This is a genomic window from Streptomyces sp. NPDC001549 (assembly GCF_042894025.1).
Taxonomy (GTDB): Bacteria; Actinomycetota; Actinomycetes; order Streptomycetales; family Streptomycetaceae; genus Streptomyces; species Streptomyces kutzneri.
In genome coordinates, this window is sequence record NZ_JBIAVJ010000004.1 from 112500 (window position 1) to 476864 (window position 364365).

336 protein-coding genes and 14 pseudogenes (1 of these 350 cut by a window edge) are annotated in these 364365 nt (G+C 72.2%); 188 read left to right on the top strand and 162 right to left on the bottom strand.

Annotated features, from left to right (window positions below):
- From ACFY04_RS08335 to ACFY04_RS08350, 4 genes are all read right to left on the bottom strand, one after another.
- Positions 1–1148, bottom strand: partial view of a condensation domain-containing protein gene (locus tag ACFY04_RS08335; protein ID WP_389114986.1) — the 5' portion only. It extends 331 nt beyond the left edge of the window; 1148 of the gene's 1479 nt are visible here — the first part of the coding sequence; its start codon is at positions 1146–1148; the stop codon falls past the left edge of the window.
- Positions 1149–1266: 118 nt separating this feature from the next.
- Positions 1267–1656: a hypothetical protein gene (locus ACFY04_RS08340; protein ID WP_389114987.1), complete on the bottom strand. Its 390-nt coding sequence runs from the start codon at positions 1654–1656 to the stop codon at positions 1267–1269.
- Positions 1657–1783: 127 nt separating this feature from the next.
- The gene (locus ACFY04_RS08345) at positions 1784–4093 is read right to left on the bottom strand and encodes an FtsX-like permease family protein (protein WP_389114989.1); all 2310 of its coding nucleotides are present in this window, start codon (positions 4091–4093) and stop codon (positions 1784–1786) included.
- Positions 4090–4800 carry an ABC transporter ATP-binding protein gene (locus ACFY04_RS08350; RefSeq protein ID WP_389114992.1) on the bottom strand — a complete coding sequence of 237 codons (711 nt, stop codon included), beginning with the start codon at positions 4798–4800 and terminating at the stop codon, positions 4090–4092. The genes ACFY04_RS08345 and ACFY04_RS08350 overlap by 4 nt, the downstream gene beginning before the upstream one ends.
- A gap of 134 nt (positions 4801–4934) precedes the next feature.
- Between ACFY04_RS08350 and ACFY04_RS08355 the strand changes: the two genes are divergently transcribed.
- Together ACFY04_RS08355 and ACFY04_RS08360 are read left to right on the top strand one after the other, a co-directional pair.
- Positions 4935–5786 (top strand): sensor histidine kinase, encoded by an 852-nt coding sequence (locus ACFY04_RS08355; protein ID WP_389114994.1) that lies wholly within the window; start codon positions 4935–4937, stop codon positions 5784–5786.
- Between the two features lie 74 nt (positions 5787–5860).
- Positions 5861–6594: pseudogene (locus ACFY04_RS08360) on the top strand (response regulator).
- Between the two features lie 26 nt (positions 6595–6620).
- Here ACFY04_RS08360 and ACFY04_RS08365 read toward each other — a convergent pair.
- From ACFY04_RS08365 to ACFY04_RS08380, 4 genes are all read right to left on the bottom strand, one after another.
- On the bottom strand, positions 6621–6785 hold the full coding sequence (locus ACFY04_RS08365) for a hypothetical protein (RefSeq protein WP_389114995.1): 165 nt from the start codon (positions 6783–6785) through the stop codon (positions 6621–6623).
- A 79-nt stretch (positions 6786–6864) separates the two neighbouring features.
- Positions 6865–7776: a hypothetical protein gene (locus ACFY04_RS08370; protein WP_389114997.1), complete on the bottom strand. Its 912-nt coding sequence runs from the start codon at positions 7774–7776 to the stop codon at positions 6865–6867.
- On the bottom strand, positions 7773–8042 hold the full coding sequence (locus ACFY04_RS08375; protein WP_389114998.1) for a LysR substrate-binding domain-containing protein: 270 nt from the start codon (positions 8040–8042) through the stop codon (positions 7773–7775). Before ACFY04_RS08375 ends, ACFY04_RS08370 begins: the two co-directional genes overlap by 4 nt.
- On the bottom strand, positions 7940–8314 hold the full coding sequence (locus tag ACFY04_RS08380; RefSeq protein WP_389115000.1) for a LysR family transcriptional regulator: 375 nt from the start codon (positions 8312–8314) through the stop codon (positions 7940–7942). Before ACFY04_RS08380 ends, ACFY04_RS08375 begins: the two co-directional genes overlap by 103 nt.
- Before the next feature lie 71 nt (positions 8315–8385).
- Here ACFY04_RS08380 and ACFY04_RS08385 point away from each other — a divergent pair, with 71 nt between their 5' ends.
- Positions 8386–8634, top strand: a complete 249-nt coding sequence (locus tag ACFY04_RS08385; protein ID WP_389115002.1) for a hypothetical protein — start codon at positions 8386–8388, stop codon at positions 8632–8634.
- Positions 8635–8639: 5 nt separating this feature from the next.
- Here the strand turns inward: ACFY04_RS08385 and ACFY04_RS08390 are convergent, their stop codons facing one another.
- A complete protein-coding gene (locus ACFY04_RS08390) occupies positions 8640–9398 on the bottom strand; it encodes a GntR family transcriptional regulator (protein WP_389115005.1) in 759 nt (252 codons plus the stop codon).
- 233 nt (positions 9399–9631) lie between these two features.
- Here ACFY04_RS08390 and ACFY04_RS08395 point away from each other — a divergent pair, with 233 nt between their 5' ends.
- The 5 genes from ACFY04_RS08395 to ACFY04_RS08415 are packed head-to-tail and all read left to right on the top strand — an operon-like array spanning position 9632 to position 14360.
- Entirely contained in the window at positions 9632–10786 is a 1155-nt protein-coding gene (locus ACFY04_RS08395) for an ABC transporter substrate-binding protein (protein ID WP_389115007.1), read from the top strand.
- Positions 10786–11676, top strand: a complete 891-nt coding sequence (locus ACFY04_RS08400) for an ABC transporter permease (protein WP_389115009.1) — start codon at positions 10786–10788, stop codon at positions 11674–11676. Before ACFY04_RS08395 ends, ACFY04_RS08400 begins: the two co-directional genes overlap by 1 nt.
- On the top strand, positions 11664–12596 hold the full coding sequence (locus tag ACFY04_RS08405; RefSeq protein WP_389115011.1) for an ABC transporter permease: 933 nt from the start codon (positions 11664–11666) through the stop codon (positions 12594–12596). The genes ACFY04_RS08400 and ACFY04_RS08405 overlap by 13 nt, the downstream gene beginning before the upstream one ends.
- A 4-nt stretch (positions 12597–12600) precedes the next feature.
- Positions 12601–13704, top strand: coding sequence for an ABC transporter ATP-binding protein (locus ACFY04_RS08410; RefSeq protein WP_389115013.1), 1104 nt, complete (start codon positions 12601–12603; stop codon positions 13702–13704).
- Positions 13701–14360, top strand: a complete 660-nt coding sequence (locus tag ACFY04_RS08415) for an HAD family hydrolase (RefSeq protein ID WP_389115014.1) — start codon at positions 13701–13703, stop codon at positions 14358–14360. Before ACFY04_RS08410 ends, ACFY04_RS08415 begins: the two co-directional genes overlap by 4 nt.
- Positions 14361–14369: 9 nt before the next feature.
- On the opposite strand, the gene ACFY04_RS08420 is transcribed toward ACFY04_RS08415, so the two are convergent.
- Complete coding sequence (locus tag ACFY04_RS08420) at positions 14370–14879, bottom strand: hypothetical protein (protein ID WP_389115016.1); 510 nt, start codon at positions 14877–14879, stop codon at positions 14370–14372.
- A gap of 86 nt (positions 14880–14965) precedes the next feature.
- On the opposite strand from ACFY04_RS08420, the gene ACFY04_RS08425 reads away from it, so the two are divergent.
- The 3 genes from ACFY04_RS08425 (at position 14966) to ACFY04_RS08435 (ending at position 18357) form a co-directional block, all read left to right on the top strand.
- Positions 14966–16051, top strand: coding sequence for a DUF2330 domain-containing protein (locus tag ACFY04_RS08425; RefSeq protein WP_389115018.1), 1086 nt, complete (start codon positions 14966–14968; stop codon positions 16049–16051).
- A 151-nt stretch (positions 16052–16202) separates the two neighbouring features.
- The gene (locus ACFY04_RS08430; protein WP_389115020.1) at positions 16203–16790 is read left to right on the top strand and encodes a hypothetical protein; all 588 of its coding nucleotides are present in this window, start codon (positions 16203–16205) and stop codon (positions 16788–16790) included.
- A gap of 127 nt (positions 16791–16917) precedes the next feature.
- Positions 16918–18357 carry an amidase gene (locus tag ACFY04_RS08435; protein ID WP_389115021.1) on the top strand — a complete coding sequence of 480 codons (1440 nt, stop codon included), beginning with the start codon at positions 16918–16920 and terminating at the stop codon, positions 18355–18357.
- Between the two features lie 55 nt (positions 18358–18412).
- Here the strand turns inward: ACFY04_RS08435 and ACFY04_RS08440 are convergent, their stop codons facing one another.
- From ACFY04_RS08440 to ACFY04_RS08455, 4 genes are all read right to left on the bottom strand, one after another.
- Entirely contained in the window at positions 18413–19150 is a 738-nt protein-coding gene (locus ACFY04_RS08440; protein ID WP_389115023.1) for a class I SAM-dependent methyltransferase, read from the bottom strand.
- 72 nt (positions 19151–19222) lie between these two features.
- Positions 19223–20833, bottom strand: a complete 1611-nt coding sequence (locus ACFY04_RS08445) for a carboxylesterase/lipase family protein (RefSeq protein ID WP_389115024.1) — start codon at positions 20831–20833, stop codon at positions 19223–19225.
- A 151-nt stretch (positions 20834–20984) separates the two neighbouring features.
- The gene (gene surE / locus ACFY04_RS08450) at positions 20985–21890 is read right to left on the bottom strand and encodes a 5'/3'-nucleotidase SurE (protein WP_389115025.1); all 906 of its coding nucleotides are present in this window, start codon (positions 21888–21890) and stop codon (positions 20985–20987) included.
- A 116-nt stretch (positions 21891–22006) separates the two neighbouring features.
- Positions 22007–23260 carry an MFS transporter gene (locus ACFY04_RS08455; RefSeq protein ID WP_389115027.1) on the bottom strand — a complete coding sequence of 418 codons (1254 nt, stop codon included), beginning with the start codon at positions 23258–23260 and terminating at the stop codon, positions 22007–22009.
- 591 nt (positions 23261–23851) lie between these two features.
- Between ACFY04_RS08455 and ACFY04_RS08460 the strand changes: the two genes are divergently transcribed.
- The 3 genes from ACFY04_RS08460 to ACFY04_RS08470 all read left to right on the top strand — a co-directional run bounded on the left by ACFY04_RS08460 (position 23852) and on the right by ACFY04_RS08470 (position 27402).
- Positions 23852–24595 carry a phosphatase PAP2 family protein gene (locus ACFY04_RS08460; protein ID WP_389115028.1) on the top strand — a complete coding sequence of 248 codons (744 nt, stop codon included), beginning with the start codon at positions 23852–23854 and terminating at the stop codon, positions 24593–24595.
- A gap of 112 nt (positions 24596–24707) precedes the next feature.
- Positions 24708–26291, top strand: coding sequence for a carboxylesterase/lipase family protein (locus ACFY04_RS08465; protein ID WP_389115030.1), 1584 nt, complete (start codon positions 24708–24710; stop codon positions 26289–26291).
- Positions 26292–26394: 103 nt separating this feature from the next.
- Complete coding sequence (locus ACFY04_RS08470; RefSeq protein WP_389115032.1) at positions 26395–27402, top strand: LacI family DNA-binding transcriptional regulator; 1008 nt, start codon at positions 26395–26397, stop codon at positions 27400–27402.
- 55 nt (positions 27403–27457) lie between these two features.
- Here the strand turns inward: ACFY04_RS08470 and ACFY04_RS08475 are convergent, their stop codons facing one another.
- Positions 27458–28690 carry a serine hydrolase domain-containing protein gene (locus tag ACFY04_RS08475; protein ID WP_389115034.1) on the bottom strand — a complete coding sequence of 411 codons (1233 nt, stop codon included), beginning with the start codon at positions 28688–28690 and terminating at the stop codon, positions 27458–27460.
- 195 nt (positions 28691–28885) lie between these two features.
- Here ACFY04_RS08475 and ACFY04_RS08480 point away from each other — a divergent pair, with 195 nt between their 5' ends.
- Positions 28886–29662: a MerR family transcriptional regulator gene (locus ACFY04_RS08480; protein ID WP_389115035.1), complete on the top strand. Its 777-nt coding sequence runs from the start codon at positions 28886–28888 to the stop codon at positions 29660–29662.
- A gap of 121 nt (positions 29663–29783) precedes the next feature.
- On the opposite strand, the gene ACFY04_RS08485 is transcribed toward ACFY04_RS08480, so the two are convergent.
- Together ACFY04_RS08485 and ACFY04_RS08490 are read right to left on the bottom strand one after the other, a co-directional pair.
- Positions 29784–30539 (bottom strand): phosphatase PAP2 family protein, encoded by a 756-nt coding sequence (locus ACFY04_RS08485; RefSeq protein WP_389115037.1) that lies wholly within the window; start codon positions 30537–30539, stop codon positions 29784–29786.
- 115 nt (positions 30540–30654) lie between these two features.
- Complete coding sequence (locus ACFY04_RS08490) at positions 30655–31605, bottom strand: alpha/beta hydrolase fold domain-containing protein (RefSeq protein ID WP_389115039.1); 951 nt, start codon at positions 31603–31605, stop codon at positions 30655–30657.
- Positions 31606–31858: 253 nt separating this feature from the next.
- On the opposite strand from ACFY04_RS08490, the gene ACFY04_RS08495 reads away from it, so the two are divergent.
- The 8 genes and pseudogenes from ACFY04_RS08495 (at position 31859) to ACFY04_RS08530 (ending at position 40809) form a co-directional block, all read left to right on the top strand.
- Positions 31859–32302, top strand: coding sequence for an ATP-binding protein (locus ACFY04_RS08495; protein ID WP_389115041.1), 444 nt, complete (start codon positions 31859–31861; stop codon positions 32300–32302).
- A 180-nt stretch (positions 32303–32482) separates the two neighbouring features.
- A pseudogene (locus ACFY04_RS08500) lies at positions 32483–34099 on the top strand (AMP-binding protein); the annotation flags it as partial.
- 114 nt (positions 34100–34213) lie between these two features.
- Positions 34214–34603, top strand: a pseudogene (locus ACFY04_RS08505) (acyl-CoA thioesterase); the annotation flags it as partial.
- The gene (locus tag ACFY04_RS08510) at positions 34585–36888 is read left to right on the top strand and encodes an FAD-dependent monooxygenase (protein WP_389115042.1); all 2304 of its coding nucleotides are present in this window, start codon (positions 34585–34587) and stop codon (positions 36886–36888) included. The pseudogene ACFY04_RS08505 and the gene ACFY04_RS08510, both read left to right, overlap by 19 nt.
- Positions 36889–36907: 19 nt before the next feature.
- Entirely contained in the window at positions 36908–37957 is a 1050-nt protein-coding gene (locus ACFY04_RS08515; RefSeq protein WP_389115044.1) for a carbon-nitrogen hydrolase family protein, read from the top strand.
- Entirely contained in the window at positions 37954–39072 is a 1119-nt protein-coding gene (locus tag ACFY04_RS08520) for a cupin domain-containing protein (protein WP_389115046.1), read from the top strand. The genes ACFY04_RS08515 and ACFY04_RS08520 overlap by 4 nt, the downstream gene beginning before the upstream one ends.
- 20 nt (positions 39073–39092) lie before the next feature.
- Positions 39093–40004 carry a fumarylacetoacetate hydrolase family protein gene (locus ACFY04_RS08525; protein WP_389115048.1) on the top strand — a complete coding sequence of 304 codons (912 nt, stop codon included), beginning with the start codon at positions 39093–39095 and terminating at the stop codon, positions 40002–40004.
- A 79-nt stretch (positions 40005–40083) separates the two neighbouring features.
- Positions 40084–40809, top strand: coding sequence for an Asp/Glu racemase (locus ACFY04_RS08530; protein ID WP_389115442.1), 726 nt, complete (start codon positions 40084–40086; stop codon positions 40807–40809).
- A 437-nt stretch (positions 40810–41246) separates the two neighbouring features.
- Here ACFY04_RS08530 and ACFY04_RS08535 read toward each other — a convergent pair whose 3' ends face one another.
- From ACFY04_RS08535 to ACFY04_RS08555, 5 genes are all read right to left on the bottom strand, one after another.
- On the bottom strand, positions 41247–41396 hold the full coding sequence (locus ACFY04_RS08535; RefSeq protein ID WP_389115049.1) for a hypothetical protein: 150 nt from the start codon (positions 41394–41396) through the stop codon (positions 41247–41249).
- A 364-nt stretch (positions 41397–41760) separates the two neighbouring features.
- On the bottom strand, positions 41761–42816 hold the full coding sequence (locus tag ACFY04_RS08540) for a zinc-dependent alcohol dehydrogenase family protein (RefSeq protein ID WP_389115050.1): 1056 nt from the start codon (positions 42814–42816) through the stop codon (positions 41761–41763).
- A gap of 41 nt (positions 42817–42857) precedes the next feature.
- Positions 42858–43712 carry a DMT family transporter gene (locus ACFY04_RS08545; protein ID WP_389115052.1) on the bottom strand — a complete coding sequence of 285 codons (855 nt, stop codon included), beginning with the start codon at positions 43710–43712 and terminating at the stop codon, positions 42858–42860.
- A 105-nt stretch (positions 43713–43817) separates the two neighbouring features.
- On the bottom strand, positions 43818–44615 hold the full coding sequence (locus ACFY04_RS08550) for a RimK family alpha-L-glutamate ligase (RefSeq protein ID WP_389115053.1): 798 nt from the start codon (positions 44613–44615) through the stop codon (positions 43818–43820).
- Positions 44612–45520, bottom strand: coding sequence for a RimK family alpha-L-glutamate ligase (locus tag ACFY04_RS08555; RefSeq protein WP_389115054.1), 909 nt, complete (start codon positions 45518–45520; stop codon positions 44612–44614). The genes ACFY04_RS08550 and ACFY04_RS08555 overlap by 4 nt, the downstream gene beginning before the upstream one ends.
- 376 nt (positions 45521–45896) lie before the next feature.
- Between ACFY04_RS08555 and ACFY04_RS08560 the strand changes: the two genes are divergently transcribed.
- Positions 45897–46628, top strand: a complete 732-nt coding sequence (locus tag ACFY04_RS08560) for a hypothetical protein (RefSeq protein WP_314241461.1) — start codon at positions 45897–45899, stop codon at positions 46626–46628.
- Between the two features lie 446 nt (positions 46629–47074).
- Here the strand turns inward: ACFY04_RS08560 and ACFY04_RS08565 are convergent, their stop codons facing one another.
- The 3 genes from ACFY04_RS08565 to ACFY04_RS08575 form a co-directional block, all read right to left on the bottom strand.
- Complete coding sequence (locus tag ACFY04_RS08565; RefSeq protein WP_389115056.1) at positions 47075–47800, bottom strand: anti-sigma factor family protein; 726 nt, start codon at positions 47798–47800, stop codon at positions 47075–47077.
- Positions 47797–48408 carry a sigma-70 family RNA polymerase sigma factor gene (locus ACFY04_RS08570; protein WP_030725819.1) on the bottom strand — a complete coding sequence of 204 codons (612 nt, stop codon included), beginning with the start codon at positions 48406–48408 and terminating at the stop codon, positions 47797–47799. The genes ACFY04_RS08565 and ACFY04_RS08570 overlap by 4 nt, the downstream gene beginning before the upstream one ends.
- A gap of 83 nt (positions 48409–48491) precedes the next feature.
- A complete protein-coding gene (locus ACFY04_RS08575) occupies positions 48492–49490 on the bottom strand; it encodes a DUF1996 domain-containing protein (RefSeq protein WP_389115057.1) in 999 nt (332 codons plus the stop codon).
- Positions 49491–49639: 149 nt separating this feature from the next.
- Here ACFY04_RS08575 and ACFY04_RS08580 point away from each other — a divergent pair, with 149 nt between their 5' ends.
- The gene (locus ACFY04_RS08580; RefSeq protein WP_389115058.1) at positions 49640–50623 is read left to right on the top strand and encodes a phosphotransferase family protein; all 984 of its coding nucleotides are present in this window, start codon (positions 49640–49642) and stop codon (positions 50621–50623) included.
- A 273-nt stretch (positions 50624–50896) separates the two neighbouring features.
- On the opposite strand, the gene ACFY04_RS08585 is transcribed toward ACFY04_RS08580, so the two are convergent.
- The gene (locus ACFY04_RS08585) at positions 50897–51121 is read right to left on the bottom strand and encodes a hypothetical protein (RefSeq protein ID WP_389115059.1); all 225 of its coding nucleotides are present in this window, start codon (positions 51119–51121) and stop codon (positions 50897–50899) included.
- 41 nt (positions 51122–51162) lie between these two features.
- On the opposite strand from ACFY04_RS08585, the gene ACFY04_RS08590 reads away from it, so the two are divergent.
- From ACFY04_RS08590 to ACFY04_RS08605, 4 genes are all read left to right on the top strand, one after another.
- A complete protein-coding gene (locus tag ACFY04_RS08590) occupies positions 51163–51705 on the top strand; it encodes a GNAT family N-acetyltransferase (protein WP_389115060.1) in 543 nt (180 codons plus the stop codon).
- Between the two features lie 75 nt (positions 51706–51780).
- A complete protein-coding gene (locus tag ACFY04_RS08595; protein ID WP_389115062.1) occupies positions 51781–52530 on the top strand; it encodes a DUF1838 family protein in 750 nt (249 codons plus the stop codon).
- 526 nt (positions 52531–53056) lie between these two features.
- A complete protein-coding gene (locus tag ACFY04_RS08600) occupies positions 53057–54832 on the top strand; it encodes a S8 family serine peptidase (RefSeq protein WP_389115444.1) in 1776 nt (591 codons plus the stop codon).
- Positions 54833–55045: 213 nt separating this feature from the next.
- Positions 55046–57814, top strand: a complete 2769-nt coding sequence (locus tag ACFY04_RS08605; protein WP_389115064.1) for an AAA family ATPase — start codon at positions 55046–55048, stop codon at positions 57812–57814.
- Positions 57815–57829: 15 nt separating this feature from the next.
- Here ACFY04_RS08605 and ACFY04_RS08610 read toward each other — a convergent pair whose 3' ends face one another.
- From ACFY04_RS08610 to ACFY04_RS08620, 3 genes are all read right to left on the bottom strand, one after another.
- A complete protein-coding gene (locus tag ACFY04_RS08610) occupies positions 57830–58744 on the bottom strand; it encodes a glycoside hydrolase family 19 protein (protein ID WP_389115066.1) in 915 nt (304 codons plus the stop codon).
- A gap of 145 nt (positions 58745–58889) precedes the next feature.
- Positions 58890–59303 carry a rodlin gene (locus tag ACFY04_RS08615; RefSeq protein ID WP_389115068.1) on the bottom strand — a complete coding sequence of 138 codons (414 nt, stop codon included), beginning with the start codon at positions 59301–59303 and terminating at the stop codon, positions 58890–58892.
- A 167-nt stretch (positions 59304–59470) separates the two neighbouring features.
- Entirely contained in the window at positions 59471–59662 is a 192-nt protein-coding gene (locus ACFY04_RS08620; protein WP_030384532.1) for a DUF5302 domain-containing protein, read from the bottom strand.
- Positions 59663–59870: 208 nt separating this feature from the next.
- Between ACFY04_RS08620 and ACFY04_RS08625 the strand changes: the two genes are divergently transcribed.
- Positions 59871–61232 carry an FAD-dependent oxidoreductase gene (locus ACFY04_RS08625; protein ID WP_389115069.1) on the top strand — a complete coding sequence of 454 codons (1362 nt, stop codon included), beginning with the start codon at positions 59871–59873 and terminating at the stop codon, positions 61230–61232.
- 213 nt (positions 61233–61445) lie between these two features.
- Positions 61446–61796, top strand: a complete 351-nt coding sequence (locus ACFY04_RS08630) for a hypothetical protein (protein ID WP_389115070.1) — start codon at positions 61446–61448, stop codon at positions 61794–61796.
- A 40-nt stretch (positions 61797–61836) separates the two neighbouring features.
- On the opposite strand, the gene ACFY04_RS08635 is transcribed toward ACFY04_RS08630, so the two are convergent.
- Together ACFY04_RS08635 and ACFY04_RS08640 are read right to left on the bottom strand one after the other, a co-directional pair.
- Positions 61837–62355: a DUF664 domain-containing protein gene (locus ACFY04_RS08635; RefSeq protein WP_389115072.1), complete on the bottom strand. Its 519-nt coding sequence runs from the start codon at positions 62353–62355 to the stop codon at positions 61837–61839.
- A gap of 104 nt (positions 62356–62459) precedes the next feature.
- Positions 62460–63971, bottom strand: a complete 1512-nt coding sequence (locus tag ACFY04_RS08640) for an MFS transporter (RefSeq protein ID WP_389115074.1) — start codon at positions 63969–63971, stop codon at positions 62460–62462.
- 154 nt (positions 63972–64125) lie between these two features.
- On the opposite strand from ACFY04_RS08640, the gene ACFY04_RS08645 reads away from it, so the two are divergent.
- Together ACFY04_RS08645 and ACFY04_RS08650 are read left to right on the top strand one after the other, a co-directional pair.
- Entirely contained in the window at positions 64126–64563 is a 438-nt protein-coding gene (locus tag ACFY04_RS08645; RefSeq protein WP_389115075.1) for a MarR family winged helix-turn-helix transcriptional regulator, read from the top strand.
- A gap of 5 nt (positions 64564–64568) precedes the next feature.
- Complete coding sequence (locus tag ACFY04_RS08650) at positions 64569–65180, top strand: HutD family protein (protein WP_389115076.1); 612 nt, start codon at positions 64569–64571, stop codon at positions 65178–65180.
- On the opposite strand, the gene ACFY04_RS08655 is transcribed toward ACFY04_RS08650, so the two are convergent.
- Positions 65177–67015, bottom strand: coding sequence for a galactose oxidase-like domain-containing protein (locus ACFY04_RS08655; protein ID WP_389115077.1), 1839 nt, complete (start codon positions 67013–67015; stop codon positions 65177–65179). The genes ACFY04_RS08650 and ACFY04_RS08655 overlap by 4 nt on opposite strands.
- 262 nt (positions 67016–67277) lie before the next feature.
- On the opposite strand from ACFY04_RS08655, the gene ACFY04_RS08660 reads away from it, so the two are divergent.
- Entirely contained in the window at positions 67278–67940 is a 663-nt protein-coding gene (locus ACFY04_RS08660; protein ID WP_389115080.1) for a DUF4360 domain-containing protein, read from the top strand.
- 72 nt (positions 67941–68012) lie between these two features.
- Here ACFY04_RS08660 and ACFY04_RS08665 read toward each other — a convergent pair whose 3' ends face one another.
- Together ACFY04_RS08665 and ACFY04_RS08670 are read right to left on the bottom strand one after the other, a co-directional pair.
- Positions 68013–69077: a LacI family DNA-binding transcriptional regulator gene (locus ACFY04_RS08665; RefSeq protein WP_389115082.1), complete on the bottom strand. Its 1065-nt coding sequence runs from the start codon at positions 69075–69077 to the stop codon at positions 68013–68015.
- A gap of 89 nt (positions 69078–69166) precedes the next feature.
- On the bottom strand, positions 69167–69595 hold the full coding sequence (locus tag ACFY04_RS08670) for a MarR family winged helix-turn-helix transcriptional regulator (protein ID WP_389115083.1): 429 nt from the start codon (positions 69593–69595) through the stop codon (positions 69167–69169).
- Between the two features lie 128 nt (positions 69596–69723).
- Here ACFY04_RS08670 and ACFY04_RS08675 point away from each other — a divergent pair, with 128 nt between their 5' ends.
- Entirely contained in the window at positions 69724–70608 is an 885-nt protein-coding gene (locus tag ACFY04_RS08675; RefSeq protein WP_389115085.1) for an MBL fold metallo-hydrolase, read from the top strand.
- Between the two features lie 19 nt (positions 70609–70627).
- Here the strand turns inward: ACFY04_RS08675 and ACFY04_RS08680 are convergent, their stop codons facing one another.
- The 4 genes from ACFY04_RS08680 to ACFY04_RS08695 form a co-directional block, all read right to left on the bottom strand.
- Positions 70628–71464, bottom strand: coding sequence for a class II glutamine amidotransferase (locus tag ACFY04_RS08680; RefSeq protein ID WP_389115086.1), 837 nt, complete (start codon positions 71462–71464; stop codon positions 70628–70630).
- 89 nt (positions 71465–71553) lie between these two features.
- Positions 71554–72078 (bottom strand): pyridoxamine 5'-phosphate oxidase family protein, encoded by a 525-nt coding sequence (locus ACFY04_RS08685; protein ID WP_389115087.1) that lies wholly within the window; start codon positions 72076–72078, stop codon positions 71554–71556.
- A gap of 130 nt (positions 72079–72208) precedes the next feature.
- On the bottom strand, positions 72209–73651 hold the full coding sequence (locus ACFY04_RS08690) for a glycoside hydrolase family 16 protein (protein WP_389115089.1): 1443 nt from the start codon (positions 73649–73651) through the stop codon (positions 72209–72211).
- A 314-nt stretch (positions 73652–73965) separates the two neighbouring features.
- Positions 73966–74187 carry a hypothetical protein gene (locus tag ACFY04_RS08695; RefSeq protein ID WP_389115090.1) on the bottom strand — a complete coding sequence of 74 codons (222 nt, stop codon included), beginning with the start codon at positions 74185–74187 and terminating at the stop codon, positions 73966–73968.
- A 218-nt stretch (positions 74188–74405) separates the two neighbouring features.
- On the opposite strand from ACFY04_RS08695, the gene ACFY04_RS08700 reads away from it, so the two are divergent.
- Positions 74406–74615 carry an acyl-CoA carboxylase epsilon subunit gene (locus tag ACFY04_RS08700; protein WP_389115091.1) on the top strand — a complete coding sequence of 70 codons (210 nt, stop codon included), beginning with the start codon at positions 74406–74408 and terminating at the stop codon, positions 74613–74615.
- Between the two features lie 50 nt (positions 74616–74665).
- Here ACFY04_RS08700 and ACFY04_RS08705 read toward each other — a convergent pair whose 3' ends face one another.
- The gene (locus ACFY04_RS08705; RefSeq protein ID WP_389115093.1) at positions 74666–76297 is read right to left on the bottom strand and encodes an FAD-dependent oxidoreductase; all 1632 of its coding nucleotides are present in this window, start codon (positions 76295–76297) and stop codon (positions 74666–74668) included.
- A 276-nt stretch (positions 76298–76573) separates the two neighbouring features.
- Between ACFY04_RS08705 and ACFY04_RS08710 the strand changes: the two genes are divergently transcribed.
- The 10 genes from ACFY04_RS08710 to ACFY04_RS08755 all read left to right on the top strand — a co-directional run bounded on the left by ACFY04_RS08710 (position 76574) and on the right by ACFY04_RS08755 (position 84288).
- Entirely contained in the window at positions 76574–77671 is a 1098-nt protein-coding gene (locus ACFY04_RS08710; RefSeq protein ID WP_389115095.1) for a SchA/CurD-like domain-containing protein, read from the top strand.
- A gap of 91 nt (positions 77672–77762) precedes the next feature.
- A complete protein-coding gene (locus ACFY04_RS08715) occupies positions 77763–78206 on the top strand; it encodes a cupin domain-containing protein (protein ID WP_266600549.1) in 444 nt (147 codons plus the stop codon).
- Positions 78203–79474, top strand: a complete 1272-nt coding sequence (locus tag ACFY04_RS08720) for a beta-ketoacyl-[acyl-carrier-protein] synthase family protein (protein WP_389115096.1) — start codon at positions 78203–78205, stop codon at positions 79472–79474. The genes ACFY04_RS08715 and ACFY04_RS08720 overlap by 4 nt, the downstream gene beginning before the upstream one ends.
- Positions 79471–80697 (top strand): beta-ketoacyl synthase N-terminal-like domain-containing protein, encoded by a 1227-nt coding sequence (locus ACFY04_RS08725; protein WP_389115098.1) that lies wholly within the window; start codon positions 79471–79473, stop codon positions 80695–80697. The genes ACFY04_RS08720 and ACFY04_RS08725 overlap by 4 nt, the downstream gene beginning before the upstream one ends.
- A gap of 18 nt (positions 80698–80715) precedes the next feature.
- The gene (locus tag ACFY04_RS08730) at positions 80716–80970 is read left to right on the top strand and encodes a phosphopantetheine-binding protein (protein ID WP_389115100.1); all 255 of its coding nucleotides are present in this window, start codon (positions 80716–80718) and stop codon (positions 80968–80970) included.
- 1 nt (position 80971) lies between these two features.
- Positions 80972–81451, top strand: a complete 480-nt coding sequence (locus tag ACFY04_RS08735; RefSeq protein WP_389115101.1) for an SRPBCC family protein — start codon at positions 80972–80974, stop codon at positions 81449–81451.
- Positions 81452–81471: 20 nt separating this feature from the next.
- Positions 81472–81813, top strand: coding sequence for a TcmI family type II polyketide cyclase (locus ACFY04_RS08740; protein ID WP_389115103.1), 342 nt, complete (start codon positions 81472–81474; stop codon positions 81811–81813).
- 86 nt (positions 81814–81899) lie between these two features.
- A complete protein-coding gene (locus ACFY04_RS08745; RefSeq protein ID WP_389115104.1) occupies positions 81900–82607 on the top strand; it encodes an NADPH-dependent FMN reductase in 708 nt (235 codons plus the stop codon).
- A gap of 66 nt (positions 82608–82673) precedes the next feature.
- Complete coding sequence (locus tag ACFY04_RS08750) at positions 82674–83591, top strand: MurR/RpiR family transcriptional regulator (RefSeq protein ID WP_389115106.1); 918 nt, start codon at positions 82674–82676, stop codon at positions 83589–83591.
- Positions 83592–83901: 310 nt separating this feature from the next.
- Positions 83902–84288, top strand: a complete 387-nt coding sequence (locus ACFY04_RS08755) for a hypothetical protein (protein ID WP_389115108.1) — start codon at positions 83902–83904, stop codon at positions 84286–84288.
- Positions 84289–84298: 10 nt separating this feature from the next.
- Here the strand turns inward: ACFY04_RS08755 and ACFY04_RS08760 are convergent, their stop codons facing one another.
- Complete coding sequence (locus tag ACFY04_RS08760; RefSeq protein ID WP_373039895.1) at positions 84299–84682, bottom strand: toxin Doc; 384 nt, start codon at positions 84680–84682, stop codon at positions 84299–84301.
- Positions 84683–84750: 68 nt separating this feature from the next.
- Positions 84751–85608 carry a serine protease gene (locus tag ACFY04_RS08765; RefSeq protein ID WP_389115110.1) on the bottom strand — a complete coding sequence of 286 codons (858 nt, stop codon included), beginning with the start codon at positions 85606–85608 and terminating at the stop codon, positions 84751–84753.
- 229 nt (positions 85609–85837) lie between these two features.
- Between ACFY04_RS08765 and ACFY04_RS08770 the strand changes: the two genes are divergently transcribed.
- From ACFY04_RS08770 to ACFY04_RS08780, 3 genes are all read left to right on the top strand, one after another.
- Complete coding sequence (locus ACFY04_RS08770; protein ID WP_373039893.1) at positions 85838–86344, top strand: hypothetical protein; 507 nt, start codon at positions 85838–85840, stop codon at positions 86342–86344.
- Between the two features lie 36 nt (positions 86345–86380).
- Positions 86381–86629, top strand: a complete 249-nt coding sequence (locus ACFY04_RS08775) for a hypothetical protein (RefSeq protein ID WP_389115112.1) — start codon at positions 86381–86383, stop codon at positions 86627–86629.
- A 74-nt stretch (positions 86630–86703) separates the two neighbouring features.
- Entirely contained in the window at positions 86704–87351 is a 648-nt protein-coding gene (locus ACFY04_RS08780; RefSeq protein ID WP_389115113.1) for a DUF6461 domain-containing protein, read from the top strand.
- A gap of 16 nt (positions 87352–87367) precedes the next feature.
- On the opposite strand, the gene ACFY04_RS08785 is transcribed toward ACFY04_RS08780, so the two are convergent.
- From ACFY04_RS08785 to ACFY04_RS08795, 3 genes are all read right to left on the bottom strand, one after another.
- Entirely contained in the window at positions 87368–88375 is a 1008-nt protein-coding gene (locus ACFY04_RS08785; protein WP_389115114.1) for a hypothetical protein, read from the bottom strand.
- A 91-nt stretch (positions 88376–88466) separates the two neighbouring features.
- Entirely contained in the window at positions 88467–89429 is a 963-nt protein-coding gene (gene pip / locus ACFY04_RS08790) for a prolyl aminopeptidase (RefSeq protein ID WP_389115115.1), read from the bottom strand.
- Between the two features lie 102 nt (positions 89430–89531).
- Positions 89532–90434 carry an oxidoreductase gene (locus tag ACFY04_RS08795; protein ID WP_389115116.1) on the bottom strand — a complete coding sequence of 301 codons (903 nt, stop codon included), beginning with the start codon at positions 90432–90434 and terminating at the stop codon, positions 89532–89534.
- A 70-nt stretch (positions 90435–90504) separates the two neighbouring features.
- Between ACFY04_RS08795 and ACFY04_RS08800 the strand changes: the two genes are divergently transcribed.
- Together ACFY04_RS08800 and ACFY04_RS08805 are read left to right on the top strand one after the other, a co-directional pair.
- Positions 90505–91500 carry an ArsR family transcriptional regulator gene (locus tag ACFY04_RS08800; RefSeq protein WP_389115117.1) on the top strand — a complete coding sequence of 332 codons (996 nt, stop codon included), beginning with the start codon at positions 90505–90507 and terminating at the stop codon, positions 91498–91500.
- A gap of 38 nt (positions 91501–91538) precedes the next feature.
- Positions 91539–92057 (top strand): SRPBCC family protein, encoded by a 519-nt coding sequence (locus ACFY04_RS08805; protein ID WP_389115118.1) that lies wholly within the window; start codon positions 91539–91541, stop codon positions 92055–92057.
- On the opposite strand, the gene ACFY04_RS08810 is transcribed toward ACFY04_RS08805, so the two are convergent.
- Positions 92038–92313 (bottom strand): SHOCT domain-containing protein, encoded by a 276-nt coding sequence (locus ACFY04_RS08810; protein ID WP_389115119.1) that lies wholly within the window; start codon positions 92311–92313, stop codon positions 92038–92040. The genes ACFY04_RS08805 and ACFY04_RS08810 overlap by 20 nt on opposite strands.
- Positions 92314–92636: 323 nt before the next feature.
- Between ACFY04_RS08810 and ACFY04_RS08815 the strand changes: the two genes are divergently transcribed.
- The 3 genes from ACFY04_RS08815 (at position 92637) to ACFY04_RS08825 (ending at position 94399) form a co-directional block, all read left to right on the top strand.
- Positions 92637–93011, top strand: a complete 375-nt coding sequence (locus tag ACFY04_RS08815; RefSeq protein ID WP_389115120.1) for a hypothetical protein — start codon at positions 92637–92639, stop codon at positions 93009–93011.
- 181 nt (positions 93012–93192) lie between these two features.
- Positions 93193–93558, top strand: coding sequence for an ArsR/SmtB family transcription factor (locus ACFY04_RS08820; RefSeq protein ID WP_373040106.1), 366 nt, complete (start codon positions 93193–93195; stop codon positions 93556–93558).
- A 232-nt stretch (positions 93559–93790) separates the two neighbouring features.
- Complete coding sequence (locus ACFY04_RS08825) at positions 93791–94399, top strand: DUF6529 family protein (RefSeq protein ID WP_389115121.1); 609 nt, start codon at positions 93791–93793, stop codon at positions 94397–94399.
- Between the two features lie 57 nt (positions 94400–94456).
- Here ACFY04_RS08825 and ACFY04_RS08830 read toward each other — a convergent pair whose 3' ends face one another.
- The 3 genes from ACFY04_RS08830 to ACFY04_RS08840 form a co-directional block, all read right to left on the bottom strand.
- Positions 94457–94906, bottom strand: coding sequence for an NUDIX domain-containing protein (locus ACFY04_RS08830; RefSeq protein WP_389115122.1), 450 nt, complete (start codon positions 94904–94906; stop codon positions 94457–94459).
- Positions 94907–94975: 69 nt separating this feature from the next.
- Positions 94976–95641: a response regulator transcription factor gene (locus ACFY04_RS08835; protein WP_301373371.1), complete on the bottom strand. Its 666-nt coding sequence runs from the start codon at positions 95639–95641 to the stop codon at positions 94976–94978.
- Complete coding sequence (locus ACFY04_RS08840) at positions 95638–96843, bottom strand: sensor histidine kinase (protein WP_389115123.1); 1206 nt, start codon at positions 96841–96843, stop codon at positions 95638–95640. The genes ACFY04_RS08835 and ACFY04_RS08840 overlap by 4 nt, the downstream gene beginning before the upstream one ends.
- Before the next feature lie 303 nt (positions 96844–97146).
- Here ACFY04_RS08840 and ACFY04_RS08845 point away from each other — a divergent pair, with 303 nt between their 5' ends.
- The 3 genes from ACFY04_RS08845 (at position 97147) to ACFY04_RS08855 (ending at position 103930) form a co-directional block, all read left to right on the top strand.
- A complete protein-coding gene (locus ACFY04_RS08845) occupies positions 97147–98310 on the top strand; it encodes a hypothetical protein (protein ID WP_389115124.1) in 1164 nt (387 codons plus the stop codon).
- Positions 98311–98667: 357 nt separating this feature from the next.
- Complete coding sequence (locus tag ACFY04_RS08850) at positions 98668–102417, top strand: CDP-glycerol glycerophosphotransferase family protein (protein ID WP_389115445.1); 3750 nt, start codon at positions 98668–98670, stop codon at positions 102415–102417.
- Entirely contained in the window at positions 102410–103930 is a 1521-nt protein-coding gene (locus ACFY04_RS08855) for a hypothetical protein (RefSeq protein ID WP_389115125.1), read from the top strand. The genes ACFY04_RS08850 and ACFY04_RS08855 overlap by 8 nt, the downstream gene beginning before the upstream one ends.
- Here ACFY04_RS08855 and ACFY04_RS08860 read toward each other — a convergent pair.
- Complete coding sequence (locus tag ACFY04_RS08860) at positions 103914–104873, bottom strand: endonuclease/exonuclease/phosphatase family protein (RefSeq protein ID WP_389115126.1); 960 nt, start codon at positions 104871–104873, stop codon at positions 103914–103916. The two genes, ACFY04_RS08855 and ACFY04_RS08860, sit on opposite strands and share 17 nt — an antisense overlap.
- A gap of 111 nt (positions 104874–104984) precedes the next feature.
- Between ACFY04_RS08860 and ACFY04_RS08865 the strand changes: the two genes are divergently transcribed.
- The 5 genes from ACFY04_RS08865 (at position 104985) to ACFY04_RS08885 (ending at position 110562) form a co-directional block, all read left to right on the top strand.
- Positions 104985–105947, top strand: a complete 963-nt coding sequence (locus ACFY04_RS08865) for an aldo/keto reductase family oxidoreductase (RefSeq protein WP_389115127.1) — start codon at positions 104985–104987, stop codon at positions 105945–105947.
- Between the two features lie 94 nt (positions 105948–106041).
- Positions 106042–107547, top strand: coding sequence for an alpha/beta hydrolase (locus tag ACFY04_RS08870; protein WP_389115128.1), 1506 nt, complete (start codon positions 106042–106044; stop codon positions 107545–107547).
- A 103-nt stretch (positions 107548–107650) separates the two neighbouring features.
- Positions 107651–108460: an MBL fold metallo-hydrolase gene (locus ACFY04_RS08875; protein WP_389115130.1), complete on the top strand. Its 810-nt coding sequence runs from the start codon at positions 107651–107653 to the stop codon at positions 108458–108460.
- Between the two features lie 493 nt (positions 108461–108953).
- Positions 108954–109127 carry a hypothetical protein gene (locus ACFY04_RS08880; protein ID WP_301373390.1) on the top strand — a complete coding sequence of 58 codons (174 nt, stop codon included), beginning with the start codon at positions 108954–108956 and terminating at the stop codon, positions 109125–109127.
- 94 nt (positions 109128–109221) lie between these two features.
- Positions 109222–110562 (top strand): DUF2252 domain-containing protein, encoded by a 1341-nt coding sequence (locus tag ACFY04_RS08885; protein ID WP_389115132.1) that lies wholly within the window; start codon positions 109222–109224, stop codon positions 110560–110562.
- Positions 110563–110605: 43 nt separating this feature from the next.
- Here the strand turns inward: ACFY04_RS08885 and ACFY04_RS08890 are convergent, their stop codons facing one another.
- On the bottom strand, positions 110606–111898 hold the full coding sequence (locus tag ACFY04_RS08890) for an MFS transporter (RefSeq protein WP_389115133.1): 1293 nt from the start codon (positions 111896–111898) through the stop codon (positions 110606–110608).
- A gap of 132 nt (positions 111899–112030) precedes the next feature.
- On the opposite strand from ACFY04_RS08890, the gene ACFY04_RS08895 reads away from it, so the two are divergent.
- The 3 genes from ACFY04_RS08895 (at position 112031) to ACFY04_RS08905 (ending at position 116178) form a co-directional block, all read left to right on the top strand.
- Positions 112031–113113: an AI-2E family transporter gene (locus tag ACFY04_RS08895; RefSeq protein WP_389115134.1), complete on the top strand. Its 1083-nt coding sequence runs from the start codon at positions 112031–112033 to the stop codon at positions 113111–113113.
- Positions 113114–113184: 71 nt separating this feature from the next.
- Complete coding sequence (locus ACFY04_RS08900) at positions 113185–115242, top strand: prolyl oligopeptidase family protein (protein WP_389115135.1); 2058 nt, start codon at positions 113185–113187, stop codon at positions 115240–115242.
- Positions 115243–115365: 123 nt separating this feature from the next.
- Entirely contained in the window at positions 115366–116178 is an 813-nt protein-coding gene (locus tag ACFY04_RS08905) for a class I SAM-dependent methyltransferase (protein WP_389115137.1), read from the top strand.
- 18 nt (positions 116179–116196) lie between these two features.
- On the opposite strand, the gene ACFY04_RS08910 is transcribed toward ACFY04_RS08905, so the two are convergent.
- Positions 116197–116712 (bottom strand): DUF4188 domain-containing protein, encoded by a 516-nt coding sequence (locus ACFY04_RS08910; RefSeq protein WP_389115138.1) that lies wholly within the window; start codon positions 116710–116712, stop codon positions 116197–116199.
- Positions 116713–116802: 90 nt separating this feature from the next.
- Between ACFY04_RS08910 and ACFY04_RS08915 the strand changes: the two genes are divergently transcribed.
- Positions 116803–117522, top strand: coding sequence for a MerR family transcriptional regulator (locus ACFY04_RS08915; RefSeq protein ID WP_389115448.1), 720 nt, complete (start codon positions 116803–116805; stop codon positions 117520–117522).
- Positions 117523–117542: 20 nt separating this feature from the next.
- Here ACFY04_RS08915 and ACFY04_RS08920 read toward each other — a convergent pair whose 3' ends face one another.
- Both ACFY04_RS08920 and ACFY04_RS08925 read right to left on the bottom strand, forming a co-directional pair.
- Complete coding sequence (locus tag ACFY04_RS08920) at positions 117543–117839, bottom strand: CPCC family cysteine-rich protein (protein ID WP_389115449.1); 297 nt, start codon at positions 117837–117839, stop codon at positions 117543–117545.
- Positions 117825–118805: pseudogene (locus ACFY04_RS08925) on the bottom strand (NAD-dependent epimerase/dehydratase family protein); the annotation flags it as partial. The pseudogene ACFY04_RS08925 and the gene ACFY04_RS08920, both read right to left, overlap by 15 nt.
- Positions 118806–118990: 185 nt before the next feature.
- Here ACFY04_RS08925 and ACFY04_RS08930 point away from each other — a divergent pair.
- On the top strand, positions 118991–119470 hold the full coding sequence (locus ACFY04_RS08930) for a hypothetical protein (protein WP_389115139.1): 480 nt from the start codon (positions 118991–118993) through the stop codon (positions 119468–119470).
- Here ACFY04_RS08930 and ACFY04_RS08935 read toward each other — a convergent pair.
- From ACFY04_RS08935 to ACFY04_RS08945, 3 genes are all read right to left on the bottom strand, one after another.
- On the bottom strand, positions 119467–120243 hold the full coding sequence (locus ACFY04_RS08935) for a hypothetical protein (protein WP_389115141.1): 777 nt from the start codon (positions 120241–120243) through the stop codon (positions 119467–119469). The two genes, ACFY04_RS08930 and ACFY04_RS08935, sit on opposite strands and share 4 nt — an antisense overlap.
- Before the next feature lie 41 nt (positions 120244–120284).
- The gene (locus tag ACFY04_RS08940; protein ID WP_389115142.1) at positions 120285–120833 is read right to left on the bottom strand and encodes a GNAT family N-acetyltransferase; all 549 of its coding nucleotides are present in this window, start codon (positions 120831–120833) and stop codon (positions 120285–120287) included.
- Between the two features lie 66 nt (positions 120834–120899).
- Positions 120900–121406 carry a GNAT family N-acetyltransferase gene (locus ACFY04_RS08945; RefSeq protein ID WP_389115143.1) on the bottom strand — a complete coding sequence of 169 codons (507 nt, stop codon included), beginning with the start codon at positions 121404–121406 and terminating at the stop codon, positions 120900–120902.
- Positions 121407–121624: 218 nt separating this feature from the next.
- Here ACFY04_RS08945 and ACFY04_RS08950 point away from each other — a divergent pair, with 218 nt between their 5' ends.
- From ACFY04_RS08950 to ACFY04_RS08960, 3 genes are all read left to right on the top strand, one after another.
- Complete coding sequence (locus ACFY04_RS08950) at positions 121625–123037, top strand: Ig-like domain-containing protein (protein ID WP_389115145.1); 1413 nt, start codon at positions 121625–121627, stop codon at positions 123035–123037.
- Between the two features lie 76 nt (positions 123038–123113).
- Positions 123114–123812 carry an HAD family hydrolase gene (locus ACFY04_RS08955; RefSeq protein ID WP_389115146.1) on the top strand — a complete coding sequence of 233 codons (699 nt, stop codon included), beginning with the start codon at positions 123114–123116 and terminating at the stop codon, positions 123810–123812.
- 163 nt (positions 123813–123975) lie between these two features.
- Positions 123976–124770: a 3-hydroxybutyrate dehydrogenase gene (locus ACFY04_RS08960; RefSeq protein WP_389115147.1), complete on the top strand. Its 795-nt coding sequence runs from the start codon at positions 123976–123978 to the stop codon at positions 124768–124770.
- A gap of 15 nt (positions 124771–124785) precedes the next feature.
- Here ACFY04_RS08960 and ACFY04_RS08965 read toward each other — a convergent pair whose 3' ends face one another.
- Positions 124786–125043 (bottom strand): hypothetical protein, encoded by a 258-nt coding sequence (locus ACFY04_RS08965; protein ID WP_389115148.1) that lies wholly within the window; start codon positions 125041–125043, stop codon positions 124786–124788.
- A complete protein-coding gene (locus tag ACFY04_RS08970; protein ID WP_389115149.1) occupies positions 125030–125332 on the bottom strand; it encodes a DUF6400 family protein in 303 nt (100 codons plus the stop codon). The genes ACFY04_RS08965 and ACFY04_RS08970 overlap by 14 nt, the downstream gene beginning before the upstream one ends.
- A gap of 280 nt (positions 125333–125612) precedes the next feature.
- Here ACFY04_RS08970 and ACFY04_RS08975 point away from each other — a divergent pair, with 280 nt between their 5' ends.
- Positions 125613–126530: a serine hydrolase domain-containing protein gene (locus ACFY04_RS08975; protein ID WP_389115151.1), complete on the top strand. Its 918-nt coding sequence runs from the start codon at positions 125613–125615 to the stop codon at positions 126528–126530.
- Positions 126499–126732, top strand: a complete 234-nt coding sequence (locus ACFY04_RS08980; protein ID WP_389115154.1) for a hypothetical protein — start codon at positions 126499–126501, stop codon at positions 126730–126732. The genes ACFY04_RS08975 and ACFY04_RS08980 overlap by 32 nt, the downstream gene beginning before the upstream one ends.
- A gap of 24 nt (positions 126733–126756) precedes the next feature.
- Here the strand turns inward: ACFY04_RS08980 and ACFY04_RS08985 are convergent, their stop codons facing one another.
- Positions 126757–127869 (bottom strand): sensor histidine kinase, encoded by a 1113-nt coding sequence (locus ACFY04_RS08985; protein ID WP_389115155.1) that lies wholly within the window; start codon positions 127867–127869, stop codon positions 126757–126759.
- On the bottom strand, positions 127862–128731 hold the full coding sequence (locus tag ACFY04_RS08990; protein WP_389115157.1) for a response regulator transcription factor: 870 nt from the start codon (positions 128729–128731) through the stop codon (positions 127862–127864). The genes ACFY04_RS08985 and ACFY04_RS08990 overlap by 8 nt, the downstream gene beginning before the upstream one ends.
- 139 nt (positions 128732–128870) lie before the next feature.
- Between ACFY04_RS08990 and ACFY04_RS08995 the strand changes: the two are divergent.
- Positions 128871–129044 (top strand): annotated as a pseudogene (locus ACFY04_RS08995) (glycosyltransferase); the annotation flags it as partial.
- A 14-nt stretch (positions 129045–129058) separates the two neighbouring features.
- Here the strand turns inward: ACFY04_RS08995 and helR are convergent.
- On the bottom strand, positions 129059–131221 hold the full coding sequence (helR, locus tag ACFY04_RS09000) for an RNA polymerase recycling motor ATPase HelR (RefSeq protein ID WP_389115158.1): 2163 nt from the start codon (positions 131219–131221) through the stop codon (positions 129059–129061).
- Positions 131222–131695: 474 nt separating this feature from the next.
- Here helR and ACFY04_RS09005 point away from each other — a divergent pair, with 474 nt between their 5' ends.
- Positions 131696–133000 carry a hypothetical protein gene (locus ACFY04_RS09005; protein ID WP_389115160.1) on the top strand — a complete coding sequence of 435 codons (1305 nt, stop codon included), beginning with the start codon at positions 131696–131698 and terminating at the stop codon, positions 132998–133000.
- Here the strand turns inward: ACFY04_RS09005 and ACFY04_RS09010 are convergent.
- The 3 genes from ACFY04_RS09010 to ACFY04_RS09020 form a co-directional block, all read right to left on the bottom strand.
- Entirely contained in the window at positions 132995–134641 is a 1647-nt protein-coding gene (locus ACFY04_RS09010) for an MFS transporter (RefSeq protein ID WP_389115162.1), read from the bottom strand. The genes ACFY04_RS09005 and ACFY04_RS09010 overlap by 6 nt on opposite strands.
- A gap of 92 nt (positions 134642–134733) precedes the next feature.
- Positions 134734–136179 (bottom strand): DUF2252 domain-containing protein, encoded by a 1446-nt coding sequence (locus ACFY04_RS09015; protein ID WP_389115164.1) that lies wholly within the window; start codon positions 136177–136179, stop codon positions 134734–134736.
- A gap of 94 nt (positions 136180–136273) precedes the next feature.
- Positions 136274–137287: a YhjD/YihY/BrkB family envelope integrity protein gene (locus ACFY04_RS09020; protein WP_389115165.1), complete on the bottom strand. Its 1014-nt coding sequence runs from the start codon at positions 137285–137287 to the stop codon at positions 136274–136276.
- Positions 137288–137346: 59 nt separating this feature from the next.
- On the opposite strand from ACFY04_RS09020, the gene ACFY04_RS09025 reads away from it, so the two are divergent.
- The 3 genes from ACFY04_RS09025 to ACFY04_RS09035 all read left to right on the top strand — a co-directional run bounded on the left by ACFY04_RS09025 (position 137347) and on the right by ACFY04_RS09035 (position 138882).
- Positions 137347–137997, top strand: a complete 651-nt coding sequence (locus ACFY04_RS09025) for a GAP family protein (protein WP_389115451.1) — start codon at positions 137347–137349, stop codon at positions 137995–137997.
- An 87-nt stretch (positions 137998–138084) separates the two neighbouring features.
- A complete protein-coding gene (locus tag ACFY04_RS09030; protein ID WP_327387368.1) occupies positions 138085–138561 on the top strand; it encodes a DUF6325 family protein in 477 nt (158 codons plus the stop codon).
- Between the two features lie 27 nt (positions 138562–138588).
- The gene (locus ACFY04_RS09035) at positions 138589–138882 is read left to right on the top strand and encodes an SHOCT domain-containing protein (protein WP_389115167.1); all 294 of its coding nucleotides are present in this window, start codon (positions 138589–138591) and stop codon (positions 138880–138882) included.
- A gap of 128 nt (positions 138883–139010) precedes the next feature.
- On the opposite strand, the gene ACFY04_RS09040 is transcribed toward ACFY04_RS09035, so the two are convergent.
- Entirely contained in the window at positions 139011–139970 is a 960-nt protein-coding gene (locus tag ACFY04_RS09040; RefSeq protein WP_389115168.1) for an ABC transporter substrate-binding protein, read from the bottom strand.
- A gap of 79 nt (positions 139971–140049) precedes the next feature.
- Complete coding sequence (locus ACFY04_RS09045) at positions 140050–141600, bottom strand: aminotransferase class I/II-fold pyridoxal phosphate-dependent enzyme (protein ID WP_389115170.1); 1551 nt, start codon at positions 141598–141600, stop codon at positions 140050–140052.
- A 78-nt stretch (positions 141601–141678) separates the two neighbouring features.
- On the opposite strand from ACFY04_RS09045, the gene ACFY04_RS09050 reads away from it, so the two are divergent.
- Positions 141679–142596, top strand: coding sequence for a LysR family transcriptional regulator (locus tag ACFY04_RS09050; RefSeq protein ID WP_389115173.1), 918 nt, complete (start codon positions 141679–141681; stop codon positions 142594–142596).
- A 395-nt stretch (positions 142597–142991) separates the two neighbouring features.
- Here ACFY04_RS09050 and ACFY04_RS09055 read toward each other — a convergent pair whose 3' ends face one another.
- Positions 142992–143603, bottom strand: a complete 612-nt coding sequence (locus tag ACFY04_RS09055) for a TetR/AcrR family transcriptional regulator (protein WP_389115174.1) — start codon at positions 143601–143603, stop codon at positions 142992–142994.
- A gap of 95 nt (positions 143604–143698) precedes the next feature.
- Here ACFY04_RS09055 and ACFY04_RS09060 point away from each other — a divergent pair, with 95 nt between their 5' ends.
- Together ACFY04_RS09060 and ACFY04_RS09065 are read left to right on the top strand one after the other, a co-directional pair.
- Entirely contained in the window at positions 143699–144145 is a 447-nt protein-coding gene (locus tag ACFY04_RS09060; protein ID WP_389115177.1) for a nuclear transport factor 2 family protein, read from the top strand.
- Positions 144142–145065, top strand: coding sequence for an NAD(P)H-binding protein (locus ACFY04_RS09065; protein ID WP_389115179.1), 924 nt, complete (start codon positions 144142–144144; stop codon positions 145063–145065). The genes ACFY04_RS09060 and ACFY04_RS09065 overlap by 4 nt, the downstream gene beginning before the upstream one ends.
- A gap of 345 nt (positions 145066–145410) precedes the next feature.
- Here the strand turns inward: ACFY04_RS09065 and ACFY04_RS09070 are convergent, their stop codons facing one another.
- Positions 145411–146265, bottom strand: coding sequence for an alpha/beta fold hydrolase (locus ACFY04_RS09070; RefSeq protein WP_389115181.1), 855 nt, complete (start codon positions 146263–146265; stop codon positions 145411–145413).
- A gap of 50 nt (positions 146266–146315) precedes the next feature.
- The gene (locus ACFY04_RS09075; RefSeq protein WP_389115183.1) at positions 146316–147497 is read right to left on the bottom strand and encodes a glycosyltransferase; all 1182 of its coding nucleotides are present in this window, start codon (positions 147495–147497) and stop codon (positions 146316–146318) included.
- Between the two features lie 213 nt (positions 147498–147710).
- Here ACFY04_RS09075 and ACFY04_RS09080 point away from each other — a divergent pair, with 213 nt between their 5' ends.
- From ACFY04_RS09080 to ACFY04_RS09095, 4 genes are all read left to right on the top strand, one after another.
- Positions 147711–148067 carry a carboxymuconolactone decarboxylase gene (locus ACFY04_RS09080; RefSeq protein ID WP_389115184.1) on the top strand — a complete coding sequence of 119 codons (357 nt, stop codon included), beginning with the start codon at positions 147711–147713 and terminating at the stop codon, positions 148065–148067.
- Positions 148068–148349: 282 nt separating this feature from the next.
- On the top strand, positions 148350–149825 hold the full coding sequence (locus tag ACFY04_RS09085; protein WP_389115185.1) for an APC family permease: 1476 nt from the start codon (positions 148350–148352) through the stop codon (positions 149823–149825).
- Positions 149822–150271 carry a hypothetical protein gene (locus ACFY04_RS09090; RefSeq protein WP_389115187.1) on the top strand — a complete coding sequence of 150 codons (450 nt, stop codon included), beginning with the start codon at positions 149822–149824 and terminating at the stop codon, positions 150269–150271. The genes ACFY04_RS09085 and ACFY04_RS09090 overlap by 4 nt, the downstream gene beginning before the upstream one ends.
- Complete coding sequence (locus tag ACFY04_RS09095; protein WP_389115188.1) at positions 150264–151637, top strand: dipeptidase; 1374 nt, start codon at positions 150264–150266, stop codon at positions 151635–151637. The genes ACFY04_RS09090 and ACFY04_RS09095 overlap by 8 nt, the downstream gene beginning before the upstream one ends.
- Positions 151638–151756: 119 nt before the next feature.
- Here ACFY04_RS09095 and ACFY04_RS09100 read toward each other — a convergent pair whose 3' ends face one another.
- The 6 genes from ACFY04_RS09100 to ACFY04_RS09125 form a co-directional block, all read right to left on the bottom strand.
- On the bottom strand, positions 151757–153121 hold the full coding sequence (locus tag ACFY04_RS09100) for a carotenoid oxygenase family protein (RefSeq protein WP_389115190.1): 1365 nt from the start codon (positions 153119–153121) through the stop codon (positions 151757–151759).
- Between the two features lie 105 nt (positions 153122–153226).
- The gene (locus ACFY04_RS09105) at positions 153227–153667 is read right to left on the bottom strand and encodes an SRPBCC family protein (protein WP_389115191.1); all 441 of its coding nucleotides are present in this window, start codon (positions 153665–153667) and stop codon (positions 153227–153229) included.
- Positions 153668–153719: 52 nt separating this feature from the next.
- The gene (locus tag ACFY04_RS09110) at positions 153720–155303 is read right to left on the bottom strand and encodes an MFS transporter (RefSeq protein ID WP_389115192.1); all 1584 of its coding nucleotides are present in this window, start codon (positions 155301–155303) and stop codon (positions 153720–153722) included.
- A gap of 113 nt (positions 155304–155416) precedes the next feature.
- Entirely contained in the window at positions 155417–157423 is a 2007-nt protein-coding gene (locus ACFY04_RS09115) for an AAA family ATPase (protein ID WP_389115193.1), read from the bottom strand.
- A 267-nt stretch (positions 157424–157690) separates the two neighbouring features.
- Entirely contained in the window at positions 157691–158083 is a 393-nt protein-coding gene (locus tag ACFY04_RS09120) for a nuclear transport factor 2 family protein (protein ID WP_389115195.1), read from the bottom strand.
- Between the two features lie 170 nt (positions 158084–158253).
- Positions 158254–159468 carry a cytochrome P450, cyclodipeptide synthase-associated gene (locus ACFY04_RS09125; protein WP_389115197.1) on the bottom strand — a complete coding sequence of 405 codons (1215 nt, stop codon included), beginning with the start codon at positions 159466–159468 and terminating at the stop codon, positions 158254–158256.
- Positions 159469–160006: 538 nt separating this feature from the next.
- Between ACFY04_RS09125 and ACFY04_RS09130 the strand changes: the two genes are divergently transcribed.
- The 7 genes from ACFY04_RS09130 to ACFY04_RS09160 all read left to right on the top strand — a co-directional run bounded on the left by ACFY04_RS09130 (position 160007) and on the right by ACFY04_RS09160 (position 169932).
- Positions 160007–160240 carry a hypothetical protein gene (locus tag ACFY04_RS09130; RefSeq protein WP_389115199.1) on the top strand — a complete coding sequence of 78 codons (234 nt, stop codon included), beginning with the start codon at positions 160007–160009 and terminating at the stop codon, positions 160238–160240.
- A gap of 611 nt (positions 160241–160851) precedes the next feature.
- Entirely contained in the window at positions 160852–161466 is a 615-nt protein-coding gene (locus ACFY04_RS09135) for a dihydrofolate reductase family protein (protein ID WP_389115200.1), read from the top strand.
- Positions 161467–161468: 2 nt separating this feature from the next.
- Complete coding sequence (locus tag ACFY04_RS09140; RefSeq protein WP_389115201.1) at positions 161469–162806, top strand: ClC family H(+)/Cl(-) exchange transporter; 1338 nt, start codon at positions 161469–161471, stop codon at positions 162804–162806.
- A 192-nt stretch (positions 162807–162998) separates the two neighbouring features.
- Positions 162999–164942 carry a dynamin family protein gene (locus ACFY04_RS09145; RefSeq protein WP_389115202.1) on the top strand — a complete coding sequence of 648 codons (1944 nt, stop codon included), beginning with the start codon at positions 162999–163001 and terminating at the stop codon, positions 164940–164942.
- 24 nt (positions 164943–164966) lie between these two features.
- Positions 164967–166814, top strand: coding sequence for a dynamin family protein (locus ACFY04_RS09150; protein ID WP_389115203.1), 1848 nt, complete (start codon positions 164967–164969; stop codon positions 166812–166814).
- Entirely contained in the window at positions 166811–168787 is a 1977-nt protein-coding gene (locus tag ACFY04_RS09155) for a dynamin family protein (RefSeq protein WP_389115205.1), read from the top strand. The genes ACFY04_RS09150 and ACFY04_RS09155 overlap by 4 nt, the downstream gene beginning before the upstream one ends.
- Entirely contained in the window at positions 168787–169932 is a 1146-nt protein-coding gene (locus ACFY04_RS09160; protein ID WP_389115206.1) for a hypothetical protein, read from the top strand. Before ACFY04_RS09155 ends, ACFY04_RS09160 begins: the two co-directional genes overlap by 1 nt.
- A 15-nt stretch (positions 169933–169947) precedes the next feature.
- Here the strand turns inward: ACFY04_RS09160 and ACFY04_RS09165 are convergent, their stop codons facing one another.
- The 4 genes from ACFY04_RS09165 to ACFY04_RS09180 form a co-directional block, all read right to left on the bottom strand.
- Positions 169948–170757, bottom strand: a complete 810-nt coding sequence (locus ACFY04_RS09165; RefSeq protein WP_389115209.1) for a Crp/Fnr family transcriptional regulator — start codon at positions 170755–170757, stop codon at positions 169948–169950.
- 172 nt (positions 170758–170929) lie between these two features.
- Positions 170930–171907, bottom strand: coding sequence for a CHAT domain-containing protein (locus tag ACFY04_RS09170; RefSeq protein ID WP_389115210.1), 978 nt, complete (start codon positions 171905–171907; stop codon positions 170930–170932).
- A 25-nt stretch (positions 171908–171932) separates the two neighbouring features.
- The gene (locus ACFY04_RS09175; protein ID WP_389115211.1) at positions 171933–175781 is read right to left on the bottom strand and encodes a hypothetical protein; all 3849 of its coding nucleotides are present in this window, start codon (positions 175779–175781) and stop codon (positions 171933–171935) included.
- Positions 175778–177034, bottom strand: coding sequence for an esterase/lipase family protein (locus tag ACFY04_RS09180; RefSeq protein ID WP_389115212.1), 1257 nt, complete (start codon positions 177032–177034; stop codon positions 175778–175780). Before ACFY04_RS09180 ends, ACFY04_RS09175 begins: the two co-directional genes overlap by 4 nt.
- A gap of 473 nt (positions 177035–177507) precedes the next feature.
- On the opposite strand from ACFY04_RS09180, the gene cutA reads away from it, so the two are divergent.
- Together cutA and ACFY04_RS09190 are read left to right on the top strand one after the other, a co-directional pair.
- Positions 177508–177831 carry a divalent-cation tolerance protein CutA gene (gene cutA / locus ACFY04_RS09185; RefSeq protein WP_389115214.1) on the top strand — a complete coding sequence of 108 codons (324 nt, stop codon included), beginning with the start codon at positions 177508–177510 and terminating at the stop codon, positions 177829–177831.
- A gap of 265 nt (positions 177832–178096) precedes the next feature.
- Entirely contained in the window at positions 178097–179263 is a 1167-nt protein-coding gene (locus ACFY04_RS09190; protein ID WP_389115216.1) for an alanine--tRNA ligase-related protein, read from the top strand.
- A gap of 91 nt (positions 179264–179354) precedes the next feature.
- On the opposite strand, the gene ACFY04_RS09195 is transcribed toward ACFY04_RS09190, so the two are convergent.
- Positions 179355–181889 (bottom strand): CehA/McbA family metallohydrolase, encoded by a 2535-nt coding sequence (locus ACFY04_RS09195; RefSeq protein WP_389115218.1) that lies wholly within the window; start codon positions 181887–181889, stop codon positions 179355–179357.
- Positions 181890–182017: 128 nt separating this feature from the next.
- The gene (locus tag ACFY04_RS09200; protein WP_389115219.1) at positions 182018–182809 is read right to left on the bottom strand and encodes an SDR family NAD(P)-dependent oxidoreductase; all 792 of its coding nucleotides are present in this window, start codon (positions 182807–182809) and stop codon (positions 182018–182020) included.
- Between the two features lie 147 nt (positions 182810–182956).
- Between ACFY04_RS09200 and ACFY04_RS09205 the strand changes: the two genes are divergently transcribed.
- Positions 182957–183529, top strand: coding sequence for a TetR family transcriptional regulator (locus ACFY04_RS09205; protein WP_314254770.1), 573 nt, complete (start codon positions 182957–182959; stop codon positions 183527–183529).
- A gap of 88 nt (positions 183530–183617) precedes the next feature.
- Here the strand turns inward: ACFY04_RS09205 and ACFY04_RS09210 are convergent, their stop codons facing one another.
- A complete protein-coding gene (locus tag ACFY04_RS09210) occupies positions 183618–184154 on the bottom strand; it encodes an NUDIX hydrolase family protein (RefSeq protein WP_389115221.1) in 537 nt (178 codons plus the stop codon).
- A gap of 141 nt (positions 184155–184295) precedes the next feature.
- Between ACFY04_RS09210 and ACFY04_RS09215 the strand changes: the two genes are divergently transcribed.
- The 4 genes from ACFY04_RS09215 (at position 184296) to ACFY04_RS09230 (ending at position 187988) form a co-directional block, all read left to right on the top strand.
- Positions 184296–185156 (top strand): hypothetical protein, encoded by an 861-nt coding sequence (locus tag ACFY04_RS09215; protein ID WP_389115223.1) that lies wholly within the window; start codon positions 184296–184298, stop codon positions 185154–185156.
- 164 nt (positions 185157–185320) lie between these two features.
- On the top strand, positions 185321–185686 hold the full coding sequence (locus ACFY04_RS09220; protein WP_389115224.1) for a hypothetical protein: 366 nt from the start codon (positions 185321–185323) through the stop codon (positions 185684–185686).
- A gap of 116 nt (positions 185687–185802) precedes the next feature.
- Positions 185803–186207 (top strand): GNAT family N-acetyltransferase, encoded by a 405-nt coding sequence (locus tag ACFY04_RS09225; RefSeq protein ID WP_389115226.1) that lies wholly within the window; start codon positions 185803–185805, stop codon positions 186205–186207.
- Positions 186208–186386: 179 nt separating this feature from the next.
- Positions 186387–187988, top strand: a complete 1602-nt coding sequence (locus tag ACFY04_RS09230) for a hypothetical protein (protein ID WP_389115228.1) — start codon at positions 186387–186389, stop codon at positions 187986–187988.
- Between the two features lie 200 nt (positions 187989–188188).
- On the opposite strand, the pseudogene xdhC reads toward ACFY04_RS09230, so the two are convergent.
- The 3 genes and pseudogenes from xdhC to ACFY04_RS09245 form a co-directional block, all read right to left on the bottom strand.
- A pseudogene (gene xdhC, locus ACFY04_RS09235) lies at positions 188189–188989 on the bottom strand (xanthine dehydrogenase accessory protein XdhC); the annotation flags it as partial.
- A 1-nt stretch (position 188990) separates the two neighbouring features.
- Positions 188991–191402, bottom strand: a complete 2412-nt coding sequence (gene xdhB, locus ACFY04_RS09240) for a xanthine dehydrogenase molybdopterin binding subunit (protein WP_389115229.1) — start codon at positions 191400–191402, stop codon at positions 188991–188993.
- The gene (locus ACFY04_RS09245) at positions 191399–192874 is read right to left on the bottom strand and encodes a xanthine dehydrogenase small subunit (protein ID WP_389115231.1); all 1476 of its coding nucleotides are present in this window, start codon (positions 192872–192874) and stop codon (positions 191399–191401) included. The genes xdhB and ACFY04_RS09245 overlap by 4 nt, the downstream gene beginning before the upstream one ends.
- Before the next feature lie 509 nt (positions 192875–193383).
- Between ACFY04_RS09245 and ACFY04_RS09250 the strand changes: the two genes are divergently transcribed.
- Complete coding sequence (locus tag ACFY04_RS09250) at positions 193384–193731, top strand: hypothetical protein (protein WP_389115232.1); 348 nt, start codon at positions 193384–193386, stop codon at positions 193729–193731.
- Positions 193732–193804: 73 nt separating this feature from the next.
- Here ACFY04_RS09250 and ACFY04_RS09255 read toward each other — a convergent pair whose 3' ends face one another.
- Positions 193805–195055, bottom strand: a complete 1251-nt coding sequence (locus ACFY04_RS09255; protein WP_389115234.1) for an esterase/lipase family protein — start codon at positions 195053–195055, stop codon at positions 193805–193807.
- A gap of 436 nt (positions 195056–195491) precedes the next feature.
- On the opposite strand from ACFY04_RS09255, the gene ACFY04_RS09260 reads away from it, so the two are divergent.
- The 4 genes from ACFY04_RS09260 (at position 195492) to ACFY04_RS09275 (ending at position 199771) form a co-directional block, all read left to right on the top strand.
- Positions 195492–196019, top strand: a complete 528-nt coding sequence (locus ACFY04_RS09260; RefSeq protein ID WP_389115235.1) for a GNAT family N-acetyltransferase — start codon at positions 195492–195494, stop codon at positions 196017–196019.
- A gap of 466 nt (positions 196020–196485) precedes the next feature.
- Positions 196486–197169: a hypothetical protein gene (locus ACFY04_RS09265; RefSeq protein ID WP_389115237.1), complete on the top strand. Its 684-nt coding sequence runs from the start codon at positions 196486–196488 to the stop codon at positions 197167–197169.
- A 194-nt stretch (positions 197170–197363) separates the two neighbouring features.
- Entirely contained in the window at positions 197364–198887 is a 1524-nt protein-coding gene (locus tag ACFY04_RS09270; protein WP_389115238.1) for an MFS transporter, read from the top strand.
- Positions 198888–199147: 260 nt separating this feature from the next.
- Positions 199148–199771: an ABC transporter permease gene (locus ACFY04_RS09275; protein ID WP_389115239.1), complete on the top strand. Its 624-nt coding sequence runs from the start codon at positions 199148–199150 to the stop codon at positions 199769–199771.
- A 19-nt stretch (positions 199772–199790) separates the two neighbouring features.
- Here ACFY04_RS09275 and ACFY04_RS09280 read toward each other — a convergent pair whose 3' ends face one another.
- Together ACFY04_RS09280 and ACFY04_RS09285 are read right to left on the bottom strand one after the other, a co-directional pair.
- The gene (locus tag ACFY04_RS09280) at positions 199791–200396 is read right to left on the bottom strand and encodes a hypothetical protein (RefSeq protein ID WP_389115240.1); all 606 of its coding nucleotides are present in this window, start codon (positions 200394–200396) and stop codon (positions 199791–199793) included.
- Positions 200397–200901: 505 nt separating this feature from the next.
- Entirely contained in the window at positions 200902–202158 is a 1257-nt protein-coding gene (locus ACFY04_RS09285; protein WP_389115241.1) for a DUF6348 family protein, read from the bottom strand.
- Positions 202159–202452: 294 nt separating this feature from the next.
- Between ACFY04_RS09285 and lgt the strand changes: the two genes are divergently transcribed.
- The 6 genes from lgt to ACFY04_RS09315 all read left to right on the top strand — a co-directional run bounded on the left by lgt (position 202453) and on the right by ACFY04_RS09315 (position 208005).
- Positions 202453–203361: a prolipoprotein diacylglyceryl transferase gene (gene lgt / locus ACFY04_RS09290; RefSeq protein ID WP_389115243.1), complete on the top strand. Its 909-nt coding sequence runs from the start codon at positions 202453–202455 to the stop codon at positions 203359–203361.
- Positions 203362–203469: 108 nt separating this feature from the next.
- Positions 203470–203979, top strand: a complete 510-nt coding sequence (locus ACFY04_RS09295; RefSeq protein ID WP_389115244.1) for a hypothetical protein — start codon at positions 203470–203472, stop codon at positions 203977–203979.
- 236 nt (positions 203980–204215) lie between these two features.
- Positions 204216–204536 (top strand): hypothetical protein, encoded by a 321-nt coding sequence (locus ACFY04_RS09300; protein ID WP_389115245.1) that lies wholly within the window; start codon positions 204216–204218, stop codon positions 204534–204536.
- A gap of 171 nt (positions 204537–204707) precedes the next feature.
- The gene (locus tag ACFY04_RS09305) at positions 204708–205364 is read left to right on the top strand and encodes a helix-turn-helix domain-containing protein (RefSeq protein ID WP_389115246.1); all 657 of its coding nucleotides are present in this window, start codon (positions 204708–204710) and stop codon (positions 205362–205364) included.
- Positions 205361–206719 carry an MFS transporter gene (locus ACFY04_RS09310; RefSeq protein WP_389115248.1) on the top strand — a complete coding sequence of 453 codons (1359 nt, stop codon included), beginning with the start codon at positions 205361–205363 and terminating at the stop codon, positions 206717–206719. The genes ACFY04_RS09305 and ACFY04_RS09310 overlap by 4 nt, the downstream gene beginning before the upstream one ends.
- 326 nt (positions 206720–207045) lie before the next feature.
- The gene (locus ACFY04_RS09315; RefSeq protein WP_389115249.1) at positions 207046–208005 is read left to right on the top strand and encodes a nucleoside hydrolase; all 960 of its coding nucleotides are present in this window, start codon (positions 207046–207048) and stop codon (positions 208003–208005) included.
- 22 nt (positions 208006–208027) lie between these two features.
- Here the strand turns inward: ACFY04_RS09315 and ACFY04_RS09320 are convergent, their stop codons facing one another.
- Both ACFY04_RS09320 and ACFY04_RS09325 read right to left on the bottom strand, forming a co-directional pair.
- Positions 208028–209530 (bottom strand): hypothetical protein, encoded by a 1503-nt coding sequence (locus ACFY04_RS09320; RefSeq protein ID WP_389115250.1) that lies wholly within the window; start codon positions 209528–209530, stop codon positions 208028–208030.
- Between the two features lie 133 nt (positions 209531–209663).
- Positions 209664–210077, bottom strand: coding sequence for a hypothetical protein (locus tag ACFY04_RS09325; RefSeq protein ID WP_389115252.1), 414 nt, complete (start codon positions 210075–210077; stop codon positions 209664–209666).
- Here ACFY04_RS09325 and ACFY04_RS09330 point away from each other — a divergent pair.
- Together ACFY04_RS09330 and ACFY04_RS09335 are read left to right on the top strand one after the other, a co-directional pair.
- A complete protein-coding gene (locus ACFY04_RS09330; RefSeq protein ID WP_389115253.1) occupies positions 210067–210840 on the top strand; it encodes an SDR family NAD(P)-dependent oxidoreductase in 774 nt (257 codons plus the stop codon). The genes ACFY04_RS09325 and ACFY04_RS09330 overlap by 11 nt on opposite strands.
- Before the next feature lie 27 nt (positions 210841–210867).
- A complete protein-coding gene (locus ACFY04_RS09335) occupies positions 210868–211236 on the top strand; it encodes a MerR family transcriptional regulator (protein WP_389115255.1) in 369 nt (122 codons plus the stop codon).
- 308 nt (positions 211237–211544) lie between these two features.
- On the opposite strand, the gene ACFY04_RS09340 is transcribed toward ACFY04_RS09335, so the two are convergent.
- Complete coding sequence (locus tag ACFY04_RS09340) at positions 211545–212150, bottom strand: hypothetical protein (RefSeq protein WP_389115256.1); 606 nt, start codon at positions 212148–212150, stop codon at positions 211545–211547.
- Between the two features lie 104 nt (positions 212151–212254).
- The gene (locus ACFY04_RS09345) at positions 212255–212626 is read right to left on the bottom strand and encodes a DUF5763 domain-containing protein (protein ID WP_389115257.1); all 372 of its coding nucleotides are present in this window, start codon (positions 212624–212626) and stop codon (positions 212255–212257) included.
- 260 nt (positions 212627–212886) lie between these two features.
- Between ACFY04_RS09345 and ACFY04_RS09350 the strand changes: the two genes are divergently transcribed.
- Positions 212887–213144, top strand: a complete 258-nt coding sequence (locus tag ACFY04_RS09350; protein ID WP_389115258.1) for a hypothetical protein — start codon at positions 212887–212889, stop codon at positions 213142–213144.
- A gap of 230 nt (positions 213145–213374) precedes the next feature.
- Complete coding sequence (locus ACFY04_RS09355; RefSeq protein WP_389115259.1) at positions 213375–215039, top strand: HEAT repeat domain-containing protein; 1665 nt, start codon at positions 213375–213377, stop codon at positions 215037–215039.
- A gap of 106 nt (positions 215040–215145) precedes the next feature.
- Here ACFY04_RS09355 and ACFY04_RS09360 read toward each other — a convergent pair whose 3' ends face one another.
- Positions 215146–215478 (bottom strand): hypothetical protein, encoded by a 333-nt coding sequence (locus tag ACFY04_RS09360; RefSeq protein ID WP_389115260.1) that lies wholly within the window; start codon positions 215476–215478, stop codon positions 215146–215148.
- A gap of 216 nt (positions 215479–215694) precedes the next feature.
- Here ACFY04_RS09360 and ACFY04_RS09365 point away from each other — a divergent pair, with 216 nt between their 5' ends.
- Positions 215695–216480: a helix-turn-helix domain-containing protein gene (locus ACFY04_RS09365; RefSeq protein WP_389115262.1), complete on the top strand. Its 786-nt coding sequence runs from the start codon at positions 215695–215697 to the stop codon at positions 216478–216480.
- On the opposite strand, the gene ACFY04_RS09370 is transcribed toward ACFY04_RS09365, so the two are convergent.
- Both ACFY04_RS09370 and ACFY04_RS09375 read right to left on the bottom strand, forming a co-directional pair.
- The gene (locus ACFY04_RS09370; protein ID WP_389115263.1) at positions 216427–217182 is read right to left on the bottom strand and encodes a class I SAM-dependent methyltransferase; all 756 of its coding nucleotides are present in this window, start codon (positions 217180–217182) and stop codon (positions 216427–216429) included. The two genes, ACFY04_RS09365 and ACFY04_RS09370, sit on opposite strands and share 54 nt — an antisense overlap.
- A 152-nt stretch (positions 217183–217334) precedes the next feature.
- On the bottom strand, positions 217335–217997 hold the full coding sequence (locus ACFY04_RS09375; protein WP_389115264.1) for a deoxynucleoside kinase: 663 nt from the start codon (positions 217995–217997) through the stop codon (positions 217335–217337).
- Between the two features lie 437 nt (positions 217998–218434).
- On the opposite strand from ACFY04_RS09375, the gene ACFY04_RS09380 reads away from it, so the two are divergent.
- Both ACFY04_RS09380 and ACFY04_RS09385 read left to right on the top strand, forming a co-directional pair.
- Entirely contained in the window at positions 218435–218893 is a 459-nt protein-coding gene (locus tag ACFY04_RS09380) for a GNAT family N-acetyltransferase (RefSeq protein WP_389115266.1), read from the top strand.
- 184 nt (positions 218894–219077) lie between these two features.
- Positions 219078–219821, top strand: a complete 744-nt coding sequence (locus ACFY04_RS09385) for a hypothetical protein (RefSeq protein WP_389115268.1) — start codon at positions 219078–219080, stop codon at positions 219819–219821.
- Here the strand turns inward: ACFY04_RS09385 and ACFY04_RS09390 are convergent.
- The 6 genes from ACFY04_RS09390 to ACFY04_RS09415 all read right to left on the bottom strand — a co-directional run bounded on the left by ACFY04_RS09390 (position 219715) and on the right by ACFY04_RS09415 (position 225777).
- Positions 219715–220623, bottom strand: a complete 909-nt coding sequence (locus ACFY04_RS09390; RefSeq protein ID WP_389115269.1) for an immunity 49 family protein — start codon at positions 220621–220623, stop codon at positions 219715–219717. The genes ACFY04_RS09385 and ACFY04_RS09390 overlap by 107 nt on opposite strands.
- A 174-nt stretch (positions 220624–220797) precedes the next feature.
- Complete coding sequence (locus ACFY04_RS09395) at positions 220798–221232, bottom strand: hypothetical protein (RefSeq protein WP_389115271.1); 435 nt, start codon at positions 221230–221232, stop codon at positions 220798–220800.
- Positions 221233–221280: 48 nt separating this feature from the next.
- Complete coding sequence (locus ACFY04_RS09400) at positions 221281–223107, bottom strand: serine/threonine-protein kinase (RefSeq protein WP_389115273.1); 1827 nt, start codon at positions 223105–223107, stop codon at positions 221281–221283.
- A gap of 202 nt (positions 223108–223309) precedes the next feature.
- A complete protein-coding gene (locus tag ACFY04_RS09405; RefSeq protein ID WP_389115274.1) occupies positions 223310–223561 on the bottom strand; it encodes an EF-hand domain-containing protein in 252 nt (83 codons plus the stop codon).
- 120 nt (positions 223562–223681) lie between these two features.
- Positions 223682–224233: a rhodanese-like domain-containing protein gene (locus tag ACFY04_RS09410; protein WP_389115276.1), complete on the bottom strand. Its 552-nt coding sequence runs from the start codon at positions 224231–224233 to the stop codon at positions 223682–223684.
- Positions 224234–224550: 317 nt separating this feature from the next.
- The gene (locus tag ACFY04_RS09415; protein ID WP_389115278.1) at positions 224551–225777 is read right to left on the bottom strand and encodes a cytochrome P450; all 1227 of its coding nucleotides are present in this window, start codon (positions 225775–225777) and stop codon (positions 224551–224553) included.
- 255 nt (positions 225778–226032) lie between these two features.
- On the opposite strand from ACFY04_RS09415, the gene ACFY04_RS09420 reads away from it, so the two are divergent.
- From ACFY04_RS09420 to ACFY04_RS09465, 10 genes are all read left to right on the top strand, one after another.
- Positions 226033–226698, top strand: a complete 666-nt coding sequence (locus tag ACFY04_RS09420; protein ID WP_389115453.1) for a molybdopterin-dependent oxidoreductase — start codon at positions 226033–226035, stop codon at positions 226696–226698.
- Entirely contained in the window at positions 226640–227407 is a 768-nt protein-coding gene (locus ACFY04_RS09425; RefSeq protein WP_389115280.1) for a cytochrome b/b6 domain-containing protein, read from the top strand. The genes ACFY04_RS09420 and ACFY04_RS09425 overlap by 59 nt, the downstream gene beginning before the upstream one ends.
- A gap of 23 nt (positions 227408–227430) precedes the next feature.
- Positions 227431–227676: a hypothetical protein gene (locus ACFY04_RS09430; protein WP_389115282.1), complete on the top strand. Its 246-nt coding sequence runs from the start codon at positions 227431–227433 to the stop codon at positions 227674–227676.
- Between the two features lie 76 nt (positions 227677–227752).
- Entirely contained in the window at positions 227753–229075 is a 1323-nt protein-coding gene (locus ACFY04_RS09435; protein ID WP_389115284.1) for an MFS transporter, read from the top strand.
- Positions 229076–229080: 5 nt separating this feature from the next.
- Positions 229081–230385: an anhydro-N-acetylmuramic acid kinase gene (locus ACFY04_RS09440; protein WP_389115454.1), complete on the top strand. Its 1305-nt coding sequence runs from the start codon at positions 229081–229083 to the stop codon at positions 230383–230385.
- A 106-nt stretch (positions 230386–230491) separates the two neighbouring features.
- Positions 230492–231217, top strand: a complete 726-nt coding sequence (locus ACFY04_RS09445) for a helix-turn-helix transcriptional regulator (RefSeq protein WP_389115286.1) — start codon at positions 230492–230494, stop codon at positions 231215–231217.
- Between the two features lie 31 nt (positions 231218–231248).
- On the top strand, positions 231249–231806 hold the full coding sequence (locus ACFY04_RS09450) for a DUF3291 domain-containing protein (RefSeq protein WP_389115288.1): 558 nt from the start codon (positions 231249–231251) through the stop codon (positions 231804–231806).
- 585 nt (positions 231807–232391) lie between these two features.
- The gene (locus tag ACFY04_RS09455) at positions 232392–233597 is read left to right on the top strand and encodes a serine hydrolase domain-containing protein (protein WP_389115289.1); all 1206 of its coding nucleotides are present in this window, start codon (positions 232392–232394) and stop codon (positions 233595–233597) included.
- A 148-nt stretch (positions 233598–233745) separates the two neighbouring features.
- A complete protein-coding gene (locus ACFY04_RS09460; RefSeq protein WP_389115456.1) occupies positions 233746–234732 on the top strand; it encodes an MsnO8 family LLM class oxidoreductase in 987 nt (328 codons plus the stop codon).
- 218 nt (positions 234733–234950) lie between these two features.
- Entirely contained in the window at positions 234951–235772 is an 822-nt protein-coding gene (locus tag ACFY04_RS09465) for a polysaccharide deacetylase family protein (protein ID WP_389115291.1), read from the top strand.
- A 25-nt stretch (positions 235773–235797) separates the two neighbouring features.
- On the opposite strand, the gene ACFY04_RS09470 is transcribed toward ACFY04_RS09465, so the two are convergent.
- Positions 235798–237006, bottom strand: a complete 1209-nt coding sequence (locus ACFY04_RS09470) for an FAD-dependent oxidoreductase (RefSeq protein ID WP_389115293.1) — start codon at positions 237004–237006, stop codon at positions 235798–235800.
- A 139-nt stretch (positions 237007–237145) separates the two neighbouring features.
- Positions 237146–237649 (bottom strand): hypothetical protein, encoded by a 504-nt coding sequence (locus ACFY04_RS09475; RefSeq protein ID WP_389115294.1) that lies wholly within the window; start codon positions 237647–237649, stop codon positions 237146–237148.
- 228 nt (positions 237650–237877) lie between these two features.
- Between ACFY04_RS09475 and ACFY04_RS09480 the strand changes: the two genes are divergently transcribed.
- Entirely contained in the window at positions 237878–238375 is a 498-nt protein-coding gene (locus tag ACFY04_RS09480; RefSeq protein ID WP_389115296.1) for a hypothetical protein, read from the top strand.
- Between the two features lie 95 nt (positions 238376–238470).
- On the opposite strand, the gene ACFY04_RS09485 is transcribed toward ACFY04_RS09480, so the two are convergent.
- A complete protein-coding gene (locus ACFY04_RS09485) occupies positions 238471–239415 on the bottom strand; it encodes an EamA family transporter (RefSeq protein WP_389115298.1) in 945 nt (314 codons plus the stop codon).
- 19 nt (positions 239416–239434) lie between these two features.
- Between ACFY04_RS09485 and ACFY04_RS09490 the strand changes: the two genes are divergently transcribed.
- Together ACFY04_RS09490 and ACFY04_RS09495 are read left to right on the top strand one after the other, a co-directional pair.
- Positions 239435–239959, top strand: a complete 525-nt coding sequence (locus ACFY04_RS09490; protein ID WP_389115300.1) for a MarR family winged helix-turn-helix transcriptional regulator — start codon at positions 239435–239437, stop codon at positions 239957–239959.
- A 134-nt stretch (positions 239960–240093) separates the two neighbouring features.
- Positions 240094–240888 (top strand): rhomboid-like protein, encoded by a 795-nt coding sequence (locus ACFY04_RS09495; RefSeq protein WP_389115301.1) that lies wholly within the window; start codon positions 240094–240096, stop codon positions 240886–240888.
- A 128-nt stretch (positions 240889–241016) separates the two neighbouring features.
- On the opposite strand, the gene ACFY04_RS09500 is transcribed toward ACFY04_RS09495, so the two are convergent.
- Together ACFY04_RS09500 and ACFY04_RS09505 are read right to left on the bottom strand one after the other, a co-directional pair.
- Entirely contained in the window at positions 241017–241586 is a 570-nt protein-coding gene (locus tag ACFY04_RS09500) for a YrhB domain-containing protein (RefSeq protein ID WP_389115302.1), read from the bottom strand.
- A gap of 115 nt (positions 241587–241701) precedes the next feature.
- Positions 241702–242346, bottom strand: coding sequence for a WHG domain-containing protein (locus tag ACFY04_RS09505; RefSeq protein ID WP_389115303.1), 645 nt, complete (start codon positions 242344–242346; stop codon positions 241702–241704).
- A gap of 68 nt (positions 242347–242414) precedes the next feature.
- On the opposite strand from ACFY04_RS09505, the gene ACFY04_RS09510 reads away from it, so the two are divergent.
- On the top strand, positions 242415–243749 hold the full coding sequence (locus ACFY04_RS09510) for an alpha/beta fold hydrolase (RefSeq protein ID WP_389115305.1): 1335 nt from the start codon (positions 242415–242417) through the stop codon (positions 243747–243749).
- 638 nt (positions 243750–244387) lie between these two features.
- Here the strand turns inward: ACFY04_RS09510 and ACFY04_RS09515 are convergent.
- Positions 244388–244942, bottom strand: coding sequence for an AAA family ATPase (locus tag ACFY04_RS09515; protein WP_389115306.1), 555 nt, complete (start codon positions 244940–244942; stop codon positions 244388–244390).
- A gap of 361 nt (positions 244943–245303) precedes the next feature.
- Between ACFY04_RS09515 and ACFY04_RS09520 the strand changes: the two genes are divergently transcribed.
- Positions 245304–245513 carry a hypothetical protein gene (locus tag ACFY04_RS09520; RefSeq protein WP_389115308.1) on the top strand — a complete coding sequence of 70 codons (210 nt, stop codon included), beginning with the start codon at positions 245304–245306 and terminating at the stop codon, positions 245511–245513.
- Positions 245514–246231: 718 nt separating this feature from the next.
- Here ACFY04_RS09520 and ACFY04_RS09525 read toward each other — a convergent pair.
- On the bottom strand, positions 246232–246783 hold the full coding sequence (locus ACFY04_RS09525) for a ribosome-inactivating family protein (protein ID WP_314251634.1): 552 nt from the start codon (positions 246781–246783) through the stop codon (positions 246232–246234).
- A gap of 657 nt (positions 246784–247440) precedes the next feature.
- On the opposite strand from ACFY04_RS09525, the gene ACFY04_RS09530 reads away from it, so the two are divergent.
- A complete protein-coding gene (locus tag ACFY04_RS09530) occupies positions 247441–247908 on the top strand; it encodes a hypothetical protein (protein ID WP_389115311.1) in 468 nt (155 codons plus the stop codon).
- Positions 247909–248056: 148 nt separating this feature from the next.
- Positions 248057–248275 (top strand): annotated as a pseudogene (locus ACFY04_RS09535) (IS5/IS1182 family transposase); the annotation flags it as partial.
- Between the two features lie 43 nt (positions 248276–248318).
- Here the strand turns inward: ACFY04_RS09535 and ACFY04_RS09540 are convergent.
- Complete coding sequence (locus ACFY04_RS09540; RefSeq protein WP_389115472.1) at positions 248319–248540, bottom strand: hypothetical protein; 222 nt, start codon at positions 248538–248540, stop codon at positions 248319–248321.
- Between the two features lie 324 nt (positions 248541–248864).
- On the opposite strand from ACFY04_RS09540, the pseudogene ACFY04_RS09545 reads away from it, so the two are divergent.
- Both ACFY04_RS09545 and ACFY04_RS09550 read left to right on the top strand, forming a co-directional pair.
- Positions 248865–250074 (top strand): annotated as a pseudogene (locus ACFY04_RS09545) (IS701 family transposase).
- 151 nt (positions 250075–250225) lie between these two features.
- Complete coding sequence (locus tag ACFY04_RS09550) at positions 250226–250372, top strand: hypothetical protein (protein ID WP_389115313.1); 147 nt, start codon at positions 250226–250228, stop codon at positions 250370–250372.
- 14 nt (positions 250373–250386) lie between these two features.
- Here ACFY04_RS09550 and ACFY04_RS09555 read toward each other — a convergent pair whose 3' ends face one another.
- Positions 250387–251049: a response regulator gene (locus tag ACFY04_RS09555; protein WP_389115316.1), complete on the bottom strand. Its 663-nt coding sequence runs from the start codon at positions 251047–251049 to the stop codon at positions 250387–250389.
- On the bottom strand, positions 251046–252194 hold the full coding sequence (locus ACFY04_RS09560; protein WP_389115317.1) for a sensor histidine kinase: 1149 nt from the start codon (positions 252192–252194) through the stop codon (positions 251046–251048). The genes ACFY04_RS09555 and ACFY04_RS09560 overlap by 4 nt, the downstream gene beginning before the upstream one ends.
- A gap of 231 nt (positions 252195–252425) precedes the next feature.
- Here ACFY04_RS09560 and ACFY04_RS09565 point away from each other — a divergent pair, with 231 nt between their 5' ends.
- Both ACFY04_RS09565 and ACFY04_RS09570 read left to right on the top strand, forming a co-directional pair.
- Positions 252426–253928: an alpha/beta hydrolase family protein gene (locus tag ACFY04_RS09565; protein WP_389115318.1), complete on the top strand. Its 1503-nt coding sequence runs from the start codon at positions 252426–252428 to the stop codon at positions 253926–253928.
- Positions 253929–254041: 113 nt separating this feature from the next.
- On the top strand, positions 254042–254542 hold the full coding sequence (locus ACFY04_RS09570) for an IS5 family transposase (RefSeq protein ID WP_389115458.1): 501 nt from the start codon (positions 254042–254044) through the stop codon (positions 254540–254542).
- Here ACFY04_RS09570 and ACFY04_RS09575 read toward each other — a convergent pair.
- Positions 254539–255486 carry a LysR family transcriptional regulator gene (locus ACFY04_RS09575; RefSeq protein WP_389115320.1) on the bottom strand — a complete coding sequence of 316 codons (948 nt, stop codon included), beginning with the start codon at positions 255484–255486 and terminating at the stop codon, positions 254539–254541. The genes ACFY04_RS09570 and ACFY04_RS09575 overlap by 4 nt on opposite strands.
- A 109-nt stretch (positions 255487–255595) precedes the next feature.
- On the opposite strand from ACFY04_RS09575, the gene ACFY04_RS09580 reads away from it, so the two are divergent.
- From ACFY04_RS09580 to ACFY04_RS09600, 5 genes and pseudogenes are all read left to right on the top strand, one after another.
- Positions 255596–256513: an NAD(P)H-binding protein gene (locus ACFY04_RS09580; RefSeq protein WP_389115321.1), complete on the top strand. Its 918-nt coding sequence runs from the start codon at positions 255596–255598 to the stop codon at positions 256511–256513.
- Positions 256503–256868: a darcynin family protein gene (locus ACFY04_RS09585; RefSeq protein WP_373039744.1), complete on the top strand. Its 366-nt coding sequence runs from the start codon at positions 256503–256505 to the stop codon at positions 256866–256868. Before ACFY04_RS09580 ends, ACFY04_RS09585 begins: the two co-directional genes overlap by 11 nt.
- A 36-nt stretch (positions 256869–256904) precedes the next feature.
- Positions 256905–257150: pseudogene (locus ACFY04_RS09590) on the top strand (transcriptional regulator); the annotation flags it as partial.
- Positions 257151–257400: 250 nt separating this feature from the next.
- Positions 257401–258258: a C40 family peptidase gene (locus ACFY04_RS09595; RefSeq protein ID WP_389115323.1), complete on the top strand. Its 858-nt coding sequence runs from the start codon at positions 257401–257403 to the stop codon at positions 258256–258258.
- Positions 258259–258356: 98 nt separating this feature from the next.
- Positions 258357–258740, top strand: a complete 384-nt coding sequence (locus tag ACFY04_RS09600) for a hypothetical protein (protein ID WP_389115325.1) — start codon at positions 258357–258359, stop codon at positions 258738–258740.
- A gap of 107 nt (positions 258741–258847) precedes the next feature.
- On the opposite strand, the gene ACFY04_RS09605 is transcribed toward ACFY04_RS09600, so the two are convergent.
- Positions 258848–261589 carry a M4 family metallopeptidase gene (locus tag ACFY04_RS09605; RefSeq protein ID WP_389115328.1) on the bottom strand — a complete coding sequence of 914 codons (2742 nt, stop codon included), beginning with the start codon at positions 261587–261589 and terminating at the stop codon, positions 258848–258850.
- A 257-nt stretch (positions 261590–261846) separates the two neighbouring features.
- Here ACFY04_RS09605 and ACFY04_RS09610 point away from each other — a divergent pair, with 257 nt between their 5' ends.
- Positions 261847–262833, top strand: a complete 987-nt coding sequence (locus ACFY04_RS09610; protein WP_389115329.1) for a hypothetical protein — start codon at positions 261847–261849, stop codon at positions 262831–262833.
- Positions 262834–262996: 163 nt separating this feature from the next.
- Positions 262997–263677, top strand: a complete 681-nt coding sequence (locus ACFY04_RS09615; protein WP_389115330.1) for a DUF6308 family protein — start codon at positions 262997–262999, stop codon at positions 263675–263677.
- Positions 263678–263797: 120 nt separating this feature from the next.
- Here the strand turns inward: ACFY04_RS09615 and ACFY04_RS09620 are convergent, their stop codons facing one another.
- Positions 263798–264133 carry a hypothetical protein gene (locus ACFY04_RS09620; RefSeq protein ID WP_389115331.1) on the bottom strand — a complete coding sequence of 112 codons (336 nt, stop codon included), beginning with the start codon at positions 264131–264133 and terminating at the stop codon, positions 263798–263800.
- 332 nt (positions 264134–264465) lie between these two features.
- Here ACFY04_RS09620 and ACFY04_RS09625 point away from each other — a divergent pair, with 332 nt between their 5' ends.
- Both ACFY04_RS09625 and ACFY04_RS09630 read left to right on the top strand, forming a co-directional pair.
- Positions 264466–265434: a Clp protease N-terminal domain-containing protein gene (locus tag ACFY04_RS09625; protein ID WP_389115332.1), complete on the top strand. Its 969-nt coding sequence runs from the start codon at positions 264466–264468 to the stop codon at positions 265432–265434.
- A 63-nt stretch (positions 265435–265497) separates the two neighbouring features.
- On the top strand, positions 265498–265887 hold the full coding sequence (locus ACFY04_RS09630; protein WP_389115333.1) for a hypothetical protein: 390 nt from the start codon (positions 265498–265500) through the stop codon (positions 265885–265887).
- 139 nt (positions 265888–266026) lie between these two features.
- Here ACFY04_RS09630 and ACFY04_RS09635 read toward each other — a convergent pair whose 3' ends face one another.
- Entirely contained in the window at positions 266027–266173 is a 147-nt protein-coding gene (locus tag ACFY04_RS09635; protein WP_389115334.1) for a hypothetical protein, read from the bottom strand.
- A gap of 92 nt (positions 266174–266265) precedes the next feature.
- Here ACFY04_RS09635 and ACFY04_RS09640 point away from each other — a divergent pair, with 92 nt between their 5' ends.
- Positions 266266–266961, top strand: coding sequence for an N-acetylmuramoyl-L-alanine amidase (locus ACFY04_RS09640; RefSeq protein ID WP_389115335.1), 696 nt, complete (start codon positions 266266–266268; stop codon positions 266959–266961).
- 16 nt (positions 266962–266977) lie between these two features.
- On the opposite strand, the gene ACFY04_RS09645 is transcribed toward ACFY04_RS09640, so the two are convergent.
- Positions 266978–268480: a M1 family metallopeptidase gene (locus ACFY04_RS09645; protein ID WP_389115337.1), complete on the bottom strand. Its 1503-nt coding sequence runs from the start codon at positions 268478–268480 to the stop codon at positions 266978–266980.
- A 155-nt stretch (positions 268481–268635) separates the two neighbouring features.
- Positions 268636–269205 (bottom strand): hypothetical protein, encoded by a 570-nt coding sequence (locus ACFY04_RS09650; RefSeq protein WP_389115338.1) that lies wholly within the window; start codon positions 269203–269205, stop codon positions 268636–268638.
- A 286-nt stretch (positions 269206–269491) separates the two neighbouring features.
- Between ACFY04_RS09650 and ACFY04_RS09655 the strand changes: the two genes are divergently transcribed.
- Positions 269492–270754, top strand: coding sequence for a GNAT family N-acetyltransferase (locus tag ACFY04_RS09655; RefSeq protein ID WP_389115460.1), 1263 nt, complete (start codon positions 269492–269494; stop codon positions 270752–270754).
- 159 nt (positions 270755–270913) lie between these two features.
- Here the strand turns inward: ACFY04_RS09655 and ACFY04_RS09660 are convergent, their stop codons facing one another.
- Positions 270914–272053, bottom strand: a complete 1140-nt coding sequence (locus ACFY04_RS09660; protein WP_389115339.1) for an amidase domain-containing protein — start codon at positions 272051–272053, stop codon at positions 270914–270916.
- A gap of 501 nt (positions 272054–272554) precedes the next feature.
- On the opposite strand from ACFY04_RS09660, the gene ACFY04_RS09665 reads away from it, so the two are divergent.
- Positions 272555–274450, top strand: a complete 1896-nt coding sequence (locus ACFY04_RS09665; RefSeq protein ID WP_389115341.1) for a transglycosylase domain-containing protein — start codon at positions 272555–272557, stop codon at positions 274448–274450.
- Positions 274451–274477: 27 nt separating this feature from the next.
- Here ACFY04_RS09665 and ACFY04_RS09670 read toward each other — a convergent pair whose 3' ends face one another.
- From ACFY04_RS09670 to ACFY04_RS09690, 5 genes and pseudogenes are all read right to left on the bottom strand, one after another.
- Positions 274478–275707: a hypothetical protein gene (locus ACFY04_RS09670; RefSeq protein WP_389115463.1), complete on the bottom strand. Its 1230-nt coding sequence runs from the start codon at positions 275705–275707 to the stop codon at positions 274478–274480.
- A gap of 575 nt (positions 275708–276282) precedes the next feature.
- A pseudogene (locus ACFY04_RS09675) lies at positions 276283–276439 on the bottom strand (PucR family transcriptional regulator); the annotation flags it as partial.
- 55 nt (positions 276440–276494) lie between these two features.
- Positions 276495–276871, bottom strand: a pseudogene (locus ACFY04_RS09680) (transposase); the annotation flags it as partial.
- Between the two features lie 257 nt (positions 276872–277128).
- The gene (locus ACFY04_RS09685) at positions 277129–280074 is read right to left on the bottom strand and encodes a hypothetical protein (protein WP_389115342.1); all 2946 of its coding nucleotides are present in this window, start codon (positions 280072–280074) and stop codon (positions 277129–277131) included.
- A complete protein-coding gene (locus ACFY04_RS09690) occupies positions 280071–280484 on the bottom strand; it encodes a hypothetical protein (protein ID WP_389115343.1) in 414 nt (137 codons plus the stop codon). The genes ACFY04_RS09685 and ACFY04_RS09690 overlap by 4 nt, the downstream gene beginning before the upstream one ends.
- A gap of 465 nt (positions 280485–280949) precedes the next feature.
- On the opposite strand from ACFY04_RS09690, the gene ACFY04_RS09695 reads away from it, so the two are divergent.
- A complete protein-coding gene (locus ACFY04_RS09695; RefSeq protein WP_389115345.1) occupies positions 280950–282458 on the top strand; it encodes a DUF4246 domain-containing protein in 1509 nt (502 codons plus the stop codon).
- A gap of 1153 nt (positions 282459–283611) precedes the next feature.
- Positions 283612–284700 carry an alpha/beta hydrolase gene (locus ACFY04_RS09700; RefSeq protein ID WP_389115346.1) on the top strand — a complete coding sequence of 363 codons (1089 nt, stop codon included), beginning with the start codon at positions 283612–283614 and terminating at the stop codon, positions 284698–284700.
- 47 nt (positions 284701–284747) lie between these two features.
- On the opposite strand, the gene ACFY04_RS09705 is transcribed toward ACFY04_RS09700, so the two are convergent.
- The 4 genes from ACFY04_RS09705 to ACFY04_RS09720 all read right to left on the bottom strand — a co-directional run bounded on the left by ACFY04_RS09705 (position 284748) and on the right by ACFY04_RS09720 (position 287888).
- Entirely contained in the window at positions 284748–285707 is a 960-nt protein-coding gene (locus tag ACFY04_RS09705; protein ID WP_389115348.1) for a hypothetical protein, read from the bottom strand.
- Complete coding sequence (locus tag ACFY04_RS09710; RefSeq protein ID WP_389115349.1) at positions 285698–286960, bottom strand: NACHT domain-containing protein; 1263 nt, start codon at positions 286958–286960, stop codon at positions 285698–285700. The genes ACFY04_RS09705 and ACFY04_RS09710 overlap by 10 nt, the downstream gene beginning before the upstream one ends.
- Positions 286957–287364, bottom strand: a complete 408-nt coding sequence (locus ACFY04_RS09715; RefSeq protein ID WP_389115350.1) for a hypothetical protein — start codon at positions 287362–287364, stop codon at positions 286957–286959. Before ACFY04_RS09715 ends, ACFY04_RS09710 begins: the two co-directional genes overlap by 4 nt.
- Positions 287365–287447: 83 nt before the next feature.
- A complete protein-coding gene (locus ACFY04_RS09720; RefSeq protein ID WP_389115351.1) occupies positions 287448–287888 on the bottom strand; it encodes a hypothetical protein in 441 nt (146 codons plus the stop codon).
- Positions 287889–288527: 639 nt separating this feature from the next.
- On the opposite strand from ACFY04_RS09720, the gene ACFY04_RS09725 reads away from it, so the two are divergent.
- From ACFY04_RS09725 to ACFY04_RS09750, 6 genes are all read left to right on the top strand, one after another.
- Positions 288528–289919, top strand: a complete 1392-nt coding sequence (locus ACFY04_RS09725; RefSeq protein ID WP_389115464.1) for an MFS transporter — start codon at positions 288528–288530, stop codon at positions 289917–289919.
- A 109-nt stretch (positions 289920–290028) separates the two neighbouring features.
- A complete protein-coding gene (locus ACFY04_RS09730; protein WP_389115352.1) occupies positions 290029–292017 on the top strand; it encodes a helix-turn-helix domain-containing protein in 1989 nt (662 codons plus the stop codon).
- Positions 292018–292054: 37 nt separating this feature from the next.
- Positions 292055–292798, top strand: a complete 744-nt coding sequence (locus tag ACFY04_RS09735) for an SOS response-associated peptidase (protein WP_389115353.1) — start codon at positions 292055–292057, stop codon at positions 292796–292798.
- A 197-nt stretch (positions 292799–292995) separates the two neighbouring features.
- On the top strand, positions 292996–293424 hold the full coding sequence (locus tag ACFY04_RS09740; RefSeq protein ID WP_389115355.1) for a hypothetical protein: 429 nt from the start codon (positions 292996–292998) through the stop codon (positions 293422–293424).
- A gap of 23 nt (positions 293425–293447) precedes the next feature.
- A complete protein-coding gene (locus tag ACFY04_RS09745) occupies positions 293448–293651 on the top strand; it encodes a helix-turn-helix transcriptional regulator (protein ID WP_314246239.1) in 204 nt (67 codons plus the stop codon).
- Entirely contained in the window at positions 293648–294616 is a 969-nt protein-coding gene (locus ACFY04_RS09750; RefSeq protein WP_389115356.1) for an NAD(P)-dependent alcohol dehydrogenase, read from the top strand. The genes ACFY04_RS09745 and ACFY04_RS09750 overlap by 4 nt, the downstream gene beginning before the upstream one ends.
- On the opposite strand, the gene ACFY04_RS09755 is transcribed toward ACFY04_RS09750, so the two are convergent.
- On the bottom strand, positions 294611–295498 hold the full coding sequence (locus tag ACFY04_RS09755) for an endonuclease/exonuclease/phosphatase family protein (protein WP_389115465.1): 888 nt from the start codon (positions 295496–295498) through the stop codon (positions 294611–294613). The genes ACFY04_RS09750 and ACFY04_RS09755 overlap by 6 nt on opposite strands.
- 269 nt (positions 295499–295767) lie before the next feature.
- Between ACFY04_RS09755 and ACFY04_RS09760 the strand changes: the two genes are divergently transcribed.
- The gene (locus tag ACFY04_RS09760) at positions 295768–296652 is read left to right on the top strand and encodes a RimK family alpha-L-glutamate ligase (RefSeq protein WP_389115357.1); all 885 of its coding nucleotides are present in this window, start codon (positions 295768–295770) and stop codon (positions 296650–296652) included.
- A 109-nt stretch (positions 296653–296761) separates the two neighbouring features.
- Here the strand turns inward: ACFY04_RS09760 and ACFY04_RS09765 are convergent, their stop codons facing one another.
- The 9 genes from ACFY04_RS09765 to ACFY04_RS09805 all read right to left on the bottom strand — a co-directional run bounded on the left by ACFY04_RS09765 (position 296762) and on the right by ACFY04_RS09805 (position 308922).
- Positions 296762–297397, bottom strand: coding sequence for a hypothetical protein (locus ACFY04_RS09765; RefSeq protein WP_389115358.1), 636 nt, complete (start codon positions 297395–297397; stop codon positions 296762–296764).
- Between the two features lie 116 nt (positions 297398–297513).
- Positions 297514–299589 carry an RICIN domain-containing protein gene (locus ACFY04_RS09770; protein ID WP_389115359.1) on the bottom strand — a complete coding sequence of 692 codons (2076 nt, stop codon included), beginning with the start codon at positions 299587–299589 and terminating at the stop codon, positions 297514–297516.
- A gap of 562 nt (positions 299590–300151) precedes the next feature.
- Complete coding sequence (locus ACFY04_RS09775; protein WP_389115360.1) at positions 300152–301357, bottom strand: NAD(P)/FAD-dependent oxidoreductase; 1206 nt, start codon at positions 301355–301357, stop codon at positions 300152–300154.
- Between the two features lie 411 nt (positions 301358–301768).
- On the bottom strand, positions 301769–302476 hold the full coding sequence (locus ACFY04_RS09780; RefSeq protein ID WP_389115362.1) for a DsbA family protein: 708 nt from the start codon (positions 302474–302476) through the stop codon (positions 301769–301771).
- Between the two features lie 88 nt (positions 302477–302564).
- Positions 302565–303362 carry a polysaccharide deacetylase family protein gene (locus ACFY04_RS09785; protein ID WP_389115364.1) on the bottom strand — a complete coding sequence of 266 codons (798 nt, stop codon included), beginning with the start codon at positions 303360–303362 and terminating at the stop codon, positions 302565–302567.
- A 130-nt stretch (positions 303363–303492) separates the two neighbouring features.
- Positions 303493–304035 carry an FABP family protein gene (locus ACFY04_RS09790; RefSeq protein ID WP_389115365.1) on the bottom strand — a complete coding sequence of 181 codons (543 nt, stop codon included), beginning with the start codon at positions 304033–304035 and terminating at the stop codon, positions 303493–303495.
- Between the two features lie 140 nt (positions 304036–304175).
- Complete coding sequence (gene fusA, locus ACFY04_RS09795; protein ID WP_389115366.1) at positions 304176–306251, bottom strand: elongation factor G; 2076 nt, start codon at positions 306249–306251, stop codon at positions 304176–304178.
- A 510-nt stretch (positions 306252–306761) separates the two neighbouring features.
- On the bottom strand, positions 306762–308138 hold the full coding sequence (locus tag ACFY04_RS09800) for a sensor histidine kinase (protein WP_389115466.1): 1377 nt from the start codon (positions 308136–308138) through the stop codon (positions 306762–306764).
- 106 nt (positions 308139–308244) lie between these two features.
- Entirely contained in the window at positions 308245–308922 is a 678-nt protein-coding gene (locus ACFY04_RS09805) for a response regulator transcription factor (RefSeq protein ID WP_351154969.1), read from the bottom strand.
- A 135-nt stretch (positions 308923–309057) separates the two neighbouring features.
- Between ACFY04_RS09805 and ACFY04_RS09810 the strand changes: the two genes are divergently transcribed.
- Positions 309058–309690, top strand: coding sequence for a hypothetical protein (locus ACFY04_RS09810; protein ID WP_389115367.1), 633 nt, complete (start codon positions 309058–309060; stop codon positions 309688–309690).
- A 30-nt stretch (positions 309691–309720) separates the two neighbouring features.
- On the opposite strand, the gene ACFY04_RS09815 is transcribed toward ACFY04_RS09810, so the two are convergent.
- Both ACFY04_RS09815 and ACFY04_RS09820 read right to left on the bottom strand, forming a co-directional pair.
- Positions 309721–310941 (bottom strand): FAD-dependent monooxygenase, encoded by a 1221-nt coding sequence (locus tag ACFY04_RS09815; RefSeq protein WP_389115368.1) that lies wholly within the window; start codon positions 310939–310941, stop codon positions 309721–309723.
- A 56-nt stretch (positions 310942–310997) separates the two neighbouring features.
- Complete coding sequence (locus tag ACFY04_RS09820; RefSeq protein WP_389115369.1) at positions 310998–312890, bottom strand: hypothetical protein; 1893 nt, start codon at positions 312888–312890, stop codon at positions 310998–311000.
- A gap of 182 nt (positions 312891–313072) precedes the next feature.
- Here ACFY04_RS09820 and ACFY04_RS09825 point away from each other — a divergent pair, with 182 nt between their 5' ends.
- The 4 genes from ACFY04_RS09825 to ACFY04_RS09840 all read left to right on the top strand — a co-directional run bounded on the left by ACFY04_RS09825 (position 313073) and on the right by ACFY04_RS09840 (position 316702).
- Positions 313073–313522: a hypothetical protein gene (locus ACFY04_RS09825; RefSeq protein ID WP_389115370.1), complete on the top strand. Its 450-nt coding sequence runs from the start codon at positions 313073–313075 to the stop codon at positions 313520–313522.
- Positions 313519–314094, top strand: a complete 576-nt coding sequence (locus ACFY04_RS09830; RefSeq protein WP_314245814.1) for a sigma-70 family RNA polymerase sigma factor — start codon at positions 313519–313521, stop codon at positions 314092–314094. The genes ACFY04_RS09825 and ACFY04_RS09830 overlap by 4 nt, the downstream gene beginning before the upstream one ends.
- A gap of 926 nt (positions 314095–315020) precedes the next feature.
- Complete coding sequence (locus tag ACFY04_RS09835; RefSeq protein ID WP_389115467.1) at positions 315021–315851, top strand: IclR family transcriptional regulator C-terminal domain-containing protein; 831 nt, start codon at positions 315021–315023, stop codon at positions 315849–315851.
- 116 nt (positions 315852–315967) lie between these two features.
- The gene (locus ACFY04_RS09840) at positions 315968–316702 is read left to right on the top strand and encodes a hypothetical protein (protein ID WP_389115371.1); all 735 of its coding nucleotides are present in this window, start codon (positions 315968–315970) and stop codon (positions 316700–316702) included.
- A gap of 19 nt (positions 316703–316721) precedes the next feature.
- On the opposite strand, the gene ACFY04_RS09845 is transcribed toward ACFY04_RS09840, so the two are convergent.
- Positions 316722–317372, bottom strand: coding sequence for an HAD family hydrolase (locus tag ACFY04_RS09845; protein ID WP_389115372.1), 651 nt, complete (start codon positions 317370–317372; stop codon positions 316722–316724).
- Positions 317373–317905: 533 nt separating this feature from the next.
- On the opposite strand from ACFY04_RS09845, the gene ACFY04_RS09850 reads away from it, so the two are divergent.
- Positions 317906–318745: a dienelactone hydrolase family protein gene (locus tag ACFY04_RS09850; RefSeq protein WP_389115374.1), complete on the top strand. Its 840-nt coding sequence runs from the start codon at positions 317906–317908 to the stop codon at positions 318743–318745.
- Positions 318746–318763: 18 nt separating this feature from the next.
- Here ACFY04_RS09850 and ACFY04_RS09855 read toward each other — a convergent pair whose 3' ends face one another.
- A complete protein-coding gene (locus ACFY04_RS09855; protein WP_389115375.1) occupies positions 318764–319168 on the bottom strand; it encodes a RidA family protein in 405 nt (134 codons plus the stop codon).
- Positions 319169–319449: 281 nt separating this feature from the next.
- Between ACFY04_RS09855 and ACFY04_RS09860 the strand changes: the two genes are divergently transcribed.
- The 3 genes and pseudogenes from ACFY04_RS09860 to ACFY04_RS09870 all read left to right on the top strand — a co-directional run.
- Positions 319450–320244: a class I SAM-dependent methyltransferase gene (locus tag ACFY04_RS09860; RefSeq protein WP_389115376.1), complete on the top strand. Its 795-nt coding sequence runs from the start codon at positions 319450–319452 to the stop codon at positions 320242–320244.
- Positions 320245–320290: 46 nt separating this feature from the next.
- Positions 320291–321061: an MBL fold metallo-hydrolase gene (locus ACFY04_RS09865; protein ID WP_389115378.1), complete on the top strand. Its 771-nt coding sequence runs from the start codon at positions 320291–320293 to the stop codon at positions 321059–321061.
- A 133-nt stretch (positions 321062–321194) separates the two neighbouring features.
- Positions 321195–321341, top strand: a pseudogene (locus tag ACFY04_RS09870) (IS5/IS1182 family transposase); the annotation flags it as partial.
- A gap of 21 nt (positions 321342–321362) precedes the next feature.
- Here the strand turns inward: ACFY04_RS09870 and ACFY04_RS09875 are convergent.
- The 4 genes from ACFY04_RS09875 to ACFY04_RS09890 form a co-directional block, all read right to left on the bottom strand.
- Positions 321363–321689, bottom strand: coding sequence for a hypothetical protein (locus ACFY04_RS09875; RefSeq protein WP_389115379.1), 327 nt, complete (start codon positions 321687–321689; stop codon positions 321363–321365).
- Between the two features lie 59 nt (positions 321690–321748).
- Positions 321749–322642 (bottom strand): hypothetical protein, encoded by an 894-nt coding sequence (locus ACFY04_RS09880; RefSeq protein WP_389115381.1) that lies wholly within the window; start codon positions 322640–322642, stop codon positions 321749–321751.
- Complete coding sequence (locus tag ACFY04_RS09885) at positions 322639–322977, bottom strand: PadR family transcriptional regulator (protein ID WP_389115383.1); 339 nt, start codon at positions 322975–322977, stop codon at positions 322639–322641. Before ACFY04_RS09885 ends, ACFY04_RS09880 begins: the two co-directional genes overlap by 4 nt.
- A 124-nt stretch (positions 322978–323101) precedes the next feature.
- Complete coding sequence (locus ACFY04_RS09890; RefSeq protein WP_389115384.1) at positions 323102–323959, bottom strand: NADPH-dependent F420 reductase; 858 nt, start codon at positions 323957–323959, stop codon at positions 323102–323104.
- 70 nt (positions 323960–324029) lie between these two features.
- On the opposite strand from ACFY04_RS09890, the gene ACFY04_RS09895 reads away from it, so the two are divergent.
- Both ACFY04_RS09895 and ACFY04_RS09900 read left to right on the top strand, forming a co-directional pair.
- Positions 324030–324509 carry a hypothetical protein gene (locus tag ACFY04_RS09895; RefSeq protein ID WP_389115385.1) on the top strand — a complete coding sequence of 160 codons (480 nt, stop codon included), beginning with the start codon at positions 324030–324032 and terminating at the stop codon, positions 324507–324509.
- Between the two features lie 181 nt (positions 324510–324690).
- Positions 324691–325374: a GNAT family N-acetyltransferase gene (locus tag ACFY04_RS09900; protein ID WP_389115469.1), complete on the top strand. Its 684-nt coding sequence runs from the start codon at positions 324691–324693 to the stop codon at positions 325372–325374.
- Here the strand turns inward: ACFY04_RS09900 and ACFY04_RS09905 are convergent.
- Positions 325281–325991, bottom strand: a complete 711-nt coding sequence (locus ACFY04_RS09905; protein WP_389115387.1) for a hypothetical protein — start codon at positions 325989–325991, stop codon at positions 325281–325283. The two genes, ACFY04_RS09900 and ACFY04_RS09905, sit on opposite strands and share 94 nt — an antisense overlap.
- 90 nt (positions 325992–326081) lie before the next feature.
- The gene (locus tag ACFY04_RS09910) at positions 326082–326384 is read right to left on the bottom strand and encodes a putative quinol monooxygenase (protein ID WP_389115388.1); all 303 of its coding nucleotides are present in this window, start codon (positions 326382–326384) and stop codon (positions 326082–326084) included.
- A 251-nt stretch (positions 326385–326635) separates the two neighbouring features.
- Between ACFY04_RS09910 and ACFY04_RS09915 the strand changes: the two genes are divergently transcribed.
- From ACFY04_RS09915 to ACFY04_RS09955, 9 genes are all read left to right on the top strand, one after another.
- Positions 326636–327520 carry a CAP domain-containing protein gene (locus ACFY04_RS09915; protein ID WP_389115390.1) on the top strand — a complete coding sequence of 295 codons (885 nt, stop codon included), beginning with the start codon at positions 326636–326638 and terminating at the stop codon, positions 327518–327520.
- A gap of 188 nt (positions 327521–327708) precedes the next feature.
- On the top strand, positions 327709–328275 hold the full coding sequence (locus tag ACFY04_RS09920; protein ID WP_389115391.1) for a hypothetical protein: 567 nt from the start codon (positions 327709–327711) through the stop codon (positions 328273–328275).
- A 353-nt stretch (positions 328276–328628) separates the two neighbouring features.
- On the top strand, positions 328629–329387 hold the full coding sequence (locus ACFY04_RS09925; RefSeq protein WP_389115392.1) for a thioredoxin family protein: 759 nt from the start codon (positions 328629–328631) through the stop codon (positions 329385–329387).
- A complete protein-coding gene (locus ACFY04_RS09930) occupies positions 329384–330031 on the top strand; it encodes a TlpA disulfide reductase family protein (RefSeq protein WP_389115393.1) in 648 nt (215 codons plus the stop codon). Before ACFY04_RS09925 ends, ACFY04_RS09930 begins: the two co-directional genes overlap by 4 nt.
- A complete protein-coding gene (locus tag ACFY04_RS09935) occupies positions 330028–330804 on the top strand; it encodes a cytochrome c biogenesis CcdA family protein (RefSeq protein ID WP_301373847.1) in 777 nt (258 codons plus the stop codon). Before ACFY04_RS09930 ends, ACFY04_RS09935 begins: the two co-directional genes overlap by 4 nt.
- 77 nt (positions 330805–330881) lie before the next feature.
- Positions 330882–331469 carry a hypothetical protein gene (locus tag ACFY04_RS09940; protein ID WP_389115395.1) on the top strand — a complete coding sequence of 196 codons (588 nt, stop codon included), beginning with the start codon at positions 330882–330884 and terminating at the stop codon, positions 331467–331469.
- A gap of 34 nt (positions 331470–331503) precedes the next feature.
- Entirely contained in the window at positions 331504–332235 is a 732-nt protein-coding gene (locus ACFY04_RS09945) for a response regulator transcription factor (RefSeq protein ID WP_389115397.1), read from the top strand.
- On the top strand, positions 332232–333644 hold the full coding sequence (locus ACFY04_RS09950) for an ATP-binding protein (RefSeq protein WP_389115398.1): 1413 nt from the start codon (positions 332232–332234) through the stop codon (positions 333642–333644). The genes ACFY04_RS09945 and ACFY04_RS09950 overlap by 4 nt, the downstream gene beginning before the upstream one ends.
- A 79-nt stretch (positions 333645–333723) precedes the next feature.
- Positions 333724–334311 (top strand): GNAT family N-acetyltransferase, encoded by a 588-nt coding sequence (locus ACFY04_RS09955; RefSeq protein ID WP_389115400.1) that lies wholly within the window; start codon positions 333724–333726, stop codon positions 334309–334311.
- 36 nt (positions 334312–334347) lie between these two features.
- On the opposite strand, the gene ACFY04_RS09960 is transcribed toward ACFY04_RS09955, so the two are convergent.
- The 3 genes from ACFY04_RS09960 to ACFY04_RS09970 all read right to left on the bottom strand — a co-directional run bounded on the left by ACFY04_RS09960 (position 334348) and on the right by ACFY04_RS09970 (position 336506).
- Positions 334348–335082 (bottom strand): hypothetical protein, encoded by a 735-nt coding sequence (locus ACFY04_RS09960; protein WP_389115401.1) that lies wholly within the window; start codon positions 335080–335082, stop codon positions 334348–334350.
- Positions 335083–335167: 85 nt separating this feature from the next.
- Positions 335168–335953: an SGNH/GDSL hydrolase family protein gene (locus ACFY04_RS09965; protein WP_389115403.1), complete on the bottom strand. Its 786-nt coding sequence runs from the start codon at positions 335951–335953 to the stop codon at positions 335168–335170.
- Positions 335940–336506 carry a PadR family transcriptional regulator gene (locus ACFY04_RS09970; RefSeq protein ID WP_389115405.1) on the bottom strand — a complete coding sequence of 189 codons (567 nt, stop codon included), beginning with the start codon at positions 336504–336506 and terminating at the stop codon, positions 335940–335942. Before ACFY04_RS09970 ends, ACFY04_RS09965 begins: the two co-directional genes overlap by 14 nt.
- 86 nt (positions 336507–336592) lie before the next feature.
- On the opposite strand from ACFY04_RS09970, the gene ACFY04_RS09975 reads away from it, so the two are divergent.
- Complete coding sequence (locus tag ACFY04_RS09975; RefSeq protein WP_389115406.1) at positions 336593–337006, top strand: nuclear transport factor 2 family protein; 414 nt, start codon at positions 336593–336595, stop codon at positions 337004–337006.
- A 186-nt stretch (positions 337007–337192) separates the two neighbouring features.
- Here ACFY04_RS09975 and ACFY04_RS09980 read toward each other — a convergent pair whose 3' ends face one another.
- Together ACFY04_RS09980 and ACFY04_RS09985 are read right to left on the bottom strand one after the other, a co-directional pair.
- Positions 337193–337933, bottom strand: coding sequence for an SAM-dependent methyltransferase (locus ACFY04_RS09980; RefSeq protein ID WP_389115408.1), 741 nt, complete (start codon positions 337931–337933; stop codon positions 337193–337195).
- Between the two features lie 61 nt (positions 337934–337994).
- Entirely contained in the window at positions 337995–342812 is a 4818-nt protein-coding gene (locus ACFY04_RS09985; protein ID WP_389115410.1) for a hypothetical protein, read from the bottom strand.
- Between the two features lie 268 nt (positions 342813–343080).
- Between ACFY04_RS09985 and nadE the strand changes: the two genes are divergently transcribed.
- From nadE to ACFY04_RS10000, 3 genes are all read left to right on the top strand, one after another.
- Entirely contained in the window at positions 343081–343911 is an 831-nt protein-coding gene (nadE, locus tag ACFY04_RS09990) for an ammonia-dependent NAD(+) synthetase (protein ID WP_389115411.1), read from the top strand.
- A gap of 108 nt (positions 343912–344019) precedes the next feature.
- On the top strand, positions 344020–345264 hold the full coding sequence (locus ACFY04_RS09995; RefSeq protein WP_389115413.1) for a PP2C family protein-serine/threonine phosphatase: 1245 nt from the start codon (positions 344020–344022) through the stop codon (positions 345262–345264).
- 59 nt (positions 345265–345323) lie between these two features.
- Positions 345324–346085: a GNAT family N-acetyltransferase gene (locus tag ACFY04_RS10000; protein WP_389115414.1), complete on the top strand. Its 762-nt coding sequence runs from the start codon at positions 345324–345326 to the stop codon at positions 346083–346085.
- A gap of 34 nt (positions 346086–346119) precedes the next feature.
- Here the strand turns inward: ACFY04_RS10000 and ACFY04_RS10005 are convergent, their stop codons facing one another.
- On the bottom strand, positions 346120–346938 hold the full coding sequence (locus ACFY04_RS10005; RefSeq protein WP_389115470.1) for an arylamine N-acetyltransferase: 819 nt from the start codon (positions 346936–346938) through the stop codon (positions 346120–346122).
- A gap of 84 nt (positions 346939–347022) precedes the next feature.
- Positions 347023–348222 (bottom strand): annotated as a pseudogene (locus tag ACFY04_RS10010) (MFS transporter); the annotation flags it as partial.
- Between the two features lie 127 nt (positions 348223–348349).
- Between ACFY04_RS10010 and ACFY04_RS10015 the strand changes: the two are divergent.
- Positions 348350–349285 carry a LysR family transcriptional regulator gene (locus ACFY04_RS10015; RefSeq protein WP_389115416.1) on the top strand — a complete coding sequence of 312 codons (936 nt, stop codon included), beginning with the start codon at positions 348350–348352 and terminating at the stop codon, positions 349283–349285.
- Between the two features lie 25 nt (positions 349286–349310).
- Here the strand turns inward: ACFY04_RS10015 and ACFY04_RS10020 are convergent, their stop codons facing one another.
- The 4 genes and pseudogenes from ACFY04_RS10020 to ACFY04_RS10035 all read right to left on the bottom strand — a co-directional run bounded on the left by ACFY04_RS10020 (position 349311) and on the right by ACFY04_RS10035 (position 352082).
- On the bottom strand, positions 349311–349823 hold the full coding sequence (locus ACFY04_RS10020) for a hypothetical protein (RefSeq protein WP_389115418.1): 513 nt from the start codon (positions 349821–349823) through the stop codon (positions 349311–349313).
- 144 nt (positions 349824–349967) lie between these two features.
- Entirely contained in the window at positions 349968–350111 is a 144-nt protein-coding gene (locus tag ACFY04_RS10025; RefSeq protein WP_389115420.1) for a hypothetical protein, read from the bottom strand.
- Positions 350112–350287: 176 nt separating this feature from the next.
- Positions 350288–350992, bottom strand: a pseudogene (locus tag ACFY04_RS10030) (serine/threonine-protein kinase); the annotation flags it as partial.
- Between the two features lie 145 nt (positions 350993–351137).
- Positions 351138–352082 carry a methionyl-tRNA formyltransferase gene (locus ACFY04_RS10035; RefSeq protein ID WP_389115422.1) on the bottom strand — a complete coding sequence of 315 codons (945 nt, stop codon included), beginning with the start codon at positions 352080–352082 and terminating at the stop codon, positions 351138–351140.
- 253 nt (positions 352083–352335) lie between these two features.
- Here ACFY04_RS10035 and ACFY04_RS10040 point away from each other — a divergent pair, with 253 nt between their 5' ends.
- Together ACFY04_RS10040 and ACFY04_RS10045 are read left to right on the top strand one after the other, a co-directional pair.
- Positions 352336–353670, top strand: a complete 1335-nt coding sequence (locus ACFY04_RS10040; RefSeq protein ID WP_389115423.1) for a lysine N(6)-hydroxylase/L-ornithine N(5)-oxygenase family protein — start codon at positions 352336–352338, stop codon at positions 353668–353670.
- A 13-nt stretch (positions 353671–353683) separates the two neighbouring features.
- Entirely contained in the window at positions 353684–355243 is a 1560-nt protein-coding gene (locus tag ACFY04_RS10045) for an amidohydrolase (protein ID WP_389115424.1), read from the top strand.
- A gap of 4 nt (positions 355244–355247) precedes the next feature.
- Here ACFY04_RS10045 and ACFY04_RS10050 read toward each other — a convergent pair whose 3' ends face one another.
- Both ACFY04_RS10050 and ACFY04_RS10055 read right to left on the bottom strand, forming a co-directional pair.
- Positions 355248–356516: a YhgE/Pip domain-containing protein gene (locus ACFY04_RS10050; RefSeq protein WP_389115426.1), complete on the bottom strand. Its 1269-nt coding sequence runs from the start codon at positions 356514–356516 to the stop codon at positions 355248–355250.
- A 168-nt stretch (positions 356517–356684) separates the two neighbouring features.
- Entirely contained in the window at positions 356685–357188 is a 504-nt protein-coding gene (locus tag ACFY04_RS10055; protein ID WP_389115427.1) for a hypothetical protein, read from the bottom strand.
- A gap of 68 nt (positions 357189–357256) precedes the next feature.
- Between ACFY04_RS10055 and ACFY04_RS10060 the strand changes: the two genes are divergently transcribed.
- From ACFY04_RS10060 to ACFY04_RS10070, 3 genes are all read left to right on the top strand, one after another.
- A complete protein-coding gene (locus ACFY04_RS10060; RefSeq protein ID WP_389115429.1) occupies positions 357257–358330 on the top strand; it encodes a hypothetical protein in 1074 nt (357 codons plus the stop codon).
- On the top strand, positions 358327–359730 hold the full coding sequence (locus tag ACFY04_RS10065) for a hypothetical protein (protein ID WP_389115430.1): 1404 nt from the start codon (positions 358327–358329) through the stop codon (positions 359728–359730). Before ACFY04_RS10060 ends, ACFY04_RS10065 begins: the two co-directional genes overlap by 4 nt.
- Before the next feature lie 1145 nt (positions 359731–360875).
- Entirely contained in the window at positions 360876–362756 is a 1881-nt protein-coding gene (locus ACFY04_RS10070; RefSeq protein ID WP_389115432.1) for a WD40 repeat domain-containing protein, read from the top strand.
- 507 nt (positions 362757–363263) lie between these two features.
- On the opposite strand, the gene ACFY04_RS10075 is transcribed toward ACFY04_RS10070, so the two are convergent.
- On the bottom strand, positions 363264–363653 hold the full coding sequence (locus tag ACFY04_RS10075; protein WP_389115434.1) for a hypothetical protein: 390 nt from the start codon (positions 363651–363653) through the stop codon (positions 363264–363266).
- Entirely contained in the window at positions 363650–363931 is a 282-nt protein-coding gene (locus ACFY04_RS10080) for a hypothetical protein (protein WP_314245887.1), read from the bottom strand. The genes ACFY04_RS10075 and ACFY04_RS10080 overlap by 4 nt, the downstream gene beginning before the upstream one ends.
- Between the last annotated feature and the right edge of the window lie 434 nt (positions 363932–364365).

Sequence of the window (364365 nt, forward strand, 5' to 3'; positions counted from 1 at the left end):
TACGGCCAGGAGCGGGCGGCGAACTCCTCAGGCGCCAGCAACTCCCACGCCCGCACGAACGGCACGTCGAGATGGCTCATCATCTCGCTGAAGCCGGCCCGGACGGAGGCCATGACCTGGGCGAAGTCCCGGCCGGGCGAGGCATCGAACTCGATGGGCAGGGTGTTGACGAACCAGCCCACCGAATGCGCCCAGGTTTCCCGGCCGCGCTCACTGACCGGCATGAGGCCGCGGTAGACGCCCGGGCCGCCGGCCTCGCGCAGGCAGACGGCGACCGAGGCGAGCACCCCCATGAACGGCTTGCCGTCGGCCGCCAGGCAGGTCTTCTCGAACACCTCGGCCTCGGCGGCGTCCAGGAGGGTGGAGGCCTCGTTGACGATCGGGTACATCCGGCCCGGCTCGACACCGAGGTCGAGGGGGAAACGGGGGAAGAACTCGCCGGCCTGCCCCATGAACGCCTTCCAGTAGTCCAGGCGTTCGTCGCGGGCGTCGATGGCCAGGTAGCGGCGGCGCTGCTCCTCGGCGAAGTCGAGGTAGCTGGGGGCGGGCGGCAGTTCGACGCTCTCGCCGCGGCACAGGGCCTCGTAGCCCGTCGACACCTCGCGGGCCACGATCGGCATCGACATGCCGTCGCAGACGATGTGGTCGAAGGCGAGGTAGACCGTCGCGGAGTCCTCGCGCTCCACGGCACCCATGATGAACAGCGGCCAGGAGAGGGTGTCGATGCTCCGCTTGAACCGCTCGACGAGGAAGTCGCGCAGCAGGTCGGAGGTCTCGAAGGTGCCCACCTGCCGGGGTTCGAGGGACAGTCCGGCGGGGTCGAACGGCTCACAGGCCACCTCGCCCGCCAGACGGCGGAACGCACACCGCAGGACCTCGTGCCGTTGCACGAAGGAGAGCAGGGACTGCGCCAGGGCCTGCTCGTCCAGCGGTCCGGTCACTTCGAAGGTCACCGCGACCCAGGACGCGGCCGGGTCGTCGGCGGCCCTGCTCTCCTCGGCGACGGTGAAGTGCTTGTCCTGGTTGAAGGACGCCTTCCTGCCCACCGGGTCACCCGTGTCGGCGGCCTCCGCCGCCGTGGACCTGAGCCGCCACTCGACCACCCGGCCGGGTGCCATGTGGTGCATCTCCAGAGGAAACTGCCGCATTCCGTCATCCCTTCGCCCCCGAGTCAACCCCCAGGCCCTAACGACCCCCGGCCCGGGGAAGTGACGAATTCACTCGGGACGGGCCGGGGCGGGACGTCGGCGGGAGTTCACAGGGAGTTCAGGCGGACGGCCGTGCCGCGACCGCGGCGTCGAAGAGGGTCCAGCCGTCGACGTCCATCGAGGCGCCGGCGGGCTGCCACCCCTGGGCCCGGGCCGCCTCCATCAGGGCCAGGGCGGTTCCGGGTTCGTACAGGTTCAGGCTGCCGCCGTCCGTCCGGGCGACCTCTCCGGACTGCCCCAGATAGCCGCTCGGCGAGTACCGTCCGGGCTCCCTCTTCCGGAAGACGACGCGCAGACACCCCGGGGCCCCGGCCAGGTGGACGGTGACGGTCTCGCGGCAGTCCTCGGCAGGGCCGGTGGCCGGCCGGTGGTGGGCGTGCCGCACCGACCACGTGTACGTGTCCCCGTCCACCACGAGACGCCGGGCCTTGTCCGCAGGACGGGGCATCAGGACACCACCAGGGGAAGCGTGAGGGGCGGCGCGCCGACCGGCTGTGTTCGCATGGTGCCGGAAACTACCCGCCCGGTCACCGAGGACGCGAACGGATAAACGGAGCCCGCCCCGGAGCGCGGACCTATTCGGTGTGCAGGGCCGACGCGATCGTCATCCGGGCCGCCGACCGGGCCGGAACCAGCGCGCCGAGGACGGCGATCGCGACCCCCGCCAGCAGCAGGCCGGTCAACAGCGGTGCGTCCCAGACGTCCTTCATCGACTCCGGGAAGGCGACGATCCCGACGTTGTCCACGACCAGCCGGTGCGCGAGCGCCCCGAGGGGGATGCCGAGCAGTCCGCCGGCCGCGCCCACGCCCGCCACCGAGGTCACGGTCATCACCACGACCTGCCGGGGGGTCATCCCGATCGACTTGAGCATGCCGAGGTCTCTGCGGCGCTCGCGGGTGCTCAGGAGGACGGTGTTGAAGACGCCGAGCGACGCGACGAGGCTCAGCAGGACGGTGAACACCGACGAGAAGGTGACGACGGTGGTGGTGGCCGTGTTCCCCGAATCCGACACGGAGGCGCGCAGCCCCGGGTCGACGGCCTCGGCCGCCTCGGCGTAGGCCCTGGCATCGGCTTCGCGAGCCAGCCGCACCTCGTACTCGACCGCGAGGGCGTCCGGCGCCAGCGGCAGGAGGGTCTCCCAGGAGGCTTCCAGGGCCCGCGCGTTGCCCTCGATGAGCTCGCCCACGATGGTCGCGGTGGTCTGCCTGCCGTTCAGCGCGAGGGTGACCCGGTCCCCGAGCTGCAGCCCGCGCTGGGTCAGGAAGGCCGGCCCGGCCATGACCTCGCCGGCCGCCTCGGGCATCCGGCCCTTGGCGAGCTGCGTGGCGTACGAGGCGCCGGTCCCGCGGTAGAAGTCGGCGAAGGCGGGCCGGCTCTGCCCGACGAGGGTCACCTGGGCCAGTGCGCGGGCCCGTACTTGCGGCGCACCGGGCAGGGACCGCAGCCGTTCCTCGATCTGGGCGTCGCCGAGCACAGGAGGGGTTCTGCCGTTGAGCGGCCCCCCGGCCTCCACCCTGACCAGGGCACCGCCGCTCCCGCGTCCGGCCTCGCTGTACTTGAGCATCGTGCTGGTCAGTCCGGCCGCCAGGGTCACGGTGGTGACCCCGAGGACGATGGCCGCCAGGGTCAGCAGCGCGCGGCCGGGGCGGGCGAACGGCTGGCCGAGGCCCATGCTGACCGCGCGGGGCAGCCGGCTGCCGCCGAGGACGCGCTGGATACGCAGCCCGTGGGCCGTCCGGGGGGCGCTGCCCGCACTGATCGCCCGGGCCGCCGACAGCCGGTGCGCCCGCAGGGCCGGGACCAGTGTGGTGAGCAGGACCAGGGCGGGCATCCCCAGCAGGCAGACGACCGACACCCACGTGCCGACACCTCCGACGGCGGCCCGGCCCGTCTCGATGCCGGAGAACGCGACCCTGAGGACGGGCTCCGCCAGCGCGTTGCCGAGCAGGGTGCCGAGGGCGGATCCGACGACCGCTGGCACGGCCGTCATCGTCAGGTACACGGCGACCACCTGGTTCGGGGTGAAGCCCAGGGCCTTCAGCACACCAATGTGCCGGTACCCGGAGACGACCGCTCCGCTGACGACGTTACCGACGATCAGGGCGGAGACCAGCAGGCCGAGGACACCGAAGAGCGTCATGAAGGGGACGTAGGCGTCGGCCAGTGACGAGAAGGCCTCCCTCAGGTCGAGGTGGGTGTGCGCGCTGGTCAGCGACCCCTCGGGGAGCCCGGCGGTCGCCCGGGCCAGTGCGGAGTCCAGCTGCGCGTCCGTCGAGGAGCCGGTGAAGCGGTAGAGCATCTGAGCGGTGGCCGGACGAAGCGCGGTCATCTGCCCGGGCGTGACCCAGGCGTCCGCGGACTTGCTCATGCCCGCCGCGAATCCGACGACCGTCAGGGGCGCGGATCCGGGGACCTCCAGCCTGGTTCCCAGCAGCTCCGGGCCAGGGGAGCCGCCGGAGGTCCAGCCGACGACGATCTCGCCGGGCGCGGTCGCCCAGTGGCCCTCCAGGAGCTCGATCCGGTCCACCGGGCCCCCCGGGTCGGCCCGGCCCACCACCGTGAGGGAGCCGCCCGCCATCCACAGCCAGCCCGCGGGAACGTCCAGGACGCTCTGCTCGAACGGCCCGGCCGCGGCCTCCACCCCGGGCCGGCGGGCGGTCCGCGCGAGCTGCTCCGGCGAGGCCTTCGCCGTGTCGAAGGTCGCCACGGTGTGCGGGCCGCGCTGGGCGGCGTACGCCGTGTCGAAGGGGCTGGAGGCGGCGTCGAGCAGCCCCAGCGCGAGGAGGACGGTCGTCGTCGAGCAGAGCACGACGAGTCCGATGACGAACGTCTGGAGCCTGCGCCGCTTCACCGCCGCGCGCGAGGCCCGCCACACGGCGCTCACGCGGTCGCCTCCAGCGCGCTCTGCCGGGCGACCCGGCCGTCGGCGACCTCGACCAGCCGGCTCGCGCACCGGGTGGCCAACTGCGGGTCGTGCGTGACGATCAGCAGGGTCTGGCCGATCTGGTTGAGGTCGATCAGCAGGTCCATCACCTGCTCGCCCGACCGGCTGTCGAGGGCGCCGGTCGGCTCGTCCGCCAGCAGCAGCGCCGGACGGTTCATCAGGGCGCGGGCCACGGCGACCCGTTGGCGTTCGCCGCCGCTGAGCGTCGCCGGATAGTTGTTGCGGCGGCCGGCCACACCGAGCTCGTCGAGAAGCTCCAGGGCCCGGCGGCGCGCCTGCCGGGCGGGGGCGCCCGTCAGCTGGGCGGCCAGCGCCACGTTGTCCAGGACCGGCAGGTCGTCGATCAGGTTGAAGAACTGGAAGATCATGCCGATGTGCCGGCGCCGGAAGAGCGCCAGCCCGGTCTCGTTCAGCCCGCCGAGGTCCTGGCCCTGCACCTCGACGGTGCCCGAGGTCGGGCGGTCGAGCCCGGCCACCATGTTGAGGAGCGTGGACTTGCCGCATCCGGACGGGCCCATCACGGCCACCGCGTCCCCGGCCCGGATCTCCAGCGACAGACCGTCGAGAGCCTTCGCGTCGCCGTACTCCTTGTGCACACCGTCAAGCCGTACGACGACCTGCCGCGCAGTGTCATGATCAGTTGTCATGGCCCGAACCTAAGGCGGAGCCCGCGGGCGGGGCGTCGGCCCCCGGATGTAACCGTGCGGGCAGGTCATCCTGGGGATGTATGCCGGCCGTCCGGCACAATGGCGTCCAGGCTTACGGGGCGGGGGAGTTCGGGGTGGGGTTGGTCATCGCAGTGGTCGCGGCCTGCGTGCCGACGGCCGTGGCCGGCGCGCTCGGCGTGGCTCTGCTGCGAGCGCGGCGCGGCCACCGCGTGGCGCTGGAGGAGCGCGGCTGGCTGCTGGAGCGGGAGCGGGAGGGCGCGGCCCGCAGCGCCGTCGACGCCGAACGGGCCAGGATCGCGGCGGAGCTCCACGACATCGTCAGCCACAACGTGAGCCTGATGGTGGTCCAGGCCGGAGCCGCCCGCGAGGTGCTCGCCACCCTGCCCGAGGAGGCCGCGGCGGCGATGGGCGCCGTGGAGCGGGCCGGGCGGAACACGATGACCGAACTGCGGCACCTGCTGGGCCTGCTCGCCCCCGCCCAGGACGGCGCGGACGAACCGTACGAGGCCTCGGCCGCCACCCGGCTGGCGCCGCAGCCGACCCTCGCCCGGCTGAGCCCGCTGATCGACAGGTTCGCCTTCGCCGGGCTGCGGGTGGACGTACGGATATCCGGGGAACCGCGCCCGCTCCCGGCGGGGATCGACGTCACGGCGTACCGGATCATCCAGGAGGCGCTCACGAACGCGCTCAAACACGGGGACGGAGGCAGGACCGAGGTGACCGTGCGGTACCAGGAGCACGCGCTGCGCGTGGAGGTGCTGGGCGGGGGACCCAGTGTGCTGACGGGAGACGTGCCCGGGCCGGGACCGGCCGGCGGCCGGGCCGGGCCGAAGGCCGAGGGCACCGGGCGCGGACTGCTCGGCCTGCGCGAGCGCGTCGCCGTCTACGGAGGCGACCTCGACGCCCGCCGCCGCCTGGGCGGCGGCTACCGGGTGCGCGCCCGGCTGCCGCTGGAGCGGCCGTGACCACGCCGGACGTACCTGCCGTGCCGGACGTACCTGCCGTGCCGGACGTACCCGCCATGCCGGACGTGGCGGCCATGCCGGACGCGTCCGCCGCGCCTGCGCCCCGCGTGGTGATCGCCGACGACCAGGACCTGGTCCGCACCGGCTTCCGGCTGATCCTGACCGCCCGCGGGATCGACGTGGTCGGCGTGGCCGCGGACGGCGCGGAGGCGGTCGCGGCGGTGCGCCGACTGCGCCCCGACGTCGTCCTCCTGGACATCCGGATGCCGAACATGGACGGCCTGGAGGCCGCCCGGCGCATCCTCGCCGAAGCCCCGTACTGTCGGGTGATCATGCTGACCACCTTCGACCTCGATCAGTACGTGTACGCCGCCCTCGCCGCCGGGGCCAGCGGCTTCCTGCTCAAGGACGTGACCCCCGCGCACCTCGCCGCCGCCGTCCGTCTGGTCAGCACCGGTGACGCGCTGCTCGCCCCGTCGATCACCCGTCGCCTGGTGGAGCGCTGCGGCCCGGGCGCGGCCGCCGCGGACCCCGCCGCTGCGGCCGCCGTCCACCAGGAGCTGGCCGCGCTGACCCCGCGCGAACGCGAGGTGCTGACTCTGATGGCCACGGCCGCTCGAACGCCGAACTGGCGCGGGAGCTGACGCTGAGCGAGGCCACGGTGAAGACCCATGTGGCCCGCATCTTCGCGAAGTTGTCGCTGCGCGACCGGGCCCAGGCCGTGGTCCTCGCCTACGAGACGGGCCTGGTGACCCCCGGCTCGGTCACCGCTTCGCGTTCAGCACATCGTCCGGAGCCCGCGGGGTGAGGAGCCGCGCGGATCGCCGCGGCCTGTCAGGGCACCAGCTCCAGCATCACGGCGCGCGGCAGCGAGGGGTTGCCCGCCGCCTCCTCCGCCACCCGCCGGTCCTCGTCGGCGAGCAGCCCGGTGACGACCTCGGGCGCCAGCGCCGGGTGGGCGGCGGCCAGCGGCGCCGGGCCGTCCGGTCCGCCAGGCACGCGAGCAAGGCCGGGCCGGTCGCGTGGGGGTGCTTGGCGACCTCCTTGAGCACCCTCCGCACACCCGGTCGATGCTGCGTCAGGTACTCCAGCAGCGGACCGGACGCGTCCGGGTTGGCGGCCACCGAGGCGAGGACCTGCACCCCGTGCCGCGCGACCACGGCGCGCAGCAGCTCCTCGGACAGGCCCGGGTGCGGTGCGACAGCCCTGACCACGGCCGCATCGGGATCGGCCGCCAGCGCGTCGCGCAGATGCGCCGTACCTGGTTCTCCGGATCGGCGGCCAGTACGCGGATCAGCTCCTGGCCGATCCCGGGGTTGCGCGCGTACGCGGCCCGGACCCCGGGCAGCGGGTCGGCGGCGTGCCGGGCGTAGAGCGTCTGCGGCAGATCGGTGCGCTCGGAGAGCGCCCAGTTCAGGGTCAGTCCGGGGTCCTCGGCCAGGGCGAGGACGGCTTCGAGCGGGGTGGCGGGGTTGGACGCCGCCGCGAAGCGGACTTCGGGATCCGGGTGGAGGGCGAGGCGGGCGGTCACGGGTGAGGCCGTCCAGAGGGCCACTTCCTCCACGACCTCCACATCCGGGTCGGCGGCGAGCAGGTCCACGACATCGGGCGGCAGGCCGGGACAGGAAGCCAGCTTCCAGCGGACCCTGGAGTCCGGGTGCGCGGCGAGGAGGCGGGACCACTCGGGGTGCCCGCGGCCCTCGTCGATCAGGGCGACGGCCGCGTACGGCGTGGACGCGGGATCCACGTCGGCGGCGGTGAGCGTCCCGCGGTAGGCGAGTGACACGGCCGTGCCCTCCTCGTAGGCGGCGAGCGCCCGCACCTGGTCACGGCGCAGATCGGTACGGCCGGCCAGGTCGTGGAGCAGTTCGTCGGCGAAGTCCCGCTCGGGCTCGGTCCCCGCCTCCTTCAGTGCGAACGCCAGCAGCCGGTCGACCAGTTCGGGCGGCAGCGCCGGATTGGCGGCCAGTCCGCACAGGAGGTGGTTCACGGGCCCTCTCCGGCCGGTGGGTCCGCCGCGGTGGCGGCAGCAGCGGTCAGGGCGGCGGCCAGCGCCTGCGTGCAGGGCTGCGGGCGCCGCCGCCGGGGGAGGACCAGCCCGATGTGCCGGGCGGGACGCGGGGGTTCCACGCGGACCACGGTCAACTCCCGTGTCACAGAGGTCGCGGAGAGCGAGACGTGCGGGACCAGGGAGACCCCGACCCCGGCCGCGGCCAGGGTCTGCGCGAAGAAGTAGTCGGTGGTGGAGGCCGCCACCCGCAGGTCGAAACCGGCGAGCTCCGCGTACCGGCGCAGGAAAGCCTCCGTCTTGAGATCGACTCGGCGGCCTCCACCAGCAGCCGGCCGGGCTCGGTGAGGGTGACCCCGCGCGTGCTGCGCACCGCCACGGGGTGGCCGACCGTGCGCTCCAGCGCCGCGATGTGCTGCGAGACGGCCGAGGGGGTCAACAGCAGGGCACCGGCCGCCCGGTTGAAGCTGCCGTGCTCGGCCACCGCCCGAAGGACGCGCAGCCGCTGCACATCGATCATCAGTTTTCCTTACGACACGTTCAGTGGCTGGTCAGTACCGCTGGGGACGATACAACGGCAGGGTCGAACGCATGAAGCGGATTCTTGTCATCGGCGGCAGCCGGTACTTCGGAAAGACCCCGGTCACCCGGGCGCGTGGGGCGGGCGACGCGGTGACCGTCCTCAACCGGGGCTCCGGCGCACCGCCGCCCGGCGTAGGCCGTCTCGTCGCCGACCGCGACGACGAGGAAGCGCTGCGGGTGGCACCGGGCCCGCGGCTTCGGTCACGTCGCCGACTGGCTGCCCGGGCCATCGCCGAGACCCCGTGCGCCGACGGCTGACGCCGTCACTGGTCTCCGACGCGCCGCTCCAAGGGAGTTGCTACCGATGAGTTGCTCACACTGAAGGTCACGCTGCCGGCCCGGTAACGGTCGTCGGACCACTCGATCGGGCGGCCGGTGGCCGTCGCGGAGACGTGCCGCTGGCGCAGCAGCGGGCTGCCGCGCCGGATCTCCAGCAGCCGGGCGTCCTCGCTGCCGGCCGGAAGCGCGTCGATGAGGTGCTCGCCGTAGTGGGCGGTGACCCCCGAACCCTCGGCCAGGCTGTCCATGACGGAGCGGCAGTCCACCGGCAGTGCCTCGACCGCCGCCGCCACCCAGTCGGCGTAGGCGGTCCGCTCCACCATGGTGGGCTCCCCGTCGAGCAGCCGCAGCCGCAGTACGGCCAGGACCTCCGTACCGGGGGCCAGCGCGAGCCGGTCCGCCTCCTCGGCCGTGGCGGGCCTGCGGGTGCGGGACAGGAAGCGGCTGGCGGCCCGGTGCCCGAGCCCCTCGGCCCACTGGGCGAAGCTGTTCAGCTCGCCGAAGCTGTGCCGGCGTTCCCGGCGCAGGACGATGCGCCGCGCGCCCTGGCGGGAGCCGATCAGCCCCTCCGCGGCGAGGGTGGCGACCGCCTGGCGGACCGTCCCGCGCGATGCGGACCAGCGCGCCGCCAGGTCGCTCTCCGAGGGCAGGTGCGCCCCCACCGGGAGTCCGCCCGAGAGGATCTCCCGCCGCAGCGCCTCGGCGATCTCCAGGTACCTGGCCGTGCCCGCGCTCGTACTCATGCCCTTCGCCCCCTGATCGCCGTGTGCCGGCGGTGCCGTGCCGGAATCGCCGTGCACCGGTCTCCCATGATCATTGCAACAGGTTCTGTCACGGCTCCTTCCGGTCATTCTTCTCTCTTCTTCGAGCTGTGCTCCCGGGGACAGGCGCCGTTCACCGTCCGTACAGCGGGCCCGGGCGAACTGGAGCCAACTTGTTCAGACAAGTGAACCCACCTTCGTCTCCGGGAGAGACCGTGCTCAGTTCCTCCGCCCGTCGCGGTGCGGCCGTTCTGCTCAGCGCCGCCGTACTCACCACGCTCAGCGCGTGTGGTGCCGCCCCCGACCAGAAGTCCGGCGGCGCCAAGAACGGCGTGCAGCCGGGCGCCGCGACCTCGGTCGCCGACTTCGGCTCCTTGGAGGCCCTCGCCGCCGCCGCGCAGAAGGAGGGCGAGCTCAACGTGATCGCGCTGCCGCCGGACTGGGCGAACTACGGCGAGATCATCAAGGCCTTCGAGGCCAAGTACAAGATCAAGGTGAACAGCGAGAACCCGGACGCCTCCAGCTCCGACGAGATCGCCGCCGTCAAGTCCCGCAAGGGCCAGAAGCGCGCCCCCGACGTCCTGGACCTCGGGATCGCCTTCGCCCGCAGCGGCGCGGCCGAGAACCTCTTCGCCCCGTACAAGGTCACCGCCTGGGACAAGATCCCCGCCGCCCAGAAGGACGCGGACGGCCGCTGGACCAACGACTACGGCGGCTACGTCTCCATCGGCTGCGACGCCGCCCGCATCCCCACCTGCCCGCAGACCTTCGCCGATCTCCTCAAGCCCGAGTACAAGGGCAAGGTCGCCCTCAACGGCAACCCCACCAAGTCCGGCTCGGCCTTCGGCGGCGTCTACGCGGCCGCCCTCGCCAACAAGGGCTCCTTCGCCGACATCCAGCCCGGCATCGACTTCTTCGGGCAGCTGAAGAAGAGCGGGAACTTCATCCCGGTCGAGTCCACCCCGGCCACCGTCGAGAAGGGCGAGACGCCCATCTCCATCGACTGGGACTACCTGAACGCCGGCTACGCCGACCAGTTCAAGGGCAAGGGCGTCGACTGGAAGGTCGCCGTCCCCACCGACGGCGTCTACGCCCAGTACTACTCGCAGGCCATCAACAAGGAGGCCCCGAACCCGGCGGCCGCCCGCCTGTGGCTGGAATTCCTCTACAGCGCCGAGGGCCAGAACCTCTGGCTGAAGGGATACGCCCGCCCGGTCCTGCTCCCCGGCATGAGCCAGGACGGCACCGCCGACAAGGCCGCCGTCGCCAAGCTCCCGCAGGTCCAGGGCACCCCGGCCTTCCCCGCCTCCGAGGAGCTCGACAAGGCCAAGGCCACCCTCGCCGAGAAGTGGGACAAGGCCCTCTCCTGATGTCCTCCACCACCGACCCCCGCGCCGCCGGCGGCACCCGCCGCCGGCGGCGCGGCCCGCGCACCTGGCTCGCTACCCTCCCGCTGCTCACCTTCACCGGGCTCTGCTTCGGCATCCCGCTCGGCGCCATGGCCTACGGCGCGGTCACCCGCACCGACCCGGCGAGCGGCGCCACCCGGGTGACCGGTGAGCACCTCGCGCGCTCCCTCCAGGGCCCCTACCTCGGCTCCCTCATCGGCAGCGTCCAGCTCTCCGCCCTCACCGCCCTCGTCGGCGGCGTCCTGGGCGTGGTGATCGCCCAAGCCGTGGTCACCTCCCGCTCCGCGGGCCTGCGCAGCGCCGCGCTGACCGCCTCCGGGGTGCTCGCCAACTTCGGCGGCGTACCGCTGGCGTTCGCCTTCATCGCCACCGTCGGGATCTCCGGCGTCGTCACCCGGCTCGCCGACCTCACCGGCCTCGGCTGGAACCTGTACTCCTTCACCGGCCTCACGGTGGTCTACCTGTACTTCCTGATCCCCCTGATGGTGCTGGTGATCGCCCCCGCACTGGACGGACTGCGCCCGCAGTGGCGCGAGGCCGCCCAGAGCAGCGGAGCCACCGGACGGCAGTTCTGGCGCCATGTCGGCCTGCCCGTCCTCGCGCCCTCCCTGCTCGGCGGGTTCGTGCTGCTCTTCGGGACCGCCTTCGCCGCCCACGCCACGGCCGCGGCCCTCGTCGGCGGCTCCGTACCGCTGGTCACGCTCAAGATCGCGGACGCGCTGTCCGGGAACGTGCTCACGGGCCAGGAGAACGTGGCGCTCGCCCTCGGCCTCGACATGATCCTGATCGCCGGCCTGGTCATGGCGGTCTACCTGCCCCTCCAGCGACGGAGCGCCCGATGGCTGCGATGACCCCGACCACCCGGTACTCCGACAGTGCCCGGGACACCGGGGAACCGCAGACCGGGGCCCCGGCACGGACCCCGGCCCGCCGGCCCCGCCCCAGGATCTGGCGCGGAGCCGTCCTCGCCCTCGCCGGCGCCTACTTCCTCGTCCCGCTCGTCGCCTCGTTCGTCTTCACCGTGCACGTGCCCGGCCAGGGCATCACCTTCGAGGCGTACACCGAACTGCTCTCCGCCGACGGCTTCACCGAGAGCCTGCTGCTCTCCCTCGGCCTCGCCGCCGCGACCATCGCACTGTCGCTGCTGCTCGCCGTACCCGCGCTGGTGGCCGTACGCATCGGCTCCCCGCGACTGCGCCCGGTCGTCGAGGTCATGTGCATGCTGCCGCTGGTGGTGCCGCCGATCGCGCTGGTCACCGGAATCACCACCGTGCTGCGCTGGGGACCGGAACACCTGTCACGGACCCCGCTCTACCAGGCCTTCATCGCCGTCCAGAACGAGAAGTTCCCCGTCGTCCTGGTCCTCGCCTACACGGTCCTGGCGCTCCCCTTCGTCTACCGCTCGCTCGACGCGGGCCTGCGCGCCGTCGACGTACCGACCCTGGTCGAGGCGGCCCGCAGCTGCGGCGCGAGCTGGCCGTACGTCGTCCTGCGCGTGCTGCTGCCCAACCTGCGGGCCTCGCTCGCCGGCGCCGCCTTCCTCACCCTGGCCCTGGTGCTCGGCGAGTTCACCATCGCCTCCCTCCTCGGGTTCCAGCCCTTCGCCGTGTGGATCGTCTCGATCTCCGGAGCGCAGGCCCGGATGTCGGTGGCCGTCTCCATCCTCAGCCTCCTGATCACCTGGCTGCTGCTGATCGCCCTCTCCCGGGCCGGGACCACCCCCTCCACGGCCGAGGCCGCACCCGCCACCACCTCCCGCAAGGAGTCCTGAGCCCATGTCCACCACGCCCACCACCCTTCCCGCGGCCAGGACGCCGGCGGACTCCGACCGGCCCGCGGGCGCGCGCGTCGAGTTCCGCGGCCTGCGCAGGGCGTTCGGGTCCACCGTCGCCCTCGACGGGCTCGACCTCACCGTCGAACCCGGTGAACTCCTCGCCCTGCTCGGCCCGTCCGGCTGCGGGAAGACCACCGCCCTGCGCGTCGTCGCCGGTTTCGAGCAGCCCGACTCCGGCGAGGTCCTCGTCGACGGACAGGACATCACCCGGGTCCCGGCCAACCGCCGCGACGCCGGGATGGTCTTCCAGTCCTACAGCCTCTTCCCGAACCTGAGCGCCCGCGACAACGTGGCCTTCGGCCTGCGGGTACGCAAGGTCGGCGCGGCCGAGCGCCGCGAACGCGCCGCCGAACTCCTCGACCTGGTGGGCCTGCCCGACCACGGCGACCGCTACCCGCACCAGATGTCCGGCGGCCAGCAGCAGCGCGTCGCACTCGCCCGCGCCCTCGCCCTGCGCCCGCGCGTACTCCTGCTCGACGAGCCGCTCTCCGCGCTCGACGCCAAGGTACGGGCGAACCTGCGCGAGGAGATCCGCCGCCTGCAGCTCTCCCTCGGCATCACCACCGTCTTCGTCACCCACGACCAGGAGGAAGCCCTGTCGATGGCCGACCGGGTCGCCGTCCTGAACGCCGGGAAGCTGGAGCAGTGCGCCGCCCCCGCCGAGCTGTACGACCGCCCGGCCACCCCCTTCGTCGCCGAGTTCGTCGGCACCATGAACCGGCTGCCCGGCCGGCTCACCGACGCCGGACTGGTGGAGGTGGCGGGAGCCCGCCTGCCCGTCGACGGCCCGGTTCCCACGACGCCCCAGGTGCAGGTCCTCGTACGCCCCGAGAACGTCACCGTCACCGCCGACGCCGAGGGCACGGCCACCGTGGTCTCCGCCTCCTTCTTCGGCTCCGTGACCCGGCTCCACCTGGAACTGCAGGGCGGGGTGACCGTCAAGGCCGACCTGCCCTCGCGGGACGCCGGACCCCTGGTGCCGGGAGCGCGCGCCGCCGTGGGACTGGCCGAACGGCCCGTGCTCGTCGTGGCCGGGTCCGCGTGAGCGCCCTCGCCGCGGTCCTGTTCGACATGGACGGCACCCTCGTCGACACCGAGGTGCTGTGGTGGCGCACCACCGAGGAGATAGCGGGCGGCCTCGGCCACCGGCTCACCGGCGCGGACGCGCCGGAAGTCGTCGGCCGCGCGGTGGAGGACACCGCCACCCACCTCGTACGGGTCTCGGGAGGGGGAGACCCGGCCGAGGTGGCGGCGGCGCTCACCGAGAGCTTCTTCCGCGGGGTGGAGGCCGGGGCGCCGATGCGGCCCGGCGCCCAGCGGCTGCTGACCGCGCTGGAGGCGGAGGGCGTGCCCTTCGCCCTGGTCAGCGCGTCACCGCGGGTCGTCGTCGACTCGGTGGTCGGGGGCTCCCTGGCCCATGTCCCCTTCGCCTTCACCCTGTCCGCCGACGACACCGCCCGCACGAAGCCGCATCCGGACCCCTACCGGGAGGCCGCCGGGCGTCTCGGCCTCGCACCGCGGGCCTGCGTCGCGGTGGAGGACTCGCCGGACGGTGCCGCCTCCGCGGAGGCCGCCGGCTGCGCGGTCCTGGTGGTCCCGTCCCTGCTGGCGGTCCCGGCGTCACCGCCGCGGACCTTCGCCGAGTCCCTGGAGGAGATCACCGTGGCACGGCTGCGGCGCTGCCTGACGGCGGCAGGCTGACCCCCGGACTCAGGCCGGCAGGCCGAGGATGTCCAGGATGCCCTCCGCGTAGGCGGCGCTCCCGGAGCCCGGGTCGGCGGCGATCTCACGGCGGAAGCCGTCGATACCCGTACGGATGAAGGCGGCGCACTGCCCGTGCAGTCCGGCCTCGTGGGTGCCGCCGTCGTCCACCGTGCACAGCAGGGCCAGCAGGGTCCACAACAGGGCCTCGCGGGTCGCCCGCCGGGGCGGGTGCGCGGCCCACACGGCCATCAGGACACCGCACACCGCCGGGGCGGGCGGCTTCAGGTTCTCAGCGAAGAAGACATGCCCCTCCAGCGCGTGGAACGCGGAAGGATGCCCCTCGGCGGCATCCCGCACCGCGTCCACCAGATGGCCCGCCGAGCGGCCGCAGCCGCACTCGATGGACTCCCAGTCGTGCCGCGCGATCTCCAGCACCACGGCATCCGGAACCAGCGGGCTGCGCAGCACCGCGGACCGGCGCAGCAGAGCCTGCTGCCGCTTCTCGCTCCCCGTCATGGGGCACAGTATGAGGCCAGGTCGGAGTCGTCGGCGAGGGGGGTCGGAACCGGATCACAGGGGCCTTCGTCACAGACCCCGTGAGGATGAAACGAAGAATTGCGGCACTGCTGCTCGCCCTGCTCGCGACCCAGCTGGGCGCACTGGTCAACCCCGCCTACGCATGCGGGTGCGGGGCCATGATTCCCGACGGCCAGTCCCGGATCGGCGTCGACCGGGAGACCTCCGTCGTGCGCTGGGACGGCCGCACGGAGCAGATCGTGATGCGGTTCACCGTCGGCGGGGACGCCCACCGGGCCGCCTGGATCATGCCGGTACCGGGCCGGGCCACGGTGGAGCTGGGCGACGGCACGATGTTCGACGAGCTGGGCCGGCTCACCCGGCCCGAGCGCAAGACACGTGGCTACTTCTGGCCGCGCGACCGCGACTGGCCCTTCTCCACGAGCATGCGGGACAGCGCCGGGGCCCCGGCGCCCGGCGCCGCGGCGCCACCGGTCGGTGTCGTCGGCCGCGAGCAGCTCGGTGACTTCGACGTGGCGCGGCTCACCGCCACCGACCCGGACGCCCTGAAGAACTGGCTGGAGAGCAACGGCTTCAAGCTCCCCGACCGCCTCGCCACCGAGGTCAAGCCGTACGTGGACCAGCACTGGGAGTACGTGGCGGTACGGCTCGCCCCGCGCGCGGGGGACAAACCGCTGCGCGGCGACCTGGACCCGCTGAGGATCCGCTTCGACAGCGACCGGCTCGTCTACCCGATGCGGCTCTCCCGGATGGCGAAGACACCACAGTCCCTCGGCCTGTACGTACTCGCCGACCACCGCATGGAGCCCGCCTCCCCGATCGGCGGCTCCGCACCCGAGGTGACCTTCGCGGGGACCATCCACCCCGGGACCGGCCCGCTCGCCGAACTGGCGGGAGCCGAGCCCGTCTTCCTCACCGCCATCGACCAGCGGTTCCCCGTGCCGAGCCGCATCGACGCCGACCACGAACTGCGCGCCACCGCCAAGGACACCCCGTACCGCAGGGCGATCTACCACGACGAGCTGCTCACGGTGGGCGGCGTCCCGGTCTGGCTCCTGACGCTGGCGGCCGTCGTGGCGGCACTGACCGCTTCGTCCGTCGCGGTGCTCCGCATCCGCGGCCGCCGCCCGGGCCCGGCCGCGGCGTCCTGACCCGGACGACGTCACCCCCGCGCTCCGGCCCCGGCCCCGGCCCTGGCCCGGTCACGTCGGACGGATGCGGCGGACGGATGCGGCGGGTACTCACGCCGACCTGAGTACCCGTCCCGATATGCCGCACAACCCGTCCCCCTACGCTCTGACCATGCCTTCCGTTTGGTCCGTCTCCCCAGCCGCGCCGGCGCGCCCGAGCCGCCGCCCGCGTTCTCGTCCCGTCCTCGTGGCGCTGGCGCTCGGGGGTGTCATGTGCTGCCTCCTCGCCGGCTGGGGCGCGTACCGCTTGTGGAACGGCGCACCGTACCCCGAGGTCGATCCCCATGCCGTCGCCACACGGCTCGGCGCGGAGGCCGAGCGCGTCGAGAACGATCTGGCCCTGCCCGTCCGGCCCGGCTCGCCGCCCGACCGGATGGAGACGGACGCCTGTTACTACCGGGGACTGCGCTCCGTCGCCCACATCGACCAAGCCCGCCCGGACGTCCGCAGCTTCAGCGTCGAACGGGAGACCACCGGCATTCCGGAGGACACCGCCCGCACCGCTCAGGAGCGCGTCCGCTCCCGGCTCTCGCAGCAGGGCTGGAAGCTCATCAGTCAGAACATCTCCGACAGGGGCTTTCGATACGAGAACCAGGACACCGGCGACCAGGTCCATGTGGACTGGTACAAAAACACCGGGACGCTCGCCGTTCGCACCTACGCCCCCTGCGGGAAGATCCCCGACGGCTACCCCCTGTAGGTGCGCCGCCCGGCACACCTGATCCGCCTGCCCGCCGCCGCCACCCCTGCCGGGGTTGACGCGCGAGCGCCGGGACACCAGCCTTGCACCGGAGTTACCGAGAGGTAAGGGGAAAAGGGTGGTGTCCGTGGCAGAAGACGGCGTACGACGGGACGAACAGGACCGGGACGACGTGGAGTTGATATTCCAGGGGGTCGCACGCCAGGCCGAGCTGGTGCGCACCGGCAAGACCACCTCACGCGCCCTCGTCGAGGCCGCGCTGCGCCGCATCGCCCGGACCGATGCCACCCTCGGAGCCTTCCGCGTCGTCCTCGCCGAGCAGGCCCTCGCCGAGGCCGATGCCCGTGACGCGGCGGAGCCGACCGGTCCGCTCCACGGTGTCCCCGTCGCCGTCAAGGACGAACTGGACGTCGCGGGTCAGGTCACCACCTTCGGCGGCTCCGCCAACCGGACCCCCGTCACCGCCGATTCCGAAGCGGTACGCCGCCTGCGCGCCGCCGGAGCCGTCGTCATCGGCAAGACGACGATGCCCGAGTTCGGCCAGTGGCCCTTCACCGAATCCGCCGCCCACGGTCACACCCGCAACCCCTGGGACACCACCCGCACCCCCGGCGGCTCCAGCGGCGGCAGCGCCGCCGCCGTCGCGGCCGGACTGGTCGGGGCGGCCCTCGGCGGCGACGGCGGCGGATCCATCCGCATCCCGGCCGCCTGCTGCGGTCTGTTCGGCCTCAAACCCCAGCGCGGCCGGGTCTCCACCGCCCCGAACCCGCACCTCTGGTACGCGCTGGGCACCGTGGGGCCGCTGACCCGCAGCGTGGGCGATGCCGCGCTGCTCTACGACGTGCTCGCCGGCACCACCCCCACCGACCGCTGGAGCGCCCGCCCCGCGACCACCAGCTGGGTGGAGGCCCTGGAGACCCCGCCCGGCCGGCTGCGCATCGGCTATTCGGTCAAACCGGCCGTGCCCGCGGTGCGCCCGCATCCGGAACACGTCGGTGCCGTGCTGGAGTCCGTACGGGCGCTGCGCGAACTGGGCCACGACGTACGGGAGGTCGACCCCCGCTACCCCGACGCGACGGCCCCGTTCGCCGCGCAGTTCTGCGGTGGAGTGCGGGCCGAGGCCGACGCCGTCGAGCGTCCCGACCTGCTGGAACGGCGCACCCGGCAGACCCTCGCGCTCGCCCGGCTCGTCCCCGGGTCCGCCGTGGAGCGCGGGATCCGGGCGGGGGAGCGGCTGGCGGAGCGCGCCGACCGCATGTTCACCACCATGGACCTGCTGCTGACCCCGGTCGTCGCCGAGCGCCCGCGCCCGGTGGGCGCGCTGGACGGTGCCGGGCTGCTGACGGCGCTGGCGCGCTCACGCCCGATGGTCGCCTACACCGCACTGTGGAACGTCACAGGGCACCCGGCCGCCTCCGTCCCGGCGGGCCTCGGCGAGGACGGTCTGCCGCTCGCCGTGCAACTGGTGGGCCGCCGGGACGACGAGGTGACCCTCCTGCGCGTCGCGGCGCAACTGGAGGAGGTCCGGCCGTGGGCGCAGCGACGCCCCCGGCCGCCGTCCGCCTGACGGAAGCCGTCGGCCGTCCGCGGCCGTCCGCCGCCGTCCCCGTCCGCCCTCGGGGCTATGACCCGGTGGGGCGGCGGAGCAGGGCCGTCCAGAGGAAGGGCTCGCCGAAGAGCGGGGACTCGGCGGGCTCGTCCCGCATCCGGCGCAGTTCGACCTCGGTCAGGTCGCTGAAGATCGCCCGCAGGGACTCCGGGGTGTAGGCGAGTCCACCCTGGAGGCCCGCCTCGCGGTAGAACTCCTCGTCGGGGATCTCGGATCCCATCGCGCCGGCCGCGAAGCAGGTGAGCGCGAGATGGCCGCCGGGCGCGAGGGACCGTTCGAGGAGGGCGAGGTAGCTGATGCGGCGGTGGGGCGGCAGGTGGTGGAAGCAGCCCGAGTCGTAGATCAGGTCGTACGGGCCGCTCAGCGTGGTCGCGGCGAGGTCGAAGGCGTTCCCGCGGTGGAACCTGATCCGGGCCCCCGCCTCCCGGGCCCGCTCCTCGCCCCAGGCGATGGCCGCCGGCGACAGATCGACGGCATCCACCTCGAAGCCCAGGGAGGCGAGGTACAGCGCGTTGCGGCCCGGACCGCAGCCCAGGTCGAGGGCGCGGCCCGGGGCGATCAGGCCGCCTTCGAGGTACGCGACCAGGTTCTCGTCCGGCTTCGGCACGAAGAACGGGACCGGCTTGGAGCGGTCCGCGTAGAAACCGTCCCACCAGGACGCCCCGTCGTCCGTCCACCGGTCGGCCTCCGGTGCGAAAAGGCCGTCCAGCAGCTTCAGTACGTCCTCGACCGTGCGGATGTTCCGGTCCATCCGGTCCCCCTCTCCCGATGATCCAATTCTACTTCCCGACCGGTCGGTCGGGTCGGGATCGGGGGCGGGATGTCAGAGCGGCCGGGGAGGCTGCGTCCGCCAGAACGCGCAACTGTGCTCCGCCCCGAACGACGTGGCCGTCCGCGTTGCCGCCGGGTCCAGGGTGAGCACCGTGCCGGCTCCGGCACCGGCCGGCGGCCACGGGGTCTGACCCGCCACCACAGGGGCGCCGAAGCGGGCGAACCCCGCCCAGTAGCGCTTCATCCGGTTCCCGAGCGCGACCTGCACCGGCGTCAGCGGGCGCTCGCCCATCGTGAAGTCGTGCAGGTAGGCCAGCTCCGCACTGTGCGCGTTCGACTCGTCCAGGCCCGGCACCTGCGCGCCCGCCAGCGTCGGCGACAGCGGGTCGTCGAACTCGTAGACGTACGTCGGCACCTGGGCCGCGAACAGCTGCGCCGTCCACGCGGTGTGGCACGCGAAGGTCGAGTCCGTCATGACCGCGGACAGCGCCAGATACGGCGAGCCGTACTTCGCCACCGGATAGCGTGCGAGCACCTCGGGCCCGGCCGCCCCGTGACCCGCCAGGATCTGCGCCGTGTACTGCTCGGCGGTCAGGTACGGCTGCGTCAGGGCGACGAAGAAGCGGGCCTCGGAGCGGGTGCTCCCGATCAGCACCGGCACCTTGTTCCACGCACCGCTCCCGATGGCCTGCGCGGGAGCGACCGGAAGCAGCCCGTCACCGGAGGCCGGGCCCCGCGTGGGCAGCGTACGGGCCGCCTCGACCAGCGCCGCCCCGGAGGCGGCGCGCAGGCACGCGGCGACCTCGGCGGAAGCGGTGCAGCCCGCCCGCGCGGCGAAGGACCGCGCCTGTGTCTCGGCGTCCGCGCTGTCCGGCGTACCCAGCAGTGTGCACGGGCCGCTCTGCAGCACGGCCCGGTGGAACAGGCCGGCGGCCGGCGGGGCGGCCAGCAGCGCGCAGACGGAACCGCTGCCCGCCGACTGCCCGGAGATCGTGACGCTGCCCGGATTCCCGCCGAACGCGCCGATGTTCTCCCGGGTCCAGCGCAGCGCCGCGAGCTGGTCCATCAGCCCGAAGGACCCGGAGCGCAGGGAGTTCTCCCGGCCGAGCTCGGGCAGTGCGAGATAGCCGAGCTGCCCCAGCCGGTAGTTGATGCTGACCACCACGCTCTGCGTGAGGTCGGCCATGGTCCGCCCGCCGAACTGGGTTCCCGTTCCCTGGCTGTACGCACCCCCGTGCATCCAGACGACCACCGGGAGCCGGGCTCCGGGGCGGGCGGTCCGGGGCCGGTACACGTCCAGGTACAGGCAGTCCTCGCTGACGGCCGCCGGATCGCTCAGGCCGAAGGGCGAGAACTGCAGGCACGCGGGGGACTGCCGGGTGGCCTCCCGCACCCCCTGCCACCGGGGCGCGGGCACGGGGGCCCGCAGCCGTGCGTCCCCGACCGGGGGAGCGGCGTAGGGGACGCCGAGGAACTCCTGCGCGCCGTCGCGGGACTGGCCGCGCAGGACGCCCTGCGCGACGGTGACCACCGGGTGCGGTGATCCGCCGGACGGCGACGCCGCCGTCGCCGCGGGTGGTGCGGAGGCGAGCAGCGCCACCAGGGCAAGTGCGGTACCGAGCAGGGACCTTGCCGAGGGCAGCCGTTTCCCGGGCCTCTTCATCCGTCCTCCTGGAATGTCTCCGGTGCGTGCCGATGTCGTGCCGGGGTGGTCCGGTGTCGAGCCGGGGTGGTCCGGTGCCGTGCCGGGGGTGGATCCGGCCCTGTCCGGCCGGGGCGGAGCGGGGTGCGGGCCCCGCCCCGGCCGGGACCCGTCAGGGGCGGAGCCCGGCGATCAGTGCGGAGGTCACGGCCTGGTCGGCCGGCCCGGTGTTCCAGTCGGCGTTCATCGGGCTGACGGCGATCCGGGCGGCGGTCACGGCCTCGACGTCACCGCCCTTGGCGGCGGGCCGCAGGTCCACCTTGACGGTCACCTTCCACGTGCCGTCGCCCGCGTCGGTGAAGTCCGGTTCGAGCAGGGTCTGCGGATCCTGGAAGGTCGAGGACACGCCCGCGGCCGTTCCCTTGCCGTCCGCGCCGACCACCGGGTGGTTGACGTTCAGGCCGACGCCCTTGGGCAGCAGCGGCCCGGACCGGGCCCGCGTCCGCAGCCGGTCGATCAGCTTGACCGCGAAGTCGAGCGTCGGCCCCATCGCGTTGACCGTGGTGACCGGGTCGGGCGCGGTGACACCCCCGGTGCTCAGCGCGATGGACGGTACGCCGTGCTCCAGCCCGGCGACGGCGCCGCCGACCGTACCGGAGTGGGTGGCGAGACCGGCGACGTTGGGGCCGAAGTTGGTGCCCGAGACGACCAGGTCGGGGGCGTCCCCGGCGAAGACCTCGGCCAGCCCGAAGGAGACGGAGTCGCCCGGGCTGCCGTCGACGGCCCAGACCTTCGGCTCGGGGTGCTTCACCGCGATCGTCGGGGCGTTCGACATCTTCGTGCCGGCACCGCTCTGGTTGGTGAGCGGGGCGACGATCGTGACGTCGTGCCCGGCGGCGGTCAGCCGCTCGAAGGCCTTCCGGATGCCCGGGGCGTTGTAGCCGTCGTCGTTCGTGAGCAGGATCCGCAACGGGCCGGCGGGCGCGGTCTGCGGCGCGGCGGCCGCCGGGGCCGTGCCGGCCAGGGCCGGCGTGCACAGCAGCAGCGCGGCCAGCGGCAGAACTCGCTTGCGTCTCACAGGTTGCTCCTTGGGAGGGGAGGGAGTCGAGGGTGAGCAGGGGTGGGGACCGGCGGGCGCACGACCCTCGGCGTGCGCCCGCCGGAGCTGCGGACGGGCGGGCCCGGGGGAGGGGGTCAGCGCACGCTGCGGATCGGGAGGATGGCGAGTGCGCCGACCAGCGAGAGGGCCCCGCCGACGAGGAAGAGCGGGGTGTATCCGCCCAGGCCGGTGACGACGGCCGAGGCGACGAACGGGGCGATGATCTGCGGCCCGGCGTTCGCGATGTTGAGGACGCCCATGTCGCGGGCGGCGTCCTCGGCCCGCGGGAGGACCAGGGTGACGAGCGCGGTGTCGACGGCCATGAAGCAGCCGAAGGCGAGCCCGTTGAGCGCGCTGAAGACGAGCATGCCGGTCCAGGTCGGGCTGATCACCGGGACCACCATGACGAGCCCGGCGAGGGCCGCCGATACGCCGACGAACACCTTGCGGCGGTTCCAGCGGTCGGACAGCAGGCCGCCCACCACGGTCGAGACGGCCATCGCGACCATCGACACCGGAGTGAGGACGGCCATCGCGGCGGGCGGGGTCAGTCCCTCGGGCAGCGTGATGTGATCGCCGAGGATGTACAGCTGGTAGCCGACGACGGAGAAGTAGCCGAGGACCATCAGGGCCCGGCCGATGAAGGCCCACCGGAAGTCGTGGTTGGCCAGGGCCGAGAGGAAGGCGGCCAGTTGGGCGCCCTTGGGTCTGGCGGGCGCCTCGGCGGCGGGCTCGGTGCGCGGGACGTCCCGGCAGAAGACGCTGAGCAGCAGGGCGGACCCGGCGACGACGGCGCCGAGGACGAGGTAGCCGGTGCGCAGCTGGTCCGCGGTCTGGGAGGCGATGAGCACGCCGGCCGTACCGCCGATGGGCAGGCCGAGCCCGACCAGAGCGGACGCGGTGCCCCGGCGGGCGGCGGGGATCCGGTCGGGCACGATCGCGGTGACCGCCGCCTGGAAGACGTTCATGGTCGCCTGGATGAGACACCAGCCGATTCCGACGAGCAGCGCCGTGGTCGCGCTGCCGAGGGCGGCGAGGAGGGCGAGCGAGGCCAGGCCACCGCCGATGATCCACGGGTTACGGCGACCACTGCGGTCGGAGAGGGCGCCGGCTATGGGGTTGAAGGCGGTGGCGAAGACCGCGCTGACGCCGCCGATCAGGCCGAGTACGGCGACCTTGTCGTCGGGGGCGATCGAGGCGATCTGGGTGGGCAGCAGGACGGAGCCGACGCCCATGTAGAGCGCCATCATCGCCGAGTTGGCGACCAGCAGGAGGGGCAGGAGACCTCGCCGGGGGGCGGGCTCCCCGGTCGGGGGTACGGACGGTTCGACGACTTCGGGCGTGGCCATGACGACTCCTCGGGGGACGGAGCGGGGAGGTGGCGTGCGAGGGAGAGAGGGGCGGCCCATGAACGGGCGCGGGACGGCGTCGCCGTCGGGACGTGCGGTGGCGGACGTCGCTCGTAACGTGATGTTGTTACACGTGTCACCAAGTGCGGTGGACACTGTGTAGCACCCATTTCCGGGCTCCGCCAGGTCCTACGGCGCGTCGTTGTGCAGATCGTGACCGTCGGGGGAGTCGGCGTGGCATGACGTGTAACCACTCCTTCGCGGCCACCGGGTGCGGCAGATGTGTCGAGAAACCCTCTTGCTCTTGTGGCGGTCGTGACGCATCGGCAATACTCCGTGCCGCACCGCGACGATCCTGTCGTCGGCGGGTTTCCCGCCCGCCCCGGCGTCGCCGGGTGCCGTGCGCCGGCCGCCGCGTTCCCGTGACTTCCGGCCGCACCCCGCTGCCGTATCCCGAAGACGTTCCCCGATGACGTCCCTTGCTGACGTGCCCCGATGGCGCTCCCCGGCGCCCTCCCCTGCGCTCCACCGTCCCGTGCCTGCTCTCCGCGTGCCCCCACCGCTTGGGGAGACGACCGCGAAAGGCCCGCCATGTTCCCCTCGCCCTCCTTCGTGCCACCGTCCCGGCCGCCCCTGCCGGTCCGCCCGCCCCGCCATCACCTTCCGGCGGCCCCGCCGCGTCATGCGCTCGGCCTCGGGATCGCCCTCCTGGTCCTCGCGCTGCTGGCCGGGCTGCTGCTCCGGCTGGACCGGCGGCCCTTCTTCCAGGGGCTCGACGACCGCTGGGCGGCCTCGGTGAACGACTCCGCCGCCGGGGGATCCGGCGGCAGTGACGGCCTCGGCGGCTTCACCACCGTCCTCGACCGGCTCGGCGGCCCGCTCGGCATGGTCCTGCCGCTGCTGGTGATCGGCTGCCTGTGCGTCTACGGGCGCTGGCGCTCGGGGCTGTTCGTGTTCACGGTCACCGTCGTCGCCAACCTCGTCGTGCTCCTGCCCCTCAAGCAGCTGGCCGACCGGCCGCGTCCGCCGCACCCGCTGGTGCTGGTCAACGACGGTTCGTACCCGTCCGGGCAGGTGTTCAGTGCGGTGACGCTGGTGGTCGCCGTTGCGGTGGTGGTGTTCCCGCCGCGTGCGCGACGCTGGTGGTGGGCGTTCGGAGCCTCGTACGTCCTCGCCATGATGGGCAGCCGGACCTGGCTCCACGCCCAGTGGCTCAGCGACACCGCCGCCGGCGCCCTCGTCGGCGCCGGCACCTGCCTCGTCCTGTGGCGGGCCTTCGCTCCGCTGCTGGAGACGGAGTCGGAGCGGATGGCTTCGAACAGTCTGTGGCTGTGAGGCATCACCCCGGAGCTCGAATTATTGAGCAACATTGACGTTCGGCAAATTTACGCCATAGTCTCGATCGGCGGCGCGCACCCCGCGCGCGGCAGCGAGGAAGGAACGGCTCATGCCTCACTCCCCAGGCCAGGACCGGACGGTGGTGGACCTGCCAGCAGGCCGCCTGCGCGGCGCGAACGAGGGCGGGGTCACGGTCTTCCGGGCCGTTCCCTACGCCGCTCCGCCGGTCGGTGACCTGCGCTGGAGGCCCGCGCGGCCGCACGCCGGCTGGGGCGGCACGCGGGACGCCACCGCCGACGGCCCGAGCGCGCCGCAGATGTACACGGAGGGCGGTGACCCGGTGCTCGGCGGCCACGGGTCACCCCCCTTCGACGAGGACTGCCTGACCCTGAACCTCTGGACGCCCGCCGTCGACGACGCCCGGCGCCCGGTCCTGGTCTGGATCCACGGCGGCGGCTTCGTGTCCGGCTCAGGCTCGCTGCCCGGCTACTCGGGCGAGACCTTCGCGCGCGACGGCGACCTCGTCGTTGTGAGCATCAACTACCGCATCGGGCCGCTCGGTTACCTCTACCCCGGTGACGGGGACGGTGACGGGGACGGGGACGGGGACGGTAATGGGGAAGGCGGCGAGGGCGCCGAGGGCGGCAACTTCTGGCTCACCGACCAGCTCGCCGCCCTGCACTGGGTGAAGGAGAACATCGCCTCCTTCGGCGGCGATCCGGACTGCGTCACGGTCGCCGGGCAGTCCGGCGGCGCGGTGTCCACCGCCGCCCTCGCCGGACACCCGCAGGCCGAGGGCCTGATCCGGCGGGTGATCCTGCAGAGCCCGCCCTTCGGCCTGGACCTCCCCGGCCCGGCGGCGTACCTGGAGCGCACCGCGGCCTACCTGGAGCTGGCCGGAGCCAAGGATCTGGCGGAGCTGCGTACGCTGCCCTGGCCCGAGCTGATCGGAGCGGGCGCCGGGCTGTTCGCGCAGACCATGCGATGGGGGTACTGGCCGACGCCCTTCCTGCCCGTGATCGACGGAGTCACCCTCTGCGGCCACCCCGCCGAGGCCCTGCTGAGCGGGGCCGCGGCCGATGTCGACGTCATGATCGGCTGGACGCGGGAGGAGGCCAACTTCGGCTTCGCCCTCGACGAGGGGTACGCCGCCGCCACCCGGGAGCAGGTGACCGACCGGATCGCGGAGACCTTCGGGAGTGAAGCCGCGGAGGGCGTGTACGCGGCGTACGAGCGGGCCCGGCCCGGAGCCCGTCCCGCCGACGTCCTGATGGACCTCGTCACGGACGAGCTCTTCCGGGTGCCGGCGGTGCGGCTGGCCGAGGCGCGCGGCGAGACGGGCAGTCCCGTATGGGCCTACCAGTTCGACCTGCCCACCCCTGCGTACGAGGGCCGGCTCGGCGCCGCGCACTGCCTCGAACTCCCCTTCGTCTTCGACAACTTCGGCCAGTGGTCGCACGCGCCCTTCCTGGCCGGCCTCGCCCCCGCCGTCCGCGACGGCCTCGCGTACGCCATGCACCGGGCCTGGATCGCCTTCGTCCGCACCGGCGACCCCAACCACCCCGACCTGCCGCAGTGGCGGCCGTACGACACGCGCACCCGCACCACGATGCGCTTCGACTCGGTCGTGACCGCCCTCGACGACCTCGCGGGAGCCTCCAGGCTCCTGCACACCCCCGCCCCCTTGATTTGACTCGTGTAACCTGAGAAGGAAGGAGCCACCCGAGCGAAGCCGGTGCGCGAACCGGTGCTCGATCGGATGCTCGGCCCGAGCAGAAGGAGCGTCGAGGGACGTCATGACCAGAGACACACACGTCCCGGCATCCATCACCAGCGCCGACGTGGCCCGCCTCGCCGGGGTGTCGCGTGCCACGGTCTCCTTCGTCCTCAACGACACCCAGGGTCACCGGGTGAGCGCCGGCACCCGTGCCCGGGTGCTCGACGCGGCCAAGCAGCTCGGCTACGTACCGCACGCGGCCGCCCGGTCCCTGCGGGCCGGCCGCAGCAACCTCGTCCTGATGCCCTCGTCGATCTCCGCGGTCGGCCGCCTCGTCAGCGACTGGGTCGACGATCTGCACAGCGAGCTCGACCGCTACGGGTACACGGCCGTCCTGCACGCGGGCCGCTTCGCCGACCCCCTCGACGCCGCCCGGGCCTGGGCCGAACTGCGCCCCGCGGCCGTCGTCGCCCTGGACGGCGACCGTTTCACCGCCCAGGCGGCCGAGGTGCTGGTCCGCGCGGGGGTGCGCGGCCTGCTGGCCTTCGCGTCCCACCCCGTCGAGGGGGTGCACACCATCGGCTTCGATCACACCCGGATCGGTGTCACCGCGGCCGAGCACCTCATCGCGCGCGGCCGGACCCGGATCGGCGTGGTCATGCCCCAGGAACGCGGCCTCGGCACCCTCGCCGAGCCCCGCCTCGCGGGCGCCGAGTCGGTGGCGGCCCGGCACATGGCCACCGTCACCCCGCTGGAGCTGTCCTACACCCGGGAGTCCGCGAGCGCACTCGCCCGGCGCTGGCGAAGCCTCGGCCTGGACGCCGCCTTCACCTACAACGACGAGTACGCCGCCCTGCTGCTGCACGCGCTGCGGGCCGAGGGCATCACCGTGCCCGACGAGGTCGCCCTGGTCGGCTGCGACGACCTCGTCCTCTCCACACTCCAGCAGCCCGCGCTCACCACGGTCCGGCTGGACATGCCGTCGGCCGCGCAGATCGCGGACGCGGTGCACGAGCTGATCGAGACGGGCACGGCGGCGCCGGTGCCGGCCGTGCAGCCGGTCTTGGTGCACCGCCGGACGTCCTGACCCCGTTGACCTGTTGACCTCCTGACCTGCTGGTCTGGTGGTCTGCCGGCCTCCGTCAGTCCTCGACGGCCTGGTAGAGCGTGGTCCAGAAGTCGTGGAGGAGCCGCGGCGAATCCGGGGTGGACATCCCGACCTGGGTGAGCAGGACTCCGGTGAGCCGATGGCCCGGGTCGGCGTAGGCGGTGGTGCCGGTACCGCCGTCCCAGCCGAACTGGCCGACGGGCGCGTAGCCGCCGGGGTGGGTGCGTACCGCCATTCCGAAGCCCCAGCCGCCGTGCAGTCCCTGTCCGACCGTCATATGGGCGACGTTCCTGTACATGGCGTCCCGCGCGGCCTGCTGCCCGGACGTGAGGCGGTTGGTGGTCATCAGCTCGACGGCGGCCCGGGACAGGATCCGTTCGCCGCCGTGCGTGCCGTGGTTCAGCAGCATCCGGAAGTAGGCGTGGTAGTCGTCGACGGTGGAGACCAGCCCGCCGCCGGCGCCCTCGAACGCCGGGGGCCGGCTGGACCTTCCGCCGGCCGCCTCGTCCCACACGAGGAACTCTCCGGTCTGCGGATCGGGCCCGTACAGGGGCGGTAGCCGGTCGATCCGGTCGGCGGACACGTGGAAGGCGGTGTCCTTCATCCCCAGCGGATCGAGGACGCGTTCGCGCAGGAACGACTCCAGCGACCGGCCCGCGACCCTGGCGACCAGCACGCCGACCACCTCGTTGCTGAGGTCGTACTGCCATCGCTCGCCGGGCTGGTACGACAGCGGCAGCTCGCCGAGGCGGCGCATCCACTCGTCCGGCCCGGGCGCCGGCCCGGATGCCACGCTGTAGTCGAGACGCTCGAAGGTCGCGGCCCGGATCGGGGAGTCCATCCACTCGAAATCCACTCCGAGCCCGAACGTGGAGGTCAGCAGATCCCGTACGGTGATCGGCCGCCGCGCCGGAACGGTGTCCTCCAGCGGGCCGTCGGGCCGCTTCAGCACCTGCCGGTCGGCGAGTTCGGGCAACCACGGGTCCACCGGGTCGTCCAGCCGCAGCCGGCACTCGTCGAGCAGGATCATCGCCGCCGCCATCGTGACCGGCTTGGACGTGGACGCCATCCGGAAGATCGTGTCCCGGCGCATCGGCGCGCCACCGTCGTGGCGCATCGTCCCGACCGCTTCGACGAAGGTCCGGCCGCCGTGGCCGACCAGGGCGACGAGCCCGGGAATCCTCTTGGACTCGACGTGCCGTGTCAGCACGTCGCGCAGTCTGCGCAGCCCTGCCTCGGACAAGCCGCTGTCGCTCTTTCCCCTCATGCGTCCCCCTTGTTCACGGTGTCGGATCTCCGGCCGCCCCTTCGAGGCGGCCGTGCGATGAACTTGCACCCTGACCCAAGGTCAAGGTCAACACCCGTCACGGTCATGGGCCGGACGACGCGAGGGAACGGACGCGAGCTACCCTCGCCCCTGTGATCGCCAGGAACCCCCAGCATCAGGAGGTGTGCTGAGCCGATGGCAGACGGGCTCACGATCGGTCAGGCGGCGGCGTTCGCCGGCGTCACGATCAAGACCGTGCGGCACTACCACCGGCTCGGCCTGGTCGCCGAGCCGGAGCGCGACGGCTCCGGCTATCGGCGTTACCGATCGGCCGACCTGCTCCGGCTGGTCCAGGTCCGGACCCTGGCCTCGGCCGGCGTGCCGCTGGCCGAGGCAGGTGACCTGCTCGACGCCGATCCCGAGAGGTTCGCCGAGGCCCTGGACGACGTCCATCGCCGGCTCACCGAACGGATCGAGGGCCTGATCGCACGCCGGGACACGCTGCACCGACTCACCAGCGGCGACCGTGCCCTGCTGCCCGACCGGGCCTGCGCGGTCCTGGACCGACTCACCGATCTCGGCTTCGGTCCCGACTACGTGGCTGCGCAACGCGAAGCCCTGGTGCTGGCCCGGGCACTGATCCCGGAGGTCTTCGACAGCTTCCTGACCCGGCTCCGGCACTCGCTCGACGATCCCGAGTACGTCGAGCTGGCCAAGCGCGGCGCGGACGCGGCGTCCTGGGATCCCGACGACCCGCGGGTCGAGGAGCTGGCGTCCCTGCTGACCGACAAGCTACTGGCGGACCGGGCACTGCTCACGATGCCGACGGGGTCTCGGGGCCGGGCCGATACCGCCTCCCGGTACGGACTGGTCAACCACCACCGCGAGGACCGGGCGCCGGCCATCGCCCGGTTGAACGCACTGGTCGAGACGAACCTGCGCGCGGCCGGCATCGACATCCCGTATCAGTGACGGGCGACCGGTCACCCGGTCGACCCGTTGCCGTAGTCGCGCAACACCCTGGCCACGGGGGCCGAAGCCGGCCCGGGCCCGTGCGCGGTCCGGCCGGCGCGCATGCCGGACGGCCGCCCGCTCAGGCGGTACCCGCGCCCGCGGCCGCCCCCCGGCGGTCGCGGGCTCGTTCCCGGGCGAGTGCCGGACCGAACAGCCACCACGCCAGCAGTCCCACCCCCGCGCCCGCCGCGGCCCCGGCCACCGTGTCGCTGAGCCAGTGCGCGTGGAGCCAGGTCCGGCTCCACATCATGGCCAGCGTGAAGAACGCGCCCCCGATCCACCACGCCCGCCGCCGGGCGGCCGGGACCAGCAGGGCCCCGAGGACGACGACCAGGAGCGCCGCCGTCGCCGCGTGGCCGGACGGGAAGGAACCGTGGTCGACGCGGACCAGCGGGTCGGCCGGGCGCGGCCGGTCCACCAGGTGCTTGAGGCCCTGGATGACCAGCATGTTGCCGCCGAGGCTGGCCGCGAGCAGGAAGCCGGCCGAGACCCAGCGCCTGCGGACGAGCAGCAGGATCAGCAGGGAGAGCGGGAGGAGCGCCCCGACCGGCCCGCCGAACAGGTCCAGGGCCGTGGCGGCGGCCTGGTACAGCCCTTCGTGAGGGCCGCCCATCCATATCAGCCACCGGTCGTCCAGCCCCTGGAAGGGCGGATGCGCGACGTCGGCGCGGACGACGAGTGCGGGTGCTGCGGCCGCCCCCAGGAGCAGGAGACCCGTGATGAGGACGCCGTGGCCGCGCGGCGCACCGGTCTCGGGGCGTCGGCCGGTCCCAGCGGATCGGTGGGGTCCGCGGGGTCTGCCCTGCGGGGTGGCGGCGGTCGGGTTGCCGGACATGGCTGCCTCTCGTGACCGCGGCGGGGGCCCGCGGCCGGGTGCGCTGTGAAGGGAACGCGGGGGCGCGGCCGTGACCGCGCCCCCGCGGTGGAACAGGCGTGCGGGACCGGCGCCGTCAGGCTCCCGAGCCGAGGTGCCGGGCCAGGAAGGCCACGCCCCCCTCGACAATGGCGGGGATGTCGGTGGAGCCGAGGAGGATGTGGTCGGCACCCTCCACGGGCTGCAGGGTGACCTCGCCCCCGGCACTCTCCAGAGCCGCGGCGAGGGCCTCGCTCTGGCTGTACGGGACCAGGCCGTCGTGCGTCCCGTGCACCAGCAGGAACGGCGGCGGAACAGAGCCTTCCGCGTACGTCACCGGGCTCGCGGCCCGCGCCAGGTCCGGCCGCTCGGTGACGGTGGCGCCGAGCAGGGCCTCGTAGGGATCGGGGAAATCCGCACCGGGCATCACCGGCATGGGGTGCTCGGCCAGGGTGACGAGGTCGGAGACGCCGTACCAGTCGACGACGGCACGCACCCCGGTCTCGCCGGAGCCGACGCCCTGCGTGCCCTCCAGCGCCGCGCCCTGCGGGCTGTCGGGGCCGACGAGGCCGGCGAGGGCGGCCAGGTGACCGCCCGCGGACTCGCCCCAGACGCCGATCCGGTCCGGGTCGATGCCGAGGTCGCCGGCGAACGCGCGGACGTAGCGGATCGCGGCCTTCACATCGTGCAGCTGGGCCGGGAAGGGTGCTTCGAGGCTGTGCCGGTAGTCGATGGAGACGAGTGCGATCCCGGCCGCCAGTACCGCCCCGTGCAGCAGGCCGGCGGGGACGGTCGGCGGCGGGTAGCGGCGGTCGCCGTCCAGCCAGCCGCCGCCGTGGATCCAGACGATCGCCGCGAACGGGCCTTCGCCGGCGGGCACCTGTACGTCGAGCAGCCGGGGGCGGTAGCCGGGCGTGGTCGCGTAGGTGATCCCGTCGAAGCGGCGGACGCCGTCCGCGCCCGTCACGGGCGGTACGGGGGACCGGTACGGCGGGGGTGGCCAGGTCATGTCGGCGATGTCGATCTCGGCGGGTGGAGATTGCGTCATTGCGGCCCTTCCAATGTCGGCGGTGTCCCGGTGGAGCGGTTGCTGTGTGACGGATGGGGCGGACGCAGGCTTCGCGTCGTTTGTCCGGAATGCTTGCGCGAGCCGCCGGGGGCGGCGTAGCTTGTTACACGTGTAATCAAGGACTCTAGCGACGCGTTTCCGCTGACCACAAGCCCAGGAACGATCCAGATTCGGGATCAGTTACACGAGCTACTGCAGTGGCGGCGCCACCTTCCCCCTCTGGGAGCACGTCATGCTCACCATCCCCGACACCTCTGCGGTTCCCGCGGTCCGCAGCTTCGTCCACTGGGTCTCCGACCCCGTCGCCGCGAGCGTTCCGCAGGTCAGGTCCCGGGTGCGCGCCACCCTCGACGCCTGGCGGGTCCCCGCCGACGTGGTGGACGCCCTGCTGCTGGCCGTCAGTGAACTGGTCGGGAACGTCGTGCGGCATGCGGGCGGCGCCGGGCGGATGCGGGTCGCCGTCGCGGAGGGTGGCGGCTGGTTCCGGCTGGAGGTCGCCGACCGGGGCGCCGGACTGCCGCGGCTGCCGGCGCCCCGGTCGGAGGTCGACCCGGAGTCCGAGGGCGGGCGCGGGCTGCTGATGGTGCAGCTGCTGATGGCCGAGCTCGGCGGTGAACTCTCCGTCGTGGCCCATGAGTTCGGCAAGGCGGTCCGGGTGCGCGTCCCTGTGTCCTGAGTCGTGTCGCGGGCGCCCGGAGGGCGCTCGGAAGCCGCCCGGATGGCACGCGGATGTCGCCTGGAAGGCGCACCGAGAGGTCCTGTGCGCCACGCGATATAGCGAGATGTTGACGAGCGCCAAATATTCGACATACCGTGCACTCATCTCCCCGCTGCTCCCTGATTGAGGTGCCGCCCCATGGAGCTCTCCCCTTCCGCGTACGCCGATTCCTTCTGTCGTGATCGGCTTCCGCCCTTCCCCCTCTGGCCCGAACTCCACTTCGAACTACCGGAGTTGGAGTACCCGGCCCGGCTCAACTGCGCCCGGCGCCTGCTCGACGACGCCGTCGAGCGGCACGGCCCCGACCGCCCCTGTCTGCTCACCCCGACCGAGCGCTGGACCTACGGCGAACTGCAGCACCGCGCCAACCAGGTCGCCCAGGTCCTCACCGAGGACTTCGGCCTCCGGCCCGGCAACCGCGTCCTGCTGCGCGGCCCCAACAACCCCTGGCTCGTCGCCGCCTGGTTCGGCGTCCTGAAGGCCGGCGGGGTCGCCGTCACCACCATGCCGCTGCTGCGCGCCGGAGAACTCGCCGAGCTCACCGACATCAGCCGGCCCTCGCTCGCCCTGTGCGACCACCGCTACGCCGACGAGCTCGACCCGAGCCGCCGCCCCGGTCTGCCCGACCTGCCGGTCCTCACCTACGGGGGGCCCGAGCCGGAGGACCTGACCGCGCGCTGCGCCGCCAAGGACGGCCGGTTCACCACCGTGGTCACGGCCGCGGACGACGTGGCGCTGATCGCCTTCACCTCCGGTACCACCGGCCGCCCGAAGGCGACCCTGCACTTCCACCGCGACGTCCTGGCCAACGCCGACACGTTCTCCCGGCACGTCCTCAAACCCCGCCCGGACGACGTCTTCACCGGCACACCGCCGCTCGCCTTCACCTTCGGGCTCGGCGGGCTGGTGGTCTTCCCCCTCCACGCAGGGGCCGCGACCCTGCTGATCGAGCAGGCCGCCCCGCTGCAGCTGGCCGACCTCGTCGCGGAGCACGGTGTGACCGTGCTGTTCACCGCGCCCACGGCCTACCGCGCGATCATGGAGGCGGGGGCGGTGGACCGGCTGGCCGGGCTGCGCCGCTGCGTGTCCGCCGGCGAACCGCTCCCGGCCGCGGTGTGGCACGAGTTCCACGCCGCCACCGGCCTGCGCATCATCGACGGCATCGGCGCCACCGAGATGCTGCACGTCTTCATCTCCGCGGCCGACGAGGACATCCGGCCCGGTTCCACCGGCCGCCCCGTTCCGGGCTACCGCGCCGCCGTGGTCGACGAGAACGGCGACCCCGTCCCCGACGGGCAGCCCGGCCTCCTCGCGGTCACCGGTCCCACCGGATGCCGTTACCTGGAGGACCCGCGCCAGGCCTCGTACGTCAGGAACGGCTGGAACATCACCGGCGACACCTACATCCGCGACGCGGAGGGCTACTTCTGGTACGTCGCCCGCAGCGACGACATGATCGTCTCCTCCGGTTACAACATCGCGGGCCCCGAGGTCGAGAAGGCCCTCCTCACCCACCCGCACGTCGAGGAGTGCGCGGTCGTCGGGGCCCCCGACGCCCGCCGCGGCATGCTCGTGAAGGCGTACGTCGTCCTCGGCGCCGGTGTCCCGGCCGACGGGGCGACCGTCCGCGAGCTCCAGACCCACGTCAAGCAGACCATCGCCCCGTACAAGTACCCGCGCGCCGTCGAGTTCGTCACCGCGCTCCCGCGCACCGGCACCGGCAAGCTCCGGCGCGGTGAACTGCGTGAACGCGCCCGCACCGAAGCCGCCCCCGACGCGGCCCCCGCCCCGGCGCCCGCCGAGCCGGCCGGCGTCGTCGTCGAACGCCGCGTCGAGTGGACCGACACCGACGCCGCCGGCCACTACCACCACTCCACCGTCGTGCGCTGGGTCGAGGCGGCCGAGGCCGTCCTGCTCCACCGCCTGGGCCTCTCGCACCTGTTCGGCAGCACGCCCCGGGTCCACTTCGAGGCCGACTACCGGGCCCGCCTCTGGTTCGGGGAAGCCGTGCGCACCGAGCTCAAGGTCACCAAGGTCGGCACGGCCTCCCTGCACTACGCCTTCACCGTACGGGGCGCGCGGGGCGGCGAGGCGGCCACCGGCCGCATGGTCATCGCCCACTCCGCCGCCCACGCCACCGGGTCGACCCCCTGGCCCGCCGAGGTACGGGAACTGCTCGGCACGGCGGGACCGCAGCAACCGGAACTACTCACCACCGCACCATCGGCAGGAGGCACGCCGTGCGCGTCGCAGTCATAGGAGGAGGGCCCGGCGGACTGTACTTCGCGGCCCTCACCAAGCAGCTCTCCCCGCACTGGGAGGTCACCGTCTGGGAACGCAACGCCCCCGACGACACCTTCGGCTTCGGGGTCGTCTTCTCCGACGAGACGCTCGACGGCATCGCCCAGGCCGACCGCGAGATCTACGAGGCGATGTCGGCCGAGTTCGCCCGCTGGGCCGACATCGACGTCCGTTACCGGGGGAGCACCCTCACCTCGGGCGGCCACGGTTTCGCCGCCCTCGGCCGGCAGCACCTCCTGCGGATCCTCCAGCGGCGCTGCGCCGACCTGGAGGTGGACGTCCGCTACCGCACCCAGTCCCCGCCCGCAGCCGAACTCGCCGCCGAATACGACCTGGTGGTGGCGTGCGACGGCGTCCGGTCGGCCACCCGCGCCGCCTACGCCGACACCTTCGCCCCCGACCTCGACGAGCGCTCCGGCCGCTACATGTGGCTCGGCACGGACAAGGTCTTCGAGGCCTTCACCTTCATCGTGGACGAGCAGGACTTCGGCACCCTCCAGGTGCACGCGTACCCCTACGACGCCACCCGCTCCACCTTCATCGTGGAGATGGCGGAGGACGCGTGGCGGCGCGCCGGCTTCGAGGAGTTCGCCGACCGCGACCATCCGCCCGGCACCAGCGACGACGACAGCATCCGGCGCTGCGAGGAACTCCTCGCGGGCCACCTCGACGGCCACCGCCTGATCCCCAACAACTCCAAGTGGCTGCGCTTCACCACGGTCCGCAACAAGACCTGGCGGCACGAGAACGTCGTCCTCCTCGGCGACGCCGCCCACACCGCGCACTTCTCCATCGGCTCCGGCACCAAGCTCGCCATGGAGGACGCCCTCGTGCTCGCGGCCAGCCTGCACGAGCACCCGGACGTGCCGACCGCCCTCGCCGCCTACGAGGACGAGCGCAGGCCGGTGGTGGAATCCACCCAGCGCGCGGCCCAGGCCAGCCTGGAGTGGTTCGAGCACATCGACCGGTACACCGGCCAGGACCCGCACCAGTTCGCGTTCAACCTCCTCACCCGCAGCCGCCGCGTCACCTACGACAACCTGCGCGTGCGCGACGAGGGCTTCACCACCGCGGTCAACCGCTCCTCGGCCGTGCCGCCCATGTTCCGCCCCTACCAGCTGGGCGGGCTGCTGCTGCGCAACCGGGTCGTCGTACCGCCCACCGCACTGCACACCGCGCGCGACGGGGTCCCCGGCGACTTCGACCTCGTCCACCTCAGCACGCAGGCCATCGGCGGCGCCGGGCTGGTCCTCGCCGGAATGACGGCCGTCACCGCCGACGGCCGGGCCACCCCGGGCTGCCCCGGCCTGTGGAACGACGAACAGGAGGCGGCCTGGCGGCGCCTCACCGACTTCGTCCACGGCCAGACCGACACCTGCCTCGGCATCCAGCTCACCCACGCCGGACGCCGCGCGGCCACCCACGGCGGCGGGCAGCCGGTCGCCGCCTCGGCGCTGCCCTGGGACGAGCGCGGCCCGGTGCCGCGCGAGGCCGACCGGGCCGACATGGACGCGCTCGTACGGGACTTCGTGGCCGCGGCCCGGCGGGCCGACCGGGCCGGCTTCGACGCGCTGGAACTCCAGTACGGGCACGGGCACCTGCTGTCCGGCTTCCTGTCCCCACTGACCAACCTGCGCACCGACGAGTACGGCGGCGATCTGGACGGCAGGCTGCGGCTCCCCCTCGAAGTGCTGGGTGCCGTACGGGAGGTGTGGCCGGCCGGCAAGGCGCTCCTCGTGCGGATCTCCGCCGCCGACTGGGCCGAGGGCGGCACCACCGAGGCCGACGCCGTCAGGATCGCGGGCGCGCTCGCCGAGGCGGGCGCCGATGCCATCGACGTCTCCACCGGCGAGGTCGTCGCCCACGAGTGGCCCCGGTACGGCCGCAGCTACCAGACTCCGTACGCCGACCTCATCCGCAACGCCACCGGGGTCCCCACCATCGCCGTCGGCGCGATCTCCACGTACGACGACGTGAACTCGATCATCCTGGCCGGCCGGGCGGACCTGTGCGGCGTCGGCCGCGCCCAGCTCCACGACCCGCTGTGGACCCTGCACGCCGCCGCCGCCCAGGGCTACCAGGGTCCGGCCGCGCCCTGGGCACGCGCCTGGCGGGCGGGCAGCGGGCGGCCCCCGTCGGCGCGGACCGACCGGATCCCGCCGCGCCTCGAACTCCTGCGGCAGCCCGCCGAATCCGTCCACCGCCGCTGGCTGCCCCGCGCAGCCGTACCCGCCCACCGATGAGCCGGAGGTGCCCACGCACATGAACAGGGACCACCTGCCCCGCTTCACGGCGGCGGCCGTCCAGGCCGCGCCCGTCTACCTCGATCCCGCCGCCACCGTCGACAAGGCCGTCGCCCTGATCGCCGAAGCCGCGGCGGGCGGCGCCGAACTCGTCGTCTTCCCCGAGGTGTTCGTCCCCGGCTACCCCTACTGGAACTGGACGATGAACCCGGTCCAGGGCTCGCCCTGGTTCGAGCGGCTCCAGCGCGCCTCCGTCGACATCCCCGGCCCGCACGTCGACACCCTGCGCGCGGCGGCCCGCCGGCACGGCGTCGTCCTCGTCATCGGGGTCAACGAGCGGGCCGCGCACAGCCTCGGCGTCCTCTACAACACCCTGCTCACCATCGGACCCGACGGCGAACTCCTCGGTGTGCACCGCAAGCTGGTGCCGACCTGGGCCGAGAAGCTCACCTGGACCGGCGGCGACGGCAGCTCGCTGGTCGTCCACGACACCCCGGTCGGCCCGCTCGGCGCGCTGGCCTGCGGCGAGAACACCAACACCCTGGCCCGCTTCGCCCTCCTCGCGCAGGGCGAACTCGTCCACGCCTCCTGCTACATCGCCCTGCCCGTCGCCCCCGCCGACTACGACATGGCCGACGCGATCGCCGTCCGTACCGCCGCCCACAGCTTCGAGGGCAAGGTCTTCTCCGTCGTGGCCTGTTCCACCATCTCCCCGGAGATCGTGGACGCCCTCGCCGGGGACGACGAGGAGCTGCGGAGGCAGTTCACGCGTCCGCGCAGCGCCCTGTCCGGGATCTTCGGCCCGGACGGCCGCCCGGTCACCGAGCCCCTCGTCGACGAGGAGGGCATCGTCTACGGCGAGATCGACCTCGCCCGGTGCATCCAGCCCAAGCAGATGCACGACATCGTCGGCCACTACAACCGCTTCGACGTCTTCCGCCTCGAAGTGGACAACCGTCCCAGGCCGCCGGTCACCTTCACCGCGCCCACCGCGCCCACCGAGGCGTTCATCGCTCCGGCCGCTCCGGCCGCTTCCGCCGCTCCCGCCGCTTCCGAGGAGGACGTATGACCATCGAGCAGGACGACACCATGCTCGGCCGTGCCCGGGTGTCCGACACCCCCGAACTCACCGCGTACTACGAGGAGCTCGGCACCCTCGACGCGGGCGCACTGTGGACCGTCGCCAACGACATCGAACCCTGGTACCCGCAGCCCCGGTCCGTGCCCGTGCTGTGGCGCTACGCGGACCTGCGCCCCCTGGTCCACAAGGCCCTCGGCCTCGTCGCGGGCGACGACGCCGGCCGCCGGGTCGTCATGCTCGTCAACCCGGGCCGCAAGGACGTCAGCGCCGCCGCCGGACTCCTCTACACCGGGCTCCAGATCATGGGCCCCGGCGAGGCCATGACCGCCCACCGCCACCAGGCCGCGGCCCTGCGCTTCGTCCACGAGGGCACCGGGGCCTGGACGATCGTCGACGGCCAGAAGCTGAAGGTCGGCCCCCGCGACTTCGCCATCACCCCCAACGGCACCTGGCACGAGCACGGCAACGACGCCGACGACGCCCCCGTCATCTGGCAGGACGGACTCGACATCCCCCTGGTCAACGCCCTGGACGCCGGGTTCTACGAGGTCCACCCCGAGCTGTACCAGACCCCCGGCAAGGTCATCAACTCCTCCGTGCTGACGTACGGCGCGAACCTGCTGCCCTATGGCGTGGAGAAGTGGACCAGGCCGTACTCCCCGCTGCTGGCGTTCCCCTGGGAGCCCACCTACGAGGCCCTGCGCAATCTGGCCAAGGCCACCGAGGGCTCCCCGTACGACGGGGTCATCGCCGAGTACACCAACCCGGTCACCGGCGGCCCGGTCATGCCCACCATGGGCGCCCACATGCAGCTGCTGCGCCCCGGCCAGGCCACCCTCGCCCACCGTCACACAGGCTCGGTGATCTACACGGCGGCCAAGGGCCACGGCGTCTCGGTGATCGCCGGACAGCGCTTCGAGTGGAAGCAGGGCGACATCTTCTGCGTCCCCTCCTGGGCCTGGCACGAGCACCACAACCTGGACCGGTCCGAGGACGCCTGCCTCTTCTCCTTCAACGACTTCCCCGTCATGCGCTCGCTCGGCTTCCACCGGGAAGAGGCGTACGCCGACAACGGCGGCCACCAGCCCACCACCGCCGCCTGACCCACGAGGAGCCCCCGCACATGCGCTTGCTGACCTTCACCACCGGCCCCGACCACTCCACCGGACGCCTGGGCGCCGAGTCCGACGGCCTCGTCCTCGACCTCGCGGTCCTCGCCGACCACGCCGGCGTCACACTCCCGCACGACCTGCTCTCGTTCATCGAGGCCGGGCCCACCGCCCTGGAAGCGGCCCGGCAACTGCTCGCCGCGGACCCCGCCGGCCGGCCGGCCGGCGCCGTCCACCGCCTCGAAGACGTGACCCTGCGCGCACCCCTGCGCCCCGGCAAGATCATCGGCGTCGGACTCAACTACATAGAGCACGTCGAGGAGTCCAGCCGCAGCCTCGACACCGACAAGGACCTGCCGCCGCGCCCGGTCCTCTTCGGCAAGCCCGCCACGGCCGTCACCGGCCCCGGGGCGCCGATCCTGCACAACGCCGACCTGACCACTCAGCTGGACTGGGAGTGCGAACTCGCCGTCGTCATCGGCCGCCCCGCCTTCCGGGTGACCGAGGAGGAGGCGTACGACCACATCTTCGGCTTCAGCATCGTCAACGACATCAGCGCCCGCGACCAGCGCCGCTCCGGCCAGTGGTTCTTCTCCAAGGGCCAGGACTCCTACGCCCCCTTCGGCCCGGTGGTCGTCACCCGCGACGCGATCCCCGACTCGATGGCCCTCGACCTCTCGCTGCGCGTCAACGGCGTCACCAAGCAGAAGTCGAACACCCGGCACATGCTCTTCCCCATCGCCCGCCTCATCGCCGACATCAGCTCCGGCATGACCCTGGAGCCCGGCGACGTCATCGCGACGGGCTCACCGTCCGGCGTCGGCGCCGGCATGGTCCCGCCCGAGTTCCTGCGCCCCGGCGACACCGTCGAGGCCACGGTCGAAGGCATCGGCACCCTGACCAACCCCGTCGTCGACGCCCGCTGACCCGCCCGGGCAAAGAGGAGTACCCGTGTCACCCCGCACCTACCGCATCGGCCAGATCGTGCCGAGCTCCAACGTGACCATGGAGACGGAGGTCCCGGCCATCCTCCGGGCCCGCCAGGCCGTCGCACCCGACGAGCGCTTCACCTTCCACTCCAGCCGGATGCGCATGACCCACGTGACCCCGGAACAGCTCAAGGCCATGGACGCCGACTCCGACCGCTGCGCCGTGGAACTCTCCGACGCCCGGGTCGACGTACTGGGCTACGCCTGCCTGGTGGCCATCATGAGCATGGGCCTCGGCTACCACCGCACCTCGGAGCAGCGCCTGCACACCCGGACCGCCGAGAACGGCGCGCCCGCCCCGGTCGTCACCAGCGCCGGAGCCCTCGTCCACGGGCTGCACACCATCGGCGCCCGGAAGATCGTGCTGCTGGCCCCCTACATGCGCCCGCTCACCCAGACCGTCGTGGACTACCTGACGCACGAGGGCATCGAGGTCCTCGACCACCAGGCCCTCGAAATCCCCGACAACCTCGACGTCGCCGCCCACGACCCGGCCCGGCTGCCGGGCCTCGCGCGGGCACTGGAGTACGCCGACGCCGACGCGGTCGTGCTCTCGGCGTGCGTGCAGATGCCCTCGCTCGGCGCCATCGAGGAGGCCGAGCAGCTCCTGGGCAAGCCGGTGGTGTCCGCGGCGGTCTGCACGGCCCACCAGATGCTCCGGTCCCTGGACCTGGACGCGGTGGCTCCGGGCGCGGGCCACCTGCTGTCGGGCGCGTACGCGCGAACCCCGCTGCCGGGGTAGCCGGCAGGCCCACGGGAGCGTCGGCACCGAGTGGTCCGGGTCCGAGTGGTCCCTGACACGAAGACCTCCGTGCGGTGAGTTCCTGGACGGTTCCCACCGCACCGGGGGTCTTCGCCATGTTCAAGGCCTTGACCGGTGTCGACCACGCTCGTGCGGGACGACGGGCTGCGGCTCCACTCCGCGGACCGCGCCGAGCGACCGCCTTCACTCCCAGTCCGCCCTCGAATTTCATTACCCGGTCCCCTCCGCCTGTCGCTGGTTCACGCCCGTACAGAGCCGGTCGCCGGCCGCGTGGATACAGACGGAGTCCAAGGACTCGCCGGCCGGTGGTGGACACGGCGAAGCCGCCTGGAGTCCGGCGGGGGTTCCGGGCTCCAGGCGGCGGTCGGTGGGCATCCTTGCGCGGCGCCGGCGGTTCTACGCGGCGCCGCGCGGCTTCAGGAGGCGTCCGCCTCGGTTCGCCTGGCGAGCAGCGGGCCGACGAGCAGGGCCAGGACGCCGATCCCGGCCGCGATGAACCAGGCGTGCCGGAAGGCCTCCAGGGTGGCGGCGCCGGGGCCGGGGGTGCCGAGCACGGCGATGAACACCGAGATGCCGATGACGAGGCCGACCAGAGCGTGAAGGAGAAGAGCACCGCGCCGAAGCAGGAGTTGAAGACCAGCGCGGTCAGGTTCGCCAGGCTGAAGGACCGCACCCGCAACAGCGAGAACGCGACCACGGGGTTGGGGTGCCGGGCGGAGCGTCGGAAGAACTCGGCCAGGCCGACGACGGTCAGCGCGAAGCAGCCGAGCACACGTGCGGAGCTCCAGCCCCACTCCGGCGCCTTGTTTGCCGCCCCGCCGGGCGCCGGGGCCGATCGGCGTCCCGGGCCCAGGACGGTTCCGGCGGACAGGGCGGCGGCGTCACTCGGTACCCGGAGGATGGTGTCCGCCCGAACCGGGCGATCGCAGCTCAGCCCCGGGTGCCCGATCCGGGGAGGATGATCGTGACCCCGCGCCCGGCCGCCGTGCCCATGGCGGCCAGCGCCGCCGGGGCCGCGTCGAGCGGGATCGTCGAGGTGACCAGCAGGTCCGGCCGCAGCACCCCGCCCCGGACCATCTCCATCATCGGCGGGTAGGCGTGCGCCGCCATGCCGTGGCTCCCGAGGATCTCCAGCTCCCAGCCGATCACCCGGTCCATCGGCAGGGCCGCCGCGCCGGCAGCCGCCGGCAGCAGCCCCACCTGCACGTGCCGCCCGCGCCGGCGCAGCCCGGCCACCGAGGCCGCCGCCGTCCCCGGTGATCCCAGCGCGTCGAGGGACAGGTGCGCACCACCGCCGGTCGCCTCCCGGACGGCCTGGGCGGCGTCGGCGCCGTCCCGGGCGTCCACGCAGTGCACGGCCCCGAACTTCCGCGCCAGCTCCAGCGCCCCCGGCGCCGTGTCCACGGCGACCACCCGGGCCCCGGCCGCCGCCGCGATCATCACGGCGGAGAGCCCCACCCCACCGCAGCCGTACACGGACACCCATTCGCCCGCCGCCACCCGGCCCCGCGCCACCACCGCCCGGAACGCCGTCGCGAAGCGGCAGCCGAGACCGGCCGCCGTCGCGTACGAGAGCTCCTCGGGCACGGCCACCAGATTCACGTCGGCGTGGTCCAGGGCCACGTACTCGGCGAAGGACCCCCAGTGCGTGAACCCGGGCTGCGTCTGCCGCGCGCACACCTGGTGGTCACCGGCCGCGCAGTCGGCGCAGCTGCCGCAGGCGCACACGAACGGCGCCGTGACCCGGTCGCCGGGCCGCCAGTTCATGACGCCGGTCCCCACGGCCTCCACCACACCCGCGAGTTCATGTCCGGGGACGTGCGGCAGCACGATGTCCGGGTCGTGCCCCATCCAGCCGTGCCAGTCGCTGCGGCACAGCCCGGTGGCCTCCACCCGCACCACCACCCCGCCCGCCGGCGGAACCGGCTCCGCCACCTCCCGTACCTCGGCCTGCTCGCCGTACCGCTCGAAGACCACCGCTCGCATGGATCCCGCCCTCCGCTCGACCGACCGGCACGTTACCGGCTTCAGGGCGCGCCCTCCCCGGCCCGTGCCAGCGCCAGGACGCCCACGCAGATCAGGGCGATGCCCAGCAGCTGGGGGAGCAGCCACCAGCCCGACCGCAGGTGTTCCTCGTACAGCACCACCCCCAGCGCGATGCTGATGCTCGCGTCGCCGAGGGTCAGCGCGGGCTGCGAGGCGACCAGCGGGCCGCCCTGCATGGCGTGTTCCAGCAGGAGCAGGGCGCAGATGCCGCTCGCCCCGAAGGCGTACGTCTCCCAGGTGGTCAGGAAGGCGGCGAAGCCGTCGTCGTCGAGGACGTGCACCGCGGACTTCATCAGCGCGGCGGTGAGCGCGTAACAGACGGCGGTGGCGGCACCGAGGCAGCCGGCCCGGGCCCGGCCGGGCGGGAGGCGCAGCCCGGCCACGGCCAGGGCGGCCACGACGACCGCGCTGGCCGCCAGGGCCACCACCCAGCGCTCGGGCGGCACGTCCGTCCGGTTGCCCATGGGCGAGGCGGCCACGAGTGCGACCCCGAGCCCCGCCACCACCCCCGCCACGGCCAGCCACAGCGCCCGCGGCAGCCGCTGGCGCGTCATCAGCGAGGCGATCAGCAGTGCGAGCGGCAGTTCCAGCACGAACAGCGGCTGTACGAGCGCCAGCGCGCCGGTGGCCAGCGCGAGGGCCTGCCCGACCCCCGCCGCGATCACGGCCAGGATGCCGCCGATCCACAGCGGGCGCCGCAGCAGATCGAGGACCAGGCCGAGGCGGAAGCCGTCGTTCTGCGGCACGGTGAGCGCGGCGCGCCGCTGGAGCACGGTGGCGAGCGCGTTGCTGAACGCCGCGAACAGCGCGAAGAGGACCGGCAGGACGACGCCCATGCCCCGATCCTCACGGCGCCCGCCGCCCCTTGGCGCCACGACACCGGGCCACGGCTGTCGTGCCCCGCGCATTCCCCCGTCCGGACCTGCCCGGCAGGACAGCCCTCAGCCACGCCCCGCGGCCCGGCGCAGGGCCAGTGCCGCGAGGGCCTCCGGGGCGCCGGCCTGGCCCCGGACCCCGGGGAAGGCGTTGATGTCCACGATCAGCGGTGTCCCGCCGCCGGTGTCGATGATGTCCACGCCGTAGACGTCCAGCGCGAACACCGCGCCCACCTCGCGCACCAGATCGGCCCAGCCGGACGGCAGTTCCGCGAGGGGCAGGGGACGGGTGGGGCCACGGCCCCCGGGGGAGAGCTCGGACCGGCGCAGGGCCGAGAAGACCTGGTCCCCTATGGCCCACAGCTTGTGGTCCCAGCCGCTGTTGGGCGCGTACTCCTGCACCACGACCGGCTCGTGCGGCCATTCCCGCGCCAGCTCCCGCAGGCGTGCCACGTCGTCGACGCGGGCGACGAGGTCGCCCCGGCGGCTGCGCCGGCTCTTGACCACCACGGGGGCGTCGAGCCGGGCCCCGGCCGCCCAGGCCCCGAGGGAGCCGTGCGTACGGGTCGCGGCGAAGGGCAGCCCGGCCCGCAGGGCGAGCTCGGCCATCTCCGTACGGTCCTGGCACAGGGCGGTGGCCGAGGCGGAGTTCACCACGGCCGCCCCCCGCCGTTCCAGGTAGCGCGCGAGACCCAGCGCGTGCGGTGTCCGCGACTTCAGCAGGTACACCTCGGCGAGGGGCAGCGGCACGTCCCCGAGGGTGAGCGGATCGAGGGCCTCGACCGCGTGTTCCGGGGCCAGCAGGGCCGTGGTGTCCGCCAGCAGCGGATGCCCGGGATCCGGGGTGATCAGGCCGATCCTCACGCGCCGTCGCCCCCCACGGCCGAGACCTGTGCCGGGATCGACAGGGGCAGCGGGTAGGGCAGCGCCACGGGCGCCGGCGGCGGCTGCGTGGCACCGCCCGCCCGCGCCAGCTCCAGGACCGCCCGGGCCACCCGCGCGGCCGCGTCCGGCACCTGACGGAAGCTCGGGAAGTCGTTCACGTCGACGACCACCGGCCCGTCCGGGCCCAGCAGCACGTCCACGCCGTACAGATCCAGCCCGTAGACCGCCCCCACCTGGGCGGCGATCGCCGCCACCTCGGCCGACAGCGGCACGCGGCGCTCCCGTACCGAGGGGTCCGGGTGCAGCGGTGAGCAGCGCTCGGTCGCGAACAGCTCCCCGCCGACCGCGTACACCTTGATGTCCGTGCCCGAGTTGGGCACGTACGGCTGGGCGATGAGCAGGCCCTCGCCCGCGAGCACGGGCAGCAGCGACTCCAGCCGCTCCGGCGAGGACACCAGGTGCACGGCCCGTCCGGAGCTGCCGTCGGCGGGCTTGACGACGAGCGGGTACTCCGCCGCCGGGATCTCCCTGAGCAACTCGGGGCGGGCCACGGCGTACGTCGGCGGCAGCGGGAGCCCCCGGCCGCGCCCGAGGGCGGCGGCCAGCGCCTTGTCCCGTACGCCACGGATCGAGCGGGCGTCGTTGACGGTGGTCGTCCCGGCCGCGGCGGCGGCTTCGAGCAGCGTCAGACCCGGGCCGCCGGACACGGTCTTGAGGACCCAGGCGTCGTGCGCGCCCGCGTCCACCACCTCGGTCATGCGCAGGAGCGAGCCGCCCGGCCGTACGACGTCCACCTGGTGCCCCCACGCGGTCAGCTGCCGGATCACCTCGTTCGGCATGCCGTCGTGGCGGTAGTGCTCCTCCACCAGGAAGCAGAGCCTCATGGACCTTCCCCATATTCCCCGGACGTCCGCCGATACCGTCCGGCGAGTTGTGACGTCACAGGATGTCATGGACCGCAATGTGATGATCGGTCCGCGTGTGGCCTTCCTTGGTGCGCTGCCCGCTTCGGATCAACGGGGGAGGGGCCGGGGCGGGGGCGATCGGCGGACAGGGCTGCTGCGGTTGCCCGGCCACGAAGACGAGCCGATGCGACGGGTGGTTCCGCGGCGAAGCGACCTGCCGCCGGCAGCGGGTGGTTCCTCCCCGAGCCGCTCCTCGGCCTCTGCGTGAACGGCACCCACCGCACCGTGCGCATGACCGGCCGCAGTGCCGGAAATCCGGGTGAATGATCGGACAATCGGCTGCTAGGTTGATCACGTGCCGAAGCTGAATCAGATCATCGCAGTGGAAAAGGGCGTCAAGTCCAAGTCCCTCCAGGAGCTCACCCAGGCTCACCACGACGTCCAGAAGCCCGCCCTGCTGGCAGGTATCTCCCGGACCTACCAGCCCAAGGACGAGGAGGGCGAGCAGCTGCCGCCCGAGTCCACCCGGGTGCAGGTCAAGGCCGAGGACGTGCTGCGGGCGACGGCGGGGACCCTGACGCGGCTGTTCGACGTGACGGCCACCAAGGACTGGGCCAACCGCACCGCGGCCGCCGATGTCGTCGTGGACGGGTCGGTCCTGCTGGAGCAGGTGCCCGTGCCGTACCTGCTCTTCCTGGAGAAGCAGCTCACCGACATGCACACCTTCGTGCGGAAGCTGCCGGTGCTGGACGCCTCCGAATCCTGGAACCTGGACCCGTCCACGGACTCCTGGAAGACGGACCCGGTGCGCACCATCCGTACCAAGAAGGTGCCGCGCAACCACGTGAAGGCCGAGGCCACCGAGAAGCACCCGGCGCAGGTCGAGGTGTACTACGAGGACGTTCCGGTCGGGTACTGGACGACCGTGAAGTTCTCCGGTGCGCTGCCCGCCCGGCGGGTCAACGAACTGCTCGACCGCGTGGAGAAGCTCCAGCAGGCCGTCAAGTTCGCCCGCGAGGAGGCCAACAGCGCCGAGGTCACCGACCACCGGGTCGGCGACGCGGTGTTCGGCTACTTGTTCAAGTAGCCCCGAAGACTCCCTCTGTATGTCTGCAGGGGGTGCGCGAGAGCGCAAGCTGAAACTGATGTTGAAGCTGAACGAGGGTGTCAGTTGGGGGTTCGAATCCCTCCCCCGGCACTGCGAGCCGGGGTGGCCCAAGCTGGTAGAGGCGGCCCTTCAAACTCAGATTATCGCTCCAGTCTCAGTATTCGCCGCCGAACACCGGATCGACCGAGCGTGGACGATCATCGATGGATGGGGGTTCAAGTCCCCTCTGCGCCTCTTCTCATGGCGCGGTAGTTCAAAGGCAGAACACGTCGATCTAAGAATGATCCGCGACTCTTAAACGTGCCGGTGTGCGCAATTGGGTGGCACGCAGGAGCCCGGGAGCTGGATATGCTCCCGGGCTCCGTCACGTTCCGGCCCGCGGTCCGTTTTTTTCGGACCGACCGGGCCCGGTCGTACCGGTCCGGTCAGACCGGTACGGACACGAACGTCCGGCCCGACTCGTTCTCGACCAGGATCGCCTTGACGTCCGCCGGGTCCACGGCCGCCGATCCGTCCAGCGCCGCGCCCTTGGCCTCGCCGTTCCCCTGGCTGCCCGTGACCCAGCCGGCGGCGGTGGTGCGCGTACCGTTCTTGGAGACAACGACCAGCCGGCACCGCTCGCCCGGCGGCACGCCCGTGACCGCGGCATGCACCCGCACCCACTTGGTGGCGGGCGTCATCTGTACGGTCATCCGCGCACCCGTGACCTTGTCGGTCGCGGAGAGCACCTTGGTCCCGGCGGGCGGCGGGGAAGGGTTCGCCGTGGCCGTCGGGGACGGCGGCACAGGCAGCGCGACGGCGTCCGGATCGCCCGTACCCAGCTGGGTTCCTGCCCAGAACACGGCGGCCAGCGACGCAGCCACCGCCAGTCCCGCGAGCCCAGCCCGCCGGCGCGAATCACCGGCCCGCTCGCCGCGCATCTGCCGCAGGGTGCGCTGGAGCAGCAGGTCACCGCCCTGCGGCGGTCCGTCGAGGAACGCCTCGTCGGGCACCTCGCCCAGAGCCGCCTCCATCTCGCGCAACGCGGCCACCTCCTCCCGGCACTGCACGCATCCGCTCGTGTGTTCCTCGACCCGGCGGATCTCCTCGGCGTCCAGGACGCCGAGTACGTAGGGGCCGAGCAGTTCCTCCTCGTGCCTCTGCCGGTTCATGCCACCACCTCACGCAGTCCGGCGGGCTGCTGGGGCGGCCTGCCCGATCGCTTTCCTTCTCTGGAACCGATGTCCCTGAATCCGTCGCTCTTGAAGACGTCGCGCAGCGCCTTGAGGGCGTAGTGCGAGCGAGATTTGACCGTACCCGCCGGGATGCCGAGGCTGTCGGCCGCCTCCGCGACGCTGAGCTGTCGGTAGTACAACTCCTTCAGGACGTCGCGGTGTTCCGGCGACAGCTGATCGAGGGCCCCCAGGACCGTCATGCTGTCCACCACGGAATCGGCGTGGTCCGCCTCCACCGGGGGAGCGGACGAGGCTCCCGAGACCTCGGGCGGCCGGGCGGCCTTCGCCCGGTAGCGGTCGGTGATGATGTTGCGGGCCACCGTGAGCAGCCAGCCGCGCACCGAGCCCTTCCCGTTGACCAGCACCTCGGAGTGGCGCCAGGCCCGGATCAGCGTCTCCTGTACGACATCCTCGGCGGCGGCCCGGTCTCCGGTCAGCCGGGTGGCGTACGCGAGCAGGGCGTGGCCGTGCTCCTCGTACACCGACTTGATCAGTGCCTCATCGGTCGAGCCCCGCCGAGTGCGGGGCCACAGTGGTCCGGCCATCTCACCCTCTCCGTCTTCCTCGCATATGTGGTGCGGTCGGAACACGCCACCGGGACGGATTCGGTTCACGTGACCTGCGTCACTCAGGTCCGGCAGTCGCGGCCCTTGTTGATGCAGTCGACGAGCGCGGCCATCTGCCGGTCGGTCATCGCGTTCACGAACATCGCGTGATCGGTCTTCGGGCTGTGCCGCTGCTCGGGGAAGGAGTCGAGGGCCACGTTCAGCCCCGGGGGGATCTCGTAGGCGAGGGAGACGCGCAGTTCCGGAACCGGGAAGGTGTCCTTGGGGCAGACACCGTTCGCGGCCGTGAAGAGCAGGTGCGAGCGGTGCGTGACGCCGACGGTGTCGAGGCCGTTCCAGCAGCTCGGGAACACCAGGGTGCGGGTGACGCGTTCGCCCGCGGGGCAGCGCGGGTAGCGGGTGGTGGCCCGGTCCGGGGAGCCCGAACACCCCCAGCGGGCCCGGACGTCGGCCTCGCTGTCCGCCGTGTACGCGACGGCGTCGCCGGTCATCGCGCGCAGGAAGCGCGGCATCGGCACCACCTTGCTCACGGGGTTGCCGCGGAACTCCACCAGGACCGAGGTCTCCGGCACGATCTCGCCGACGTTCCCGTGCCCCGCCGAATCCTCGTGCGGGCGCGTGCCCGGGCGGTCGGGGCGGCGCAGGACGGGCCAGTAGTACGTGGACCGGTCGCCGCCCGCACAGCTCGTGCCGGCCGCGTCCAGCGAGGCCTCCGTCGACAGCGCGTCGGTGGAGAGGTTCCCCACGTAGGCGTGCGTGTGATGGGCCCCGCCCTGCAGCCCGGGCGAGACCACGAGGTTGTCCTCGTTGTAGTGGCCCTGCTCGTTGCGTCCGCAATCCACCACCACCGACCCGGCGGATCCCCCGGACCCCGCGGCGGGAGCGGCTGCCGGGAGGCGCGGGACATCACGTATGTCCACGTAGTCGGACGCCACCGGCCGCCCGTCCGTCACCCCGGCGCGCGGACCGGCCGCCCGCGACGCCCCCAGGACCGCAGCGATCAGCCCGCCGCCCAGGACCAGGCAGATGGCGAGAGTGAGCAGCCGGTGTTCGTTCCACATGCCGGTCACGGTTGCCGGTGGCGCCCCCGCCGTCAACTGGTCATCCATATGACGGGCGCGACGCCGTCGTTTGTGTGTTCCGGTGTGGGCCGGTCACAGGCCCGGGGACGGTGAGGCCGACGGTTCACCGTGACGGATAGTGTGCCCGCATGAGTTCGGGCGAGGGGGCCGAGGGCATGGGCGCGGATCGTGACGGCGGGGACTGGGGTGCCACGCGCGCCTGGGTGGAGCAGGAGTTGTCCGAGGCCGAGCGCATCGAGCAGGCCGTACGGCTGCGCGGCGGCTGGACCTCGGAGATGCGGCGCCTGGACCTGGGCGGCCCGGACGGTCGGCGCTCGCTCGTCCTGCGGTCCTTCGTCAAACCCTTCTTCGTCCGGCACGCGGAGGGCCTGCTGACCCGTGAAGCGGCGATCCTGCGCCTGCTCGGTGACACGGACGTGCCCGCGGCCACGCTGGTGGCGGTGGATGCGACGGCGCAGCACTGCGACCACCCCTCCCTGCTGATGTCCCTGTTGCCGGGAACCGTGCGCCTGGACGATCAGGATGCCGACGACCGCGCCGAACTGCTGGCCCGTCAACTGGTGCGTATCCATCAGCTGCTGATAGCCGCGCAACAGCGGCCCCGCACCTATCAGGCCTGGGCCTCTGCCGAGCGGGTGACGCCGCCCGCGGCCACCGAGCGGCCCGAGCTCTGGCAGCGGGCGGTCGACGTCATCCGCCGGGATCCGCCGGACTACCGGGGCCGCTTTCTGCACCGGGACTTCCATCCCGGGAACGTCCTCTTCACCGGCGCGGACGGGGACCTCCGGATCAGTGGCGTCGTCGACTGGGTGGAGACCTCCTGGGGGCCCGCCGACCTGGACGTGGCGCACTGCTCGACGGCCCTCGCGCTGCTGCACGGGGTTCCCGCGGGGATGGGCTTCGCGGACCGCTATGCCGCCGCGGGAGGAACCCTGACCGAGGACCGCGCGGCCCACCTCTACTGGCGGCTGCTGGACACGCTGGGCTTCGCTCCCGACGCGGAGAAGGTCGGCGTGCCCTGGCGTGAACTGGGCCGCGTCGACCTGACGGCCCGTGTCCTGACCCGGAGACTGGAGGGCTACATCCAAGCCCTCTTCGAGAGGTATGCCTGAATCATCACATCCCGGCCGGCCTGCCGACGGCCTGCCGTTGGCCGACGCCGGCCGGGATGCGGCGAGCACTCAGTCGAGGGCGTCGGCCCGGAGGATCCGGATGATGACGGCCTCCGCCTGCTCCGGGTTCTCCTCCAGCCAGGCACCGAGGTGCTCCCGGACGGCCTCCGCGACACAGGCGCGCACCACGGCCGAATCGCGGCCGTGGGCCCGCCGGGGCCGCGTACGACCCCGTTCCCGGCGGCCCCGAGGTGCCTGATTCCGGTGTGCGCCTCAGTCCGGTGTGAGGCACCGCGTCAGCGCCGCCCGCTGCTGTTCCGGCAGGCGGTCACCCAGCGGCGTCCGCCTGGGGCTGTGGCCGCCGTCGCAGATCCGGCTGCGCTCGTCGACGTCGAACCACCACGCCCCGGCACCCCACATGGGATGGCCTTCCAGCAGGCGTCGGGCCGGCGCCTCGCAGCCCTCCGGGGCGCCGGTGGCGATCAGCGCCTCGACCACCGCGACCCCGCGTGCCCGGCCGCACTGGCTACGATCGGCCGATGATCACTTCCGTCACGCTCGAGGCCGCCGCGACACCGACCGCTTCCGCTCTCGTTCTCCGGCCCTGGTGCGTGGAAGACGTCGCCGCCCTGGTCGAGGCCTCCCCGGATCCCGGGCTGGAGTGCGAGGACGACGGACTGAGGTGGGTGCGGGCCCAGGAGCGGGGCTGGGCGGCGGGGGTCCGGTTCGGATTCGCCGTCCTGGAGGCGGCCCGGGGCGCGACAGCGGCGCGGTTGGTGGGCAACGTCGTCCTCAAGGAGGTCGCGTTCGGCAAGGCCTCCGCCGAGGTCGGCTACTGGACGGCGGCGGAGGCACGGGGCCGGGGCGTTGCCCCGCGAGCCCTGGAAGCCCTCACCGCCTGGTCCCTGGACGCTTTCCGGGCCGACGGCCTGGAGCGCCTCGAACTGCTCCACCAGGTGGACAACCTCGCATCCTGCCGGGTCGCGGCCAAGTGCGGTTACACGTACGACAGGACGCTGGCGTCCGCGCCCCCCGCCTACCCCCTCGACGGTCATCTGCACGTGCGTCGCGCGGCTTCCTGACCCGTCACCGACGGGGCCGAGGTTGTCCGTGGGGCCGCTTGTCCGGCCGTGCGGCGACCGCGCACAGTGGGGCGTATGACATCAGAGCTGACACCCGCCGAGCCCCTGCACGCATTCGCCCGCACCCGCGCCTCGCTCGACGGCGCCGAGGTCACGTACCGGTGGACCGGGGACGTCCACTCCTGGGCCCCCGGCGAGCCCTACCGGCGTCTCTTCGGCTTCGAAGGGCTCAATGTCGCGCGCCTCGTGGCGGACGAGGAGCTCGGCGGCTACCAGCTCCTGTCCAGGGAGGCCGCGTTCTACCTCGACCCCGGGACCCGGCAGATCCTGGAGACCTGGGAGGACAAGCCCGTGGTCCACGTCTGGAACGATCCGGCCAACCAGAAGTGGCGGCCCTTCCCGGTCCCCGTGACGGAACTGGGCGACCAGGTCTGCTTCAGCCTGGAGATCCCGCTGGCCTACCCCTCGCCCCTGCCGGTCGCGCAGTATCCCGCCCACTCGGCCGACGACACCTACCGCGCCCTGGAGCTGTTCCAGTTCTTCGCGCCCGCGGCCACCCTGACCACCGACGCGGTGAGCGTCCCCGCCACGATGTCCTGGACCCGGATGTCCCCGTGGCTGCCCTGGATGGAACAGGGGCAGCGCCCCGGCGGCCTCACCTTCCACTGTCGCGGCCGCAAGCTGGACTCGTACGCGCAGGTCCCGGAGCGCACCCGCGCGTACATCGCCGAGCACCACCCCGAATTCGCCCACGCGCCGGAGAAGTGGAGCGAGCCGAACGAGACCAGCTGGACGTACTTCCGCAAGCTCTTCCCGCCGCGGTAGGAACGGCCCCGCTCCCGGCCCCGCTCCCGACCCCGCTCCCGGCCCCGGCCCCGCTCCCGCTCCCGGCCCCGCTCCCGCCACCGCTCCCGGCCCTGCTCCCGGTCCCGCGCGGCGATCGCGCGGGCGCCGAACATACCTGGTCAGCGCCCCTGCCGAGGGACCCCCGGGGGGAGCCGCAGGGGGCGGACAAGGGTTTTCCCCGTATCGAGTTCATCCCCGTGTTGCCTACTGTCTGCCCACCGGCGATCTTCCCCTGACCCTGAGGCACACACGCCAACCCCACATGGCGTGAAGGCCGCACCGGTCGGGGGGAGAGCCGGGACCGCCGTTGCCCGGCCCCGCCGTTGCGGCTCGGGCGACGTGGCGCGCGGCGGAGGCCGGGGCGAGCTCGACCAACTCGCTCCCGGTCCCGCGGCCGCCGGAACCTCCCACACTGCACTGACCGGCCGCTCCGGCATGCCCGGAAACGGCCCTCGAAGGGGAACACGTGCACGCTTCCAGACGTCGGCTCATATCCGTGGTGGCCATGTCCGTCACCCTGCTCGCCGGCTCCGCCACCGCCACCGCCTCGGTGGCCGCGGCCGTCGAGAACCCCGGCGCGGCACCGGCGGCGGCCACGGTCGCACCGACCGCGCCGGTCGCGAACCTCATCGTCGGATACAAGTCCTCGGCCACCGAGGCCAGCTCGAACACCGCGGCGGCCGACGACGCCACCGCCAAGGGCAAGAAGGCCGGCAACAAGAAGGCGAAGTTCGACCGTCGCCTCGGCACCGGAGCCGCCCTCGTCAACCTGGGTGGTGCGACCGCCCCGGCCGACGCGGCGGACGTGATGGCCCAGTTCCGCGCCGACCCGGACGTCGCCTACGTCGAGCCGGACACCCGCGCCTACGCCCAGGCCGTCACCCCGAACGACACCGAGTACGCCAAGCAGTGGGACCTCTTCGAGTCCACCGCCGGCATGAACGTCCCCGGTGCCTGGGACAAGACCACGGGCTCCGGCGTCACCGTCGCCGTGATCGACACCGGCTACGTCGCCCACTCGGACGTCGCGCCGAACATCGTCTCCGGCTACGACTTCATCTCGACCTCCTCCGAGGCCCGCGACGGCAACGGCCGTGACGGCAACCCGGCCGACGAGGGCGACTGGAACGCCACCGACGGCGAGTGCGGTGTCGGCTCCAAGGCCAGCACCTCCTCGTGGCACGGCACCCACGTCGCGGGCACCATCGCCGCGGCCACCAACAACTCCAAGGGTGTCGCCGGCATCGCCTACGGCGCGAAGATCCAGCCCGTCCGCGTGCTCGGCAAGTGCGGCGGCGCCACCTCGGACATCGTCGACGCCATCACCTGGGCCTCCGGCGGCTCCGTCGCGGGCGTCCCGGCCAACGCCACCCCCGCCAAGGTCATCAACATGAGCCTCGGCGGCCCGGGTGCCTGCGGCACGAGCTACCAGAACGCCATCAACGCCGCCGTCGCCCGCGGTACGACCGTCGTGGTCGCCGCCGGCAACAGCAACGCCAACGCGTCCGGCTACTCGCCCGCCAGCTGCAACAACGTGATCAACGTGGCGTCGACCAACCGCGCCGGCGAGCGCTCGTACTACTCGAACTACGGCACGATCATCGACATCGCCGCCCCGGGCGGTGAGACCCGCCGCGCCACCGACACGCCCGGCACCGTCACCACCCCCGAGAACGCGATCCTCTCCACCCTGAACGCCGGCACCACCACCCCCGGTGCCGAGATCTACAAGCCCTACCAGGGCACCAGCATGGCCGCCCCGCACATCGCGGGCCTGGCCGCCCTGCTGAAGTCGGCGAACACCTCGCTGACCCCGGCCCAGATCGAGTCGGCGATCAAGACCAACGCCCGCCCGCTGGCCGGTACCTGCACCGGTGGCTGCGGCGCCGGCCTCGCCGACGCGGCCGCGACCGTCGCCGCCGTGACCTCGACCCCGCCCACCTCGGGCCGCGAGAACACCACGGACTACGCCATCGGTGACAACACCACCGTGGAGAGCCCGATCACCGTCACCGGTGTGACCGGCAACGCCCCGGCCACCCTCAAGGTGGGCGTGAACATCGTCCACAGCTACATCGGCGACCTCAAGGTCGACCTGGTCGCCCCGGACGGCAGCGTCTACAACCTGCACAACCGCTCCGGCGGCAGCACGGCCAACATCAACCAGGTCTACACCGTGAACGCCTCCTCCGAGGTCGCGAACGGCACCTGGAAGCTGCGGGTCAACGACAACGCCGGCGGCGACACCGGCAAGATCGACTCCTGGAACCTGACCTTCTGATCAGGAGCCAAATCGGCCTGACGGCCCGATAGTACGGACCAAGGCAAGCCCGCGGACCTGCTGATACACCTCGTATCGGCAGGTCCGACGGGTTTTCCCGGCACGCGACTGATTTCTGCGTCACAATCCGTGTCCGCCCGCCACTCGACCTCGTATTGTCGCCTCTCACAGGAAGGGCACCGGAGCTGGGGACCGAGAGGCTGGTGGCTGTGCGTGGTGGCGGCGACGGGGCACGCTGACACAAGTGTCGGACACGGAGAACTGATCAAGGCGGTCGACCGCGCGCTCACCACGCACGGCCGGGCGCTCCTGACCGGACCGGCCGGCGCGGGCAAGACCGAGGTGGTGCGCGCCGTCGCGGCCGCGGCCGAATCGCGCCGCGAGACCGTGCTGCGCCTCGCCCCCGAGGCCGCCGACCAATGGATACCCGAGGCGTCCGCCGCCGCCCTCCTCGCCTCCGTACCCGGCGGCGCCCTGGAACAGCTCTCCGGCCCCCAGCGCACCGCCATCGCCCTCCTGCGCCGCGAGGCCGACGCCCCCCGGGCCGGCCGCGACCACATCGCCCTGCGCCTCGCCGTGGTCGAGGTGCTGCGGACGCTCGCCGACCGCGACCCCGTCCTGCTCGTCCTCGACAACGCCCAGTGGCTCGACGCCGAGAGCACCGACCTGCTCCGCTTCGCCCTGCGCCTCACCCCGCCCCGCGTACGGGTCCTGGTCGCCGAATGCGTCCAGGGCGGGGTCCCGGTGGGCGAACCTCTCTGCGGCCCCGGCGTCCCCGCCATCCGGGTACCCCCGCTGGGCGCCGACGAGGTCGCCGAACTCCTGGTCCGCCACGGCCTCCCGGCCCGCCTCGCCGGCCGCATCCACCAGGCCAGCGGCGGCAACCCGCGCCTCGCCCTCGCCCTCGGCCACTCCCTCGCCGAAGCCGCCGAGGCCCGCGACAGCAGCGCCCACCACGCCGACACCCTGCCCGTCTCCGGACAGGCCCGCGAGGTGGCCCGCCGGCTCCTGGCCGCCGCCCCCGCCCAGGCCCGCCGCACCCTGCTGCTCGCCGCCCTCGCCACCCGCCCCACCATCTCCCTGCTGCGCCGCGCCGGCCGCCCCGACGCCGAGGCCGAGCTGGCCGAGGCGGAACGGGCCGCGCTGGTCAGGGTGGGCGAGGACGGCTCCGTGGAGTTCACCGCCGGCGCCCTGCCCACCGCCCTCGCCGCCGACGCCGGCTGGCCCGAACGCGCCGCCGGACACGCGGCCCTGGCCGCCGCCGTCGACGATCCCGTCCAGGCCGTACGCCACCGCGCGCTGGCCGTGGACACCCCCGACCAGTGGCTCGCCGAGGAGATCACCGAGGCCGCCGCGGCCTGCCGCCGCCGGGGCCAGCGCGCCCTCGCCGCCGAACTGGGCCTGCTCGCCGCCGAACGTACGCCGTCCTGGCTGGCCGGCGAGGAACTGGCCCGCCTGGTCGCGGCCGCCGAGGACGCCGGCTGGTCCGGCCGCGCCGACCTCGCCCGCCGCGCCACCGGGGCCGTGCTGGCCCGCGACGCCTCGCCCGCCGACCGGGTACGGGCCCGGCTCGCCGTGATCGACGCCGCGGGGCAGGCCCTGGGCGCCCTCGACGAGACCATCGCGTACGCCATGGACGAGGCCGCCGGGGACCCCTCGCTCCAGGCCGCCGTCCAGCTGCGGATCGCCTGGAAGCACAACCTCAGCGACGGCGACCCGGTCCGCTCCCGCGACGCCGCGGCCCGTGCCGGGGCGCTCGCCGCACTCGGCGGCGACCAGGTAGCCGAGGCCATGGCCCTGACCGTACGGGCCCGCATGGGCCGCATCCTCGGCGACCCGGGCGCCGAGGCGATCCTGGCCGAGGCCCTCGCCCTGCCCGCCCCCGAGGTGCCCCTCGGCATGCGCAACGCGCCCCAGTACCTCGCCGTCCGGCACGCCCTCTTCGACGACGGCCTCGACGACGCCCGCCGCCAGCTGATGGTCCTGCTGCCCGCCGTCCAGCGCACCGGTTCCGCCGAGGACGTCTTCGAGGTCCTGCGCAGCCTCACCGAGGTCGAACTGCGCAGCGGCCGGTGCGAGGCGGCCTCCGCCCACGCCCGCCGGGCCCTGGAGCTCACGATCGACGCGGGCCTCTCGCCCGGCCCCGCCTGGTACGTCGCCGCGATGGCCGAAGCCATGGGCGGCAGCTTCGCCCGGGCCGCCGGATACGCCCGGCGCGGCATCCAGGCCTCGCAGGAGGAGCAGGACCAGGTCTTCCTCTCCCGCAGCCTGCACGCGCTCGGCCTCGTCGAACTCGCCACGGGAGAGGCGGCGAAGGCCGTCGCCACCCTGCGCCGCGTCGCCGAACTGGAGGCCGCCCAGCAGGTGGTGGACCCCTCGATCCTGCGCTGGCACGGGGAGCTCGCCGAGGCCCTGATCGCCGCCGACGCACCCGAGGAGGCGGCCCGGCTGCTGTCCTCCGTCCGCACGGTCGCCGTCGGCCTCGGCCGTACCGGGGTCGTCGCGGCGCTCGACCGGGCCCGCGGGCTGTGCCTGTCCGCCCAGGGCGACGCCGACGCGGCCGTGCACCTGCTGGAGACCACCGCCCAGCGCTTCGACGCCCTCCGGCTGCCGCTGGAACGCGGCCGCACGCTGCTCGCCCTCGCCCGGGTGGAGCGCCGGCGGCGCCGGCGCGCGCCGGCCCGCGCGGCACTCCGGGCCGCGGCCGAGGTCTTCGACCGGGCCGGGGCCGCCCCCTGGACGGAGCTCGCCAGGGAACCGGCCGCCGGTGACGGCGCCGGTGCGCGGGTACCGGCGGCCGCGACCCTGACCGAGGCCGAGACCCGGCTCGCGCTGCTGGTCAGCCAGGGCGCCAGCAACCAGGAGGCCGCGGCGAAGCTGTTCCTCAGCGTCAAGACGGTCGAGGCCCGGCTGACCCGGATCTACCAGAAGCTCGACGTCCGCTCACGGGCCCAGCTGGCCACCGCGCTGCGCACGCGGTGACCGCCACGGCACCCCCTAGCAGCCGAGGTTGTTCCCGGGGGTCACCCCGAGCAGCTGAGTGAAGCTCTGGTACTTCGAGATGCGGCTCTGGACCTGGGCGGGGTTGCCGCCGTTGCACTCCAGGGAGCCGTTGATGGAGCGGATGGTCTCCCCGAAGCCCGCACCGTTCACCATGGCGGCGTGGGCGGTCATCGTGCCCGGGCCGTTCTGGGTGTTCCAGTACCAGAGCGCCGTCTTCATGGCGACGGCCGGATCCTGCTCCACGAGGTACGGGTTGGCGAGCAGGTTGATGCCGAGGGCGTCACCGGCCGCCTTGTAGTTGAAGTTCCAGCTGAGCTGGATGGGCCCGCGGCCGTAGTAGGCGGCCTGTCCGGCGGGACAGCCGTACGGCTGGCTCGCGTCGCAGTAGTGGGGGTAGTTGGCGGTGTTCTGCTCCACGATGTGCACGAGTCCGCCCGTCTCGTGGGAGACGTTCGCGAGGAAGGCCGCAGCCTCGCGCCGCTTGGTGGTGTCGTCGCCGGTCTTGGCGAAACCGGGGTAGGCGGACAGCGCCGCGACCAGGCCGTTGTAGGTGTAGAAGGGGTTCCGGTTCGGGAACATCTGGTTGAACTGGGCCTCGGAGACCACGAATCCGGTGGGGTTGCCCGGATCCGGGTCCTGGCCCCCGCCGCCGCAGGTGCCCTGGTCCGACCAGACGCCCCACTGGCCGGTGGTGCCGGGCGTCTCGCCCTGAGTCCACCACTTCGCCTGCCAGTTGTGGCCGCCGTACGAGGCGCTCATGCCGCCCGTGTAGACGGCGGAGGAGGCCCAGGCGCCGGCGCAGGGGGCCGCGGCGACGGCGGGGGAGGAGGGGAGGGTGAGGGTGAGACCGGCCGTGACGGCCGCGGCGGCGGTGAGTGCGAGGGCGCGGAGGCGAAGCGCACGTATCACGTAACTGCTCCTTCAGTGGGGGGACTTGCCGTGGGGGCAACGGTGCCCACTGAAGCGAAAATGGTCTGAACCTGTCAAGGTCTAGACCAAATGAAACGCGCCGGTGTCACGCGTGACGCGTGACACCGGCGCGGAATCGAACCGATCAGCTGCCCGCGGAGAGGTTTCCGGAGAGGACCGGGATGTTGCTGGCAATGTGCGAGAGGGCCTCGTCACCCTTGGCCTGGGTGGAGTTCTCGGTGCACTGCTGGTTCTGCGGGCTGGCGAGGACGTTGACGTCCTGGACGCCGACGTTGGCGAGGACCGCGAACAGGGACTGGGCGTTGACCTTGGCCGGCAGGCCGATGCAGAGCTTGTTGAGCGAGCCCTGGACGGCGCCGAGCTGCGGGCTCATCTTGCCGTGGGTCTCCTGGTTGCCGTAGATCTGGGCCGAGCCGTTGCCGTTGACGGTGTTCACGCCGTTGTCGTTGCCGATCGCCATCGCCGGGGAGGCGACTGCGGCACCCGCGCCGAGCACGGCGGCGGTGGCGGCTGCGGTGGCCATGAACTTCTTGAACATGTGGGGATCCTTCTGTCGCACTGTCGCGTGTGATGGCTGCCCTCGGCGGGACGTGCTGATCAACTGTCGACGGCGCTCGGGGTTATCCCCACTCACCCGAGTGGCCCAATGACGGATCGAGCCACCCCCGGCCGCGGCGGCGGGGGCGAGCTCCTCGGGTCCGAGGGTCAGCCGGTCTTGCGGCGGACCTTCTTGTTCTTGCCGCCGGGGCCGCTGCTGGCACCCTGGACCTTCGCCCGGCTCTGGTGGGCCTGCTGGGACTGAGCGTTCGCGGCGTTGCGGTCCAGGGCCTCCCGGAACTTGCGCTTGGCCGCGTCGGCCGGGGACTCGTCCTGCGGGGTGTCGGTTTCGTCAGCCATTTTGTCCTCCTGGGGTGATCAAGCGGTTTCAGTCTGTCAGGTGACGCCCGTGCTGACCAGCGAGTTCCCCTATGCCCCAAGGACTGCTTGGGGAGGTCATAAGTTTTGATTATGGGGTCATAAAGGGATACCGGGTGCTGAGTTAGGTTTACCTTCGTTTAGGGTTCCCCTTGATCCACCTTGCCGTCGCTCGAAGGGAACCTCTGTCATGCCTCGCCCTCTGCGGGTAGCAATCGTCGGTGCCGGCCCCGCCGGTATCTACGCCGCCGACGCGCTGCTGAAGTCCGAGGCAGCCGTCGAGCCCGGTGTGTCCATCGACCTCTTCGAGCGGATGCCCGCGCCCTTCGGCCTGATCCGGTACGGCGTCGCCCCCGACCACCCCCGGATCAAGGGCATCATCACCGCCCTTCACCAGGTGCTCGACAAGCCGCAGGTGCGCCTCTTCGGGAACGTCGACTACCCGAACGACATCAGCCTCGACGCGCTGCAGTCCTTCTACGACGCCGTGATCTTCTCCACCGGTGCCACGGCCGACCGCGCGCTGGCCATCCCCGGCGTCGACCTCGACGGCTCCTACGGCGCCGCCGACTTCGTCTCCTGGTACGACGGTCACCCGGACGTCCCGCGCACCTGGCCGCTGGAGGCCGAGAAGGTCGCCGTGCTCGGCGTCGGCAACGTCGCCCTCGACGTCGCGCGCATCCTCGCGAAGACGGCCGACGAGCTGCTTCCGACCGAGATCCCGGCGAACGTCCACGACGGGCTCAAGGCGAACAAGGCCCTCGAGGTGCACGTCTTCGGCCGCCGGGGTCCGGCGCAGGCCAAGTTCAGCCCCATGGAGCTCCGGGAGCTGGACCACTCGCCCAACATCGAGGTCATCGTCAACCCCGAGGACATCGACTACGACGAGGGCTCCATAGCCACCCGCCGCGCCAACAAGCAGGCCGACATGGTCGCCAAGACCCTGGAGAACTGGGCGATCCGCGACATCGGCGAGCGCCCGCACAAGCTGTTCCTGCACTTCTTCGAGTCGCCCGCCGAGATCCTCGGCGAGGACGGCAAGGTCGTCGGACTGCGCACCGAGCGCACCGAGCTCGACGGCACGGGCAACGTCAAGGGCACGGGCAACTTCACCGACTGGGACGTCCAGTCCGTCTACCGGGCCGTCGGCTACCTCTCCGACGAGCTGCCCAAGCTCCCCTGGGACGTCGAGTCCGGCACGGTCCCGGACGAGGGCGGCCGCGTGGTCGAAGCCGGTGGCCACCTGCAGTCGACGTACGTCACCGGATGGATCCGGCGCGGTCCGGTCGGCCTGATCGGCCACACCAAGGGTGACGCGAACGAGACCGTCGCGAACCTGCTCGCCGACCACGCGGAGGGCCGCCTGAGCGAGCCGGCCGCCCCGGAGCCGGAGGCCGTCGAGGCCTTCCTCGCCGAGCGCAGCGTCCGCTACACGACGTGGGAGGGCTGGCACAAGCTGGACGCGGCCGAGAAGGCCCTCGGCGAGCCCCAGGGCCGCGAGCGGGTGAAGATCGTCGAGCGCGAGGACATGCTCGACGCGAGCGGAGCGTAACGCGAGAGGGCCGGAACCCAAGGACGGGGTCCCGGCCCTCCGTACGTCCTGGGGCCGAGCGGCGGCGCCGCTGTCCGGGCAACGGGACCAGGTTCGGTCCGGCCGGTCACGGCTGTGGGAGGATGCCGTCCATGAGGGATATCCGAAGGGGCCGTGCCGCGTAGAACGCCGGCGTCGCTTCGGCCACAGGGACGTGGCCGGAGGAGCCCCTGGGTGCGTTATCGCGATGTCCCCGGCCTGTCGGGGGCGGCGAATGCGGCCGTCCGCGTGGTCGAGCGGGGTCGACTGGCGCCGGGCATCGTGTCCGTCGCGCTGAGCGTGTGGTCGGTCCGCGTCCACGGCGTCGAACGCCGGTGGAGACCGTGGGAGGCCGAGTTCACCTGCCCGTGCTGTGGCGAAGGCTGGGCCCGGGACAAGCTGCAAGAGGCTCTGTCCATGCTGCCGCCGAAGGCCGCCGCCGAACTGCGGGTGCAGGTCGAGTGCCTGGACGAGGTGCTGCTCGGGCGAACGCACCACGAGCCCCTGGCGGATCCGGAGTCGGCGTGGTGGCATCGCCGGTGCTGACCGTGCCCACCGGTACGCGGCCGGCGCCCGCAAGGCCCCGTCAGGCACCCCGGTCCCGCTCCAGCACGCCGCGTACGAAGGCTGCCTGCCCGGCGTGCTGCAGGTCGTCCCCCAGCACGCTGACCAGGCGTACCCCGAGGGTGACCGGCGGATCCCAGCGTTCGTCGACCACCCGGTCCAGGTCGGCGGCGGCGAGCCCGTGGACGAACCGCGCGGTCCGCTCGTGCACCGCGTCGAAGTACCCCAGCAGCAGCTCGCCCGAGTCCACCCGGACGGTGTAGACGTCCCGCGACGAGTGCCCGTACCCGGTCGCCCCGGCGGGCAGCGGCAGCGCGAACCGGTCCGACCAGCCGTCGGAGTCCCAGACCTGCTCGGTGCCGGCCGCGTCCGCGATGTGGTCGTCCTGGATCCGGGTCAGGTGCCAGATGAGCCAGGTGACCGAGTTCGCCGCCGGGTCCACGCGCGCGTTGAGCAGCTCCGGCGGGACCCCTTCCACGACCTCGTGCACGATCTCCCGGATGCGTCCGAAACCGTCGGCGATGACGTCCGTAGCCTTCATGCACCCACCATGCAAGGCCCGGGGGCCCGACCGCCGCGACCGACACGCGGAGGTCGGGCCGCCGGGCCTTGCCTGGTGGGTCGGGTGACGGGACGGACGACCGGTCAGCGGGTGGCGTCGGCCCTCTCGGCCTTCTTCGTCTTCCCGGCCGCTGCCGCGGGCTGCCCGGCGGCCGCCGCCACGGTGCCCTGCCCGCTCCGCAGGCCGATCCAGCTGATCACCGCGACCAGCGCGAAGGCCACCGCCCCGATCCCGAAGGTGAGGGTGAACCCGGATTCGGCGGGCAGCGGGGGGACCCCCGCCGGCAGGTGCCCGATGGTCTTGGAGGCCAGGATCGTGGTGACGACGGCGCTGCCGATCGCACTGCCCGTGGAGCGGGAGATCGAGTTGATGCCGTTGGCGATGCCGCTCTGGTGGTGCGGGACGCTGGACATGATCACGGCGGGCATGGCGGCGTAACCGAAGCTGACGGCCGCACCGACGACGAGTCCGGCGCCGATCACCGAGAGGCTGTGCTGGTGGTCCAGGACCAGCCAGGCGAAGCCGGCCGCGCCGAGGGCAGCGGCCAGGGCCAGTGCCGTACGCGGACCCCGGTGGCGCACGATCTGGCCGCCCACGGGCGAGGCGAGCAGCGAGACGATGGCGCCGGGCAGCAGGAACTGCACGGAGGCGCGCAGGATGGACGCGTCGAAGCCGTAGCCGGTGAGGGCCTCGGGCATCTGGACGAGGTACGAGACGCCCAGGAAGTTCGCGAACATGCCGAAGCCGACGAGGACGCCGGCCAGGTTGGCCATGAGCACGGGGCGGTGGACGAACATCTTCATGTCGACGAGCGGCTCGCGCACCTTGCGTTCGACGAGCACCCAGACGGCGGCCATGACGGCGGCACCGGCGAAGCTGCCCAGCGTACGGGCGGAGCCCCAGCCCCACTCGTGGCCCTGGGAGATCGGCAGCAGGAGCAGCAGCAGCGCGATGCCGAGGGTCAGCGCGCCGAGGAAGTCGGTGCGCCCGCCGGTCTTGTGGCGGGTCGCGGGGACCAGGAACACCACCGCGAGCAGGGCGAGGAGCGCGAAGCCGGTCGCCATCCAGAAGGCGTTGCGGTAGTCCGCGCCGGAGCCGGAGGTGAGCAGTCCGGTCGCGACGAGCGCGAGCCCGCTGCCGAACGCGAGCGTGCCGCTGACCAGGGCCATCGCACCCGGCAGCTTCTGCGGCCGGACCTCTTCGCGCAGGACCGACAGGGCCAGCGGGAAGATCGCGGTGGCGGCTCCCTGGAGCACCCGGCCCAGGATCAGCAGCGGCAGCGAGGACGCCAGCGCGGCGATAACGGATCCGGCGACCATGACGCCGAGCACGGCGACCAGGGTGGGCTTCTTGCCGTGCTGGTCACCGAACCGGCCCAGCAGCGGGGTGAAGACCGCGGCCGACAGCAGGGTGGCGGTGGTCACCCAGCTCACGTTGGCCGTGGTGGTGCCCAGGTCCTCACGGATGAGGCCGAGGATCGGGACCGGCAGGGTCTGCATCATCGACACGACCATGGCGGCCAGGCTCAGGGCGAAGACGATGACCGTCTCGTTCCGGTGCCCGGAGGCCGGGGTGGCGGGGGAGGGGGTGCTCATGGCTGGGGTGAACCTTCTTCGTGTTTCGGAGCTGAAGAGCTTCGGAACGCAGATGTTTGACCTTCTCAAGTAACTCGACCGACGGTAGACGTCGATAGTTAAGGTGGTCAAGTAAACAATTGATAATGTGAAGCATCCTGAGTACGCTCCAGGTATGAGCGACACCGCCACGCAGACCCCCACCAAGCTCCAGCTGCTGGAGCTGCTCGCCGCGATCGGCACCGCCCAATGGCGCGAGTTCGCGGCCGCCGCGGCCCAGCACGGCCTGACCTCCACGCAGGCCCGGGTCCTCGCCCAGCTCGACGGCCCCGTGCCCATGCGCGGCCTCGCCACCCTGCTGGTGTGCGACGCCTCCAACGTGACCGGCATCGTCGACCGGCTGGAGGCCCGCGAGCTGGTGCGCCGGGAGTCGGACCCCGCCGACCGCCGCGTCAAGAACGTCGTCGCGACGGACGCGGGCCGCGAGGTCATCCGCCGCGTGCGCGAGGAGATGCAGGCCATGCACGGCGCGCTGGACGCCCTCGACGAGGCCGAGAGCGCGACGCTCTACGCCCTGCTGGGCCGCCTGCGCCCCTCGATGGAGAAGGCCTGATCACCATGGACGCGCCGAGCGGCAGCGGGATCCGGATCCTGCGGGCGGCCGACCGGACCGCCACCGTCTGGAAGAACGGCGGGGGAGTCACCCGGGAGATCGCGGCCTGGCCCGAGGGCGCGGACATGGACGCCTTCGGCTGGCGGGTGAGCCTGGCCGAGGTCGCCGCCGACGGGCCGTTCTCGGCCTTCCCCGGCATCGGGCGCACCCTCACCCTCGCCGAGGGCGCGGGCATGGACCTCACCGTGGCGGGCGTCCGCCGGCTCGTGGACGAGCGGTTCGCGCCGCAGGACTTCCCCGGGGACGAGCCGACCGGCTGCCGGCTGCTCTCCGGCCCCGTGGTGAACTTCAACGTGATGTACCGCAGGGGCGCGGTGGAGGCGCAGACCGCCGTCGTACGGGGCGCGCTCGCCCTCGCGGTCCCGCCGGGCGGGACCCTGCTGGTGGCCGCGCTGGAGGGACCGGCGGTGGTCGAACGGGCCGGTGACCGCGCGGAGCTGCTTCCGTACGACGCGGCCCTGCTGACCGGACCGCTCGACTGCCGGGTCCGTACGGCCGGGCGCGCGGCCGTCGTGCGGTTCGCCCCGGCCCCGGCCCCGGCTCCGGCCCCGGCCTAGCGGGTGCGGGTGCGGGTGCCCAGCTTGATCCACTTCGCGGTGCTCGGCACGCCCTTCGCGTCGAGCAGGAAGAGCATGTAGTACCCGGGCGGGGCGTCGGCCGCGCCCGGCGGCGTGCGGAGCCCGATCGTGGAGCCGTGGACACCGGTGATCCGCAGGTCCAGGTGGCGCTGGCTGGTGTTCACCGAGTGGGTGACGGTCGTCGGCGCCAGCAGCACGGCCCGCCTGACGTCCTTCGCCGTCGAGCTCGTGACCTGGAAGGCCGCGTCGTGGCCGAGGTCGCCCGCCGGGGCCCGGTCGAGCGTCGGCCGGGCGCCCCGATGCAGGTAGGCGGGCTCGTAGAGCTCGATGCTGCCGTCCATCCCGTCCTTGATGTCGGGATCGTTGGCGATCTGCTGGAGCTCGTCCCCGGTGACCATCATCCGGCCGTCCGGCAGGACCAGGGCGTTGGAGTGGTAGCCGCGGGGCAGCCGCTGGGCCGGACCCAGCTTCCAGTGGCCGCGCGCGTCGCGCAGTTCGATCTGCCGGTACTTCGGGTCGGCCTTCGGGTTGAAGGGCCCGTTGCCGTAGTTCCGGGTGTCCAGGGCGCCGTTCACCGTGATCAGGGTCCCGTCGGGCAGGATCAGGGTCCCGTCCTGGGTGCGGCCGAAGGCCCTCGGCTCCTCGATGGTCCAGCGGCCGCCGGACAGCCGGTACGTGAGCGGGTCGCGCGGGTCGCCGCCGAGCACCAGGACGGAGTCCGGGCCCCGGAAACCGGCCGGCAGCGGCACGGCCGAACCGTAGCCCCGGAAGTCGGCGGGCCGCCGGGGCAGGTCGGTGCGGGTGTCCTTGACCGGGTCGAACAGCCACTGCTGGTCGGCGTCGCGGCCGAGCCCGTAGATCTTCCCGTCCCGCAGCGAGAAGAGGTGCGGATAGTCGTTCCGGAAGGGGGCCTGTGACCGGAGCCGCTCCGCGGGGACGTTCGCCGGGATGTCGTACGAACGCCAGGGCACGGGCCGCCCGAGCGCGGGGAAGCGCTCCACCACCGGAGTGGGTGTGCCCGTACCGCGCTCGGACTGGCCGGACATGATGATCTGCCGGCCGTCCGGGCCGGTCACCACGGAGGGGTACCAGCGGCCCACGGACATGTCGCGGTTGCGGAACCACTTCTCGGTCCACGGGTCGAAGACGAAGGACAGCTTGGCGCCGCTGCCGCCCTTCCCGCCGACGTTGCCGCCGAACACCCCCACCATTCCGTTGGGGAGGTAGGAGTGACCGGCGCAGAAGAACGGCGCCGGGCGCGGGGCGTAGGCGCCGTCGGGCATCAGCACCACCGGGGGCGGCACCTTCTTGAAGGCCCTGGCCCCGGTCCCCCTGGCGGGGTCCCAGAGGTAGGCGCGGCCCGCGTTGGTCCGGCCGACGGTGTTGGTGGGCCCGGTCTCCTTGGTGGGATCGGCCTCCACGCGTTCGAAGGAGAAGAGCAGCACCTTGCCCGTCGGCAGCTGGGCCACGTGGACGCCGAAGTCGGGGGAGGGGAAGAACTGGGTGAAACGGCCGAACCGGGCCGCGTCGAACGTCGCGTTGCCCTTGCGCTGGGACTCCTCCAGCGAGGCCAGGCTCGACGTGCGCTTCGACTGCGGATAGTCCTGATTGCCCTTGGCCGCCTCGCGCAGCCGCGCGTGCGCGCGGGCGTGCTCCTCGCCCAGCACCCCGGCCTCGTCGCCGGTGTGGTGGGCCGCGGCGAAGGCCGGGGCGGGTCCCGCCAGGGCGATGGCCAGGGCGGTGGCGAGCGCCAGTGCCGACAGGACGGCGGGGCGTGGCCGCGCTGCGCGGGACGGGCGTGGTGCGCGGGACATGGGACTCCTCACCGCAGGAGGGCCCGGCACCCGGCGCCCCGGCCGGCTCCAGAACCCGCTGATTGCCTGAAGGACCTCGCCGATATTAGGACGAATCGGAACGAGCGGGCGATGCGACGCGGTGCTCCGCGCTACCTGGGGCCATCCGGCGGAGAGGTTTGTGTAGATTTATCGTTTCTGCAGTGATGGGCTTCGGCCATCGAGGTGAGACCGCGTGCCCGTCGGCCGCCCGGGGCCGCCGCGGACCGCTATCCATGGCGGTGTGATCAAGTCCCTCCGCACCGGATTCACCGCAGCCGCCATGACCGCGACCCTCGTCGCGCTCACCCCCGCCGCCGGGGCCTCGTCCTCGGCGCCCTCGGCCCCCACCGACCAGGTGACCGTGGACGTCGCCACCGTGAACGGATCGGGCTGCCGTCCAGGCAGTGCCGCCGTCGCCGTGTCGCCGGACAACACGGCCTTCACCGTCACCTACAGCGAATACCTGGCCCAGGCCGGCGGCGGCGCTCCCGCCGTCGAGGGCCGCAAGAACTGTCTCCTCTCCCTCGACGTCCACGTCCCCCAGGGGTACACCTACGCCGTGGCCCAGGTCGACTACCGCGGCTTCGGCAGCCTCGCGCCGGGCGCGGTCGGCACCCAGAAGGCCAGCTACTACTTCCAGGGCATGAGCCAGACCGCGTACCGGACCCACAAGTTCAACGGCGAGCTCGACGACAACTGGCAGGCGACCGACACCACGGGCATCGAGGCCCTGGTCTTCGCACCCTGCGGTGAGCAGCGCAACTTCAACATCAACACCGAGCTGCGCGCCGAAGTGGGCACCTCGGACCCGTCGCAGACCAGCTTCATGGCGCTCGACTCGACGGACGGCAGCATCAACAGCGTGTACCACTTCTCCTGGAAGGAGTGCCCGGTCCGGCGCTGATCCGGGAGTACTCGCTCCCCGTTCGCAGGGGCCCGCCGCCCGGCGGGCCCCTGCGGCGTGTCCGGTGCCGGGTCAGGCCGACGCGCGCCGCACCAGAGCGGTGGCGGTGATCACCGGATCGGGCGCGGTGCGCCGCCCGTCCGGACCGCCGTTCAGGCGGTGCATCAGCAGCCGCGCCATCAGGCGGCCCATGCCCTCGATGTCCTGGCGTACGGTCGTCAGCGGCGGGTCGGCGCTCTCCGCCACGGGTTCGGCGTCGTCGAAGCCGACCAGTGCCACGTCCCCGGGCACCGTCCGGCCGCTCTCCCGCAGCACGCGCAGGGCGCCCGTCGCCATCAGGTCGTTCCCGGCGAAGACGGCGTCGATACCGGCATCCCGGTCCAGCAGTTCCGCCATCGCGCGGGCCCCGCCCGCCGGGGTGAAGTCCCCTTCGGCGAACAGCTCCGGGCCGGCGGCCGCCAGTGCGTCCCGGTAGCCGCTCAGCCGGTCGGCCGCCGAGGTCTGGTCGAGCGGGCCGGCGATGTGCGCGATCCGCCTCCGGCCCTGCGCCAGCAGATAGCGCACGGCCTCCCGCGCGCCCCCGCGGTTGTCGGCGTCGACATAGGCCACGCCCTCGCCCTCGTCCGTACCCCCGCCCTCCCCGGTCCCGGTGGTCCAGCCGGGCCGGCCGCCGTAGACCGTGGGCATGCCGATGCGGCGGGTGATGGCGGGCAGCGGGTCGTCGGTGTGCAGGGAGAAGGCGAGGGCCCCGTCGACGTGGCCGCCCGCCAGGTAGCGCTCGATCCGGTCGTAGTCGCCGCGGTCCTCGACCAGGAGCAGGACGAGCTGGGTGTCGTGCGCGGTCAGCTCCTTGGCGATGCCGCGGACCTGGCGCGAGAAGAAGGGGTCCGAGAAGATCCGGATCTCCGGCTCGGCGATGATCACCGCGACGGCCCCGGTGCGCCGGGTGACGAGGGTGCGGGCCGCGTGGTTCGGGACGTACCCCAGTACGCGGATCGCCGTACGCACCCGGTCCACCAGATGCGCGCGGACCCCGTCACCGCCGTTGACCACGCGGGACGCGGTGGCCCGGGACACCCCGGCGTGCGCCGCGACGGCCTCCAGGGTGGGGCGGCTGCCGGGACGCGGCTCGGTCACGGATGTTCCTCCACAGTGTCCTCGGGCGGTGGCCTCGACGGGCAGCAGGGTAACCGGTGATCGCCTCCGGTCGCTGCCCCGCAGGCGGGTTACGGCCGGGTGGCGGCCCGCTCCAGCAGGCCCCGCAGGACGCGCTGTTCCTCCGGGGCGAGGCCGGACAGCGGGGAGTTCACGGCGAGGAGCGCGAGGAGGCGCTCGCGCAGTGCGGTGCCCTCGGGGGTGAGGACGAGCTGCTTCGCGCGGCGGTCGGTGGGGTGCGGATGGCGCCCGATCAGGCTCTGCTTCTCCAGCTTGTCGACGACGAAGGTGGTGTTGGAGGGCTCGCAGCTCATGCGTTCGGCGAGCTCGCGCATGGTCATCGGCCCGCTCATCTCCCGCAGCGCGGTCGCCTGCGACGCGGTGAGGCCCAGGGTGGCGGCGCGCTCGCGTACGTGCTCGGCGATCCGCTGGGCCAGCCCGTTCACCAGGCCGCACAGCTGTCGCTCGGCGATGGCCTGCAGCTCCGGGGGCGTCGTCATGCCACCACCCTAGCAAGTCCGTGAAGCCGAAATATTTACAACTTGAATGATTCGAACTTGATGCTTATGGTGACGTCGTCGCCGCAGCGAACCGCTGCGGCCTGATGGCAACTCACAGGAGAGACCCCATGGCTGACGTGACGGTGGCTCAGGACGTACGGCTGCGCCGTCCGGCGGGAATCCGCTCGATATGGCTGGGCGACACCAAGGTGTCGTACGTGCCGGACGGCGACGTCCGGCTCCGGCCGCTGCGGCTGCTCCAGGACAGCACCGACGAGGTGTGGGCCGCGCATCCGGAGTACCTGGACCCGGCGGGCCACCTGGTGGGGAGCGTCGGCGGACTGCTCGTGGAGCACGGCGGCCGCGCCCTGCTGATCGACGCGGGCTTCGGCCCGCAGGCGCACGAGGCCCCGGACGGCCCGCTCGCCACGATCCAGGGCGGCGCGCTCGTGCGCAGCCTGGCCGAACTCGGCCGCAGCCCCGAGGAGGTCGAGGCGGTCGCCTTCACCCACCTCCACGCCGACCACCTCGGCTGGGCCTGCCACCCCGCGCCCGGCGGAGACCGGCCGGTGTTCGCCCACGCCGAGTACCTGATATCCGAGCCCGAATGGGAGCGGCGGGACCTCCTGGAGGCCCAGGGCATGGCCCAGCAGGTCGCGGCCCTGGCGCCGCGCGTACGCACGGTTACGGACGGTCGGGAAATCTTCCCCGGCGTGCGCGCACGGATCACCCCCGGCCACACCGTCGGACACGCCGAGTACGTCATCACCGGCGGCGGGCGCCGTCTGATCGCCTTCGGGGACGCCGTGCACTCGCCCCTCCAGATCGACCACCCCGAGTGGTCCTCGGGCTTCGACCACGACGGCGCCCTCACCGCCGGCCACCGCCACCGCCTCGTCGCCGAGCTGGCGGAGCCCGGCACCATCGGCTTCGGCGTCCACTTCGCCGACGTGGTGTTCGGACACGTCCGGCAGGACGGGGACGGCCCGGCCTGGCGCCCCCTGGACGCGTGACCCGGAGGGCGGGCGGCGGTCAGAGTTCGGGGACGAAGGGGAGGTAGTCCGCGTCGGGACCGGAGGGGATCACCACGTAACTGCTCTCGGGGAGTTCGTTCCACACGCCGTGCAGATCGCCGAGCGGCTCGGACACCACGAGGCGGGTCTCGTCCGAGACCTCCCGCAGGTAGGGCACCTCCGGGTGCAGATGGCGCACGGTCTCGGCCCGGGAACTGTAGAAGAGCGAGCGGGACCTTCCCTGGCTGGAGTAGCGGAAGGCCCATACGTGCACACCGTCACTCACCGCCACCGTCATCTGGAGCGGTTCCGGCACGCCGTGCTCCTTGCCGAGGCGCTCCACGAACCCCGCCATCCTGGCCACCGCACCCGGGGCGTCCTGATCGAGACCGAAAGTCACCGCCAGGTAGAACATCACCTCGGAATCGGTGGACCCCTCGATGGACGGGAAGAGCGCCGGGTCGACGGCCATGCACAGATCGCGCTGCAGCCGGTGGAAGTCCGCGATCGCGCCGTTGTGCATCCACAGCCAGCGTCCGTGGCGGAACGGGTGACAGTTGGACTGCTGGACGGCCGACCCCGTCGAGGCGCGGACGTGCGCGAAGAACAGCGGTGAGCGGACGTGCGCGGCGAGCTCCTGCAGATTGCGGCTGTTCCACGCCGGGCCGACGTCCCGGAAGACCGCCGGCGTGCCGTTGCCGTCGGCGCTGTACCAGCCGATGCCGAAACCGTCGCCATTGGTCGGTTCGGCGCCCATCTTGGCCCGCAGGCTCTGATTGATCAGGGAGTGCTCAGGGCGGTAGAGCACGGTGTCGAGGAGCATGGGCGAACCCGAGTAGGCGAGCCAGCGACACATGCGCACCATCCCCTTCGCGACCTGCTCCGAGCCTAACCCCGCTGACGTCGGGGTTCTCGCGGGGACAGGCCGTCCGCGGCGGGCGCGGGTCAGGAGAAGAGCCAGCGCGTCTGGCTGTAGCCGCCCTTGCCGAAACCGAAGGCGGTGTCCGGGCGGACCGCGAAGACCACCGCCTCGCCCGCGTCCGGATTCACGAACACGCCGTCCCCCACCTCGAAGTGCCACTCGGCGCCGTACTTCGCCTCCCAGGCGGCGGCGAGCCGGCGCAGCCGGCCGGGATCCGTGACCCGGACCGCCTCACCCTCGACGACCAGGTCGAATCCCTCGTGGAGCGTGTTGGTGCCGGTGGTGAGGACGACGTGCGCGTTGCCGCGGAGGTTCTTGGCCTTGCGCTCCTCGGGCCCGGTGCAGAAGTGCAGCGCGCCGTCCGCCCAGACGCCGATCAGCGGGGTGACGTGCGGCCGGGCGTCGGGGCGCACGGTCGTCAGCCAGTACAGCTCCGCCGCGGCCAGCCGGGCGACGGCCTCCCGCCAGGGCACGGCCGTCGCCCGCTCGTCGCTGTACCGCGGGTCCAGCTCGGCGCGGGGTTCCTCGCGGGGTTCCTCGTCGGGCATGGCTGTCCTCCTGCTGTGGCCTGCGGCTGCGGTCAGGCACCAGCCTGTCCCGCGGCGCCCCGGCCGTCCACCGGGGGCCGCGCCCGGCGCCGTCCGCGCGGAGTCCCCGCGGGGACGGCGCCGCCGCGCATCAATGGCCGAAGTCGAACCAGTTGACGTTCACGAAGTCGGCGGGCTGGCCGCTGGTGAAGGTCAGGTAGACGTCGTGCGTGCCCGTGACGGCCGTGATGTTCGCCGGTACCGTGCGCCAGCTCTGCCAGCCGCCGGTGGACGCGACCGAGAAGCTGCCGACCGGAGCCGAGGCCGGGTTGTCGAGCCGTACCTCGACCAGCCCGCTGACCCCGCCGGCCGCACCGCTGGCCACGCGCCCGTAGAACTGCCTGGCCGGGCCGGAGCCGAAGTCGACGCCCCGGAACAGTGCCCAGTCGCCGTTGCCGATCGCCGCGAGGTTCTGGCCGCCGCCGCTGTCGGTGGTGCCCTCCCTGGCCGTGCCCGACTGGCCGTCGTAGGACTCGGCCTGGATCGCCGTGTACGCGTCGCGGTGCCCGGGCGGCGTCGTCGGCGGGGTGGTGGGCGGTGTCGTCGGGGGCGTGGTGGGCGGGGTGGTGGGCGGCGTGGTGCCTCCGGTCGACCGGAGGACGGACACGTAGTCGACGACCATCGCGTGTCCGGGCTGCGTGCCCGCGTCGGGGCCGCCGCCGAAGGCGTCAGGGAAACCACCGCCCATGGCGACGTTCAGGATGATGAAGTAGCCGTGGTTCGTGGCGTTGGTCCAGGTCGTCGCGTCGACCTGATCGGCCCGCACCGTATGGAAGTTGAACTCGTCGACGTAGAAGCGCATCTCCTCGACCGCGGTCGAGCGGTCCCACTCGACGGCGTACGTGTGGAAGCCCGCCTGGCAGCTGGCGCCGGGGCAGACACGCTGGCCGCCGATTCCGGAGGTCTCGTTGCAGGGGCCGCCCGGACTCGTGCCGCAATGCACGGTCGCCCAGACGTTGTTGAGGCCCTGGACGTTCTCCAGGATGTCGATCTCGCCGATGCCGGGCCAGTTCCACCAGTTGCCCCGGTAGGGGGCGCCGAGCATCCAGAAGGCCGGCCAGTACCCCTTGGCGGCCGGGCCCGTCACGTTCGGCATCTGGATCCGGGCCTCCGACCGGAGTTTGCCGCCCGCCGGGGGCTCGAAGTCGGCCCGCCGGGTCTCGACGCGGCCGGACGTCCAGTTGCCGACGGCGTCCCGGCGCGGGGTGATGCGCAGGTTGCCGGTGCCGTCGAGGGAGACGTTGGAGGGGTCGGCGGTCATCGTCTCGATCTCGCCGGTACCGAAGTTGGCGGGTCCGCCGGGGTAGGAGGTGCCGGTGGTGTACTGCCAGTCGGCGGTGTTCACCCCGGACCCGGCGGGTCCGTCGAAGTCGTCGAGGAACACCCGGGACCAGCCGGCGGGTGCGGGTGGAGCCGCGGCGTTCGCGGGCAGGACCACGGCCGCGGCGGCTGCCGCGACCACGGCGATCGTGCTGAGCGCGGCTAGGACGGCCCGCCGGACCGTCGGCTTCTTCCTGCCGGATATCTCGTGCATGGGTGCCCTCTCTGAAGCGCGCCGAGGCGCGGTGCGGGGGGAAGGGTCAGCGGGTCGGGCGGCTTGAGAGCGCTCTCAAGCCGCGCCGCTGGACACTGTCCTCCGCGCCCTCACGGGCCGTCAAGAGATTGAACCGGTACAGCATTTGAGGGCAGGGCGAGTTCAATCAGTGAACGCGTGGGTGCCCCGGTCGACGGCACGACCGCCGACCGGGGCCCGTACCGCCGACGGCCGGGGGCCCGTACCGCCGCCGGCCGCCGGCCGTCGGCCGTCGGCGGCAGGGCGCTCACCCGTACGGACCAACCCGCCGTACGTCACACCGGCGGACCGAGCACCTCCTCGGCGCCGGGCAGGTCATGGACGGAGGCCGCCGTCCCGGTCAGCGGCAGGATGCCGGACAGCGGGCACGGCACGGGCATCTCGTGGTCGACCTCCCACTGCCCGACCGTGTTCTTGCCCGCGTGGTCCATGGTGCAGACGGCGTACAGGTTTCCGGCGCAGCCCCGGCACAGCAGCGGCCGGTGGCCGGTCACCACGGCCGGTCCGGAGTGCCGCGCACGGCACGCTCTTGTAGCCTCGGTCGCGACAGGATTCCAGGTGATCCCACCGGAGTCCGCAGGCCGGTTCGCTCACGCGGAACACGTCCCGTCGGCGCGCCGAGCCACCCGCGTGCCGCCCGCGCCGGAGCCGAGCCGGTCCGCCCCCCGCCAAGCGGCCGGGCGCACGCGCAGCCCCCGTGAGAGAGGCCGTGCCGATGTCGAAGGATGTCCCGATAGCGAGCCTGCTGCGTGTGGAGCGGGGCGTCGCCGCCCCTGAGGAACTGGCCGCGATCGCGGTCGTCGTCGCGTGTTACACCCAACGGACCTCCGGCGGCGGCGACGCGGCCGGAGGTGCCGGGCCCGGCCGCCGGCGTACCGCCGTACCGTCCACCGGCTGCTGGGCAGGTTGCTGGGCCTGCCGCTGAACCGTTTCCGCCGGCCGCACGCACGGCCGGCGGAAACGGGGGCGAGGTGGTCACGCCCGGCGCAGCACCGTCGAGAGGACCTCGCGCAGCGTTGCCGGGGCATCGGCCACGGCTCCCTCTGAGCGCCAGGCCACGAACCCGTCCGGCCGTACGAGCACGGCGCCCTCGGCGCTCATCGCGTGCACCTCGGACCAGTCGGAGCGCCCCTCCTGGACCAGGTCCGCACCCGGACCGGAGCCGATGGTGCAGGCGTCCAGCCGCACCTGCAGTTGCCCGGCCACCCGCTTCGCGGCCGCCTGCCACGGCGTCCCCGCACCGCTGAGCAGCACGAAGGAGCGCTCGTAGAGGTCCAGGGTGGAGATCCGCTCACCCGACCGGGTCACCCACATGTGCGGGGCCCGGGTCCCGGTGTCGCCGACCAGACTCAGGGTCTGCGGGATGACCGGGCGTCCGGGGTCGCCGCCGACGAGCGCGCCCTTCGGGTAGCAGTAGCCCATGGCGGTGGTGAGGACCCCGCTGCCCGGCCCGCCGCCCATGGTGGGCGGCGGCGCGTACCCCGGGTGGCTGTGTTCCGCCGAACGGGCCGACGCCCGCTCGCTGGTGGCCCTGGCCACCGGCAGCCGCTCGGCCTCGTAGGTGTCGAGCAGCCCGATGCCGGCCGAGCCGTCCAGTACCGCGGCGATCTTCCACGCCAGGTTGTGCGCGTCCTGGATGCCCGTGTTGGAGCCGAACGCCCCCGTGGGGGACATCTCGTGGGCCGCGTCCCCGGCCAGGAACACCCGACCGGACGAATACCGCTGCGCCACCCGTTCGGCCGCATGCCACGGGGCCTTGCCGCCGATCTGCACGTCCAGGTCGGGTACGCCGATCGCGTCGCGGATCTGATCCACGCACCGCTCGTCGGTGAAGTCCTCCAGGGTCTCGCCCTGCTCCGGGTGCCACGGGGCGTGGAAGACCCACTGCGTCTTGTTGTCCACGGGCAGCAGCGCTCCGTCCGCTCCCGGCCGCGTCAGGTAGCAGACGATGAAGCGCAGGTCGCCCAGCACCTGGACGAGCCTCTCCGAGCGGAATGTGACGCTCACGTTATGGAACAGCTCGCCATTGCCCGTCTGGGGGATCCGCAGCTGTTCCCTGACGGGGCTGCGCGGTCCGTCCGCGGCGATCAGGAAGTCGGCGCGCACCGTGATGTGCTCGCCCGTCTCCCGGTCCTTCACCACGGCGTTCACCCCCGTGGCGTCCTGGTCGAAGCTCATCAGCTCGGTGGAGAACCGTACGTCCGCGCCCATCTCGCGACTCTGTTCGGCCAGTACCGGCTCGATGTTGTTCTGGCTGCACAGACACCAGCCGGTCGGACTGAACCGGGCCAGCGCCCCGGCCGGGTCGATCGACTTGACCAGCCAGTTGTGGTCGCCGTCGGTCAGCGACCGGGCCTGCAGAATGCCCTGATTTCCCTCCAGTACGGACGCCGCCCGGCGGATCGCGCGCTCCGCCCCTGCCGTGCGGAACAGCTCCATCGTCCGGGCGTTGATGCCACGGCCCCGCGGGTGTGCGGAGGTGCCGGAGTGCTTCTCGACCAGCAGGTGCCTCACTCCGTGGCGGCTCAGGAAAAGCGAGGTGGACAGGCCCACGAGGGAGCCGCCCACGACGAGAACCGGTACGCGAACATCGGCGTTGTCTTCCATCAGCTGCGGGCTCCTGTTTTCTGTGTGGGGGAGTGGACTCTTTATGCCCCCGATCCGGGATGAGGCCCAGTTGATTCGTTGGTTGTCACCCGCTTGATCCGGACATGTAGCGGTACGTCCCCACCCGGATGACGATGAGCGACAGCGGCTCCCCCTGAGACGCGCCGGCCTGCCGTTCCCCACCAGAGGCGGCCGCCGGCCCGGGCGGACGCCACCGGTGACGGACGAGGGGTCCGTACGCGATGGATCTCCACCCCCTCATGAAGGAGTGAGTAGATGACAACCACCCTGTCCGAACGGGTGTCGCAGTCAGCCTTCGACGGCTCCATGCTCCGGGTCGTCCTGCTGATGGATCTCCACGAGGGGACCCAGCAGCAGTTCTTCGAGGCGTACGAACAGCTCCGCCACGACATCGCGTCGGTTCCGGGCCACATCAGCGACCAGCTGTGCCAGTCCTTCGAGAATCCCTCCCAATGGCTCATCACCAGCGAGTGGGAAAGTGCCCCGCAGTACCTCGCATGGGTCAACAGCGAGCACCACGCCGAACAGGTGAAGCCGCTCGGCGCGTGCGCCCGTGCCATGCGCCCGCTCAAGTTCACCGTCCTGCGGGAGACCGGCCGCGGCTACGGCCAGGAGTCCCGCCCGGCCACGGCGCGTCTGCAGAAGACCCCCCGGCTGGGCGCCGGCATCGTGCGCCACGCCCTCACCTTCACCGTCAAGCCGGGCAGCGAGAAGGACGTCGCGTCCATCCTCTCCAGCTACGCCTCCCCGGCGGCCCGCGTCGACGACCACACCCGCCTGTGCCGCACGTCCCTGTTCATGCACGGCAACCGGGTCGTACGGACGGTGGAGGTACAGGGCGACCTGATGGCCGCCCTGCGGCACGTCTCCGAGCAGCCCGAGGTGCGCGCCGTCGAGGAGGCCATCAACCCCTACCTCGAACAGGACCGGAACCTGAACGACCCGGAGTCCGCGCGTATGTTCTTCATGCGCGCGGCGCTTCCGGCGGTCCACCACATCGCCGCACCCGAGCCCGAGTCCGCCGAGGTCCAGCGGCACGCGCTCTTCTACCCGGCCAAGCCCGGCTGCGGAGCCGCGCTCGCCAAGTTCCTCGCCCGGCAGGACGAGGCGGCCGCACACCACCCGGCCAGCCCCGTTCGGAGCAGCAGCATCTTCCAGCGTGACGACATCGTCGTCCGGCTCATCGACGTCCGCGGCCCGCTCGACGCCGAGCCCGACACCACCTTCGGCGTCTCGGGGCCGCGCAAGGCGGCGGTGCTCGACCGGCTGACGGCCCGGGCCGGCAGGCGCGTCCGCACCGCCGGCCGCACCATGAACCTGATCACGGACCGCCGGGCACCCGCGGATTCCTGATCCTCCCCGGCCCCCCGTTCCACCCCGTCCGCTCCACCCCGATCCCGACCCATCCGCACCAGGCTCTCCCCACACGCAGGAGGAACCCGCCATGACCCAACAGCGCCCACGCATCGTGGACCTCAGCGAGACGCCCCCCAACCGCCGGCGCGGCGGAGACCTGAGGGCGGTGCTCACCCCGACCTCGGTGGGTTCCACCAGCGGCTTCATGGGCCTGGCGATCATGGCTCCCGGGGAGTCGATCGCGGAGCACTACCACCCGTACTCCGAGGAGTTCGTGTACGTGGTCAGCGGCCGGCTGGAGGTCGACCTCGACGGCGAGGCCCACCCGCTGCGCACCGACCAGGGGCTCCTGGTCCCGCTCAACACGCGCCACCGCTTCCGGAACGTCGGGGACACCGAGGCCCGCATGGTCTTCCACCTCGGCCCGCTGGCCCCGCGCCCCGAACTCGGCCACGTGGACACCGAGCAGGCCCCGCACCCGGAGAGCACCGCGTGGGAGCAGCCCCCGGACCGTACGGGAGCGGTCTCGTGACCCGCCGGCGGGTGGCCGTCACCGGAGTCGGTGTCGTCGCGCCCGGCGGGATCGGCGTCCGCGACTTCTGGGACCTGCTCTCCAACGGCCGTACGGCGACACGCGGGATCAGCCTCTTCGACCCGGCCGGGTTCCGCTCCCGGATAGCCGCCGAGGTCGACTTCGACCCCGCCGCACACGGCCTCGAACCCGGCGAGGCGGACCGGGCCGACCGCTACATCCAGTTCGCCCTGGTGGCCGCCCGGGAGGCGGTGAAGGACGCGGGACTCGACCTCACCACGGACGAGGCCTGGCGGACCGGAGTCTCCCTCGGCACGGCCGTCGGCGGCACCACCCGGCTGGAGCACGACTACGTGGCCGTCAGCCAGTCCGGAACCTGGTGGGACGTGGACCACAAGCGGGCCGGCCCGTTCCTGCACCGGGCGTTCACCCCCGCCACCCTCGCCTCCGCCGTCGCGGAGCAGACGGGTGCGCGGGGCCCGGTCCAGACGGTCTCCACCGGCTGCACCTCGGGACTCGACGCCATCGGGTACGCCGTGCACTCCATCGCGGAGGGCCGGATGGACGTGTGCATCGCGGGCGCCTCCGACTCACCCATATCGCCGATCACCGTGGCCTGCTTCGACGCCATCAAGGCGACGTCGCCGAACAACGACGACCCGGCCCACGCCTCCAGGCCGTTCGACGCCGACCGGGACGGGTTCGTCCTCGGCGAAGGCGGAGCCGTCCTCGTACTCGAAGAGCTGGAACACGCCCGCGCCCGCGGTGCGACCGTCTACTGCGAGATCGGCGGCTACGCCACCTTCGGCAACGCCCACCACATGACCGGGCTGACCGCCGAGGGCCTGGAGATGGCCCGGGCCATCGAAACCGCCCTCGCCGAGGCCGGTGTCGCCGCCGACGAGATCGACTACGTCAACGCGCACGGATCCGGCACCAAGCAGAACGACCGTCACGAGACCGCGGCGGTCAAGCGGGTCCTGGGCGACCACGCCTACAAGACGCCGATGACCTCCATCAAATCCATGGTGGGGCACTCCCTCGGCGCGATCGGCGCGATCGAACTCGCGGCCTGCGTACTCGCCATGACCCACCAGGTGGTACCGCCGACGGCGAACTACGAGACGCCCGACCCCGAGTGCGACCTGGACTACGTACCCCGTGTCGCCCGCGGCCGGAAGCTGCGCAGCGTGCTCTCGGTGGGCAGCGGCTTCGGCGGATTCCAGTCCGCCGTGGTCATGACCCGTCCGAAGGAGGAGGTCTCGTGACCAGACGTACGGTCATCACGGGCATCGGAGTCGTCGCGCCCAACGGCGTGGGCGCCGACGCCTTCTGGAAGGCGACCCAGTCCGGACTCAGCGTGCTGGACCGGGTCACCAGGGCGGGCTGCGAGCACCTGCCGCTGCGCGTCGCGGGCGAGGTCCGGGGCTTCGACCCCGGCGCCATGGTCGAGGACCGTTTCCTCGTCCAGACCGACCGCTTCACCCACCACGCCCTCGCCGCGGCCGACCTCGCCCTGGAGGACGCCCGGCTCGGCCGGGCCGACTACGAGGGCGACCCGTTCTCCGTGGGTGTCGTCACCGCCGCCGGATCCGGCGGCGGCGAGTTCGGCCAGCGCGAGCTCCAGCACCTCTGGGAGCAGGGGCCGCGCTTCGTGGGCCCGTACCAGTCGATCGCCTGGTTCTACGCGGCGAGCACCGGCCAGATCTCCATCCGGCGCGGACTGAAGGGCCCCTGCGGGGTCGTGGCCAGCGACGAGGCGGGCGGACTGGACGCCTTCGCGCACGCCGTCCGCGGGATCCGCCAGGGCAGCCGGGCCATGCTGGCCGGGGCGACGGAGGCACCGCTGGCGCCGTACTCCATCGTCTGCCAGCTGGAGTACGAGGGGCTGAGCACGGGGGAGGACCCCGAGCGCGCCTACCGGCCGTTCACCGACAAGGCCTGCGGATTCGTCCCCGCCGAGGGCGGCGCGATGTTCGTCGTCGAGGACGAGGACGAGGCCCGCCGCCGCGGCGCCACCGTACGGGCCGTCCTGGCCGGCCACGCCGCGACCTTCACCGGCACCCGGCGACGGGACACGTCCGGCGAGGGACTGGCCCACGCCATCCGCGGCGCCCTGCGGGAAGCCGACTGCGCGCCCGAGGAGATCGACGTGGTCTTCGCCGACGCCATCGGGACCCCGGAGGCCGACGCGGCCGAGGCGGCCGCCATCGCCGACGCCCTCGGCGCGTACGGGCGGAAGGTGCCGGTCACGGCGCCCAAGTCCGGTACCGGCAGGGCGTACTGCGCGGCTCCCGCCCTCGACACCGCCGCCGCGGTTCTGGCCCTGGAGCACGGCATCGTCCCGCCGACCCCGAACGTCTACGACGTGTGCCACGACCTCGACGTGGTGACCGGCAGCGCCCGCACCGCGGAGCTGCGCACCGCGCTGGTGCTCAGCCGCGGCCGGATGGGGTCGAACTCCGCGCTCGTCGTCCGCAAGGGCTCGTAGGAAGAAGGGAGAACCAAGATGTCCGACCGGCTGACCCTGGAGGAACTGGCGGCCCTCATGAAGAAGGCCGGCATCACCGTCGACCCCACCGAGCTCGCGAGCCGCCCGCACTCCGCCTTCGACGAGTACGGCCTCGATTCGCCGGGCCTGCTCGGGATCGTCGGCGAACTGGAGAACCGGCGGGGGCGGGCCCTGCCCACCCACGCCGACCGCTGCAAGACCCCCGGGGAATTCCTCGACCTCGTCAACCACAGTCTGATGACCGGAGCCTGACATGCCAGGACACACCGAGAACGAGATCACCGTCAACGCGCCCGTGGACGTCGTATGGGAGATGACCAACGATCTCCCCAGCTGGCCGCAGCTGTTCAGCGAGTACGCCTCCCTCGAAATCATCGAGGAGGAGGGCGACACCACCCGCTTCCGCCTGACGATGCACCCCGACGAGAACGGCAAGGTCTGGAGCTGGGTCTCGGAGCGGACCGTCGACCGCAAGGGCCTCACGGTCCGTGCCCGGCGGGTGGAGACCGGCCCGTTCGCGCACATGGACATCCACTGGCAGTACTTCAAGGTGCCCGGTGGCACCCGGATGAAGTGGACCCAGGACTTCGCGATGAAGCCGGACGCCCCCGTCGACGACGCGTGGATGACCGACAACATCAACCGCAACTCCCCGATCCAGATGGCGCTCATCCGGGACAAGATCGAGAAGCGTCAGCGCGAGGGCCGTGCCCCCGCCGTCAGCCGAGTCTGAGACGAAAGGCAGGCACCCGGATGAACCAGTCGCACCGCGCTCTCATCGTCGCCCGGATGGCACCGGGATCGGCGCCGGACATCGCCGACCTCTTCGCGGGCTCGGACGCGGGTGAACTCCCGCACCTGGTAGGGGTCACGCGCCGCAGCCTGTTCCAGTTCGGCGACGTCTACCTGCACCTGATCGAGTCGGACCGGCCGCCCGGCCCGGCCATCGCGAAGGTCACCGAGCACCCGGAGTTCCGGGACCTCAGCGACCGGCTGACCGCCTACATCAGCCCGCACAACCCGGACACCTGGCGCAGTCCGAAGGACGCCATGGCCCACGAGTTCTACCGCTGGGAGAACCCCGGCGCGAAGTGACCCGCGGCCCGGACGGGACCCGCACACCGAAGTGTGCGGGTCCCGCCGCGCGTGGCCGATCACAGCGGAGAGCAGGAGAAGACGGCATGAACCCGACCGACATCGACCACTTCCCGGCGGATCCGGGCCGTCCGCACGACGGCGAGCCCGCCCGTACCTCCCTGCAGGTGCTCGTCCTGTCCGGTTCCTCCCGCACCGGATCGGTCAACGCCCGCCTCGGCGCCCTGGTCGCCGCCCTGGTGTCCCGGGCCGGCGCCACCGCACGGGCCGCCACGCTCGGCGACTTCCCGATGCCCCCGTACGACGGCGACGCGGAGGCCGACGAGGGACTGCCCGAAGGAGCCCTGGCCCTGTGCGCGCGGATCGAGGCCGCGCAGGCGCTGATCATCGCCTCCCCCGAGTACAACGCCTCGGTACCGGGCGTGCTCAAGAACGCCATCGACTGGGTCTCCCGCTACCGCCCGCAGCCCTTCAAGGACAAGCAGACCCTGCTGGTATCGGCCTCGCCCTCGATGGTCGGCGGCAACCGCGGGCTGTGGGCCCTGCGCGTACCGCTGGAACACCTGGGCGCGCGCGTCTACCCGGACATGTTCAGCCTGGCGGGCGCGCACCAGGCGTTCACCGAGGACGGCGCCCTCACCGACCGGGGCCTCGGCGAGCGCCTCACCAGTACGATCGGCTCCTTCCTCGACCTCGTCGAGGCGGACACCCGCTACCTGTGCCTGCAGCGCCGCTGGTACGAGTTCCTGGGCGACCGCACCGACGCCCCCGTGACCTCGCGCGCCCAGGACTGATCATCATCGGCCACAGGGGGTGAGCTATGTTGGAGCGCGAGTGACATGAGTTAGGGAGGCCCTCGAGTGTCATCGGGGCAGCAGGCACGCGCACAAGCGGCTGCGATCACACCAGGGGGCCAGTCGGCCGAAGAGGTCCGTCCTCCGGCCGACCGGCTCCTCGCGCTCTTCGACGGACGCCGCCTGTCACCGGGCCAGCGCCGCATCGCCCAGTACCTGATCGACCACCTCACCGAGGCCGCGTTCCTCTCGATCACCGAACTGGCCGAGCGGGTGGGCGTGAGCCAGCCCTCCGTGACCCGCTTCGCCGCCTCCCTCGGCTTCAGCGGCTACCCCGCCCTGCGCGACGTACTGCAGCCGATCGCGCTCAGCGCCGTCGCCCGCACCCCGGACACCCGCACGCAGATCCGCCGCAACGAGCTGCAGGAAGCCGTCGACGCCGAGATCGAGAACCTGGAGAACGTGCGCAGGCTGCTCGCCGACACCGACCAGGTGCTGGACATCGGCCGCGAGCTGGCCGCCTCGGTGCCGCTGACCGTCCTCGGCCTGCGCATCTCGGTCTCGCTCGCGGAATACTTCGCGTACGCGGCGCGGCGCATCCACCCCGACGTACGCCTGGTGACCCGCGGCGGCAGCGTCGCCTACGACGCGCTGCTGCAGTCCAGGGCGGCCGGCGGGACCTGGGTGCTGGCCTTCGCGATGCCGCGGCACGCCAAGGAGACCCTGGCCGCGATCCGCGCCGCCCGCAGTACGGGGCTGCGTGTGGTCCTGATCACGGACCCCACCCTGGGGCCCCTGGTGGACGAGGCGGACGTGGCCCTGACGGCGGGAACCGGATCCCGGCTGGTTTTCGACTCGTACGCGGCGCCCGGGATGCTGTCCGCGGCCCTGTTGCAGGCGATGGCCGACGCGGACCCGGAGCGGACCCAGGCCCGTCTGGAGAGCTACGAGCACGTGGCCGACCAGCACGGCTTCTTCCTGTAGCCGTTCCGGCTCGGTTCACCAGGCGATATTCAGCCTTCGAGGTGCATGAAATTTTTCATACGCTTGCTTACTCGACGGTATATATGTTTACTGACGACGGCGCTCCGGATCCACCAGATGCCAAGGAGGACCCCCATGTCCTCCCGAACGTACTCGCGGTACGACGAACCTCCTCAGGTCGCGACCGCGTGTCGGGTCCAGGCTTTGGATCCCCGCAGGGCGCCCATGGCGGCCTCGGTCAACCCCTGGGCCGAGGCCGCCCCCCAAGAACGTCTCGATCAGAGTTCGACACCACTCGGAAGTGACGAGAATGCCTCAGACGGCCACGTATACCCTCAGCCCTGACTGGCCCATGCAGGTCAAGGCACCCGGTACGCACGACTGGGAGCGCACGGCCACACGCTGGCTGCGGGATCTGCTCCCGGCCCGCTACGGCGGCTACCTGACCCTCACCCGTCACCACGCGCTCCTGGCCCGGCACGTCCAGCTCCAGCTGCAGCACGAGATGCGCGCGGTGCGGGCGGCCCTGCAGACCAGCCGCGCCGAGCTGCCCACCATGGGCATCGCCGAGTCGGTCATCGAGAACTCGATCAGGATGTACGCCGTCGAGCTGGAGCAGCTGAGCCGGCTCGCCCGCGGCGCACGCCTCGTGTCCGACGCGCTCCTTGTCGGCACCCCCGCCCAGCGCAGGCGCTGACCGCGGCGCCCTACACCGTCTGGGTCGGCTGCCAGGAGCGGAGCCGGGCGGCCACGTCGAAGACGGTGGCGCGCAGCATGCGGATGTCGGTGATGAGATCGCGCCACTGCTCGTAGGTGGCGTCCACCGCCTTGCCGGAGGCCTCGATGTACGCGACGGCGACCCCGTAGGCGAAGTACTCGTTGGAGTCGGGGAGCGGCCGGAGCAGCACGATCGCGTCGAGCAGGGCGGCCGCCCGCCAGTAGGCGTCGGGGTCGTCCACTTCCAGGCTGGGCGTGTTCACCCGGTGCCGGGCCACGGCGGCGACCAGGGCGGAGTGGTCGGCCACCGCCACGTCCTTGAACAGCGCCTCCTGCCGCTCCAGCAGCCAGCGGTGATCGATGTGCAGTTCCACGCCTTTGAGTATCCCCGCCCGGGGCCCGGCCGTGGGGCTTTTCCGGTCGGGCGGGGACGCGCACGGGATTACGGCTTGGGGAGCGTGCAGCCGGGGCGGTTCAGGTCGATCTTGTTTCCGGGTGCTATGCAGGGGACGACGATGTACGTCTGCTGCGCGTAGTTGATGCCCTGGCGGACCGTCACGTTGCCGTTCTGGTCGACCTCGCACGGGTTGTTCACCGTGCAGCGGACGCCGTCCTCGTTGCCCGTGTTGTTGACGGCGACGACCTTGCCGGTCGCCGTGTCGACCACCGGTGACCCGGAGGTGCCGCCGATGGTGTTGCAGGCGGAGGTGTAGCGGACCGAGTCCTTCCAGGTCCAGTCGCCCTCCTTGAGGCGGTAGGCGAAGCCGTCCACGTTGCAGCTGTAGATCCGCTTCCAGTAGCCGGAGACCACCTTGATTGCCGAGCCCTGGGCCGGGCGTGCGCCGTCGAGCGTCAGTGCGGTGATGCCGTACTGGCTCTGGATCTGGGCGTAGGTCCGGGTCAGCTGGTAGATCGAGATGTCGGTGTCGGTCATCGTCGCGTACGCGATCTTGCTCGCGCGGAGCGTGCCGACCTTCGATCCGGCCGAGTTGAGCAGCGAGAACGAGCGGCTGGACGGGCGGTCCTTGACGACCTCGCCGGCCGCCGGGAAGCCCGACTCCAGGCAGTGCCCGTTGGACAGGACCAGCGCGAGGTCGTTCGGCTGGGAGCCGGGCGCGCGGACGACCGAACCGGAACAGTTGCTGAGGGCCACGGTGCCCGCGAAGTCGACCGCGACGGCGGTGGCCTCGGGGGCGGCGGGTGGCGTGGTGGTGGGCGCGGTGGGCGCGGCCACGGCGGGGGTGACCGCCGCTCCCAGCAGGAGCAGGGAGAGTAAGGCGCCGGTGAGAGGCTTGTTCATGTGGGGGTTCCCCTCTGATGACAATGCGACCGAAGATCCTCCGGTTGTCATGTGCATTGTTGGGACCCCGGCTGCAAGTCGCAAGACCGCGTGGTGAGTTGACGCTGATGCCGGGGGAGGGGTCCCGAACGGCGCCGAGTGCACCGATAACGGACCGGGCACGGGTGTTCCGCACCGGTGGCTTTGCCTCCTACGGTCGGTGCAGCACAGTTCCGGACCAGGAGGCAACGTGAAGCGCGAGATCGACATCGACCAGCTGGTGACGGCGATGAAGGCGGTCGACGAGGCGGGGCGGCTCTTCGAGGAGGCGCGCACCGTGTACGAGGCGCGCGGCCTCAAGAGGATCAGCGACGACTTCAAAGTGGCGGGCGGCTCGGTCCAGACCCTGCAGGGCGCCGAGGAGATGGCCCTCGGGGCCCGCAAGTACCTCGCCGAGCTCGCGCTGATCGCCGGCTACGCGGCCGCCGGCCTCGAGGAGCGTGCCGGAGAGAGACCGGAGACCGCCCGGGCAGGCTTCCCCGGCATCTCGGGCGGCGGTGCCCGCATGGGCCGCCCGCTGCTCGATCCGACCCTGGAGGGACTGCGGCTGCTGCTGGCCGTCGACTTCTTCGAGCCCGCCTTCAAGGCCACGATCGAGGAGGTCGTACAGGCCGAGAAGGCCACCTACCCCGACCCCTCCACGTTCCGCATCCCCACGCGCGCCGACCGCGGCGCCACGGTCGGCCGCACCCCCTGAGGTGCCGGGCCGGGCCGACGGGGCGAGGCTGGGGGTATGCATCATGCACCCGTCGTCGTGCACCGGATCTTCCCGTCGGGGGGCCGGCAGGTGACCCTGCGGACCTCGAACGGAGAGGAGTCCCTGGGCCTGGCCCGCTCGGACGAGGACGTCATCGAGTTCCTGCGCCGGGCCGGCATGCCGGACCCCGACGACGTGGTCCTCGGCGGCGCCGGGCTGCTGGACTGGGAGTGGGACACCCCCCACGTGTACGAGGCCGACCCGCCGACCGACGACCTCCCCTGAAGGGTGCTGCAGGCCGGAGTGGTGTCCCGACCTGCGGTTCCCCGGTGTCAGTGGGTGCTGGCAGGATGCGCTGCATGACCTCAGCCACCGCAGCCGACTACGGCTGGATACGTTCCTCATCCCTGTTCGCGTACGGGCTGGAGGGCGGGTACACACTGACGCTGGTGCGGGGACTCTCGCCTGCGGAGCTGCTCGGAGTGGCGGGGGCCGAGCCACGGGAGACGTGTGAGGGGGTCCGCGAACTGATCCATGAGCACACGGAGATCATGTTCGGGTACGAGGACTGGCCCGAGTCCTTTCTCGTGGGAGCGTTCACCGTGCCTGGCGAGGGAGGGGACTGGACCCTCGCTCTGGAGTTCGGCGGCGACCTGGGAACACGGCCGACCATCATGGAAGCCCTCTCCGCCGGGACGCGGGCCGTCTCTCATTCGAGCAACGGGGGGAAGCCCATGGACTTCTTCCACTGGTACGAGGACGGGGAACTGCGGACCACCTTCGAGTGGCCGGCGGACAGGACCGGCAGCACTCCCGATGAGCTGAACGCCGTGATGAGGGAGGTCGGACTCAACCCGACGGGTGACGAAGACCCCGACGTCGACAGGAAGGCGGCGGTACTCGCGCTGACCGAGCGCCTCACGGGCGTACGGGTGACCGGGCAACTGCTTGCGGATGCCGCGTACCAGACGGGCGAGGTGCCGGAGGAACCCGCCGCGGAGTGGTAGAGCATCACCACCGACATCAGGCGGGACGCGTCCGGAGCCAGTACGAGCGGGCCGCGATGGTCAGGGCGATGCCGTAGACGGCGAAGGCGGCCATCCCGATCCAGCCGACCAGCAGCGCGTCGCCCGAGGAGTGGAAGTCGCCGCGCCGCATCGTCACCACGCCGGTCGTGGCCAGGACCAGGTACCCGACCCCCACAACGCCGTACGGGGCGAGCGTGGCGGCACCGAGCAGGGCCGGGGCGAGCGGGAGCCAGCGCGGCACCCGTCGGCCGCGCAGGAACAGCGTCCAGCGGGGGAAGACCTGCCCCCACGGGCGGACCAGGCCCCACAGCAGGAAAACGCCGAGCGCGGCCAGCAGCGCGGTGGGGTCCAGGCCCCAGGACTCCAGCGTGAGGAAGACCCCCGAGGCGCCGTTCCGCTCCGAGACCGCGAGCATCTCCTCACCGGTGATCCCCGCGAACGTCCCGCCGGACGCCCAGACCAGCTTCATCGCCGCGTACGGGACAAAGGCCAGCGTCCCTGCCCAGGCGGCGAGTCGGAGGCGCTGCGGCGCAGCGGACGGCGCTCCTGCAGCAGGACCGGCGGGCAGGCGGTCGGACCGGGCCGTGGCCGCGAGCAGGACCGCCCCGACCGCCGCGAGGGCCTTGTTCGCAGCGGAGGCCCGGCTGTCCACTCCCTGACCGAGCATCAGCGTGATCACATCCATCAGCAGGCTGAACGCGGTGATCCCGGCCAGCCCGCACACCACCCAGAGCAGCACGCGCAACGGTGGCAGCAGCCCGTACCGCACCACCGCTCCGCCGACCGACGCACCCAGCACACCCAGCGCCACGACCGCCCAACCCAGGCCGGGTGCCCCTGAGCCACCACCGTGGTAGAGCAAGGGGGTCCCGCTCAGCGCGCACACCAGGCCGAAGCCGGCGTACAGCACCGCCCACAGCATCGTCGCCCGGGCCACCCAGCGCGGCCATCGCCGCCACCAAGCGCTCCAGAGCGCCTTCATCGTCCGTTCGGCACTGGTCATGTTCTGAACGTCGCACCGACCGCGGCGGGGTGGCGTCGGCCGCCGGAACGGTCTCCCTCCCCCGGCCGGGGGAGGGAGACCGTTCCGGGTCTCATTCCTGGCGGGCGAAACGGTCAAGGGCTCCGAGAACACGGGCGCGTGTCGTGGCACTGCCCAGATGGCCCGCATCTCCGACGACGATCAGCTCCGCGTCGGGCCATGCGCGGGCGAGTTCCCACGCGGTGTCGAGCGGGCCGCCCATGTCGAGCCTGCCGTGCACCAGTACACCGGGTATGCCTGTCAGGCGGTGGGCGTCGCGGAGCAGGGCGCCTTCTTCCAGCCATGCTCCGTGGGAGAAGTAGTGGGAGCAGATGCGGACCAGGGCCAGTTGTGCGGCCGGGGGGCGGTCGCCATAGGGGTTGGAGGCGCCGTTCGTCTCCCCGGACAGGACCGCGTCCTCCCAGGCGCACCAGTCGGCGGTGGCCTTCTCCCGTACCGCTGCGTCCGGGTGTCCGGCCAGGCGCGCGTAGGCCGCGACGACGTCACCGTCCCGCGGTGTGCCCGGGGCTCCGGCGAGGAAGCGTTCCCACTGCTCGGGGAAGTGCCGGCCGACCCCCCGGTAGAGCCAGTCGATCTCGGAGCGCCGGGTGGTGGTGACGGCGGGGATGACGATTTCCGACACCTGCTCCGGGTGTGTCTCGGCGTAGGCCAGGATCAGGGTGGACCCCCACGAGCCGCCGTACAGCAGCCAGCGGTCGATACCCAGGTGCTCCCGCAGCCGTTCCATGTCGGCGATCAGGTGCCGGGTGGTGTTGTGCCGCATGTCGGTCCTGGGATCGCTCGCGTGCGGTGTGCTGCGGCCGCAGCCACGCTGGTCGAACAGGACCACCCGGTAGCGGTCCGGGTCGAAGTACTGGCGCGCCCCGGCCCCGCACCCGGATCCCGGACCGCCGTGAACGACGAGCGCCGGCTTGCCGTCCGGGTTGCCGCAGACCTCCCAGTACACGAGGTTGCCGTCGCCGACATCGAGCATCCCCTTCTCGTACGGCTCGACCGGCGGGTAAAGCTCGCCCATTCCCGGACCCCCAGAACATCGGATGCACCATCGGACAACGTCTCGCGCCAGACAACACGGCCGAGGTGACAGCCGCAACGCCCCACCGGCACCACGCACCGGTCAGCTGTGGTGCACCGCCTCCAGGACGGCCAGATCCTCCTCCGACAGGCGCAGGGAACCGGCGGCCACGTTCGCGTCCAGGTGATCCGGGTCGCCCGTGCCGGGTATGGCCAGTACGTGCGGTCCCCGCCGGAGCGTCCACGCCAGCCGGACCTGCGCCGGGCTCGCACCGTGAGCCCGGGCGACGGCACGCACCTCCTCGCGCTCGGCTCCGCTCGCGCCCGCCTGCCGACCGGTCCCCGCGATGGAGTAGAAGGGGACGAACGCGATGCCCTGCTCACCGCAGCTGCGCACGAACCCGTCGTGCTCGGGCCGCACCCCGATCCCGTACATGTTCTGCACGCAGACCACCGGCGCGATGGCCCGGGCCTCGGCGAGGTGCTCGGGGGTGACGTTGGAGATACCGAGGTGGCGGATGAGGCCCGCGTCGCGGAGCCCGGCCAGCGCGCCGAAGCGTTCGGCGATGGAATCGGTCCCGACGATGCGCAGGTTCACCACGTCGAGGTGGTCGCGGCCGAGCTGGCGCAGGTTCTCCTCGACCTGGCCGCGCAGCAGCTCCGGGGTGGCGTGTTCGAGCCAGGTGCCGGACGGGTCCCGGCCCGGCCCGACCTTGGTGGTGATCACGAGGTCCTCCGGGTAGGGGGCCAGCGCCGTGCTGATCAGCTCGTTGGCGGAGCGCAGCGGCGAGAAGTAGAACGCGGCGGTGTCGATATGGTTCACCCCGAGCTCGACCGCCCGGCGCAGCACGCCGACCGCCTGGCCGCGGTCCCGGGGTACGGCGTCGTCCGCGAACGCCTCGCCGGTCTGCGTCAGGCGCATCGCGCCGAAGCCGATCCGGTTGATCTTCAGGTCGCCGAGGTTCCAGGTGCCCGCGGCGTCCGCCGTCATCGTCTGTGAGGTCATGCCCGGATGATCCCCACCCGGTAGGCTGCCAGGCCATTGATTAAGGCATGACTGAATCCTTGGAGGGACAGTGCGGGCCGAACTGGCGTTCTCCGTGAGCGATCTCGCGCAGATGCGGTTCGCCGTCTCACCGATGTGGGAGGCCGGGCCCAGCTACCGGCTCCTGGCCTCCGGCGCCGCGTCCCCCGTACACCGGCCCTGGACCGAGCAGGTGAGGCCACGGCTGGCGGCCGCCGGCCTCGACCGGGGCTGGCTGGCCGAACTGATCCCGCCCTCGGGGTACGTACCCGACTTCCTCAACCCGGCGCCCACGGGTGCGGCTCCTTCCCTGACGGAGGAACTGGCCAGGATCCAGGCCACCCCCACCTCCCGGGTCCGCCGGGACCTCGACCGTCTGCGACAGGAACAGGGACGCCTCGGCCCGCGCACGCGGACCTTGTACGCCGACCCGCCGGCCCGCCTGGTCCGGGTCGCGGAAGAGATCGGGACCTACTGGGAGCTGGCCCTGGCGCCTTACTGGGCACGGATCCGCGCGGTCCTCGACGCCGATGTCTTCCACCGGGCCCGGCAGGCCGCCGAGCACGGCGCGGGCCGCCTCTTCAACGACCTCCACCCCTCGGTGAGCTGGGGCGACAACGCGCTCCGGCTGTCCCGTCGGCATCGGCCCCTGTCCCGCGGAACGGCGGGCGCCGGGCTGCTGCTGATCCCCTCGGTCTTCACCGGACCGGTCCCCTTCACCCGGGTGACGCCCCCGGAACCGCCGCAACTCGCCTATCCGGCGCGCGGCACCGGCTCCCTGTGGGAACCCCGGCCCGCCGGCCGGACCGAGGCCCTGGCCGCCGTGCTCGGCCGCTCCCGCACCCGGCTGCTGACCGAACTGGAATCCCCGGCCTCCACCACCGAACTGGCCCGACGTACGGGGCTCTCGGCCGCCGGAGTGTCCCAGTACCTGACCGCGCTGCGCGCCGCGGGCCTGGTCAGCGCCCACCGGGCCGGCCGCTCGGTGCTCTATGCCCGCACCGCCGTCGCCGAGGCCCTCCTCGTTGCCTACACTCCAGGCGGGTAACGGGGACGATCACGGGAACGATCACGGGGAGGGGCACCATGAGCGAGCGCCGGTGGAGCCTGGAGGAGCACATCGTGGTGGACGCGGCCCCCGCGGACGTCCACCGGATGGTTTCCGACCTGCGGAACATGGGCCGTTGGAGCCCGGAATGCCGCCGCATCTGGGTGCCCCGAACGCCGGCCCGCCCCGGCAGCCGCTTCGTCGGGTTCAACCGGAGAGGGCCGTTCGTCTGGTTCACGGTGGGCCGGATCACAGCCCTGCGGGCACCGGCGCAGGCGCCGGACGGAACCGGTGAGTTCACCTTCGATGTCGGCATCTTCGGTCTGCCGATCGCGCGTTGGGGCTACCGGTTCGAACCGGAGGGCGAGGGCACGCGCGTCACGGAGACCTGGCAGGACCTGCGCACCGGCCGGGGCTCCCGCCTGACCGTGCTGCTCGGCACGGTGTTCGCCGGCACCAGCCCGGACCGGCGCATCGCGGTCAACCGAGCCGGGATGCGTACGACCCTGGACCGGATCGCGGCGGGCTTTGTCGGAGTCACGCAGCCCCGTCCTTGAGAGACCGGCCGAACTGTTCGTCCAGGACGGACAGCCGCCGCCAGTACTCGTCCTCGTCGATCTCCCCGGCGGCGAAGCGCCGCCCCAGGACCGCGATCGGTGACCGCTCGCCGTACGCCGCCGCCCCGCGGCGCCCGCGCCAGACGGTACGCCGCAGCACGGTGACGACACCGACGACGACCGCCGCCCAGATCAGCGGAAGGAACAGGATCCACGGGCCGGGCCCGTCGTAGGCGAGGCTGGTGAAGGTATCCATGTCGATTCATCTCCTCGGAAGGACGGACGTTTCGTCTCACCCCGAGACTCCTCGGAAAGCCCCCTCCGGTCGTCGTACGGCCGGCTGCACCCCAGGTACTTCCACGGAAGTACCTGGGGTGCAGCCGTGCGAGCCGGCCGTGCGAGGCAGCCGTGCGAGCCGGTACGCGTAGGACAGCAGAGGGCAATACGCATATTTCACGCATTTCCCCGTTCCCCGTACGCCGCCACGCACGCTCGGTAGCGTCGGGATCACAAGCAGTCCGGTGTCGGCAGGAACGGAGCACCGGGCGGCGTCCGTAGAAGGCAAGGGAGCGAATACCGATGGCGAACGTTGAGGTCTCTTTGAAGGAGACGATGACGTCGATCGAGGGTGCGATGGGAGCCGCGTTGGTGGACTACACCAGCGGTATGGCGCTGGGGACCCTCGGCGGTGGCAAGGATCTTGACCTCACGGTCGCCGCCGCGGGCAACACGGACGTGATCCGGGCGAAGGTCCGCACGATGGAGATGCTGGGCCTGAAGGACGAGATCGAGGACGTCCTGATCACCCTCGGCGGCCAGTACCACCTGATCCGGCTGCTCAAGGGCCGGGGCCACGGCGGGCTGTTCCTGTACGTCGTACTGGACAAGTCCCAGTCCAACCTGGCGATGGCCCGTCACCAGCTCAAGCGCATCGAGGCCGCCCTGGAGCTCTGAGCCCTGCATTTTCGCGCCCACGCATGCCCACGAGTTGAAGAATTCTTCAACTCGGCACATCTGAAACAGGTAATCCCCGGGCGTGCGTGGGCCCGTCCGTACGAATGTATGGGTGGTCGGCCGACTGGAAGCCCCGCGCCCCCAAGCAAGGTTTGAAGCAACAGCAGGAGCACTCATGGGAATGCAGGTCCCCCTCTACCAGGCGAAGGCCGAGTTCTTCCGTATGCTCGGACACCCCGTCCGCATCCGCGTCCTGGAACTCCTGCAGAACGGCCCCGTACCCGTACGCGACCTCCTGGCCGCGATAGACGTCGAGGCATCGAACCTCTCCCAGCAGTTGGCGGTCCTGCGCCGGTCCGGCATCGTCGTCTCCATCCGCGACGGAGCGACCGTCAGCTACGCCCTCGCCGGCGGCGACGTGGCCGACCTCCTGCGCGCGGCGCGCCGCATCCTGACCGAGCTCCTGACGGGTCAGAGTGAACTCCTGGCCGAACTGAAGCAGTTGGGGCCGCAGCCGGACTGCACGGACAAGGTCATCGGCCGCTGAAGCCGACCGGCGCAGCCTGCCCCGGCCCGGCAGGCGCGCACCGCTGCCCGGCGGAGCGGGCTGCCCCTGCCCCGCATCTGTGAAGGGCCGAGCCCCTGGAACGGGGTACGCCGGCGACGCCGCCGACGAGGAGTCGAGGCCGCTACGGCCGCGTCGGCCGCCGTCCGCCGCACCGGGCGAGTACAAGGGATGGCGAACCTTCAACCTTCAGCGTTCCGAGACGAGGAGCACCATGTCGCATGCCCGGCCCGCTCTGCGCCGCCCGGAAGCCGGGCTCGCTCTCGCACTGGCGTTCGCGACTGCCGCTGCGGTCTTCGCCGCCGTCTTCCTGTTCGGCCGGGCGAACACACCGGATTACACCGCGACCCTGTTCGGCCAGGCGGACACCGATGCCGTGCGTCTCAAGGCACAGCTCGCCACCGGCGTCCTGGTGCTGGCCGCTCTCCAGCTGCTGCTGGCGCTGTGGATGTACGGCCGGCTGCCCGGGGTGCGCCGGGTGCCGGGCCCGGTGTCCCTCACCCACCGGATCGTCGGGGTGCTCCTGTTCGCCCTCACCGTCCCGATCACCGTGCACTGCGTCCAGGCGTACGGCGTCCAGCTGAACGGCGCGCGTGTGGCAGTGCACTCGATCGCGGGCTGCTTCTTCTACGGGGCCTTCGCCGCCAAGGTCCTGCTGGTGCGGAGCCGGCGCCTGCCGGGCTGGGCCCTGCCACTGGCCGGGGGCGCGCTGGTGGTCGTGGTGGTGGTCCTCTGGTACACGAGTGCGCTGTGGTATTTCAACGGAAACAGCGTGCCGTTGCTGTCACTCGGACACCACCACTTGCCACCGGGGCAGACATGACGATCCGACGACCGTCCTCGGCGCGGTACGGACCGGACGTGACCGACGGGTTCGCGCTCAACGCGCCAGGTCGCGCCAAGGCCCGTCCGGTACCAGGGCGGCGAGAACGGACATCAAGGACGGCGGCTCGATCCGATCCGGCAACGTGTTCACGTCGGACCACTTGACCCAGGCGTGTTCGTGGAAATTGGCCTGCTCATCGGGGAGGAGGCCGGCCGGACTCAACGCCGGCCGTTCCACGGCGAAATGGGCCACGAAGAAGTCCTCCGGCCCGGCATACCGCTTCCCGTTCCACCGAATGTCACGGTGGACCGGCACAGACCGGTCGCGGACCGCAGCGGGGTCCAGGCCGGTCTCCTCCGCCAGTTCCCGCCGGGCCGCGGTCAGCGGTGTCTCGCCCGGTTCGATGCCGCCGCCAGGCGGCTCCCAGAGCATCACACCGTCGAACGGATCACGCCAACGGAGGAGGAGCAGGCGCTGGGCAGCATCCAGGCAGATCACCCGCACGGCGGGCCGGTGTGTCGTCTCCACAGCCCTGACCCTACTTGGCCGTGTCATGACCAACACGGCGAACGTTCAGCCGAGCCAGCCGGGGCGGACCAGGCCGGATTCGTAGGCCAGGACGACCAGCTGGGCGCGGTCGCGGGCGCCCAGCTTCACCATGGTGCGGCTGACGTGCGTCTTCGCGGTGAGGGGGCTGACGACCAGGCGGCGGGCGATCTCCTCGTTGGACAGGCCCATGCCCACCAGGGCCATCACCTCCCGTTCCCGGTCGGTGAGCCGGCCCAGCCCGGCCGCCGTGGCGGGCTGTTTCGAGCGGGCCGCGAACTCCGCGATCAGACGGCGGGTGACACCGGGAGACAGGAGTGCGTCGCCCGCGACCACCGCCCGGACCGCCCGCAGCAGTTCCTCCGGCTCGGTGTCCTTGACCAGGAAGCCGGAGGCGCCCGACCGGATCGCCTCGAAGACGTACTCGTCGAGCTCGAAGGTGGTGAGCATGACCACCCGCACGGCTGCCAGGGACCCGTCCTCGCCGATCCGGCGGGTCGCGGCGAGTCCGTCCAGCACCGGCATCCGGATGTCCATGAGCACGACGTCGGGGCGCAGCTCCCGGACCAGCCGTACGGCCTCGTCGCCGTCGGCGGCCTCGCCCGCCACCTCGATGTCGGGCTGGGCGTCGAGCAGCGCCCGGAACCCGGCCCGGACGAGCAGTTGGTCGTCGGCGAGCAGTACGCGGATCACAGGTCCTCCTCGAACGCGTCGGCCTTCGGCGGGAGCACGGCGAGCACCCGGAAGCCGCCGTCCGCACGCGGGCCGGCCTCGACGGTGCCGCCCAGGGCCGAGGCCCGCTCGTGCATCCCGACGAGCCCGTTGCCGCTTCCGCCCGGGGTGCCGCCCGTGGCCGGGCCGTCGTCGTCCACCCGTAGTTCCAGGGCGTGCGGCTGCCAGGTGAGGCGGATACGGGCGGTGCGCGACCCGGAGTGGCGCATCACATTGGTCAGTGCCTCCTGCAGGATGCGGAAGGCGGCGAGATCCACGCCGGGGGGCAGCGCCCTGGCCTCCCCCTCGGCCGAGATCTCCACGGTCAGTCCGGCCGCCGCGGCCTGCTCCACGAGCTCGGGGAGGCGGTCCAGACCGGGCGCGGGGGAGCGCGGTGCCTCGCCGGGGGAGCGCAGGGTGTCGAGGACCTGCCGGACCTCGCCCAGCGCCTCCTTGCTCGCCGCCTTGATGGTGGCGAGCGCCGAACGGGCCTGCTCGGGATCGGAGTCGAGCAGAGCCAGTCCGACTCCCGCCTGGACATTGATCACCGAGATGCTGTGGGCGAGGACGTCGTGCAGTTCCCGTGCGATCCGCAACCGCTCCTCGTCCACCCGGCGTCTCTCGGCCGCCGCCCGCTCCGCGCGTTCCCGGGCCCACTGCTCCCGGCGTACGCGCACCAGTTCCGCGACGGCGAGCACCGCGAGCACCCATGCGGTGACGCCCACCTCCTGCGCCCAGGACGTCGGACCGTCCCCGGCGGGCGGGAGCCACCGGTAGAGCCAGTGCCCGATGAGCAGGTGCCCGGCCCAGAACAGGCCGACGGCGCCCCAGGCGGCCCGGCGGTGCCCGGCGACGACGGCGGCGAAGCAGGCCAGGGCGAGACTGAGGAACACGGGACCGTACGGGTAACCGGCACCCACATAGACCAGGGTGACGACGCTGACCCCGTACGCCACGGCCACCGGATACCGGTGCCGCACCACGAGCAGAGCGGGCCCGGTCAGCAGCAGGAGCCGGGCGAAGCCGTCCAGCGCCACCCGCCCGCTCTGCGCGTGCGCGGCCCACCCCGCGCCGACCTGCGCGAAGACGGCCACGAGCAGCGCCGAGCGCCAGGCCGGGCCCCGCCCGGTCCGCTCCACCCACCGCCGCCACGGGGGACCCGGGCGCTCGCGCAGCTCTTCCATACAGCCACGCTAGACGGCGTCCGCCGTCACCCGCGTCACCCCGGCGTAGCGTTTCAGGCGTACTCCCCACGTAGTACCCGTACCCGACTTTTCGGCCGCGCGGACGACGGCCCGGCCGGTGGCGCGGTGTGATCGACACCTGGTGGTGGAGGCGGGCGGATCAGGCTAGGTTGCAGGGAACCGGAGGGCGCACGGAGATCCGCCCCCCGGGACCGGCCGGCCGCCGCACTGCCGTAAATTGTCCCACGGCCCGCCGGGTAAGGCCGGGCAAAAGGGACTAGTTGGGGCGGGAGTGGGCAGGACATGGTGCGACGCGGACGTGCGGAAGCGGACCGAGGTGCCACCTCCGCCGCATCCACGCTCCTGGGCTCGGAGATAGCCGCCGCGGCCGACGGTGGAAGCGCGGCCCGGGGCTGGCTCCGCCTGGGGCGGGACGGCCGGCTCACCGCCTACGCGAGCTGCGCCGAGGGCCTGGTGCGCTGGACCGAGTCCGCGCCCGGCTCCGACATCTGGCAGGGCCCCGAGCTGTTCCCCGTCGAAGGATGGGCGGGCCGGTTCACGCTGGCCCAGGATTCCAACGGATTCGTCTGGTTCGCCGGCACCCGCCATCGGGACGGGGCGCCGGGCGGCCGCGAGCTGATCATCGCCACCCAGTACCAGACCGGCCGCCCGCTCGGCGACTGGCGCGCGGTGGGCAACCCGTTCCCGGAGCCCAGGCAGGAGGGCGGGGAGCCCCTGCCCCCGCCGGGGGATCCGATCGTGCTCCCCGACGGCACCGGGTCGCTCCACATCCTCACCACCCGGTTCGGCGCGGGAGTCGGCGGCCGGACCCGGCGCGCCGATGGCACATGGGATAAATGGGTTGACTATCAGGGCAAATGGGTCCGTGGGGCCGTCGTTCCCCTGGTGACGGCCCAGGGGCGGGCCGAATTCCTGGCCCCCTTCCGGGGTGGGGCCTCGTACTGGGGCCAGGACGCGCCGGGCAGCGACTTCAGGTGGCTCGGGCGCATCGAGGCCGACGCCGTCGAGGGGACGTACAGCTCCTGCGAGACGGGCCCCGGCACCGGCACCTATTTCTGGCGCCACCCGGCGGACGGCGGTGTCATCGCCTATCGTCCGCAGGCTCCCGCCGGCACGTCTCCCGCGCTCATGCCGCTGGGGGGTGCGGGCGGGGTCGGCCCGGTGGGCATCGCCCGTACGCGCATTGACGGTTACGACTGCACCGTCCTGCTGCAGCGGGGATCCGAGGGCTGCCCGGAAATCGCCGCGTACCCGACGGAGGGCGAGCAGTACGGCACTTGGTGGGCCCCGGTGGGGGACCGGTGCGCGGGGCTCCCGGCCATCTCGCTCGACGCCCGGGGCTCGGTCGCAATCGCGATGATCGACATGGATGGCGGGCTGCTGATCGCCCGGCAGGATCTGACGGACCGGGGTCTGGCGTTCGGCCCCTGGTGTCGTGTGGGGTGACCTACCTCACCAGGGTGCGGGGCCAATGGCGACGGAAGCACCGCGCTTCCGCGCGGCACCCTGGGCCGGTGGGGAGTTGGGCTCCTCGGTGGGCGTGGAAGATGGCCACTCATTCGCATACGTGAAGCCCTGAGCGGGTGAAGCGGTCATGAACACTTGCTCGCCATTAAGTGATTGCCCTACGCTGCTCACGCGCTGTCAAGGCCGTATAAGTGTGCGGCTGAAGACGGTGGGGCGGGTCGAGTGTCCGGGGAGCGGTGGGTGACCAGATTCAGGGGCGGGTCTGGCGGCGCGTCTTGGCAACTTCCGGTGCGCCCTCCGACGTGTGACTATCGAGGAGCTTTCTGAGTGGCAGGTATGCCCCGCCTGAGTGTTGTCGTGCCCTTCCAGGACGTTGAGATATATCTCCAGGAATGCCTGGAATCAATCGCCAGGCAGACGTTCTCCGACCTTGAAGTGATCATGGTCGATGACGGCTCGACCGACTCCTCGACGGCGATCGCCGCGGACTTCGCCAGTCGTGACCCCAGGTTCAAGCTCCTGCGTCAGGAGTCGATGGGGCCGGGGCATGCCCGTAATGTCGGCATCCGAGCCGCCCATCCGCAAGCCGAGTTCCTCGCGTTCGTCGACGGCGACGACGTCATACCCGAGTACGCCTACGAGCTGCTCGTGCAGACCCTTGAGGGTTCCGGTTCCGATTTCGTATCGGGCAACGTGCAGATGATGAACTCCACCAAGCGGTGGCAGTCCCCCCTGCACAAGGCGCCCATGCAGAAGAGCAAGCGCGGCACGCACATCACGAAGCTGCCCGACCTCATCTATGACCGCACCGTGTGGAACAAGCTGTTCCGGCGGTCCTTCTGGGACTACCACTACATCGCGTTCCCCGAGGGCGTCATGTACGAGGACTCCTGGGTCAACATGTTCGCGCACTTCCGGGCCGCCAAGGTCGACATCCTCACGGACATCGTCTACTTCTGGCGTCGGCGCGAGGGCGGCGCCGCGCCCTCCATCACCCAGCGGCACACCGAATTCAGCAACCTCCAGGACCGGGTCTCCGCGGTCCGGTCGGTCAGCCGCTTCCTTGCCGGACACCGTGCGAGGTCCTACTCGGACCACAAGCGCAAGTACGACCTGGCCTGCCTGAAGTCGGACCTGATGCTGCATCTGAAGGTGCTGCCGGACGCCGACGAGGAGTACCAGGACGCCTTCATGCAATGGGCGAACGAGTTCCTGGACGAGGCCGACGCGGACATCATCCAGGAGCTTCCCGCCGACGCCCGAGTCAAGTGGCTGCTGGTGCGCGAGGGGCGCCTGAAGGAGCTGCTCGATGTCGTCGAGTTCGAGCGGAAGGGCGGGCCCCTGCCCGTCCAGCGTCGCTTCCACCGCTACCTCAACTACCCCTATCTCGGCGACCGGTCGATCGGCCTCGACAAGAGCGCCTACCGGCTCGACAAGGAACTCTCGCTGCACGGTTCGCTCGCCCGGGCGCACTGGGACGACTCCGATCACCTGACCCTGGAGGGATCCGCCTACGTCCGCTTCATCAACGTGCACAAGCGGCACATGTCGATGAAGGCGATCGCGCTGCGCAACAAGAAGCAGGGCCGCGTGGTCGTGGCCAGGGCGAAGACCACCTACTACCCCCAGGCCACCGAGTACTCGCAGCAGAACCGCTATTGCTACGACTGGTCCGGCTTCCAGGTCAGCTTCGACACTTCCCGTCTCAAGCACAAGGGCGAGTGGGTCGAGGGCACTTGGGACGTGGCCGCCGGTGTGCTGAGCCGCGGACTCTTCCGCTACAAGGGCATAGCCAGGGGAGGCTCGGGCAGCGCGGCCAACCCGCCCTACCGGTACGTGGAGAAGAACACCCGAGTGGTGCCGCTCTTCATGCAGGGCAAGCTCAAGCTCCGCGTGGAGCGGGTCCGTTGCCGCATCACCCGGCACCGGGTCGTCGGCGACCACCTCGAACTCGGCGGCGTCTACCTGGGCGACAAGATCCCCGAGTGGGGCAAGTTCCGGGTCACCAGCATGGGCGGCGCCGGCCGCCACGACTCATGGGTCCACTTCAAGTACGGCGGCGAGGGCTGGTCCACCTTCATCACCAGGGTTCCGCTCAAGGCCTTGGTCCCGGGGCACCGCGGAGCTGACGACGGCGGAATTCCGCAGACCTGGAACACCGGCAGCAACGGCTGGAAGACCACCCTCCACGTCGAGGGCCGCAAGGCGGCCATCTACCCGGTCATGGCGGAGGAAGCCGAGGACGGTCACTACCGGCTCCCGGCCGTCCTGCAGACCGACGACGCGGACCGCGAGGTCTTCATACACCGCAACGGCTCCGGATACGTGGTGCTGTTCGAGCGGGACACCCTGCCGATGGCCACGTCGACGCAATGGCTCCAGGACGGCTCCCTCGAAGTCACCGTCAGCTACGCGGCCGAAGACCGGCTGAGCGCCGCCGAGTTCGCCGCGGCACACATCGTCGTACGCTCCCGGGCCCATGGTGCCGAGCGCGTCGTGCCCATCGCCTGGCACGGACGGGAGTTCCGTTTCGTCGTCTCGCCCGCAGGGATGCGGACCCTCGCCGGCGACATCCCGCTGGCCGCCGGCCGTTGGGACTTCTTCCTGCGCCGCCAGGACCCCTCCGCGGTCACCCCCGAGAACCGCTCCAGCGACCTCATGGTCAAGATGACGCAGGATCTGATCCCCACCCTGCCCAGCGAGATGACCGGCAACGAGCGCCGGTACGAGCTGCAGTCCGAGGCGTACGACCGGCTCTCGCTCCTGGTCCACTCGGCGATGCCGGACGAGGCCCGCGGCCCGTACCGGCAGAAGCTGATGCGCACCAAGGCGTACCCGGCGGCCCGCCGCAAGCCCGTGATACAGGCCGTGCTGTTCGACGCCTTCAAGGGGACCCAGTACTCGGACAGCCCGCGCGCGCTGCACGAGGAGATGCTCCGCCGGGGCCTGGACGTCGAGCACCTGTGGGTGGTGCGCGACGACCAGGTGGAGGTTCCCCCCACCGCGCGGCCCGTGCGCATGTGGTCCCCCGACTGGTACGAGGCCATGGGCCGGGCGAAGTACGTCGTGGCCAACAACCACCTGCCGGACTGGTTCGAGAAGCGCGACGGACAGGTCGTCGTGCAGACCTGGCACGGCACCCCGCTCAAGCGCATCGGGCACGACATCGAAGCCGTGCACTTCGCGGACAAGCGGTACCTGGAGCGCGTGGAGAAGGAGGTGCAGAACTGGGACATGCTGGTGTCCCCGAACAGTTTCAGCACCCCGATCCTCAAGCGGGCCTTCCAGTTCCCGGGCGAGATGGTCGAGAGCGGCTATCCGCGCAACGACATCCTGCGCCGCGCGGACTCCGGGCAGCGGGCGGCCGAGGTGCGCCGCCGCATCGGTCTGCCGCCGGGCAAGAAGGCCATCATGTACGCGCCCACCTGGCGCGACGACCAGTTCTACGCACCCGGAAAGTACAAGCTCGACTTCCGCATCGACCTCGACCAGGCCAAGGCGCAGCTGGGCCACGACCACGTCCTGCTCGTGCGGCGCCACCCCAACGTGGTGGACCCCGTACCGGGCGCCGGCGACGGCTTCGTCTTCGACGTGTCCGACTACCCGGACATGGCGGACCTCTCGCTCATCGCAGACGTGATGATCACGGACTACTCCTCCCTGATGTTCGACTTCGTCAACACCGGGCGGCCCATCCTCTTCTTCACCTACGACCTGGACCACTACCGGGACACCCTGCGCGGCTTCTACTTCGACTTCGAGCAGTCCGCCCCCGGCCCGCTCGTGTTCACCTCCCCGGAGCTGATCGGAGCGATCCGCAACATCGACCGCATCCAGCACGGCTACGCCGCCCGCTACCGCTGGTTCCAGCAGGAGTTCTGCGACCTCGACGACGGCTACGCCTCGGCCAGGCTGACCGACCGCATCCTGATCGCCGGCGGGGATCTCGACCCCGCGCACGCTCAGGCGCCGGCCGTCGGCATGGCCGACAGCCACACCACGCGCCAGTCCGTGCCCTGGCAGGCGAACACCCTCGGCCGGGTGCCGGGCCAGCCGGTGAGAAGAATGGATTCCGAGCATGTCTGAGGCAGCCCAGAAAGCGCGCCGCGTCTTCACGGGCGTGGAGTCCTCCGGTCCGGTGCCCATCGAGTACCGCTTCTCGCACGCGAAGAACGGCAACCGTCATCTGATCGTGGTCTTCGCCAACCATGCCGTGCCCGGTGAATACGGCGGATCGAACGGACCGCTCCACGACCTCCGGGCCAACGTCCTGTGGGTCCGCGACCTGTTCGACGGGGAGAACAGCCACTACCTGTGCAACGGGATGGACTTCGCGCTCGACGAGTCCGTCGCCGGTCTCATCTCACGCGTCATGAACGCGCTGTCCCTGACACCGGACGACTGCACCGTGTTCGGCACCTCGAAGGGAGCCGGCGCTGCTCTGTACTTCGGGCTGAAGTACGGCTTCAAGAACATCGTCGCCAGCATGCCCCGCTTCCTGACCGGCATGTACGCCGGACAGGACATGCCGGGCCCCGCGCGGGTGACGCCGGGGGAGCGGGCGGAGCCGAACATCCGCACCCTCGACTCGGTCCTGCCGGAAGTGGTGCGCGGCGGCGTGGGCCGCCCGGCCAACGTGTATCTCATCTCCTCGCCCAGGGACGAGCACTACGCGCGCCAGGTGGAACCGCTCCTCGGCCTGTTCCAGGGGTACGAGAACGTCAACTTCGTCTACCACGACTCTCCCCTGGTCGCCCCCCACGGGAGGGTGCCGCTGCGGAACCTGCCGGCCGTCATGGGTCTGCTCAACCTCCTCGTCGACGGAATCGCGCCCCGCATCGGCATGGTCAGGACCGGCTACGAACAGCCGGACCGCAACACCTCCGTCATCGACGCCTATCTCGCCGACACCTCGCAGGTGAAGGGGGACTCCTTTCCCCGGCCGGTGGTCGTCGCCCCCGCCGCGAACACGCAGATGCCCCGGAACGCCATCCGTTTCGTCGGGACCGCTCCGGTGGGCGCGGTCCGGGTCAGCGTCTGGGAGGACGGCAAGTACCAGGGCGCGGCACCCGTGGCCGCCGACGGCAGCTGGACCTGGCAGCGGGAGAAGCCCTGGGCCCGGGGACGGCATGTGGTGAGGCTCTTCGCGGCGGATGCGAACAACTATCACTCCAAGCGCACCGAAGTGATTTTCACGGCCTTGGAGGAGAGCGCCGCGCACGAACCGGCATCGGTGCAGGCGCCGGCGTCGGGACCCGCCCAGATGCCCGTGCCGGCCCAGCCCGTGGTGCTGACGGTGACGGCGCCGTCCCCGCAGCAGCAGGTACCGGGTCCCTCGGTCGGCTTCATGGGCTATGCGCCCGGCGCCGTGCGCGTGGAGTTCCGCAAAGACGGTGCCGGCCTGGGGGCGACCGCGGTGATGGCCGACGGCAGCTGGAGCTGGGACGCGGGCTGGGCCTGGCCCGAGGGTCCGCACTTCGTCGAGGCCGTCGCGGTGGACGTCATGGGCAACGCGGCCGCGTGGACCACGGCCGCCTTCACCGTCGTCAACACCTACACCGTCCCCGCCCAGGGGGCCTACTTCAACGCACGGTACTGACCCCGGCAGGATCCTCGGGGCGGCTCACCCGCATCACCAGCGGCCGGTGGTCGGACGCCTTGGTGTCCACCACCTTGCAGGCGGTGCGGGGGAGCTGGGTGAACAGGTAGTCGATCTTCGTGCCGTCCTTGAGGGTGGCGCGCCCCGCCCGCGAGCTGCCCTTCTGGTCGCACTCGCGGTACGTGGTGTACGCCTCCGACGGCCAGATCCAGGCGGAGGTGTCCCGGTCGCCCGCCGGCGGCGGGGAGTTGAAGTCCCCGCCGAAGACCGTGGCGGCGTCCGTCGACGCGGCGGCGACCAGCGAGCTCAGCTGGTCGTCGCGGAAGTCCCAGTCCGGGTGCTCGTCGTCGCTCTCCCGCAGCGACACGTGCGCGTTGCACACCCGCAGCCGCTGGGCCGGGATCCGCGCGCACAGGATCCCGCGGTGCAGTCCCACCGTCGGCTGCTCGGTCGGTATCGCCTCCACGTCGGTGAGCGGGGAGCCGGTCAGCAGACCGTAGCCCGCCTGGCCCCGACCCTGCCCGGTGCAGCCGACGGGCGTACGGCGGCCCGCCGAGTCGACGTCGGCGTACGGTTCGAAGGCCGAGTGCCACTGCGGGCCGAGGCTGCGGGCGAAGGAGAGCAGGTCCTCGGAGCACACCTCCTGCAGGAGCAGGACCTGGACGCCGGAATCGCCGATCAGGTCGCGCAGCTGCTGGAGCTTCTCCTTCGGGCCCCCGGTCTTCTCGCAGCTCCACTGCCGCACCCCGCACATGTTCCAGGTGGCCACGGTGACCTCGTCGGCCGACCCGGTGCCCGCGCCGGCATCCGTGACCGAAGCCGGTGTCTGCCCCGACGTGCACGCCACCGCGGTCAACAGGCTCAGGGTCGCCGCCGTGCGGCCGAACCGGCGGCGGAGCGACCGCCGCCGCGACCACCGCCCGGTCTCCATGTGTCTCTGCATCCGGACATCATTGGGTATGCGCCGGTCAGGCCGTGCATCGGGCCCGGTGTGAACCGCTGCTCATCCCGTCGCATGCCGTGAAGTACCCGTCGGACACCCGCTTAGGGTGGGATGGTGACGAACGCGAGTACGAGCTTGAGCGGCGACCGGGTGCTGTACGGGTGCATGGGCCTGGGCGGGAGCTGGGACCCCGACCCGTACGGGCCCGCGGACATCGACGCCGCCGAGGCGGCCGTCGCCGCCGCCCTCGACATCGGGATCACCGCCTTCGACCATGCCGACATCTACCGGCACGGGAAGGCCGAGGCCGTCTTCGGAGAGGTGCTCGCGCGCGCACCGGGGCTGCGCGAGCGCATCACCCTCCAGACCAAGTGCGGGATCCGGCTGGGCGACAAGGACCGCCCGGGGACGTACGACCTGCGCGGGGAGAGCATCACGCGGCGCGTCGAGGAGAGCCTGACCCGGCTGCGGACCGATGTGATCGACGTCCTCCTGCTGCACCGCCCCGACCCGCTGGCGGACGTGGACTCGATCGCCTCCGCGCTGACCTCCCTGCACCGCCAGGGCCTCGTACGGGGCTTCGGCGTGTCCAACACGGGCGCCGCACAGATCGCCCACCTCCAGGCCCGGCTCGACGTACCGCTGGCGGCGAACCAGCTGGAGATGAGCCTGCACAGCCGTGCCTGGGTCGAGGCCGGAGTCCTCCTGAACACACCGGAATCCGCGCAGAACGGGTTCCCGTTCGGCACGCTGGAGCACTGCCGCGACCACGGCATCCGCCTCCAGGCCTGGGGCGCGCTGGCGCAGGGCCGCTTCACCGGCCGCGAGGAGACGCCCGCCGAGCGGGCCACCGCGCAGCTGCTGGCCGAGCTGGCCCGGCAGAAGAACACCACGCCCGAGTCGGTCCTGCTGTGGTGGCTGATGCGGCACCCCGCCGCCATCGCGCCGGTCATCGGCAGCGCGCGCCCCGAGCGGATCCGCGCCTGCAGCGACGCGGCGCTGCGCGAGCCCGAGCTCACGCACGAGGAGTGGTACGAGCTCTGGATCACGGCCCGCGGCGTGCCGCTGCCCTGAGCCGACACGGAACGGGGAGCAGGGGGTTAGCCCTACCGGCGGCCGACCGGCAAGCCGGATGGGACCCCGAGGTGAGATCAACAAGGCTTGCGCCATGACGACTTACCCGTACAAGACCCTGCTCCTCGCGCTCGCCACGGCCACCGTGGCGGCCACGATGACCGCGACCGCCGCACCGGCCGTGGCCCGGCCCGCACCCGCCGGCCCGCAGCTCGACTGGCACCGCTGTGCCCATCCGGACGCGCCCGCCGCCCAGGAGTGCGCCGAGCTGCCCGTCCCGCTCGACTACGACGACCCCGACGGCCGGCAGCTCACCGTCGCCGTCTCCCGTATCCGCAGCGACCGCCCCGAGGCCCGGCGCGGCACGCTGGTGGTGATACCCGGCGGACCGGGCGGATCCGGTGTGCAGCGCCTGACGCAGAAGGGCGACGCCCTGCGGCGGGAACTCGCCGGGGCCTACGACCTCGTCGCCTTCGATCCGCGCGGAGTGGGCGCCAGTACCACCGCCAGCTGTGACCTCGCCCCCGAGGACCGGTACCTGACCAGCCTGCGGTCCTGGCCGGGCCCGAACGGTGAGATCACCGAGAACATCGCCCGGTCCCGGCGCATCGCCGAGGCCTGCGCCCTGCGCGGCGGCCCCGAGCTGCGCAGTTTCACCACGGCCAACCAGGTCCGCGACATGGACCGCTTCCGCGCGGCGCTCGGCGAGCGCAAACTCTCCGCCTGGGGCACCTCCTACGGGACGTACGTGGGCGCCGTGTACGCGCAGAAGTATCCCCGGCACACCGACCGCTGGGTCCTCGACAGCAGCGGCGACCCCGACCCCGAGCGGGTCGCCCGCGGCTGGCTGGCGAACATGTCGCAGGGCGCGGCGGACCGCCTCCCCGACCTCGCGGCCTGGGCGACCCACCCCGACCGGGACCGGGACGGCCTGCGACTGGCCGCGGCAGCGCAGGAGGTGGAGCCGCTCCTCGTCTCGCTCGCGGCCCGGCTGGACCGCGAGCCGAGGGCGACGACGACCCCCGGAGTGCCGCTGACCGGCAACGGCCTGCGCCAGGCCCTCCAGAACGCGCTCTACGCCGACGCCGCCTTCGCCTCCTTGGCCCGGCTCGTGCAGACGGCGCAGGACCCGGCGGGGACCCCGGTGCTCCCCAAGGAGCTCGCCGCGCCCATCCGGAACGAGGACGCCGCGCTCATGGTCAGCGTCATCTGCAACGACGTGGCGTGGCCGGACGCGCCCATGGCCTCGTACCGGCGGGCGGTCGAAGCGGACCGTGCCCGGTACCCGCTCACGGCCGGCATGCCGGTGAATGTACTGCCCTGCTCCTTCTGGCAGACCCCTACGCAGAAGCCGGCCCGGATCACCGACGACGGCCCGTCCAACATCCTGATGCTCCAGAGCCGCCGGGACCCGGCCACCCCGCTCTCCGGGGGTCTGAAGATGCGCGAGGCGCTGGGCGACCGGGCCCGGCTGGTGACCGTCGAGCAGGGCGGCCACGGGCTGTACCTCGGCAACGGCAACGCGTGCGGCGACCGCGCCGTCACCGAGTTCCTCAGGAGCGGCCGCCGTCCGGCCCGGGACACGCACTGCGCGAACTGAGCCGGTCACGCCCGGCACCGCTACCGCCTCCCGCGCGCGGGCACAAGCGGGGGGCGCCACGATGGAGTGAGGAGCCGTACCTCGCACAGCTGTGGAGACCGTCATGGGCACGCACAAGGTGGGACCCGACACCACCGTCCTCGCGGACTGCCTGGAGGTTCCGGGCATCGGATTCCTCCCGGTCAACTCCTTCGTCCTGCACGCGGAGCAGCCGGTGGTCGTCGACACCGGCCTCGGCCTGCCCGACCGGGACTTCCTCGACACGCTCGGTTCGGTGATGGATCCCGCCGACGTGCGGTGGATCTGGCTGACCCACCCGGACCGCGACCACACGGGCGGCCTCTTCGCACTGCTCGAAGCCGCACCCGGGGCACGGCTGGTGACCACGTTCCTGGGCGCCGGGATCATGTCCACGGAGCGGCCCCTGCCCATGGACCGGGTGTACTTCCTCAATCCGGGCCAGAGCCTGGACGTGGGCGACCGGACACTGCACGCCTTCCGGCCCCCTCTGTTCGACAACCCGGCCACCGTCGGTTTCTACGACGACCGTTCGCGGACCTGTTTCAGTTCCGACTGCTTCGGCGGTCCCATGCCCAGCGCGGACATCGCCACGAGCACCGACGTCGGCCAGGTGCCGGCCGAGGACCTCAGGGCCGCCCAGCGGCTGTGGGCGAGCGTGGACAGCCCCTGGGTGCAGATGGTGGACCCGGACCGGTTCCTGACCACCGTGGACCCGCTGCGTTCGATGGACCCGCAGACCATCCTGTGCACGCACCTGCCGCCCGCGGTGGGTCTGACCACGCAGTTCATCGACACCATCGCCGCGGTCCCGGGCCTCGATCCCTTCACCGGGCCGGACCAGGCGGCGCTGGAGCAGATGCTCGCGGGCTTCGAGCCCGGAGGCCCCGCGTAGCCTTGGATTCGTAGGGGTAAGGGCGGATATGCCCCGCTGATCATCTGTTAGTGTGTCATGTCCCGGATGCGGGACATCCTTCGATCGGCATGGCGGATCCGCATTTGGTCATGGGATCCGAAGGGTCTCGACCGGAGGGTGCTCACCATGGCCAAAGGTCGCGTTTCCTCGCGAGTAACCTCCCGGCGAGGTGGCGGGCCGCGCCCCGTCACCGCCCCGGTCCCGCGCAACCCGTACGACGTCACCGACTCGCCGGGGTGACGGCGGGCCCGGCCGCCCCGCACCCGGTCCGAAGGTGAACTCCAGGCCCCACAAGGCTCCTCGCCGGCCGGGCGGCCGCCCGCGGATACCTCCCACTTCCCGTCCCACCGCACTTTCCGTGGGGCCATGGCCCCCGATATCCATCCGTACTTGTGGGTACTGCGGCCGAATGGCGCCGGATTTGATAGTTCTGGACTGGTCCGGTGTGAGAAAGCTGCGGGAAGGACACGGCATGTTCGATCTACTGCGCCCGGAGACCGTCATGTGCCCCTTCTGCAAGGCCACCGCCGCCGACGGAGTGGTGCGGACCCTGCGGACCGGAGCGGGGTCACTGTCGGTGACCTGGCACACCCTCAACTGCCCGCACTACGCGGCCGACCGGATCCTCGCCGAGAACGAGAGCTGACCGGAGCCGTCCCCGGACCGCTGCGGGGACGGCGACATGCGGGACCGGACCCGTGCGGCGAGGATGAGGAGGGACCGGCGACGAGGAGCGGCGCATGACCAGTCCAGCTGAGCGGGTCCGGCGCGGACGGGCCGTCCGCAAGATCACCGGCCGCGCCGCGCACGGGCGGTGGACCGCCTCCCCGGACCGGCCCGACCCCATCGGGGTACTGCAGCGGCAGGGCACCGACCGGGTGCCCGAGCTGCTGCCGATCCGCTACGGCCGGATGGCGGCATCGCCGCTCGCCTTCCTGCGCGGCGCGGCCTCCATCATGGCCGCCGACCTGGCCGCCGGGCCGCAGACCGGCCTCACCGTCCAGCTGTGCGGGGACGCGCACCTGCTGAACTTCGGCGTGTTCGCCTCTCCGGAACGCGCCCTCCTCTTCGACGTCAACGACTTCGACGAGACCTTCCCCGGCCCCTTCGAATGGGACGTCAAACGGCTCGCCGCGAGCGTCGCGGTGGCCGCCCGCGACAACGGGCACGGCGACGACCGCGCCGCGAGCGCCGCCCTCGGCGCGGCCCGCGCCTACCGGCAGACGATCCGGGAGCTCGCCGGACACCGCGAGCTGGACGTCTGGTACCACCGGATCGACACCGCCGAGCTGCTGCCCCTCATCCGCAAGCCCGAACAGCGCGACCGGGTGGAGGCCACCCTGGCGCGCGCCCGCCGCCGCACCAGCCTGCGCGCGCTCGGCAAGCTCACCGAGGTCCGCGACGGGCGCCGGCGGATCATCCACGATCCGCCGCTGCTGGAGCCCCTCGCCCGGGCGGACTCACGGGAGGTCGACCAGATCTTCGCCAAGTACCGCAGCACCCTCGCCGAGGAACGCCGCCTCCTGCTGGACCGCTTCCGGTTCGCCGACGCGGCGCGCAAGGTCGTCGGCGTCGGGAGCGTGGGGACCCGCTGCTTCATCGTGCTGCTCCTCGGGCGCGATGCCGACGACCCGCTCTTCCTGCAGATCAAGGAAGCCGTGCCGTCCGTCCTGCAAGGCCACCTCCCGGACGACGGGCACGATCACGAAGGGCACCGGGTGGTCGCGGGCCAGCGCCGCATGCAGGCCGCGGGCGACATCTTCCTCGGCTGGACGACCGGACCCGCCGGGCGCCACTTCTACGGCCGGCAGCTGCGCGACATGAAGGGGTCGGCCGATGTCGCCGGCATGCCCCCGGGCCTGCTCGGCCGGTACGCCGAGCTGTGCGGCAGGGCCCTGGCCCGCGCCCACGCCCGCACCGGCGACCGCATAGCCATCGCGGGCTACCTCGGCGGCGCCGACACCTTCGACCGCGCCGTGGCCGGCTTCGCGCTCCGCTACGCGGACCGGACCCGCGCCGATCACGCGCTGCTGACCGCCGCCGTCGCCGACGGGAGGATCACCGCCACCAGCGGTGTCTGAACCGGTCCGGCCCGAGGCCGGCGCGCCGCGCGGCGTCCCGGCCTCACGCCGGCGCGCCGCTCGGCTCCGCCTCCCGGGCCGCCCGGCGGCGCAGCGCGTCCTCGTCGGTGTCGGCGTCGTAGGAGATCAGCTTCGGCAGCAGGGCGGCCAGCACCGCCACCGACGCCACACAGGCCAGCCCGCCGCCCCAGAAAGCCGAACGGGTACCGGTCCAGCCGGCCATCGTGCCCGCCCGGACCTGCCCGAGCTGCGGTCCCACGCTGTACGAGAGCACCTCGATGCCCGCGAGCCGGCCCCGCAGCTCCTCCGGGATCGTCTGGTTCCAGATCGTCGCCCGGCCCAGCCCGCTCACCATGTCACCCGCGCCCGCCACCGCGAGGCACAGCAGCACGAGCCAGATGCCGGAGGACGCGCCGGCCCCCGCGATCGCCAGGCCCCACACCGCGGCACCGAACACCACCAGCAGCCCGTGCCGGCGGACCCGGGACATCCAGCCGCTGGTCATGCCGAGCACCAGCGAGCCCACCGCCCCGGCCGCGTACATCAGCCCCAGCGCCCAGACCGCGTCGAGCTCGTCCGCGAGGAAGGGGTAGATCGCGTTCGGGAAGGCGAAGAACATCGCCGCCAGGTCGACGGCGTACGTCCCCAGCAGTACGGGCCGGCTCCACGCGTAGCGCGCGCCCTCGGCTATCCCGCGCAGCGACGGGCGCTCGGCCCCCTTCACCGGAGGCGCCGGACTGAGCCGCAGGCACAGCAGCACGGAGGCGAGGAACCCGAGGACGGTGACGGAGTAGGCCGCGGCGTGACCGGCGAACGCGACGACCACACCGGCCAGCGCCGGACCGGCGATCGCCCCGAACTGGTAGCGCAGCCCGTTGAGCGCGGCGGCGGCCGTCAGCTGCTCGTGCGGCACGATCCGCGCCATCAGCGAGTCCAGGGCCGGCCGCTGGAGCCCGCTCAGGGCCGACACCCCCGCCGCGACCACGTACAGCGGCCACAGCAGCGGATCCGGCAGCAGCGCGTTCACCAGGAGCACCAGGGCGAGCACCCCGAGCCCGGCCTCGGTCAGCAGGATCATCCTCCGCCGGTCGACCGCGTCGGCGAGGGCGCCCCCGTACAGCCCGAAGACCACCAGCGGAACGAGCTCCACCGCACCCATCGCACCGACCGCCAGCGGCGAGTCCGTCAGGTGCTTGATCTGCAGCGGCAGCGCGATCATGGCCATGAACGAGCCGAAGTACGTCACCGTGCCCTGGTAGAAGAGCAACCGGAAGTCGCGGCCGGAACGAAACGGGGCGAAATCGGGCAGTACGGCGGCCCATCGGGAAGTGCTCACGAGATGCCATCGTCCGGGGGCGTCCCGGCCGGGGCAACGGATTTTCTGCGCATCGGCCCCGTACCGCCCACGGACGGGCGAATCCGGAGCCCGGCGCGTGGCATCACGGGCCCGCTGTGGCACCCATGGGTCATGCCGCCGGTGTCAGCGTTCCTGCGTACGGCAGCGTCGTACGCCTGGCGCCTGCTGGTGGTCGGCGCCGCCGTCTATGCCCTCTTCGCCGTGCTCGGCCGGTTCCACGAGATCGCCGTGGCACTCTTCCTCGGCCTCGTCGTCGCCACCCTGCTGTGGTGGCCCACCCGGCGCCTCGCGCGCGTCCTGCCCCGGTCGGTCGCGGTCGCCGTCACCCTCCTCGGCAGCGCGCTGCTCCTGCTGGGCGTGCTGACCCTGGTCGGCACGGCGGTGGCCGGGGAGAGCACCACCTTGGCCCGGGAGTTCCGCCAGGGACTCGCCAGCATCGAGGAGTACCTGGAGCGGCCGCCCTTCCGGCTGAACCCGCACGCGCTCTCCGACCTCCAGTCCCGCCTCGGCGCGTACCTGTCGAGCCACCGCTCCACGCTGCTCAGTCAGGCGGTCAGCGGAGCCGGGCGCCTGGTGCACGTCCTGACCGTGCTCGCCCTCGCGGCGTTCTGCTCCTTCTTCTTCCTGCACGGCGGCGACCGGCAGTGGTCCTGGTTCTGCGCGCAGCTGCCCCCGTCGGTACGCGCCCGCGTGGGCATCGCCGGCGGCGCGGCCTGGTGTACGTTCACCGGCTACACCCGCGGGATCGTCCTCGTCGCGGCGACGAACGCGATCCTGGTCGGGGTGGCGCTGTACTTCCTCGGGGTCCCGCTGGCCGTGCCGCTGGCCCTCCTGGAGTTCTTCGCCGCGTTCATCCCCCTCATCGGATCGCCGGTCGCGCTGGCGGTCGCCGCGGTGGTCGCGCTGGCCGCGAAGGGGCCGTTCGTCGCGGGCCTGGTCATCGCGCTGATCGTGGTCATCGGCCAGATCGAGGGCCATCTGCTGCATCCGCTGGTGATGAGCCGGGCCGTGCGGCTGCATCCGCTGGTGGTGGCGATCTCGGTGGTCGCGGGGGCCATCGCCGCCGGGGTGGTCGGCGCCGTGGTCGCGGTCCCGCTGGTCTCGGTGACCTGGTCGGTGCACACGGCGCTGCGCGACGCCCGCCGCACGGCCGACGGCACGACGGCCGAGAGCACGGCGGCCGACGACGGCTGAGAGGGGCCGGACGACGGCTGAGAGGGGCCGGACGGCGCACACCTGCCGGTCGCTTCCTGCACAATCGCCTGATGAGCGATGAAGACCCCTACCTGTGGCTGGAAGACGTATCCGGCGACGCCGCCCTCGCCTGGGTGCGGGAGCGCAATGCCGAGACCGTGGACGAGCTGACCGGTTCACCCGGGTTCAAGGTCCTCGAGCAGGAGATGCGCGAGGTGCTGGACGACGACGGCCGGATCCCCTACACCGTCCGCCGGGGCGGCCACCTCTACAACTTCTGGCAGGACGCCGACCACGTACGCGGCCTGTGGCGGCGGACCACGCTGGAGGAGTACCGGACGGACCGGCCGGCCTGGGAGGTGCTCCTGGACCTCGACGCGCTCGCCGAGGCCGAGGGTGAGAAATGGGCCTGGGCGGGCAGCCGGGTCCTGGCCCCCGAGCACCGGCACGCCCTCGTCCTGCTGTCCCGGGACGGCGCGGACGCCTGCGTGGTGCGCGAGTTCGACCTGGAGACCCTGGAATTCGTCGAGGACGGGTTCACCGTCGCCGAGGCCAAGACCCGGATCGGGTGGATCGACCACGACCGGGTCTGGATCGGTACGGACTTCGGCGCCGGCTCGATGTCCGCGTCGGGCTACCCGCTCCAGGTACGCCGCTGGCGGCGCGGCACGCCCCTCGCGGACGCCGAACTCGTCTACGAGGGCCGGCCGACGGACCTGTCCGCCTCCGGATGGCACGACGACACCCCCGGCTTCGAACGGGACTTCGTCCACCGGCAGATCGACTTCTGGAACCAGGAGCTCTTCCTGCTCCAGGAGGACGCCGCCGGCCCGCCGCTGAAGATCGACGTCCCGGACGACGCCGGCGCCTCCGTCCACCGCCGGTGGCTGACCGTCACCACCAAGTCTCCGTGGCTCGGCCATGGCGCGGGCAGTCTGCTCGCCTTCGACCTCGACGCCTTCCTGGCGGGGGAGCACGAGGCCGAGGTGCTGTTCACCCCGGACGAGCGCACCGCGCTCGCCGGATACAGCTGGACCCGCAACCACCTCATCCTCAGCACCCGCGCCGACGTCTCCTCCCGGATGGAGCTCCTCACCCCCGCCGCCGGTGACGGCGCGGGCGAGGGCACGGGCCCGGGAGGCTGGCACCGCGCACCGCTGCCGGGCCTGCCGCCGCTGTCCACCGCCTCGGTCACCGACACGGACCCGGACGTCGGCGACGAGTACTTCCACCAGGTGTCCGGCTTCCTCCAGCCCTCCACCCTCTACCGGGGCACGGCCGGCGACGACAGCGAGAGCGAGAGCCTCAAGCAGAGCCCGGCGCTCTTCGACACCGCCGGTCTCGTCGTACGCCAGTACTTCGCGACCTCCGCGGACGGTACGAGGGTGCCGTACTTCGTCGTCGGACCCGAGGACCGCCCGGGCCCCGGCCCGACCCTGCTCTACGGGTACGGCGGCTTCGAGATCTCCATGGTCCCGCAGTACAGCGCGGTCACCGGACGGGCCTGGCTCGCGCGCGGCGGCACGTACGTCGTCGCGGGCATCCGGGGCGGGCACGAGTACGGGCCCGCCTGGCACAAGGCGGCCCTCGGCGCGAACCGGGTCCGGGCCTACGAGGACTTCGCCGCGGTCGCCCGGGACCTCACCGCCCGGGACATCACCACCCCCGCCCAGCTGGGCATCGAGGGCGGCAGCAACGGCGGGCTGCTCATGGGCGCCATGCTGACCCGCGACCCGGAACTGTTCGGCGCCGTCGTCGCGCACGTGCCGCTGCTGGACATGCTGCGCTTCCACAAGCTGCTGGCCGGGGCCAGCTGGATCGCCGAGTACGGGGACCCCGACAGCCCGGCCGACCGGCCGCACCTGGAGCGGATCTCCCCGTACCACCGGATCCGGGCGGACGGGCCCGCGTACCCGCCGCTGCTCCTGCTCACCTCGACCCGCGACGACCGGGTGCACCCCGGCCATGCCCGCAAGATGGCCGCGCGGCTGCGGGAGTACGGGCATCCCGTCCTCTTCCACGAGCACCTCGGGGGCGGCCACGCGGGCGCCACCGACCACCGGCAGACGGCCTTCAACGAGGCCCTCGTCCACACCTTCCTGTGGGAGCGGCTGACCCCGCAGAAGTGATCGGATACCGGGCCGTACGTGAACGGCAGGCATCCGTACGGGGGATTTGCGGGGCCAGGCCGCTGCCGAGGGCCGGGTTGTGCTCCACGATCGGCGGATGCAACCCCGGCCAGGGAGGACCTCATGAGTACCCCGTACGCGTCCGCCGCCCCGTACTACGCCCGCTACCGGCCGCCGTACCCGGCGGAGCTCTACGCGCTCCTCGTGGACCGGTTCGCGCTCGACGGCTCCCAGACCGTACTGGACCTCGGCGCCGGACCGGGCACGCTCAGCCTGCCGCTGGCTCCGCTGGCCGAGCACGTCTACGCCGTCGACCCGGAGCCGGCCATGCTCGCCGAAGGGTGCGGACTCGCCGAGGAGCAGGGCCGCAGGAACGTCTCCTGGCTGCGCGGCGACGCCGCCGGCATCGGCCGGCTGTGCCTGCCCCGGATCGACCTGTGCGTCATCGGCGGGGCGTTCCACCGGATGGACCGGGTGCGGGTACCGGCCGACCTGGACGCCGTGCTCGCACCGCGCGGCGGGATCGCCGTCGTCACCTCCGTGGCGGCGGCCTGGCCGTCCGTCGTCGACGAGGTGCGCGCGCGTTTCCTCGGACCCGACGACGGCACGGCGGACGGCACGGCGGACGGCGCGGCGACGCGGTCGGCCGACGAACCGGCGGACATGGAGGAACTGCGGGACGTGGAGGACCATCTCGCGAAGTCGGCGTTCTCCCGCGTCGAGACCACGACGTGGGAGCGGTCCACGCGCTGCACGGTGGACCAGGTGATCGGCCTGCAGTTCTCCCGCGCCTGCTCCAGCCCGGCCCTGTTCGGCGACCGGAAGGACGCCTTCGAGTCCGAGCTGCGCCACGCCCTGCTGGACCACTACGCCGACGGCACCTGCACCCGGACCGTCACCGTCGCGGCCACCCTCGCGACCAGGCCCCGGCGGTGAGGTGACCGCGGGCCCCGCTCACTGATCCGGCCCGGCCACGGGCGAGCGGTGCGCGAACCGGTCGGCCGCGCGCCGGCCGCGGCCCTCCAGGGGCAGCACCCCGGTGGCCGCGGCCAGGCCGAAGGGCGGCATGTCGAAGTAGATCGACTCGTACGAGCCCTCGGGCACGATGTAGGACTCGTGCCAGAGCCCCACATGGCGGCGCAACTGCCCCGCGCGATCCTTGCGGTTGATGATCGACCAGGCCTTGTGGTGGAGCATGTCCGGGGCCGCGGCGTACGCGTAGAGCTTCTCCTTGGACTCCCAGTACTGGACCACGTAGTACGTGCGGGGCGAGGCGGTGAGCAGGACGTGGCCGAGCAGTCCCCGCGTGGGGTGCTTGGCGAGCTCCCGCAGCATGCGCGGCATGGCCGTGATCACCGGGACCCAGTGGTGCACGGCCCAGAAGTGGTTGATGCGCATTCCGATGAGCAGGACGACGACGTCCCCCTCGGCGGCTGCGGTGGTACGGCCCGGTAAGGGTTTCGCGAACATGCCGGCCTCCCGATCGCCTTGTTGGATAGCACTGCTGTCCAACCGTCACATGATTGGATAGTGACACTCGCCAAGGGAAGGTTCAAGAGATTGCGGCTCGCGGAACTGAGTGAGCGGAGCGGCGTGTCCATCGCCACGATCAAGTACTACCTGCGCGAAGGGCTGTTGCCGCCCGGCCGCCGCGTCAGCGCGACGACAGCCGACTACGACGAGGGGCATCTGCGCAGACTGCGGCTGGTGCGCGCGATGATCCAGGTCGGCCAGGTGCCGGTGGCAAGGGTCCGGAAGGTGCTCGCGCACGTCGACGACGAGTCCCTGGGGCGGACGATGCGCCTGGGCGCGGCCCTGTGGGCCCTGCCCCACCAGCCCGAACCGGCCGACGGCAAAGGCGACGGCGGCCGCGACAGTGGTGGCGACGGCGACGGCGACGGCGACGGTGGCGGTGGCGGTGGCGGTGAGGACGAGGCCACGGCCGCCGCGCGCGCCGAAGTCGACCAGCTGCTACGGACGCTGGGCTGGTCCACCGCACGGGAGTTGGGGGAACTCTCCCCGGTCCACCGTTCGCTCGTGGCGGCGGTGGCCACCCTGACGCGGCTCGGCTATCCGTGGGACGCCGCGCTCATGACCCCGTACGCGCAGCTGATGCACCAAGTGGCGGTGCGGGACCTGGACTTCGTGGAGACCTTCCCCACGGAGGCGGAGAAGGCCGAGACCGCCGTGGCCGCGACCATCCTGTTCCAGCCGGTGCTGAAGGCGCTGCACCGGCTGGCCCAGGAGGAGGAGTCGGCCCGGCGGTACGGACTGGAGTGAGCCGCCGCCGCAACCGTGGGTCAGAAAGCCGCGGTCCCGTCCGCGGGCGGGACCTCCGCGGGAAGCGGCGGCCGGACCCGGTCGATGCGCCGCCGCTCGCTCGCGCCGAAGGCCCGGTAGTTCTCCCGGGCCCCGCGCAGCGTCACGTGGTTGGGGCCGCCCACGTAGTGATCCGGATCCCGGTAGTCCCCGCCGTCGTCCTGCCAGCCGCAGACGGGGCAGATCTCGTGGTGCCCCGGCACCCCCACGGTCAGGTTCCCGCAGACGACGCACGGGAACGGGCCGGCGGCCGGTGCGCCGGCGAGGGCGGTGAGCAGCTCCTGCTCGCGGGCGGTGCTCAGACCGGCCCGGCGGGGGCGCTCCAGGCCCTCGGCGCGCTCCCACCGCAGGACGTCCTCCAGCATCTCCGCGCGCGGGCGGTCGCGCAGCCCGGCCGCGTGCGCCGCGGCTCCGCTGCGGGCGCAGAAGCCGGCCCACTTCGGATCCGGCATCCACATGGCCATCGACTCCGGGCCCATGAACGGCCCGACGCCCTGATCGAGGAGCCACTGCGGGTCCGCCACCGCCACCGGTCCGGTGTACCCGGCCACGCGTGCCGACAGGCCGACCCAGTCGTCGAAGGGGACGACGGGACCGACGGCGTCGAAGGTCCCGGTGGTTCCCTCCTGGGCCAGGTCCAGCAGCCAGCCCGCCAGATCGCGCACGTCGACCGCCTGGGTCGGTACCCGGGGGGACCGGGGGAGGAGCACGGGCTGGTCCACATCACGGGCGAAGCGTGCCGCCCAGTACCCCGACCGTCCGCTCGCGTCGCCCGGGCCGCCGATCAGGCCGGCCCGGGCGATGACGAGCCGGTCTCCCACCACGGTGCGCGAAGCCTCCTCGCAGGCCACCTTGGCCTCCCCGTACTCCTCCCGCCCCACGTGGTCGCCCTCGGCCGGCGCCAGCAGCGCGGCCGACTCGTCGGCGCCGACCGTGCCGTGGTCGGCGTAGGCGCTGATGGAGGAGACGTAGGTCCAGTGCCGGGCCCGCCCCGCGAGGGCCGCGAGGGCCCCGCGGACGAAGGCCGGCTGCCAGGACACCTCGATCACGGCGTCCCAGTCGCGGTCGAGGAGTTCCGCGTAGGCGGACCCCTGGTTCCGGTCCGCCGCCACCAGCCGTGCACCGGCCGCGACGGCGCCGCTCTCGCCACGCGCCAGGCAGGTCACCGAGTGCCCCCGCTCCAGCGCCTGCCGCGTGATCTCACGTCCCAGCCATGCGGTCCCGCCCAGTACAAGAAGATCCATCAGGCCACCTCAGCACATCGCGAGCACCGCCGCGACGCCGGTTCGCGCTCGGCGAAGGCGCGCGAGTGCGTACGCGCACGGATCCGGCCATGACCCTCCGGGCGCCGTTGACCGTGTGCCGGGGCCGTGGAAATCTCGACGCCCGGTCCTGGGACGGGACTTCCGGCAACGCGGGAGGGGCGGACATGGCGGTACGTTCACTCAGGCTTTCGGCGGTCGCGCTGATCGCGGCGGGGGCTCTGCTGGGGGTGGGCGCCGCGGGGCCCGCGCAGGCGGCCGCGGCCTTCGGCGGCCACCCGGTCACCGCGGTCGCCCCGGTCACCGCGGTCGCCCAGAGCGACCCGACTCCGGAGGAACAGGAGCGGCTGCGGGAGATCGCCGGCTCCATCTGGACCCCGCAACTGGCCGCGGGCTGGAACATGAACGCCGATGTGGCGGACGTCCTGTCGGAGGTCACCGGCGGCATCCTCAAATGCTCCGAAGCCTTCGCCCTGGTGCCCAGGCCCCCGGGCTTCGTGCCGGGCCTCGGCTACCTGCGCCAGTACTGGAAGCAGATCAGGGACTACTTCCTGGTGGTCAGGGACAACCGCACCTACCGCGCGTGCGTGGTGTCCGCGGCCGCCCACTACCGATCGATCATCGAAATGGCCTCGGCCGGCGTCTAGTGCTGTGACACGTTGAGGAAGTATCCGTTGGCGGATTCCCCGCGCATGGAGCGCGCCAGCTCGGCGACGTGCTGTGCCTGGGCCGCGGAGAGGCGCCGCGCCTCCCACAGCAGAGCTGCGGCGTCCACCGCCTCCTGGGCCGGAGGCGGTGGCACCTCACGCAGACCGACGCCCGTCAGCACGGCCAGTTCGCGGGCGTCGATCCCCAGCACGGCTGCGAAATCCATCACCAGGCGGGGCGTCAACTCCGCGCCACCGGAGCCGATCACGCTGTACGTGGGCGCCGACAGGTACGTGGGCGTCACCACCGCCAGGAGCTGCGCCATGCCCAGCCGGTCCAGATTGCGGTACTGGAGCATGCGGATGACCCGACCGCCCGGACCGGCATGGGATGCGAGCGGCTTCGCGGTGAAGACGGAAGGCCGTTCCTCCTGCGGCAGCGAGCGGACGAGCTGCAGGAGTTCACGCCGCTCCGCAGCAGGGAGGTGCACCGCATGCATCACGATGTGCTGCGCCGACCGCTGGGCCGCGGCGTCCAACGGCGCCATGTCGTCCGGGACCGCCAGCCCCGCCAGGATGAACAGATCGACCGCGTGGAAGCCCAGGACGGGCGCGATCCGCCGGAGCAGCTCCTCGCCGGGTACTTCCCCCGAGAGCACCGCTCGGACCTCGTTCGTCATCGATCCGGCGCGGTCGGCCGGCTCCTGCACACGGAGGCCTCTGCGGTCCAGCAACCACGCCGGCATCACACCGAAACCGGGGTGCTCCGCCATGCCCGGAGCCTCGTTCAGGCTCGCGTCTCCAGCTGTCCCGGTCATGCGGCGCTCGCCCACTCTTCCCGAAGCATCCCGAAGAGCACGCGGTCGTAGCGCTTCCCGTCCACCAGCACGGCCGACCGGCGGCGGCCTTCCTCACGGAAGCCCAGCCTGGTGAAGGCACGCACGGCGCGCTCGTTGCCGCTCCAGGTGTCCAGTTCCAGGCGGCTCAGACCGTACGCGCCGAACAGGTGGCCCGTGAGCAGCCGCAGCGCGTCACTGCCGTGGCCGCGACCCCAGAGATCCCGTTCGCCGATGGTGATTCCCAGCGTGGCCACTCCGGCGTACGGGTCCAGGTCCCGGTAGTCGGCCATGCCTATCACCCGTCCGCCCGCCAGTTCCTCGACCGTGAACACCGCCGATTCTCTCGGGATCAGGCGCAGCATGCTCTCGAAGCCGAGCCCGACAGCCTCCGCCGTGACCGGGCCGAAACACGGATCACCGGCCGCGGCCCAGCGCACCACCTCCGGGTCGTTGCGCCACCGAAGATGACGCTCAGCGTCTTCGGAGCGCAGCGCACGCAGCCTGACCAGCTTTCCTTCGAACATCACGTATCCCTCATCCGATTGCCAACCGTTCAAGCCTGGCTGTCCCCGCGCCGGTCCGAGGCGCTGTCACAGGTCCCGCCGCATGCAGACGCGGGGCCACCGGTCCAGGCCGTGCGCCGCCTCGCGCTCGCGGATCTCCCGCAGGCCGGGAGTGAGCCCCGCGTCCTCCAGGGGCCGGAAGCCGCAGCGCGCGTAGTACGGGGCGTTCCACGGGACCTCGGTGAAGGTGGTGAGGGTCAGGGCGGGCGCGCCCTCGCGCCTGGCGAACTCCGCCAGGTGCTCCAGCAGGCCCCGGCCGAGCCCTCGGCGCGCGCGGTCCGGATGGACGGACACCTGCTCGACGTGGAGATTGCCCTCGATGTGCTCGGCGATCAGGTAGGCACCCGGGGAGTCGGCCCCCTCGACCGACACCCAGGCCAGCCCGGCCCGTTGGTAGGGGGCGAGCTCGTCGAGCGTCAGCGGCTCGTCTTCGGCGATCTCCGGCATGCCGATGTCCCGGAAGCAGCGCCCGGCGGCCCTCTCGATGTCCTGGAGGAGGGTCAGCTCGTCCAGCCGTGCTGTGCGGATAACCATGGCCGCATTGTCGCGGGCGGCCCGCCCGAGGGCATCCGAGTATCGGGCCTTCCTCCGTGCCCCGCGCGCCGGGGGCGGGTTCTGTACGCCGTCCGAGTTCTCTTGGGTGCCCGTTCGGCCGCAGAGCCGAGGGAATGATCATCATTTCGGCGCCACATCGCTTTGATACGGCTATGCGACGAATGCGACGGAGACAACCGACCAAGGCGTGGGGCGCCGTGGCTGCGGTGACGGGGGCCATGCTGGTCGTCGCCGCAGCGCAGGGCCGGGCGCCCGATGCGGACACCGCGGAGCGGACCCTCGCGGGCCCGCCGCGGGAGGCCGCGGTCACCCTGCTGGTCGGGAGAGTGCTGGAGGAGGGCGGTGGATCCGGCGACGGGCCGTGCGCGGTGCGCATGTTCCGGCCCGGGCTGTGCAGTGGCTGGCAGGAACAGCGGGTACGGGCCACCGCGCGCGGGGTGGGATCCGTCGTGAAGGAGCCCTCCCTCGGCGGCGCGGCGCGGACCGCCCGGACCGAGCTGCTCCCCACGGACTCCGGCGGGCCGCTCCAGATCGCCCTCGCGGATCAGGGCCGCCTCACGGACGTGACCGTACGCGACGGGCACGGCCGCCACCTCGCCGGCGAGCTCGCCCCGCACAGCGAGCGCTGGCTGAACAGCGAGCCGCTGCGGGCGGGCGAGACCTACACCGTGCAGGTCGGCGCCCTGGACGCGGACGGGACCGCGGTCGGCGTGACCATGGCGTTCCGGACCGCGCCGCCCCCGGACGGGGGCAGACTGACGGTCGAGTTCGGACCGGGCCCCGGCACGTACGGAGCGGGGGAGATCGTGACGGCGAGCCTCAGCCGCCCGGTGCCCGCCGACGACCTCCCGGCCCGCGCCCGGCTGGAACAGGCACTGCAGGTGACCTCCGAGCCGCATGTCGAGGGCGCGTGGCACTGGGTCGACGAATCGACCCTGCACTTCCGGCCGCGTACGTACTGGCCCGCCCACACCGTCGTCCGCGTCCGCAGCGGTCTCGACGGGATCGAGGTCGGGGACGAGGACTACGGCGGCCCCTCCGACGCGGTGCAGTTCACCATCGCGGACCGGATCGAGGCCGTCACCGACTCCGCCACCCACCGGATGACCGTACGCCGCAACGGACGGGTCATCAGGACGATCCCGGTCACCACCGGCAAGGCGGGCTTCAGGACCCGCAGCGGCATCAAGGTCGTGCTGCGCAAGGAGTCCAAGGTCCGGATGCGCGGTGACACGGTCGGCATCAAGCGCGGCACCAGCGAGTTCTACGACCTGCCCGTCTCCTACGCGACCCGGGTGACCTGGAGCGGTGAGTACATCCACGCCGCGCCCTGGTCGGTCGAGGCACAGGGCGAGGAGAACGTGAGCCACGGCTGCACGGGCATGAGCACCGAGGACGCCGCCTGGTTCTTCGAGACCGTCCGCGAAGGAGACATCGTGGAGGTGGTCAACAGCGGCGGCGCGAAGATGGCTCCCTTCGACAACGGTTTCGGCGACTGGAACGTGGACTGGCGGACCTGGCTGGCGGGCAGCGCCCTGGCCGCCATCGACGGGAGCCCGGAGAGTTCACCGGCCACCCCCGTCGCGTCCAGGCTGCACCCGACCACCTGAGCCCGCCCCCGGCGGCGCCCGGCCGGCGGGGGCTCGGAACGGAACGGACCGGATCGGGCCGGACTACGATCACCACATGATCAAGGGAGTGATGTTCGACTTCTCCGGCACGCTGCTGCGCGTCGAGTCGACCGAGGAGTGGCTCGCCGCCGCTCTCGCGGAGAGCGGTATCCCGCTGGCCGAGGAGGAGTTCGGCGAGACGGCGCGGCGGCTGACCGAGTACGGCGCACTGCCCGGCGGGCTGTCGCCGCAGCACATGCCGGCGCACCTCGAAGCCCTGTGGGACCAGCGGGACCTCAGCGCCGGGCAGCACCGGGCCGCCTACGGCGGTCTGACCCGTGCTGCCGGGATCACGGACCCGGAGCTGGTCCAGGCGCTCTACGACCGCCATATGACCCCCGCCGCCTGGCGCCCCTACCCGGACACCGAGCCCACCCTGCGCGCACTGCGCCGCCGGGGGCTCCCGGTGGCCGTGGTCAGCAACATCGGATGGGACCTGCGGCCGGTCTTCCGCACGCACGGGCTCGACGCACTGGTCGACGCCTACGTGCTCTCCTTCGAGGTGGGCACCCAGAAGCCCGATCCGGTGATCTTCCGGACCGCCTGCGACCGGCTGGGCCTGGCCCCCGCCGATGTGCTGATGGTCGGCGACAGCCGCGAGGCGGACGGCGGAGCACGGGCTCTCGGCTGCCCGGTGCACTTCGTCGACCACCTCCCGGTCGACCGGCGGCCCGGCGGACTGGCCCCGCTCCTGGACCTGCTCGGGCCCGCGTAGCGGTCGGGCCCCCACAGACCTCCACGGGCCGCTGCGGAGCCTCCGCGGGGACCTTCGCCGCCCGGCCCGTGGAGGCCCTGGCGATGGCCGACACACCTCGCGGCCCGACTGTGGCGGCCGCGCACATGGGAGCGGCCCACCGGTGTCCCGGATGATTCCGGGCATGACAAGCGGATACCCTCCCGTGCCCCACGGAACAGCTGCCACCGCCGGCATCGACCTGGCCGGCCGTACCGCCCTGGTGACCGGCGCCGGCGGCGGTATCGGGCGGGCCTGCGCCTCGGCGCTCGCCGCTGCCGGGGCCCACGTGCACGTGGTGGACATGGACGCCGCCACGGCGAAGGCCGTCGCCGAGAGGATCGGCGGGCAGGCGCATGTGGTGGACCTCTCCCGGGACGAGAGCGTCGGGGAGCTGCCGGCCGGCATCGACATCCTGGTCAACAACGCCGGGCTGCAGCACGTCGCCCCGCTGACCGAGTTCCCGCCGGACCGCTTCGCACTCATGCAGCGTGTGATGGTGCACGCGCCGTTCCTGCTGATCCGCCGGACCATGCCCCACATGCGTGCACGCGGCTGGGGCCGCATCGTCAACATCTCCAGCGCGCACGGGCTGCGCGCCAGCGCGTTCAAGGCCGGTTACGTGACCGCGAAGCACGCACTCGAAGGGCTGAGCAAGGTCGCGGCCGTCGAAGGGGCTCCGCACGGCGTCACCAGCAACTGCGTGAACCCCGCCTACGTCCGCACACCACTGGTCGAGCGGCAGATCGAGGCCCAGGCCGCCGCTCACGGCATCGACGCCGCGCAGGTGGTGTCCGAGGTGCTGCTGAGCCGCTCCGCGGTCAAGCGGCTGATCGAACCGGAGGAGGTCGCCGCAGCCGTCCTGTGGCTCTGCGGCCCGCACACCGGCTACATCACGGGCGCGTCCATCCCCCTGGACGGCGGCTGGACCGCCACCTGATCCCCGGTGCTGCGGTCAGAAGCCGGGCCGGGCGCCCGTCACGCGGTCCCACAGGGAGCGGGTGGCTCCGAAGCCGCTCTCGTGCACCCAGACGTGGGTGCACCCGGGGCACTGGAGGTGGAGCAGGCTGCCGGTGTTGGTGAGCAGGTAGCGCCAGTGGGTGGAGCAGGTGCGCCGCTGCTCGCAGGGTTCGCAGCCGCGCGCGTCCGCACACTTCGGGCAGGCCACCCAGGCACGGCGCCCGGGGTCGGCCTGCGGGTCAAGCGGCAGCACGGCCGTCTCCGCGCGGGGGCAGCACACCGGCCGCCACCAGGTCGTCGTAGAGGCGCTGCTGTTCCGCGTCGAGCCCGGAATAGAGCAGGTCGTACGCGGCCTCCTCACCGAGGAGCACCTCCACCGGATCCCAGTCCGGGCCGAGGGCCGCCATCACCTGGGCGCGCCGGAGCACCTCCTGCGAGGTGAGGTCGACGGCGAAATCGACCAGCTCGGACGCGTCGGAGGCACCGGGGGTACCGGAAGCACCGGAGGCGTCGGGGGGAGGGGTGGGGTCGTGGGGGGCCATACATCGAAGTTAGGTAGCCCTTCCTTCTCCGGTCAAGGGAGGGTGGGCGGAGTCACATTCCGCTGGTCAGGGGGTGTGCGGGCCAGGGGGTGCCGCACCGGACGGGACAGTGGGCCCAGGAACGTGACGTGACAAATGTAATGGCCTGTCAAGGTGCTTCTCAGTCTGGAGGTTGATGCCCTGTTCGTCCCGGCGGAGGAAGTCGCGGCGCGGGTCGGGAGCGAACAATTGAAGGGACCAAGATCGCCGGGCCCCACCGGGCCACCGACGAGGAGTCGCCGTGCCCCACACCCGTCCTGCCGACCGACCCGCACCGCGACTGCGCCGCGCCGCCTCGGCCACCGCCGTCGCCATAGCCCTGCTGGCAGGCCTCGCGCCGGCCGCGAGCGCCGCCGTCCAGGAAGCGCCGAGCGCCTACGGCCGGGACGCCCGCCGACGCCTCGACCGGACCCAGCTGCAGGCGGGGCTGAACGCGGTCCAGGAGGCGGGCGTGTACGGCCTCTACTCCGGGGTCCGTGACGGCCGCGAGCGCTTCGACGGCGCCGCCGGCCTCGCCGACGTCGCCACCGGGCGCAGGGTCCGCCCCGACCTCCGGCACCGCGTCGGCAGCGTCACCAAGACGTTCACCGCGGCGGCCGTCCTCCAGCAGTCCGCGAAGGGCCGGGTGGACCTGGACCGACCGGTCGGCGACTACGTGCCCGAGCTGGTGCACGGCGAGCGCGGCCGCAAGGTGACCGTGCGCATGCTCCTGAACCACACCAGCGGTATCCACGACTACGTCGGCGATGCCTTCCCCTCCTTCCTGAAGGGGACCACGGAGAGCCTGGACGAGCACCGATACCGCACGATCAAGCCCGCCGAGCTGATCGGGTACGGGGTGGCCAGGCCGCAGCTGTTCGAGCCCGGCACCGACTGGTCCTACTCCAACACCAACTACGTGCTGCTCGGCGAGGTGCTCCGCAAGGTGACCGGCCAGGACCCGGAGCAGGTGATCACGCGGGACGTGATCCGGGAACTCCTGACTCTTTCCGTGGCGGTGCAGGGCCGATGCGGTAGACCTTGCGTGCCTGCGGCCGACACGCCGTCCTCGGGGCTAGCACATCGGTACGGTCGGATACAGTCTGTAATCGACCGCTACGGTCAGCTACCATTAAAGGAGGAGCGGTATGAAGGAGCAGAACGGGGACATCGCCGTTGATCGAGTCCTTTCCATCGAGGAAGGGGTCGAGATCAAGCGACGCATCACCGGGAAGAAGGCGCTCAAGCAATGGCGCTGGATGGGCAACTACGGAGACCCCACCGAGGCCGCCGCTGTCGCGAATCAGGACCCACCCTGTCTGGCCGGGGAAGTGATGTTCACGATCAACGGCAACCTGACCCCGGCCTGGATGTTCTTCTGACCGCGACCTGCAGGTCTGCAGGTCCTAGCCGGTAGCGGCCGGCAGGGTCAGTTCGAAGCGGCAGCCGCCGGAGACGTTGTGGACGTTCGCGTGGCCCGCGTGGGCCTCGACGATGCCCCGGACGATCGCGAGGCCCAGGCCCGCACCCGAAGGAGGGGTGCGGGCCGGGGTGCCGCGCCAGCCCGTGTCGAAGACGCGCGGGAGGTCCTCCTCGGGGATGCCTCCGCAGGCATCGGTGACCGAGAGCACCACGGAGTCCGCGCGGCGTTCGGCGGCGATCGCGACCGTCCCGTCGGCCGGGGTGTGGCGGATGGCGTTGACCAGGAGGTTGGACAGCACCCGGGTCATCTCCTTGCCGTCCACCTCCACCGGCAGTGAGGCGACCCCCTCGCCGACCAGCCGTACGCCGTGCTCGCGGGCGAGTGCGTCGGTGCCGGCCAGGGCGTCGCCCACCAGGTCGTGGAGGGACATCCGGGTCAGCGTGAGGGACAGCGCGCCCGCGTGGATGCGGGAGAGTTCGAAGAGGTCGCCGACCATGGAGTTGAGGCGGTCGACCTCGGTGCGGATCTGCCGGTGGTAGCGGGCGGGATCGGCCGCCATGCCGTCCTCCAGCGCCTCCGACATGGCGCGCAGCCCGGCCAGCGGAGTACGCAGATCGTGCGAGATCCAGGCCACGAGCTCGCGCCGCGAGGCCTCCAGGGCCCGCTCGCGTTCGCGGGACGCGGCCAGCCGTTCGCTGGTGAGGGCCAGCTCGCGGCTCAGCGCCGTGAATTCGGCGGGAGCGGGCACGGTCGGCGCCGCGAACGTACCCTCCTCCCCGAAGACCCGGGCCGCGCCGACGAGTTCCCGGCAGCGCCGGACGACCTGGCGGCCCAGCAGCAGCGCGGTGGCCATCGAGACGGCCGCGGCCGTCGCGACGACCATGGTCACGACGGCCAGGTCGTGGGAGGACAGGAACATCGCCCACGCCACGGTCAGCGTGCCGGCGAGCATCGCGGACACCGCGACCGCGGCGACGATCGCGAGGGAGACGGCGACGCTGCGCCGGCGCAGTATCCGCAGCGCCACGGCCCCGAGCAGCCCCGCGGCGCCCGCGCCGAGGAGGGCGTACAGGGCGATCAGCAGAAAGTCACGCATGACCGCCCTCCGTCCGGAAGGCGTGCTCGGCCCCGGTGTCCGGGGCCGGCTCGAAGCGGTAGCCGGCGCCCCAGACCGTCCGGATCAGCTGCGGGCTCCCCGGATCGTCCTCGATCTTGCCGCGGAGCCGCCGGACGTGCACGGTGACCGTCGACAGGTCGCCGTAGTCCCAGCCCCAGACCTCGCGCATCAGCCGCTCCCGGTCGCAGACCTGGCCGGGGTGGCGCAGGAAGTAGGCGAGGAGATCGAACTCCCGCAGGGTGAGCGCGAGCTCCCGGCCCTCCTTGTGGACCCGGCGAGCCGCCGGGTCCAGTACCAGGCCCGCCACCGCGAGCCGCGGACCGCCCTCCGGGCCACCGGCCGGGGCACCGGCCTGCGCCCGGCGCAGTACGGAGCGCACCCGCAGCACGAGCTCCCGCGGGCTGAAGGGCTTGGTCACGTAATCGTCCGCGCCCACCTCCAGGCCCAGGATCCGGTCGTCCTCGTCGCCGCGTGCGGTGAGCATGATGACGGGGACGGGCGAGCCGCCGTCCTCCCCGGCGCGCAGCCGGCGGCAGACCTCCAGGCCGTCCATCCCGGGGAGCATCAGGTCGAGGACCATCAGGTCGGGGCGGTGCTCCTGGGCGGCGCGCAGGCCGGCCGGGCCGTCCGCCGCCAGGCGCACCGTGAATCCGGCCCGCTCCAGGTACCCGGCCACGACCTCCGAGACGGTCGGATCGTCGTCGACGACCAGAACGCTGCCCTGGGCGCCGGTCTGGGCGCCGGTCTGGGCGCCGACCTGGGTATCGGCCCGGGCGTCGGCCCGGTCGGTCCCTCCGGTGCCGGGTCCCTCGTTCGTACTCTCCACATTGCTCACTGCCATGACCCCAGGCTGTCACCCGCCGGGGCCCAGGTGTGCCGCGGACCCCCTCCCGCGGGACGGCGTCCGCGTTTCGTAAGGTCTGCGGGCCCCTTTTCCCCGGTCCCGATTCCTACGGTGTGGAGGGTGCCTTCATCAGCTTGTGCACCGCCCCGCGCGGAACCTCGTACTGCCGTGCCTCGACGAGGCGCAGGAGCTTCCCCGGGTGCCGGCCCGCGCGCCGGCCGGGTGGCACGCCATCGTCGTCGACAACGGTTCGACCGACGGCTCGGCGGAGATCGCCCGGAGTCTGGGCGCCACCGTCGCCGGTGGACCGACTGCACGAGCGGGTCAGGAACTCGTGAGGATGACGAGCCGCTGCGTCGCCCGGGTCATCGCGACATAGCGGTCGACCGCTCCTTCGATCCCCGTACCGAAGGTCTGCGGGTCGACGAGGACGACGAGGTCGAACTCCAGCCCCTTCGACAGCCCAGGGGTCAGCGACCGGACCCGGGAGTTCTCCCGGAAGGCGCCGGCCACGCTGTCGTCGGCGCCGATGACACAGGCGACCCCGTCGGCGTGCGCGTCCAGCCAGCCGTCGAGGACCGGGTCCAGATCCTTGACGGATCCGTGCACGACGGGAATGCCGCTGCTGCGGACGGAGGCCGGCACGTTGGCGTCCGGGAGCCCTTCCCGGATGGCCGGCTCCGCCACCGCCATGACCTCCTCGGGCGTCCGGTAGTTGATGCTCAGGGAGGCCACGTCGATCCGGTCGAACCCGATCCGCTCCAGCCGCTCCTGCCACGACTCCGTGAACCCCTGCCGGGCCTGGGCGCGGTCACCGACGATGGTGAAGCTGCGGGACGGGCAGCGCAGCAGCAGCATCTGCCACTCCGCGTCGGTCAGTTCCTGAGCCTCGTCCACCACGATGTGCGCGAACGGTCCGGCGAGCAGGTCCGGGTCCGCGCCGGGCAGCGCGCCCTCGTCGATCAGGCTGTCCTGCAGGTCCTTGCCGCGCAGCATCGTCACGGCGCCCTCACCGTCGTCGTCGGCCGCGAGCAGGTCGTCGATGACTCCGGCCATGCGCTCGCGTTCGGCCGCCACCGCGGCGCCCCGCCGCCGCAGCCGTCGTGCCGACTCGGGGTCGCCGAGCCGCTGCCGCGCCGCGTCCAGGAGCGGCAGGTCGGACACCGTCCAGGCCTGGGCGTCCGCGCGCTGCAGCTGCGCCACGTCCTCGCGGCTGAGCCACGGAGCGCACATCCGCAGGTAGGACGGTACCGACCACAGGTCCCCGACGAGATCGGACGCATCGATCGTCGGCCACGCGCGGTCGAGCGTCCCGACCAGCTCCTCGTCGTACCGCAGCGATCTGCGGAACAGGTCGGGCGAGAGGTCCTCGTCGTCGAACTTGTCGAGCAGGATCGTCAGCAGCTCCTCCCAGATCTGCTCGCGCGCCTCGTTGTGCGGAGTACCCGCGGCCGCCTCGAACGCCTCGGCCCAGTCGTCCGGGCTCAGCCAGACGTCGGACCAGGGGGTCGTGACCGTCATCCCCTCGGCGGGCGGCTCCTCGTAGATCCGGACGGCCTGCTCGATCGCCTTCACCATGTCCGCGGACGATTTCAGGAACGCCACCCGCGGGTCGGCCTCGGCCGCGGCTTGGGCCCCCTCGGCGACGAGGTCCCGCACGGTGCAGGTCTGCACGCCCTCCTCACCGAGGCTGGGCAGCACGTCGGCGACATAGGCCAGGTAGGGCTGGTGCGGACCGACGAACAGCACACCGCCCCGACGGTGACCGAGGCGGGGATCGGAGTAGAGGAGATGGGCGGAGCGGTGCAGGGCCACGACGGTCTTGCCCGTGCCCGGACCGCCGTCGACGACGAGAGCACCGCGCGAACCCGCGCGGATGATGGCGTCCTGGTCGGACTGGATGGTGGCGAGAACGTCGCGCATCCGCGGCGACCGGCTGCCGCCCAGTCCGGCGATGAAGGCGGACTGGTCGTCGAGCGCGGCGTGCCCCTCGAACCCGTCGGCGGTGAACACCTCGTCCCAGTAGTCACCGATCCGGCCGCGGGTCCAGCGGTACCTGCGGCGGCTCGCCAGACCCATCGGACTGGCGTGGGTCGCGGCGAAGAACGGCTCGGCCGCGGGCGAGCGCCAGTCGATCAGCAGCCGGCCCCCCGCGCCGTCGGTGAGGCCGAGGCGCCCGATGTACACGGGCTCGGAGTCGTCCTCGCCGACCATGCGCCCGAGGCACAGGTCCAACCCGAAGCGCCGCAGGGTCCGCAGACGACCCGTCAGCCGGTGGATCTCCACGTCCCGGTCCATCGCCTCCCGGCCCAGGCCGCCGGGGGCCCTGCGCAGCGCTTCCAGGCGGTCGGACAGCTCGGCGATCGTCTGCTCGAGGCTCTCCGCGACGGCCGCGAAGTGCTTCTCGTCGCCGCCGATCAGCGCCGGGTCGGCCTTGGGGGAGAGACGGGCGGGAAGGTCGAACGCACTGGTGGTCAGGGAGTTCATATCAGCAGCTCCGATCTGCGGCGGCACCCGCGAACTCATCGAACGACCCGTCAACCGACAACAGCACACGCACTATGGGGATCTCCCGTTTCCGCAGGTCTTGGCTTCGAGGAGCGATTCTGCGGGACGAGTGGGGCCTTGCCGCAAGCCCCCCTGTGCGTTATAACTTGAGAGTGGAAAGGAGTGGGTGCTCCTCCCTTCCCTTGATCGTCCGCTTCGTGCGGACGTTCTCCCCGCCGAGTGGCAGCGCGCAGCGCGCCCTTCCTGGCCTCTCCCCCCTTCCTGGCCTCTGCCTCCCCCGCCCGGTGAACCCGGCGAACCGCCGCGTTCATGCATACGGCCGAACTGCGGATGCCGCTCCCGGCGCGCCGGGGCAGGCTGTGGGGCAAGGGGAGCCGCCTGCTCCGGCGCAGGTTCCGCGTCATCCACCGATCCTCCGGGATCCACGGCTCCCGACCCCGTAGGAGGTCAGCCATGCAGGGTGACGAAAGCGCGGGCGAACTCGCGGCACTGCGGGCCAGGGTCGCCGCCCTGGAATCGGAAGCCGCGCAACGGACTCCGCCGAAGCACCGGATGAAGTCGCTGCTGTCCGCCGTCCTGATCATCATCGGCTGCGTGCTGGCCCCGCTGGGCATCGTCGCGTCCTGGACGTCCAGCATCGTGGGGAACACGGACCGCTATGTCGCCACCGTCGCCCCGCTGGCCTCCGACCCGGATGTCCAGGCGGCCGCCGCGAACCGCGTCACCGCCGCCCTGATGGAGCACCTCGACCTCGCCACCCTCCTGGAGGACGCGGCCCCCGACCAGCGGCCGCTGCTGCAGAAGGCCCTGGGCAAGCTCGGCAGCTCGCTGGAGGGCGCGGTCAGCAGCTTCGTGAAGGAGAAGGCGCAGGACGTCATCGCCTCGGACCAGTTCGAGACGATCTGGACCAACGCCAACCGCACGATCCACACCTCACTCGTCAAAGCCCTGACCGGCAGCGGCGACGGCGCGGTGGAGATCAAGAACGACGCGGTGACGGTCGACCTCGCGCCGGTGATCGAACAGGTGAAAACACGGCTCGTGGATGCCGGGATGGGCGTCGCGGCCAAGATCCCAGAGATCCACACCGACTTCACCGTGGTGCAGTCCAACGACATCGGCAAGGTCAAGACAGGCTTCCGGCTCCTCCAGCTCGCCGGCGTGTGGCTGCCCATCCTCGCCGTACTGCTCGTCGCCGCGGGCGTCCTGCTCTCCGCCCACCGGCGCCGCATCCTGGTCACCGCGGCCCTGGCGGTGGCGTTCTCCGTCGCGGTCCTCGGTCTCGGGCTGACCGTCTTCCGTACGGTCTACCTCAACGCGCTCCCGGACACCGTCTCCCAGGCCGCGGCCGGCTCCGTCTACGACGCGATGATCCGCCTGCTGCGCACGACGATCCGCATGGTCGTGGTCCTCGGCATCGTGATCGCCCTCGCCGCCTGGCTCTCCGGCCCGGGCAAGTACGCCACGGCCGCCCGCCAGATCTGGCACTCCGGGATCGTCGCCACCCGCGCCACGGCGGACCGGCTGGGCCTGCGCACCGGCCCGGTCGGCCCGTTCATCCGGCGCCACCGCTCCTGGTTCACCTGGGGCCTGGTCGCGATCGCCGTCATCGTCTACATCCTGTGGTCCTACCCCACCGGCTGGGTGGTCGTGGGACTCGCCCTCGCCCTGCTCTTCGCGCTCGCGGTCACGGACTTCCTCGCCGAGGACACGTCCGCCTCCGCCGAGGAGACGACCCCGAGTCCGCACCCGTCATGACGGGGTGCCGGCCGGGCCGCGGGCCGCGGACGGCTGGGCCGCCGGGATGCGCTGGGTGAAGAAGAGGGCGAGCAGCGCCGCCAGAGCGAGGAGGGCGAGGGCGGCCCGCAGGCCTTCGATCCGTGCCTCCTCGTTCGCGTCGAGTGCCGCCTGGGCCACCACCGGGTCCGTGCCCGCCTCTTCGAGGGCCGTGGTGAGCTGCTCGTCCGACAGGAACGGGGCGCTCCCGGCGAGGGCGGTGTGCGCCTGCGTCTTGACGTCGGCCGGGATCGCCGGGTTCTGGTCGATGGTGGTGAGGAACGAACTCGTCAGCACGGCGATCATGACCGACCCGGCGAGGGCGGTGCCGATCGAGGCGCCGAGGTTGGTGACGGTGTTCTGGATGCCGCCGACCTCGGCGCTCTGCTCGTCCGGTACGGCCGACACGGTGACAGCCCCCAGCTGGGAGGCGAGCAGCCCGATCCCGAGCCCGATGAGCAGCATGGGCACGGTGACGACCTCAGGGCCGGAATCCGGGGTGAGGGCGGCCAGCAGAATGACGGCGCCGGCGAACATCGCCAGGATGCCCCTCCGCACGACGCGCCGGGGCGAGGCGTTCGGGCTGAACTTGGGGACCCCGATCGCGGCGGCGAGCAGCGTGATGGAGAGCGGCAGGATCAGCGCGCCCGTGTGGAGGGCGGACAGGCCGAGCGCCACCGACAGGTAGAGCGGGACGACGAAGAACACGCCCATCTGCACGAGGTACTGGAAGAGGAACATCGTCAGTCCGCCGGCGAGCTGCCGGTTCTTCAGCAATTCCGGGTCGACGAGCGGTTCGACACCCCGCGCCACCAGGCGTGCCTCCCAGCGGAAGAACAGCCAGACCAGCATCAGCCCGGCCATCACCAGCCAGACGACGGGCGAGACGCCGAACCACGAGGGGCCCCCGGCCTTGGGCCGGAACCAGCCCCATTCGCTGGTCCGCAGGATGCCGAAGACGAACAATCCGATGCCCGCGGCGGACAGGATCGCGCCGAGTACGTCGATCCGCGGCCGGTGCTCCGGGGGCGCGTCGGCGATCCGGCGGGCCAGCAGCAGAATGACGAGGACCATCACGACCTCCCCGGCGAACACCCAGCGCCAGGAGAAGAAGGTGGTCGCGGCGCCGCCGATGAGCGGTCCGACCGCGATCGCCACGGCTGCCGCCGCCGCGACCAGGCCGTAGGCGGCGGGCCGTTGTTCCTTGCCGAAGTTGGAGGCGATGAGCGCGACGATCGCCGGCAGGATCAGCGCCGCCCCCACGCCCTCCAGGAACGACCAGCCCAGCATCAGGACCGTCAGGTTCGGGGCGAGCGCGGTGGTGAGGGACCCCAGTCCGTAGATGACACAGCCGATCATGAACGCCCGTTTGCGGCCGATGAGCGCGCCGACCTTGCCACCGCTGATCATGAGCATCGCCATCACCAGCGTGTAGGCCGTGATCGCGCCCTGCATACCGCTCACCGTGGTGCCGATGTCCTCCGCCACCGTGGCGATCGAGACGTTCATCACCGAGCTGTCCAGGGCCATCAGGAACTGCCCGGCCGCGAGTGTCAGCAGGATGAGCCTCGTGTTCCCCGCGTTCCCCGCCGCCCCGGCCGGGCCCGCCTTCGCTGCTGTCATGCGCGCAGAGTGGCACGGCCGTGGCAGGCGGCCGGGCACCTCGCCCGCCGCGTCAGCCGACTGGCCGAAACGCCGGCCCGGTCCGGTCCTGCTCAGGCCGCGACGGCGGTCACCCGGCCGGAGGCGATGGCGTCCACCAGACGGTGGTGGTCGCGCTCGTTCAGGTCGGCGTAGCTCTCCGCGAACCGCACCAGCGCCTGGTCGAAGACGTCGCTACGGCCCAGGTACGCCGCGATGGCGATCCGGTCGCCGGAGCGGGCGTGCGCCCGCGCCAGGGTGACACCGCACAGGCCGGCGAAGACCCGCATGCCGCGCGGCACCATCCGGGCGGGTTCGGCGATGCCCTTCCAGTCGCGCAGCTGGCGTACGTAGAAGTCCCGTTCGACGCCGTCGAGCCCGTGCGTCTGCTGCCAGCCGAGGAAGATGTCGCTCGCGGCCTGCATCAGCCGCTGGCCGGCCACGACCCGCTCACCCCCGGTGGCGTACTCGCTGGCGCCCACGTACGGGGCGAGCACCGATTCACCGGCCTCCTTGGCCTGCAGGATCAGCGGGTCCTCGCCGCCGCGGCCCAGCAGCAGCACGATCCAGCACCTCGTGCCGACGCTGCCGACGCCCACCACCTTGCGGGCCATGTCGACGATGGAGTACTGCTCCAGCAGGTGTCTGCGGTCCGTCTGGAGACTGTCCCCGTACCGCCCGACGAGGTCCCGGATCTGGCCCTCGATCGCATCGCCCTCCTGACCCGGCAGCAGTTCGGAAGCCGGTGTGATCAGCTGCGGCACGGCGGCGAAGCGGCGCCGGCCGTCGACCACCTCGGTGAGCTTCTCGAACGCCTGCAGGCTGTCGCGTCCGCGCGCCTTGCTCAGCGCCTCGGACAGGTTCTTGCGGCCGCGGGTGTGGAGGGCGCCCTCCGCCACCGCCTGGAGGTGCGACTCGTCCACCCTCGCGTACCAGACGTCGAGGTTGTTCATCTGGGCGAAGGTACGCATCTGCTCGCGGTAACCGGCGACCGCCGCTGTCACGATCGACGCGCGCTCGCGCTCGGAGAAACCGTTCTCCCGCCCGGCGATGACCAGGCTGGTCGCGAGCCGCTTGACGTCCCATTCCCACGGTCCGGGCAGCGTCTCGTCGAAGTCGTTGATGTCGAACAGCAGGTTCCGCTCCGGGGAGCCGAGCAGCCGGAAGTTCAGCATGTGCGCGTCGCCGCACAATTGGACCCGGATACCCGAGTCGGGTGTGCCGGCCAGATCGCCCGCCATGATCGCGGCGGCGCCCCGGTAGAAACGGAACGGCGATTCCGCCATCCGGCCGTAGCGGATCGGCACGAGCTCCTGCAACCGGGTGGCGGACTGCCGCTCGATGACATCCATCGGATCCAGCCGGTCGGCCGACGGCTCGAAGTCTGCGTGGGCGGATCTCGGAGAGGCGGCCCGGGCCGCCCGGCCGTTCACGGCCCGGTCCTCGGCGGAGAGCCGGGGGCCACCGTCCGTCGCGGTCGTGGCCGCCGTCGTGGCCGCGGTCGCGGTCGTGTCGCGCATCGTCATCGTCGTCGACCTCCCGGCCACCAGGACCCCCGCCTCCCAGCATGGCACTCACCCCACACCGCTGCCCCACGGGCGCCGCCGCCGTCCCTCAGCGACTCTCCTGCCGCATCCTGTCCGGCTCCGGGCTGCCCAGCCGCCGGGCCAGGTACGGCTCCTGTGCGAGGGCCGCGCCGAGGGTGATGCCGATGGCGACCGCCACGCACAGCACGATCAGCCACGACAGGATGACGAACACCGAGCCGGTGGACCCGTACGTGGCGAGCGACCGGTTGAGGGCGATCGGCATGTAGACCCGCGCGCCCAGCGACAGCGCGGTCACCGCGGCGGCGGTCAGGAGGGCGCCGGGCAGCAGCGGGGGCCACCGGATCACCCCGCCCAGCAGGAGGTGCTGGCTCCACCACCAGGCCGCTGTCTGGAGGAGGAGCGTGAGGGGGATCCCGAGCCACAGGCCGAGTCCGAATCCTTCGCGGACCGGACCCTGGAAGATCAGCAGGACCATCCAGGCGCCGATCCAGGCGAACCAGCGCCAGATCAAGATCCGCGTCCCACCCCGCGGGATCTGCCAGGCACGCTTGCACAGCCGCTGCATGGCACGGCTCACCGCGGTCGCCGACAGCAGCACGATCACGGCGCCGGCCGCTCCCACCGCGTTGCGGATGTCCTCCTCGCCGGAGCCGTCGAACGCGTCCTTCAGCTGATCGTTCGCCGGACCGGTGAGCCCGAACATCGTGCGTACGGATTCGACCATCTGCTGGCGGACGGCCTCCGGGGCGAGCGAGGCGACGACGAAGAGCAGGGGCACGGCGGTCAGGAAGCACTGGGCGGCCAGCCGGGTGGCGGAGTCGAAGATGTTCACGCCGATCATGCGCTCCGTGGCATGGGTGATCACGGGGAACCGGGTCTCTGCCCGCTCCTGCGCGCGTTTGGCGGCCGCGGCCAGCTCCCGGGAGCGCTTGCGCCATCGTGCCTTGCGCTCCGACCACATCAGCGGCCCGCAGCGGCGTGCGGCACGGGCCGCGGATGCCGGGTCGTCGTCATGGCGGCCTCCTTCGTCTGCGTCCAGGTTGGTGGACGCGGACCAGGGCGGCATCTCGATGGGCAAAAGGTGTCGGAGCCCCGTCCGGTGCGTAGTGTCATATGTCGTCGCACGATTGGGGCGCCATGGTCCTCGACCTCATGCTCATCGCGTTGGCCATCGCCCTCTACCCGCTGCCCATGATGGCGTTCATCCTCGTGGTGTCCTCGCCCAGAGGAGTGTGGAAGGGGCTGGCCTTCCTCCTGGCGTGGCTGGCCAACCTCGTCGCGGTGATCGCGATCGTGCTGGCGCTGACGGGCGGCCAACCCCCGGCGCCCCGTTCCCCGCCCGGCGTGGCGGCGCTCGCACTCAAGCTGGCCATCGGGGTGGGACTGGTGGTCTACGGGGTGCGCCGCTACCGCCGCCTGAAAGCGAAGGCCGTCCGGGACACCACCCCGAAGCCCTCCCACGTGGACGTCGGCTCGGTGTGGGCCGCGGCGGGCCTGGCCGTGCTGATCCAGCCCTGGGGCATGGTCGCGGCGGGCGCGACGACCGTGATCGAGGCCGACACCTCGCACGGGACCACGTTCATCGCACTGTTCGGCTTCTGCCTGCTGGCCAGCTCCGGCCTGCTGGCGGCGGAGCTCTACATGGTGTTCGCGCCGGAGGCCGCCCAGGACCGGCTGCTGCGGATGCGCACCTGGATGGAGGGGCACAAGGACGAGGCCATCGTGTTCGTCTGCCTGCTGCTCGGCCTGTGGCTGACCGCGCAGAGCATCTACGAACTGACCGGTTGACCGGCCGGGGGGACCGGCCAGACATGCGGGGGCGCGGGCAGCGTGCTGGAATGAAAAGACCTTTCTCCCTCTGCGACAGGAGCTGCCATGAGCAGCGAGACCGAGCCGCGAGCCGATTTCGGAGACATCGACGAACTCGGCCCGGTCGACTACATCGTGGTCGAGTTCCCGGGCAACCGGATGACGGGTGAGGGGTTCCCGATCCTCGTCGACCTCGTCGACCGGGGCATCATCCGCATCTTCGACTTCGCCTTCATCCGCAAGGAGGAGGACGGCACGGTGACCGCGCTGGAGCTCCAGGACCTCGGTGGCGGCGAGGTCGACCTCACCGTGTTCGAGGGGGCGTCGTCCGGCCTGCTCGACGGTGGCGACATCCAGGAGGCGGCTGCCGCCCTGGAACCCGGGAGCTCGGCCGGGGTCATCGTGTACGAGAACACCTGGGCGGCGCCTTTCGCCCGTGCCCTGCGACGCGGCGGAGCCCAGCTCGTGGCCGCCGGAAGGATTCCCGTGCAGGCCCTGCTGGCGTCGCTGGACGCCCTGGAGGAACCGCCCGCCGGAGAGTGAAGCCCTCACAGCCTGGAGATGAGCATCATGCCCGGACTCCTTCGCGGGGTCGCCCGCACCGCCGTCGTCGCGGGCACCGCCACCGCGGTGTCCAACCGTGTGTCCCGCCGCCAGGGCGGCCGCTGGGCGCAGCAGGAAGCCCAGCAACAGCAGGCCCAGCAGCAGGCGGCAGCACCTGCGCCCCCGCCTCCGCCCGCCGCGGCACCAGCCGACGACATGACCACCAAGATCGAGCAGCTGAAGCAGCTCAGCACCCTCAAGGAACAGGGCGTGCTGACCGAGACGGAGTTCGCCGAGCAGAAGCGCCGACTGCTGGGCTAGGCCGTGGAGCGGAGGAGGGGGTACGGACATCGGTCCGTACCCCCTCCTCCGCAGCGCGGTCACCGTCCCGGCGGGACACGCGCCGATGGGGTCAGCCACGACGACTGCCCGTCAGTGGTGCGTGCGGGTCAGGAGCCGGTGTTGACGTTCGACGAGGCGACCGCCCCCGTGCCCGCACCCCACTTGTCGAGTGCCTTCTTGTACGAACCGTCCTCGATGACCGCCGCCAGTGCCGCCTTGAGGGCGTCGCGCAGTTCCGGCCTGTCCTTGGCCACGGCGATGCCGAACGGGCCGGCCTCGATCTGGTTGCCGACGATCTCGAAGGCGTTTCCGCCGTCGGCCTTGAGGGCCAGATAGGCCGCCACCGGGTAGTCGTTGACCCCGGCGACGGCGCCGCCCGCCTTGACGCGGGTCTGGGCCTCGGCGTCGGTCGGGAAGGACTCGATCGGGACGGCCGGCTTCCCGGCGGCCTCGCACTCCTTCGACCGGGCCTTGGCAACGTCCTCGAAGGTGGTGCCCCGCTGTACGGCGGTCTTCCTTCCGCACAGGTCGGCGATCGACTTGATGTGGTGGGGGTTGCCCTTCTGTACGTACACGACGGAGCCCGCGACGAAGTAGTCGACGAAGTCGACACCGTTGCCGGTCTTGGCGCCCTTGTCGTCCAGCCCCTGCTGGCGGGCCGTGGTGTCGCTCATCGACGACATCACGACGTCCTGCCGTCCGGAGTTGAGGGAGGTGATGAGGCTGTCGAAGGTGCCGCTGGTGAAGACGAACTTCACGCCGAGCTGCTTGCCGAGCGCTTCGGCGATGTCCGGGTCGACACCGACGATCTTTCCGTTCTCGGTGAACTCCATCGGGGCGTACGTGGCGTCCGTGCCGACCTTGATGACGCCGGCCCGCTGGATGTCCGCGGGCAGCTGGGCGAAGAGCGGGGCGTCGCTCTTCGCACCACCGGCTCCACCGCCTCCGCCGGCCGCGGTGTTCCGGCCCGCTTCGGTCTGGTCCCCGCAGGCGCCCAGCAGCAGGGCGGCGGTGGTGGTGGCGAGGACGGCGGTGATCGTCCGCCGGGTCGGTATGCGTGCGGCCATGGCTGTGCTCTCTCTCGGGGCGGTGTGAGGGGGAACGCCGGGGGTGCCGGCGGGCGGGACGACGGGCGCGCCCGGTGGCTCAGGCGACGACGCGCAGGCGCGTCACGCCCGGGTCGAGTGCGCCGCGTACATGGCCGTTCGGCGCGGCCGCGGTCCGCTGAAGGAACCGCACGGCCTCGGCGCTGATGACTTCGCCCGGCAGGACGTTGGGGATGCCCGGCGGGTACGCCGCAAGGGTGTCCGCGGAGATCCGCCCGACGGCCTCGTCCGCGTCCACGACCAGGGCCGGGCTCAGGAACGCCTCGCGGGCGGTGAGCTTCGTGGCGCCGGGAGCCGGCAGCCGCGGCATGCCGCCGGCGCCGGTGCCGGTGTCGGCCGAGTCCGTCGTGAGCGGGGAGGGCAGGGTGTGCAGCGCTTCCACGAACCGGTCGGTGTCGGGGACGGACCCCGCGCCGATCACGGCGACGATCGCCGCGTCGGTCGCCACTTCGACCATGATCTGGTGGTCCCGGAAGAGCCGTCGCCGGGCCTCGTGGCCCGTGATCCCGCCGGCCCGGGCGTCGATCGCGATGCGCAGCGGGTCGGCTCCGACGATGTCGGGGAAGGCGCGGAACCCGTCGCTCACCACCTTGAAGCGGCCCAGCGCGCGGACCGCGGCCCGCACCCGGTCCGCGGCCTCGACCGAGCTGCCCGTCGTGTCGGCTCCGGTGACCAGACTCCTTCGGGCGAGATCGAGCGACGCGGTCAGCAGCGCACTCGCGCTGGTGGACTGCACGAGCCGGAACGCCCGGTCCACGAGCGGTTCGAGCAGGTCCGCGAAGGGGCCCTCCGCCAGGTGGAGCATCGCCGACTGCGTCAGGCTGCCCGCCAGTTTGTGCGTACTCGAAGTCGCCAGGTCCGCGCCCGAGGAGAGGGCGTTCGCGGGAAGGCCCGGGTGGAAGCCGAAGTGCGACCCCCACGCCTCGTCGACGATCAGCGGTACCCCCGCGGCGTGGGCGGTGTCCGCGACGGCGCGTACGTCGGCCACCGCGCCGAAGTAGCTCGGGGACACGATGTACACGGCGGCCGCGCCCGGTGTCCGTTCGAGCGCGGCCGCCACGTCCGCTGCGGTCACACCGTGGGCGATGCCCTGCTCCGGGTCGACGGACGGCTGGACGAAGACGGCGTCCATGCCCGACAGCACCAGCCCGTCGATCACGCTGGAGTGCACACTGCGCTGCACGACGAGCGTGCGTCCCAGGGCGGGGGCGACCATCGAGGCGATCTGATTGCCCTGCGAAGCGCCGTTCGTCAGGAACCAAGTGCGCCGTGCGCCCCAGGCCTCGGCCGCCAGCGCCAGCGCCCTGTCCAGCGGGGTGTCCGGGCCGAGGTCGATGCCGTCGAGCAGCGGGGGGAAGTCCAGGGCCGTGATCCGCGGGCCGAAGAAACCGGCGAGATCCGATCCGGGGGCCGCGGCATGGCCGGGGACGTTCAGTCTCAGCCAGTCCCGTCCCGCATGGCCCAGCACCGCCTCGGCGTACGGAGCACACCGCTGGCCGACGCCAGGACGGGAGGGCGAGGCGGCCGCGGGGAGGGGAGTGGGGCTGGGCGAGGGGGAGAGGGAGGGGGTGCGGCGATCGGTCGTTCTCATGTTCACCCCCGGAGCGTGACAGCCGTCCAGCCATTGAGGAACGGTGGACTTTTCGTTACCCCTCCATACGATGTCTATATGCTCGACGTCAGGCAGCTCCAGGTACTCCGCTCCATCGCGCAGGAGGGCTCGCTCGCCGCGGCCGGCCGCGCCCTGCACTACAGCCAGCCCACGATCTCCCACCACCTGGCCGCCCTGGAAGCCCACTTCAACGCCCAGCTCGTCCAGCGCGGACCGCGCGGCGCCACGCTGACCGAGCTCGGCGAAGCCCTGCTGCCGCACGCCGAAGCCGTACTCGACCGCCTGCGCCACGCCGAGCTGGAGGTGCGCAACCTCGCCGAGCGCGGCATGCGCACCCTCCACATCGGCACGTTCCCCACCGCGGGCGCCCTGCTGCTGGCCCCCGCGGTCAAGCGCCTCCACCAGCAAGGGGTCCACATCTCGCTCACCGAAGGCGAGCTTCCCCTCCTGCTGCGCGGGTTGCGGGCCAAAGAGCTCGACGCCGCGCTCGTCTTCTCACAGCCGGGCGACAGCCTCGACCTCGACGAGGACTTCGAAGTCCACCCGCTGCTGTCCGATCCGCTGCTCCTGGTCGTGCCGGAGGGCCACCCCTGCGCATCGCGGGACCAGGTATCCCTCGGCGATCTGCGGGACACCGCATGGGTGGGCGCCGCCGACCCGCACGACCCTTGCGACCGGGTGCTGGCATGGGCGTGCGGCCAGGAGGGGTACGAGCCCCTGCACGTGATGCGTACCGACGACTACGCGGTGGTCCAGGGCCTCGTGGCCGCGGGTACGGGCGTGGCCCTCGTACCGCGGCTCGCCCTGGGGCCGCACCGCCCCGACCTGGCCGTACGCCCCTTGACCAGACCTGACCTCGCCCGGGAGATCAGCGTCGCCGTACTGCGGTCCACCTCCGCCGGAGCCGCCCAGGAACTGATCGAGGCGCTGCGGGAGCAGGCCGCGCTGATCACGGACCGCTGGGCGGCGGCCTGACCCCGCGGCGCGGCGCACGGGCCCCGCCCACTCACCCACCCGGCGTCGGCACCGACACCGGCACCGACACCGACGTCGCGCCGCAGCAGGTCGTCGTACGTCTCCCGGCGGACCACCTCACGGGCCTCGCCGTCGCGGCAGAACACGACGGGCGGCCGCCTGGCGCCGTTGTGGTTGTTGGCGAGGGAGGAGCAGCCAGCGCCGGTCACCGGCACCGCGACGACATCGTCGACGCGCGGTTCCCGCAGGCGGACGTCACGGATCAGGATGTCCCCCGACTCGCGGTGACGGCCGACCGGATCGCACCGCTCGCCGTCGCCGAGACGTGGGTCGACGGCCGCCTCGAACCGCTGGCCGTACAGCATCGGCTCCAGGTTGTCGCGGGCGGTGGGCGGTCATGCCCCGGCGGCCGGCCCCCGACCCGCACGGGCGTCGAGGACCGCCGCGGTGAAGCTCGCCAGCTGAGCCCGGAGTTCCTCGCGGGGTACGCCCTTCTCGCCGGCCAGGTACGCGACCAGGTCGGCGCGGGTGGCCGCGAGCAGGGCATGGGCGGAGAAGTCGGTGTCGGCCGGACCGGGGACGAGCCGCAGCAGGTCACGGAGCAGCGTGTGCCACTGCTCGTAGTGCTCCGTCCGGTAGGGGCTGTCCGCGCCGCTTCCCTCCAGGGCGAGGGCGAGATGGCGGTTGTCGAGCTTGAAGCACAGGAGGGCGTCGAGCAGGGCCGGTACGCGACGGGGTGCCGGGGTGGCCGGCCCCAGCGGCTGGGGGCCCTGTTCGACCGCTTCCCGGATCGGTTCGAGCCGTGCCTCGTAGAGCGCGCGGATCAGTCCGTTGCGATCACCGAAGGCGCGGAAGAGCGTCGCCTTGCCGACGCCGGCCGCTGCCGCGATCTCGGCCATGGTCACTTCCTCGGGGCTCCCGCAGTGGGCGAAGAGGGTGTCGGCGGCGGCGAAGACGGCCGCCCGGTTGCGGATCGCGTCCTTGCGCGGCTTGCGTTCGACGGTCATCGGATTCCCTCCGGTTGCGATACGGACCGGCGGTCCGTATCTTTCGGGGAGAGAAACGGACCGTCGGTCCGTATCGTAGTGGACGGAGAACCGTCGTGCCCGCAACCACCTCACCCCCGGATCTGTACCGCCACAGCCTCCGCCTGCTCCTGGACAAGGACATCGCCTCCTGGGTCGGCCTGTGGGCCGAGCACGGCGTCATGGAGTTCCCCTTCGCCCCTCCGGGCTGGCCCGGGCGGCTGGAGGGGCGGGAGGCCATCGCCGCCTACATGCGGGACTATCCCGGCCACATCGACCTGCACGACTTCCCCGACCTGCGGATCCACGAGACCGCCGACCCGGGCACCCTCGTGGTCGAGATGCGCGGAGTGGGCCGTCTGGTCGCGACCGGGGGCCCCTTCGACATGGCCTACATCGCCGTCGTGACCGTCCAGGACGGGCAGTTCACCTCCTACCGCGACTACTGGAACCCCCTTGCCGTCCACGAACCCGGGGCGGCCTTCCTGACGGACCCCGACCCCACGAGGAGCAGCGCCCGATGACCGCCCCCACCCCCACCGCCCCCACCCTCACCGCCCCCACCACCCCGACCGGCACCACCCTGGTCATCGGCGCCACCGGCACCACCGGCAGCCGCACCACGGCGCACCTCGTCGCCGCAGGTCGGCGCGTCAAAGCCGGCAGCCGCCGGGCCACGCCGCTGCGGGGCGCCGAGCCGGTCCGCTTCGACTGGTACGACCCCACCTGCTTCGGCGACGCCGTCGCCGGGGCCGACCGCGTCTACCTCGTCCCGCCCGTCGGCGACCCGGACCCGGCCGCGGTCATGCTGCCCTTCCTCGACCGGGCCCGCGCCGCCGGCGTACGCCGCGCCGTACTGCTGAGCTCCTCGGCGATCACCGAGGGCGGCCCGGCGGTCGGACAGGTGCACCGGGCCCTGCCCGGCCTGTTCGACGAATGGGCGGTACTGCGCCCCTCCTGGTTCATGCAGAACTTCACCGGCACGCACGCACACGCCGACAGCATCCGTGCCGACGGCGTCATCCTGACCGCGGCCGGGACGGGCCGGGTCGGATTCGTCGACGCCGACGACATCGCCGCCGTCGCGGCCCGCGCCCTCACCGACGACCGCGCGCCCGACACCGACCTGGTCCTCACCGGTCCGGAGTCCCTGAGCCACGACGACATCGCCGCACTCCTCACCGAGGTCACCGGCCGCCGGGTGGCCCACCACCACCTCACCTACGAGGCCATGCGCGACCGCCTGGCCGCCGTCATCCCGCCGGCGTTCGCCACGATGCTGGCCGGGATGGACCGTTCCATCGCCGAAGGAGCCGAGGACCGCACCACGGACACCGTCCACCGCCTCACCGGCCGCCCGCCCCACGACTTCCGGACGGTCGCCGCACGCGAGCTCTCCGCCGCGCACCGTGACGAGGCCAGTACCCCGCTCGCTCCCGGCTGACCGGTCAGCAGACGGTGCAGCCTGGCCCGGACCCGGCCTCGCGGCCAGTCGGCGAAGCACCGGCGCACCGTCAGCCGCCCTGCGGATGCCTCGGTGCGTCCGGCGCCACGCGCTGGAACAGCCCCACAATCCGTCCGGTACCAGCTGTTCGACTGTCGCCACGCCCTGCGCAACGAGCTTCCGGGCAGTCGTGGTCAGGAAAGCCGCAAGTCGATCCAGGGCTGTTGGAAGCGAAGATCGGACATCGCAGCAGGAGACCTGAGTGCTCCTCGGACGTCAACTCTGTTTGCCAGCCAACAAGTCACTGCCGGCAGTCACGCGCCCGGCTCCGACGGAGACGACCCCTCAGCCGGAAGGGCCCGCGGCGGTGTGTTCGAGGACCGCCGCGACGATCGTCGCCCAGTCGGCTCGCGCGACCCCGTGCCCGGCATCCTCCAGAGCCAACAGCCGGCCCCCGGGGATCCGTTCCGCGAGTGCCTCACCGTGCCGGAGCGGGAACATCGGATCGGCGGTCCCGTGGATCACCAGCGTGGGTACGGTGATCGAGGACAGGGGGGCCCGCGAGACCTTGCCGTCCGTGAGCGAGTCGTGGTTGCGGGCCGCGCCGAAATCGTGCGCGCGCTCGACGTCGCGGCGGACCAGGCCGCGGGCGGCGGCCTCGTCGAACGGGCGCCGCCCTCCCGCGAGCACGCGCGCGTGGGCGACCTCGTGGTCGATCACCGAACCGGCATCCGCCCGGTCGGCGTGGGAGGCCGAGGCGAACCGTGTGAACTCCTCGGTCGGCGGGGGCAGCGCGTCGTCGCCGGGCACGGCGGAGGACGTGCTGATCAGGACGAGCGACCGGACGCGGCCGGGGTGATCGAGCGCCAGCAGCTGCGCGAGGGCCCCTCCGGCCGAGACACCCACGACGTGCGCGGCCGGGATCTCATGGGCGCGCAGCACCCGGACGGCGTCAGAGACCAGGTCCGCCGCGGTGTACCCGGGGCGGCCCGGCTCGTAGGTGACCGACCGGCCGGTGTCGCGGTGGTCGTAACGGATCACGAAGCGCCCGCCCGCGGCGAGCATCCGGCAGAAGCCCTCCTCCCACCAGAGCATCGAAGTCCCCAGGCCCATGATGAGCAGGACGGGCGGATCGGAGGGCTCGCCGAAGGACTCGGTGCACAGCTCGATGCCGTCCACCTCGATCACGCGCTCAGCCATCGCCGCTCCTCCTCGCCCGTCCCCTCATGCCCAGGTACGGGAGGCACCGGTCAGGCGGAGGCCCCCGCCGCCGCGGACAGCAGTACGTCCACCAGCCTGTCCGCGGCGTCCGGCCTCCCGTACGCACGGGCACGCTGCGCCATCGCCGTCCGCCCGGCGGCGTCGGTCAGCAGCGGACCGACCGCCTCCGCAAGAGTCCGCCCGGTGACCTCACCGAGCAGCGCCACCGCGGCGCCCGCATCGGCCAGGTGCCGCGCGTTGTGCGCCTGCTCGTTCCCGGCCGAGGTGGCCAGCGGAACGAACACCGCGGGCTTGCCCAGCGCGGTCAGCTCCGCCAGCGTGCCCGCCCCGGACCGGGACACCACCACATCGGCGAGCGCCAGTACGTCGGGCAGCTCCGGCCCGACGAAGCCCGTCAGGTGGTATCGGCCCGCGAGGACCGGATCGAGACCCGCGGCAGCGGACCGGAGGTCGTCGACGTTGGCCGGGCCGCACTGGTGGATCACGTTCGCGTGGCTCAGCAGCCACGGAAGCACCTCCCGCACCACGCCGTTGATCTGCTGGGCGCCCTGCGCCCCGCCGGTGACGTAGACCGTCGGAAGCCGCCTGTCGAACCCCGTCAGGTTCAGCGCCTGCACCGCCTTGTCGGGGTGCCCGGTCAGGATCTCGGGCCTCACCGGATTGCCGGTGACGACCGCCCGGCCGCGCACCTCGGCCGGCAGCAGCGGCAGCGACGACTCGGAGGACACCGCGATGCGCGTCGCCGAGCCGGCCAGCTTCCGGTTCGCCAGCCCCAGCCGGACCGTCTGCTCGTGCAGCACCAGGGGGCGCTTGCACAACCGGGCGGCCAGTCCGGCCGGGACGGCCACGTACCCGCCCGTCGCCAGGACCACGTCCGGCTGGAACTCGGCCACGACCGCACGGGCCTGGGCCACGCCGAGCGGCACCCGTGCCATGTCCTTGACGTTCGCCGCCGAGAGCATCTTCAGGGGATTCGCCGATCTGCGGATCTTCCCCGTGGCGACCGTCCTGAAGGCGATGCCCTCCGCCGGGGCGACCCGCGCCTCCAGACCGTCCGCGGTTCCGATCCACAGCACATCGAGCGCGGACCCTTCGGCAGCGAGGCGACCGCGCAACGTGCGGATCGCCGTCAGGGCAGGGTAGGTGTGACCGCCGGTCCCGCCGCCTGTCACGAGCAGGCGGAAGGGACGGGAGAGCGAGGAAGCGTCCATCCGGCCACCCTACTGTCCGGTCCGCCCGCAGCCTCCGATGGGGCACGAGCACCTGCGAGGCGCCCGCGACCTGCGGGTATTCGTCCAGGCGGCCCAACGGGCGCGCGCTGCGGGGGACGCCTACGCTGAAACGGCAACCCGCCGACACGCCCCCGGTCCCGCGGTCAGGGCCGGCGCGTCCGGCTCAGTTCAGCATCGAAAGGCGGTTCCGACATGGCCACCAGGTCCGACGCTCCCGTTCTCGACACGCTCGCCGCGATGACCATCGACTCCATCGAGCACTGCGGCATGGACGAGAAGACACTCATCACCACCCGCATCGCCGCCCTCGTGGCCATGGACGCCCCGGCCATCTCCTACCTGGCCCACATCAGCCCCGCGGTCAAGGCCGACTTCACCGTCGAGCAGCTGCAGGACGTGCTCGTCGCGATCGCCCCCGTCGTGGGCACCGCGCGCGTCATGTCGGCCGCCGGCCACATAGCCCAGGCGTTCGGCGTCGCCATAGCCATGCTCGAAAGCGAAGCCGAAGCCATGGCCAACGCCGAAGCCGAAAGCCGCCACAAGTCCTGACCCCTCCGGACCGGACCTGCGTGCCTGCCTCGTCCGCCGCGCCTGCCGGGTTCGGCGTCGGGAGACAAGGGGCGGGGGATCCCGGAAGCAGGCGCGCCGGCCGGGCGGGGAAGTCGCGAGTTACGCAGGGGGCTTCGCCGTCCTGAGGGGATATATGTACGCGCCGGCGTGGCCTGCGGGCCTCCAGGTCCGCCGATTCCTCCGGACGGCCGACCCCGGCTCGCCCGCCGCGTGAGTACGGGTGAGCCTGACAGGAACGACCCTGTCGCCCCGGAGGCCCGCTTGAGCGCGATGGATGTTCCCCTTCCGGACGATCGGCCGCAGGGCAAGCCGACGGAGGCCGCAGCGGCCAGGACCGGCACCCCCACGCTCACGTGGGTGACCCTTGCGATGATGACGACGGCCTCCGTCGCCAGCCTCCGCGCGGCGCCCACCATGGCCGTGTACGGCCTTGCCTGCGTGTTCTTGTACCTCGTACCCGCGATCGTGTTCCTGCTGCCGACCTCGCTGGTCTCGGCGGAACTCGCGTCGGGCTGGTCGGGAGGCGTGTACCGCTGGGTGAGCGAGGGGCTGTCCAAGCCCCTCGGATTCGTCGCCGTGTGGTGCCAGTTCGCCATGACGATCTTCTACTATCCCAGCCTCCTGGCGTTCGTCGCGAGTACGTTGGCGTACGTCATCAACCCGGCCCTGGCCTCCAACGGCATCTACACGGCCATCGTGATCGTCGTCCTGTACTGGACGGGCGTCTGGATTTCCGCGCAGGGCACGAAGGCGCTGTCCGGGCTCGCCTCCTGGGGCCTGATCATCGGCACACTGATCCCGGGCACGCTGCTGGTGGTCCTCGGCATCGTGTTCCTCGGCCAGGGCAACCCGTCCGCGGCCCCGATGACCGCCGCCGACATCCTCCCGGCCTGGACGGGGCTGGCCAGTCTGGTGCTCATCGTCAACAACTTCCTGAGCTACTCGGGCATGGAGATGAACGCCGTCCACGTGTCGTCGCTGAAAGACCCACCGCGCGAGTTCCCCAAGACGATGTTCCTCGCGATGGGGATGGTGCTGCTGATCTTCATCCTGCCGGCCCTCGCCATCAGCTGGGTGGTTCCGGCCGACCAACTGTCGCTGACCGCGGGCGTCATGCAGGCCTTCGACGCGTTCTTCTCCTACTTCGGCATCGGCTGGCTGACCCCCATCGCTGCGGTGGCCCTGGTGTCCGCCTCCCTGGGCGGAATGCTCACCTGGCTGGCCGGCCCCTCGAAGGGCTTGCTGCTGATCTCGCGTCAAGAGGGCTACCTGCCACCGTTCCTGCAGCAGCTCAACGGACACGGCGTCCAGCAGAACATCCTCGTCACCCAGGGCATCGTCACCACGGTGATCGCGCTGGGGTACGCGCTGGTCCCCGACGTGTCCAGCGTCTACTGGATCTTCTCGGTGATCACCACCCAGGTGTACCTGATCATGTACCTGCTGATGTTCCTGGCGGCCATGCGACTGCGCAAGCTCCAGCCCGAACATCCGCGCGGCTACCGCGCCCCGGCGCTGAGCCTGGTGTGCGTCGTGGGTTTCCTCGCCTCCGCCGCAGCCATGATCATCGGGTTCGTGCCGTCCTCGCAGTTCGGCGGCGGCAGCGTCTGGGCCTACATCGGCATCGTCGGCGGCGGCCTGCTGCTCCTCGGAGTGGTCATCCCCTGGCTGTGCCTGCGGCTGCGCAAGCCCAGCTGGCGCACCCCGGCCGCGGAGTCGACGGGAGACGTGGCATGAGCCCCACCCGCTTCGCCTCCCAGCACAAGTGGATCTACATCGGCGCGATCGTCCTGCTCGTCGGCTTCGTCGTGGCGGGGCTGATCCAGTACAAGGCCGTACGGACCACCAACCAGTCCCTGGACAAGGCCAACCAGCTCGCGGACGAGCTGGCCGCCGCCGGTTTCACCCGGCCCGATCCCACCACCCTGGCCCGCGCGCTCGGCGAGGACGGGGGCATCGTCTGCGAGGACCCCGCATCCGCCCTCAAGTCGGCCCTGTGGAAGATCAACCTCTCCAACGGGGCCACCGGCCCCGGCCAGCGTCCGGTCATCGCCGACGGCCGGGCCGTCCAGGCGGAGGCGCTCGTGCTGAAGGTCTACTGCCCCGACAACCTGCAGCGCGTCCAGGACGAGATCGACAACCTGAAGACCGAGCAGACGGTGAGGCGCGGCAACGATGGCTGACCCCGCCCGCGACGTGCCGGACGCCGGCGCCCTCGCCGAGCGCATCGACGCGCTGATGCCCCGCGCCAAGTCCGACCTGGCCGAACTGGTCGCCCTCCGCTCGGTGGCCGACCCGCGGCAGTTCCCTCCCGAGGAATGCGAGCGGGCCGCCCGGTGGGTGGCCGACGCGTTCACCGAGGCGGGCCTGGACGACGTACGTCTGGAAGAGACCCCCGACGGCAGCCATGCCGTCCTCGGCCACCGGCCGGGCCCGGAAGGGTCCCCGACCGTGCTGCTGTACTGCCACTACGACGTACAGCCCCCGCTCGGCGAAGCCGCCTGGACCTCTCCGCCGTTCACGCTCACCGAGCGCGACGGACGCTGGTACGGACGCGGCACAGCCGACTGCAAGGGCAACATCGTCATGCACCTCACGGCACTGCGGGCCCTCGGCGACGCGCTGCCCGTGGGGCTGAAGTTCGTCGCCGAGGGGTCCGAGGAGCAGGGCACCGGCGGGCTGGAGCAGTACGTGGCCGCGCACCCGGGCGACATCTGCGCCGACGTGCTCCTCATCTGCGACACCGGAAACGCCGCCGTCGGCCGCCCCACCGCCACCACCGCGCTGCGCGGCCTCGCCAACGTCGTCGTCACCGTCACCACCCTCCGCGGCGACCTGCACTCGGGCATGTTCGGCGGTCCCGCCCCCGACGCCCTGGCGGCCCTGATCCAGATGCTCTCCACTCTGCGCGACGCCGACGGCGGCACCCGCATCGACGGCCTGGACTGCACCGGCACCTGGACCGGGGTGCCGTACGAGGAGGAGCAGTTCCGGGCCGACGCCTCCGTCCTGGACGGGGTCCGTCTCACCGGCTCGGGCTCGGTGGCGGACCGGCTCTGGGCGCGCCCGGCCGTGACGGTGCTCGGCATCGACTGCCCGCCCGTGGTCGGCTCCTCCGCCGCCGTACCGGCCAAGGCGCGGGCCCGGGTGAGCCTGCGCGTGCCACCGGGGACGGCCTCCGAGGCCGCGCTGGCCGCCCTCACCGCGCACCTGACGGCCGCCGCGCCCTGGGGCGCCCGCGTCTCGGTCGAGAAGGAAGGCACCGGCTCACCGTTCCGCCCGGCCACCGACGGGCCGGCCTACCGGGCCATGGGGCGTGCCATGGAGCAGGCCTACGGACGCCCGATGGAGTTCCTCGGCCAGGGAGGCTCCATCCCCCTGTGCAACGTACTCGCGGGAACCTGCCCGGATGCGGAGATCATCCTCATGGGGGTGGAGGAGCCCCGCTGCCTCATCCACGCGCCCGACGAGAGCGTCGATCCGAGCGAGATCCGCAACATGGCCCTCGTCGAGGCGCTCTTCCTCCTCGGCTACGCGTCGGCGCGCTGACACAGAGGTGTGCCGGAGCCGCGAACATCTCGCGGCTCCGGCAACCGGCCCCGGGGGGAGGGCCGTTCTCGGTGGGCGGTGGTGGATGCGGCAGAGCACGGGCGCATCCCCGCCCAGGGTCAGCCCGCGGAGCCGTCCAGGGTGCTGTCGGGGATCCAGGAGCCGTGGAGGCCGGCGCTGACGCGGTGGGGGAGGTGGACGGTGGCGATGCGGTCGAGGCCGGAGGCGTCGAGGACGAGGAGCTGTGACGCGTTCTGCTTGAGGTCGGAGACGACGGTCAGGAGGTAGCCGTCGTCCTCGCGGGCGGTGCCGGTGGCGGGGACGAAGACGGCCTCGCCGGGCATGCGGGCGTCGCCGATCTGGTGGATGCGGCGGGCGCCGGTGGTGCGGTCGTACTTCACGATGCCGTAGCCGCCGAAGCCCTTCTCGTCGGGGAAGGAGATGGCGTACTGGTAGCGGTGTTCGGCGCCGAGGTAGTCCTCGTTGATGGTGGGGAACTCGACGGGGAGGTCGTCGATGATCTGTTCGTCGACGGTGCCGGCGGTCAGGTCGAGGATCCAGCGGCGGGTGTAGGAGCGGGCGACGGGTTCGCTGCCGCGTCCGGGTGCCCCGACCCACCAGTTCCAGGAGAGGCGGAAGCCCTCGCGGTCGACGGTGGGGCCTTCCAGGACGATGCGGCCCTGGCCGTCCTCGTAGGCGTTGGAGACGTGGAGCATGTTGCCGGGTTCGATGGAGAACCAGCGGGTGTGGCGGGCGCCGTCCTCGCCGCGGGGCATGACGCCGATACGGGCGGGCTGGTGGTCGCTCCAGCTGTAGGGGATGCCCGAGCTTTCGGTGTGGTCGAAGGTGACGTTGCCCTCGACGAAGACGACGTGCCGACGGGTGATGGCGAAGTCGTGCTTGAGGGAGGCGTTCGCCCCGGGGACCTCGGCGCTGTGGGTGATGGCGCCCTTGGCGTCGGCGACGTAGTGGGTCAGGAACGGCGGGAAGGGGGAGGAGCCGAAGAAGTGGAGCTCCCCGGTCACGGGGTCTTCCTTGGGGTGTGCGGTCATGGCGGTGCGCAGTTTGCCGTCGAAGTCGTAGGCGCCGACCGTGTCGAGGTCCGGGGTGAGCTCGAAGGGGAGGTTGGCCTCGCACAGCGCGAGGAGACGTCCGGCGTGTTCGATGACGTGGGTGCCGGCGGCGCTGGCGGTCAGGTCGGGGCCGTGCTCGGTCATGTACGGGGCGCCGTCGAGGGCGGGGGTGTGGACCCAGCGGTTGCGGTACCACTCGGCGCGCCCGTCGTGCAGCCGGATGCCGTGGACCATCCCGCTGCCCTTGAACCAGTGGGTGGGGGTGACGCCGGGCTTGGGGTTGTGGCCGTTGCGCAGCAGCCGGCCCGTCAGCTCGGGCGGCAGCGTGCCCTCGACGGTGAGGCCGGAGGCGGAGACCTCCTCGGCGACGGGGGTGTAGTGGCCGGTCAGGTACGGCGGGGTGGTCGTCATGGCGGGAATCCCTCTCGTGGATACGTGGATACGTGGATGCGTGGATGCGCGGATGCGCGGATGCGTGGAACTGCAGGTGCGTGGAAGCGGGGATGTGATGCTCGGTCAGACGGCCTGTTCGGCATGGTTCTTGAGGTGGGCGAGCCAGCCCTCCAGGGAGTCGTGGAGTGCCTTGCCGAGTTCGTCGGTCTCGGCGTCGACCGGGGCGCCGCTCCAGGACTCCTCGGTGCGGACGACGACCCCGGCGTCGGACTGTTCGAAGGCCCACACGTGGATGCCCACGATGCCCTCGACGGTCCCGCCCCAGACGATCCGCTTCCCGGGGACCAGCTCCTGCACGGTGGAGGTGATGTCCAGGCCGTGGGTGAGCCAGCTGAAGGACCTGCCGGGCAGCAGCGGTCCGTCGACCTCGGTCCGGTCGATGTCCGTGTTCCAGGCGGGCCAGGCCGCGACGTCGGTGTGCAGCGCCCACACGGTCGTGAGCGGGGCGTCGATCACGGTGCTCAGGCGGACGATCACGGGAGCGGTCTCGTCGATGGTGACCATGGCTGTACTTCCTGTCTGGATGAGATGTGTCGGCGGTGCGGCTGTGGCTGATCTACCGGGCCGGCCCGGTGGGGGAGAGCGGGGTGGTTCCCGGCTCGGCGGCGGGTCGGGCGGCGGCGGTCGGGGTACGCCCCCCGGTGCGGCGGGTGAGGAACAGTGCGAGGAGTGCGGTGGCGGCGAGGACCGCGGCGGAGACGGTGAAGGCGGCCCGGTAGCCGGCGGTGAGGGCTTCCAGAGAAGACTGGCCGGTGGACGCGTGGGCGGTGACGGAGCCGGCCAGGGTCGCCAGGGCGGCGAGGCCGATCGCGCCGCCGACCTGCCGGGTGGTGTTCACCAGCCCGCCGGCCAGACCCGCGTCTTCCCGCGGTACGCCGTCCACGGCGAGCGCGGTGAGCTGGACGAAGGCGATGCTCAGTCCCAGTCCGACCAGGATGCTCGGCCCGAGGACATCGACGAGATAGCTCCCGTCCGCCCGCATCCACGACAGCCACAGCAGGCCCGCCGCCTCGGTCAGCAGGGCGGCGGTCACGGTCGCGGTGGCACCGATGACCCGGGCGACGCGCGGGGCGAGAGCGGAGCCGATCATATGGGCGACGGCGAGCGGAAGTTGTCCCACTCCGGTGACCAAGGGGCCTGATCCGAGGACTTGTTGCTGGTAGAGCGGCAGGAAGAAGAACAGGGCGATCCATACGGACCCCAGCAGCGCCATCAGCAGGTTGCCCGCGGCGACCCGGCCCGCGGTGAGCAGCCGTGGCGGGATGAGCGCGTTCGGCCGGCGGCGCTCGATCACGCAGAAGGCCGCGAGCAGCACGGCGGCGGCGCCGAGGGAGCCCAGCACCCGGGCGTCGGTCCAGCCGGCGCCGCGTGCGGTGGTCAGCCCCCACACCAGGCAGGTCAGGGCGAGGGTGACGGTGACGGTGCCCAGCAGGTCGAACCGCCCGCGCCGCCGCTCGCCCTGCCGCGCACCCTGCGGCTCGTCCTTTCGTCCGGCCCCGGCCCTGGCCCCGGCCCCGGCCCCGGCCCCGGCCTCCGCTCCGGCGTCCCGTGGCACGAGCGCCACCACGGCGGCCAGCACCACCGCCGCACCGAGCGCCACCGAGTGGAAGATCCAGGGCCAGCCCCAGGCCTGGGTGAGCACACCGCCCAGCAGCACGCCGCCCGCCGCTCCCGCGCCGGAGACCGCCCCCCACACGCCCAGTGCCCTGCCGCGCCCGGGGCCGGGCGGGAACCGGTCCATCACCAGGGCGAGCGCGGCCGGGGCGATCGCGGCGGCGCCGACGCCCTGCACCGCGCGGGCCGTGATCAGTACGCCGGCGGAGGTGGTCAGTCCGGCCGCCACCGATGCCAGCGCGAACAGGGCGAGTCCGGCGGCCAGCACCCGGCGGCGGCCGAGCAGGTCGGCGACCCGTCCGCCCGCCAGGAGCAGTGCCCCGAACGCCAGGCCGTAGGCGTTGACCACCCAGGTGGTCCCGCCGTCCGAGAGGCCGGCGCCCGCACGGATCTGCGGCAGCGCCACATTGACGATCGAGGTGGCGAGCATGACGGTGAACTGGGCCGCGGCGAGCGCGGCGAGCACCGCTCCCGGCCCGGGGGCCCGGCCTGCTGCCCGGCCCGTCTGCGTGAGTGCAACGTTCATGCCGCACAGACTCGGCGCGGACGGTGTCCACTATCCAGGCCCGGCAGGGGTGGCCACTGTCCACTCCTGTCCGCACCTGTCCACCCGCTGGCGCCGGACGCGCGTGTCCGCCGTCACGGACGCGGGTCGTGCAACTCCTGCTGCCACAACGCCTCGCAGAGCAGGTCCAGGCCCTGGCGCAGATGGCGACGGTAGGTGCCGTACGGAAGGCCGAGGCGGCGGGCCGCTGCCTCCTGGGTGGGCGCACCGGAGAAGTAGCCCGCCGTCAGGGCCTCGCGGGCGCGCACCCCGCGCGGGTCGAGCCCGAGGTCGTCGACGGCCCGGCGCAGCAGGGCACGCAACTCCCCGACAGGATCACCGAAATCGGCCGCGAGACGGGTCCGCATCAGGGCACAGGCGGCGAACGCGTCCGCGTCACGCCAGTGGGCCAGTGCCTCGCGAACGGCCTGGTCGAACGCGGTGCGCGAGACGGGCGACGGACCGGACGGGGCAGCGGGCGCCTCGGTGGCCGATATGAAGTGCATGAGCCACGACTCCACCGGCAGTTGACGCCAGTCGACGCCGAACAGCCCGTACGTGTACTCGCCGACCCGCGGCCGTGCCCCCGTGTCCACCAGGGTGCCCTTGACGCGCTCGGCCCAGGTCTCGGCGTCCCGGAAGACGGCGAAACCGTACGCGCGCCCGCGGGCGCGGGCCGCCTCCGCCTGGGCCCGGGAACTGCTCAGGTCGATGACGCGCGAGGGAACCTGGTATTGCTCGGGGTAGATCGAGAAGCGGCTGACCCCGATGTGCTCACCGGGACTCACCGGCGCCGTGGCCTCGGTGTACCGCCACGCGGCGGCCACGACGGGATCGGTGGCCAGGTCCTGGGCATCGGGAGGGGAGGGCAGGGCCAGGCGCGCCGTGAACGCCACGATCCGGCCCGTGCTCACGAGCCGGTAGACGCTGAAGGCCTGCGGCTGGCGCTGCGCCCAGTAGCGGACCAGGTCCGCGGAGGCGGCCCCTTCCGTCTCGGCGGCCATGCGCAGGATGACATCGATGTCGTCCGGGTGCAGAGGACGGTCGTGGACCTCGTCCTCGCGGGACCAGGAGCGCAGCCGGGCCAGCGTCGCGCCCTCCCGGAACAGGTAGAAGAGATCGTCGGTGACGGTCCACACCCGCTCCTCGGGCGCCTCGCGCAGGATGCGCAGGTACTCGTCCGCCAGGCGCTGACGCATCGCCTCGAAGGCGTTGGGCGCCCGCCAGCGCAGGTCGGCGGCCAGCGTCTCGCGTGCCGCGTCGTGCGGGTGCAGTCCCCGCAGGGTGGACTCCATGAAGGGGAGGTCCCGCAGCCAGGAGAAGAGCGGATGGACGTCCTCCCCGGGGAGGACCGCGGCCAGCAGTTCCTCGGACGTCGAGTGGGCCTGCGCCGCCACCTCCAGCGCGCGGCGGTGGGCCGCCGTGGGCACCTCCCCGATCAGCCCCGCCAGCAGGGTGCGCAGCACGTCCGCGGTGGGCGCCCAGATCTCCTCCCGGCCGCAGCCCTCGGATCCGGCCGCGGCCGCCAGCGACAGCGCCAGCGGGTTGCCTCCGGCGAAGCGCAGTACCCGGTCACGCAGTTCGGGCCGGATCTGCGCCGCCACCAGCAGGCTCCGGGCCTGCTCCGCGGAGAACGGCTCCAGCTCGCTCACGTGCAGGAGCCGGGACCAGGCGGGATCGGCGGCCCACTGCGGCTGCGGAGCGCGCCGGCCGCCCAGGACGACCAGGGTGTCGTCCGCGGCGCGCGGCAGGAAGTGGTGCCACAGCCAGCTCTCCAGCCACTGGCAGTGCTCGAAGGAGTCCACGAACAGGACCGTGCCCGGAACGTCCAGGAACGGTCCGGCGGCGTGCTCGAAATCGGCCGGGTCCCGGCTGACGAACCGGCCGTCGAGTTCGACGAGCAGCCGGCCGGCCGCCCGGGCGTGGTCCGCCAGCCGCCGCAGCAGCGTCGACTTCCCGATGCCGCCCGGCCCGTACACGTAGAACGCGAACGGCGCCTGCGGATCACCGGCCAAGGCCTCCCCGAAGCGCCCGAGTTCCTCGTCCCGGCCGACGAAGGCCCGTACGCGCGCTCTGCTCAGTCTTTCCCCCACGGACACCATGGCGGCTCCATCCCTTTGTTCCGGCAGCGGACAGCGATCTCGGTGGTCCGGGATCTTTCGCGGACCACCTGGCTCCGATCTGGCGAAGCCGTGCCGGCCACTCCTGTGACGAGGTGTCGCAGCCGGCACTTTCGGAGCCCGATTCCGCCTCCGGGGCCGCTGCTTCGCCGGAGATCCTCACGGAGGGACCGGGAGCCGCACACCCTGGAGGCTCGATCGGGTTACGGGCCCTTCGCCGAGCGGCGCGCCGCGAAGGGCCCGTTCATGTCACCTGATGAGACCGAGATTCCCGTCGTCGGGTTGACCGGTGACCAGGAGGGTGGTCTCTTCGACGCGCTGGAAGCGGCCGTCGGGGGCCAGCTCGGCGAAGAGGTAGACCTCGGTGCGGGAGGTGTGGCCGTCGAGGTGGACGAGGGTGACGGTGTGCCGGTCGGCGTAGCGCGGTCCGTCGCGGAGTTCGTCGTGGACCTCGAGGTGCCCGCTGCGGATCAGGGAGCGCAGGCGCGTCATGTGCTGGGTGAAGGAGGTCCGGTCACTCCACACGCCGTTGGTGCGCTGGCGGTAGTCGGGGGTGAAATGCCGGTCGATGGCCTCGGTGAGGTCGAGGCCCGGGGTGAACAGCAGATCGTTGATGGCCCGGGTGATGTCGGTCGATGTCATGGTCGTCTTCGCCTGGTGAGAGTGGGGGGTGTACGGAAGGGATCCGCGGCTCCCGGAGCCGCGGAGGACGGTGCCCGGGGCAAGCCCGGAAGCCAGGAAGCCCGGCAAGCGGGGGAGGCCGGGCGAGGGACGGACGCCGGTCATGTACGTCGGTCACGACCGGTGCCGCCTCAGCGGACGGGGGTGAAGTCCAGCGACAGCGAGAGCGGGCCCCGGGTGTACAGCCCGGCCTCCTGGTACCGGAAGCCGGGGCTGTAGCGGACCTGCTCGAGCAGGGGCAGGAGCATCGCGGCGACGGTCTCGATCTCGGCGCGCGCGAAGGCCGTGCCGACGCACTGGTGGAGGCCGGTACCGAAGGACAGGTGCTGGGCGGCCGCGGTGAAGGAGCGGGCGGTGCCCAGGTCCGGGCGGTGGATGTCGAAGGTGTCCGGGGCGGTGAAGGCGTCCGGGTCGCGGTTGGCCGCGCCGATCATGCAGAAGACGGTGGCACCCGCCGGGACGGTGGTGCCGGCGAACACGCTGTCCTTCTCCGCCTGGCGGGGAATGAGCTGGACCGGCGGGGTGTAGCGCAGGGTCTCGGCGATCGCGGCGGCCAGCAGGTCCGGGTCCCGGCGGACCTGTGCCATCTGCTCGGGGTGGTCGATCAGGTGCTTGAAGAGCAGGGCCAGCGTCTTGTCCGCGGGCTCGGCGGAGGCGGCGAGGACGTTGATGATCAGCGCGGTGACGTCGCGATCGCTCATGGCGATGCCGTCGAACTCGGCCGTGCACAGCTTCGATATCAGGTCGTCGCCGGGGTCGCGGCGCCGCTGTTCGATCACGGGGAGGAGGTAGGCCTCCAACTGCTCGGCGCAGTCCATGCAGTGGCGGCGGCGTTCGGGGGTGAGGGTCAGGCTGGTGATGAACTCGGCCACCCCGCTGTGCCAGGCGGCCACCTGCTGCCAGTCCCTTCGGTCCAGGCCCAGGACGTCGAGCGTCACGTGGACGGCGAAGGGCTTGCCGAAATCGTTGACCAGATCCATCCGGCCCCGGGCGAGGAACGGGGCCATGAGCGCGGCGGCGTTGGCGTGGATGACGCGTATCTGGTCCTGCAGTGCCGGGCCGGTGAAGGCCCGGACGACGATTCTTCGTTTGGCGGTGTGCTCGGCCCCGGTCATCTGGGCGAGGACCGGCCCGCGCATCACCGGCTCGGCGCGCACCTGCAGCGTCTCGGTCGTGAACGCCTCGTGATCGGTCAGTACCCGCTTCACGTCCTCGTAGCGGGAGAGGAAGTAGCTGTCGATGACCGGTTCGTAGTGCACCGGAGCCCGCTCCCGCAGCTGTGCGAAGTAGCGGGAGGGAGCGGCGGCGAAGTCCTCGGACAGGACGCTGAAACCGGTGTCGGCCACGGGCATGGTGAAGGCCTCTCGAACTGCGCAAAGCGTGGGGGGACATGGACCGGGGTCGGCAAAGCCCGCGCCCGGTCCCGGCCGAAGGGGGTTCCGGCCGGGACGCCGCCTGCGCCGCTCGCGTTCGCGAGAGAGCGAGCAGGCAGGCCGTCCGGCCTGCAAGACGGGCGAACGGCGGTATGGGTTGCGCTGGTCGGGGCGGCTTCCCACCCGACCATTGGGCCGATACCGGCGCAAGATACGCAGCTCACGGCACCAGGTCGGCTCTGCCCGCGACCGTCGAACGCTCCGCACACGGTGGGAAGGACACCGGTGTGATCAGGCTGGAGAGAGCGCGACTCGCCGGTGTCGACCCGGCGGCGGCTCGTCAACTGCCGTTTAAGGTGAGCGTTGTTCGAACACGTGGGCGGTTGCAGTCGCATGCGCGGCACCTCCTGTGGCCCTGCCCCCAGTGGACCCGAGAGGAACTGCCTTGAACGCCTCGCCAGACTTGTCGTCCGCCGTCAAGGAAGAACAGAAGCCGGGATGGGGTCTGGCAGTGGCGCTGTTCACTGTGCTGTCCCTCGTGCTCCGCCTGACCGATGTCTGGTCCTGGTGGGCCGTCCTGTGGGCGCCGTTGTCCGTGCTCGGCGTCGGCTGCGTGGTGTACGAATGGCGGCTGACGGCCCGCAGCCGGTGGCGGATGGGCCCCATGGAGTGGGTGTTCCTGGTCGTCACCCACCTCAGTCTGCTTGCCGCACTGGCGAGGGTCTTCGGCTTCCTGCCCCGATGAGGACGACGCCGGAAGGGCAGCCTTCAGTACCGGTCCAGCCGGTGCGCGTACGGCAGCGGCAGATGGCCGCGAGCACGAGCAGGACGGCGGTGACCGCGCCGACGCTGTGCAGGGCCGCTGCCGCGCCGTGCCAGGAGGAGTTCCGGCGCCCGCGCCGCCCCGGGAGCGGTACGTCCTCGCGAGGCGCCTCGGGGCCGGGCGCGTGCCGGTGGGGCAGCACGGAGTCAGCGTTCACGAGGGAGGCTCCTGGCACGGCGGTACACGGGTCGGCGGAACGACGGGAGGGGTCGCACCGCCGGCCACCCTGCACCACTGATCTATCACCGGCCTGCAACGCCGTGGAGGTGGTCATCGCCGTCGGGGCAAGCGCCCGGCCCGGGGCGGGGCGGCGTCCCGGCGTGATCAACAACGGCAGCTCCGCCGTCAGGGGAGGGGCGCGGTGGCACCGATCCGCAGGACATGCGGCCGCCGTGGCCACACGAACGCCGCCGCCCCTCCGTGCGCCGAAGCCGTATCCGCCGCTGCCGGGGAGTCGTGCGGCGTCCGGCCGTCCCGTGCCCTTGGATGGGGCCGTACGCGGACGGACCGACCACCAGCTCCCGGAGACCGGTATGAGGAAGATCAAGGCGCAGCTGTTCATCTCGCTCGACGGAGTCGTCGAGGCGCCCGACCGGTGGCACTTCCCCTACTTCAACGAGGAGATGGGCGCGGCCGTCGACGCGACCCTCGGCAGGGCCGACACCCTGCTGCTCGGGCGCCGGACCTACGACAGCTTCGCGGGCGCCTGGCCGGACCGGGAAGCAGCAGGTGGAGAGGACGCCCCGTTCGCCAAGGTGCTCGGTGACGCCCGCAAGATCGTGGTGTCGAACAGCCCGTTGGACTTCACCTGGCGGAACTCCGAACCGCTCGCCGGCGACCTCACCACAGCGGTTGCCGCGCTGAAGAGCGAGCCGGACGCGGACACACCCGTCTGGATCAGCGGCTCGGTCTCCGTCGTACGCCAACTGGTGGCCGCCGGGCTCCTGGACGAACTGAACCTCCTCCTGCACCCGATCGCCGTACGCAACGGCATGCGCCTGTTCGAGGAGGACGCGCCGTCGATCCCGCTGGAGCTGGTGTCCGCCGAGACCTTCCGGACCGGTGTGCTGAACCTCTTCTACGCCGTGGCCACCGCACCCGGCGAGGGGACGTACGAGGACGCCAAGACCCATCTGCCCCAGCACTAGCCATGAGCGAGACCCCGTCCGGTGTCCGGTCCGGTCGGCGGAGATCCGGCCGCTCCTTCGTGATCGCGGGAGTGGCGGGCTGTCTGGTCGGGCTGGTCGGCGGCGGATTCCGGTGGTGCCTGGAGCATGCCGACCAGCTGCGCGGTTCGGTTCTGGAGGCGGCCGCCGGGCTGGGGGCGGCGGGCCGGCTGATTCCGGTCGTCCTCACCGCCGTGGGCGCCGCGGTGGCGTGCGCGATCGCCCAGCGGGTCCCGCACGCCGCGGGCAGCGGGATCCAGCACGTGGAAGCCGTATGGCGGCAGGAGGCCGAGGCCCGTACGGCCTGGCTGCTGCCGGCGAAGTTCCTGGGTGGTCTCATCGCGATCGGCTCAGGCCTGGTCCTGGGAAGGGAGGGGCCGATCGTGCACATGGGCGCCGCGATCGGGTCCGCGGCGGGCCGACGCGGCCGCCTGGACGCAGGAGACGCAGGAGAAACAGGGGACGCGCAGGGCGCGGAGGACGTCCGCATGCTGCACACCGCGCTCGGCGGGGCGGGCCTGGCGGTGGCGTTCACCGCTCCGCTGGCCGGCCTGTTGTTCGTCTGCGAGGAGGTGACCGGCACCGTCCGGCCGCGTCTGGTGCTCCTGACCCTCGTCGGCACCGTCACGGCGGTGGCCTGCTCCCAGCTCATCGTGGGCGACGCGGTCGTCCTTCCGTTGTCGGACGCCCCCGCCCCGCCGCTGTGGATGCTGCCGGTCTTCCTGCTGTCCGGGATGACGGCCGGCGCGCTGGGCGCCGCGTACAGCGCTCTGGTCGTACGGACACTGGAGGTGTGCGACCGGCTGACCCGGGTGCCCCCGGTCGCGCGCGCCGCGGTCATCGGGGCCGGGGTCGGCGCGCTGATGGCCTTCGATCCGCTCCTCACGGGCGGTGGTGACCAGTTGAGCGAGCGCCTGCTGACGGGCGGAAGCCTGACGGTGGCGGCGCTGGTGCTCTGCCTCGCCGTCCGATTCGTGGCCGGACCGCTGAGCTACGCGGCCGCGACTCCCGGCGGCCTGTTCGCTCCGCTGCTGGCCCTGGGAGCCCTGTGGGGGACGCTCACCCACGCGCTCGCCTCCCCATTGCTGCCGGCCGGCTCGGCGGGCGCGGCCGCGTTCGCCGTGGTGGGGATGGCCGCGGTGTTCACGGGCGTCGTACGCGCACCACTGACCGGCGCCGTCCTGGTCGTCGAGATGACGGGTACCGGCGCGCTCCTGCTGCCCCTGCTGATCGCGTGCTTCGCCGCGACCGTGACCGCGGACCGGCTGGGCAGCGAACCCATCTACGACACCCTGCGCCGCCGGATGCTGGAACGTGCCTGAGGCGGCGGACGCGTGCCACGGAAGCGGGTCGAGGCGGCCGGCCCCCGGACGCTCACCCGGAGAGCCCTGCCTGCCACTGCCGTGTCCACAAACTGCTCACCGCACGCCGGAATGTGTCGCGCCGGGAACTGCTGCCGCCGATCCCATCATGTGACGAGGAGCTGACCATCCAGTCGTTCGTACGCTGACGCCGTGACGGAACAGCTGGTGGTGGACAGTCCTGGAGCGGGCTGGACCTCTGTGGTCAGCGGGCACCTGCCGTGGATCGAGGGGCGGCTCGACAGTCTCGGCCTTGCGCCCGAACGCTCCGACGAGCTGCGGGCCCGGCTTCTCGCGGTTCAGGCGCGGGCAGCCGATCCGCAGTTGCGGGTGGCGGTCTTCGGCGAGGCATCCAGCGGCAAGAGCACGCTGCTCAACGCCTTCCTGCGGCGCCGGTTACTGCCCTCCTCCGCCCTCGTGACGACGCGTACGACCACGGTGCTGGAATACCGCGAGGGCGCCGAGGGACTGACGGTGAGAACCACGGACGGCTCCTTCCTGGAGTGGCCGTCCGTGCCGTTCGCAGGGTGGGCGGGGCGGGGGCGGGAGTCCGGGCCCGACACGTTGGAGCGGGCGCTGCAGCGGGTGCTGACCACGGCACTGGCGGACGAGGTGGGCAGCTTGCGGGTGCTCTCGCCGGCCCGGCTGCTGGGCGCCGGCGTCACGGTGATCGACACCCCGGGGTTCAACGTGACCGAGCGGGGACACCGCGAGCTCGCCGAGGCCGCGGCGCGGCAGGCGGACGTGGCGCTGGTGGTGGTGCCCGCCGTCGCGGCGATGTCGCTGACCCTGGTGGACTTTCTCACCGGGCCGCTGCGTGACCATCACGACCGGTGCGCGTTCGTCCTCACCAAGCTCGACCTCCTCGACGAAGAGGAACGCCCCGAGGCCGTCGCGGTGGTCGAGCGCCGGCTCAGGGATCTGGGATGCGCGGATCCACTGCTGCTGCCCTGCTCCCCGGGCAAGGCGCTGGGCGAGGTCGCGGCTGTCGGCGCCCGCGAGCCGGGCGGGCCGGGCCATCTCACGTCGTTCCTTGAGGTGGAGGCGCGGATCGCGCAATTCGCCGCGGCCGGCCGCCGGTCGGCCGTCGCCGCCACGGCGCTCGGGCTGCTCTCGGAACTGCTGTCGGCGGTGGAGGAGACCGCCGACGCCCGGCGCGCCGCGCTCGGCCGGGGCGAGCGCGAGCTGGCAGCCCTCACGCTGCCGGACTTCCCCGCCTTCCTCGACACCTGGGCCGCGCGCACGCGGGACCGGGCCGGGACCGAGCTGAATGCCGCCGCCCTGAACAGGACGTCGCCGCAGTCCCGTACGACGCTGGAGGTGAAAGTCGGCAACGCGGTGACGGGCGAGAAGATCAACGACTTGGCCGGCGCCGCGGAAGAGGTGTCCCGTCTGGTCCGGCGCCACCTACGGCAAGACGCCCAGCAAGCCGTCCGCAGGGCGGCGAAACGGGCCGGCGAGGTGCTGACCACCGCCGCCGCGGAACTCGCCCGAGACTTCGCGGCCCAGTACAGCGCGCTGGCCGACCTGGCCGGCGAGACCCGGACGGCTCCCCCGGTGCCACCGGTGGTGTGGCCGGATCCGCCCGCCCCGGACATGTCCGGCATCGACCAGGCGCTCACCGCGATCGGTACCCAGCTGACCACCAGCGACAACTGGCGCACCGGCGGCGGGGCGATGGCCGGTGCCCTGGCCGGCAGTCTGGTCGCCCCGGGCATCGGCACCCTCATCGGCGGCGCGCTCGGCGCGTTCATCGGGCGCCGCGGTCCCGACGCGACTCGCGAGCAGTTCCTGCGGCAGGCCCGACCGGTCATCGCCGCCGCGCACGAGGAGATCGCCGCCCTCGCCGCCGCCTGCCTGCCGGGCGTCGCGGAGAGCCTTGCCGAGAGCGTCGCCGCGCTCCGCCGGCAGTACGACGACGAGTGGCGCGAGGAGATCGCCGGGCTCACCGCGGCCCATGACCGGCGGCGGGCCGAACTGGCCGCAGGGATCGCCCACGCCGAGGAAACCGCAGCGGCCGCCCGGCAGCGGCGCGACGAAGTCGCCGCCCTGCGCCGGGACACCGGCCGGAACGTCCCCGACCCAGAGGAGCCGTGACCAGTGAGCAGCACGCCCCCACCCATGGCAGGCCCCCCGCCGGAGGCCGAACCCGCCGCCCACATGGCCGATGTCGGCAGCGCTGCCCCCGGCTGGCTGCGGCAGGCCCGTCAGCTCGCCGAGGACCACGGACAGGACCACATCCGGGAGGCGCTGGACCTGCTGGCCGCCGGGCGCGGCCGGCCCGCGTTCCGGATCGCGGTGGTGGGCGAGTTCAACCGCGGCAAGTCCACGCTGATCAACCGGCTCCTGGGCCGTGACCTGCTGCCGACGGGGCCCCTTCCGGTCTCGCGGACGCCGGTGGTGATCCGGGTCTCCGACGAGGAGGGACTGACCCTCGGCTGGCCGGACGGCCGCCGTGAACTGCGCAAGCTCGACGACGACACCCTCTGGGACGGGCTGACCGGGCCCCCGGTGGAACGGGAGCCGGGTGCTCCCGAAGGGTCCCCGGAACCCGCCGTGACCGTGGCGGTGGCCCATGACTGGCTCGCCGGTCTGGACGCCGAAGTGGTGGACACGCCGGGGGTCAACTCCGGTACGGAGGAGCAGTTCGAGCAGGTACGCCGGACCGCGGCCGGAAGCGACGCCGTCCTGTTGGTCGTCTCGGCGCTTTCCCCGATGAGCATCACGGAGCGGCGCCTCCTCGAGGAGGAGGTCCTGTGTCGGCACGTACCCTTCGTCGCCGTCGTCGTGACCATGCTGGACCTGGTGGACGGCGACGATCGCGAGGAGTCCGTACGCGATCTCGGTGCACGGCTGTCCGGCCTGGCCGGCCTGCCCGTGCTGACCGCCCCGGTGCCTGGCGGCGGAGAGTCCGAGCTCGCTTCCCTGCGCTCGCTGCTGGAAGGGTTCGCGCGGGACAGCGAACGTGTGCTGTGGCGTGACCGGGCGATCGCCGCCCAGGTGGCGGATCACTGCGAGGCGATGGCCCGGATCGCCGACGAGGCCGACGCGGCAGGTCGGCTGCCGAAAGAGGAGGTCGCGGAACGCGCCAGGCTGGCGCAGGTGCTGCGGGAGAGCGAAGACCGGCAGTGGGAGCAGCTCCGCGTCGACCTCATGGGACGTCAGCTCCGGCTCGGCACCCGGCTGCGTGAACACGTCCAGAAGGGCCGCGACGGCATCATCGAACGGCTGCGCTGGGACCTGGAGCGCGCCTCCGACCCCGGAACCTGGTGGGAACGCGACCTGCCGGTCCGGCTGGGGCACGAACTGTCGCTGCTGGCCCGAAGCTCCGAGCGCACGCTCCTGCTGCCGGCCATGGCCGCGGACACCGACTGGCTGGACGGGGAAGTGACGCGCAGGCTGCCGGGTGCGTCGCGTAGCCCACTGCCCGGGGCGTTGGAGCTGTCCACGGAGCCGGACATCTCCGGCGAGGTCTCCAGCCTGTCCAGGACCCGCTTGGTCACCCGGCTGGGCGCCCAGGGCGGTTCGATCCTAGGTTTTCTGATCGCTGCCGCCCGCCAGGGCCGACGATCGGACTCCGACCGGTCCGGACCGCCGCCGATGGTCTACAGCAGCGTCCTGAGCCTGGTCGGCGGGCTGCTGGCCGAGGCGTACGTCAGGAACGCCACTGAGGAGCAGCGCCGCCAGGTCGACGCCGTCCTGGTGCGGGCGGTCGACGAGAGCGCGGGGGTCTTCCAGCGGCGAGCCGTCGACGAGCTCGGTGATGTCTACGCGGACGTGTTCGCCCGGCTCCGCGAGTCCCACCGGGCCTGGGCGGACGCCCGGCGGGCGGCGGTCGAATCGGCATCGGCATCGGCATCGGCATCCGGTACGGACTGGCCGCGCCTGGCGAACGCCGCGACCGAGCTGGCCGCCCGCATCCGCTCCGCACTCGCCTGCGGCGTGCCGGCCGAGGAGGAACAGGAATGAACCGAGGAGAGGACAGCCCGCACATGACGACCGAAGAGGGCGGGTACGCTGCCGCCGCCGAACAGCGGCTGCGACTGGCCGAGATGTGCCGCCGGACGGAGAAGGCCGCCGAGCAGATCGGCAACAACGGCGCCGTCAAGGATGTGGCGGCGTTGCTTGAACGGATCGAGAACCAAGCCTTCCACGTGATGGTGGTCGGGGACTTCAAGCGCGGGAAGTCCACCTTCGTCAACGCCCTGCTGGGAGACCGGGTGCTGCCGGTCAAGGCGGTCCCCGCCACCGCCGTCATCACCGAGGTCAGGTTCGGCGAATCGCCGGCCGCGCTGCTGTGGACCGAAGGCGCGGTCGAGCCCGAGGCGGTCGACCCGGCCCGGCTCGTCGAACTCATCACGGTGAACCACACGTCGGGCGCCGAGCGCAGCCCGTACGTCAAGGCCGAGGTGATCTGGCCGCTGGAGCTGTGCCGCCACAACGTCGTACTGATCGACTCGCCCGGCCTCAACGCGTACGCGAGCCACGACGACATCACCCTCACGCATCTCAGCAAGGCGGATGCGGTGATCTTCCTTCAGCACGCGATCGCCCCGATGAGCATCAGTGAGTCCGGGTTCCTGAAGAAGTACCTGAGCGCGCACGACCCGTTCTTCGTGTTCACCTACTTCGACGCCATCGACGATCACGAGCGCGACGACGTCGTGGACTCGGCCCGGCGACGCATCACCGCTCTGCGGGGCGCGGACAGGGACGAGAGCCGGTTCTTCTTCGTCGACGGCAAGTCGGCGCTGCGCGCCCGGATGGCTGAGGACGACGAGGCGTTCCGCCGCACCGGAGTGGACGTGGTGGAGAGGGAACTGGAGCGGTACCTCGTGACCGAGCGGCACAAGGTCAAGCTGCTCGCCCCGGCCCGCTCCCTGCGCGGCGTCGCACGGGAACTGCGCCGCAACATCCCCTCCGAGCTGAAGATGCTCGAGACGAAGAGCGGTGACCTGGAACGGCGCTGGACCGCTGCCCAGCAGCCTCTCAAGGAACTGGAGGCGCAGGCCCAGCAGATCGCCCTGGACATCCGCAACCAGACCCGGGTGCTGCAGGACCGGGTGGACACCCTGCTCGGGGGCTTCCTCGCGGCCGTCGCCGACGAGGCCCCCCTGGTCGCACAGGACGTCGACATCACCACCAAGCTCGGCCTGAACCCCCTGAAAGCCAAGCAGCGCGCCCAGCAGGTGGCGGAGGAGATCGCCAACGGCGCGGCGAAGGCCATGGAGGAGAAGGTCGCCCACTGGGTGAACGAGTCGCTGAAACCCGTGATCGAGCAGGACCTGGAGCAGCTCGCCGAGCGGATGAACGCCGAACTCACCTCTTTCGAGGCGGCACTGCACAAGCTCCGGATCGACCTGCACGGGGCGTCCGGCGCGGCCGTCGCGGGAGACCGGGAAGACCAACCTCTGACCCGGTTCCTGGCGGGCCTGGGAGGGTTCGTGCTCAGCGGGCCGGCGGGCGCCCTGGTCGGGTCACGGTTCGGGGCGAAGGAGGCGTTGCATACCCTCCTGCCCGCCTTCGCCATCGGCGTGGCCTGGGCGTTCACCCCGTTCGGGCTGCCGACGCTGTTCGTGGCCCTGGTCGCTCAAGGCCTTTTCCAGGTCAATTACGCCAGTGATCGCGTGGAGAAGAAGATGCGGGAGGAGATCGGCCGCGCGATGGCCACCGAGCTGCGGATGACCGCACCCAAGGAGGCGCAGAAGGCCGCACGGGCCTTCGCCGCGGACACCATGGAGCCCCTGCAGAGGGAGATCACCCAGGGCATGTCCTCCCGGATCGAGGAACTCACCCGCAGTGTGGCCTCCACCCGGGAGGCCCTGGACCAGGGCGAGGAGGCGGTCGAGCTGCGCCGCGCCGAACTGAGCCGGCTGGACGAACTCCTGAAGCGCGCCGACGAAGAGACCGGTGACCTGGTTGCCGAGTTGACGAGGATGTGATGGCCCGATACCGCAGGCGGCTGTGCCTGGCCGTGGACCTGCGCCAGTACAGCCGTCACGGCTACCGCGCACAGGAGGACGCGCAGTACCGGCTCCGGCTCGTGGTCGAGCACGCGCTGCGCCGGTCCCGGGTGCTGCGCGTCCGCGCCCAGCAGCAGGTGCAGGGGGACGGCCAACTCGTTCTCTTCCCGGCCAGGATCGACGTCATACGCGTGGTCCCGGCGCTGGTCCTCGGCCTGCGAGACGGCCTCTACCAAGCGAACCGCACGCCCGGTGCCTTCGGCCGGATGCGGATGCGGGCCGCTCTCGCGATGGGACCGGTCTCCCGGGCCGACCGCGGGTACCTGGGCGACTCCGTGGTACTGGTCAACCGGCTGGTCGACTCCGACGGAGTACGCGACGCCCTTGAGGACGAAGCGGGCAGCGACCTGGCGCTGGCGGTGCCGGACGAGATGTACCGGGACGTGATCCTGCCCGACGGGCGCGGTCTGGCCGCCGAGTTCCGCCGGATCGACGTGACCGTCCTGAAGAAGGACTTCGCCTGCGGCGCCTGGCTCCACGTGCCGCCCTCGGCTCCCGTCCGGGATCCCCGGCCCGAGCCGGTGATCTGGGGACATTCGCCGGCCCGTACGGCGATGCGCGAGTTCGTCGTCCCGGCGCTGGGCGCCGCCCACGTGGCGGCCGCGGTGCTTTCGCACGGTGAGACGCTGCGGGAGTGGGTACTGACGGGCTCCGACACCGGCGCCTCGCACGGGGACGGGGACTTCGAGGACCCGGACGACACGGATCCGCGCGATGACGATCGCGCCGACGGCCACCACCTCGGGCGGCACCAGCCGGGCGCCCACCACGGGAGCGGGCATCACGCGAGCGGTCACCCGGGAGCCCCCCGGCTCCCGGGCCCGCATCACACCGCCACGCATCACCCCGCCACGCATCACGGGGATCCGCACCACCCTGATCCCCCTCACACCGGTCCGCACTATGAGGACGCGCATCACGCCGACCCGTACGACCAGGACCCGTACCACCCTGGTCCCCATCACGACGATCCGGGCCACCACGACCCCGGCCACCACGATCCGGGCCACCACGATCCCGGCCACCACGATCCCGGCCACCACTTCCACCACGGCGGGCACTGAGCGACGGCCGAGTGTCTACACCGGCCGCGCCGCCGGCCGGGTGGGCGCGATGGTCGTCGCGGCGACCCGGTGGGCGGCGCTCGCGGGGACGGTCCGTTGAGCGGCGTCCCCGTCGGCGACGATCGTGAGTTCGGAAAGGTCCCTGACCAGAAGCTGGCGGTAGCCGGTCTCGACAACGCCCTGCTTGCGCAGGGAACGCAGTACCCGGTGCACACTCGGTTCGGAGGCGCCGACCAGCTCCGCCAACTCGGGCTGGGTGAGCGAAACCCCGATCGAGACACCGGTCGCGCAAGGGCGCCCGTACGCCCGGGCCAACTCGAGCAGGACGCGGGCCACCCGTGTCCCCACCGGGCAGCCGCCGAAGTCCTGCCGTCGCCGTGTCGCCCAGCGCAGCTTCCCGGCCACCGCGCACATCACGGCCTGCGCCGACTCCTCGTACGCCGCGAGGAAGTCCAGGAACTGCTGCCCGCCTATCAGCTTCGCGCTGCCCGTACCGGCGGCCACGACCGTGGCGACCCGGGGCTGGGCGTCGAAACAGGCCAGCTCGCCGACGAGGTCACCACCGGCCCGGACCGCCAACAGCCCTTCGCGATCGTCCTGTGTCCGGGCCAGCACCTTGTACCAGCCGCTGAGAAGGAGGAACACGTACGAGCCGTACTCACCCTCCCGCAGCAGCCGTTCACCCCCCTCGAAACACACCCGCCGTCCGAGCCGGACCATCTGCTCGCGGGGCTCCTCGGAGAGTCCGCCGAGAAGACTCCCCGCCGGCCAGTGACCCTGCCCCGGCCGCTGAGCGGATCCGCCGCCGCCCATAGGTAACGCCATGTACGGACCCCTCGAATCGCTGTTCGTTTTCGGTGGAGATGCCTCCTGCTGGCCTATTGTGTGCCGACCGGATGGTTTCGGCCAGGAGAATCCCTGTTTTGCTGTCGCGCTCGGTCAGGAGCGGGCCATCCGCACCTGAGCTGGTCGCGGGCATCACGCGCTCAGCGTCGCTTCAGAACACATGGGCCATCGCCTCTCCGTGCAGTACAGGAGGCGGGAGATCTGGCTGAGGGCCGGCCAGCGCGGCTTCCGCGTCCTTGCAGCTGTCACCTACGGATCTCCGCGCGGCCAGCGACCGATAGAGCTGCCGGGTGAATGTCTGGGCCTGTCGGTCGCTCAAGGCGTGCGGCCAGCTGATCACTGTTCTTACCGTCCGGGCGATTTCGGCGGCCAGCGTGGTGGAGTCACAGAAGTTCAGCACAGCGAGACGGGGCGGGAAGCGGACCCGTGTGATCTGCGCGCAGAAGGCTTGATGGGCGATGCAGAGGTCCCCGCCTTCCTGCGTGAGATGAATCCCGCCGAAGGAGCTGTGCGCCGCGATGTGCACGGCGGCCGGGGCGTGGGCATCCAGGGCGGGACAGATCTCGGCAAGCCCGACAGACGCCATCTCCGTCACCTGGACGTAGCTTCCGGCAAGAGCCTCCCGGATGTACGCGGCCTCGGGACCGAAGCTGTTGCGCCCAGGGCGCGGATCGCCGGAGACGAAGAGAACCCGCCGGGCGATGCCCGCAGGGGTGACCATGCCCACGTTGCGGTCGTGTGACCGGGTGTTGGTGGAGAAGAAAGAGCTCTGAGACGAGGACGCAGAGATCGAGGCGGACCCCTGATGGTTCGCCGACGCCGACAGATACCGTGAGTGGTCGGGCAGGGGCCAGGGCGGATCCAGGGACAGGCGGTCGCCGATCGTGGCAGGTGCTGTGGATGGCGGCGGGGGCCGCAGGCGCGGCTTGTCCGTGGTCTCCTGCATCCGGTGCAAAAGTTCTTCTCGGGGGATGGCGAGGGCGCGGGTGATGTCCGGCCAGCTCACGCCCTCGGCGCGGTGCCGCTCTACGGCTTTGAGCGCCGTGTCGAGCGCGTCTTGAGCGGCCCGGTAGCCGGGTGCCGAGTGGAAGAGCCTGCCCACGTTGCCGAGGTAGGTGATCTCGTCCACGGTCAGCCTGCGCGAGGGCGGTTCGTCAGCCGCCATCGGAGCCTGGGGCCGGGGCGGCTGAGGTGAGGAGCGTGGCGAGCTGGAGGAGTGCGGCGGCGTGCTCCGGTCGATGCTCGGCCAGTCGGCGGAGCCGTGCGGCGCCGGCGCCTCGTTGGACTTCGGAGGCCTGCGTCGCGGCTTCCGTGATGAGTTCGATGGGGGAGAGGGTGCCGGAGTCTGACGCGGAGGGCGGTGACCCCGTTGTCGTGGCGTCGAACAGCGTATGTACGGCGAAAAGGTACGGAGTGACGAAGGGCATCCGCAGAAGGGCTGGGGCCGCGAGGAACAACGGGTACAGCGCCTCCGGTTCACCCGCTCCGATGAACGTCATCGCTGTGTCGTTCGCTGTCGAGGGGTCGGTGACGGCGTCGTAGACATCCGGGGCGGCGAGGCGGTCGGTGAGCTGGAGAATGGCCAGATGCTGGCGTGACGCAGGGTCATGCGATCGCGATGCGAGCAGCTCGCGTACGAGCGGGTCGTCGGTCAGCTGGGTATGGCGGCCCAGAAATTCCAAGTCATCCGGCCATGTCTGGGTGGCGAGCCATTCGCTTACCAGGTCGGCCCTGGTGTGGAAGTCGCGCAGTTCCTCCAGCACCTGGTCAAGGCCCCGTTCGGCCGCGGCATCGAGCACGTCTGCGAGATCGCTGAGGCCAGTGGCCTCCGGGAACAGCACGCGGGCGAGGGCGAGGGCGTCCCGGCCTTCCGGGGCCGCGAGGAGCAGGTAGTTCTGCCGGATGAAGGCGCTCTGCTCGGTCCAACTGCTTGCGGAAAGCCACTCATTGAGCTGATCAGTGGTCTCCGATGAAAGCTCATCCCGTACCCAGGCAGGGAGGTCGGGAGGGTCTTGGTCCGGTGAGTGTCCCCAGAGCACGTCCTGGCCCAGCGTCTTGACGAGACTCCGGACGGCACGGCGGGACCGTCCGGCCCAGGCCGGGTCGGTGGTTTCATCCGCACATTGAGCGGCGGAGAACAGATCCGCTGCCGCCCCGGCTTGGTCGTCGTGGGAGTGGCGCCACTGCGCACGAGAGACGAGAAGTTCCGCCTGGGGACCGGAGGGGAGTTCCGAGATCGCCAGGTCGGAAACGCGCAGTGCTTCGCCAACGTGCGGCTGCTCGTGCTGATGGTTGGAGAGGTTGTTGAGGGAGGTGGCGAGGTTGGGGAGGAAGGTGGCGGGGTTGGCTTGGGCGAGGGTGCGGTAGAGCGCGGTGGCTTCGGTGATGGAGGTCAGGGCGGCGTTGCGGTCTCCGGTGTCGCTCTGGTGGTTGGAGAGGTTGTTGAGGGAGGTGGCGAGGTCGGGGAGGAAGGCGGCGGGGTTGGCCTGGGCGAGGGTGCGGCGGATGTGGACGGCTTCGGTGATGGAGGTCAGGGCGGCGTTGCGGTCTCCGGTCTCGCTCTGACGGACGGAGAGGTTGTTGAGGGAGGTGGCGAGGTCGGGGAGGAAGGCGGCGGGGTTGGCCTGGGCGAGGGTGCGGCGGATGTGGACGGCTTCGGTGATGGAGGTCAGGGCGGCGTTGCGGTCTCCGGTGTTGCTCTGGTGGTTGGAGAGGTTGTTGAGGGAGGTGGCGAGGTTGGGGTGGAAGGTGCCGGGGTTGGCTTGGGCGAGGGTGCGGTAGAGCGCGGTGGCTTCGGTGATGGAGGTCAGGGCGGCGTCACGGTCTCCGGTCTCGCTCTGCCGGACGGAGAGATTGTTGAGCCATACAGCTTGGGCTGCCTGTGCTTCCTCGGACGCATCGACAGCATCGTCCGGTTTGGAGCGCTCGGTAGCGATCAGTGCGAGGCGGCGTAGGGTGCTGTGGCCGGTCGGCACCGTGGCGGCCAGTTCGGCCAGTGGCAGCGGTGTTCCCTCGGCCGCAGCGAGCTGTTCCAGGGCTTGGACGAAGACGCCTCCCTGCGTAGCGGCCACCGAGAGGGCCGGCCGCCATAGGTCAGGCACCGTGTTCAAGGCGGCGTTTGCAATGTCCGTAGCTGTGGATCCGTCGTCCGCTCTGGAGAACCGGGAGACACTCACACACGCGTTCAGCTGCTCGTCTTCGTCTGCTGCCTTCAAGCAGTCGCGGAGCAGCGCCCGATCCGTGCCGAACACACTGGATGCCAGATGCGAGCCGAGCGGGTCCGGCCGTACGGCCAGCGTGCCGTCCTCGGGAGCGGACGGCAGAAGGTCGGCGAACAGAGCGGCGATCTCATCGCGCCGCTTCCCCTCGTCGGCCAGCTCCCTGATTGCCTTGAGGCTGTGGTCGAGCCGCTCTTCCTGCGGGGCCAAGAGACTGAGACAGGCGCCCGCTTCGCGCAGGATCCCCTTCGTTCGCTTCGAGGGCTTGCCGATCTGGGACGCGTACGTTCGCACCCAGTAGCCCAGCTCGTGCTCGAGGATCTTCTCGTACAGCTTCTCCTCCGACTCGGGGACCCCGCCGGTGTTGCCCGATTGGACAGCGAGCCAGGCGAGCATGACCAGATCCAGGGTGGTCCACCTGCCCGAGTAGGGGTCGGGAGGAGGCCGGTGGCCCATGGCGGCGGTCTGCGAACCGCCGAAGGAACGCAGTGCCGCCCTGTAGACGCCCGTCTGGCGGGGGTGGCGAGCCGCCAGCTCACTGTCGTGCAGGACGTAGGGATGTCCGTCTTCCCTGAGTGCCACGGCGATCTCTTCCTCCCACCAGCCGCTGACGGTTCGCGCGGTCAGCAGCAGGCAGGTCGGCGCCTCTCGCTCGTGCAGGGTACGCAGCACATTGATGACGTCCGCGGATTTGCGGTCCTCCACGTAGTCGACGACCACCAGCAGCGGGGAGGCGACCTCGCTCAGCCAGGCCCGGTCCCGGGGATCGGGATCACGGACGAGGAATCCGGCGTACCAGTTGGTGCCGGCCAGCTGGTGGGCGAGTTCCGCCGCCAGACGTGTCTTCCCGGCTCCTCCCACGCCGTGCAGCAGGGCGATCCGGGTACGCGGCCCGAGGGGGTCGGGCGCTTGGAACCAGTCCCGGAGGAAGTCGAGTTCGTCCCGGGGGTGGAAGTGGATGGCGTCGTGGCGGGCCCACAGGAGCTTGAGCGGCCCGCTGTCGCTGTTGTCCTGCGGTACCGGCAGGTATGGAGGTGCGAGGACGTCGGTGCCGGGCCGGTAGGGCAGGGGGTGTGGCTCGACGTGTTCGTAGCCCAGCCCGACATCGATCGTCACCTTCCAGCGGTCCTCGCCGGATTCCCGCAGAAGTTCGGCGCCGTACGCGACCGACCGGGCCCAGGACTGCTGTTCCTGCCTCCGCGGGTCGCCTGCATCGGTGCGGGAGGCGACACCTGTGACATCAATGGCGAGGAACGCGCCTGGGGAGTCCTCGTCATCGACGAGCTGGTCGATGAAATCGGGCGGCAGCGTCGTCCAGTCGGGGTCGTGCTCGTCGGATCGGTAGTCACGGTGGGCGCGGTTGGACCAGTTGCCGTCGAGCCACACAGCGACCAGCGCGTGCCCCGGATCACCAGGCCTGGCGCCGGCCAGGACGATGACCACCGGGTGGAGTCCGGCATCCAGACAGGCTCCGGCGAAGACGACCGCGAGATCCAGGCAGGTGCCGTGCCGTGGGCGGCTGAGCACCTGGTCCGGCGGCCGGACGGTCTGGCGACCGGGGTCGCTGGTGGTCGGCTCGTCGGCATACTGGATACCGCGGGCGGCGAAGGCCTCGTACAGGAAGCGGGCACGCGTCATGGGCGGGCCGACACCGGGGGCGGGCATGCTGGTGCCGAGAAGGTCGGCCGGCGTCCCGCGCGTGCTTTCGCCCTGACGTTGGCGCTGGACGTACTCGATCAGAGCCCTGGGGTCGTTGCTCGCCCACCGGCGCCAGGCCGTGCTCATGCATCCACATCCATGTCTGCGTCTGCGTCGGCGGCGTCGGCGTTCTCGGCGTCGATCACGCCCAGTACGTCCCCGGCCGAGAGCCGGCTCACCACCGGCACGCCGGTGGCCGAGACCTCCACGGTGTAGCTGCCGGCGCCCAAGGGCGGGAGGTGCCCCTGCCACCGGCCGTCACCGGCCCCTGCACAGGGAAGCCAACTCGTGCCACCTTCCCTGCGGCCATCGTGGGGGCGGGCCCGCACCCGCACCTGGGTCCGCTCGTCGGCCTGCGCGCCGTGCAGCGTCACACCGACCGGAACCGGGTCACCGGACAGGGAGGTTTCCTCCAGATCGAGCCCGAGCCACGGCTCGTCGGGCGTGTCCCCTCGGACAGCGTCGAGCGGCTCGCCGGCGTACTCGGCCAGAAGGTCGACCACCACCGACGAGGAAGCGAGCGCCATATGACGCTTCGGTACGGCTCTGCGGGCGCGAGTGTCGTTCTGCTCGATGGGGATGGCCGAGATCGCCGGGACCGTACCGTCACCGTGCCAGTCCGGATTGGGCAGCCAGTTCGCCGAGTCCTTCGTCACCGTGAGGCCGGAAGGTGAGAGCAGAGCCTGTTGAAACGTGGCGTGCCCGCGGCCGAACACGGCTGTCACCTCAGGGCAGCCGGAGCCGCGGTGCAGTTCCGTCCAGGCCGCCTCGATGTCCTGGTGAACACCGAACGCGCGCTTCGCCTGCACGGCGAAGGACGCGCTGCCGGTGGCTCCGGCCTCCAGCTCGTACGGATTGAGCGGTGCGTCATCGCCCAGCCGTCCCACCACCGGGTAACGCGGCAGGAGCTCGTACGCCGACGGCCACTGACGCAGTACTTCGGTGAGGCCGGCCAGCCGCTTGCGGCCCACCCTCAGCCCGTTCCCCAGCACCTCCAGCGCCTTGGGGGCGCCCCTGTGCGGCGTACCGAGGGTGACCAGCGCCGCGCAGTCGGCGGCGCCGCCCAGGGGCCCCATCCAGTAGCGGGCGACCAGACCACCCATGGAGTGCGCGACCACGATCACCCGCCGCCGACGTGCGCCGGTGTGTTCACCGCCCAGGCGTACGGCGACGTCGGCGGCGAGGCGTTCGGCCGCATGCCGGATGCTGTGCCGGAAGTCGTACGGGAAGAGGACCAGGTCGGCCCGTGTATCAGGTGCGCGTCCAGGCCGGGAGACATCCACCCGCACGTCGTCGAAGTGGTTGCAGATCTTGCGTACCAGGAGGTCGTAGCCGGGCACGACGAAAGGTCCGAGCAGCGTGATGTCCGGTAACAGCCCGACCGGTACCAGGTCCGGGTGCTGATCCAGACCCAGCCGGCCTGGCCGAGTGGCCGCAGCGACCAACCGACGCCGATGCTCGTCCCAGCGTGCCGCACCCTCAGGCGTCTGCAACACACTGCCGCCGATTCCAGGAACCACGACGACCAGATGTTTGAGCCGCGCCATCGCGCTCCCCCGTTCCCCTGGCCGTCCTGTGAATGACGGCCCCTCAGGGGCGCAACCGTAGCGTTGAGTTCGGCCGAAATGGCGGGGATCGGTCGACTTGGGTTCGCCCGGGCTACGGATCGGCCACGTCCGCGAATCCGGGGGATGCGCCGGTGTACCGATGCGCTGGGAGCCTCCGCCTCCGCCTCCGCCTCCGCCGCCGGTGCTCGGTCAAGGTCTGCCCGTGACGACCGTAGGGTGGCCGAACCCGACCCAGGAGGACCGACATGGCGAGCATCGTGATCGCGCAGACGACCGTGGACGACGAGACGAAGGCGTACGAGATCGCGCGGGGCGCGGTGGAGGCCCGGCTGACGGCCGGTGCGCAGATCGACGCGCGGATGACCTCCTTCTACTGGTGGAAGGACGCCGTGCAGCATGAGCGGGAGTACCGGCTCTCGTTCAAGACGACGGAGGAGAAGGTCGCCGCGTTGCGGGCGTGGGTGCACGAGCAGCACCCGTACGAGGTGCCGCAGTGGATCGTGCTCCCGACCGCCGGATCCTCGGAGGAGTACCTGGCCTGGGTGGTGAAGGAAACCACGACGGAGTAGCCCCGCCCCGCCCTGCCACCGGCGCGAAATACCCGAGCAGCGGCGGCAGGCTCGTACTAGGGTGGGCCGCATGAACGTCACCGGCCCCAGCACCACCGCGACCGCGCGAGCGACCAGCTCGCCGGTTGCCGCCGCCTGACCTTCCCCTCTCCCCGGCGACCGGACAACGGTCCGTCGGTTGTGCCGTGGCGCCCTTGCCCCCGGTCGGAGACTGCACGGTCCCGTTCTCCGGTGCCTCTCCCGCTCGACGCGAAGGAGTCACCCCATGAATACCGAGCAACTGGTCGATACGTTCGTCGAGTACTTCGAGGAGCGCGGGCACCGGCGCATCGTCGGCTCGACGCTGCTGCCACCGCCCGGCGACCCCGTACTCTTCACCACCTCCGGCATGCACCCGCTCACCCCGTACCTGGAGGGCCGCCCCCACCCGCTGGGCAGGCGGCTGGTCAACGTCCAGCGCTGTCTGCGCACCACGGACCTGGAGGAGGTCGGCGACGCCACCCACCTGACGGTCTTCGAAATGCTCGGCACCTGGTCGCTGGGCGACTACGAAGGCCCGCTCAGTCTCGACTGGGGATACGGGCTCCTCACCGAGGGGCTGGGCGTGGATCCCGGCCGGCTGTACGCCACCGTCCACGCCGGCGACGACCGGACCGGGCCGGACACCGCCTCCCTGGAGCTGTGGCAGAAACTCGGCGTCCCCGTCGAACTCACCGTGGAGGACAACTGGTGGTCCAACGGGTCCGTCGGACCGTGCGGTCCCGACTCGGAGATCTTCCTGTGGAGCGGCGACGGCCCGCCCGAGTCGACGCCCACCCGCGACGACCGCTGGGTGGAGGTGTGGAACCACGTGACGATGACCCACCGCCGACTCGACGACGGTTCCCTGGTGCCCCTTCCCCAGCGCAACGTGGACACCGGCCTCGGCCTGGAGCGGCTCGCCTCCCTGCTCCAGGGCAAGCCGTCCGTGTTCGAGTGCGACGTCTTCGACCCCTGGCGCAGCCTCGTACCGGCCCTGTGGCCCCTGGACGAACGGTCGCTGCGCGTGGTCTGCGACCACCTGCGCTCGGCCGTCGTGGTACTCGGCGACGGCGTGCGCCCGGCCAACACCGGGCAGGGCTACGTGCTGCGGCGCCTGGTGCGGCGGATGCTCACCGTGCTGTGGCGGGAGGACTCCTCGCGGGGCATCGAGGACCTGCCGGACGAACTGGTCCGGCACACGCTGGACCACTTCCGGCAGGACATGAGCCCCGGCGACGTACGCCGGATCCTGCGCGAGGAGGAGCGCCGGTTCCGCCGGCTCCTGGAACGCGGGCGGCAGGTGCTCGCCCGCCCCCGGTTCCGGGGCCCGCTGAACGAGGAGGACTTCCACTACCTCCACGACACCCATGGGCTGCCGCGCGAGCTGGTGTCGAGCCTGCTGCACGAGTGACGACGCGGGGAGCGGGCGGGGGCGCATCAGCGCGGTCTCGTGCCTGATCGCCCCCCACCAGCGGCGACGCTGCGGGTCGGAAGGAGACGGCCTAGCCGGCGCTGATGGCCGCCACGTGCGTGGAGCCGTCGCGCAGGGCGGTGATGCGGACCTGCCCCGCGGGGAAGGGGTCCCTCCCGTTCGGGCCGGGTATCTGCGAGAACGGCGTCCAGGAGCCGTCCGGCCTCCTGACGTTGTGCCAGATCCGTCCGTCGAGCCCGACCGCCACGACCTGGGCGGAGCCGTCGGGTGTCCCGGCGATGCCGATGGCGCTGGCCCCCATGGTCGCCGTGGTGACGCCCCGCGGGGGCCGGAAGCCGGTCCAGGAACCGTCCGGCCGCCTCAGCTGGTGGTACACCATCCCGTCGAGCCCGATCGCGAGGACCTGGGAGGACCCGTCGGGCATCCCGGTGATCGCCAGGGCCGGACCGGAGAACCTCGGGGCCCCGTTGTAGCCGGCCAGGCGCCCCCAGGCCGTCCACGCGCCGTCCCGCCCGCGGGCACAGTGGTACATGGCACCGTCCGTGCCATAACTGAGCAGCTGGGCGGACCCGTCGGGCATGGCGGCGATCGACACCTTCGTGGCGCCCCAGTGGCTCTTCGCGGTGGTTCCGGGCAGGGCCCGGAACCCGGGCAGTCCGCCGTCGGCGCGGTGCTGCTGGTGGAAGGTGGTGCCGTCCATGCCCGTCACCACGATCTGGCAGGTGCCGTCGGGGAAGGCCGCGATGTCCGCCTCGCGCACGGTGAATCCGGACGAGCCGTCCGGCCCCGCGACGCGCTGCCAGGGCTGCAGCGTGGCCGAGCCCCGTACGGCGGTCAGCCACAGGCCGTTGTCGGGCGCGATGCCCAATACCACGACCGAGCCGTCCGCCATGCCGGCCACGGCACTCTGCACCCCTGCGAACGAGCCCGAGCCCGAGCCCGAGCCCGAGCCTGAGCCGGATCCGGTGTCGGCGGCCCCCGGCAGCGGACGCATGCCGCTCCACGACCCGTCGGGACGGCGCTCGGTGTGGAAGAGCACCCGCCGTTCGACGTCGTACGGGGGTAGTTGAGCGGAGTAGAACCACACCGGGTTGGTGATGGCCACCAGTTGGTCCAGGGTGGTGGAGGCGGGCTTGGGCCGGCGCACCTCGGCCCGGGCGAACAGGGAGGCCTTGCCCCAGCCGCGCCAGCGCAGCTGACCCCTGCCGCTGCCGTCGATGCAGGTGGCGGCCATGATGCCCCACTCGGTGTACAGCGTGGCGATGCTGTCGGGAGCCCCCGTCACGTTCAAGGTCACGTCGACGGCGTCGAAGAACGACAGGGGCAGTTCCTGACCGGGTCCCGCGACCGCTCCGCCGGCGCGGGCGGTGAAGTCCAGGGTCACGGCGGAGGATTCGACGGCGTACGACCGGCCCAGGCGCAGTGCGTCCAGTACGGCGGGGGTCGACAGCCCGGCGGCGTACACGACGTTGTGGGGCCGGCCGACGGCGTCCGCGGGGCTGTGCGCGTCGCTGTTGCCGACGGCGGCGACCCGCTTGCCGAGGCAGAGCATGACGTGCCAGGCGGCGATGTTGGCCGCGTCGTCCAGGGTCCACGGTCCGTTCCACACCTCCAGCGCGTCCACCCGGTCGAGGCCGAACTCCCAGAAGGATCCCGCCGCCGGAGTGAGCGGATGGGCGGCGATCGTGAGTCCGCCCAGACTGTGCACGCGTCGGGCCTGGCCCTCGAAGGCTCCCTGGTTCGCGGGGCCGTATCGCCAGTCCACCCATTCGCCCTGCGGCAGGCCGACGGCCAGCCAGTGGCCGTGGCGGGTGGTGACCTCTTCGGCGTTGATGACCAGCAGGTCGGTCGGGACGTTGCCGCGCCAGGTCACGCCGGTGGAGCTGGTGTTGTGGTCGGAGGTGGCGATGAAGTGCAGCCCCTCCTGGCGGGCGGCCGCGACGATCTCCTCCACCGTGCGCTGCCCGTCCGAGTGGACGCTGTGCAGGTGCAGGTCGCCCCGGTACCAGCCGGGGCCCCGCCCGGCCACCGAGGCCGGCAGGATGTCGTACGGGGTCCGCGGCAGCGATTCCCCGTGGTGCAGGGTGACGTCGACCTGCCAGGCCATACCGCCCGTGCTGCCGACCATCGGCCCCAGGATGACCGACCAGGCGCCGGGCTCGACGGGTCCGGGGACGTAGCCGGGGGTGGCGTCCGCCGCGGAGAGGGTGAAACCGGACCGTGCGCCGCCCGACCAGCCGCGGAAGCCGGCCGGGCCGAAGATGCCGAGGTCCAGGATCCCGGCGGCGGCGTCGTGGGTGGCGGCGACGGAGATCCGCTGGACCCCGGCGGGGACGTCGAAGGCGACGTACGCCCACTGGTCGTTGCCGTAGGGGGAGTGGCCGCGGTAGGTGGTGGTCACCGTGTCGGTGCCCTGGCCCCTCGTCGCGGCGTGCGCGATCGGTGCGGGAACCAGCGCGGCGGCTCCGCCCGCGGCCAGCAGGGCCCCTAAGCGGAGCAGGGACCGCCGCTCGACACGCGGGCCGGAGCCGGAGCCGGAGCCGGGGGTGGGGTCGGGGTCGGAGCGGGGGTCGGGGGCATCGCTCGGGAGGTGTTCACTCGGCACAGCCGTGCTCTCCGTTCACGTGGGGTGGCGTGGAAGGCGTGCGTGCTGGTGCGGGAGTGCGGGAGTGCGGGAGTGCGGGAATGCGGCAGTGCGGGGGTGCGGGAGTGCGCGGGAACGACCGCGCCCGGCTAACGGCGTGAGCGCTGGGCCTCGACGATCTGTCGCACGGACCCGTCGACGTCCGTACGGGCCTGGACGCGCTCGGCGAAACCGGGGAACTGCCCGGCGATGGCGCTCAGCAGCCGCAGCTCCAGCGGCGCGACGTTGACCTCGCACCGGTCGCGGCGGACGGCTCGTACGACGCCGTCGGCGACCTGGCCGGGTGTGACGGTCCTGATGCCGTTCGGAGGGGTGGCACCGGTGGCCGCGAACATTCCGGCGTCGCGGACGAAGCCGGGCTGGACCAGGGACACCCCCACCCCCGTACCCCTGAGCTCCTGGCGCAGGGCGAGCGCGAATCCGCGCAGCCCGAACTTCGTCGCGTTGTACAGGGAGGTCGACTTGGTGGCCGCCTTGCCGGAAAGGGAGCCGACCAGCACGATGTGGCCGCGACCGCGGCCCACCATGTGCTCCGCGAGCAGCCGGGAGAGCAGGACGGGCGCGCGGAGGTTGACGTCGAGGGCGCGGTCGAGCTGGTCCTCGGTGTAGTCCAGGAGGTCGCCGCTGGCGGGCAGGGCGGCGTTCGCGACGAGGATGTCCGCCTCCGCACAGCTCTCGGCGAGATGTACGACGTCGGACCGTACGGCCAGATCGGCGACCACGGTACGGGCGCCGCAGGCGTCGGCGGTGGCCTTGAGGGCCTCTTCTCGCCGCCCGGTGACAGTGAGGCGGGCCCCCTGCGCGGTCAGGCGCGCGGCCAGGGCGGCGCCGATGCCTCCGGTGGCGCCGGTGAGTAGAACGTTCGATCCGGATATGTCCACGAGCACTCCCGTGCGGCTGGCGAAGTCCCTCAACTGTTCGTTCGAACGAACAGTATGGACGGCTCCGCTCCTTGTCCACACCTCGTCGTCCCCAACTCCTCAGCCCCGCCCGGGCGGTCGAGCCGGCCGATGGGGCAGAATTACGCCATGCCCCATGCTTCCGACACCCGCCAGAGCATCATCGACGCCGTACTGCGGATCATCGGGCAGGACGGCATCGCCGCCGTCACCAACCGGCGGATCGCCAAGGAGGCCGGAGTCTCCCTCGGCTCCGTCACCTACCACTTCGCAACCCAGCACGAACTGCTGCGCGAGAGCCTGCTGCACTTCGTGGCGGAGGAGACCCGGCACTTCACGGCGCTCGCCGACGCATGCTCCGACGAGCAGTTCGACATCGGGCAGGCGGCCGAGGTGGTGGCACAGGTGGCGGGCGGAAATGCCTTCGACAGCCGCCACATCGCGCCGTTCGAGCTGTACGTCCAGGCCGGCCGGGACGAACGGCTGCGCGCCGCCGCGGCCGAGTGCTTCGCCGCCTACGACCTGCTGGCCACCCGGATCCTGACCCACCTCGGCGTCCCGGACCCCGAACGCCTGGCCGGGGTGGCCGTGGCCCTGGTCTTCGGGCAGCAGCTGCGCCGCCTGGCGACCGGCGCCCCCGCCGAGGACCTCGTCGACACCCTGCTGATCCTCACGAAGTTCACCCCGGCACAGACCGCTTAGCCGGGGGACCGGCTCCGGTCGCTGTCAGCATCTGTCAGCGGCAGCGACCGGGCCGGCGTGGAGCATCGCGCGGTGTGCGCGGCGGACTTCAGTACGTGTACCCCACATGCGCGAGCGCCTGCTTCAGCAGCGCCGCGTGACCGCCGGGCATCTCGCCCTGCACGGCTGCCGAGAGTGCTTCCTGCGGGCTGAACCAGACCAGGTCCAGGGCGTCCTGACGGGGCCGGCAGTCACCCGTGACCGGCACGACGTAGGCGAGTGACACCGCGTGCTGGCGGGGGTCGTGGTAGGGGGTGACGCCCACCGTGGGGAAGTACTCGGCGACGGTGAAGGGCTGGAGGGAAGCGGGGATGCGGGGCAGGGCCACGGGGCCCAGGTCCTTCTCCAGGTGGCGGAGCAGCGCGTCACGGATCCGCTCGTGGTGCATGACACGGCCGGACACCAGGGTCCGGCTCATCGCCCCGTCCGTGCCGATCCGCAGGAGCAGTCCGATGGTGGTGACTTCGCCGGTGTCGTCCACGCGTACGGGGACGGCCTCGACGTAGAGGATCGGCATCTGGGCCCGGGCCATTTCCAGCTCGTCGCTGCTCAGCCAGCCGGGCGTAGTTTCGGTCGTGTCAGACATTCCTTGATCCTACTTTCCAGGGCGGGTTCCGGCCCAGATCACGCGTCCACCCGGCCCAGAGGGAATGGACCCCGAGGGCCGTCCCCGCGATCACGGACGGCCGGAACTCTGCGGCCCGCGGGGCTGACGTAACGTTTGAGCATGAGCACGCCGCCGCCCCAGCAACCCCCCGGCCCGTACGGGCCCCCGCAGCCCCCGAATCCCTACGGTGGACAGCCGTACGCCGCACAGCCCGCGCACCAGCAGCCGTACCAGGGCCAGCCGTACCAGGGCCAGCCGTACCCGGGTCAGCCGTATCCGGGTCAGCCCGGTCCGCCGCAGCCGTACCCCGGTCAAGGAGCGTGGGGGCAGCCCCCGACGGGTATGCCGCCGCGCAAGAACCGGATCGGCATGGTGATCGGGATCGTCGCGGGAGCGGTGCTGGTGCTCGGCGCGATCGGCGCGGTCGGCGCCAGGGTGACCGGATCCGGCTTCCCCGAGGCCCGGTACCGGCTCACCGTTCCCAAGACCCTCGTGGACGGCAAGTACCAGCTGGTCCAGGACCATTCGGCCACCGCGGGCAAGGAGGCTCTGGAGGGCACCTACGACTCGACGATCCGCGATCCGAAGCCGGCTGCCGGACAGTATGCCTCCGAGTCCCCGAAGGAGTCGGGCGCCCTGGTCGTCTCGGGGATGTACGGCCAGTTCAAGGACACCGCGGGAGCCCGCAAGAAGATGCTGCGCGGCGCCGCGGACTCCGAAGGCGCGACCCTGGCGGTCGCCGCGCGGGACATCACGCCCACCGGCTCCGACATCACCCTGTCCTGCCAGGTGCTGACGGTGCGGCAGAGCGGGGTCGAGAGCTCCCTGCCGATGTGTGCCTGGGTCGACGAGAACACCGGCGCCACGGTCGGCATCGTCAGCGAGGAGACCGCGCAGCAGAAGCCCGGGTCCGTCGACCTCGCCAAGACCGCCGAGACGACCCTCAAGGTGCGTGCCGAGATGCGGCAGCCGATCGGCTGACCCCGGCTTCGGAGCCGGGTGCCGCAGCGGCTCTAAACCGTCGCCGAGTTATGCCCCAAAGGTGACTTTCTGGAGTCTGAGCCGGTCGGATAGCAATGACCCGGTGCCCGGTACACCTGCCGATGGTCGGCAGCGACCCCGGAGCGCCCAGGAAGGAACGTCCCGTGATCCGCATCCGTCACGCCGCCGCTCTGGCCACCATGGCCGTCACCGCCCTCGCCATCGCCGCGAGCCCCGCCTCGGCGGCCCCCGGCGACACGCTCACCATGTGCTCCAGCACGCTCACCCCGGACGGCTGGGTGGACGCCCAGTGGTGGAACAGCGGTGGGTGCGGCTCCGGCTTCACGCCCAACACCAAGCAGATCAAGGACCTCAGAGGCTACCCGGTCGGCACCCAGGTCAACGCCTGCGCGTCCACGTGGCCGCCCGCCGGCTGGACCATCACCAACACCTACTACTCCAGTGGCTGTCGCTACTCCGCCGTCCCCAGCTTCAACCCCAACACCTGGACCCTCAAGCGCACCTCCTGATCCCGCGGGGGCGCCGTGGCCGGCCGGCGGTGCCGGGTGGCGGCGCCGGCCAGTGCCGGTCGGTGGTGCCGGCCCGGTCGGGGCCCGGGCACTGGAAGACCCCCGCCGTACGGGAGTTGGCGGCGCTTTCTCGCTACGCGAGCATCTTCGGCCTTCGCGGGATGCAGCGGGCCGGGGCGGTCCAGAACGCCATGCACGCGGCCCATCCGCAGCCGCCCCACGGGTACCTGCCGTCCGTGGGGACGGACCGGGGACTCCAGGGGACGGGGGTCGGGTCGGCGCTGCTCGGTCAGCAGCTGGCCGACTGCGACCGGCTCGGGCAACCCGCCTACCTCGAGTCCAGCAACGTCACCCACCTTCCCTTCTACGAGAAGCTGGGCTTCCGTGTCACCGGGGAGATCCGGCTCCCGGAGGGCGGGCCGACCCTCTGGCCGATGTGGCGGGACCCTGATCCCGTGGCAGGACGCGCGGCCCGCCAGGGCGCTCCTCGCGGGTCGTCCGAGCGCAGGCCGATGCGCTGAGCTGATCGGTGCGGTGCGGCGGGCGGGGCTCGGGCCGTTGCCGCACATGCCATCAACTCCTCTCAACTGCACAGCCGTGCAAGGCTGTTGCTGAAACGATCACGCTTGCGTCGCGGATCGGTGTTCTGGAACCCTCCGGTTGACTCCCCTGTCACACGAGCAACGGAGGCAACCCCCGCATGCCCTCAAGCCGAATACGCCGCGCGTGGATCGCGGCCGCCGCCGCTGCCGCGGCGGCGCTCGCGTTCACCGGTCTCGCGGCACCGGCGCAGGCGCAGGACCCCGCGCCGGATGCGCCTGGGACCTGGATCCAGGAGCCCCGCGCGGCCGAGGGCAGCCCCTCGCCGCTCAGCGCCGCAGGCTGGACCGCTCCCGGTGGCGCGGCCTCACCCGGTGACTTCACGCTGCAGCCCGGCGAGATGAACGCCGAGACCACCCGGCGGGTCACCCGCCTGGCCTCGGTGCTGCCCAGCTCGGGCGGCGTGCAGAAGCTGTTGGCCGGGGCGAACCGCACCATCCAGCCGTGGTGTTCCCGCGACCCGTTCGGCACCGCCCCCGACCCTGACATCAAGTACTGCCTGCACGCCGACGACTCCACCTCGCAGGAGTGGGTCCCGCAGGGCATCACCGGCGTCTCCGACGCCAAGGACAACGAGCTGTGGGGCGAGGCCGCGAACATCCAGCTGTTCGCCTCCTACGACGGATGGGACCCGGGCCGGGAGAGCGACCCGCTCCCGACGGCCGGCGACTGCACCGAGGCCGAGCTGGAGGCCGACGACGCCTGCAACCAGAAGGGCGTCCGGATCACCTTCGTGCAGAGCCGGACCAACCCGGCCACCGGCAGCCCCGAGATCAAGTACCGGCACGTCCTGCTGGGCTGGACCTATGTGAACTCCGCCGACCACGTCTCCTTCGACGGGCTGCACGCGGCCGAGTACCCGATCCAGAAGGGCGTCCACGCCGGCGGGATCGTCTGGTACGGCAACTACCTCTACGTCGCGGACACCCGCAACGGCCTGCGCGTCTTCGACATGCGCTACATCCTGGACCTGGACCCGGACAACGACCCCAGCACGCACGACGAGATCGGGACCGACACCGACGGGGTCAAGACCACCTCGAACGTCGAGGTCAAGACGAAGGTCGGGCGGCACGACAACGTCTGGTACAGCTTCGGCTACCGCTACGTCATGCCGCAGGTCGCCGCGTGGAAGTTCAAGGCGGCGCAGAACAACCCCAAGGGCTCCTACGCCTGTGTCTCCACCGGCGCCCCCAAGAGCTCCTACATCTCCCTGGACCGCAGCACCACCCCGGACCGCCTGATCATGGGTGAGTACTGCCGTCCGGAGAGCGGCTACCCCTCCACCGGCCGCATCGCCTCCTACCCGGTCGCGGCCCTGGAAGGCCGCTCCGCCGACGTCACCGCGCAAGGCTGGGCCAACTACCTGCCGCTGGCGGGCGGCGGTGCCCAGGGCGTGGCGGCGTACGAGGAAAGGCTCTACGTGAACGAGTCCAAGGGCACGGACGAGCCGGGCAACCTGTGGCGCTACAAGTGGAGCGACGACGGCCGACTGGTCCAGGACGGCCAGGCCGTCAAGACCGCCCGGGGTGCCGAGGACCTCTACGTCGAGCGCGGCAAGGGGCGCTTGTGGTCCCTCTCCGAACACCGCCCGGGGTCGGAGAAGGACTGCACGGCGACCAAGGACTCGGCCGATCCGGATGGAACGGACTACTGCCAGCGCGTGCTCTACGCCCACAAGCTGACCGCGCTCGGCGGCTAGGCCGCCTCTTCCGGATCAGGCCGGGCCAGGCATGATCCGGAAGAAGGGCCTCAGCGGATACCGGAGCGTACGCGTACCCCGGGGACCTCGCGGACCGCGGGGGCCTTCGGGACCTCGCGGACCTTGGGGACCTCACGTGCCTCAGGGGCCTTGGGTGCCTTCGGGACCTCGGCAACCGTGTCCGGTACCGCACCGGGGCGGTCCTGCTCGAAGGTCCGGAGCAGGTCCGCCGCGACGCTCACCGCGATCGTGGCAGGCTCCTTGCCGGTGATCTCGGTCATTCCGATCGGAGTCTTGATCCGGTCGATGGCGGCGGCGTCGTGACCGCCCTCGGTGGCCAGGCGCTTGCGGAACCGCACCCACTTGGCGGCCGAGCCGATCAATCCGATCGAGCCGAGGCTGGCGGTACGCAAGGCGGCGTCGCACAGCGCGGCGTCCTCGGCGTGATCGTGGGTCATGATCAGGACGTGGGCGCCGGGCGGCAGCTCCGTGAGCACCTCCTCCGGAAGCAGCGGTGTGTGATGCACGTGGATCTGCGCCACCGCATCCGCGAGCACACCGAGCCGCTCGTCGGTGAGCATGTCGGAGCGGGTGTCGATCAGGTGCAGATCGAGGTTGTGGCGGGCCAGGATGCGGGCCAGCTCCAGTCCGACGTGCCCGACGCCGAAGACGGCCACCGCCTGGACCACCGGCAGCGGTTCGAGGAGCAGGCTGACGGCGCCGCCGCAGCACTGCACACCGTGGGGTCCGATGACTTTGTCGTTGAGGGCGAACTCCATCAGTTCCGGCTCCGGATCGGGCTCGACGTTCAGCTGGCGGGCCCGGTCGATGGCGACGGCCTCGATGTTGCCGCCGCCGATCGACCCCCAGGTCTCGGTCTGTCCCACGACGAGTTTGGCACCGGCCCCACGGGGCGCGTGGCCGCGCACGGTCGCGACGGTCACGAGCACGCCGGGCTCCCGGCGTGCTCGCAACCGCGTGACCGCGGCGATCCAGGTCATGTCAGGCATTGCTCAAAGCGCTCGTGTCGGTACGGATCCCGCTGCCGCCCAGCGCAGGGCCGTCGCCGCCCCGCACGTCGGCCTTCTCGCGGGCCGCTTCGATCGCCCAGTAGACCGCCTCCGGGGTCGCGGGGGCGGCGAGCTCCACACTGACCCCGGCGGGCCCGAACGCCGCGGCTGCCTGCCGCAGTGCTTCGCGCACGCAGAACGCCAGCATCAGCGGAGGCTCGCCGACCGCCTTGGACCCGTACACGGCGCCCTCTTCGGTGGCGTTCTCCATCAGCGTGACGTTGAACTCCGCGGGCATCTCCGAGAAGCTCGGCAGCTTGTAGGTGCTCGCGGCCTGGGTCAGCAGCCGGCCGCGGTTCGGCCCGTCACTGGTGTCCCAGCGCATGTCCTCGAGCGTCAGCCAGCCCGCGCCCTGCACGAAACCGCCCTCGACCTGACCGATGTCGATCATCGGGGACAGGCTGTCGCCGACGTCGTGCACGATGTCCACCCGGCGGATGCGGTACCCGCCGGTGAAGCCGTCCACCTCCACCTCGGCCGCGGCGGCACCGTACGAGAAGTACTTGAACGGCGAGCCCTTGAAAGCCTTCGCGTCCCAGTGCAGCCCCTCGGTCCGGTAGTAACCGGACGCCGACAGCTGAACGCGCTGGAAGTACGCGGTGTGCACCAGGTCGTTCCAGGCCAGCTCCTTGTCGCTGCCCAGGGCGCGGGCGACACCATCGACGATGCGTACGTCCGAGGCGTTCGAACCCAGCTGGCTGGCGGCCACCTGCAGCAGCCGCGCGCGCAACTGCTCGCAGGCGTTCTTCACGGCACCACCGTTGAGGTCCGCCCCGGAACTGGCGGCCGTGGCAGAGGTGTTGGGCACCTTGTCGGTACGCGTGGGGGCCAGCCGCACCTTGTGCAGCGGGATGCCCAGCGTGGTCGCGGCCACCTGCAGCATCTTGGTGTGCAGGCCCTGGCCCATCTCGGTGCCGCCGTGGTTGATCAGGACGGAGCCGTCCTTGTAGATCAGCACCAGCGCGCCGGCCTGGTTGAAGGCCGTGAGGTTGAAGGAGATGCCGAACTTGATGCCGGTGATGGCGAGCGCCCGCTTGGTGTGCGGGTGCGCGGCGTTGAAGGCTGCGATCTCGCGCCTGCGGTCGGCGATGCCGCCGTTCTCCTCGACCTGCTGCCAGACGGCGGCGATCCGTTCCGCCTGCGGGACCGGCTGGCCGTACGGCGTCGACTGACCGAGACCCGGCTGGTAGAAGTTGCGCTTCCGCAGCTCCATCGGGTCCAGGCCGAGCAGCGGCGCGACCCGGCCCAGGATGTCCTCGATCACCAGCATGCCCTGCGGTCCGCCGAAGCCGCGGAAGGCCGTGTTGGAGACCTTGTTGGTCTTGGCGATGCGACCGGCGACCCGCGCGTTGGGGATCCAGTAGGTGTTGTCGATGTGGCACAGCGCACGGGCGCAGACCGGCTCCGACAGGTCCAGGCTCCAGCCGCCGTCCGCGGTCAGCGTGGCATCCAGCGCCTGGATCCGGCCGTCGGCGTCGAAGCCGATCTTCCAGTCGGCGTGGAACCCGTGCCGCTTGCCGGACATGGTCAGGTCCTGGGTGCGGTTGAGGCGCACCCGGACCGGCCGGCCGGTCAGCTTGGCGCCGAGCGCGGCGATGGCGGCGAAGCCGTGCGGCTGCATCTCCTTGCCGCCGAAGCCGCCGCCCATGCGCAGGCACTGCACGGTCACCTCGTGGCTGTGCAGACCCAGGACGTGCGCGACGATCTCCTGGGTCTCCGAGGGGTGCTGGGTGCTGCTCTGGATGAACACCTGCTCGGCCTCGTCGATGTAGGCCAGCGCGGCGTGCGTCTCCAGGTAGAAGTGCTCCTGGTCGGAGAACTGGAACTCGCCGGTGAACACGTGCGCCGAGTCGGCGAAACCGGCGTCGATGTCACCGGTCACCATCACGGGCCGGGCGCCGTGGAAGCTCTCGGCCGCGATCGCCTCCTTCAGCGTGATCACGGAGGGCAGTTCGTCGAGTTCCACCTCGACGGCCGCCGCACCGAGCCGGGCCGCCTCCAGGGTCTCACCGAGCACCCAGGCGACCGCGTGGCCGTGGAACATGACCTCGTCGGGGAACAGCGGCTCGTCGTGCTTCATGCCGGCGTCGTTGACGCCGGGCACGTCGGCAACGGTCAGCACACGGACCACACCGGGCACGGCGAGGGCGGGTTCGGTACGCAGCGCGGTGATCCTGCCCCGGGTCTTCATGACCTGGACCGGGTAGGCGTGCAGCGTGTCCTTGGTGCGGTACACCAGGTCATCGGTGTACAGCGCGGTGCCGGTGACGTGCAGCACGGCACTCTCGTGCGGCATGGAGACGCCGACCACAGGCTTCTCGGGACGCTCGGACAAATGGCTCATGAAGACACCGCCTCGGTGGTTTGCGCGTGCAGCTTCAGCAGGCTCTGGCCGAGCATGGCGGAACGGTAGACGGAACTGGCGCGGTGATCGCTCATCGGCGTGCCCTCACCGCGCAGCACCCGGGCCGCGGCCTCGACGGTCTCCGCCGTCCATGCCCGGCCTTCCAGGGCGGCCTCGGTGCTCAGGGCGCGGATCGGGGTGGCGGCCACGCCGCCGAGACCGATGCGCGCCTTGCGGACGATCCCGCCCTCGATGTCGAGCGCGAAAGCGATCGCCACGCTGGAGATGTCGTCGAAGCGCCGCTTGGCGATCTTGTGGAAGGCCGTGACCGGCGACAGCGGCAGCGGGATGCGCACCGCGCGGATCAGCTCGCCGGGACGGCGCACGCTCTGCCGGTAGCCCGTGAAGTAGTCGGCCAGCGGAACCTCGCGCTCACCGTCGGCACCGGCGAGCAGCAGCGACGCCTCCAGGGCGAGCAGCGCCGGCGGGCTGTCACCGATGGGGGAGCCGGTACCCAGATTGCCGCCGAGGGTCGCACTGTTGCGGATGAGCCGGGAGGCGAACTGCGGGAACAGCTCCGCCAGCAGCGGGACGCTGCCGTCGAGGCGGCGTTCGATCTCGGTGAGCGTCTGCGCCGCCCCGATCTCGATGTGGTCGGATTCGACCTGCAGCGCCCGCAGTTCGGGCAGCCGGTCGACCGCGACCACGCAATTCGCGCGACGCGAACGGATGTTGACCTCTACGCCCCAGTCGGTGCTGCCGGCGACCACCACGGCCTCGGGCCGCTCGCGCAGCAGCTGCAGCGCTTCGGTGAGGGTGCCGGGCCGCAGGAACGTGCTGTCGTCCTGGGTGTAGACGGTGGCGGCGGGTTCGGGCGGGGACTGCTCGCGACGCTGCGCCAGGGGGTCGTCCTCGGCGGGCGCGCCGACGGCGAAGGCGGCATCGCGAATCGGGCGGTAGCCGGTGCAGCGGCACAGGTTGCCGCTGAGCGAGTGCAGGTCGAAGCCGTTCGGACCGTGCTCGGCGTCGACGTCGGCGTCGGCGCCGTCGGCGGGCTCCGCGTGCGCGCATCGGTCGGGCCGGTAGTACTCCGAGGCCATGCTGCAGATGAACCCCGGTGTGCAGTAACCGCATTGGGAACCGCCTCGGACCGCCATCTCCTCCTGCACCGGGTGCAGCGTGGGACGCGTACCGGGTTCGCCGGCCGTGGCGAGACCTTCGGAGGTGATGATCTCCTGGCCGTCGAGTGCCGCGGCCGGCACCAGACAGGCGTTGACCGCCACCCAGTCGGTGGGCTTGTTCACGCCGGGACGGGCCACCAGGACCGAACAGGCGCCGCACTCACCCTCGGCGCAGCCCTCCTTGGTACCGGTGAGGCCACGCTCGCGCAGGAGATCCAGCACCGTGGTGTGGGGTGCAGCCGGTGAAAGCGGTGTCGCTTTCCCGTTGACCGTGATCCGCGCCTCTACCATGGCACATCCTCATTTCGGTGCATGGTCGAGCTGATTATGCTAGTAGCCATTTCAGGGGCTTTCTATTTCGCTGGCGCATCCCAGGTGAACCCGGAGCGCGACTCGGCACGCGACGACGTGCCGCAGGCGGTGTGAGAAATCGAAAGAAGCCGGGGCCACAGACGGGCACACCGGAGAAGAGGGCTGTTCAGCAGCCGTGTGCTACAAGACCCGGAGCCCAGGCGATCTGATGGGCGAGGCGGTTCAGTTCGGAGATGATCGACATCCGACTTCGCCTCCTTCCATCAGTTCACGGTCCGGTCCGCTCGAAGTTACGTTGCCGCAGGTCCATCGGTCAAGCCGCCGTACGGAGACCGTTTGGGTCCGCCGAAAGCCCGGTCGAGGGCGGGCGGCGGCGCAAGGCCGGATCCGGCAGATCGAGTCGCTGACCGGAATCTGACGCATCGACCGGTCGAGGTGTCGTCCGGCCGGTGGCGGCGAGTCCCTCGTAGGCGGGCCTCATCCTGGGGGTGAGCCGGCGAGCCGCCCAGCAGCGGCTCGCCGCGGCATCCGCACCCGGCGCACCGGCCGGCGGCGGGCTGGGCTCCCCGGCGCGCCGCATCCTCGCCCTGCTGACCGCGTTCAACGAGATGGCAGCCCTCGACGAGGCCGGACGCGACGGAGGGCACCTCGTGGGCCACGGGGCCTTCTTCCATGCGGTGGAGGCCTCCGCGCACGCGTGGGAGCACTGCCGGGTGACGCTCTCTGCCGGCGGTCGCCACCGGCGGATGGAAGCGGAGGGTTGGATCCCGGTCGGCGCGGGCCGGTTCCCCTGGTGGTATTGCAAGCGGCCGCCCGGCCCCGGCAAGGAACACTGACGCCGGTGACCCTCCCGGCCCCGCCGGGTAGGCAGGACCGGGAGGGTCACCTTCGAGGCAGCGGGTCAGGGGCTCAGCGGGTCTGGAGCTTGTCCATGATCCACTCGCCGAGTTCCTCGGTGATGACCGTGTGTCCCTGGTTGTCGCTCGCGCACATGAAGTGGTCGAGCTCGCTGCTGGCGGGGTCGATCTTGCTGTAGAGCGCGTCGCGGTCGTCGATCTCGCCGGCCGCCACGCCACTGACGCTCGGAACGAACGTGGTCGCGTTGTACGTGAGTTCCGCCGGCTCGCCTTCGAGCAGTCCGGCCAGCATGGCGGCGGTACCGAAGTTTGCGGGCCGGCCCGGCAGGTTCAGGGCTTCGGGGAACAGCCCGCCGGGAGCGCCGTCGATGTCGGGCAGACCGCTGGTGGTGATCCGGATCTCGGGGTCTCCGGTCTTCTTCAGGATGGCGACGATCTGCTCTCCCGTGTCCTGTGTGTCGAGACGGGTGCCCGTCAGCTCCGCACCGGTGGTGCGCATCGCCGTCACGCCGGCCGGGATGTTGTTCCCGGCCCCGGTGCCCGTGCCGTTGGCGACCCCGAGCCGCCGCACGCCGGGGGGCCAGCTGCCCACCCGCTCCAGTTCTGCGAGGAAGTCGGTGCGGGCCCGGTCCTGGCGGGCCTCCGCGGTGACGGTCTCGATGTGCCAGCGCAGCAACTGCCGGGCGGCCGGGCTGTTGACCATCCGCGAGAAGCTGCCGAGGAGCTCGCCGAATCCGGGGAGGGTGCCCCAGTTGTCCTTCACGAAGTGCGCGAAGGCCTGTACCGAGATGGGCAGCCAGGCTCCGCGGTGCGGGGTGTCGTAGGAGAGGTAGGTCGCGGTCTCGTGCTCGTCGCCGTCGTGGTGCATCTTGGCGAGGGCGTAACGGGTGACCAGCCCGCCCATGCTGAAGCCGCCGACCGTCAGCTTGGCGGTCCCCTCGCGGTCGTCGATCGCCTTCTCGATGCACTGGATCGCCACGGCGGCGTTGTCGGTGATGGACGCGGACCGCTCGTCGAAGCCCAGGAGCACCAGGTCGAAGCCGGCCTCCTTCAGCTTGGAGATGAAGGGGTACTCGCCGTTCTCCAGGCCGTTCCACAGGGCGTCGGGGTCGCTCTTCCCGGAGGAGAAGCCGTCGGCGAGGATCACCGGCTTCCGGACCCGGGTCTGGCCCGGGTTGCTGTAGAACACCCAGGCGGTTCCCCCTGTGAGAGGCCAGACGGTGTCCCACGCGGATGCCCTCGGGTGGTGGGGCTGGGCGCCCGGGATGGTGTTGTCCCAGATGCTCACAACAGGCATGGACATGTAGTCCGGCTCCTCTGTCTCGTGGTGCGGTCGAGCCGCGTCACCGGTGGGGCCGCGACTGACGGCGCGGACCGGGAACCGACGGCACGACCTTGCGTCCGGTGTGCGGTACCCGTATCCGCCCGCCCCGGCACAGGGGACACGGCGGGGGCCGTCCCCGGGCGCGGCGTGCAACGGGCACGGGGACGGTCCGCACATGACAGAGGCCTTACGCCTTCGTCATGTGCGAACCGGAACCATGATCCCGAAGCCGGCACCCCAAAACCACCGAATCCCGACCATGTCACTCGTACGTGGAACATGGCTTCCTTGCAGGTCACAGGGGTGCAAGGGAAGAAACGATGATGCTGGCCCGACACGTTCCCGCAGGGACAGGGGCGGCCTGATACCCGAGGAAGGCCTGGTGCGGCGCAGCTCCGGCGTCAAGAATCGGCGGATGCATGAAGTGACGCTGTCCGACGGGATCATCACGCTGTCGCCGCTGCGCCTGGACGATGTGGAGGCGCACCTCACGGGGGAGGACGAGCTGCTGGTTCGCTGGCTCAACGGCGGTCCAGGCACGCGCGAGGGCGTCGAAGCGTACTTCCGGCACTGCCGGGAACAGTGGGACGCCGCCGGTCCGCTCCGCGCCTTCGGCATCCGGACGGGCGCCCACGAGGCGCTCGCAGGGACGATCGACCTGCGGTTCGCAGGAGAGGGCTTGGCTCCCGGCCAGGTGAATGTCGCCTACGGCCTCTATCCGTCCTGGAGGGGGCGCGGCCTGGCTACCCGCGCGGTCCTCCTGGCGTCCCGGTACGCGGCCGCCGAGGGCGGGGAGGAGGCGGTGATCCAGGTCGATCCGGAGAATTCCGCATCCAGCGCGGTCGCGCGGCGGGCTGGATTCACCCCCGGCAAGCAGCCGCGCAGCAACGACGGCCCACGGTTCGACCGGTACATCCGGGACCTGCGCGCCCCGCTCCGGTGACGACCAGCAGGTACGGGACCGCGGGTCGGGTCGGCCCTTGCCCGGCGGGCGCGGCGGGCCGGTTCGGGGCGCCGTCGCAGGGGTGCATCACCAGGGCGGTGGCCGCAGGTCAGCACGGCGCGAGCCCTTGAGTTCAGCGGCGCCCCGGAATGGTTAAGGGCAGATCAACTGAACCTTAAAGGTGCCTTTGGTCTCCTCGCTCCGTGTCGATCAAGACCGTCGGTACGAGCGCCGCACGCACGCCGCCCCCCATCGGCCTTGGGGCCGTGACCTGCTTCTTCGAACGTAGTCCCGTGAATCGCGAGCCCCGTGGTGGATCGCCGCGCAGCGCCCCAAACCTCCTCGCGGCCTGATTCGTAAAAAGGCAACAGGAATGAACTCGCTCGGGAAGTCGGCCGTATGCAGGACGTCAGTGGGGGGCAACGTCCAACGGATCGAGGAGTGCCAAGTGTCCAGGAAACGGACCATGAGTCTCAAGAAGAAGTTCGTGCTCTCTGCTGTCGCGGGAGCCCTGGTGATCGGAGGGGTCGCCGCCACGGTGGCGATCGGCAATGCCGCCGTCCCCGACGTCGTGTGCCAGGGATCGACGGTGACGTTGTCGGGCGAAGGGGGTGCGCCGGCGGCGTCGAGTGGGACGTTCCCGGTGGGCACGAAGTTGAAGGTGACGAATCTGGACAACGGTCAGTCGACGACGGTGGCGGTGAGCGGTCCGTCGGGTAGTTGTGTGCTGCTGAACAATGCGGCGTTCGAGAAGGTGCGGGAGCCGGGTAAGAACTTGATTCGGCGGGCGCGTATCGAGCGGGTGGGTGGTGGCGGTGACGCCGCGGCCTCCTCCGCGGCCCCTGCGGCTCCCGCGGCGGGTGCGTCCGGTGCGGCGGGTGCGCAGGTGCCGCCGGCGACCGGTGAGGTCGTGTGCCCGGGGTCGACGGTGACGTTGTCGGGCGAAGGGGGTGCGCCGGCGGCGTCGAGTGGGACGTTCCCGGTGGGGACGAAGTTGAAGGTGACGAATCTGGACAACGGTCAGTCGACGACCGTGACGGTCAACGGCCCCTCTGGCAGTTGCGTCCTGCTGAACAACGCCGCGTTCGACACGGTGCGGGAACCGGGCAAGAACCTGATCCGGCGGGCACGCATCGAACGCGTGGGCTGAGCGACCGGAGCCCGTTCGGGCCACCGGGGCTACGGCGGGGCACGGTACATGCCGTCCCCGCCGTAGCACTGGCGGCCGTCTCCACCGAGCCCGCAGCAGAGTTCGGCCGAGTGGACAGGGGCGGACAGGACTGAACCGTGATCGCCCCCGCCGGGCCTGGATAGTGGACACCGTCCGCGTCGAGTCTGTGCGCCATGAACCTTGGACGCACGAAGGACGGGCCCAACGCCCCGCCCCGCCAGGGGGCCGCACTCGCGGCCCTGGCCGCAGCGCAGTTCACCGTGATGCTGGCCACCTCGATCGTGAACGTGGCGCTCCCGCAGATCCGCTCCGGAGTGGGCCTGTCGGACGGCGGCACCACCTGGGTGGTCAACGCCTACGGCCTGGCGTTCGGCGCGCTGCTGCCGGCCGGGGGCCGGGCAGGTGACCTGCTCGGCCGCCGCCGGGTGCTGCTCGCCGGCCTCGCGGTGTTCGCGGGGGCCTCGCTGGCGGCGGGGCTGGCCGGCTCTCCGGGCCTGCTGATCGCCGCCCGTGCCGTGCAGGGCGTCGGCGCCGCCGCGATCGCCCCGGCCGCGCTCGCCCTCGCGATGAACCTGTTCCCTCCCGGCCCCGGCCGGGGCAGAGCCCTGGGCGTGTGGGGCGCCGTCTCCGGCGCCGGGGGAGCGGGTGGTGTGCTGCTGGGCGGTGTGCTCACCCAGGCGTGGGGCTGGCCCTGGGTCTTCCACGCCGTCGCGCTCGGGACGACGCTGGTCCTTCTCGCCGTGGCGACGCTCGTGCCCCGGGCCGCCGACCGTGGATCCGGTCGGTTCGATCTGCTGGGTACCGCGACCGTCACCCTCGCCCTGACCTGCCTGGTCTGGGCACTGACCACCGCACGCGGCGCCGGCTGGACGGATGCCGGGGTGCTTTCTGCCCTCCTGGGGGCGGTCGTGCTGCTCGTGCTCTTCGCTGTGGTCGAACGCCGCCGACCGGACGCCCTGATCCCGCCCAGGCTGTTCACGGCCGGCCGGGTCGCCGCGGGCAACCTGCTGATGGCGCTGCTGGGGTCCGTATGGATCGCCCTCTTCTTCTTCATGCCGCTCTACCAGCAACAGGTCCTCGGCATGAGCCCGCTGGCCACCGGGGCGGGCCAACTCCCGCTGGCCGTGGCGAACATGCTCGGGGCGGTCGTGGCACCCCGTATCTCCGGCCGCATCGGCGCCACGGCGACCCTCACCGCGGGTCTGCTCGCCGAGGCGGCGGGCCTGCTGTGGCTGTCGTGGATGCGGGCGGACGGGAGCTATCTCGTCGATGTCCTCGGGCCGAGCATCCTGGTCGGACTGGGACTGAGCATCGCCTTCGTCCAGCTCACCGCGCTCGCCGTGGACGGCGTACCGCGGGAAGACGCGGGTCTGGCCGGCGGGCTGGTGAACACCACCCGGCAGGTCGGCGGCGCGATCGGCCTCGCCGCCCTGGCGACCCTGGCCGGCTCCGTCACCGCCCACGCGTCCACCGGCCAGTCTTCTCTGGAAGCCCTCACCGCCGGCTACCGGGCCGCCTTCACCGTCTCCGCTGCGGTCCTCGCCGCCACCGCACTCCTCGCCGTGCCACTCACCTGCGCCTCCCGCCGCTCACGCCGCCCCCGCGGCACCGCCCCAACAGGGTCAGGCGGCCAACCGCGTACCCACTCCCTGATCCAGAACCCGACGGCCCGACCCCCGTCATCGTCAGCCTCGTGACGGTGACCGATCCCTCCAGAGCCGGCTCGACCGCCTCACGGCACGTGCCGAGCAGCCCATTTGAGGCCGCAGTAGCGCCGGAGAAGAGGTCCCGTGCCGACGGCCGGTCGCTCACCGGCCGGTCGCTTGCCGGCCCGCCGAAAGCTCTCCTCCCACGCCGCCCTTCGCCGTGCGGCGCTTTCCACCCGCAGGTCCGCCCACCCGTCGGCCCACCCGTCGGCCCACCGCCCGGTCCGCCGTCCCAGATGGAGGTCTCCACCTTGTCCAGCCCCGCAACCGCTTCGCCGCCCGTCGCCCACGCCCACCCCACCGGTCGCCCGCGCGAGGTCGACAACCGTGCGGCGTACCTCAGCTTCGGACTCGCCTACGTACTCGGCCACGGCGCCGCCGCAGCCTCCCAGGGCGCCGCCCCCTTGCTCGACCTCCCCGACTGGCTTCCCATGACGCTCCTCGGAAGCGGGCTCGTGGTCGGCATCGTCCTGACCACCGCCGCCGCCCTGCGGGCGCAGCGAGGTGCCACCCCACCGGAGATCCTGTCCGGCAAGCTGCTCGGCGCCGCCTGGATCGCCGCCTTCACCGCCCTGTTCCTCGCCATCACCGGCCTCACATCCGTGCTCGACCGGCCGGAACTCCAGTCCGTCCTCTGGCCCGCCGGCTCCGGTCTGATCGTCGGCCTGCTCTACCTCGCCGAGGGCGCAGTACGCCGCAACCTGCTGCACTACGGCCTCGGCATCTGGCTCGCCCTGACCTCCACCGCGGCACTCTCGCTCACCGCCCCCGGCCTCTACTGGGTCCTCGCTGTCGCGGGCGGCGGAGCCTACGCCCTCGCCGCAGCCCTTGAACACCGCCGCCTGCACTCCGTCCCGGGCCACCCCCGCGACTGACGGCCGGTTCGTTCGCCCGTCAGGGCCGCAAGCCGGCCCGCCTGAGTGCGATCTCGGAGAGATCGGCGATGACTTGCCGGTCCCCGCGCCGCCAGGCGTCAGCGAGACCGCCTGGAGGCGCGGGGAGCGCCGCGAGGTCGCCCAGCCGGCCGGTGAGGGCGCGCAGGGCGAGCAGGTCGGCGCCTCCGGGTGCGTCGAGGAGGCGCCGGATGACGATGCTGCGCCGGATCCAGCGCAGGCGTGCGGGGAGCCACAACAGCAGTACGACGGCCACCGGAACAACGATCAGCGCCAGTGTGGTCAGGGTGGCCACCTGGCTGACGGCGTCCTGGAGCGACTGTCCGGCGTCGGCGATCCCGGTACTGGCGTCGGCGGCGGACTGGAGCGGCTTCTTCAGGAGGTCGCCGACGAACGGCACGTTCGAGGCCGCGTCGCCGGCGTTGCCGAGCTCGGTGGCGAGGCTGTCGCCCGAGCTTTCGACCCTCCGGCCCGGCTCGGCCAGCAGCATGATGGCTTCGTGGACGGCCAGGGCGAACCTCACGGCGGCGGCCACCAGGATCACCGCGATCAGGTCCGCGAGGATCTGGCGGTTCCGACGTGCTGGAGTCTGTGCGTAGAGGCGCATCGGCGGGCTCCCGTTCGGGTCGGACGTCGAGGAGGACCGGCCCCGCCGGGTGAGGCTCGGCCGGTCGGTCGACCGTACGCCGGACTCGGCCTTCCCGCCGGTCTCTGTGGACGAACGTCCGCTTCGCGACGCCTGGTCGGCGCACCGGGGACTCGCGGACCTTCGCCGAGCGGACGACGGCCGCCGTCCCGCGAGCCCTCCGCCCGGCGTCCCGTCCCCGTCGGACGCGATACGCACCGCAGCGGCGTCAGCCGGACGCGTTCACCGGCCGGGAGGCCGCACCCAGGGAGCGAAGCGCCGGCCAGGTGCCGCGTCCTCGCGCCAGTACCGCAGGACAGGACCGTCTCCTGGACGATCTCGAACCGCTCGGCGGCGAAGCCGTCCTTCGACGTTCACCCTCAGTGCCTCCTCGGTCCCTCCTCGGTCCCCATGCCGCCGCAGCCGTTGACCGGCTTGGTGGCCGGGACGTCACCGCAGGGGTACTGCGTACGCACCTGGCGGATGGTCAGGAGGGGGACGGCCTGGGGTCGCGGTCGCCGAGCACGAACTCGGCCGGCCAGCTCTCGCGCACGATCCTGGCCAGGAGCGGGTGCTCGGAGTCGAGGACCTCGCTGGGCCGGATCGAGCCGTTCGCCGCTTCCCGCTGCCCGCCGAGAACGACGGGTGCATGGAGCAGCTCCTCGCCCCACGGCTCGATGGCGTTGCAGAACAGGCCCTCGAAGCGCTGACCCTCCAGGGTGCCGTCGTGCACCCGGCGGGTGTATTCCTCGATCACCTCGGCGGACAGCCGCACCCAGGACTGGTGGACCACGGTGCGGCCGTCGTCGAGGCGGATCGGCAGCCGGACCTTGAGGAAGTTGCCGACACCTTGGGCGACCATCATCGCGCCTGTGTCGACGGTGACCCGCTCCGCCCGTTCGGCCGGGGAGAGTTCGCCGATCAGGTGGGGGAGGGGGTGGGCGAAGCCGGGGTGCTCGGGGTCCAAGGTGCCGCCGCAGTCGCACCCGCACCCGCCGGCCCCGTGGTCGTCCCGCTCCTGGCCGGAGCCGACGGGCAGCACCAGGGTGAAGGACCGGGCGACGGTGAAGACTGCCGGCTCGGGCAGGCCGAGCGCGGCGAGCGCGGCGGAGGCAGCCTCGTGCCGCTCGCCGTTGACCCGGACCTCGGCCTCCACGGCGCCGGGGGCGCCGCCGTAGAAGACCCGCACGCCGTTGAACCAGGGCGACTCCAGGTCGGCCGTGAAGGTGTGAGCGATCTCGCGGAGTACGTCCGCCTCCACCAGCGCGCTCTGGAGACGGAGGTTCTCCCGGTCGGAGAGCCCATAGGCCAGCACGCCCGAGGTGATGGACCGCCACCCCGGCACGCCGCCCTCCTCATCGGGGCCCCGGTGCCCGGCGAGCTCCTCATGCTCATAGAGCAGCTCGAGCATGCAGGCGCCGGCGGAACGGGCCCAGAGGCCGGCCGCGTCGCGCGCAGTGGTGACCACCACGACGCAGTCCACGAAGCAGGGCACGTCGGGCTGGATGCTCACGTCCGGGAAGGCGATCAGGTCGTAGTGCCCGTCGTCCCCGTGCCCCGCCGGTCCGACAGCCACGGCCCAACCATGCGGGCTTTCCAACGAGTTGCCCTTGAGCTCGGCGCCCGCCGTACAGCCGGGAGCGACCTCTTCCAAGGCGTCGCGGACCAGGGCGAGGAACTCGAGATCGGGCAGACGGCCCGCGCGGGGCTCGGTGCGGCGCAGGCGGCGGCGTATCCAGGACATGCGGAGATCATACGGAGGCGGTGCCGGTGGGCCACCTGCATATCCGTGCTCAGTGTGTGGTGCCGGCGCAGGCCGGCCGCGCCGGGCCGTCGGTGCGTTTGGGCACGTGAGGCAGGTCCGGGTCAGGCCGATGCCTTGGGCCCACGTGCGGTCTGTGCCCGGCCGCTCTTCCTGGAACTGATCGAGCGTCACCGGGCAGGACCGGCGCACTGTCGGCGATGATCATGGAGAGGTGCCTGTCATGACGATCAGACGCTTCGCCGTTTGCCCGACCGAGACTCCTACGGAGCGGCCATGGATCTTGCCTACCTTCCCAGTCCCTCGACCGGGGTCCTTCACCTCGGCCCGGTCCCCTTGAGGGCGTACGCCTTCTGCATCATCCTGGGCGTGTTCGTCGCCGTCTGGCTCGGCAACCGGCGCTGGGTCGCGCGGGGCGGGGACCGGGGCGTCATCGCCGACGTGACCATCTGGGCGGTCCCGTTCGGCCTCGTCGGTGGACGGCTGTACCACGTGATCACCAGCCCCGACGCGTACTTCGGGGAACACGGCCAGCCCATCCGAGCCCTGTACGTATGGCAGGGCGGGCTCGGAATCTGGGGTGCCATCGCCTTGGGTGCGGTCGGCGCGTGGATCGGCTGCCGCCGCCACCGCATACGGTTCCCCGACTACGCGGACGCGGTCGCCCCTGGCATAGCCCTGGCCCAGGCGATCGGCCGCTGGGGCAACTGGTTCAACCAGGAGCTCTACGGCCGCCCCACCACGCTCCCCTGGGGCCTGGAGATCGACCGCGCGCACCGTCCGTCCACCATGCTCGACATCGCGACGTACCACCCCACCTTCCTCTACGAGTCCCTCTGGAACATCGGCATCGCCGCACTGGTCCTCTGGGCGGCGAGCCGGTTCCCGCTCGGTCACGGCAGGACCTTCGCACTGTATGTCGCCGCCTACACGGTCGGCCGGTTCTGGACCGAGTACCTGCGCATCGACGAGTCCCACACGTTCCTCGGCCTGCGCCTGAACGGCTGGACCTCTGTCGTGGTCTTCCTCGGCGCCGTCGCCTACCTCGTCGTATCGGCCCGACGCCACCCTGACAGCGAGAACGGGCCGCGGACGAAGGACGAGGGCGGCAACGAGAGCGCGGGCGAGCCGCGCCTGGACCTCGCCGTCAAGGCAGGAGGTGGCGACGCACGGGGTGAGGGGTGAGAGGCGAGACCGCAGGCGCCACACGGCTCTCCGAGCGAGTGCCCCTCGCCGGATGAGCTCTGGCGAGGGCGCGGGATGGGTTACCGGCGACACAAGAGAAGAGCCCGCATGGACTCCCGCAGCCCGCGGCTTCGGCGCAAGCTGGCACGTATCCCCTGCACGCCCGAGCGAAGCCACTCCTTCGGCGAGGAGCGGCACGAATTCCGTCTCGGCCCCTGCCTGCCCGAAGCTCGGGCGGACGCCTTCGAAGCCGAGCATGACCTGGAACTTCCACCGCTTACCGAGACTTCCTCATGCAGCGTCGTCCCCTACAGTGCGGAAGCCATGACGGCACTTTCCTCCTTCACCTTCGTGCGCCACATCGACGGGCTCCGCCACCACTTCGAGCGCGACGGCGAGCGCAACGGTCGCCCCGCCTTCCGCCGGACGGACGGGAGGGTGTGGTGTTTCTGGTCGCCGTCCGACGGCTGGCATTGCGAGATCGACGACGGCCTCGTCACCGCCCATCCCCTCGACGGCCGCGCCGACGAACACGAACCCCCGGCCACCGTCTGGCGCAGCTTCAAGAACGACCGCTCCTACCTCTATGACCTCCGGACCCTCGACCCCGAAGCCTGATCCGCCGGACAGCGCCGGATGCCTTGCTGCGCGGCGCGTTCCGGGAGCGTCGACGCGAAGCGCGCGGGGGTCCGCCGGCCGAGGGGCTGGACATTCCGCGCGGCCCGGCCGTCGACGCCCTGGTGGCTGCGCCGTACGGATGGACTCGGGCCGTACGGCGGCCGGTACGGGGCCTTGCCGCGCAGGGCGGCCTACCTTCGCACTGCTCGACCACCCCTCCACGAAAGGCAGTACTCGTGCGATCGATCCGTTGCGCCCTGACCGCTCTCGCCGCCGGTGGCATCCTCCTGGCGGGCGCGTCCGCCGCCTCCGCCGACGACTTCACCGTCTACGCACCGGTCAGCAACACGTACTCGATCGTCTTCGGTGACCTGAACCAGGTGGCCGGGGATGACGTCTTCAACGCCGGCCACGACAACACGGTCGGCTCCCACAACGGCACGGCGCCGGCCGGTGACGTCGGCATGGCGGCCGTACCCGGGACCCAGATCCTGAGCAACGAGGCCCTGATGCAGCGTGCCGCCGGTCAGTGGACGGGCAACATCATCGGCAAGTAGCGTCCCGCGAAACCCGCACGGACCAGGGTGAGGGGGCCGCCACCTCCCAGGCGGGGTGGCGGCCCCTTCTCGTCCGCCGGGGCTTCTGCGACTGCGGTCGAGCAGTCATTTTCCCAAAGAAGTTCTGCAAAAATACTTTTGGAAAGCTTTCGAGGGCTCTAGCCTCCCTGCATGGTCAGCGAAGAACAGAGACGCGTACTCGACCCTGAGCGGGACGCCGCAGCCCTGAAAGCCCTCACGCACCCGTTGCGCATCCGGCTGCTCGGGCTGCTGCGGCAGGACGGCCCGGCCACCGCGAGTGAGCTCGGGGTCAGGACCGGGGAGTCGTCCGCTTCCACCAGCTACCACCTGCGCGTCCTGGCGAAGTACGCGTTCGTCGCCGAGGCCGAGCACCGAGACGGCCGGGAGCGGCGCTGGCAGGCGGTGCATTCCGTGACCGCCTGGAGCAACAAGTCGATGGAATCCTCCCCGGGCAGCCGCGCCTTGCTCAGCCTGTCTCGCAGGGCCCAGATCGAGCACCTGGAGGCTTCTCTCGTCCGGCACGAGGCCGATATCGCCGACGGACGGCTGCCGCAGGAGTGGGTGGAGCCCTCCGGGATCAGCGACTTGATGCCCCGTCTGACGCCCGAATCGCTCACCGAACTCCGGGACGTATTCGCCCGGAAACTCGGGGAACTGACCGCCCGTGATGCAGGGGATCCTCGCGCGGCGCAGGTGGTACTCCTCACGGCAGGGCTGCCCCTCGCGCCACGCGACCCCGCCGCAGAGCCGCACCACTCGGGCCCGACGGCGACGGCGACGGCAACGGCCGCCGAGAACGCGTCATGACCGGACCGCTGGACATACCCACCGCACGCCGCCGCTACATCACGGTCTGCGCGCTCTTCTGGCTGCCGCTGGGCCTGAGCCTCGCCCCCCTGATCCTGCTGCTCACCGAGCGCGGCATGACCACGGCGACGATCGCGGGCTTGTTCGCCGCGCACTCGCTGACGGCCGCAGCACTGGAACTGCCCACCGGAGGACTGGCCGACGTCCTGGGACGCCGCGCCGTCCTCATGGCCGCCGGCCTGCTGAACCTCACCGCCCTGGTCCTCGTGGGCCTGGGCTCCGCTCCCTGGCTGCTCGGCCTGGGCATGGTGCTGATGGGTGCGGGCCGCGCCCTGTCCAGCGGGCCGGCCGAAGCCTGGTACGTCGACACCGTCCACGCGGACTCCGGGCCCGGCGCCGATCTGCGCCCCGGCCTGGCCGGCGGCTCCTCCGCGACCTCCGCCGCGCTCGCCGCGGGAACCCTGCTCGGCGGCGCCCTTCCCTGGCTGCTCGGAGCCGGCCCGGACCTCGGCGCCCGGCTGCGCGAGGCCTCCTCCGGGCTGGTACTGCCCCTGTCCGTCCCGCTGTTGCTGGGCGCGGCGGTCGAGATCGCCTTCGTGCTGTACGTCCTGACCGCTCTGCCCGAGCCGCCCCGGCCGGCGGCCGCCCTGCGCGACGTACTCCGAGGCGTCCCGGCCACCGTCGTGGGCGGACTGCGTCTGGGCGGTCGGGACACGCCGGTCCGCCGGGTGTTCCTCAGCGCGGGTGCGGCCGGCAGCGCGCTGGTCACGATCGAACTGCTCATGCCGGGCCGCGCTGCGGCCGTGACCGGCGCGTCGGAGTCGGGGGCGGTGCTCTTCGCCGTACTGGCCTGTGCCGGTTTCATCTGCTCCGGCTTCGGCAGCCATCTCGCTCCGCCGGCCGCCCGACTGACGGGCAGCGGCGAGCGCGCGGTCATGGTGAGCCTCGGCGCCGGCGCGAGCGGGCTGCTTCTGCTCGGGGCCACCGCGGCGTCGACCGGAGCGGGCGCCCTGGTGCTCTCGGTCACCGGCTACGGCCTGCTCTACCTCGGACTCGGCGCGGCGGGACCGAATCAGAACGACATCCTGCACCGCCGGGTCACCAGTGCGGGCCGGGCCACTGTGCTGTCCGTCCAGTCCCTCACCCTGCAACTGGTGGGAGCACTCACCGGCCTGCTCGTCGGGGTCCTCCGGCCAGGCCCGGTGCCCTGGCTGCTGGGAGGCACCGTACTGCTGGCGGGATCCCTCCTGTGGGTTCGCCGCAGTGGCCTCACATCGTCGGCTCCGGAGGCAACGCCTCAGCCACCCGCAGCCTCTCCCTCCGCGCCCGAAGAACCTGCCTGCTCCGAGATCTGACCACCTCAGGCCGGTCCGAGGGTGCGGGGGGGTGTCCCGCTCGCCGTCCGATGGGCCCCTGTCACGGTTCGATCTGCCGGGCCACGGCCTGCGTCCAGCGGTCGCCCTGACCCGCCGGACGGACCGGACGGACGGGGACGGATGTGTTCCGTCCGGAGGGCTGGGCACGCTGCCCGTTCCGTCCGCCCTCGTCCTACGGGTGAGCCCGATGAGCCCGCCCCCTGACGCGGCCGACCGACTGCGCGCGCGTCCGGGCGAGGCGGTGTGGTCAGGGCATCGGCCCGGCGGCACACTGGAGCTCCACGCCCCGCAGCGCCAGGAGTGACGTGCCCGTCCCGATCATCATCGACTGCGATCCCGGCCATGACGACGCCCTCGCGATCATGCTGGCCGCCGGGGACCCGGCGGTGGACCTGCTGGCCGTCACCACGGTCGCGGGCAACCAGACCCTCGACAAGACCACGCTCAACGCCCGCCGGGTCTGCACGGTCGCCGGGATCACGGACGTCCCCGTCGCGGCCGGTTGCGACCGGCCGCTCGTCCAGCCGCTCGGCGTGGCCGCCGACGTGCACGGGGTCAGCGGACTGGACGGACCGGTGTTCCCGCCTCCCACGGTGGACGTGGTCCCGGAGCACGCCGTGGACCTCATCCACCGGCTGCTGGCCGAGCATCCCGAGCCCGTCACCCTCGTCCCGACCGCACCGCTGACCAACATCGCCCTGCTGCTGACGCGGTACCCGCAGGACGCCTCCCGCATCCGCGAGATCGTCCTGATGGGCGGTTCGACGATGCGCGGCAACCGGACCCCGGCCGCCGAGTTCAACATCCTCACCGACCCGGAGGCCGCCGACATCGTCTTCCGCTCGGGGGCGCCGGTCACCATGTGCGGGCTCAACGTCACGCACCAAGCACTGGCCACCCCCGAAGTGGTGGCCCGCTTCGTGGCCCTGGGCACGCCCCTCGGGCGGACCTGCGCGGAGCTGCTGACCTATTTCGGGTCCACGTACCGCGAGCTGTGGGGGTTCCCCAGCCCACCCCTGCACGACCCGGTGGCGGTGGCCCGGGTCATCGACCCCGGGCTGGTGCACTGCGTGGACGCCCATGTCGCCGTGGAGTTGCACGGCCGGTACACGCGCGGCGCCACGGTGGTGGACCTGCACCGCTCCACGGGCAACCCGGACAACGCGCGCGTGGCCGTGACCCTGGAGACCGGCCGGTTCTGGGACCGCATGGTCGCCGCCGTCGCGGCTCTCGGCGCACCCGCCCACGGGCCGGCGTCCTCCTGACCGCCCCTCGCCGTCGTGCCGGTCAGCGCGGCAGGCCCGCGGAGTCCAGCAAGGCGTGCAGCCGTACGGCCGTCAGCCCTGGGTTGGCCGCCGCTCCTTCGGCCGTTGCCGGGTCCTGGAGCAGGGTCTCCAGGGTGTCCCGGGAGAAGAGCGGGTTGGCTGCGGCCGCCCGCCGGACGTGCTCGTCCGGGTCCGTCAGCAGCTCCACGGGGGCCCGCCCGGCCGGGTCGGCGGCCGCCAGCGCCCGTACCTCCGGGTCCTCGTGCCCGAGCAGGTGGGCCAGACCGGTCCGCGGCAACCGGGACTGCATGATCAGGTGGGGGCGTTGCCGGGGGCGGGCGACGAAGGCCGCGAGGACGATCGCGGCCGGGGCCAGGGGGTGCCACGAGGCCAGCCGGTGACGTACCTCCTCGTCCGGGTCCTCCGCCAGCCGTGACACCAGATCGGCGGGCAGCGTGGCGCATCTGGCGGCCGCCCGGCGCAGCATCACCTCCCCGGAAACCGCGCACGCCCGGTACCAGTCCAGGTCCGGCTCCTCGTACGGTTCCAGGATCAGGCAGTTGCAGTCGTACGCGTCCTCGCTCATCTCGTGGTCGACGGCCTGGCACTGTGCCCGGGTGCGGGGGAGCGGCTGTACCCGGGCCCGGGTACGCACCCGCTCGTCGGGGTCCTCGGCGAGCTCCGCCCACAGCACGGCATCGAGGTCGGCCCGTCCGGCGACGCGTTCGCGGACCCCGGGGTCGACGTCACGGGCGAGCCGGGCCAAGACGTCGCGAGACGTGTACGGGTTGCCGGCGACGGACCACCGGCACTCAGGATCGGCCATGCACGCCTCGACGACGGCATCCGACAGTGCGTAGTTGACGAGGATCATCCACCGGTGGTGGCAGCTCTCTTCCGGGAGTTCCGCCTCCATGGCCGCGGGGTCCTCCGTCCGCGCGCTGCGCTCGGCGGACGCCCGGACGTCCGGGTGGGGGTCGGTCAGCAGGGCCTTTCGCTGCTCGGAGGTGAGCCAGGACCACGGCTGCGACGCGAAGATCCGCAGTGCGGGGTGTTCGTGCCCGAGCATCCTGTGCCGGAAGGAAGGGGGTATCTGGTACGAGGCCACGAGCTCTTGCGCGATCTCGTCGGCCGTGAGCAGCCCAGGTTCGCCGCCGTCCTCGGCGGTCAGCAGGGAGACGAGGGCGTCGTCGGGCAGCGGTCGGGGCCGGCGTGGGAGCGGGCGCGGGTAGGGTCCTGAGGCGACTTGCGCGCGCACGAAGTCGTGGGGGTCCTCGACCAGACGGGCGCGCTGGGCCGGTGGGACGTGGGGGTTGCGGGCGAAGGACCGGCGTACCTTGGCCTCCGGGTGCGCGACCGCTGCGTCCATGACCTCCTGGGGAAGACAGCGCTTCTCGCACAGGATCCGGCGAGCGTCCCCGGCGGCCGGGTCCAGCAGTCGCAGCAGGACGCCGGCCGGGGCTCCCGTGTTGGCCGCGACCCCGCGCAACCACAGATCGGTCGGTGCAGAGGGCGAATTGGGCATCCGGCCATCATGTCAGCTGCCGTGGGGCGGTGGCCGACCGGCAGCTGCCGGCGGCCTTCGGGTTCGTGCCCGGCATGGACTGCCGGCCCGACCCCGGCCCGACCCTGCCCGGCAGGAGCCGGCGGCTGCCGCGTCAGCGCGCGGGGGCGATCCGCAGGTCGATCCGGTCGGCGACACCCGCACGCTCCCAGTACGGCCGACCGATCGCGGCCCGCTCCTCGCTGACGTCGCAGGCGAGCAGGCGGCCGCCGTCGGCCAGGCCGCGGGCGATGCAGAGGGCCGAGTAGCCGGTGAAGACGCCGACCTCGACCGCGAAGCGGGCGCCGGTCAGCCGGGTCGGCATCGTGAGCAGGGCGCCCTCGTCGGAGGAGATCTGCATGTGCGCGGCGTCGGCGTCGGCCTCGCGGGTGGCCGCGGCCAGCTCGCCGAGAATGCCGTCGGCCGGTGCGTGGTGGCTGAGCAGGTAATCACCGACGACGGGATGCGTGGGCTGTCGACCGGCGGTTTGACCTTGCCACTGGCGGCAAGGTCGAACGATGACCGGCATGGACAACAACGCCGAACGGCAGCACCACAGGATCGTCGTCGTCACCGGAGCCGGCACCGGGATCGGCCGGGCCACCGCTCGCGCCTTCGCAGCCGAGGGCGCCCACGTGATCGCGGTCGGACGTCGGGCCGAACCGCTCAGCGAGACCGCCGAGGCCGACCGGGCCCGTATCACCCCGCTGGCCGCCGACATCACGGCCGAGGGCGAGCCCGAGCGGATCGTCCGGCGGGTGCTGGAGACGCACGGCCGGTTGGACGTGCTCGTCAACAACGCGGGCATCGTACGCAGCGGCGCCCTCGGCTCACTCACGCCCGAAATGATCGCGCCTCAGATCGCCACCAACCTGGTCGCGCCCATCCTGCTGGCGCAAGCCGCACTGCCCGCCCTGGAGACCACCGGGGGCCTGATCGTCAACGTCAGCACCTCGGTGGGCCAGCGGGCCTGGCCGGGCAGTTCGGTCTTTGCCGCGACCAAGGCCGCTCTGGAACTGCTGACCCGGAGCTGGGCGGTTGAGCTGGCACCCCGGGGGATCCGGGTGGTGGCGGTCGCGCCCGGCGCGGTCGACACCCCGATCGGCGAACATCAGGGCCTGGCACCGGAGCAGATCGCGGCGGTCCGCACATGGCAGCTGGCGCACACCCCGATGGGCCGGATCGGGCGCCCGGAGGAGGTCGCCTGGGCGATCACCCGGCTGGCCGAGCCTGGCGCGTCGTTCGTCACCGGAGTGGTACTCCCGGTCGACGGCGGGGCCGTGGTGGCGTGATAGGAGTGGCCACCGGAGGTGGCAGAGGTGCGGATAGGCGAATTGGCGAAGGCGACCGCGACGACGGCCCGTGCGTTGCGGCACTACGAACAGGCGGGGCTGATCTCCTCGGAGCGGGCAGCCAACGGCTACCGGGTCTACGACGAACGGGCGGCTGTGCGCGTCAGCAACATCCGCTACCTGCTGGCCGCTGGGCTCACGCTGGACGACGTGCGGGTGTTCGCCCCGTGTTTGGACGGAAACGTGGCGGCGGCGCCCTCGGTCACGGGTCTCCGAGTCGCGATGGAGCGGCTCGCGGTCCTCGACGAACGCATCGCTGCCCAGACCGAGGCCCGCGACCGACTGGCCGCGGCGCTGCGGCAGGCAACCGCTGACCTCGTCCGGCCGGTGGCCTGACGGATCGGAACGTCACGCACTTCGCCGACAGCCGACAGCTCCGTCGACCACCTGGATCCCCGGTCACCGGCCCGGCGCGGCCCGGCCCAGCCGGGTGTCGCTTCACCGTTCACGGTCCCGGCGCTGCGCAGCGCTGTGCAGCGCAGCGCTGCGTACGGAGACCTGGACATCCCGCCAGGTGGTGGCCTCCGCCTCTTCGCCGGGTGTGACGAGGTGCGACAGGTCGCCATTCGAATGGAGGTTGAACGGCCGATCGGCGGGAGCCGGAACGGGGCCTTCAACCGCACCTGGAAGACGTCCGTACCGGGTCAGAAGGGAGGTCGCCAGCCACCCCGGTGCGTCGTGTGGCCGGGCGGGGGCCAGGATCCCGTTTCACCTGGACGGGACCACAGCCGGCCCACCCATTCGCACTCCGGGACCGCGCCTTCCCAGTCGTCGGTGCACCGGTCGGCCCAGTCCCGGCCCACCATGACCGGCCGGGTCACCACGCGGCCGGCGACCTCCTGGACCCGCACCACCAGACCGAGCCCGTTGGCTCCAGGATTCCCCCGCGGACCGTAGGACAGGTCGAGCACCCCGCAGTCGTAGGCGTGCCCCAGGAACCGTTCGAGGTCGGCTGGGGCGCAGGCGGTCAACTCACGCCCCCAGAGCGACACCTGGGGCCCACGGACGGCGTCGGACGCGACGCAGAACAACCGGCCGCCGACGAAGTAGGCGTACACGGCAGGCTCCGCCTGCCCCGTGCCGAACGCCACACCGAGAGTCTCCCGAAACGAGGGGTCGGCCTGGAACCGGCGCAGCGCTGTCATGCCCGGCAGCGCTGCGGCGACCTCGGTGATACGCATGCCGAACCGCAGTGGCCCGACGCCCTCCAGGGGCATCAGCTCCCAGTCCAACCGCGACGGCCGTCTCACGGCATCACCCCGGCATCACAAGGAGCTCGAGATCGTTCTCGGAACTCCCGTCGGACGCGACGAGGACGATGGCCTGTGCCGGGTCATGGCCAAGGGCCATGCGTTCAGCCGAGGTTGATGGTGCGGGCCACGAACGCCGGCGACAGCCGAGTCCCGCCCAGTTCTCCGGCAGTCACGGCTCCGGGAGGGGAGCAGTACTCCTCGACCGCGGGCTCCTCGACCGCGAAGAGGAGCTCGGCAGCGGCCAGTTCATAGAGCGTGACCAGCTTCATGGCCGCCTCGACGGAAGCCTGCTGCTGTCCCTCGTGCAGGGGGCACGGACCGCCACCCGTCGCCATCACGCACGGCTTGCCCTTGGCGTTCAGCACCCGGCACCGCACCACCGGATCATGCGTGTGGCACAAACCCGACGGTCGCGCCTCGACCCGGCACCGTTCGCCCTTCTTCGTCGCCGCACGGCACTGATTCGCGATCATGACCGCCAAGGCTACTCGGCGCGCGCCGTCTCCTCACCAAGGGCCCCGGTCTGCGGTCCACGGTCCCCTTCGGCGGCGGCCACCGGCTTGGCCCACGTCGGCTCGCCGGCCGGGGAGCGGGGGCGCGGTGCCGCGGACCTGGGCCGGTGAGGTGAACCTGTACGTCGGATGGCGGCGGGGCGGGTGGCAGCAGTGGCAGTCCGCCGGGGCGGACCCGACGCTCGTTTCCGGGGGCGAGTACGAGGAAGGGGCAGCAGTCCATGCAACACGCCAAAGAAGAGGGCGTCGCCGAGCGCCCGATCGGTACGGTGAACCAGCATCGGAGCCGAGCCCGACACCTGCGGACCGCGATCAGGCGGACCAACCTGCTCCCGGCGTTCCTGGTGCTCACGGTCATGATGGTGGCCCTGTGGCTGACGGGTATGCCGTTCCTCCAGGCCCTGACGATCTCCACCGCAGTGAAGATCGCGATGGTTCTGCTCGAACTCCGCCGGCTGCCCGGCCCTGTCGACAACTGACGCGCGAGGCCAGCCCTGCCACAGCCAGCCAGCCAGCCCGCCGGCCGCGCCGCCTCATTCGGCCCGGAACTGCCAATCCCCGTGCCGTTCGGGCCGGTTCAGTACACGGGCGGTTCCGGCCCCGAAGACCCGACGGATCCGCCGGCCTGAGGAGGTGCCTGGCCGCACCTTCTCCCGCAGTGGCAGGATCCCCGGACAGGGGACGGACGCGCGGGAGCGAGGCGGGGGACATGTGGGAGGCGCTGGACGCAGTGGACTGGCGGGCGCTGGAGGCGGTGGGACCCGACCATCCGGCCACCGACGTACCGAAGGTGCTGCGCCGGATCGCCCGGGCGGACGCCGCCACCGGGCCGGAGGCCGTGGGGCGGGCGTACGCCGACCTGCAGGACCTCCTGCTGACCCCGGGGCGGTTCACCGGCGTGGGCACGGCCGCCCTGCCGTTCCTGGTGGATCTCGCCCTCGACCCGGAAACGGTCGTACGGCCGGACCTGGTCGATCTGCTGACGTACCTGGCCTGCGACGGTGAGGACGGGGGCGGGGGCGGGGAGGCCGACTCCGCGCCGGCGGCGGCCTGGAGGCGGCAGTGGCCCCGCATCCGCAGGCTGCTCGACGACGGGGATCCCGTGGTGCGGCGGACCGCGCTGCGGCTGATCGCCGACCGGACCGGGCCCCTGCTGGAGCGGTGGCACGAGGAGACGGACCTCTCGGTCCAAGTGGCCCTGTTGCCGGCGCTGGGCCGGGCCGCGGCCGACGAGGACCCCACGGAGTCGACGGGCGCCGAGGTACGGGCCGTGCTGGACGGACTCCGCCACGGCGGGAATCCGGTGCTGCGGGTGGCGGCCGTGATCGCCTCAGCACCTCTGGATCCGCGGGCGGCGCTGCGTGCCCACCCCATGCTGCTGGAGATCCTCGCCGATCCGGTGCTCGCCCCGGAGTTCGGGAGGGTCTGGTACACCCTGGACCGCGAAATCCCGTACGAGCGCAAGGACGTCGCGGCCTGGGTCGTGGAACTGCTGGAGCTCGACATGACGGTGGCGACCTCGTTCGTCGCCGCACTGGCCGAGACCGGGAGCCGGATCGGCGATGCGGAGCTGCGCCGGTGCGCGCTGGACGAGGCGTGGCGACTGCTGTTGGCCCGGCCCTCCGTGGGAGCGGCCGTGCTGCCGCTGGCGGCCGGGCTGCTGGCCGACCCGGACGACGACGTGCGCTACCAGGCCGCGCATCTGATGGCGGTGCTCGGCCACAGGGCGGCACCGCACGCCGACCGGCTCGCGGCACTCCTCCACGACCCCGGGGAATCGACGTTCTTCGACGGCACCATCGGTGACCACGCGCGGTGGGCCCTGACCCGGATCGGGGACCCTCGCGCACTGCCCGAGCTGGTCGAGCGGCTCGTCGCGCCCTACCGGGACGTGCAGGGCCACGGCTTCTTCCCGGGTGAACCGCGGCAGCCGGACGTCGCCGACGTCCTCCGGCCGCTGCGCGCACACGCCGGAGTGCTTCTGCCCGCGGTACGGGAAGCCCTTCGGGACGAGGTCACCCGCGCGGGGTGGCTCGTCAAGGACCTACGCAAGGTGCTCCACGCGTGGGGGGAGGATCCGCTGCTGCCCGGCGAGCCCACGCCGTACCCGCAGCCCTGGGAACCGCCGTTGCCGGAACCGGCGCAGGCAGAGGCCACGGTGCCGGCATTCGCCGCCGACGGGCAGTGGCACTGGACGTTCACCACTGCCCTCGACGCGCTCACGCACCACGCAACCCTCACCCCACCGGTCCGGGAAGCACTCACGGCACTGAGGGCCGAGGACCGCCGATTCTCGGAGTACGGCGACTACCGGGCGGTCCTCCAGGACGAGGAGATCCGTGCACGGATCGACGGGTTGCTCGCGCTGCCGTAGTGCCGCGGACTCCCGGCACGCGCACGCGCACGCGCACGGGACGGGTCTCGGCCGGGGTCCGGACCGGTCGGACCCTGTGCATCCTTCGGGCAGCCGGAGCCGGATCCTAGGCGGACCTGCGGCGCAGAGCCCGGCGGACCACGTACAGGACGACGAGCAGCACGATGACGACGACCACGACGATCAAGAGCGTCTTGAACAGCCCGCTCTTCTTCTTGCTCTTCTTGCTCTTCTTGCCCCCGGTGGTGGCCCGGACCTGGGAAGACATCGGCGCGTGGAGACCGGTTGCCACGCCGGCTCCGGCGAGGAGACCACTCTGCGGGAGCGCCGCGGCGGCAGGAGCCTGCCGGGCCACCGGAGCGGCCGCCGAGGCGGTCGCCGCAGGGCCCAGGAGCAGCCCTGCGAGCACGAAGAGCGGGATGAGTGCCGCTGCGGCCATCGGGCGCTTCTTCGGATTGCTGTTCGTTGTCACTGTTTCCCCTGTTCTCCCCTGCCCCGGCCGGGCCCGGTGGGATCCGGAAGGCCGTGGCTTGGATGCATCGTCGACGAGTTCGACCGCCCCGGCAAGGACTTGGAGGCGGTGGGTGCGCTCACCCCGTACGTGCGCCCGTCAGCGGACCCCGGGCGAGGGCTCGGACTCTGGCAGTCTGGGCGCATGGGGACGGGCGATGGTCAGGGGCCGGGTGTGGGGCGGGAGTTGGGGCCGGGGTTCGGCGTGGGGGAGGGGTACGCGTGGTACCGGGGGGTGTCACCCGGAGGGTCCGTTCACCGGCACGCTGCCTTCCAGCTCGTCCTGGCGCCCCGGGGCGAGGCGGCGCTCGCCGGGGCGGACGGCGGGGTCGTGCGGGGAGCGGCGCTGCTCGTCCCGCCCATGACCGCGCACCGGATGCTGTCGGCGGGGGATCTGCTCACCATCTTCGTGGAGCCGCATTCGGCCTTGGCCGACCGGTTGCGGGGGCGGTGCGGTTCCGGCTCGGGGATCGTGGCGGTGCCCGAGCTGCACCGGCTCGACGAGGCCGAACTCGGTCGGGCGGCGGCCCTGCCCTCGGCCGGGCTGGACCCGCGGCTGCTCGCAGCGTCGGCCCTGCTGGAGGGGCCGGAGGGGCCGGAGGAGCGGGTCCCGATGGACCTGGTCGCGGCCCGGGTGGGTCTGTCGCCGCAGCGGCTGCGGGCCCTGGCCCGGCAGCAGCTGGGCATGCCGCTGGCGCGGCGGCGTATCTGGCTGAAGCTGCGCCGGAGCGCGGAGGCTCTGGGAGAGGGGCGCAGCCCGGCCGAGGCCGCAGCCGCCGGAGGCTTCGCCGATCAGGCCCACCTCACCCGCCGGATGCGGGAGATGATCGGGATGACTCCGGCGGCCGTGCTGCGGGTGATGCAGGTGCTGCCGTCCTCAGCCGCCGGCGCGCCGGGCGACGTACACCGAAATGGATCCGGTGACGGTTGAGACGACCTCGGCCTCGCGGACCCGGTCGAAACCGGCCTCGGTGATGAGGGAGGGCAGGATGCCGTCGGCGTTGGGCTGGGTGTCGGCCCGGCCGTCGGCGAGCTGGACGACGCGGAACGCGGTGCGCATCAGGCGGGTGCGCTGGAGGCCGTAGTCGGCCAGGACCAGCCTGCCGCCGGGCCGCAGCACGGTGTGCAGGGCGGCCAGGATCGCCCGTTTCATCGGGAGGGGGCACTGGTGGAGGACGAGGCTGGAGACGGCGGTGTCCGCGCTGCCCGCCCCGAGTGTGTCCGCCAGTTCGTCGCCCATGCCCCGGCGCCAGTCGACGGCTGCGCCCGCGGCCCGGGCCTTGCGGCGGGCGACGGTCAGGATGCGGGGGTCCGGGTCGATGCCGATGATGTGGGCGGCGGGTTCGATGCTGTGCAGGAGCAGGGCCTGGGAGCCGGTGCCGCAGCCGACGTCGACGATCACGTCTTCCGGGCGCGGAGCCACGTGCACGGCCAGCAGGCCGCGCCAGAGCCGCTCGCGCACCAGGGCCGCCACGGGGTCGTAGAGGCTGGTGGGGGCAAAGCGGCCCGCGGCGGGTGTGAACGTCCGGGCCGGGTGCGCGGTGTCGCGGGGCCGGGACCCGGAGGGCACGGCGGGTGCGAGGGGCACGGCGGGCTGACGGTGAGGACCGGGGGTTTCGCTGGGCAGGGTCATGACGGCAGTCTCCGGCGCCCGGACGGCACGGGTCTTGTACGAACCGCTCGCCCCGGGGCCCGCCACCCGGGGCCGTCGGCGGGCCTGCGCCCGGACGGTGACGTGCCCGTCCGGGCGCAGGCCCTCCGGGGATGCGCGGTGAACCGGGAAACTCAGACCCGGTGCGCGACCGCCGCCAGGGTGTCCTTGACCTCCCGCACCACGCGGGCCGCGTCCTCGGGGTTGTTCACCACGTCCGTGCGGCTCATGTCGATGACGAGGACCTCGCTGGCCGAGTAGTGCTTGTGCACCCAGTCGTCGTAGCCGGACCACAGCGTCCGGTAGTACTCGACGAGGCTCTCGTCCTGTTCGAAACCGCGGCCCCGCAGCCCGATACGGTGCAGCACCGTCTCGAAGTCCGCCTTGAGGTAGACCATGAGATCGGGCGCCTTGCGGTAGGGCAGGCCGTCGATCTCGCGCATCATCTCGTTGAGCAGCCCCTCGTACACCTGCATCTCGAGGGAGCTGATCCGGCCCAGGTCGTGATTGACCTTGGCGAAGTACCAGTCCTCGTAGATGGACCGGTCGAGGACGTTGTCCCCCTGCTTGTACGCCTCCTTGATCGAGGCGAACCGGGTCTGCAGGAAGTAGAGCTGCAGCAGGAAGGGGTAGCGCTTCGCCTGGATCTCTTCGGGGCTCGCCGTGTAGAAGAGCGGAAGGATCGGATTGTCTTCCACGCTCTCGTAGAAGACGTCGCTGCCCAGCTCCTTGGCGAGCAGCTCGGCCACACTCGTCTTGCCGATGCCGATCATGCCTCCGACGCAGATCACTGGCATACCTCACTTCTCCCTGGGGGTCTTCTGTTCGTGGGCGGGTGGGCTGTGCGCCCCACACCACTGAGACGCACGCCGGCGGTCACGCGATTCCCCGGGATCTTCATGATCAGCGTCATGTGGTCGCCGTCCGGACCAGGGCCCTGACTCAGGCTGCTCTCCTCGACCGGTCGGCCTGACCGTTCCGCAGCCGCCGCGCAGAGCGACGAGCCGCAGCCCGACGGCCGCCCTGAAGCTTAAATGATGATCAGCTTCCTGTCGGCCAGGGCGCCGGTACGTCATCGCGGTCCGGTCCGGACCGACTGCGGGCACCGGGGGCACTGCGGGCACCGGGGGCACCGGGGCCTGGGCCTGGTGCGCCGAGCCGGCTCACCGACCGGGGTGTCGCCGGGGAACGCGAGCACGGGCAGGAGGCCCTGGCCAGTCCGCCCGAGGCCGCCGTGAACAGCAGCTGCGTGGACGTGGACCGCCGCGACACGCACCACGCGTTCATGGTCCGGCTGAACGGCGAGCCCGTCGCACTCTTCCAGACGTACGAGCCCACCGAGGACCGGGTCAGCGACTGCTATGCGGTGCGGGAGGGCGACATCGGCGTCCATCTGATGCTGGCCCCGGTGACCGGCCGGCCCCGGCCCGGGTTCAGCAGGACCCTGATCGGGTCGCTCATCCGGTTCACCTTCCGCGACCCGGCCGTCTTGCGCGCGGTGGCCGAGCCCGACGCCTCCAACGCCAAGGCGCTCGCCCTGCTGAACCGGCTCGGCTTCGTCCGGCAGGGCGAGATCACCCTCCCGGAGATCGACCTGCCCGAGGTGTACCTCCCGGAGAAGCGGGCCGTGCTCGCGTTCCTCGACCGCCCCGCCGTACTCCCGGCCGCCGTGGCGGCCGTCCGCCACGCCTGACGGCTGTCCCGTACGTGATCTGCATGCTTCCGCGCGGGGCCAGCCGTCGTGTGGCCTCCGGCGGGGGCGAGCTGCCACAGCGTCAAGTTCGTGCGCCAGCAGGCCGTCACCGGCCTCTGAGGGGCCGGTGACGCCGCCCCGAACCCAGCCGCCCGGGGAGTTCCGTACCTGGGACCATGAACGCATGTCCGAGGAACCGAGCCTGATGTCCGGCCTGTGGCCGCGTGTGCCGTCCGGAGCCACCGACTGGCTGCTGGAGCTGTGCGGCGACGGCATCACAGGGTTCATGCCTCCGGCCATGCCCGACGCGGCGTGGGTGCTCAACGCCATGTACGAGCAAGAGCAGGGGCCGGAGGACGTGTCGTACCACGAGGACCGCCAGGCACGTCTCGCCGAGGGGAGCACCCTGCCCCACATCGTCGCAGGCATCGACCTCGACGCCGTGGGCGTCACCACGGGAGGAGGGCTGGGCCGCGCCCGGCACCCGGGCTCCGGCTGGCGACGGCTGCGCTGGGCCGAGCTCGCCCGGCGAACCGGCGACCCGGCCGTGCCCGACGGCCTGATGCCCTCCCACCGTTGCTTTCCCTCGGCCAAGAAGGAGGGCAGCTGGCCGCTGGGCATGATCCCGCCGACCGAGGGGAGCCTGGACCGTGAGACCTGGAACCGGCTGATCGCCTCGGCATCGGGCTTGGCTACCCCGCGCAGCCGACCACCGCCGAGTTCGCCGGACGGCCCTTCGCGGCCGGCGACGAGTTCCGCCGCGCCTACGCGGCCTGGGACGCGCTGCGAGGAGCTGTACGACGCACAGGAGGCGGGCGCCCCTACTGGCTCGGGACGCGCAGCAGGCCCGTCGGCAGGTAACCGGAGCGCACGTTCAGCTCCCAGCCGTGTGCCTGTACGGCGAGGGCCGCCAGGGCGATGGCGGTGACCGGAAGCAGCGTCCGCGGCGCGGCATCCGGACCGGAGCCGTCGCGGTGTTCCAGGAGACGGCTGGTCAGGGCTCGTTCGAACGCGGGCTGGTCGTCGTCGAGGAGTACGCGCAGCAGTCGCTGGTCGGGGGTCGGTGTGCACGCATCGTCGAGCCGCGCGGCGGCCGCGGCGCGCTCCTCCGCGTCCGGTTTGCGCAGGGGCGGCACCCCGGACGCGACCCAAGGTGACCGCGCCGTCTCCACCAGGTGGATGTAGGCGCAGAGCGCGTCCATCTCGGCCAGCTCGGCCGGGCCGGAGACCGAGCTCAGGGACGAATACGGCAGTCCGGAGTGGAACATCGGAGCGTAGTCCGTCTTCAGCACAGGACCGATCATCCGGGCCGGCTCCCAGAGCAGTCCGGTGATCACGCTCAGCGCGAAGGTGTCCACCCAGACCTGCGCCGTGGGTGCCTGGTCGACCGTGTCGCCGAAGGCGAAGTCCTCGCTGCTGAGCTCCTCGTCGATAAGGGGGAAGAAGACCTCGTAGTCCCCGTTGGGGCAAGTTCCGAGCGTCAGAACGCCGAGCGCGCACTCCGCCGCTGTCCGCAGGGCCAGCCGGGCGGGCGCGCTTTCGAGGTGCGGATCCTGGTGGGCGAGGGCGCCGACGTGGTCGAGGAGCTCGTCGCCCGTCTCCTGGACTCCCTTGATGGACAGGCTGTCGTAGCGCAGGCTGTGCCAGCGGCCGAAGGTCCGCCCCCCGATGTCCTCCAGGGCGCGACTCGTCCGGTCCTCGCCGATCTCGTGACGCGCTATTTCCCGCATGGTTGCCGTCCTCCCCGCCGGACAAGGCCGGCAGGGATCCTGCCGCCCTCGTCGCCGATCTTCAAGCGGCCATCTTCTCCGATACGGCGGCCTGTTGCCCACGGCCGGGGTCGCGTGCCGCACCGAAGCAACCTCACGTCCTCCTCGGCACCATCCGGCCGCGGACGTGAGCTCCTACGCGACCCAGCAGTAGACGCCCTGGTCCTGACGACGGGCATCCCTGACGAGCGCCGCCAGGTCGCCCACGATCCGGTCGGCGATCTCCGTGTCGATGATCTCGCCGTCCTCCGCTCGGAGCCGGACCCACGAGGCAGCGAGGTCGCGCAGCCCGGACAGTTCGGCGTCCGCGAGCGCGGTGGACAGGCCGGGCGAGATGGCGAAGACGACACATCCGCCGTTGTCCTGGCCGGCGACGATACGCGGCTCGCCGGCTTCGACGAGTTCCCCGAACCCGGCGCCGGTAAGAAGGCATTCCCACTCGACGACGGCCTCCTCGGGGTCGAAATCGCCGAAGGAGAGCGACTCGCATGCCCGTCCCGGGCCGGTCTGCAGGACCAGAGCTGCCGTGGTGTCGTCCGGTGCCACGAAGAACGTGACGATGATGCTCACCCGGGCATCATGCCTGACCGGCCGAACCCGTGATCGACCGGACGAGCCCTAGTTCTTCGCTGCGGCCTCGGCATTGCGCCAGACCGTCAGGTCGACGGTGATGAACCTGGTCTCTTCCTTCACGCCCGACCTGCCGCGGAAGGTCGCCAGCGTGATGTGGCCGGCCTTGCTCAGCACGCAGACCTGCGAACCGTCCGTGAGCTGGTCGAGGCCGATCTTCTCGGTGAAGCGGGTCACGGCGCGGCAGGTCTCCAGGGAGCCCTTCTCGGAGTTGTTCAGCAGGACGAGCTTGCCGTTCGCGGTACCGAACTTCTCGTCCCCGAACAGGGTGTCCCGGTAGTAGAAGAGGTCCGCGTGCCCGTAGAACACCCCGGCGCCGGTCGGCTCTTCGGCCGGGCGCGGCGGGTTGTCGGCGAACATCAACTGGTGGTTCTGGGGCACTTCGATGCCCTGGTACGAGACCGGCTGCGGGTCGGGCCGCTGCTGCGCGGCACCCGAAGAGGCACTCCCGCCGCCGGACGCCTTGTCGCCGCCGCCCTTGACGGAGCCGTCAGGCAGCAGGGACCCGAGGACCACGAGCCCGATGACCGCCGCCGCGACCGCACCGATGACGATCAGCCCCGTCCGCTTGGGGCGCGGCGGAGCGGGCGGACCGGGAACGAAGCCCTGGGTGTGGAACGGCGGCGGCGTGCTGTGGCCCGGGGCGTACGCGGGCTGCGCGTACGGGGGGTGCTGCGGCTGCAACTGCGGGTACGAAGGCTGCGGGTACGGGGGCGGCGTCCGGTATCCCGGCGGCACGGCCCCCGGAGCCCCCGGCGCCGGAGCTGTCCGTGTCGGCGCGGCGGCGGCCACCTCGGTCGGCGCGTACCCGGGCGCGGCGGGTACCGCCGGAGCCGGGGACTGCGGCGCCGAGACCTCGGTCGGAGTCGGCGCCGGAGTCGGAGTCGGCGCCGGAGTCGGTGCCGGGGCGGGCAGCCGTAGCCGCTCGGTGATGGAACCGGCGACGGCCCGCGGCAGCCAGTCCTCGCCCTGGCGCAGCGGGGCCTCCGAGGCCGCGTTGCACAGCTCGATGATCTCGGTCAGGGTCGGCCGGTCGGCCGGGTCGCGGCTGAGGCAGCGGGTCACCACCGGCCGCAGCTCCTCGGGCAGCGCGCTGAGGTCGGGGTCCTCGTGCACGATCCGGTAGAGCACCGCGTGCGAAGGCCCGTCGCCGAAGACGGACGCCCCGATCGCGGTGAAGGCCGCGATCTGCCCGAGCGCGAAGACGTCGGTGGCCGGGGTGACCGTTCCGGCCGAGGCCTGTTCGGGCGCCATGAACGCCGGGGTGCCGACGCTGACGCCGGTACTCGTCAGGGCGGTGGAGTCGGCGGCCCGGGCGATGCCGAAGTCGATGACGCGCGGGCCGTCGGAGGCGAGCAGCACGTTGGCGGGCTTCAGGTCCCGGTGGACGATGCCCGCGCCGTGGATGACGTGCAGCGCCTCGGCGACCCCGACGGTCAGCAGCAGCACGCTGCGCACCGGCAGAGCGCCGTGCCGGGCCACGGCGTGGGCGAGCGAGGGGCCCGGTACGTAGGCCGTGGCCAGCCAGGGCTGGGCGCCCTCGGTGTCCGAGTCGATGACCGGTGCGGTGTAGAGGCCCTGGACCCGCTCCGCGGCCCGCACCTCCTGCTGGAAGCGCCGCCGGAACTCGGGGTCCTCGCTGAACTCGGGCCGGATCACCTTGATGGCGATGGGCCGGCCGCCCGGCGTGTAGGAGAGGTAGACCTTGCCCATGCCGCCCGAGCCCAGCACGGCCGCCAGGCGGTAGCCGCCCACGACGGCCGGGTCGTCCGCCTTGAGCGGCTGGAAGAAATCGGCGGAAGGTGCGCTGCCCATGGGGACCCATCTCTGATTGCGGCGATCCAGCACCTGACGGCGCCCCGAAGTCAACCGAGAGCGTACCCAATGCCCGGAGGCCCCGCACCGGACCGGCCCCGTCCCGGACCGCCGGACCGCCCCGGACCGTCGTGCCGACTCCGGGAGTTGGCGGCTCAGGCCTCGGTCGTCGAACGGCGGAGGCCTTCTCGGCGGTCCGCCGCTACCAGCCGAAGCGCCGATTGACCACGGCCGCGAACTCCTCGAACGTCAGCACGCGGTCGCCGTTCTGGTCGGCCGCGTCGAAGAGCGCCGAGGAGTCGTCGGTGTCCCCGACGCCCCAGAGGGGGATGGCCCCCTGCGCCGCGAGGGTCGGACCCTTGGAGCGCAGGGCACCGATGACCTCGGCGCGGGTCAGTGTGCCGTCCTGGTCGAGGTCGAGGGCGTCGAACAGGCGCCGGGCCTTCTCACTCATCACGTGGTCCTCTCAGCGGTACACACACCGCCCCGCGGGCGGCGCGTCCTGTACGTGAGGACGTCACGGGGCACTGCGGGGTTGCCCCGCCGGAGTCGGTTTCGGCGGGGCCGGGCGTGCTCACGGATGGCTCCCGGCCCCCCGGCGGTTGAAGGGCAGCCTGCCGAGTACGAGTGCCATCCCGCAGGTGTCGGTGAGCGCGGAGAAGACCAGGCCGCCCCCGATCGCCGCGGACAGCAGCGCGAGGGCGGGGTGCAGGAGCAGCCCGAGGGCCAGGCCGAGCAGTACGGAGACGCCCGCTGTGAAGCGGACCTGGCGTTCCATCGCCCAGACGGCCCGCTTGCCGGAGCCGTCGGGATACTGAAGGACGTGGCCCTCGGCGGTCCAGGCCTGGGTGCCGCCCGTGAGGCTCGACGCGGGGATGCCGCGGGAGGCCAGGGTTCCGGCGGCGTTCTCCGAACGGGCACCGGAGGCGCACACCACGAGCAGGGGCCTGCTTTCGGCGGCCCGCCGCAGCTCCGGCAGGCTCCGTGTGAGCCGGTGGAGGGGGACGTTGACGGCGTCCGGCAGGTGGCCGGACGCGAACTCGCCCGGAGTCCGGACGTCGACGACGGTCAGCTCGGACAGTCGTGGATGCGCCTGGCCGACGTCGAGGAGGGTGGGAACACTCATGGCGGACCTGGTCCTTGGCAGAGGGGGGAGAAGGGCTCAGCGGTGTGCGGACACGGGGTTCGGCGCGGCGGGCGACGCCGTTGCCATGCCGGGGATGTTAGGTGCCGAGGGACGGCCCGGCCAGGGGCCGGCGAGCCCTGCCACGGGACCGCCACACGCCGGCAACAAACGGCGCCGGCAGGCCGCAGCCCGGTCGGCGCCACACCCACACCCGCACCCGCGTCCACACCCGCACCCGCGTCCACACCCGCACCCGCGTCCACACCCGCACCCGCGCCCGCGCCCCGCGCAACTCGGACGAGTGAACGGCCGCCGTGTCACCAGGTGACGTACAGGGCCTGCGGTGAGCGGTGGATCAGCGTGGGCCGCATCCGCGGCCGTGGACGGTCCCGGTCCAGTCGCAGCTCCGGCATGCGACGGATGAACAGATCGAGGGTCAGGCGGAGCTGATCGCGGGCCAGTTGCGAACCGGGGCAGCCGTGGGTCCCGTACCCGAAGGCGAGGTGCTGCCGGTTCCCGGGCCGGGTGATGTCGAACTCCCCCGCGCGCTCGTACCGTTGCTCATCGCGGTTGGCCGAGCCGTACGCCACCAGCACCGTGGCCGCCGCGGGCAGTTTCGTCCCGGCGAGCGTCACCGGCCGGGTGGTGGTCCGCCGGAAGGCCTGGATGGCGGTGTCGTGGCGCACGGCCTCCTCCACCGCCGCCGGGATCAGGGACGGATCGGCGCGGAGCATCCGCCACTGCCGCCGGTCGCCGAGCAGGTGCAGCAGCATGGTGCCGATGAGGGCGCTCGTGGTGAGGAATCCGGCGATCAGCAGGTTCTGCAGGCTGGTCACCAGTTCGTGGCGCTGTTCGAGGGTGAGCTCTGCGTCACCGGGGGCCAGGGCGGCCACCATGGCCGAGCACATGTCGTCCCGGGGCCGCTCGCGCCGGTCGCGGACGTACCCGTCCAGCAGGTGCTGGAGCGCGACCACGTCCTCGGCGGCGGCCACCTGCCCCTCCGGCGACAGCGGGCGGAACAGCAGCTCCTCGGCCCGGTAACCGCCGTGCACGGCCGCGGGCACGTCGGCCGGGTCCAGCCCGATCAGCCGTCCGACCACCATCCCGGGCAGCCGTCGGGCGTACGCCTCCACCAGCTCCGCGGACCCGTCCGCCGCGAAGCCGTCCACCAGCTCGCTCGCGCACGTCCGGGCGTACGGCAGCAGCGCTGCCACCCGGGCGGCGGACAGCCCCCGGTTCAGCGGGGCCCGGTGCCGCCGGTGGGCCGCGCCGTCGCTGGACACGACCGTGGGCCGGGGTCCGAACCCCCGTGGCAGGACCCCGAGCGCCGCTTCCGAGAGCGGTATGTCCGGCAGCAGCGCATGGGCCGAGGAGAAGTCCTCCGCGCGCAGCAGCACCTCCCGTACGTCCCGGTCGCGCGCCACCAGCCACGCGTCGAACTCGGGTACGTACGTCAGCCCCTCGGCCCGGCGGGCACGCTCGTAGAGCGGATAGGGGTCGCGGTACAGCTCGTCACGCCGCGCCTGGTCGTCGTGCCAAGCCACTGGGACCTCCGGATCACGGTCGGGACCGGGCCGGGGCCACCGCCGAGGGTGACCTCCGGTGCGCCGGGTCATCCTCCCCGAAACCCGCCCGGCCCGGTAGGGCGCCTGTCGGGAGACCGGGAGGATGTGTGACGGAAGTCTGACGTCGCGCCGGTCTCCCTGGTGTGCCGTACCCAGGGGTGCTGGAATCAAGGGGTGACGACAGACCACCCCGACTTCGAGGGAACCCCCGTCGGCCGCCGTCTGGTGCTCGGCATGCTCGGGCTCGGCGCCGGGGGCCTCGCTGCCGCCCCGTACGTGCAGCGCGGGATCGAAGCCTTCCTCGGGGCCGCCTCGGACAAGGACCCGACCGGGCTCACCGGGCTGCTTCCCAACGGGGGCGGCTTCCGCTACTACTCCGTCGCCACCTCCGTACCGCGGAAGGACGAGCAGAACTACCGGCTCACCGTGGACGGCCTGGTCGAGCGCCCTGCGACGTACACCCTCGACGCCCTGCGCGCGCTGCCGCAGAACCGTGTCGTGAGGGACGTGCAGTGCGTCACCGGCTGGCGGGTCCCCGAGACCCCCTTCGCCGGCGTCCGGCTGTCCCTGTTGCTGGACGCCGCCGGCGTCAGCCCCGAGGCCAAGGCGATCCGCTTCACCTGCTTCGACGGCACGTACAGCGAGAGCCTCACGCTGCCGCAGGCCCGGCGCGACGACGTGCTGGTCTGTCTGCAGATACAGGACAAGCCGGTCAGCCACTCGCACGGCGGTCCGGTCCGGCTCTACGTCGCACCGATGTACTTCTACAAGTCGGCGAAATGGCTCTCCGGGATCACCGTCACGTCCGAGGTGCGACCCGGCTACTGGGAGGAGCGGGGCTATGACGTCGACGCCTGGGTCGGCGGGTCCAACGGGCGCAGTGACACCCCCACCGTCTGAACCGATCCGACGGGTCGCCAGGTTCACCCGTGCCGAGCGCTGGGTCCACCGCACGACCGCCGCACTGACCCTGCTGTGCGTGGCGACCGCGGCCGCTCTGTACGTACCGCAGCTCGCCGAACTGGTAGGCCGCAGGGATCTCGTGGTGACGGTCCACGAATGGTCCGGGATCCTGCTGCCCGCGCCGTTCGTCGTCGGTCTCGCCTCTGCCGCCTTCCGGGCCGATCTGCGCAGGTTGAACCGCTTCGGACCGCACGACAGGAGGTGGCTGCGCGCGGTGCGGCGGCGCGACCGCCGGCGCGGATCGCGGCCCGCGGGGAAGTTCAACGCCGGCCAGAAGATCTACGCGTCGTGGATCGCAGGCGCTGTCCTGGTGATGCTGGCGACCGGTCTGCTGATGTGGTTCACCCACCTGACCCCGCTGGTGTGGCGCACCAGTGCCACCTTCGTGCACGACTGGCTGGCCCTGGCCATAGGGGTGGTCCTGGCCGGGCACATCAGGATGGCGCTCGCCGACCCGGAGGCGCGGAGGGGGATGCGCACCGGGTCCGTCGAGCGTCCCTGGGCGGAGCGGGAGCACCCGCTGTGGCTGAGCGACGAGCCGAAGGGCGAGCCGAAGGAGAAGCCGGAGGGCAAGCCGAAGGACAAGTCCGCCGAACGGCCGGAGGAGGGAGCAGAGGCCGGCTGCCGCTGGAGGCGAACCAGTTGAAGCCCGTGGCGGCCTCCGCTCTGATGACGGACACAGGGCTGCTCACCTCCACCGGTGAGCGCCTGCCCGAATACGCCTGCCTGGAGCGGAACCCGGGCCGGGGCGTCTGCCCGGCGGACCTGGACGTGACCGGTTGGTACGCGGAGTTCCACCCGGTCTCGCACCACTGGCCGACGCAGCTCTTCGAGAGCTCGCTGGTCCTGGCCCTGGCCCTGGCCGGTGTCGCCCTGTACGCCGCCTTCCGGCTGGTGGGCGCCCGCCGCGCCTGACTCCCCGACGGGGGCGGCGTACGGCAGATGGGGGACGGCACTTGTGGAGCTGCCCTGCGGTCAGCACGCTTGATCCATGACCACACCCGTCCCCGGTCCGGTGCGGCCTCCTGCGACGGTCCGGCCGGACGACGCGCGCCGGGCGCTGGTGGCGGGTTCCGTCGGCAACTTCATCGAGTGGTACGAGTTCGGGATCTACGGCTACTTCGCCACCGTCATCGCGGCCCAGTTCTTCACCCCGGAGGGCGGCAGCGAGGTGGAGGGGCTCGTCAAGGCGTACGCGTCGTTCGCCCTGGCGTTCTTCTTCCGGCCGGTCGGGGCCGCGGTGTTCGGGCGGTTCGGTGACCGGGCGGGCCGACGGCCCGCGCTCGTCCTGGTCGTCTGTCTGATGACCGGTGCCACGGCAATGATCGGCCTGCTGCCCACGTACGCCTCGATCGGCACGGCCGCGCCGTGGCTCCTCACGCTGCTGCGGATCCTGCAAGGGCTGTCGGCGGGCGGGGAGTTCGGCGGGGCGGTCTCGGTCATGACGGAATGCGCGCCACCGGGCCGCCGGGGCCTGTACGGGGCCTGGCAGTCGTTCACGGTCGGGCTCGGCCTGCTCGCGGGGGCCTCCGTGGCGGTGGTCCTGGCGAGCGTACTGACCACGGCGCAGCTGTACGGCTGGGGCTGGCGGGTGCCGTTCCTGCTGACCCTGCCGCTGGGGCTCATCGCGCTGCGGCTGCGGCTGCGGCTGCCCCCGGACGCGCCGCCCGCCGCCGCGCCGGGCGGCGCCGGGGCCGAAGGCGGGCCCCGGCCGCGTCCCGGGGAGACGGTCCGGGCGGTGGTGCTGGGCGTCGGGCGGATGATGGGCTGGTCGGCGGCCGGCTACACCCTGCTGGTGGTCATGCCCTCCTACTTGCAGAGCACGCTCGGCACCACCTTCCAGCGGGCACTGCTCGGCACCGTCCTGGCGAACCTGGGGTTCGCCGCGTCGATCCTGCCCGCCGGCAGGCTGAGCGACCGGATCGGGCGGCGCACGGTGATGGTGGCGGGGGCCCTGCTGGTCGCCGTGCTCGCGCTCCCGCTGCTGCACCTGGTGCAGGACCCCGGCGGGCCGGCGTACGAGAAGGGAGCGGCGCTGTTCGCCGCAGGGGCCGGCGTCGGCCTGATGGCGGGTCCGGGGCCCGCGATGCTGGCCGAGATGTTCCCGGCCAGAGTGCGCTGCACCGGGCTCGGGCTGGCGTACGCGCTGTCCAACGCCGTGTTCTCGGGCTGTGCGGGGCTGATCATCACCGAGGTGGTCGAGCGGACCGGGAATCTCGACGTCCCCGGGTACTACGCCGCGGCGACCTGCGCGGTGAGCGTCGCCGCGCTGCTGACGCTGCGCGGCGACGACCACCGGCGGGCGCTGCGGTGAGCACCCTGCGCGTGGTCGGGCTGATGTCCGGCACGTCGTACGACGCGATCGACGCCGCGGCCGCCGATCTCTCCCTCGACGGCGACACGCTGGTGCTCACGCCCCTGGGGATGATCAGCACGGCCTACGACGACGATCTGCGGGCGGACCTGGCCGGGGCCCTGCCGCCCGCCGGGGCGGACCTGGCCACGGTGTGCCGCCTCGACACCCGTATCGGACGGGCCTTCGCCGCGGCGGCGGTGCGCGCGGACGAGGAGCTGTGCGGCGGGCGGGCCGACCTGGTGGCGTCGCACGGGCAGACGGTCTTCCACTGGGCCGAGGACGGCCGGGTGCACGGCACGCTCCAGATCGGCGAGGCGGCCTGGATCGCCGAGGCGACCGGCCGGCCCGTCGTCTCCGGCTTCCGTACCCGCGATGTGGCGGCCGGAGGGCAGGGCGCGCCGCTGGTCAGCATCGTCGACGTGATGTGGCTGCGGGGCCGGCCCGGGGTACCGGTCGCACTCAACCTGGGCGGGATCGGGAACGTGACGGTCGTACCGGGCGGGGCGGACGGGACCGGTGGCGAACCGCTCGCCTTCGACACCGGCCCCGCCAACGCGCTGATCGACGCGGCGGTGCGCGCACTGGCGGGGCACGACGCCTCGGGCGAGGCGTACACGATGGACACGGGTGGAGCTCTCGCGGCGCGGGGTGCGGTCCACCCGCCGCTGCTGCGAAGGCTGCTGGACGACCCGTACTACGCCCGTCCCGCGCCGAAGACGACGGGCAAGGAACTCTTCCACCTGCCCTATCTGCGCTCGGCGCTGGGCTCGTGCGGGCCGCTGCCCGCCGAGGACGTCGTCGCCACGCTGACCCGGCTCACGGCCCGGACCGTCGCCGACGCGATCCGGCCCTTCGGGTCGACCGAGGTGATCGCGTCGGGCGGGGGGACGCGCAACCCGGTGCTGATGGCCTGGCTGCGGGAGGAACTGGGCGGGGTCGGCCGGACCGGCGGGGCCGACGCGGCCGACGCGGGGGGCGTGGCGGGCATGGTGGGCGCGGCGGGTGGGTGCGTGGTGCGGTCCTCGGACGAACTCGGGCTGCCTGCGGGGGCGAAGGAGGCGTACGCCTTCGCCGTTCTGGGCTGGCTCACCGCACACGGTCTGCCGGGCACCGTCCCCTCGTGCACGGGCGCCCGGCGCGCGAGCGTCCTCGGGTCGATCACGCCCGGCGGTCCGGGCCTGCGCCTGCCGCGGCCGCCGGCGACGGCGCCGGTCCGGCTGACCGTCGGCGGTGGACCCGGCACGGGCCGGCCGCACCACGACCGGTGATGGCGTCGCCGGGCCCGGCGCGGCGGACGCCCGGGGCATCGGGACGTACCGGCGGGGCGGGTTCCGCCTTTCTATTTCCAATCTGCGTTGTTCCTAGAATGGCCGTGTGAAGGATATCGATGCGATCGCGATGTTGCAGGATCCGGTGCGGCGCCGCCTGTACGAGTACGTGGCGGCCCAGGGCCGCGAGGTCGGCCGCAACGAGGCCGCTGAGGCGGCCGGGGTGGCGCGCACGCTCGCTGCGCACCATCTGGACAGGCTGACCGAGGCCGGACTGCTGGAGAGCGGCAGCCGCCGCCTGACGGGTCGCTCGGGTCCTGGGGCCGGCCGTCCGGCCAAGGTGTACACGCGGGCGCGGGCCGAGCGCTCGGTGTCGCTGCCCGCCCGCGACTACCTCACCGCCGCCGAGTTGCTTGCCGAGGCCGCCGAGCAGGCGGGTCTGGACGCTGAGCTGTGCGCGGCCGCGGGCCGCAGGGGTGAGGCCCTGCGAGGCTCGGCGGCGCCCTGTGGCGGACTGGGCGAGGCCATGGAGATGCTGGCCGGCCGCGGCTACGAACCGTACCTGGAAGGCGGCGCGGGCCCGGAGGACTCGGAGGGCGTCCAGGGCGCCGAAGGTGCTGGGGCGGTGGCCGGGGCGGCCGAGCGGGTCGTCCGCCTGCGCAACTGCCCCTTCCATGCCGTCGCCGAACACTTCCCGCCGCTCGTCTGCGGCATGAATCTCGCGCTGCTGGAGGGGCTGCTCGGCGAGGACGGTCCGGTTCGCGCCCGCATGGACGCCCGGCCGGGGGAGTGCTGCGTGGCGATCGAGACTTCTAAAAACAATGATCGTTGACATAGAAGAGGGGTCATGCTGGGATGAGGCCATGACCGCATCCGCGCATGCCGCCCACCTCGCCCAGCTCAACGTCGCCACGCTCCTCCACCCCTTCGACGACCCGCGCATCGCGCCGTTCGTCGAGATGCTCGATCCGGTCAACGCCGCCGCCGACAGCGCGCCCGGCTTCGTGTGGCGGCTTGTGGAGGAGGGCGCGGGCGACGCCACCCGCCTGCGCCCGGCGGGGGAGGACGTCATCGTCAACCTGTCGGTGTGGCAGACCCAGGAGGCCCTGTGGGACTTCGCCTACCGCAGCGGGCACCTGGAAGTGATGCGCCGGCGCCGCGAATGGTTCGCGCGGCACGTCGAGGCCCACCTGGTGCTCTGGTGGGTCCCCGCCGGGCACCTGCCGACCGTCGCCGAGGCCCTGGAGCGGCTGGCCGGCCTGCGGGCGCACGGGCCGTCCCCGCGCGCGTTCACCTTCGCCGCCGCCTACACCGCCGCGGAGGCCGCCCAGCACCTCCAGGCCCTGCCGCCGACGCAGCCTGAGCAGGCCGCCCGGAGCGCGGGTTCCCTGCCGACGGTCCCTGTGGGGGAAACACGATGAACCCTGCCTCCGAGCGCCGCTCGACGACCTGGCCGCCGCCTCCCTGCCGGTGAGGTCAGCAGCGCTGCCAGGCGAAGCTCGCCTCGTCGTAGCGGCCTGCGGCGAGGTCGGCGGGGACCCTTGTCGCCGCGCTGTACGGGAACCGCGGGCACCGGCCCACCGGGGCCGGTCACCCCCTCTGCGTGTGCGCCGACGAACCAAGAAGCACGGTGATGACCGTGGGGGTGAGGACAGTGACGCATCGGCGCGCGTGCATGTTCGCTCCGTGCCTCGGAGGGATGGGATCTCGCTTCTGTGCCTACCAGGACCAGGGGTGTGGCAGGTGAAACGCGACCGCGAGGCGGTTCCCGGTGACCTGTTCGGACCAGGCTGTGCGGTACGGATGGCAGAGGCCCGCCCGCTGACCGCCCGGCTCGGCGGCAGCCTGAATCCGGCGGCGACTTGCGCGGCCAACCGGGGGGTCGTGACGCGCGCCGCGGACCCGGCGGGTCGCTCGGGCTGCTACTGCTGGGCCGGGCCGGGCGCCGCCCGCCCCAGCCATCCCGCCCGCCCCGGCCATCCCCGAGCACACCAGGAGCCACGTACATGCCGACCCGTGCCCGCGCCCGAGCCCGCCGCAGCCGCCTCCGCACCGGGCTGTCCGCCACCGTCCTGACCGCCGCCGCGCTCGGAGGGCTGCAGCCCGCGCAGGCGGCCGGTGACCCGGGCCCGGGCGATGGCCGCCCGCACCACGACAAGCGCCTCCAGCGGCAGCTCGACGGGCTGGTCGCCCAGGAGGACGGCCCGCCCGGGGTCATCGCCATGCTCACCCGGGGCGACCGTACGGAGGTGTACACGGCCGGCGTCGGGGACATCGCGACCGGTCGCCCACCGCACCCCGACGACCACATGCGCATCGCCAGCATCGCCAAGGCGTTCAGCGGGGCCGTCGCCCTCCGGCTCGTCGACCAGGGCCTGCTCTCCCTCGACGACACCATCGGCGAGCGGCTGCCCGACCAGCCCGAGGCCTGGCACGCGGTGACCCTGCGTCAGCTCCTCCAGCACACGAGCGGCCTGCCGGACTACACGACCGACCCCGGGTTCGTGGACATCCTCCGCGCAGACCCGCGCCACGTGTTCGACCCGCGCACCCTCCTCGACTTCGTGGCCGACGAGCCGCTGCGCTTCGCCCCCGGATCCCTGTACGAGTACTCCAACTCGGACAACATCGCCGTCGCGCTGATGGCCGAGGCCGTCACCGACCGCAGCTACGAGGACCTCCTCAAGGAGCTCGTGTACCGCCCGCTGGGGCTGCGCCGCACCAGCCTCCCCTTGGGCTACCGGCTCCCGCATCCGTACCTGCACGGCTACGACGTCCAGCCGCCGGCCGAACCGGAGGACATCAGCGAGGCACTGGGCGCCTCCAGTGTCTGGGCCTCCGGCGGCATCGTCTCCACCCCCAGGGAACTGGGCACCTTCATCCGGGCCTACGGCGGTCCCGCCCTGCTGTCGCCGCAGACCCGCAAGGAGCAGCTGACCTTCCGTCCCGGCGACTCCTCGGAGCCGGCCGGCCCCGGCACCAATGCCGCCGGACTGGCGATCTTCCAGTACACCACCCGCTGCGGAGTGCTCTACGGCCACACCGGGAACTTCCCCGGATACACCCAGCTCGCGGCCACCACACCCGACGGCACCCGGTCGCTGACCTTCTCGATCAACACCCAGACCAGCAAGGGCAACAAGCCCGCGCTGCTGGCCCGACTGCGCACCGTGCAGGAGAACTTCGTCTGCGCCCTGCTCAAGGGGCACTGAGCCGCGGCGACGACGCCGGTTGTCGCGACGCCGGTTGTGGTGACGCCGGTGTCGCGACGCCGGTTGTGGCGGGGCGGTGTGGCGGCGTGGCGCGAAAACGATCACGCTCGTCCGCGCCGCCACCCGCGATCCCTATGCTGACGCCATGCTGCTCGACATACCTCTTTCAGCGCTGGAAGTCGCGATGGTGCAAACGGGCACCCGAGCCACGGACACCCTGCGGGACACCACGGCCTTCGCCCAAGGACTGGAGGACCTCGGCTACCACCGCATCTGGTACGCGGAGCATCACCACTCTCCCGCGATCGGCGCGTTCCCACCGGTCGTACTGACGGCGCACGCGGCCGCGTCGACCTCGGCCATCCGTATCGGTTCGGGCGGGGTGCTGGCCCCCAACCACGCCCCCATCACGCTGGCGGAGCAGTTCGGCACGCTGGCCGCCCTGCACGAGGACCGCATCGACCTGGGCATCGGCCGCGGTCCCGGCACGTTCGACGAGGCCACCGCGCGGGCGCTGCGCCGCGGCGCCGAACCGACGACGGATGCCGAGTACCGGGACGACGTGGCCGCGATTCTTTCGTTGCTGGTGGACGAGGTGGCACTGGGTCCGCTGCCGGAGCCGTGGCTGCTGGTCTCCAGCCCCGCGGGGGCCGCGCTCGCGGCGGAACTCGGCCTGCCGGTCGCGGTCGCGCACCACATCCGGCCGGACAGCACCCTTGCGGCTCTGGAGTGTTACCGGTCGGCGTTCTCCCCGTCCCGCTGGTGCGAACGGCCCCGGGTGCTGCTGTGCGTGGAGGCGGTGTGCGCGGAGACGGAGGAGGAAGCCGTCCGGCGTGCGGGGCCGATGAACGTCGTCAAGGCCGGCCTCCTGAAGGGGGAGAGCCAGACGCCCTTCCCCACCCCCGCGCAGGCGGCCGCCCACCCCTTCACGGAGCAGGAGCGGCAGGCGCTGGCGGGCTTCCGCGCCCAGCAGGCCGTCGGCACGCCCGAGACCGTCGTGCAGCGGCTCGCACACCTGGCCGCCGAGACCGGGGCGGACGAGCTGATGCTGGCCACCCCCGTCTACGACCTCGGTGACCGCATCGCCTCGTACGCGCTCATCAGGAAGCACTGCGGAGCCGCGACGGCACCGTAGACCGGACCGCCGGCCGTGACACTGCTCACAGGCGGCGCGGCACCACGGATGCGGCCACAACCGTTGGCGCTCCGAGGTTGTCGCCGTCTCGCCGGGGGACCCGTGTGCACTGAACCACACAAAACGGGCCATTTGGTGGAGGAAGGGGTCCGAACGGATGACCTAGCCTGGACCGACCAGCGAGATCCGGGGGCTGAGGGCAAAGGAAGAGCACGTCCATGCGCATCACCACCACTTCCGCACGTCGTCGACGGGCGGGGTACGTCGCTGCGGCCGCCCTCCTCGGCCTCCTGGCCGCAGCCGGCTCTCCCGCGTACGCCGCCACGGACGACTCGGTGGGCCGCGCCCCGGACGCGCCCCCCGCCGGCCACTCCGCACCGGCCGGAACCGCAGGCGCCGCCCAGGGCACTGCCCAGGGCGCCTCAGGGGTCCCGCTGGGGATCTCCCGGCTGGCGCAGGGCGCGGGCCGCCAGGTCGCGATCACCATCGACGACGGCCCGGACCCCCGCTGGACGCCCCAGGTCCTGGAGACGCTGCGAAAGAACCACGTCAAGGCCACTTTCTGCATGATCGGCACCAAGGCGCAGAAGTACCCGGAGCTGGTGCGCGCGGTCGCCGCCGACGGGCACCAGCTGTGCGACCACTCGGTCGACCACGACGTCACGATGGACCACAAGCCCGTCGCCTACCAGCGGCAGCAGATCCTCGACGGCAAGGCCATGATCGAGAAGGCCGTTCCCGGAGTCGCCGTGACCTACTACCGCGCGCCGGGCGGAGCCTTCACCCCTGACAGCCGCGCGATCGCCGCCGCCAGCGGGATGCGGCCGCTGGGCTGGAGCGTCGACCCCAAGGACTGGAGCCGGCCGGGCCTGGAGGCCATCCTCTCCACCGTGCAGGGCAAGCTCCCCCACCAGCCGACGGTCCTCTTCCACGACGGGGGCGGCGACCGCAGCGAGACCGTCGCCGCGCTGAAGGAGTACCTGCCCTGGCTCACCGAGCAGGGCTACGGCTTCTCCTTCCCGGCCCGCACCACTCCGTAGCACCCGGTCCCGGCCTGCCCCTCCGCTATGCGGCGGGGAGGCGGAAACCGTTGAAGAGGTCGTCCATGCCGCGCAGGGCCAGACGGTCCGGGGTGACACGGACCGCGAGATCACGGACGGCCGCCAGGACCGGATTGCGCAGGACGCCCAGACGTCCGACGCGGCGGGCGCGAAGCCGCACGGCGTCGGTTCGGTCGCGGCGAGCGGCGGTGTACGCGGCGAGGGCGGCCGGAACGGCGGTGTCCCCGCCGTCGTAGCTGTCCCCGCTGTCGCCGCGCTCTCCGTCCGGCAGCAGATGGGCGAGGACCACCGCGTCCTCGATGGCCTGGCAGCCGCCCTGGCCGAGGTTGGGAGCCATGGCGTGGGCCGCGTCGCCCAGCCAGGCGATCCGGCCGTGGTGCAGGTACGGGAGCGGGGCGGCCAGGTCGTAGAGGTCGTTCCGCAGGACATCGGCAGCGTCGAGGCGCCCGACGCGGTCCAGCAGGGCCGGAACGGGGTCGTGCCACGAGCCGAAGCGCTGCCGCAGTTCGGTGCGCGGGTCGGCGAGGCGGGTGTCCGGCGGGACGACCGCGGTGGCGTAGAGGTAGGAGCGGCCGTCCACGAGCGGGGTCACCCCGAACCGCTGCCCCCGGCCCCACGTCTCGCTCATGGCCGGTATCCGCAGGTCCGGGGCGTCCACGATGGTCCGCCAGGCCGTCTCACCGATGTAGTGCAGTCCGGGGTGCGCGGGGAAGTGCGCGCGGCGCAGCGGACTGTGGATGCCGTCGGCGGCGACGACCAGATCGGCGGGAAGGTCCGGGCCCGCCGCCGTGCGGACGGCCGGGCGGCGGCCCTCGGCATCGTCGACGCCGGTCACCTCGGTGCCGTAACGAAGGGCCGATGGCGGCAGCGCGGCGGCGAGGGTGGCGGTGAGGGCCGGTCGCGGGACGGCGAGGGGCGCCATGCCGTAGCGGGCAGCCATGTCCGCGGTGCCCGCCCGGGTGAGCCACCGGCCGTCGGGGCGGCGCACGCCCATCGTCGCGGGTACGGCGCCGCCGATCGCGCGGGAGACATCGATGCCGACAGCCTCGAGCGCGCGCAGGGCATTGGGGGCGAGGCCGATGCCGGCGCCGGTGACGGGGGGTTCGGGGGCGCGTTCGCAGACGGTGACGCGCCAGCCCCGGCGGTGCAGGGCGACGGCGGTCGTGAGGCCGCCGATTCCGGCTCCGACCACCACCGCATGACGGTTCGTCATGGCCGACTTCTCCGTTCGGGGCCCGGTGACACCCCACTCTAGAACGGTGGGGTGGCGGAGCACGCGCCCGTCCCGGACCTCAGCGCACCCACCCGCACCCACCCGCGTCCGACTCCGCCGCGTGGGAGCTGCCTCCAGCTCAGCTCTTGGTATCGGCCTCCGCGTCGGCGAAGAACTCGTCGGCGACGGCGCGGGCACGGTCCATGTCGGTGAGCGGTTCACCGATGATGCGCCCGGCCAGCTCGGTGGCCAGCCCGAGGACGTGCTCGCGGAGCTCCGCCTCGGCGATCACGCGGTCGGCCTCCAGCTGCACGGTGGTCGCGGCGATCATTTCCTCGCGCGCCTTTTGCCCCTCCGAGCGAACGGCGGCGAGGAGGGCGAGGCCCTCCTCGTGTGCGGCCTGGCGGATCTGAGAGGCCTCGTGACGGGCGGCGCTCAGCTCCGCCTGGTACTCGTTCCGCACGCGCTTCGCCTCCCGCTGGACTGCCTCGGCCCGCTCGAACGTGCCCACGGTGGCCTCTTCCCGCTCGGCGAGGGTCTTGTCGATCCTCGGAAGGAGGACCTTGGCCAGAGCGGCGAAGACCGCGAAGAAGGTGATGAGGCCGACTATGAGCTCGATGAGATTCGGTTTCAGGGGTCCCATGATCGAATCGTAGCGGCGCATTATTGGTTCCGCTTCGAAATGTGGTGACCCCATGGCCTGAAATCGCCTGCCATATAGCCGATATGAGGCGACGTCGGCTGCTTGAGGTGCTGAGGCTTGTGGCAGGTCGTGCGGGAGTGCGCCGGACGTCAGGTGGAACATGCTCGGAACCCTCTGAGGGCGAATGCGGTCCTCCTCTGGGAGCAGCCGTCAACGAAAGGAAACCCCATGAACGCCACCGCCCCGTACGCAACTCCCTCGGCCAAAGGCCGACAGGCGGCTCGTCCCGGCCGCCGACGCCGGAAGGGGGCGACGTCGGCCATCATCGCCTTCTTCTTCATGGCGCTGCTCGGGTGCGACGCTGCCGACAACGAACCGGGCAGCGAAACCTCGGCGTCCTACCTGGAGACGCCCCGCGCCGTGCAGGGAAAGGAACCCAATCAAACCACGAAGGAATTTCACACATTCCTGCTGGGGAACGAGGCCACCAAAGACCTCACGGCAATCTTCTTCGATGTGTTAGTGCAGGGCTCTGGCCTCACCATGGACGTACAGATCGTCACCGGGCTGGACCGTGAGCTTCGTGACTCGGACTCCCCGGACAAAGAGAAAGCGGAGCGGCTGGCTACGGCATTCGCCGCCTGGCGTACCGAACATTTCAAGGACCATGGCAGTGTCAGAATCTACAACCCGGCAATCGAAACGATAACCAAGACCACCTGGTGAACGCACACCCGTCACGCGCCTGCGCGTGATGGCCGGAGCCGATGAGGAACTGGATCCGGGCCGGCTGAGCCGCGGTTGGTCGGGTGCTGTCCGGGTCACACGGAGCGTCCGGTGCGCCCGGCTTTTCGCCGTCCGCAGTCGGGCCGGCCGGAAGCCGCCCGGTCCGGGCGGCTGGCCTGTCGGCCTTTGCCCGGGGGCCGGCCCAGAGCGACTCCGCCCAGTACGAGTGCCAGTCCGCACAGCTGCCGGCCCGTCAGTACCTCCCCGGCGACCGCCGTCCCGAGCAGTACACCGGTGACCGGGTTGAGCAGCCCTATCAGGCCGACCGTCCCGGCGGGCAGACGGCGAAGCCCGGCGAACCAGGCGGCGAAGGCCAGCGCGGTGGCAACCAGGCCGACGTAGCAGAACGCGAGGAGGGCCGACGGGGACACCGGTGGCGGGGCGCCCTCTACGGCCACGGCCACCGGCAGCAGGAGCAGGCCTCCGGCGGTGAGCTGCCAAGCGGTCGAGGCGAGCACACCGGCGTCGGCGGTGGCGGTGTTCCACCGCTTGGCCAGGACGTGGCCGACGGACGACACCAGCACCGCTGCGGCCGAGGCCAGGATGCCCGGCATGCTGATCCCGCCCGCGCCCCCGAGCAGCATGAGGCACACCCCGCCCAGCCCGGTCACGGCGCCCGCCAGGTGAGCCACGCTGGGCCGCTCGGCGACCAGGGGCCAGGCGGCGAGCATCATGATCAAGGGGGACACCGCCATGACGGTCGAGGCCACGCTCGTCGGCAGCAGCTGGGAGGCGGTGAAGACGAGGAAGAAGAACACGCTCACGTTGAGCAGCCCGAGCACCGCGGACCGTCCCCACCATGCGCCGTGCGGCCGTCGGCGGCACAACGCCAGCAGCACCAGGCCGGCCGGCAGCGCTCGCAGGGCGGCCCCGTACAGCGGGTGGTCCGCCGGCAGGAATTCGTGGGTGACGAAGTAGTTGGCACCCCAGGCCACCGGTGCCACTGCCGTCAGCGCCACCCAGCGCGCATTTGCTTCCATGGAAGGTAATATAGCTTCCATGGAAGCAAACGTGTCGTCCGCGGAGCACGGCCCACCCCTGGACCGGGTGGCCCGGATCCAGGCCGACTGGCGCCGCGAAAGGCCTGACCTCGATGTCGGCCCGCAGGGCGTGATCGGCCGACTGCACCGCCTCGCCGACCGGCTCGGCGCAGAACTCCGCCTCGTCTACGACCGCTACGGCCTCAGCGAAGGCGAGTTCGACGTCCTGTGCGCACTGCGCCGCGCAGGTGAGCCCTTCGAACGGGCGCCGGGCGAGCTCGCCGCGCACACCATGGTCACCACCGGTGCGATGACGAAGCGGATCGACCGCCTGGAACGGTCCGGGCTCGTCACCCGGCGGCGCTCCGACGACGACCAGCGCGGCCGGATCGTCGCCCTCACCTCGGCCGGGTGCGACCTCGTGGACCGGGCGTTCACCGACCACATGCGCAACGAACGCCGCCTGCTGGACCTTGTGACGCCCGAGGAGGCCGCGGTGCTCGAAACGCTCCTCGCCACCTGGCTTTCCCGTCTGGAGGACTGACGGCGAGGGTTTCCCCTGGTGAGGTCACAGAAGCCGGCCGGCCGGGCACACGGGCCGGCGGCGCGGCCCCGGTCGGGACGGCTGCCGCCACCCGCCGATCCCCGCCTCCGGCTCGACCTGGAGAATGCCACGGTATGAACTCTCAGTCGCTGTCGCGCCCTTGGGACGGACCACTCCGCGCCGTGCGGGGGTACCCGCGCCGTGCGCCGCTGACCCTCGCCTATGTCTGCCTGCTCCTGGCCAGTCATACATGGGTCGTCTACGGGTTGTCCGCCGATCGGGCGGACGCCGTGCTGGGCTACCTCAGCACCAACCTGGACAACCTGCAGGACCATCCGTTGCCCGCGCTGCTCGGCAGCGCGCTGTTCTTCGACGGCACGCTCACCGACGTCACCTCGACCGACTTCGTGGGCACCTTGATCACCTTTGGCCTCGGTGTCTGCTGCTTCCTGGCCTGGGCGGAACACCGGTGGGGGAAGCGGCGCGCCGTAGCCGTGTTCCTCGGCGGGCATGTCGCGGCCACCCTGCTCACCGCCGTCGTCATCACCGTTGCGCTGCAGCACGGTTGGTATCCGACGGCCGTGCGGCAGGCCGTGGACTACGGGGTCAGTTACGGAGCCCAGACCGTGCTGGCGGTCGGCACGCTCGCCCTGCCGCGCTGGGGCCGCCTCCCTTGGGCTGTATTCGTTCTTGCGTGGCCCCTCGGCGGTGCCGACTGGACGACCGGGCCGCTGCCGGACTTCACCACGGTCGGCCATCTCGTAGCGGCGGCCCTCGGCTTCGGGCTGTTGGGTGTACCGGCCTTCAGGCGGCAACGGGTCCGCACGGCCGGGCCGTCCTCCGCCGCGAGCGACTCCGGGCTGCACCGAGGCTCCGTTCCGGAAACGACGTCCGCGGCAGCCGGAACGGAGACACCTCCATCGGTCTGAGCTCCAGTGACGACGAGAGTGGGAGAACTGCCGAGAACTGCCCCGAACCGGTCTTCGTCCACCGCCGACTCCCCATGACGCAACGCACCGAAAGGGCGCTCGGTGACGAGCCGCAGCGGCTGCTGCGCTCAGGGCGCTTGACGGTGCTCGGCTCCGCGGACGGTCGCCACGGACAAGACCGGGTCGGGAGGCGGCACCAGCTCTCCGGTGGCGATTTCCACCAGGTGCGCCGGAGCGTCGCCGTGGTGCAAGGCGATCGCGTACTCGACGATCTGATCGTGGGAGAGCACCGGCACTCTTCGGCGCAGGAGGAGCATGGAATGAACCCTCCCGCGCGTGTTTGCCGCTGCCCGGATCTCATCGTGCAGGTCGTCCACCGCGGTCCGCGTGACCTGCCCTCGAATGCGGGCTCGGTAGTCCGCTTCCCACTCGCCGGTTACCGCGGCGACGACACCGATCCGGTGCAGACCTCCGTCGACACGGTCGACAAGGTACGGCCCGTTCCCACCCGGCATGTAGTCCGGATTCCGGGTGCGCAGATACTCCTCGGACGTCCAGGAAACGATCCATGCCAGCTCGTGCCGCTCAACATGTGACACAGCCATGCGCATCGGCTCTGCGCCGGCCGGCAGCCCCCGCTGGTGGTCGCGTTCCAGCTGTTCCTCAACCATCCGAACCGCGTCATCTCGCTCTATCACCCGGTCAGCATCCCGTACGGACTCGGATGTCGGCCACCAGGTTTCCTGCTCGCCAGGCGACGCCACCGGCACCCCGGCCAGGACCGGGGGAGCCCGGATACCGGCCCTGATCCTGTCAGGGAGCCGGTTCGGCCTGCCGAAGGCGGCGGAAGACCTCCGGGGTCGTCCATCCGCGCAACGTGGCATGAATGGTCGATCGGAACGCGGCCTCGGCCGTGGCGGCGTCTAGGGCGCCGGCCAGTTCCAGAGTCACGAGCCCGTGCAGGGTCCCCCAGATCGAGAGGGCGATCGACCTCGCTTCGCCGGCGAGGACGGACGCGGCCAAGGCGCGATCGATCGCCGCGAGGAGCGGACGGACCGGGTCACTGACGCCGACCTCCCCCGACGGGTCGAAGGACTGCACACCACCGAACAGCACGGTGTACAGGTGGCTGTGCCCGCGCCCCCAGCTGCGGTAGGCGACGGCCAGCGCGTAGAGGTCGGCAAGAGGGTCCCCGGGGTCCGCGGGGTCGGTGGGGTCCGCTGAGGTCTCCACCGCCGAGAGGCCCTGGAACAGGCCGGCGACGGCTCTGTCGCGCACCGCACCGATGAGCCCGTCCTTGCCGCCGAACAAGGAGTACACCGCCGTCGTCGACGCCTCCGCAGCGGCGGCCACGGCGCGGACCGTCACCGATTCCCGCGGGCGGGTGGCGAGCATCTCGGTCGCGCACACCACAAGCCGCTCTTTGACAGCGTCGTCGTTCGTTCTCGGCCTACCCACGCCCGGCAGCCTACCGCCTCTGATAACGTCGTTTTGAAACGATGTTCTGAAACTGTCGGAGGTTCGCCGTGCCCTCGTCCGCCATACGTCTCGTCCGTTTCACCGGACGCTTACTGCTGCCCCTGGCCGCCGTCGCGACGCTGGTCGTCGTCTTCGTCGCACTGATCGCCCTCACGGACGGGGCGGGCTCGGGGCTCGCCGCATGGTCGACGACCTTTGGAGCCGGGACTGCCCTCGCGATGTGGCGGGGCCGGCACCGCACTTGGCCGGCACGGCTCGTACCGTTCCTGCCGGTGGTGGTCGCGGCCGCACTGACGGCGACGGTCTGCATCCCGACCGTTCCGACGGCCCGGCGGCACCCACCCGCTCTGCCGTTCGTGGCCACGCAGCACTGGAGCCTGGCCACGGGCAGCCGGGTCGCCGTCTACCACTACCCGCCCGCCGACTCCGGCACCCGGCGTCCCATCCCGTTCGTGTACCTCAACGGCGGACCGGTCCGCGGCATCTCGGTGCTCGACCACCGGTTCCTGCAACTCCTGGCAGGCCAGGGTTACGACGTCTACGCCTACGAGCAGGCCGGTGGCGGACGAAGTGACCTGCTCCCCATGGGCCAGTACACGATCTCCCGGTCGGTCCGCGACCTCGCGGCCTTCATCGACCGCCTGGACAAGGGCAAGGTCGACATCCTCGGATTCTCCTCAGGCGGCGTCGTACTCACCCGGGCCCTGGCCGACCCGAGCGTCGCCGCACGCATGCACCGGGCGGTCATCGCCGAGCCGGGCCCCATGGACGGCCCCACCGCGCACATCACCGGGCACAAGGGCAGGGAATCCGCACGGGGCCTGGCGCCGGCCATGACCGGACCGCGATCCACGCACGTTCCCCGGTACGGCGTGGCCTTCGGCCTGATGCGACTCGGACTCCTCACCCCCGACACCGGACTGATCGGACAGGCCGAGGGCGACAACGCCTTCACGGCCGCCGACCTCGGCAGCGACACCGCATCCGCCTACTGCGCGCGCGACGCGCACCGCATCCCCGCCGAGGACACCGCACAGAACTTCTCCTTCAGCCCCGCTGCCAGCCTCCGCGTCCAGCAGACGGTCAAGGACGCGCCCTCCATCGCACCGTTGCTGAGGCAGTCCCGGACTCCCGCGATGCTGATGATCGCCGAGTGCTCCTCCCAGGTCCGCCAATGGGCGACCGCCATCCTGGCCGATGACCCCGCCATCCAGCGCACGCAGTACCTGCCCGGAGTCGGACACCGCATGTGGAACGGCCTGGACGACAACAACGACCGAGCCGCCGCCGTCATCACCGCGTTCCTCCAGGACGAGCCGGCGCCCCTGCCGAACCACCCGACCCGCGACGAGATCCCGGCCTTCCTGCGCGACCACGAATGAAGACGTCGTCCCCGTCACCGTCCCGTCACCGTTCCCGCCCCGTCCCCGTCACCGGCAACAACGGGCGGCACCTCGGGGCCGCCCCGGCCCTGCGCGGTGTCGAAGTCGCCGACGAGGAGCGGCCGACCGCCCGGAACAGCCGACAGGGGCGCTGCACGGCCCCCTCCCCGGAGGGTCCGTCAGGCAGGCTGCGAGACTTGGGCGATGAGCACAAGGCGCCGCCCTCTCGGGCAAGGACCGGTTCCCCTCCGCGAGGATCAGGAGCAGCGCGTCGCACGCGGCCGCACGGCTGCCGAGCGGGCCATCGAGGACCCGACCCCGGCCGACCCGCCCCAGGCGGAGCCCTCAACGGCCCGGCGAACACTGGGGTTCGGGCTCGGCACCCACACCTGAGCCGGATCGCCCACGCCACCCCTGCTGGTGGGGGCCGGACGTAGCCGGGACCCTGAGGCCTTGCCTGTTCGATCCGGAGTGGCGAAGCCGGGACCGGTGATCTTCCCCCTTGCCGTCGATCGGATTCTCGCCGACCGCCACCGCGCCGAGATCGGCCGGTCCGTCCTCACCCTCCCGAAGCACGGTCACGGCGGTCCGCTGCTGAACCGTGGGCACGGCCGCGGGCTTGCCTGACGCTCCTGAGGTCAGCGCGCTCGGACGAACGCTCCGATCTCGGCCACCCCAGGACGGCAGCCGTCGGACGTGTCCACGAGCAGGGCAGGCGCGTCGAGGGAGATGCCGACGAATGCCTCGGGACTGTAGGCGCCGGTGGCGATGTCGGCGAGGAGCTCTCGGTCGCCGTGCGCCGCGCGGTGCCTGTCGGACCCGGCACGCTCGGTGATGCGTGCGACGACAGCCGGGGTGGGGGCGGTGCAGCGGATGATCCTGAGGTCGGCGATCTCGACGAGGGGTTCGAGGCCGGGGCGCCAGAGCCGGTCCTGGTAGGCGGCCTCGGCGACGACGGTGACTCCGGCTTGGAGGAGCACGCCGAGGGTGTCGAAGAAGGCGTGCATGGCCGGGATGCCGAAGGGGTCATCGCGGTCGGCCCGGCGGGCCGCGGCGTTCATGACCATGCCCTGTTTGATCTCGTCACGGATGATCGCGGGGCAGCCGATTTCACGGGCGAGGCTGTGCGCGAGGGTGGTCTTACCAGTGGCGGGCGGACCGCTGACCACCGCGAGGGTCGGCCGTGCCGGCATTCGCTGAGCTCCCGACGGTGTGTGCGGGTGGGTCGGCCCTGCCTGGCCGGGCGAGTGACCGGGCGGGGCTCGGGCTGAGCTGGAAGGCGGTGGATCCGGGCTGTTGGCCCAGTGTCTCGTACGCGGCCGGGTGCTGCTGTGCCAGGGCGGCACCGGCCCGTCCGCGTTGCGCGTACGCCGGTCGCACACACAACCGGGCATCACCGTCGGCGAATGGCGCCTCGGCGGTGATGAGTACCCTCGGCCCGTGGAAGATCGCGCGGAGTATGTGAGGTATCAGCAGGACCGGACCGTGCTGGCGGCGGTCGGGGCTCACCTCGGTCCCCAGATCGGTCCGATCACGGTGCGGTTGCCTCGGTCCGTGGCAGAGTCAGCGGTTGCTGCCTGGGATCGGGAGGAGCTGGGTGTGGTCGGCGAGGAGACCCGTGGAGGGTACGAACTGCGTCATGACGCTGCCGAGCTGGCTTTCATAGGCCTGGCGATCTCCTCGTCCGGTGTGTGGGACGGCGAGGAGGTCGTCGTCGACCTGGATGTCGTCCAGATCGCGTCGGCCTTGCGGGCCGCGTGGTAGGCCCAGCACACCGCTGTGGCTGGGGAGGCCATGGAACCGGAACCAGCCGCCGGACGACTGCGGCCGGTCCGCTGAAGGTAAGTTGATCCGCAGCCGGCCGGAATCCAGGGGAGGGGCTTGTCGGAGTGCCCGGCGCCACTCCGGCGATCCCCCGGTCGTTGTCCTTGGCACCGATGACCGTGGCCTTGGCGGTCCCCGCCGCCAGCGGGTCGGCCAGGCTGGTGCCCGGGAGTTCCGGCGTGCCGCTGAGGCAGTCGGCCCCGCCGCGCACGTCGAGGTCGGGGTGGTCCCCGGTGATGCCGGTGTCGACGATCGCGACGTTCACGTCCGGCGAAGGACCGCGGCCGTCCCCGGACCGTACGGAGGACTTCTCGGCGTCGATGCGGTCGGCCCACGTCGGCAGGCACTGCCGCAGGGTGAGGTCCGCGGCCGGGCCGCAGCGCTCGGCGGTACGGGGCGGGCTCACAGGGGACGCGGCCGTGTGCGGCGCGCCGGATTCAGCGCCCTCTGAGGCGGCAACGGCGCCCTCGGATATCCAGCGCCCGCCCCCGCCCCGGCACGCCGGAACGTGCTGGGGCATATGGGGATTCTGCACGCGCGAGCAGGAATCGCCGATGTCAGGGTTCTGGCGAGTTCCTTAAAGAGGTGCTCGTCCCTATTCGGAGCCCCAACGCCTTTGGATGGGTGGAGTGTGGGAATTTCAGACGACTGCTGTGGACTACAGTCGCCCTCCGGTCATCCAAATACGTGACATCGCGTCGGCCAGGGCGGGGTATCGGGCGGCCTCGCAGAGCATTTCCGAGAGCACGAGCATTCCGTGAGCGGTGCTCCGCGGATCGCGGTTCTGGTGCAGCCGGATGACCGCGTCGCTCAGGGGCCGGCGCCCGAGCAGGATCCCCGAACGCCGGACGGCGGCGGCCCGCTCCAGATCGGCCCGGCCTCCGCCGAACGGCAGGGCTTCCGTTCGGCGGAGGCCCGGCGGCGCGACCGAGTCCCGCACGTGGCGGACGTACGCTTCCGGCGGGGCCTGGCCGTTCTCGAAGATGTTCCGGAAGCCGGCGATCCGGAGGCTCGTATTGCGTGGGCGGAGCTCGATGTAGAGCTCGATGAACAGACCACGCAACTGGACGTGGAGAGGAAGGTAGGGCATTTCGCCCTGCTTGCGCCCTGCTCCGCCGAAGAATCCCTGCGCATCTTGCGCCTTCGACCGGATGGTCGACGTCAGGGTTCGATACTCGTCGGCAGAGGCGAGCGCCGGGGAAAACAGCATCGGTATCAGCATGGCCGGCCTATCGGGGGAGAGGTCGGGAACTCGGACTTCCCGTGAGCGATCTGACCGCAACCGCTTGGATTCTGCTGCACTCACGCATGCACATCACCACCTTCGCCATAATCCGACGACGGGTTCATCATCCCGTCGGTGCCGGGTTCGGTCCGATGCGCTCCTTTCTAGTCGTCCGGGCAGCGGACAAGAGAATTATTGGCCCCTGATGCTAAGAAATCAGCGCGTGATCCCGGAAGCCCGGAGGGCTGGACGCAAGACGCAACAGGGCCTGTCGGGGCCCGGGTTGTCGGCCGCAGGACTGCAGCGAAACGGCCCCGACCAGCAGCACGATCTTCGATTCACCCCGGCGGGGCAGACCATCGTGAGGGCTGCGGTCGGACGTGGACGGGGGTGGTGCTGTTCATGGAGACCGATGCACCGTTCGGTCCGGACTGCGGCCGCTTCCCGGCCCGTCAGCCACCACCGACAGGCGAAGGTCCGACCTGTACGCTCAACCACCGGAAGGGTGCCCTGACTTCTGCCGCAGATAGGCCTTGATTGCCACATCCTTGCAGGTCAGCGGCATCTTCTTGCTGTCAGGGCGTCAGGTCGACCGATTCCGCTGAATGCCAAAGGGCCAGACGGTCCCTTGCAGTCGCAGAGATGGACGAAGAGAAAGGTGGCACAGTGCTGGTGCCGTTGATGGGCCTGCTGCTGCTCCTCAGTGTGGCTACGGCGGGAGCAGGCATCGTGATCGTCGTTCTCCTGCTGAAGAACCCGCCCCTGCCTCTGTCCGCATTCTGTGCGGTTCTCGTTCTGGTCTTCTCTTCTTTGGCAGCAGCCGTGTACTGCTACGGCTGGTTCTCCGTCACCATGGGGGGACCGTTCCCTGAGTTGTGCGAAGACACGAACGCCGCGGGCGCCCAACTGGCCGGCATGCAACAGGAGTACTGGCCTCTGCGTAGTGCCTGCGTGTACTCCGACGGCACAACGGTGGAGTACGTCCCCATGTCGATCAACGTGCTCGTGTGCGTGCTGGCAAGCCTTGCCGTCGTCCTGACCGGTGCTGCCGCATTCCTGCGCCGGCGGGCCCGGCAGTCTCCTGACAGGACCGTCGTTCACGTCGCGTGATCGTCATGCGGCAGGGCTCCAGGTCCGCCTGGACCTTGGAGACTTCCGTAGAGGGCTGTCCTCAAGACGCCGGGCACACCTGCCCTGCCGCGCTCGCCCTGCGGCGGGTGCGGGGCCTTCCCCTTCCGTCGGGCGTCCGTGAGTGGGCGAGGGCCTCGGGCCGTTCCGGGGCAGCCTGACCACGAGGATTCGTCTGGCCGCAGGCGGCGGCTGCCGGCCTCTGGCCGTGCTGATCGCGCCCGGGCAGTGGGGCGATGCGCCTCAGCTGATTCCGGTCCCGGAGCGCGTTCGCGTACCACGGCCGGCCGGGCGGCGGTCACCCGCGCACCCGGCCTGGTCATGCCGGCGGCGGCACCGTCACCCCCGCTGCGATCCGACTCCGGCTGCGCCCCTGGGTGCCGGGTGGCCCCTCACTCGCCGGGATGGCTGTGGTGGCCGAGCAGGCCGAGTGCCGTCAGCACAGCAATGCAGAGCGTCATCCAGCCGATGAACGCGCCACCGCCGTACAGCACCGCACCGGCCACCGGCGCCCCGGTCTCACGCGAAAGTACCTCCGCCACCACCGCTACCAGCAGCGACGATACGAAGGACAGCAGTGCGAGCAGTACCTGAACGGGAAAAGTCAGCCTCACCAGTCGATCCCTTCACCAAGGTGATCGACCAGTCGGCGGGCAGCCTCAGCTCGACCACCGCTTGCGGATGGCCTGCTGAGGCTCTGCGACGATTAGAGACTCATCGTGCTCATTGCCTGTCGAGATTGAAGCACTGTCCCCCATCGGACACGTCGCCAGTGCTTGTGGCTCTCGCATGAGCAACACGGAGCCTATCGGCAGGCGTTGAAGATCGCCAGCATTCAAGCCTGGACGGTGAGCGGTCACAGACCCACCGGTCGCAGCACTAGTAGTGCTTTGTTAGCTGGCCTTGTCACGGTTGGTGTTCGGTAGTTCGCTGCTTGCATGAGGGCGGGTGAGCTTGCTGAGTGTCGGGCCCGGTTGGAGGAGTTCGCCTGGCAGGTGTTCGCGCCGCTGGTCCGGAGGGACCAGCGGGCGAAGGGCCAGTTGTATCTGCGGGGCCTGCTGCTGGACGGTCGGCGGAAGTCGATGCAGCCGATGGCCGAACGGCTCGGCGTGGATCATCAGCAGTTGCAGCAGTTCATGACCTCCTCGACCTGGCCGGTCGACCAGGTGCGGGCCCGTCTCGCCTGGCGGGCTGTGCGAGCGGTGCGTCCGCAGGTGTGGGTGGTGGACGACACCGGCTTCCCCAAAGACGGAACGTCTTCACCCGGAGTGGCCCGCCAGTACTCGGGCACCTTGGGCAAGGGTCGGCAACTGCCAGATCGGCGTCAGCGTCCACGCCGCCTCGGACACCGCCTCATGCCCGCTTTCGTGGCGGCTGTTCCTGCCCGAGAGCTGGGACGGGACCGAGGCGGCCGAGCGGCGCAAGGCATGCCGCATCCCTGCCACCGAACACCACCAACCCAAGTGGCAGCTCGCGCTGGACATGCTCGACGAACTCGCGGGGACCTGCCTCCGGCCTGCGGCCCTGGTCGCGGACACCGGCTACGGCGCGAACGCCGACTTCCGCCACGGCCTGGAAGACCGCGGCCTGGCTTACGTGTTGCAGGTGAAAGCCGAGATGACCGCGCATGCCGAGGACACCGAACCGATTACCCCGGCTTATGGCGGACTCGGCCCGCGCCCCAAGCCCCGCTACCGCACCCGGCCGGTTTCCTTACTCGAACACGTGCTGGCCGCCGGACGGGACAAGGCGGTGCCAGTGACCTGGCGCAAAGGCTCCAAGGCCGCGATGAGCTCACGTTTCATGTTTCTGCGGGTCCGGCTCGCGGGCCGGCGCCCCAAACCGGGCGAGGACGGAACGATCCCACTCAGCTGGCTGATCGCGCAGTGGCCCGAGGGCCAGGACGAGCCGGTGAAGTACTGGATCTCCAACCTGCCCGCCACCATCCCCGCCAAGGACCTCGTCCGCCTGGCGAAGTCACGCTGGCGGATCGAGCACGACTACCGCGAACTGAAGACCGCTCTAGGCCTGGACCACTTCGAGGGACGTTCGCTCACCGGCTGGCACCGCCACGTCACCCTCGTCACCGCCGCCCACCTGTTCCTGACCGAGCAGCGGACCTGCCCAAAAGCCCCTGCCAGGGCCTGACCCTCTACCAGGCCCTGGACCTCCTCCAACACCTACTCGCCACCCGGACCGGCACCTGCCCCACCTGCCGACAACCCACCCCATGGCAGCCCCACGACACCAGCTAACAAAGCACTACTAGGAGCTGTCCGGCCGATCATGTAACCGTCGTTTGATCTGTTCGTTCTTCCCGGTCGAGGGCGACCACCGCAGCGACTCCGCGGACTTCCGCTACCACCGCAACAGCCCCACCGGCGGCGCCGTCCCCGTCGGCGACGTGGTCGGCCCGGTCCGGGCCGTGGTCTGGCCGCTGTTCTGAGCCCTCGGCCGGCGTCAGGCCGGGGGGACCAGGCGGTTCTCGTGGGCGAAGACCACGGCCTGGATCCGGTCGCGGAGTTCCAGCTTGGGCAGGATCCGCCCCAGATGGGACTTCACGGTCGCCTCCGCGAGGTACAGGGCGGCCGCGATCTCGGCGTTGGACAGGCCGCGACCGACCTCGACGAGCACCTCGCGCTCCCGGGCGCTGAGCCGGTCCAGCCGCTCGTCGCGGACGGCGGTGCCCCCGTCGGCCAGGTGCGGACGGAAGTCCTCCAGCAGGCGCCGGGTGATCCGCGGGGAGAGCACCGCGTCGCCCGCCGCGACGTTGCGGATCGCGGTGAGAAGCTCCTCGGGCCGGGTGTTCTTCAGCAGGAAGCCCGAGGCCCCGGCGCCGAGCGCGGCGAAGGCGTACGCGTCCAGGTCGAAGGTGGTCAGGATCAGCACCCTGCTCCCCGGGGAGACCTCGACGACCTGCCGGGTCGCCTCGATCCCGTCCGTCCCGGGCATCCGGACGTCCATCAGTACGACGTCGGGCCGCAGCTCCCGGGAGAGGCGGACGGCCTGGGCGCCGTCCGCGGCCTCGCCGACCGGCGCCATATCGGGCTGGGCCTCCAGGACCGTGCCGAACGCCATCCGGAGCAGCGCCTCGTCGTCGGCGATCACAATGCGGATCGTCATACGGCGCCCGTCCCGCCGCTGTTGAGCAGGAGCCGGGTCCGCACACCCCAGCCGCCGCTCGGAAGCGGTCCGGCCCGCAGCGTCCCCCCGTAGGCGGCCGCGCGCTCGCGCATGCCGGGGATGCCGTGGCCGGACGGTCCGGCGGCGGGAAGCGCGGGCCGGGGGCCGCTGTCGGTGACCTCCACGCCGACGCTCCCGGCCGAGCACTCGACCAGGACCGTCGCGCGGGTGCCGGCGGGGGTGTGCTTGAGGGTGTTGGTCAACGCTTCCTGCACCAGGCGGTAGACGGTGAGTTGTGCGGTGGCCGGCACATGGGCGTGGCCGCCGCGGACCTCCAGGCCGGTCGGCAGCCCGGCGGCGGCCATCTGGTCGGCGAGCGCCTCCAGCTGGGCGATGCCGGGCAGCGGGTGGCGCTCGGCGTCCGGCTCGTCGGCCCGCAGGACGCCCAACGAGCGCCGCATGTCGGTGAGGGCCTGTCGGCCCGTCTCGGAGATCTGCAGCATCGCGGCGGTGGCCCGGTCCGGGGACCTGTGCTGCGCGTAGACGGCGGCGTCGGTGAGCGCGACCATGACGGACAGGTTGTGGGTGACGATGTCGTGCATCTCGCGGGTGATCCGGGCCCGCTCCTCGGCGACGGCCAGCAGCGCCTGCTGCTCCTGGTGCAGCGCCAGCCGTTCGGCCCGCTCCTGCACGGCGGCGAGGTAGGCCCGGCCGGTCCGCACGTTCACCCCGAGGACGGCGGCGGCGACGACCGTCGCGGAGAGCGCGACGAACGGGGTCAGGAACGCGCCGTTCGTTGCCCAGCGCAGGCAGGCCAGCACGGCCCCGCCCTCCACGACGGCGGCGGCGAGCAGCGTGCCCCGCCGGCCCGTGTGCGCGGCCGCCGTGTACAGGGCCACCAGCAGGGCGATGTCCCCGGGCAGTTGGACGTCCGCCAGCCACTGGACGAAGGCCGCGGCCACCACGGCGGCGAACACCGCGAGCGGGGCCCGGCGCCGCCACACCAGGGGCAGCGCCAGGGCGGCGGTGAGCGCCGCCGCCACCGGCAGCTCCCGGGCCGGGTACGTGGTCACGACGTTGAGCAGGAGCAGCGCCGGCAGTACCGAGTCCCACACCAGGGGCGGTACCCGGTCCCGGTCGCGCACCGTCACACCTCTCCGCCGATCGGTCGTCGTGCCGGCCCGGCCGGGGCCGCCACCGCGTACAGCCGAAGCCTAGGCCGCGGGTCCGCGCCGCACATGAGCCCGGCGTCGGAGCGCAATGTGCCGGGGTACGACCACAGGAGGAGACCCGCCACCTCCCGCGGTCGTAGGCCCACCGCCGGTCCGGGGTGCCCGGTTGCCACTCCGGTCGCAGTCGGCGGCGACCCGGGGCCGATGCGGCGGCGCGGGCCCGGCGCCGAGCATGGCCGGGTGACCGAAACCATCCCGGGGCTGTTCCTGTCCCTTCCGGAAGTCCTCGTCCTGCTGGGCGCCGTCGCGCTGCTGGTGGCGCGCTGGCTCCCCCCGGCCGCCCGCCGGCCCGTCACCGTCGTGGCGGGGGCGGTCCTCGTACCGTCGGCGATCGTGCTGGGCATCGTGGGGATCCGCTGGCAACTGCTGCCGGTCCTGGCCGGCGCCGCCGTCGCCTCGGCGTTCGCCCTCCCGCCCCTGCTGCGGCGCGGTGCCGGCCGACCGGCGTGGCGGGCCCGCTGGTGGCTGGCCCTGCCGGGATCGCTGGCCTGCGCCGGCCTGATCGCCACCGGCCCGGTGGCCGCCTGGGCCTTCCCCGTGCCCGTCTTCCCCGAGCCGACGGGCGCCTTCGCGGTCGGCACCCGGGTGGTGCAGTGGACCGACCCGCTCCGCCCCGAGAGCTTCACCGCCGATCCGGACGACCGGCGCACGGTCGTGGCCCAGCTCTGGTACCCCGGGCAGAAGAGCCCCGCCGGCACCCAGCGGGCCCAGTACCTGGGACGCACGGAGGGCGAGGCGCGGACCGTCTCCGAGGCCCTCGCCGGCGGGGTCGGCCTGCCCGGTTTCCTGGTCGACGGCGTCCCGAGGGCCCGCAGCCGCGCCGTCGTCGACGCCCCGGTGGCCGGCGGGGGAGAGCGGTTCCCGGTCGTCCTCTTCTCCCCGGGGTCGGGCGGGGTGCGGACCCAGAACACCGCCTGGGCGGAGGAGCTGGCCAGCCACGGCTACCTGGTGGCCGCCCTCGACCACCCGTACGACTCCACCGTCGTCGTCCTCGCAGACGGCCGCACGATCCGCGCCACCACCGCCTCCTCCGGGGACCGCGACAGGGACGAGGAGCTGGCCGCCGGCTGGACCGCCGTCAGGGCCGCCGACCTCGGCTTCGTCCTCACCCGGCTGGAGCGACTGGACAGAGGTGAGACCGCCGACCCGCTGACCGGACGCCTGGACACCGGCCGCGCCGCGGTGGCCGGCCACTCCCTGGGCGGAGCCGCCGCCCTGCAGGCGGCCCGGCAGGACCGCCGGTTCGACGCCGTCGTCGACCTGGACGGCTACCCCCACGGCCCCACCGCGCCCGCCCTCGAGCAGCCGGCGCTCGCGCTCACCCAGGAGATCACCGCCGGCACCGACCCGCGCTACCTGCCCCGCCTCACCGAGGCCCTTGAGCACAGCACCGCGACGAGCTACCGGCTCACCGTCCCCGGCGCCGGGCACCTCACCTTCACGGACGGCCCGCTCTACCTGCCGCCGGTGCCCTCGATCGTCGGCACCCTGGGCCGCACCGAGAGCCCGCGCGTCGTCGCCGCGGCCACCCTCGCCTTTCTGGACGCCACTCTGCGAGGCCGCCCCGGCGACCCGGCCGACACCCTCCGGGCCTACGGCACGGTCTCATCATCAGGGGCTCGGAGAACTGCGACGCCAACCCCGTGATCGGCCTTACGCGCGTGTTCGGCCATCCACAGGGTCGGCCTCGCAGTTCCCCGGGCCCCGGAGCTGTCGGGCCGATCATGAAACCGTCGTTTGATCTGCTCGTTCTTCCCGGTATGGGGCGGGGAGAACGCGGTGATCTGTCGGACGCGGAGTGGGAACGGTTGCGGCCGTTCCTGCCGGTGAGTAACGGTCGGTGCGGGCGGTGGCGTGATCACCGGAGGGCGATCGACGGGACTCTGCACCGGGTCCGGACCGGGGTGCACTGGCGCGATCTGCCTGAGCGGTTCGGACCATGGAAGACGGTCTATGAGCGCCATCGGTCGTGGTCGGCCGACCGCACCTGGGAACGTCTGCTGCAGCAGGTCCAGGCCGCGGCCGACGCGGCCGGCGACATCGACTGGGACATTCCGGTGGACTCCACCATCGTGCGCGTCCACCCGCACGCGGCCGGCGCCCGCACCGACCCGCCGTCGGCCCTCGCCGGCTCAAAGGGGGACGAGACGCTGGAACTGCACCCACGCAATGGCCGCTTCACGAGCCCCTTCCGTCACAGCCACCCCGTCCAGCAGAGGACCAGCCTAGAGAGTCACATGATCGGCCGGACAGCTCCTTAGCGCTCCCGGGGCGGGCGGAGGACTCGGCGTACGGCGTCGCGCAACCACTGGTGGGCTCCGTCGGCGCTGTGACGCGGGTGCCAGGCCATGCCGATCGTCAGGGGTGGCAGCGGCAGTGGGATGTCCAGCAGGCGCAGTCCCATCGCGTGTGCCGCGTCGCTGAGCGGGGAACGGGGCTCGCCCGGCAGCGCGGTCGGTACCAGGCAGACCGCGTTGCCCACCGCGGCCAGCGCCATCGCCGCCAGATGTCCGGGCAGAACGGCGCTGACCTGCCGGCCGAGTCCCTGCTCGGCGAGGGCCGAGTCCAGCGGGCCGGTGAAGCGGCCCCGGCGGCTGACCGCCACGTGCTCGGCCGCGGCCAGCCTCGCGGGGGTCAGGGTTCCCTCGGTGAGCGGGTGCCCGGCCCTGACGCCGGCCGACAACCGCAGCGTGACCAGCTCTTCGACGCGGGTCTCCGGGTCGACGTGGTCGATGGCCCCGATCTCCAGGTCGACCCGGCCCTCGCGCAGCGCAGGGCCCGCCTCCCACTCCTCGGCCAGCACCCGCAGCGATACGCCCGGCGCCCGGCGCCGGGCCAGCCCGAGCAGACCCGGCGCCAGTGCCGCGCCGACCAGGTCCGAGGCCTGGACGGTGAAGGTGCGCCGCAGGCCGGCAGGGTCGATCCCGCCGCTCGGGGTGAGCAGTGCCTCCAACTGCCGCACCACCGCGGCGGCCTCGTCCCGCAGCGCCTCGGCACGGGGCGTGGGCACCATCGCCTGCCCTGCCCGTACCAGCAGCGGATCCTGGAGCACCCGGCGCAGCCGGGCCAGGGTGCGGCTCATCGCCGCGGGGGAGGTGCGCAGCCGCGCGGCGGCGCGGGTGACGCTCTGCTCGGTCAGCAAGGCGTCGAGGGCGACGGCGAGATTGGCGTCGAGGTTCGGAACTGGGCTGCTGCTCACCGGCATTATTCCGTTTCGGGCAATGATTGGATGCTGAAGTTCCCATTGTGGCAATGCGGCGGGCTCTCGCACGATGAGGGGGCCTTATCGATCCGACACAGACCACGAGGTTTTCATGATCGTCATTACCGCCCCCACCGGGAACATCGGCCGTCGGCTGCTGTCCCTGCTGGTCGAGGCCGCGCCCGCACACGGAGAGGAGTTGCGCGTCGTGGTCCGCGATCCGGCCCGGATCCCTGACGCCGTGCGCGGAGCGGTCGAGGTGGTCACCGGCTCGCACGGTGATGCGGCGACCGTCGAGCGCGCCTTCACCGGGGCCGACGCCGTCTTCTGGCTCGTTCCGCCGGACGCCTCGCTCACGCCCGAGGAGGCGTACAGCGGCTTCACCCGCCCGGCCGCGCGGGCGTTCGCCGCCCACGGCGTCGGCCGTGTCGTCGGCGTCTCGGCGCTCGGCCGCGGCACCCCTCAGGCCGGCCGGGCCGGGCTGGTCACCGCCTCCCTCGCCATGGACGACCTGATCGCCGATTCCGGGGTCGCCTACCGAGCCCTGGCCAATCCGTCCTTCTTCGAGAACCTGCTGGAGGAGGCCGACTCGATCCGCGAGAAGGGCGTCTTCACCGACACCGTCGCCGCGGACCGTCCGGCCCCGCTGGTGGCCGTCGCCGACATCGCGGCGACGGCGGCCGGGCTGCTGCTGGACCGTTCCTGGACCGGCGTCGGCAGTGTGCCGGTGCTCGGCCCTCAGGACCTGTCGCCCAACGACATGGCCCGCATCATGAGTGAGGAACTGGGCCGTCCGGTCCGCTACGCGCGTGAGTCGCTCGACGAAATGCGGTCCACCCTGCTCGCCTACGGCCTCAATGCGGCGTTCGTCGAGGGCATGGTCGACATGAAGCGGGCCAAGGACCGGGGCCTGGACTCGGGTTTCGCCCGCTCGCCACAGGCGGGCCCGGCCACCGGCTTCGCCCAGTGGTGCGCGCAGACCCTCAAGCCCGCCGTCCTCGCCACATCGGAGGCAGCCGATGCCCACTGACCGAACCGAGCCGCCGGTCACCGCGTTCATCCTGGTCAAGACCACGCCCGAGTGGCTGGCGATGACCGTGGCCGAACGAGTCCACGCCTTCACCACCCACGTCGTTCCGGTGATCGAGGCCCGTACCCACGGCGTCCGCTCCCGCTTCTACGACACGGAGTTCTACTCGGCGCGGGTGACCGACATCTGGGTCTGGGAGGCGGACGACCATGACGCCTATCGGCTGCTGATCGACGCGCTGCGCGAAACCCCCTTCTGGGACCGCTACTTCGACGTCGTGGACCTGCTCGTGGGTACCGAGAACGGCTACGCCCGCACCTACGGCCTGGAGCCGGTGGCCACCCTCGCCACCTGACGCACTGCCCCGACCGCCCGGTGCCGCCGCCCTGCGGGGGCGCCGGGCGGGGACTCTCTCTCCCCCCGGAGCTCGGCGCCGAGGCCCGTTTTCAGCGAGCGAATTTCCCTCATGCTGAGCGACGACGAAGCGCTCGCCGTGCTGCTCGGCCTGGTCGCCGGCCGGCGATCGGACCTGACGACGTCCACGGACACGGCGAGCGAGACGGCGGCGGCCAAGATCCGGCGTGTGCTGCCCGAGAGGCTGTGCCGCAGGCTCGACGCCGTACTCGGCTCGCTCGCCGGGGCGCATTGACGGATGCTCAAAGAGCCTGGTGGGAGGGGGTTTCCCGGGAGTTTCCCGTTTCCCGTTGAGGTGGGCGACCCGCGCCTCCTCGACAGGGTGGGGTGGCGGGGCACAGTCTCGGAGTGCCCGGCGGACGGACGGACGGACGGACGGCCGGTCCGTGCTCCCTATGACGAGCACGCCGCGAACACCGCGACGAAAACGACGACCCGCAGGACACCACGTGGCGGGGACAGGGGGACCGGACATGGCGATGCGGAGAACTGCGGTGGCGGCGGTGGCGGTGCTCACGCTCCTGGCCACATGGGGAGGAGCCCACGACGCCACGGTGGCCGCGGCACCGAAGGCGGCGGAGGCGGCGGAGGCGTGCGGCGTGCTCGCCCCGGGGGCCTCCACGGCGGCCGAGAAGGCCGTAGGAGCGGCGTGCGAACAGATCGGCGTCTGGTACACCTGGGGCGGCGGCCACGGGCAACAGCCGGGGCCGACGTACGGTCAGGTCGACCCGAGCGACCCGGACAGCGCACACGACCCGGAGCGGCTGGGCTTCGACTGCTCGGGACTGGTCCGGTACGCCTACCACCGTGCGGCCGGCGGCGACCCGCTCCCCGGCAACGCCTACCACCAGTTCCACTCACCGCAGGTGCAACAGCGATTCACAGCCGCCGCGGGAACCGCGCCGCTGCTCCCGGGGGACCTCCTGGCCTGGGGTTCAGGGGGCTTCATCCACCACATCGCGATCTACCTGGGCGCGGGGAAGATGGTCGAGGCCCGGGAATCGGGCACCCGGATCACCGTCAGCGACGTACGGCTGGGCGGGGACTACGCGGGAGCGGTCCGCATCGCGCCGGCCACGGCACCCGGCACGTTCAGCACCTGGGGCACGGACGTGTGGACCCACAAGGAACCGTCCACCGGCAGCCCGCGGGTACACCGGTTCCCCGGCCCGACCACCGTGCGCATCGAGTGCCAGAAGCACGCCCAACCGGTGACGGCGGAGGGCTACACCAACGACGCCTGGTCCTACCTGCCCGAGTACGGGGCGTGGATCACCAACATCTACATCAAGGGCGCCGCCTGGCTGGACGGCGTACCCACCTGCCCCTGAGTACCGCCCGCACCACCGATCACGCACCACCGATCACGCACCACTGACTACTCACCACCGTCACCCGGCTCCCGAGGGAGCCCTTCCGAGGAGGAAGCATGTACGCAGGCAGGAAGATCGCCCTGGGCTTCGCCACCGTCGCACTGGCGGGCGCCATGGCCACCGTGACCGGCCCCGCCCAGGCGACGGCCGCCACCGGGAAGAGCACAGCCGCCGAATGCGGCGTGCGCGCCGACGGCAAGCTGTGGTGCGGCAACCGCGTCGGCGCCAAGGGCTACGAGCACCGCCGCTACAACTCCGCGGTGCGGGGGCCGCTGAACACGAGCCCCAGCTGGTTCCAGTGCTGGGGCCGCGGTGACCAGCACGCCGGCGGCAACAACGTCTGGTACTGGACCCAGCTCGACAACGGCCAGTGGGGCAACGTCGCGGCCGTGGACGTCCACACCTCGGTCGACCCCGCCCCGGGCCTGCGCGAGTGCTGACACCCTGAGGGCCGTGCCGCCCCTCCCCGCCAGGAGGGGCGGCACGCGAACGGGGCCGACGGCACAGCCGTCGGCCCCGCCTCACTCATCAGCAGGGTCAGCAGGGATCAGCAGGTCCCGGCCGGCCGCTCCCGGACCACCAGATCGGTGGAGCCGGTGGTCGCGTCCAGCCAGGCGACCTGACGGCCCGCGCCGGCCGCCGGGTGGCTCTGCTCACCGCGGTTGCAGGAGACCCGCTCGCGACGGGAGCCGTCGGTGGTCAGCTGCCACAGCTTGGGCAGCGACTCGTTGCGGTACCGCGTGTCGGGCGTCTGGGCGACCAGCGTCAGCGCGTCCTGCGAGACCGTCAGGTCGGAGGCGATGAAGGCGCCCGGCTTGTGCTCGCTGCTGACGATGAAGGAGCCGCGGCCGTCCAGGCCGGAGCTGATCACCGACGTCAGACCGCCGTCGCTCTCATCGGTGTCGGCCAGCCAGAACACGTTCTTGCCGTTGATGCCGGTCTGGCCGAGGCTCACCGGCTCGTCGAGCTGTTCGGTCATGACCGCCTTGCCGGTGGCGAGGTCGACGACCTCCACGCCCAGCCGGTAGGAACCGTTCTGCGGGTACAGCTTCGCGTAGGCGATCTTGTTGTCGCTGATGGAGGGGAGGGCGGTCAGGGTGTTCCACTTCCGCCCGTCGGTGAAGACCGGGGCCTTGTCGGTGGGCCGCATGTAGCCGACGTGCCGGCCGCCGAGGATGTCGTACTCCTCGAACACGACGGTGTTCTTCTCCACCCGCAGGCCCGCGACACCGGTCGCCGAGCTGTGGAGGGTCTTGATCGGGCCGCCCGCCACGGGACGGGTGAGGACGTCGACCGAGGTCGGGCCGTACGCCGTCCACACCACGGTCTTGCCGTCCGTCGCCGGGGCCGTGTGGTAGCGGCCGTCGTTGGGGCTGATCACCTTCGGGGCACCCTTGCCGTCCAGGCGGCCGGCGTAGACCGAGTAGGGCTCGGAGCCGTCGTCGTTGGACTTGGAGGCCGTCCACCAGCCGCCGCCCGCACCCACTCCGGAGTCGGTGGTGTTCAGCTTGCCGAAGAGGGTGTCGGTGTCGATGCCGAGGGCCTGCTCCCAGTCAGGGATGATGCCGTGGGCGTTGAACGACCGCTTGACCGTGTTCTGCTGGGCGGAGGTCGCGCCCAGCGCCTTGGCCGCCGCGATCACCGCGCCCCGGGCCTCGGTGAACCCGTCGATGGGCGTCATGTACTCGGTGACGGCCTTGTACACGATCTTGTCGGCCAGGGCGCCGCCCAGGTCCTCGCGCATGTCCCACAGCGCGCCGGAGAAGATCGTCGAGTTCAGGTGCACGCCGCCGTTGTCGGTGGCGAACGACACGCCCAGGAAGCTCTTCGAGGTGGTGGCCCCGTCGTTGAGGTCGCGCAGGGCGCAGTCGGCGGCCGCCTTCGTACGGCACAGGTTCTCGCCGATCAGGCCGGCGGCCGGATCGCTCATCGGCGTCCCGCTCGCGGTGACGTCGATCGCGTTGCCGAAGTAGTCCGCCAGGGCCTCGTTCAGGGCGCCCGACTGGCCCGCGTAGACCAGGTTCGCCGTGTGCTCGATGACCCCGTGGGTCATCTCGTGGCCGACGACGTCCGTGTCGGCGGACATGGGCTTGAACTCCGTGTCCCCGTTGCCGTAGACCATCTTGGTGCCGTCCCAGAACGCGTTGGCGTAGGGCAGGCCGTAGTACGTCACGCCGACCAGGGAGTTGACGGCCCCGCCGTTCCCGTCGAGGCTGTCGCGCCCGAAGTTCTTCTTGTAGAAGTCGTAGACCTGGCCCGCGTTCCAGTGGGCGTCCACGGCCCCCGAATCCGTCGCCTCAGCGCCGAAAGCGGTGCTGGGGGAGGAGAACACGGTGATGCCGGAGGGCCACGTGCCCGAGGTCTCCGACACCGACTTGCCACGCGCGTCCCACGTGGCCAGCAGGCTCTTGCTGGTGGCGCGCATGCGGCCCGCGTCCGCAAGGAGGTAGCTGCCGGCCGCCGGGTCGTAGGCGATGTCCAGCGAGGTCGCGGCGCCGCCCAGCCGGGCTCCGGACCCGGTCTCGGGGACCAGGTTCGGCGGAGTGGCCGGCGGGCCGCCCGCCGTCGGGCCCTCGGCGGCCTCGGCGGACGTCCGGGCCGCGGGGGCCGCCATCGTCTTCAACGCGCTGTACTGGAGCGCCGGATAGCCCGAGCGGGCGTCCACGTACACCTCGTCCACGACCGGCGCCCCGGTGCCGGGCGCGGTACCCCGCACGGTGACGCGGTAGGCGAGGACGCCGCCCCCCTTGGGCAGGACGACGAGCCCCTTGACGTCACCGGTCATGCCGGTGGCCGCCGGATCACCGGACTCGGACCGCGGTGCACGGCTCTTGTCGAGAGCGGCTCCCAGCCGGCGGGCCGTGGCGGCCACCGCACGGCGGACCGCGACGTCCTCGCTGACCTGGGGGGTGACATCGGTGCTCAGGGCGGTGAAGTAGTGCCCCGAGGTGCCGGTGACCACGCGCTTGCCGTCCTGCTTCTGCATGCGCACGACGTACTGGCCGCCCAAGACGTCGACACCGCGGTGCTTCTGCTGCAGCCGGACCGTCTCGTCCTTGGACCCCGTGGCCGTCGCCGCCAGGGGGACGAGGTCGCTGCCCGCCCGCGGGATCTTGTAGCGGCTCTTGTTCGCGGCGAGGTGCTGCCGTGCCGCGTCGGCCGGGGCGGCCTTGGCGTCCACGGGCTCCCGTATGCCCTCGACGAGCACCGGGGTCGCGGTGTCCTGGCCGGGAAGGGCGTTCGAGGGGCCGGGGTCCGCGGCCCACGCCGGAGACACCTGCAAGGTCATTGCGGCGGCGAGCAGAACCGCTATTCCTCCGGCGGAGCGGAGCTCTTTCCGCCATATCCGTCGTGCGGCGGGGGTGGGCGCCGACGAACCTGCGCTGAACTTGGGCAAGGGATCTCCTCAACCATGAGTGCCTGATGCGTTGCTGTGAGTCGTCGCCATGCAAGCGTCGCGGGCGGCTCCGGACCAGAGCCGAGCCCCCCTCAGAAGTGGCCATGCACACTTGTGGGGGCCCTGTGAAGGCGGTCAAAATCCCCCGCATGATCGAAACCGACCCGCACGACCGGACTCCGGCCCGCACGCAGGACGACAGCAGGGCGGTGATCCACACGGCCGCCGACCCGGCCGCCGTACTGCACGTACTCATCCAGCGCCGCCAGGCCCTCCTGCACCAGGAGTCGGCCGACCTGAAGTCCCTGCGCTCCTACGCCGACCGGCTGGCCCACCGGCTTCCCCCGAAGCCCGCGAGAACCCCAGGGCCCGCGGCCGGCATCGAGATACTCACCGGCACCGAAGCGGTCGGCGCCCGCCTCGACACGATGCTCGAAGCCGCTGAGACGGAGGTCCTGATCCTCGACCGCGCGACGCGGACCACCGGGGCGCCCGACGGCACAGGCGCGCCCGGCAGCACCGGGGAGGCCGCCGGCACCGGGGAGGCCGGCGCGGACCGCATCCGCCGCCTGCTGGCGCGCGGCGTCGCCGTACGGACCGTCACCGACCGGCGTGGCACCGACTTCCCCGACCGGGCGCAGGAGCTGATCGCCCTCACCGGACTCGGCCTCCAGGCCCGCATCGGACAGAGCCTGCCCACCGCCCTGGTCCTCGTGGACCGGCGTACCTGCCTGCTGCCCCCGCCGACCGGCAACGACGAAGGAGACGACGCAGCGGCCCTGGTGTTCGGCGACCGCCTGCTGCACCGGGCCGCCCTGCCGCTGTTCGAGTCCCTGTGGGCGCGCGCCACCCCCCTCGGCAGCCCCGGCGGCCCCCTCACCGCGGACCAACGGGAACTGCTCGGGCTGCTCGCCTCCGGCCTGAAGGACGAAACCATCGCACGCCGGCTCGGTGTGCACGTGCACACCGTCCGCCGGCGGATCACCCGCATGCTGGAGGAACTCGACGCCGACACCCGCTTCCAGGCCGGCGTCCAGGCCGCCATCCGCGGCTGGCTCCGCCCGCACCCCGACCCGGCGGGCGAGCACTTATCGGCATCCGGCGGTTCCGGGCCCACGGCGATGGCGAACGGCTGACCCACGAGGACGCGAACGGAGTCGGCCCGGAACCGCCCCGCGCAACCGGCCCTCTTCGAGTCCGCCGTGCCGCCGCCTCCTGCACCATCTGTACGAGCAGTCGTCCCACTGCTGCGGCCCGCCCTTCGCCGCTGGACCAGCCCCCCGTCAGGACGGAGCACGGATGCCTTCTACGGCCGTCCCCGTGCAGCCCTTCACCGAACGGCTGCACACCTTTGTCACCCGCCCCCGGGCCCTCGCGGATCTCCAGCGCTACTTCGGGATCAGCCGGCCCTCCGGCACACCTGCGTACACCGGCGGACGGTTCGAGCACCTGGCGGGCGGGGGAGACCGCCCGGACATCGCCGACCGGATCACTGCGGAGGACCTCGTCGCGGTGCAGACCCTGTCGGTGACCGTTCCGGCGCGTGTCGCACTGGACATGCTGGAGGGCCGTCTCGGAGCGCGGCTGTCCGATCTGCTGCAGGCCATTCCGCGCGGCACCGACATGGCCGATGCCGCAGCCACCGTCCTGTCCGACGGCTCGCCGGCGGACCAGGCCTGGAAACTCCTTCGTGACCAGCCCGATGTCGGCTGGGTGATCGCGGGCAAACTTCTCGCCCGGAAGCGTCCGCAGCTGCTGCCGGTCTACGACACGGTGGTGCGCTGCGCCCTGGGGCGCCCGCGCCCCTCGTTCTGGCTCACGCTGCATGCCGCGCTGCGTGCGGACAACCGCGCCCTGCACCGCCAGTTGCTCGCGCTGCGCGAGGCCGCGGCGGTGGCGGAGACGGTGAGTGCGCTGCGGGTGTGCGATGTGGTGGTGTGGATGGGGCACCGGGCGGAACGCCACGCCTGCCCTCGCTGACCCGCCGGCGAGGGGGCCAGGGCCGGCCGCCGCTGCTGCCCGACGGACAGGAGGCCGACCGGAGCGGACAGCCGGGCGCGGGCGAACCGGTTTCCGTGCGGGGAAGCGTCGCCTCCGCGGTTACTCGGGATGCGCCACCGCGTCCTTCTGGAGCTGCACCGCCGCCAGCAGGCTCAGCTTCGGCTCCGCCTGGCGCAGTGCCTTCACCGCGGCGACCGAGCCGATGTCCCCCGTGAATCCGGCGGCGGTCAGCCGGGAGCGGACCCAGCGTGCGCGTAGCTGGGTCTCGCCGGCGCCGGCGGCGGCTTCGACCAGTGCGATTGCGCGTTCCAGGCCCGGGCGTTCTTCCGGCGAGGCCTCGTCCAGCGCCTGGCGCAGGGATGGCGCAATCGCGTCCGTGTCACGGATGAGCAGTACGAAGTTGCGCTCGGTGTTCATTCCCAGGAATCCGGTCATGCGAATCATCGTGGGGGTCGTGTTCCGTGCACAGCAAGGGACTTGAGGAGCAGCAGAGGTTCGGCCCTACGCCGCCCACCGGCAACGCACCGCGAAGAACCGGCATCGCCCGGCCCCGTGTGCGGCGCCCCTGAGGGCTGCGGCCCCCTGTAGGTGCCGGCGGACACGCGGCCGGACTCCCGGTGGCGGCCAGATCCTGAACGAAGGGGGATTTCCAGCTCAGTTGCCACCCGTGACGACACCAACGCCGGAGCGTGATTCCTCCTTTCGTCGCACCGGTTTCCGACTGTGGGCTGATGCAACATCCCTGCGCCCCGGCCAAGATCGTCCGCATGACCTCAGACTTCCGTGCCGACCAGGCCCTGCTCACAGCGCTCGGCCCGGTCTACGCAAGGCGCCACGTCAGCACACACCTCCTGCTGTCCTGCATCAGCAAGGACGAACGGGTCCGGGAGTTCCTCGCCGCGTACCACCTCACCACGCACGTGATCCGCCACGGCGCCGGGGGGATGGACGAGGAACCCGGAAAGGTCGAGGTTCCGCTCGCCGGGCAGGAGCACCGCTCGCTCACGCTCAGCACTGCCGGGGCGGCGGCGCTCGCCCGGTGCCGGGAGCAACCGTCCGTGACCGGTCGGGGCGTCGAGCGCTCGCCGGCCGATCTGCTGGTGGCCGTCCTGGACGACCCGTCCTGCGGGGCGGTGAGCTACCTCAACGGATGCGGGGTGGACGTCGTTGCCCTGCAGCAGGCCGTGCGGTCGGGACAGGTCCCTGTCGTGGAGGACGCCGTCCCGCCGGAGCTGCGCTCCACCCGCGACGCCCTGGTGGGCCGCCGCCGCTACAAGCCCCGTGAGCTGGGACAGTTCTGGACGACGCTGCTGGTCAGGACCATGCCGATGAACGCCGCGGCGCACCCGGTGCTGTGGGCGCGTCTGGAGGCCGGGGAACTTGCCGGACAGCACCGTGGGAAGGTCCGCACCGACGATGTCCTCCTGGGCATGCTGCGGACGTACGCGGTCGCGCAGGCCTACCCGCACCTGATGAAAGCGGCGAAGGCCGACTACGACGGGGGCCGGGTGCTGGTCGAGAGCGGTGTGGACCACGAACGGGTGCGTGCCGTGATGGCGAGTACAGACCTCGGCCAGGACACGGTGCCGCCGCGCGAGCTGCTCAAGGACACGATGGCCGGCGGCACCTCCGGCCTGCTGGACCGGCTGCTCAGCGAGCCGGGGAACCGCAGTGTCCGGCTGTTGGCGGCGCTCGACGTGGAGCCGGCCGGTCTTCGGCGCCCCGCCGGTTCCTGACCGCTGCTGGTGCACCCGTGGGGATCGCATATACCAGTACCTGACGATGGGCGGGAGAAGAACGTGGTGATCGATTGGACCCGGGGCGATACGACGGTCCGGTGGAGCGGGCCCGCCGGGAATGCCGAGAAGCCGTACGACCTTCCGCCGCAGGCCGTCGTGGCATGGCGGGAGTCCGACGAGACGCTGGTGCTGGTGGTGGAAGCGCTCAATGGCGCGCCCTTCACCTCGTCGGACAACGCGGTGGTCTACCGGGCCGACGGTTCGCAGCGGTTCCGGCTGCAACCGCCGCGTGACCTGGTGTACGAGCGGCACGACATGCACGGCTTCTACGACGCCTTCCTGCAGGACGGGCGGCCGCTTCTGATCATGGTCACGCGCAACGCAGGTGATTTCCAGGGGCGCATCGACGTGGAGACCGGCGAGATCGTGGACACCAACCACTGGAGATGAGCACGAGAAGGAGTCCGTGTCTGCGCCGGTGCAGGCGATGAACTCCGCTCCGTCACCAGGGGCCTCCTGTCGACCGGTTGGATCCGCCGGCCACGAGCCGTTCGGGCGGCTCCACTTTCGTGCTCAGCCGGCCCGAGGATCACCCGGCCGAGTCGACGAGCTCGAACGCCTGCTCACCGAGCATGTGGAGCAGCGCGTGCCGGCGGGGGCGGGGCCGGTCAGGGGTGAGGGTGTGCGCCGAGTGGTGGACCACCGGCTTGCCGGGGTGCGGGCACTGGTGAAGCATCAGATTACGTGATGTGCCGCCTATGTATCGTGATGCCACGATTTGCGGCGCGTCGTCCTCTGCCTGCCTGCTCGACCTCATGAGGAGTGGCCATGGAAGACAGCCCGCTTAGCCGTCGACGGCTGTTGTGGGGTGCTGCCGGCGCGGCGGGTATGGCTCTGGCCGCTGCCGGGCTGCCCCGCCTGATGGGGCCCGAGGAGAAAGTGAAGGCTGCGCTGCCGCGACCTGCGCGCAAGGCCCCTGCCCCCGCCGCCGGGCCGCCTGCGACCCTGCGAACGGACCCCTCGGTGGACTACGCCCCCGCCGTCTGGGTCGAAGCCTCCGAGTCCAACTACACGGCCTCCGAACGCCCCGAGGCCTATCCCATCGAATACGTCGTCATTCACCTGACAACGGACATCTTGCCGGTCATGTTCGCCAAGTTCAAGGACCCCGCCGAGAGGGTGTCCGCGCACTACATGATCAGCGCAACCGGCACGCGGATCGCCCAGTGCGTGCGCGAGCGCGACGTGGCCTGGCACTCCGGCAGCGTTTGGTACAACCACCGGAGCATCGGCATCGAGCACGAAGGCTGGACCGATCAGCCTGTCTACACCGACAAGATGTACGAGGCATCCGCCGTGCTCACGGCCACGATCTGCGCGAAGTACGACGTGCCGGTCGACCGGGACCACATTCTGGGCCACGTCGAGGTCCCGCTGTCCACTCACGACGACCCCGGGACCGCATGGAACTGGGACAAGTACATGAAGCTCGTCGGGACCGCCCGTCGGCGCATCAGGACCTGACACCGCGTCGACCCCGTCACGCGGGCTTGCCGTCGCCGTAGAGCCACGAGTCCCAGATCGAGTCGAGGTCCCGGCCGGCCCTGGCCTCCACGTACGCGGTGAAGTCGTCCGTGGAGGCATGGCCGTGGCGGTGGCGCAGGGTCCAGTCCCGCACCAGGCTACGGAAGCCCTCGTCGCCTACGGTCTGGCGGATCTTGTGGATCACCATCGCGCCCCGCACGTACACCGGCTGGCCGGAGATGTCCGAAGCGCTCGGCGGCTCGGCAGGCGGGAAGTCCCACTCGTCGTCGTCCGCGGCCTTGGCGTGGTTGCGGTCGAAGTGATCCTGGGCGCTGGCCCCGCCGTGGTCCTCGGTCCACAGCCACTCCGCATACGTCGCGAAGCCCTCGTTGAGCCACATGTCCCGCCACGTTCGCGGGGTGACGGAGTTGCCGAACCACTGGTGGGCCAGTTCGTGCACCACGTTGGTGGTGTGGAAGATGCCGGCCGGAATGGTCGGCCTGGTCTGGGTCTCCAGGGCGTAGGGCACATCGGCCGCCTGATCGACGATCACCCCGGCGGCGGAGAAGGGGTAGGGACCGAACCTCCCCTCGGCCCATTCCATGATCTCGGGGAACCGTCCGAGGACCGCTCCGTCCTCGTCCACGCCCGCGGTCGTGTCCATCGCCGACACGACCGGGATGCCCGATCGGGTCCGGGAGGTCTTGATGTCGTAGCTGCCGATGGCCACGGTCGCCACATGACTGGCCATGGGCTCGGCCTGGTGCCAGTGGAAGGTGGCGCGGTCGCCGCTGGTGTGCTGGGCGCGCAGCAGCCCGTTGGAGATCGCCTGCACCCCCTTGGGGACCGTGACGGTGATGTCGTACGAGGCCTTGTCCGAGGGGTGATGGTTGCCCGGGAACCAGGACATCGAGCCCGTCGGCTCACCGAACGCGACCGCTCCGTTGCCCGTCCTCAACCAGCCTTCGCGCCACCCGTGGTCATGGGTGATCGACTCCGGCGTGCCCGCGTAGCGCACGACGCTGCGGAAGGCGGCGCCCTTCCTGAGATGATCGCGCGGCTGCAGGGTCAGCTCCTGCCCGTCCTGCCGAACCCGCGCCGTGCGGCCGTCGACGGTGGCGCTCAGCACCTCCATGCCGAGGAGGTCGAGATTGAAGGCGCTGAGGTCCGCAGTGGCCTTCGCGGTGATCTCCGCAGTGCCTTCGAGGCGGCCGCCGCCGGGGTCGTAGGCCAGGGTCAGGGCGTAGTGGGTGACGTCGTAGCCGCCGTTGCCGAGCTTCGGGAAGTAGGGGTCACCGGCGCCTGCGGCACCGGGGTGGCCGCCCCGGAACACCGTGCCAGGTGCCTTCGTCCGAGCGGAGTCCGCGCCGGTACGAGCACCCGCCCTCGCGTCTGCGCCGGTACGGGCACCCGCCCCGCCGCCGCGGCCGTCGGACTCCGAGCACGCGGGGAGTGCGGCAAGCAGGCCCGCGACCGCGAAGGCGGCCAGACGTCCGGAAGTCTTCACGCAGCCGATCATGACCCAGCCCCCAAGCCCCCCGACCTCGCCACGCCGTGCCCATGGCCCCTCCGGCGGACACGGCCCCGGAGGCCGCCGGCCCGGTTGCGCCGACGGAGCGCCCACATGGCGGAGACAGCCGGTCCGCGAAGCCCCAGCTCATCCCGATGGTATGTTCACGCCACATTCCAGACGTCTTCGCCGAGCCAGCCTTGGGGATCTCTGAGTTCATCGGGAACATCGAGCGTGGGTGTCACGATGGAATCATTGCCAGAGCGCGCCATGACGGCGTAGAGCTTGAATGTATGCAATGCGAAATAGTCGAGTCTTGCTTTTAGTCTTGGTCCGACGGCTACGACGAACGAATTATCGCTCTCGGCCTCCTGGTGGGTCCACTCGATAATCCACAGGTAGGTTCTTTTTTCGGTGCCGCCCTTGACGAACACATGGCGATCGGCGTGCAATCCCGCCCTGCGCTCGGCGACGGTTCGTGCGGCAGGAAGAAGTTCTTCGGCAGCGAATTTATTGAATTCGTTCTCGTCCGCCTCGGGACGTAGCGTAATGTAATGAACGCAGATTGCCATGTCTGCACCTTCCGGGAATTGGCCTGCAAGGCGTGTTGGATGGCAGTCGGCGGGCGACCGCGGGTCCGACCTGATCGCGCCATCCGGAGGGATGCTGTTCGCTGATGGCGTTGCCACTGTGTTCGGTGAGAGCCGGTGAGAGCCGGCGATCGCGAGCGTCATCACACGGCACGGCAGCATCGGCGCGACGTCCCGCGTCGCGGCCCGTCCGTGCCTTGCGTACGTCAGGCGGACAGGCTGATGTGAGCGTGTTGCCGTGACCTCACGTCTGGGTGATGCCACTGATCAGAATGATCGCAGCCGATTACGGAGGTTGCCACTTCAGGTTGTCCGTATCTCAATCAATGATGGAACGTGCGGGTCGAACGGATTTTCCTGCCGGGGTGATCTTCTGCTGGCAGGCGCCCGTCTGCGCTGACGACGAGCTGCGAATAACTTGTTGGACGGCATGGCGGGGCCATGCCACAGTCTGGCTGTGATCATGACCAGCGGCTCTTCCGTACCTGTGTCGTTGCCCGACGGCCTCGCCCTGCGACAGGCGAGGCCCGCAGATCTTGACCAGATCGGCGCGCTCCTGTCCGGGCGCGGTGAGCCGGACGACGCTATCGACCACCGGCTGGTTGTCACGGACCCCGACGCGGGCTTGTCCGCGTGTGCCGTGGTCGTCGACGGCGACCGGGTCGTGTCCACCGCGACGCTCCTCGACGAGGAAGTGTGCATCGGAGGCGTCCGCCTGCCCGCCGGCCAGGTGGAACTGGTCGCCACCGAGAGCGGATACGAGGGACGCGGGCTCGTAAGGGCGCTCATGCACTGGGCTCACGAGCGTTCTGCCGCCCGTGGCCACCTCGTCCAGGCGATGATCGGAATCCCGTACTTCTACCGGCTGTTCGGCTATGAGTACGCCATCGACATACCGCAGGTGCTGAACGTGAACGCCGTGCCGCCTGGCGATGGAACGGCCATGCTCCGTGCCGCCCGGCCCTCCGACATCCCCTCCATGGCTGCCCTGCAAGCCTCGGCCCAGAGCGGGTTCGATGTGACCATGCCGCATTCGGCGGCGTGCTGGCGATGGCTCCTGGACCACGAGTCGAGCAACCTCTGGGTTCTCGACCATGCCGGCACGGTCATCGCCACCGCGCGCACCACGCCTCCCGGTGAGGAGATGCTCCTGGCCGAGGCGGCGGCACGCGACGAGGCGGCGGCACGGGACCTCCTGAGCGGCGTTGCCGCCCTGGCACCCGGCGACCGGATACGGATCGTCCATCGGGCAGGCACCGTGACAGGCAACGCGTGGCAGGGGTTCATCGACCACGAACCGCACCGGAATGCAGAGCAGTACTACCTCCGCATCCCGGATGTCGCAGCGCTTCTCGACAGGCTCCGTCCGCTGTTCTGGCAGCGCCTCGCCACGGCCGGGATCGACCGCACCGGCCGAGACATCGTCATCTCCACCTTCGGCGCCCACCACCGGATTCCGGTTCTCGCCAACGGGCTCGGTGAGGTCGTCACCGGCGGCGCGATGCAGTCGCCGGGAGCTGTGGAAGGTGCCGGGCTGGCGCCCGATTATCTGGCCGCCCTGCTGTTCGGCCCGTACGGAATGGAGGGGCTGACCCGGATCCGTCCCGACGTCTACTCCGCGGACGAGGAGCTGTTCCAGACGCTTTTCCCTCCGCTCACTGCCGACGTACTCAGCTATTACCTGCCGTACTAGCCTCCGCCTTCCAGCCCGGGTCGGCTGAACCGGGCTGATGGCGCTCGCCGGCCGGCGCTGGGGCATGCCGAGGGCCCGGCAGAGCGGTGGCCCCGGGGCTCACCAGCCGGGTTCTCCTGCCGCGGCGGTTCCGTGGCAGGAGAACCTGAAGGGCACCCGTCAGGTGCGGTACGCGTAGTAGGTCGCGTTCGGGTAGGACGCGATGATGCTCGCGAGTGACTTACGGTACGTGTTGGTGGAGTGGTACGTGAGGTACGGCATCCCGGCGCTGCTGCGGTAGGTCACCATCATCGAATGGTCCTTGGACCCGTCCCGGTTGAAGTCCACCTGCAGGATGTCTCCCACGTCCGCCTGGTAGGCGTTGGCCAGGTTGGCGGCCCGCTGATTGGACAGCGTGAACCAGGCCCACTCGTTCACGCCGACCCAGGAGTCGGTCTGGCGGGAGCCGTCGTACCACCAGTTCCTGTAGTCCGACGTGGAACCCGGAACGGCCTTCCAGCCGCCCGCCTTCAACGCCTGGCTGATGAAGTTGGTGCAGTCACCCCCGGCCCCGTTGTACTTCCGGTACGCCGGGTTGTAGTTGCTCCAGTACTTCTCCGCGTACTTCGCCATCGCGGCGTAGTCGTAGGCACCGCCCGTCTTCGCCTTGGGCTTCGGCGTCGCGGGGTACTTCGTGGACGCGGGCGTGCCGTCCGGGTATTGGTTCCCGTCGTCCTTGACGACGTTCACCTTGGCCGCCACGGGCTCGTTGACCGCGACGGGGCCGTTTTCCTGGGACGTGATCGAGGTCAGCTCCCAGTCGCCTCCCCGCTTGCTGGTGAGCGTCAGCTGGTAGCGCGTCCCGATGTCGGTCGTCGCCGGCTCGTCCCCGCGGAGTTTCTTGTACGTGAGCGTGGTCTGCTCGGTGACCTGGACGACGGCCTTGCCGCCGGTTACCGTGGCCCGGTCCACGACGACGCGGGTGGCGGCGTCCGTGTAGGCCTCACCGAGCTCCGCCAGTCGCGTCTTGCGGGACCGCAGCGACTGGAGCGCGGCGTCCTCGTCCTTCTTCAGCTGGGCCGACAGCCGGGTCTTCGGGTCGGCCTGGCCGGAGCCGTGACGCCCCGGCTGATCCTCGACCAGGGCCTGCGTGCGCTGGGAGAGCACGTCGTCGGCCATGCGGGCGAAGGTGTCGGCGGTGGCGCGGTCGGCGTCGCGGGGTCCGGGAACCGCGGTCGCGGAGTACGCGAGCATGCTTCCGGACGCCAGGGCCACGGTCAGGGCCGCGATGGCGGCGGGCCTGAACCTCTTAGGTATCACTCTGTTTCCCCTTGTCACCCGGTCCACACGAACCGGGGGACGGAATCTTCGCACAACTACCCGGCTGTTTCGTCACGTTCCGCTTCGTCGACGGACTGCCCGGCGGAAGTGCCTCACACGCCGGGCAACTTGCCTCCGCTTGATCACCAGGGGTTGTCTCCGGGGCGCACGGAGTAATCCAGCCCACCGCCGGTTCGGCCTCACAGCAAGTGCCTTTAGGGTATGCGGGAAAGCGCAGCAGAGGGGGCATTCGGAGTGGGCGGGAACGATTTGGCCGGTAGGGGGCGATCTCGGGACGGGCGGGCGGCTGCGGAGGGCAGCGGCGGGGCCGTCCCGGGCCGCCGGGGGAAGTCGGGGTCGCGCGCCAAGCCACGGGCGCGTTCCGTCCGGCTCGATGCCTTCGCACGGGCCATCGCCCCGGCCGTCGCCCTGGCGCGCACGCAACTGCGGCGTCTGCGCCCCGACTTCCCGCGGCCGGGCCGCACCGGCTGGCGCCGGTGGATGCCTTCGTGGCGCCAGTGGCTGGGCGCCTGCCTGTACGCGTTCCTGGGCATGGTGGGCTTCGTCACGATTGCGTACGCGAATACGGATATACCCGACGATCTCAACTCCTTCGCCAAACAACAAGACAACGTCTACTACTGGGCCGACGGCTCCACGATGGCCCGGACGGGCTGGGTCAGCCGCCAGGAGATGCCGCTGGACAAGGTGCCCGCCAAGGTCCAGGGAGCCGTGCTCGCGGCCGAGAACGCGAGCTTCTACTCGGACCCCGGAGTCTCGCCGTCCGGAGTCCTGCGCGCCGTGGGCGCCGCGCTGACGGGGGGCGAGACCCAGGGCGGGTCCACCATCACGCAGCAGTACGTGAAGAACGCCTATCTGAACCAGGACCGCACCGTCTCCCGGAAATTCACCGAGCTCATGCTTGCCCTGAAGATGGACAGTCAGAAGGGCAAGGACCAGATCCTTCAGGACTACCTCAACACCAGCTGGTTCGGGCGCGGGACCTACGGCATCCAGCGCGCGTCCCAGGCTTACTACGGCAAGGACGTCTCGCAGCTCAATCCCAGCGAGGGCGCCTTCCTGGCCTCCCTCCTCAAGGGTGCGGCCCTCTACGACCCCAGTCTCGGCAAGGCGAACCACGAGCGGGCCGTCGAACGCTGGAACTGGATCCTGGACCGCATGGTCGAGACCGGCCGTCTCTCGCGCGCCGAGCGCGCCACCTACACGACGTTCCCCGAGCCCTCGGCCTCGTCACTCGTCGGCATACCCGGCGCGCAGACCGGCTACCTGGTCGAGATGGCCAAGGCATACGCGATCAAGGCCGGCCACATCAAGGAGTCCGACTTCGACCTCGGCGGCTACCAGATCTACACGACTTTCGACCGGGCCCGGATGACCGCGCTGACCGCCGCTGTCCAGGAGGCCCAGAAGGGCTTCGACGCCGAGCGGCGTCCCGACACCGACAAGCACGCCAAGATCGGCGCGGCGAGCATCGCTCCCGACGGGCGGCTGCTCGCCGTGTACGGGGGCCCCGACTACCTGAAGCAGGGCTTCAACGAGTCGAACGCGACGACGATCCCGGTCGGCACGGCGTTCACGCCGATCGTCTACGCCGCCGCGCTCGACGAAGGGGTGCTGCGCGACCGTGGCAAGGCCCGTACGCCGGTTTCCCCCTCCAGCACCTACGACGGCAATGACCAGGTGACCGTGCAGACGCCCGAGGGACCGTACTGGGACCGCAGCGGCAAGGTGGTGAAGGGGCGCAACGACGGCGGCCGGAACTGGGGTCAGGTGACCTTGCGCCAGGCCGTGGCCCAATCCGTCAACACGCCCATGCTCCAGCTCGGCCTCGATGTCGGCCTCGACCGGGTGGAGGCCTTCGCCCAGCGCTCGGGGCTGCTTGAATCGAGCCTCGGCCCACGGATCCCCGCATTCACCCTCGGGGAGAATTCGACGCCCAGCGCGATCCGGATGGCCGGCGCCTACCAGACCTTCGCCGCCGACGGCATGCACACCGACCCGTACTCGGTGCGCTCGGTCACCCGCAACGGCGACGCCGTGCCGATCGACGCGCCGAAGCCGACCCGGGCCGTGACGGCCAAGACCGCTCGCGCGGTGACGGATGCCCTGCAGGACGCTGTCACCGAGGGGTCGGCGAAGACGGTGGGCAAAGCCCACGCCGGTACGGCGGGCAAGACCGGTACGACGGCCGCGAACACGGCGGGCTGGTTCGTGGCCAGCACCGAGCAGGAGTCCACGGCGGTCGTGGTCTACCGGATGTCGCTCACCGACCTGGTTCCGCTGCCGCTCACGGGGCTGGGGGGCGACGGCCCGGGCACGCCCGGCAGCGAGCGGGCGGTGCGCCTGTGGGGCGACTACATCAAGGCGGTGAAGTAGGCCGGGCGGCTGACGCCGCCCGCCCGTCTACTTGATCAGATGGGTCCAGTCCGGTGCCTGCGCGGGGTCGAGCGCGCGCAGTTGGGCCAGGATCTTGGGGTCCTGGGCGTCGAGCCAGTCCGCCAGTTCTCGGAACGACACGCAGCGTACGTCCTGGCGCGGGCAGACGTCCTTCATCACGTCCTCGACGGCCTTCATGTAGATGCCGCCGTTCCAGTCCTCGAAGTGGTTGCCGATGAACATGGGCGCCCGGCTGCCGTTGTAGACCCGGTTGAAGCCGTCCATGTACGAGCCCCGGGTCTGCGCCTGCCAAGCGGCGAATTTCGCCGGGTCGCCCTGGGTGCTGTCGCCCGACTGGTTGTAGAGGAAGTTGAAGTCCATGGAGAGGACCTGCACTTCCTTGCCCTGCAGGGGCATGAGCTGGAGGGGAAAGTTCCATATGTCGTCCTGCTTGGACGGCCACAGTTGGAAGTCTCCGGAGGAACTCGCGTCATAGCGCCAGCCGTACGGCTTGATCGCGGTCAGGAGGTTCTTCTGGCCCTCCAGACAGGGTGCGCGGCCGCCGACCACTTCCCGGTCCGGGTCGAAGGGCAGGGGCGCCTCCTTGGTGAAACCGGTATTCGTCTTCCAGTTCTTGATGAACGAGTACGTCTGGTCTATCTCGCTCTTCCATTCGGCGGGGCTCCACTCCCCGCCGCCCTTGGGCCCGCAGAAGTGCCCGTTGAAGTGCGAGCCGATCTCGTTGCCGTCGGTCCAGGCACCGCGCAGCTGCTCCAGGGTGCCCTTGACGTGCGGGACGGTCGGGTACGAGATCGCGGCCGCGCCCTGGCTGTGCTGCGGCGGGCGGTAGAGCGCCTTCTTGCCGTCCGGCAGCAGGTAGATGCCCGTGAGGAAGAAAGTCATGTGGGCCTTGTTCTGCCGGGCCACCTGACGGAAGTGCGAGAAGAGGTGGTCGTCGCCTTCCAGGGCGCCGTCCCAGGAGAACACCACGAACTGCGGTGGCTTCTCGCCGGGCTTCAGCCGCTCGGGCTTGAGCTGTCCCGGCTGCGGCCCGGTGTAGGAGGTGGAGCCGTCTCCCAGCACCTTGGTCTTGCCGTCCCAGGTCTCCTCCGCGCCCTTCGCGGCGGCGGCCTCCTCGGCCGCACCACCCGGGGCCGTGAGCTTCGCGTCGCGCGGGGCGGTGTCCGAGGAGTCGCCCAGCGTGAAGGCGCCCGCGGTTGCAGCGGCCCCGCCCAGAGCGATCACGGCCACGCCCATGCCCAGGCGTCTGCGGTACTGCGCCTTCCTGCGGACCTTGCGGATATTCCGGGACTCCGTGCGGGTGCTCGGAGCGGCGTCGGTGTCGACCATCTCAGTCGTCCCCCTCATCACCGCAGACGGGTCGCGTGCGGATGGTTCAGTCGCGTGCGGATGGGTCATACGAATATAGAACTTGTCTGCACTCCTCCCGCACTCCGGATCCTCACATACGTCGATTCACAGCCACGCCACAGCCCTGCGCCGGGCAGGAGAGCGTTCGGGTGGACCCGAGCACGTCCGGGACGGATGCGAGACAACACCGAGGTCGTCCGAAACCCGCCGCAGCCGTCAAAACGACGACCCTCCTCCGGGTCGGGCGTACCTGCCACGTCGCCCCATGGGTTGCTGTGCGTGATGTGGTGGGGCTCTCGCTCCAGGCGCCGGCCTCTCCTCGGCAACGCCGAACGCAACCGCCACCCCATCGGCTTCTGGGGGTTCACCCAGCACGGCGCCGTCGTGAACCCGGTCGCCGGCTCCGCCTCTGCCCTCTGCCTCAGGCTGCGCTAATTCGCCCTCACGCAGCCCCAGCCGTGTCACCGGGGGCTCAGCAGGCGGGCTCCGATCACCGCGGTCTGGAGGGTGTAGCGGTTGGCCGGATCGGCCGGGGTAGGTGACGGTGAGGGTCCGAATGCGCTCCGGCCGGTAGGCCAGCGCCCGAACGCTCAGTGACGGGAGGCGTGCCGACCGCGCGCGGGTGCGGACCACCACGACAACATCGGAAGCATCTGTCGAAACAACCGGTACGTCAGTCAACTGCTTTGGCAGAGCAGCCGATCTTGTCGTAACGGATGGCCAGGCCGCGCCGCTGCTTGAGCTTGTTGATGCAGCGTTCAACGGCGTTCCGCTTCTTGTAGGCCTCGCGATCGAAGGCCGGCCGTGGGATCACGGCCCGGACCCTGCGTCTGCGCAGGTGCTCGCGGATCGCGCGGGACGAGTACGCCTTGTCCGTCGGCACGACGACGGGCCGGGTTCGCGCCTGCCTTTCGGCCTCGTCACCCGGATCGCGGCCATGACCCGGGTGAACGCCGGTGCGTCACCGGCCTGGCCGGGCCTGAAGACGAAGGCCGGCGGCCGGCAGCGGTCGTCGGCAGCGAGATGGATCTTCGTGGTCAGTCCACCGCGGAGCGTCCGAGGGCATGGCCGGCCGGCTCGCCGGTCGGAGCCCCTTTTCGCGGACGACCGCACCCGGACCACCAGATCGGCGTGGCGGCCTCCTGCCGAGTCACCTGCCCCGGAGACAAGATCCGCGCGTCCGTGACACACACCGACCGCCCCTTCGGGGTCCGGGTGGTGGGCGGCGGATCGACATCGGACAGGCTGACGCGTGGGCGGCCGGCGCCCCGGCGGGCGGCCTCGGCGCCCCCGCGACCGGACGCCGGTCAGCCGGCGCTGCCACCGAAGGGCCATCGGTGACGGCGGGCTTCGCGACGGCTCGCACGCGCGTCGCGGTGCCGGCCCGCCGTCTTCTGGCGGGCCGCCAGCATCCTCAGCATCCCGACGAGCCCCTTGCGGTACCTGCCCGGGTTCATCGCCGCGAGTCGGCGGTGGGCCTCCACCGCCTGCTCCATCGCTCCGAGGGCCTCCGGACGGCGCCCCGCCCTCCACAGTTCGTCGCTGACCGACAGGAGCGTGGACGCGAGCAGGAACGTATGGCCGGCACGCGACGACGGATCGGGATCGTGCAGGGCCAGACCCCGCTGCACGGCGGCGACCTCCTCCAACAGGGGGATGTCCGCCGGTTCGCCACCACGCGGGAGGGCCCTGTACAGGCGCGGCAGGAGATGCTTCCCATACCTTGCCACGTCCACGCGGGCCATGTACCGGAACACCGCGAGTTCTACGGCGTCCACGACGTCGGAAGCCTCCTGGGGGTCGTACGGCACGTCAGGAACGTGGGCCGGACGGCTCGCGGGACGCGTGCCGAAGGAGTGCAGGTCGGCCTCGTCGAGCGCCGTTCGCGCGGCCGTCGGCCGGCCGGCCGCCGCGAGGGCCTTGGCGTGGATCCGGAGGGACAGCGCGAAATCCTCTGCCAGCGCGAACGGGTTCGCCTTCACCCGCCGACGGTTGATCTCCACCGCGCGGGCACTCGCCTCCAGGGCCCGCTCGCGCCAGTCCGTCCCGGCCCGCAGGCCCTGGCTCTGGGTCAGCAGGATACGTGCCAGGTTCGTCAGGGCCGTCGACAGTGGTCCTTCGCGGACCGGCGAACCGCTGCCGGTCTCGCGTTCGAGGAGGAGGACCGCGGCGTGCGTCGCGGCGAGCGCGGCAGGCTCCCGCAACGCGGCCAGCAGTGTGACACCCAGGTCGAGGAACTGGAGACCCAGCGTCTGCTCGTGCGCGCCGGGACGCTCCTCGAACAGTCGTGTGACCAGTTCCATCGATTCGGTGTGCGCACGCAGCGCTTCGATGTCCCGCCCGCACTGTCGAAGCACTGCCGCGTAGTTGGTCAGGGCGGTGGCCAGCGGGGCACGGTGGGTGCCCGGGTCGGCCCACGCCAGACGGCGCCGGAGGTCGACCGCTCTGCCGCCCGCCTCGACGGCCTCCCGCAGGAGGTCGAGGCGGTTGGAGGCCGCACAGAGGTTGTCCAGCGCCATCGCCAGATCTGCCGTGTGCGCCGCCGGGTCCCGTGCCGCCACGTCTTCGTACAGCTCGACGGCCCGGACAGTGGCGGCGTGCGCCTCCAGGAGTCGTCCGGAGCCCGTCAGGGCGAAGGCGAGGGTGGTCTGCACCTGGGCGTGCCTGGCCGGGTCGTCGGAGCCGGCCAGCCAGTGGGGGGCGAGACGTTCGACGAGGGTGGTGCGGTGCGGGTCGAATTCGGCGCTCTCATGGGTGGGCAGTTCCGCCTCGACGGCCGCCAGGAGCCCGGGGTCGATGTCGTCGAGGGCCAGCAGCGTGCCGAGCGCCGGGCCGCCGGCCGCGATGGCGAGCCAAGGGGCCCGTCGCAACAGCGGGTACAGATGGCGGCGGCGCACATGCGGCCAGCGCGCGGCGGATGCGGCCAGGAAGGTGAGCGCGCGCGGTGCCCAGGGGGCCGCCGTCCGGTCCGCGCCGAGCGGCAGCAGCGTGTGGAGGGCGTGCGGAGCCCACGGGGCCGAGGGATAGGCGGTTTCGGCGCTGTGCCCGGGGAGGGTGAGGGCGAGGAAGTCCTCGGCGAGCCGGTCGGGCAGCAGGGGTTCGAGCACGGTCGACCGGTCGGGTTCGGGGGGCGGGTAGCAGGTCGTGTGGTCCGTGAGGGTCCGCTCGGCGGGGTGGTTCAGGACCGGAGGGTTCGCGGCCACGCGCGCGACGACACCGAGGCCGGCACTCCGGGCGACCGGCCCCGTGAGGGCGGCCGCGAACACCGTCCGGTTCATCAGCTCGGGCGGAGTGCTCCAGCTCCGCCCGACCGCGGCGGGGCGGCGCCCCGCGTCCTGGGTGTGGAGCCGGGCCCAGTGGGACCTTTCCCGGTTGAGGAGGTAGGTGACCAGGAAGGCGGCGTCGGTGGGTGGCCGCTCGCCGCGCACATGGGCGTCGACGGCCACGAGGGCGGCCATGTGGATGCTGAGCGTCAGCCCGAAGTCGCCTCCGTCCAGGGACATCGGCGGCCGAACCTCTGCGGCGGACGCCAGGTTGCGGCAGGCGGCGAAGGTGTCCCGGGCGGCACGGAACATCTCGGCACGCGGTCCGTCCTCCCCGCCCGGCAGCGGCGAGAGGATCTGGGCGGAGGTGGCGGCCTGGACGTCGCTGAGGGAGGCCTGCAAGGCCGGCCACATGTCGGAACCGCGGGCCAGCAGCAGCACGCGCGTCGGCAGGTGCTGCCGGTGCAGGAGCCGGTTGCTCATGAGCCAGGTCAGATGCGGCAGGGGCCAGTGGTCGGCGTAGTCGACGACGAGGAGGAGCCCGGCCGTGTCGTCGGTTCGCAGATCCACGCTCTCGTCGGCGGCCGGCGCCAGCACGTTGCCCGGGCCGTGGACGGCCCTGACCACCTTCCAGCCGTCCGCGACGGCTTCCCGGGCCAAGGCCGCCGCGAGACGGCTCTTGCCCTGGCCTCCGGGCCCCTGAAGCCACCGAACGGCCAGGCGGCGCCTCGAGGAGCGCCAGGCATGCAGATCGGCGAGCTCCTCGGCCCGGCCGGTGAACGGCACGATCTCGTGACGGGCGCTCAGCATGCGGCTGGGCAGCTCCCGCAGCCACTCCGGATCCGGGTCCGGGGCGGGACGCCAGTTCTCCAGTACGTAGACCGGCAGCCCGTCCACATAGACGTGGATGTCACCTCCGATCACCGCGTAGGCGAACCCGCCCTTCGCGCTGACGTGTTGGCGTGCGGGGGAGGGGTCCTGACCGCTCATACGGGGGCGTCGCCGGACGCCGGCCGGTGATGGTGCACGTGGACGCTGCTGCCGGGCCCCTGCGCTCCGAAGGCCGCGCCGCCCGCGTGTGCGGTGATGTGCTGCGACCAGCTCTGCGCGGAGTGGGGCAGGACGGCCTCCTCGACCATGGCCCGCACGTCGTCGGCCGCCTCGGGGTGGTCGCGCAGCAGCGCGGCGATCCGGCGGGCCCAGGGACGTACCAGGTCGTCGCGGACGAGGTCGGCGTCCGCCCCCTCTTCGAGGACGAGGTCGGCGTCGCCGTCCAACTGGGCCCGCAGAGCCGCCGCCCGATCCGAGTCCCGGCGCCGGACGAGTTCCACGACCCGGTCCCGTGTGCCTTCCCAGACGTTGGTGGCCATCGCCGCCACGAGGGTGGTCGCCCCGGTCATGGCCAGGACAGTCATCGGATCCGACATCAGAACCCCGTCGATCGCTGAAGTTGTCCTCTTCAGACTAGTGACGATCCGGTGTGTGCCCCCCGCGAATCCCCCGATGGAGTGGCGGGGAATGCGGGCGGTGACGGCTCCGGTGAAGTCCTCGGCCTGGAGCCCGCGCGCATCGGTCGTCGATCAGCGCGGTGAGGGTGTCGGCGCAGGAAAGGACGAGTGTGGTCGGCTGCGGCAGCGGGGGATCGTCTCGGGCCACTCGGCCTCCGGGCACACCGAACACGTTGACGTCGAACAGAGCCCGGGCAGCCTTCTCGGAGACCTCCTCGATCGCGCCCACGAGGCCGTAGCCGGCGTTGTTGACCACGATGCTCCCGGACCAGCGATGACAGGGACCACGGGCGGGCGGTGTCAGTCTGCTGAACTATCCTTCCCGACACCGCACACCGACTGCAAGGACCAAGAGAATTGACCGGCCTGTCTGCTTTCCCGCTGCCCTTTCATGCTTCCCGTTCCATATCGTTCGCGACACCCCGAACGCTGCGGGAACTTCAGATGATGCAGTGCAGCGCGCTCATCCGGGCGAAGCCGGGGTGGTTCGACAAGATGAACGATGCCGACATCGTCGCCAGGTGGACGCAGGAAGCGGTGGCCCAGGGGCTCACCGAAGCCCAGGTTCGTTACGTGCTTGCCGAACTCCTGCACTACGCCGCGCTGCGGGACGGGCGAACCGGCGTCGAGGTGTCCGCCGTCGACGGGGTGTGGCAGTCGGACGCACTGGTCGACGACAAGCTCGGATTCCGGCTGCGCGAGGCGGTTCGGGTTCTGGAGCAGGCCCCCGCAACGGAACAGGACTGGCACCCCGGATCCGACGGCCAGGTACTGGATCTGGTTCATCCCTCACTGTTCTGCCTGGTGAGAGAGGTGAGCGGGGCGCCCGAGAGGGCTTGGAAGAACCCGACGGACCGCTACTCGAAGTACGAATTCTCGGAGAAATTCCAGTGGCTGCCCACAGATGTCGACGTCAGTGACGATGGCGATGTCGCCTTCCGTTCGTACGTCAACAACGTCCACCCCGAGGCTCATCGCGAACTGGCCTCCGTCCTGCCGGACTTGTTCGCGTGCTTCCGCCCGCTGCTGGAGAACGTGCTCACCGATCTGCGCCATCCGCGACCCCTGCGAATCGAGGCCGATCCTTACGGGTGGTACGACTCGAAGCCGGAGTATCCGAACAAAACCTCCTACAGTGACGACGGGGCCTACGCAGAAGCCCTCCGTGCATGGGGAGAAGCCCAGGACGACTGGTGGGAAAACCGTCGCCCGGCCATTCCCGACGCCCCGACCTTCACCCCGCCCGAGTTGCCCGAAGAATCCGCCCGAGTCGACCTGCGCGGCCGCCGCCTGCAGGTCATCGTCAAGCTCGCCACCATTCATCTCACCCCGGACAAGCCCGAGTACCCCGGCGGTTCCTGGCACGTCGAGGGGATGATGAACGAGCGGATCGTCTCGACCGGCATCTACTACTGGGACAGCGAGAACATCACCGAAAGCCGGCTGAGCTTCCGGGCGGCGCTCGACGACCCGAACTACGAACAGAACGACGACAACGGCCTGCGTGAGGTCTACGGCCTGGAGGACGAAGACGCACTGAACCAGGTGCTGGGATCGACATCGACCCCAGCGGGCCGCTGCCTGGCGTTCCCGAACATCCTGCAACACCGCGTCGGCTCATTCCGGCTGACGGACCCCACACGCCCGGGATATCGCAAAATTCTGGCGTTCTTCCTGGTCGACCCGTCGGAAAAGATCGTTTCGACATCCGATGTGCCGCCGCAACAACCCTGGTCCGACACCTCGACCATGACGCTTGAGCAGGCCAAGAACTACCGGGAACAACTCATGCAGGAACGCAAGTTCTTCGTCGACGAACACAACGAGCAGCTCTACGAGCGAGAATTCTCCCTCTGCGAGCACTGAACCTCTTCTGGCATGAGTACATACAGCTCAGGCGGTGCGCGGGTGGTCAGCCCGCCGTGCGGGCTCGCCGGCCGCGCTCGTCGGAGATTCCGTACGCGGCAAAGCCGCAGCCGTGCGGGCTCCATGTGGCCGCCGAGCCGGCACTCGGGCAAGGGGCCGGCTCCCGTGCGGGTGCGGAAGGGCGCTCCCCACCTGCCGGTTCTGCCGGAGCGGCCCAGCCGTCCTTTGAACTCCCCGTGCTCATTCCCCAGGTGGTGCACCTTCGTGGGCGGGCCCGGCGCGGTCACGGGGTACGGAGACCGATGGTGTACACGTCCGTACGGCTCTGTGGTGTGTCGGAGTGGGTCTCGGTCAAGTACCGCCCGTACCCCCTTGCCGTCCGCCACCAGGCCTTGATAGTCGCCGAGGAAGCAGCCCCCGGCGAACGGCGCCTGCAGCCAGTCGAAGACCCGCGAGATCCGTCGTTCGGAGCGGAAGCCTCGCGTCTCCGTGTGGCAGCGTGGCCAGCTGGTAGGCGGTGGGGGACGCGGCCTCTTGGCCGGGGATCTCCACCTGCGGCTCGCCGTGCCGCGAGTCTGACAGTGGTGTGCTCCGGTTCAGGCAGCCAGACGCAGTCGTCGGTGGCCTGGATCAGCGCGAGGTTTTCGCCCTCGCGCAGACTGGAAACGGCACTGTGGGGCGAAGGCCGTGTGGCACTGGGCGGTGACTGTGGTCGCGGGTCCTCGACCTGCTCGCCCATCCCGCAGGGGCACCCGAGCACTGGGGCCAGAAGGTTGTCCGGCGCGCTCTCCTCGGGCAGGCCGATGACCACTTCCACCCAGACCGAAAGCCCTTCATGCCCCCATCACATCTCCGCGGGGGCCCGGGCCGGGCCGCTGTCATCGGTCAGGGTGTGATGCTGGGGGAAGGCGTCGACAGTCCGACAGGGCCGTGGGACAGTGGTGCCGGCCGTGGACGTCGCGGTCGAGGTTCCTCGCGATGATCGGATCACCGTGACCTTGCAGCCGCGGCGTTGGGAATGACCAGCGTGGTGTGCCGTCCGTCCGGCCGGACATACGGTTCCCGGGCCTCCGGACGGCGTCAGGTACGCGGATACCCCTCATCCTGCCTTCCTGACCGGCCTGCGCCGGTCCCTGACTCCGAAGGACCGTTGATGAGTTCATTCCCCGTCGGCCGGGGCTTACGGGCTTGGGCCGTCCTCGTCGCGGCCGCTGCCCTGCTGATGCTGGCGGCGCCGCGCCCGCTCGCTGACCCGTCGGTGCCCCAGGGGCCACCGGTCCTGACGGATGGTCACGGGCTGACCCAGATCGGCTCGGTCGGCACAGCCACCGAGTTCACGGTCACCGTGACCACGGTGCAGGTCGCCAAGCAGCACCCCATCAGGATCATTCTGCCGCCGGGCTACTGGGACGACCCGGCCAGGCGATACCCGGTGCTGTACTTTCTGCACGGTTCACCCGACAGTCCGGCCAACCAGAACTACCCCGCGCTGCACAGTTCAACCTCGATGATCACAGTGATCCCGGACGGCGGGCCGAGGGGCTGGTACGCCAACTGGCGTGACCAGAACACGGCGGCGGGCGCGCAGAACTGGGAGACCTTCCACCTCGACCAGGTGATTCCGTTCATCGACGACAACCTGCGCACCGTCGCGGCCAAGCGGGGCCGTGCCGTGGCGGGGATCTCGATGGGCGGCTTCGGCGCGATGCACTACGCCCAACGGCGCCCGGAACTGTTCGCCGAGGTCGCCTCGATGTCGGGGGGCCTCGACCTGTCGGCGGCCTCGATGGGCCTGAGGCTGGCCGTGGTCGCCTCCCTCACCAACGCGCCGGGTGGATTCTGCGGGTCGTCCTCGTCCACCGGCGGGGACTGCACCGGCAGCTATACGCCCGCCGTGTCGAGCGATGCCCTGTTCGGCTCGCCCTACCCGGTGTTCAACATCGACCGGCTGTGGAACGAGGCCGACCCTGCCGCCCACATGAGCAGGCTGGCAGGTATCGGCATCTCGATCTACACCGGCAGCGGGGCCGGCGATCCGCTCTCGCCGGAGTACTGGATCGAGGGCGCGAACAAGCACGCCAGGGACAGTCTGAACGCCCTCCGCATGCCGTACTACTACGTGGGCTACGGCAACGGTGCCGGATGGGGAACCCGGTGCGACGGCCACCACAACGCCGGCTGCTGGGCCCAGGACCTGGTGGACTACATCCCCCGTCTGGAACGGGCCTTCGCCGCCGGCTGAGCCCCCGCGGGCGCCGACCCGGGCCGGCGCCCGCGACGGGGGGCCACTCACCGTCGGGAGGGCTTCTCCCCGCGGGGCAGCCGCACCGCCGGTCGGGCGAAGTGCTGTTGGAGGCGGGTGTGGCGGAACTGGTAGACCGCGCCGGCCTTGCGCAGCACGCCCCGCCGGTGTGCGTCATCGAGGAACGCCATCGCCGTACGGGGCAGCCGCCCGGTCAACGGCAGCCAGAGGCGCGCGAATACCGTCCACTGGCCCCAGGCGGTCAGGCTCAGTGCGGTGCCGAGCCCGGCTCCGAAGGCGGTGAGGAGCCCGAACCGGAGCCCGTCCGGGATGGTCCAGCCGAGCCGGATGCCCCACAGGTAGCCGTCGAGCAGCTCGACGGCAGGCCAGCCCGCGACCGCGACCGCGGCCCCGAACAGGGGGGCGAACAGCAGCCATTGCAGGAGCACGGCCTTGCGGTTGCGGGTCAGCAGCTCACCGGGGGCGGGGGCCTTTTCGATGGGTTCGAGCGCCTCGCACCAGGCCATCGCGGCGGCGACGGGCCCGCCCGCGACGGCGAACATGCCGCCGTAGATGACGGCGTCCACCAGCCCGACCCTGAGGGCGTACGGGTCGTCCGACAGAAGCTTGCGGACGATCCCCTGCAGCAGGCCGATCCCGAGCCCGGCCGCCAGCCCTCCGGCGATCCCCAGCCCAGCCCGGGCGAGGATCTCCGTGCCGGACCTGGCCCCCGGCCGCCGCGCGCCGCGGCCGAGGCGGATGCGAACGCGAAAGGGTTCGAGGGCCCCGCCCTTGAACGCGAAGCCGATCCCGTGGGCGAGGGCGAAGGCCAGGGCCGCGGGGACGGCGTTGATCAGGATGTCGGCCGCGGCGACGAGGATCCCGTGCACGAGTCGGGGCCACAGACCGGGTTCGGGCCCCGGGTAGGCGAGAGCTGCCTGGACCCCGTCCACGAGGCCGACGAGGAGGCCGACGCCCACCGCGCAGACGAGCCCGGTCACGGCCATGCGCGGCCCGAGGCGCACGGCGGTGCCCAGTTCCCACCAGGCGAGATCGGGCGTGCCGCGCCGTTCCAGGTGCCGCGCGAGGAAGCCCAGCCAGTGCGAGACCCGCTGCTGGTCTGCCCGCCGGCCCTCCCAGGGCGCCTCCCGTGACGTCCTGCGGCCGGGCTGCGGAGGCGGCAGCGGACGTGCGTGGTAGACGGACGGGACCAGCGAGTCCAGCAGGTGGCGCTCGACGGCTGCGGTGGTGGGGAAGCGCGCCGGTCGGCGAGCTCCTCGGGGAGCTCCTCGGGGAGCTCGCCCGGGCGGGGATGCGCGTAGGCGGTGCGGCACAGCCACAGCATGAGCGGGACCTTCAGCACCTCGGCCGCGGGGCAGGACGGGTCATTGCGCAGCGCGTCCGCGAGCGGGTGCCAGCGCTCCTGCTGCTGCGGCGTGGCAGATCTGAGGAGGTACTGCGCGGCCTGCGCGGCGGTCAGCGGGTCGGCCTCGACCACGGCGGCCTCCCGCAGCACGGACGCGGAGTGGACCGCCATCCGGTAGTCCTCGGTCCGGCACGTCAGGATCAGCGCGATGCCCGCCGCCAGAGCGGTGTTGAGCGCCCGCAGGGCGTTCGGCCGCTCGGCGGCCGGCAGCTCGTCCAATCCGTCGAGCACGGGCAGGACGCGGTTGCGGGCGAGGAGCTCACGAACCGTCCCGCGCTCCAGATAGGGGTACTCCCGCAGGAGCTGGCGCTCCAGCCACCCGGTCAGGTGCTCCTCGGCCGGCCGCCAGGAGGCGAGTGGCAGCAGCACCGGGACCGGGTCGCCCACGTCCATCCGCTGCAACAGTTTGATCACCAGCAGGACAGCGAAGCTGCTCTTGCCGCTGCCCGGCCCGCCCAGAACCACCAGCCTGCGCCGTTGCGGGTGCGAGAACGCGTCGGCGAAGGACGCCAGGTCCGCGGTACTCGCCTCGCCTGGGCGCCCGGTCCGCTCGGCGTGGTCGGCAAGCTCCGCGTCGCTCGTGGCGCGCCAGCGTACCGGGATCGGGTCCGGCTCCAGCAGACCGCGCAGGGCGGCCTCCTGGCGCCACTGTGCCAGCACCACGTGGCCCAGGCTCTGCGCGCCCAGCTCCACCGGGTCGGGGAGGGCGAGGGTGAAGTAGTTGTTCTGGACGCTGTGGTCGCCGCTCTGCAGGGCGACCGGGCCTTTGAAGACGGTGTCCGGGCCGTGGTCGCGGTGGGGGGTGTGGTCGGGCCCCGGCCCGGTGTCGCTCATGGGGAGGCGAAGCGGTTGTGCTGCCGGGGGTGGTCGCCGATCACGAGTGCGGTGGGTCCGTTGAAGGTGTTCCCGCTCACGGCGGGCCCGCCGTGGTCCGGACCGCCGGTCCGGGTGGCCGCCTCGCCCTTGCCGGCGGCCGGACGCGGGGGCGGGGGCGGGGCCGATCCGGCGTCCTGGCCGTCCGCTTCCGCAGGGCCGGAATGGTTCTCCTCCCCGAGCTGTTCGGGCGCCGGTTGGCGGCCCGGTTGGGGGCCCGGTCGGGAGAGCACCAACTCGTCCAGACGGTCCGTCCCGGTGTCCGGTGACTGATCGACCGCCAGCCCCTCCCGGGCCGCTGCCCGCCGGACCTTGCCCACGGCACATGCGGGGCGGTGGCCGCCCGCCGGTTTCCCACCCGCCATGCTCGCTCTCCTGCACGACCTGCTCGTCAGTGTGCCGACCCCTACCGACAGGGCATCACCACCGGCTCCGGGGCCGAGGCCGGTCACGCCCCGGAGCCGAAGTGGTTGTCCTGCCGGTTCCAGTCGCCGATCTGTACAGCGGTCGGGCCCTGGAAGGTGTTGCCGGACACTGTGGTGCCGCCCGCCGGACCGGGTCCGGGCTGCCCGGCAGCCAGGCGTCGCAGCTCGGCCGCGACCTCCTCACGTTCCCCGGCGTCCAGGCTCTCCAGAAGGACCTCGAAGCGGCCCTGCCAGGTGATCTCCTGACCCTCCCGAACGTGCTCCGCTTCCGTCGGCCCGGCCGCCGTCAGCAGTTCGGCGGTCCGTTCGAGCCGTTCGAGCTCCGCCCGTTCCCGGCGACTGTCCGCGCGCCCGAGCAGCCGGGCCACCCGCTGCCGCAGCCCGCCCCACGCGTCGGTACCCGCTGCCTGCACCACCGCCGTGGCACCCGCCGCCGCCACCGCGGACAGCGCCTCTTCCAGCATGCCCGCCCCCTCGCCCGTACCTGTGGTCCTCCGGTCGTCCGACGACCGTACCAAGGCATGCACCGTCAGACAGGGTCTCCGGGAAACCAGCCGAGCACCGCGCGACGGCCACGCCGGCTGGACGCCCCTGCGGTGCCCCCGATGTGCGGAAGGTCGCCGGAGACGGCCTGATGGGCCATGAGGAAGGAGCCTCTGCCGATGAGGCACCCGTTGCGACAGCGCGCTGTTGCCGCGTCCCGCACCGCCGATCCGTGCAGCGGGTCGAGACTCCGTTTGACCTGCGGGTGGAAGGGGTTGAGGGCCTGGCTGCGCCAGGCACCGCCCCGTACCGGGCACGGCACTTGCGAGACCAGCGTTCACGCGGACGGTGCGGCGCGGTTACGCCCGTCCGGCCTCCTGGTGGTTGCCGCCGGTTGCCGGAGTGCCCCGCGCCTCCGAAACGGGCGCAACTCTGCAATTCCGGCAGGGCGCGTCACCGCCGCGCCGTGGGCTGCGGAAGGCGTCTCCGCCGACGGTGTGGTGATAGGGAACACGGAACGGCGCATGATTGTGATGGCTCACCACATACACCGCCGACTTGGGGACTTCTACGTTGTGGCGACACCGATCGTCCCCGCAGACCCCCTGGAAGTGGTGTTCATGGCCTCCTCCGAGACCGCTCCCCCGACCGCCGGATCCATCAGGAGAATCGTCGCCGCCAGCCTCATCGGGACCACCATCGAGTGGTACGACTTCTTCCTCTACGGCTCGGCCGCCGCACTCGTCTTCAACGAACTGTTCTTTCCCGGCAGCGAGCCCCTGGTAGGTACCCTCCTCGCCTTTCTGACCTATGCGATCGGCTTCGCGGCCCGCCCGCTGGGTGGGCTGGTCTTCGGCCACTACGGGGACAAGATCGGCCGCAAGCAGCTTCTCGTCCTCAGCCTGCTCCTCATGGGCGGGGCCACCTTCGCCATGGGCCTGCTCCCCACCCACGCGAGCATCGGCGTCGGCGCCCCGATCCTCCTCACCCTCCTGCGCCTGATCCAGGGGTTCGCGCTCGGCGGCGAGTGGGGCGGGGCGGTGCTGCTCGTCTCCGAGCACGGGGACGACAAGAGCCGCGGCTTCTGGGCCTCCTGGCCGCAGGCCGGTGCGCCCGGAGGCAATCTGCTGGCCACCGGGGTACTCGCCGTCCTGGCCGCCGTACAGTCCGACGCGGCCTTCCTCGCCTGGGGCTGGCGGATCCCGTTCCTGCTCTCCGGGGTGCTGGTGATGATCGGCCTGTGGATCCGGATGTCCGTCTCGGAGTCCCCGGTCTTCCTGGAGGCGCGGGCCAGGGCCGCCGAGCGGGCCGCCGCCGGGGCCAAGGCCAAGCCGCCCGTGGCCGAGGTGTTCCGTACGAACTGGCGCGGGGTCCTGACCGCGGTCGGTACCCGCCTCGGCGAAAACATCTCGTACTACGTCATCACCGCCTTCCTCCTCGTCTACGTCACCAGCCACCTCGGGCTGCCCAAGAGCGACGGACTGAACGCCGTACTCATCGGCTCCGCCGTCCACTTCGCGGCCATCCCGGCCTGGGGCGCGCTGTCCGACCGCATCGGGCGCCGCGCCGTCACCCTCATCGGCTCGGTGGGCATGACCGGCTGGGCGTTCGCGTTCTTCGCACTGCTGGACTCCAAGTCCTTCCCGGTGATCGCCGCGGCCGTGACCGTCGGGCTGCTCCTGCACGGCGCGATGTACGGACCGCAGGCGGCCTTCATCTCCGAGATGTTCGACACCGAGGTCCGCTACTCCGGCGCCTCGATGGGGTCCCAGCTGGCCTCCATCATCGGCGGCGCGCTCGCACCGATCATCGCCGTGGCCCTGCTGCGCGACTACGACTCGTCCCTGCCCATCTCCGTCTATCTCGCCACGGCGGCGGCGGTCACCACGCTGACCGTCCTGGTGGCCAAGGAGACCCGCGGGCGTAGCCTGGCCCGGGAACTCACCCCGGTACGCGCACCGGTCCCGGCCGCCCGTCGGGCCGGGCACGACACGGTGCCGGCCGACAACTGACCGTCCGGGCCGTCCGGGCCTTACGGGCCTCGCGGGCCTTCCGAGCGCGGGCGGCACCGGCTCGAACGGTGCCGCCCCCGTCCGCGCCGAGCATCACGGAGAGCACCCGATGCCCACCACCCAAGGAGCGCTGCTGCGGCTGCGCAACCTCCTGGACCTGCTGGATCAGGGCGCACCCGCCGAGGCGTTCCAGGACGGTGCCCTCTCGGATGCGGAAGCCGGCGCGGAGGCGGCCGGGGACGCGGCGGTGATCGCGGACGCGACCCGCGTCGCGCTCCGCATCCGCCGCACCCTCAGCCAGCACCGTCGCCGGGAGGCCGAACTCGCCGCCCTCTTCGACACCGCCGGCGACCTCGCCCGGCTCAGGGAACCGGACGCCGTGCTGAAGGCGATCGTCCACCGGGCCAAGCTGCTCCTCGGCACGGACGTGACGTACCTGTCCCTCAACGACGAGGAGGCGGGCGACACGTACATGCGGGTGACGGACGGCTCGGTCTCCGCCGCCTTCCAGCGCGTGCGCCTCGGGATGGGGGAGGGGCTGGGCGGACTGGTCGCGGAGACCTCCCGCCCGTACTCCACCGGCGACTACCGCGACGACCGGCGCTTCAGGCACACCACGACGATCGACAGCGCCGTCGCCGAGGAGGGCCTGCGGGCCATCCTCGGCGTACCGCTGCGCCTGGGCACCCGGGTGATCGGCGTCCTCTACGCGGCCGACCGCACCGCCCGTACCTTCACACCCGACGAGGTCGCCCTGCTGTCCTCCCTGGCCGACCACGCCGCCATCGCCATCGACGGCGCCCGCCTGCTGGACGAGACGCGCACCGCACTGGTCGACCTCAACGCGGCCTCGCGGACCATCGAGGCGCACAGCGAGGCCATGCGCCGGGCCGAGGAGGCCCACGACCGGCTCACCGACCTGGTGCTGCGCGGCGGCGACGTCACCGACGTGGCCACCGCCATCGGCACCGTCCTGCAGGGCGGCACCCTCGTCCACGACGCCGAGGGGGCCGAGCTCGCCCGGGCGGGTACCGACCCGCGGCCCCCGTCCGCCCAGGCCGTCGCCGCCTCACGGGCCGGCGGACGCGCCGTCTTCGTCCACGGAACCTGGGTGTGCGCGGTCCTCGCCGGGCAGGAACTGCTCGGCAGCATCGCCCTGACCGGCCGCGCCGACCTCGACGCCGCCGACCGCCGCCTCTTCGAGCGCGCCAGCCTGGTCACCGCCCTGCTGCTGCTCCTGCGCCGCTCGGTCGCCGAGACCGAGGACCGGATACGGGGCGAACTGCTGGGCGACCTGCTCACCCGGGCCGCCGACCCGGCCGGACTGTCGGCGCGGGCCCGCCGGCTCGGCATGAACCTGGGCCACCCGCACGCGGTGTTCGTCCTGCACACCGGGGCCGCGCCCCGGCCCCGGCTGCTGGCGGCCGCCGCCCGCATCGCCCAGGCCCGCAAGGGACTCGCCGGACTGCACCACGAGGATGTCGTCCTGGTCTGCCCCGCCGAGACCCCCGCTTCCGGCCCCGCTTCCGGCCCCGAACCCGGCCCCGAACCCGGCCCCGAAGCCGGTCACGCCTCCGCCCCCGGCCCCGCCGCCGCGCGCCTCGCGGACGCGCTGCGCCAGGTCCTCGCCGGTCCCGTCACCGTCGGATCCGCCGGTCCGGTCACCGGTCCCGCGGAGTTCGCCGGCGCCTACGCCGAGGCCCGCCGCTGCCGGACCGCGCTGTGCGCCCTGGGCCGCGAAGGCACCGGCGCCGCCCTCCACGACCTGGGCTTCCTCGGCGTACTGCTCGGCGACCAGACGGATCTGGGCGGCTACGTACGGCAGACCCTGGGCCCCGTGCTCGCGTACGACGCGAAGCGCGGCACCGACCTCACCCACACGCTGCGGGCCTACTTCGACACGGGCGCGAGCCAGTCCCGGGCCGCCGAGGCCCTCCACGTGCACGTCAACACCGTCGTACAGCGCCTGGACCGCATAGGCAGCCTGCTCGGCCGTGACTGGCAGCGCCCGGAGCGGGCGCTGGAGCTCCAACTCGCGCTGCGCATCCATCAGGTGAACCGCCACGACGGCCCCGGCCCGGACGGCTTCGCGGCGTAGCCTGCGCGGACCCGGTTCAGCTGGCAGGGTGGACGGTATGTGCGGCCGTTACGCTTCCACCCGCAGTCCCGAGGACCTGTCCGGCCTCTTCCAGGCCACGCCCCCGGATCCGGGGCACGTGCTGGAGCCGAGCTGGAACGTCGCCCCCACCGATGCCGTGTGGGCGGTGCTGGAGCGCGCCGACCGGGAGAGCGGGGTACTGGAGCGGCAACTGCGCCCCCTGCGGTGGGGGCTGGTGCCCTCGTGGTCGAAGAGCCTGTCCGGCGGCGCGAAGATGATCAACGCTCGGGTGGAGACGGTGCACGAGAAGCCGGCCTACCGGCGCGCCTTCGCCAAGCGCCGGTGCCTGTTGCCCGCCGACGGGTTCTACGAGTGGCAGCCCGTGCCCGCCTCCGGGTCCGTGAAGGCCTACAAGCAGCCGTACTTCATCCGTCCCGAGGACGGCGACGTGATGGCGATGGCCGGGCTGTACGAGTTCTGGCGCGACCCCGCCGTCGCCGCCGACGACGATCCGGCGGCGTGGTGGGCGACCTGCACGATCATCACCACCGAGGCCACCGACGCCGCCGGCCGGGTCCACCCACGGATGCCGCTCGCGCTCGCCCCGGCGGACTACGAGGCGTGGCTCGATCCGTCCCACCAGGACCCGGACGCACTGCGCGCCCTGCTCGCCGCTCCCGCGGGCGGCCGGCTCGACGTCCGCGCCGTGTCGACCGCGGTCAACAGCGTGCGCAACAACGGGCCCGAGCTCCTCGAAGCGCCCCCCGCCGCGGGTCGCTGAGGAGCAGTTCCCGCCCCGGGCCGCTGAGAGGCAGCTCCCGCCCGGTCGCCGAGAGGCATCCCCTGGAACCGGTTCCAGCCGTAGGGCCTTGGCCCGCGGCGCGCGGTCCGCCACCCGGTGAGGTAAAGAAATATTGACACCGTGTCCTGATTCCTTGACACTACCGATGTCGGGTTTTCTTTACATGGGGAGTGGTAGTGGCAGTCGAGGAGAAACGCGCGTGGATCATGATCGTGGTGACGGTGGTGTCGTACGGGGCGTATCTGGCCGTCATTCTCGGGCGGTCCGGGAGCGGGCCCCTGGCCCAGCAGCCCTACGTGGCCGCGCTGCTGTGGACGGTCGGCGCGGCGATCGTCGCCTCGATCGCGCTCCACATCACGGTGGCGCTGCTCTCGCGCGAGGAGGGCAAGGTCAAGGACCAGCGCGACCGGGAGATCCACCAGTTCGGTGACCACATCGGCCAGTCGTTCGTCGCGATCGGCGCCGTGAGCGGGATGATCCTGGCGATGGCCGAGGCGGACCAGTTCTGGATCGCCAACGCGATCTACCTGGGATTCGTCCTGTCGGCCCTGCTCGCGTCGACCGCGAAGATCGCCTCCTACCGGCTGGGGTTCCACCCGTGGTGAGGCCCACCCGGGTCACCAACAGCATCCGGGCCCTGCGCTTCGCCAACGGCGAGATGACCCAGGCCGAGCTCGCCCGCCGGATCGGCGTGACCCGTCAGACCGTCATCGCCATCGAGCAGGGCCGCTACTCGCCTTCCCTCGAGAAGGCGTTCGAGATCGCACGCGTGTTCGCAGTACCGCTCGACACCGTGTTCCAGTACACCTCCACCGAGGGAGACGAAGCATGAAGGCCGTCGTCCAGGACGTCTACGGACCGCCCGAGGTCCTGCGCATCGAAGAGATGGACCGGCCGGTCCCGGGCCAGGGCGAGGTCCTCGTACGGGTGCACGCCGCCGGCCTCGACCAGGGCGTCTGGCACCTCATGGCGGGCCTGCCCTACGCGGTCCGCGCCGTGTCGGGCCTGCGGAGACCCAAGACGCGCGTCCGCGGCCTGGACGTCGCGGGGGTGGTCGAAGCCGTCGGCCCGGACGTCACCCGCTTCCGGCCGGGCGACGAGGTGTACGGCAACTGCTCAGGGTCGTTCGCCGAGTACGCCCGCGCCAAGGAGAGCACCCTGGCACCGAAGCCGGCCTCCCTCAGCTTCGAACAGGCCGCCGCCGTGCCCGTCTCCGCGTGCACCGCCCTGGGCGCCGTACGGGACAGCGCCAAGGTCGAGGCCGGCCAGAGCGTTCTCGTCCTCGGCGCCTCGGGCGGCGTGGGCAGCTTCGCCGTACAGGTGGCCAAGGCCTACGGCGCCCACGTCACCGGAGTGTGCAGCACCACCAAGACCGACCTGGTCCGCTCCCTCGGCGCCGACGAGGTCCTCGACTACACGCAGCAGGACCCCGTCGACGGCGGCCGCCGCTACGACGTCATCCTGGACATCGCGGGCAACCGGCCCATCGCCCGGCTGCGCCGCGCCCTCACGCCCCGCGGGACCCTCGTCATCGTCGGCGGGGAAGGCGGCGGCAAGTGGATCGGCGGCAACCAGCGGCAGCTGGGCGCGATGCTGCTCTCGCCCTTCGTCGGCCACCGGCTGCGCGCGCACGGCACCCTGGTGCGCCGCCGCGACCTCGAAGCCCTCACGGAGCTCATCGAGGCCGGCTCGGTGACCCCCGCCGTCGGCCGGACCTACCCGCTGGCCGAGGTACCCGACGCCATTCGCCACCTGCGGGACGGCCGGGTGCGCGGCAAGGTCGTCATCCGGCTATGAGGCGTCCAGCCTGATGCGGGCGGCGACCGGCAGATGATCGCTGCCGGTGGCGGGCAGCGTCCGGACTTCGGCAGCGGTCGCTCCGCGGGTCAGGATCTGGTCGATCCGGGCGACCGGGAGGGCCGCGGGCCAGCTGAGGGCGAGCCCCCGCCGCGGCGCGCTCAACCGGGAGGTCAGCGGGGCGAGCCCGCGGTCGTCCACCGTGCTGTTGAGGTCACCCAGCAGGATCACCCGCTCCAGCTTCTCGGCGGCGACGGCCGCGCCCAGCAGCCGCGCGCTCTCGTCCCGCGGGCCGGAGCCGAAACCGCTCGCCCGGAAGCGGACCGAGGGCAGGTGCGCCACGTACACCGCGATCTCACCCCGGGGCGTGCGCACACCGCAGCGCAGGCCACGGTTCCAGCCCTCCCCGATGCCCGCGGGCCTGATGTCCACCCGGCGGACGTCGGTGAACGGGTGCCTCGACCAGAGTCCGACCGTGCCCTCGACCGCGTGGTACGGGTACGCGGCCGCCAGCGCCGCCTCGTAGGCCGGCAGCGCGGAGGGCGTCAGCTCCTCCAGGGCCATGAGATCCGGAGCGGACCCGATCAGGGCGCGCGCCGTGCCGGCGGGGTCCGGATTCTCGTCGCTCACATTGTGCTGGAGGGCCGTGATGTCGTGCGGTCCGCCGTCCGCCGGCAGCAGCAGCCCGCCGAAGAGGCCCGCCCACGCGGCCGCGGGCAGCAGCACGGCCGCCAGCGCCGTGAGCGAGCGGCGCACCAGCGCAGCGACGAGCAGGACCGGGACCGCGAGGCCCAGCCAGGGCAGGAAGGCCTCCAGCGCGCTGCCCAGTCGGCCCACCGCGTTGGGGACCGCGGAGTGGAACACCGGCAGCGCGGCGCTCAGTACGGCGAGCGCCGCGAGAACACGCCCGCGCGTCCAGGGCGTACGGCCCCGGGCATCGGTGCCCCAGCGCCACCGGGCGGTGCGCCGCGCGCCGCTCCGCGCCACGTCCACCACCACCGGAGCCCCACCTGTCTGCCTCGGACCGTCTTCCACCCCGGGTACGACGCAGGACCGGGCGGCCGGGTTCCCGCCACGGCGTGTGTGGAAGAGTGATCGTCCGGGGTTGCGGCCGCACCGGGCGGTCCGAGGCGTGAGGACGGGAGACGCGTATGGGTACGGCGAGGATCGCGGTCGTGACGAGCCAGGGCGGCGCCGGCCAGGACGCGGATCTCCCGCTGATCCTGGCGGCGTTGCGCGCCGCGGGCCTGTCCGCGCAGGCGGTGGCCTGGGACGCGGGCACACCGGGATGGGACGGCTACGACCTCGCGGTCATCCGGTCGACCTGGGACTACGCGGACCGCCTGGCGGAGTTCCTGGCCTGGGCCGACGCGACGGCCAGGGTCACCCGGCTGTGGAATCCGGCGCCGCTGGTGCGCTGGAACAGCGACAAGCGCTATCTGCTGGAGCTCGCCGAGCGCGGAGTCCCGGTCGTGCCGACCAGGGTCCTCGAACCGGGCGGACCCTGCGCGGCGGCGGACTTCGACGGGCCGCACGGGGTGGTGGTCAAGCCGGCCGTCTCCTCGGGGGCACGGGACACCGCGCGCTACGAGCCCGGCCGCCGGGGGGACGCCGAGCGCCACGCGCGGATGCTGCTGGAACAGGGCCGTACCGCGATCGTCCAGCCGTATCTGCCGCTGGTGGAGGAGGGGGAGCGGGCGCTGATCTTCTTCGGCGGCACCTTCAGCCACGCGATCCGCAAGGAGGCCCTGCTGACGGAGGCGGGGCTGATCGACAACTTCAGGGTGCCGCACCCCGGCGCCGCCCCCTACCGGCCGTCGGAGGCGGAGCTCCGTACCGCACGGGCGGCGCTGGCCGCGGTTCCCGCCCCGGGCGACCTGCTGTTCGCCCGGGTGGACCTGGCGTTGAACGGGGCCAGGGAACCCGTGGTCATGGAGCTGGAACTCATCGAGCCGAACCTGTTCCTGAGCATCAACGCGCAGGGGCTGGAGCGCTTCGCCGAGGCGGTCGCCGCCGCGGTGGCCACAGGCCGGTAGACACGGCGCAGGGGGCGCCCTGCCGATCGGGACGGGCCCGATCGACAAGACACCCCCTGGCGCTCCGGCCCCCCGTGACCGGGGCTTCGCGAACCAGCCCAGACCTGGGCTAGTTGAGACGGTCGAGCCGCACGCGCCGGCGGCGGCGGAGCAGGAGACCCACGGCCGCGCCCGCCACGGCGGTCACCGCCACACCCGCCGTCGTCCACCAGACGGCGTATCCCTCGGTCCCGGCGGCCGGTTCCGAGGCCTGCGCTGTGGAGGCGGCCGGGGCCGAGGCGGCCGAGGCCGCCGAGGACACCGGCGCGGCGGACGACGGGGCGGGAGCCGCCGCGGAGGCGACCGGGGTCGGAGCGCCCGGAGCCGGGTCCACCACGGGTACGCCCACTTCGAGTTCGCCGTGCCCCAGGGCCGGGAACCCCACGTCGACGCTGACCTTCCACGAACCCGGCGGCAGCGCCTCGGCCGTGGTCCAGCCCGCCGGCGCCGCGGCGGGATCGCGCACCAGGCGCCAGGGCCCCATGGTGCGGGAGCCGTCGACGCTGACCGCGTTCACGGTCGCGGCGACGGTCTCGTCCACGGCGTCCCCGTCGTTCTCCCAGGTGACATCGGCGGTGACACGACCCTCCCGTTGGCCGGTCACCACCACCTTCACGGTGTCACCGTGGGCGTGGGCCGCGGCGGGGAGCAGGAACATGAGGCCGAGTGCGGCCAGGGCGGCCGAGAAAACGATTCGTATGCGCATCGTCGGGGTGCTCCGGTCAAGATGAGGGGTGCCGGCGGACGGCCGCGCGGTGCGGCCGTCCGCCGGGGTGGGTTCACGCCGTCAGGGCGTCAGTGTGTGCTGCGCCATGACGGTGATCAGCCGGACTTCTGCAGGGTCCAGGCCTGCGTCGCGCGGCCGTCCGCACGCTGGAGGTCGAGCAGCCAGTACCCGTAGTAGGGGCGGTTGCTGACGGTGAGGGCGAAGCCGCCGCTCGCGTCCGTCACGGTCACCGCGCCACCACGCGACGTCAGCTTCCAGGCCTGCGCCTTGTTGCCGCCCGCGCAGGGCTGCTGCGCGACCCACATGCCCGCGGCGGGGGTGCCGCCCGGCTGGAGGCACTTGCCGGAGGCCGCGGACTTGATGCGCACCTGGCCGTTGCCCGCGTCGTCGAAGTACCACTGCTGCTGGGCGTACCCGTTGGTGCGGCCGCCCACGAGGACGGTGCCGTCGGCGGTGCGGCCGCCCCACAGCTCCGCGGCCATGCCGCTGCTTCCGTTGCCGAGCACGTACTTGGTGCCCGGAGTGGTGGTGCCGCCGCCCGCTCCCGTCGTACGGAAGGACGCGGCCTTGCCGGGTCCGCTGTCACGGCCCGAGCTGTCGCGGACCGAGACGGTGACCTTGTAGGCGGTGTCGGGCTGCAGGTTGTAGATGCGGAGCACCTGGGACTGGACCCACGTCAGGTGCTTGCCGTTGAGCTGCACCGCGTACCAGGAGGCTCCGTCGACCTTGGGCCAGCTCACGACGACAGAGTCGGACTGGATCTGGCCCGCCGTCACGGCCGGTCCGCCGGAGGGCTTCTTGGTCGGCGTCGGCGAGGGCTTCTTGGTGGGCGTCGGGGAGGGGTTCGGACCCGGGTCCGTGCCGCCACCGCCGCCCTTGCTCTTCATCAGGAACTGGTTGTCCGCGATGTTCCAGTGCGTGGCCAGGTAGCTTCCGGCCTTGGGACTGGTGTGGAAGTAGTCGTCGTGGTTGCAGTCCAGGATGTTCTCGGACGCCTGGTTGGTGCAGATGTTGCGCATCTGCGGGTAGTACGGGGTGTCCGAGTAGCACATGACGTCGTACTCGTCGGTGCAGTGCGCGCCACGGCTGGTGTTCGGGGCGCTGTTGTTGACCGCGCCCAGGTTGTGGCCGAGTTCGTGCGCGGCGGTGTGACCGCCCCAGCAGCCGGAGTCGGTACGCCCGTAGGAGGGACCGAAGTTGCTCTGGTTGGCCTGGCCGGGCCGCTCGTCGCCCGCGAAGGTGCCGATGCCGCAGTAGACCTGGGTGTCGGCGAAGATCATGTACTTGCGGTCGCGACGGTCGAGGCCCTTGCCGGCGAGCGCGTTGTTGGTCGCGCTGAACTCGGCGAGAGCCGAGGCCGGGAGCTCGATGTTGAGCACGGTGGGGGTGCAGTCGGCGGCCGTCACATAGCGGATGTGACGTACTCCGCCGGTCTCCTTGGCACTCGCCGAGTAGATGAGGTCGGCGTCGGCCGCCCACTTGCGGAACGAGGCGACGTACTCGGAGTAGCGGTCCTTGCCCGGTGCGTGGACGTAGACGACCTGCACGCGGTTGCCGGTGCTGCCGTCGCCCTCGCACTGGACGGTCTGGCCGGCGGGGCCGGCGGCGACGTTCTGGCCGCCGGCCGCGGCACCGGCCGCGGGTTCGGGTGCGGAGGCCTTGGTGGCCGTCGACGCATCGGCCGCGGGCGCGTCCTGAGGACGCCCGCCGCCTTCCTTGCTTGCCGGGTCATCGGCCGCGGGGCGGGCCGGATCGGCCGCCGGAGCCGTCTCCTTGACGGCGGGCTCGATGTCCTTCGTGATGTCGACGCCCTTGGGCGGGGCGTCGGGGCCGTGGGTGCACAGCCCGGTGTCGGTGCGGTAGACACCCACGCACCGGTCGCCCTTGGGCGCGGCCTGGAGGCCGTCATAGATCATGCCGCGCGCGGTCTCGTTGGCGGGCGCGGCCGCGATCGGATCCGGCTCCTGGTCACGGGCCGGTGCGGCGGCCGGTGCTTCGGCGGCGGCCTCCACCACGGGAGCCGCCGCCTGGGCGCCGTCGCCGATTCCGGAGTACGCGATGCCTGCGGCTATCAGCCCCGCCGCTGCCGTGGCGGCGGTGACGAGTATCAACCGCCGGGGTTTGCGGCGGTGGTCGGCGGCGGCGGCAGGCCGTCTGCGACGTCCTGTCATGGGCACCTCAAATCATTGTCGGAAGACTGGGTGCGCGGAAGCCTGCCAGACGAATGCGGAGGAGAATTCGGACAAACGGGGGCGCGCACCGAGAAATCATTCCGTTACCTGTCGGCCTGATTTGACGAACACTCAACTCGCAATGAAATCAAGTGAGTTACGCGCGTCGCGTCCCAATGGTCCAGTCCTTTCCGGACGGGTTGTTATCAAATCGAGATATGAACCGGAGGCTTGTTGACGGGAATTCAGTCAGGAATTCACCTAATTACTACCTGCTGAATTCCCTCGGTCACGACCCGTGAGGTGCGGTGGTCGCGGAGCGCACCGGAGCGCGCCGGAGCACCACGGAAGGCGGTTCGGGGCCCGGGAGTTAGTCCGCGAGTGCTCGTCACCCACCGCGACCCGGGTACTTCGGCGCAGCGGATGACGCCGGGCCGCCGGGCCCACCGCAGGGTGAGGGGCGTCTCGATGCGACGCGGGCCGGCTTCTGCGGGCTGACACGCTTTCGGCGAGCTCGGCGTCGGCCGCGGAGCCGAGCATCTCGTAGGCGACGGTGAAGAGGTCAGACCGGCCGATCGGCGGTGGCCGCCGTCTCACCGCGCTCGGCCCGCAGCCGCCGCCCGCGCTGGTCCCCTCCCGAGACGCGGTGCAAGCCGTAGGAACCGGGCTTGCCCGCCTCGTCGGCCAGGTGCTTGACGGTGCCCTTGCAGACAAGCTCCTTGAGCTTCGCGCCGGGCCGGCCGGCGATGTGGAACCACAGAGCCACGTCGTTCTTGTGGGCGAACTGGAAGATGCCGGCGCGTCGGCCCAGGCTGATGCACTGTCCGGCGAACACCTGGTTGAGGGTCGAGGGCCGCTCGCCGTCGATCCGGCTGAGCACCGTGTCGGCGGCCCGCGCGCCCAGCGGCATCGCGGCCTGGCAGCTCATCCGCAGCGGCAGGTCCGACGGCGCCGCCGAGTCGCCCGCCGCGACGACGCGTACGTCGTCCACGCTCGTCAGCGTCTCGTCCGTGAGCAGGCGGCCCAGGGCGTCCGTGCTCAGCCCGCTGCGCACGGCCAGGTCCGGTACGCCGAAGCCGGCGGTCCAGATGGTCACCTCGCTCGGCACCTCGCGGCCGTCACCGAGCTCCACCGCATCGCGGGTCACCGCCGTCACCCTCGTCCCGGGGCCGTCGAGCACGGTCACCCCGAGCCTGGCCAGCCGTCCGGCGACCGAGCGGCGGCCCCGGCCGTGCAGGTACGGGCCGAGCACCCCACCGCAGACCAGGGTCACGCGGCGGCCCTGCTCCGCGAGTTCGGCGGCGGTCTCGATGCCCGTCGGCCCCGCCCCGACGACCGTCACCGCCGCCGTGGGGGCGGCGGCGTCGAGGACCGGCCGCAGCCGTTGCGTCTCCTCCAGGGTGGTGATCGGGTAGGCGAACTCGGCGGCCCCCGGCACGCGCGGGTCGGCGCTGCCGCTGCCCACCGCGTAGACCAGGTAGTCGTAGCCGAGCGCGGCGCCGGTCCCCAACGCCACGCTGCGCTCCGCGGCGTTGATCCGCGTCGCGGTGTCCACGACCAGCCGGATGCCCTCGGCCAGGACCTCGCGGTACTCGACGACGGCGTCGTCGGTCCCGGCCGCCAGCTGGTGCAGGCGGATCCGCTCGACGAACGTCGCGCGCGGGTTGATCAGGGTCACCGTCACGCCGTCCCGCTGCGTCAGGCGGTTGGCCGCCATGACACCTGCGTATCCGCCGCCGATGACGACCACTTCGGTGTGCTGAGTCATGGTGTTTCTCCTTCTTCTTGACGGGTTCGACATCAAGACACCGCGCCCTACCGGGTTGTGACAGGGTGTGAGGCGGCTCACTCCGGGGGGCCTGGTCCGGCCCTGCTGCAGAATGGGCGGCTGAGGCCAGGACCTGCGGAGATGGGCCCGGTCGGGCCCGGCTCCGGCTCCGGGGTCGGGATCCGGAGCGGGCGCCGCGCCCTGGACACGGCGGCGGGCCCGCCTCGCGAGCTGCCGGGTCGTCGCGGCGGAACGCACGAGTACGGGGGCGATCTCGTCCGAAGGGCACGGCGAACAGGTCGTGCAGGACGAAGGCCGGGCGCTCGGCGGGGGCGAGGGCAACTGGCGTCGCCCGCATATGGGTTGGGGAGCCGGAGCGGCAAGCGGCCTCTTCCGCGGCAGCGGCCTCGCCTACTCCCCGGCCCGGGCCGCCTTCTTGAGGTGCCGGTAGAGGCGGCTGCGATCGGTGTAGAGCTCGTGGCTCTCCGACGGGACGAAGGCCCCGCTGATCGCCATGGCGGGGGTTCCCGGGACGGGTGACCTGCGGAGCACCTCGTCGGAGGCTTCGACGAAGTCCCGGTGCTTCGTCTCCAGCACCGCCGCGTCGAACTCCGGGCCGCGCAGGCCCGGAATCATGATGGCCATTCCCAGCAACCGGTCCCGCGTGAAGCCCCCGGACTTCCGTATCCTGCTCTGTTCGCGGTACAGCAGGTCGTGGTAGTCGGCGAACCTGTTCTGATCCAGGGCGGCGCGCAGGGCGTTCGCCGCGAACTTCGATCCCGGGCCGAGGAAGGACCCCAGCGTGAACTGCAGCTGAAGCGCGCCGTTGCGGGCCGCGCGCTTCAGGTACGGGGCGGTGCCCTCCGTCTCGAACTCGGCGCAGGCCGGGCAGCTCATGTCCTCGTACAGCCGGACGGCGAGGGGAGCGCCGGGGTCTCCGAGCACGATGGTGGTGCCATCGGCGGCCAGTGACTCCGGGGCCGCGGGCAGATCCGCGCTCGCCGAGACGTCGAGCGGGTCGTCGCTCCCGCCGTTCCTGCTGCGGCAGCCGCCGACGGACGCCGAGGCGGTGATGGCCGCCGCCGCGGCCAGGAAGCCGCGTCTGGATCTGACCTGCATGTATGCCCTCTCCCCGTGATCGACAGGGAGACAGTACGTGGTCGGCGGCCCCGGCGCGCACCGGTATTTTCCGTCCGCCGAACGGCCGTCAGCGGACCCCGGCCGCGGCTTCGAGGAACTGGCGCAGGTCGATGACCTCGTAGCCCTGGGCCAGGGCGGCGTCGGCGATCAGAGGAAGGGCTTCGGCGTCGAGGACGACGCCGGAGCCGTTGCTGCCGACGTGCATCTGGATGATCGCCCCGGGAACGAAGGCGTCGACGGCCCGTTTGACGGCCTTGTCCACACTCATGCCGCCCTGCGGGCCGAGGTAGCCGTTCGTGTCGGCGCTGAACTCGATCGCCGCGTAGCCCAGGTCGTTGACGTCGGTGATGGACTCCGGGGTGGTGGAGCTGTAGGGGAAGCGGAAGAACGGCAGGGGCTCGGTCCCGGACGCCGCCCGGATGGCCGCGTCGGCGCCGCGTACCTCGTCCGCCCGCTCGGCGGTGCTGAGGTCGTCGAAGTAGGGGTGGCTGTACGAGTGGTTGCCGAGGCCGTGCCCCGCGTCGGCGATGGAGCGCACCGCCGCGGGGTGGGCCTCGGCGAACGCGCCGGTCGGGAAGAAGGTGGCGGGCAGCTTCCGCCGGCGCAGTTCGGCCAGCACCGCGTCGATCCCGTCGACGTCCCAGGCCGCGTTGAAGCTGAGGGCCACGACCTTGCGGGAGGTGGGCAGCCGGCGGATCTCGTCGCCCAGCAGCGACGCCGGCGGGCGGGGACCGGCGGCGTCGCGGGCGGTGCGCCCCGGCGCGGGCGCGGCCGCGGCCGGGGAGGAGGGTGCGAACCCGATGAGCCCCGCGAACCCCGCGAGCCCCGCGCACAGCAGGCCCGTCAGGGCGGAGCGTCGTTCCACATCCACCACGGTCGGTCACTCCCCACGGTCACGGCCTTCGGCTCCGGCCTGCCACCGAGTGTGCGACGGCGCGGGCCGCAGCACCCGCAGCCCGTGCCGGGGCACCCGGGTGATCTCCCGGAGACGCCACCTACGACGGGCGCCGCCGCAGGTGCGTCGTGAGGTGGTGCTGCAGGGGCTGTCCCACGGCGGCCATGTCGTGGACGACCGTCATCTCGCCGTTCCCGACCGTGTAGTGCCGCCGGGTGCCGGTGACTTCCTTGGCCAGCGGCGTCAGCGCCACGTCCTTGGTCCCGATCTCGAACTCCGTACCGGACACGCGCCCGACGTACGTCTCCACGATGCCCGTCGGGTGGGCGAGCACGACCTCCAGCGTGGCATCGGGAGTCACCCGCCACCACCCGGCCTCACGGCCCGCCGGCCGCACCGGCGCCCCGGACCCGTCGATCAGCCACGCGCGTGCTTCGTAGCGCAGGAAGGGGCGGCCGTCGTGGCTGAAGGTGATCTCCTGCTCGTAGCGGAAGTCCTTCTCCAGGGTCGGGTACTCGCCCTGCCCCCGGCCGTGCCAGCGTCCGAGCAGGGGCAGTACGGGCCGCAGCAGCGGGTGCGGCTCGGGGCCCTCGCCGAGGACGTGGCTGTCAGGGTAGGGATTTTCCTGCACCGACTCGAACATGTTCACCTTGTCTGTCTGCGAGTACCGCCGAATCCCGCAGCTTAGTGGCAGGTGCGCGCCCGCCCCGCCCCCGGCGAACGGGGGCGGGGCGGGCGGCGGTCGGGCGGCCGTCGGGCGGGCACCCGGCGGCCACCCGGCGGTCAACGGACCGGCAGGGCCCCCGCGACCGAGGCCGGGACCGGTGCGAGACCGGCCGCCCGGGTGGTGAAGGTGCCCCGCCCCTGCGTCCGGCCGCGCAGCCGGGACGCGTAGCCGAACAGCTCGGCCAGCGGCACGGCCGCCGTGATCACCGCGGTCCCGGCCTCCGCCGTGGAACCGGACACCCGGCCGCGGCGGGCCGCGAGATCACCCAGCACGCCCCCGACACCGTCCTCCGGAACCGTCACCGTGACCTCGGCGAGCGGTTCCAGGAGCTCCATCGTGCTCAGGCGCAGGGCCTCGCGCAGCCCGAACCGGCCCGCCGCGCGGAACGCTATCTCCGAGGAGTCCTTGGAGTGGGTCGCCCCGTCGGTGAGCGTGACCCGCAGCCCCGTCACCGGGAACCCGCCGAGGGGGCCCTCGGCGAGCGCGTCCCGGCAGCCGGCCTCCACGGCGCGCGCGTACTCCTGCGGCACGCGTCCGCCGACGACCGTCGAACGGAACTCGAAGCAGGGCTCCTCCAGCGGCTCGACGTCGAGGACGACGTGCGCGAACTGGCCCGCGCCACCGTCCTGTTTGACATGCCGGTGGACGAGGCCGCTGACCCCGCGCACGACGGTCTCCCGGTAGGAGACCTGCGGCCGGCCGACGACGACCTCCACCCCGTGACCGCTGCGGATCTTCTCCACCGCGACCTCCAGGTGCAGCTCGCCCATGCCCGACAGCACGGTCTGGCCGCTCTCCGCGTCGGACCGCACCACCAGCGACGGGTCCTCCTCGGCGAGCCGGGCCAGCGCCACCGAGAGCCGGCCCGTGTCGCTGTTGCGCCGCGCCTCGACCGCGACCGACACCACCGGCTCGGCCACCGAAGGCGGTTCGAGGACCAGCGGGGCGCCCGGCGCGCACAGGGTCGTGCCCGCCCGGGCGGCCTTCAGCCCGATCACCGCGACGATGTCACCGGCCACCGCCTCCTCCCGTTCCTCGTGCCGGTCGGCCTGGACCCGCAGGATCCGGCCGACCCGCTCCGTACGGCCCGTGGCCGCGTCCAGTACCGTCGCGCCCTTGCGCAGGGTGCCCGCGTAGACCCGCAGGTACGTGAGCCGCCCGGTCGCCGTCGCCGTCACCTTGAAGGCGAGGGCCGTGAACGGCTCCGCCGGGTCGGGGGCGCGCTCCTGCTCCACGCCGTCCTCCACCAGCCCCCGTACCGGAGGCATGTCGGAGGGCGACGGCAGGTACGCGAGGACCGCGTCCAGCAGCGGCTCGATCCCGCGGTTGCGGTACGCCGATCCGCACAGCACCACGACACCGTCCCCCCGCAGCGTCAGCTCCCGCAGGGCGCGGACCAGGGTCCGCTCCGTCAGGGCCGAGGCCGAGCAGAACTCCTCCAGGGCGTCGGCGTGCAGCTCCGCCACCGTCTCCTCCAGGAGGCGGCGGCGCCGGGCCGCCTCCTCCCGCAGCGGCTCGGGGACCGGGCCCACCTGGTAGCCGTCGGAGCCGGACCGCCAGTGCAGCGAGCGCATCGCCAGCAGGTCGACGACGCCGGAGAACGAGTCCTCCGTTCCGATGGGCAGCTGTACCACCAGCGGAACGACGCCCAGGCGTTCGCGGATCGACGCGACCGCCGTGTCGAGGCCGGCGCCCGCCCGGTCCAGTTTGTTGACGAACGCGATCCGCGGTACACCGTGCCGGTCGGCCTGCCGCCACACCGTCTCGCTCTGCGGTTCGACCCCGGCGACGGCGTCGAACACCGCGACCGCCCCGTCCAGCACCCGAAGGGAACGCTCGACCTCGTCGGAGAAGTCGACGTGCCCCGGGGTGTCGATCAGGTTGACGCGGTGACCTCCCCAGGCGCAGCTCACGGCCGCGGCGAAGATGGTGATGCCGCGATCGCGTTCCTGGGGGTCGTAGTCGGTGACGGTGGTGCCGTGATGGACCTCGCCCCGCTTGTGGATGGCACCGGTCGCGAAGAGGATCCGTTCGGTGATGGTGGTCTTGCCGGCGTCGACGTGGGCGAGGATGCCCAGGTTGCGGACGGCGGTGGGGGAAGTCGTGGTGCGGGGCTGCCTGTTGGCGCGCATGGCCCGAGGCCTTTCGAGTGTGCTGAGGAAGAGGGCGGCGCGATTCCCCGAAGTCGCCCCGGTCCTTCCGGGCGGCCGCAGCGCAGAGCGGCGCCGCCGCCTCGTCCGGAACGAGTCCGGGCAGGAGGACGTACGGGCTCACCGGCTTGCGGGTGTACGGAAGGCAGGAGGGGACGGAACCCTAGAAGTGGGTCACGGGCATACGGTGACGGCCGCGCAGCCGGCACCGCCCGCTGCGAGACACGGGGATCACGTCGTACCGGGTCGGGGGAGCGAAGGCGGCGGTGCGGTACGTGCACATGGCGCGGCTCCCCTTCTCTTCACTCGGCATCAGGCGCGCAGTGCCCTGTCGGCAGCGCGTACGGCGAGTCTAGTGATCGCGTCCTGCCGGGGCACCGGGTTTTCCTGCGCCTTCCGTGGAGGGGCGTGGCCGCTGCCTGGCCCTGGTCGGCCGAGGCACCCCGCCCGCCTACAGCTGGACAGACCGGCACCCGGGCCGCCCCGGCCCCGTCAGGGCCGGGGCGTCGCCGGCAGGCGCAGCACCAGCCGCGCGCCGGCGGCTCCGCCCGCGCCGCCCTCGGCCGTGAGCGTTCCGCCGTGGTGGGTGCTCAGGTCGCGGGCGATGGCGAGCCCCAGTCCGGCTCCGCCGTGGTCGCGGCTGCGCGAGTCGTCGAGACGCGTGAAGCGCTCGAAGATCCGCTCCCGGTCGGCCGCCGGGATACCGGGGCCGTCGTCGGCGACCTCCAGCACGGCGGTACCCGGCCGCGCGCCGTGCGTCGTGCGCAGGGTGACGTCCACGCGCCCGTCCGCGTAGCGTTGCGCGTTGTCGACGAGGTTGGTGACGATCCGGCCGAGCCACAGCGCGCCGGCGGTGACCTCGACATCGGGTTCCAGCCGCAGCCGTACGGGGACACGGTCGCCGAGCCGGCTCTCCACCACCTCGCGCACCAAGGCGGTCAGGTCCAGCGGGGCGGCGGCCACCGGCTGGGCCGCGTCGATCCGGGCGAGCAGCAGCAGGTCCGCCGTCAGGTGCTGGAGCCGTTCGATATCCTCCAGGGCCCCGGAGATCAGCTCGGGCCACAGTTCCGGGTCCTGGACGGCCAGCGCCACCTCCAGCTGGGTGCGCAGGACGGTGATGGGGCTGCGCAGTTCGTGGGAGGCGTCGGCGATGAACTGCTGCTGGCGGATCCCGGAGGCCTCCAGCCGGTCCAGGGTGGCGTTCATGGTCTCGGCCAGCCGGGCGACCTCGTCGTGGGTGGCGGGCACCGGCACCCGGCGGTGCAGGCCGCGGTCGGAGATCTCGGCGACCTCGGCCCGGATCTCCTCCACCGGGCGCAGCGCATGGCCGGTGACCCGCCAGGTCACCAGGGCGACGGTGGCCAGCAGCAGGGGCATGCCGATGACGAGAGCGGCGGTGGTCGTGTCGTCGGCCGCGTCCGCGTCCCGCAGGGAGGCGCCGGCGTAGACGGTGGCCATGCCGTCCGGGGTCTCCGTGACGACCTGTACGACCCGCTGCCGGTACTCACCGTCCAGCGGGCGGACCCGCCACGTGTGGAACCGGGTTCCCGGAGCGCCCGGACCGGGCGGCGGGAAGGCGGGCACCCCGGCCAGGTTCGGGCTGGCGAACAGGACACGTCCGTCGGCGCCCACCACCTGGACGAAGTCGATGCCGCGGGCCGGCGGCCGTACGCGGCCCAGCTTCCCGGTGGCGGCGAGCTGCGCCACGGTCTCGGCCTGGCGCCGGGCGTCGTTCTCCGCGTTGCGGAGCAGGTTCGCCTCCAGCAGCCCGAGCAGGGCGAACGAGGCGAGCGCCAGGGCCACGGCCACCACCGCACTGGCGCCCGCGGTCGCCCGCGCCCGTACCGTGGTCGGCCACAGCCGCCGCAGCACCGGCCACCGGCGCAGGATCGCGCCCGGGACCGCGCCCGGGACCGCGCACAGGGCGGCGCGCACGCGCTCGCGCAGGCCGGGACGCCCGGCCTCGGACCCGGACTCAGCCACCGTCGGCCGCCAGCCGGTATCCCGCTCCGCGTACGGTCTCCACCGCGGCGCGGCCGAACGGCGCGTCCATCTTGCGGCGGAGGGCGCTGACGTGGACCTCGACCACATTGGGATCGCCGTCGAAGGCGCTGTCCCACACCTGTTCCAGGATGTCCCGCTTGGGCACCACCTCGCCGGAGCGCCGGGCCAGGTACTCCAGGACCGCGAACTCGCGCGCCGTCAGCCGGATCTCCGTACCGCCGCGGGAGCAGGAGTGCCGGGCGGGGTCGAGCAGCAGGTCGCCGAACCGCATCACCTGGGGCCGCCGACGGCCCGTACGCCGGCCGAGCGCCCGCAGCCGGGCGACCAGGACGAGGTAGGAGAACGGCTTGGACAGGAAGTCGTCGGCGCCGGTGTCGAGCGCCTCCGCCTCGTCGTACTCGCCGTCCTTCGCCGTGAGCATCAGGATCCCCGACTCGTTGCCGGCCGCGCGCAGCTTCGCGCACACCCGGTACCCGTTCAGCCCGGGCAGCATGATGTCCAGCACGATGAGGTCGTAGTCGTGCTCCGTGGCCATCCACAGGCCCTGGGTCCCGTCGTGGGCCACATCCACCGAGAACCCCTCCGACTGCAGCCCTCGCTGCAGGGCCACGGCGAGCCGCCGTTCGTCCTCCACCACCAGTACGCGCATGCCGGACAGGATCTCAGGACCGTCCCACCGTTGGCTGAAGAGGTCTTCAGGTGGCTTCAGCGGGGCTTCAGCTTCCGCTCAGCATGCTCTGGAACGAGCCGCGCACCGCGCCCGGTTGTCCTGAGGAGTGCCTGTATGCCTGATTCTGTCCCGCCGTCCGAGCAGGCCGAGACCGCCGCCGTGACCGCCCCGGTGACCGCCCCCGAGGCGGAGGCCCGCAAATCCGCGGCCCTGGGCCGCCTCGTCCCCCGTGGCAAGCGCGCCCGCTGGGTGGCGGCGGGCGCGGTCGCGGTGGTGGCCGTCGGCGCAGTGACGGCGGTGGCCGTGGCCGAACACCATGACCACCACATGCGCGTCGACCGGGGCCCGCGCATGGCCTGGGCCGGACCGGGACCCGAGGGCGGCCTCCGGGGCGGCCCGCACGCCGCCGAACCGCGGCACGAACGCGAGCAGGGCGAGCCCGGCCGCCCCGCGGGCCCCAAGGCGCCCGGGGAGCAGGGCCGTCCCGGAGGCGCCGGCGGGCGCGGGGGCTTCGACAAGAGCGCCCCGGCGCCCGCGCCCATCCCCTCCCTGGCCATCGGCGAGGCGGCCGAGAAGGCCGCCGCGGCCGTGCCGGGCGGGAAGGTCGCGGGCCTGCGCGCGGTCGCCCAGGAGGGCGGCGGCAGCGCCTGGCTCGCCGTGGTCATCGGGTCCGACGGCGTCCGGCACGCGGTCACCGTGTCCGGCACGGACGGCACGATCACCAGCAACACCACCAAAGACCACTAAGGACCACTAAGGACTACCAGGGGCCGAGGCCTACGGGGTCATGGCCCGGCCCCCGATACCGGGGGCGCCGCCGAGCTGGCCCCGCCACCAGGCCTCCATCTCCGCGCCGTCCATGCCCGCCCAGGCCGGGGTCCGCTCGACCTGGGCGCGGCCCAGCCGGCGGGCCAGCGCGACCAGCTCCCGTCCGGCGGCGCCGCGGGTCTCCTCGTAGCCGCGCAGCAGTTCCCCGAAGGACCCGCAGCGGCGCCAGCCGTCGGCGAGGGCGGTGGCGTCCTGGAGTGCCTTGGCGGCGCCGCTCGTGTTGTGCGGGCGTACGACGCTCGCCGCGTCCCCCGCGAGCAGCAGCCGGCCGGCGGCGGTCCGCGTGGTCTCCATGTCGTAGATCGGCTGGACGAAGGTGTCCGCCGGGTCGGTCAGCGCGAGCGCCCGCGCCCAGTACGGCGGGAACTCGCGATCGAGCAGCGCCGCCAGATGCCCCGCCAGTGCGGGGGTGAGGCCGCCCGGCGGGAAGCTCGTCGGATCGCCCTGGCGCAGCTGCCCGTCCTGCGGCGGAGAGCCGTAGAGCACCCAGTTCACCCGCGGTCCGTCCGGCCCCGGAATCCGGTAGATGACGCAGGAACCGCCCGGGAAGCAGACCGTGGTCCCCGCCTCCGGCACCGAGTCCGCGACGCTGCCGAGCCCCGCGAGCCGCGCCGCGTCGAAGTTGCCGCGCCAGCACACGTAACCGGCGTACTGCGGACGGGAGTCCGGGCAGAGCGCCGTGCGGACCACCGACCGGTACCCGTCAGCACCGACCACCAGGTCGTACCGCTCGACGGACCCGCCCGCGAGCCGCACCTCGACGCCCGCGGCCCCGGTCTCCTCGACCCCCGTCACCGCCTCTCCCTGCCGGTAGACCACCGAGTCCGGAACGGACTCCCGGAGGCCCTGCCAGAGCAGGCCCCAGTGGTAGGAGTGGAAGGGGAACGGCTGCTCCCAGATCACCCGGCCGCCCGCCCCGTGGGCATCGTCGCGGACCACCCAGCGGCGCCGCTCCAGCGGGTGCGCGGCGATCCCGCCGGGCAGCGCGCCGCTCGCGCCGAGCTCGGCGGCCCGCTCGTTGTGGATGCACAGGCCGACGCCCCGGTCCTGCAGCCGTCCGCGCGTGCGCTCCAGTACCACCACCTCACCGGCGCCCGCCCGCGCCGCCGCCGTCGCGACGGCGCACCCCGCGATGCTCCCGCCGACCACCGCGATCGTTCCGCCCCGCATAACCGCCTCCGCCTCCTGTCGATGCACACCACATGTCGTGCCCCTCACGGGGCCGGTCACTCCTCCGACGACCGCGTCGCCGGGGGAGTCGGCCGCGCGGAACCCTGGAGGGCCAGTGCGGTGAGGACGACCAGCGAGTCCGTCCAGCCCAGGGGCGCCACGGCGGACGGCAGCCCGGCCCCGTTCACCGTCTCGGGGAGTTCGCCCAGCCCGTTGCGCTTGGACAGCACCCAGTCGAGCACCCCGCCGGCCTTCGCCGGCTCACCGGTACCGGCCCAGGCGAGGGCGAAGAAGGAGGTGCTGGCCGTCCACGCGTACGAACCCCAGCTGAAGGACGGGTCGTTGCCGGGCGAGACCCCGCCGTTCGGCAGCAGCAGCGCCCGGTAGGTGGAGTCCAGCGCCTCGCCGAGACCGGCCGGGGCGGCGTTGAACGGGGGTGCCATGAACGCCACCGCGCTGTCCCGGCCGTGCTTGCCGTCCACGGTCCGCTGGTACCCGAGCGGGGCGAAGGAGGTGGCGATCGCGGCGGACAGCCGCCGGGCCGCCTCCCCCCAGCGCTCCGCATCCGCGCTCAGGCCCAGCCGCGTGGCCAGGTCGGCCGCGGAGTTGAGCCCGGCCAGCAGGGGAGCGGCGGTACCGATGTTGGCCGTCGCCGTGTCCAGCTCCCAGTAGTCCGGGGAGGCCGGAGGCAGGCCGTCCGGCCCCAGGGAGCGGGCGGCGTAGTCGGCCGCCTTGCGCACCATCGGGTAGAGCTCGCGCAGCCGCTCGTCCCGCCCGCCGGGCGGCGCCGCCCGGTACCACTGCCACGTGGCCCAGGGCACCCAGCCGTTGCCGTCCAGCTGCCACTTCCGCGCGTCCGGCGGCCCGCTGCCGTCCAGCTCGGTACGGGCCTCCCAGGTCCCGTCGGCCCGCTGGGTGAGCGCGTCGTAGCCCAGGATCCGGTACGCCTCCTCGTCGTGCCCGGTGGCGGCGAAGGCGACCGCCGCGAACGCCCCGTCGCGGGGCCAGGAGTACTCCCACGGCGGCGCCCACGCCGCCGCGAACGCCCCGTTGGGCTTCAGCAGCGCCCGCATCGACAGCAGGGCGCGCTGTGACGCGGCCCGCTGCGCGGCGGTGGTCCCCGGCACCGTGCCTGCGGCCAGCCACGCGCGGCTCTCCTCGACCTGCGCCAGGGCACCCGGGTCGTCCGCCTCGACGACCGCCGACGCCGGGGCCCCGTCGGGCAGGTACCGCCACCGGCCCGACGGCAGGCGCAGCACGTTGCTCCCGTCGACGTAGGAGGCGCCCACGGCGAAGGAGGGCAGGACGGCCTCGGTGGCGACCCGGTTGGTCAGCAGGCCCGACGTGCGGGCGGCGAGCGCCGAGGCGGGTACGTAGCAGGGCTCGGTCTCCCCGCAGCGCTCGCTGCCGGTGGGATTGACGTGGAAGGCGAGCCGGGAGCCGTAGGCGTGCCAGCCGCCCCAGTACGCCCTGTCGTAGTTCCAGCTGGTGAGCGAGCCGGGCACCGGCCGCGTGGTGCCGTACCAGGCGATCGGCCCGCTCTCCGCGGTGCTCGCCTGGAGGAACAGGTGGTACGTGGTGCCCGCGGTGACGGTGGCGCTCAGCGGGAACTCGACCCAGCCGGCGCCGGCGCCGCCCAGTGCCGCGAGGTCCAGGGTCGTCGAGGCGATCACCGAGTCCGCGTCCGCGCGGACCCGGCGGACCTGCGCGGTCACGGTGCCCGTCGCCGCCCCGCTGCCCAGCCAGACACTCACCCGGGAGAGCCGGGTGCCGTCCACCGTGAACTCCTGGGCCGCCGCGTTGTTCGTGGCCTTCACGCTGAACAGCGCGCTCTCGTGGCCGGCCTGGCCCTCGTAGGCCGCGGCGGCCGCGGTGTGCGGGAGCGCGGCGGGCACACCGGTGAGTGCCAGGCAGAGCACGGCGGGCAGCAAGGTCCTCGCGAACGCCATATGTACAGCCCCTTCCTCCTCGACGGGCGCGCGGGGCCCAGGGGGCCGGGGCGCCGAAAGCTGGACCCACCATGCAGGCACGGGGCACCGAGGAGGGGGGAGTCGGGACGTGTCCCACCGGATGGGGCCGCAGCGGCATCCGATCGTGTGACAGAAACAGCGGAGGGGACCCGTTCGGGCGCGTGTCGGCGGAGGCGGCGCTCGGCAGGCACGCCGGGGCGCGCGCGGGCGAACCGGGGCGCGCGAAGAAGCGGATGCGCTTCCTTCTGAAGATTTTCAGGGACCGGCTTGCACGATCGGGCGCGCTTTCCGATGGGGTGGTGAACAGGAGCACCTGGTGCTCCACGGCTGCCGGTTCGGGGGCAGGCAAGCCGGTTGCTCTTGATCCACTTGAAAGGTTCCGCGCCGACGTGAATGTTGCCGAGACGGTCGCCCTCCCGCTGTTAGTCACCACTGCCCGCTATCTCGTGATCGATGTGTTCAGGGCGCCCATGCGCCTGCCGGGCGCGGGGGTACGGACGGGAACCGGCGGACCAGCCGCCGGCCACCGCCGTGCCGCTCCCCGCGCCCGCCACCATGAGGTCCCCGCCGCCCCGGTGCGCGGTGACGAACAGCTGTGGGGGAGCGTATGAGTGAAGGCGATTTCGATCCATCGGGGGACCAGGCGGTCTCCAGCGAATTGGCCGGCGTACTGCCGGTGGACTTCACCGCTTTCCATTCCCAGCAGCACCGTGCCTATCTGCGCTACGCCCACCTGCAGCTGGGAAACCCCAAGGACGCCGAGGAAGTCGTCGACGACGTGTTCACCTTCCTGCTGAAGGTGTGGCGCCAGGCCCTGAAGGAGGCGAGCCTCCACGGCTTCGCGTGGGCGGTGCTGCGCGAGCACGTGGAAAGGCGGCTGGCGGCCCTGGGCCGGCAGGTGGCGATGGTGGAGACGGCGTGGTTCGCAGCGCTGCGCCGCTCCTCCAGAGAGCGGCTGGAACTGCTGGAGTCGAAGCTCGGGCTGTACGCGGCGATCGCGGGCCTGTCCGAGCGGCAGTACGACGTGGTGCTGCTGGCCTTCCTCCTGGGCAACGACTCCGACACGGTCGCCCGGATGATGGGGATCACCCCCGCGACGGTCCGCTCGCACATCCGCGGCGCACGCCGAACCCTGTCCCGCAAGCTCGGGGTGGACTGGATCCCCGGAGAGGAGAAGGACTAGTGAGCGACATGCCCCGCCACCGCGACATGCCGCTGTGCGAACTGGACGCGGCCCTTGCGGACGCGACGGTACTCGCGGAGGAGTACGCCGGATACGACGAGGGCGCAGCCCGCCGTCGGATCGCCCGCCGGATCGTCGCCGACCGCGCCCGCTCGGCGACCGGCACCACCGGCCCCCCCGGCTCCGCGACCCCGCTGCCGCGGGGGCTGGCCGCATCAGCACCCGCATCAGCATCCGCATCAGCATCCGCGTCCACAACCTCAGCAGCAGCCGACGACCTCGTCCTGGACGCCGCCTGCCATGTGCGCGCCGCCCGGGGTCTGGACGACCTCACCTGGTGCCTCGTGGAGAGCCGGGCCTTCGCCGAACTCGCCCTCGACGCCGACTCCTGGCCCCACGGCGGCGACTCGGCCCTGCTGTTCGGCTGCCTGCTCCATCTGGCCGACCGGATGGAGGACGCGCAGTTCTGGTTCCAGTACGCGGCCGGGGCGGGCTCGCAGACCGCCGCCCACTGCCTCTACCTCCTGCACCTCGCCCGGGCCGAGGTCGCGACCGCCCGCCACTGGAGGCGCCAGGCCCGGACCCTGCCCCCGGAAGAGCACCTGCCGCTCCTGCCGCAGCTCCCGGAACACCTCGAAGAGGCCCTCGGAGCCTCCGTCATCTGGACCACCCCGCCCATCACCACCCAGGATCTCACCGCCCTCACCACCGGACCCGGAGGGGCCGGCCGGTCCCCGTGCCGGCTCCCCGCACGCCTGCGCCAGGCGCTCAAGACCCGCCCTCGCAAGGAGCACCCCGACCTGGGGGAGGTAGTCACCCCCGGCCCGCAGGTGGCGGTCGCCGTCGCGCAGTACGCCCGGCTCAACCCCCTGCACCTGACGGACCAGGCGAACGCCTGGGCCCTCGAAGCACTGAAAGAGCCCCAGCTGACCCACGCCGCCCGGAAGACCCCCGAAGGACGCCCCGCCCCCGCCGCACTGGAATCCGCCCACCAGGCGCTGCGGGTCCTGGAAGTCATCAACCGCTATTCGGGCGGCGTGAACCTGACCCAGATCGCCCGGGAAACGGCACTGCCGCAACTGGTCCTCGCCCGGGCCATGGAGCAGCTGATCCGCGCGAACCTGGCCACCCCGACCGGACCGGACGCGTACATCGCCGGCAACGCCCTCCTGCTGGCCGAATCGGCGAACGGAGACGGACGCGGGCACCTGCACGAGACCCTCGCCTGGGTGCGGGACGCCGTCGGCGCCGCCGTCTACGTCGCCCGCTACACGGACGGCGAGGTCTCCATCACCCAGTACGCCGACGGACCGGGCGCACCCGTGGTCGAGGAGTGGGTCGACTTCCGTGTCGCCGCCCACGCCTCCGCGGTGGGCAAGGCGCTGCTGACCCAACTCGACTACGACGACCGGAAGGATCACCTGGCCCGCCACCGGCTCACCCGGTTCACGCCCCACACCCTCACCAGCCAGCAGGACCTCTTCCATCAGCTCGACAGCCGCCCGCCGAACGCCCCTCTCCTCGACCTGCAGGAGTACGCGATCGGCACGGTGTGCGCGGCGGTGCCTATCACCGCGGGCCCGAAGGCGGAATGCGTGGCCCTGTCCATCCCGGTCCCCGACCCCGGCCGGCTGAAGCAGGCCGCCCGGCTCCTGCAGAGCGAGGCGGCCGCGGTCTTACTCGCCCTGATCGTCGTCGGCAGCACCCCGCCCACGGCACTCCGGCCGGAGGGCACCCTCCTGTCGCCGACCGCCTAGCGCGCGGTCACGGCGGAGGACGGGCCGCCGCACCCCGGTGCGGCGGCCCGTCCTCCGCCCCCGGGCGCGCCGCCGCGTGAGATGCGGGCCCGCGCCCCGCATGGGATAACGGCACCATGGCAGAGTCTCCGGCGGCCACGGCCGCGGAAATCAAGATCAGCTTCGCCGGGGCCGAGGCGAAGGCCGCCTTCGACGCTCTGGAGCTCGACCGGGACGAGGGGAGCCGCCGGGCGATCCATTTCTGGGACAGACCGCAGTGGGCGGCCGACGGTACGGTGACTCTGCCCCTGCTGGTTCAGGGCGTCATCCTGCGTCGGCGCCGGGACGACGAGGGGCCCGCATCCGAGCGGGAGACCGACCTGACCGTCAAACTGCGTCCCTGCCCCGCGCTGCCGGCGCCCTGGCGGGAGGACCGGGAGGGCGAGGACTGGAAGTTCAAGATCGAGGAGGACCGGACCGGCCCGGAGTTCACGCCGGTGCCGTCGGCCTCGCTGGAGGCCGAGGGTGGCCCGCCCGAGCTGCTGCTCGTCGAGCAGCAGCGGGAACTCCTGCGCGTGGCCGAGGTGGCCGAGGCGGATCTCGTCGGCCTGACGGCGCTGGGCCCCGTACACGCCGTGAAGTGGAAAGAGGAGTGGGACGAGCTGCCCGGCAAGGTGGCGATCGAGGAATGGCGCACCGACAACGGCCTGCGCTTCCTGGAGGTCTCGGTGCGCTCGGACATCGCCGACGCCGCCGAGGTCCAGACGCAGCTCGAACAGGCCCTGCAGGACCGCGGCATCACCCTGCCGCCGTTCGGCGAGCGCAAGACCGAGGCCGTCATGACCGCCCTCGCCCGCGACGCGCACCTCTGACCTCCGGTCTGCCCGCGGGTCAGCCTGCGGCGATGAGGCCGGGCAGGTCGCGCATGTCGTGGAAGACGACGGTGCCGGCGCCCTCGAGCCGTTCGGCCCGGGTCAGTCCTCCGGCGTAGCCGAAGGCCCGCATGCCGGCGGCGCGGGCGGCCTCGACACCGGGGCGGCTGTCCTCGACCACCGCGCACGCCGCAGGGTCGACGCCCATCCGCCGCGCCGCGTACAGGAACAGGTCGGGGGCCGGCTTGCCGCGGCGGACCTCGGTGGCGCTGTAGATGCGGCCCTCGAAGTTCTCGTAGAGGCCCGTGCGGCCGAGGGTGTGGCGCATCTTGTCGTGCGAGCCGCTGGAGGCGACGCAGGTCGGCAGGGTGATCGCGCCGAGTGCCTCGGGCAGTCCCTCGACGGCGGACAACCCGGCGTCCACCGCCTCGCGGTGGCGCTGTTCGAACAGCTCCCGCCAGTGATCGGCCGTCTCGTCGCCGACCCGGGCGGCGATGTCCTCGCGGATGGAGGCGCTGGAGCGCCCCATGAAGCGGTCCATGACCTCGTCCTCGGTCAGCGGCCAGCCCAGCTCCGCTCCCAGCGCGACCTGGATGGGCAGTGCGATGCGTTCGCTGTCGACGAGTACCCCGTCGCAGTCGAATATCACCAGTTCAATCGGCTTGATCATTCCCGCAGCATAGAGGCCGCCCCCGTTCGTCAGGGGGTGACGATGGCGAAGTCCGGGTCGGGGGAGTCGAGGTAGGCGAAGAGCTCGGCGACGACGGCGGGGTCGCCGTCGAGGGCCAGGGCTCCAGGGCGGCGACGAAGCCGCGGGTGGCGTCGTCGAAGTCGGCGCGGTCGGCGAAGGCGGCCCTGCCGCGCGCCGCTCGGTGAGCGGCGCCGATCGATCCGGAGGCGTCGTGTCCGGGGCCGTTCTCCATCGGGTGAGCCTCCTCGGGCGGTACCTGACCGGCCCCGACCGGACCGGGCGAGGGGCCCGCGGCGGGCGCCGCCGCTCCACCCCAGCCTCGCCCGGCCGCACTCCGCACGCCCGGCGCGGTCCGCCGTCCGGGTGAGCGGGGAGGGCCGGGCCACCGTGGTGCCGTCCCGCCCCGCCCTGGGCCCCTGCATCAAAACGTGTCCCGTTCGCTTGACCGGAAGGCTCTACTTCTCGGTAACTTGATGTCGTCCAGGAGACGGCCGTCGGAAGGAGCGGGGCACGTGGCAGACCACGATCTGAGCGGGTTCGAGAAGAGCACGTTTACCCATGACGGTGCCACCCGCCGGATCCTGCGCCGGGGCACGGGCCCCGCGGTGATCGTCATGGCGGAGATCCCGGGCATCACCCCCAAGGTCATCGAGTTCGCCGAGCACGTCGCGGCGTCCGGCTGTACGGCCGTGCTCCCGGTGCTCTTCGGTGAACCCGGCCGTGACGCGGATCCCGGCGCGGTCGGCCGGTCGAGTGCCGCCCGCTACATGGCCTCGTCGCTGTGGCGGGTGTGCGTGAGCCGCGAGTTCACGCTGCTGGCCACGGGGCGCAGTTCGCGCGTCGTACGGTGGCTGCGCGCCCTGGCGGCTGCCGAACACGAGCGCTGCGGAGGTCCTGGGGTCGGCGCCGTCGGGATGTGCCTGACCGGCGGATTCGCTCTGGCGATGGCCACGGACGAGCGCCTCGTCGCCCCGGTGCTCTCCCAGCCGTCGCTCCCGCTGGCCTGCACCGCGAGCCGCGCCGGCGCCATCGACATCAGCCCCGAGGACCTCGCGGTCGTCCGCGGACGCTGCGAGCGTGAGGGGCTCCAGGTGCTCGGGCTGCGCTTCCGGGGCGACCGGCTCGTCCCCGGCGACCGGTTCGCCCACCTGCGCCGGGAACTCGGCGACGCCTTCGTCGCCGTCGAGCTGGACGCGAGCGCGGCGAATGCGCAGAGCGCCCTCGCGCCGCACTCCGTCCTGACGGAACACCTCATCGACGAACCGGGACAGCCCACCCGGCAGGCGCTCGACACCGTCCTCGACCTGTTCCGCACCCGGCTGCTCGGGGAACGGCCCGCTCCTGCCGTGTGACCCGCCCGCGCTACCCCCTCAGCCCTCTTCCCGGGCGATGACCGCGTCGACCTCCACCTCGACGAGCCAGTCGGGACCGATGAAGCGGGACACCTCGACGAAGGTGGTGACGGGCCGGACGGAGGCGAACCGCTCACCGTGCGCACGCGCGGCCTCCTGCCACCGCGTCACGTCGGTGAGCATGACGCGGGTCCGCACGACGTCCTCCAGCGAGGCACCGGCCTCCCGCAGGGCCCCCTCGGCGATGTCCAGGCACCGTACGGTCTGGGCGTGGACATCGCCCGGGCCGACGGTGGAGCCGTCGTCCGCGAGGGGAGCGGTCCCCGCGACGGCGACGTACTGCCCTGCCCGCACCGCGCGGGAGAAGCCGATCCGAGGCTCCAAGGGCGATCCGGAGCTGACCTTCCGATGTATGTCTGTCATCTCTTCATGCTGCCAGGCGCATGACTGACGAGGCGTCACGCCCCTGGGCGCGTTGCGTGGACCGGTGGGGCATCGAGTGGCAATCTGGGCGATATCGCCGCAAACATCCATGTTCGTGAACTATCCGTGCGCACGCCGTGCCGAGCCTTCCGCTTCCCGGGACAGTCCAGTGGTTTGTATATGTCGATCACCGACGTATGGTGGGATCTGAAGATCCTTCCCGACGGCAGCCGCGCCTGCCTGCCGCCGGGGATTCATGTTGCGATGGAGACGGAGTGCTCATGGCCACCAGGAAGAACCTCACCGCGAACCGGGAATCCCTCCTCCACAAGGTCCGCTACGCCGCGAGCCGTCCGCACCGCATCGCCCCGTACCTGAAGCGGGCCGCCCGCGACCGCTGGCTGGCCTTCAAGCACCCCGACCACGTCAGCTACTACCGGGCCGTGATGGCCTCGGACACCCGCCGCAATCCCGAGGCCGCGGTCGGCAGCCAGACCCACGAACGCTGGCTCGCGCTCGGGCAGATGCAGTTCGACTACCTCCTCGGGCACGGTCTGAAGCCCGGTGCGCGCATGCTGGACATCGGCTGCGGCAACCTCCGCGCCGGCTGGCGGTTCATCGACTACCTCGACGCGGGCCACTACTTCGGCATCGACATCTCGCCCGACATCCTCATCGCCGCGAAGCGGACCCTTACCGAGCGGGGGCTCCAGGCCAAGGTCCCGCACCTGACCCTCACCAAGAACTTGACGCTGGACTTCCTCCCCGACGGCTACTTCGACGTCGTCCACGCCCACAGCGTCTTCTCGCACTCACCGATCGACGTCATCGACGAGTGCTTCGCCCACGTGGGCCGGGTCCTGGCGCCCGGGGGTCACTTCGACTTCACCTTCGACCGCACCACCGGCACCGAACACCAGGTGCTGCGCGAGGACTTCTACTACCGCACCCAGACCCTCGCCGACCTCGCCGCCGGACACGGCCTGTCCGCACGCTTCATGGAGGACTGGGAGGAACTCGGCCACGGTCAGTCCAAGATCCGCGTCAGCGTCGCCGGATCCGGCATCGACGCTTAGAGAAATTGTCAAAACCTGTGGATTACGCGTTCTATACACTCCCCGGATGACCAGCGATCCCCTCTGCCTCACCGTCCTGGGGTGTGCGACGCCCTATGCGAGCGTGGACAACCCGTGCTCCGGCTATCTGGTGTCCAGCGGCGAGACTCGGGTCTGGGTGGACGCGGGCAGCGGGACGTTGGCACAGCTGCAGCGGCATGTGCGCCTTGATGAGGTAGACGCGATCTGGATCTCGCACCTGCATGCCGATCACAGCGCGGACCTGCTCACCGCCTATTACGCGGCGCTCTTCGCGGACATTCGGCTTGCCGCGCCCATCCCCCTGTACGGGCCGCCGGGCATCGCTGACCGGCTGGCCCACTTCCTGACCAACAGCGCGACGCGCAGCCCGGTCGAGTCCGCCTTTGCCGTCCATGAGCTGCACGACGGGCACCAAGCGCGCGTCGGCGCCCTCACTTTGACCAGCCGTGCAGTAGAGCACGGCATCCCGGCCTTCGCGGTGCGCATCGAGGCCGAGGGCCGATCGCTGGTCTACTCCGGGGACACAGCACCGTGCGCGAACCTCACGCAGTTGGCCCACGGGTGCGATGTGCTGCTGTGCGAGGCCGAGAGCACCCAGGCGCCGACCGAGGGCGACCGGGTGCACCACACGCCCGAAGACACCGGCGACACGGCCGGCGCGGCCGGGGCAGGCCGGTTGATCGTCACCCACGTCGGCCGTTTCCTCACTCCGCAACAGGCGGTGGCACGCGCCTCGGCCCGGTTCAACGGTCCCGTCGACTATGCCGCTCCCGGCGTCACCTTCTCGATCGGCTAGGCCGCAACGTCCTGGGGCCGTTCGATGAGGCGGCCGCGTTCGAGGCGGGGTCCGCCTCGGACGTGCTCCTTGTCCTCGGCGTTGTGGATGCTCCTGGATGGCCTTCTTCGCCGCGGGCTGGGCCGACTTCGGGTACGTGCTGCGGACCGGTGTCGCCTGGCGCGGTGTTCCGGCCGAGACCGTGGGCTGCTCCGGGGCGACGGCCTGGCGCCGGCTGCGGGACTGGACCGGAGCCGGCGCCAGGCCGCGTCTGCATGCCGCCCTGCCGACCGAACTGCGCGCGCACCCTTGGGGGCTGCACTCAGGCGAGGTCGAAGGTGTGGTTCGCGGAGCCGTCCCAGTCCGGTGCCTCCGTCAGCGAGAGGGTTCCATTCTCTGCCTCGACGACTCGCACCATGATCCCGCCGCGATCCTCGCTGGGAAACGCAAGGGAGAAGTGGGGATCCATCTCCATGAGGAAGTCCCAGCCCTCGCGCTGGGTCGTGTCGAGGGCGTTGGCATGCCGGCCGGTTGCCCGCAACGTGCCGACCGCGTCGACGGTGACGGTGATGTCGATGTCGTACATCTCAAGGCAAGTCGAGTGATTGGCCCACCATTCGAGGCGGGCCCGACCTACGAATCGATCCATGAGCACACTGTGCACGGTGCCCAGGCCGGACGGGCGAGTCTGTGAAGCTGACCGCCTGCTCAGGCGTGGCCGGCCGTGTCCGAGTGGCTGCGACGCCACAGGCGCACGGCCAGGCCCGTGGACGCGAGCAGGACCAGGCACGGCAGCGCGGTGTCCTCGCCCACCACCCCCGCGAAGTGACCCAGGACCAGGAACGGGGCTGCGGCCAGGGCGAACTGACCGGGCGTACGGATCCCGGACAGGGCGGGACGGCCCGCCAGGGCCAGGGCGGCCACCACGGTCACGGCGAAGCGCCACAGCACGATCATGCCGATCCCGCCCGCGTCGAGCAGGCCCAGGAGCACCACGGACAGCGGCGCCCAGAGCAGCAGCGCCACCAGCCCCGTCGTGGTCCTGATCCGGCAGGGCGGGCGCAGGTCCGGGGGACAGAGCAGCGGGAGCGCGGCGATCGCCAAGGGCGGGGCCAGGTAGGCCAGGTGCTCCAGCGGCATCTCCAGGGCGCCCGGCAGCACCGCGACGACGAAACACACCGTGCTTCCCGCGACCCCGGCGAACGCGGTCCGCGCGCCGGCGGTGAAGCGCCCGCTCAGTGCCACCACGGCACCGATGAAGGTCAGTACGGAGAAGCCGTTCATCGCATACCCGAGCGGGGTCTCGAAGTCGGGGCGACCGGTGACGTACGCGAGGTTGAGGGCCGAGGCGAGCAGGAAAGCGGCATGCGCGCCCGTGGCGGCCAGCGCGAAGGGCGCCGCCGCCGCGAAGAGGCGCCCGCCGCGCTGCGCCGAACCCACCCCCAGGCGAAGCCGCAGCGCGTGCGCCACGATGTCCCCGGCTTCCCGCAGCCGGGTGAGCGGCCCGGCGTCCTCGGTCGCCTCCCGGTAGGCCTCGGCTATCTCGTCGCCGAAGGCGCGGCGGAAACCGGCCGGGTACAGGCGCAGCAGACGAAGGTTCACGCCGTGGCCGTCTCGCCGGAGACGCCCAGGCGGCGCGCCGCCTCGCGTGCGGTGGCGGCGATCCGCTGCGCCTCGGCGGCCAGGCTCCGCCGGCCTTCGGCGGTGAGTCTGTAGGTGCGGCGCAGCCGGCTGTCGACGATCTGCTCCTCGTGGACCTCGATCAGTCCCTGACCCAGCAGTCGCTCCAGGGCCCCGTACAGCGTGCCGGTCCGCATCTTGACGCGTCCGCCCGAGATCAGCTCCACCTCGCGCGCGATCGCGTACCCGTGGCGGGGCTCGTCCGCGAGCGCGGTCAGGAGGAGGAGGGTCGGTTCCTGCATCGCACGATCACTCATGCCTGCATGGTAGGTCACCCACCGGCATATGCCGCCGGGCGGGACCCGCGCCGGCCGCCGGGGCGGCGCGCCCCGCCGCGGCTCGGCGGAGAGCGGCCCCCGGGACCAGGACCCGCGGTGGGGGTCAGCCGCGGAAGGACTCCGGGCGGGTCGGTGAGGCCTCGGCGAGGGCCTTGGTGACCGCGTCGACGCCTTCCCGCAGTCCGTAGACGGGGGTGTCGGGCTGCTGGCGCCAGGAGTCGTCGAGGCCACCCGCGTCGACCGTGTCGAAGCCGAGCTCCTCGATCAGGGCGCGTACGGTCTTCTTCGCCGCGGCGTCGTCTCCCGCGACGGGCAGCGCCATCCGGTCCGCGGCACCCGCCGGGCGGTGCCGGTCGAGGATGTCCTGCGCGTAGGTGCCGTTGAAGGCCTTGATGACGGGGTGTCCGAGGTGCCGCTCGGTCCACCGGCTCTCGGTGAGACCCTCGTCCTCGACACCGGCGATCCGGCCGTCGCGCTGGCGCGGGTAGTAGTTGCCGGTGTCGATGACCGCGAAGCCCTCGGCGGCCTCGCCGAAGAGGCCCGCCGGCAGGTCCGGCACCTTCTTGAAGGGGATCGTGACCACGACGATCTCGGCGCCGCGCGCGGCCTGCGCCACGGTGACGGGGGTGGCGCCGGTCTCCTCGGCCAGCGCGGCCAGGGTCTCGGGGCCGCGCGAGTTCGCCACGGATACCTCGTGGCCGAGGGCCGTGAGCCGACGGGTGAGGTTGCCGCCGATGTTGCCCGCGCCGATGATGCCGATCTTCATGAGCTCTCCAGTGCATCCGGGATCAGTGTCGCGTCCGCACCAACTCCCGCCCCGGCTACGGCATTCCGCCCCGCGGCGATCGTCGCCCGGTCGAGCGATGCGATCGCGCCGCCGTGCGAGGCCGTTCGGCACACGGGCGGGCTCCTGACGGGCCCGATACGGCCGCGGGCGTGACTTTCCAGCCATTTCTCGCATTTCGCGAACCGGACGGGGCCGTGGCCGCGTCGGCCGGTGCAGCCACTCAGCACGGGGAAAGGCTCAGCAGATGTCCAAGCTCTCGGCCAGGCGAACCGCCTCCCTCACCCTCGCGGCCACCGCCGTACTCACCCTCGCCCTCGTCACCAGCGCCTCCGCGAACGGACCGACGGCAGGGGAGCCGGCGCAGGCCGCCGCCCCGGCCCCGTCCGTCTCGGGCAGCCCCGAGGGCGCCTTCACCCGGATCGCCGACTTCTACGGCTCCTACATCGACGCCGTGTACGACGGGGACGGGTCCACCGCGGACCGCCTGCGTGCCTTCTACCTCTCGGAGCCGCTCCAGGCGGAGTTGAGGAAGTGGGAGGAGAAGAACCACGCGGACGGCGTGCTCCGCGCGCAGAACGTGCCGCTCAAGTGGAAGGTCACCTCCACCGGCAGCGGAACGGGACGGACGAACGCCACCGTCACGCTGACCTGGGGCAGCGACACGACGAAGGTCTTCGTCCAGGCCGACCTGGCCACCCGCAAGATCGTCTCCATCCGGGACTGACCCCTGCGGCGGCGGGCGCGCGGGGGCCGCATACAGTTCCCGCGTAAGGGGACACCGATGATCTGGCGCCTGGGACCGCGCCGCCCGCAGCCCGCGCCCGTCCGGTGCGGGGACGGCCGCCACGCGCTGCGGACCGCGCGGCTGGTCCTGCACACCCCCCCGCGACTTCCTGGACGTGGAGATGGGCGCCGCGGCCGGTGCAGACGCCGACGTACAGCGCTGGTTCGGTTGGATCCCCGACTCGATCGTCACCCCCGAGACCGCCGCGCATCTCCTCGGAATCCACGACGGCAACCGTGCCGAGCGGCTGCGTGCCTTCCCCAAAGCCGTCCGACGGGAGCTGATACAGCCGGTGGTGCTCCCGGGCCCGACGGAGGGGCAAGGGCTGCTCGCCGTCGACCCGGCCACGGGCCTGGTGGCCGGGATGAGTTCGCTCACCCCGGACGACGACGGGGTCATCGGCATCTGGCTCGCCCCGGCCTTCCGCGGCCGGGGTCTGGGCACCGAACTCGTTGCGGCAACCGCCCGGTTCGGCCACGAGCACCTGGGCCTGGCATCGGTGCGGGCCGGTACCGAGACCTCCAACCACCGCTGCCGGGGGGCCCTGAGCGCCGCGGGGTTCGTCCCGTACGACGGTCCCGCCCTGCACACGCTTCCCGAGGCAGGGTCGTCGACTCCGCCTGGTACCGGCACGAGGCGGCCGGCACCGCCCGCTGCGCCGCCGTCCCGGAGGGCGCCGTCAGCCGGGCGTGAGCGTGGGCACCCCGCGGGTCAGGAGATCGCGTACCACTGGCTGGCCCAGCCGGTGTTGATGGTGCTCGTGGACTGCTCGGCGAGGTTCACGGTGGGCGGCAGCGAGGTCTGACCGGTCAGCAGGGTGCTGTACCGGAGGTTCGGCGGCGTCAGACCCGCGTTGACCGAAATGCCGGCGCCCGTGGACTTCAGGGTGAGGCCGTTGGTCGCCCAAGTGCCGTTGAGCAGCAGCGCGATGAAGTAGGTCCCGGGTGCGGCGGTGAACGGCTTGCCGAGGGCGAACGGCTTGGCGATCGCGTCGGTCATCAGCTGGGGGGAGATGTCCGGGGTCGCCCCGACGAGGGCGCCCTTGGCGTCGTACACACCGAGATGGCAGTTGGCGAGCTGGGCGTTGGGGTCGATGCCGGCCAGGCCCAGCCAGACGTTCGACCAGGTGATCTGCTCGCGCAGGACGATCCGTACCAGGGTGACCCGACCGCCGACCCCGGCCGACGTCTGGGCGGTGACGTGCCCCGCGTCATTGGGATCCCCGGTCCACGCCAGCAGGTTCTGGTCCTGAGGCCGGGGTCCCTCGAAGCCGGACCCGCCGCCGCCCTGCGCGGGCACAGAGGCCACGGAGCTCGACGCCGCGGGCCGGCTGTCTCCCGGCGCTGTACAGCCGGCGAGGACGAGCAGCGCTGCGAGCGCGGTCACGAGACCGGTCGTGGCGGTGGTGGTGCGGGTGCGCATGGTCCCCCCATGAGGTGCGGATCTGTCGACGGACATGATCACACGCCGCCGGTGCGCGCCCGCCCGCGGCGGAGCCGCGATGGTGCGCGGTCAGGCCAGGGGGCCGGCGACGAGCCGGATGACCTCCGCCGGTCCCGCCCGGAACGCCGGGCTCGCCGCGTCGGCCTCGACCATGTGCGGCGTGGCGTCATGGGCGTCGAGCGCCGCCTGCGACGACCACCGCTCGATGAGGACGAAGCGGTCGGGCTCACCGCTCACCTGGTGCAGGTCGTACTGCAGACATCCCGTTTCGGCCCGCACGACCGGTGCGAGACGCTCGAACGCCGCGACCTGTTCCCGGCCGCGGCCCGGAAGGGTGTTGATGAGGATGACGAGTTGCACGGGCTGTGACATGCGCCGAACTCTACGCAGGGGCCCTCGGCGCGGGTGCGCCGAGGGCCGCCGGGGGTGCGCCGGGGTTGTCCCGGGGTGCGCCGGGTCCGTATCGACCGAATGGCCGGGGATGGCCCGGCTCGTCCCCTGAACCGACCCTGCGGGTTTCCTTAAGGGAACCTGAAGAGCCCCTCCGGCGCGCGGATTTCACTGATCGCAACCCTAGGCTCGGTCGCACCCCACCCCCTTTCCCTCTGTGAGGTGCTACAGGCATGAGCAGCCGAACTCCCGCAACGCCGTCCCGCGTCGAGGCGCGGCGGAAGAAGGCGGTGCGTACGCGCATCGTCCTGTCCCTCACCGCGGCCGCCGCGGCGGTGGCGGTCGGCGTCGCCGTCGCCGATTCCGGCGGCGGTACGCAGGTGGACCAGCGGGCCGACGGCGCCACCGGGGCGAAGTCCGGGACGCCGACCCCGGCGGACCCGGCCGGGACCGCGAGCCCCACCGCTCCGCTCCCCGAGGTCACCGCCGATGCCGCAGCCGCCACCGGCTCGCTGCCGCCCGGGACGCCGACGCCCGAAGGTACGGAGTCCGCGGCTCCGGCGAAGCCCGCGGCGGAGGAGGAAAGCCCGGCCAAGCCCGCCCCGGCCGGCAAGCCCCCGCGTACGTCCGGCGGGAGCACCGGCGGCGGCTCCGGTACGTCCGGCGGTTCAGGCGGATCCGGGGGCTCGTCAGGCGGTTCGTCCGGCTCCTCCGGCGGTTCCGGCAGCTCCTCCGGTGATTCCGAATCCGCGGTCCTCGCCCTGGTCAACAAGGAGCGGGCCACGGCCGGCTGCGGCCCCCTGACGGTGAACGCCAAGCTGAGCGCCGCGGCACGCGCGTACAGCGACACCATGGCCCGCAGCGGCGTCATGTCCCACACCGGACCCGACGGTTCGACCATGACCACCCGCGTGGAGGCCGCCGGCTACGCGTGGTCCCGCCTCGGCGAGAACATAGCCCGCGGCCAGTCGGACGCCGACGCGGTCATGAAGGCGTGGATGAACAGCTCCGGCCACCGGGCCAACATCCTCAACTGCTCCTTCAAGGAGATCGGCATAGGCGTCCACAAGGGCGACGGCGGCCCGTGGTGGACGCAGGACTTCGGGACGTCCAAGTAGGAACTTTCCCCCCGCCCCGCACACCGGCCACCTCCCACCGGCTGCCGGGGCGCACACGTCCTCCGACCCGTACGCGGGTCGGAGGACGTCCGTGTTCGTGCCCGGGGCACCGCCGGGCGGCGGCGCTCCGTCGCCCTCGGCGGGGGAGCCGTTGACGCGCGGCCCGGCCCGTCGGCCACTATGGGGCCGTGCCTCGATTTCCGCGCTACCTGTTCATATGGCTGTCGTGCACGGCCACCAGCGTGACGGCCGTGCTCGCCACGGTCCAGTTCGTGGTCGGCTCCACCAGGCATACGCCCCCGGTGGCCCGGTCCGCCCCGATGGTCTTCGACTCGCCGCCGGCGTGGCCGGCGGTGCAGGACCCGTCGCCGGGCCCGCCGTCCCCGACCGCCTCCGCGTCCCCGAGCCCCTCGCCCACCGCGACCGAGGCTCCGACCCCCTCGGCTCCCTCCTCCCCGCCCGCGAAGCCCTCGGCAGCCGCCCGCACCACCGCGCCCAAACCCGGCGTCGACTGCGAGAACGGCGGACCGGGCCTGCACACCGTCCCCTCGCAGGGCGGCAAGGTCACGGTGCGGTACGGGAGCCGCGGCGTGTGTCTGATCTCCGCGGTCCCGAGCCGCGGCTTCAAGGCCACCACGGCACAGACCGACGACGACACCCTGACGGTCACCTTCAGCAGCCCGGACCACCGGTCGGTCATCACCGCGACGATCGACCCGATGGCCAAGGCCAGCGTCCGCGAGACGTCCTTCTGAGAGCCGGCCGGCCCGCCCGCTGACCGGCTGACCGGCCGGACCGCAGCGACGTGACCGCTTCGGCCGGTCCGCACCGCTCGGTCCCTCCTGATCCCTTTCGCGGGATTCACCTCCCCGTATGCGCTCATCGGACGGGTCCTGGTGAAGCGGAAGGTGAGCTGTTCCTTAGGGGAACCTCAAGATCCCGCTCAGGCGGTTCGCAGGGCCCGCCGCGGTCCTATGCTCACGTCAGCCGACCGGCCTCCGGCGCCCGGGCACACCGCCCCGGCGAACCGCGGGTCCGCCGGCTTCACCGAGTCGGGAGGCTTCTCGCCCTTCCCGTAGTTCTCAGCGCGCCTTGGGGTGTCTTCGCCATGACTTCTCGCATACTCCGACCCGTCCGTGCCGGCCACGCCGCGCGGCCCCGCTCCGCCGCTCCCCTGGGTGTTCGGCTGCCGCTCGCCGCCGCGGCCATGGTCGCGGCGGGTCTGTGCGCCGCCTGCGGGCCGTCCTCCGAGACCGTCGGCTCCGCCTCGCCCACCACCGCCGGACCGTCCACGCAGGCCCTCGCCGCCACGCCGTCGGCCTCCGCGTCCACCGAGGCCTCCCCGAGCGCTTCGGCCTCGCCGTCGGCGTCCGCCACCGCGCAGGCCTCCTCCTCGCCGACCCCCTCCCGGACCCGGAGCGGTTCGGCCGCCCCCAAGCCGGCCCGTACGTCCGCCGCGCCCGCCCCGGCCCGGGTCCCCGGCCCCGGCTACGACAGCTCGGCCGACGCGCAGAAGCAGATCGACGCCGCACTGGCCGCGGCCAAGGCCGACGGGAGGATGGTGCTGCTCGACTTCGGAGCCAACTGGTGCGGCAACTGCAAGGCCGCCGACAAGGTGTTCGCCCAGCCGCAGACGGCGGCGATCCTCGGAGCCTCGTACCACCTGGTCAAGATCGACATCGGCGGCAACAGCTCCGCCAACTCCGCGCTCCTGCGCAAGTACAGCCCCTCGGGCGGCACCTACACGATGCCCGTACTGATCGTCGTCAACTCGTCCGGCAAGGTGCGCACCGACACCCACGCCACGGGCAACCCCTCCCTCACGGCGGAGGGGATCAACGCCTTCCTGCGCAAGTGGGCCGCGTGAGACCAGCGGACCCGCGCCGGGGCCAGGCGCGTACCGCGGTCCTGGCCGGAGCCGCCCTCGCGGCGGCCGTGGCCGGCTGTGTCTTCGCCGCGGTCGGTACGGTCGCCGCCGACGGCAGCCGCGCGGAGGCGGCGGCCGGACCGGCGACCGCGGCCTCGGCCGTGGTCGCCACCGCGGCCGAGGCCACGGTCATCGACCCCGCCGACCGGCCCGCCGCGCCCGCGCTGGCGGGCGACGACCTCGACGGGAAGCCGGTCCGTCTCGACGGCTTCCGGGGGCATGTCGTCGTGCTCAACGTCTGGGGGTCCTGGTGCGGCCCCTGCCGGGCGGAGGCCGACGACCTGGCGCGGATCGACCGGCAGACCCGGGACCGAGGCGTCCGGTTCCTCGGGATCAACACCCGCGACCCGGACCGCGCCGCGGCCCGGTCCTTCGTACGCGCGCACGGCCTCGGCTTCCCCAGCCTCCACGACCCCGCCGGCGAGCTCCTGCTCCGCTTTCCGCCCGCCCTCCTCAACCCGCAGGCGATCCCCTCGACCCTCGTGATCGACCGCCGCGGCCGCATCGCCGTCAGCATCGGCGGCGCGGTCACCGGGGACGAACTGAGCCCGCTGCTCGCCCGCGTGACGGAGGAGGCGCCATGACGGCAGGCCTGGCGCTCGCCGCCGCGGACACCCCTTCCCTCCTCCACGGGACCCTGGCAGTCGCCGCTCCGGTGGCGTTCCTCGCGGGACTCGTCTCCTTCCTCTCGCCGTGCGTGCTGCCGCTCGTACCGGGCTACCTCAGCTACGTGACCAGCCTGTCGGTCTCCGACCTGGCGGAGGCCCGCGGCGGGCGCCGCAGCCGGATGGCGGCCGGCGCGCTGCTCTTCGTCCTCGGTTTCACGGCGGTCCTCGTCTCCGGGGGCGCCCTGTTCGGGTACTTCGGCCGCACCCTGCTGGCCCACCAGGAGGTGGTCACCCAGGTGCTCGGTGTCTTCACCGTGCTGATGGGGCTGTCCTTCATGGGGTTCCTGCCGGGATTCACCCAACGGGAGTTCCGCAGCCACCGGCGTCCCGCCCTCGGGCTGGCCGGAGCCCCCGTGCTGGGCGCGGTGTTCGCGGTCGGCTGGACCCCGTGCATCGGCCCGACGCTGGCCGCCGTGCAGGCGCTGGCCTGGAGCGAGGCCAGCGCGGCCCGCGGGGCGCTGCTGATGGCGGCGTACTGTCTCGGCCTGGGGCTGCCGTTCGTCCTCGCGGCGCTGGCCTTCCGGCGGGCCCTGGGCGCCTTCGGCCTGGTCAAACGCCACTACCCCTGGGTCCTGCGGATCGGCGGCGGGATGCTCGTGCTCGTCGGCGTACTGCTGGCCACCGGGGTGTGGAACGACCTGGTGTACCGGCTGCAGCTGTGGAGCGCGGACTTCACCACCGCCGTATGAGCGGGTCCCCGTACGGGCCCGCCCCGAAGACCCGAGAACCGATTCGTTTTCCCTACACAAGAGGCACGGATACCCAGATGAACGTTTCCCCGCTCAAGCGGCGTACCCGGACGGCCCGGAGCGTGGTCGCCCTCCTCTCTCTGGCCGCGCTCACGGCCTGCGGCGGCCAGTCCGCCAAGGAGCCCGCCGGCGCCGCGGCCGCCGGCGCCGCGCCGCCGCCCACCACCAGCTTCACCGAGAACGGAGTCACCGTCACCCTCTCGGTGTCCGGCTGGCACGCGCCGAAGGGCACGCTGACCGCCGTCTTCACCCCCGAGAAGAAGGGCTTCCACCTGTACAGCACCGAACTGCCGCTCACCGGCGTGGAAGGCGTGGGCCGGCCGACCGCGGTGGACGTCACCGGGGTCCTCAAGGCCGACGGGAAGCTGACGGCCGCCGCCGACGTACGGAACATCAGCGTGCCCGGCGTCGACGCCCCGATGCCCGTCTACCCGGACGGCCCCGTCACCACCACCCTGCCCATCCGCGCCGACGGCAACGGGGACGCGACGGTGCTGCTCGGCTACGCGAGCTGCAGCGCGAAGGAGGGCTGCACCATTCCGGTCGCCGGCCACCCCGTACACCTGCGCCTCACCGACGGCGGCCCGACGTTCGCCGCCCACTAGAAGGGTGCGCGGGCCGAACCCCTAAGGTGTGCCCATGCCCAGCGTCCTGGTCGTGGAAGACGACCCCAGCATCCGCCAGTCACTCATCGAGGTCCTGGCGGAGCACGGGTATGCCGTACGCAGCGTGGGCGACGGATTCGGCGCCCTGCGCGAGGTCACCCAGACTCCCGTCGACGCCGTGGTCCTCGACCTCGGCCTGCCCGACCTGGACGGGGGAGACGCACTGCGCATGATCCGGGGCATATCCTCCGTTCCCGTCCTGGTGGCCACCGCCCGCGACGACGAGACCGAAATCATCAAGCTCCTCAACGCCGGCGCCGACGACTACCTGGTCAAGCCCTTCTCCGGAGGACAGCTGATAGCGCGCCTCTCCGCCGTCCTGCGGCGCACCAGCCACGTGGCCCCCGCGGGCGCCGCCCACGCCGGGCCGGGGGCACGGCCGGCGCCGGCCGCCGACCCGATGGGCGCCACCACCGTGGGCGAGCTGGCGGTGGACCCCGGCGCGCGTACCGCGTACCTGGCCGGCCGGGAGCTCCACCTCACCCGGCGGGAGTTCGACCTGCTGGCCTTCCTCGCCCACCACACCGGCCAGGTCGTCTCCAAACGCCGGCTGCTGACCGAGGTCTGGCGCGAGCCGTACGTCGACGACCAGACCGTCGACGTGCACCTGTCGTCGCTGCGCCGCAAGCTGGGCGAACGCGCGGCGGCCCCGCGCTACCTGCTGACGGTCCGCGGCGTCGGCATCAAACTGGTGGCCCCGCGGTGAGACGCTCACTGGCGGGAGTCGCGCTCGCCGTGACGTCCATGGTCGCCCTCTCCTTCCTCATACCCCTGGGCGCACTGGTGATGTCGCTGGTCAAGGAGCAGAGCGTCACCGCGGCCGAGCAGCGCGCCGCAGCCCTCGCACCCGTCCTCACCCTCACCACGGATCCGTCCGCCCTGCGGGAATCCGCCGCCGGACTCGACGCGGCCGAGCACCTGGTCGTCCACCTGCCCGACGCCCAGAGCCTCGGCGACTCCCAGGCCCCCGTGAAACTGCTCGAACGGGCCCAGCAGGGACGCGAGTCCATCTCCCAGAAGACTCCCGGCGGATGGATCTGCCTGCAGCCTGTGGTGCTCCCCGGTGACCGGGTCGCCGTCATCGAGAACTTCGTCCCCGACGAGGAACTGACCCGTGGGGTCAAGGCCTCCTGGGCGGTCATGCTCCTGCTCGCGATCGGCCTGGTCGGCGGCTCGGTGCTGGTCGCCGACCGGCTCGGAGCCAAGGTCGTCCGGTCCTCCAAGAAGCTCGCCCAGGCCTCGCGCACCCTCGGTCAGGGCAATCTGGACACCCGGGTGGAGCCCATGGGCCCCAAGGAACTGCGCGACGCCGGCGTCGCCTTCAACGCCATGGCCCACCGCATGACAGAACTGCTCGCCATCGAGCGCGAACTGGTCGCCGACCTGTCCCACCGGCTGCGCACCCCGCTGACCGCCCTGCACCTGGCATCGGAGCGGATGGCCGGCACACCGGAGTCGGCCAGGGTCGAAGCGGCGGTGCACGCGCTGGAGACGGAACTCCAGGCCATCATCACCGCGGCGCGGACACCGCTCGCCGTGGGCCCGATGGGCCACGGCATGCGCAGCGCGGAGACGAGTACGGGCCGGCAGGCCACCGGGACGGGGCCGTCGTCCGAATGCCCCCGGTGCGAGGCCGCCGACGTCGTGCGGCGCCGGACCGCCTTCTGGGCGGTCCTCGCGGAGCAGCAGAACCGCCCCTGCTCCCTCGACCTCACCCAGGAGCCCACGGCCGTCAGCCTCAGCGACGACGACATCGCCGCGGTGGTGGACGCGCTCATCGGCAACGTCTTCAGCCACACCCCGCCCGGCACCGCGTTCGGGGTCCGCGTCGCCCGTACCGCCCAGGCCGTGGAACTGGTGGTGGAGGACTCCGGACCGGGCATCCCGCAACCGGACCGGGCCCTCTCCCGCGGGAGCAGTACGGGCTCCTCCGGGCTCGGCCTCGACATCGCCCGCAGGGCCGCCGCTGTCACCGGCGGCACGATGCGCATCGCACAGGGCCCGCAGGGAGGCGCGCACATCACCGTGGTCTTCGCCCTGGCACCGCCCCTGCGGCCCGAGCGCGGGCCGCGGGGCTCGCGCAGGCGTGCGCGATGGTGGCCGCGCAAGCGGTGACCGCCCACGGCTCCGCCCACGGGTCCGCCGGGCAGGTGGTGAGGGGGACGGGCCGCGGGAGCTGTGGCAGGATGCCGCGATGATCTCCGGCTCGCCGATACCGCACGTCGTTCCCGCAGGCCGTATGGCCCGGGCGGAACAGCCCGTACTCACACTGCCCGGTGGATGGGAGCTGCGTCCCTGGCACCCGGATGACGCCGAGGCCCTGTACGCCGCCGGCCAGGACCAGGCCATCCGCCTCTGGAACCGCCTGCCGGTGAACTCCCCGGAAGAGGCGCGTCGGAGGATCGAGCGCATGCGCCGGCGATGGCAGGCCGAGCTCGCCGCGATCTGGGCCGTCGCCCGGCCGGGCGGCGAGGCCGTGGGCCTGACCGGCTGGAACGACGTCGACCTCCAGGGCGGCAGCGCCGAGATCGTCTACTGGCTGCTGCCCGCGGCACGTGGTGGAGGCGTCGCCGTCGAGGCGACACGGCGGGTCAGCCGGTGGGCACTGGACGATCTCGGCCTGCACCGACTGCGGCTGTGCCACTCGGTGGCGAACCCGGCATCGTGCCGCGTGGCGGACAAGGCCGGATACTCCCTCGAAGGCACCATGCGCAGCGCACTGCTGCACGCGGACGGATGGCACGACCAGCACCTGCACGCCCTGGTCCGGGGCGATATCTGATCCTGCGCCGGGCAGTCACCGCAGGGAGTGCGGCCGTCAGCCGCAATCCGACATGAACCGGCCTTCGAGGTGGTCGGAACTGAGGAAGAGGAAGCCGCTTCCGTAACCGAAGTTGAGGAAGAACGGGTCCGCCGCGTCCTCACCCCGGTCCTCGAACTGGCAGAGGAACCGCCAGGAGGGGTCGATGCCGAAGGCCTGGTGGTTGGGGTATATAGCCTCGCCTCCCAGGAAGTCCTTGGGCCACTTCTCCTCGGGGAATTCCACGTCTGGACCCTCACCCCTCAGGTACCGGGAGAAGGCGGCGGCCTGGTTTGCTGCCTCATCGGGTTCCGGCGGTACCGGAGTCAGGTCCGTCCGCCATTCGACGGGAACCTCCGTGTCGTCCGGACCCCACCGCCACAGGGTTCTCCCCCGTGTACCGGGGGACCCGACCGACGCGAACGCCGGTATCCGCCCGCCGGGCTGGACCAGAACGACGGCCTCGCCGTCCTCCGGTGCGGTGCCGCCCATGTCCATGCCCTCCTCGTGCAGGAACAGGTACGCGAGGCGCACCTCGTCTCCCGGTACCCGGAACCGGCCGACGAACACGAGCGGCTCGCCCGTACGCGGATGCACCGGCCAGGCCGGTCCGTCCAGCCAGACCGGCTGCCCGCCGAACTTCGACACCGGTTCCGTGACCGGCTCGCGCGCAGCCCGGAAGGACATCCGCAACCGCGGCAGGAAGGCGGCGTCGTAGGGGCCCGAGGCCTGGCCCGTCGGCTCGGAGATCATGCCTCCGACGCTACGCCACCCCACCGACGGCACCCGGCCCAGGTCGGCACCGGCATCCGGCACTCCCTGCCGGACGATCGACGGCCTAGTCGACGGCGGCGGCCAGCGGGAGCAGTGCGGGGCGCTTCGCGGTGCGGCCGTCGCCGGAGGAGCGGCCGCGCAGACGGCGGCCCAGCCAGGGGCCGAGGAACGCGGCCGCCCAGCGCAGTTCGGCCGCCACGGTCGAGCCACCCGGGGCGGTCGGCGGCGGTGGCAGCGGGTGCGTCCAGGTGTCGTCGCTGCCGGGCAGGCCGACGGCGTGGGCGAGGGCCGCGGCGATCCGTTCGTGGCCGACGGGGCTGGCGTGGAGGCGGTCCGTGGTCCACATCCGCGGGTCGGTCACGGCGACCGGCCGGGCGGTCTCGGCGACGGTGACCCCGTGGCGGGCGGCCGCGGCGCGGATGCGGTCGTTGAGGTCGGCGATGCGCGGTGCGACGGGTCGGGCGAGGGGCACGAGCACGCTGAGGTCGGGGAAGGTCACCGTCGCCACGTGGGCCCCGGCGGCCGTGAGGGTGGCGAACATCTCCTCCAGGTGCGCGGCGACCTCCGCGGCGTCGAAGCGGGGCCGCAGGATGTCGTTGACCCCGGCGACGACGGTGGCCAGGTCGGGGCGCAGGGCCAGGGCGGGGCCCAGCTGTTCGGCGCGGACCTGCCCGGCGAGACGGCCCCGGACGGCCAGATTGGCGTACTGGAGGCCGGGATTGGCGGCGGCGAGGTGTTCGGCGAACCGGTCGGCGAAGCCGCGCAGGCCCACGGTGTCGTCCCCGTCGCCGAGGCCTTCGGTCTGACTGTCGCCCAGGGCGACGTAGCGCAGGTACTCACCGTTCGGCACGGGTCAGCCTCTCCTTCAGGATCGCCGCGCTCCGGCGGCACCAGTCGCGGTGTCCCTCCTCGAAGGCGAGGCCGCGCAGACCGGTCAGGTACCCGCCGATCCGTTCGCCGTGGAGCAGGAACTCCTCCTCGTCCAGGTCGCCGCGCATCTTGCGCAGCACCCTGCCGAGCAGGTCGATCTTGGCGTCGGCGGCGGCCGCGCGCGCTTCGAGCTGCGCGATCACCGGTTCGATGCCGATCCGGTCGGCGGTCTGGACCTTGACGAGGAGGTCGTCACGGATGACGGAGGACTTCAGCGGCGCCGCGGCGAACTCCTCCAGTTCGGTGCGGCCGGCCTCGGTGACCTGGAAGAGGCGCTTGTTGGGCCGGGTCTCCTGGACCACCTCGCGGCCCTCGACCAGCCCTTCCTTCTCCAGCTTGGCCAGCTCGGCGTACAGCTGCTGGGGCAGGGCGTGCCAGAAGTTCGCCACGCCGATGTCGAAGGACTTCGCCAGTTCGTAGCCGCTGAACTCGCCGTCCAGCAGTGCCGCCAGTACGGCATGTCGCAAAGCCATCGCGGTCGCCCCTTCCCCTTCCTCGCCAACCCCTGCATCATACTCATGAAAGTGACTAGTCAGATTGATGAGTATGAGGAGGGGTCATGGAGACTGCCGAACGCTTCCGCGCCGCCGTGGAGAAGCGGGATCTCGCCGCGCTGGAGGACCTGTTCACCGAGGACGTCCGCTTCTACAGCCCGGTGAAGTTCACGCCCTTCGAGGGCAGGCCCATGGTCCTGGGGCTCTTCGGGGTCCTGATGCGCGTCTTCGAGGACTTCCGCTACGTCGGCGACTTCGAGGGCGCGGCCGAGACCAGCGCCGACGGCGCGGAGGGCCCGGCTGAGGTCCTGCTCTTCCGGGCCGCGGTGGAGGGCCGGGAGATCCACGGGATCGACCTGCTCCACTTCAACGAGGCGGGCCGGATCAAGGAGTTCACCGTGATGGTCCGCCCGCAGTCCGCCGTGCAGGCCCTGGGGCAGGCGGTCCTCGCCGGCCTGGTCGCCGACGGCCTCGCGTAGGCCGCAGGATCGCCCGGGCGGGACCGGGCGGCACGGGACGGTACGGGCGGAGACCGGGCCGTAGCCGGTGGTGCCGGGGTGCGGACGGCCCTCGTCGCCCGCACCCCGCGCCGTCACATCAGGACGGAGGACGGAGGGCGGCGGGCCGGGAGGGCCCGCAGGCCCCCGGCGGCCTCGCCGCGGCGACTACCGGCCGGAGGTCGGACGCAGGACCAGGGAGACGAAGCCGAAGCTGTCCCGGTAGCCGCGCAGCCATTCCGTACGTCGTTCGTGGGCCGTCCGCAGGATCTCGGCGGCGTTCGGATCGGCAGGGTGGTCGAGAGCCCACGAGGCCAGCGAGCCCAGGCAGGACCACTCGTAGGCGTCCAGCTCCGCGCGTGTGCTGACATGGGCGTGTACGGGAGCCCACCCGTCGGCGGCGATGAGGTCCACGGTGGTCGCCAGGTCGTGGAGCTCGCCGAAGATCTCGACGGCCTCCGCGGACGGCTCACGGTCCCAGAAGCTCTCGCCGAGCAGTACGCGGCCGCCGGGAGCCAGGTGCTCTCGCGCCGCCGCGAGGGTCGGCAGCAGGCCGCCGAAGGCATGGGTGGCGCCGACGCTGACCACCAGGTCGAAGGGCTGGTCGGAGACGAACTCCGAGGCCTTCTGCTGGTGTACGACGAGGCGGTCCTCGACGCCGAGCAGGCCCGCCGAGCGGCGAGCCTGCTCCACGGACACCTCGGAGGTGTCGACGCCCTCGGCGTGCAGACGGGGGTGGGTGGCCAGGGCGCGCAGAAGCCATTCCGCGGTACCGCACCCCAGGTCGAGCACCCGCTCGCCGTCGCGCGGTGCGCCGTGTTCGAGCAGTCGGCGTACCGATTCGTCGTCGAGCGGGGCCTTTATGGGGTGGTCGGCGTGTGCGATCCCGGAGATCTGTTCATGATTCACCGGAGCAGCTTGTCAACGCCGACGTCTGTGCGCACCTTTTTTCCGTCCGAGTACCGGACATTCACGAGCGGTTGGCGGACCTCCGCTTCCAGGCCTGCGCGAACATCTCGTGCAGGGGCGCCGTCGGCAGCACCCGGCCGAAGGGGGCGCGGACCAAGTTGCTCCACAGCGGGCGCACCTGGTGGGTCGCCAGCTTCACCGTCTCCAGCGGCAGGTTCGGGGCCTTCAGCTCGGTCCATTCCCCGGGCAGGAACACGGTCCGGCCCGCCCGCGCCCGCTTGGCCTCCATGACCGCGCCGGTGGCGCGGAGTTCCGCCTGGACCTCCTTGTGCCGCTTGGCGGACCATCCGTTCCACCGCCGTACGTTCCGGTCGGTGGGGGCGGCCAGCGCCGCCACCTGGAGGTACAGCGCCGCCGCGTCCGCGCCGACGCCGAGCTCACCCGCCGCCCGCGTGACCAGCTCCGGGCACGACTGCCGCGGATCCGCCTCGTACGCACCGGCCGGCACCGGTCCGGAGCGGGCCCGCAGCATCATCCGCTCCAGCCCGCCACCGGCCACCAGCGGCGCCACCCGGTCCAGCTCCTCCGCGAGGTCGGTGACCTCGCGGACCCGCCGCCACACCTCGGGGTCGGCGACCGCCGCGGGCCGCAGGAACGAGGCGCCGCCGGGCGCGCACACCACCAGGGGTCCGGAGTCGTACGCGGTCACCGGGACCGGGCCCTCCTCCTTGCGGTCGTCCATCGCCACCGGCAGCAGCCCGGGCCCGAAGCGCTCCGCGATCCGTGCCGAGGTGTCCTGGACCCGGCCGCCGGGCAGCGCCAGCAGCAGCTCCGGACGGGCCAGTTCGGCCCGCAGCCGCTCGTACACGTCCATGGCGCCGGCCACCGCCGGATCCCCGGCGGGCCGGTCCGTCCAGGCCCACACCAGCGCGCTCGCCATCCCCTGGAGGTCGAGGCCCACCGGGGTGCGGTACGGCAGCTCGGGCCCGGCCGGGGGCACGGCCCGGACCTCCACCCCGATGCCGTATTGGGTCGCCGCCAGCTCCCAGCCGGCCGCCTCCACGGGCGCGTTCACGGTCGGGTCCGTGGCGGCCTCCCAGCCGTCCGCCAGCCGCCGGGCCCATACCTCCCCGAGTCCCAGGTCGGTCTCCAGGGCGTCCGCCGCCTCGTCGTGCACAGCGGGCAGTGCCCCGAGCAGCTCCCGCCACACCCCGGCCATCCGCTCTGCGGCCGCCTCAACCCCGCCCGGCCGCCACAGTTCGGCCGGGTCCTCGGGCAGGGCCGCGGCCAGCACGGCCCGCTGCCCCGCGCCCCCGAGCCGCGCGCGCAGCTCCTCGTACGCCACGGCCGTCATCGCGGTCGCCCGGTACGGTGCCTTGCCCGCCAGGGCGCGGTCCTCGTCCCGGTGGGCCCGGCCGACCAGACCGGCCACGACGAGCCGGGCCACGGCCCGCCTGACACCGGTCAGTTCCGCGAAGCGCGCGGCCGCCGACTCCGGCACCGGGAGGGGGCCGTGCGCCTCGACCGCCGCCACCAGGGCCCGTAGCCGGGCGGCGTCGTCCCGCCGCACCCGGACCGGGCCGGCCTGTGCGAGGGCCGCCGGTACCGGGTCGCCGTCCAGATCCCCGGCGGCGGCGGGCGCCACGAACCAGCACGCCGATCCGCCGGCCCGCAGCGCGGCGGACGCCACGGCGGTCCCGCCCGCCCGCAGCCCGTCCAGGGCCGCGGAGTCGGACGTCCGGCCCACCCACCACCGGCTGCCCGCACGGGCGAACGGCTGGTCGGCCCAGGTGTCGAGGAGCGCGAGGAGGGCGGCCCGGTCCGCCTCCGGGGTCGGCGCCACCGCCGCCCGCCACGCCACGGCGTCGATCGAGCCCAGCAGCTGCGACCAGTCCCGCGGCGGCGCCGGGGGCGACAGCCGCCGCACCTCCTCCGCGATCGTCCCGGCCAGGCAGGCACCGTCGGCGGCCAGCGCGTCGAGCGTCGCCGGCAGGGCCGTGTCCTGGGTCCGGCGGTGCGCGTCGGCCTCGTCTTCCGTGACCAGCCCGAACAGCGAGGGCAGCAGCTCGGTGTCCCGCGCGGACCGGCGCAGCACGATCGGCGGGGCCTCGGCGAGGAGGGACACGCGCCGGTGCAGGGCCCGCCGCCGCTCCTCCACCCGGGCGGCGCGGCCGGCCACGGCCACGACCGCATCGACCAGTACCGGGTCGGTGACCTCCGGCAACTCCCGGGCCACGGCGGCGCGCAGCGCTTCCGTACCGTCGAGGGCCGCCGAAAGCAGGGTGTCCGCCGTCTGCCGTCCCACGCCCCGCAGCGCCCGGGACCCGGCCGCGTCACGTGTGCGCAGCAGGTACCAGAAGGCGGGCGGCAGGGCCACGCCTCCCGACACGGTGGCCTTCCGGGGCGGCCTCACCCGCGGGTGCTTCGGCGAGTGGTGCCCCTCCAGCTCCCACAGCAGCACACCGTCGGCGGTGTACGCGCGCACGCCCGTACGGGTCTGTGCCTCGGCGAGGACCACGTCCTCCACCGCACCCTCCGGCGCGGCCCACAGTGCCCACGGCTCCTGCCCCGGCCGGTCGATGTCGAAGCGCGCCGTACGTCCGTCCACGCTCTCCACCAGGTAGTGGTCGGGCGCGTGGTCGCGGTGCCGGGTACGGAACAGCACCCGGGTCCCGACCAGCCCGTCACGGCTGCCCAGCGGGGAGCCGGACAGCCCGGCGGGCAGCGGCGCCAGCTGCAGCGCCTCCGAGTCCAGGCTCATCCCCACCTCGGACGGCTCCGCGGCGGGATCGGCGCCCGGTGCGCGGCCGGGGAAGTCAGGCAGCGGCACGGGCCCCCGCCGCTCCCCGGTGGCCGGGTCCACCACCTCCCACGGCTGCTTCCCGTAGATCCTGTTGGTCCAGATCCGCGAACCGTCGCCGAGTAGCAGCTCCTCGCTGTCGATGCCCTCGGTGGCACCCGGACGCAGCACGCGCAGGCCGCTGTGGCGCCCGCCGCCGTCGGCGGACTCGAACTGGAAGCCGTACGCCCCGTCCAGGCTGCCGCCGAACGGCACGAGCCCGCCCACCTCCTGGGGCTCGAACGGCTCCTCGGGCCGGTCGGCCCAGACGGCGCTGTCGCAGGAGTAGGGGTTCGGCTTGAGGGTCCAGCTCACCAGGAAGGAGCCGCCCACGTAGTGCACGGCGAACAGGGTCGCGTCCTCCGGAACGGTGAACCGGCAGGAGCCCCGCTCGCCGTCCGGGGCGACGGCGACCGCCCGGTCGCGCCCGAACACCGTCAGCACCGGCCAGGTGCAGGTCACCCCGGCCACGCCGGGCAGCGGAGGGTGCACCGCTACACGCGCCCCGTCGACCCCGTCCGTCCCGTCCGCCGCGGGCTCTACGGGCTCTGTTGGTTCGGCGGTCTCGGCGAACCCCGCGTACACGGACTCCAGTGCCGGCCAGGCCAGTTCCTCCGGCAGACCGGCCGCCAGCGAGCGCCGCAGCGTGCCCGCCGCGCCCGCCCCGGCGAGGGCGTCGGCGATCCCGCCGAGGGCCGTCACCGTCGGCCGGTCCAGCAGGGTCTCCAGCTCGGCCACGGCCTCCTCGGCCCCCGCCATGCCGCCGCCCCCGACCGTGCCGACGAGCTTGCCGACCCGGCCGGCCACCTCGTTCGCGATGCCCTCGTTGCCCGGCAGCAGCGTCACCGCGGACCCGGCGCGGCGCCCGCGCGCGGCCCAGTGGTCGGGGAGCAGATCGGCATGGACCGTCCCCTCCAGCCGGGGGCCGAACACCGGGTCCGCGGCCAGCGCGACGAGGTCCCGCCGGGACCGCTCCCCCCAGAACCGCATCCGGACCTCCGCGCCCGGGTCGACCACCGCGGCCCCGGCCGCCAGACAGGCGTCCAGCACGTCCGCGTCGAAGCCCTGGTAGTGGTACCGGGTGGTGTGCACCGCGACCGGGGTGCCCGCCGCCCGAAGCCGCGGCCCCAACCGGCCGACCAGGTCGAGGAATTCCGCAGGCAGCGGCTGCCGGGAGACCCCGCCGCCGGACTGCAGCGCGTACTGGTACATGCGGACGAACTGTCCGACCCAGTGCGGCAGCCCGCCCTCCGGCACCACCCGCCCGGCCGCCATCGCCTCCGTCGCGCCGCAGCCGATCAGCATCCGCAGCCAGGCCCCGCCGTCGGTGACCCCGGTCGGAAACACCTCGACCAGTCCGGCCCGCACGGCGTCCGCCGGCGGATGGGCCGTCAGGACGAGCTCTGCGGCGGTCAGCAGCGCTTCGGGCACCGACTTCCCGCGGGTGACCGACAGGATCGCGCCCACCATCCGCGCGGCCTCGCCGTCCCCGTGCCCGGCCGCCTTGGCCGACGCCCGGACCCGGCGCACCAGATCCGCCGGCAGGTCCGCCCGCGAGCCCGCCCACGCGGTCAGGAACGCCTCCAGGGCCGTGTGCGCCGCCGCCGGATCCAGCGTCTCGGCGAGGAAACGCTGGTGCGCCCCGAACTCCTTGGCCGGCATGGCCCCGCCCGCCGCGAACAGCAGGGCGTTGGCCCGGCGGTAGCCGGGATCCACCGGCAGCCCGTGCTCGGCCTCGGCCGCGCGCGCCGCCGCGTAGGCCCGCCCGCCCGGCCGGCTCCCGTAGCCGATCAGCCGATGGCCCACCGTGTCCCAGAACCACGGCAGGTGCGCCGGCGGCAACCGCCGCGCCCGCGCCGTCATCGTGTCGACGAACCGGCCGGGCTTTTCGTGGGACCGGCCGAGTTCGGTGTACATGTCCTCGACCAGGTCCCGTGCCACCCCGGCCGCACCCGGGTCGTGGGCGGCGACCCAGTCGGCGTACGTGGTCGAGGCGTGCGTGCCGGAGGCGGGCAGGAGGGCGTCGAGCGAGACGATCATGCTTCGCATCGTCGCACGGGCCACTGACACCACCGGGCCGGGGTGGAGCGGCCCTTGGGCAGGCCTCCTGAGCCAGGGCCTCGTCGGCCAGGGCGACGCCGGTCAGGGCGACGCCGGTCCGGCCCTCAGACCAAGGGTCCCGAGGACAAGGGCTCCGGGCCACGGCCTCCCTGCCTTCCTCTAGAGTGCTTCCGTCCCGTACACGTGACTGTGACCCCGGCCGGGCGGCGCGTGCCGACCCGCGCACGGGCCCGAGCGAGGAGCAACCGTGACCGACCTGGCGTCCATATCCCTGCAGCAGGAGATCGCCCGCGATCTCCAGGTGAGCGCGTCCTTCGACGTACGGCAGGAGATCGAGCGCCGAGTGGCCTTCCTCGCCGAGCGGCTGACCACCACGGGCCTGCGCGCACTGGTCCTGGGCATCAGCGGCGGCGTGGACTCCACGACCGCGGGCCGACTGTGCCAGCTCGCCGTCGAGCGGGTGCGCGCCGCCGGGCACGAGGCGACGTTCTTCGCGATGCGACTGCCCTACGGAACCCAGGCCGACGAGAAGGACGCGCAGCTGGCGCTGGACTTCATCCGTGCCGACCGGGTCCTGACCGTGGACGTGAAGCCCGCGAGCGACGCCGCCCTGGAAGCGGCGCTGGCCGGCGGCGCGGTCTTCCGCGACGCGCACCACCAGGACTTCGTGCACGGCAACATCAAGGCCCGGCAGCGCATGATCGCCCAGTACACGGTGGCGGGCGCGCACGACGGCCTGGTGGTCGGTACCGACCACGCCGCCGAGGCGGTCTCCGGCTTCTTCACCAAGTTCGGCGACGGCGCGGCCGACGTCGTCCCGCTCACCGGCCTCACCAAGCGCCGGGTCCGCGCCCTCGCGGAGGAGCTGGGCGCGCCCGCCGAGCTGGTCCACAAGACCCCGACCGCGGACCTGGAGACGCTCGACCCGGGCAAGCCCGACGAGGACGCGCTCGGCGTCACCTACGACGACATCGACGACCTCCTGGAGGGCAAGCCCGTCGAGGGGCCCGCCTTCGCGGCCATCGTCACCCGCTACCGCCTCACCGAGCACAAGCGACAGCTGCCGGTCGCCCCCTGAGCCGCACCGCGCCGCCCCGGCATTGAGCCGAACGGCTCAATGCCGGGGCGACGACGGGCCCGCCCCGCACGGTCGCACCTATCGTGGAAGTGACCTCATGACCCGGCGGTGGCGCGCGAACAGGTGGATGTGGACGGATCAGGGATCGACTATCACGCGGTCTTCCACGCCCTTCCGGGCGCGGTCGCCCTGCTGACCCCTGACCTGGTGTACCTGGACGTCAACGAGTCCTTCCTGGAGACGTCCGGCCGCACCCGCGAGCAGATCATCGACCGGTACCTCTTCGACGTCTTCCCCGACAACCCCAACGATCCGGCGGCGAACGGCGTGCGCAACCTGCGCGCCTCCCTGGAACGGGTCGCGGCCACCGGGGAGCCCGACAGCATGGCCGTCCAGCGCTACGACGTCGAGTACCCCGACGGTTCCGGGGTCTGGCACGAGCGCTACTGGAGCCCCGTCAACGTGCCCGTCCTCGCCCCCGACCGCACCGTGGCGCTGCTCCTGCACCGCGTGGAAGAGGTCACCGAGCTCATCCGGGCCGGCGCGCGCAGCGACGGCGACCACGCCCAGGTGCTGGAGGCCGAGATCTACACCCGCGGCCGCGAGCTCCAGGAGGTCAACGAGCGCCTGCGCCGGGCCCACGCCCACGAGCGCGAGGTGGCCCTCCACCTCCAGGAGACCCTGCTGCCCGCGCCGCGCCCGCTCGGCCACCACCAGGCCGCCGTCCGCTACCGGCCCGCCACCGTGGCCCTGAACGTGTGCGGCGACTGGTACGACCTCGTCGACCGGCCCGGCCGTACCGCCGTGGCCGTCGGCGATGTCGTCGGCCACGGACTCCGGGCGGCCGGCGTCATGGGGCAGCTGCGCAGCGCCCTGTCGGCCGCCTCCCACGTCGCGGAGGGCCCGGCCCAGGCCCTGGAGGTCCTCGGCCTGTACGCCCGTTCGATCGACGGCGCCGAGTCCACCACCGCCGTGTCCGTCTTCATCGACTGGAACAGCCGCATCCTCACCTACAGCAGCGCCGGCCACCCCCCGCCCCTGCTCTGCCACCCCGACGGCACGGTCATCTTCCTCGACCGGGCCACCGACCCCCCGCTCGGCGCCCGGCCCGAACACGCCCCCCGTCCCGAGGACCGGCTCGCCTTCGCCGAGGGCTCCACCCTCGTCCTCTACACCGACGGGCTCATCGAACGCCGCCGCGAGGACATCGACGTCGGCCTCGGCAGGCTCGCCGACGCCCTCGTACGACACCGCACCGCCGACCCCGAGGTCCTCGCCGACGCCCTGCTGGCCGAGCTCATCCCCTCGGTCGGCATCACCGACGACACCGCGCTCGTCGTCCTCCGCCTGTGACCGCCGCCCGCCAGGGGAAATCGGAGGCGTCCACGGCCCCGGCTGCATAGGCTCGGCCCATGCCGAGCCCAGCACTCCAGCGCGTCAACGCCTTCCTGTCGGACTTCGCCCGCCGCCAGGCCGCGCGCACCGCGGCCCTTCCCGGAGGGTTCGCCGTGTACGACGACGTGTTCGCGCAGTCCTACTCGAACAACCAGGTCGTCATCGACGCGGCCGTCGACCCCGAGGCGCTGCCCGCCCTCGCGGAGGAAGCCCTGGGGCATCTGCCGCACCGGCTGATCTCCGTACTCGACGACGACGCCGGCAAGGCGTGCGCGGAGCCGCTGATCCGGGCCGGGTACACCCATTCCACCTACCTGGTCATGCTGCACACGGGCCCGGTGCCGGACGCCGGACCCGCGCAGGAGGTGGACCTCGACGCGCTGCGCGTTCCCCTGACCCGGCGCTGGCGGGGATTCCTCCCGGACGCCGGCGACGAGGTCCTGCGCCAGCTCGTCGACCGGCGCGAGGCCCGTCGGCGCGGGGCGGACATCGTCCGGTTCATCGGTGCCCGCACCGAGGCGGGCGAGGTCGCCTCATGGGCCGATCTCTACGTCGACCGGGCGACCGGCACGGCCCAGATCGAGGACCTGATCACCTCGGAGGCCCACCTCGGACGCGGCTACGCCGACGCCGTCCTGGCGGGCGCCCTGCACGCGGCCGCCGCCCAGGACAGCGACTTCCGCTTCCTGACCGCCGATGCCATGGACTGGCCGCGCCACTGGTACGAGCGCCGCGGCTTCGCCGTCATCGGCCACACGCACGCCTTCGAACGCAGCTGAGCCGTACGTGCTGCGCGCCGTCCGTGCCTGGCCTTCAGGGGCGGGGGCGGGGGCGGGGGCGGGGGTGGAGGGGCACCGGGACGCGGGGCAGGCCGATGCCGAAGTGGGTGCGGTAGGCCGCCAGGACCTCGGCGTCGTCGGCCAGGGGCCGCTCGGTGCGTGCCCCGTCCGCCGTGACCGTCAGCACGCGGTCGCTGAGGGTGGTCCGGCCGGACTGCGTCAGCAGCGAACACACCGGCTTGCGGGTGAAACCGGACGCGGGCGAGGTGCTGTGCCACCACGCGCCGGTCACGAAGTCGGACAGGACCCGGGGGCGCCTCTCCAGCCGGTACCGGGGCACGCCGTCCTGAAGGACGTCGAGGTCCCCCTCCGGGCCACCGGCCGGCACGATCCGGAACACCCCGCCCGGGTCGGTCTGCTCGCCGGGCTCGTCGAAGGCCAGCGGGAAGTGGCTGTGGTCGCCGAAGCCCACGTCCACCAGCCACGGGCGGCCGTCCTCGCACTCCACGCGCAGCGCCAGGTGGTCGTAGGGAACGCCCTGCCCGCCGTCGGCCGAGTGCACCCGGGCCTGCAGCAGCTCCACCCGGTAGCCCAGGGACCGCAGCAGCAGCGCGAACGCACCGTTCAGCTCGAAACAGAACCCGCCGCGGCCGTCGAGCAGCAGCTTGTCGAGCAGTGCCTCCCCATCCAGCACGATCTCCTCTCCCAGATGGATGGACAGGCTCTCGAAGGGGACGGTCCGCAGGTGCCGCAGGTGCAGGTCGCGCAGGGCCGCCGCACTCGCCGATCCCGGCCGGCCCGCCCCGATCCGCCGCAGGTACGCGTCAGCACGTGTCACGGGAAGCTCTTCCATCCCGGCAGTCTCGCAACCCGCCCCCCACCCCCGCCATACGCGCTTGGACCTAGGTCCTGCCGGCTTCAGCGGCGCGTCGGGGTGCTCGTGCGTGGCTGTGGGGAGCAGCAGCGGGGTGGTCAGGATGAGCAGTCCCGCGACCGCGAGTGCGGTGCGCGGGCCGGTGACGCCGGCGAGCAGCCCGGCGAGTGCGGTGAGGACGGCGATGGACGCCTGCTGGCCGATCGACCAGGCCGTCAGGGTGCGGGCGAGGAGATGCCCGGGGGTGTGTTCGAGCCGGTAGGTGGCGAGTACCGGCGTGTAAAGGCTCATGTTGATGATGATCGCCAGCTCGACCGCCATCACGGTGACGAGGCCGACGACGCCGGGCCGGACGAAGACCAGGCCGATCAGCCAGACGGCGCGCAGGGTGCCGACGGTCCGGAGGACCCGGTGCCGGCCGTGGCGGGCCACGACACGGCGGGCCAGCCGCGAGCCGATGAGTCCGCCGAAGCAGGGAGCGGCGAAGGCGAGAGCGTACTGCCAGGGCGCGAACCCGAGCTGGCGCAGCAGGAGTACGGCCAGCAGCGGCTCGGTGGCCATGATCAGACCGGACACGAGCAGGTTGTTGAGGTAGAGCGCCCGCAGATCGGGACGGCCCATGATGTGGCGCCAGCCGTCGAGCAGTGCGCCGGCCCGGACCGTGGTTGCAGGGTGCGGCGCATCTTCCCGGCCGCCCATCGCGGTGAGGCACAGCGCGGAGACCAGGTAGCTGAGTGCGTCGGCCACCACGGTGGCGACCGGCCCGAACAGGCCGATCGCCGCCCCGCCCAGCGGCGGCCCGACCGCGATGGAGCTCCAGTTCGCGGACTCGAACCGGGCGTTGGCCACGAGCAGGTCGTCCGGCCCGACGAGGGCCTTGAGGCAGGCGCCGCCGGCCGCGTTGAAGGCGATCTTGGCCGCCGCGACCACGGCCGAGACCACCAGCAGTTGGACGAAGCCGAGCCACCCGAAGAAGTAGGCGACCGGGATCGTCGCCATGACCGCGAACCGCGTCAGGTCCATCGTGATCATGACCGGGCGCTTGCGCCGGAACTCCACCCACGGTGCGAGCGGCACCGCGATCAGCGCGCCCACCGCGGGCCCCACCGCGGACAGCGCGGACACCTCGGCGGGACCGGCGTGCAACGCCAGCACGGCGATCAGCGGCAATGCACCGAACCCGATCCCGGACCCGTAGGCGCTCACCGCGTACGCCGTCCACAGCCAGCCGAACTGCCGGCCTGACGGTCTCCTGCCCACCATGCTCAGCGCTCCCACCCGAACAAACCGACGTTGACCTGTGTGAGCTAACCGAGCAGCACAACCACAGGTCAAACAACCGCATGACCGGCTTTCGACAACCATCTGTTGTTCACTAAGGTGGATCGACGTGGATCTCGAAGCAGTACGTACCTTCGTCGTCGTCACGGAAGCGGGCCAGTTCCAGAAAGCCGCTGCCGACCTGTCGATCACCCAGCAGGCCGTCTCCAAGCGCATCGCCGCGCTGGAGCGCGGCCTCGGCGTGCGGCTGTTCACCCGCGCGCCCCGTGGCGCCGAGCTCACCATCGACGGGCAGGCGTTCCTGCCCCATGCGCGGGAGCTGCTGCGCGTTGCCGAGCGCGCGGTCACGTCCGTGCGCCCCGGTCGCCGTCCGCTACGCGTCGACGTGATCGCTTCGCGCGGCGCGCAGTCCGGCCTGATGCGCGGCTTCCACCGCGCGTACCCGGAGATCGATCTCGACGTGGTGATGCTGTTCGAGATCGAGACGGCCGTCGCCGCGATCCGGTCCGGTGCGATCGACGCGTCCTTCCGCGCCGTCGCCGCGCCCGGCCGGCCCCTTCCCGAGGACATCGAGTCCGTCCGGGTGCTCGACGAGCCGCTCCAGCTCCTCACCGGCCCCGCCCACGCGCTGGCGGGCGCCCGGTCGGTGACCGTCGCTCAGCTCGCCGGGCACCGGATCTGGATGCCCGGCATCGTCCCCGGTACCGAGTGGGGCGCCTACTACGACGACCTCGTCGCGGAGTTCGGGCTCACCATCGAGGCGACCGGCCCCAACTTCGGCTCCGACGCGCTCCTCGACACCATCGCCGACACCCCGGCCCTGGCCACCTTCATGGGCGAGCACACCCGCCTGATCTGGCCCGCCGGCCACGGCCTGCGCCGCATCCCGGTGACCGATCCGACTCCCGTCTACCCGCACTCGCTCCTGTGGCACCGCGACAACCCCCACCCGGCCCTGGCCACCCTCCGCGCCCACCTGGGCGCCGCGGCGGCCGGCCACGCCGCCGCCGGGACCTGGGCACCGGGCTGGGTGATTCCGCGCTGAACGGCCCCCGCCCGCGCGGCGAACCTCAGGGGAGTGCGCTGGTCACGCCGTCGACGATCATCATCCACATGGGCTGGGCGCCCGTGCCGAACGCCGAGGCCAGGGCGTACCCGATCGCCGCGTCCGCCGGCCGGATCTCGCGGTCCTCCCGCCATTCGGCGATGACCGTCTCGTCGCCGTCCGAGGAGAAGTCGCCCAGGTGCACGCCGTCGCGGGTCAGCCGGCTGGTGGGGACGGAGTCCGGGACCAGGCGGTAGTCCGCTCCGTCGTACGTCACGTCCACCCGGTACGAGTGCCTGCTCAGGCGGCCCTTCGCCGGCAGCAGCCCGACCACCGCGCCGTCGACCCGCATCGTGAGGTGCGCCGGGTCGCGGGTGCCGATGGCGATCTGCGGGTCCGCCTCGCTCGCCGGGTCGCGCTCCAGGATCACGCGGGGGATCGTCTCGCCGTCGACCTCTAGGCGGTCCTGGCCGTCCTGGCGGACGGTGATCGCGCCGAAGTGGGTGTCCTCGATGGGTGCCGGGTCTGTCTCGTTCACAGGTGTGCGTCGCTTCGGTGGGTGGGTGGGTGGGGTGGGGTGGGGCGGGACGGGGCGTGCGTGGGGTGCGGTGAACCGCCGTCAGGCATAAGGGATTTTCCGTATCACCCTACCGGTAGTGATCATGGTGCGGGCGGCAGCGGATCAATCGCGCTTCCACACCTTGGCGACGGCCTCCAGGTAGTCGTCCTGGCCGTCCTCGATGTGGGTGACCTCCAGCACGAGCAGCAGGTCGGAGGAGACGCGGGCGCAGATCATGTCGTCGGTGTCCCACTCGGCGTCCTCCACCAGGGTTCCGTAGCCGGAGCTCCGTCCGTCCGCGAGGCAGTCGCTGTTCAGGTCGGAGTCACCGGACTTGAGCAGCAGGATGTCGTCCCCGGCGAGGTCCCAGTTCGGGTGCAGGTCGACATCGAAACCGGCCCCCGCCTTCGCCTCCGCGAGGTCGGCGGCGTCGATGCCGTGGCCGGTGGGCAGCTGGACCTCCGCTCGGAGTGCACGACCCGGTAGAGCAGCGCGGGGGTGGCGCCGGACCCGAAGGGGCTCTCGCCGCTCACGGTGAAGGCCAGCACCGCCCCGAAGGAGAACACGTCGGAGGCCGTTCCCACGGCGCCCCCGGAGGCCTGCTCCGGCGACATGAAGCCGGGGGAGCCGACGGTCATTCCGGTGCGGGTCAGCGCGCTCGCCTCGGTGGCCCGCGAGATCCCGAAGTCGATCACCCGGGGCCCGTCGGGGCCCAGCAGCACGTTGGACGGTTTCAGGTCACGGTGCACCAGCCCGGCGGCGTGCACGGCCGCGAGCGCCGCCGCCAGCCCGCGCGCCAGGGCGAGCGCCGACGCCTCGGGGAACGGTCCGTGTTCGGCCACCGCCTCGGCGAGCGACATGCCGGGCACGAAGACGGTGCTCAGCCATGGTGTCGGGTCGTCCACGCCGGCGGCGAGCACCTGCGCGGTGTACCTCCCGTCCACGGCCCGCGCGGCGGCGACCTCGCGGGCGAAGCGGCGCCGGAACTCGGGGTCCCTGGCCAGTTCCGGATGCACCACCTTGACGGCGACGCTGCGTCCGCCGGGCGTGCGGGCCAGGTAGACCCGGCCCATGCCGCCGCTGCCGAGCCGTGCGACGACGTGGTAGGGCCCGACCCGCACGGGGTCACCCGGTATCAAAGCGTCCACTCGGCCCCCCGGATCGCGCCTGGTACGGCCGAATTCTAGTGGCTTGAACCATGGTCATGCGGGCGTTCGCAGGCGTTCGCAGACGTTGTGCAGGGTCGCCGCCCGGGCGCCGGGGCTCGCCCGGCGCCCGGGTCGACGCCGTGGCTCAGCGGCTGGTCAGGTACCCGCCCATGGTGGTGAAGTAGTCGGTGGCGGGCATCTCTTCGCCTTCCTCGGTCCGTACCCGGGTGATGGCGAGGCCGTGGTTGCGCCCGGTGCGGGCGTCGGCCCCGGCCACGATCACGACGCCTTCGCCCTCGCGGTAGAACACGCGGCCGGGCGTGCCCCCGTAGCGGCCCTCGGAGACGACGGCGGCCAGTACCTCCAGGCGCTTGCCGCGGTGGAAGGTGAAGGCGGCCGGATAGGGGGCCGACTGGGCGCGGACGAGTCGCTGGAGGTCCTCGGCCGGCCAGTTCCAGTCGATGCGGATGTCCTCGGCCGACCGCTTGTGGAAGAAGCTGGCCTGGGAGCGGTCCTGGCGGGTGAAGTCGGTCTCGCCGGCCGCGATCCGGCCCAGGGCGCCCACGGTGACCGGTGCGATCAGGTCGACCGTCTTGTGGAACAGGTCGGTGGCGGTGTCCGTCGGGCCGACCGGTACGGCGCGCTGGACCACGATGTCGCCCGCGTCGAGCTCGTCGCTCATCAGGTGGGCGGTGACGCCCACTTCGGGCTCGTCGTTGATCAGCGCCCAGATCAGCGGTGAGAAGCCGGCGTACTTGGGCAGCAGGGAGTCGTGCACGTTGAGGGTGCCGTGGCGGGGCAGGTCGAAGATGCGCGGGGGGATCCACGTGCGCCAGTTGTTCGCCACGATGATGTCCGGTTCCGCCTCCTTGAGCCGGGTGAACAGCTCTTCGTCGTCGGGGCGGTTGCGGATGAGCACCGGGACGCCGTGGTCGTCGGCGAGATCGGCGACCGAGTCGCTCCAGATCTTCTCGTACGCGTGCTCGCTCTTCGGGTGCGTCACGACCAGAACGACATCGTGTTCGGACTCCAGCAGGGCCTGCAGGGTGCGGTGCCCCCACGTCTGATAGCCGAACATGACGACCCGCATGGGGTTCCTCCTTGGAGCGGCGACAGATTTCAAAATGAGTAAAGCAAGCCTTACCTAACTGCGCAACATCCCCTCTTTTGAAGAGAGTTCAGCTGGAAATCGATGAAGGCTCGATCTGATTTGCCCATCGACAGGTCCACGGTGTCAGGTTAGCCTTCCCTAAGTTCGCCTCGGGTTCCGCTCCTTCGGCGTGCCCCGCCCCCGGTTCCCCCACGCATGGCGATCGGCTGCCCCCCGCACGATTGGGAGTGACATGTCACAGGATCTGTCCGATGATGCGCCACTGATCCACGACCTCATCGGCATCGGCTTCGGCCCCTCGAACGTGGCCATGGCGATCGCGCTCAGCGAGCACAACGCCGGCGTCGGACCGCAGGAGGCGGTCACCGCCCACTTCTTCGAGCAGCAGCCCCGCTTCGGCTGGCACCGCGGCATGCTCATCGACGACGCCACGATGCAGGTGTCCTTCCTCAAGGACCTGGTGACACTGCGCAATCCGGCGAGCGAGTACAGCTTCCTCTGCTACCTCCAGAGCAGGGGCCGCCTGATCGACTTCGTCAACCACAAGAACCTGTTCCCGCTGCGCGTGGAGTTCCACGACTACTTCGAGTGGGCCGCGGCCAAGGTCGACGACATGGTTTCCTACGGGTCCGAGGTCGTCGCCGTACGTCCCGTCCTGCGCGACGGGGCGATCGAGTACGTGGACGTGACCGCCCGCTCCGGCTCCGAGCTCGTGGTCCACCGGGCCCGCAACCTGGTGATCGGCACCGGCCTGCGGCCGCAGATGCCGGAGGGCGTGGACCGCACCGAGCGGATCTGGCACACCTCGGAACTCCTCACGCGGGTGGCCGCGTTGGGAGGCGCGGACCCCGCCCGGTTCATCGTCGTCGGCGCCGGCCAGAGCGCCGCCGAGAACGTGGCCTTCCTGCACCGCACCTTCCCCCGGGCCGAGGTGTGCGCCGTCTTCTCCCGCTACGGCTACAGCCCCGCCGACGACAGCGGCTTCGCCAACCGGATCTTCGACCCCTCGGCGGTCGACGAGTACTTCACCGCCCCCGAGGAGATCAAGCGCAAGCTGATCGAGTACCACGCCAACACCAACTACTCCGTGGTGGACATCGACCTCATCGACGACCTCTACCGGCAGGAGTACCAGGAGAAGGTCCTGGGCACCGAGCGGCTGCGCTTCCTGAAGGTGTCACGGCTCGCGGACGTCACCGAGACCCCCGACCACGTGCGCGTCACCGTCGAGTCGCTGGTCACGGGGGAGAAGGAGGCCCTGGCGGCCGACGCGCTGGTCTACGCGACCGGATACCGCTCGGCGGACGGCCTCGGACTGCTCGGGGGCGTCGAGAAGTACTGCCGGCGCGACGGCCTCGGCCGCGTCCGCGTGGCACGCGACTACCGTGTCGAGAGCGAGCCCGAACTGCGCTGCGGCATCTACCTCCAGGGAGGCACGGAGCACACGCACGGCATCACGTCGTCCCTGCTGTCGAACACCGCCGTCAGGGTCGGCGAGATCCTCCAGTCCATCGTCGCCCACGGCCGCGTACCGGTACCGGCCTCCCGTACGGCGCCCACCCCCTGAGGACCCGGCACCCATGCTCTGCACCAGGCTGACGAACGCCACCTTCCTCACCATGGACCCCGGCCACCCCGTCGCCCACGACCTGGGCATCTGGCACGGCCGGATCGTCGGCCTGGACGAGGCCGTCACCGCACTGCCCGCCCGTGAGGTCGTCGACCTCCAGGGCGCCACCGTGCTCCCCGGATTCATCGACTCCCACGTACACCTGGCCTGGACCGGACTCAAGGCGGCCACCCCCAGCGTGGCGCCCTGCGCACGCGTCGAGGACGTGCTCGCCGTCGTCGCGGAGGCGGTCGCCCGGAAACCGCGCGGCGCGTGGGTGGACATCGGGGGCTACGACCAGCGGGCCCTCGGCCGGCACCTCACCGCCGCCGAACTGGACAAGGTCAGCGACGGCCGCAAGGTGTTCATGCTGCACGACTCGGGACACGGCTGCGTCGTCAACACCACCGTCCTCGACCTGCTCCCCGGCGAACTCGCCCACGGCGAGGGCTTCCTCGCCGAGAGCGCCATGACCACCGCCCGCCGGCTGCGCCTGCCCTACTCGCAGGAGGAGATCGCCGACGCCGTCGAGCACGCGGGCCGCACCTGCCTCGCCGAAGGCGTCACCGCCTGCGCCGAGGCGGGCATCGGCGGCGGCCTGCTCGGCAACAGCCCGGTCGAGCTCGGCGCCTACCAACTCCTGCGCGACCAGGGGCGGCTGCCGCTGCGGGTCCAGCTCATGGCGGCCGCCGACACCCTGCGGCCCGTGGCCGCGCACGCCTCGGACGGGATCCCCCGCGCCCTCGACCTCGGCCTGCGCACCGGCTTCGGCGACGACCGGCTCTCCCTCGGCGCGCTCAAGGTCTACACCGACGGCGGCATGATGGCCCGTACGGCCGCACTCACCCGCCCCTACGAAGGGACTGACCACGCGGGGGAGTTCCAGGACAGCCCCGAGCGGATCACCGACAGCATCGTCGACGGTCACCTGGCCGGCTGGCAGCTCGCCGTGCACGCCATCGGGGACCGCGCCGCCGACCTGGCCCTGGACGCCCTGGAACGCGCCCAGCGGCTACGGCCCCGGCCCACCGCCCGGCACCGGATCGAACACGCCGGCCTGATCCGGCCCGACCAGCTGGCGCGCTTCGCCCGCCTCGGCGTGAGCGCGGTGGTCCAGCCGCACTTCCTGCGCTCCTTCGGCGACGACTACGCGGCCGTGATGGGCTCGGAGCGGGCCCCCTGGATGTACCGGGGCCGGGGTTTCCTGGACCACGGGGTCACCCTGGTGGGCAGCTCCGACCGCCCCGTCACCGACGGATCACCGCTGAAGGCCGTCCAGTTCATGGTGGAACGGGCCTCCGCCTCCGGCGCCCTCATCGGTCCCGACGAGGGCATCACCGTGGACGAGGCCCTGCACGCCTACACCGTGGCGGGCGCCTACGCCTCCCACTGGGACGACAGCGCGGGCACCCTGGCCCCGGGCCGGCGCGCGGACCTGGCCGTACTGGGTGACGACCCGAGGCGGGTCGACCCCGCGCGGATCGGAGCCATCGAGGTCGTCGCCACGTACGTCGACGGCAGGCCGGCCTGACCCGTCAGGCGGGCTGCGGCGTGAGCCGCTTGAGGCCCTTGCGGTCGTAGTAGGCGGTCATGGCGAAGCCGAACAGCAGGGCCAGCACCGTACCGACCGCGATCATGATCCAGGAGCGGGTGAGCCCCGCGTCGCCGCGGGCGTCGAAGTAGAGGATCGCGCGAACGCCGTCGCTGAGCTGACGCATCGGTTCGAAGTGGGAGAGGAAGCGGTAGAACCCGGGGACCGCCTGCAGCGGGACGGTCGCACCCGACGACGGCAGACCCAGCACGATGAACACGAACATCGACACGAGCTGGCCGATCCCGCCGAACGCGGCGTTGATGGCCTGTACGCCCAGGCCGACGGCGAGGGCCGCGCAGTAGGAGTAGATCCACAGGAGCGGCAGGTGGGACGCGTCCATCTCCAGGATGCCGATGCAGGCCAGCATCACCAGGGAGGTGCTGACGAGCGTGATGCCCGCGGTCATCAGCATCTTGAGGAGCAGCGTCTGGGTACGGTTGACCGGCACCGTCGGGCGGCGGGTGTGCCAGGGGCCGATCTCGTTGTCGGCGTAGCCGAGGGCGGTGTCGACGCCGTTGCTGATGACGTTGCCGCCCATGAACCCGGCCAGCACCAGCAGCAGGGTGTAGTAGAAGGCCGTCAGACCGAGGCCGCTGTGCGCGCCGATCGGGTGACCGACCCGTGTGACGACGTCGACCGGGTCGGCCAGCAGCAGCTTCGCGGTGGCGTTCGCCTGGGGGCCGGCGGCGGCCGTGAGCTGTTCGCCGACGGTACGGGACGCGCGGTGGGCGGCCTGCGTCGTGATCTGACTCGCCAGCGAGGATCCGAGGCTGCCCTTGCCGGGGTTGGTGAGCACCGTGATGGCCGGCCGTTTCGTGGCGCCGGACGTGGGGAGCGCAGTGACGGACGCCGTGAAGCCGGCCGGGACCACCAGCGCGCCGTAGACCTGGCCCGAGTCGAGCTGGTCCTGGGCCTGGGCGAGGCTCAGTTCGCGCCAGTCCGCCTTGCCGCCCGCGGGGTCCGAGGCGATGGCGGCGGTGATCTGCGTACCCAGGTTCTGCCGCTGCCCAGGCGGCGGTTCGCCCCTGTCCTCGTTGACCAGGGCGATGGGCAGGTCGCGCAGTTCCGCATTGGGGTTGACGATGCCGCCCATGTAGAGCAGCGACAGCAGCAGGGCGAGCAGACCCGTCAGGATCGTGGGGACCAGCCACAGCTGGGGGCGGCGGACCAGGGCCGCGGCGGTGGCTTCGGGGGCGACGGTCGGGGACATCGGTCTCCGTAGCTTCCCGGCGGGCCGGGATCGAGTGGCGGTGGCAGCGGCGCGGGCCGCACGGCACCCTCAGGATGGTCTCCGTACCCGGGAAGGCCGCCGTACCCCTCGCGCTCCGGCCGCGAACCCGCGTACGGGACCACCGGAACGGCCCACCCCGGCGCCGGGCTACCAGATCCAGCGGAAGCCGGCGGCCGCGTGTTCCAGTGCCGGGACGAACCAGTGGACCGAGCCGTCCAGGGCGAGGGCGACGGGCGTCTCGCTGAGGAGCGTGCCGTCGCGGTGGTGGTCCCAGGTCGCCCACCAGACGCGGGCCGGGCGCGGTGACGGCGGGAACTCGACGACCAGGTCCACGTTGTCGGCCCGGGCGTGCGCGACCCTCCGGTACTCGGTCACCTGCTCCCGGAGCGGCGCGTACACGACCTCGTACTCCAGCGAGGCGATCTGGCCCGCCTCCAGCGGGGCCGGAAAGGCGAGTTCCACGACCGGCGTGCTGCCCGGGAACTCCCGGCGGGCGCCGGCACGGGCGCCGCGCAGCACCGCGACGCCGACGGCGCCGGGCGGCAGCCGGCAGGGGAAGAAGCGGACGCCGTCCTCGCAAGCCATCACCGCACGGGTGGTGCGGTGGCGTTCCGGAGCACCGTCGCGGCCGATGACGTGCCGCTCGAACACCGAGACGGTGCGGTGGCGCTGCCGGACCGGAAGACAGGGCGGGACAGGGCGGAACAGGGGGAGGAACCTTGCCCGACGAGAACGGCACGAAGGAACCGCCGGAGATCTACCGGCGCGCACAGGACGGCACACCCGTACGCGGCGACCTGGCCGACGGCGAGCCGCTGCCGGGGATGGCGGTGACCCGCGAGCTCCGGGAGGTACTGCTCCGGGAACGCGACCGGGAGGCGCCGGAGCCTCCCGCGGACGGACCGGGAAGGGCGGACCTGCGGATCGAACCCCTGGGGCCGGGACCGGCCGACGCGTGTCCGCCGGAGGCCTTCCGCCCGGCGGAGGAGGAGGCGCCGGGTATCGCGGACGCGGTCGACCGGTGCCTGGACGGGGCCGGCGCCGAAGGCGCCTTCGTCCGCCTCCTGATGAAGCGGCTACCGGAGCGCGGACACGCCTTCTGGCTGATCGGAGGCGCTGTCCGGGACCTGGTGGACGTGGGCCCCGAGGCCGAGCCCAACGACCTGGACTTCGCCGGGACGCTCCCGCCCCTCGAACTGCTCCAGGAGATCGAGGACCGGTACGTGGACGCCGGACTCGGCGACTACCGGCCCCAGATGAGCATGCTCAGCCTCGTGGTCCACCTGTCCCGGCCCGGACAGGGCGGCCCCCGCATCCTGGAGTACAAGGCGCTCGCGGTGACCGACTTCCTCTTCTCCGCCTACGGCGGCAGCCTGACCGACGACATCGCCTCCCGCGACCTCACCGTCAACAGCCTCTACTACGACCACGGCAGGCAACTCCTGGTCGACCCCACCGGAGAGGGCATCGCCCACCTGCGGGCCCGGCCGCGCGTGCTGGCCAGCCACAACACCGAGCGGCCCGCCGGGCGCTCCGCCGGGGTGCTGCTCAGGTTTCTCAAGTTCGCCGTCCGCTACCCGGACGCGGACCTCACCCGACTGCGGAGCTGGGCCGCCGAGCTTCCCGCCGACCTGCCCGACCGGCTCGGCGAGGACGACTGGCGGGCGCTGCGGTACTCCTGGCGCAACCACGTCCCCGACGGGGACCGGCAGCGGGCCCTGGAGATCGCCGGGCTCCTCGGTCCCGCAGCCGTGGCACTGGTGGACCGGCTCGCCGGGGAGGTGCGCGCATGACCGCCGTACACCGGCCCCTGACCGCCTGGGTCCGGGACGCCCGTCCCACCGGGCCCGCTCCGGGCGACACCACCCCGATCCCGGCCCAGGCCCAAGGGAACGGCGGCACCCGCGCCTCCGCGCCCGGACCGTCCTGGGCCGCCCACGGCCCCATCAACGAGGGCGACGAGCGCGCCGACGCCCGGAGCCTGGACCGCTTCCGCACCGGCTGGGAGCGCGGCTCGCTGCCGCTCGCCGACGGCGGCCACGGCCTCGCCCTGATCGAACCCGCCACCGGCGCCGCCGTACTGGAACTCGACGAGCTCGGAGAGCCGCTGCCCGCCGACCCCGACACGGCCGAGGCCGTCGCCGCGATCGAACGCCGCTGGCCGGCCCAGCGGCTGGAACCGGCCGAACGGGCCCTCCTCGCCGCGGCCCACCCCGGGCTGCGCTACAGCCTGCTGGACCGCCTCGCGGCCGAGGGCCGGCCCGAACCCGAGTGCTTCCACATACTGCCGTGGGAGCGCGTGGACCGGCTCGCGGACGAAGTGACCGCCGCCCTGGGCGAGTCCGGACCCGCTGGCGACGGTACCCCCGCGAGGCCCCCCGTACGGCTGCGGCACTACTTCGCGCCCGCCGGGTCCCGGTTCACCGCCGCACTGGAACAGCTCGGCTCCGCCCTTCGCGCGGCCGACCCGCGGCGCCGGCGGATCGCTACGACCGCTCTGTGCGCACGGCTCGCCGGGTCCGCCACCGGCCGGATCCCGCAGCCGACCCGGGAGCGGCTCGCGCTGCTGCTGGACGCCGTCGGCCGCGGCGACGCCTTCCTCGCCACGACGGCCGTACTCGCGGCGCGCCGACTCGCCGGGGCCTTCGCCGCCCCGGGGAGCGGTAGCCCGGAGGTCGTGTGGCACCGGCTGGACTACGGCAGCCCGGCCTCCGTACGGAACCGGTTCGCACCCCTCGCCGGGGACGGATCCGACCGGGTCGAGGACGAGGTGCTGCGCTCGGTGTTCACCATCACCCTGACCGTCCGGAACGACCGCGGTCTCTACGTCGCGGTCACCGCCCCCCTCGACACCGGGTCCGCGGCGCTGCTGGCCCGGGGCTACGACGAGGTGCTGCTGCTGCCCGTCCACGTCACCGGCGCCGTCGAGGGCAACGAGCTGTACGTCATGCTGCGGCCCTTCCCCGACGGCCTGTCCGGCGACCTGGAGATGACGGCCACGGCCGACGCCGAGGTCACCGCCGACCAGGCCGGTCCGCCGCTCGGTCTGGCGGACCTCCCGTTCCTGGACCCCGAGGCCGTCCGCAGGACGCTGGCCTGCCAGGTACGGGCCTCCGACCGGCGCCGCTGGCGCGAACTCCTCGACCGGCTCCCCGCCGGCCACCCGGTACGCAGGCCGATGGAAGGAGCCTGAGCGAATGACGGTGCTGAAGGACACGGCCATGACCGCACTCGGACGCGGCCGGGGCCGGGCCGGAACCCTCGACGAGCTGGACAGGGCCCTGGCCGGCGGCCGTCTGCGCGCCGTCGAAGTCGGCGACCTGCGCAAGCGGATGTCCGAGGTCCAGGGTGCGCTCGTCACCTGGCTCTCCCGCCTGGTCCAACGGTCCGACACGGCCGCCCTGCGCCTCCTGTACGCCGGGGAGGACACCGCCCTCCACGACGCCCTGGGCAAGATCGAGGTTGACGGGTTCGACACCTCGTTGACCGACGCCCTGCGCGTGGCCTCCGGCCAGGAGGTCTTCGATCCACAGGAGCGGCAGCCGGTCCTGGACGCGGTACGCATCCAGGCGGCACTCGCGCTGGACCTCCTGGACCCGGACCCGGACGAGGGACGGCTGGCGGTCGCCCTGGCCTGGTACCGGGGAGCCGGGGCCACCCCGGACCTCCCGACCGCGGCCTGGAGCGCGGCCGGCCTCGCCCACGGCGACGAGCGGCTCCGGCGCTCGCTGGACCGGCTCGCGGCCGCCGCGGGGGACGCCGTCCGTACGGGCCCGGTGCTGGCCGCGGCCATGGCCCTGTGCCGGCTGGCGCTGGGCCGGCTCCCCGGGCCCGCCCGGAACCCGGTGGCGGTCCGCGTCCTGTTCGACCACCAGGGTGTGGGCGCCGCCGGGCGGCTCACCCTGACCCTGATGCCGGGCGGGCCCCGCGGCCTGGTGCCGGACCCCGAGACCATGCCGCTGTTCACCGCCGACCACAAGTACGCCGCGGCCATGGCGCGGGCCTGGAACGCGTCCGGGCGGCGGGTGTCGGGAACCGTGCTGTGGTCCCTGCAGGGGATCGCGCTCGCGGGCGACGAAGCCTCCGCCAAGGGCCCGGCCCCGTACCGGATCGCGGGACCGTCGCTCGGCGCGGCCTTCGGGGTGCTGCTCGCCGAGACGGTACGCGTCCGGCAGCCGGCCCTGCGCACGGGCAACGGCCGGCTGTGGTGCGCCGCCCTCGGGCGCCGGATCCTCTTCTACAACCGGGTCAGGACGAGCAACTCCGTCACGGCGGACGTCACGGACGGCGGCGAGCTGGTCTCCGTCTCCGGCTTCCGGGCCAAACTGAGCGCGGCAGGTGGCGGCCTACGCCACCACGGAGGGCACCCGGCCCGTCGGCCTCTCGGTCAACCGTTCCGGCAACCGGGTCGCCGTCGCCGACGACCGCGACATCCGGGTGCACGACACGCGGGCCGCCGGACTCCCGGTGACCGTCACCATCGAGCCGGGCCGCTCCTTGGGTGCCGACGACCCGCGCGGCGGCGGACAGGTCAACCCCACCACGGGCGTCGCCTTCGACGCCTCGAACGACTACACCCTCTACAGCGCCACCACGCACCTCCTCGCGGCGGGAGCGGGCACGGGCAACCGGTTCATCGACGTGTGGAGCGTCTACCCGGAACGGACCGGCCCGGGGTACCAGCTCGAAGCGGTCCTCCGGGGATCGGGCTGGGTGGTGCCCGGGCCCCGGGGGAGCGGCGCGGCGCGGGACGACTCCGGGGTGACCCTGCTCGGCAGCGAGGTCGTGCTGCGCAGGACGAATGGTGGGACGGCCGCCGCGAAACCCCCATCGGCCGTCGACACCGTACCGGCGCTCGCCTACAGCCCGGACGGCAAGCGGCTGGCGATCGGCGGCGACGACGGCACGGTGCGGTTCTGGGACGTCTCCGCCCAGACCCACTCGGTGGCGGCGCAGCCCCTCACGGGCTACGAGACGGCCGCGTTCGCCCCGCGCGCGTCGGTCCCGGCCGTGACCCAGTTCGTCGAAGGCACCAGGAAGGGCGAGCTGGAGACCGTCCTCTTCGATGCCGCCGCGGCCGGCCCGCCCTACCGGCGGCTCGGAGCTCTGGAGACCCCCGCCGACCTGCTCGGGATGGACCCGGACGCCACTCGCATGGCCGCGCTCCAGGAAGGCGAGCTGTCGCTGTGGGACGTGAGCGAACGCGCCCGCCCGCGCCGGCTGGAGGCCGCGTTCCTGCTGCCTGCCGACATCGCGGCGGGCAGCGGCGGCGCGAGCGGTGACGGAACGGGACGCGCCACCGGCGGGATCACCGACCTGCTGGTCGGCCCGGAGGGGAAGACCGTGGTGGCGGTGCGCGCCGGCTCCGACGAGGCGTTGGTCTGGCGGGTGGACGCCGACGGCGGCCACGCCGGGCCGTTCCAGCGGCTCATGTCCGGCACCTCGACGCCCACGGTGGACGAGCTGGGGGTGCCGGGGACGGGCGCCCCGGAGCCGGGTGCGATCCCGGGCGACGGAGCCGGCCCGGAGGAGTACGGCCTCGACTCCGACTCCGACTCCGACTCCGACTCCGGCCCGGAGTCCGGGTCCGGCACGCGGACCGGCTCCGACACCGACACCGACTCCGGGCGCGGTGCGGTGCTGTCCCCCGACGGGCGGACGCTGGTCGTGGACGGCGGCCGGACGGGCCTGGCCGTGTGGGACCTGTCCGGCGCGGGGCAGGCCCGCCGGACGCAGACCATCCCCGCCGCGCCCTCGGGGGGCCGGCTCCTGTTCAGCGAGGACGGCAGCATCCTGCGGGCCGGGGCCCACGGCTGGCGGTTGGCCGACTCCGGCAAGGCCGAGGCCGAGGCCGTTCCGGACCTCCCCCTGCCCAAGGGGGCGCACGGCATGGACGTGTTGGCGGCGGGCGCCTGGGGCGCACTCGCCACCACCTCCGGATTCCGGGACTTCACCACCTGGCTCGTACGAGCGGAGATGGAGCCGGTGGCCCTCGGGAAGGACGGCTTCGGCGAGCACCCGCGGGCGTTCCCCCTCCCGCCGGGCCGCCTCCTGCTCGGCGCCTGGGATCTCGTCGTACGGGACGTCGCCGAGGCGGTGGCGGCCGCCACCGACCCCCGGGCCGCCGCCTGCGCGGCAGTCGGCGGCGGCCTCACCCGTAGGGAACTCGACGCCTACGCCAAGGGAGCCACGTGGGAGCCGGCCTGCCCGGCCCCCTGACCGTCGGCGGAACCTGCGCCGGGGTGGTGTGCGGCGTCGTGATCACGAAACCGCCGCCGTGGGCTTCGACCCGGAATCCGGCCGACTCACCGTGCGCCCGGACTCGTCGGCCTGGGCGACGAAGGCGCACCCGGAGCAGGCCCGGGTCATCGCGGCCGCCAACGTCGCGGCCGGCTGGCCGGCCGGCCGGTTGCGCGTCCTGCGGATCCTGCCGCCCGGGGCTGCACCCGCGTCCGGCCGGGCCGACGCCGCCCGCCGCTCCGGTGCAGCGACGGACCCGGCAGAGGGCTACCGCCGTGCCATCGAGGCGCACCGTGCGGTCGCACCGCCGCGCCAGGCGGACTCCCGCATCCCGGAGGCGGTGAAGCGGCAGACTGCCGCGATGCGGGAGCTGAGCCGCAGGGCGCTCCCGGACGATGCGCCCGCCCCGGTCAAGGCTGCCCGCGCGCAGCGTTGCCAGGACACTGCCACCGAGGCCGCTGCCCTGCGCCGGGCCCGGGCAGGTCTCTACCCGATTTCTTCGATGAGGATCCGGTCGTCGATTTCCTTGTACGCCCCCGCCTGGCGGGTCAGCACAGGCAGCGCGGAGCCCAGAGCGAGGTGCGCGGCGTGAGCGGTAGGCAGATCCGCAGCGCGTTCGCGGACAAGCTGGGCGACGGCCCAGCACCCCGCTTCGTCGAGGGCCCGGAAGACGAAACACGGCGCCGACAGGGCATCCTGCAACATCTGCCCGACCTCCGCCTGCACGACGGAGGCAAGCCCCTCGGCGAAGGCAACCGCCGGCACGTACAGAGGCTGGACCTGCTGTACGGAACGGAAGACACGCGCAGCCATGTAAAGGTCGCCGTGCGCGAGAGCCGCGATCGCTGTGTGGTCGAGGATGTAGCCGGTGTTCACGCGGCGCTCTGCTCCCGGTCCGGGCCGGTGAAACCGTGCCGGCGGTCGGCCTCCTCGACAGCAGCCAGGGCCTTCTCCCACCCCTCAGGCTGCTCTTCCCGCGCACGGTCGACGAACCACCTGAGCGCGCGATCGGCACGCTCGGCCTGGTCGAGTTTGGCGGACACCGCGTCTTCGATCCACGCCGACACCGAGCCGGCCGGGCTCGCTTGCAGGACCTTCTCGATCGCCGCCACCTTGTCGGTGTCGATCGTGATCGTAAGCTTCTTCTTCGCCATACCGGCACCATACCGATGTCATACCCGACTGTCAGGCCTTCGCCCCCACTCGGTCAGGGGCCGTGGCCTTGGCCCGGTCGCCGTTGGCACGACGGTGGGCCAAGGCCGGGCTGCTGGAGATCAGGTACGAACGAATCGTGTTCCCTTCCGACGCTTGCGAAGGTAGATCGCATACCGGTCTCGGCGGTGATGGCCTGGTGTCCGGCCTTCTCCCGGCCCCGGCCCCGGTCCCCTTGCTTGAAGCGGGGTGTATGCGGGGCGTGTGAGGCACGCAGGATGAGGACACACGAACCAACGAGACCCTCGCTTCATGCGCGCGAAGACTTCGGACTTACTCGTCTAGTGTGATGCGCCGGAAATCTCAGGGCTAAGTCTGTAGCCTGTTTTTATGCCCCCGGGTCCTCGTGCTGTTGAAGTCCGCTTGTCTGATGAAG

Coding starts and splice junctions, on each gene's coding strand:
- ACFY04_RS09260 (WP_389115235.1), top strand. CDS start 195,492: ATGCATGAAGTGACGCTGTCCGACGGGATCATCACGCTGTCGCCGCTG.
- ACFY04_RS09355 (WP_389115259.1), top strand. CDS start 213,375: ATGTGGGAGGCGCTGGACGCAGTGGACTGGCGGGCGCTGGAGGCGGTG.
- ACFY04_RS09805 (WP_351154969.1), bottom strand. CDS start 308,922: ATGCGCGTACTGGTGGTGGAGGACGAACGGCGGCTCGCCGTGGCCCTG.
- ACFY04_RS09960 (WP_389115401.1), bottom strand. CDS start 335,082: ATGATCTCCGAGCCGACGGGCCAGGCCTCGGGCCCCTACGACGCCGCC.
- ACFY04_RS09115 (WP_389115193.1), bottom strand. CDS start 157,423: ATGGTGTCCGTGGGGGAAAGACTGAGCAGAGCGCGCGTACGGGCCTTC.
- ACFY04_RS08645 (WP_389115075.1), top strand. CDS start 64,126: ATGAGCGACACCGCCACGCAGACCCCCACCAAGCTCCAGCTGCTGGAG.
- ACFY04_RS09855 (WP_389115375.1), bottom strand. CDS start 319,168: ATGACAGACATACATCGGAAGGTCAGCTCCGGATCGCCCTTGGAGCCT.
- ACFY04_RS09345 (WP_389115257.1), bottom strand. CDS start 212,626: ATGATCGCGAATCAGTGCCGTGCGGCGACGAAGAAGGGCGAACGGTGC.
- ACFY04_RS09030 (WP_327387368.1), top strand. CDS start 138,085: ATGAGCAGCGAGACCGAGCCGCGAGCCGATTTCGGAGACATCGACGAA.
- ACFY04_RS08530 (WP_389115442.1), top strand. CDS start 40,084: ATGGAGACGGAGGTCCCGGCCATCCTCCGGGCCCGCCAGGCCGTCGCA.
- ACFY04_RS09365 (WP_389115262.1), top strand. CDS start 215,695: ATGGGGACGGGCGATGGTCAGGGGCCGGGTGTGGGGCGGGAGTTGGGG.
- ACFY04_RS09865 (WP_389115378.1), top strand. CDS start 320,291: ATGACCAGCGATCCCCTCTGCCTCACCGTCCTGGGGTGTGCGACGCCC.
- ACFY04_RS09750 (WP_389115356.1), top strand. CDS start 293,648: ATGAAGGCCGTCGTCCAGGACGTCTACGGACCGCCCGAGGTCCTGCGC.
- ACFY04_RS09690 (WP_389115343.1), bottom strand. CDS start 280,484: ATGACCGGGGCGACCACCCTCGTGGCGGCGATGGCCACCAACGTCTGG.
- ACFY04_RS08575 (WP_389115057.1), bottom strand. CDS start 49,490: ATGTGGAACGAACACCGGCTGCTCACTCTCGCCATCTGCCTGGTCCTG.
- ACFY04_RS09350 (WP_389115258.1), top strand. CDS start 212,887: ATGCAACACGCCAAAGAAGAGGGCGTCGCCGAGCGCCCGATCGGTACG.
- ACFY04_RS08805 (WP_389115118.1), top strand. CDS start 91,539: ATGAGCGAGCGCCGGTGGAGCCTGGAGGAGCACATCGTGGTGGACGCG.
- ACFY04_RS08765 (WP_389115110.1), bottom strand. CDS start 85,608: ATGAACAAGCCTCTCACCGGCGCCTTACTCTCCCTGCTCCTGCTGGGA.
- ACFY04_RS09010 (WP_389115162.1), bottom strand. CDS start 134,641: ATGACAGCAGCGAAGGCGGGCCCGGCCGGGGCGGCGGGGAACGCGGGG.
- ACFY04_RS08825 (WP_389115121.1), top strand. CDS start 93,791: ATGTCGCATGCCCGGCCCGCTCTGCGCCGCCCGGAAGCCGGGCTCGCT.
- ACFY04_RS09915 (WP_389115390.1), top strand. CDS start 326,636: ATGAGCAGCCGAACTCCCGCAACGCCGTCCCGCGTCGAGGCGCGGCGG.
- ACFY04_RS08845 (WP_389115124.1), top strand. CDS start 97,147: ATGGTGCGACGCGGACGTGCGGAAGCGGACCGAGGTGCCACCTCCGCC.
- ACFY04_RS08590 (WP_389115060.1), top strand. CDS start 51,163: ATGATCACTTCCGTCACGCTCGAGGCCGCCGCGACACCGACCGCTTCC.
- ACFY04_RS08730 (WP_389115100.1), top strand. CDS start 80,716: ATGTCCGACCGGCTGACCCTGGAGGAACTGGCGGCCCTCATGAAGAAG.
- ACFY04_RS08480 (WP_389115035.1), top strand. CDS start 28,886: ATGGCAGACGGGCTCACGATCGGTCAGGCGGCGGCGTTCGCCGGCGTC.
- ACFY04_RS09940 (WP_389115395.1), top strand. CDS start 330,882: ATGAACGTTTCCCCGCTCAAGCGGCGTACCCGGACGGCCCGGAGCGTG.
- ACFY04_RS09155 (WP_389115205.1), top strand. CDS start 166,811: ATGAACCGAGGAGAGGACAGCCCGCACATGACGACCGAAGAGGGCGGG.
- ACFY04_RS09360 (WP_389115260.1), bottom strand. CDS start 215,478: ATGGCCGCAGCGGCACTCATCCCGCTCTTCGTGCTCGCAGGGCTGCTC.
- ACFY04_RS09610 (WP_389115329.1), top strand. CDS start 261,847: ATGATCGAAACCGACCCGCACGACCGGACTCCGGCCCGCACGCAGGAC.
- ACFY04_RS09720 (WP_389115351.1), bottom strand. CDS start 287,888: ATGCTGGAAGAGGCGCTGTCCGCGGTGGCGGCGGCGGGTGCCACGGCG.
- ACFY04_RS08840 (WP_389115123.1), bottom strand. CDS start 96,843: ATGGAAGAGCTGCGCGAGCGCCCGGGTCCCCCGTGGCGGCGGTGGGTG.
- ACFY04_RS09945 (WP_389115397.1), top strand. CDS start 331,504: ATGCCCAGCGTCCTGGTCGTGGAAGACGACCCCAGCATCCGCCAGTCA.
- ACFY04_RS08445 (WP_389115024.1), bottom strand. CDS start 20,833: ATGAAGAGGCCCGGGAAACGGCTGCCCTCGGCAAGGTCCCTGCTCGGT.
- ACFY04_RS08520 (WP_389115046.1), top strand. CDS start 37,954: ATGACCATCGAGCAGGACGACACCATGCTCGGCCGTGCCCGGGTGTCC.
- ACFY04_RS09700 (WP_389115346.1), top strand. CDS start 283,612: ATGAGTTCATTCCCCGTCGGCCGGGGCTTACGGGCTTGGGCCGTCCTC.
- ACFY04_RS09640 (WP_389115335.1), top strand. CDS start 266,266: ATGGAAGACAGCCCGCTTAGCCGTCGACGGCTGTTGTGGGGTGCTGCC.
- ACFY04_RS08485 (WP_389115037.1), bottom strand. CDS start 30,539: ATGTCCGGCAACCCGACCGCCGCCACCCCGCAGGGCAGACCCCGCGGA.
- ACFY04_RS09585 (WP_373039744.1), top strand. CDS start 256,503: ATGCCCACTGACCGAACCGAGCCGCCGGTCACCGCGTTCATCCTGGTC.
- ACFY04_RS09255 (WP_389115234.1), bottom strand. CDS start 195,055: ATGTCCATGCCTGTTGTGAGCATCTGGGACAACACCATCCCGGGCGCC.
- ACFY04_RS09670 (WP_389115463.1), bottom strand. CDS start 275,707: ATGGGCGTGGCCGTGATCGCTCTGGGCGGGGCCGCTGCAACCGCGGGC.
- ACFY04_RS08795 (WP_389115116.1), bottom strand. CDS start 90,434: ATGACCTCACAGACGATGACGGCGGACGCCGCGGGCACCTGGAACCTC.
- ACFY04_RS09120 (WP_389115195.1), bottom strand. CDS start 158,083: ATGACATCGACCGACATCACCCGGGCCATCAACGATCTGCTGTTCACC.
- ACFY04_RS08565 (WP_389115056.1), bottom strand. CDS start 47,800: ATGAACCGGCAGAGGCACGAGGAGGAACTGCTCGGCCCCTACGTACTC.
- ACFY04_RS08985 (WP_389115155.1), bottom strand. CDS start 127,869: ATGCGTGACTTTCTGCTGATCGCCCTGTACGCCCTCCTCGGCGCGGGC.
- ACFY04_RS08700 (WP_389115091.1), top strand. CDS start 74,406: ATGTCGAAGGATGTCCCGATAGCGAGCCTGCTGCGTGTGGAGCGGGGC.
- ACFY04_RS09455 (WP_389115289.1), top strand. CDS start 232,392: ATGCCGACCCGTGCCCGCGCCCGAGCCCGCCGCAGCCGCCTCCGCACC.
- ACFY04_RS08385 (WP_389115002.1), top strand. CDS start 8,386: ATGAAGCGGATTCTTGTCATCGGCGGCAGCCGGTACTTCGGAAAGACC.
- ACFY04_RS08860 (WP_389115126.1), bottom strand. CDS start 104,873: ATGCAGAGACACATGGAGACCGGGCGGTGGTCGCGGCGGCGGTCGCTC.
- ACFY04_RS09480 (WP_389115296.1), top strand. CDS start 237,878: ATGAACGCCACCGCCCCGTACGCAACTCCCTCGGCCAAAGGCCGACAG.
- ACFY04_RS08910 (WP_389115138.1), bottom strand. CDS start 116,712: ATGTTCGCGAAACCCTTACCGGGCCGTACCACCGCAGCCGCCGAGGGG.
- ACFY04_RS09205 (WP_314254770.1), top strand. CDS start 182,957: ATGCCCCATGCTTCCGACACCCGCCAGAGCATCATCGACGCCGTACTG.
- ACFY04_RS08350 (WP_389114992.1), bottom strand. CDS start 4,800: ATGACAACTGATCATGACACTGCGCGGCAGGTCGTCGTACGGCTTGAC.
- ACFY04_RS08430 (WP_389115020.1), top strand. CDS start 16,203: ATGCCTTCCGTTTGGTCCGTCTCCCCAGCCGCGCCGGCGCGCCCGAGC.
- ACFY04_RS09210 (WP_389115221.1), bottom strand. CDS start 184,154: ATGTCTGACACGACCGAAACTACGCCCGGCTGGCTGAGCAGCGACGAG.
- ACFY04_RS09780 (WP_389115362.1), bottom strand. CDS start 302,476: ATGCAGGTCAGATCCAGACGCGGCTTCCTGGCCGCGGCGGCGGCCATC.
- ACFY04_RS09105 (WP_389115191.1), bottom strand. CDS start 153,667: ATGGTCACCATCGACGAGACCGCTCCCGTGATCGTCCGCCTGAGCACC.
- ACFY04_RS08865 (WP_389115127.1), top strand. CDS start 104,985: ATGGTGACGAACGCGAGTACGAGCTTGAGCGGCGACCGGGTGCTGTAC.
- helR (WP_389115158.1), bottom strand. CDS start 131,221: ATGAACTCCCTGACCACCAGTGCGTTCGACCTTCCCGCCCGTCTCTCC.
- ACFY04_RS09625 (WP_389115332.1), top strand. CDS start 264,466: ATGACCTCAGACTTCCGTGCCGACCAGGCCCTGCTCACAGCGCTCGGC.
- ACFY04_RS09970 (WP_389115405.1), bottom strand. CDS start 336,506: ATGGCTTTGCGACATGCCGTACTGGCGGCACTGCTGGACGGCGAGTTC.
- ACFY04_RS09390 (WP_389115269.1), bottom strand. CDS start 220,623: ATGCGGGAAATAGCGCGTCACGAGATCGGCGAGGACCGGACGAGTCGC.
- ACFY04_RS08650 (WP_389115076.1), top strand. CDS start 64,569: ATGGACGCGCCGAGCGGCAGCGGGATCCGGATCCTGCGGGCGGCCGAC.
- ACFY04_RS09775 (WP_389115360.1), bottom strand. CDS start 301,357: ATGACTCAGCACACCGAAGTGGTCGTCATCGGCGGCGGATACGCAGGT.
- ACFY04_RS08675 (WP_389115085.1), top strand. CDS start 69,724: ATGGCTGACGTGACGGTGGCTCAGGACGTACGGCTGCGCCGTCCGGCG.
- ACFY04_RS09135 (WP_389115200.1), top strand. CDS start 160,852: ATGAGGAAGATCAAGGCGCAGCTGTTCATCTCGCTCGACGGAGTCGTC.
- ACFY04_RS09910 (WP_389115388.1), bottom strand. CDS start 326,384: ATGTCACAGCCCGTGCAACTCGTCATCCTCATCAACACCCTTCCGGGC.
- ACFY04_RS09055 (WP_389115174.1), bottom strand. CDS start 143,603: ATGACCGTCGAACGCAAGCCGCGCAAGGACGCGATCCGCAACCGGGCG.
- ACFY04_RS09595 (WP_389115323.1), top strand. CDS start 257,401: ATGGCGATGCGGAGAACTGCGGTGGCGGCGGTGGCGGTGCTCACGCTC.
- ACFY04_RS10080 (WP_314245887.1), bottom strand. CDS start 363,931: ATGGCGAAGAAGAAGCTTACGATCACGATCGACACCGACAAGGTGGCG.
- ACFY04_RS09730 (WP_389115352.1), top strand. CDS start 290,029: ATGCCCACCACCCAAGGAGCGCTGCTGCGGCTGCGCAACCTCCTGGAC.
- ACFY04_RS08475 (WP_389115034.1), bottom strand. CDS start 28,690: ATGAGGGGAAAGAGCGACAGCGGCTTGTCCGAGGCAGGGCTGCGCAGA.
- ACFY04_RS09035 (WP_389115167.1), top strand. CDS start 138,589: ATGCCCGGACTCCTTCGCGGGGTCGCCCGCACCGCCGTCGTCGCGGGC.
- ACFY04_RS09600 (WP_389115325.1), top strand. CDS start 258,357: ATGTACGCAGGCAGGAAGATCGCCCTGGGCTTCGCCACCGTCGCACTG.
- ACFY04_RS09065 (WP_389115179.1), top strand. CDS start 144,142: ATGACCGCCCCCACCCCCACCGCCCCCACCCTCACCGCCCCCACCACC.
- ACFY04_RS09570 (WP_389115458.1), top strand. CDS start 254,042: ATGGGGCGGGGAGAACGCGGTGATCTGTCGGACGCGGAGTGGGAACGG.
- ACFY04_RS08440 (WP_389115023.1), bottom strand. CDS start 19,150: ATGGACCGGAACATCCGCACGGTCGAGGACGTACTGAAGCTGCTGGAC.
- ACFY04_RS08460 (WP_389115028.1), top strand. CDS start 23,852: ATGTTCCCCTCGCCCTCCTTCGTGCCACCGTCCCGGCCGCCCCTGCCG.
- ACFY04_RS08855 (WP_389115125.1), top strand. CDS start 102,410: ATGTCTGAGGCAGCCCAGAAAGCGCGCCGCGTCTTCACGGGCGTGGAG.
- ACFY04_RS08780 (WP_389115113.1), top strand. CDS start 86,704: ATGACCTCAGCCACCGCAGCCGACTACGGCTGGATACGTTCCTCATCC.
- ACFY04_RS08885 (WP_389115132.1), top strand. CDS start 109,222: ATGACCAGTCCAGCTGAGCGGGTCCGGCGCGGACGGGCCGTCCGCAAG.
- ACFY04_RS08955 (WP_389115146.1), top strand. CDS start 123,114: ATGATCAAGGGAGTGATGTTCGACTTCTCCGGCACGCTGCTGCGCGTC.
- ACFY04_RS09890 (WP_389115384.1), bottom strand. CDS start 323,959: ATGCGAGAAATGGCTGGAAAGTCACGCCCGCGGCCGTATCGGGCCCGT.
- fusA (WP_389115366.1), bottom strand. CDS start 306,251: ATGCGCGCCAACAGGCAGCCCCGCACCACGACTTCCCCCACCGCCGTC.
- ACFY04_RS09790 (WP_389115365.1), bottom strand. CDS start 304,035: ATGTTCGAGTCGGTGCAGGAAAATCCCTACCCTGACAGCCACGTCCTC.
- ACFY04_RS08380 (WP_389115000.1), bottom strand. CDS start 8,314: ATGATCGATGTGCAGCGGCTGCGCGTCCTTCGGGCGGTGGCCGAGCAC.
- ACFY04_RS09635 (WP_389115334.1), bottom strand. CDS start 266,173: ATGCTTCACCAGTGCCCGCACCCCGGCAAGCCGGTGGTCCACCACTCG.
- ACFY04_RS09080 (WP_389115184.1), top strand. CDS start 147,711: ATGGCCACCAGGTCCGACGCTCCCGTTCTCGACACGCTCGCCGCGATG.
- ACFY04_RS09495 (WP_389115301.1), top strand. CDS start 240,094: ATGAACTCTCAGTCGCTGTCGCGCCCTTGGGACGGACCACTCCGCGCC.
- ACFY04_RS08935 (WP_389115141.1), bottom strand. CDS start 120,243: ATGGCGGAGCACCCCGGTTTCGGTGTGATGCCGGCGTGGTTGCTGGAC.
- ACFY04_RS08490 (WP_389115039.1), bottom strand. CDS start 31,605: ATGACGCAATCTCCACCCGCCGAGATCGACATCGCCGACATGACCTGG.
- ACFY04_RS08555 (WP_389115054.1), bottom strand. CDS start 45,520: ATGAGGCTCTGCTTCCTGGTGGAGGAGCACTACCGCCACGACGGCATG.
- ACFY04_RS08810 (WP_389115119.1), bottom strand. CDS start 92,313: ATGGATACCTTCACCAGCCTCGCCTACGACGGGCCCGGCCCGTGGATC.
- ACFY04_RS09475 (WP_389115294.1), bottom strand. CDS start 237,649: ATGGGACCCCTGAAACCGAATCTCATCGAGCTCATAGTCGGCCTCATC.
- ACFY04_RS09735 (WP_389115353.1), top strand. CDS start 292,055: ATGTGCGGCCGTTACGCTTCCACCCGCAGTCCCGAGGACCTGTCCGGC.
- ACFY04_RS09620 (WP_389115331.1), bottom strand. CDS start 264,133: ATGACCGGATTCCTGGGAATGAACACCGAGCGCAACTTCGTACTGCTC.
- ACFY04_RS09245 (WP_389115231.1), bottom strand. CDS start 192,874: ATGGTAGAGGCGCGGATCACGGTCAACGGGAAAGCGACACCGCTTTCA.
- xdhB (WP_389115229.1), bottom strand. CDS start 191,402: ATGAGCCATTTGTCCGAGCGTCCCGAGAAGCCTGTGGTCGGCGTCTCC.
- ACFY04_RS09485 (WP_389115298.1), bottom strand. CDS start 239,415: ATGGAAGCAAATGCGCGCTGGGTGGCGCTGACGGCAGTGGCACCGGTG.
- ACFY04_RS10035 (WP_389115422.1), bottom strand. CDS start 352,082: ATGCGGGTCGTCATGTTCGGCTATCAGACGTGGGGGCACCGCACCCTG.
- ACFY04_RS08820 (WP_373040106.1), top strand. CDS start 93,193: ATGCAGGTCCCCCTCTACCAGGCGAAGGCCGAGTTCTTCCGTATGCTC.
- ACFY04_RS09050 (WP_389115173.1), top strand. CDS start 141,679: ATGCTCGACGTCAGGCAGCTCCAGGTACTCCGCTCCATCGCGCAGGAG.
- ACFY04_RS09005 (WP_389115160.1), top strand. CDS start 131,696: ATGCAGGGTGACGAAAGCGCGGGCGAACTCGCGGCACTGCGGGCCAGG.
- ACFY04_RS08980 (WP_389115154.1), top strand. CDS start 126,499: ATGAAGGAGCAGAACGGGGACATCGCCGTTGATCGAGTCCTTTCCATC.
- ACFY04_RS08755 (WP_389115108.1), top strand. CDS start 83,902: ATGCCTCAGACGGCCACGTATACCCTCAGCCCTGACTGGCCCATGCAG.
- ACFY04_RS09705 (WP_389115348.1), bottom strand. CDS start 285,707: ATGGCCGTGACCGGGCTCGTCTGCGCGGTGGGCGTCGGCCTCCTCGTC.
- ACFY04_RS08705 (WP_389115093.1), bottom strand. CDS start 76,297: ATGGAAGACAACGCCGATGTTCGCGTACCGGTTCTCGTCGTGGGCGGC.
- ACFY04_RS09815 (WP_389115368.1), bottom strand. CDS start 310,941: ATGCGGGGCGGAACGATCGCGGTGGTCGGCGGGAGCATCGCGGGGTGC.
- ACFY04_RS09715 (WP_389115350.1), bottom strand. CDS start 287,364: ATGGCGGGTGGGAAACCGGCGGGCGGCCACCGCCCCGCATGTGCCGTG.
- ACFY04_RS09385 (WP_389115268.1), top strand. CDS start 219,078: ATGTCCGAGGAACCGAGCCTGATGTCCGGCCTGTGGCCGCGTGTGCCG.
- ACFY04_RS08680 (WP_389115086.1), bottom strand. CDS start 71,464: ATGTGTCGCTGGCTCGCCTACTCGGGTTCGCCCATGCTCCTCGACACC.
- ACFY04_RS09490 (WP_389115300.1), top strand. CDS start 239,435: ATGGAAGCAAACGTGTCGTCCGCGGAGCACGGCCCACCCCTGGACCGG.
- ACFY04_RS09885 (WP_389115383.1), bottom strand. CDS start 322,977: ATGAGTGATCGTGCGATGCAGGAACCGACCCTCCTCCTCCTGACCGCG.
- ACFY04_RS08410 (WP_389115013.1), top strand. CDS start 12,601: ATGTCCACCACGCCCACCACCCTTCCCGCGGCCAGGACGCCGGCGGAC.
- ACFY04_RS09655 (WP_389115460.1), top strand. CDS start 269,492: ATGGCGGGGCCATGCCACAGTCTGGCTGTGATCATGACCAGCGGCTCT.
- ACFY04_RS09175 (WP_389115211.1), bottom strand. CDS start 175,781: ATGAGCACGGCCTGGCGCCGGTGGGCGAGCAACGACCCCAGGGCTCTG.
- ACFY04_RS08850 (WP_389115445.1), top strand. CDS start 98,668: ATGCCCCGCCTGAGTGTTGTCGTGCCCTTCCAGGACGTTGAGATATAT.
- ACFY04_RS10000 (WP_389115414.1), top strand. CDS start 345,324: ATGCCGAGCCCAGCACTCCAGCGCGTCAACGCCTTCCTGTCGGACTTC.
- lgt (WP_389115243.1), top strand. CDS start 202,453: ATGGATCTTGCCTACCTTCCCAGTCCCTCGACCGGGGTCCTTCACCTC.
- ACFY04_RS09465 (WP_389115291.1), top strand. CDS start 234,951: ATGCGCATCACCACCACTTCCGCACGTCGTCGACGGGCGGGGTACGTC.
- ACFY04_RS08945 (WP_389115143.1), bottom strand. CDS start 121,406: ATGGTTATCCGCACAGCACGGCTGGACGAGCTGACCCTCCTCCAGGAC.
- ACFY04_RS08400 (WP_389115009.1), top strand. CDS start 10,786: ATGTCCTCCACCACCGACCCCCGCGCCGCCGGCGGCACCCGCCGCCGG.
- ACFY04_RS08540 (WP_389115050.1), bottom strand. CDS start 42,816: ATGCGAGCGGTGGTCTTCGAGCGGTACGGCGAGCAGGCCGAGGTACGG.
- ACFY04_RS08340 (WP_389114987.1), bottom strand. CDS start 1,656: ATGCCCCGTCCTGCGGACAAGGCCCGGCGTCTCGTGGTGGACGGGGAC.
- ACFY04_RS09615 (WP_389115330.1), top strand. CDS start 262,997: ATGCCTTCTACGGCCGTCCCCGTGCAGCCCTTCACCGAACGGCTGCAC.
- ACFY04_RS09405 (WP_389115274.1), bottom strand. CDS start 223,561: ATGAGTGAGAAGGCCCGGCGCCTGTTCGACGCCCTCGACCTCGACCAG.
- ACFY04_RS09420 (WP_389115453.1), top strand. CDS start 226,033: ATGCTCGGGCTCGGCGCCGGGGGCCTCGCTGCCGCCCCGTACGTGCAG.
- ACFY04_RS09425 (WP_389115280.1), top strand. CDS start 226,640: ATGACGTCGACGCCTGGGTCGGCGGGTCCAACGGGCGCAGTGACACCC.
- ACFY04_RS09400 (WP_389115273.1), bottom strand. CDS start 223,107: ATGGGCAGCGCACCTTCCGCCGATTTCTTCCAGCCGCTCAAGGCGGAC.
- ACFY04_RS08515 (WP_389115044.1), top strand. CDS start 36,908: ATGAACAGGGACCACCTGCCCCGCTTCACGGCGGCGGCCGTCCAGGCC.
- ACFY04_RS09685 (WP_389115342.1), bottom strand. CDS start 280,074: ATGAGCGGTCAGGACCCCTCCCCCGCACGCCAACACGTCAGCGCGAAG.
- ACFY04_RS10040 (WP_389115423.1), top strand. CDS start 352,336: ATGTCACAGGATCTGTCCGATGATGCGCCACTGATCCACGACCTCATC.
- ACFY04_RS09840 (WP_389115371.1), top strand. CDS start 315,968: ATGGCAGAGTCTCCGGCGGCCACGGCCGCGGAAATCAAGATCAGCTTC.
- ACFY04_RS09580 (WP_389115321.1), top strand. CDS start 255,596: ATGATCGTCATTACCGCCCCCACCGGGAACATCGGCCGTCGGCTGCTG.
- ACFY04_RS08570 (WP_030725819.1), bottom strand. CDS start 48,408: ATGGCCGGACCACTGTGGCCCCGCACTCGGCGGGGCTCGACCGATGAG.
- ACFY04_RS10050 (WP_389115426.1), bottom strand. CDS start 356,516: ATGTCCCCGACCGTCGCCCCCGAAGCCACCGCCGCGGCCCTGGTCCGC.
- ACFY04_RS09140 (WP_389115201.1), top strand. CDS start 161,469: ATGAGCGAGACCCCGTCCGGTGTCCGGTCCGGTCGGCGGAGATCCGGC.
- ACFY04_RS09895 (WP_389115385.1), top strand. CDS start 324,030: ATGTCCAAGCTCTCGGCCAGGCGAACCGCCTCCCTCACCCTCGCGGCC.
- ACFY04_RS09280 (WP_389115240.1), bottom strand. CDS start 200,396: ATGCGCCTCTACGCACAGACTCCAGCACGTCGGAACCGCCAGATCCTC.
- ACFY04_RS10005 (WP_389115470.1), bottom strand. CDS start 346,938: ATGGAAGAGCTTCCCGTGACACGTGCTGACGCGTACCTGCGGCGGATC.
- ACFY04_RS09725 (WP_389115464.1), top strand. CDS start 288,528: ATGGCCTCCTCCGAGACCGCTCCCCCGACCGCCGGATCCATCAGGAGA.
- ACFY04_RS08905 (WP_389115137.1), top strand. CDS start 115,366: ATGAGTACCCCGTACGCGTCCGCCGCCCCGTACTACGCCCGCTACCGG.
- ACFY04_RS09760 (WP_389115357.1), top strand. CDS start 295,768: ATGGGTACGGCGAGGATCGCGGTCGTGACGAGCCAGGGCGGCGCCGGC.
- ACFY04_RS09015 (WP_389115164.1), bottom strand. CDS start 136,179: ATGCGCGACACGACCGCGACCGCGGCCACGACGGCGGCCACGACCGCG.
- ACFY04_RS09190 (WP_389115216.1), top strand. CDS start 178,097: ATGAATACCGAGCAACTGGTCGATACGTTCGTCGAGTACTTCGAGGAG.
- ACFY04_RS08940 (WP_389115142.1), bottom strand. CDS start 120,833: ATGTTCGAAGGAAAGCTGGTCAGGCTGCGTGCGCTGCGCTCCGAAGAC.
- ACFY04_RS08710 (WP_389115095.1), top strand. CDS start 76,574: ATGACAACCACCCTGTCCGAACGGGTGTCGCAGTCAGCCTTCGACGGC.
- ACFY04_RS09090 (WP_389115187.1), top strand. CDS start 149,822: ATGAGCCCCACCCGCTTCGCCTCCCAGCACAAGTGGATCTACATCGGC.
- ACFY04_RS08970 (WP_389115149.1), bottom strand. CDS start 125,332: ATGGCCCCCCACGACCCCACCCCTCCCCCCGACGCCTCCGGTGCTTCC.
- ACFY04_RS09285 (WP_389115241.1), bottom strand. CDS start 202,158: ATGTCCTGGATACGCCGCCGCCTGCGCCGCACCGAGCCCCGCGCGGGC.
- ACFY04_RS09975 (WP_389115406.1), top strand. CDS start 336,593: ATGGAGACTGCCGAACGCTTCCGCGCCGCCGTGGAGAAGCGGGATCTC.
- ACFY04_RS09875 (WP_389115379.1), bottom strand. CDS start 321,689: ATGGATCGATTCGTAGGTCGGGCCCGCCTCGAATGGTGGGCCAATCAC.
- ACFY04_RS08990 (WP_389115157.1), bottom strand. CDS start 128,731: ATGGCAGTGAGCAATGTGGAGAGTACGAACGAGGGACCCGGCACCGGA.
- ACFY04_RS09860 (WP_389115376.1), top strand. CDS start 319,450: ATGGCCACCAGGAAGAACCTCACCGCGAACCGGGAATCCCTCCTCCAC.
- ACFY04_RS09650 (WP_389115338.1), bottom strand. CDS start 269,205: ATGACGCTCGCGATCGCCGGCTCTCACCGGCTCTCACCGAACACAGTG.
- ACFY04_RS09150 (WP_389115203.1), top strand. CDS start 164,967: ATGGCAGGCCCCCCGCCGGAGGCCGAACCCGCCGCCCACATGGCCGAT.
- ACFY04_RS09430 (WP_389115282.1), top strand. CDS start 227,431: ATGACGGACACAGGGCTGCTCACCTCCACCGGTGAGCGCCTGCCCGAA.
- ACFY04_RS09265 (WP_389115237.1), top strand. CDS start 196,486: ATGAGTCTCAAGAAGAAGTTCGTGCTCTCTGCTGTCGCGGGAGCCCTG.
- ACFY04_RS09645 (WP_389115337.1), bottom strand. CDS start 268,480: ATGATCGGCTGCGTGAAGACTTCCGGACGTCTGGCCGCCTTCGCGGTC.
- ACFY04_RS08580 (WP_389115058.1), top strand. CDS start 49,640: ATGAGTTCGGGCGAGGGGGCCGAGGGCATGGGCGCGGATCGTGACGGC.
- ACFY04_RS08420 (WP_389115016.1), bottom strand. CDS start 14,879: ATGACGGGGAGCGAGAAGCGGCAGCAGGCTCTGCTGCGCCGGTCCGCG.
- ACFY04_RS08470 (WP_389115032.1), top strand. CDS start 26,395: ATGACCAGAGACACACACGTCCCGGCATCCATCACCAGCGCCGACGTG.
- ACFY04_RS09985 (WP_389115410.1), bottom strand. CDS start 342,812: ATGATCGTCTCGCTCGACGCCCTCCTGCCCGCCTCCGGCACGCACGCC.
- ACFY04_RS08405 (WP_389115011.1), top strand. CDS start 11,664: ATGGCTGCGATGACCCCGACCACCCGGTACTCCGACAGTGCCCGGGAC.
- cutA (WP_389115214.1), top strand. CDS start 177,508: ATGGCGAGCATCGTGATCGCGCAGACGACCGTGGACGACGAGACGAAG.
- ACFY04_RS09160 (WP_389115206.1), top strand. CDS start 168,787: ATGGCCCGATACCGCAGGCGGCTGTGCCTGGCCGTGGACCTGCGCCAG.
- ACFY04_RS09525 (WP_314251634.1), bottom strand. CDS start 246,783: ATGCTGTTTTCCCCGGCGCTCGCCTCTGCCGACGAGTATCGAACCCTG.
- ACFY04_RS09435 (WP_389115284.1), top strand. CDS start 227,753: ATGACCACACCCGTCCCCGGTCCGGTGCGGCCTCCTGCGACGGTCCGG.
- ACFY04_RS08620 (WP_030384532.1), bottom strand. CDS start 59,662: ATGGCTGACGAAACCGACACCCCGCAGGACGAGTCCCCGGCCGACGCG.
- ACFY04_RS09845 (WP_389115372.1), bottom strand. CDS start 317,372: ATGATCAAGCCGATTGAACTGGTGATATTCGACTGCGACGGGGTACTC.
- ACFY04_RS09165 (WP_389115209.1), bottom strand. CDS start 170,757: ATGGCGTTACCTATGGGCGGCGGCGGATCCGCTCAGCGGCCGGGGCAG.
- ACFY04_RS09765 (WP_389115358.1), bottom strand. CDS start 297,397: ATGCGCATACGAATCGTTTTCTCGGCCGCCCTGGCCGCACTCGGCCTC.
- ACFY04_RS09330 (WP_389115253.1), top strand. CDS start 210,067: ATGACCGGCATGGACAACAACGCCGAACGGCAGCACCACAGGATCGTC.
- ACFY04_RS09075 (WP_389115183.1), bottom strand. CDS start 147,497: ATGGACGCTTCCTCGCTCTCCCGTCCCTTCCGCCTGCTCGTGACAGGC.
- ACFY04_RS09935 (WP_301373847.1), top strand. CDS start 330,028: ATGACGGCAGGCCTGGCGCTCGCCGCCGCGGACACCCCTTCCCTCCTC.
- ACFY04_RS09295 (WP_389115244.1), top strand. CDS start 203,470: ATGGACTCCCGCAGCCCGCGGCTTCGGCGCAAGCTGGCACGTATCCCC.
- ACFY04_RS08390 (WP_389115005.1), bottom strand. CDS start 9,398: ATGAGTACGAGCGCGGGCACGGCCAGGTACCTGGAGATCGCCGAGGCG.
- ACFY04_RS08495 (WP_389115041.1), top strand. CDS start 31,859: ATGCTCACCATCCCCGACACCTCTGCGGTTCCCGCGGTCCGCAGCTTC.
- ACFY04_RS09230 (WP_389115228.1), top strand. CDS start 186,387: ATGCCCTCAAGCCGAATACGCCGCGCGTGGATCGCGGCCGCCGCCGCT.
- ACFY04_RS08745 (WP_389115104.1), top strand. CDS start 81,900: ATGAACCCGACCGACATCGACCACTTCCCGGCGGATCCGGGCCGTCCG.
- ACFY04_RS09900 (WP_389115469.1), top strand. CDS start 324,691: ATGGGCGCCGCGGCCGGTGCAGACGCCGACGTACAGCGCTGGTTCGGT.
- ACFY04_RS09070 (WP_389115181.1), bottom strand. CDS start 146,265: ATGGCTGAGCGCGTGATCGAGGTGGACGGCATCGAGCTGTGCACCGAG.
- ACFY04_RS10045 (WP_389115424.1), top strand. CDS start 353,684: ATGCTCTGCACCAGGCTGACGAACGCCACCTTCCTCACCATGGACCCC.
- ACFY04_RS08690 (WP_389115089.1), bottom strand. CDS start 73,651: ATGCACGAGATATCCGGCAGGAAGAAGCCGACGGTCCGGCGGGCCGTC.
- ACFY04_RS09575 (WP_389115320.1), bottom strand. CDS start 255,486: ATGCCGGTGAGCAGCAGCCCAGTTCCGAACCTCGACGCCAATCTCGCC.
- ACFY04_RS09470 (WP_389115293.1), bottom strand. CDS start 237,006: ATGACGAACCGTCATGCGGTGGTGGTCGGAGCCGGAATCGGCGGCCTC.
- ACFY04_RS08685 (WP_389115087.1), bottom strand. CDS start 72,078: ATGCCCGACGAGGAACCCCGCGAGGAACCCCGCGCCGAGCTGGACCCG.
- ACFY04_RS09270 (WP_389115238.1), top strand. CDS start 197,364: ATGAACCTTGGACGCACGAAGGACGGGCCCAACGCCCCGCCCCGCCAG.
- ACFY04_RS08655 (WP_389115077.1), bottom strand. CDS start 67,015: ATGTCCCGCGCACCACGCCCGTCCCGCGCAGCGCGGCCACGCCCCGCC.
- ACFY04_RS08875 (WP_389115130.1), top strand. CDS start 107,651: ATGGGCACGCACAAGGTGGGACCCGACACCACCGTCCTCGCGGACTGC.
- ACFY04_RS09325 (WP_389115252.1), bottom strand. CDS start 210,077: ATGCCGGTCATCGTTCGACCTTGCCGCCAGTGGCAAGGTCAAACCGCC.
- ACFY04_RS08740 (WP_389115103.1), top strand. CDS start 81,472: ATGAACCAGTCGCACCGCGCTCTCATCGTCGCCCGGATGGCACCGGGA.
- ACFY04_RS08600 (WP_389115444.1), top strand. CDS start 53,057: ATGTCCGTCACCCTGCTCGCCGGCTCCGCCACCGCCACCGCCTCGGTG.
- ACFY04_RS09565 (WP_389115318.1), top strand. CDS start 252,426: ATGCGGCGGCGCGGGCCCGGCGCCGAGCATGGCCGGGTGACCGAAACC.
- ACFY04_RS08930 (WP_389115139.1), top strand. CDS start 118,991: ATGGCGGTACGTTCACTCAGGCTTTCGGCGGTCGCGCTGATCGCGGCG.
- ACFY04_RS09095 (WP_389115188.1), top strand. CDS start 150,264: ATGGCTGACCCCGCCCGCGACGTGCCGGACGCCGGCGCCCTCGCCGAG.
- ACFY04_RS09320 (WP_389115250.1), bottom strand. CDS start 209,530: ATGCCCAATTCGCCCTCTGCACCGACCGATCTGTGGTTGCGCGGGGTC.
- ACFY04_RS09025 (WP_389115451.1), top strand. CDS start 137,347: ATGGTCCTCGACCTCATGCTCATCGCGTTGGCCATCGCCCTCTACCCG.
- ACFY04_RS08525 (WP_389115048.1), top strand. CDS start 39,093: ATGCGCTTGCTGACCTTCACCACCGGCCCCGACCACTCCACCGGACGC.
- ACFY04_RS08455 (WP_389115027.1), bottom strand. CDS start 23,260: ATGGCCACGCCCGAAGTCGTCGAACCGTCCGTACCCCCGACCGGGGAG.
- ACFY04_RS09310 (WP_389115248.1), top strand. CDS start 205,361: ATGACCGGACCGCTGGACATACCCACCGCACGCCGCCGCTACATCACG.
- ACFY04_RS08615 (WP_389115068.1), bottom strand. CDS start 59,303: ATGTTCAAGAAGTTCATGGCCACCGCAGCCGCCACCGCCGCCGTGCTC.
- ACFY04_RS09810 (WP_389115367.1), top strand. CDS start 309,058: ATGCCTGATTCTGTCCCGCCGTCCGAGCAGGCCGAGACCGCCGCCGTG.
- ACFY04_RS09665 (WP_389115341.1), top strand. CDS start 272,555: ATGCCTTCGTGGCGCCAGTGGCTGGGCGCCTGCCTGTACGCGTTCCTG.
- ACFY04_RS09925 (WP_389115392.1), top strand. CDS start 328,629: ATGACTTCTCGCATACTCCGACCCGTCCGTGCCGGCCACGCCGCGCGG.
- ACFY04_RS09770 (WP_389115359.1), bottom strand. CDS start 299,589: ATGACAGGACGTCGCAGACGGCCTGCCGCCGCCGCCGACCACCGCCGC.
- ACFY04_RS09830 (WP_314245814.1), top strand. CDS start 313,519: ATGAGTGAAGGCGATTTCGATCCATCGGGGGACCAGGCGGTCTCCAGC.
- ACFY04_RS08465 (WP_389115030.1), top strand. CDS start 24,708: ATGCCTCACTCCCCAGGCCAGGACCGGACGGTGGTGGACCTGCCAGCA.
- ACFY04_RS08625 (WP_389115069.1), top strand. CDS start 59,871: ATGCCTCGCCCTCTGCGGGTAGCAATCGTCGGTGCCGGCCCCGCCGGT.
- ACFY04_RS09100 (WP_389115190.1), bottom strand. CDS start 153,121: ATGACGACCACCCCGCCGTACCTGACCGGCCACTACACCCCCGTCGCC.
- ACFY04_RS08670 (WP_389115083.1), bottom strand. CDS start 69,595: ATGACGACGCCCCCGGAGCTGCAGGCCATCGCCGAGCGACAGCTGTGC.
- ACFY04_RS08815 (WP_389115120.1), top strand. CDS start 92,637: ATGGCGAACGTTGAGGTCTCTTTGAAGGAGACGATGACGTCGATCGAG.
- ACFY04_RS09955 (WP_389115400.1), top strand. CDS start 333,724: ATGATCTCCGGCTCGCCGATACCGCACGTCGTTCCCGCAGGCCGTATG.
- ACFY04_RS09555 (WP_389115316.1), bottom strand. CDS start 251,049: ATGACGATCCGCATTGTGATCGCCGACGACGAGGCGCTGCTCCGGATG.
- ACFY04_RS08880 (WP_301373390.1), top strand. CDS start 108,954: ATGTTCGATCTACTGCGCCCGGAGACCGTCATGTGCCCCTTCTGCAAG.
- ACFY04_RS08735 (WP_389115101.1), top strand. CDS start 80,972: ATGCCAGGACACACCGAGAACGAGATCACCGTCAACGCGCCCGTGGAC.
- ACFY04_RS09305 (WP_389115246.1), top strand. CDS start 204,708: ATGGTCAGCGAAGAACAGAGACGCGTACTCGACCCTGAGCGGGACGCC.
- ACFY04_RS08635 (WP_389115072.1), bottom strand. CDS start 62,355: ATGAAGGCTACGGACGTCATCGCCGACGGTTTCGGACGCATCCGGGAG.
- ACFY04_RS09370 (WP_389115263.1), bottom strand. CDS start 217,182: ATGACCCTGCCCAGCGAAACCCCCGGTCCTCACCGTCAGCCCGCCGTG.
- ACFY04_RS10065 (WP_389115430.1), top strand. CDS start 358,327: ATGACCGCCGTACACCGGCCCCTGACCGCCTGGGTCCGGGACGCCCGT.
- ACFY04_RS08870 (WP_389115128.1), top strand. CDS start 106,042: ATGACGACTTACCCGTACAAGACCCTGCTCCTCGCGCTCGCCACGGCC.
- ACFY04_RS08900 (WP_389115135.1), top strand. CDS start 113,185: ATGAGCGATGAAGACCCCTACCTGTGGCTGGAAGACGTATCCGGCGAC.
- ACFY04_RS09040 (WP_389115168.1), bottom strand. CDS start 139,970: ATGGCCGCACGCATACCGACCCGGCGGACGATCACCGCCGTCCTCGCC.
- ACFY04_RS09215 (WP_389115223.1), top strand. CDS start 184,296: ATGAGCACGCCGCCGCCCCAGCAACCCCCCGGCCCGTACGGGCCCCCG.
- ACFY04_RS08545 (WP_389115052.1), bottom strand. CDS start 43,712: ATGGGCGTCGTCCTGCCGGTCCTCTTCGCGCTGTTCGCGGCGTTCAGC.
- ACFY04_RS09045 (WP_389115170.1), bottom strand. CDS start 141,600: ATGAGAACGACCGATCGCCGCACCCCCTCCCTCTCCCCCTCGCCCAGC.
- ACFY04_RS08595 (WP_389115062.1), top strand. CDS start 51,781: ATGACATCAGAGCTGACACCCGCCGAGCCCCTGCACGCATTCGCCCGC.
- ACFY04_RS08425 (WP_389115018.1), top strand. CDS start 14,966: ATGAAACGAAGAATTGCGGCACTGCTGCTCGCCCTGCTCGCGACCCAG.
- ACFY04_RS09710 (WP_389115349.1), bottom strand. CDS start 286,960: ATGAGCGACACCGGGCCGGGGCCCGACCACACCCCCCACCGCGACCAC.
- ACFY04_RS08715 (WP_266600549.1), top strand. CDS start 77,763: ATGACCCAACAGCGCCCACGCATCGTGGACCTCAGCGAGACGCCCCCC.
- ACFY04_RS09605 (WP_389115328.1), bottom strand. CDS start 261,589: ATGACCTTGCAGGTGTCTCCGGCGTGGGCCGCGGACCCCGGCCCCTCG.
- ACFY04_RS08775 (WP_389115112.1), top strand. CDS start 86,381: ATGCATCATGCACCCGTCGTCGTGCACCGGATCTTCCCGTCGGGGGGC.
- ACFY04_RS08640 (WP_389115074.1), bottom strand. CDS start 63,971: ATGAGCACCCCCTCCCCCGCCACCCCGGCCTCCGGGCACCGGAACGAG.
- ACFY04_RS09110 (WP_389115192.1), bottom strand. CDS start 155,303: ATGAACGTTGCACTCACGCAGACGGGCCGGGCAGCAGGCCGGGCCCCC.
- ACFY04_RS08960 (WP_389115147.1), top strand. CDS start 123,976: ATGACAAGCGGATACCCTCCCGTGCCCCACGGAACAGCTGCCACCGCC.
- ACFY04_RS09375 (WP_389115264.1), bottom strand. CDS start 217,997: ATGCCAGTGATCTGCGTCGGAGGCATGATCGGCATCGGCAAGACGAGT.
- ACFY04_RS09450 (WP_389115288.1), top strand. CDS start 231,249: ATGACCGCATCCGCGCATGCCGCCCACCTCGCCCAGCTCAACGTCGCC.
- ACFY04_RS09410 (WP_389115276.1), bottom strand. CDS start 224,233: ATGAGTGTTCCCACCCTCCTCGACGTCGGCCAGGCGCATCCACGACTG.
- ACFY04_RS08785 (WP_389115114.1), bottom strand. CDS start 88,375: ATGACCAGTGCCGAACGGACGATGAAGGCGCTCTGGAGCGCTTGGTGG.
- ACFY04_RS09515 (WP_389115306.1), bottom strand. CDS start 244,942: ATGCCGGCACGGCCGACCCTCGCGGTGGTCAGCGGTCCGCCCGCCACT.
- ACFY04_RS09820 (WP_389115369.1), bottom strand. CDS start 312,890: ATGGCGTTCGCGAGGACCTTGCTGCCCGCCGTGCTCTGCCTGGCACTC.
- ACFY04_RS09905 (WP_389115387.1), bottom strand. CDS start 325,991: ATGCGCACCCGCACCACCACCGCCACGACCGGTCTCGTGACCGCGCTC.
- ACFY04_RS08895 (WP_389115134.1), top strand. CDS start 112,031: ATGCCGCCGGTGTCAGCGTTCCTGCGTACGGCAGCGTCGTACGCCTGG.
- ACFY04_RS09530 (WP_389115311.1), top strand. CDS start 247,441: ATGGACGAAGAGAAAGGTGGCACAGTGCTGGTGCCGTTGATGGGCCTG.
- pip (WP_389115115.1), bottom strand. CDS start 89,429: ATGGGCGAGCTTTACCCGCCGGTCGAGCCGTACGAGAAGGGGATGCTC.